Source organism: Streptomyces sp. 147326, from assembly GCF_045000215.1.
In the GTDB taxonomy this organism is placed as follows: Bacteria; Actinomycetota; Actinomycetes; order Streptomycetales; family Streptomycetaceae; genus Streptomyces.
This window is the reverse complement of the sequence record NZ_CP134201.1, coordinates 6,334,726-6,710,000: the sequence shown is the minus strand read 5'-3', so window position 1 is coordinate 6,710,000 and position 375,275 is coordinate 6,334,726. Positions and strand designations below refer to the sequence as shown.

At 72.3% G+C, this 375,275-nt stretch carries 359 protein-coding genes, 2 tRNA genes, 3 pseudogenes and 2 riboswitches (2 of these 366 only partly in view); of the genes and pseudogenes, 152 read left to right on the top strand and 212 right to left on the bottom strand.

Annotated elements, in window-relative coordinates:
- Positions 1-260, bottom strand: partial view of a DNA-3-methyladenine glycosylase gene (locus RIU97_RS30825; RefSeq protein ID WP_404960848.1) — the 5' end (the start) only. The gene continues 382 nt to the left of window position 1, outside the view; 260 of the gene's 642 nt are visible here — the first part of the coding sequence; its start codon is at positions 258-260; its stop codon lies beyond the left edge, outside the window.
- A gap of 114 nt (positions 261-374) precedes the next feature.
- On the opposite strand from RIU97_RS30825, the gene RIU97_RS30820 reads away from it, so the two are divergent.
- The 3 genes from RIU97_RS30820 to RIU97_RS30810 all read left to right on the top strand — a co-directional run bounded on the left by RIU97_RS30820 (position 375) and on the right by RIU97_RS30810 (position 2,406).
- Entirely contained in the window at positions 375-1,157 is a 783-nt protein-coding gene (locus RIU97_RS30820) for a sporulation protein (RefSeq protein ID WP_404960847.1), read from the top strand.
- A gap of 62 nt (positions 1,158-1,219) precedes the next feature.
- On the top strand, positions 1,220-1,753 hold the full coding sequence (locus RIU97_RS30815; RefSeq protein WP_404960846.1) for a YbhB/YbcL family Raf kinase inhibitor-like protein: 534 nt from the start codon (positions 1,220-1,222) through the stop codon (positions 1,751-1,753).
- Positions 1,754-1,902: 149 nt separating this feature from the next.
- Complete coding sequence (locus RIU97_RS30810; RefSeq protein ID WP_030717062.1) at positions 1,903-2,406, top strand: HNH endonuclease; 504 nt, start codon at positions 1,903-1,905, stop codon at positions 2,404-2,406.
- Between the two features lie 59 nt (positions 2,407-2,465).
- Here RIU97_RS30810 and RIU97_RS30805 read toward each other — a convergent pair whose 3' ends face one another.
- The 4 genes from RIU97_RS30805 to RIU97_RS30790 form a co-directional block, all read right to left on the bottom strand.
- Positions 2,466-3,236 carry a sulfite exporter TauE/SafE family protein gene (locus tag RIU97_RS30805; protein ID WP_404960845.1) on the bottom strand — a complete coding sequence of 257 codons (771 nt, stop codon included), beginning with the start codon at positions 3,234-3,236 and terminating at the stop codon, positions 2,466-2,468.
- A gap of 89 nt (positions 3,237-3,325) precedes the next feature.
- Positions 3,326-4,312, bottom strand: a complete 987-nt coding sequence (locus RIU97_RS30800; protein WP_361757366.1) for an SPFH domain-containing protein — start codon at positions 4,310-4,312, stop codon at positions 3,326-3,328.
- An 84-nt stretch (positions 4,313-4,396) separates the two neighbouring features.
- Positions 4,397-4,825, bottom strand: coding sequence for an NfeD family protein (locus tag RIU97_RS30795; protein ID WP_404960844.1), 429 nt, complete (start codon positions 4,823-4,825; stop codon positions 4,397-4,399).
- 51 nt (positions 4,826-4,876) lie between these two features.
- Positions 4,877-5,680, bottom strand: coding sequence for an ABC transporter ATP-binding protein (locus RIU97_RS30790; RefSeq protein WP_404960843.1), 804 nt, complete (start codon positions 5,678-5,680; stop codon positions 4,877-4,879).
- Between the two features lie 133 nt (positions 5,681-5,813).
- On the opposite strand from RIU97_RS30790, the gene RIU97_RS30785 reads away from it, so the two are divergent.
- Positions 5,814-6,587, top strand: coding sequence for a hypothetical protein (locus RIU97_RS30785; RefSeq protein ID WP_404960842.1), 774 nt, complete (start codon positions 5,814-5,816; stop codon positions 6,585-6,587).
- 245 nt (positions 6,588-6,832) lie between these two features.
- On the opposite strand, the gene RIU97_RS30780 is transcribed toward RIU97_RS30785, so the two are convergent.
- The 3 genes from RIU97_RS30780 to RIU97_RS30770 all read right to left on the bottom strand — a co-directional run bounded on the left by RIU97_RS30780 (position 6,833) and on the right by RIU97_RS30770 (position 9,043).
- The gene (locus RIU97_RS30780; RefSeq protein ID WP_404963007.1) at positions 6,833-7,078 is read right to left on the bottom strand and encodes a chaplin; all 246 of its coding nucleotides are present in this window, start codon (positions 7,076-7,078) and stop codon (positions 6,833-6,835) included.
- Positions 7,079-7,227: 149 nt separating this feature from the next.
- Positions 7,228-7,890: a response regulator gene (locus tag RIU97_RS30775; RefSeq protein ID WP_404960841.1), complete on the bottom strand. Its 663-nt coding sequence runs from the start codon at positions 7,888-7,890 to the stop codon at positions 7,228-7,230.
- Positions 7,883-9,043, bottom strand: a complete 1,161-nt coding sequence (locus RIU97_RS30770) for a GAF domain-containing sensor histidine kinase (RefSeq protein WP_404960840.1) — start codon at positions 9,041-9,043, stop codon at positions 7,883-7,885. Before RIU97_RS30770 ends, RIU97_RS30775 begins: the two co-directional genes overlap by 8 nt.
- Before the next feature lie 172 nt (positions 9,044-9,215).
- Here RIU97_RS30770 and RIU97_RS30765 point away from each other — a divergent pair, with 172 nt between their 5' ends.
- The 3 genes from RIU97_RS30765 to RIU97_RS30755 all read left to right on the top strand — a co-directional run bounded on the left by RIU97_RS30765 (position 9,216) and on the right by RIU97_RS30755 (position 12,048).
- Entirely contained in the window at positions 9,216-9,989 is a 774-nt protein-coding gene (locus RIU97_RS30765) for an SDR family NAD(P)-dependent oxidoreductase (protein ID WP_404960839.1), read from the top strand.
- Entirely contained in the window at positions 9,986-11,107 is a 1,122-nt protein-coding gene (locus RIU97_RS30760; protein WP_404960838.1) for an S-adenosylmethionine:tRNA ribosyltransferase-isomerase, read from the top strand. The genes RIU97_RS30765 and RIU97_RS30760 overlap by 4 nt, the downstream gene beginning before the upstream one ends.
- Before the next feature lie 284 nt (positions 11,108-11,391).
- Positions 11,392-12,048, top strand: coding sequence for a transglycosylase SLT domain-containing protein (locus RIU97_RS30755; RefSeq protein ID WP_404960837.1), 657 nt, complete (start codon positions 11,392-11,394; stop codon positions 12,046-12,048).
- Positions 12,049-12,199: 151 nt separating this feature from the next.
- Here the strand turns inward: RIU97_RS30755 and RIU97_RS30750 are convergent, their stop codons facing one another.
- The gene (locus RIU97_RS30750; protein WP_404960836.1) at positions 12,200-14,719 is read right to left on the bottom strand and encodes an FHA domain-containing protein; all 2,520 of its coding nucleotides are present in this window, start codon (positions 14,717-14,719) and stop codon (positions 12,200-12,202) included.
- A 232-nt stretch (positions 14,720-14,951) separates the two neighbouring features.
- Here RIU97_RS30750 and RIU97_RS30745 point away from each other — a divergent pair, with 232 nt between their 5' ends.
- Positions 14,952-16,505 (top strand): streptophobe family protein, encoded by a 1,554-nt coding sequence (locus RIU97_RS30745; RefSeq protein WP_404960835.1) that lies wholly within the window; start codon positions 14,952-14,954, stop codon positions 16,503-16,505.
- A gap of 352 nt (positions 16,506-16,857) precedes the next feature.
- Positions 16,858-18,057, top strand: a complete 1,200-nt coding sequence (gene serB, locus RIU97_RS30740; protein ID WP_404960834.1) for a phosphoserine phosphatase SerB — start codon at positions 16,858-16,860, stop codon at positions 18,055-18,057.
- Positions 18,058-18,146: 89 nt separating this feature from the next.
- Here the strand turns inward: serB and RIU97_RS30735 are convergent, their stop codons facing one another.
- The 4 genes from RIU97_RS30735 to RIU97_RS30720 all read right to left on the bottom strand — a co-directional run bounded on the left by RIU97_RS30735 (position 18,147) and on the right by RIU97_RS30720 (position 20,637).
- Positions 18,147-18,668 carry a SixA phosphatase family protein gene (locus RIU97_RS30735; protein WP_404960833.1) on the bottom strand — a complete coding sequence of 174 codons (522 nt, stop codon included), beginning with the start codon at positions 18,666-18,668 and terminating at the stop codon, positions 18,147-18,149.
- Positions 18,669-18,751: 83 nt separating this feature from the next.
- Positions 18,752-18,979 (bottom strand): hypothetical protein, encoded by a 228-nt coding sequence (locus RIU97_RS30730; RefSeq protein WP_401257896.1) that lies wholly within the window; start codon positions 18,977-18,979, stop codon positions 18,752-18,754.
- Between the two features lie 186 nt (positions 18,980-19,165).
- Positions 19,166-19,285: an SGM_5486 family transporter-associated protein gene (locus tag RIU97_RS30725; RefSeq protein ID WP_267882100.1), complete on the bottom strand. Its 120-nt coding sequence runs from the start codon at positions 19,283-19,285 to the stop codon at positions 19,166-19,168.
- A 5-nt stretch (positions 19,286-19,290) separates the two neighbouring features.
- Positions 19,291-20,637: a CynX/NimT family MFS transporter gene (locus RIU97_RS30720; protein ID WP_404960832.1), complete on the bottom strand. Its 1,347-nt coding sequence runs from the start codon at positions 20,635-20,637 to the stop codon at positions 19,291-19,293.
- 57 nt (positions 20,638-20,694) lie between these two features.
- Between RIU97_RS30720 and RIU97_RS30715 the strand changes: the two genes are divergently transcribed.
- A complete protein-coding gene (locus RIU97_RS30715; RefSeq protein WP_404960831.1) occupies positions 20,695-21,375 on the top strand; it encodes a FadR/GntR family transcriptional regulator in 681 nt (226 codons plus the stop codon).
- Positions 21,376-21,439: 64 nt separating this feature from the next.
- Here RIU97_RS30715 and RIU97_RS30710 read toward each other — a convergent pair whose 3' ends face one another.
- The 3 genes from RIU97_RS30710 to fabG form a co-directional block, all read right to left on the bottom strand.
- A complete protein-coding gene (locus RIU97_RS30710; RefSeq protein ID WP_404960830.1) occupies positions 21,440-21,871 on the bottom strand; it encodes a hypothetical protein in 432 nt (143 codons plus the stop codon).
- A gap of 207 nt (positions 21,872-22,078) precedes the next feature.
- Positions 22,079-22,849, bottom strand: coding sequence for an enoyl-ACP reductase FabI (gene fabI, locus RIU97_RS30705; protein WP_404960829.1), 771 nt, complete (start codon positions 22,847-22,849; stop codon positions 22,079-22,081).
- A gap of 5 nt (positions 22,850-22,854) precedes the next feature.
- A complete protein-coding gene (fabG, locus tag RIU97_RS30700; RefSeq protein WP_030717003.1) occupies positions 22,855-23,574 on the bottom strand; it encodes a 3-oxoacyl-[acyl-carrier-protein] reductase in 720 nt (239 codons plus the stop codon).
- A 184-nt stretch (positions 23,575-23,758) separates the two neighbouring features.
- Between fabG and RIU97_RS30695 the strand changes: the two genes are divergently transcribed.
- The 3 genes from RIU97_RS30695 (at position 23,759) to tyrS (ending at position 28,016) form a co-directional block, all read left to right on the top strand.
- Entirely contained in the window at positions 23,759-25,282 is a 1,524-nt protein-coding gene (locus tag RIU97_RS30695) for a TldD/PmbA family protein (RefSeq protein WP_361757311.1), read from the top strand.
- Positions 25,279-26,682, top strand: coding sequence for a metallopeptidase TldD-related protein (locus RIU97_RS30690; RefSeq protein ID WP_361757308.1), 1,404 nt, complete (start codon positions 25,279-25,281; stop codon positions 26,680-26,682). Before RIU97_RS30695 ends, RIU97_RS30690 begins: the two co-directional genes overlap by 4 nt.
- A gap of 65 nt (positions 26,683-26,747) precedes the next feature.
- Positions 26,748-28,016 (top strand): tyrosine--tRNA ligase, encoded by a 1,269-nt coding sequence (gene tyrS, locus RIU97_RS30685; protein ID WP_404960828.1) that lies wholly within the window; start codon positions 26,748-26,750, stop codon positions 28,014-28,016.
- Between the two features lie 89 nt (positions 28,017-28,105).
- Here tyrS and RIU97_RS30680 read toward each other — a convergent pair whose 3' ends face one another.
- Positions 28,106-28,384 (bottom strand): GlsB/YeaQ/YmgE family stress response membrane protein, encoded by a 279-nt coding sequence (locus tag RIU97_RS30680; protein WP_404960827.1) that lies wholly within the window; start codon positions 28,382-28,384, stop codon positions 28,106-28,108.
- Positions 28,385-28,631: 247 nt separating this feature from the next.
- Between RIU97_RS30680 and RIU97_RS30675 the strand changes: the two genes are divergently transcribed.
- Positions 28,632-28,910: a DUF3099 domain-containing protein gene (locus tag RIU97_RS30675; RefSeq protein WP_361757390.1), complete on the top strand. Its 279-nt coding sequence runs from the start codon at positions 28,632-28,634 to the stop codon at positions 28,908-28,910.
- A gap of 136 nt (positions 28,911-29,046) precedes the next feature.
- Positions 29,047-29,310 carry a hypothetical protein gene (locus RIU97_RS30670; RefSeq protein WP_404960826.1) on the top strand — a complete coding sequence of 88 codons (264 nt, stop codon included), beginning with the start codon at positions 29,047-29,049 and terminating at the stop codon, positions 29,308-29,310.
- A gap of 57 nt (positions 29,311-29,367) precedes the next feature.
- Here RIU97_RS30670 and moaA read toward each other — a convergent pair whose 3' ends face one another.
- The 3 genes from moaA to RIU97_RS30655 all read right to left on the bottom strand — a co-directional run bounded on the left by moaA (position 29,368) and on the right by RIU97_RS30655 (position 32,522).
- Entirely contained in the window at positions 29,368-30,357 is a 990-nt protein-coding gene (gene moaA, locus RIU97_RS30665; RefSeq protein ID WP_383569403.1) for a GTP 3',8-cyclase MoaA, read from the bottom strand.
- A gap of 177 nt (positions 30,358-30,534) precedes the next feature.
- Positions 30,535-32,160, bottom strand: a complete 1,626-nt coding sequence (locus RIU97_RS30660; RefSeq protein WP_404960825.1) for a cation acetate symporter — start codon at positions 32,158-32,160, stop codon at positions 30,535-30,537.
- The gene (locus RIU97_RS30655) at positions 32,157-32,522 is read right to left on the bottom strand and encodes a DUF485 domain-containing protein (RefSeq protein ID WP_404960824.1); all 366 of its coding nucleotides are present in this window, start codon (positions 32,520-32,522) and stop codon (positions 32,157-32,159) included. The genes RIU97_RS30660 and RIU97_RS30655 overlap by 4 nt, the downstream gene beginning before the upstream one ends.
- A gap of 257 nt (positions 32,523-32,779) precedes the next feature.
- Here RIU97_RS30655 and RIU97_RS30650 point away from each other — a divergent pair, with 257 nt between their 5' ends.
- Positions 32,780-34,324 carry a S8 family serine peptidase gene (locus RIU97_RS30650; RefSeq protein WP_404960823.1) on the top strand — a complete coding sequence of 515 codons (1,545 nt, stop codon included), beginning with the start codon at positions 32,780-32,782 and terminating at the stop codon, positions 34,322-34,324.
- Between the two features lie 125 nt (positions 34,325-34,449).
- Here RIU97_RS30650 and RIU97_RS30645 read toward each other — a convergent pair whose 3' ends face one another.
- From RIU97_RS30645 to RIU97_RS30635, 3 genes are read right to left on the bottom strand one after another with little or no spacing between them, the layout of a single operon-like run.
- The gene (locus tag RIU97_RS30645) at positions 34,450-35,493 is read right to left on the bottom strand and encodes a zinc-dependent alcohol dehydrogenase family protein (RefSeq protein ID WP_404960822.1); all 1,044 of its coding nucleotides are present in this window, start codon (positions 35,491-35,493) and stop codon (positions 34,450-34,452) included.
- A gap of 55 nt (positions 35,494-35,548) precedes the next feature.
- Positions 35,549-36,238 (bottom strand): lysoplasmalogenase, encoded by a 690-nt coding sequence (locus tag RIU97_RS30640; RefSeq protein WP_404960821.1) that lies wholly within the window; start codon positions 36,236-36,238, stop codon positions 35,549-35,551.
- A complete protein-coding gene (locus tag RIU97_RS30635) occupies positions 36,235-37,275 on the bottom strand; it encodes a sterol desaturase family protein (RefSeq protein WP_404960820.1) in 1,041 nt (346 codons plus the stop codon). The genes RIU97_RS30640 and RIU97_RS30635 overlap by 4 nt, the downstream gene beginning before the upstream one ends.
- Positions 37,276-37,389: 114 nt before the next feature.
- Between RIU97_RS30635 and RIU97_RS30630 the strand changes: the two genes are divergently transcribed.
- On the top strand, positions 37,390-40,512 hold the full coding sequence (locus RIU97_RS30630) for an NACHT domain-containing protein (RefSeq protein WP_404960819.1): 3,123 nt from the start codon (positions 37,390-37,392) through the stop codon (positions 40,510-40,512).
- A gap of 18 nt (positions 40,513-40,530) precedes the next feature.
- On the opposite strand, the gene RIU97_RS30625 is transcribed toward RIU97_RS30630, so the two are convergent.
- Genes RIU97_RS30625 through RIU97_RS30610 form a run of 4 tightly spaced genes read right to left on the bottom strand, consistent with a single transcriptional unit; the run spans position 40,531 to position 44,754 of the window.
- Complete coding sequence (locus tag RIU97_RS30625) at positions 40,531-41,757, bottom strand: amidohydrolase family protein (protein WP_404960818.1); 1,227 nt, start codon at positions 41,755-41,757, stop codon at positions 40,531-40,533.
- A complete protein-coding gene (locus RIU97_RS30620; RefSeq protein ID WP_404963006.1) occupies positions 41,757-43,046 on the bottom strand; it encodes an amidohydrolase family protein in 1,290 nt (429 codons plus the stop codon). Before RIU97_RS30620 ends, RIU97_RS30625 begins: the two co-directional genes overlap by 1 nt.
- A gap of 24 nt (positions 43,047-43,070) precedes the next feature.
- Entirely contained in the window at positions 43,071-43,955 is an 885-nt protein-coding gene (locus RIU97_RS30615) for an SDR family NAD(P)-dependent oxidoreductase (protein ID WP_404960817.1), read from the bottom strand.
- Between the two features lies 1 nt (position 43,956).
- Positions 43,957-44,754 carry an acetoacetate decarboxylase family protein gene (locus RIU97_RS30610; RefSeq protein WP_404960816.1) on the bottom strand — a complete coding sequence of 266 codons (798 nt, stop codon included), beginning with the start codon at positions 44,752-44,754 and terminating at the stop codon, positions 43,957-43,959.
- 125 nt (positions 44,755-44,879) lie between these two features.
- Here RIU97_RS30610 and RIU97_RS30605 point away from each other — a divergent pair, with 125 nt between their 5' ends.
- The 5 genes from RIU97_RS30605 (at position 44,880) to RIU97_RS30585 (ending at position 48,762) form a co-directional block, all read left to right on the top strand.
- A complete protein-coding gene (locus RIU97_RS30605) occupies positions 44,880-45,503 on the top strand; it encodes a TetR/AcrR family transcriptional regulator (protein ID WP_404960815.1) in 624 nt (207 codons plus the stop codon).
- Positions 45,504-45,750: 247 nt separating this feature from the next.
- Entirely contained in the window at positions 45,751-46,728 is a 978-nt protein-coding gene (locus tag RIU97_RS30600) for a DEDDh family exonuclease (protein ID WP_404960814.1), read from the top strand.
- Positions 46,729-46,836: 108 nt separating this feature from the next.
- Positions 46,837-47,070, top strand: a complete 234-nt coding sequence (locus tag RIU97_RS30595; protein ID WP_327734824.1) for a hypothetical protein — start codon at positions 46,837-46,839, stop codon at positions 47,068-47,070.
- A 138-nt stretch (positions 47,071-47,208) separates the two neighbouring features.
- On the top strand, positions 47,209-47,997 hold the full coding sequence (locus RIU97_RS30590) for an SURF1 family protein (protein WP_404960813.1): 789 nt from the start codon (positions 47,209-47,211) through the stop codon (positions 47,995-47,997).
- A gap of 9 nt (positions 47,998-48,006) precedes the next feature.
- Positions 48,007-48,762 carry an SDR family oxidoreductase gene (locus RIU97_RS30585; protein ID WP_404960812.1) on the top strand — a complete coding sequence of 252 codons (756 nt, stop codon included), beginning with the start codon at positions 48,007-48,009 and terminating at the stop codon, positions 48,760-48,762.
- Between the two features lie 105 nt (positions 48,763-48,867).
- Here the strand turns inward: RIU97_RS30585 and amaP are convergent, their stop codons facing one another.
- The 8 genes from amaP to RIU97_RS30545 all read right to left on the bottom strand — a co-directional run bounded on the left by amaP (position 48,868) and on the right by RIU97_RS30545 (position 54,398).
- Positions 48,868-49,425, bottom strand: coding sequence for an alkaline shock response membrane anchor protein AmaP (amaP, locus tag RIU97_RS30580; protein WP_404960811.1), 558 nt, complete (start codon positions 49,423-49,425; stop codon positions 48,868-48,870).
- Positions 49,426-49,430: 5 nt separating this feature from the next.
- Positions 49,431-49,985, bottom strand: coding sequence for a DUF6286 domain-containing protein (locus RIU97_RS30575; RefSeq protein WP_404960810.1), 555 nt, complete (start codon positions 49,983-49,985; stop codon positions 49,431-49,433).
- A complete protein-coding gene (locus RIU97_RS30570; protein WP_404960809.1) occupies positions 49,982-50,350 on the bottom strand; it encodes a hypothetical protein in 369 nt (122 codons plus the stop codon). The genes RIU97_RS30575 and RIU97_RS30570 overlap by 4 nt, the downstream gene beginning before the upstream one ends.
- A gap of 7 nt (positions 50,351-50,357) precedes the next feature.
- The gene (locus RIU97_RS30565; RefSeq protein WP_404960808.1) at positions 50,358-50,543 is read right to left on the bottom strand and encodes a hypothetical protein; all 186 of its coding nucleotides are present in this window, start codon (positions 50,541-50,543) and stop codon (positions 50,358-50,360) included.
- Between the two features lie 16 nt (positions 50,544-50,559).
- Complete coding sequence (locus RIU97_RS30560) at positions 50,560-50,997, bottom strand: Asp23/Gls24 family envelope stress response protein (protein ID WP_319731985.1); 438 nt, start codon at positions 50,995-50,997, stop codon at positions 50,560-50,562.
- A gap of 239 nt (positions 50,998-51,236) precedes the next feature.
- A complete protein-coding gene (locus RIU97_RS30555; protein WP_327413267.1) occupies positions 51,237-52,016 on the bottom strand; it encodes an enoyl-CoA hydratase/isomerase family protein in 780 nt (259 codons plus the stop codon).
- Between the two features lie 166 nt (positions 52,017-52,182).
- The gene (locus tag RIU97_RS30550) at positions 52,183-52,404 is read right to left on the bottom strand and encodes a helix-turn-helix domain-containing protein (RefSeq protein ID WP_030010789.1); all 222 of its coding nucleotides are present in this window, start codon (positions 52,402-52,404) and stop codon (positions 52,183-52,185) included.
- Positions 52,405-52,799: 395 nt separating this feature from the next.
- Positions 52,800-54,398, bottom strand: a complete 1,599-nt coding sequence (locus tag RIU97_RS30545; RefSeq protein WP_404960807.1) for an ABC-F family ATP-binding cassette domain-containing protein — start codon at positions 54,396-54,398, stop codon at positions 52,800-52,802.
- 290 nt (positions 54,399-54,688) lie between these two features.
- On the opposite strand from RIU97_RS30545, the gene RIU97_RS30540 reads away from it, so the two are divergent.
- Entirely contained in the window at positions 54,689-55,579 is an 891-nt protein-coding gene (locus RIU97_RS30540) for a neutral zinc metallopeptidase (RefSeq protein WP_404960806.1), read from the top strand.
- Positions 55,580-55,642: 63 nt separating this feature from the next.
- Entirely contained in the window at positions 55,643-56,038 is a 396-nt protein-coding gene (locus RIU97_RS30535) for a VOC family protein (RefSeq protein ID WP_404960805.1), read from the top strand.
- 184 nt (positions 56,039-56,222) lie between these two features.
- Here RIU97_RS30535 and RIU97_RS30530 read toward each other — a convergent pair whose 3' ends face one another.
- Positions 56,223-57,647 (bottom strand): hypothetical protein, encoded by a 1,425-nt coding sequence (locus RIU97_RS30530; RefSeq protein WP_404960804.1) that lies wholly within the window; start codon positions 57,645-57,647, stop codon positions 56,223-56,225.
- Between the two features lie 132 nt (positions 57,648-57,779).
- Positions 57,780-58,910 (bottom strand): alpha/beta hydrolase family protein, encoded by a 1,131-nt coding sequence (locus tag RIU97_RS30525; RefSeq protein ID WP_404960803.1) that lies wholly within the window; start codon positions 58,908-58,910, stop codon positions 57,780-57,782.
- Positions 58,911-59,255: 345 nt separating this feature from the next.
- Between RIU97_RS30525 and RIU97_RS30520 the strand changes: the two genes are divergently transcribed.
- From RIU97_RS30520 to RIU97_RS30490, 7 genes are all read left to right on the top strand, one after another.
- A complete protein-coding gene (locus RIU97_RS30520) occupies positions 59,256-60,524 on the top strand; it encodes an anion permease (RefSeq protein WP_404960802.1) in 1,269 nt (422 codons plus the stop codon).
- 47 nt (positions 60,525-60,571) lie between these two features.
- The gene (locus tag RIU97_RS30515) at positions 60,572-60,793 is read left to right on the top strand and encodes a hypothetical protein (protein ID WP_404960801.1); all 222 of its coding nucleotides are present in this window, start codon (positions 60,572-60,574) and stop codon (positions 60,791-60,793) included.
- A 158-nt stretch (positions 60,794-60,951) separates the two neighbouring features.
- Positions 60,952-61,038: riboswitch (cobalamin riboswitch) on the top strand.
- Positions 61,039-61,096: 58 nt separating this feature from the next.
- Positions 61,097-62,056 carry a cobalamin biosynthesis protein gene (locus RIU97_RS30510; protein WP_404960800.1) on the top strand — a complete coding sequence of 320 codons (960 nt, stop codon included), beginning with the start codon at positions 61,097-61,099 and terminating at the stop codon, positions 62,054-62,056.
- The gene (locus RIU97_RS30505; RefSeq protein WP_404960799.1) at positions 62,053-63,573 is read left to right on the top strand and encodes a cobyric acid synthase; all 1,521 of its coding nucleotides are present in this window, start codon (positions 62,053-62,055) and stop codon (positions 63,571-63,573) included. The genes RIU97_RS30510 and RIU97_RS30505 overlap by 4 nt, the downstream gene beginning before the upstream one ends.
- A gap of 193 nt (positions 63,574-63,766) precedes the next feature.
- Complete coding sequence (locus RIU97_RS30500; protein ID WP_404960798.1) at positions 63,767-65,914, top strand: putative cobaltochelatase; 2,148 nt, start codon at positions 63,767-63,769, stop codon at positions 65,912-65,914.
- Positions 65,914-66,513: a cob(I)yrinic acid a,c-diamide adenosyltransferase gene (cobO, locus tag RIU97_RS30495; RefSeq protein ID WP_319731803.1), complete on the top strand. Its 600-nt coding sequence runs from the start codon at positions 65,914-65,916 to the stop codon at positions 66,511-66,513. The genes RIU97_RS30500 and cobO overlap by 1 nt, the downstream gene beginning before the upstream one ends.
- Positions 66,514-66,530: 17 nt before the next feature.
- The gene (locus RIU97_RS30490; RefSeq protein WP_404960797.1) at positions 66,531-67,964 is read left to right on the top strand and encodes a cobyrinate a,c-diamide synthase; all 1,434 of its coding nucleotides are present in this window, start codon (positions 66,531-66,533) and stop codon (positions 67,962-67,964) included.
- 2 nt (positions 67,965-67,966) lie between these two features.
- Here the strand turns inward: RIU97_RS30490 and RIU97_RS30485 are convergent, their stop codons facing one another.
- Complete coding sequence (locus RIU97_RS30485) at positions 67,967-68,692, bottom strand: ZIP family metal transporter (protein WP_404960796.1); 726 nt, start codon at positions 68,690-68,692, stop codon at positions 67,967-67,969.
- Between the two features lie 150 nt (positions 68,693-68,842).
- On the opposite strand from RIU97_RS30485, the gene cobC reads away from it, so the two are divergent.
- Positions 68,843-70,264 carry an Rv2231c family pyridoxal phosphate-dependent protein CobC gene (gene cobC, locus RIU97_RS30480; RefSeq protein ID WP_404960795.1) on the top strand — a complete coding sequence of 474 codons (1,422 nt, stop codon included), beginning with the start codon at positions 68,843-68,845 and terminating at the stop codon, positions 70,262-70,264.
- Between the two features lie 185 nt (positions 70,265-70,449).
- Entirely contained in the window at positions 70,450-71,679 is a 1,230-nt protein-coding gene (locus RIU97_RS30475) for a CapA family protein (RefSeq protein WP_404960794.1), read from the top strand.
- A 116-nt stretch (positions 71,680-71,795) separates the two neighbouring features.
- Here the strand turns inward: RIU97_RS30475 and RIU97_RS30470 are convergent, their stop codons facing one another.
- The 11 genes from RIU97_RS30470 to RIU97_RS30420 all read right to left on the bottom strand — a co-directional run bounded on the left by RIU97_RS30470 (position 71,796) and on the right by RIU97_RS30420 (position 82,611).
- On the bottom strand, positions 71,796-72,734 hold the full coding sequence (locus tag RIU97_RS30470; RefSeq protein WP_404960793.1) for an SCO1860 family LAETG-anchored protein: 939 nt from the start codon (positions 72,732-72,734) through the stop codon (positions 71,796-71,798).
- Positions 72,735-73,015: 281 nt separating this feature from the next.
- Positions 73,016-74,101, bottom strand: a complete 1,086-nt coding sequence (locus RIU97_RS30465; RefSeq protein WP_404960792.1) for an amidohydrolase family protein — start codon at positions 74,099-74,101, stop codon at positions 73,016-73,018.
- A gap of 42 nt (positions 74,102-74,143) precedes the next feature.
- Positions 74,144-75,202: an aminotransferase class V-fold PLP-dependent enzyme gene (locus RIU97_RS30460; RefSeq protein ID WP_404960791.1), complete on the bottom strand. Its 1,059-nt coding sequence runs from the start codon at positions 75,200-75,202 to the stop codon at positions 74,144-74,146.
- Between the two features lie 70 nt (positions 75,203-75,272).
- The gene (locus tag RIU97_RS30455; RefSeq protein WP_404960790.1) at positions 75,273-75,980 is read right to left on the bottom strand and encodes a DsbA family oxidoreductase; all 708 of its coding nucleotides are present in this window, start codon (positions 75,978-75,980) and stop codon (positions 75,273-75,275) included.
- Positions 75,981-76,153: 173 nt separating this feature from the next.
- Entirely contained in the window at positions 76,154-76,360 is a 207-nt protein-coding gene (locus tag RIU97_RS30450) for an antitoxin (protein ID WP_404960789.1), read from the bottom strand.
- A gap of 32 nt (positions 76,361-76,392) precedes the next feature.
- On the bottom strand, positions 76,393-76,944 hold the full coding sequence (locus tag RIU97_RS30445) for a GNAT family N-acetyltransferase (protein ID WP_404960788.1): 552 nt from the start codon (positions 76,942-76,944) through the stop codon (positions 76,393-76,395).
- Between the two features lie 63 nt (positions 76,945-77,007).
- Entirely contained in the window at positions 77,008-78,456 is a 1,449-nt protein-coding gene (locus tag RIU97_RS30440) for a peptidoglycan D,D-transpeptidase FtsI family protein (RefSeq protein WP_404960787.1), read from the bottom strand.
- A gap of 62 nt (positions 78,457-78,518) precedes the next feature.
- Positions 78,519-79,172 (bottom strand): response regulator, encoded by a 654-nt coding sequence (locus RIU97_RS30435; RefSeq protein ID WP_404963005.1) that lies wholly within the window; start codon positions 79,170-79,172, stop codon positions 78,519-78,521.
- Between the two features lie 173 nt (positions 79,173-79,345).
- Positions 79,346-80,632, bottom strand: coding sequence for a sensor histidine kinase (locus tag RIU97_RS30430; protein ID WP_404960786.1), 1,287 nt, complete (start codon positions 80,630-80,632; stop codon positions 79,346-79,348).
- Positions 80,632-81,639: a hypothetical protein gene (locus RIU97_RS30425; protein ID WP_404960785.1), complete on the bottom strand. Its 1,008-nt coding sequence runs from the start codon at positions 81,637-81,639 to the stop codon at positions 80,632-80,634. Before RIU97_RS30425 ends, RIU97_RS30430 begins: the two co-directional genes overlap by 1 nt.
- 189 nt (positions 81,640-81,828) lie before the next feature.
- A complete protein-coding gene (locus tag RIU97_RS30420) occupies positions 81,829-82,611 on the bottom strand; it encodes an IclR family transcriptional regulator (RefSeq protein WP_404960784.1) in 783 nt (260 codons plus the stop codon).
- 127 nt (positions 82,612-82,738) lie between these two features.
- Here RIU97_RS30420 and RIU97_RS30415 point away from each other — a divergent pair, with 127 nt between their 5' ends.
- The 4 genes from RIU97_RS30415 to RIU97_RS30400 all read left to right on the top strand — a co-directional run bounded on the left by RIU97_RS30415 (position 82,739) and on the right by RIU97_RS30400 (position 86,423).
- Entirely contained in the window at positions 82,739-84,262 is a 1,524-nt protein-coding gene (locus RIU97_RS30415) for an aldehyde dehydrogenase (NADP(+)) (protein ID WP_404960783.1), read from the top strand.
- Positions 84,263-84,588: 326 nt separating this feature from the next.
- Entirely contained in the window at positions 84,589-84,810 is a 222-nt protein-coding gene (locus tag RIU97_RS30410; RefSeq protein ID WP_404960782.1) for a hypothetical protein, read from the top strand.
- A 62-nt stretch (positions 84,811-84,872) separates the two neighbouring features.
- Positions 84,873-86,144 (top strand): TerD family protein, encoded by a 1,272-nt coding sequence (locus RIU97_RS30405; RefSeq protein WP_404963004.1) that lies wholly within the window; start codon positions 84,873-84,875, stop codon positions 86,142-86,144.
- Positions 86,145-86,246: 102 nt separating this feature from the next.
- Positions 86,247-86,423 (top strand): hypothetical protein, encoded by a 177-nt coding sequence (locus RIU97_RS30400; RefSeq protein WP_319734186.1) that lies wholly within the window; start codon positions 86,247-86,249, stop codon positions 86,421-86,423.
- Between the two features lie 108 nt (positions 86,424-86,531).
- Here the strand turns inward: RIU97_RS30400 and RIU97_RS30395 are convergent, their stop codons facing one another.
- Together RIU97_RS30395 and RIU97_RS30390 are read right to left on the bottom strand one after the other, a co-directional pair.
- Positions 86,532-87,971, bottom strand: coding sequence for an alkaline phosphatase PhoX (locus RIU97_RS30395; RefSeq protein ID WP_404960781.1), 1,440 nt, complete (start codon positions 87,969-87,971; stop codon positions 86,532-86,534).
- A 293-nt stretch (positions 87,972-88,264) separates the two neighbouring features.
- Positions 88,265-89,809 carry a hypothetical protein gene (locus tag RIU97_RS30390; protein ID WP_404960780.1) on the bottom strand — a complete coding sequence of 515 codons (1,545 nt, stop codon included), beginning with the start codon at positions 89,807-89,809 and terminating at the stop codon, positions 88,265-88,267.
- Between the two features lie 390 nt (positions 89,810-90,199).
- On the opposite strand from RIU97_RS30390, the gene RIU97_RS30385 reads away from it, so the two are divergent.
- From RIU97_RS30385 to RIU97_RS30375, 3 genes are all read left to right on the top strand, one after another.
- Complete coding sequence (locus tag RIU97_RS30385) at positions 90,200-92,041, top strand: endonuclease/exonuclease/phosphatase family protein (RefSeq protein ID WP_404960779.1); 1,842 nt, start codon at positions 90,200-90,202, stop codon at positions 92,039-92,041.
- Positions 92,042-92,110: 69 nt separating this feature from the next.
- Positions 92,111-92,584: a GNAT family N-acetyltransferase gene (locus RIU97_RS30380; RefSeq protein WP_404960778.1), complete on the top strand. Its 474-nt coding sequence runs from the start codon at positions 92,111-92,113 to the stop codon at positions 92,582-92,584.
- Between the two features lie 142 nt (positions 92,585-92,726).
- Positions 92,727-92,981 carry a hypothetical protein gene (locus RIU97_RS30375; protein ID WP_404960777.1) on the top strand — a complete coding sequence of 85 codons (255 nt, stop codon included), beginning with the start codon at positions 92,727-92,729 and terminating at the stop codon, positions 92,979-92,981.
- A 24-nt stretch (positions 92,982-93,005) separates the two neighbouring features.
- On the opposite strand, the gene RIU97_RS30370 is transcribed toward RIU97_RS30375, so the two are convergent.
- From RIU97_RS30370 to RIU97_RS30360, 3 genes are all read right to left on the bottom strand, one after another.
- Entirely contained in the window at positions 93,006-93,419 is a 414-nt protein-coding gene (locus RIU97_RS30370) for a hypothetical protein (protein ID WP_404960776.1), read from the bottom strand.
- Between the two features lie 151 nt (positions 93,420-93,570).
- Positions 93,571-94,551: a 2,3,4,5-tetrahydropyridine-2,6-dicarboxylate N-succinyltransferase gene (gene dapD, locus RIU97_RS30365; protein WP_030706992.1), complete on the bottom strand. Its 981-nt coding sequence runs from the start codon at positions 94,549-94,551 to the stop codon at positions 93,571-93,573.
- 9 nt (positions 94,552-94,560) lie between these two features.
- Positions 94,561-95,781, bottom strand: a complete 1,221-nt coding sequence (locus RIU97_RS30360) for an MFS transporter (protein ID WP_404960775.1) — start codon at positions 95,779-95,781, stop codon at positions 94,561-94,563.
- Positions 95,782-95,882: 101 nt separating this feature from the next.
- Between RIU97_RS30360 and RIU97_RS30355 the strand changes: the two genes are divergently transcribed.
- Positions 95,883-96,758 (top strand): winged helix-turn-helix transcriptional regulator, encoded by an 876-nt coding sequence (locus RIU97_RS30355; RefSeq protein WP_404960774.1) that lies wholly within the window; start codon positions 95,883-95,885, stop codon positions 96,756-96,758.
- 201 nt (positions 96,759-96,959) lie between these two features.
- Here the strand turns inward: RIU97_RS30355 and RIU97_RS30350 are convergent, their stop codons facing one another.
- Positions 96,960-97,511 (bottom strand): TetR/AcrR family transcriptional regulator, encoded by a 552-nt coding sequence (locus RIU97_RS30350; RefSeq protein WP_404960773.1) that lies wholly within the window; start codon positions 97,509-97,511, stop codon positions 96,960-96,962.
- Positions 97,511-97,831 (bottom strand): DMT family transporter, encoded by a 321-nt coding sequence (locus RIU97_RS30345; protein WP_404960772.1) that lies wholly within the window; start codon positions 97,829-97,831, stop codon positions 97,511-97,513. Before RIU97_RS30345 ends, RIU97_RS30350 begins: the two co-directional genes overlap by 1 nt.
- 126 nt (positions 97,832-97,957) lie before the next feature.
- On the opposite strand from RIU97_RS30345, the gene RIU97_RS30340 reads away from it, so the two are divergent.
- Positions 97,958-98,800 carry a hypothetical protein gene (locus RIU97_RS30340; protein WP_404960771.1) on the top strand — a complete coding sequence of 281 codons (843 nt, stop codon included), beginning with the start codon at positions 97,958-97,960 and terminating at the stop codon, positions 98,798-98,800.
- On the opposite strand, the gene RIU97_RS30335 is transcribed toward RIU97_RS30340, so the two are convergent.
- The 9 genes from RIU97_RS30335 to RIU97_RS30295 form a co-directional block, all read right to left on the bottom strand.
- On the bottom strand, positions 98,784-100,115 hold the full coding sequence (locus RIU97_RS30335; protein ID WP_404963003.1) for a hypothetical protein: 1,332 nt from the start codon (positions 100,113-100,115) through the stop codon (positions 98,784-98,786). The two genes, RIU97_RS30340 and RIU97_RS30335, sit on opposite strands and share 17 nt — an antisense overlap.
- 253 nt (positions 100,116-100,368) lie before the next feature.
- Entirely contained in the window at positions 100,369-100,713 is a 345-nt protein-coding gene (locus RIU97_RS30330; protein ID WP_030388904.1) for a metal-sulfur cluster assembly factor, read from the bottom strand.
- Positions 100,710-101,171 (bottom strand): Fe-S cluster assembly sulfur transfer protein SufU, encoded by a 462-nt coding sequence (gene sufU / locus RIU97_RS30325; protein ID WP_319723175.1) that lies wholly within the window; start codon positions 101,169-101,171, stop codon positions 100,710-100,712. The genes RIU97_RS30330 and sufU overlap by 4 nt, the downstream gene beginning before the upstream one ends.
- Before the next feature lie 22 nt (positions 101,172-101,193).
- The gene (locus RIU97_RS30320; RefSeq protein WP_189973804.1) at positions 101,194-102,450 is read right to left on the bottom strand and encodes a cysteine desulfurase; all 1,257 of its coding nucleotides are present in this window, start codon (positions 102,448-102,450) and stop codon (positions 101,194-101,196) included.
- A complete protein-coding gene (gene sufC, locus RIU97_RS30315) occupies positions 102,447-103,211 on the bottom strand; it encodes a Fe-S cluster assembly ATPase SufC (protein ID WP_404960770.1) in 765 nt (254 codons plus the stop codon). The genes RIU97_RS30320 and sufC overlap by 4 nt, the downstream gene beginning before the upstream one ends.
- A 7-nt stretch (positions 103,212-103,218) precedes the next feature.
- Complete coding sequence (locus tag RIU97_RS30310) at positions 103,219-103,536, bottom strand: bifunctional 3-phenylpropionate/cinnamic acid dioxygenase ferredoxin subunit (RefSeq protein ID WP_030027083.1); 318 nt, start codon at positions 103,534-103,536, stop codon at positions 103,219-103,221.
- The gene (gene sufD / locus RIU97_RS30305) at positions 103,536-104,714 is read right to left on the bottom strand and encodes a Fe-S cluster assembly protein SufD (RefSeq protein WP_404960768.1); all 1,179 of its coding nucleotides are present in this window, start codon (positions 104,712-104,714) and stop codon (positions 103,536-103,538) included. The genes RIU97_RS30310 and sufD overlap by 1 nt, the downstream gene beginning before the upstream one ends.
- Before the next feature lie 60 nt (positions 104,715-104,774).
- Positions 104,775-106,190, bottom strand: coding sequence for a Fe-S cluster assembly protein SufB (gene sufB / locus RIU97_RS30300; RefSeq protein ID WP_214930288.1), 1,416 nt, complete (start codon positions 106,188-106,190; stop codon positions 104,775-104,777).
- On the bottom strand, positions 106,187-106,948 hold the full coding sequence (locus RIU97_RS30295; RefSeq protein WP_404960767.1) for a helix-turn-helix transcriptional regulator: 762 nt from the start codon (positions 106,946-106,948) through the stop codon (positions 106,187-106,189). The genes sufB and RIU97_RS30295 overlap by 4 nt, the downstream gene beginning before the upstream one ends.
- Before the next feature lie 387 nt (positions 106,949-107,335).
- Between RIU97_RS30295 and RIU97_RS30290 the strand changes: the two genes are divergently transcribed.
- The 4 genes from RIU97_RS30290 (at position 107,336) to RIU97_RS30275 (ending at position 111,237) form a co-directional block, all read left to right on the top strand.
- Positions 107,336-108,262 (top strand): ABC transporter ATP-binding protein, encoded by a 927-nt coding sequence (locus RIU97_RS30290; protein ID WP_404960766.1) that lies wholly within the window; start codon positions 107,336-107,338, stop codon positions 108,260-108,262.
- On the top strand, positions 108,259-109,041 hold the full coding sequence (locus RIU97_RS30285) for an ABC transporter permease (RefSeq protein ID WP_404960765.1): 783 nt from the start codon (positions 108,259-108,261) through the stop codon (positions 109,039-109,041). The genes RIU97_RS30290 and RIU97_RS30285 overlap by 4 nt, the downstream gene beginning before the upstream one ends.
- A 68-nt stretch (positions 109,042-109,109) precedes the next feature.
- Positions 109,110-110,243 (top strand): hypothetical protein, encoded by a 1,134-nt coding sequence (locus RIU97_RS30280; protein ID WP_404960764.1) that lies wholly within the window; start codon positions 109,110-109,112, stop codon positions 110,241-110,243.
- 4 nt (positions 110,244-110,247) lie between these two features.
- On the top strand, positions 110,248-111,237 hold the full coding sequence (locus tag RIU97_RS30275; protein WP_404960763.1) for a COX15/CtaA family protein: 990 nt from the start codon (positions 110,248-110,250) through the stop codon (positions 111,235-111,237).
- Between the two features lie 73 nt (positions 111,238-111,310).
- Here RIU97_RS30275 and RIU97_RS30270 read toward each other — a convergent pair whose 3' ends face one another.
- The 3 genes from RIU97_RS30270 to RIU97_RS30260 form a co-directional block, all read right to left on the bottom strand.
- Positions 111,311-112,405, bottom strand: coding sequence for an amidohydrolase family protein (locus RIU97_RS30270; protein WP_404960762.1), 1,095 nt, complete (start codon positions 112,403-112,405; stop codon positions 111,311-111,313).
- A gap of 94 nt (positions 112,406-112,499) precedes the next feature.
- Positions 112,500-112,868, bottom strand: a complete 369-nt coding sequence (locus RIU97_RS30265) for a hypothetical protein (protein WP_404960761.1) — start codon at positions 112,866-112,868, stop codon at positions 112,500-112,502.
- A gap of 15 nt (positions 112,869-112,883) precedes the next feature.
- A complete protein-coding gene (locus tag RIU97_RS30260; RefSeq protein WP_404963002.1) occupies positions 112,884-113,831 on the bottom strand; it encodes a heme o synthase in 948 nt (315 codons plus the stop codon).
- Between the two features lie 327 nt (positions 113,832-114,158).
- Between RIU97_RS30260 and tkt the strand changes: the two genes are divergently transcribed.
- The 5 genes from tkt (at position 114,159) to pgl (ending at position 120,986) form a co-directional block, all read left to right on the top strand.
- Positions 114,159-116,261: a transketolase gene (gene tkt, locus RIU97_RS30255; protein ID WP_404960760.1), complete on the top strand. Its 2,103-nt coding sequence runs from the start codon at positions 114,159-114,161 to the stop codon at positions 116,259-116,261.
- A 34-nt stretch (positions 116,262-116,295) separates the two neighbouring features.
- Positions 116,296-117,414, top strand: coding sequence for a transaldolase (tal, locus tag RIU97_RS30250; protein ID WP_404960759.1), 1,119 nt, complete (start codon positions 116,296-116,298; stop codon positions 117,412-117,414).
- Positions 117,415-117,419: 5 nt separating this feature from the next.
- Positions 117,420-118,946: a glucose-6-phosphate dehydrogenase gene (zwf, locus tag RIU97_RS30245; protein ID WP_404960758.1), complete on the top strand. Its 1,527-nt coding sequence runs from the start codon at positions 117,420-117,422 to the stop codon at positions 118,944-118,946.
- On the top strand, positions 118,943-119,971 hold the full coding sequence (opcA, locus tag RIU97_RS30240; RefSeq protein ID WP_404960757.1) for a glucose-6-phosphate dehydrogenase assembly protein OpcA: 1,029 nt from the start codon (positions 118,943-118,945) through the stop codon (positions 119,969-119,971). The genes zwf and opcA overlap by 4 nt, the downstream gene beginning before the upstream one ends.
- Before the next feature lie 235 nt (positions 119,972-120,206).
- The gene (gene pgl, locus RIU97_RS30235; protein ID WP_404963001.1) at positions 120,207-120,986 is read left to right on the top strand and encodes a 6-phosphogluconolactonase; all 780 of its coding nucleotides are present in this window, start codon (positions 120,207-120,209) and stop codon (positions 120,984-120,986) included.
- Positions 120,987-121,045: 59 nt separating this feature from the next.
- On the opposite strand, the gene pgi is transcribed toward pgl, so the two are convergent.
- The 13 genes from pgi to RIU97_RS30170 form a co-directional block, all read right to left on the bottom strand.
- Complete coding sequence (gene pgi, locus RIU97_RS30230) at positions 121,046-122,752, bottom strand: glucose-6-phosphate isomerase (RefSeq protein ID WP_404963000.1); 1,707 nt, start codon at positions 122,750-122,752, stop codon at positions 121,046-121,048.
- Between the two features lie 151 nt (positions 122,753-122,903).
- Positions 122,904-123,239 (bottom strand): RNA polymerase-binding protein RbpA, encoded by a 336-nt coding sequence (locus RIU97_RS30225; protein ID WP_010352468.1) that lies wholly within the window; start codon positions 123,237-123,239, stop codon positions 122,904-122,906.
- 182 nt (positions 123,240-123,421) lie between these two features.
- Entirely contained in the window at positions 123,422-123,652 is a 231-nt protein-coding gene (gene secG / locus RIU97_RS30220) for a preprotein translocase subunit SecG (RefSeq protein ID WP_189973883.1), read from the bottom strand.
- Positions 123,653-123,782: 130 nt separating this feature from the next.
- On the bottom strand, positions 123,783-124,559 hold the full coding sequence (gene tpiA, locus RIU97_RS30215) for a triose-phosphate isomerase (protein WP_404962999.1): 777 nt from the start codon (positions 124,557-124,559) through the stop codon (positions 123,783-123,785).
- An 18-nt stretch (positions 124,560-124,577) separates the two neighbouring features.
- Positions 124,578-125,792: a phosphoglycerate kinase gene (locus RIU97_RS30210; protein ID WP_404960756.1), complete on the bottom strand. Its 1,215-nt coding sequence runs from the start codon at positions 125,790-125,792 to the stop codon at positions 124,578-124,580.
- Positions 125,793-125,923: 131 nt separating this feature from the next.
- Positions 125,924-126,931, bottom strand: a complete 1,008-nt coding sequence (gene gap / locus RIU97_RS30205) for a type I glyceraldehyde-3-phosphate dehydrogenase (RefSeq protein ID WP_404960755.1) — start codon at positions 126,929-126,931, stop codon at positions 125,924-125,926.
- 209 nt (positions 126,932-127,140) lie between these two features.
- The gene (locus RIU97_RS30200) at positions 127,141-130,101 is read right to left on the bottom strand and encodes a M14 family zinc carboxypeptidase (protein WP_404960754.1); all 2,961 of its coding nucleotides are present in this window, start codon (positions 130,099-130,101) and stop codon (positions 127,141-127,143) included.
- Between the two features lie 145 nt (positions 130,102-130,246).
- Positions 130,247-131,242: a DNA-binding protein WhiA gene (gene whiA, locus RIU97_RS30195; RefSeq protein WP_030009075.1), complete on the bottom strand. Its 996-nt coding sequence runs from the start codon at positions 131,240-131,242 to the stop codon at positions 130,247-130,249.
- Positions 131,233-132,288, bottom strand: coding sequence for a uridine diphosphate-N-acetylglucosamine-binding protein YvcK (yvcK, locus tag RIU97_RS30190; RefSeq protein ID WP_362853770.1), 1,056 nt, complete (start codon positions 132,286-132,288; stop codon positions 131,233-131,235). Before yvcK ends, whiA begins: the two co-directional genes overlap by 10 nt.
- Entirely contained in the window at positions 132,285-133,232 is a 948-nt protein-coding gene (gene rapZ, locus RIU97_RS30185; protein ID WP_030388929.1) for an RNase adapter RapZ, read from the bottom strand. The genes yvcK and rapZ overlap by 4 nt, the downstream gene beginning before the upstream one ends.
- Positions 133,233-133,265: 33 nt before the next feature.
- Entirely contained in the window at positions 133,266-135,266 is a 2,001-nt protein-coding gene (uvrC, locus tag RIU97_RS30180; RefSeq protein ID WP_404960753.1) for an excinuclease ABC subunit UvrC, read from the bottom strand.
- A gap of 287 nt (positions 135,267-135,553) precedes the next feature.
- The gene (locus tag RIU97_RS30175) at positions 135,554-136,366 is read right to left on the bottom strand and encodes a hypothetical protein (protein ID WP_404962998.1); all 813 of its coding nucleotides are present in this window, start codon (positions 136,364-136,366) and stop codon (positions 135,554-135,556) included.
- Between the two features lie 5 nt (positions 136,367-136,371).
- The gene (locus RIU97_RS30170; RefSeq protein WP_404960752.1) at positions 136,372-136,968 is read right to left on the bottom strand and encodes a papain-like cysteine protease family protein; all 597 of its coding nucleotides are present in this window, start codon (positions 136,966-136,968) and stop codon (positions 136,372-136,374) included.
- 229 nt (positions 136,969-137,197) lie between these two features.
- Between RIU97_RS30170 and RIU97_RS30165 the strand changes: the two genes are divergently transcribed.
- Positions 137,198-138,130, top strand: coding sequence for a hypothetical protein (locus RIU97_RS30165; RefSeq protein WP_404960751.1), 933 nt, complete (start codon positions 137,198-137,200; stop codon positions 138,128-138,130).
- Between the two features lie 10 nt (positions 138,131-138,140).
- Here RIU97_RS30165 and RIU97_RS30160 read toward each other — a convergent pair whose 3' ends face one another.
- Entirely contained in the window at positions 138,141-138,572 is a 432-nt protein-coding gene (locus RIU97_RS30160) for a Rieske (2Fe-2S) protein (RefSeq protein ID WP_404962997.1), read from the bottom strand.
- A gap of 128 nt (positions 138,573-138,700) precedes the next feature.
- Here RIU97_RS30160 and RIU97_RS30155 point away from each other — a divergent pair, with 128 nt between their 5' ends.
- The gene (locus RIU97_RS30155) at positions 138,701-139,582 is read left to right on the top strand and encodes a carbohydrate kinase (protein ID WP_404962996.1); all 882 of its coding nucleotides are present in this window, start codon (positions 138,701-138,703) and stop codon (positions 139,580-139,582) included.
- Here RIU97_RS30155 and RIU97_RS30150 read toward each other — a convergent pair.
- Positions 139,572-140,183, bottom strand: coding sequence for a TetR/AcrR family transcriptional regulator (locus tag RIU97_RS30150; protein WP_404960750.1), 612 nt, complete (start codon positions 140,181-140,183; stop codon positions 139,572-139,574). The genes RIU97_RS30155 and RIU97_RS30150 overlap by 11 nt on opposite strands.
- Before the next feature lie 72 nt (positions 140,184-140,255).
- Between RIU97_RS30150 and RIU97_RS30145 the strand changes: the two genes are divergently transcribed.
- On the top strand, positions 140,256-140,906 hold the full coding sequence (locus tag RIU97_RS30145; protein WP_404960749.1) for an NAD(P)-dependent oxidoreductase: 651 nt from the start codon (positions 140,256-140,258) through the stop codon (positions 140,904-140,906).
- Between the two features lie 311 nt (positions 140,907-141,217).
- Here RIU97_RS30145 and uvrA read toward each other — a convergent pair whose 3' ends face one another.
- On the bottom strand, positions 141,218-144,187 hold the full coding sequence (uvrA, locus tag RIU97_RS30140) for an excinuclease ABC subunit UvrA (protein WP_404960748.1): 2,970 nt from the start codon (positions 144,185-144,187) through the stop codon (positions 141,218-141,220).
- A gap of 185 nt (positions 144,188-144,372) precedes the next feature.
- Here uvrA and RIU97_RS30135 point away from each other — a divergent pair, with 185 nt between their 5' ends.
- From RIU97_RS30135 to RIU97_RS30125, 3 genes are all read left to right on the top strand, one after another.
- Positions 144,373-145,068, top strand: a complete 696-nt coding sequence (locus tag RIU97_RS30135; protein ID WP_404960747.1) for a maleylpyruvate isomerase family mycothiol-dependent enzyme — start codon at positions 144,373-144,375, stop codon at positions 145,066-145,068.
- Between the two features lie 9 nt (positions 145,069-145,077).
- Positions 145,078-145,734 (top strand): MBL fold metallo-hydrolase, encoded by a 657-nt coding sequence (locus RIU97_RS30130; RefSeq protein ID WP_404960746.1) that lies wholly within the window; start codon positions 145,078-145,080, stop codon positions 145,732-145,734.
- Between the two features lie 210 nt (positions 145,735-145,944).
- A complete protein-coding gene (locus RIU97_RS30125) occupies positions 145,945-147,261 on the top strand; it encodes an MFS transporter (protein ID WP_404962995.1) in 1,317 nt (438 codons plus the stop codon).
- A 14-nt stretch (positions 147,262-147,275) separates the two neighbouring features.
- Here the strand turns inward: RIU97_RS30125 and RIU97_RS30120 are convergent, their stop codons facing one another.
- The 4 genes from RIU97_RS30120 to uvrB form a co-directional block, all read right to left on the bottom strand.
- Entirely contained in the window at positions 147,276-148,259 is a 984-nt protein-coding gene (locus RIU97_RS30120) for a TerC family protein (RefSeq protein WP_404960745.1), read from the bottom strand.
- Between the two features lie 238 nt (positions 148,260-148,497).
- Positions 148,498-150,525, bottom strand: coding sequence for a TerD family protein (locus RIU97_RS30115; RefSeq protein ID WP_404960744.1), 2,028 nt, complete (start codon positions 150,523-150,525; stop codon positions 148,498-148,500).
- 56 nt (positions 150,526-150,581) lie between these two features.
- Positions 150,582-151,160, bottom strand: coding sequence for a TerD family protein (locus RIU97_RS30110; protein ID WP_030762430.1), 579 nt, complete (start codon positions 151,158-151,160; stop codon positions 150,582-150,584).
- An 88-nt stretch (positions 151,161-151,248) separates the two neighbouring features.
- Positions 151,249-153,402 (bottom strand): excinuclease ABC subunit UvrB, encoded by a 2,154-nt coding sequence (gene uvrB, locus RIU97_RS30105; RefSeq protein ID WP_404960743.1) that lies wholly within the window; start codon positions 153,400-153,402, stop codon positions 151,249-151,251.
- 233 nt (positions 153,403-153,635) lie between these two features.
- On the opposite strand from uvrB, the gene RIU97_RS30100 reads away from it, so the two are divergent.
- The 3 genes from RIU97_RS30100 to RIU97_RS30090 all read left to right on the top strand — a co-directional run bounded on the left by RIU97_RS30100 (position 153,636) and on the right by RIU97_RS30090 (position 156,648).
- Positions 153,636-154,544, top strand: a complete 909-nt coding sequence (locus RIU97_RS30100; RefSeq protein ID WP_404960742.1) for a glycerophosphodiester phosphodiesterase — start codon at positions 153,636-153,638, stop codon at positions 154,542-154,544.
- A gap of 88 nt (positions 154,545-154,632) precedes the next feature.
- On the top strand, positions 154,633-155,196 hold the full coding sequence (locus RIU97_RS30095) for a methylated-DNA--[protein]-cysteine S-methyltransferase (protein WP_404960741.1): 564 nt from the start codon (positions 154,633-154,635) through the stop codon (positions 155,194-155,196).
- 156 nt (positions 155,197-155,352) lie between these two features.
- Positions 155,353-156,648 (top strand): MFS transporter, encoded by a 1,296-nt coding sequence (locus RIU97_RS30090; RefSeq protein WP_404960740.1) that lies wholly within the window; start codon positions 155,353-155,355, stop codon positions 156,646-156,648.
- A 6-nt stretch (positions 156,649-156,654) separates the two neighbouring features.
- Here the strand turns inward: RIU97_RS30090 and RIU97_RS30085 are convergent, their stop codons facing one another.
- A complete protein-coding gene (locus tag RIU97_RS30085; RefSeq protein WP_404960739.1) occupies positions 156,655-157,023 on the bottom strand; it encodes a cupin domain-containing protein in 369 nt (122 codons plus the stop codon).
- A 66-nt stretch (positions 157,024-157,089) separates the two neighbouring features.
- Positions 157,090-157,875 (bottom strand): class I SAM-dependent methyltransferase, encoded by a 786-nt coding sequence (locus RIU97_RS30080; protein ID WP_404960738.1) that lies wholly within the window; start codon positions 157,873-157,875, stop codon positions 157,090-157,092.
- 82 nt (positions 157,876-157,957) lie between these two features.
- Here RIU97_RS30080 and RIU97_RS30075 point away from each other — a divergent pair, with 82 nt between their 5' ends.
- Together RIU97_RS30075 and RIU97_RS30070 are read left to right on the top strand one after the other, a co-directional pair.
- On the top strand, positions 157,958-158,902 hold the full coding sequence (locus RIU97_RS30075) for a pseudouridine-5'-phosphate glycosidase (protein ID WP_404960737.1): 945 nt from the start codon (positions 157,958-157,960) through the stop codon (positions 158,900-158,902).
- Entirely contained in the window at positions 158,899-159,843 is a 945-nt protein-coding gene (locus RIU97_RS30070) for a carbohydrate kinase family protein (protein WP_404960736.1), read from the top strand. The genes RIU97_RS30075 and RIU97_RS30070 overlap by 4 nt, the downstream gene beginning before the upstream one ends.
- 189 nt (positions 159,844-160,032) lie before the next feature.
- Here the strand turns inward: RIU97_RS30070 and RIU97_RS30065 are convergent, their stop codons facing one another.
- Positions 160,033-160,680: a uridine kinase gene (locus RIU97_RS30065; RefSeq protein WP_404960735.1), complete on the bottom strand. Its 648-nt coding sequence runs from the start codon at positions 160,678-160,680 to the stop codon at positions 160,033-160,035.
- 93 nt (positions 160,681-160,773) lie between these two features.
- On the opposite strand from RIU97_RS30065, the gene RIU97_RS30060 reads away from it, so the two are divergent.
- Complete coding sequence (locus RIU97_RS30060; RefSeq protein ID WP_404960734.1) at positions 160,774-162,228, top strand: WGR domain-containing protein; 1,455 nt, start codon at positions 160,774-160,776, stop codon at positions 162,226-162,228.
- Here RIU97_RS30060 and RIU97_RS30055 read toward each other — a convergent pair.
- The gene (locus tag RIU97_RS30055) at positions 162,181-162,585 is read right to left on the bottom strand and encodes a cupin domain-containing protein (protein ID WP_404960733.1); all 405 of its coding nucleotides are present in this window, start codon (positions 162,583-162,585) and stop codon (positions 162,181-162,183) included. The two genes, RIU97_RS30060 and RIU97_RS30055, sit on opposite strands and share 48 nt — an antisense overlap.
- 108 nt (positions 162,586-162,693) lie before the next feature.
- On the opposite strand from RIU97_RS30055, the gene RIU97_RS30050 reads away from it, so the two are divergent.
- Positions 162,694-163,380 carry a DUF2293 domain-containing protein gene (locus RIU97_RS30050; RefSeq protein ID WP_404960732.1) on the top strand — a complete coding sequence of 229 codons (687 nt, stop codon included), beginning with the start codon at positions 162,694-162,696 and terminating at the stop codon, positions 163,378-163,380.
- Here the strand turns inward: RIU97_RS30050 and RIU97_RS30045 are convergent.
- A complete protein-coding gene (locus RIU97_RS30045; RefSeq protein WP_404960731.1) occupies positions 163,373-164,044 on the bottom strand; it encodes a chaplin in 672 nt (223 codons plus the stop codon). The two genes, RIU97_RS30050 and RIU97_RS30045, sit on opposite strands and share 8 nt — an antisense overlap.
- A 196-nt stretch (positions 164,045-164,240) precedes the next feature.
- On the opposite strand from RIU97_RS30045, the gene RIU97_RS30040 reads away from it, so the two are divergent.
- Entirely contained in the window at positions 164,241-164,789 is a 549-nt protein-coding gene (locus tag RIU97_RS30040; RefSeq protein WP_404960730.1) for a hypothetical protein, read from the top strand.
- On the opposite strand, the gene RIU97_RS30035 is transcribed toward RIU97_RS30040, so the two are convergent.
- The 3 genes from RIU97_RS30035 to RIU97_RS30025 all read right to left on the bottom strand — a co-directional run bounded on the left by RIU97_RS30035 (position 164,770) and on the right by RIU97_RS30025 (position 170,296).
- Complete coding sequence (locus RIU97_RS30035) at positions 164,770-165,975, bottom strand: SWIM zinc finger family protein (protein WP_404960729.1); 1,206 nt, start codon at positions 165,973-165,975, stop codon at positions 164,770-164,772. The genes RIU97_RS30040 and RIU97_RS30035 overlap by 20 nt on opposite strands.
- Positions 165,972-168,806 (bottom strand): DEAD/DEAH box helicase, encoded by a 2,835-nt coding sequence (locus RIU97_RS30030; protein WP_404962994.1) that lies wholly within the window; start codon positions 168,804-168,806, stop codon positions 165,972-165,974. The genes RIU97_RS30035 and RIU97_RS30030 overlap by 4 nt, the downstream gene beginning before the upstream one ends.
- 146 nt (positions 168,807-168,952) lie before the next feature.
- Positions 168,953-170,296 carry a helix-turn-helix domain-containing protein gene (locus RIU97_RS30025; protein WP_404960728.1) on the bottom strand — a complete coding sequence of 448 codons (1,344 nt, stop codon included), beginning with the start codon at positions 170,294-170,296 and terminating at the stop codon, positions 168,953-168,955.
- A 172-nt stretch (positions 170,297-170,468) separates the two neighbouring features.
- Here RIU97_RS30025 and RIU97_RS30020 point away from each other — a divergent pair, with 172 nt between their 5' ends.
- On the top strand, positions 170,469-171,098 hold the full coding sequence (locus RIU97_RS30020; RefSeq protein WP_404960727.1) for a hypothetical protein: 630 nt from the start codon (positions 170,469-170,471) through the stop codon (positions 171,096-171,098).
- Between the two features lie 62 nt (positions 171,099-171,160).
- On the top strand, positions 171,161-171,421 hold the full coding sequence (locus tag RIU97_RS30015) for a DUF6343 family protein (RefSeq protein WP_404960726.1): 261 nt from the start codon (positions 171,161-171,163) through the stop codon (positions 171,419-171,421).
- A gap of 54 nt (positions 171,422-171,475) precedes the next feature.
- Here the strand turns inward: RIU97_RS30015 and RIU97_RS30010 are convergent, their stop codons facing one another.
- The 4 genes from RIU97_RS30010 to rpsA form a co-directional block, all read right to left on the bottom strand.
- Positions 171,476-171,862, bottom strand: coding sequence for a tetratricopeptide repeat protein (locus tag RIU97_RS30010; protein ID WP_404960725.1), 387 nt, complete (start codon positions 171,860-171,862; stop codon positions 171,476-171,478).
- Positions 171,863-171,927: 65 nt separating this feature from the next.
- A complete protein-coding gene (coaE, locus tag RIU97_RS30005) occupies positions 171,928-172,536 on the bottom strand; it encodes a dephospho-CoA kinase (protein ID WP_404960724.1) in 609 nt (202 codons plus the stop codon).
- Between the two features lie 48 nt (positions 172,537-172,584).
- Entirely contained in the window at positions 172,585-173,523 is a 939-nt protein-coding gene (locus tag RIU97_RS30000) for a PAC2 family protein (protein ID WP_404960723.1), read from the bottom strand.
- A gap of 248 nt (positions 173,524-173,771) precedes the next feature.
- Positions 173,772-175,280 (bottom strand): 30S ribosomal protein S1, encoded by a 1,509-nt coding sequence (rpsA, locus tag RIU97_RS29995; protein ID WP_404960722.1) that lies wholly within the window; start codon positions 175,278-175,280, stop codon positions 173,772-173,774.
- A 348-nt stretch (positions 175,281-175,628) separates the two neighbouring features.
- On the opposite strand from rpsA, the gene RIU97_RS29990 reads away from it, so the two are divergent.
- Both RIU97_RS29990 and RIU97_RS29985 read left to right on the top strand, forming a co-directional pair.
- Positions 175,629-176,477, top strand: a complete 849-nt coding sequence (locus tag RIU97_RS29990) for a class I SAM-dependent methyltransferase (protein WP_404960721.1) — start codon at positions 175,629-175,631, stop codon at positions 176,475-176,477.
- Positions 176,478-176,481: 4 nt separating this feature from the next.
- Positions 176,482-179,181: an ATP-dependent RNA helicase gene (locus RIU97_RS29985; protein WP_404960720.1), complete on the top strand. Its 2,700-nt coding sequence runs from the start codon at positions 176,482-176,484 to the stop codon at positions 179,179-179,181.
- Here the strand turns inward: RIU97_RS29985 and RIU97_RS29980 are convergent.
- Positions 179,171-180,151: a DUF3068 domain-containing protein gene (locus RIU97_RS29980; protein WP_404960719.1), complete on the bottom strand. Its 981-nt coding sequence runs from the start codon at positions 180,149-180,151 to the stop codon at positions 179,171-179,173. The two genes, RIU97_RS29985 and RIU97_RS29980, sit on opposite strands and share 11 nt — an antisense overlap.
- A 14-nt stretch (positions 180,152-180,165) precedes the next feature.
- The gene (locus RIU97_RS29975) at positions 180,166-180,306 is read right to left on the bottom strand and encodes an SPW_0924 family protein (protein WP_404960718.1); all 141 of its coding nucleotides are present in this window, start codon (positions 180,304-180,306) and stop codon (positions 180,166-180,168) included.
- A gap of 163 nt (positions 180,307-180,469) precedes the next feature.
- Between RIU97_RS29975 and RIU97_RS29970 the strand changes: the two genes are divergently transcribed.
- Positions 180,470-180,628 (top strand): hypothetical protein, encoded by a 159-nt coding sequence (locus tag RIU97_RS29970; RefSeq protein ID WP_404960717.1) that lies wholly within the window; start codon positions 180,470-180,472, stop codon positions 180,626-180,628.
- Here RIU97_RS29970 and RIU97_RS29965 read toward each other — a convergent pair.
- The gene (locus RIU97_RS29965) at positions 180,625-181,860 is read right to left on the bottom strand and encodes a lytic transglycosylase domain-containing protein (RefSeq protein ID WP_404960716.1); all 1,236 of its coding nucleotides are present in this window, start codon (positions 181,858-181,860) and stop codon (positions 180,625-180,627) included. The genes RIU97_RS29970 and RIU97_RS29965 overlap by 4 nt on opposite strands.
- 208 nt (positions 181,861-182,068) lie before the next feature.
- Between RIU97_RS29965 and RIU97_RS29960 the strand changes: the two genes are divergently transcribed.
- Positions 182,069-182,920, top strand: coding sequence for a DUF4184 family protein (locus RIU97_RS29960; RefSeq protein WP_404960715.1), 852 nt, complete (start codon positions 182,069-182,071; stop codon positions 182,918-182,920).
- A gap of 29 nt (positions 182,921-182,949) precedes the next feature.
- Here the strand turns inward: RIU97_RS29960 and polA are convergent, their stop codons facing one another.
- Positions 182,950-185,670, bottom strand: a complete 2,721-nt coding sequence (polA, locus tag RIU97_RS29955; protein ID WP_404960714.1) for a DNA polymerase I — start codon at positions 185,668-185,670, stop codon at positions 182,950-182,952.
- 130 nt (positions 185,671-185,800) lie between these two features.
- On the opposite strand from polA, the gene RIU97_RS29950 reads away from it, so the two are divergent.
- Both RIU97_RS29950 and RIU97_RS29945 read left to right on the top strand, forming a co-directional pair.
- Positions 185,801-188,071: an FdhF/YdeP family oxidoreductase gene (locus RIU97_RS29950; protein WP_404960713.1), complete on the top strand. Its 2,271-nt coding sequence runs from the start codon at positions 185,801-185,803 to the stop codon at positions 188,069-188,071.
- Between the two features lie 54 nt (positions 188,072-188,125).
- Positions 188,126-188,620 carry a PaaI family thioesterase gene (locus RIU97_RS29945; protein WP_383569074.1) on the top strand — a complete coding sequence of 165 codons (495 nt, stop codon included), beginning with the start codon at positions 188,126-188,128 and terminating at the stop codon, positions 188,618-188,620.
- 73 nt (positions 188,621-188,693) lie between these two features.
- Here the strand turns inward: RIU97_RS29945 and RIU97_RS29940 are convergent, their stop codons facing one another.
- Positions 188,694-189,164 (bottom strand): HEAT repeat domain-containing protein, encoded by a 471-nt coding sequence (locus RIU97_RS29940; RefSeq protein ID WP_404960712.1) that lies wholly within the window; start codon positions 189,162-189,164, stop codon positions 188,694-188,696.
- Positions 189,165-189,354: 190 nt separating this feature from the next.
- Here RIU97_RS29940 and RIU97_RS29935 point away from each other — a divergent pair, with 190 nt between their 5' ends.
- The 6 genes from RIU97_RS29935 to RIU97_RS29910 all read left to right on the top strand — a co-directional run bounded on the left by RIU97_RS29935 (position 189,355) and on the right by RIU97_RS29910 (position 196,044).
- Positions 189,355-189,753, top strand: a complete 399-nt coding sequence (locus RIU97_RS29935) for a hypothetical protein (protein ID WP_404960711.1) — start codon at positions 189,355-189,357, stop codon at positions 189,751-189,753.
- 542 nt (positions 189,754-190,295) lie between these two features.
- Entirely contained in the window at positions 190,296-191,528 is a 1,233-nt protein-coding gene (locus RIU97_RS29930) for a branched-chain amino acid ABC transporter substrate-binding protein (protein WP_404960710.1), read from the top strand.
- 109 nt (positions 191,529-191,637) lie between these two features.
- Entirely contained in the window at positions 191,638-192,570 is a 933-nt protein-coding gene (locus tag RIU97_RS29925) for a branched-chain amino acid ABC transporter permease (RefSeq protein WP_266597815.1), read from the top strand.
- A 5-nt stretch (positions 192,571-192,575) separates the two neighbouring features.
- Positions 192,576-194,297: a branched-chain amino acid ABC transporter permease gene (locus RIU97_RS29920; RefSeq protein ID WP_404962993.1), complete on the top strand. Its 1,722-nt coding sequence runs from the start codon at positions 192,576-192,578 to the stop codon at positions 194,295-194,297.
- 5 nt (positions 194,298-194,302) lie between these two features.
- On the top strand, positions 194,303-195,331 hold the full coding sequence (locus RIU97_RS29915) for an ABC transporter ATP-binding protein (protein WP_404962992.1): 1,029 nt from the start codon (positions 194,303-194,305) through the stop codon (positions 195,329-195,331).
- Positions 195,328-196,044, top strand: coding sequence for an ABC transporter ATP-binding protein (locus RIU97_RS29910; protein ID WP_401601008.1), 717 nt, complete (start codon positions 195,328-195,330; stop codon positions 196,042-196,044). The genes RIU97_RS29915 and RIU97_RS29910 overlap by 4 nt, the downstream gene beginning before the upstream one ends.
- Before the next feature lie 71 nt (positions 196,045-196,115).
- Here the strand turns inward: RIU97_RS29910 and RIU97_RS29905 are convergent, their stop codons facing one another.
- Complete coding sequence (locus RIU97_RS29905) at positions 196,116-196,769, bottom strand: response regulator (protein WP_319724859.1); 654 nt, start codon at positions 196,767-196,769, stop codon at positions 196,116-196,118.
- Between the two features lie 97 nt (positions 196,770-196,866).
- Between RIU97_RS29905 and RIU97_RS29900 the strand changes: the two genes are divergently transcribed.
- The 4 genes from RIU97_RS29900 (at position 196,867) to RIU97_RS29885 (ending at position 199,183) form a co-directional block, all read left to right on the top strand.
- Positions 196,867-196,941: transfer RNA gene (locus RIU97_RS29900), tRNA-Leu, on the top strand.
- A 109-nt stretch (positions 196,942-197,050) separates the two neighbouring features.
- The gene (locus tag RIU97_RS29895) at positions 197,051-197,806 is read left to right on the top strand and encodes a transcriptional regulator (RefSeq protein ID WP_404960709.1); all 756 of its coding nucleotides are present in this window, start codon (positions 197,051-197,053) and stop codon (positions 197,804-197,806) included.
- A 98-nt stretch (positions 197,807-197,904) separates the two neighbouring features.
- Entirely contained in the window at positions 197,905-198,588 is a 684-nt protein-coding gene (locus tag RIU97_RS29890; protein WP_404960708.1) for a maleylpyruvate isomerase N-terminal domain-containing protein, read from the top strand.
- Positions 198,589-198,655: 67 nt separating this feature from the next.
- On the top strand, positions 198,656-199,183 hold the full coding sequence (locus RIU97_RS29885) for a GNAT family N-acetyltransferase (RefSeq protein WP_404960707.1): 528 nt from the start codon (positions 198,656-198,658) through the stop codon (positions 199,181-199,183).
- 15 nt (positions 199,184-199,198) lie between these two features.
- Here the strand turns inward: RIU97_RS29885 and RIU97_RS29880 are convergent, their stop codons facing one another.
- Positions 199,199-199,654, bottom strand: coding sequence for a MarR family transcriptional regulator (locus RIU97_RS29880; protein WP_404960706.1), 456 nt, complete (start codon positions 199,652-199,654; stop codon positions 199,199-199,201).
- 65 nt (positions 199,655-199,719) lie between these two features.
- On the opposite strand from RIU97_RS29880, the gene RIU97_RS29875 reads away from it, so the two are divergent.
- Positions 199,720-199,971 carry an EF-hand domain-containing protein gene (locus RIU97_RS29875; RefSeq protein ID WP_404962991.1) on the top strand — a complete coding sequence of 84 codons (252 nt, stop codon included), beginning with the start codon at positions 199,720-199,722 and terminating at the stop codon, positions 199,969-199,971.
- A 99-nt stretch (positions 199,972-200,070) separates the two neighbouring features.
- Here RIU97_RS29875 and pyk read toward each other — a convergent pair whose 3' ends face one another.
- Together pyk and RIU97_RS29865 are read right to left on the bottom strand one after the other, a co-directional pair.
- Entirely contained in the window at positions 200,071-201,498 is a 1,428-nt protein-coding gene (gene pyk, locus RIU97_RS29870) for a pyruvate kinase (protein ID WP_404960705.1), read from the bottom strand.
- A 147-nt stretch (positions 201,499-201,645) separates the two neighbouring features.
- On the bottom strand, positions 201,646-202,347 hold the full coding sequence (locus tag RIU97_RS29865; protein ID WP_404960704.1) for an SIMPL domain-containing protein: 702 nt from the start codon (positions 202,345-202,347) through the stop codon (positions 201,646-201,648).
- A 128-nt stretch (positions 202,348-202,475) separates the two neighbouring features.
- On the opposite strand from RIU97_RS29865, the gene RIU97_RS29860 reads away from it, so the two are divergent.
- Positions 202,476-204,281, top strand: coding sequence for a bifunctional metallophosphatase/5'-nucleotidase (locus RIU97_RS29860; RefSeq protein WP_404960703.1), 1,806 nt, complete (start codon positions 202,476-202,478; stop codon positions 204,279-204,281).
- Between the two features lie 87 nt (positions 204,282-204,368).
- On the opposite strand, the gene RIU97_RS29855 is transcribed toward RIU97_RS29860, so the two are convergent.
- The 5 genes from RIU97_RS29855 to RIU97_RS29835 form a co-directional block, all read right to left on the bottom strand.
- Positions 204,369-204,959 (bottom strand): DUF1963 domain-containing protein, encoded by a 591-nt coding sequence (locus RIU97_RS29855; protein ID WP_404960702.1) that lies wholly within the window; start codon positions 204,957-204,959, stop codon positions 204,369-204,371.
- 48 nt (positions 204,960-205,007) lie between these two features.
- Entirely contained in the window at positions 205,008-206,411 is a 1,404-nt protein-coding gene (locus RIU97_RS29850) for a lysine N(6)-hydroxylase/L-ornithine N(5)-oxygenase family protein (RefSeq protein WP_404960701.1), read from the bottom strand.
- The gene (locus RIU97_RS29845) at positions 206,408-207,808 is read right to left on the bottom strand and encodes a pyridoxal phosphate-dependent decarboxylase family protein (RefSeq protein ID WP_404960700.1); all 1,401 of its coding nucleotides are present in this window, start codon (positions 207,806-207,808) and stop codon (positions 206,408-206,410) included. Before RIU97_RS29845 ends, RIU97_RS29850 begins: the two co-directional genes overlap by 4 nt.
- Before the next feature lie 254 nt (positions 207,809-208,062).
- Positions 208,063-210,585, bottom strand: a complete 2,523-nt coding sequence (pepN, locus tag RIU97_RS29840; RefSeq protein ID WP_404960699.1) for an aminopeptidase N — start codon at positions 210,583-210,585, stop codon at positions 208,063-208,065.
- 143 nt (positions 210,586-210,728) lie between these two features.
- The gene (locus tag RIU97_RS29835) at positions 210,729-211,094 is read right to left on the bottom strand and encodes a chorismate mutase (RefSeq protein WP_234323432.1); all 366 of its coding nucleotides are present in this window, start codon (positions 211,092-211,094) and stop codon (positions 210,729-210,731) included.
- A 228-nt stretch (positions 211,095-211,322) separates the two neighbouring features.
- Here RIU97_RS29835 and RIU97_RS29830 point away from each other — a divergent pair, with 228 nt between their 5' ends.
- Positions 211,323-211,745 (top strand): hypothetical protein, encoded by a 423-nt coding sequence (locus RIU97_RS29830; protein WP_404960698.1) that lies wholly within the window; start codon positions 211,323-211,325, stop codon positions 211,743-211,745.
- On the top strand, positions 211,742-212,140 hold the full coding sequence (locus tag RIU97_RS29825) for a winged helix-turn-helix domain-containing protein (protein ID WP_404960697.1): 399 nt from the start codon (positions 211,742-211,744) through the stop codon (positions 212,138-212,140). The genes RIU97_RS29830 and RIU97_RS29825 overlap by 4 nt, the downstream gene beginning before the upstream one ends.
- A gap of 1,043 nt (positions 212,141-213,183) precedes the next feature.
- Here RIU97_RS29825 and RIU97_RS29820 read toward each other — a convergent pair.
- Both RIU97_RS29820 and RIU97_RS29815 read right to left on the bottom strand, forming a co-directional pair.
- Positions 213,184-213,831, bottom strand: a complete 648-nt coding sequence (locus RIU97_RS29820) for a response regulator (protein ID WP_404962990.1) — start codon at positions 213,829-213,831, stop codon at positions 213,184-213,186.
- A gap of 211 nt (positions 213,832-214,042) precedes the next feature.
- Positions 214,043-214,795 (bottom strand): S1 family peptidase, encoded by a 753-nt coding sequence (locus RIU97_RS29815; RefSeq protein ID WP_383577826.1) that lies wholly within the window; start codon positions 214,793-214,795, stop codon positions 214,043-214,045.
- Between the two features lie 173 nt (positions 214,796-214,968).
- Between RIU97_RS29815 and RIU97_RS29810 the strand changes: the two genes are divergently transcribed.
- Positions 214,969-215,862 (top strand): hypothetical protein, encoded by an 894-nt coding sequence (locus RIU97_RS29810; RefSeq protein WP_404960696.1) that lies wholly within the window; start codon positions 214,969-214,971, stop codon positions 215,860-215,862.
- 134 nt (positions 215,863-215,996) lie between these two features.
- On the top strand, positions 215,997-216,668 hold the full coding sequence (locus RIU97_RS29805; protein WP_404960695.1) for an HAD family acid phosphatase: 672 nt from the start codon (positions 215,997-215,999) through the stop codon (positions 216,666-216,668).
- On the opposite strand, the gene RIU97_RS29800 is transcribed toward RIU97_RS29805, so the two are convergent.
- Complete coding sequence (locus tag RIU97_RS29800) at positions 216,647-216,862, bottom strand: hypothetical protein (RefSeq protein WP_404960694.1); 216 nt, start codon at positions 216,860-216,862, stop codon at positions 216,647-216,649. The genes RIU97_RS29805 and RIU97_RS29800 overlap by 22 nt on opposite strands.
- A 36-nt stretch (positions 216,863-216,898) precedes the next feature.
- Here RIU97_RS29800 and RIU97_RS29795 point away from each other — a divergent pair, with 36 nt between their 5' ends.
- Positions 216,899-217,753 carry an IclR family transcriptional regulator gene (locus RIU97_RS29795; protein WP_404960693.1) on the top strand — a complete coding sequence of 285 codons (855 nt, stop codon included), beginning with the start codon at positions 216,899-216,901 and terminating at the stop codon, positions 217,751-217,753.
- 82 nt (positions 217,754-217,835) lie between these two features.
- Here the strand turns inward: RIU97_RS29795 and RIU97_RS29790 are convergent, their stop codons facing one another.
- From RIU97_RS29790 to RIU97_RS29780, 3 genes are all read right to left on the bottom strand, one after another.
- Positions 217,836-219,098, bottom strand: coding sequence for a Gfo/Idh/MocA family protein (locus RIU97_RS29790; RefSeq protein ID WP_404960692.1), 1,263 nt, complete (start codon positions 219,096-219,098; stop codon positions 217,836-217,838).
- Between the two features lie 92 nt (positions 219,099-219,190).
- A complete protein-coding gene (locus RIU97_RS29785) occupies positions 219,191-219,601 on the bottom strand; it encodes a flavin reductase family protein (protein WP_404960691.1) in 411 nt (136 codons plus the stop codon).
- Positions 219,601-220,137, bottom strand: coding sequence for a hypothetical protein (locus RIU97_RS29780; RefSeq protein ID WP_404960690.1), 537 nt, complete (start codon positions 220,135-220,137; stop codon positions 219,601-219,603). Before RIU97_RS29780 ends, RIU97_RS29785 begins: the two co-directional genes overlap by 1 nt.
- 601 nt (positions 220,138-220,738) lie before the next feature.
- Here RIU97_RS29780 and RIU97_RS29775 point away from each other — a divergent pair.
- A pseudogene (locus RIU97_RS29775) lies at positions 220,739-220,852 on the top strand (SDR family oxidoreductase); the annotation flags it as partial.
- A gap of 119 nt (positions 220,853-220,971) precedes the next feature.
- Here the strand turns inward: RIU97_RS29775 and RIU97_RS29770 are convergent.
- From RIU97_RS29770 to RIU97_RS29760, 3 genes are all read right to left on the bottom strand, one after another.
- The gene (locus tag RIU97_RS29770; RefSeq protein WP_404960689.1) at positions 220,972-221,415 is read right to left on the bottom strand and encodes a VOC family protein; all 444 of its coding nucleotides are present in this window, start codon (positions 221,413-221,415) and stop codon (positions 220,972-220,974) included.
- Positions 221,416-221,497: 82 nt separating this feature from the next.
- Complete coding sequence (locus tag RIU97_RS29765) at positions 221,498-222,409, bottom strand: SDR family oxidoreductase (RefSeq protein ID WP_404960688.1); 912 nt, start codon at positions 222,407-222,409, stop codon at positions 221,498-221,500.
- 1 nt (position 222,410) lies between these two features.
- On the bottom strand, positions 222,411-223,175 hold the full coding sequence (locus tag RIU97_RS29760) for an SDR family oxidoreductase (protein WP_404960687.1): 765 nt from the start codon (positions 223,173-223,175) through the stop codon (positions 222,411-222,413).
- A 56-nt stretch (positions 223,176-223,231) separates the two neighbouring features.
- On the opposite strand from RIU97_RS29760, the gene RIU97_RS29755 reads away from it, so the two are divergent.
- The 5 genes from RIU97_RS29755 to RIU97_RS29735 are packed head-to-tail and all read left to right on the top strand — an operon-like array spanning position 223,232 to position 227,619.
- Entirely contained in the window at positions 223,232-223,981 is a 750-nt protein-coding gene (locus tag RIU97_RS29755) for an enoyl-CoA hydratase family protein (RefSeq protein ID WP_404960686.1), read from the top strand.
- A complete protein-coding gene (locus RIU97_RS29750; protein ID WP_404960685.1) occupies positions 223,978-224,832 on the top strand; it encodes a CoA transferase subunit A in 855 nt (284 codons plus the stop codon). The genes RIU97_RS29755 and RIU97_RS29750 overlap by 4 nt, the downstream gene beginning before the upstream one ends.
- Positions 224,829-225,575, top strand: coding sequence for a CoA-transferase subunit beta (locus RIU97_RS29745; protein ID WP_404960684.1), 747 nt, complete (start codon positions 224,829-224,831; stop codon positions 225,573-225,575). Before RIU97_RS29750 ends, RIU97_RS29745 begins: the two co-directional genes overlap by 4 nt.
- Positions 225,576-225,579: 4 nt before the next feature.
- Positions 225,580-226,653 carry an NAD(P)H-dependent flavin oxidoreductase gene (locus tag RIU97_RS29740; protein ID WP_404960683.1) on the top strand — a complete coding sequence of 358 codons (1,074 nt, stop codon included), beginning with the start codon at positions 225,580-225,582 and terminating at the stop codon, positions 226,651-226,653.
- A 30-nt stretch (positions 226,654-226,683) separates the two neighbouring features.
- On the top strand, positions 226,684-227,619 hold the full coding sequence (locus tag RIU97_RS29735) for a tyrosine-protein phosphatase (protein ID WP_404960682.1): 936 nt from the start codon (positions 226,684-226,686) through the stop codon (positions 227,617-227,619).
- A 61-nt stretch (positions 227,620-227,680) separates the two neighbouring features.
- Here RIU97_RS29735 and RIU97_RS29730 read toward each other — a convergent pair whose 3' ends face one another.
- The 6 genes from RIU97_RS29730 to RIU97_RS29705 all read right to left on the bottom strand — a co-directional run bounded on the left by RIU97_RS29730 (position 227,681) and on the right by RIU97_RS29705 (position 233,056).
- Positions 227,681-229,366 (bottom strand): DEAD/DEAH box helicase, encoded by a 1,686-nt coding sequence (locus tag RIU97_RS29730; RefSeq protein WP_404960680.1) that lies wholly within the window; start codon positions 229,364-229,366, stop codon positions 227,681-227,683.
- A gap of 100 nt (positions 229,367-229,466) precedes the next feature.
- Positions 229,467-229,673: a cold-shock protein gene (locus RIU97_RS29725; protein ID WP_030707191.1), complete on the bottom strand. Its 207-nt coding sequence runs from the start codon at positions 229,671-229,673 to the stop codon at positions 229,467-229,469.
- A gap of 244 nt (positions 229,674-229,917) precedes the next feature.
- Positions 229,918-231,075, bottom strand: coding sequence for an acetyl-CoA C-acetyltransferase (locus tag RIU97_RS29720; RefSeq protein WP_404960679.1), 1,158 nt, complete (start codon positions 231,073-231,075; stop codon positions 229,918-229,920).
- Between the two features lie 23 nt (positions 231,076-231,098).
- Positions 231,099-231,737: a TetR/AcrR family transcriptional regulator gene (locus RIU97_RS29715; protein WP_383575554.1), complete on the bottom strand. Its 639-nt coding sequence runs from the start codon at positions 231,735-231,737 to the stop codon at positions 231,099-231,101.
- A 15-nt stretch (positions 231,738-231,752) separates the two neighbouring features.
- A complete protein-coding gene (locus RIU97_RS29710; RefSeq protein ID WP_404960677.1) occupies positions 231,753-232,535 on the bottom strand; it encodes an SDR family oxidoreductase in 783 nt (260 codons plus the stop codon).
- Positions 232,532-233,056, bottom strand: coding sequence for an acyl-CoA dehydrogenase family protein (locus RIU97_RS29705; RefSeq protein ID WP_404960675.1), 525 nt, complete (start codon positions 233,054-233,056; stop codon positions 232,532-232,534). Before RIU97_RS29705 ends, RIU97_RS29710 begins: the two co-directional genes overlap by 4 nt.
- Positions 233,057-233,102: 46 nt before the next feature.
- On the opposite strand from RIU97_RS29705, the gene RIU97_RS29700 reads away from it, so the two are divergent.
- The 3 genes from RIU97_RS29700 to RIU97_RS29690 are packed head-to-tail and all read left to right on the top strand — an operon-like array spanning position 233,103 to position 236,139.
- Positions 233,103-233,975: an enoyl-CoA hydratase gene (locus tag RIU97_RS29700; protein WP_404960674.1), complete on the top strand. Its 873-nt coding sequence runs from the start codon at positions 233,103-233,105 to the stop codon at positions 233,973-233,975.
- Entirely contained in the window at positions 233,975-235,156 is a 1,182-nt protein-coding gene (locus RIU97_RS29695; RefSeq protein WP_404960673.1) for an acyl-CoA dehydrogenase family protein, read from the top strand. Before RIU97_RS29700 ends, RIU97_RS29695 begins: the two co-directional genes overlap by 1 nt.
- Positions 235,156-236,139 (top strand): acyl-CoA dehydrogenase family protein, encoded by a 984-nt coding sequence (locus RIU97_RS29690; RefSeq protein WP_404960672.1) that lies wholly within the window; start codon positions 235,156-235,158, stop codon positions 236,137-236,139. Before RIU97_RS29695 ends, RIU97_RS29690 begins: the two co-directional genes overlap by 1 nt.
- A gap of 499 nt (positions 236,140-236,638) precedes the next feature.
- On the opposite strand, the gene RIU97_RS29685 is transcribed toward RIU97_RS29690, so the two are convergent.
- Positions 236,639-237,370 carry a class I SAM-dependent methyltransferase gene (locus RIU97_RS29685; RefSeq protein WP_404960670.1) on the bottom strand — a complete coding sequence of 244 codons (732 nt, stop codon included), beginning with the start codon at positions 237,368-237,370 and terminating at the stop codon, positions 236,639-236,641.
- Positions 237,371-237,424: 54 nt separating this feature from the next.
- Between RIU97_RS29685 and RIU97_RS29680 the strand changes: the two genes are divergently transcribed.
- Positions 237,425-237,886, top strand: a complete 462-nt coding sequence (locus RIU97_RS29680) for a hypothetical protein (protein WP_404960669.1) — start codon at positions 237,425-237,427, stop codon at positions 237,884-237,886.
- A 7-nt stretch (positions 237,887-237,893) separates the two neighbouring features.
- Here RIU97_RS29680 and RIU97_RS29675 read toward each other — a convergent pair whose 3' ends face one another.
- Entirely contained in the window at positions 237,894-238,445 is a 552-nt protein-coding gene (locus RIU97_RS29675; RefSeq protein ID WP_404960668.1) for a hypothetical protein, read from the bottom strand.
- A 66-nt stretch (positions 238,446-238,511) separates the two neighbouring features.
- On the opposite strand from RIU97_RS29675, the gene RIU97_RS29670 reads away from it, so the two are divergent.
- Positions 238,512-238,593, top strand: a tRNA-Ala gene (locus RIU97_RS29670).
- 142 nt (positions 238,594-238,735) lie between these two features.
- Here RIU97_RS29670 and RIU97_RS29665 read toward each other — a convergent pair.
- From RIU97_RS29665 to RIU97_RS29655, 3 genes and pseudogenes are all read right to left on the bottom strand, one after another.
- Positions 238,736-239,437 (bottom strand): annotated as a pseudogene (locus RIU97_RS29665) (alpha/beta hydrolase); the annotation flags it as partial.
- 116 nt (positions 239,438-239,553) lie between these two features.
- On the bottom strand, positions 239,554-240,285 hold the full coding sequence (locus RIU97_RS29660; protein ID WP_404960667.1) for a glucose 1-dehydrogenase: 732 nt from the start codon (positions 240,283-240,285) through the stop codon (positions 239,554-239,556).
- A gap of 3 nt (positions 240,286-240,288) precedes the next feature.
- Entirely contained in the window at positions 240,289-241,410 is a 1,122-nt protein-coding gene (locus RIU97_RS29655) for an LLM class flavin-dependent oxidoreductase (RefSeq protein ID WP_404960665.1), read from the bottom strand.
- A gap of 58 nt (positions 241,411-241,468) precedes the next feature.
- On the opposite strand from RIU97_RS29655, the gene RIU97_RS29650 reads away from it, so the two are divergent.
- On the top strand, positions 241,469-242,110 hold the full coding sequence (locus tag RIU97_RS29650; RefSeq protein ID WP_404960663.1) for a PadR family transcriptional regulator: 642 nt from the start codon (positions 241,469-241,471) through the stop codon (positions 242,108-242,110).
- Here RIU97_RS29650 and RIU97_RS29645 read toward each other — a convergent pair.
- On the bottom strand, positions 242,023-242,598 hold the full coding sequence (locus RIU97_RS29645; RefSeq protein ID WP_404962989.1) for a flavin reductase family protein: 576 nt from the start codon (positions 242,596-242,598) through the stop codon (positions 242,023-242,025). The genes RIU97_RS29650 and RIU97_RS29645 overlap by 88 nt on opposite strands.
- A 69-nt stretch (positions 242,599-242,667) precedes the next feature.
- Between RIU97_RS29645 and RIU97_RS29640 the strand changes: the two are divergent.
- The 4 genes and pseudogenes from RIU97_RS29640 to RIU97_RS29625 all read left to right on the top strand — a co-directional run.
- Positions 242,668-243,099: pseudogene (locus RIU97_RS29640) on the top strand (AMP-binding protein); the annotation flags it as partial.
- 94 nt (positions 243,100-243,193) lie between these two features.
- A complete protein-coding gene (locus tag RIU97_RS29635; RefSeq protein WP_404962988.1) occupies positions 243,194-243,352 on the top strand; it encodes an AMP-binding protein in 159 nt (52 codons plus the stop codon).
- A 28-nt stretch (positions 243,353-243,380) separates the two neighbouring features.
- Positions 243,381-244,109 (top strand): vWA domain-containing protein, encoded by a 729-nt coding sequence (locus RIU97_RS29630; RefSeq protein WP_404960661.1) that lies wholly within the window; start codon positions 243,381-243,383, stop codon positions 244,107-244,109.
- Positions 244,110-244,145: 36 nt separating this feature from the next.
- The gene (locus tag RIU97_RS29625) at positions 244,146-244,700 is read left to right on the top strand and encodes a pyridoxamine 5'-phosphate oxidase family protein (protein WP_404960660.1); all 555 of its coding nucleotides are present in this window, start codon (positions 244,146-244,148) and stop codon (positions 244,698-244,700) included.
- Between the two features lie 26 nt (positions 244,701-244,726).
- Here the strand turns inward: RIU97_RS29625 and RIU97_RS29620 are convergent, their stop codons facing one another.
- From RIU97_RS29620 to RIU97_RS29605, 4 genes are all read right to left on the bottom strand, one after another.
- Positions 244,727-246,016, bottom strand: a complete 1,290-nt coding sequence (locus RIU97_RS29620; RefSeq protein ID WP_404960659.1) for a DUF1906 domain-containing protein — start codon at positions 246,014-246,016, stop codon at positions 244,727-244,729.
- A gap of 297 nt (positions 246,017-246,313) precedes the next feature.
- Complete coding sequence (locus RIU97_RS29615; RefSeq protein WP_404960658.1) at positions 246,314-247,306, bottom strand: ABC transporter permease; 993 nt, start codon at positions 247,304-247,306, stop codon at positions 246,314-246,316.
- Between the two features lie 38 nt (positions 247,307-247,344).
- Entirely contained in the window at positions 247,345-248,241 is an 897-nt protein-coding gene (locus RIU97_RS29610) for an ABC transporter ATP-binding protein (RefSeq protein WP_404960657.1), read from the bottom strand.
- A complete protein-coding gene (locus RIU97_RS29605; protein WP_404960656.1) occupies positions 248,238-248,468 on the bottom strand; it encodes a hypothetical protein in 231 nt (76 codons plus the stop codon). The genes RIU97_RS29610 and RIU97_RS29605 overlap by 4 nt, the downstream gene beginning before the upstream one ends.
- 85 nt (positions 248,469-248,553) lie before the next feature.
- On the opposite strand from RIU97_RS29605, the gene RIU97_RS29600 reads away from it, so the two are divergent.
- The 3 genes from RIU97_RS29600 to RIU97_RS29590 are packed head-to-tail and all read left to right on the top strand — an operon-like array spanning position 248,554 to position 250,057.
- Positions 248,554-248,883 carry a PadR family transcriptional regulator gene (locus tag RIU97_RS29600; RefSeq protein ID WP_404960655.1) on the top strand — a complete coding sequence of 110 codons (330 nt, stop codon included), beginning with the start codon at positions 248,554-248,556 and terminating at the stop codon, positions 248,881-248,883.
- A 2-nt stretch (positions 248,884-248,885) separates the two neighbouring features.
- Entirely contained in the window at positions 248,886-249,272 is a 387-nt protein-coding gene (locus RIU97_RS29595; protein ID WP_404960654.1) for a DUF1048 domain-containing protein, read from the top strand.
- Positions 249,269-250,057 (top strand): alpha/beta fold hydrolase, encoded by a 789-nt coding sequence (locus tag RIU97_RS29590; RefSeq protein WP_404960653.1) that lies wholly within the window; start codon positions 249,269-249,271, stop codon positions 250,055-250,057. Before RIU97_RS29595 ends, RIU97_RS29590 begins: the two co-directional genes overlap by 4 nt.
- A gap of 61 nt (positions 250,058-250,118) precedes the next feature.
- Here RIU97_RS29590 and RIU97_RS29585 read toward each other — a convergent pair whose 3' ends face one another.
- From RIU97_RS29585 to RIU97_RS29565, 5 genes are all read right to left on the bottom strand, one after another.
- Positions 250,119-250,319 carry a DUF397 domain-containing protein gene (locus tag RIU97_RS29585; RefSeq protein WP_404960652.1) on the bottom strand — a complete coding sequence of 67 codons (201 nt, stop codon included), beginning with the start codon at positions 250,317-250,319 and terminating at the stop codon, positions 250,119-250,121.
- Complete coding sequence (locus RIU97_RS29580) at positions 250,304-251,140, bottom strand: Scr1 family TA system antitoxin-like transcriptional regulator (RefSeq protein WP_404960651.1); 837 nt, start codon at positions 251,138-251,140, stop codon at positions 250,304-250,306. Before RIU97_RS29580 ends, RIU97_RS29585 begins: the two co-directional genes overlap by 16 nt.
- Before the next feature lie 217 nt (positions 251,141-251,357).
- On the bottom strand, positions 251,358-252,818 hold the full coding sequence (locus RIU97_RS29575) for a glutamate synthase subunit beta (RefSeq protein WP_404960650.1): 1,461 nt from the start codon (positions 252,816-252,818) through the stop codon (positions 251,358-251,360).
- Entirely contained in the window at positions 252,811-257,349 is a 4,539-nt protein-coding gene (gltB, locus tag RIU97_RS29570) for a glutamate synthase large subunit (RefSeq protein ID WP_404962987.1), read from the bottom strand. The genes RIU97_RS29575 and gltB overlap by 8 nt, the downstream gene beginning before the upstream one ends.
- 384 nt (positions 257,350-257,733) lie before the next feature.
- Positions 257,734-258,465, bottom strand: coding sequence for a VIT1/CCC1 transporter family protein (locus tag RIU97_RS29565; RefSeq protein ID WP_404960649.1), 732 nt, complete (start codon positions 258,463-258,465; stop codon positions 257,734-257,736).
- A 260-nt stretch (positions 258,466-258,725) separates the two neighbouring features.
- On the opposite strand from RIU97_RS29565, the gene RIU97_RS29560 reads away from it, so the two are divergent.
- The 7 genes from RIU97_RS29560 to RIU97_RS29530 all read left to right on the top strand — a co-directional run bounded on the left by RIU97_RS29560 (position 258,726) and on the right by RIU97_RS29530 (position 267,297).
- Positions 258,726-259,712: an ADP-ribosylglycohydrolase family protein gene (locus RIU97_RS29560; RefSeq protein WP_383575509.1), complete on the top strand. Its 987-nt coding sequence runs from the start codon at positions 258,726-258,728 to the stop codon at positions 259,710-259,712.
- Between the two features lie 771 nt (positions 259,713-260,483).
- Positions 260,484-261,611, top strand: coding sequence for an ADP-ribosylglycohydrolase family protein (locus tag RIU97_RS29555; protein WP_404962986.1), 1,128 nt, complete (start codon positions 260,484-260,486; stop codon positions 261,609-261,611).
- Positions 261,608-262,753 (top strand): ADP-ribosylglycohydrolase family protein, encoded by a 1,146-nt coding sequence (locus RIU97_RS29550; RefSeq protein WP_404960648.1) that lies wholly within the window; start codon positions 261,608-261,610, stop codon positions 262,751-262,753. The genes RIU97_RS29555 and RIU97_RS29550 overlap by 4 nt, the downstream gene beginning before the upstream one ends.
- Positions 262,754-262,827: 74 nt before the next feature.
- Complete coding sequence (locus RIU97_RS29545) at positions 262,828-264,387, top strand: ADP-ribosylglycohydrolase family protein (RefSeq protein WP_404962985.1); 1,560 nt, start codon at positions 262,828-262,830, stop codon at positions 264,385-264,387.
- Positions 264,384-265,295, top strand: a complete 912-nt coding sequence (gene rbsK / locus RIU97_RS29540; protein WP_404960646.1) for a ribokinase — start codon at positions 264,384-264,386, stop codon at positions 265,293-265,295. The genes RIU97_RS29545 and rbsK overlap by 4 nt, the downstream gene beginning before the upstream one ends.
- Positions 265,292-266,485 carry a CaiB/BaiF CoA transferase family protein gene (locus RIU97_RS29535; protein WP_404960644.1) on the top strand — a complete coding sequence of 398 codons (1,194 nt, stop codon included), beginning with the start codon at positions 265,292-265,294 and terminating at the stop codon, positions 266,483-266,485. Before rbsK ends, RIU97_RS29535 begins: the two co-directional genes overlap by 4 nt.
- Complete coding sequence (locus tag RIU97_RS29530; protein WP_404960643.1) at positions 266,482-267,297, top strand: HpcH/HpaI aldolase/citrate lyase family protein; 816 nt, start codon at positions 266,482-266,484, stop codon at positions 267,295-267,297. The genes RIU97_RS29535 and RIU97_RS29530 overlap by 4 nt, the downstream gene beginning before the upstream one ends.
- Here RIU97_RS29530 and RIU97_RS29525 read toward each other — a convergent pair.
- The 12 genes from RIU97_RS29525 to hisI form a co-directional block, all read right to left on the bottom strand.
- Positions 267,287-268,660: a glycosyl hydrolase family 28-related protein gene (locus RIU97_RS29525; RefSeq protein ID WP_404960641.1), complete on the bottom strand. Its 1,374-nt coding sequence runs from the start codon at positions 268,658-268,660 to the stop codon at positions 267,287-267,289. The genes RIU97_RS29530 and RIU97_RS29525 overlap by 11 nt on opposite strands.
- A gap of 110 nt (positions 268,661-268,770) precedes the next feature.
- Positions 268,771-269,745 (bottom strand): prolipoprotein diacylglyceryl transferase, encoded by a 975-nt coding sequence (gene lgt, locus RIU97_RS29520; RefSeq protein ID WP_404960639.1) that lies wholly within the window; start codon positions 269,743-269,745, stop codon positions 268,771-268,773.
- Positions 269,746-269,832: 87 nt separating this feature from the next.
- The gene (locus tag RIU97_RS29515; RefSeq protein ID WP_404960637.1) at positions 269,833-270,813 is read right to left on the bottom strand and encodes a DsbA family protein; all 981 of its coding nucleotides are present in this window, start codon (positions 270,811-270,813) and stop codon (positions 269,833-269,835) included.
- A 121-nt stretch (positions 270,814-270,934) separates the two neighbouring features.
- Positions 270,935-271,750, bottom strand: a complete 816-nt coding sequence (trpA, locus tag RIU97_RS29510) for a tryptophan synthase subunit alpha (RefSeq protein ID WP_383575494.1) — start codon at positions 271,748-271,750, stop codon at positions 270,935-270,937.
- A complete protein-coding gene (trpB, locus tag RIU97_RS29505; protein WP_404960635.1) occupies positions 271,747-272,997 on the bottom strand; it encodes a tryptophan synthase subunit beta in 1,251 nt (416 codons plus the stop codon). The genes trpA and trpB overlap by 4 nt, the downstream gene beginning before the upstream one ends.
- A gap of 205 nt (positions 272,998-273,202) precedes the next feature.
- Complete coding sequence (gene trpM / locus RIU97_RS29500) at positions 273,203-273,427, bottom strand: tryptophan biosynthesis modulator TrpM (RefSeq protein WP_404960633.1); 225 nt, start codon at positions 273,425-273,427, stop codon at positions 273,203-273,205.
- Positions 273,428-273,436: 9 nt separating this feature from the next.
- Positions 273,437-274,246 (bottom strand): indole-3-glycerol phosphate synthase TrpC, encoded by an 810-nt coding sequence (gene trpC, locus RIU97_RS29495; RefSeq protein WP_214932893.1) that lies wholly within the window; start codon positions 274,244-274,246, stop codon positions 273,437-273,439.
- Between the two features lie 182 nt (positions 274,247-274,428).
- Positions 274,429-274,926 carry a DUF2752 domain-containing protein gene (locus RIU97_RS29490; protein WP_404960631.1) on the bottom strand — a complete coding sequence of 166 codons (498 nt, stop codon included), beginning with the start codon at positions 274,924-274,926 and terminating at the stop codon, positions 274,429-274,431.
- Positions 274,927-274,999: 73 nt separating this feature from the next.
- Positions 275,000-275,251: an HGxxPAAW family protein gene (locus RIU97_RS29485; protein ID WP_362853976.1), complete on the bottom strand. Its 252-nt coding sequence runs from the start codon at positions 275,249-275,251 to the stop codon at positions 275,000-275,002.
- Between the two features lie 111 nt (positions 275,252-275,362).
- Positions 275,363-276,037, bottom strand: a complete 675-nt coding sequence (locus tag RIU97_RS29480; protein ID WP_404960629.1) for a TIGR02234 family membrane protein — start codon at positions 276,035-276,037, stop codon at positions 275,363-275,365.
- 14 nt (positions 276,038-276,051) lie between these two features.
- Positions 276,052-277,542 carry an anthranilate synthase component I gene (locus RIU97_RS29475; RefSeq protein WP_404960627.1) on the bottom strand — a complete coding sequence of 497 codons (1,491 nt, stop codon included), beginning with the start codon at positions 277,540-277,542 and terminating at the stop codon, positions 276,052-276,054.
- Between the two features lie 15 nt (positions 277,543-277,557).
- Positions 277,558-277,926 carry a phosphoribosyl-AMP cyclohydrolase gene (gene hisI, locus RIU97_RS29470; RefSeq protein ID WP_319721786.1) on the bottom strand — a complete coding sequence of 123 codons (369 nt, stop codon included), beginning with the start codon at positions 277,924-277,926 and terminating at the stop codon, positions 277,558-277,560.
- A gap of 91 nt (positions 277,927-278,017) precedes the next feature.
- Here hisI and RIU97_RS29465 point away from each other — a divergent pair, with 91 nt between their 5' ends.
- The 3 genes from RIU97_RS29465 to RIU97_RS29455 all read left to right on the top strand — a co-directional run bounded on the left by RIU97_RS29465 (position 278,018) and on the right by RIU97_RS29455 (position 279,752).
- A complete protein-coding gene (locus RIU97_RS29465) occupies positions 278,018-278,650 on the top strand; it encodes a TIGR03085 family metal-binding protein (protein WP_404960626.1) in 633 nt (210 codons plus the stop codon).
- A gap of 230 nt (positions 278,651-278,880) precedes the next feature.
- The gene (locus RIU97_RS29460) at positions 278,881-279,405 is read left to right on the top strand and encodes a DUF6232 family protein (protein ID WP_404960624.1); all 525 of its coding nucleotides are present in this window, start codon (positions 278,881-278,883) and stop codon (positions 279,403-279,405) included.
- The gene (locus tag RIU97_RS29455; RefSeq protein ID WP_404960623.1) at positions 279,402-279,752 is read left to right on the top strand and encodes a hypothetical protein; all 351 of its coding nucleotides are present in this window, start codon (positions 279,402-279,404) and stop codon (positions 279,750-279,752) included. Before RIU97_RS29460 ends, RIU97_RS29455 begins: the two co-directional genes overlap by 4 nt.
- A gap of 37 nt (positions 279,753-279,789) precedes the next feature.
- Here RIU97_RS29455 and hisF read toward each other — a convergent pair whose 3' ends face one another.
- The 8 genes from hisF to hisD are packed head-to-tail and all read right to left on the bottom strand — an operon-like array spanning position 279,790 to position 285,494.
- Entirely contained in the window at positions 279,790-280,545 is a 756-nt protein-coding gene (hisF, locus tag RIU97_RS29450) for an imidazole glycerol phosphate synthase subunit HisF (RefSeq protein ID WP_404960621.1), read from the bottom strand.
- A complete protein-coding gene (locus RIU97_RS29445; protein ID WP_404960620.1) occupies positions 280,542-280,928 on the bottom strand; it encodes a RidA family protein in 387 nt (128 codons plus the stop codon). Before RIU97_RS29445 ends, hisF begins: the two co-directional genes overlap by 4 nt.
- Positions 280,925-281,662 (bottom strand): bifunctional 1-(5-phosphoribosyl)-5-((5-phosphoribosylamino)methylideneamino)imidazole-4-carboxamide isomerase/phosphoribosylanthranilate isomerase PriA, encoded by a 738-nt coding sequence (gene priA, locus RIU97_RS29440; RefSeq protein WP_319721782.1) that lies wholly within the window; start codon positions 281,660-281,662, stop codon positions 280,925-280,927. Before priA ends, RIU97_RS29445 begins: the two co-directional genes overlap by 4 nt.
- On the bottom strand, positions 281,662-282,312 hold the full coding sequence (hisH, locus tag RIU97_RS29435) for an imidazole glycerol phosphate synthase subunit HisH (RefSeq protein ID WP_404960618.1): 651 nt from the start codon (positions 282,310-282,312) through the stop codon (positions 281,662-281,664). Before hisH ends, priA begins: the two co-directional genes overlap by 1 nt.
- On the bottom strand, positions 282,309-282,476 hold the full coding sequence (locus tag RIU97_RS29430) for a hypothetical protein (RefSeq protein WP_030707277.1): 168 nt from the start codon (positions 282,474-282,476) through the stop codon (positions 282,309-282,311). The genes hisH and RIU97_RS29430 overlap by 4 nt, the downstream gene beginning before the upstream one ends.
- A gap of 2 nt (positions 282,477-282,478) precedes the next feature.
- Complete coding sequence (gene hisB / locus RIU97_RS29425) at positions 282,479-283,072, bottom strand: imidazoleglycerol-phosphate dehydratase HisB (RefSeq protein ID WP_385130510.1); 594 nt, start codon at positions 283,070-283,072, stop codon at positions 282,479-282,481.
- Positions 283,069-284,175, bottom strand: coding sequence for a histidinol-phosphate transaminase (locus RIU97_RS29420; protein WP_404960616.1), 1,107 nt, complete (start codon positions 284,173-284,175; stop codon positions 283,069-283,071). The genes hisB and RIU97_RS29420 overlap by 4 nt, the downstream gene beginning before the upstream one ends.
- Positions 284,172-285,494 (bottom strand): histidinol dehydrogenase, encoded by a 1,323-nt coding sequence (gene hisD, locus RIU97_RS29415; protein ID WP_404960614.1) that lies wholly within the window; start codon positions 285,492-285,494, stop codon positions 284,172-284,174. The genes RIU97_RS29420 and hisD overlap by 4 nt, the downstream gene beginning before the upstream one ends.
- 125 nt (positions 285,495-285,619) lie before the next feature.
- On the opposite strand from hisD, the gene RIU97_RS29410 reads away from it, so the two are divergent.
- From RIU97_RS29410 to ybaK, 3 genes are read left to right on the top strand one after another with little or no spacing between them, the layout of a single operon-like run.
- On the top strand, positions 285,620-287,218 hold the full coding sequence (locus RIU97_RS29410) for an oxidoreductase (RefSeq protein WP_404960612.1): 1,599 nt from the start codon (positions 285,620-285,622) through the stop codon (positions 287,216-287,218).
- Positions 287,219-287,252: 34 nt separating this feature from the next.
- On the top strand, positions 287,253-287,990 hold the full coding sequence (locus RIU97_RS29405) for an LON peptidase substrate-binding domain-containing protein (RefSeq protein WP_404960610.1): 738 nt from the start codon (positions 287,253-287,255) through the stop codon (positions 287,988-287,990).
- 11 nt (positions 287,991-288,001) lie between these two features.
- Positions 288,002-288,496 carry a Cys-tRNA(Pro) deacylase gene (ybaK, locus tag RIU97_RS29400; protein ID WP_404960609.1) on the top strand — a complete coding sequence of 165 codons (495 nt, stop codon included), beginning with the start codon at positions 288,002-288,004 and terminating at the stop codon, positions 288,494-288,496.
- Here the strand turns inward: ybaK and RIU97_RS29395 are convergent.
- From RIU97_RS29395 to RIU97_RS29375, 5 genes are all read right to left on the bottom strand, one after another.
- A complete protein-coding gene (locus tag RIU97_RS29395) occupies positions 288,493-289,344 on the bottom strand; it encodes a hypothetical protein (RefSeq protein WP_404960608.1) in 852 nt (283 codons plus the stop codon). The genes ybaK and RIU97_RS29395 overlap by 4 nt on opposite strands.
- 206 nt (positions 289,345-289,550) lie before the next feature.
- Positions 289,551-290,192 (bottom strand): hypothetical protein, encoded by a 642-nt coding sequence (locus tag RIU97_RS29390; RefSeq protein ID WP_404960606.1) that lies wholly within the window; start codon positions 290,190-290,192, stop codon positions 289,551-289,553.
- 47 nt (positions 290,193-290,239) lie between these two features.
- A complete protein-coding gene (locus RIU97_RS29385) occupies positions 290,240-291,055 on the bottom strand; it encodes an ABC transporter permease (RefSeq protein WP_404960605.1) in 816 nt (271 codons plus the stop codon).
- On the bottom strand, positions 291,052-292,023 hold the full coding sequence (locus tag RIU97_RS29380; RefSeq protein ID WP_404962984.1) for an ABC transporter ATP-binding protein: 972 nt from the start codon (positions 292,021-292,023) through the stop codon (positions 291,052-291,054). The genes RIU97_RS29385 and RIU97_RS29380 overlap by 4 nt, the downstream gene beginning before the upstream one ends.
- Before the next feature lie 94 nt (positions 292,024-292,117).
- Entirely contained in the window at positions 292,118-293,425 is a 1,308-nt protein-coding gene (locus tag RIU97_RS29375; RefSeq protein WP_404960603.1) for an NYN domain-containing protein, read from the bottom strand.
- A gap of 222 nt (positions 293,426-293,647) precedes the next feature.
- Between RIU97_RS29375 and RIU97_RS29370 the strand changes: the two genes are divergently transcribed.
- A complete protein-coding gene (locus RIU97_RS29370; RefSeq protein ID WP_404960601.1) occupies positions 293,648-293,815 on the top strand; it encodes a hypothetical protein in 168 nt (55 codons plus the stop codon).
- 86 nt (positions 293,816-293,901) lie between these two features.
- Here RIU97_RS29370 and dnaE read toward each other — a convergent pair whose 3' ends face one another.
- Positions 293,902-297,444 carry a DNA polymerase III subunit alpha gene (dnaE, locus tag RIU97_RS29365; protein WP_404960600.1) on the bottom strand — a complete coding sequence of 1,181 codons (3,543 nt, stop codon included), beginning with the start codon at positions 297,442-297,444 and terminating at the stop codon, positions 293,902-293,904.
- A gap of 166 nt (positions 297,445-297,610) precedes the next feature.
- Between dnaE and RIU97_RS29360 the strand changes: the two genes are divergently transcribed.
- The 5 genes from RIU97_RS29360 (at position 297,611) to RIU97_RS29340 (ending at position 303,534) form a co-directional block, all read left to right on the top strand.
- Entirely contained in the window at positions 297,611-298,936 is a 1,326-nt protein-coding gene (locus RIU97_RS29360) for a DUF2252 domain-containing protein (protein ID WP_404960598.1), read from the top strand.
- 62 nt (positions 298,937-298,998) lie between these two features.
- Positions 298,999-299,688, top strand: a complete 690-nt coding sequence (locus RIU97_RS29355; RefSeq protein ID WP_404960596.1) for a hypothetical protein — start codon at positions 298,999-299,001, stop codon at positions 299,686-299,688.
- 60 nt (positions 299,689-299,748) lie between these two features.
- Positions 299,749-300,543, top strand: a complete 795-nt coding sequence (locus RIU97_RS29350; RefSeq protein ID WP_404960594.1) for a DsbA family protein — start codon at positions 299,749-299,751, stop codon at positions 300,541-300,543.
- A gap of 129 nt (positions 300,544-300,672) precedes the next feature.
- Positions 300,673-302,337, top strand: coding sequence for an alkaline phosphatase D family protein (locus RIU97_RS29345; RefSeq protein WP_404960592.1), 1,665 nt, complete (start codon positions 300,673-300,675; stop codon positions 302,335-302,337).
- 243 nt (positions 302,338-302,580) lie between these two features.
- A complete protein-coding gene (locus RIU97_RS29340) occupies positions 302,581-303,534 on the top strand; it encodes a zinc metalloprotease (RefSeq protein ID WP_404962983.1) in 954 nt (317 codons plus the stop codon).
- A gap of 80 nt (positions 303,535-303,614) precedes the next feature.
- Here the strand turns inward: RIU97_RS29340 and RIU97_RS29335 are convergent, their stop codons facing one another.
- Complete coding sequence (locus tag RIU97_RS29335; RefSeq protein WP_404960590.1) at positions 303,615-304,184, bottom strand: dienelactone hydrolase family protein; 570 nt, start codon at positions 304,182-304,184, stop codon at positions 303,615-303,617.
- Positions 304,185-304,254: 70 nt separating this feature from the next.
- Between RIU97_RS29335 and RIU97_RS29330 the strand changes: the two genes are divergently transcribed.
- Complete coding sequence (locus tag RIU97_RS29330) at positions 304,255-305,298, top strand: mechanosensitive ion channel family protein (protein WP_404962982.1); 1,044 nt, start codon at positions 304,255-304,257, stop codon at positions 305,296-305,298.
- A gap of 250 nt (positions 305,299-305,548) precedes the next feature.
- On the opposite strand, the gene RIU97_RS29325 is transcribed toward RIU97_RS29330, so the two are convergent.
- Positions 305,549-306,940, bottom strand: coding sequence for a sensor histidine kinase (locus tag RIU97_RS29325; RefSeq protein WP_404960589.1), 1,392 nt, complete (start codon positions 306,938-306,940; stop codon positions 305,549-305,551).
- A complete protein-coding gene (locus RIU97_RS29320) occupies positions 306,937-307,632 on the bottom strand; it encodes a response regulator transcription factor (RefSeq protein ID WP_404960587.1) in 696 nt (231 codons plus the stop codon). Before RIU97_RS29320 ends, RIU97_RS29325 begins: the two co-directional genes overlap by 4 nt.
- Before the next feature lie 73 nt (positions 307,633-307,705).
- On the opposite strand from RIU97_RS29320, the gene RIU97_RS29315 reads away from it, so the two are divergent.
- Positions 307,706-308,896, top strand: a complete 1,191-nt coding sequence (locus RIU97_RS29315; protein WP_404960586.1) for a UDP-N-acetylglucosamine--N-acetylmuramyl-(pentapeptide) pyrophosphoryl-undecaprenol N-acetylglucosamine transferase — start codon at positions 307,706-307,708, stop codon at positions 308,894-308,896.
- Positions 308,893-309,891: an SDR family NAD(P)-dependent oxidoreductase gene (locus tag RIU97_RS29310; RefSeq protein ID WP_404960584.1), complete on the top strand. Its 999-nt coding sequence runs from the start codon at positions 308,893-308,895 to the stop codon at positions 309,889-309,891. The genes RIU97_RS29315 and RIU97_RS29310 overlap by 4 nt, the downstream gene beginning before the upstream one ends.
- A gap of 27 nt (positions 309,892-309,918) precedes the next feature.
- Here the strand turns inward: RIU97_RS29310 and RIU97_RS29305 are convergent, their stop codons facing one another.
- Positions 309,919-310,497 (bottom strand): TetR family transcriptional regulator, encoded by a 579-nt coding sequence (locus RIU97_RS29305; protein ID WP_404960582.1) that lies wholly within the window; start codon positions 310,495-310,497, stop codon positions 309,919-309,921.
- A 62-nt stretch (positions 310,498-310,559) separates the two neighbouring features.
- Here RIU97_RS29305 and RIU97_RS29300 point away from each other — a divergent pair, with 62 nt between their 5' ends.
- Positions 310,560-311,063: an SRPBCC family protein gene (locus tag RIU97_RS29300; RefSeq protein WP_404960580.1), complete on the top strand. Its 504-nt coding sequence runs from the start codon at positions 310,560-310,562 to the stop codon at positions 311,061-311,063.
- Here RIU97_RS29300 and RIU97_RS29295 read toward each other — a convergent pair.
- The 5 genes from RIU97_RS29295 to RIU97_RS29275 form a co-directional block, all read right to left on the bottom strand.
- Positions 311,060-312,652, bottom strand: a complete 1,593-nt coding sequence (locus RIU97_RS29295) for a Na+/H+ antiporter (RefSeq protein WP_404960579.1) — start codon at positions 312,650-312,652, stop codon at positions 311,060-311,062. The genes RIU97_RS29300 and RIU97_RS29295 overlap by 4 nt on opposite strands.
- 243 nt (positions 312,653-312,895) lie before the next feature.
- Complete coding sequence (locus tag RIU97_RS29290; protein ID WP_404962981.1) at positions 312,896-313,318, bottom strand: GNAT family N-acetyltransferase; 423 nt, start codon at positions 313,316-313,318, stop codon at positions 312,896-312,898.
- A 44-nt stretch (positions 313,319-313,362) separates the two neighbouring features.
- Entirely contained in the window at positions 313,363-314,304 is a 942-nt protein-coding gene (locus RIU97_RS29285; RefSeq protein ID WP_404960578.1) for an RluA family pseudouridine synthase, read from the bottom strand.
- Between the two features lie 64 nt (positions 314,305-314,368).
- Positions 314,369-314,929, bottom strand: coding sequence for a signal peptidase II (gene lspA / locus RIU97_RS29280; RefSeq protein WP_030707323.1), 561 nt, complete (start codon positions 314,927-314,929; stop codon positions 314,369-314,371).
- Positions 314,930-315,040: 111 nt separating this feature from the next.
- The gene (locus tag RIU97_RS29275; RefSeq protein ID WP_404960576.1) at positions 315,041-315,850 is read right to left on the bottom strand and encodes a TraR/DksA family transcriptional regulator; all 810 of its coding nucleotides are present in this window, start codon (positions 315,848-315,850) and stop codon (positions 315,041-315,043) included.
- Between the two features lie 617 nt (positions 315,851-316,467).
- Between RIU97_RS29275 and ileS the strand changes: the two genes are divergently transcribed.
- A complete protein-coding gene (gene ileS / locus RIU97_RS29270; RefSeq protein WP_404960574.1) occupies positions 316,468-319,614 on the top strand; it encodes an isoleucine--tRNA ligase in 3,147 nt (1,048 codons plus the stop codon).
- A gap of 447 nt (positions 319,615-320,061) precedes the next feature.
- Here the strand turns inward: ileS and RIU97_RS29265 are convergent, their stop codons facing one another.
- From RIU97_RS29265 to rsmH, 16 genes are all read right to left on the bottom strand, one after another.
- A complete protein-coding gene (locus RIU97_RS29265; protein WP_404960572.1) occupies positions 320,062-321,267 on the bottom strand; it encodes a DivIVA domain-containing protein in 1,206 nt (401 codons plus the stop codon).
- 82 nt (positions 321,268-321,349) lie between these two features.
- Entirely contained in the window at positions 321,350-321,646 is a 297-nt protein-coding gene (locus RIU97_RS29260) for a YggT family protein (RefSeq protein WP_007263603.1), read from the bottom strand.
- Between the two features lie 60 nt (positions 321,647-321,706).
- Positions 321,707-322,324 (bottom strand): cell division protein SepF, encoded by a 618-nt coding sequence (locus tag RIU97_RS29255; protein WP_030707332.1) that lies wholly within the window; start codon positions 322,322-322,324, stop codon positions 321,707-321,709.
- Between the two features lie 149 nt (positions 322,325-322,473).
- Positions 322,474-323,193 (bottom strand): YggS family pyridoxal phosphate-dependent enzyme, encoded by a 720-nt coding sequence (locus RIU97_RS29250; RefSeq protein ID WP_404960570.1) that lies wholly within the window; start codon positions 323,191-323,193, stop codon positions 322,474-322,476.
- Positions 323,180-323,968 carry a peptidoglycan editing factor PgeF gene (pgeF, locus tag RIU97_RS29245; protein ID WP_404960568.1) on the bottom strand — a complete coding sequence of 263 codons (789 nt, stop codon included), beginning with the start codon at positions 323,966-323,968 and terminating at the stop codon, positions 323,180-323,182. Before pgeF ends, RIU97_RS29250 begins: the two co-directional genes overlap by 14 nt.
- A complete protein-coding gene (ftsZ, locus tag RIU97_RS29240) occupies positions 323,965-325,170 on the bottom strand; it encodes a cell division protein FtsZ (RefSeq protein WP_404960567.1) in 1,206 nt (401 codons plus the stop codon). Before ftsZ ends, pgeF begins: the two co-directional genes overlap by 4 nt.
- A gap of 279 nt (positions 325,171-325,449) precedes the next feature.
- Complete coding sequence (locus RIU97_RS29235; protein ID WP_404960565.1) at positions 325,450-326,304, bottom strand: cell division protein FtsQ/DivIB; 855 nt, start codon at positions 326,302-326,304, stop codon at positions 325,450-325,452.
- Between the two features lie 29 nt (positions 326,305-326,333).
- Positions 326,334-327,428 carry an undecaprenyldiphospho-muramoylpentapeptide beta-N-acetylglucosaminyltransferase gene (gene murG / locus RIU97_RS29230; protein ID WP_404960564.1) on the bottom strand — a complete coding sequence of 365 codons (1,095 nt, stop codon included), beginning with the start codon at positions 327,426-327,428 and terminating at the stop codon, positions 326,334-326,336.
- A 6-nt stretch (positions 327,429-327,434) separates the two neighbouring features.
- Positions 327,435-328,796: a putative lipid II flippase FtsW gene (gene ftsW / locus RIU97_RS29225; protein WP_404960562.1), complete on the bottom strand. Its 1,362-nt coding sequence runs from the start codon at positions 328,794-328,796 to the stop codon at positions 327,435-327,437.
- Between the two features lie 69 nt (positions 328,797-328,865).
- Complete coding sequence (gene murD, locus RIU97_RS29220) at positions 328,866-330,305, bottom strand: UDP-N-acetylmuramoyl-L-alanine--D-glutamate ligase (RefSeq protein WP_404960561.1); 1,440 nt, start codon at positions 330,303-330,305, stop codon at positions 328,866-328,868.
- On the bottom strand, positions 330,287-331,357 hold the full coding sequence (gene mraY, locus RIU97_RS29215; protein ID WP_327413506.1) for a phospho-N-acetylmuramoyl-pentapeptide-transferase: 1,071 nt from the start codon (positions 331,355-331,357) through the stop codon (positions 330,287-330,289). Before mraY ends, murD begins: the two co-directional genes overlap by 19 nt.
- On the bottom strand, positions 331,354-332,784 hold the full coding sequence (murF, locus tag RIU97_RS29210; RefSeq protein ID WP_404960559.1) for a UDP-N-acetylmuramoyl-tripeptide--D-alanyl-D-alanine ligase: 1,431 nt from the start codon (positions 332,782-332,784) through the stop codon (positions 331,354-331,356). The genes mraY and murF overlap by 4 nt, the downstream gene beginning before the upstream one ends.
- Positions 332,781-334,508: a UDP-N-acetylmuramoyl-L-alanyl-D-glutamate--2,6-diaminopimelate ligase gene (locus RIU97_RS29205; protein ID WP_404960558.1), complete on the bottom strand. Its 1,728-nt coding sequence runs from the start codon at positions 334,506-334,508 to the stop codon at positions 332,781-332,783. Before RIU97_RS29205 ends, murF begins: the two co-directional genes overlap by 4 nt.
- A 44-nt stretch (positions 334,509-334,552) precedes the next feature.
- The gene (locus RIU97_RS29200; protein ID WP_404960557.1) at positions 334,553-336,562 is read right to left on the bottom strand and encodes a peptidoglycan D,D-transpeptidase FtsI family protein; all 2,010 of its coding nucleotides are present in this window, start codon (positions 336,560-336,562) and stop codon (positions 334,553-334,555) included.
- A 204-nt stretch (positions 336,563-336,766) separates the two neighbouring features.
- Positions 336,767-337,267: a hypothetical protein gene (locus RIU97_RS29195; RefSeq protein WP_404960556.1), complete on the bottom strand. Its 501-nt coding sequence runs from the start codon at positions 337,265-337,267 to the stop codon at positions 336,767-336,769.
- On the bottom strand, positions 337,264-338,193 hold the full coding sequence (gene rsmH / locus RIU97_RS29190) for a 16S rRNA (cytosine(1402)-N(4))-methyltransferase RsmH (protein ID WP_404962980.1): 930 nt from the start codon (positions 338,191-338,193) through the stop codon (positions 337,264-337,266). Before rsmH ends, RIU97_RS29195 begins: the two co-directional genes overlap by 4 nt.
- Positions 338,194-338,534: 341 nt before the next feature.
- Here rsmH and RIU97_RS29185 point away from each other — a divergent pair, with 341 nt between their 5' ends.
- The 4 genes from RIU97_RS29185 (at position 338,535) to RIU97_RS29170 (ending at position 344,035) form a co-directional block, all read left to right on the top strand.
- Positions 338,535-339,086, top strand: coding sequence for a beta-class carbonic anhydrase (locus RIU97_RS29185; protein ID WP_404960555.1), 552 nt, complete (start codon positions 338,535-338,537; stop codon positions 339,084-339,086).
- Positions 339,087-339,222: 136 nt separating this feature from the next.
- The gene (locus RIU97_RS29180; RefSeq protein ID WP_404960554.1) at positions 339,223-340,233 is read left to right on the top strand and encodes an AAA family ATPase; all 1,011 of its coding nucleotides are present in this window, start codon (positions 339,223-339,225) and stop codon (positions 340,231-340,233) included.
- Positions 340,233-341,618 (top strand): DUF58 domain-containing protein, encoded by a 1,386-nt coding sequence (locus RIU97_RS29175; RefSeq protein ID WP_404960553.1) that lies wholly within the window; start codon positions 340,233-340,235, stop codon positions 341,616-341,618. Before RIU97_RS29180 ends, RIU97_RS29175 begins: the two co-directional genes overlap by 1 nt.
- Positions 341,615-344,035, top strand: a complete 2,421-nt coding sequence (locus tag RIU97_RS29170) for a transglutaminaseTgpA domain-containing protein (RefSeq protein WP_404960552.1) — start codon at positions 341,615-341,617, stop codon at positions 344,033-344,035. Before RIU97_RS29175 ends, RIU97_RS29170 begins: the two co-directional genes overlap by 4 nt.
- A gap of 423 nt (positions 344,036-344,458) precedes the next feature.
- Here the strand turns inward: RIU97_RS29170 and RIU97_RS29165 are convergent, their stop codons facing one another.
- Genes RIU97_RS29165 through RIU97_RS29155 form a run of 3 tightly spaced genes read right to left on the bottom strand, consistent with a single transcriptional unit; the run spans position 344,459 to position 348,196 of the window.
- Positions 344,459-345,091, bottom strand: coding sequence for a TetR/AcrR family transcriptional regulator (locus RIU97_RS29165; RefSeq protein ID WP_361758205.1), 633 nt, complete (start codon positions 345,089-345,091; stop codon positions 344,459-344,461).
- Between the two features lie 29 nt (positions 345,092-345,120).
- The gene (locus RIU97_RS29160; protein ID WP_404960551.1) at positions 345,121-347,214 is read right to left on the bottom strand and encodes a YhgE/Pip family protein; all 2,094 of its coding nucleotides are present in this window, start codon (positions 347,212-347,214) and stop codon (positions 345,121-345,123) included.
- Complete coding sequence (locus tag RIU97_RS29155; RefSeq protein ID WP_404960550.1) at positions 347,186-348,196, bottom strand: ATP-binding cassette domain-containing protein; 1,011 nt, start codon at positions 348,194-348,196, stop codon at positions 347,186-347,188. The genes RIU97_RS29160 and RIU97_RS29155 overlap by 29 nt, the downstream gene beginning before the upstream one ends.
- A 172-nt stretch (positions 348,197-348,368) precedes the next feature.
- Here RIU97_RS29155 and RIU97_RS29150 point away from each other — a divergent pair, with 172 nt between their 5' ends.
- From RIU97_RS29150 to RIU97_RS29130, 5 genes are all read left to right on the top strand, one after another.
- Positions 348,369-348,860 (top strand): SAV_6107 family HEPN domain-containing protein, encoded by a 492-nt coding sequence (locus tag RIU97_RS29150; RefSeq protein ID WP_404960549.1) that lies wholly within the window; start codon positions 348,369-348,371, stop codon positions 348,858-348,860.
- Positions 348,861-348,953: 93 nt separating this feature from the next.
- Entirely contained in the window at positions 348,954-349,712 is a 759-nt protein-coding gene (locus RIU97_RS29145) for a class I SAM-dependent methyltransferase (RefSeq protein ID WP_404960548.1), read from the top strand.
- Between the two features lie 295 nt (positions 349,713-350,007).
- The gene (locus RIU97_RS29140) at positions 350,008-350,409 is read left to right on the top strand and encodes a DUF3040 domain-containing protein (RefSeq protein ID WP_404960547.1); all 402 of its coding nucleotides are present in this window, start codon (positions 350,008-350,010) and stop codon (positions 350,407-350,409) included.
- Positions 350,410-350,536: 127 nt separating this feature from the next.
- Positions 350,537-351,163: a DUF4126 domain-containing protein gene (locus RIU97_RS29135; protein WP_404960546.1), complete on the top strand. Its 627-nt coding sequence runs from the start codon at positions 350,537-350,539 to the stop codon at positions 351,161-351,163.
- 37 nt (positions 351,164-351,200) lie between these two features.
- Entirely contained in the window at positions 351,201-352,619 is a 1,419-nt protein-coding gene (locus RIU97_RS29130) for a phytoene desaturase family protein (RefSeq protein ID WP_404960544.1), read from the top strand.
- Positions 352,620-352,671: 52 nt separating this feature from the next.
- Here RIU97_RS29130 and RIU97_RS29125 read toward each other — a convergent pair whose 3' ends face one another.
- The 5 genes from RIU97_RS29125 to RIU97_RS29105 all read right to left on the bottom strand — a co-directional run bounded on the left by RIU97_RS29125 (position 352,672) and on the right by RIU97_RS29105 (position 357,078).
- Positions 352,672-353,535 (bottom strand): hypothetical protein, encoded by an 864-nt coding sequence (locus RIU97_RS29125; protein WP_404960543.1) that lies wholly within the window; start codon positions 353,533-353,535, stop codon positions 352,672-352,674.
- A 50-nt stretch (positions 353,536-353,585) separates the two neighbouring features.
- Positions 353,586-354,500, bottom strand: a complete 915-nt coding sequence (gene metF / locus RIU97_RS29120; protein WP_404960542.1) for a methylenetetrahydrofolate reductase [NAD(P)H] — start codon at positions 354,498-354,500, stop codon at positions 353,586-353,588.
- 148 nt (positions 354,501-354,648) lie between these two features.
- Positions 354,649-355,284 carry a thiamine phosphate synthase gene (gene thiE / locus RIU97_RS29115; RefSeq protein WP_404960541.1) on the bottom strand — a complete coding sequence of 212 codons (636 nt, stop codon included), beginning with the start codon at positions 355,282-355,284 and terminating at the stop codon, positions 354,649-354,651.
- Between the two features lie 76 nt (positions 355,285-355,360).
- Entirely contained in the window at positions 355,361-355,726 is a 366-nt protein-coding gene (locus tag RIU97_RS29110; protein ID WP_383575225.1) for an Rv2175c family DNA-binding protein, read from the bottom strand.
- Positions 355,727-355,845: 119 nt separating this feature from the next.
- Positions 355,846-357,078, bottom strand: coding sequence for an NAD(P)/FAD-dependent oxidoreductase (locus RIU97_RS29105; RefSeq protein ID WP_404960540.1), 1,233 nt, complete (start codon positions 357,076-357,078; stop codon positions 355,846-355,848).
- 81 nt (positions 357,079-357,159) lie between these two features.
- Positions 357,160-357,271, top strand: a riboswitch (TPP riboswitch).
- On the opposite strand from RIU97_RS29105, the gene thiO reads away from it, so the two are divergent.
- The 6 genes from thiO (at position 357,269) to RIU97_RS29075 (ending at position 363,040) form a co-directional block, all read left to right on the top strand.
- Positions 357,269-358,438: a glycine oxidase ThiO gene (thiO, locus tag RIU97_RS29100; protein WP_404960538.1), complete on the top strand. Its 1,170-nt coding sequence runs from the start codon at positions 357,269-357,271 to the stop codon at positions 358,436-358,438. Its footprint overlaps the riboswitch before it by 3 nt.
- On the top strand, positions 358,435-358,653 hold the full coding sequence (thiS, locus tag RIU97_RS29095) for a sulfur carrier protein ThiS (protein ID WP_404960536.1): 219 nt from the start codon (positions 358,435-358,437) through the stop codon (positions 358,651-358,653). The genes thiO and thiS overlap by 4 nt, the downstream gene beginning before the upstream one ends.
- A gap of 5 nt (positions 358,654-358,658) precedes the next feature.
- Positions 358,659-359,453, top strand: a complete 795-nt coding sequence (locus RIU97_RS29090) for a thiazole synthase (protein ID WP_404960535.1) — start codon at positions 358,659-358,661, stop codon at positions 359,451-359,453.
- Positions 359,454-359,630: 177 nt separating this feature from the next.
- Complete coding sequence (pknB, locus tag RIU97_RS29085; protein WP_404960534.1) at positions 359,631-361,541, top strand: Stk1 family PASTA domain-containing Ser/Thr kinase; 1,911 nt, start codon at positions 359,631-359,633, stop codon at positions 361,539-361,541.
- 9 nt (positions 361,542-361,550) lie between these two features.
- Entirely contained in the window at positions 361,551-362,408 is an 858-nt protein-coding gene (locus RIU97_RS29080) for a deoxyribonuclease IV (RefSeq protein ID WP_404962979.1), read from the top strand.
- Positions 362,409-362,500: 92 nt separating this feature from the next.
- The gene (locus RIU97_RS29075) at positions 362,501-363,040 is read left to right on the top strand and encodes a DUF4396 domain-containing protein (protein ID WP_404960532.1); all 540 of its coding nucleotides are present in this window, start codon (positions 362,501-362,503) and stop codon (positions 363,038-363,040) included.
- Between the two features lie 19 nt (positions 363,041-363,059).
- Here the strand turns inward: RIU97_RS29075 and RIU97_RS29070 are convergent, their stop codons facing one another.
- Entirely contained in the window at positions 363,060-363,692 is a 633-nt protein-coding gene (locus RIU97_RS29070) for a sulfite oxidase-like oxidoreductase (protein ID WP_327413534.1), read from the bottom strand.
- A 202-nt stretch (positions 363,693-363,894) separates the two neighbouring features.
- Here RIU97_RS29070 and bfr point away from each other — a divergent pair, with 202 nt between their 5' ends.
- The gene (gene bfr / locus RIU97_RS29065; RefSeq protein ID WP_404960530.1) at positions 363,895-364,371 is read left to right on the top strand and encodes a bacterioferritin; all 477 of its coding nucleotides are present in this window, start codon (positions 363,895-363,897) and stop codon (positions 364,369-364,371) included.
- A gap of 60 nt (positions 364,372-364,431) precedes the next feature.
- Here bfr and RIU97_RS29060 read toward each other — a convergent pair whose 3' ends face one another.
- Both RIU97_RS29060 and RIU97_RS29055 read right to left on the bottom strand, forming a co-directional pair.
- Entirely contained in the window at positions 364,432-364,689 is a 258-nt protein-coding gene (locus RIU97_RS29060) for a (2Fe-2S)-binding protein (protein WP_319721003.1), read from the bottom strand.
- 166 nt (positions 364,690-364,855) lie between these two features.
- Entirely contained in the window at positions 364,856-366,211 is a 1,356-nt protein-coding gene (locus tag RIU97_RS29055) for a class II 3-deoxy-7-phosphoheptulonate synthase (protein ID WP_404960528.1), read from the bottom strand.
- Positions 366,212-366,538: 327 nt separating this feature from the next.
- Here RIU97_RS29055 and RIU97_RS29050 point away from each other — a divergent pair, with 327 nt between their 5' ends.
- Positions 366,539-368,479, top strand: a complete 1,941-nt coding sequence (locus RIU97_RS29050) for an anthranilate synthase family protein (RefSeq protein WP_404960526.1) — start codon at positions 366,539-366,541, stop codon at positions 368,477-368,479.
- 214 nt (positions 368,480-368,693) lie between these two features.
- On the opposite strand, the gene RIU97_RS29045 is transcribed toward RIU97_RS29050, so the two are convergent.
- The 4 genes from RIU97_RS29045 to RIU97_RS29030 form a co-directional block, all read right to left on the bottom strand.
- Positions 368,694-369,722, bottom strand: coding sequence for a 6-phosphofructokinase (locus tag RIU97_RS29045; RefSeq protein WP_404962978.1), 1,029 nt, complete (start codon positions 369,720-369,722; stop codon positions 368,694-368,696).
- Between the two features lie 165 nt (positions 369,723-369,887).
- On the bottom strand, positions 369,888-370,565 hold the full coding sequence (locus RIU97_RS29040; RefSeq protein ID WP_319721009.1) for a response regulator transcription factor: 678 nt from the start codon (positions 370,563-370,565) through the stop codon (positions 369,888-369,890).
- A complete protein-coding gene (gene macS / locus RIU97_RS29035) occupies positions 370,562-371,773 on the bottom strand; it encodes a MacS family sensor histidine kinase (protein ID WP_404960525.1) in 1,212 nt (403 codons plus the stop codon). The genes RIU97_RS29040 and macS overlap by 4 nt, the downstream gene beginning before the upstream one ends.
- Positions 371,774-371,806: 33 nt before the next feature.
- A complete protein-coding gene (locus tag RIU97_RS29030; protein WP_404962977.1) occupies positions 371,807-372,544 on the bottom strand; it encodes a lysophospholipid acyltransferase family protein in 738 nt (245 codons plus the stop codon).
- 170 nt (positions 372,545-372,714) lie between these two features.
- On the opposite strand from RIU97_RS29030, the gene RIU97_RS29025 reads away from it, so the two are divergent.
- Positions 372,715-373,494, top strand: coding sequence for an alpha/beta hydrolase (locus RIU97_RS29025; RefSeq protein WP_404960524.1), 780 nt, complete (start codon positions 372,715-372,717; stop codon positions 373,492-373,494).
- Positions 373,487-374,071 carry a hypothetical protein gene (locus tag RIU97_RS29020; protein WP_404960523.1) on the top strand — a complete coding sequence of 195 codons (585 nt, stop codon included), beginning with the start codon at positions 373,487-373,489 and terminating at the stop codon, positions 374,069-374,071. Before RIU97_RS29025 ends, RIU97_RS29020 begins: the two co-directional genes overlap by 8 nt.
- Before the next feature lie 256 nt (positions 374,072-374,327).
- Here RIU97_RS29020 and RIU97_RS29015 read toward each other — a convergent pair whose 3' ends face one another.
- Positions 374,328-375,089 carry an endonuclease/exonuclease/phosphatase family protein gene (locus RIU97_RS29015; RefSeq protein ID WP_404960522.1) on the bottom strand — a complete coding sequence of 254 codons (762 nt, stop codon included), beginning with the start codon at positions 375,087-375,089 and terminating at the stop codon, positions 374,328-374,330.
- Positions 375,090-375,165: 76 nt separating this feature from the next.
- Positions 375,166-375,275, bottom strand: partial view of an ROK family glucokinase gene (locus RIU97_RS29010; protein ID WP_404960521.1) — the end only. The gene runs 832 nt beyond the window's last position; the window shows 110 of its 942 coding nt (coding positions 833-942); the start codon falls outside the window, past its right edge — the gene reads right to left on this strand; it ends in the stop codon at positions 375,166-375,168.

The following is a 375,275-nucleotide window of genomic DNA, read 5'->3' as shown; positions in this document are numbered from 1 at the left end:
CACATGCCGTAGATGAAGTAGACGTACGCGTGTCCGGGCGGGCCGAACATCGATGCGTTGCGGGCCGTGCGGCCGCGGTAGGCGTGTGAGCCGGGATCGGACTCCCCCTCGTACGCCTCCACCTCCGTGATGCGCAGTTCGATGGGGCCGTCCGGGGTACGGCGCACCAGGGTGCGGCCGAGGAGGTCCGGGGCCACGGTGAGGACCGGCCGGTCGAAGAAGGACCGGGGCAGGGGCGTACGGTCGGGGCGCGCGCTCATCCGGTCGAGCGTAGTGGAACGCGCACACCTGCAACCGGGGCCTAAGGTTCCGCGTTGGTAAGGGGTAGGCGCGGCGTAGTGCCAGTCCTTAGATCCGTATCAGGGAGTTTGAGCATGGGGTTCAGGAAGCTGTTCGCGAGCCTGGGTGCCGGTGGTGCCTCGGTGGACACGATCATCACCGAGCCGAACGTCGTGCCGGGCGGAATCGTCCAGGGCGAGGTCCGGATCCAGGGCGGATCCGTGGAGCAGCAGATCGAGGGGCTGTCCGTCGGGCTGCAGGCGCGGGTCGAGGTCGAGGGTGGTGACCAGGAGTACAAGCAGGACGTGGTCTTCACGAAGCAGCGTCTCGGCGGTGCCTTCAAGGTGGAGGCCGGCGCGCTGCACGTGGTGCCGTTCGGGCTGGAGATCCCCTGGGAGACGCCGATCACCCACTTCGGGGGTCAGCACCTGCACGGGATGAACATCGGGGTGAGCACCGAGCTGGAGATCGCGCGGGCGGTCGACGCGGGTGACCTCGACCCGATCAACGTGCACCCGGTGCCGGCGCAGCAGGCGATCCTCGACGCCTTCCGTCAGCTCGGCTTCTCCTTCCGCAGCGCGGACATGGAGCGCGGGCACATCCGCGGGACGCGGCAGTCTCTGCCGTTCTACCAGGAGATCGAGTTCCTGCCGCCGTCGCAGTACCGCGGGCTGAACCAGGTCGAGCTGACCTTCATCTCGGACGGCCGGGAGATGGACGTCGTCCTGGAGATGGACAAGAAGCCGGGTCTGTTCAGCGAGGGCAGCGACACCTACCGCTGCTTCCAGGTGGGTCTGCAGTCGTACCAGAGCACGGACTGGGCGGCTTATCTGAACCAGTGGATCGCCAGCGTCGGTTCGCAGCGCAACTGGTTCTAGGCTCGGGACCGCGTCCGTACGCGGACGCGGATCCGATGTCTCCCCCTCCCGGAGGTTCAGCAGTGTCAGAGCAGAGCAGGGCGCCCCTTCCGCACGACTTCCACCCCGAGGTGCCGTCCTTCACGGTGACCAGCGAGGACGTCTCCCACGGAGCCGATCTGCACGCGGCCCAGGTCCTTACGGGGAAGAACATCTCGCCGCAGCTGCGGTGGGAGGGCTTCCCCGAGGGAACGAAGAGCTTCGCCGTGACCTGCTTCGACCCGGACGCGCCCACGGGCAGCGGGTTCTGGCACTGGGTGCTCTTCGACCTGCCGGTGTCGGTGACGGAGCTGCCGGCCGGGGCGGGCAGCGGGTCCTTCCCGGGGCTGCCGGAGGGGGCCGTGCACGCGCGGAACGACTACGGCACGAGGGACTTCGGCGGGGCGGCTCCGCCGCGCGGTGAGCGGCACCGCTACGTGTTCACCGTGTACGCGGTGGACCGGGAGCAGCTCGGCCCGGACGAGGACTCGTCCCCGGCGTCGGTCGGTTTCCATCTGCGGTTCCACGCCCTCGGGCGGGCTCAGCTGATCGCCGAGTACGAGTCGCCCGCCCGCTGATCGTTCTCCGAGCGTTTGCCCGGTCCTGGTCTAAAGAAGGCCAGGACCGGGCATTTTTATTGCGTTGTCCCGCGTGGCGCGCGCGGCCAGAGTGGTTGCGGGCCCTGCCGCCGGTGTGGTCGCGGGCCTGCACACGGGAGGTGGGCGAGATGCGGGACACGCTGGTGCTGAATGCGAGCTTCGAGCCGCTGTCGACGGTGACCCTGAACCGGGCTGTCGTCCTGGTACTGCAGGACAAGGCCGTGGTCGAACAGTCGCATCCCGAACTGCGCGTGCGCGCCGCCACCATGGATCTTCCAATGCCCCGGGTGATCAGGCTCTGCAGGTACGTACGGGTGCCCTTCCGAAGACATGCTCCCTGGTCGCGGAGGGGGGTGCTGGTCCGGGACCAGCACCGTTGCGCGTACTGCGGGAAACGCGCGACGACCGTGGACCACGTGCTGCCCCGGGCCCAGGGGGGCGGGGACACGTGGCTGAACACGGTGGCCTCCTGCGCCGAGGACAACCACCGCAAGGCGGCCCGGACTCCGGAGGAGGCGGGGATGCCGCTCCTCCGGAAGCCCTTCGTGCCGTCTCCGGCGGACGCGATGCTGCTGGCCCTGGGCGTGGGCGCGCGGGAGGCGCTGCCGGAGTGGCTGGAGCGCTCCGCCTAGTCGGCTACCCGCTCGCCGGGTAGTCGCGCACGCTGAACGGCGTAGGTTTCCTACGCCGCTCAGCGGACCATCAGCTGCACGATGGCGATGACGCCGACCGCAACGATGACCGCGCGCAGGACGGTCGGCGAGAGCCTGCGGCCGACCTTGGCGCCGATCTGACCGCCGATGGTGGAGCCGACGGCGATGAGGAGGACGGCCGTCCAGTCGAAGTCGGCGACGAAGAGGAAGACGACGGCCGCGACGCCGTTCACCAGGGCGGCGATGACGTTCTTGACGGCGTTGATCCGTTGCAGGTCCTCGCGGAGCAGCAGGCCCATCAGGCCGAGGTAGAGCACGCCCTGGGCGGCTCCGAAGTAGCCTCCGTACGCGCTGGAGACCAGCATGCCGCCGAGCAGGACCGGGCCGCCGTCGGGGTGGCTCGTGTCGCCTCCGGCGGCTTCCTGCCGGCGGCGCAGGGCCGCGGCGAGCCTCGGCTGGAGGACGACGAGTACGAGCGCGAGTCCGATGAGGACGGGCACGATCGTGTCGAAGGAGTCGGACGGCAGGGTGAGGAGCAGGACCGCGCCCGCGAGTCCGCCGACGACGGATACGGAGCCCAGCCGCAGGATGCGGGCCCGCTGGCCCCGGAGCTCCTTGCGGTAGCCGATGGCTCCGCTGATCGAACCGGGTACCAGGCCCAGGGTGTTGGACACGTTGGCGGTCACCGGCGGGAGGCCGGTGGCCAGCAGCACCGGGAAGGTGATCAGGGTGCCGGAGCCGACGATGGTGTTGATCGTGCCCGCGCCGATGCCGGCGGCGAGGACCGCGAGTGATTCCCAGATGGACATGGACTGTGCCATCCCCTTTGCATGAGTGAGTCGCCTCCCCGCCATGAAGGTCGAGGGGCCTCACCGATCATGCAGGAGGGAATGGCGGTTCAGTCGATCGGGGGCTGTTCGCGGCGCTCCGCGGCGTCCTTGTCCCGTGCGGAGGGGATGCCGCCGCCGTCCTTGCCCGCGTTCTGCGGGTTGAAGCCGGAACCGCCGCCCATGGGGCCGAAGTTGCCCATGGCGCCGGAGAGGCCCTTGAGGGCGTCGCCGATCTCGCTCGGCACGATCCAGAGCTTGTTGGCATCGCCCTCGGCGATCTTCGGGAGCATCTGGAGGTACTGGTAGGCGAGGAGCTTCTGGTCGGCGTCGCCGGCGTGGATGGACTCGAACACCGTGCGGATGGCCTGGGCCTCGCCCTCGGCGCGCAGCGCGGCGGCCTTGGCGTCACCTTCGGCGCGGAGGATGGAGGACTGCTTCTCGCCTTCGGCGCGCAGGATCTCGGACTGCCGGACGCCCTCGGCCTGGAGGATCGCGGCGCGCTTGTCGCGGTCGGCGCGCATCTGCTTCTCCATCGAGTCCTGGATGGAGGTCGGCGGCTCGATGGCCTTGAGCTCGACCCGGTTGACGCGGATGCCCCACTTGCCGGTGGCCTCGTCGAGGACCCCGCGCAGGGCGGCGTTGATCTCCTCGCGGGAGGTCAGGGTCCGCTCCAGGTCCATGCCGCCGATGATGTTGCGCAGGGTGGTGACGGTGAGCTGCTCGATGGCCTGGATGTAGCTGGCCACCTCGTACGTCGCGGCCCTGGCGTCGGTCACCTGGTAGTAGATGACCGTGTCGATGTTGACGACCAGGTTGTCCTGGGTGATGACCGGCTGCGGGGGGAAGGGGACGACCTGTTCGCGGAGGTCGATGCGGTTGCGGATCGAGTCGATGAACGGGACGACGATGTTCAGGCCCGCGTTGAGCGTGCGGGTGTAGCGGCCGAACCGCTCGACGATGGCGGCGCTGGCCTGCGGGATCACCTGGATCGTCTTGACCAGTGCGATGAAGACCAGAACCACCAGAATGATCAGGACGATGATGATCGGTTGCATGCGGTTCCCCGTGCCCTTCCGGCTGTCTGTGCTGCCCCGTTGAGCGGAGTCTCGCAGACCCGCGGGCTGCGAGCAGGCTGCTTGTCACATCACGACGGCGGTCGCCCCGTCGATCTCCACGACGTCCACGGACTGGCCCGGTTCGAAACTGGTGTCCGTGTCGAGGGCGCGCGCCGACCAGATCTCGCCGGCGAGCTTGATGCGTCCCCCGCTGCCGTCGACCCGTTCGAGGACGACGGCCGTTCTGCCCCTCAACGCGTCGATGCCGCTGCGGTGTTGGGGGCGCTGATCGCGGTGCCGGTTGGCGATGGGCCGGACGACGGCGATGAGCGCGACCGACACGATCACGAAGACCAGGACCTGTGCCACCACTCCCCCGCCGAGGGCCGCGGTGACGGAGGCCGCCACGGCGCCGACGGCGAACATGCCGAACTCCGGCATCGCGGTCAGGACGAGGGGGATGCCCAGTCCGACCGCGCCGATGAGCCACCACACCCATGCGTCGATGTCCACATGGTCATGGTAGGTCCGGCGGGCGCGGTCCGGACAGGGTGCGGGGGGCCGTTACTGGCCCAGGGGGAGGCCCTGGGCGGTCCAGCGGTCGTTCCCGTTGCGCTCGACGACCAGGGGGAGGCCGAAGCAGAGCGAGAGGTTGCGGGACGTGAGTTCGAGGTCGATCGGGCCCGCGGTGACGACCTTGCCCTGACGGATCATCAGGACGTGGGTGAAGCCGGGGGCGATCTCCTCGACGTGGTGCGTGACCATGACCATGGAGGGGGCGAGCGGGTCGCGGGCGAGCCGGCCGAGGCGGCGTACGAGGTCCTCGCGGCCGCCGAGGTCCAGGCCGGCGGCGGGCTCGTCGAGGAGCAGCAGCTCGGGGTCGGTCATCAGGGCGCGGGCGATCAGCGTGCGCTTGCGCTCGCCCTCGGAGAGGGTGCCGAACTTCCGGTCGAGGTACTCGGTCATGCCGAGGCGGTCGAGGAAGGCGCGGGCGCGCTGCTCGTCGATCTCCTCGTACTCCTCCTGCCAGGTCGCCGTCATGCCGTAGGCGGCGGTGAGGACGGTCTCCAGGACGGTCTGCCGCTTGGGCAGCTTGTCGGCCATCGCGATGCCGGCGACGCCGATGCGGGGGCGCAGCTCGAACACGTCGGTGCCGGGCTTGCCGAGGGTGCCGCCGAGGATGGTGGCGGTGCCCTTGGTGGGGAAGAGGTAGCTGGAGGCGAGGTTCAGCAGTGTGGTCTTGCCGGCGCCGTTGGGGCCGAGGATCACCCAGCGCTCGCCCTCCTTCACCGACCAGGAGACCTGGTCCACCAGAGCCCGGCCCTCGCGGACCACGGATACGTCCACCAGCTCCAGAACATCGCTCATGAGCGTGTTGTCACCCCTTGCAGTCACGGTTCTCTGTGCGCCGGTAGACGCAGCCCCAGGGGAAAACCTACGCCACTCGGAGAGGGGTCCGGGGCCGGGGCCCGGTGCGGGGTCCGATCCGTAAAGTAGGGGGATGCTTTTCGAACCACGTTCAGGGCGCCTGGCCGCCTGGGGGAACGCACTGCTGGCCGGTCTGGTCTCGCCCGACGAGGCCGTGTTGTCGATCGTGGGCGAGGACGCCGTGCACCGGGTGGAGGGGCTGCCGGGCGAGTCGGGTCCGGTGGGTCTCACCCTGGCGCTCGGCCGGATGCGGGCGCTGGGGGTGACGGGGCTGCGGGTGGCGCTGCCTGCGCCGGGGCATCCGCTGGGGCTGAGCGGGCCGCCGGAGTTCAATGCGCGGGCGCTGGAGGCCGAGGAGGCCGTGGTGTGCGCGGGGGCTGCGCTGGGGCTCGTACCCGAGGTCGACGAGGTGGGGCCCGAGGGTGATGTGCACGTGTCGGTGACCTGGCACTGCCTGCCGGTACGGGAGGCACCGCCGGCCGACGTGCCGTCGCTGAGCGAGGCGGAGCGGGAGCTGGCGGAGGCCCTGCGCGAGGCCACCGTGGCGCTGACCCGGCTGGACGTGGCCGGGTCCGGGCCGGTGGCGGAGGCGGCGCTGTCGGCGTACCGGGCGCGGGCGGAGGCGGGGCGGGACGCGCTGGCGCCGGGGTATCCGGCGCGGGCGGTACGGGTGCTGGCGCTGGCGCAGCGGGTGGACCTGATGGTGTCGCTGGCGTACGAGAACGGGCACGGGGGTGCGGTGGCCGCCTCGGAGATGGCGGCTCGGGCGGAGGTGTTGCGGCCGGTGGAGCGCGTGGCTCGGCGGGCGCTGGTCGCGGCGTACAACTCGGCGGTGGAGGCGGGCTAGGTCGGGGCCGGCTGCGCCGGGGGTCCTGGGGCTCCGCCCCATCCCCCGCGCCTCAAACGCCGGCGAGGCTGAAAGACCCGGGGCTGCGCCCCGAACCACGCTCCTCAAACGCCGGAGGGGCCGGATTTGCCGGGCCGAGCGGGTGCCCTGCCGAGCAGTGCGAGGGGCGCGTCAGGAGCAGACGTGCCGCGGCCCCGCTTCCCGGGGAGAGGGGGGAAGCGGGGCCGTGGTGTGCGAGGGGCGCGTCAGGCGTTGACTCCGGTGTTGCCGAAGGCGCCGTTGAGCAGGCCGATCACGTTGACCGTGTTGCCGACCACGTTCACGGGGACGTGGACCGGGACCTGGAGCAGGTTCCCGGAGGCCACGCCGGGCGAGTTCAGGGCCGCGCCCTCCGCCGACGCACCGCCGTGCGCCGAGGAGACACCCGCGCCGGCGGCGACGAGGCCGCCCGCGATCATGGTGACGGCTGCGGCCTTCTTGAAGTTCTTCACGTTCTCGTCCTCCAGTACGTCTGCCGCGACCAGCCGTCGCGGCACGCCATGGAGAACGGCGGCCCCCTCGGTGGGGATACGCCATGTGGGCGACATACACCCGACCGTATGAATCTCAGTCCGGAAGGAGTCGGTCCGATTTACGTCGCTTATTCGGCGAATCCGTGCCTGACCGCCCACAATGCGGCCTGAGTCCGGTCGGAAAGGTCCAACTTCATCAGGATGTTCGAGACGTGGGTCTTGACCGTCTTCTCGGACAGCACCAGCGCGCGGGCGATCTCGCGGTTGGAGCGGCCGTCCGCGATCAGGCCGAGCACCTCGCGCTCGCGCTCGGTCAGCGCGCCGGGCCGGCCCGCCGAGGGGCTCTGGTCGTCCTGGGAGAGCAGGGCCACCGCCACCTCCGGCTGGAGCAGCACGTGGCCCGCGTGGACGGAGCGGATGGCTCCGGCCAGGGCGTCGGGGTCGATGTCCTTGTAGACGTATCCCGCGGCGCCGGCCCGCAGGGCGGGGACCACGGTCCGCTGCTCGGTGAAGCTGGTGACGATCAGCACCCGCGCCGGGTTCGCCAGCTCGCGCAGCCTGCGCAGCGCCTCGATCCCGTCGGTGCCCGGCATCTTGATGTCCATGAGGATCACGTCGGGCCGCAGTTCCTCGGCGCGGGCGATGCCCTCCTCGCCGTCGGAGGCCTCGCCGACGACCTCGATGTCCTCCTGGACCTCCAGGAAGGTGCGCAGGCCGCGCCGGACCACCTGGTGGTCGTCGACCAGCAGTACGCGAACGCGGCTGCCGCCGCGGCCGGGGCTCTCAGCCACCGGGTACCTCCATCTCGATCGTCGTGCCCTGACCGGGCTCCGAGTGCACGGTGAGCCGGCCGCCGACGCCGTCCGCGCGGTCCCGCATGGAGACCAGGCCCAGGTGACGGCCCGCCCGGCGGACGAACCGGGGGTCGAAGCCCTTGCCGGAGTCGACGACCTTGAGGACCGCGCCGCCGACGGGCGTCCGGGTGAGGGAGACCTCGACGCGGTCGCCGGCCGAGTGGCGCAGGGCGTTGTGGAGGGCCTCCTGGGCAACGCGGAGGACCGCTTCCTCCTGGGTCGCGGGGAGGGCCCGTACGCCGTCGCACGTGAAGGTGACGTGCGCGGTGTGGGCGCGGTCGAGTACGTGGACGTGCGTGCGCAGGGTGGCGACCAGTCCGTCCTCGTCCAGTGCGGCGGGGCGGAGCTCGGTCACGGCGGCGCGCAGTTCGTCGGCGGCCTCCGCCGCCAGGGCGGCCACCTGCTGGAGCTCGTCCTTGGCGCGGGCCGGGTCGCGGTCGACGAGGGCGGCGGCGGCCTGGGCGGTGAGGCGGAGCGAGAAGAGCTTCTGGCTGACGGCGTCGTGCAGCTCGTGGGCGAGCCGTGAGCGCTCCTCGGCGATGGTGAACTCGCGGCTGCGCTCGTAGAGGCGGGCGTTGGTGAGGGCGATGGCCGCGTGCTGGGCGAGGAGGGAGAGGAGTTCCTGATCCTCGTCGGTGAAGCCGCGCGGGCCGCCCGGGGCGCTCCGCTTGTTCGCGAGGAAGATCGCGGCGAGGGTCTCCTCGCCGTCCCGGACGGGCATGCCGAGGAAGTCGGACATGTCGGGGTGGGCGGCGGGCCAGCCCTCGAAGCGCGGGTCCTCGCGGACGTCGGCCAGCCGCTGGGGGCCGTCCTCGTGGAGCATCGCGGCGAGGATGCCGTGCTGGCGGGGCAGCGGGCCGATGCGACGCCACTGCTCCGCGCTGATGCCGTCCACGACGAACTGGGCGAAGCCGCCGTGGTCGTCCGGGACGCCCAGGGCCGCGTACTCGGCGTCCAGGAGCTCGCGGGCCGACGCGACGATCGTGCGCAGGACGTCACGGACCTCCAGGCGGCGGCTCATGGCGAGCAGGGCGGTGCTCACCGCGGCCAGGCCGCTGCGGGGTCCGCCCGGTAGGGGGCTTGCGGTCATGGCCTCACCGTACCCGCGGCCGTGACCTGCGGGATCGGGCCGCGGCATCCCCCGATGGACGTAGGTCCAAGGGACCTGTACGGGTGGGGCCCGCGGCCGACGCGGCGCCGGGCGGGCCCTTCCTAGGTTGGGGGCATCTGCTGATCGGGATGGAAGAGGGCGAGGAGCTGTCATGTCGGTGGCGATCGTGACGGGGGCGTCCAGGGGGCTCGGCCGGGCACTGGCCGGGGAGCTGGCGGCGCGGGGCTGGGACCTGGTGCTGAGTGCGCGGGGGGCGGCGGCGCTGGAGGAGGCGGCGGCCGCGCTGGAGCGGCCGGGGGGCGTACGGGTGGTGCCGGTGGCCGGGGACGTGTCCTCGGGGGCGCACCGGGCGGCGCTGGTGGCGGCGGCGCGGGGGCTGGGCGGGCTGGACCTGCTGGTGAACAACGCGGGGGCGCTGGGGGCGGAGCCGCTGGTTCCGCTGGCGGTGCATTCGCTGGACGGGCTGCGCGAGGCGTTCGAGGTCAATGTGGTGGGGGCGCTGGGGCTGGTCCAGGAGGGGCTGCCGCTGCTGCGGGCGGCGGAGGCCGGGGCGGTGCTGAACATCAGCTCGGACGCGGCGGTGGTGGCGTACGCGACGTGGGGTGCGTACGGGGCGACCAAGGCGGCGGGGGATCTGCTGTCGGGCGTGCTGGCGGTGGAGGAGCCGGAGCTGCGGGTGTGGTGGGCGGATCCGGGCTCGATGCGGACGCGGATGATGGCGGCGGCCGAGCCCGAGGAGGACCTGGCGGGGCTGCCGACGCCGGAGGAGGTGGCTCCGGCGCTGCTGCGGCTGGTGGCGGAGGGCCTGCCGAGCGGGCGCTACACGGCCGACGGCCTGTCGGCGGGACCCACGGCGGGGGCGGGCCCGGAGGCGGGCGCGGTCGCGGGGGCGGGGGTCGTGGGTGGTGTGGGGGGTGGGCGGTGAGTGCGGGGCGGCTCCGGGAGGAGGGGCTGTACATACCGGACATTCCGCCGGAGCTGCTGGCCCGCGTTCCGGCCGAGCAGCGGGGGCCGGGACTCGGGCGGGACGCTGTGCGGCTGCTGGTGTCCGGGGGCGGCGGGGAAGTCTCGCTGCGCGCCTTCCGGGAGCTGCCGGAGCTGCTGCGGGCCGGGGACGTACTGGTGGTGAACACGTCGACGACGCTGGCGGCCGCCGTGGACGCCCGGCTCGGCGGCGAGGCGCTGGTGGTGCACTTCTCGACCCGGGGCGACGACGGCCGCTGGGCCGTGGAGCTGCGCGCCCCGGCGGGCGGGGGGACGACGCGCCCCCGCGCCGGGGGTCCCTCGGAGGCCGTGGTGGAGCTGCCGGGCGGGCGGGCCCTCGTACTGGAGGAGCCGCTGGCGGCGGGGGCGGACCGGCTGTGGTGGGCGCGGCCCGTACGGGAGGGGGACGACGTACCGGCGCTGCTGCGGGCGTACGGGCGGCCGATCCGGTACGGGTACACGGAGCGGGACCAGCCGCTGTCGGCCTACCAGACGGTGTTCGCGGTGCCGGCCGCCGACGGGTCGGGCTCGGCGGAGATGCCGAGTGCGGGGCGGCCCTTCACGGCGGAGCTGGTGGCGCGGCTGGTGAGCCGGGGGGTGCAGTTCGCGCCGCTGACCCTGCACACGGGGGTGGCCTCACAGGAGGCGCACGAGCCGCCGTACCCGGAGCGGTACGAGGTGCCGGCGAGCACGGCGCGTCTGGTGAACGCCGCGAGGGCCGGCGGGGGGCGGGTGATCGCGGTGGGGACCACGGCGGTGCGGGCCCTGGAGTCGGCCGCGGACGCGCGCGGGGTGGTGCGCCCGGCCGGCGGGTGGACCGATCTGGTGGTGACGCCGGAGCGCGGGGTGCGGGCGGTGGACGGGCTGCTGACCGGACTGCACGAGCCCGAGGCGTCCCACCTGCTGATGCTGGAGGCGGTCGCGGGGCGGGCCGCCGTACGGCTCGGGTATACCGAGGCACGGGCCCGTCTCTGCCTTTGGCACGAGTTCGGAGACGTCCATCTGCTACTCAAGGATGACAATCGTGACGGATTGAATTGCGCCAGCAACGCACGGTGAGACCGCAACGGGCCCGATGTGAGCCCGCGCATAGGACGCACATCACTTACGAAGCTCCCTAGTGGACAGGTAAAGGTCCTGTCAGCACGGGCGCACCTAGCGCCGAGGCCGGAATTCCGGCCTCGGCGCCCGGCCCTGATCCACTAAGCGGGATCGTACGTCACACCTTTGCCACAGCTTTTTGCCACCGCTAAGAATTGCCCTCGTCGCACAGCGCCGCGGCGGATCCCGAATCCTCGTGGCGCTTTCCTGCGGCTCCCGCGATTCGAAGAGGTTGCCCCGCCATGTCTGCTTCCAGCACTCCCGGTCACAGTCGTCTGACGAAGGCACACAAGCTGTCCATTGCCGGCGTCGCCACGTTCAGTGCCGCCGCGCTCGCCTTCTCCCTCGTCCCGGCCGACACCGCCGAGGCCGGGACGGTCAACGCCGCTCCCGTCGCCTGGACCAAGGTCGTCGACGCCGCGCAGACCCAGGCCGTGCAGCAGCACCTCTCCGCGCAGCAGGTCGTCGCCGACAAGAAGGCCAAGGACGCGGAGAAGGCCAAGGCCGAGGCCGCCGCGAAGAAGGCCCGCGCGCAGAAGGAGGCCGCGAGCCGCTCCGCCGCCCGCACCCCCGTCTTCGCGAACAACCTGGACGGCTGGATCAAGGAAGCCCTCTTCATCATGAAGAAGGAGGGCATTCCGGGCACCTACGCCGGAATCCACAAGAACATCATGCGCGAGTCCAGCGGTAACCCGATGGCGATCAACAACTGGGACATCAACGCCCAGAACGGTATCCCCAGCAAGGGTCTGCTCCAGGTCATCCTTCCGACCTTCAAGGCGTACCACGTCAAGGGCACCAAGTTCGACCAGTACGACCCGGTCGCCAACATCGTCGCCGCCTGCAACTACGCGGCCGACCGCTACGGCTCGATGGACAACGTCAACAGCGCCTACTAGGCCACTGGCGTATCCCCAGCCCCCATGCGCCTCAGGGGCGGCACCCGGACTTCCGGGTGCCGCCCCTGAGGCGTTTCGTGCGTGAGGTCCTGCGTACGGGCCCTGCGTACAAACCCTGCCTACGGGCTCTGCGTACGGGCCCTGCCGCTGGCTACTTGCCCGCGCGCATGACCTCGGGCTCGTGGCGGCGCAGCAGGCGCTGCACCAGGAAGCCGCAGGCGATGCCGAGGAGCAGCAGAACGGTGATGTTCAGGCTCCACTGGCCGACCGTGGCGTCCCAGAGCGGGTCGGTGTTGGTCGGGTTGTCGCGGTCCCACGGCGGCATGAGCTTGCCGAGGTTCAGGGTGGTGCCTGCGGCGGCGACGGCCCAGCGGGACGGCATCAGCCAGGCGAACTGCTCCAGGCCCGGGGAGTCGTAGACCTGGAAGAGGATGCCGGTGAAGACGACCTGGACGATCGCGAACATGACCAGCAGCGGCATGGTCTTCTCGGCGGTCTTCACCAGCGAGGAGATCACCAGGCCGAACATCATCGAGGTGAAGCCGAGCGCGATGACCGACAGGCAGAGCTCGACGGCCGGCGGCATCAGCAGACCCTCGGTGGGCAGATCGCGCGGGAAGAAGCCGATCCCGCAGATGATCACGCCCTGGATGGCCGTGATCACACCGAGGACGATCACCTTCGACATGAGGTACGCCGACCGGGACAGGCCGGTCGCGCGCTCACGCTCGTAGATGACGCGTTCCTTGATCAGCTCACGGACCGAGTTGGCGGCGCCCGAGAAGCACATGCCGACCGCGAGGATCAGCATGATCGTGCCGGCGTCGCCGTTGAACTGGGACGGCGGCTTCGGCGGGGCGAGGCCGAAGGACGCGGGGATGACCGTGGAGACCACGCCGAGGACCGCGGGCAGGATCAGCATCAGGCCGATGAAGCCCTTGTCGGAGGCGATCACCGAGACGTAGCGGCGGATCAGCGTCCACAGCTGCGAGCCCCAGCCCTGCGGCTTGGGCGGCATCATCTGCTGCGGCGACGGCATCGCGACGGACTGCGGGGCGACCGCGTCGATGTCGGCGGCGTACAGCTGGTAGTGCTGCGAGCCCTTCCAGCGGCCGGCCCAGTCGTAGTCGCGGTAGTTCTCGAAGGCCGAGAAGACGTCCGCCCACGTGGTGTAGCCGAAGAAGTTCAGCGCCTCGTCCGGCGGGCCGAAGTACGCGACCGAACCGCCCGGGGCCATGACCAGCAGCTTGTCGCAGATGGCCAGCTCGGCGACCGAGTGGGTGACGACGAGGACCGTGCGGCCGTCGTCGGCGAGGCCGCGCAGCAGCTGCATGACGTCGCGGTCCATGCCCGGGTCGAGGCCGGAGGTCGGCTCGTCCAGGAAGATCAGCGAGGGCTTGGTGAGCAGCTCCAGGGCCACGGACACGCGCTTGCGCTGACCACCGGAGAGCGCGGTGATCTTCTTGTCCTTGTGGATGTCGAGCTTGAGCTCGCGCAGCACCTCGTCGACGCGGGCGGCGCGCTCGGACTCGGCGGTGTCGCCGGGGAAGCGGAGCTTGGCCGCGTACTTGAGCGCGGTGCTGACCTTCAGCTCCTTGTGCAGGATGTCGTCCTGCGGGACCAGGCCGATGCGCTGGCGGAGCTCCGCGAACTGCTTGTACAGGTTGCGGTTGTCGTAGAGGACGTCACCCTGGTCGGCGGGCCGGTAACCGGTCAGCGCCTTGAGCAGGGTGGACTTGCCGGAGCCGGAGGGGCCGATGACGCCGATCAGAGACTTCTCCGGGACGCCGAAGGTGACGTCCTTGAGGATCTGCTTGCCGCCGTCGACGGTGACCGTGAGGTGGCGGGCCGAGAAGGAGACCTCGCCGGTGTCGACGAACTCCTCGAGGCGGTCGCCGACGATCCGGAACGTCGAGTGGCCGACGCCGACGATGTCGTTCGGGCCGAGCAGCGCGGTGCCGGACTTGGCCAGCGGCTGGCCGTTGACGTAGGTGCCGTTGTGGCTGCCGAGGTCGTGGATCTCGAAGCGGCCGCCGGGCATCGAGCGGAACTCGGCGTGGTGGCGGGAGACCTGGAGGTCGGAGACCACCAGCTCGTTCTCCAGCGCACGGCCGATCCGCATGACGTGGCCCAGCGAGAGCTGGTGGAACGTCGTCGGGCTGCGGTCGCCGTAGGCCGGCGCCCCGCCCTGCGCCGGACGGGGCGCGCCGCCGCCCTGCTGGTGCGGGAGGTGCGCCTGCGGCTGCTGTTGGTACGGGGCCTGCTGCTGCTGTTCCCAGGCCTGCTGCTGGGGCTGCTGCTGCGGGGCCTGGTACGCCGGGGCCTGTGGCTGGGCGTACGCCTGGGCCTGCTGGGCCACGGCCGGCTGCGGCGCGGCGGCGGCCGCGCTCAGATTCAGCCGCGGGCCGTCGGTCGCGTTGCCCAGGTGGACCGGCGTGCCGGGCACGAGCTGGGTCTGCTGGACCCGCGCCCCGTGCACGTAGGTGCCGTTTGTGCTGCCGTGGTCCTCGATGCCCCAACTCTGGCCGTTCCAGGCGATCGTGGCATGCCGCCACGACACCCGCGCGTCGTCGATCACCACGTCTCCCTGAGGATCACGCCCCAGCGAGTACGACCTGGACGGATCGAGCGTCCAGGTCCTTCCATTCGATTCCAGTACGAGTTCCGGCACTCCAGCCCCACTTAAGTCCCCCGAGAATCCCCCATGACGTCAGGGAGTCTAGGGATGGCGAACATCCGGGGGAACTATTTCAGGCCCACAGCCGTATGTGGAATCCGGGCCTTGCCGGGGCGTCTACGACTGGCTGTTGACGGGGTCGAAAGTCACCCGGAGAGTGAGATACGGGACTTCTCGCCCGGAGGTCCCCTCGCGTACCGCTCGGTAGGCATCGGGGGTTCACCGCATGCGCCGCATTCGTTGGGGAGACGTGCTCGTGTCCGCGGTCGCCGCCGTGGGCTGGAGCCTGATCGTGATGGCGGGGGTGGCCGGGCTGGGGCTGCACCTGCTGGGCGCCGACGCCGCGGGAGGGTCGCTCGGGGCGATGACGGCCGCCGTGGTGGTCCTCGCGGTCGGCGGCACCGTGACGCCCTCGGGTGACGTATCGGCCTTCGGAGTCGTCGGGGCGGGTGCCGAAACCTCCCTGGACGTCATGCCCTTGGGGGTGGCGCTGGCCGGGGCGCTGGTCCTGGGGTGCGTGTTCGTGCGCTCGCTGCGGGCCGGGGCGGGCCCCGGTGAGACGGCCGCCCGGGTCCTCGTGCTCACGGCGCTGTTCGTCGCGACGGCGGGCGGGCTGGCGTGGGCCGGGCACGACGTGGTCACCCTCGACGGGACGGTGCTGCCGAAGACCCCGGCGAAGGTGGAGATCCCGGGGATCGGCGACATCGGCGAGCTGCTCCCGGACCGCATCGGGGACCTGATCGAGACGCGGACCCGGATCGGGTTCTCGGTGGAGACCGGGCCGACGCTGCTGGGCGCGGGGCTGTGGGCGCTCGCCGTGCTGGCGGTGGCTCTGCTGGTCTCCCGGCGCGGGCCGGCCGCGTTCGCCCGGATCCGCCCGGCCGCCTCGGCGGTGGTGGCGATGCTGCTGGTGGCGGTGGCGGCCGGGCTGGCCGCGGCGGTGTGGGCGGCGCTGGGCGACGCCCATCCGCGGCGGGTCATCGGGGCCGCGCTGCTGGGGGCGCCGAACGGAAGCTGGCTGGGTGTGCTGCTGGGGCTGTTCGTCCCGGTGCGCGGCCGGGCCGAGGGGGAGCCGGCCCGGCTGCTGCCCAGTCCGCTGGACGACCTGCTGGCCGTGTCCGCGCGGGAGCCGGTGACGGTGACGCGCCTCGCGGAGTACGACGGCCGGGTCTGGCTGCTGGTCGCGGGGGTGTCCCTGCTGCTGCTCTACGCGGGCGTGCTGGCAGCGGTACGGACGCCCGTAGGGACGCCCGCAGGGACCGTCGTACGCACACCCGTACGCGCTCCGGGGCGCGGGGTGCTCGGGTGCGCGGCGCGGCTGTCTGCGGTGATGGCGGTGGCTCTGGCGGGGCTGGTGTGGCTGACGGGGCTGTCGGCGGACGCGTCGTTGGCGGTGCTGGGGGTGGACGCGGTGGACGCCGGGGTCGAGCTGCGGGGGTCCCTTCCACTGGCCCTCCTGCTGGGCGCGGTGTGGGGGGCGGTGGCCGGGGCGGCGGGCGCGGTCCTGGCGCCCCGGCGGCGCGCGGCCTTTCCGGGCCCCGTCCAGGGGTGGCCGGACCCGCAGGCGCCGACGGCCGCGTACCCCGGGGGCGTCTACGGCCCGCGAGGCCCGCAGCCCGGGCCGGGCGGGGAGGCGGACGGCTCCTGGGACGTGACCGTGACCGGCATCCCGCCCTGGTCACCCAGGTCACCCAGGCCGCCGAAGCCGCCCCGCCGGGAGCCCTTCACCCCGCCTCCGCCGCCGGGAGCGCCACCGCCCCGGCCGAAGCCTCCGCGATGAGGTGGGCGGGGCCGTCCCCTGCGCGCCCTTCCACCTCCCCCGGGCTCCGCCCGGACCCGCGCCTCAAACGCCGGCGAGGCTGAAAGACCTGGGGCTCCGCCCCAGACCCCGCTCCTCAAACGCCGGAGGGGCTGGATTTTCCAGCCCCTCCGCACCATCCAGCCCCGCCGGCGTTTGAGGCGACGGGTTCGGGGCGGAGCTCCGGCCGTTTCAGCCCCGCCGGCGATTGAGGCGCGGGGGGCGGAGCCCCCGTAGCGGTGCCGCGGCGGGCCGTTCGCTCGGTCGGCGCGACCGTTCAAGACGTGGGACGGGGGTCCTGGGCCCGGGGTGGGGAAGATACGGTGAGGGCACCATGAGCGCATCGCAGACCTCCGACGTCCCCACCCTCCTCGTCAAGATCTTCGGCAAGGACCGTCCCGGGATCACCGCCGGGCTGTTCGACACCCTCGCCGCCTACTCCGTCGATGTCGTCGACATCGAGCAGGTCGTCACCCGTGGCCGCATCGTTCTGTGCGCCCTCGTCACCGAGCCCGCCGGCGGCGCCGAGGGCGACCTGCGGGCCACCGTCCACAGCTGGGCCGAGTCCCTCAAGATGCAGGCCGAGATCCTCTCCGGCACCGGTGACAACCGGCCGCGCGGCAGCGGCCGCTCCCATGTCACCGTGCTCGGGCACCCGCTCACCGCCGAGTCCACGGCCGCCATCGCCTCCCGGATCACCGAGACCGGCGGCAACATCGACCGTATCTTCCGCCTCGCCAAGTACCCGGTGACGGCGGTGGAGTTCGCCGTCTCCGGTGTCGAGACCGAGCCGCTGCGCACCGCGCTGGCCACCGCCTCCGCGCACATCGGCGTGGACGTGGCCGTGGTCTCGGCCGGACTTCACCGCCGGGCCCAGCGCCTGGTCGTCATGGACGTGGACTCGACCCTGATCCAGGACGAGGTCATCGAGCTGTTCGCCGCGCACGCCGGGTGCGAGGCCGAGGTCGCCGAGGTCACCGAGCGGGCCATGCGCGGCGAACTGGACTTCGAGCAGTCGCTGCACGCCCGGGTGGCGCTGCTGGCGGGCCTGGACGCCTCCGTCGTGGACAAGGTCCGCACCGAGGTGCAGCTGACCCCGGGGGCCCGGACCCTGATCCGCACGCTCAAGCGGCTCGGCTACCAGGTGGGCGTGGTCTCGGGCGGGTTCACCCAGGTCACGGACGATCTGCGGGAGCGGCTGGGGCTGGACTTCGCCTCCGCCAACACGCTGGAGATCGTCGACGGGAAGCTGACGGGCCGGGTCACGGGCGAGATCGTGGACCGGGCGGGCAAGGCCCGGCTGCTGCGGCGCTTCGCCGCCGAGGCCGACGTACCGCTGTCGCAGACGGTGGCGATCGGTGACGGGGCCAACGACCTGGACATGCTGAACGCGGCCGGGCTGGGCGTGGCCTTCAACGCCAAGCCGGTGGTCCGCGAGGCCGCGCACACGGCGGTGAACGTGCCCTTCCTGGACGCGGTGCTGTACCTGCTCGGGATCACCCGTGAGGAGATCGAGGCCGCCGATCTGGCCTGACCTTCGGGACACGAACGGGATGCGAACGGGCCCCGGCGGCCGGTGCGGCTGCCGGGGCCCGTTCGCGCGTACGCGGCCGGTCGGGCCGGTCAGTGTCCCTTGGGGGTCCAGTAGTCGAGCAGGGTGCCCACCCCGTGCTCCACGGACTTCCACGATCCGGCGAAGGAGACGACGGCGAGGGCCGCGGTCGGGAATCCCGTACGGGTCATCCTCGCGAGGGTGTCTCCCTCCGCGCGCCCGGAGAGGGCGTCGGCGAGGGCGTGCATGCCGGGGTTGTGGCCGATGACGAGGAGGTCGGAGACCTCGTCGGGCGTCTCGTTCAGCAGGGCGATGAGCTCGCCCAGCGAGGCGTCGTAGAGCCTCTCCTCGTAGTGGGTCTTGGGCCGGTGCGGCATCTCCTGGACGGCGAGCTTCCAGGTCTCTCGGGTGCGGGCCGCGGTGGAGCAGAGGGCCAGGTCGAAGACGATGCCGGTCTCGGCGAGCTTCAGACCGACGGCCGGCGCGTCCTTGCGGCCTCGTTCCGCCAGCGGGCGGTCGTGGTCGGACACCTCGGGCCAGTCGGCCTTGGCGTGCCGGAGGAGGGCGATCCTGCGGGGTGTGTCGGCGCTCATGACTCCCAGCTTCGCATGAAAGGAGCCACGGGGCGCAGGGTGTTGGGGGGGCTCACCCCCGGAGGTGAGGGGCGCTCGGGAGGTCAGCCGACGGCGCGCAGGAGCTGCTCCGCGACCTGGACCAGGGACGAGGCCTCGCCGGTGGCCGCGTGGGCCTCGCCGGAGCCGGCGAGGAGCATCAGCAGGAGGCCGAAGGCGAGGGCGGGAAGGGCCAGCGCCCACCAGTGCAGCCGGGCGCTCGCGCCGGCGGTGGCGCGGGCCCGGGGAGCGGTGACGGACGGGAGGGACCGGGTGTGCGTGGGGGCCGACATGGCCGCCTCCGTGGGTGTGCGGACGGGACTGGCTCGCTGTTCACGAATCTATGGATCCGGTGCGGCCGTTCCCATCCGGGGCACACCCCACTTCACCCTGAGCCTGACCCCCTAGGGGTGGTGGGGTTGTCCCCACCCTCAGGGGGAGGCGTCCTCGGGGGGAGGCGTCCTCGGGGGGAGGCGTCCTCAGGGCGAGGCGATCGTGGCGATCACCGAGATGATCACGGTGATGCCGAGGATCGCGCCGAGCACGAGGCCGAGCTTCTTGCGGCCGTCCTGCGGGTTCGGTTCAAGTACGGGCGACATGCCGGTCAGTCTCGCATGCCGCATTCGTCCTCGATCGTGCGGTCCCGGCCCGCCAGGATTCCCAGCGCGATCTGCGGGACGAGCAGGCCCGCCATCAGGGCGAGCGGCAGGTCCCAGCCGCCGCTGTGCTGGTAGAGGGCGCCGATGAGGAGGGGGCCCGGGATGGAGATGAGGTAGCCGGTGCTCTGGGCGAAGGCGGAGAGCTTGACCACGCCGGCGGGGGACTTCGCGCGCAGCCCGATGAGGGTGATGACGAGGGGGAACGCGCAGTTGGAGATGCCGAGCAGGAGCGCCCAGGCCCAGGCTCCGGCGGCGGGGGCGAAGTAGAGCCCGAGGTAGCCGGTGAGGCCGAAGACGCCGAGTACGGCGGCGATGGCGCCCTGGTTCTTCATCCGGGCGGCGAGGCCCGGGATGACGAAGGCGAGCGGGACGCCCATGACCATGGTGACGGCGAGCAGCACACCGGCGGTGGAGGCGGAGACCCCGGCGTCGCGGAAGATCTGCGGGAGCCAGCCCATGGTGATGTACGCGCCCGTGGCTTGGAGGCCGAAGTAGCAGGCGAGGGCCCAGGCGGTGCGGCTGCGGACGACCCGCGGGCCCGCGTCGGCCCGTACGGCGGTACCCGCGCCGGAGGCGGCGGCCGCGGTCGCGGCCCGCTCGGCGCGCCGGGAGGCGCGGGCGACGGGCACCCAGGGCAGTACGGCGACCAGGGCGAGCACGGCCCAGATCAGCAGGCCGGCGCGCCAGCTGCCGCCGAGGGCGCCGGTCAGCGGGACGGTCGCGGCGGCGGCGAGCGAGGTGCCCGCGGCCAGGGCCATGGAGTACAGGCCGGTCATGGTGCCGACCCGGTCCGGGAAGTAGCGCTTGACGATCACCGGGAGCAGGACGTTGGTGAGGGCTATGCCGGCCAGGGACAGGGCACTGGCGGCCAGGAAGCCCGCGGCTCCGCTCGTGAAGGGGCGGATCAGCAGGCCGGCGGCGACGGCGGCCATGCCGGCGCAGACGACGGCGGCCGGACCGAAGCGGCGGGAGAGCCGGGGCGCGGTGACGCCGAAGACGGCGAAGCAGAGGGCCGGGACGGAGGTGATCAGTCCGGCGACGGTGCCGCTCATGCCGAGACCCGTGCGGGTCTCCTCGAAGAGGGCGCCGAGGCTGGTGATGGCGGGCCGCAGGTTGAGGGCGGCCAGCACGATTCCGACGATGAGCACCGGGCCGAGCCAGGTCGGCTGCGCCGTCGCGTGCGGGGTGGCGGCGGCCGCGGTGCGGCCCGCGGCCTCCTCGCGGGCGGCCTGCCGCGGGGGCTGGTGGCTCCCGGCGGGCCGGTCGAGCGTCTGGATTTCTTCGTCGGACATCCAGCCATCATAGAATCATGGGATGATTGGTTGTCCAGTCGCTCTTGAGAGGAACCCATGCCGCTGACGTCGCCACGGCGCTCCGCACTCGTCGATCAGGTGATCGCCCAGCTGCGGAACCAGATCACCTCCGGCGAGTGGCCGGTCGGCGCCCGCATCCCGACCGAGCCGGAGCTCGTCGAGCTGCTCGGCGTCGCCCGCAACACGGTGCGCGAGGCCGTGCGGGCGCTGGCGCACAACGGCCTCCTGGACATCCGGCAGGGCTCGGGCACGTACGTGATCGCCACCAGCGAGCTGGCCGGCGTCATGCACCGCCGGTTCGCCGGTGCCGAGCCGCGGCACATCGCCGAGCTGCGTTCGACGCTGGAGTCCTCGGCGGCCCGGCTGGCGGCGGAGCGGCGCACCGAGCGGGACCTCGTACAGCTGGACGCGCTGCTGGCGCGCCGCGAGGAGGCCTGGGCGGGCGGGGACGCGGAGGTCTTCGTGGCCGCTGATGTGAGCCTGCACATGGCGGTGGTGACGGCCTCGCACAACGAGGTGCTGGTCGGGCTGTACGCGGACCTCGGCGACCTGGTGGCCGACTGGCTGCGGGCGGACGTGGGCACCGAGCTGCATCCGTCGGCCCATCTGGACCACGCGCGGCTGATCGAGGCCATCCGGCGCGGGGACGGGGACGCGGCGGCCTCGGAGGCGGCGGGCTATCCCTTCGCCTGCCTCGGCAAGAACACGGACGGCTAGAGCACGGACGGCGAGAGCGCCGACGACGAGAGCACGGTCGGAAAGGACAAGTCCGGGGATCCGCTCACGCCCGCTGGTGGCTGACCCAGGCCGAGCGGACCTCCTTCCAGCAGCGGCCGGTGAGCTCCACCCGGCCGGCCGGTCCGACGGCCACGGCGGCGCCGTCGCCGTCCACGTCCCACCAGCGGTCGCATTCGACGTGCAGCCGCAGCAGGTCGGTCTCCGGGTAGGCGTTGTGGCAGTTCGCCGTCACCTGCGAGCCGTCGATCGTGGTGTCGCAGTCGGCTCCGAAGAGTTCCCGCGAGGCGGGGCGCGAGGGCTGGACGGGGGGTTCGGCGGGGATCTCGTCGAGCTCCACGACGGCCGGGGCCACCGCTTCGGGGCCGGGCGCCGATTCGTCTCCCACGGGCTGCGCGGCCGCTCCGGGGACCAGGAGTCCGGTCAGGATCACCGAGGTGACCAGCATCGATACGGTTCGGCTCGACCTCGCGCGCACTCCTACCCTCCTCCCCGCAGGAGCCGGGAAGATCCCGACCTGGCCAGTCTGCAGGCATCTGTCCTGGTTTTCGACTCGGGAAGATCCGGTCGGCCGGTGAACATACGAGCGATCGGCGGCCGCGGGCCACGTGAAACGGCGGCGGCCGCGCCTCCCCGGAGGGAAGCGCGGCCGCCGCCGTACGGACGCCGGAGCCCTGACCGGAGGTCAGGCACCCATCGCGTGCAGGCCGCCGTCCACGTGGACGATCTCACCGGTGGTCTTCGGGAACCAGTCGGACAGCAGGGCCACGACGCCCTTGCCCGTCGGCTCCGGGTCGCTCATGTCCCAGTCCAGCATGGAGCGGGAGTTCCAGACCTCGGCCAGCTCGCCGAAGCCCGGGATGGACTTCGCGGCCATCGAGCCGATCGGACCGGCCGAGACCAGGTTGCAGCGGATGTTCTCCTTGCCCAGGTCGCGGGCGAGGTAACGGCTGGTGGCCTCCAGGGCGGCCTTGGCCGGGCCCATCCAGTCGTACTGCGGCCACGCGAACTGCGCGTCGAAGGTAAGGCCGACGATGGCCGCGCCCTCCGCCGGGAACAGCGGCTTGCAGGCCATGGCCAGCGACTTCAGCGAGAACGCCGAGACGTGCATGGCGGTGGCGACCGACTCGAACGGGGTGTTCAGGAAGTTGCCGCCGAGGGCGTCCTGCGGCGCGAAGCCGATCGAGTGGACGACGCCGTCGAGGCCGCCGAGCTCGTCGCGGACGAGGCCCTCGAGGCGGGCCAGGTGCTCGTCGTTGGTGACGTCGAGCTCGATCACCTTGACCGGCTTGGGCAGCTTCTTCGCGATGCGCTCGGTCAGCGACGGGCGCGGCCAGGCGGTGAGGATGACCTCGGCGCCCTGCTCCTGGGCCAGCCGGGCCGTGTGGAAGGCGATGGAGGACTCCATCAGCACACCCGTGATGAGGACGCGCTTGCCCTCGAGAATTCCGCTCATGGTGATCAGTGACCCATGCCCAATCCGCCGTCAACGGGAATGACGGCTCCGGTGATGTACGCGGCGTCGTCGGACGCCAGGAAGCGGACGGCTGCCGCGATCTCCTCGGGCTGCGCGTACCGGCCGAGCGGCACCTGGCCCACGATGCCCGCGCGCTGCTCGTCGGTGAGCACCTTCGTCATGTCGGTGTCCACGAAACCGGGGGCGACGACGTTGAAGGTGATGTTGCGGGAACCCAGCTCACGGGCGAGCGAGCGGGCGAAGCCGACCAGCGCGGCCTTCGAAGCGGCGTAGTTGGCCTGGCCGGCCGAGCCGAGCAGTCCGACGACCGAGGAGATCAGGACGACGCGGCCCTTCTTGGCACGGAGCATGCCACGGTTCGCGCGCTTGACCACCCGGAACGTGCCGGTGAGGTTGGTGTCGACGACGGACGCGAAGTCCTCCTCGGACATCCGCATCAGCAGTGTGTCCTTGGTGATGCCGGCATTGGCCACCAGCACCTCGACCGCGCCGTGCGCGTCCTCGATCTGCTTGTAGGCCTGCTCCACCTGCTCGGAGTCGGTGATGTCGCACCGCACCGCCAGGACACCGAGCGAGGTGAGCGCCTCCGGCGGCTCACCCGACCGGAACGTGATCGCGACCTTGTCGCCGGCCTCCGCGAAGGCTCGGGCGATGGCGAGGCCGATGCCCCGGTTTCCTCCGGTGACGAGAACCGAGCGGCTCAACGGATCACCCTTTCGCTAGCGGTCTGAATACCAAAAACCTATAGGTCGCATCGCTCGTACGGAGAATCGACCCCCGACAGGGCCTCGCGGCGGGCTCTGTCGAGTCCCTACAGAAAGATGTAGGCACGAGGGCCCCGATCGCGACATGATCGGGGCGACCGGCCCCGACCCCGGGAGGACTTCCGTGCCCCATTCCATCGACGCGGCCTTCACCGCGCTTCCCTTGCGGGCGCTCGCCGACGCGGCGCTCGCCCGGGCCCGCGCGCTGGGCGCCGAGCATGCCGACTTCCGGCTGGAGCGGATCCGCAGTGCCTCCTGGCGCCTGCGCGACGCCAAGCCCGCCGGCGGGTCCGACACCACCGACCTCGGATTCGCGGTCCGGGTGGTGCACGGGGGCAGCTGGGGATTCGCCTCCGGTGTGGACCTGACCATGGACGCCGCCGCCAAGGTGGCCTCGCAGGCCGTGGCCATGGCGAAGCTGTCCGCCCAGGTGATCAAGGCCGCCGGTTCGGACGAGCGCGTGGAGCTCGCCGACGAGCCGGTGCACGCGGACCGCACCTGGATCTCCGCCTACGACGTGAACCCGTTCGAGGTCCCGGACGCGGAGAAGGCGGCGCTGCTCGCCGACTGGAGCGCGCGCCTGCTGGCGGCCGACGGCGTGGCGCACGTGGACGCCTCGCTGCTCGCCGTGCACGAGAACAAGTTCTACGCCGACACCGCGGGCACCTCGACCACGCAGCAGCGGGTGCGGATCCACCCGCAGCTCACCGCCGTCGCCGTGAACGGCACGACCGGCGAGTTCGACTCCATGCGCACGATCGCCCCGCCCGCCGGCCGCGGCTGGGAGTACCTGACCGGCACCGGCTGGGACTGGAACTCCGAGCTGGAGCAGATCCCCGGCCTGCTCGCCGAGAAGATGCGGGCGCCGAGCGTCGAGGCCGGGCGCTACGACCTGGTGGTGGACCCCTCCAACCTGTGGCTCACCATCCACGAGTCCATCGGCCACGCCACCGAGCTGGACCGGGCACTGGGTTACGAGGCGGCGTACGCGGGGACCTCCTTCGCCACCTTCGACCAGCTGAACAAGCTGACGTACGGCTCCTCGATCATGAACGTGACCGGTGACCGCACGGCCGAGCACGGTCTGGCGACCATCGGGTACGACGACGAGGGCGTCCAGGCGCAGTCCTGGGACCTGGTCAAGGACGGCACCCTGGTCGGCTACCAGCTGGACCGGCGGATCGCGAAGCTGACGGGCCTGGGCCGCTCCAACGGCTGCGCCTACGCCGACTCCCCCGGGCACGTGCCCGTCCAGCGGATGGCGAACGTCTCGCTGCAGCCGGATCCGGGCGGGCTCTCGACCGAGGACCTGATCGGCGGGGTGGAGCGCGGCATCTACGTGGTCGGCGACCGGTCCTGGTCGATCGACATGCAGCGCTACAACTTCCAGTTCACCGGGCAGCGGTTCTTCCGGATCGAGAACGGCCGGCTGGCCGGACAGCTGCGCGACGTCGCGTACCAGGCCACCACGACCGATTTCTGGGGCTCGATGGAGAAGGTCGGCGGCCCCCAGACCTACGTCCTGGGCGGCGCCTTCAACTGCGGCAAGGCCCAGCCGGGCCAGGTCGCGGCGGTCTCGCACGGCTGCCCGTCCGCGCTGTTCCGCGACGTGAACATCTTGAACACCACGCAGGAGGCCGGCCGATGAGCACGCTTTCGAACGGACGCACCAAGCCCCACGAGATCGTCGAGCGGGCGCTGGAGCTGTCCACCGCCGACGGCTGCGTCGTCATCGCCGACGAGGAGTCGAGCGCCAACCTGCGCTGGGCGGGCAACGCGCTCACCACCAACGGCGTCACCCGGGGCCGGACCCTGACGGTCATCGCCACGGTCGACGGCAAGGAGGGCACGGCCTCGGGGGTCGTCTCGCGCTCCGCCGTGACCGCGGCCGACCTGGAGCCGCTGGTGCGCGCCGCCGAGGCGGCCGCGCGCGGGGCGGGCCCGGCGGAGGACGCCCAGCCGCTGGTCACCGGGACCCCGGCCTCGCCGGACTTCACCGACGCCCCCGCCGAGACCACCTCGGCGGTGTTCGCCGACTTCGCGCCGGCCCTCGGCGAGGCCTTCGCCCGGGCCCGGGCCGGCGGCCGGGAGCTGTACGGATTCGCCAACCACGAGCTGGTCTCCACATACGTCGGCACGTCCACCGGGCTGCGGCTGCGCCACGACCAGCCCAACGGCACGCTGGAGCTCAACGCGAAGTCCCCGGACCGGCAGCGCTCGGCCTGGGCCGGCCGGTCCACCCGGGACTTCAAGGACGTGGACCCGACCGTGCTGGACGCCGAGCTCGCCGTGCGCCTGGGCTGGGCGGAGCGGAAGATCGACCTGCCCGCCGGGCGGTACGAGACCCTCCTGCCGCCGACGGCCGTGGCGGACCTGCTGATCTACCAGATGTGGTCGGCGGCGGCCCGGGACGCGGTGGAGGGCCGTACGGTCTTCTCCAAGCCCGGCGGCGGCACCCGGCTCGGCGAGAAGCTGTCCGAGCTGCCGCTGACGCTGCGCAGCGACCCGAACGCGCCCGGCCTGGAGACCGCGCCGTTCGTGATCGCGCACAGCTCCGGCGACGACGCCTCGGTCTTCGACAACGGCCTGCCGGTCCCGGCGACGGAGTGGATCCGCGACGGGGAGCTGGCCCGGCTGACCACGACGCGGCACACCGCCGGCCTGACCGGCATGCAGCTCTCCCCCGGCTTCGGGAACCTGATCCTCGACGGGGGCGGCGAGAAGTCCCTGGAGGAGATGGTGGCGGGGACCGAGCGGGGTCTGCTGCTGACCTGCCTCTGGTACATCCGCGAGGTGGACCCGGCCACGCTGCTGCTCACGGGGCTGACCCGGGACGGCGTCTACCTGGTGGAGAACGGGCAGGTCGTCGGCGAGGTCAACAACTTCCGCTTCAACGAGTCCCCCGTGGACCTGCTGTCGCGGGCCTCGGAGGCCGGCCGGACCGAGAAGACGCTGCCGCGCGAGTGGAGCGACTGGTTCACCCGGGCCGCGATGCCCGCGCTGCGCATCCCGGATTTCAACATGAGTTCGGTCAGCAAGGGCGTCTGACCGGCCTAGACTGACCGTTGCAACGAAGTGTTGCAATTTCCATCATCCGAAGGAGTCGAGCGACCGTGACGGACATCGTCGACGAACTGAAGTGGCGTGGGCTGTTCGCCCAGTCCACCGATGAAGAAGCGCTGCGCAAGGCCTTCGCGGACGGTCCCGTCACGTTCTATTGCGGCTTCGACCCGACGGCCGCCTCGCTGCACGTGGGGCACCTGGTTCAGGTGCTCACCGTGCGCCGGCTCCAGCTGGCCGGGAACCGGCCGCTGGCGCTGGTCGGCGGGGCCACCGGGCAGATCGGCGACCCGCGGCCGACGGCCGAGCGCACCCTGAACGACCCGGAGACCATCGCGAACTGGGTGACCCGACTGCGCACCCAGATCGAGCCGTTCCTGTCCTTCGAGGGCGAGAACGCGGCGCTCATGGTGAACAACCTGGACTGGACGGCGGGCATGTCCGCCATCGAGTTCCTGCGGGACATCGGCAAGCACTTCCGGGTCAACAAGATGCTGACGAAGGACTCGGTCGCCAAGCGGCTCGACTCCGACCAGGGCATCAGCTACACCGAGTTCAGCTACCAGCTGCTCCAGGGGATGGACTTCCTGGAGCTGTACCGGCGCTACGGCTGCGTGCTCCAGCAGGGCGGCTCCGACCAGTGGGGCAACCTGACGGCCGGGCTCGACCTGATCCACCGGGTCGAGCCGGGCGCGGTCGTGCACGCGCTGGCGACCCCGCTGATGGTCAAGGCGGACGGCACCAAGTTCGGCAAGTCCGAGAGCGGGGCCGTCTGGCTCGACCCGGAGATGACCACGCCGTACGCGTTCTACCAGTTCTGGCTGAACGTGGACGACCGGGACATCTCCACCTACATGCGGATCCTGTCCTTCAAGTCCCGTGCGGAGCTGGAGGAGCTGGAGGCGCAGACCGCCGAGCGGCCGCAGGCGCGTGCCGCCCAGCGGGCGCTGGCGGAGGAGCTGACCACGCTCGTGCACGGCGCCGGCCAGTGCGCCGCCGTGATCGCCGCGTCGAAGGCGCTGTTCGGTCAGGGCGAGCTGGCGGACCTGGACGAGGCCACGCTGGCCGCGGCCCTGTCCGAGCTGCCGCACGCCCGGGTCGCGGAGCTGGGCCTGGTCGTGGACCTGCTCGCGGAGACCGGCCTGGTCGCGAGCAAGTCGGCCGCCCGCCGGACCGTGAAGGAGGGCGGGGCCTACGTGAACAACGCGAAGGTCGCCGCCGAGGACGCGGTCCCCGCCAAGGAGGACCTGCTGCACGGGCGCTGGCTGGTGCTGCGCCGGGGCAAGAAGAACCTGGCGGCCGTCGAGGTCACCGGGGCCTGAGGCCTCGTAGGACGGCGTACGGAACACGGCGGAGGGGCCGGTATGGACCTGACGGTCCGGCCGGCCCCTCCGTCATGATCCGGAGTGCCTCACGTCATCTGCCGCTTGCGGCCCCGGATCGCTACGTAGAGCATCTCGCCCAGCCCGACCACGAGGACCGCTCCGGCGAGCTGCAGCAGGTGCCGGGTCCAGTCGATGCCCTTGGTCTCCCCGACGCCGATCCAGACGGCCACGGCGTTGCCGAGGACCGCGCCGGCGATGCCGAAGAGGGTGGTCAGCCAGAGGGGCTGGTGCTGCTTGCCCGGCAGGATGGCCCGGGCTATCAGCCCCAGCACGAAACCGACGATGATCGCCCACAACCAAGACATGTCGAGCCTCCTCCTGGCGCGTTGTGCGCACGTGGGCCCAGTCTCGGCCCGACCGGCGTACGGCGCATTTCGGGCGGCCCCCAATGGGGTGCCCCCTCTCTTCGCGGATGCGGGGGCGGCGTACGGTGGAGAGGTCCGGGCCGGGGAGCGCCCGGCAGGCGATCAGTCGATCAGGCGGTGGAGCGTGGAACGGACGAAGCGGCAGAAGCGGAACGGGGCCGAGGTGTTCCGGATCACCGGTGCACGGATGGGCCTCGACGAGGACGTGCGGGGCCGCCAGCGCCGGTACGTGATCTCGATGGGGATCAGGACCCTGTCGGTCATCGCGACCGTGCTGTTGTGGAACGTGCAGCGCCCGGTGGCCATCGTGACGCTCGTGGCGGGAGCCCTGTTGCCGTACGTGGCCGTGGTCATCGCGAACGCGGGGCGCGAGTCGACGCCCTCGCTGCCCTCCCACTTCATCCCCGCTCCGGTGCGGCCGGCGCTGGACGCGGGAAACCTCAAGAAAAGCTCAGATCAATCATGAAGTTCCGGTGCACTGCACCGGGTCCTGCGTGACATACTGCTCACGCGCTCCGCATCCCCCGTCGGAGCGACGGACCGACGCCGGGCAGCTCCCCCCGTGGCTGCTCGGCGTCGCCTTTCCGTTCTAGGGTTGGGTCGTGACTTCCTCCGACGCTTCCGGTGTCCCCTCCGGCCCCGACGACACCCCCACCTGCTCCGCCAAGGGCTGCCGCGACGCGGCCGTCTGGGTCCTGGCGTGGAACAACCCGACGCTGCACACGCCGGAGCGGCGCAAGACCTGGCTGGCGTGCGAGGAGCACCGCGATCACCTCTCCCAGTTCCTGGGGGTCCGCGGTTTCCTCAAGGACGTCGTGAAGCTCGACGAGTGGGTGCAGCCGGAGGGCTCGGAGCGCCTGCGCTGACTACGGCCGGGCCGCTGAGCCCGGTCGCCACCGCCCCCGGTCAGCCCCCGCCCCCGGTCAGCCGCCGATCGCGGACATCGGGCGGTCGGGCTGCAGGAAGGACGGGTCGTCGAGGCCGGACCCGGCCTTCTTGCCCCACATCGCCACCTTCCACAGCCGGGCGATCTCCTCGTCCGGGGCGCCCGAGCGCAGGGCGGCGCGCAGGTCCGACTCCTCGGTGGCGAACAGGCACGTACGGACCTGGCCGTCGGCCGTGAGCCGGGTACGGTCGCAGGCGCCGCAGAACGGGCGGGTCACCGACGCGATGACCCCGACGGTGGCCGGGCCGCCGTCGACCACCCAGCGCTCGGCCGGGGCGGAGCCGCGCTCGTCGGCGCCTTCCTCGGTGAGCGTGAAGCGGGTGCGCAGGGACTGCAGGATGTCCCCGGCGGTGATCATGCCGTCGCGCTTCCAGCCGTGCTGGGCGTCGAGCGGCATCTGCTCGATGAAGCGGAGCTCGTACTCGTTCTCCACGGCCCAGGCCAGCAGGTCGGGGGCCTCGTCGTCGTTGAGCCCGGGCATGAGCACGGCATTGACCTTGACGGGGGTGAGGCCGGCCTCGCGGGCCGCGGCCATGCCCTCGATGACGTCCTTGTGCCGGTCGCGGCGGGTGAGGGTCTTGAAGACCTCGGGCCGCAGGGTGTCCAGGGAAACGTTCACCCGGTCCAGGCCGGCGGCCTTGAGGGCCTGCGCGGTGCGCTTGAGACCGATGCCGTTCGTGGTGAGCGACATCTTGGGGCGGGGTTCCAGGGCCGCGCACTGCTCGACGATCCCGACCAGGCCGGGGCGGAGCAGGGGCTCGCCGCCGGTGAAGCGGACCTCGGTGATGCCGAGCCGGGTGACGGCGATGCGGATCAGCCGGACGATCTCGTCGTCGCTGAGCAGGTCGGACTTGCCGAGCCACTGCAGCCCCTCTTCGGGCATGCAGTAGGTACAGCGCAGATTGCACCGGTCGGTGAGTGAGACGCGCAGGTCAGTGGCCACGCGGCCGTAGGTGTCGAGAAGCACTGTGGGCCCCCTCCCTGTCCGGATCTAGAGGTACGCGCGATATTTGGATCTACTTCACGCGTTCTATTTCGAGCCTACGCGACGCCTGTGTCGTGAAGAGGTGCCCAAATGAACGAGACGTAACATGGCCGCGTCGTAGGGACCTACGACGCGGCCACGCTGGGTGTTCGGACGATGTCAGTGTGCCCCTGTTCCGGTGAGGGAGCGCACCTCCAGCTCGGCGAACTTCTGGGGGTCGGCCTTCTCCTTGGAGAGGACGGTTCCCAGCCAGCCCAGGAGGAAGCCGAGGGGGATCGAGATGATGCCCGGGTTCTCCAGCGGGAACCAGAAGAAGTCCGCGTCCTTGAACATCGAGGTGGGCTTGCCGGACACGACCGGGGAGAAGAGCACCAGGCCGACGGCCGAGATCAGGCCGCCGTAGATGGACCAGAGCGCGCCCTGGGTGGTGAAGCGCTTCCAGAAGAGGCTGTAGAGGATCGTCGGCAGGTTGGCGGAGGCGGCGACCGCGAAGGCGAGCGCGACCAGCCCGGCGACGTTGAGGTCGCGGGCCAGGGCCCCCAGGCCGATGGCGACGGCCCCGATGACGACCGTGGACCAGCGGGCGGCGCGCATTTCCTCCTTCTCGGTGGCCTTGCCCTTGCGGATCACGTTCACGTACAGGTCGTGCGCGAAGGACGAGGAGGAGGCGAGGGTGAGGCCCGCGACCACGGCGAGGATGGTGGCGAAGGCGACCGCGGAGATCACGGCGAGCAGAATCGCGCCGCCGGTGGAGTCGGGTCCTCCGCCGACCGCCTGGGCGAGCAGCGGCGCCGCCGTGTTGCCCGCCTTGTTGGACTTGATGATCTCGTCCCGGTCGAGCAGGGCCGCGGCCCCGAAACCGAGGGCGATGGTCATCAGGTAGAAGGCGCCGATGATGCCGATGGCCCAGTTCACGGACTTCCGCGCGGCCTTGGCGGTGGGCACCGTGTAGAAGCGGATCAGGATGTGCGGCAGGCCTGCGGTGCCCAGGACCAGGGCGATGCCGAGCGAGATGAAGTCCAGCTTCGAGGTCGAGTCCTTGCCGTACTTCATCCCCGGCTCGAGGAACTTCGCCCCCTGCCCGCTGTTCTCCGCGGCCTTGCCCAGCAGGTCGGAGATGTTGAAGTCGAACTTCACCAGCACCAGGAAGGTGATCAGGAGGGTGCCCGCGATGAGCAGGACCGCCTTGACCATCTGGACCCAGGTGGTGCCCTTCATGCCGCCGATGGTCACGTAGACGATCATCAGGACGCCGACCAGCGCGACGATGGCGACCTTGCCGCCGTCGCTGGTGATGCCCAGGAGCAGCGAGACGAGCACGCCGGCGCCGGCCATCTGGGCGAGCAGGTAGAAGATCGAGACCACGATGGTGGAGGTGCCGGCGGCGGTCCGGACGGGCCGCTGGCGCATCCGGTACGCGAGCACGTCGCCCATCGTGTAGCGGCCGGAGTTGCGCAGCGGCTCGGCGACGAGGAGCAGGGCGACCAGCCACGCCACGAGGAAGCCGATGGAGTAGAGGAAGCCGTCGTAGCCGAAGAGGGCGATGGCTCCGGCGATGCCGAGGAAGGACGCGGCGGACATGTAGTCGCCGGAGATGGCGAGGCCGTTCTGGAAGCCGGTGAACTGGCGGCCGCCCGCGTAGAAGTCGGCGGCGTCCTTGGTCTGGCGGCCGGCCCAGACGGTGATGATCAGGGTGGCGACGACGAACAGCCCGAACAGGGTGATGATCAGCGGGCGGTGCTCGGTGGCGCCCGCGGCCGTCGTCAGGTGGAGCGCGCTGCTCATTCCCCGGCCTCCATCCGCGCCTTGATGGCCTCGGCCTTGGGGTCGAGCCTGGTCGCGGCGTGCCGCGCGTACAGCCAGGCGATGAGGAAGGTCGTCGCGAACTGGGCGAGGCCGAGCACGAGGGCGACGTTGATGTTGCCGAAGAGCTTGGTCCCCATGAAGCCGCCCGCGTAGTTGGACAGCAGGACGTAGAGCAGGTACCAGGCGATGAAGGCCACGGTGAGCGGGAAGGCGAAGGAGCGGTAGGAGCTCCGCAGTTCGGCGAATTCGGCGCTCTGCTGGACGCTCGCGAAATCTTCGGCCGTGGGGCCCGCCAGTGGCGTTCCCGCGCTGCCCGGCGGCGGCGCTGCTTCGGTGGTCACGGGGGGATCTCCTTGTGACGCGGGTGCGGTGGGGACGACGGACAAAACAACCTCCGTGTGGGGGGCCGGTGGTGCCGAGCCCCCCTGTCAACGGCACGTGCGGCGTGTCGGGACGGTTCAACACCCATGGATTCTTCGGAAACCGATTTCTCGAACTGATGGCGTAGCAGGGAACGACAGCGCTAGGTTCACTTGTCATGGACCCGTCCGACGCGACCGCGTGCGGACGGTTTTTTCAAAGATGATCTGGAGAACCCATGGCTCATCTGGGACCCGTCCGCCGGCGCGCCCTCGCCGTGCCGGCCGGCCTGGCGCTCACCGCCTCGCTCGCCTTCCTGCCCTCGGTCCCGGCCTCCGCCGCGCCGCTGGGCAACACGGCGGACGCGGTGACGGCCGCGAAGCCCTCGACCTCCGGGCCCAAGCTGTCGTACGTGGCGAACCTGAACGCGTACGCCACGGTGAAGGCGGCGAAGAAGGCCGTCGAGCGGGCCGGCGGAACGGTGGTGACGGCCTATGAGCAGATCGGGGTCGTCGTCGCACATTCCCAGAACCCGGACTTCGCCAGGCAGCTGCGCGCCCAGCGCGGTCTGTTCGTGTCGGTCGGCGCCACCCGGACGGCCCCGATGCAGGCGGTGCAGACCACCGAGGAAGGCGCGACGCAGCGGTTGAGCGCGGCGGACGCCGACAAGGCCGCGGCGCAGGCCCAGGAGGGTCAGGAGCCGCTGGAGCCCAACCAGTGGGACCTGCGGACGATCAAGGCCGACGAGGCTCACAAGATCAACGATGGCAGCCGGAACGTCACCGTGGGCATCATCGACACGGGTGTCGACGACACCCACCCCGATCTCGCCCCGAACTTCTCCAAGGGCCAGTCGGCCAACTGCGTCGGCGGCGTCGCGGACACCACCGAGGGCGCCTGGCGCCCGTACGCCGACGGAAGCGACCACGGCACCCACGTGGCCGGCACCATCGGCGCCGCGCGCAACGGCCTCGGCATCAGCGGTGTCGCGCCCGGCGTGAAGATCGCCGCGATCAAGGTGAGCGAGCCCGGGACCGGCCTCTTCTACACCGAGGCGGTCGTCTGCGGCTTCATGTTCGCCGCCGAGAAGGGGATAGAGGTCACCAACAACAGCTACTACGTCGACCCGTACCTCTTCAACTGCAAGACGGACGACGACCAGAAGGCGCTGGTGGAGGCCATAGGCCGGGCCACCAAGTACGCCGAGCGCAAGGGCACCCTCCACGTGGCCTCGGCCGGCAACTCCGACCAGGACCTGGCGGCCGACTCCCTCGTCGACGAGAGCAGCCCGAACGACACCACCCCGGTGCCGCGGACCATCGACCCGAGCGTCTGCCTGGACCTGCCCACGCAGCTGCCGGGCGTGGTCACCGTCTCGGCGACCGGCGACAAGGGCCTGCGCTCGTACTACTCCAGCTACGGCCTCGGGGTCGTGGACGTCGCCGCCCCCGGCGGTGACAAGTGGCAGGTCCCGGCCACCCCGGACGCGAACGGGCGCGTGCTGTCGACCGTCCCGGGCGGCGGCTACGGCTACAAGCAGGGCACCTCGATGGCCGCCCCGCACGTCGCGGGCGTCGCGGCGCTGCTCAAGAGCGCCCACCCGTACGCCACGCCGTCGCAGCTGCAGGCGATGCTCAAGGCGCAGTCCACGAAGGCGGCCTGCCCGGCGCAGATCTACGACGCCACGGGCGCGCTGATCAATGCCACCACCTGCAAGGCCAAGTGGGGCCAGACCGGCTACTACGGCTACGGCGTGGTCGACGCGCTCAAGGCCGTCAAGTAGGGCGGTCGGCCGGCAGCGGCAGAGCGCGGGAACGAGGACGGGCCAGGCGGGGATCATCCCGCCCGGCCCGTCCGTTCATCCGGCCCGTCCGTTCATCCGGCCCGTCCGTTCATCCGGTCATCCGGTCAGGGCTTGATCAGCACCTTGAGCGCGGTGCGGTCGTCCATCGCGCGGTAGCCGTCCGGTACCTCGTCCAGGGACACGGCACGGTCGAAGACGGGCGCCGGGTCGATCGCGCCGCTGAGCACGTCCTCCAGCAGCTCCGGGATGTAGGCGCGGACGGGGGCGACGCCGCCGCGCAGGGTGATGTTGCGGTCGAACATGACGCCGAGGTCGAGGCCCGTGCCGCTGCCGTGCGGGACGCCGACGTAGCCGACGGCCCCGCCGTCGCGGGTGATGTTCACGGCGGTGCGCATGGACTGCTCGGTGCCGACCGCCTCGATGACGGCGTGGGCGCCCCGGCCGCCGGTGAGCTCGCGTACGGCCGCCTCGGCGGCCTCGCCGCGCTCGGCGACGACGTCGGTGGCCCCGAAGAGCCGGGCTACGTCCGTACGGACGGTGTGGCGGCCCAGTGCGATGATCCGCCCGGCGCCCAGGCGCTTGGCGGCGAGGACGCCGCACAGGCCGACCGCGCCGTCACCGACGACGGCGACCGTGGAGCCCGGGCGCACCCCCGCGCCCAGGGCGGCGTGGTGCCCGGTGCCCATGACGTCGGAGAGCGCGAGCAGCCCGGTGAGCAGGTGGTCGTCGGACACGGCCTCGGCGGGCAGCTTGACCAGGGTGCCGTCGGCGTGCGGGACGCGGACGGCCTCGCCCTGGCCGCCGTCGTGGCCGACCGAGCCCCAGAAACCGCCGTGGTCGCAGGAGGTGAACAGACCCTCCTTGCAGTACTCGCAGGTGCCGTCCGACCACATGAAGGGCGCGACGACCAGGTCGCCGGCGCGCAGGCCGGAGACGGCGGGGCCGGTCTCCTCGACGATGCCCAGGAACTCGTGGCCGATGCGCTGGCCGGGCTGGCGCTCGGCCTCGCCGCGGTAGGCCCACAGGTCGCTGCCGCAGATGCAGGCACGCAGGACGCGGACGACGGCGTCCTCGGGGCGCTGGATCGCAGCGTCGGGCACCTCCTCCACGCGGATGTCGTGCGGGGCGTGGATGACGGTGGCGCGCATGGTGGTGCAGTCCTCCGGCTCGGGATTGTTCAGTCTTGTACGACTGAGGACCGTCCTACGGTACGCCTGCTTCCCGGGTGGTTGTCGAACCGGTGGCCAGGAGGTACTGGGCGGCCAGATAGGTGGCCATGATCCAGAAGTCCGGGCGGGGCAGTTGGGGCCATTCGGCGACGCCCGAGGCGATGAGGGTGTCGGAGAGCAGGAACAGCGTCCCGCCGATCCCGGCCCGCAGGCCGAGGGCGCTGGAGCGGAACGCCATGGCGGTGAGCAGCAGGCTGTAGCCGGCGACCGGGATCCGCAGATCGGCCGGCAGGTCGGACCAGAGCAGGGCGACGGTCCCGAGGAGGGCGAGCGTGTACGCGCCCCCGAGCAGCGGGTTCGCGGGCCGCTTGCCGAAGAGGACGAGGTAGCAGACGTGCCCGACGGCGAAGGAGCCCATGCCGACGAGGAAGGCGGCCTCGGCGTCGAAGAGCAGGGCCAGGTCACCGCCCCAGCCGAACAGCAGGGCGGCGACCAGCAGCCGGGGCGCGCCGCGCGTGATCACGCAGGTGACGAGCAGCGGCATCAGCAGCGGCTTGGCGATGAGGTGCCCGAGGTGCCAGTCGGCCAGCAGCGACCCGAGGTCGACGGCGGTGGCCGCGGCGAAGGCCGCGAGGGCGCAGCGGCCGAGGCGGTCCCGGCCGGCGGGCGCGCGGCCGGCGGCCCAGGAGGGGGCGGGGCGTTCCGGGGACGGTGCGGTGCTCACGCGGTGGTCTCCCGTACGGGGGTCCGGGCGTCGGCGGCGGCGTCCACGGCGGGCACTCCGGCGGGGGCGTGGGCTTCGGCCGGGGCTTCGGCCGGGGCGGGGGCTTCGGCCGGGGCGGGGGCGGGGGCTTCGGCCGGGGCGGGGGCCGGGGCTTCGGCCGGGGCGGGGGCCGGGGCTTCGGCCGGGGCTTCGGCCACGGCGACAGGGGCGGCGGGCTGCCATCCGGGTCCGCGGAAGACCCGTCCGGCGCGCTCGCGCCAGTTCGCGGCGGCCCGCACGTCCCGCGCGATGGCCGCGTACTCGTGGGTGGCCACGCGCAGCGGGTTGTGGGTATCGATGTTCTTGGTGAGCCCGTAGACGGGCCGCTCCGTCTCCCCCACCCAGGAGCCGAACATCCGGTCCCAGACGATCAGGATCCCGCCGAAGTTCCGGTCCAGGTATCCGCCCTGCGAGGCGTGGTGGACGCGGTGGTGGGAGGGGGTGTTGAAGACGTACTCGTAGGCGCGGGGCAGCTTCCCGATGCGCTCGGTGTGGACCCAGAACTGGTAGAGGAGGTTGAGTCCGTAGCAGAACGGGATCGCCGCCGGGTGCACGCCCAGGGCCACCATCGGCAGGTAGAACCACCAGGTGGTGGCGCTGGTCCAGGGCTGGCGCAGGGCGGTGGTGAGGTTGAACCGCCGACTGCTGTGGTGGACCACGTGGCAGGCCCACAGGATGCGGATGACGTGGTGGAGCCGGTGCTGCCAGTAGTAGAGGAAGTCCTGGGCGAGCAGCATCAGCAGGGCGGTCCACCACAGGAACGGCACCCGCAGCGGGGTGAGTTCGTAGACCGCGGTGAAGACGGCGACGACGGGGATCTTCCACAGCAGGTCGAACCCGATGCTGCCGAGCCCCATGGTGATGCTCGTGGCCGCGTCCTTGGTGTCGTACCCGGCCGCGTCGTCGTCGGGATGGATCCGGTAGCTCACCACCTCCAGGACGGTGAGCAGCACGAAGGCCGGTATGGACCACAGCACGACATCGGGCAGGTTCGGCATGAGCGCACCATAGAGGCGCCCTCGGGGGCTCCGCTAGGGGTTGTTACCGATCGGTATCCGACCGGGTTACCGCAGGTTCGCGAGATGATGTCCAGCCGAGGGGGAGGCTGCGGAATGACGGGTATCGAGACGGTTCTCTTACGGGTCGCGGGCACGGCGGCGAGCACCCTGCTGAAGTCCCTCCTGGCCCGCGCCCCCGGGGCGGGCCTGACGACCGACCCGGCCCGCCCGGCGCCGGCCTGGCGCAAACCGGCGGCGGAGCTGGGGCCCGCGGAGGTCCGGCGCCTGACCGACATCCTGGCGGCCCGCATGGGCCCGGCCTGCGCGGCGCTCCCGGAGCCCGAACGACTGGCGGCACTGGACGCGGTCGGCGACGCCTTCGCGGCCCTGGGCCCGCTGGAGGCGGACGCCCTGTTCGCCGCGGACCTCGACCCGGAGGTCCTCGCCGCGACCCTGCCGCCTCCCCCGCCGGGCCTGAGCCAGGGCGCGCAGGCGCTCTGCCGGCGGCTGTCCCGGCTGTGCTGCGAGCACGCGGTGGAGTACGCGACGACCCTGCCGGGCTTCGGGGCCCGGGCGGACGTGGAGCTGGTCCGGCGGACCGGGAAGCTGACGCGCTCCGTGGAACGGCTGGAACGGCTCGACCGGGGCGCGGAGGGGGCCGCGTACGCCTTCGAGGAGCGGTACGCCCGGTACATGGCCGAGGAGCACGGACGCCTCCAGCTCTTCGGCGTCACGCTCGGCCAGTCGCGCCAGGACTGGCCCCTGGACCTGGCCTACATCAGCCTCGCCGTGAGCGCGGAGACGTCGGCGCTGGACTCCTACGGCTTCTCCCACTCCACGCAGGGCAAGCAGGTGCGGATCGAGCAGACCCTGTCGGTGTCGGAGCGGATCCTGCTGCGCGGAGCCGCCGGTTCCGGCAAGAGCACCGTGGTGCAGTGGCTGGCGCTCAACGCGGCCCGGCGCACCTTCGGCCCCGGGCTCGAATCGTGGAACCTGCTGGTCCCCTTCGTCCTGCGGCTGCGTTCCTTCACCTCGGCCAAGTCCTTGCCGATGCCCGGCGAGTTCCTGTCGGCGGCGGGAGTGCCGCTCCCGGCGCCCGAGGGCTGGGTGGAGGGGCTCCTCGGGAGCGGCCGCGCGCTGATCCTCGTGGACGGCGTGGACGAGGTGCCGCTGCGGCTGCGCAAGCGGACGGAGGCCTGGCTCCGGTCGCTGATCACCGCCTATCCGCAGGCGCGGTACGTGGTCACGACGCGCCCGTCGGCGGTCCCGGAGGACTGGCTCTCGCGGCAGGACTTCACCCACTACTCCCTCCTCCCCATGGAACGGGAGGACATCCGCGCGTTCATCGCGCAATGGCACGCCTCGGCCCGGGCGGAGTGCTCCACCGAGGAGGAGAGGGCGCAGCTGCACTCGTACGCCGGGTCCCTGATGAGCGCGGTGGGGACCCGCCGCGACCTGAGCCGGCTGGCGACCAATCCCCTCATGTGCGCGTTGCTCTGCGCCCTCAACCGCGACCGCCGCATGCATCTGCCCCGCGCCCGCAAGGAGTTGTACGACGCGGCGCTCGAAATGCTCCTGGTCCGCCGTGACACGGAACGCGAGATCAGCGCGGTCGAGGGGGTCTACCTCACCCGTGACGAGCAGATCCTGCTGCTCCAGCGGTTCGCGTACTGGCTGATCCGCAACGGGCAGGCGGAGACCTCGATCGGGGAGGTGGTGGGGCTGGTCGACGGGTGGCTGGAGCTGATGCCGCAGGTGCGCGCCCAGGGCACCGCCGAGCAGGTCGTCACGCACCTGCTGATCCGGTCCGGACTGCTGCGCGAGCCCACCAAGGGTTCGGTGACCTTCGTGCACCGCACCTTCCAGGACTACCTCGGGGCGAAGGCCGCGGTGGAGGCGAGGGACTTCGGCGTACTGGTCCGCCACACGCACGACGACACGTGGGACGACGTCGTACGCATGGCCGTCGGGCACGCGCGTTCGGACGAACGGGCGGAGATCCTGCGGCGCGTGCTCGACCGCGCCGCCCAGGAACCCGACCTGGACAACCGGCTCGTGCTGCTCGCGGCGACCTGCCTCGAACACTCCCCCGAGCTGGCCCCCGACGTGCGGCACGAGATCGAGACGCGCGCGGCGCAGCTCGTCCCTCCGCGCACGTTCAACGAGGCGGAGGAGCTGGCGCGGGCCGGCGGGCTGACGCTGGAGCTGCTCCCCGGTCCGGACGAGGTGACGGAGCCCGAGGCGGCCGCCGTGATCCGGACGGCGGCGCTGATCGGAGGCGCGCACGCGCTGCAGGTCATCGGCCGGTTCCGGGACGACGTCCGGCTCGGGGTGATGGCCGAACTCAACGGTTCCTGGGGAAGGTTCAAGGCCCAGGACTACGCGGACACGGTGCTCTCCGGCTCCTCCCTGACCCAGGGGTTCCTGAACGTGCGCACGGCGCGGCAGCTCGCCGCCCTGCCGAGACTGCGGCACATCCTGCGGCTGCGCCTGACCGGGGACCACCAGCTCACCGACGAGGTCGTCCTACGGGAGAACCTGCTCGGGCTGCAGCTGTCCGACAACGGCGCCCTCGCCGACCTCGCACCGCTCCGGGCGCCGGCCCGGCTCGAATACCTCAGCCTCGAATCGTGCCGGTCGCTCTTCGACCTGTCGCCGCTCTGCGGGACGGCGGTGCAGCGGCTCTTCCTCACCCGGATGCCCGGGCGCCTGGCCCTGGAGCCGCTGCGGGACCTGCACCGGCTCACGCTGCTGGGTCTCGACTCGGCCTGGGGGCACCGGTCCGTGGGCACGCTGCCGGCCCCCGAGGGGCTCACCGGTCTGTGGCTGGTGAGCGGGGGCTGTCTCCTCGACCTCGACGGTCTCGACCGGTGGCCCCGGCTGTCCTCGCTGACGGTCTCGGGCAACCGGCAGGCCGGCCGGCTCGCGAAGCTGCCCTACGACCTTCCCCTCTCCTTCCTGCAGGTGACGAGCGCTTCGGAGCTGGACCTCACGGCCTTCACCCGGTACCGGGGACTGCGCGAGCTGTTCCTGGCCGGCTGCTCGCTCGCTTCGGGGCTGGAGGCGCTGGCGGAGCTGCCCGAGCTCGCCACGCTGACGTTGAGCGCGTGCGACGGGCCGCTGGACCTCGCTCCCCTCGCCGGGCTGGAGAAGCTGCAGGTCGTGGTCCACCGGGACACCCCGGTGCGGGGGACGCACGCACTGGCGCCGACGCAGCTCACCTATGCCGGAGCGTGAGCCGCGTCGGCCGCAGCGCTACCAGACCCGGACCGAGCCCCCCTTGGCGAAGGCCGGGCTGGTGGCTTCCGGTGGGACCTTCGTCAGGGGTTCGGCGATCTCCGAGACCAGCGGGCCGTGTTCAGCGGCGAGCGCGTCCAGGAGGGTCAGGTCGAAGCCGTAGACGCGGGCCGCGTTGCCGCCGGCCATCGCCGCCACCTCCGCGCGCGGGAGGCCCGCGTAGGCGATGCGGAGGCCTTCGCGGGAGAAGGGGGTGGTGCCCTCGTCGTGCGGGTAGTCGCTGCCCCACATGATCTTGTCGAGGCCGATCCGGTCCCGGAGCGGGACCTCGTGGGGGCGCATGAAGCTGGCCCCCACGAAGCAGTTCTCCCGCCAGACCTCGCTCGGGCCGCTGCCCATCGACTCCGCGAGGCCCGCCCCGAACTTGGCCTCGGCCGTGGCCGAGGCCGCGACCAGGCGGCCGTGGTAGTAGTCCAGCATCTCCAGCACGCCGGGGATCCAGCCGGATCCCTGCTCCGTCAGGACCAGCTTGAGGCCCGGATGGCGGCGGAAGGCCCCGCCGAAGATGAGGTGCCACAGGGCGCGGTGCGAGAACCAGGTGGTCTCCACCATGAAGACCGCGCGGGCGGCCGGTTCGTCGCCCAGCGGCGGGGACGCCGAGCCGCCGTGGTGGTTGACCGGGACGTCCAGCTCGTCGCACACCGCCCAGATCGGGTCGTACGCGGCCGAGTAGAGCTCCGGGACCGTGGATCCGGGCGGGACGCCGGGCAGCAGGATGCCGCCCGTGAGGCCCGCCTCCTTCGTGCGGCGGATCTCCTTCACCGCCGCGTCCACGTCGTTGAGGAGGATCTGCACCACGCCCGCGCGCCGGCCCGGCGCGTCCGCGCAGAAGTCCGCGAGCCAGCGGTTGTGGGCCTGGAGCCCGGCCCAGCGCATCTCGTACTCGGCGGCCGTGGGCGGCTGCGCCATCAGGGAGGCCTTGGGGAAGAACGGCGGGATGGTGTTCGGGAAGACGACCTCGGCGACGATGCCGTCCGCCTCCAGCTCGGACAGCCGGCGCCGGGAGTTCCAGTTGCGGTCCGCCGTGTCCGCGAGGAGGTCCTCGTACGGGTTCACGTAGGTGGCGGCCCAGACGTCGAAGTCGTCGTGGTACCGCTTCTCCAGGTACGGCTTGTAGTCCAGCAGGTCGGCGCCCGCGTGGCAGTCCGCCGAGATGACCGTGTAGCGGTCCGGGTTCCCCGTCATCACGAGACCCCCAGTACCGGGAAGTCGCCGCCCGTGAGCCAGTGGCGGCCGGTCTCGCGGGAGCGGGCCCAGGAGGCCGCCACCGCCGCCTGGTCCGGGGACTGGCCCAGCTCGGCCGGGGTGGGGCCGATCCGGCGGGCGACGGGAGCGAGTTTCTCCGTGTCGAAGCCGAAGACCTCGGCCGCCGCGAGGCCGAGCATCCGGCGGGTCTCGTCGACGGGGATGTCGTGGAAGGTCCTGCGCAGCCAGTTCCGGGTGTCGGGCCAGGTGCCTTCCGGGTGCGGGAAGTCCGAGCCCCACAGGATGTTGTCCACGCCGATCTCGTAGCGCTGGGCCAGTTCGCGCCGCTTGGTGTTCGTCGCGCAGACGAAGACCTGCCGGTCCAGGTACTCGCTCGGCGGCCGTTTCAGCTCCTCGAACGGGGAGAGCTTCTTGCCGCCGTGCGCGCCGAGGTAGAGACGGTCCATGAACCACAGCTGGTTCGGCAGCCACCAGCATCCCGATTCCGCCACGCCGAACCTGAGGCCGGGGTGACGCTCGAAGACCCCCGACCAGAGCAGGAACCACAGCGGGCGGGCCGGCCACCAGGTGACCTCGGAGACGAAGATGCCCAGGTGGTCGCCGTACTCGTGGCGCGGCGAGGACCCGGAGTGGGTGACGATCGGCATCCGCGTCTCGGCCGCCGCCGCCCACACGGGGTCGTAGCGGCGGTCGTGGTAGGGCGCCTTGTCCACCCACATGGCGGGGATCATCAGCGCGCCCAGTCCGGACTCCTTGGCCCGGTGGATCTCGGCGACGACCTTCGACGGTTCGCCCGTGATGGGGAGCAGGGCGACCCCGCAGTGGCGCTCGGGATTCTCCGAGACGAACTCCGCCAGCCAGCGGTTGTGCGCCTGGGCGCCCGCCATGCCGAGCTCGGGGTCCTGGTCGCCGGAGAGGCCGAGGCCCACTCCGAAGGGGGCCGCGGTCTGGCTGTCGACGGCGTCCGCGTCGGGGAAGACGACCTCGGCGGCCACGCCGTCGCCGTCGAGTTCCTTCAGCCGCTGCCCCGTGTCCCAGCCGCCCCTCAGGCCTTCCTCGTGGTCGTGGAACCACTTCTCGGCGAAGGCCTCGTTGCGGACGCCCAGCCGGGTGGCCTCCACGCGGCGGGCGTCGCGCTCGCCGAGGAACTCGTCGAACTGGGGGTGGAAGCGGGAATCGAGGTAGGGCCGGTACCGCTCCGTGGGCAGGCCCGCGTGGCAGTCGGAGGAGATGATCAGGTACGGGTCTTCGTACGGTGTGTCACTCACGATGTCACTCACGACGAACGCCCCTCAGTCGAGGATGAAGCTTTCCAGGTAGGCGGGGTTGGCCCGGTCGAGCATCGACTGCGACCGGGCGCGGATCTGCCGGTCGCTGTGCTCGCCGGCCGGGAGCATCCAGAAGCGGTCGGCGCGGAGGCCGTCGAGGACGTGCTCGGCGACCTCCTCGACGGGGGTGAAGTTCACCTCGTGACCGGCCTGCTTCATCGCCGCCTCGTACTGGTCGAGGCTGCGGTACGGGGACTTGCGCGGCCGCTCCTTCGCGTACCGCTGGGGCCGGTTGCGGTGCGACTCCCACAGCCCGGTGCGCAGCATGTGCGGGCCGGGGAAGAGGACGGAGGCCCCGACGGCGGCGCCCTCCGCCTTGAGGTGGGCGTAGAGCGACTCGGTCATGGTGACCACGGCCGCCTTGGTGACGGCGTAGACCGAGGCGGTGGGCAGGGGGGCGATGCCGCCGTCGCCGGAGGAGGTGTTGACGACGTGGCCGGGCGCGCCGCCCGCGATCATGCGGGGGACGAAGGCCTGGATGCCGTGGAAGACGCCCCACACGTTGACGGAGAAGGCCCATTTCCAGTCGTTGGGCTCGTGTTCCCACATCCGGCCCTCGGCGCCGGAGCCGACGCCCGCGTTGTTGCACAGCACGTGCACGGCGCCGAAGGTCTCGTACGCCGCCTCGGCCAGCGCGGTCACGGAGTCGCGGTCGCTGACGTCGACGATGCGCGCGAGCACCTGGGCCCCGTCCGCGGTGAGCTCGTCGGCGGCCTTGCGCAGGGCGCCCTCCTCCACGTCGGCGAGGACCACCTTCAGTCCCTCGGCGGCGAAGCGGCGGGCCATCGCGAGGCCGATGCCACTGGCGGCTCCGGTGACGACGGCCACCTGTCCGGGTTCGATGCGCATGTCAGACACTGCCTTCCGGAGGGCCGTCGAGGATCTGCATCGGGTCGTCGTAGCGCTGGTGGATGTACGGGAGCAGGGCCTGGGCGCTGACCCGCTCGACGACCCGGCCCTTCTGGTCGGTGGTCTTCTCGCCGATGGTGATCTCCACGATCCGGCGGACCGGCAGGTCGGCTATGGGGTCGAACATCGACTCGCGCAGGACGATGTCCCCGGTGATGTGCTCCAGCTTGCGGACCTTCTCGTTGCGCGTGCAGTGCACGAGGACCGGGTCGGCGTCGAAGCCCGAACCGTCCACGGCGGGCAGGAACTTGAAGTAGAAGTCGGTCTTCTGGGTGGGCTCGGGCAGCGGCAGGGCCCGGTCCACCGCTCCGCGCACCTCGACGAAGGCGATGCCGTGCCGGGCGAGGGCGGCCCGGACGACGAGGCCGTCGCGCTCGACGGTGACCTCGCCCAGCTTCTTCGGCTCGCCGAAGACCTCGCGGCCGCCGATCAGGGCGCGCTCGTGGGTCATCGGCATGACCAGCGGATACCAGCCCTCGACCCCGCCGTGCTGGGCGGCGACGGCCACCGAGCCTGCGCCCAGCGGATAGCCGGGCAGGTCGACCTTGCTGATGTTGGCCCGTACGAGGGGCCGGTCGGCCGGCTTGAGGGGTGGCGGCAGGACCGCCGCCACGACGTCGGGGTCGCTCTCCCAGACGGCCACCACACCGGTGGACCAGATGTCGGGGAGCTTGGAACTCTTCTCGCGCGACGCCGCGATCTCGGCCTCTGTCCGCGCTCCGTACCGTACGCGTGCCATGTCTCGCACCATCCCTCGGCTCGGGGGGAGTCGGTCCTGTAACACAGTTACACCGCCGCCGATGAAGGGTAAAGACCCGTGCACGCACCAGAACTGACGCTCCGACAGATCGGCGGCCCGCAGACATGGCCAGATCAGCGCTGACCCGTGACGAGGTGCTGGACGCCGCCGCGTCCCTGGTCAAGCAGCACGGTCCGGCCGCCCTCACCATGCGCAAGCTCGCCGCCGAACTGGGCACCGCGGTGACGTCCATCTACTGGCACGTCGGCAACCGCGAATCGCTGCTCGACGCCCTCGTGCGGCGGACCGTGGAGGACATGGGCGCGATCAGGCCCGTCGGCCGCACCCCCGCCGACCGCATCCTGTCGGTGGCCCGGACCCTGCGCCGCGAGCTGCGCGAGCGCCCGCACCTGATCGCGATGGTCCACGAGCGCGGGCTCACCGAGCGGATGTTCCTGCCCGCGCAGCAGGCGCTCGTCCACGAGGTGCACGCCGCGGGACTGCGCGGCGCCCGGGCGGCCGACGCGGTGCGCGCGATCCAGTTCCAGATCGTCGGCTTCCTGCTCGTCGAGCGCAACCGCGAGCGCTCCCCCGCGCAGTCCCCGGCCGAGAGCGAGCTCTGGGACCCGGCCGCGGCCCCCCACGACCCGGCCCTCGCCCGCGCCCTGGCCCGCCCGGCGGACCCGGAGCGGCTGTTCCTGCTGTCCGTACGGGCCCTCGTGCGCGCCCTGCTCGCGCCGGGCGGATAGGCACTTGGCCCGGCGCCCGCCTCCGTGACGGGACCCGCGGACGGACGTCCACCGGGGAAACGGGTGTTCCCCGCGCTGGTGCAGCGAGCACGGCCCCGCACGGGGCTTCGGGGACGGCCTTCCGGCTGTTCCCCGGGCCCGCCGAACCGGCAGGCGCCTTCGCCCTCGTGAGCGCCGGCGAACCGGTCTCGGAACCGGGCAGAGGAGGCATCGCGGCCACGGCTGTCAGTCGGGGCCGATATCCTCTGTGACCATGCTCGACGACCGTACGACCGCAGAGACGACGTGGCCGACCGCGTACCCACAGGGGTACGCGGTCGTCGACGTGGAGACGACCGGGCTCGCCCGCGACGACCGGATAGTCTCCGCCGCCGTCTACCGGCTCGACGCGCAGGGCAATGTCGAGGACCACTGGTACACCCTGGTCAACCCGCAGCGGGATCCGGGACCGGTGTGGATCCACGGTCTGACGAGCGAGGTGCTCGCCGGAGCACCGCTCTTCAAGGACATCGCCGAGGAGTTCGCGGGCCGGCTCGAGGACCGGGTGCTGGTCGCGCACAACGCCATCTTCGACTGGCAGATGATCGCCCGGGAGTACGCGCGGGCCGCAGAGACCGCGCCGGTCCGTCAGCGGCTGTGCACCATCGCCCTGTCGAAGGAACTGAACCTCCCGCTGCCCAACCACAAGCTGGAGTCGCTCGCCGCGCACTTCGGCGTGGTCCAGCAGCGCGCCCACCACGCGCTCGACGACGCCCGGGTGCTGGCGGAGGCGTTCCGGCCCTCGCTGCACGCGGCCGCGCAGGGCGGCGTACGGCTGCCCCTGCTGGAATGCCGGCCGCTGACGGAGTGGTCGGACTCGGCCGTCGCCCCGCGCGTGGGGTACCAGTCCTCGTACCGGGGCGGCGGCTGGCGGCCCTCGCGCAAGCGGCCGCCGTGCCCGCACCCGAATCCGGGGCGCTACGAGGACGGCGAGCCGCTGAAGCAGGGCATGCGGATCGCCTTCTCCGGTGACACCTCGGTGGAGCGGGAGCTGCTGGAGGACCGCGCGGTCGAGGCGGGGCTGCACATCGCGACGAGCGTGTCGCGGCTCACCAGCCTCCTGGTGACGAACGACCCCGACTCGGCGACGTCGAAGACGGTCAAGGCGAAGTCATTCGGCACGCCGGTCGTCGACGAGGCCGCCTTCACCCAGCTGCTGCGGGACGTGGCCCCGGCGGAGTCCTGAGCCCGAGGGCCGGGACCGGGAAGTGCCGTTGCGCCGGCCGGGTGCAGGCGCGGCGACTCACCCTGCTGGATCTTGTTCCGGCCCCTCCCCGTGCGCAGCATTCGGCGCATGGCACGTTGTGAGGTCTGCGGAAACGACTACGGCATGTCCTTCGAGGTTCATGCACAAGGCGCGATTCACGTCTTCGACTGCTTCTCCTGCGCCATCCACCGCATGGCGCCCGTCTGCGAGCACTGCCGGGTCTCGATCATCGGGCAGGGCGTCGAAGTCGCGGGGCAGTGGTTCTGCGGGGCGCACTGCGCCCGCGCCGAGGGGAAGGTGGGCATCGTCGACCGCGTCTGAGTCCCCCGTCCCACTCCTCGTCCTACTCCTCGTCCTACTCCTCGTCCCTCCCTTCGTCCCTCCCCCGATCCCGTACCCGTGACCCCGGACGGCCACCCGGCCGCCGGGGTCTTCCGCGCTGGGGGTACCGTCGTGGGCGTGTACCGCTTTGTGCTGACCCGGCAGTGGGTGTGCCTCACCCTGATCGCCCTCGCCCTCATCCCCGTGATGATCAAGCTGGGGTTCTGGCAGTACCACCGCCATGAGCACCGGGTCGCGCAGAACCAGCTGATCGAGGCGAACCTGCGGGCGAAGCCGGTCCCCGTGACCGAGGTCACCTCCCCCGGCCACCGGGTCCCCCGCGCGGACTTCTGGCGGGCGGTCACCGCAGCCGGCACGTACGACACCGGGCACGAGGTCGTCGTACGGATGCGCACCGACAACGACGACAAGGTCGGCTTCCACGTCCTGACCCCGCTGGTCCTCTCCGACGGCCGGGTGGTCCTGGTCAACCGGGGCTGGGTGCAGGGCGGCGACGACCCCCGCGCCTACCCGCCGGTGCCGGCCGCGCCCGCGGGCGAGGTCACCGTCACCGGCCGGCTGAAGGCCGACGAGACGAGCGGCGGCAGCGGCATCAAGGACCGCAAGGGCCTGCCGGACCGCCAGGTCATGCTGATCAACAGCGCGCAGCAGGCGGAGTACCTGGGCCGGCCGGTGCTCGGCGGGTACCTGGAGCTCACCGCTCCGTCCCCCGAGGCCGGCCCCGAGACCGTCGCCGATCCCGACCACGACTCGATCGGCCCCCACATGGCGTACGCCGTCCAGTGGTGGCTGTTCACCGCCGCGGTGCCGGTGGGCTGGGTGGTCCTCGTACGGCGGGAGAAGCGCGACCGCGAGGAAGCGGCGGCCAAAGCCGAAGCCACCGAACAGGAGCCCGCGACGGCGTAGCGTGTCGGCATGGATCTTGGACTGAAGGACCGTGTCTACATCGTCACCGGGGCCACGCGCGGCCTCGGCTTCGCCTCCGCCCGGGAACTGACCGCCGACGGCGCGAAGGTCCTCGTGACGGGCCGGGACGAGAAGCGGGCGGCCGACGCCGCCGCCGCGCTCGGCCCGAACGCCGTGGGCGTGGCGGCCGACAACTCCGACCCGGCGGTGGCCGGGCGGCTCGTCGCCGGCGCGCGCGAGCGCTTCGGCCGCCTCGACGGCATCCTCATCAGCGTCGGCGGCCCGGCCCCCGGTTTCGCGGCCGACAACACCGACGAACAGTGGTCGGCGGCCTTCGAGTCGGTCTTCCTGGGCGCGGTCCGCCTCGCGCGGGCGGCGGCGGCCGAGCTGGGCGAGGGCGGGGTCATCGGCTTCGTCCTGTCGGGCTCGGTCCACGAACCGATCCCCGGACTGACCATCTCCAACGGCCTGCGCCCCGGCCTGGCGGGCTTCGCGAAGTCCCTCTCGGTGGAGCTCGGCCCGCGCGGGATCCGGGTCGTCGGCCTGCTCCCGGCGCGCATCGACACCGACCGCGTGCGGGAGCTCGACGCGCTGGGCGGTGACGCGGACGCGGCCCGCGCCGGGAACGAGTCCCGCATCCCGCTGCGGCGCTACGGCGCCCCGGAGGAGTTCGGCCGCACGGCGGCCTTCCTGCTGTCCCCGGCGGCCTCGTACCTGACGGGCATCATGCTCCCGGTCGACGGCGGCTCCCGCCACGGCTTCTGACCCGCCATGAGGCATTTCAGCTCCGTCGGCGACTGAGGCGCGTGGTGCGGAGCGCCGCAGGAGTCCGGTCCGGAGCCCCGCCGCCGGAGCCCCGCCCCGTCCGGGCTACGTGACCCGCTGCGCCCGGTGCGACGTCACCGACAGGCGGGCCTCCGTCGGGAGATCGGCGAGGCCCGCCGAGGTACGGGCGTGGGTGAGGACCGTGCCCGCCACAGCGGCGAGCGTGTCGGCGGGGACCGCGTGGGGTTCCAGTTCCAGCGCGACCCGCAGCGCGGGCGACCCGCGCCGCCCGCGCAGCACCACCCGGCAGCCGGCGACCCCGTCCAGCGCGCCCGCCTCCGCGGCCACCGCCTCCTCCAGGGCGCGCCCGCGCAGCAGGGCGAAGGCTCCGTCCCCGGTGTCCACGACCACCGCGGGCAGCCGGGGCCGCCGCAGCTGGGACAGCAGCCACCACAACGCGAGCAGCACGACCACCACGAGCCCGGCGAGCACCGCCCACCACCACCAGCCGTCGGCGTGCCAGTACCGGTGCCTGGCCTCGGCCGTCAGCAGCGGCGCGTGCCGTCCGTGCAGCGGCCGCGTGCCCGTCAGCAGCACGGCCCCGGCCGCCAGCAGGACCGCCCCGGCCACCGCCAGCAGGATCCGGTTCACCGTCCCGAGCATCCCGCTCACCTCCTGACCCGTACGCGCGGCTGCGGCGGGTGCGCGAGGCCCAGTTCCGCGACTCCGACGGCGAGTACGGCGTCCAGGTCGGCCCGTACGTCGTCCAGCTCGCGGAAGTGCGAGGTGGCCCGCACCCCGATGCGGGACCGGCCCACCTTGACCCGGACCGAGCGCACCCCGGACACCTCCATGGCCCGGTCCCGCAGGACCTGCGCGGCGTCCTTGCGGCCGAGGCCGGCCCGTACCGCGGCGTCCTGGCCGGGCGTCCGCATGGTCAGGATCCGGCGGAGCCCGGGGGTGAGCGCCAGCAGCAGGAGGACCGCCCCGGCCACGGCCAGGGCCCCGCCGGTCACCTGCACCGACAGGTCGGCCGGGGTCCGCGTCTGGAGCCAGTGGGCGAGGTCGCGGCGCCAGCTCATGGCGGGCCGGCCGGACCGTACGGCGGCCAGGTCGTACAGGAACAGCACCGCCACTCCCAGCCCGGCCAGGGCGGTGAGCGCGGCGGGCACCCTCCGGGCGGAGCGGAACCGGTGGGCGCGGCCGGAGCCGGGGGCCGTCACCGCAGCCGCCGGTCCCGCCCGGCGGCGGTCCGGGTGTGGGTGGAGTGCAGGTGCTCGACGTCGATGTCCACCTCGGGCACGGACATCTGCGCGTACTCCTCGACGCGGAGGGCGACCCGGGCGCGTACGGCGGCGCACTGGGCGGCCAGGTCGGAGGGGTAGTCGAGCTCCAGGCTCACCCGTACCCGTGCGATGTCGTGGTGCACGGTGACGGTGGCGTGCGGGGGCGCGCCCGAGGGGGCTGCAAGGGCCTCCCTCGCGGCCTGGGCCGCGATCTTGGCGACGACCCGGTCGGCGATGAGGGTGGACCCGCGGTCGGCGGCGGCCACCCGTGGCGGGGTGGCCCGGGGCTGGGTCGTGCTCATCGGCCCCTCACCCGCGCCGGTCGTCACGGCGGCGGAACAGGTCTCCGGCGTCCAGGTCCCCGTCGAGGAAGCGTCCTGCGACGAATCCGAGGGCGCCGAGGGCCGCCACCAGGAGGAAGGCGCCGAAACCGCCGAAGTATCCGGCGAACGCCAGGGCCATTCCGGCGAACAGGCCGGCGATCTCCATGCTCATTGCGGGCTCCTCTCGGCTACTGGAGACGGGACTCCGGCTCCTCGTCGGGCTCGTCCGGCAGCTTGACGTCGCTGACGGCGATGTTGACCTCGACGACCTCCAGGCCGGTCATGCGCTCGACCGCCGAGATGACGTTCTCACGGACCGCCCGTGCCACGTCGCGGATCGACACGCCGTAGTCGACGACGATCTCCAGGTCGAGGGCGGTCTGGACCTCGCCGACCTCCGCCTTGACGCCGCGGCTGACGGAGGCCTTCTGGCCGCCGGGCACGCGGTCGCGGACGGCGCCGAAGGTACGGGAGAGGGCGGTGCCGCTGCCCATGGCGTGTACGCCGACCACCTCGCGGGCGGCCAGCCCAGCGATCTTCTCGACCACGCCGTCGGAGATGCTCGTGCGTCCCCGGTCGCCGGGTTCCTTGGCGGAGCCACCGCGGCCTGATGCGGATTCGGTCATGGCGTGCCCTTTCGCGCGTGCGGAGTCGGACTCACTCCGCACCACGTTAAGCGCGCAGCCGCGCGCGCGCCCCAGGACTGCGACGCTCGGCCGGAACCTGTTCACGGGCTCCGACCGTACCTGGGGCTCCGCCCCGGACCCTCCCCCAGACTCCGTCCGGGGGGACCCCACGCCTCAAGCGCCGGCGGGGCTGGATCTGGCCGGCGTTCGAGGCACTGGGGCACTTCCCAGCTACTGCGCTAGTCCGAAAGCCCCGCCAGGTCCCGCAGGCGGCGGGCCTGGGCGGCGCGCTCGGCGGCGCGCTGGTCGTCGTACGGGCGGGAGTGCGCGGCGCGCAGGAGCGCCTTGGTCTCGATCACGGCGTCGCGGGGCGGAGCCAGCAGCGCGGTGGTGAGGTCCTGGACGGCGGCGTCGAGCTCGTCGGCCGGGACGACCAGGTTGGCGAGGCCGACCCGCTCCGCTTCCTCGGCATGCACGAAGCGGCCCGTCGCGCAGATCTCCAGCGCGCGGGCGTAGCCGACCAGGGAGGTCAGGGGCTGGGTTCCGGCCAGGTCGGGGACCAGGCCCAGGCTGGTCTCGCGCATGGCGAACTGCACGTCGTCCGCGACCACGCGCAGATCGCACGCGAGCGCGAGCTGGAAGCCGGCGCCGATCGCGTGCCCCTGCACGGCGGCGACGGAGATGATGTCGTTACGCCTCCACCAGGTGAAAGCCTCCTGGTACTCGGCGATCGTGGAGTCGAGCAGTTCGTCCGATCCACGTGCCAGATCGAGGAAGGACGGCTCGCCCTCGAAGCCTTCGGGGGTGAATGCCTGCCGGTCGAGCCCGGCGGAGAAGGACTGGCCCTCACCGCGCAGCACGACGACCCGGACGGTGCCCGGCAACGACCTCCCGGCCTCGGCCAAAGCCCGCCAGAGCGCGGGGGATTGGGCATTTCGCTTGGCCGGATTGGTCAGTGTCACCGTGGCGACCGTGTCGTCGACGGTGAGTCGTACGCCGTCCTTGTCGAGCAGAGCCATCTGTGTATGCCTCCGGTGTGCAGTCGGCCGCAAGCCCGGCCTAAGTGACTGCACAGTAACCACCCAGCCGACCGGAGGGCCGACCGGGGGTCACCGAAGGAACCGTCGGAACATGTGAGCTTTGAGCCGTTGGAGCCTTGGAGCGTTGGAACCGATGGGACCAGGGTCAGGCCGTAGCCGCCTTCTTGCCCCGCGTCGCGCCACCGCGACCGCGCAGCGAAACCCCGGACTCACTGAGCATCCGGTGGACGAATCCGTAGGACCGGCCGGTCTCTTCGGCCAGCGCCCGGATACTCGCACCGGAGTCGTACTTCTTCTTCAGGTCTGCCGCGAGCTTGTCGCGCGCGGCGCCGGTTACCCGGCTGCCCTTCTTCAGAGTCTCGGCCACCCGTGCCTCCTCATGGGAAGTGCGCTCTGGACTTCTCATGATCACCCCTCCCACGCTTCCTGGCCACCCATTCAGCAAGGTCGGTACGGCGGCATTTCTCAAGCCGTGGACACCCGAGCAGAACGGAATCTTCTCTTCCGCCGCATGACTTCCGTCACACTTCGCCGCTCCCACCGGGAATCGCCAGGTCAGAGGCGGGGCGGCGGAAAACGAACGGCCCCGGTCGCGCACCTTCGCTGGTGCGGCCGGGGCCGTCGTACGACGCGCAACGGTACGAGACCGTCTCACTCAGATGATGGATCACCCCTGAGCCGAATGATCCATAAGGAACTGGATCAGGGCCGGAGCGGCCCCGGACCGGGGCCGACCAGGGGCCGGGCGGGGCCCTGTCCGGGTCAGGCGAGCGCCACCAGGTCCCGGTAGTCCGGGCCCCACAGGTCCTCGACGCCGTCCGGGAGCAGGATGATCCGCTCCGGCTCCAGCGCCTCGACGGCGCCCTCGTCGTGCGTGACGAGGATGACCGCGCCCTTGTACGTGCGCAGGGCGCCCAGGATCTCCTCGCGGCTGGCCGGGTCGAGGTTGTTCGTGGGCTCGTCGAGCAGCAGCACGTTCGCCGAGGAGACGACCAGCGTGGCCAGGGCCAGGCGGGTCTTCTCACCGCCGGAGAGCACCCCGGCGGGCTTGTCCACGTCGTCCCCGGAGAACAGGAAGGAACCGAGCGTCTTGCGTACGGCGACCAGGTCCAGGTCGGGCGCGGAGGAGCGCATGTTCTCCAGGACCGTGCGGTCCGGGTCCAGGGTCTCGTGCTCCTGGGCGTAGTAGCCGAGCTTGAGGCCGTGGCCGGGGACGACCGTGCCCGTGTCCGGCTTCTCGGTGCCCGACAGCAGGCGCAGCAGGGTGGTCTTGCCGGCGCCGTTGAGGCCGAGGATGACGACGCGGGAGCCCTTGTCGATGGCCAGGTCGACGTCGGTGAAGATTTCCAGCGAGCCGTAGGACTTGGAGAGGCCCTCGGCGGTCAGCGGGGTCTTCCCGCAGGGAGCCGGGTCCGGGAAGCGCAGCTTGGCGACCTTGTCGGAGACGCGCACGGCGTCCAGGCCGGCGAGCAGCCGGTCGGCGCGCTTGGCCATGTTCTGCGCGGCGACGGTCTTGGTGGCCTTGGCGCGCATCTTGTCGGCCTGCGAGTTCAGGGCCGCGGCCTTCTTCTCGGCGTTCTGGCGCTCGCGCTTGCGGCGCTTCTCGTCGGCCTCGCGCTGCTGCTGGTAGAGCTTCCAGCCCATGTTGTAGACGTCGATCTGGGCGCGGTTGGCGTCCAGGTAGAAGACCTTGTTGACGACGGTCTCGACCAGGTCGACATCGTGGGAGATCACGATGAAGCCGCCGCGGTAGTTCTTCAGGTAGTCCCGCAGCCAGACGATGGAGTCGGCGTCGAGGTGGTTGGTGGGCTCGTCGAGGAGCAGGGTGTCGGCGTCCGAGAAGAGGATCCGGGCGAGCTCGACGCGGCGGCGCTGGCCACCGGAGAGGGTGTGCAGCGGCTGGCCGAGCACCCGGTCGGGCAGGCTGAGCGCCGCGGAGATCGTGGCGGCCTCGGACTCGGCGGCGTACCCGCCCTTGGTGAGGAACTCGGTCTCCTGGCGCTCGTACTGCTTGAGCGCCTTCTCACGGGTGGCGCCGGCGCCGGTGGCGATGCGCTCCTCGTTGGCGCGCATCTTCTTGATCAGTACGTCGAGTCCGCGCGCGGACAGGATCCGGTCGCGGGCCAGGACGTCGAGGTCGCCGGTGCGCGGGTCCTGCGGGAGGTAGCCGACCTCGCCCGAGCGGGCGATGGAGCCGGCGGCGGGCTGTCCCTCGCCCGCGAGGCACTTGGTGAGGGTGGTCTTGCCCGCTCCGTTGCGGCCGACCAGGCCGATGCGGTCGCCCTTGGCGACGCGGAAGGAGGCGGACTCGATGAGGATGCGGGCGCCGGCGCGCAGCTCGACGCCGGTGGCGGTGATCACGGAAATACTCCAGGGCGGGTCGGGACGGCGGAAGGGGGGCAGGACGCGATGCTTCGACGCCGCTAATCCGCGAGGAGATTTGCCATGGGAGACATTCTACCGGGGGTGTGCAACTGGTTTCCGGGCGCGGGCCGGGCCGCCCGGCGGGCGGGAGCCGCCGCTCCGTGTCCCCCGTCCGGCCCAGGGATCCCGCGGAGGGCCGGGGCGCGTACCGGGAGGAATGGGTCGATACTCGCCGCAGGGGCGGCCGCGCGGCCCACCTGGTCCCACGAAGAGAGGGCGGTGCGGGGATGCAGTTCGACGACAACGCCAACCTGGACACCTCCGAGGTCAAGGATGTGCGTGGCAGCCGCATCCCCGGCGGGAGGGCCACGGTCGGCGGCGGCCTCGTCGGCATCATCGCGCTCGTCCTGGGCCTGCTCTTCGGTGTGGGTCCGGAGGAGCTGGGACTGTCCTCGGGGGACCAGGAGCCGGGTCCGGCCGCGTCCTCCGTCAACGAGGTGCAGCAGGAGTGCCGGACGGGGCAGGACGCGAACGCGCGGGAGGACTGCCGGCTGGTCGCGGTGGTCAACAGCACCCAGGACTTCTGGAGGCAGGAGTTCGCCCGGCGCGGCGGCCAGTACAGCCCGGCGTCGACGGTGTTCTTCACCGGCCGGGCGAACACGGCCTGCGGGACCGCGACCTCGGCGGTGGGCCCCTTCTACTGCCCCGCCGACCGTCAGGTCTATCTGGACCTGGGCTTCTTCAACGAGCTGCGGACGAAGTTCGGCGCGAGCGGCGGCCCCTTCGCCCAGGCCTACGTCGTCGCCCACGAGTACGGGCACCACATCCAGAACCTGCTCGGGACGCTCCAGCGCTCCCAGGACGGCCGGCAGGGGGCGAACAGCAACGCGGTCAAGGTCGAGCTGCAGGCCGACTGCTACGCGGGGGTGTGGGCGCACAACGCGACGCGCACCCCGGACGAGTCCACCGGGCGGCCGCTGATCACCAACCTGACCGACCAGGACATCAGGGACGGGCTGGACGCGGCGGCCGCGGTCGGCGACGACCGGATCCAGGAGAAGTTCCAGGGCCGGGTGACCCCGGAGTCCTGGACGCACGGCTCGGCCGAGCAGCGCCAGCAGTGGTTCTATCAGGGCTACCGCACGGGCGACATGGCCCAGTGCAACACCTTCCGCTGACTGTCGCCGCCGCCTGCCATGCTGGTGTGACGCGGGTCACCGTCACGAGAGGGAGTGATCGTCATGGCAGGCGTTCCGTCCATCTGTCCCACGCTGGTCTACCGCGACGCGAAGGCGGCCATCAGGCTGCTGACCGAGGCCTTCGGGTTCAGCCAGGTCGCGGTGTACGAGGGTGAGGACGGCTCGGTGGTGCACGCGGAGCTGGCCTACGGCAACGGTGTGGTGATGCTGGGCAGCGAGGGCACCGGCGGGGTCTTCGACAAGGCCATGGAGGGCGCGGGTCCCTCGGGCATCTATGTCGTGGTCGACGACGTGGACGCCCACCACCGGCGGGCCGCCGAGCACGGGGTGGAGATCGTGATGGAACCCAAGGACCAGGACTACGGCTCGCGCGACTACATGGCCCGGGACGCCGAGGGCAACATCTGGAGCTTCGGCACGTACGCGCCGCAGGTCTGAGACCCGCGGCGCCGTGCCCTGGCCGGGGGCACGGCTGGACGGCTGTCTGCGCGGGTCCGTGCCCCGCCGCGCCCTGGCCGGAGCCCGGCGGCACGGATGTCCGCACGGGTCAGCGGTACGCGGCCGGGCGCAGGGGACAGTCCGGACACAGCAGCCTCTTCGCCGCGTGGCGCCCGGCCAGGGCTCAGGCGCCGCCGGTGTGGACCTGGAAGGCGGCCCGGCGGACGGCCTTGGCCAGGGCCGGGTCGGGGTGCGCGGCGGCCAGGGCGACCAGGACCTGCACGGTGCGCGGATGGCCGACCGCGCGGACCTCGTCCAGCAGCCGGGGGACGGTGGTCCGGACGGCCGAGTCGAGGTGGCGGGCCAGCAGCTCGGCCTCGCCGTGGTCCGCGATGGCGGCCGCTGTGTCCACCCAGAGCCAGGTCGACTCCTCGGCGGTGAGCACGTCCTGCGCCTCGTCGGGGTCGATCCCGTCGTGCTCGGCGAGCCAGAGCAGGGCGTAGGGGCGCAGGGCGGGTTCGCGTACGGCGGCGCGCACCTCGGGCTCGGCGGGGGCGCCGACGACGCGCAGCGCCTCGAAGGCGAGGCCGCGCAGCAGGGCGTCCTCGCCGCGGGCGGCCTGCAGGAGCTCGGCCACGGCGTGGCCGACGGGCCGGGCCGCGAGCCAGGCCTGGTACTCGGCGCGGGCCGGGCCGGGGGTGAGCCGGGCGCAGCCGTGCAGCATGGCGGCGGCGGACTGCTCGATGTTCCCGGCGGGGCTCTGCGCGGCGACGCAGATCTGCTCCAGCTTGACCCAGACGGCCCAGCTGCCGAGCGGGGTGAGCGTGGCCCGGGCGGGGCCGAGGGTGACGGCGTCCACGGCGGCGAGTCCGCCGAGCGCCCAGCGCAGCAGCCGGGCGAGGGGGACGGGGCGGGCCTCCGCGGAGACGGCCGCGGCGGTCAGCGCCGCCGCGGGCTCGGCGTCGTAGGGGATCTCGCACCGCTCGTCGCGCAGTTCGGTGACGCGCTGCCCGAGCAGGTCGAGCAGGTCGGGAACGGTCACCGGGCCGGCGGACAGCTGGAGCAGGGAGAGGAGCTGGGGCATCGCCTCGACGACCTCGGCGACGGCCGAGGGCGCGATGTCGGCGGGGGCGGGGTGGACGAGCGACCAGGCGTCGAAGAGGGCGACCCAGCCGCGCAGTACGGCGGTGTCGTCGCGGTCCCAGGCCCGCAGCCGCCAGCCGGGCCGGGCGTGGCCGCCGTGCACCTCGACCAGGCCGGCCAGCCGGGCGCGGTCCCAGCCGACCCGGATCTGCCCGTGCGTCAGGCCCAGTTCCCCGGCGGCGCGTTCGACGTCGGAGGCCGGCAGGGCGCCGGTGGGGGCGGGCCGGCCGCCGTCTCCGGCGCCGAGGTTGCGCTCGGCCCAGCGGGTCAGGCGTACGGCGTCGGCGAGCGAGGCCCGGGCCCGGTTCGCGAGGTCGGCCGTGGCGGGGGTGCCCGCCGGGGGCCTCGGGGCGGGCCGGGTGCGTCGGTCGGTCACCGCCTTGCGTGCCGCGGCGACGGAACGCGGGGAGACGAGTCGGAGTCTGGAGTCGCGAGCCAACTGCTCATCAGGCTTTCGGGACGTCACGGAAGCAGTCTCGCCCGTCACTGGCCGAAAGCCCAAACGGAATCAGCCATTACCAGCGCCTGCCTGCGGTGCAGACCAGGACAACACGCCCGCAGGCGCCGCTCCGTCACACGGCCTTCACATGACAGGCCCTCACATGAGGGGGGTGAGGAAGCGGCGCAGGGCCTCCTCGTAGCCGGCCGGGTCGGCGTTCCACATGGCCCCGTGGCCGGCCCCGCTCACGGTGTGCAGGGTGACGAGGTCGGGGCGGGCCGCGGCGAGCCGGCGGGAGGGGCCCCAGGGGGCGAGGGTGTCGTCCGGGCCGTGGAAGATCAGTACGGGGACGCGCAGGGCTCCGGGGTCCGCCCCCGGCGGCCGTCGGTCGGCGCGCAGCCCCGCGCGGCTTTCGGCGGCCAGGACGGCCAGCGGCAGCACCAGGGCCGGGGTGCGGCGCGCCGCGGCGAGTCCGCGCAGGGTCGTGTGCCAGTCGAGCACGGGCGAGTCCAGCACCAGCCCGGCGATCCGGTCGGCCAGCGCCGAGCGTTCGGCGGCGTGCAGGGCCATGGCGGCGCCGGTGGACCAGCCGTGCAGGATCACGCGGCGGGCGCCGTAGCGCACGGCGTAGCGGATGGCGGCGTCCAGGTCCCGCCACTCCGATTCGCCGAGGTGGCCGAGGCCGTCGGGCGGGGCCGGGGCGCCGAGGTCGCCGCGGTAGCCCAGGTCCAGGACGGGCAGCTGGTGCCGGTTCAGGAAGGGCATGACCACCATCGGGTGCTCGCGGGTGCCGCCGAGCCCGTGCACGGTGATCACCCAGGTGTCCCGGGCGGCGGGCACGAACCAGGCGGGCAGCGCCCCGAGCTCCCCGGGGATGTCCACGTCGGCGTGTTCGAGCCCGAGGGCGGTGCGCGGGTCGCCGAGGTACACCTGCGGCGTGAGGGTGACCCGGGTGCCGGGGCCGAGGGTTCCGTGATCGACGGCGACGAGCTGCCGTACGACGGTGTCGGGGTAGTGGTCGGCGTCGGAGACCACGGGCCCGACGACCGCGTGCACACCGGGTGCGACCAGGCCGTAGACGCCGGGGCGCAGGGAGGCGAGGGAGCGGGTCAGCGTGACCCGGCCGGCGGCGGTGGAGTGGACGCTGAGCCGTGGCCCGCCGGGGAGCGGACGTCCCGGTTCGGGACGGAGGGCCGCGTCTGCGGCGTACCGGCCGACCGCGACGGCGGCCACACCGGCGCCGAGGAGGGTGGTGGTGACGGCCGCTGCCGTTGCTGTCGCGGTACGCACCGTTCCAGTGTCCCGGCGGGGGCTGCGGAGGGCCACCGGAGTGCCCGCCGGAGCACTACCGGAGGAGATCGCTCCGCCGCCCGCCGCGCCGTCGCCGAGAGCGGAGTGATCTAGGTCTCATTCGGGCACCCGGACGGGGGGTCGCCCACACATCCGGTTCGGTGCGGAGGGGCAGATTCACCCGGCTTTGACGTGCATTTATCCAGATATCTACGGCAGAATCAGGACGAATGTCCCGATCACACCCCGAGCCAGTACACCGCTCCGCCCGAGTCAGTTCATCTTCCGTTCATCCAGATTGCCTACGGTCGCCGAGCCACTGACGTCAAACAGAAGCCTGGGTAAATGGAGCACATAACGCTTCTCCTCGGGATCGTGATCATTACCGCTCTCGTGTTCGACTTCACGAACGGTTTCCACGACACGGCCAACGCGATGGCCACCACCATCTCGACCGGCGCCCTCAAGCCCAAGACGGCGGTGGCCATGTCCGCCGTGCTCAACCTCGTCGGCGCGTTCATGTCCGTGGAGGTCGCCAAGACGATCTCCAAGGGACTGGTCAACGAAGAGGGCATCCAGCCGGAAGTGATCTTCGCCGCCCTGGTCGGCGCGATCCTCTGGAACCTCGTCACCTGGCTGGTCGGACTGCCCTCCAGTTCCTCGCACGCCCTGATGGGCGGCCTGATCGGTGCCGCGGTCGCCTCCGCCGGCATCGGCGCGGTCAACGGCAGCGTCGTCGTCACCAAGGTGCTCATCCCGGCGATCGCCGCTCCGCTGGTGGCCGGCGTCGCCGCGTACCTGGCCGCCAAGCTCACCTACAAGCTGGGCAACAAGGTCGGCGAGAAGACCTCCGCCAAGGGTTACCGCGCCGGTCAGATCGCCTCGGCCGGTCTCGTCTCCCTCGCGCACGGCACCAACGACGCGCAGAAGACGATGGGCATCATCACCCTGGCCCTGATCGCCGGCGGCGCGATCGCGCCCGACGCGAACCCGCCGGTCTGGGTCATCGTCTCCGCCGGTCTGGCCATCGCGATGGGCACCTACCTCGGCGGCTGGCGCATCATCCGCACCATGGGCAGCGGTCTGACCGACCTGCAGCCGCAGCAGGGCTTCGCCGCCCAGACCTCGGCCGCGTCCGTCATCCTCGCCTCCTCGAACCTGGGCTTCTCGCTCTCCACCACCCACTCGTGCTCCGGTGCGGTCATGGGTGCGGGCCTGGGCCGCAAGGGCGGTGTGGTCCGCTGGTCCACCGCGACCCGCATGTTCGTCGCCTGGGGCCTGACCCTGCCGGCGGCCGCGCTGGTCTCGGCCGGTGCCGAGCTGGTCATGCGCATCGGTGACGTCGGCATCGCCGCGGTCACGCTCTTCCTGATCGGCTCCTGCCTGGCCATCTGGCTCGTCTCGCGCCGCCAGGTCGTCGACCACAACAACGTCAACGAGGTGGAGCCGGCCCGCGCCGAGGAGCCGGGTGTGGTGACCACGGCGATCGCCGCGGTCACCGTTCCGCCGACCGTCGCCGCCGCCGGCACCACCGCCGCGGTCACGGACGAAGACCTCAGGGCCACCATCCCGGCCGCGACGCAGACCCCGGCGGCTCCGGCCGCCGCGGTCTGACCGAGACAGAGACACGCAGAGACCCGGACCATTCAGAAAGCGGCAGTATGAAGATCGACTGGGAAGCACTCGGCTCCGTCTTCGGGGTCAGCCTCCTCGCCACCGTCGCCCTCGTGGCCCTCTTCACCCTGGGCCTGGTGGGCCTGTCCAAGCACGAGACCGCCACCGAGCAGGGCGGCACCGCCACCCTCGCCCGCAGCGGCGCGTACGCCTGCTTCGCGCTCGTCACGGCGGCCGTCGGCTACGCGATCTACCTGATCGTCGCCTGATCCGCCGCCCCGCGGCCGACCATGCGTGAAGGCTCCCTCCGGGTTTGTCCCGGAGGGGGCTTTTCGCATCCCGCGCCCCTGCCGCGCCGCAGGTCAACGGCGAGTTGACGGGCCTTCTCGGCCCGTGGTGGACTGCCCGAGCCAATACGGCGGCATGGAGAGGAAGTCCGGTGCGAATCCGGCGCGGTCCCGCCACTGTCACCGGGGAGCGCACGCCGCGCGTGCGCCCCGGGAGCCAGGAACTCTCGCCGCCGGACACGTCGAACCAGGGCGCGGACCCTGAGTGAGGACATACCTGTCACCATGCGTGCCGATCGCGTCTTCGCGTACGGCGCCACGGCGGGCCTGATCGGCGACCGGATCCTCGGTGATCCCCGCCGAGGGCACCCCGTGGCCGCCTTCGGACGGGCCGCCGCCGCCGTCGAACGCGCCCTGTGGCGCGACGACCGCGCCCGCGGCCTCGTGCACACCCTGGTGTGCGCCGGAGGCGCGGCCGCCGTGGGCGCGCTGGGCGCCCGCGCCGTGCGCTCCCGGCCCGCGGCCGCCCGTATCGCCCTCACCGCCGCCGCCACCTGGGCCGTCGTGGGCGGCACCTCGCTGGGCCGGGAGGCCCGCGCCATCGGCTGGGCCCTCGCCGCCGGGGACACCGAGGTGGCCCGGGAACGGCTGCCGCACCTGTGCGGGCGCGACCCGCAGGCCCTGGACGGGCAGCAGATGGCCCGCGCCGTCGTGGAGTCGGTCGCGGAGAACACCTCCGACGCGGTGGTCGGGGCCCTGGTGTGGGGCGCCGTGGCCGGCGTCCCGGGCCTGCTGGCCTTCCGCGCCGTGAACACCCTGGACGCGATGGTCGGCCACAAGTCCCCCCGCCACCTGCGCTACGGCTGGGCCTCCGCCCGCCTCGACGACCTGGCGGGCTGGCCGGGCGCCCGGCTGACGGCGGCCGCCGCCGTACTGGCCGGCCCCGACCGGCGGGGAGCCGTACGGGCCTGGCGCGCCGACGCGGCCGCGCACCCGAGCCCGAACGCCGGGCCCGTCGAGGCCTCCTTCGCGGGGGCGCTCGGCGTACGGCTGGGCGGCACCCTCGCGTACGGCGGCCGGGTCGAGCACCGGGCGGTGCTGAACGGCGAGGCCGGACGGCCGGTGGAGGTCGAGGACATCGAACGGGCGGTACGGCTGTCACGACAGGTGACCTGGCTGGCGCTCGGGGCCTGTGTGGCGGCCCGGACGCTGGTCTCCGGCAGGACGAGGAAGGGACGTCGATGAGCGGCGCGAAGCTCGGCGGCGGACTCCTGGTCGCCGGAACCACGTCGGACGCCGGCAAGAGCGTGGTCACGGCGGGCATCTGCCGCTGGCTGGCCCGCCAGGGCGTGAAGGTGGCGCCCTTCAAGGCGCAGAACATGTCGCTGAACTCCTTCGTCACGCGGGAGGGCGCCGAGATCGGACGCGCCCAGGCGATGCAGGCCCAGGCGGCCCGCGTGGAGCCGACCGCGCTGATGAACCCGGTGCTGCTCAAGCCCGGCAGCGACCGCAGCAGCCAGGTGGTGCTGCTGGGCAAGCCGGTGGGCGAGATGAGCGCCCGCGGCTACCACGGCGGCAGGCAGGAGCAGCTGCTCGGCATCGTCACGGACTGCCTGGAGCAGCTGCGGGGCACGTATGACGCCGTGATCTGCGAGGGGGCGGGAAGTCCGGCCGAGATCAACCTGCGCCGGACCGACATCGTGAACATGGGGATCGCGCGGGCCGCACGGTTCCCGGTGGTCGTGGTCGGGGACATCGACCGGGGCGGGGTCTTCGCGTCCTTCTTCGGGACGACGGCGCTGCTCTCCCCCGAGGACCAGTCGCTGATCGCCGGATACGTGGTCAACAAGTTCCGCGGCGACGTGTCGCTGCTGGAGCCGGGCATGGAGATGCTGCGCGGCCTGACCGGACGGGCCACGTACGGGGTGCTGCCCTTCCAGCACGGGCTGGGCATCGACGAGGAGGACGGCCTGCGGGTCTCCCTGCGGGGCGCGGTACGGGAGTCCGTGGTGGCGCCGCCCGTCGGTGAGGACGTGCTGCGGGTGGCCGTGTGCGCGGTGCCGCTGATGTCGAACTTCACGGACGTCGACGCGCTCGCGGCGGAGCCCGGGGTCGTGGTGCGGTTCGTGGACCGGGCCGAGGAACTGGCCGACGCGGACCTGGTCGTCGTACCCGGCACCCGGGGCACGGTGAAGGCCCTCGCCTGGCTGCGCGAACGCGGGCTCGCGGACGCGCTGCTGCGGCGGGCCGCCGAGGGGCGGCCGGTGCTCGGCATCTGCGGCGGGTTCCAGGTGCTGGGCGAGCGGATCTCGGACGAGGTCGAATCGCGGGCGGGCGACGTCGACGGCCTCGGACTCCTCCCCGTACGGGTCCGCTTCGAACGGGAGAAGACCCTGGCCCGGCCGGTGGGCTCGGCGCTCGGGGAACCGGTCGAGGGGTACGAGATCCACCACGGCGTGGCGGAGGTCCTCGGCGGCGAGCCCTTCCTGGACGGCTGCCGGGTCGGGTCGGTGTGGGGCACCCACTGGCACGGCTCGCTGGAATCGGACGGCTTCCGCCGCGCGTTCCTGCGCGAGGTGGCTTCCGCGGCCGGGCGCCGCTTCGTCCCCGCCCCGGACACCTCGTTCGCCTCCCTCCGGGAGGAGCAGCTGGACCTGCTGGGCGACCTGATCGAGGAGCACGCCGACACCGCCGCGCTGCTGAAGCTGATCGAGTCCGGTGCGCCCACGGGCCTGCCTTTCCTCCCCCCGGGCGCCCCGTGACGACCGCGGCCCTGCGGGGGCTGTCCCCTACCCGCCCTTCCACCGTTCCCGAGGGCTACGCCCCGGACCCCCGTGCTTATGCGGCGCCGTTGCCGGGGGCCCGGGGTGGTGCCCCGGCAGCGGCGCCGCACCCACAGACCTCGGCCATGCCCCCGGCGCGGGCCCGCACCACCTTCCAAGGAGTGAGCAACGCATGAGCACGCCCTACCCGTTCACCGCAGTGGTCGGCCAAGCCGACTTGCGGCTGGCGCTCCTGCTCAACGCCGTGAGCCCGGCGGTCGGTGGTGTGCTCGTGCGCGGCGAGAAGGGGACCGCCAAGTCCACCGCCGTCCGCGCCCTGTCCGCGCTGCTGCCGAAGGTGGACATCGTGTCCGGCTGCCGGTTCAGCTGCGCGCCCACCGCGCCCGACCCGGCCTGCCCGGACGGCCCGCACGAGCCCGGCCCCGGCGCCCTGCGCCCCGCCCGCATGGTGGAGCTGCCCGTCGGCGCCTCCGAGGACCGCCTGGTCGGCGCCCTCGACATCGAACGGGCCCTCGCCGAGGGCGTGAAGGCCTTCGAGCCCGGCCTGCTCGCCGACGCCCACCGCGGGATCCTCTACGTCGACGAGGTCAACCTCCTCCACGACCACCTGATCGACCTGCTGCTGGACGCCGCCGCCATGGGCGCCTCGTACGTGGAGCGCGAGGGCGTCTCCGTCCGGCACGCGGCCCGCTTCCTGCTCGTCGGCACGATGAACCCCGAGGAGGGCGAGCTCCGCCCGCAGCTGCTGGACCGCTTCGGGCTGACCGTCGAGGTCGCCGCCTCCCGCGAGCCCGCCCAGCGGGTGGAGGTGGTGCGCCGCCGGCTCGCGTACGAGGACGATCCCGCGCGCTTCGCCGCCCGCTGGGCCGGGGACGAGAACGAGGTCCGCGCCCGGGTGGTGGCCGCGCGGGCGCTGCTCCCGCAGGTCGTGCTCGGGGACACGGCGCTGCTGCAGATCGCGGCGACCTGCGCCGGCTTCGAGGTCGACGGCATGCGCGCCGACATCGTGATGGCGCGCACCGCGACCGCGCTCGCCGCCTGGGCCGGCCGGACCGCCGTGCTGAAGGAGGACGTCCGGCAGGCCGCGCTGCTGGCGCTCCCCCACCGGCGGCGCCGCAATCCCTTCGACGCGCCGGGCCTGGACGAGGACAAGCTGGACGAGATCCTCGACCGGTTCCCCGACGAGGAGCCGGAGCCCGAGCCCGACCCGGAGCCCGACCGGAACCCGGACCCGGAGGCCGACCCGGATTCCGAAGACCCTGACGACAACGGCGGCGGCCCCGACGGCGGTGGCGGGGTGCCCCCGCAGAGCGGCGGCCCCCAGGGCTCGGACGCCCCGGCGGATTCCACCGACACCACCGGACCCACCGAGGCGCCCGCCGAGGCCCCCTCGGACGCCCCCGAGTCCCCGCAGCCCTCCGCCCAGGATGCCGGCGGGCCCGAACAGGCCGCCGTACGGGCCGCCGAACCGTTCCGGACGAAGATGCTGAGCGTGCCGGGGCTCGGCGAGGGCGCCGCCGGGCGCCGTTCGCGCGCCCGTACCGCGCACGGCCGGACCACCGGCGCCCAGCGCCCCCGCGGCCACCTGACGAAACTGCACCTGATGGCCACCGTGCACGCGGCCGCCCCGCACCAGCGGGCCCGCGGCCGGGACGGGCGCGGCCTGGTCATCCGCAAGGACGACCTGCGTCAGGCCACCCGGGAGGGCCGCGAGGGCAACCTCGTCCTCTTCCTCGTCGACGCCTCCGGCTCCATGGCCGCCCGCCGGCGCATGAGCGCGGTCAAGGGCGCCGTGCTGTCGCTGCTCCTGGACGCCTACCAGCGCCGGGACAAGGTCGGCCTGATCACCTTCCGGGGGTCCACCGCCGAGCTGGCGCTGCCCCCGACCTCCTCGGTGGACGCCGCCGCGGCCCGGCTGGAGCAGCTGCCGACCGGCGGCCGCACCCCGCTGGCCGCCGGGCTGCTGAAGGCCCACGAGGTACTGCGGATCGAGCGGCTGCGGGACCCCTCGCGCCGGCCGCTGCTCGTGGTCGTCACCGACGGCCGCGCCACCTCGGCCGGGACCGCCGCGGGCCGGACCGACAGCACGCCGCGGGAACTCGCGGGGCGCAGCGCGCGGCTGCTGCAGGCCGGAGGCGTCGCCTCGGTGGTCGTGGACTGCGAATCCGGGCCGGTCCGGCTGGGGCTGGCCGGCGTACTGGCCGCGGACCTCGGCGGACCCGCCGTCACGCTCGACGGGCTGCGGGCCGACTCGCTGGCCGGGCTCGTGAAGAACGTACGTACCGCAGTGACATCCGACAGCAACAGGAGGGCCGCGTAATGCCTCAGGGACAGCCGTCCGTCGTTCCGGACGACGGACTCACGACGCGCCAGCGCCGCAACCGCCCGCTCGTCTTCGTGCACACGGGCCCCGGCAAGGGCAAGTCCACGGCAGCCTTCGGGCTGGCCCTGCGCGCCTGGAACCAGGGCTGGTCGATCGGGGTGTTCCAGTTCGTCAAGTCGGCGAAGTGGAAGGTCGGCGAGGAGAACGCGCTCAAGGTGCTCGGCGCCTCCGGCGAGGGCGGCGCGGTCGCCTGGCACAAGATGGGCGAGGGCTGGTCCTGGGTCCAGCGGGACGCGCAGCTCGACAACGAGCAGGCGGCCAAGGAGGGCTGGGAGCAGGTCAAGCGCGATCTGGCCGCCGAGACGCACAAGCTGTACGTGCTGGACGAGTTCGCGTACCCGATGCACTGGGGCTGGATCGACGTCGACGAGGTCATCGAGGTGCTGCGCAACCGTCCCGGTACGCAGCACGTGGTGATCACGGGCCGCAACGCGCCGGAGAAACTGGTGGAGTTCGCTGACCTCGTCACCGAGATGACCAAGGTCAAGCACCCGATGGACACCGGCCAGAAGGGCCAGAAGGGCATCGAGTGGTGACCTCGTACCGGTTCGACGTGCCCCGTCTCGTAATCGCCGCGCCCTCGTCGGGCAGCGGCAAGACCACCGTCGCCACGGGCCTGATGGCGGCCTTTTCGGAGCGCGGCCTCGCCGTGTCCCCGCACAAGGCCGGGCCCGACTACATCGACCCCGGCTACCACGCGCTGGCCACCGGCCGGCCGGGGCGCAACCTCGACGCCTTCATGTGCGGGCTGGAGCTGGTCGCTCCGCTGTTCGCGCACGCGGCGGCCGGGTGCGACCTCGCCGTGGTCGAGGGCGTGATGGGGCTCTACGACGGGGCGGCGGGCCGGGGTGAACTCGCGTCGACGGCGCAGGTCGCGAAGCTGCTGCGGGCGCCGGTGGTGCTGGTGGTCGACGCCTCCTCGCAGTCGCGGTCGGTGGCGGCGCTCGTCCACGGCTTCGCGTCCTTCGACCCGCAGGTGCGGCTGGGGGGCGTGATCCTGAACAAGGTCGGCTCCGACCGGCACGAGGTGATGCTGCGGGAGGCCCTGGAGGAGGCGGGGATGCCGGTGCTCGGCGTCCTGCGACGGGCTCCGCAGGTGGCCACGCCCTCGCGCCACCTGGGCCTGGTCCCGGTGGCGGAGCGCCGCACGGATGCCGTTGCCGCCGTGGCGGCGCTGGCCGAGCAGGTCAGGGCGGGCTGCGACCTGGACGCCCTGATGGCCTTGGCCCGCACGGCCCCGGCGTTGGCCAGCGAGGCATGGGATGCGCAACGTGCCCTGGCGGGCACAAGCCCGGCCTCGCCGGCGTTCGAGGCGCGGGGTCCGGGGCGGGGCCCCGGCAACGGCGCCGCACCCGCAGACCTCGGCGGAGCCCCCGGCAGGCGGCCGGTGGTCGCCGTCGCGGGCGGACCGGCGTTCACGTTCTCCTACGCCGAACACTCGGAGCTGCTGCGAGCCGCGGGCGCCGAGGTCGTCACCTTCGACCCGCTCAGGGACGAGGCGCTCCCCGAGGGAACCACCGGCCTGGTGATCGGCGGCGGCTTCCCCGAGGTGTACGCGCCGGAGCTGTCCGCCAACGAACCGCTCCGCGGGGCCGTGGCCAGGTTCGCCGAGGCCGGCGGCCCGGTGGCAGCCGAGTGCGCCGGGCTGCTGTACCTCGCGCGGTCGCTGGACGGCAAGCCCATGTGCGGCGTGCTCGACGCCGACGCCCGGATGTCGGAGCGGCTCACCCTCGGCTACCGCGAGGCGGTCGCGGTGTCGGACAGCGCGCTCGCCGCCAACGGCACCCGGCTGCGCGGGCACGAGTTCCACCGGACGGTGATCGAGCCGGGCGCCGGGGCCGCGCCGGCGTGGGGGTTCACGAACCCCGAACGCCGCGTCGAGGGCTTCGTACAGCAGGGTGTGCACGCCAGCTACCTGCACACGCACTGGGCGGCGGAGCCGTCCGTCGCGCGCCGCTTCGTCGAAGCGGCGGCGGCCCGGCCGTGAGATCAGTCCGCGATGCCCACCACGAGCCAGATCCCGGCCACCCCGCCCACCGTGCACAGCAGCGTGGACAGGGCGGGGTGCTTGTGGTGGGCCTCGGGCAGGATCTCGGCGGCCGCGAGGTAGAGCAGGACGCCGCCGAAGAATCCGAGGTACGCGCCGAGGGGTTCCTCCGGAAGGGTGAACAGCAGAGTGGACGCCGCGCCCACGACGGGGGCGACGGCGTCCGCGAAGAGCATCATCAGGGCCTTGCGGCGGTCGTTCCCGTAGAGGCTGGTGAGCGTGTACGTGTTGAACCCGTCGGCGAAGTCGTGGGTGATGACGGCCAGCGCCACGGCCACCCCCATCCCCCCGCCGACCTGGAAGGCCGCGCCCAGGGCCACTCCGTCGGCGAGGCTGTGGCCGACCATCGCCGCGGCCGCGGTGAGCCCGACCTGCGGGACGCGGGCGCCGTCCTCGGCGCCGTGCGCGGCCTGGCGGACCGCCAGGAGCCGCTCCACGACGTGGGCGACGAGGAATCCGGCCACGAAGAGCAGCAGGGCGAGGGGGACGCCGAACACCTCGTCGCCCGCCGCGTGGATGGACTCCGGGAGCAGGTCGAGGCCGACGACGCCGAGCATCAGCCCGCCGGCCAGGCCCAGCACGAGGTGGCGACGGTCGGTGACGCGCTGCGCCGTCCATCCGCCCGCCAGGGTCATCAGGAACGCGCCCAGCGCCACGATCACGGCCATGTGCCCCTGAATACAGACTCCTCGCGTCGCGCGCACGTCCGCACGCGAGTGGCGGGCATCGGAGTGTTGACGACGGACCGGTACCGGTGACGTGACGGCGATGGTGCGGTGACGGTGACGGTGACGGTGACTACGGAGGGAGGACTCCCGGTGGGCGATTACACGACGCATCTGGTGGTCGGGGTCGGCGGACGCGCGGGGGTCTCCGTCGCGGAGGTCTGCGCCCTGATCGAGGAGACGCTGCGGGGGGCCGGGCTGACCGCGGCGGCGGTCACGGCTCTGGCCACGGTGGATTCGAAGGTGGGCGAGGCGGGGATCGCGGGCGCGGCGGAACGTTTCGGCGTACCCCTCGTCGGCTATCCCGCCGAACAGCTGGCCGCGGTCTCCGTGCCGCACCCCTCCGAGACGGCGCGCACCGCCGCCGGGACCCCCTCGGTGGCGGAGGCCGCGGCCCTCGCGGCGGGCGGGGAACTCCTCGTGCCCAAGCGACGGTCGGTGGCGGCCACCTGCGCGGTGGCCACGGCGCAGGCGCACGACCTGCGCCACCACGGTGACGCCGAGGTGGTCGACGCGGGCTCCGCGCTGGTGGACCTCGCGGTCAACGTACGGGCGGACACTCCGCCGGCCTGGCTCAAGCAGCGGATCGCCGCCTCCCTCGGGGATCTCGCCGCCTACCCCGACGGGCGTGCGGCCCGCGCGGCGGTGGCGGCCCGGCACGGGCTGCCCGTCGAGCGGGTGCTGCTGACCGCGGGGGCCGCGGAGGCCTTCGTCCTGATCGCGCGGGCGCTGGGCGCCGTACGGCCGGTGGTGGTGCATCCGCAGTTCACCGAGCCGGAGGCGGCCCTGCGGGACGCGGGCCACCGGGTGGAGCGGGTGGTGCTGCGGGCGGAGGACGGGTTCCGGCTGGACCCGGCGGCGGTGCCCGAGGACGCGGACCTGGTGGTGGTCGGCAACCCGACCAACCCGACGTCCGTCCTGCACCCGGCGGCGACGCTGGCCGCGCTGGCCCGGCCGGGCCGGATCCTGGTGGTGGACGAGGCGTTCATGGACGCCGTCCCGGGCGAGCGGGAGGCCCTGGCCGGGCGGATGGACCTGCCGGGGCTGGTGGTGCTGCGGAGCCTGACGAAGACCTGGGGGCTGGCGGGGCTGCGGATCGGCTACGTGCTGGCCGAGCCGGAGGTGATCGCGAAGCTGGCGGCCGCCCAGCCGCTGTGGCCGGTGTCGACGCCGGCCCTGGTGGCGGCAGAGGCCTGTCTGGCTCCGGCGGCGCTGGCCGAGGCGGAGGAGGCGGCGCGGCGGATCGCGGTGGACCGGGCCCATCTGCTGGCCGGACTCGCGGAGTTCGACGAGGTGACCGCCGTGGGGGTGGCGGAGGGGCCGTTCGTGCTGATCCAGGTGGCCGGCGCCGCGGAGGTCCGCACCCGGCTGCGCGCCCTCGGTTTCGCCGTCCGCCGCGGGGACACCTTCCCGGGGCTGGACCGCTCCTGGCTGCGGCTGGCGGTCCGCGACCGGGCGACGACCGGCCGGCTGCTCCAGGCCCTGGACCACGCCCTCGCCCTGACCGCCCGCTGACCTCCGCTTGGTGCGCCCCCTCCGGCGGCTTCCCCGGCGCCTTCCTTCGACTCGGAACCCCTCCTGACCTGCGCACCTTCCCTCAAACCCGTGGCGGTGTCACCCGATCGGCCCCCTACTATGGCCACGGGGGCGGGGGCCGGGTCAGGATCCCCGCATCGGTGCACGACATCGGGGGATCGGAAATGAAGGCATCCGTCAAGATTTCCGCGGCGCTGGCCGGGCTGGCGGTCGTGGGCGGCTGTGTCTACGCCGTGCCGCAGCTGTTCGACCGCGGCGCGGCGCCCGGAACGGAACAGCGGCTCCAGGGCAGGCCGGGCCAGGGCACGTCCGCCCCGCCGGAGGGCGCCGGCTCCGCGGGACGACCCTTCACCCTGGTGGCGACCGGCGACATCATCCCGTACCCCTCGATCGTCCAGCGGTCCGCGGACGATGCCGGCCAGGCCGGGGAGTACGACTTCCGGAAGATACTCGCCGGGGTCAAACCCCTGGTCTCCGCCGCCGACCTGGCGATATGCCACCACGAGATACCGTACGGGCGCCCCGGCGGCCCCTACACGGGCTATCCCACCTTCAAGGCCCCGCACCAGCTGGCGGACGCCCTCAAGGACGCCGGGTACGACGGCTGTTCCACCGCCTCGAACCACACCCTCGACGACGGCTACGAGGGCCTCGCCCGCACCCTGGACCACCTCGACCGGGTCGGCATCCCGCACGTCGGCTCGGCCCGCAGCGCGGAGGAGGCCAAGGCCCCGGCCCGGCTCACGGCCGGCGGCGCGCAGGTCGCCCAGCTCTCGTACACATACGGCACGAACGGCATCCCGCTCCCCCGGGACAAGCCGTGGGCCGTCAACCTGATCGACAAGGACCGGATCATCGCCGACGCCCGCGCCGCCCGGGCCGGCGGCGCGAACGTGGTGGTGCTCAGCGTCCACTGGGGCACCGAGTGGCAGACGGCGCCCGACGGGCAGCAGAAGGAACTGGCGCAGGCGCTGACCGCCTCCCGCTCGGCCGACGGCCTCCCCGACATCGATCTGATCATCGGCACGCACAACCACGTGCCGCAGCCCTACGAGAAGATCAACGGCACGTGGGTGGTCTTCGGGATGGGCGACCAGGTCGCCAGCTTCGTGCCGGCCGACAAACTGCGCGGCAACCAGTCCTCGGTCCCCCGCTTCACCTTCGCCCCGGCGGCGGCCCACCCCGGCCGCTGGGAGGTGGTGAAGGCCGAATACCTCACGCAGTACTCGGACATGGGGCCGCCGTTCCGTGTCGTCTGCGCCTCCTGCGCGGCCTCCGACGCCTCCCTGCCCGCCGCGAAGCGGAGCGAGTACGCCCGGATCGACCAGCAGGTCACCGAGGCCGTGCTGTCGCGCGGCGCGGGCGGGCAGGGACTGGAGCACGCCACCCGCTGAGCGGCACGCCCCTCCCCCGCCCGGCTGATCGGCACGCCTTCCGCTGAGCACTCCCCTCCGTGTGCTCCTCGGGGCGGCGGCTCGCGGGGGTCCGGGCCCGGTTCCGGCCGTCGGTCCTACGAGGTCCTGCCCCGGCTGGTGACCAGGAGCGCGACCCCGCCGATGCCGAGCAGGAACAGCGCCCCGCCCGCGACGTAGGGGGTCAGTGAACCGCCGCCGGTCTCGGCCAGGTTGGCATCGGCGGTGACACCGGAGGCGATGCCCGAGCCGGTCCCCGTCCCGGTCTGCTGCTTGACGTCCGGGTTCGCCGCCGGCGGGGCCGACGAGGGCGCCGGGCCCGCCGGGGTCTCGCAGTGCGCCTCGGCGAGCACGATCTCGCCGTCCACCTGCGCCACGTTCAGGTTCAGCGGGTTCACCGACACCTTCAGGCGGAGCGCGGCCGCGGCGGCCGTGGTGGAGGTGGTCTGCGTACCGGACAGCTCCAGGTTGACCACGCCCACGCCCGGGACCTCCAGCTCGGTGGGGCCGCCCGCCGACAGGGTGACCTTCTTGCCGAGCGCCGTCACCTTCCCGAGGACGTTCGCGCTGGCCACCGGCTTCTTGCCCGCCTCGCACACGGCCTTGGACGTGACCTTCTCCACCTCGACGAGGGAGAGCAGGGGCAGCCCGGGCACGTGCACCGAGGCCTTGGCGAGGTTGGCCTCCGCCTCGGCCCGGTTCTTGTCCGCGGTCGCCTTGGACGTGGCCACGTCGGCGCGCAGGACGCTGACCGGCTTGTTCCCCTCGACCCCGTCCAGGGTGACGGTCAGCGCGGTCTTCTCGGCCGTCGCCGGTGCGCTGACCTCGTTGAGGGTCGCCTTCAGCGGTACGTGCCCGGTCTTGTTGAGCAGGCCCACGTCCAGTCCGGCGCGCAGGACCACGGCGCCGGCCTTGCCCTCGCCGCCCGCCCCGGCTCCGCCCCCTCCCGTGGCGAGGGCGGGCGGGGCGGTGAGCAGGGCCATCGCTCCCGTGGCGAGCAGGACGGCCGCGGGCATGCGGAAGGTGTTGCTGTTCACGGTGTGGAACCCCCGGGGAGATGGGTGCCGTCGCGCCGCCAATGGGGGACATTGCGCGCGCCGACGGCCTCGACCCCGGAATCTTTACGCACTGTGAGTGAACGGGCGGCAACCTGACGTGAGTTCACTCCAAAGGGTGGTTTCCATGCATGTATTCGATTTGTGGCGCCTCAGGAGGAACGCGAGTTCACTCCTTTCACGGCCGGACGGCCGACCGGCCGTCTTCAACGACCGACGGGCCCCGGATGTCACGCGGCGTCAACTGGGCGCCGGGGCGTGGATCAGGCCCTGACCTCGCCGTTCACGACGACCCGCAGCGGCTGCGCCAGCGCGCGCACGTCGGCTCGCGGGTCGGCGCCGTAGACCACGAGGTCCGCCGGCGCCCCCTCCGTGAGGCCGGGCCTGCCGAGCCACTCGCGCGCCGCCCAGGCCGTCGCCGAGAGGGCGTCCAGCGGCGGGATCCCGGCCTTCACCAGTTCCTCCACCTCGGCCGCGACCAGGCCGTGCGGCAGGGAACCCCCGGCGTCGGTGCCGACGTAGACGGGGATGCCCGCGTCGTACGCGGCCCGTACGGTGTCGTAGCGCCGCTCGTGGAGCCGCCGCATGTGCGCCGACCAGCGCGGGAACTTCGCCTCGCCGCCCGCCGCCATCTTCGGGAACGTCGCGATGTTCACGAGGGTCGGGACGATCGCGACCCGGCGCTCCGCGAACAGCGGGATGGTGTCCTCGGTGAGGCCGGTGGCGTGCTCGATGCAGTCGATGCCCGCCTCGACCAGGTCGCGCAGCGAGTCCTCGGCGAAGCAGTGCGCGGTGACGCGGGCGCCCAGCCGGTGCGCCTCGGCGATGGCCGCCTCGACCTCGGCGCGCGGCCAGCAGGCCGTCAGGTCCCCGGCGTCGCGGTCGATCCAGTCGCCGACGAGCTTCACCCAGCCGTCGCCGCGCAGCGCCTCGCGGCCCACGTACTCGACCAGGTCGGCCGGCTCGATCTCGTGCGCGTAGTTGCGGATGTAGCGGCGGGTGCGCGCGATGTGCCGGCCGGCCCGGATGATCTTCGGCAGGTCCTCGCGGTCGTCGATCCAGCGGGTGTCGGAGGGCGATCCGGCGTCGCGGATGAGGAGGGTGCCGGCGTCCCGGTCGGTGAGGGCCTGGCGCTCGGCGGTCGCGGCGTCGACCGGGCCGTGGGCGTCCAGTCCCACGTGGCAGTGCGCGTCGACCAGGCCCGGCAGTGCCCAGCCCGTCACCGTGGTGACCTCGCGGGCCCCGGGCGGGCGTTCGCAGGAGACCCGCCCGCCGACCACCCAGAGCTCGTCGCGGACCTCGTCGGGCCCGACCAGCACCCGCCCCTTCACGTGCAGCACATCACTCATGGCGGCACTGTACGTGCGCCCCGTACGTGCGCGCCGCCCGCCTCAGGACGCGGAGAGGACGTCCAGCAGCCGGTCCACGTCCGCCTCCGTGCTGTAAAGGTGGAACGAGGCCCGCAGGGCGCCGGCGCGGGCCGAGGTGGCGATGCCGGCCGCCTGCAGGGCGGGCTGCCGGTCCGCGAGGCCCGGGACCGAGACGATGGCGGCCCCGCCGGGCACGGGCTCGTGGCCGAGGCGGGCGAGCCCGGCCCGGTAGCGGGCGGCGAGGGCGGTGTCATGGGCGTGGATGGCGTCGATGCCGATCCGCTCGATCAGGGCCAGCGAGGCCTCGGCCGCGTGGTAGGCGAGGAAGGCCGGGGACTCGTCGAACCGCCGCGCCCCGTGGGCCAGTTGCGAGATCGGCCCGTAGGTGGCGTCCCAGATGGACTCGGCCGCCACCCAGCCGGCGTGCAGCGGGGTCAGGGTGGGCTGGGCCTCCTGCGACACGGTCAGGAACGAGGCCCCGCGCACGGCGAGCAGCCATTTGAAGCCGACGGCGACCGTGTAGTCGTAGGGCGAGGCGTCGAAGGGCAGCCAGCCCACCGCCTGGGACGCGTCCACGAGCATCCGGGCCCCGTGCGCCGCCGTCGCCGCGCGCACCGCGGGCAGGTCGGCCATGCGCCCGTCCGCGGACTGTACGGCGCTCAGCGAGACCAGGGCCGTGTCCGGGCCGACGGCCTCGGCGAGGGACTCCAGCGGCGCGAAGCGGACCTTGAGGTCGCCCCGCACCACGAAGGGGTTGATCACGGAGGCGAAGTCGCCCTCCGGGCACAGGACTTCGGCGCCGGGCGGGAGCGAGGCCGCGACGAGGCCGACGTGGGTGGAGACGGCCGAGCCGACGGCCACCCGCTCGGCGTCCACCCCGACGAGGCGGGCGAAGGCGGCCCGGGAGCGGTTCACACGGTCGAAGTCGCCGAAGCCGGCGGGGACGCCGGCCCCCGCCGCCTCGGCCAGCTCCCGTACGGCCGCGACGGCGGAACGCGGGAGCACCCCGCAGTTGGCGGTGTTGAGGTAGGCGGTGGAGTGGGCGAACTCGGCACGGGTTGCTTCGGCGAGAAGATCCATGCCTTCAACTCTGCGCCAGGAACGACCCGCAGTCCATTGCCCCGTTACCTGCACCCACCCCACGTCATCCCTATGCCTGGGGGACGGCGCAGGCCCCGTCGGGCTCGCACGCCTCGGCCCCGGCGGCCGGCTCCTCGATCTCCCGCCCGGCCCATGCCTGCTCCAGGGCCCGGGTGAACACCTCGGCCGGCTGCCCGCCCGAGATCCCGTAGCGGCGGTCGAGGACGAAGAACGGCACGGCGTTCGCACCCAGCTCGGCGGCCTCACGCTCGTCGGTCCGCACCTCGGCGGCGTAGGCGGAGTCGTCGGCGAGCACGGCGCGCGCCTCGGCCTCGTCCAGCCCGGCCTCGACGGCGAGCGCGACCAGCACCTCGGGGTCGAAGACGGAGCGCTCCTCGCCGAAGTTGGCCCGGTAGGCGAGGTCGAGCAGCTCCTCCTGCCGGCCGCGGGCACCGGCCAGGTGCAGCAGCCGGTGGATGTCGAAGGTGTTGCCGTGGTCGCGGCCGTCGGTCCGGTACTCCAGCCCCTCGGCGCGGGCGCTGGCCGCGACGTGCTCCTCCATGCCGCGCGCCTCGTCGAGGGTGCGGCCGTACTTCTTGGCGAGCATCTCCACGACGGGAGCGGTGACCCCCTTGGCACTGCCCGGGTCGAGCTCGAAGGACCGGAACACGACCTCCACCTCGTCACGGTGCGCGAACTCGGCCAGCCCCTTCGTGAAACGGGCCTTGCCGATGTAGCACCAGGGGCAGGCGATGTCGCTCCAGATCTCGACGCGCATGATCCTTCTTCTCTCCGGGGTCGGGGGACAAATCGGTTTCCCCTTCAACCACCCGCCGCCCCGTCTCATTCCCCGGACACGGCGGGGAGCGGACGTACGGGCAGCCCGCGGGGACCGCGCCGCCGTGTGATCGGGCGCGGTCCCCGCGGGCACGCGGGCCCGGAGGCGTGTCGTCAGCGCTGGGGCGGGCGGGGGTCCCCGGGGGCGGGGGGCTCGTTCCTGCCGATCTGCTCGTTGAGCTTCTGCTGCGCCGTGTCGACCTGGCTCTGGTACTTGCGCCCGGTCTTCGCGTCGAAGGCATCTCCGGCCTTCTCGACTCCTTGGCGGGCCTGGTCAGGGTGTCCCTTGATCAGGTCTTTGAGCTTGTCGAGCATGGACATGGGGCGTCCTCTCTACGGAATGCCGGTCGCCTTCAAGCTTCTCCGCGAAGGCCGGTGTCCGCACCCGGAGCGTCCGCGGGGCCCCCGGTCGAGCCGGCGGCGGGCGGGGGGCCGATCTGGAGCCAGAGGGTGCGGTGGGTGCCCGCGTGCGGGGTGGAGGGGTCCGGGCGCCAGCCGTGGGTGGCGTAGAAGGCCTGGGCGCGGAGGTTGTGCGCGTAGACCTCGAGGCGGACCCGGCTGACTCCGGCGCGGCGCCAGACGTCGAGGCAGGCGGCGTGCAGGGCGGCGCCGGTGCCGCGGCGCCAGTGGACCGGGTCGACGTGGAGCTGGGTGAGGGTGGTCTCGCCGTCCTCCGTGCGGAAGGCGGCGACCCCGGTGAGCCGGCCGTCCTGCTCGGCGCAGAGCACCGCGCCCTCGGCGGGGTCCCGGGCGACGGCACGGGACCAGCCCTCGCGCGTCCGGTGGAGCTCTGCGTCACCCGCGCAGGCCTGTTCGGGGATGTGTCCCCGGTAGTACGTGGCCCGGGCCCGCGCGTGCAGGGCGGCGATGGCGTCGAGGTCTGCGGGCTCCGCGGCTCTGATCACGGGAAGGGAAACGCGCCGGGGACCCGGGCGGTTCCCGGCGCGTCGGCCGTGCCGCCCGCGGGGCTACTTCTTGAGCCACGCCTCCATCATCTTCTGGGCGATGGGGGCGGCCAGTTTGCCGCCGCCGATCTCGGAGCGGTCGGTGTCCGAGTTCTCGATCACCACGGCGACCGCGATCTGCTTGCCGCCCAGCTTGCCGTACGAGGTGAACCAGGCCAGCGGCGCGAGGCTGTTGTTGACACCGCGCTGGGCGGTACCGGTCTTGCCGCCCACCTCGGCGCCCGCGACCTGGGCCGACTTGCCGCCGCCCTCGGTGGCGACCGTGCGCATGGCGTCCCGGATCATCGAGGCGGTCTTCTCGCCCATGACCTGCTGGGACTTGGGGTCCTTGAAGCTCTCCAGCACGTCGCCGTTGCCGTCGGTGACCTCGGAGACCATGTGCGGGGCGACGAGCTTGCCGCCGTTCTCGATCGCGGCCGTCACCATCGCCATCTGGAGCGGGGTGGCCTGCACGTCGAACTGGCCGATACCCGTCTGCGCGACCTGGTCGGTCGACATCTTCTTCGACGGGTACTTGCTCGGCGGATTGGTGCGGACCGGGGTGTCGATCTGCACGTTGAACCCGAGCTTCTCGGCCGTCGCGCGCATCTTGTCCTGGCCGAGCTTGGACGCGAGCTCGGCGAAGACGTTGTTGCAGGACAGCCGCAGGGCGGTGCGCACCGAGACGTTGTTGCAGGCCGCGGAGCCCGCCTCGCTGGGCAGCAGGGTGCGGGTGCCGGGGATCGTGTACGGGTCGGCGATGCCGGTCGGCTGGTCGAGGTTGGTGACGAGGCCGTTCTCTATGGCCGCGGCGAGGGTGACCAGCTTGAAGGTGGACCCGGGCGCCTGGGGCTTGCGCAGCGCCACGTTCTCCAGGGCCTTGCCCTTGTCCGCGGAGAGTTCGGCCCAGGCCTTGTCGTCGTTGGCGCCGGCGATGCTGCCCGGGTCGAAGGAGGGGTTGTTCACCACGGCGAGGATCTCGCCGGTCGCGGGGTCGATGGCCACGGCGGCGCCCTGCTTGCCCTGGAGCGCGTCGTGGGCGGCCTTCTGCACGTCCTTGTCGATCGTGGTCAGGACGTTGCCGGGGGCGGCCCGCTTGTTGGTGAGCATGTCCATCACGGTCTTCAGCCGGCTGTCCGAACCGTTGAGGACGTTCTTGTAGATGCCCTCCAGCATGGTCGTGCCGTAGGCCTGGGAGCTGTACCCGGTGATCGGCGCGTAGAGGGGGCCGTCGACATACGTCCGCTTGTAGGCGAAGTCCTTGCCGCCCGTCTTCACCGAGCCGGTGATCGCCTCCCCGCCCACGATGATGTTGCCCAGCGGGTTCTCGTACTGCCCGATGAGGTTTCGGCGGTTGTGCTTGTCGTCTGCGAGGGCCTGGCCTTGATATGCCTGCACCCAGGTGACGCGGACCAGCAGGGCCAGCACCAGAAGCAGACAGAAGACCGACGCACGCCTGATCGTCTTGTTCATCCCCCAGAAGGACGTCCCAGTGACCCCAGCCGTTCCGCTCTGCCCCGATTGTGGCCGGGTTCTCAGCTTTTCTTCATGATGAAGCCCCCCTCGTACGCCGCGATGACCGCCTGGGTGCGGTCGCGGGAGCCGGTCTTGGTGAGGACCGCCGCGACGTGCGTCTTGACCGTCTGCGGTCCGACGCCGAGGCGCTCGCTCATCTCGTGGTTGGACAGCCCGGTGGCCATCAGGCGCAGTACGTCGGCCTCGCGGTCGGTGAGCCGGGCCACCCAGGGCGCGGCGGCGGGCGGGGCGCCGCCGGCCGTGTGGGCGGCGGCGAGGGAGCGCACCGCGGCGGGGAAGAGCAGCGAGTCGCCGCGGGCGACGAGCCTGACCGCCCCGATCAGCTCGTCGGGGTCGGCGCGCTTGAGGAGGAAGCCCACGGCTCCCGCGCGCAGCGCGTCGTAGACGTAGGCGTCGTTCTCGAAGGTGGTGACGACCACGATCCGGGGCGGCGCGGCCATGGTGGCGAGGATCTGCTCGGTGGCCCGGAGCCCGTCTATCTCGGGCATCCGGACGTCCATCAGCACCACGTCCGGGGCCAGCGAGCGGACCAGCGGGACCGCTTCGGCGCCGGTGGCGGCCTCGCCGACGACCTGGAGGTCGGGCTCGGCCTCCAGGATGACCCGCAGCGCGGTGCGGACCATCCGCTCGTCGTCGCAGAGCACGATGCGCAGCGGCGGACGGCCCGCCGGGGTCGGCGGGGTGGGCGCGGTGGGCGCGGTCGGCGCGGTCGGCGCGGTGGGCGGGGTGGGCGCGGTCGGCGCGGTCGGCGCGGTGGGCGGGGTGGGCGCGGTGGGCGGGGTGGGCGGGGTCGCCTGCGTCGCCTCGGTGGGCGGGGTCGGCGCGCTCATCGGTCGCCTCCGGCGAGAGGGAGGACGGCCCGCAGCCGCCACTGGTCCTCGTACGGGCCGGCCTCGACGCTGCCGCCGAGCAGGGCCGCCCGTTCCGCGGAGCCGCGCAGTCCCCGGCCCCCGGTGGTGCGGGACTCCCCTGCGCCGGGGGTGGCGGGCGTATTGGTCATGGTGATCTCCAGTTCACGGTGTCCGCTCTCGTGGCCGGCCCGCACCCGGATCCGCAGATCCACCGGGCCGGTGCCGTGGCGGAGGGCGTTGCTGAGCCCCTCCTGGACGATCCGGTACGCCTCGCGGGAGGCGATCGCCGGAAGCCCTGCCCAGCCCCCGCCGGGGCCGGGGTCCTGGTGCGCGGTGACGGTGATGCCGGCCGCCCGGGTACGGGCCAGCAGCCCGTCGAGGTCGGCGGCGAGGGTCGGTGCCGGCGCGGCGTCCGGCCGGGCCGGATCCCCGTCCCGCAGCAGGCCCAGTACGGCGTCCAGCTCGCCCACCGTCCGCCGGGTGGTGTCCTCGATCGCGGCCAGCGCCTCCCGTACGAACTCGGGGTCGCGCTCCAGCATCCGCCGGGCGGCGACCGCCTGGAGGGTGACGGCGCTCAGCGCGTGCCCGACCGCGTCGTGCAGCTCCCGGGCCAGCCGGTTGCGCACGGCCAGGTCGGCGGCCCGCTCCTCGGCCGCGGCCAGCCGGTCCGCCGCCGTCGGCCCGAGCAGTACGGGCGCCATCCGGGCCAGCAGCGCCCCGGCCCCGGCGGCGCACAGGACGAGCCCTCCCAGCAGACCGATCCCGAGCAGGGGAGCCACGTACGGATCGGCCTCGGTCGTGAACCAGCCCAGTCCGAGCTCGGCCATCCGCAGTCCGCTCACGAGCGGCAGCGTGATCAGCACCACCGCCAGGGGCGGTACCGCGAGGGTCATCCCGCTGATCACCGCGCCCACCCCCAGGTGCAGGGTCCACCAGGCGGAGGTCCGCCCCCGCGCGGCCCAGGACCGCGCGGGCCCTTCCGCCAGCCGCTCACCCGGCACCCCGCACATGGCCCGGACGGCGGCCACGGACATCGGCCGGACCAGCCCGAAGACCGCGGTCACCGCGATCAGCGGCAGGGCCGCCGCATAGGCGGCGAGGGTCAGCGGGAAGGAGTTGAGGGCATTGACCCCGCCGGCCGCCGTACCCACCCCCACCTGGGTGAGGAGGAAGTACGGCATCAGCAGGGCCCCACCGAGGATCAGGTGGATCCACCGCAGCCGAGCCCGCGCGCCCAGCAGCCGGCCCAAAGCGCCGCGCATCATCCTTCGCGGCGGGATATGAGGAACCGAGTGAGGACGGCGGCGGCGAGCGATCCCGTGATCATCTGGCCAGCGTAGGCCAACAGGGCTGCGGCAGAAGGTCCTTCACCACCGTCCAGCTGCGGTCCCAGCGAAGCGGTCAGCATCCAGGCCCCCCAGGTCAGGGTCGCGCCCGCTCCGACCCAGGCGAGGGCGAACTGCCACCGCGCCCGGAGCCCCCCGCCACGGGCCAGCAGCAGCGCCCCCGCCCCGGCGGCGAGCGCCCACATCCCGTGGACGGCGGACACCACACCCGTCTCCGCGGAGTGCGCGGCCGCCTGCTCGGCACCCAGCCCGGCCGTACCGCCGAAGGCCCAGTACGCGCACACCGCCGCGACCGCCAGGCCGGCCGCGGCCGCGGCTGCCGCCACCACCCCCGTGGACGACGGCAGCCTCCCCCGGACTCCGTCCGACTGGACCCCGACCGCCACGCCCTGCCACAGCCGGCCCCAGCGCTCTCGCGCATAGGGCACGAACAGCCCGGCCAGAGCGAGTCCTTGGACCATGAAGCCCCCGTAGACCACGTTGAACACCCAGGGGTCAACGAACGGCTGGCGCGCGGCCGCCGCAGCCGGTTCCTCCCCGAAGCCGAGCGCCCGTATGAGCAGTTGACCCGGGAACGCCGTGACGATCGGGGCCAGCAGTCCCGTGGCCACGAAGACCGGCACGGCCAGCAGCCAGGCCGGCACCCGCACGCCCCAGGGCCTCGTGAGCACCAGGACGAGCAGGATGACGCTCGCGTCCATGGCCAGCGTGAGGGAATTGGCCGCGGTGAAGAACGGCCCGGGCTCCAGCAGCACGCTGCCGTCCGGTATCCCGATCCGGCTCCCGGACAGCCAGGCGGCCTTCAGCGCCAGGTACGGCACGGTGGCCGCGATGGCCACCGCCCCCAGGATCCGCCGCCCGGCCCCCGGGGCGGGGGCCGGCGGCCTCGTCGCGTACGCCGTCCGAACGGCTCGTGTGCTCATGACCCAACGGTCCCGCGCCGACCGCCCCGCCACCTCCCCCTCACAGGGGAACCGCCTCCCCCGCACGGGGGAGGCACCACACCGCCGCCCCACTCGCGCCGCCCCCGCCTGCGGCGCCCCGCCTACCCCGCCCCCGCCTACGCCGCCCCGCCTGCGGCGCCCCGCCCACGCCGCCCCGCCTGCGGCGCCTCACATGCGCCGCGTCACCACCGACAGCCGGTCCCTCGCCTCGAACAGCGCCGCCTTGATGACCTGTTCGTGCCCCGCCGTCAGCCGGGCCACCGGCACCGAGCAGCTCACCGCGTCACGGGCCGGCGTCCGGTACGGCACCGCCACCCCGAAGCAGCGCAACCCGAGGGTGTTCTCCTCCCGGTCCACCGCGTACCCCTGCTCCCGTACCAGCGCCAACTCCTCGACGAGCTGCTCCCGGTCGGTGACGGTGTGCTCGGTGACCGCCTCCAGACGCCGCGGCAGCAGCCTCCGTACCTCTTCGTCCGTGTGCGTGGCCAGCAGCGCCTTGCCGAGCGCCGTCGAGTGCACGGGCAGCCGCCGCCCGACCCGGGTGAAGGGCCGCAGGTAGTGCTGGGACTGCCGGGTGGCGAGGTACACCACGCTCGTTCCGTCCATCCGCGCCAGGTGGATGGTCTCCGTCGTGTCGTCGGAGAGCCGGTCCAGGGTGGGCCGGGCGGCGGCGACCACCTCGTCCCCGTCGATGTACGAACTGCCGACCAGCAGGGCCCGTACGCCGATTCCGTACCGCGTGCCCGTCGCGTCCGTCTCCACCCACCCCAGGTTCACCAGCGTGCGCAGCAACATGTAGAGGCTGGACTTGGGCAGGTCGAGGTCGTGCTGGATGTCCGCCAGGCTGTGCAGCCCCGGCCGCGCCGCGAAGTGCTCCAGCAGCAGGACGGTCCGGACCGCCGATTTGACCGGCGCCGCCGCAACCGGGATCCCCGACTCGGTCGTCGTCATACGCCTGCTTCCCCTCTGGTCGCCTCTTGTCACGCGGAGGACGCGGAAATAGAGTCCGCAGCAGATGTGATCATTCATCCACCGGAACCGCGTTCAGAATACTGAACGATCCAGGAGGCAGTGGGCCATGACAACGACACCAGTCTGGAGTGTGGACCCCCGCACCGGGAAGCAGCGCGAGCAGGTTGCGGTGGAGGCCACGTCCCGGGAGGTGGCCGAAGCCGTACGGGCGGCCCACGCGGCCCGTGCCCCGCTCGCCGACGCCGCCGTCCGCGCCGCCTTCCTGCGCACCGCCGCCGCGCTGCTCGACGAGGCCGCCGCCCACGTCATCGAGGCCGCCGACGCCGAGACGGCGCTCGGCCCGGGCCGGCTCACCGGCGAACTGGCGCGCACCACCGGCCAGCTGCGCGCCTTCGCCGACGCCGTCGACGAGGGCGCCTACCTCGACATCCGGATCGACCGCGCCGACCCCTCCCTCAGCCCGCCCCGCCCCGAACTGCGCCGCTACAAGGTCCCGCTCGGCGTGGTCGCGGTCTACGCCGCCTCCAACTTCCCGCTCGCCTTCTCCGTCCCCGGCGGGGACACCGCGAGCGCGCTGGCCGCCGGCTGCCCGGTGGTCGTCAAGGCGCACCCCGACCACCCGGCCACCTCCGAACTGTGCGCCTCGCTGCTGCGCCGGGCGGCGGCCGCCGTCGGGCTCCCGGCCGAAGTGGTGAGCGTGGTCCACGGGTTCGACGCCGGCCTGGAGCTGATCCGCCACCCGCTGGTGGCCGCCGCCGGATTCACCGGTTCCATCCGGGGCGGGCGGGCGCTGTTCGACGCGGCCGCCGCCCGGCCCGTGCCGATCCCCTTCCACGGCGAGCTGGGCTCCCTCAACCCCGTCGTGGTCACCCCGGCCGCGGCCGCCGAGCGCGCTGAGGAGATCGGCGCCGGGCTCGCGGGCTCGGTCACCCTCGGCGTCGGCCAGTTCTGCGTGAAGCCCGGGCTGGTGCTGGTCCCCGAGGGGGCGGCGGGCGACCGTCTCACCGCCGCGCTCACCAAGGCGCTCGGGGAGACCGAGCCCGGGGTGCTGCTCGACCACCGGATGCGGGAGAACTTCGTCTCCGGGGTCCGCGAGCGGGCCGGGCTGCCCGGCGTCGACGCGCCCGTCACCCCGGGCTCCGGCGGGGAGCACACCGTCGGCGCGGGCTACCTGACCGTGAGCGCCGGGGACCTGCTCGGGGGCGGCGCCCACGACCTCCTCCTGGAGGAGTGCTTCGGCCCGGTCACCGTCGTCGTGCGGTACGCCGATCAGGGCGAGGCGGGCGCGGTGCTCGGCCGGCTTCCCGGGAACCTGAGCGCCACGCTCCAGCTGTCGGCCGCCGAGACGGAGGGCGCGCCGGGTCCGGCCGCCGAGCTGATCGGGCAGGTCACGGAGCTGGCGGGCCGGATCGTGGTCAACGGCTGGCCGACCGGCGTGGCGGTGGCCCCGGCCCAGCACCACGGCGGGCCCTACCCGGCGGCGACCTCGCACTCCACCTCGGTGGGCGGGACCGCGATCGAGCGCTGGCTGCGGCCGGTGGCCTACCAGTCCGTGCCGGACTCGCTCCTTCCGGCGGAGCTGCGCGAGGCCAACCCGCTGGGGCTGCCGCGCCGGGTCACGGGCGTCTGAACGAAGGCGGTACCCCGGCCGGGGGGCCTGTCCCAGCCGGGGGGCCTGTCCCAGCCGGGGGGCCTGTCCCAGCCGGGGGGCCTGTCCCAGCCGGGGGGCCTGTCCCAGCCGGGGGGCCTGTCCCAGCCGGGGGGCCTGTCCCAGCCGGGGGGGCTGTCCCGGCCGGGGGGCCTGTCCCAGCCGGGGGGGCTTATCCCAGCCGGGGCCAACCCCGGCCGGGCCACGCCTCAGCGGGAGCCACACCCCGGCCAGGACCCTGCCCAGGCCGGGACCGCCGCCCTTAATCCCGTTGCCCGCCCCGCACGCGGCGGGGCAGGCTGCGCCCCATGCCGGAGCCGCACGGATTCTCGTACGAAAGACTGGGCGCCCAGTGCCTCGTCATCACCCACCAGGGCCGCACCGCCGCCACCCTGCGCGGGGCCCGGGCGGAGAAGTTCCTCGCCGAGGTGGAGTCCGGCGACGCGCAGCTGGTCATGGCCCGCTGGACCGGCTCGTACAAGTTCGGGAACGAGCGCGCGGCGCGGAACCACCCCCGCAACCGGCGCTGAAATCTCTCGCGAGGGTAAGGGAACGGCAAAGCCCCTCCGGTCGTTCTCCGGGCATGACCGCTATGACCCCTGGTTCCAACCTGCCGCTCAACACCGTCCGCGTGACGGTGGACGTGGCTGCGCCGGTGCGGCTCGACGTATCGGCCCTGCTCCTGACGGCCGACGGCAAGGTGCGCTCCGACGCCGACTTCATCTTCTTCAACCAGCCCTCCGGCCCCGGCGTCAGCTACCGGTCCGGCGGCGGTGCGGCGCCGGACTCGATCACGGTGGACACCGGCGCGGTGCCGCCGGGCATCGAGCGGATCGTGGTCACGGCCAGCCCCGACGCCGCCGGGCAGAGCTTCCAGGGCATCGAGCCCACGGCCACCGTGCGCAACGCCGACGGCGGCGCGGTGATCGCCTCCTTCACCCCGCCGCAGCTGGGCTCCGAGACGGCGCTCGTCGTCGTCGAGATCTACCTGCGCGGCGGCGTGTGGAAGGTGCGCGCGGTCGGCCAGGGGTACGCGAACGGCCTCGCCGGCATCGCCACCGACTTCGGGGTCTCCGTGGAGGACGAGCCGGCACCCGCGGCCGCCGCCGTCACCCCGCCCGTCGCCCCGGCACCCCCCGCGCCCCCCGCGGCGCCGGCCCCTCCGGTCTCCTACCCGCCCTCCCCCTGGCTCGGCGGCGCCACGACCCCGACGGCCCCCGTCACCCCGGCCGCGCCGGTCCCGGCGGCGGCGCCCGCCGCACCCCCGGCCGCCCCGCCCGGCACCGGGAAGATCAACCTCGACAAGGGCCGGGTCAGCCTCCAGAAGAACCAGACCGTCTCCCTGGTCAAGGGCGGCCGCCCGCTGCTCTCCCAGGTGAAGATGGGCCTGGGCTGGGAGCCCGCCTTCGGCGGCCGGGACATCGACCTCGACGCCTCCGTCATCGCGTACGGCCCCCAGCGCAACCACATCGACAGCTGCTACTTCGGCAAGCTGTCCATCCTGGGCGGCTCCGTCAAGCACTCGGGGGACAACCTCACGGGTGAGGGCGCGGGCGACGACGAGGTGATCGTCGTGGACCTCGGCCGGCTCCCCGCCGAGGCCACCGGCCTGGTTTTCACGGTCAACTCCTTCTCCGGCCAGAAGTTCACCGAGGTGGCGAAGGCGTACTGCCGCCTGATCGACGCGGCGAGCGGCGAGGAGCTGGTGCGCTTCGACCTGACCACCGCCGAGCCCCAGACCGGCGTGATGATGGCCAAGCTGATCAAGCAGTTCAGCGGCGAGTGGGAGATGACGGCCATGGGCGAGTTTGTGAAGTCGCGCACAGTGCGCGGCATGGTCAAGCCCGCCGCGCAGGCACTCTGAGCAGGTGGGCGGGCACCGGCAGCCACGGCCGCGCATCCCGGGTGATGGATGCCACGCGTAATCCGTACGTTGCTGTCAGTGCCCGCCCGTAGCCTTGAAACCATGCACCAGACACTCACGCCCGCGGGACCCGCCCGCCCGTCCGCCGCCGAGGCGAACGAGGCGATACGGCTCCTCGTCGAGACCCGGGTGGACGGCGAGTGGCCCTCGGAGGCGTATGAGTTCCTGCTCACCGAGTGGGCCGATGGCTCGCGCGCGGAGGTTTCCGCAGGCCAGTGAGCGCGGGTGCCCAGGCACCCACGCCCACGCCCTGACCCGTGCCCGGACCGCCCGGACCCGTGCCCGCGCCCTCACCCACGCTCGTGGGCGCGCCGGGCTCCGCCCGCGTCAGTGGCCGCGCCGCCACGGCCCGGTGATGGCCAGCATGATGCCCGGGCTCTGGATGTTGGCGAACAGCGTGCGCCCGTCCGGGGAGAAGCAGACACCGGTGAATTCGGAGTACTCCGGCTCCTCGGCCGATCCGATGTTCAGCTCGTTGCGCGCCAGCGGGTAGGTGCGGCCCGAGTCCGTCGCGCCGAACAGGTGCTGCAGCCCCGAGCCGTCCTCCGCGATGACCAGCCCTCCGTACGGCGACACGGTGATGTTGTCCGGGCCGTCGTAGCCCCCGTCCACCGACGGATCCGCGTTGACACCGATCAGGACGGTCAGCCGGACCGTGCGCCGCTTCGGGTCGTAGAACCACACCTGGCCGTCGTGCGCCGCGCCCGGGCTCTCCTCACGGGCGTAGGAGGAGACGAAGTACGCGCCTCCGTCGGCCCACCACATGCCCTCCAGCTTGCGCCCGCGCGTCACCACTCCGTCGGCGAACTGCTTGCGCACCGGCACGGTCCGGGCGTCGCGGTCCTGGACGTCCACCCAGTCGACGCCGTAGACGGTGCCGATCTTCGTGGCGCGCGAGAAGTCGTCGACGAACCGGCCCGAGCTGTCGATGCACTTGGCGGCCTGGAGCACGCCGGCGTCGGCGGCGAGCGTACGGAGCCTGCCGCGCCCGTGGTGGAAGCCGCGGGGCGGGGTCCAGCGGTAGAACAGCCCGTTGGGGCCGGAGGCGTCCTCGGTCAGGTACGCGTGGCCCTGGCGCGGGTCGATGACCACGGCCTCGTGGTCGTAGCGGCCGAAGGCCTTGACCGGGCGCGGGTCGCGGTTGGCACGCCGGTCGTGCGGGTCGACCTCGAAGACGTAGCCGTGGTCCTTGGTCATGCCGTTCTTGCCGGCGAGGTCGGAGTTCTCCTCGCAGGTCAGCCAGGTGTTCCAGGGGGTGGAGCCGCCCGCGCAGTTGGTGGACGTACCGGCGATGCCCACCCATTCGGCGACCTCGCCGCCGCGCCGGACCTCGACGACCGTGCAGCCGCCGGCCGCGGCCGGGTCGTAGACCAGGCCCTCGGTGAGCGGGACGGGGTGGGTCCAGCCCGAACGGGGGCCCTTGAGCTCGTGGTTGTTGACGAGGAGGGTGACTCCTCGGTGGCCCTCGAAGGCGGCGGTCCCGTCGTGGTTGGACGGGGTGCTCTCGCCGGACTCCAGCGTGGTGACCCCGCTGTGCGTGATCACGCGGTACTTGAACCCGGCGGGGAGGGCGAGGATGCCGGCCGGGTCGGGGACGAGCGGGCCGTAGCCGGGCTCGCAGGGCCGCCCGTGCTCGTCGCGGTGGGTGCTGTCGTCGGCCGCCAGCGCTCCCGGGGCGGTGGCGAGGGCACCGACCGTCCCGGTGAGCGCGACTCCCGCGCCGGCGATGACGGTGCGGGCGGTGAAGTCTCTACGGCTGAGCGGCATCGGGTCTCCTGGGGTGGGGAGGTGGTGCGCCTGTCGTGCGGTCGTCGGCGCACACGCTGTCGCCCGCACGTGAACGGCGGCTGAACTACCCACGAAGAGGATCAGTCCCCTTGCCGGTGGCCGGAATGGCCAACTCCGGCCCCAGGAACGGCGCATTGTCGCCACCCCGGCCGGTACGCCGGGGATGCCCGGGCCGCCCGACCCCACCGGGCCCACCGGCCACACCCGCTACACCGGCCACCACCACCGCACCCGCCACCGCCCCCACCGGCTCCCCCCACCGCCCGCTCGGCTCAGGGGCGGCGGGAACGCGCCTTGAACGCGGCCTTGCGGGCCTCCTTCGCCGCCCTCTTGTCCGGGTGCAGCCGGCCCATCGCCTCCAGGACGTACGCCGTCGCCGGGTGCTCCACCCGCCACACCTGCTCGAAGAACCCCGCGTGATGGGCGGTCAGCGTCTCCATCAGGAGCGGCAGCTCCTCCGTCTCCCCGTCGGCGGCCAGCTGCGCCGCGATCGTGTCGACCGTCAGCCAGAACACCATCTCCGGGTCCGGCGCCGGTACGTCGGCCGCCCCGCGCTCCGCCAGCCACACCCGGGCGAGCCCGCCGAGCTCCGCGTCGTCCAGCACCGCGCGGACCGCCGGCTCGGCCTCCGGCCCGGCCGGCGCCAGGGCCTGCTGACACCGGAGCCGGCGCAGCGGGCCGCCCTCGTCGTCCCCGCGGGCGGCGGCCAGCAGTTCGGCGACCGCGGCGGGCAGTTCGCGGCCGGCCAGCCACTGTTCGATCTCGGCCTGGGCGGCGTTCTCGGGGTAGAAGGAGACCGCGTCGAGCAGTGCGTCGGCGCCCTTGTCGGCCAGCTCGCCGACGGCGGGCGCCTCGACCCCGGCCTCCAGCATGCGGGCCCGGATCCCGTACACGCCGAGCGGGGTGAGGCGGACCATGCCGTAGCGGGAGACGTCCTCGTCGTCCACGGCGGCCGGGCCGCCCGCCCGCGACGCGCCGGCGGCGAGCTCCTCCTCGTCGGCCTCCGCCATCAGCTCTTCGTCGACGGGCCGGAACTCGACCAGCCCGATCGGCTCCAGCTGCCTGAACTGGTCGTCGAGGCGCATCATCGCGTCCGAGACCTGCTCCAGCACGGCGTCGGTGGGCTCGCCCATGCCGTCGGGGACGACCATCGACGCGGCGAGCACCGGCAGCGGAACCGGCCGGTCCGCCGCCCCGCCCTCGGTGACGGTGAGCAGGTAGAGGTTGGCGAGGACCCCGTCGAGGAAGTCCGCCTCGCGGCCCGGGTTCCAGTCCAGCCGGTCGAAGTCGATCTCGCCGCCCGCGTCCAGCGCGTCGACGAGGCCGTCGAGGTCGGGCACGGCCGCGTCGGCGAGCACCGTGTCCAGGGCCGCCAGCCACAGGTCGAGAACGTCGCCGGGCGCACCGCTCGTCACCAGGGCCAGGTCCTCGCCGGGCGCGGCCGTGCCGAACCGCTCTTCGCTGCCCTGACCGGCGCCGGGACCGACGTCCTGACCGGCGACCTGACCGACGTCCTGACCGGCCTCGTCCTCCGGCTCCGTCACGTCGACCAGGCCGGTGTCCACGGCCACCCGCCAGGCCTGGCCCGCGTACCCGGCGGAGTCCGCGTCGGCGGCGTCGAGGCCGAGCACCTCGACGGCCCCGGGCAGCTGGTCCGCGACGAGTTCACCGCCGACGTCGACGCGCGTGCCGGGACCGGCCCAGCGGGCGAGGCGTACGGCGCGCGCGAACAGCGGGGCGCCGAGGGCGTCGCGCGCCAGTTCCGCGTCGGAGTGCAGCCGTACCGGCGGCAGCGTGGGGTGCGACTCTGCGGACATGGTGCTGTTCTCCTCGCGGACGCGGTGGGGCCGGGCGCGCAGCCGGGCCGACGGGCCGTGACGACCGATTGGTCCGTCATGTGCGCGCGGACATCGGCGACATGGCCGACATGGCAGGCAGGCCAGCGCAGGGCAGATGTGGCGCAGATGACAGCGGTGGCCGTCGTTCGGCGCTCCAGCGTAGACGCATTTCGGGACCATCCGGCGGGCCATCACCTTTGGTTCATCCCACAGTCAGCTGCCGTATTCCCTGGAGGGCTTGACAACTTTGCTGGCCACACAGGAAATTGACGCGCGTAGATGTATCGGGAGCGGCACGCCTCCCGCAGATCTCGCTGCGACCCGCTGCCGCGCCCCTCCTTTCCCTCTCCCACACCGGAGTTCCTGCCCATGCGCTCCTCGCATCCCCGTTCCGCCGCCGTCGCGGCCCTCGTCGCCACCGCACTGGCCACCGGCCTGCTCGCGGGTTCCGCCGACGCGGCCGAAGGCGCCGTGTCCGCCGATCCGATACGCATCCACGACATCCAGGGCACCACCCGGATATCCCCGCTGAACGGCAAGCAGGTCACCGACGTCGAGGGCATCGTGACGGGCGTGCGTACGTACGGCTCGCGCGGCTTCTGGATCCAGGACCCGGACGCCGACGACAACGACGCCACCAGTGAGGGCGTGTTCGTCTTCACCAGCTCCGTTCCGACCGTCGCCGTGGGCGACGCGGTGAAGGTCTCCGGCACCGTCGGCGAGTACGTCCCCGGCGGCCTCGCCTCCGGCAACCAGTCGGTGACCCAGATCTCCAAGCCGACGGTGACCGTGGTCTCCTCCGGCAACGCGCTGCCCGAGGCCACCGCGATCAACGAGTACTCGGTGCCCGCCGAGTACGCCCCGGCGGGCGACCCGGCCGCCGCCGGCAGCATCAACGGCCTGACCCTGGAGCCCGCGCGCTACGCCCTGGACTACTACGAGTCGCTGGAGGGCATGAACGTCAAGATCGGCACCTCCCGCGTGGTCGGCGCCACCGACCCGTACTCGGAGCTGTGGGTCACGGTGAAGGGCTGGGAGAACACCGCCAAGCGCGGTGGCACGATCTACGGCTCCTACGAGTCCCAGAACACCGGCCGCCTGCAGATCCAGCAGCTCGCGCCCATCGCGCAGCAGCCCTTCCCGGTGGCCAACGTCGGCGACAAGCTGACCGGCACCACCGAGGGCCCGCTGGACTTCAACCAGTTCGGCGGCTACACGCTGGTGGCCCGCACCCTCGGCACGGTCAAGGCGGGCACCCTCGCCCCCGAGAAGACCAAGCCGCAGACCGAGCAGGAGCTCGCGGTGGCCACGTACAACGTGGAGAACCTCGACCCGACCGACCCGCAGGAGAAGTTCGACGCGCTGGCGAAGGCGGTCGTCGAGAACCTCGCCTCGCCCGACATCCTCGCCCTGGAGGAGATCCAGGACGACAACGGCGCCAAGAACGACGGCACCGTCTCCGCCGAGCAGACGCTGACGAAGTTCACCGCGGCGATCGCGGCGGCGGGCGGCCCGGCCTACCAGTGGCGGACCGTCAACCCCGAGGACAAGAAGGACGGCGGCGAGCCCGGCGGCAACATCCGCCAGGTCTTCCTCTTCAACCCGGCGCGCGTCTCCTTCACCGAGCGCGCCCCGGGCGACGCGGTGACGGCGACCGGCGTGGTCAAGGAGAACGGCAAGGCCGCCCTGACCCACTCCCCCGGCCGCGTCGACCCCGCGAACCCGGCGTGGGCGGACAGCCGCAAGCCGCTGGCGGGCGAGTTCGTCTTCCGCGGCAAGACGGTCTTCGTGATCGCCAACCACTTCGGCTCCAAGGGCGGCGACGAGGGCCTGGCCTCGCACCACCAGCCGCCGGTCCGTTCCTCGGAGGCCAAGCGGCTGCTGCAGGCGCAGGCCGTGAACGGCTTCGTCAAGGAGATCCTGGCGGCGGACAAGAACGCGAACGTCCTGGTCCTCGGTGACATCAACGACTTCGAGTTCTCGGCGACGACGGACGCGCTCGCGGACGGCGGGGCGCTGTACCCGGCGATCAAGTCGCTGCCGAAGGCGGAGCGCTACTCGTACGTCTACCAGGGCAACGCGCAGGTGCTGGACCAGATCCTGACCAGCCCGGCGATCAAGAAGTTCACGTACGACAGCGTGCACATCAACGCGGAGTTCGCGGCGCAGAACAGCGACCACGACCCGCAGGTGCTGCGCTTCCGCCCGTAACCCCCCGCTCCCACGAGCCGCAGGGGGTCCGGCCGCCGTCCGGGCCGGCCCCCCTGCCACAATCCGGCCATGACCTTCCGCAACGCCACCCGACGGGACCTGCCCGCCGTACTCGCCCTGCTCGCGGACGAGGACCAGGTCCTCGACCCGGCCTCGATCGTGGTCGGCGAGGCGCACGAGCGGGCCTTCGCCGCCATCGAGGCGGACCCCCGCAACGAGATGCTGGTCCTCACCGACGGGGCGGACGAGACGGATGAGACGGACGAGGTCGTGCTCGGCTGCCTCCAGCTGACGTACGTACCGGGTCTGGGCCAGAACGGGCAGGAGCGGGCCGTGGTGGAGGCCGTACGGGTCCGCGCGGACCGGCGGGGCGCGGGACTCGGCGCGGAGCTGATGCGCCTCGCCGTCGAGCGGGCCCGCGAGCGCGGCTGCGGCCTGGTCCAGCTGACGAGCAGCAAGCGGCGGACCGCAGCCCACCGCTTCTACGAGCGGCTGGGCTTCGCACGCAGCCACGAGGGCTTCAAGCTGCAGCTGAAGCCGTAACGTCCCTTTCCGGGCAAGGTGGGGACTTTCGGCCCTGGCGTGACGCTCGACACATCCCTACCGAATCCACCGGTTGTGGTGTTGAGTATCTCCACGCCCGATCTTGCCCCGGCTTGCACCGCCCCCTCCCTGGAGGATCCGCGTGTTCCCCTCCATCTCCCTCGCCCAGGAAATCGGCCTCGCCGTTCTGCTCGTGGCTGCGATCGTCTGGGTCGTCGGCCTCGGCCACATGCTGCGGGACAGCCGCTTCCACCACCCGGAGCCCGGCGCCCACGAGAGCCTGCCGATGATCCCGGCCCAGCGCAGCTCCGCCGCGCACCCGATGGAGTCGGTGGAACTGACCGAGGCGGAGAAGCAGGCCTTCGCCGGCCTGATCCGGACGATCCCCCTGCACTGACCGCCGCCACCCCCGCCCGTCGGCCTACTCGTGGGCGCGGGACCGGGGCTGTTGCCGTCGCACGGCGCCGATCAGGGCGCAGACGCCGGCGGTCAGGGCGAGGCTCCCCACCATGACCATCCCCACGCCGACCGCGAAGAGCCCGCTGGCGTCGTCCGACCAGTCGTAGGCGGCGGCGATCGTCAGGCCGGCCGTGACGCCTGCGACGGTGCCCGCCGCGTGTCCCCGGAAGGCCGCCCAGCACACCGGCACCAGCAGGGTCACCACGAGCCCGATCACCTGCCAGGCCTCGTAGGGCCCGGTCTGCGTACCGTCGGGCTGCACATCGCGCTGCTGGTCCCAGCCCAGCCAGGCGGCCCAGGCCGCCGACGCCACGAGGGCGAGCAGCAGGGCTGTCAGGAGGCGGGCGGCGGGGCCGGAGAGGAGTCGTCGTCGCATGCCCCCCAGCCTTCCCTCCGGCCCCACCGCAGACCAGAGCGCACGTACTCAGTCCCGACCGAGCAGCCGCCGCTACGCCGCCGAGCGCCCTCCTGGCCCGCTGAGGGGCCGGAAGGGCGCTCGGTGCTGACCGCCGGAAACCGGCGAAGCGTCAGTTGTGGCTGTGCAGGACCTCGTTCAGGCCGCCCCAGGCCGCCTTGTACGGGCGGGCCTCGACGGCGCCGGTGACCGAGTTGCGGCGGAAGAGGATGTTGCTGGCGCCGGAGAGCTCCAGGGCCTTGACGATCTGGCCGTCCGGCAGGGTGACGCGGGTGCCCGCGGTCACGTACAGGCCGGCCTCGACGACGCACTCGTCGCCCAGCGCGATGCCGACGCCGGCCTCGGCGCCGATCAGGGTGCGCTCGCCGATCGAGATGATCTGCTTGCCGCCGCCCGAGAGGGTGCCCATGGTGGAGGCGCCGCCGCCGATGTCGGAGCCGTCGCCGACCACGACGCCCGCGGAGATGCGGCCCTCGACCATGGAGGTGCCGAGGGTGCCGGCGTTGAAGTTGACGAAGCCCTCGTGCATGACGGTGGTGCCCTCGGCGAGGTGCGCGCCGAGGCGGACGCGGTCCGCGTCGGCGATGCGCACGCCCTTGGGGGCGACGTAGTCGGTCATCCGCGGGAACTTGTCGATCGAGGTGACCTGGAGGTGCAGGCCCTCGGCGCGCGCGTTGAGGCGGACGGTCTCGACCTGGTCGATCGCGACCGGGCCCAGCGAGGTCCAGGCGACGTTGGCGAGCAGGCCGAAGACGCCGTCGAGGTTCTGGCCGTGCGGCTTGACCAGGCGGTGGCTGAGCAGGTGCAGGCGCAGGTACGCGTCGTGCGCGTCCAGCGGCTTGTCCTCCAGGGAGGCGATCACCGTGCGGACGGCTACGACCTCGACTCCGCGGACCGCGTCCGTACGGATCGCCTTGGCCGCGGCGGCGCCGAGGAGCTCCACGGCCTGCTCGGCGGTGAGGCGCTCGGTGCCGGCCGGGCCGGGCTCGGCGACCAGCTCGGGGGCGGGGAACCAGGTGTCGAGGACGGTGCCGTCGGCGGTGAGGGTGGCAAGTCCGGCGGCGACGGCGCCGGTGGTACGCGTAGCAGTCATATCCGAAACCTAACCGGCGACGGCCTTCGGTTGCGAACCGGTCTCATGTGCCGGTCGCGCCGGTCGCGGCGCATGCCGTTGCTGCCTGGCGTGGGCCCACAGGACCGCCGCTCCGGCCCCCGCCGCCAGCACCACGCACAGCGGCCACAGCAGCCCGGGCGCTGCGGAGTACAGCGCTCCGCCGAGTGGCGGGCCGAACACGACGCCGCTGGCCGACACCCCGGCGTACAGGCTCTGGTACAGCCCGATGGCGTGCGCCGGAGCCTGGTCGGCGACGTAGGCCGTGGCGGGGGTCTTGTAGAGGATCTCGCCGAGGCTCAGCAGCACCATCATCGCGACGGCGGCCGCGATCCCGGTCCCGAGCAGCAGCGCCCCGTACCCGGCGCCGACGAGCAGGAGTCCGGCGCCGATGACGCGCAGCGGCGGGCGGGCGCGCAGGGCGACGGCGGCCGGCAGTTCGAGGAGGAGGATGACGGCGCCGTTGAGGGCGATGATCAGGCCGTAGGCACCGGTGTCGAGGCCCTGGTCGGCGAGGTAGACCGGGAAGGTCGAGTACTGCTGGCGGTAGATGACGTCGATCACCAGGATCGCGCCCAGCAGGACGAGGACGGCGGGCCTGGCCCGGAGCTCCCCCCATGCGCCGCGGCCCAGACCCCCGTCCGGGGCCGCGGCGGGGGTGCGTTCCGCGCTGCGTGCCGGGACGACCCGGGCGGTCCACAGGGCGAAGCAGAGGGTGCCGACGCCGTCGGCGACGAAGAGCCAGTCGTAGGACAGGCCCGTCGCGATCAGCGCGCCGAGCGGCGGGCCGAGGGTGAAGCCGCCGTTGGAGACGCAGCGGACGACGGCGAAGGCCTGGCGGCGCGCCCCCTCCGGGACGATCACCGCGACGAGCGCCGCGTTGGCGGAGCGGATCGCCCCGAGGGCGTACTGGGCCAGCGGAAGGACGGCGAAGAGCGCGCCGGTGGGCAGCGCCGGCAGCAGGACGAGGCCGCCGCCGGCGAGGAACGAGGCGACGAGCAGGACGCGGCGGTGGCCGTAGCGGTCTCCGTATCCGCCGCCGGTGAAGTTGCCCGCGATCAGGCCGATGCCGCCGACCCCGGTGACCAGGCCGGCCTCGGTGACGGAGAGGCCGCGCGGGCCGGTCAGGTACACGAAGACGAAGACGAAGGTGAAGCTGGACACGGCGTTGACGAACACGCCCGGCGAGAGCAGCCAGACCGCTCTCGGCACCCCTTTGAACCCTTGCAGCACGTCCCGCCCCCGAGTTAGTTCCCTTTGGGAACCGACTATGTCAGCATGACAACCTCGGGTCAACGGACAAAGGAGCTCCCATGGCCCAGCGCACACCCCTCGGCGACGCGGACTGCGCCATCGCCCAGGCCCTCGACGTGGTGGGCGACTGGTGGACGCTGCTGATCGTGCGCGACACCGCGCGCGGCCTGCACCGCTTCGACGAGCTCCAGCGCGAGCTGGGGATGTCCCGCAAGGTGCTGACGGAGCGGCTGAAGATGCTCGTCGAGGCCGGGGTGCTGACGCGCGAGCCGTACCAGGAGCGCCCGGTGAGGCACGAGTACCGGCTGACCCCGCGCGGGCGGGGGCTGCTGCCGGTCCTGGTGGCCCTCCAGGACTGGGGAGACACGTGGGTCCTGGGAGAGGGAGAGATGACGGCGACGACCGACGAGGCCTCGCGGGAGGCGGAACGGGTGCACGCGCTGCGCGGCACGCGGGTGCCGCAGCTGCTGCTGCCGGACCGTTTCGGCGGGCTGAGCGACCCGGTGGCGGACACCCCGTTCACGGTCCTGTACTGCTTCCCGGGCGCGTACGCGCGCGCCGAGTCCTACCCGCCCGGCTGGGCCGGCATTCCGGGCGCCAAGGGCTGCACCTTCGAGTCGTGCACGTACCGCGACCAGCTCGCGGAGTTCACCGCGGCCGGCGCCACCGTGCACGGGGTGTCGGCCCAGCGCCCGGACGAGCAGCGGGAGTTCGCGGAGCAGGAGGGGCTGCGGTTCCCGCTCCTCTCGGACGCGGACCTGGCACTGACGGCGGCGCTGCGGCTGCCGACGTTCCGGGCGGCGGGCGTGACCCGGATCAAGCGGCTGACCCTGGTCGTGGACCGCGACCGCACGATCCGCGAGGTGTTCTACCCGATCAGGGACATCGAGGCGAGCGTGGCCGCGGCACTGGCGACGGTCCGCTCCGCGGCTTAGCGGGCCACAGGTCAGCCGGGCCGCCGGGCCTCGGTTGGGGCCGGGCCGCCGCTGCGCGGAGCCCCTCCCGGCCCCGCCGCTTCTCCCCCGGCTACCGCTGGGAGGTGACCCCGGAAACCGGGCTCTGCCCGGACCCGGTCCTCAAACGCCGGGCGGCCCGGAAAATCCAGCCCCGCCGGCGTTCGAGGCGCGGCGACGTGCCTAGGGCAGCCGTAGCACCCGCCCCAGGACCTCGCGGGCGTACGCCTCGTCGTACACGGCGTCCGTCAGCAGGACCTGCAGGCCGATGCCGTCCATGACCGCCACCAGCGCCCGCGCCGTCACCGGATCCGTTCGCGCGGCCAGCCCGGCGGACACCGCCTCGCACCATTCCGCCGCCACCGGCCGCAGCGCCGGGCGGCGCAGGGCCGCGAGGTAGAGCTCGTACTCCAGCTCGACCCGGCCCCGGTCCGCCGCCAGGAACTCCCCCAGCAGACGGGCCAGGGCCCGGGCGAGGTCCGCGTCGGGATCGGCCAGCGCCGGCGAGTCCGCCACCGCCCGTGCGAGGCCCTGGTTGGCCTGGCGCAGCGCCGCGACCAGCAGATCGTCGAGGGTCTTGAAGTGGTACGTCGTCGACCCGAGGGGTACGTCGGCCTCCGCGGCCGCGCTGCGGTGGCTCAGCCCCGCGATGCCCTTGGCGCCCACCACCCGGATCGCCGCGTCGATGATCCGCTGCCGCCGGTCCGGGTCGTAGCGCCGTACGCCGGAGGGCATCAGTGCGCCCCGCCGAGGTTCAGCAGGACCACCCCGCCGATCACCAGGGCGATCCCGGCGATCTTGGCGGCGGTGGCCGCCTCCCCCATGAACACCATGCCTATGCCGGCGATGGCGGCCGTGCCGACGCCCGCCCAGATGGCGTAGGCCGTGCCGACCGACATCGACTTCAGGGTCTGTGCGAGCAGGGTGAAGGCGATGGCGTACCCCAGCAGGGTACCCAGCGAGGGCCAGAGCTTCGTGAAACCGTCGCTGTACTTCATGGCGGTGGTTCCGGCGACCTCGGCGGCGATGGCCGCGGCAAGCAGTACGTAGGGCATGTGTACAAGGGTACACATCGATGCGTACACCCGTACACATAAGCGACCCGCCGCACGACCCGGGACTCCTGCGGCCCGCGGCGCTACCCTGTCCGCCTCCTGGGGAGACGAAGGGGCGGCCCGCGCATGGCGCAGCATTGGATCCATCAGGGCGGCGGCTGGCTGCCCCCGCACTCTCCCCGGCCGGGGGTGATACCCCTGCGCCCGCTCGCACCGCGGGAGATCCTCGGCGGCGCCCTCGCCACCCTGCGCCGGTACGGCGGCCGGCTGGTCGGCGCCCTGCTCCTCGGTCAGCTCGGCGGGCTGCTGGTGGTCGCCGCCGTCGCCGGGGCGGCCACCCTCGCCTCCCTGACCCGTACCGCCGGCAGCCGGGCCTTCGTCTACGCCCTCTTCCCGGCCGTCGCCCTGTTCCTGCTGTTCAGCTGGGCCCTGGCCGGCGCCCTGGCCGCGGCCCTGCTCCGGCCGGCCGTGCTCGGGCGGCGCGTGGCGGCGCGCGAGCTGCTGCGCGCGGCCCTGCCCCGGACCCCGGCGGTGCTCGGCGCCCGGCTGCTGTCGCTGCTCGCCGCCGCCGGACCGGGCGCCGCCGCCTTCGCCGCCGGGCTGCCGCCGCTCGCGCTGCTCCCCCTGGCCCCGGTCGCCCTGTGGCTCGCCGTGCTCTTCGCCCTGGCGCCCACGGCCGCCGGGTACGAGGGGCTCGCTCCCGTGGCGGCGCTGCGCCGGTCGGCCGGCCTGGTGCGCGGCGGCTGGTGGCGGACCCTGTGCGTCACGGCTCCGGCGGGTGTGCTCGCGCTGGGGGCCGCGTACGCCCTCCTGCACTGGTTCGGCGCCCTGGGAGTCCTGCTCGCGCCGGCCCTGCTGCTGACCTTCCCCCAGCTGACCGTCGGCCTGCTCTACGCCGACCGGCGGCTCCGCCGTGAGCACCTCGCGGGGTCGCTCACGGCGGAGCCCCTGGTCACGGGTTCAGCGTGAACCAGGCCGCCCGCGCCTTCTTCCACTCGGCGTGCGTCAGGTCCTTGGCCTCGGTGCCGTCCCCGTAGAGGTCCGCGGACCCGCTGTCCGTGATCAGCTGCACCCGGGCCCCCGCAGCCGTCAGGTCCGGGACGTCCACGACGGCCTCCCAGCCGCCCGGGTCGGTGGTCGGCAGGTCGGCCCGCTTGACCGGGGCGTGTCCGGCGACGCCGTCCCACTGGTAGAGCGCGTACGGGTCGGAGTTGTCGTCCGCCGCCCAGGAGCCGGCCAGGATCAGGTACTGCCCGGCCGCGTTCTTGCGGATGTCCCGGACGGAGAGCCCGCCGAGGTCCAGCTCGATGCCCGTGCCGAAGACCGCCTCGGCCCCGCCCGCCAGGACCTGGTCGAAGTTGGTGACCGGCACGATCAGGGCCTTGCCGCCCGGCACGGCCGGCGCCAGCGGGGCGCGGAAGCCCAGGTAAGCGGTGGTCGTGGAGCCGGGCGCGAACTCCAGCCCCTCCACGTTGAAGCCGTCGATCTGCTTCGGCACCTCACCTGCCGCGGTGCCCGCCGCGAAGCCGTAGCGGTTGCCGTTCGCCTTGTCCCAGGCGACGAGGTCCTCGCGGAGCTTCTTGTACGAGCGCCCGTACGCCAGCTGCGTGCCCGTGCCGGACCCGCTCACGGTGGTGGTGAACACCGTGTTCCGGGCCGCCTTGTACTCGCCGTCCTTGTTGTTGCCGAGCGAGCCCGTCCAGTAGACGGTGTCGCCGATCCGGGTCGCCCCCTCGATGTCCACCTCCTTGCTGACGCCGAGCTGCGAGCTGAAGTCCCAGGTCTTCACCGGCGCGCCCGAGCGGGACCGGTCGTAGAGGCGCAGCACGTTGGACTCGTCGTCCGCCACCACCGCGTACCCGCCGCCCACGTCCACGGCGGCCGAGGCGTCCGCGGAGCCGGTGAGGTAGCGCGCGTCGGCCGGGCTCTGCACGGCGGCGGAGGCCGCGTAGTACAGCGTCTTGGTGGCGGTCCTCCCGCCCAGCCCCGTCACCTTGACGGTGAGGTCGGTGTAGCCGCGGCCGCGCGCGGCGACGGCCAGCTGCCGCACCGCCCCGGCGCCGGTGACGGTGACGTCCCCGGTCCCGGCGACCGAGGCCTTGCTCGACGCCGAGGCGCTGACCGTCAGGGCGGAGGCGTCGGCCCCGCTCTGGCCGACGGTGACGTTCACGACCGGGTCCCCGCTCGCCCCGACGGCCCCGGACAGGTAAGACGCGGACAGGGCGATCGTCGGCGTCCCGTACGTCACGGCCTGTGCGGGCGCGGTCAGCCCGACGATCAGCAGGGCGGCGGCGCCGGCTGTCCCGGCGGCGAAACGAACGGTCACGGAGGGTCCTCTCGTATGCGGCGCCACGTCGTGACGGCCGTCGAGAAGGTTCGGTGACGGTGGACAACTCCGGGTGCACGCCGTCCGTCCAGCCGGAGAACAGCCTTCCGGATCCGGGCACCCAGCCGGAAACCCTGCTCCGGGCAGGTCCGGAAAACGGCGAGGGCCCCCGGCACGACCGTGCCGGGGGCCCTCGTCCGCGGGCGGTGAATCAGACGTTGAAGCCGAGCGCGCGGAGCTGCTCACGACCGTCGTCCGTGATCTTGTCCGGGCCCCACGGCGGCATCCAGACCCAGTTGATCCGAAGTTCGTTGACGATGCCGTCCGTCGCCGACTTCGCCTGGTCCTCGATGACGTCCGTCAGCGGGCAGGCCGCCGAGGTCAGGGTCATGTCGAGGGTGGCGATGTTCGCGTCGTCGATGTGGATGCCGTAGATCAGGCCCAGATTGACGACGTCGATGCCCAGCTCGGGGTCGACCACGTCGTAGAGGGCCTCGCGGACCTCTTCCTCGGTGGCCGGCTTGATCGACGCCTCGGGCGTCGCGTTCTCGGTCATGCCGTCTTCCTCTCCGCGTCGCCCAGAGCCTGGGCGGTCGCGTCCTTCCACGCCATCCAACTCAGCAGAGCACACTTCACGCGAGCCGGGTACTTGGAGACGCCGACGAACGCGACCGCGTCCTCCAGCACGTCCTCCATGGCCTCGTCCGGCTCGATCTTGCCCTTGGACTGCATCATCTCCAGGAAGACAGCCTGGATCTTCTGCGCCTCGGCCAGTTCCTTGCCGACCAGCAGCTCATTGAGTACGGACGCGCTGGCCTGGCTGATGGAGCAGCCCTGGCCCTCGTACGAGACGTCGGTCAGCGTCTCTCCGTCGTACTTCACGCGCAGCGTGATCTCGTCGCCGCACGTCGGGTTGACGTGGTGCACCTCGGCGTCGCCGTCGCGCAGGCCACGCCCGTGCGGGTGCTTGTAGTGGTCCAGGATCAGTTCCTGGTACATCGAATCCAGCTTCACTGCGTCCTCGTCGCCTCGTCCGTCAGCCGAAGAAGTTCCGTACGTGCTCCAGCCCGTCGATCAGCGCGTCGACCTCGGCCGGAGAGGAGTACAGGTAGAAAGACGCTCGCGTCGTCGCAGGAATTCCGTAGCGCAGGCAGACGGGGCGCGCGCAGTGGTGTCCCACGCGGACCGCGATGCCCTGCTCGTCCAGCACCTGACCGACGTCGTGCGGGTGGATGTCGCCGAGGACGAAGGAGATCGCGGCGCCGCGGTCCTCGGCCGTGGTGGGGCCGATGATCCGCAGGTCGGGCACCTCGGCGAGGCGCTTGATCGCGTACTCGGTGATCGCGTGCTCGTGCGCGGCGATCTTGTCCATGCCGATCGCGGACAGGTAGTCCACGGCCGCGCCGAGGCCGACGGCCTGAGCGATCGGGGGCGTACCGGCCTCGAACTTGTGGGGCGCCGGGGCGTACGTCGAGGCGTGCATCGACACGGTCTCGATCATCTCGCCGCCGCCGAGGAACGGAGGCAGGTCCTCCAGGAGCTCCTGGCGGCCCCAGAGCACGCCGATGCCGGTCGGGCCGCACATCTTGTGGCCGGTGAAGGCCACGAAGTCGGCGCCGAGCGCCTGTACGTCCAGCGGCATGTGCGGAGCGGCCTGGGAGGCGTCGATCAGCACCAGGGCGCCGACGTCCTGGGCGCGCCGGACGATCGCCTCGACCGGGTTGACCGTGCCCATGATGTTGGAGACCAGCGTGAAGGAGACGATCTTCGTCTTCTCCGTGATGACCTCTTCGATGTTGGACAGGTCGAGCCGGCCGTCGTCGGTGAGGCCGAACCACTTCAGCTTCGCGCCGGTGCGCTGCGAGAGCAGCTGCCACGGCACGATGTTGGAGTGGTGCTCCATCTCCGTGATGGCGATCTCGGTCTCGCGGTCGACCCGGTAGGGCTCGTCCGCCCAGCCGAGCATGTTCGCGACCAGGTTGAGCGACTCCGAGGCGTTCTTGGTGAAGATCACCTCGTCGCGGCTCGGGGCGTTGATGAAGGCGGCGACCTTGTCGCGAGCGCCCTCGTACAGCGCCGTGGCCTCCTCGGCGAGCACGTGCACGCCACGGTGGACGTTGGCGTTGTGCTGCTCGTAGTACTCGTTCAGCGCATCGAGTACCTGGCGCGGCTTCTGCGAGGTCGCCGCGTTGTCCAGGTAAACGATCTTCTTCCCGTCGTGGACCACACGATCCAGCAGGGGGAAGTCCTTGCGGATCGCCTCGATGTCGAGGAGGCCAGGCAGCTGTGTCACGCGGTCGCGCCACCCTTCACGTACTTGTCGTAACCCTCGGCCTCCAGCTGGTCGGCGAGCTCGGCGCCACCGGACTCGGCGATACGGCCGTTCGCGAACACGTGCACGAAGTCGGGCTTGATGTAGCGCAGGATGCGCGTGTAGTGGGTGATCAGCAGGGTGCCGACCTCGCCGGACTCGCGGACGCGGTTGACGCCCTCCGAGACGATGCGCAGCGCGTCGACGTCGAGGCCGGAGTCGGTCTCGTCGAGGATCGCGATCTTCGGCTTCAGAAGCTCCAGCTGCAGGATCTCGTGGCGCTTCTTCTCACCGCCGGAGAAGCCCTCGTTGACGTTGCGGTCGGCGAAGGCCGGGTCCATGTGGAGCTGCTCCATCGCGGACTTGACCTCCTTCACCCAGGTGCGCAGCTTCGGGGCCTCGCCGCGGATGGCGGTGGCCGAGGTGCGCAGGAAGTTGGAGACCGAGACGCCGGGGACCTCGACCGGATACTGCATGGCGAGGAAGACGCCGGCGCGCGCACGCTCGTCGACGGACATCTCCAGGACATCCTCGCCGTCGAGGGTCACGGTGCCACCGGTGATGGTGTACTTCGGGTGACCGGCGAGCGAGTACGCCAGGGTGGACTTGCCGGAGCCGTTCGGACCCATGATGGCGTGCGTCTCACCCTGCTTGACGGTGAGGTCGACGCCCTTGAGGATCTCGCGGGCGCCGTTCTCGGCCTCGACGGAGACGTGCAGGTCGTGGATTTCAAGCGTTGCCATGGATACCTCAGGACTCCTGGGTGAGGGAGACGAGCACGTCGTCCCCTTCGATCTTTACGGGGTATACGGGTACGGGGCGCGTCGCGGGCAGACCGGAGGGCTTGCCGGTGCGCAGGTCGAAGGCCGACCCGTGCAGCCAGCACTCGATCATGCAGTCCTCGACCTCGCCCTCCGAGAGCGAGACGTTCGCGTGCGAGCAGATGTCGTTGATCGCGAACACCTCCCCATCGGTGGAGACGATGGACACCGGCGTGCCGTCGAGTTCCACCCGCTTCGGGGTGTTCTCCTCCAGCTCGCTCAGCGCGCAGGCCTTGACGTAATTCATCAGACGGAACCCTGGAGCTCGGTCTCGATCTTGGTGAGCAGGCGCTCCTCGATGTCCGGGACACCGATCTGCTGGACGAGCTCGGCGAAGAAGCCGCGGACGACCAGGCGGCGTGCGTCGTCGGCCGGGATGCCACGGGCCTGCAGGTAGAAGAGCTGCTCGTCGTCGAAGCGGCCGGTCGCCGAGGCGTGGCCGGCGCCGACGATCTCGCCGGTCTCGATCTCCAGGTTCGGCACCGAGTCGACCCGCGCACCGTCCGTGAGGACCAGGTTGCGGTTCATCTCGTAGGTGTCGGTGCCCTCGGCGGTCTTCTCGATGAGCACGTCGCCGATCCAGACCGCGTGGGCGTCCTGGCCCTGGAGGGCACCCTTGTAGACCACGTTCGACTTGCAGTGCGGCGCGTCGTGCTGCACCAGGAGGCGGTGCTCCTGGTGCTGGCCGGCGTCCGTGAAGTACAGGCCGAAGAGCTCGGCCTCGCCGCCGGGGCCGGCGTAGCTGACGCGCGGGTGGATGCGGACGACGTCGCCGCCGAAGGTGACCACGATCGACTTGAAGGTCGCGTCACGGCCGACCAGCGCGTTGTGCTGCGAGCAGTGGACGGCGGTGTCGTCCCAGTCCTGCACGGAGACGACCGTGAGCTTGGCGCCGTCGCCGACCAGGAAGTCGACGTTGGCGGCGCGCACGGCGTCACCGGTGTGGTCGATGATGATGACGGCCTCGGCGAAGGCCTGCACGTCGAAGACGGTGTGCCCGAAGGTGGTGCCGCCCTCGCCGTGCAGCGTGAGGCGCACCGGGTCGGTCAGGACGGCCTCCTTGGGCACGGTGACGACCGTGGCCTTGGCGAAGGACGAGAACGCCTGGGCGGCGATCCGGTCCACCGGGGTGCCGGCCTTGCCGATGCGCGCGTCGCCGCGCTCCACCGACTCGACCGTGACGCCCTCGGGCGCGTCGATCTGGGCCTTGATGGCGCCGTCGGCGACCGCGGTGCCGTCGTGGAGACCACGCAGGCGGGCCAGCGGAGTGAAGCGCCACTCCTCCTCGCGGCCGTTGGGCACGGGGAAGTCCGCCACGTCGAAGGACGGGGGGGCACTCATCCGGGTGGCGACGGTGGACTCGGCGGCCACCGCGATCGCGCCGGCGGTGGTCGAACCCGCCGGAATGTTCTGAGCCTCAGCCATGGCTGTCTTCGTGCTCTCTTCCTACGTCAAAGAATGTCTGCGGGACTCGGGCGGCCGGGACTAGCCGACCGAACCCTCCATCTGCAGCTCGATCAGCCGGTTCAGCTCGAGGGCGTACTCCATGGGCAACTCACGCGCGATGGGCTCGACGAAGCCGCGCACGATCATGGCCATCGCCTCGAACTCCGTCAGACCGCGGCTCATCAGGTAGAAGAGCTGGTCGTCGGAGACCTTGGAGACGGTGGCCTCGTGGCCCATGGAGACGTCGTCCTCGCGGACGTCCACGTACGGGTACGTGTCCGAGCGGGAGATGGTGTCGACGAGGAGCGCGTCGCACAGCACGTTGGACTTCGAGCCGTGGGCACCCTCGCCGATCTCGACCAGGCCTCGGTACGAGGTGCGGCCGCCGCCCCGGGCCACCGACTTGGAGACGATGTTCGAGGAGGTGTTCGGCGCCATGTGGACCATCTTGGAGCCGGCGTCCTGGTGCTGGCCCTCGCCCGCGAAGGCGATGGACAGCGTCTCGCCCTTGGCGTGCTCGCCCATCAGGTAGACGGCCGGGTACTTCATGGTGACCTTGGAACCGATGTTGCCGTCGATCCACTCCATGGTCGCGCCCTCGTACGCCACGGCGCGCTTGGTGACCAGGTTGTAGACGTTGTTCGACCAGTTCTGGATCGTCGTGTAGCGGCAGCGGCCGCCCTTCTTGACGATGATCTCGACGACGGCGCTGTGCAGCGAGTCCGAGGAGTAGATCGGGGCGGTGCAGCCCTCGACGTAGTGGACGTAGGCGTCCTCGTCGACGATGATCAGCGTCCGCTCGAACTGGCCCATGTTCTCCGTGTTGATACGGAAGTAGGCCTGGAGCGGGATGTCGACCTTGACGCCCTTGGGGACGTAGATGAACGATCCGCCGGACCACACGGCGGTGTTCAGCGACGCGAACTTGTTGTCGCCGACCGGGATGACCGTGCCGAAGTACTCCTGGAAGAGCTCCGGGTGCTCCTTGAGCGCGGTGTCCGTGTCGAGGAAGATGACGCCCTGCTCCTCCAGGTCCTCACGGATCTGGTGGTAGACGACCTCGGACTCGTACTGGGCCGCGACACCGGCGACGAGGCGCTGCTTCTCCGCCTCCGGGATGCCGAGCTTGTCGTACGTGTTCTTGATGTCCTCCGGCAGGTCCTCCCACGAAGCGGCCTGCTTCTCGGTGGAACGCACGAAGTACTTGATGTTGTCGAAGTCGATGCCGGAGAGGTCGGAACCCCAGTTCGGCATGGGCTTCTTGTCGAACAGCTTGAGGCCCTTGAGGCGGAGCTTCAGCATCCACTCCGGCTCGGACTTCTTCGCCGAGATGTCGCGGACGACATCCTCGGACAGACCCCGCTTGGCAGCGGCACCGGCCGCGTCGGAGTCGGCCCAGCCGTATTCGTAGGTGCCCAGGCCATCGAGCTCAGGGTGAGCAGTCTCCGTGGTCATGCGGGGTTCCTCCCGGCCGTACGTGCAGATGCTGATGTGTCGGTCTGTGTGGTGCTCGCGCTGCGCGGAATGAACGTGGTGCACACTCCGTCGCCGTGGGCGATGGTGGCGAGGCGCTGCACATGCGTCCCGAGCAGGCGTGAGAAGACCTCGGTCTCCGCCTCGCAGAGCTGCGGGAACTGCTCGGCCACGTGGGCGACCGGGCAGTGGTGCTGGCAGAGCTGTTCACCGCTGTGCGGACCGGGAGCGCTCTTCGCCGTAGCAGCGTACCCGTCTGCGGTCAACGCCTTGGCCAGGGCCTCCGTGCGGTCCCCGGGAGCAGCCGCCTCCATCGCTTCCCGGTAGGCGCGCGCCTGCGTCTCCATCCGCGACCTGGCGAAGGCGGCGACGGCCGCCTCGCCCTGCTCGCCGCCGCCGACCGACTGCGCGATCCAGCGCAGGGCGTCCGCGGCGAGCGTGTCGTAGGACTGGTCGAAGGCGTCGCGGCCGCAGTCGGTGAGCGCGAAGACCTTGGCGGGCCGACCCCGGGTGCGCGCACCGTACACACGCTGCTCACGGGGTTCGACCACGTCGTCGGCGACGAGCGTGTCGAGGTGGCGGCGGACGGCGGCCTGGGTGAGGCCGAGACGCTGGGCGAGGTCGGCGACGGTGGACGGACCGTGGTCCAGGATCGAGCGCGCCACTCGGTTGCGGGTTGACCGCTCCCCGGTGGCGAGCTCCCCCTGGGGGGTCTCGATCTGCCGTTCGCCGTATTTCACAACGCCATTGTTGCGTAATTAGTCGAGCCCCGACAAGCCGTGACGGATGCCACTCCTGGTGGCCTCCATCACTAAGGGTTACCTTATTTGTCGACGCAGAGTTATTTGGAATGGGAAATTCCGCCCTCCCCCGGCCGGCTGCGGTACGCCAATGCACAGCTCCCACCAGCACGCCTGCGCCCATGATGTTTCCCGGAGCAGTGAAGATCGAGCTCCGGAAAGGATCACGGAAAGCGGCCGGTCCCTCCGGGATGGCCGGACCGAAAAGAACCCGTATTCACTACGCCGTGGTCATGAACGGGCGGCCCGGACACCCTCCACCGGGGGTCCGCAGCCCCTCGACCCGGGGCCCGTGGACCCTCCCCGGGCTCCGTAGACTCACCCTTCATGAGCAACGACCCCGCCGTGGAGATCCGCGGACTGGTGAAGCGGTACGGCACCAAGACAGCGGTGGACGGCCTGGACCTCACCGTCCGTACGGCCTCCGTCACCGCGGTCCTCGGTCCCAACGGCGCGGGCAAGACGACCACGGTGGAGACCTGCGAGGGCTACCACCGCCCCGACGCCGGCACCGTCCGCGTCCTCGGCCTCGACCCGGTCGCCCAGGCCGGGGCGCTGCGCCCGCGGATCGGCGTGATGCTCCAGTCCGGGGGCGTCTACTCCGGAGCCCGCGCGGTCGAGATGCTGCGCCACATGGCCAAGCTGTACGCCGACCCGCTCGACGTCGACACCCTGGTGGAACGCCTCGGACTCGGCGGCTGCGGCCGCACCGCCTACCGCCGGCTCTCCGGCGGCCAGCAGCAGCGCCTGGCCCTGGCCATGGCCGTCGTGGGCCGCCCCGAGCTGGTCTTCCTGGACGAGCCCACCGCCGGCCTGGACCCGCAGGCCCGCCGCGCGACCTGGGACCTCGTACGGGAGCTGCGCACCGACGGGGTCACCGTCGTCCTCACCACCCACCACATGGACGAGGCCGAGCAGCTCTCGGACGAGGTCGCCATCGTGGACGCGGGCCGGGTCATCGCCCACGGCAGCCCCGAGCAGCTCTGCCGGGGCGGCGCCGAGAACACCCTGCGCTTCACCGGCCGCCCCTCCCTCGACCTCGCCTCGCTGCTGAAGGCGCTGCCCGACGGCACCCAGGCAGCCGAGCTGATCCCGGGCACCTACCGGGTCACCGGCGACGTCCACCCGCAGCTGCTGGCCACCGTCGCCTCCTGGTGCGCGCAGCACGGCGTGATGCCGGACAGCCTCACGGTGGAGCGGCACACCCTCGAAGACGTCTTCCTCGAACTGACCGGTAAGGAGCTGCGCGCATGAGCGCCGGTACGTTCACCCCCAATCCGGGGGCTGCGCCCGTGTCCCGCATGATCCTCGCGCAGACGGCTCTGGAGACCCGGATGCTGCTGCGCAACGGGGAGCAGCTGCTGCTGACCGTGATCATCCCGGCCCTGCTGCTGACCCTCTTCTCCGCCGTCGACATCATCACCGTGCCCGTCGGGGAGGGGGGCTCCGGGAAGTCCGTGGACTTCCTCGCCCCCGGCATCCTGGCGCTCGCCGTGATGTCCACCGCCTTCACGGGCCAGGCCATCGCCACCGGCTTCGACCGCCGCTACGGGATCCTCAAGCGGCTCGGGGCCTCCCCGCTGCCGCGCTGGGCCCTGATGGCCGCCAAGACCCTGTCGGTGCTGGTCACCGAGGTCCTGCAGATCGCCCTGCTGACCGTGATCGCCCTCGCCCTGGGCTGGTCCCCGCACGGGAACCCGCTGTCGGTCGCCGCGCTGATCCTGCTGGGCACCGCCGCCTTCTCCGGGCTGGGGCTGCTGATGGCGGGCATGCTCAAGGCCGAGATGACCCTGGCCGCCGCCAACCTGGTCTTCCTGCTGCTGCTCGTCGGCGGCGGGGTGATCGTGCCCATGGAGAAGTTCCCGGAGGCGGTGCAGTCCGTCCTGGGGCTGCTGCCCATCTCGGCCCTCTCCGATGGTCTGCGCGAGGTGCTCCAGCACGGGGCCGCGCTGCCGTGGGGCGACGCCGCCGTGCTCGCCGGCTGGGCCGTACTCGGTCTGGGCGCCGCCGCGCGGCTCTTCCGCTGGGAATGAAACCCCTCCCCTCCCGCTGAGATTGCCGCGAGGATGGGCGCCTCCACACATGAAGCCGGGGGGCGGACATGGTGCAGCGGGAGGCCGTACTTCGGCTGGACGAGCAGTGGGCGCAGGTGCGGTCGGGGGCGGCGCACGCGGGACCGGAGGAGCGCGAGCGGCTCCTCGACGAGCTCATCGGCGCCCTGCGCGCCCTCACGGACGACCCGCAGTGCACCGCGCTGCTCGGGCTCCGGCTCGCCGACCGGGCGGCCCTGCGGTTCGCCACGGGGGACCGCGCGGGCGCGCTGGCCACGATCGAGGAGGGGCTGCGCAGCTCCGAGCGCGCGGCCCGGCACTCCGCCGAGTTCGCCCGCTGGTACGCCCGCGGGCTGATCAACCACGGGGTGTGGCTGGCCTGGCCGCTGAGCGACGGGGCCCGGCTGCCGAAACACCCGCTGGGCCCGGCCGCCGGCGAGGGTCCGAGCGCCATGGAGCGGGCGGCCGGTGAGCGCGCCCGTGATCTGACCCGGACCGCGGTGGAGGTGTGGGCGGGCCTGGACCAGCACGATCCGGTCAACCGGCGGGGCCTCGCCCAGGCCAAGGTGTTCCTCGGCGACCGCCTCGCCGAGCTGGGCTTCGCCGAGGACGCGGTGGCCTGGGCCGTGGACGCGGAGTCCGACTTCCGGCAGCTGCTGCTCGCGGATCCCGGCGCCGAGCAGTCGGAGGAGGCCGAGGAGGCCCTCGACCACATCGGCCGCCAGCTGGAACTGCGGCTGCGCTTCCTTGCCTTCGAGTCCCTGGTCGGCCTGCGCGCGCGGGGGCTGCTGCCCGAACGGCTGCTGCCGCAGGCCGTGGTGGCCGCCCGCATCCAGGGGGTGGAGGAGTCCGAGGTCGCGGCCCGGCTGCGCCTCGACCCCGAACAGGTGCGGACGATGCTGGAGGTCACGCCCTGGCTCGCGGTGTGGCGCGTCGAGGTGCGCGGTCCTGACGGACTGTGGAACGTACTCCCCCATCCATGGCACAGCACCACAGAAGTGAGGAACCGGACGGCCGAGGACGTAGCGGGCGAATTAATACGGGGCTTCACGGGATCGGCGGACTACCCGGGCGACGGCGTCCCTTGGCGCATCCGGGTGTGGTGGCACGAGGAGGGCGACCCGGCCGGGGCGAGGTTCCGGCTGGTCGCGGGCCCCGACGCACCCACGGCCACCCCCTCGTGAAACTTTGCACAAGGCGCCGCCTACGATAGGTGCCGTGTTGAACCCCTTCGCTTACATCGCCGACCGCTGGACTCCGTCACCCCGGATCGTCCGGCGCGCGGCACTCGCCGCCCTCGTCATGAGCGTGGCCATCGTCGTCACGGGCGGCGCGGTGCGGCTGACCGGATCCGGTCTCGGCTGCGACACCTGGCCCAAGTGCACCGACGACAGCCTGATCGCGACGCAGGCCCAGGGCTTCCACGGCGCCATCGAGTTCGGCAACCGGATGCTGACGTACGTCCTCAGCGCGGCCGTCGGCTGGATCATCCTCGCGGCGCGCTCGGCCAAGCCCTGGCGCCACTCGCTGACGAAGCTCGGCTGGGTCCAGTTCGTCGTCGTGATGGCCAACGCCGTGCTCGGCGGCATCACCGTCATGACGGGCCTCAACCCGTACAGCGTGGCGGGCCACTTCCTGCTCGCCACCGCGCTCATCGCGGTGACGACCGTCACCTGGCAGCGCACCGGCGAGGGCGACACCGCCCCCCGCCCGCGCGTACCGGGCCCGGTGCGCAAGCTGTCGTGGGCGCTGATCGTCACCACCCTCGTGCTGATCGCGGCGGGCACGGTCGTCACCGGTTCCGGACCGCACGCCGGCGACAGCAGCGAGATCCGGCGGATGCCGTTCGACTGGACGGCCACCGCCCACGTGCACGCCGTCGCCGCCTGGCTGGTGTGCGCGCTGGCCGTCGCGATGTGGCTGGTGCTGCGCGTGGTCGACGCCCCCGTCGACACCCGGGCGCGCGCCCGCGACCTGCTGATCGTGCTGCTCGCCCAGGGCGGCATCGGCTACGTGCAGTTCTTCACCGATCTGCCCGAGCTCCTCGTCGCCGCGCACATGCTGGGCTCCTGCCTGGTGTGGATCGCCGTGCTCCGGGTCGCGCTGAGCCTGCGCGAGCGGCCGTCCGAGCAGGCGGGGATCCCGGCCCAGGGCGACCCGCAGCTCTCCACCGTCTGAGCCGGGCGGGCCGAGGGGTCCCCGGGTGATCGGCGCGCGGGCTGACGGGCGCACGGGCTGAGGGGCGCGTGGGCTAAGGGCCGTCCAGCCGGTAGACGCGGCGGGCGTTGCCCGCCGCGACCAGGGCGGCCACCCGCTCCGCGTCCCGCCAGGACCAGGACCCCTCCGCGACCCAGCCGCCCAGCACCCGGCCCAGCGCCTCCCGGAACACCAGGGCGCCCACCGCGTGCAGTTCCGGCAGCCGCCCGCCGCCGCTGGAGAACAGCAGTTTCCCGAACGGCGCGAGCTCCAGCAGCTCGGCCAAAACCGCCGCGGCCCCCGCCCCGGTCCGCCCGAGGGCCGGTCCGGTGTCGGCGTAGACGTGCGGGAAGGCCGCCGCGAGCCGCGCCGCGAGCCGGTGGTGGTGCGGACACCCGCCGAGCAGCACCAGCCGCGTGCCCGGGCCCGCGGTGGCCCGTACGAACTCCGTCAGCGGCGCCGGATCATCCGCGCCCGTGTGCAGCTGGAGCGGCAGCCCGGACGACACCGCGCTCCACAACAGGTGCCGCAGGAGTACGGGGTCCCGCACGGCCCCGCCCCTGGACCGCCCGGCCAGCCACCGTCCGGCCGCCCCGCGCACCTCGCCCGGACCGGGCGGATCGGGCGCGAGGGCCGGGGCGCCCGCGCCGTCGAAGGCGGCCGTGCAGGTGAAGGCCGTGGCCCCGGCGGCGGCGTGGTGGACGGCCTCGGCGAGATTGGCGAGGAAGGCGGACACCGTGCCGGAGGTGTCGGCGACCTGCTCGGCCAGTAACTCCAGCCGGACCGATTCAAAGGCCTCGGCGTCCCCGGCGAGCGCCAGCTCCTTGGGCCCGGTGAGGTCCCCGGGCACCCCGGTGTCGACCACGTAGGCGGCGACCCCGGACCCCCTGAGCAGCCGCCGCGCGGTCTCGGCCACGCCCAGCTCGCGCCGCCGGGCCAGATAGCGGGCGGGGGTGGCGTGCGGCTCCAGCCCCAGCAGCGGCGGGCACCAGCGGCGCACCGCGAAACCGGTCTGGGTGTCGAAGAAGGTGGTGCCCGCGGCGGGCGGGCCGGCCGAGCGGACCAGCTGGGCCTCGAAGGTCCCCAGGCCCAGCTCCGCACGGAGTACTCCGTGGCAGTACTGGTCCACCAGGGGCGGCGTTTCGATCATCCGGGCATCCCGTTGCGGACGTGAGGAAGGGGCTTCCACACGTCCTAACGGGTGAGCGGGGTGTGAGGTGTTGCTCGCGCTGTTGACCGAGAACCTAGTTCTCGTGTCCGCCGAGCTGGAGGCCGGCCATGCGCGTCCACTCGTAGGGGCCGGTGCGCACGCGCGCCGCGAACTCCCCGTCGAACTCCTCGTGGAGGGTCAGCCCGGCCTTCTCGGCGGCCAGCTGCGCCACCGCGAAGGTCGGCGCCACCAGGTCGCCCCAGCCGCCGTCCGAACCCACGAGCACGATCCGGGTGCCGGCCTGGCCGATGTGGGCGAGCTGGCCCTCGGCGCCGCCGTGCTGCTTGGCGAACGCGCCGATCTGCTTGGCGAGCTTCGCCGCCGTACGGTCCTGCTTCTTGTCCGCGGCGCCTGCGGTGTCCGCTGCGCTTGCGGTGTCTGCGGTGTCTCCCATGGAGGGCATGCTACCGGTGAGTAATCAGCGGAGGAAGGGATCCACGGCCACCGCCACGAACAGCAGCGACACGTAGGTGATCGACCAGTGGAACAGGCGCATCTCCTTGAGCTTCACGCCCGTCACGCCCGCCTTGGCGCGTGCGTGCAGCGCGTGCGCCTCCCACAGCCACCAGCCGCCCGCCGCGAGCGCGACCGCCGTGTAGAACCAGCCGGTGTACCCCAGCGGGGTCAGCAGCAGCGAGACCGCCACCATCACCCAGCTGTAGAGGACGATCTGGCGCGCCACGGCCTTGTTGCCCGCCACGACGGGGAGCATCGGCACGCCGGCGCGCGCGTAGTCGTCCTTCACCTTCATCGACAGCGGCCAGTAGTGCGGCGGCGTCCAGAAGAAGATGACGAGGAAGAGGATGACCGCGGCCCAGGAGAGCTCGTTCGTGACCGCGGACCAGCCGATGAGCACCGGCATGCAGCCCGCGATGCCGCCCCAGACGATGTTCTGGGCGGTGCGCCGCTTCAGCAGCATCGTGTAGACCACGACGTAGAAGAGGAGCGCGCCGAGCGACAGGGCCGCCGACAGCCAGTTGACGAGCACGCCGAAGAACAGGGTGGAGACCACCGCGAGGGTGAGGCCGAAGGCCAGGCACTCCCGCGGGCTGACCATCCCGGTCACCAGCGGACGCTGCGAGGTCCGGTCCATCAGCGCGTCGATGTCGCGGTCGATGTACATGTTCAGCGCGTTGGCGCCGCCCGCGGACAAGTAGCCGCCGAAGCAGGTCACGAGGACCAGCCACAGTGACGGCACGCCCTGCTCGGCGAGGAACATCACCGGCACTGTGGTGATCAGCAGAAGTTCGATGATCCGCGGCTTGGTCAATGCCACGAAAGCCATGACGCGGGTCCCGAACGGCCGGTGACCGGGGCTCGTCCCGAGCACCGCCGCTGGACGGGATTCGACGGCCGTCACGCACACCCCTGAGAGAGAATCCAGCAAGCTCCGACTCAGGCCATTCACGACATGAAGGCCCGGTTAAGGCTTGCGCGTACCACGCCACTGTAGACGTTGCACTTACGTCGCCCGGCGCCGGGGTCGCCTCGTGTTGGGCCGATCGGACCGTGCATACCTACGGGGGACGCCCCGGCCCGCGCCCCCGTGCGCGGGTGAACACGGGTCGGCGGCGCGGTGACGGACTGCCTGCACTCGAATAGCTGCACGCCGTTGCGGGGGTAGGCTCGGAATCGCGCCGGTGCACCGTTCGTCACCGGGATTCATACATGTGGAGAGGAGCCCTGACCCACGGTGAGCACCAAGCCGACCACCACAGAGCTCGAGTGGACCGAACTGGACCAGCGGGCCGTCGACACCGCCCGCATCCTGGCCGCTGACGCGGTCCAGAAGGTCGGAAACGGCCACCCCGGTACGGCGATGAGCCTGGCCCCCGCCGCGTACACCCTCTTCCAGAAGGTGATGCGGCACGACCCGGCGGACCCCGAGTGGGTGGGCCGCGACCGCTTCGTGCTCTCCGCGGGGCACTCGTCCCTGACGCTCTACACCCAGCTGTACCTCGGCGGGTTCGGGCTCGAGCTGGACGACCTGAAGGCGTTCCGCACCTGGGGCTCGAAGACCCCCGGTCACCCGGAGTACGGCCACACGGCCGGCGTGGAGACCACCACCGGCCCCCTCGGCCAGGGTGTCGCCAACGCGGTGGGCATGGCCATGGCCGCCCGCTACGAGCGCGGCCTGTTCGACCCGGAGGCCGCCCCGGGCACCTCCCCGTTCGACCACATGGTCTACGCGATCGCGGGCGACGGCTGCCTCCAGGAGGGCATCTCCCACGAGGCGTCCGCGCTGGCCGGCCACCAGAAGCTCGGCAACCTCGTGCTGCTGTGGGACGACAACCACATCTCCATCGAGGGTGACACGGAGACGGCCGTCTCCGAGGACACCATCAAGCGCTACGAGGCGTACGGCTGGCACGTCCAGCGCGTCGCGCAGCAGGAGAACGGCGACCTCGACCCGAAGGCGCTGTTCGCCGCCCTCCAGGCCGCCAAGGCCGAGACCGGGCGCCCGTCCTTCATCGCGGCCCGCTCGATCATCGCCTGGCCGGCCCCCGACGCCCAGAACACCGAGGCCGCCCACGGCTCGGCGCTCGGCGACGACGAGGTCGCGGCCACCAAGCGCGTCCTCGGCTTCGACCCGGAGCAGACCTTCGAGGTCTCCGACGAGGTCATCGCGCACACCCGCAAGGCCCTCGACCGCGGCCGCGAGGCCAAGGCCGCCTGGGAGAAGGACTTCTCCGCCTGGCGCACCGCCAACCCGGAGCGCGCCGCCTCGTTCGACCGCATCAACGCCAACGAGCTGCCCGCGGGCTGGGAGGACGAGCTCCCCGTCTTCGAGGCCGGCAAGGGCGTCGCCACCCGCGCCGCCTCCGGCAAGGTGCTCCAGGCCCTCGGCGCGGTCATCCCGGAGCTGTGGGGCGGCTCGGCCGACCTGGCCGGCTCCAACAACACCACCATCGACAAGAACTCCTCGTTCCTGCCGAAGGACAACCCGCTGCCGGAGGCCGACCCGTACGGCCGCACCCTCCACTTCGGCATCCGCGAGCACGCCATGGCCGCGGCCATGAACGGCATCGCCCTGCACGGCCACACCCGTGTCTACGGCGGCACCTTCCTCGTGTTCTCCGACTACATGCGCAACGCCGTGCGCCTGTCGTCCCTGATGCACCTGCCGGTGACCTACGTGTGGACGCACGACTCCATCGGCCTCGGCGAGGACGGCCCGACCCACCAGCCGGTCGAGCACCTGGCCTCGCTGCGCGCCATCCCGGGCCTGAACGTCGTCCGCCCGGCCGACGCCAACGAGACCGCGATCGCCTGGCGCGAGATCCTCAAGCGCCACACCAAGGTGTTCGGCAAGGGCGCCCCGCACGGTCTGGCGCTCACCCGCCAGGGCGTGCCGACCTACGAGCGCAACGAGGACGCCGCCAAGGGCGGGTACGTGCTCTTCGAGGCCACCGGCCCCCAGGGCGAGACCAGCCCCGCCCAGGTCGTGCTCATCGGCACCGGCTCCGAGGTCCACCTCGCCGTCGAGGCCCGCGAGCAGCTCCAGGCCGAGGGCATCCCGACCCGGGTGGTCTCCATGCCGTCCGTCGAGTGGTTCGAGGAGCAGCCGCAGGAGTACAAGGACAGCGTCCTGCCCTCCTCGGTGAAGGCCCGCGTCGCGGTCGAGGCCGGCATCGGCCTGACCTGGCACCGGTACGTCGGCGACGCCGGCCGCATCGTGTCGCTGGAGCACTTCGGCGCCTCCGCCGACGCGAAGGTGCTGTTCCGCGAGTTCGGCTTCACCGCCGAGGCCGTGACCGCCGCCGCCAAGGACTCCCTCGCCGCCGCCGCGCGCTGACGCCGGTCCAGAACCCAGTAGGAGATGTAATCCCATGACAGACGCACTCAAGCGCCTCTCCGACGAAGGCGTGGCGATCTGGCTGGACGACCTGTCCCGCAAGCGCATCACGTCCGGCAACCTGGCCGAGCTCATCGACCAGTCCCACGTGGTCGGTGTCACCACCAACCCGGCGATCTTCCAGAAGGCGATCAGCGGCGGCGAGGGCTACGAGCAGCAGCTCACCGACCTCGCGACCCGCAAGGTCACCGTGGAAGAGGCCCTGCGCATGATCACCACGGCGGACGTCCGCGACGCCGCCGACATCCTGCGCCCAGTCTACGACCGCACCGACGGCCAGGACGGCCGCGTGTCGATCGAGGTCGACCCGCGCCTGGCGCACAACACGCCGGCGACCATCGCCGAGGCCAAGCAGCTGGCCTGGCTCGTGGACCGCCCGAACACGCTCATCAAGATCCCGGCGACCAAGGCCGGCCTGCCGGCGATCACCGAGGTCATCGGCAAGGGCATCAGCGTCAACGTCACGCTGATCTTCTCGCTGGAGCGCTACCGCGAGGTCATGGACGCGTACCTGGCGGGCCTGGAGAAGGCCAAGGCCGCGGGTCTGGACCTGTCCCTGATCCACTCGGTCGCCTCCTTCTTCGTGTCCCGCGTGGACAGCGAGATCGACAAGCGCCTGGACGCGGTGGGCACGGACGAGGCGAAGTCCCTCAAGGGCAAGGCGGCGCTCGCCAACGCCCGGCTGGCCTACGAGGCGTACGAGGAGGTGTTCTCCTCGGACCGCTGGTCCGCCCTGGAGCGCGTCGGAGCCAACAAGCAGCGTCCGCTGTGGGCCTCGACGGGCGTCAAGGACCCGGCGTACAAGGACACCCTGTACGTGGACGACCTGGTCGCCCCGAACACGGTGAACACCATGCCGGAGGCCACGCTGGACGCCACCGCCGACCACGGCCGGATCACGGGCGACACCGTGCGCGGCACCTACGAGCAGGCCCGTGCCGAGCTCGACGCGGTCGCGAAGCTGGGCATTTCGTACGACGATGTGGTGCAGCTGCTCGAGGACGAGGGCGTCGAGAAGTTCGAGGCGTCCTGGAACGACCTGCTGAAGTCGACCGAGGCGGAGCTTGAGCGCCTCGCCCCCACGGAGGCCTGAACACCTTGTCTGTGAACGGAGCGAACCCGCTTCGTGACGCACAGGACCGGCGGCTCCCGCGCATCGCGGGGCCGTCCGGCCTGGTCATTTTCGGCGTTACGGGTGACCTGTCGCGCAAGAAGCTGATGCCTGCCGTCTACGACCTGGCCAATCGCGGCCTGCTCCCGCCCGGCTTCTCGCTGATCGGGTTCGCCCGCCGCGAGTGGGAGCACGAGGACTTCGCCCAGGAGGTGTACGAGGCCGTCAAGGAGCACTCGCGCACCCCGTTCCGGGAGGAGGTCTGGCAGCAGCTCGTGCAGGGCTGCCGATTCGTGCAGGGCGACTTCGACGACGACGCGGCCTTCGAGACCCTGAAGGCGACGATCGACGAGCTGGACAAGGCGCAGGGCACGGGCGGCAACTTCGCCTTCTACCTGTCGGTCCCGCCCAAGTGGTTCCCGAAGGTGGTCCAGCAGCTCAAGGACCACGGGCTGGCCCAGAAGGAAGGCTCCTGGCGGCGCGCCGTCATCGAGAAGCCCTTCGGCCACGACCTGAAGAGCGCCGAGGAGCTCAACAAGGTCGTTCACGAGGTCTTCCCCCGTGACGAGGTCTTCCGGATCGACCACTACCTCGGCAAGGAGACCGTCCAGAACATCCTGGCGCTCCGCTTCGCCAACACCATGTTCGAGCCGATCTGGAACCGGTCGTACGTCGACCACGTGCAGATCACCATGGCCGAGGACATCGGCATCGGCGGCCGGGCCGGGTACTACGACGGCATCGGCGCTGCCCGTGACGTCATCCAGAACCACCTGCTGCAGCTGCTCGCGCTGACCGCGATGGAGGAGCCCGGCTCCTTCCACCCCAAGGCGCTGGTGGCGGAGAAGCTGAAGGTGCTCAGCGCGGTCGAGATCCCCGAGGACCTGGGCAAGCACACCGTGCGCGGCCAGTACGCGGCGGCGTGGCAGGGCGGCGAGAAGGTCGTCGGGTACCTCGAAGAGGACGGCATCGACCCCAAGTCGAAGACCGACACCTACGCGGCCATCCGGCTGGAGATCAACAACCGCCGCTGGGCGGGCGTCCCGTTCTACCTGCGGACCGGCAAGCGCCTGGGCCGCCGGGTGACCGAGATCGCCGTGGTCTTCAAGCGCGCCCCGTACCTGCCGTTCGAGTCGGGCGCGACCGAGGAGCTGGGGCAGAACGCCCTGGTCATCCGGGTCCAGCCGGACGAGGGCGTGACGGTCCGCTTCGGTTCCAAGGTTCCGGGCACCTCCATGGAGGTCCGGGACGTCACGATGGACTTCGCCTACGGCGAGTCCTTCACGGAGTCGAGCCCCGAGGCGTACGAGCGGCTCATCCTCGACGTGCTCCTCGGCGACGCGAACCTCTTCCCGCGTCACCAGGAGGTCGAGCTCTCCTGGAACATCCTCGACCCGATCGAGGAGTACTGGGACAAGCACGGCAAGCCCGCGCAGTACCCGTCGGGCACCTGGGGGCCGGTCGAGGCGGAGGAGATGCTCGCACGAGACGGACGGAGCTGGCGCCGGCCATGAAGATCGACCTCACGGAGACCAACTCCAGCAAGATCAACGCCGCGATGGTGCAGGCACGCCGGGACATCGGCACGCCGGCCATCGGCATGGTCCTCACGCTGGTGATCGTGACCGACGAGGAGAACGCGTACGACGCGCTCAAGTCGGCGAACGACGCGTCCCACGAACACCCCTCGCGGATCGTCGTCGTCATCAAGCGGGCCAGCCGCTCCCCCCGCAGCCGCCGCGACGCCCGGCTCGACGCGGAAATCCGCGTCGGGGCGGACTCCGGCAGCGGTGAGACGCTCGTGCTCCGCCTTCACGGCGAACTGGTCGACCACGCCCAGTCGGTGGTTCTCCCCCTGCTCCTGCCGGACGCCCCCGTGGTCGTCTGGTGGCCGGACGGTGCGCCCGCGGATCTGGCGGGCGATCCGCTGGGGACGCTGGGCCAGCGCCGGATCTCGGACACGTACTCCTGCGAGGACCCGACCCGGGAACTCAGCGCCCGGGGGGCGGCGTACGCCCCGGGGGACACGGACCTCTCGTGGACCCGCATCACCCCGTGGCGTTCCATGCTGGCGGCCGCGCTGGACCAGCAGCAGCTGACGGTCACCTCGGCGATCGTCGAGGGCGAGGACGAGAACCCGAGCTGCGAGCTGCTGGCCATGTGGCTGGCGGACCGGCTCAAGGTCCCGGTCACGCGCACGCTGTCCTCGGGCCCCGGCCTGACGGCGGTACGCCTGTCGACCAAGGACGGCGACATCGTCCTGGACCGCGCGGACGGGGCACTGGCCACGCTGTGCATGCCGGGGCAGCCCGACCGTGCGGTGGCGCTCAAGCGCCGCGAAACGGCCGAGCTCCTGGCGGAGGAGCTGCGCCGGCTGGACCCGGACAACACGTACGAGTCCGCGCTGAAGTTCGGCGTGGCCAGGCTCCAGCCGTCGTCCCCGGCGAAGCCCGGGGCTCCCGCCCCGGCGGAGGCCAAGCCCGAGGCCGAGGCCCCGAAGCCCACGGCCAAGCCGTCGAAGAAGGCCGCGAACAAGTAACGGGGCCCTGCGGGGCTTTCTCCTCCCCGCCCCTTCCCGAAACTGGGGGCTCCGCCCCCAGACCCCCGGTCCTCAAACGCCGGCGAGGCTGGATCATCCAGCCCGTCCGGCGTTTGAGGGCCGGGTCCGGGCGGAGCCCGGTTTCGGGAAAGGGCGGGGTGGGGGACAGGCTCCGCGCAGCGGCACCCGCACCACCGCACCCCGGAACTACACAAAAGGCGGCAACACCATGGGTATGACGACTCCCCAGGTCGTCGTCCACCGGGACAAGGAACTGATGGCCCAGGCCACCGCGGCCCGGCTCATCACGAAGATCGTGGACGCGCAGGCGGCCCGCGGCACCGCGTCCGTGGTCCTCACCGGCGGACGCAACGGCAACGGCCTCCTCGCGGCACTGGCCACCGCCCCCGCCCGCGACGCCGTCGACTGGGCGCGGCTGGACCTCTGGTGGGGCGACGAGCGGTACGTCCCCGCCGACGACCCCGAGCGCAACCACACCCAGGCCCGCGAGGCCCTCCTGGACTCGGTCCCGGTGGACCCCGCCCGCGTGCACGTGATGCCGGCCTCGGACGGCCCGTACGGGGCCGACGTCGACGCGGCCGCGGCCGCCTACGCGGCCGAACTGGCGAAGGCGGCCGGCCCCGAGGACCACGGTCCGGTCCCCCGCTTCGACGTGCTGATGCTGGGCGTCGGCCCGGACACGCACGTGGCCTCGCTCTTCCCGGAGCACCCGGCGGCCCGCGAGAGCGAGCGGACGGTGGTCGGCGTCCACGGCGCCCCGAAGCCCCCGCCCACCCGCATCTCGCTGACGCTCCCGGCGATCCGGGCGGCCCGTGAGGTCTGGCTGCTGGCGGCGGGCGAGGACAAGGCCGGCGCGGTGTCCATCGCGCTCGGCGGCGCGGGCGAGGTCCAGGCCCCGGCCGCGGCCGCCTACGGCCGCTCCCGCACCCTGTGGCTGCTGGACCGCGCGGCGGCGGCCAAGCTCCCGACCGGGATGTACCCCCCGGCCTCCTGACCGGTACGACGCGAAGGGCCCGCTCTCCCGAGGAGAGCGGGCCCTTGCGTCGTCGGCCGTCAGCTCCGGCCGCGCAGCTTCCGGTACGTGGCCACCAGCGCCTTCGTCGAGGCGTCCAGGCCCTGCACGTCCGCGCCCTCGGTCAGGGCGGGCTCGACGCGCTTGGCGAGCACCTTGCCGAGCTCGACGCCCCACTGGTCGAAGGAGTCGATGTTCCACACCGCGCCCTGGACGAACACCTTGTGCTCGTACAGCGCGATCAGCTGGCCCAGCACCCCGGGGGTGAGCTCGGTCGCCAGGATGGTGGTCGTCGGGTGGTTGCCGTGGAAGGTCTTGTGCGGGACCAGCGACTCCGGCGCCCCCTCGGCGCGCACCTCGTCCGCCGTCTTGCCGAAGGCCAGCGCCTGGGTCTGCGCGAAGAAGTTGGCCATCAGCAGGTCGTGCTGGGCCGCCGGGGCCGCCTCCAGCTCGGCCACCGGCTTCGCGAAGCCGATGAAGTCCGCGGGGATCACCTTCGTCCCCTGGTGGATCAGCTGGTAGTAGGCGTGCTGCCCGTTGGTGCCGGGCGTGCCCCAGACCACCGGACCGGTCTGCCACTCGACCGGATTTCCGTCGCGGTCCACGGACTTGCCGTTGGACTCCATGTCCAGCTGCTGCAAGTACGCGGTGAAGCGCGAGAGGTAGTGGCTGTACGGGAGCACCGCGTGCGACTGCGCGTCGAAGAAGGCGCCGTACCAGATCCCCAACAGGCCCATGAGGAGCGGGACGTTCTCCTCCGCCGGGGCCGTGCGGAAGTGCTGGTCCATCAGGCGGAAGCCGGCCAGCAGGTCGCGGAAGGCGCCCGGGCCGATGGCGATCATCAGGGAGAGGCCGATGGCCGAGTCGAAGGAGTAGCGGCCGCCGACCCAGTCCCAGAACTCGAACATGTTGGCCGGATCGATGCCGAAGTCGGTGACCTTCTCGGCGTTGGTCGACAGCGCGACGAAGTGCCGTGCCACGGCCGCCTGGTCGCCGCCGAGCCCCGCGAGCAGCCAGCCGCGCGCCGAGGTGGCGTTGGTGATGGTCTCGATGGTGGTGAAGGTCTTGGAGGCGATGATGAACAGCGTCTCGGCCGGGTCCAGGTCCCGCACGGCCTCGTGGAGGTCCGCGCCGTCGACGTTGGACACGAAGCGCACGGTCAGAGCGCGGTCGGCGAAGGCGCGCAGGGCCTCGTAGGCCATGGCCGGACCGAGGTCGGAGCCGCCGATGCCGATGTTGACGACGTTCTTGATGCGCTTGCCGGTGAAGCCGGTCCACGCCCCCGACCTGACCTGGTCGCAGAAGGCCGCCATCTTGTCCAGGACGGCCTGCACGCCGGGGACCACGTCCTCGCCGTCCACCTCGATGACGACGTCCCCCGGCGCGCGCAGGGCGGTGTGCAGCACCGCCCGGTCCTCGGTCGTGTTGATCTTCTCGCCGCGGAACATCGCCTCGCGCAGCTCGGCCACGCCCGTGGCCGCGGCCAGCTCGCGGAGCAGCGCGAGCGTCTCGTCGGTCACGAGGTGCTTGGAGTAGTCGATGTGCAGGTCCCCGACCCGCAGGGTGTAACCGGCGCCGCGGCCGGGATTCTCCTCGAACAGCTCCCGCAGGTGCGTCTGCCCGAATTCCTCCCGGTGCTTGCCGAGTGCCAGCCACTCGGGCGTCCGGTTGAGCTTCGTACGTCCCTCCCGTCGCCCACCACCGCCCTCGCCTGACGCGCTTCGCGCGGCGGCCTGATTTGCGTTCATCTCGGACATCAACCCACTTCTTCCGTCCTGTCGTGCCCCGCCGTTCTCCAACTTAAGGGATCAGAAGCGGCGCAACGCACACAAAGAGGCCCGGCTCCGCAGGAGATGATTCCTGCGGGGCCGGGCCTCACGTCACACACTTGGGGCGTTGTCAGATCTCGCCGCGGAGTTTGGCGAGCGCCTCGGCGAGGATCGCCTCGCCGTCGGCGTCCGAGCGCCGTTCCCGTACGTACGCCAGGTGCGTCTTGTACGGTTCGGTGCGCGGCGGCGCGGGGGGGTTGTCCCGGTCCTGGCCGGCCGGGAACCCGCAGCGCGGGCAGTCCCAGGTGTCCGGCACCTGTGCGTCGCTGGCGAAGCTCGGCTGCGTCTCGTGCCCGTTCGAACACCAGAAGGAGATGCGCAGGCGGGGCGCGGACTCGCCGCGCTCTGCCTCACCCATCGGCCCCGCTCCGACCCGGCTACCACGGATCGCGTTGCCACTTGCCACGGTCGTAACTCCCTGCGTGATGGTGCCGCGGAGTGTGAGTGGAATTTCCGCCGCGGAGCGCCCAAGTCTACGTAAGGCCCAACGCACGTCCAGTGAGCGGAGTTACTGATTCCGCGCTGTGGACGCCGGACCTCATGATAGGCCGGGCACCACCGACAGGACTGCCGGAATGGCCAGAACGGTCAGCTGCTCGCCTTCATCAGCAGACCGAGCGCGACGATGCACGCGAACCACAGCAGACCCACGACGACGGTGATGCGGTCCAGGTTGCGCTCCGCGACGGAGGAACCGCCGACCGACGACTGCATTCCGCCGCCGAACATGTCGGAGAGGCCGCCGCCCTTGCCCTTGTGCATCAGCACGAGCAGCATCAGCAGGGCGCTGAAGACGATCAGGGCGATCGAGAACCCCATAATCACGGCTGATTCCTACTTTCTGGCTTTTTCAGGCTTTCCGGCTTTGCGGGATGTGCGCGGGGGCCAGTGGCTGATGGTTCAGCCCCTGGCCCCCGCAAGGGTACGACGGATCGGCCCTACCGCATACTCACTGGTCGCGGAAGCGGACGATCTTGACGAACTCGTCCGCGTCCAGCGCCGCGCCGCCGATCAGGGCGCCGTCGACGTCGGGCTGGGCCATGATCGCCGCGATGTTCCCGGACTTCACGGAGCCGCCGTACTGGATGCGGACCTTGTCGGCCAGCTCCTGCGAGTACAGCTCCGCGAGGCGGGTGCGGATCGCCCCGCAGACCTCCTGGGCGTCGTCGGGGGTGGCGACCTCGCCGGTGCCGATGGCCCAGACGGGCTCGTAGGCGATCACGATGGACTCGACCTGCTCGGCCGGGACGTCCTTGAGGCCGCCGTCGAGCTGGCTCAGCGTGTACGGGACCTGCTGGCCGGCCTTGCGGATGTCCAGGCCCTCGCCGACGCACAGGATCGGGGTGATCCCGTGCCGGTAGGCGGCCTTGACCTTGGCGTTGCAGATCTCGTCCGTCTCAGCGTGGTACTGGCGGCGCTCGCTGTGGCCGACGGCCACGTACGTGCACTTCAGCTTCGCCAGCATGGAGCCGGAGATCTCACCGGTGTAGGCGCCGGAGTCCTGCGCGGAGAGGTCCTGGGCGCCGTACTTGATCTTCAGCTTGTCGCCGTCGACCAGGGTCTGGACCGAGCGCAGGTCGACGAAGGGCGGCAGGACCGCGACCTCGACGGCGTCGTAGTCCTTGTCGGCGAGCGCGAAGGCGAGCTTCTGGACGTGGGCGATGGCCTCGAGGTGGTTGAGGTTCATCTTCCAGTTGCCCGCCATCAGCGGGGTACGGCCGTTCACAGCGTCAGACATAAGGGGTCAGCCCTCCAGGGCGGCGAGGCCGGGGAGCGTCTTGCCCTCGAGGTATTCGAGGGAGGCGCCGCCACCGGTCGAGATGTGGCCGAAAGCATTCTCGTCGAAGCCGAGGATGCGGACCGCGGCGGCGCTGTCTCCGCCGCCGACGACGGTGAAGGCACTGCTGTCGAGCAGTGCCTGGGCGATGGCCTTGGTGCCGCCGGCGTAGTCGGGGTGCTCGAACACGCCGACCGGGCCGTTCCAGAAGACGGTCTTGGCATCGGCGATCTTCGACGCGTACAGCTCGCGCGTCCTGGGCCCGATGTCCAGACCCTCCTTGTCCGCGGGGATCTTGTCCGCGTCCACGGTCTCGAAGTCGGCCGGGGTCTTGCCCTTGAGGTCCGGGAACTCCGCGGAGACCAGCACGTCGACCGGGAGGACCAGCTCGACGCCGGTGTCCTCGGCGCGCTGCATGTACTCCTTGACCTTGTCCACCTGGTCCTTCTGGAGCAGGGAGATGCCGACCTCGTAGCCCTTGGCGTGGAGGAAGGTGTAGGCCATGCCGCCGCCGATGAGGATGCGGTCGGCCTTGCCGAGCAGCTCGTCGATGACGGCGAGCTTGTCGGAGACCTTGGCGCCGCCGAGGACGACGACGTACGGGCGCTCGACCTCGGCGGTGAGCTTCTTCAGGACGCCGACCTCGGTGGCGATGAGGTAGCCGGCCGCGTGCGGGAGGCGCGCGGGCAGGTCGAAGACCGAGGCGTGCTTGCGGTGGACGGCGCCGAAGCCGTCGCCGACGTAGACGTCGGCGAGCTCGGCGAGCTGGTCCGCGAAGGCGCCGCGCTCGGCGTCGTCCTTCGAGGTCTCACCGGCGTTGAAGCGCAGGTTCTCGATGACGGCCACCTGACCGTCGCCGAGGGCCGCGACGGTCTCCTTGGCGGAGGCGCCGACGGTGTCGCCGGCGAAGGCGACGTCCGCACCGAGCAGTTCGCCGAGGCGCGTGGCGGCGGGGGCGAGCGAGAAGGCCGGCTCCACGCCGGTTCCCTTGGGGCGGCCCAGGTGCGAGGCCACGATGACGCGGGCGCCGGCGGCGGCGAGCTTCGCGATCGTGGGCTGGACGGCGCGGATGCGGCCGTCGTCGGTGATGGTGCCTTCGGCCAGCGGGACGTTCAGGTCCGCGCGGACGAAGACCCGCTTGCCCTTGACGCCCTCGGCGAGGAGTTCATCGATCGTCTTCATGTGTACCTACTCCTTTGTGCCCTTCCCTCGAAGGGCGAGGAAGGGAGAACGAGGCAAGCAACAGGGCCCGTGCGGCGCTCCGTCGCGCTGCTCGGACCCTGTGCTCACATCGTGGTGCCTTGCCTACGTGCTTAGAGCTGACCGCCGACGAAGACGGTGAGGTCGACGAGACGGTTGGAGTAGCCCCACTCGTTGTCGTACCAGCCGACGACCTTAACCTGCGTGCCTTCCTGGACCATGGTCAGGGAGGAGTCGAAGGTGCAGGACGCGGGCCAGTTCACGATGTCGGAAGAGACGATCGCGTCCTCGGTGTAGTCGAGGATGCCCTTGAGCTGCCCCTCGGAGGCCTTCTGGAAGGCGGCGTTGATCTCTTCCACGGTGGTCTCGCGGGAGAGCTCCAGGACCAGGTCGGTGACCGAACCGGTCGGAACCGGGACGCGCATGGCGATGCCGTCCAGCTTGCCCTTGAGCTGCGGCAGGACCAGAGCGGTGGCCTTGGCGGCACCGGTGGAGGTCGGGATGATGTTCTCGGCGGCGGCGCGGGCGCGGCGCAGGTCCGAGTGCGGGAAGTCCAGGATGCGCTGGTCGTTCGTGTACGCGTGGACCGTCGTCATCATGCCCTTGACGATGCCGAAGTTCTCGTCGAGGACCTTGGCCATCGGCGCCACACAGTTGGTGGTGCAGGAGGCGTTGGAGATGACGTGGTGGTTGGCCGCGTCGTACTTGTCCTGGTTGACGCCCATCACGATGGTGATGTCCTCGTCCTTGGCCGGAGCCGAGATGAGGACCTTCTTCGCGCCGGCCGCGATGTGCTTGGCGGCGTCGGCCTTCTTGGTGAAGATGCCGGTCGACTCGATGACGATGTCGGCGCCCAGCTCACCCCAGGGGAGGTTCGCGGGGTCGCGCTCGGCGAAGGTCTTGAAGGTCTGGCCACCGACGGTGATGCTGTCGTCGGTGTGGCTGACCTCGTGCTTCAGCCGGCCCAGGATGGTGTCGTACTTGAGCAGGTGCACCAGGGTCGCGTTGTCAGTCAGGTCGTTGACACCGACGATCTCGATGTCCGCTCCCTGCTCCAGGAGCGCCCGGAAATAGTTGCGGCCAATGCGGCCAAAACCGTTGATGCCTACGCGGATCGTCACGAACCGATCTCCTCGTTGGTGCGCCGGTTAGTGCGCCGGCGAGCTGAAATGGGATGTCCCCGACCGCTTACGACCCTACCTCTCCGTGAGCTTTTGGGTGACATCGGTCGGGGCCTGACACGCCCCCCGGTCCCGTACCTGACGCTCCGGAACGGGACCGCGGGACTTTGGTCCTAGTCACTCAGGGTGAATGACGAAGGGGCCGCTGATCAGCGGTTCAGCGTGCGCAGTGCCTTACCGACGAGTAGCGCGCGGTCCGCCGCGGCGGGCACGTGCTCCAGGCCGAAGCCGAGCAGGACGGTGTCACGGGTAGTAACCGCCGCGAAGGACTTGAACAGTTCGCCGGACCGGGACCAATCGCCGGGAACTTCAGGGCTTCCGGCGGGTGCGCCCTGGGCCGTCCAGACGCCGAGCGAGGACTCGAAGCCCTCGACGGCCTGGTCCGCTCCGCCGGCGGACAGGCGCGCCTCGTCCGCGAAGACGCCGCGTCCGCCCGAGCCCGGGTCGGTGATGTAGGAGAGCGAGACCTCGACGGTCTTGCCCGCGTACGCGCTCAGGTCGAAGGAGACCTGCTTCCAGCCGCCGGAGGAACCGGTGAAGCTGTTCCACGCGCCGCTGGTGCCCTGCGGGGTGCAGCCGCCGGAGTCCAGGGTGAGGTAGCGGCGGAGGAACGGGTGGCCGTTCATGAAGAACCCGGCCGCGCACTCCTCCGGCACCGCGGTGCTGCTCAGGCCGCCCGTGTCCGGCAGCGTCGTCCAGTCTTCGCCGCCGGCCGTACGGGCCTCCAGCGCGGCGTGGTCGTAGCCCTCCTCGACGTTCCAGTTGAGGGCGAGCTTCAGCTGCGGCTGGTCGGCCGCGGTGACGCCGGTGAGGTCGATCGTGCGGACGAGGCGCTTCCAGTCGTCGTCCGCGTGCAGGGCCGAGGCCATCCCGGTGCCCGCGTAGGGGGCGTACGGGTTCACGACCCCGGTGAACTGGCCCGCCTGGGCGCTCTTGAACTGCGGGAACTGCGCGGGGGCCAGGGTCTCGGAGGTGACCGTGTAGGAGCCCGGGGCGTTCAGCGGGTTGCCCGCGGCGTCGCCGAGGCCGCCCTTAGCCCCGCCCAGGGAGCCGGCGCCGGTGAAGCCGTTGGCGCCAGGAGTGCTGGTACGGCTGTACGCGCCGAGCCAGTACTGGCTGAAGTCGTTGGTCACGGCGCGGCCGACCTGGGCGTTGCCGCCCGCCAGCTCACCGGCCTCGATCAGCTTGCCGCCCTCGTTCAGGAAGTCGCGCACCGCCAGCTGGGTGTCGCCGCCCGGGGTATTGGCCCCGGTGTAGTGAACGGCCGTACGGAAGTGCGAGAGCACGCCCAGGTGGTGCGGGGCACCCTGTGTCGCCACGTCCCAGACCGCCGCGGACTTCTTGTTGGCGCGCAGGGCGTCGACGTAGCTCTGGGCGTGCTGGGCCTTGGCCCCCTCCTCGGCGATCACCAGGACGTCCGCGCGGGGCCGCTCGGCCACCGTGTACGTGAAGTGCTCGCTGGACACGCTCTTGCCGGAGCGGTCGCGGCCGGTGAACCAGACCTCCACCTTGTCGCCGGGCTTCGCGCCGTCCACCCTGGCGCGGTACTCGTCGAACCAGTTGTTGTCCTCGCCGCCGTAGACCTCGCCGCCCTTCCAGGCCTTGAGCTCCTCGTCGTGCGTGCGGCCGCCGTTGATCCGGAAGTTGAGCTCCTTGTCCTTCAGCGCCTTGCGGGCCGTGACGGAGACCGTCTGGTCCTCGCCGCGGGCCGCGTAGGAGGTGGTGAAGGGGTCGAGGGTGAAGTCCGCGGCGCTCAGGCCCACGGAGGACGCCGGGCGGTCCGGCTGCGCGGCGCTCTCGCCCACCGAGAGGGCGAAGGTGACGTTCTTGGCGAACTCCGCCTGGATGAGCTTCTCGTCGTCCGGGAAGTTGAAGCCGGAGGCGCAGTCCTCGGGCTTCCACTGGTCGTTCGGGTCGGCCGCCGAGGCGGTCTGGCAGGTGGTCATCTCCGGCGTGAACATCATGATGCCGTTGACGTTGGAGGCGTGGCCGTCGGCCTCGCCGTTCGTGGTGTAGAGCTCGGAGGAGACCTGCGGGTAGTAGCCCGGGACCGCGGGGTTCTCCGGCGTGCCGGCGAGCGCCTTGTACGCGACGTCGTCGGGGGTGGGGGTGGCCACCTGCCAGCCCACGCCGTAGAGCAGCAGCTCGGCGGCGGAGTGGTAGTTGATGGCGTAGTCGAAGCCGATGCGCTTCTCGAAGGCGTCGAGGGCGGTGGTCTCCGGCTCGGAGGAGGCCTTCGGGCCGCGGTAGGTCTCGCTCGCCTGGTTCGGCGAGGAACCCTCGTTGTCGTAGCCCCACTTGTAGGCGAAGTTGCGGTTGAGGTCGATCCCGTCGCCCGCGCTGATCTTGCCGTCGCCGTTGTTGTCGCGCAGGTTCTTGCGCCACAGCCGCTCGCCGTCCGGCGCGTGGGTGAAGTCGTACCCGTCCGGGTTGGCGGAGAGCAGGAACCACAGCTCGGTCGAGTCCACCAGCTTGGTGATGCGCTGGTCCTTGCCGTAGTTGTCGATCGTGTGGTGCATCAGCCGCCGGGTCATCTCGGGGGTGATCCACTCACGGGCGTGCTGGTTGGACATGTAGAGCACGGAGGGCTTGTCGCCGTCCTTGGTCTTCTTGGCGTTCTTGCTGACCTTGAGGGCGAGGATGTCCTTGCCCTGGACGGTCTTGCCGATGGAGACGACCTTGGTGAGCGCCGGGTTCTCCTGCGCCGTGCGCAGGATCTCCTCCTGGAGGCCGCCCTTGCCGCTGTACGGGCGGAACACGCCGTCGCCCGCCGCCTTGGCGCGGGCCAGCCCCTGGGCCCCGATCTTCCGCTCGGCGAGCTTGACGCCCTGGCCGGCGAGCTCCCTGGCCTGGCCGCCGGTGAGGAAGAGCTCGACCCGGGCGGTCCCGGTCTCCGGGGCGCGCTCGGTGAGCTCGTGGGCGTCCTGGCCGGCGGCGAGGACGAGCGGGACCTGTTCCCGGGTGATGTCGGCGTCGTAGACCCGTACCTCGTCGGCGCCGGGTGCGGTGCCGGAGCCGGGCTGGGCCTGGGCCGCCGCGGGTAGTGCGGCGAGTGTGCTTGCGAAGACGAGTGCGCTTGCGGCGAGGATCGATCTCGCGCGGTGCCTCATGTGCCCCCCTGGGCGTCGTCTGCCACGAAAGCTTCGGACGCCAGACTCAAGACCGGCCCATGCTCATGTCAATGGGGCCTACGGCAAAGGGGCCCGCACGAGTGATCGCGCGGACCCCTTTGCCGTAGTACAAGGGGACCCTCGGCTAACCGGCCATGTTGTCGGCCATCTCCTCGCTGAGGTCGAGGTTCGACTCGGTGCCCGGGATGCCGAGGTCCTGGGCCCGCTTGTCGGCCATCGCCAGCAGGCGGCGGATCCGGCCCGCGACCGCGTCCTTGGTCAGCGGCGGGTCGGCGAGCGCGCCCAGCTCCTCCAGGGAGGCCTGCTTGTGCTCCATGCGCAGCCGGCCGGCCGCGGCGAGGTGCTCGGGGACCTCCTCGCCGAGGATCTCCAGCGCGCGCTGCACGCGGGCTCCGGCGGCCACCGCGGCCCGCGCCGAGCGGCGCAGGTTGGCGTCGTCGAAGTTGGCGAGGCGGTTGGCGGTGGCGCGGACCTCGCGCCGCATCCGCCGCTCCTCCCAGGCCAGCACCGACTCGTGGGCGCCGAGGCGGGTCAGCAGGGCGCCGATCGCGTCGCCGTCGCGGACCACGACCCGGTCGACGCCGCGCACCTCGCGCGCCTTGGCGGCGATGGAGAGCCTGCGGGCGGCGCCCACCAGGGCCAGGGCGGCCTCCGGGCCGGGGCAGGTGACCTCCAGGGAGGAGGACCGGCCCGGCTCGGTGAGCGAGCCGTGGGCCAGGAAGGCGCCGCGCCACGCCGCCTCGGCGTCACAGGTGGCCCCGGAGACCACCTGCGGGGGAAGGCCCCGGATGGGGCGGCCGCGGCCGTCCACGAGGCCCGTCTGGCGCGCCAGCTGGTCACCGCCGGCCACCACGCGGACCACGTAGCGGCTGCCGCGGCGCAGTCCGCCGGGGGCCATCACCACCAGGTCCGAGGAATGGCCGAAGATCTCCAGGATGTCCTTGCGCAGGCGTCTCGCCGCGATCCCGGTGTCGAGCTCCGCCTCGATGACGATGCGGCCGCTCACCAGGTGCAGGCCGCCCGCGAACCGAAGGATCGCCGAGACCTCCGCCTTCCTGCAGCAGGTGCGGGTGACGGGGAGGCGGGAGATCTCATCCTTCACCGCGGGCGTCATCGCCATGGGCCGATCCTTCCATGCATCCGAAAAATACGGTCGTACGCGGCGGCCAGCAGCTCCGGATCGTGCTTCGGAGAACCGTCCTGCCTGGCCACGGGGGCCAGCTCGACCGCGGCACCGAACCGTTTCGCGGCATCGGCGAGGGACTCGCGGTCGGGCACGGCGGCCTCGTCGGCCAGCACCACGTCCAGGGCGAGTTTAGGGGCGTGTCGGGCCAAAACCTCCAAATGACGCTGCGGAGAGAAGCCCTCTGTTTCGCCGGGCTGCGGCGCGAGGTTCAGCGAGAGGACCCTGCGGGCCTTCGTCTCGACCAGCGCGTCGAGCAGTTCCGGCACCAGCAGGTGCGGAATGACCGAGGAGAACCAGGACCCCGGCCCGAGAACCACCCAGTCGGCGTCCAGGACCGCCGCGACGGCCTCCGGCACGGCCGGCGGGTCGCTCGGCACCACCTGTACGGAGAGCACCTCGCCCGGGGTCAGGGCCACCGTGGCCTGCCCGCGGACGGTGTCCACGTCCTCGGGGCGGGCCGGGTCGTGCCCCCTGACCAGGGCCTGGAGCTCCAGCGGCACCGCCGACATCGGCAGCACCCGGCCCTGGGCGCCGAGCAGCCTGCCCACCAGGTCGAGGGCCTGGACGGGGTCCCCGAGCTGTTCCCACAGGGCGACGATCAGCAGGTTGCCGACGGCGTGCCCGTGCAGGTCGCCCTCGGACTGGAAGCGGTGCTGGATGACCCGGGCCCAGGTCTGGCCCCAGTCGTCGTCCCCGCACAGCGCGGCCAGCGCCTTGCGCAGGTCGCCGGGCGGCAGCACGCCGAGCTCCTCCCGGAGCCGGCCGCTGGAGCCGCCGTCGTCGGCGACGGTGACCACGGCGGTGAGGTCACCGGTGATCCGGCGCAGGGCGGCGAGGGAGGCCGACAGGCCCTGGCCGCCGCCGAGCGCGACCACCTTGGGCGCGGCGCCGCGCCGGCGGCCGGAGCGGCCCGCGCCGTCCTCGCCCCGTCCCGGGGTGAGGCGGCGCAGACGGCTCAGCCGCGGGGTCCGTGCGGTCACTCGCGCCCCATGTCCCGGTGGACGACGACGGTCTCGACTCCCTCGGAGGCGAGGCGGGCGGCGAGCTTCTCGGACATGGCCACGCTGCGGTGCTTGCCGCCCGTGCAGCCGACCGCGATGGTCACGTACCGCTTGCCCTCGCGGCGGTAGCCGGTGGCGATGAGCTGGAGCAGCTCGGTGTAGCGGTCGAGGAACTCCTTGGCGCCGGGCTGGCTGAAGACGTACCCCGACACCTCCTCGTTGAGCCCGGTGAAGGGGCGCAGCTCCGGGACCCAGTGCGGGTTCGGGATGAAGCGGCAGTCGACGACCAGGTCGGCGTCGACGGGGAGGCCGTACTTGTAGCCGAAGGACATGACGGTGGCCCGCAGCTCGGGCTCCTCGTCCCCGGCGAACTGGGCGTCCATCTTGGCGCGCAGCTCGTGCACGTTGAGGCTGGAGGTGTCGATCACCAGGTCGGCGTCGCCGCGCAGCTCGCGCAGCAGGTCCCGCTCGGCGGCGATGCCGTCGGTGATGCGGCCGTCGCCCTGGAGCGGGTGCGGGCGGCGGACCGACTCGAAGCGCCGGACCAGGGCGTCGTCGGAGGACTCCAGGAAGACGATGCGCCGTGTGACGCCCTTGCTGTCCAGGTCGGCGAGGGACTCGCGCAGGGCGTCGAAGAACTGGCGGCCGCGGACGTCGACGACGACGGCGATGCGCGCCACGTTGCCCTGCGAGCGGGCACCGAGCTCCACCATGGTGGGGATCAGCGCCGGCGGGAGGTTGTCGACGACGAACCAGCCGAGGTCCTCCAGACACTTGGCCGCCGTACTGCGGCCGGCCCCGGACATGCCGGAGATGATCACCAGCTCGGGGATGGCCGCCTCGGCGGTCTCGCCGGGCTCCGCTGTCGTGCCCGTACTCACCTGTGCTCCGTCTCGGTCGTGCGTGGTCTCGTGCTCGGTCATTGCTCGGTCCCCCGTTCGGACGATGGCTCCCGGCTACTGCTGGGAGGTGCCCCCACCCGCGGGGGCGGGGTTCTCATCCTCAATGATCTCTCCTGTGGCCGTGTTGACGGCAGGGCCGGCGGGGACCGCCCCGGCGAGGGCCGCGGCCACCGTCTCGGCCGTCTTCCGTCCTATGCCCGGGACCTCGCAGATCTGGTCGATTGTCGCCTGTCTCAGCTTCTTCACCGAACCGAAGTGCTTGACCAGGGCCTGCTTGCGGCTCTCGCCGAGGCCGGGCACCTCGTCCAGCGGGCTCGACTTCAGGCGCTTGCCGCGCTTGTTGCGCTGGTACTGGATGGCGAAACGGTGGGCTTCGTCACGCACCCGCTGGAGCAGGTAGAGGCCCTCGCTGGTGCGGGGCAGCACGACCGGGTCGTCCTCGCCGGGCAGCCAGACCTCCTCCAGCCGCTTGGCCAGGCCGCACACGGCGACGTCGTCCACCCCGAGCTCCTCCAGGGCCCGCTTGGCGGCGGCGACCTGCGGCTGCCCGCCGTCGACCACCACGAGCTGGGGCGGGTAGGCGAAGCGCTTGGGCCGCCCGTCGTCCTCGGGCACCGCGCCCTCGCCCTCCTCGGCCTCCCACTCGCCCGTCTTCAGCTTCTCCTGGAGGTAGCGGCGGAAGCGCCGCGAGACCACCTCGTGCATGGAGCGGACGTCGTCCTGCCCCAGATGCGATTTGATCTGGAAGCGCCGGTACTCGCTCTTGCGGGCCAGCCCGTCCTCGAACACCACCATCGACGCGACGACGTCGTCACCCTGCAGGTGGGAGATGTCGAAGCATTCGATGCGCAGAGGGGCGCTGTCGAGCTCCAGGGCCTCGGCGATCTCCTCCAGGGCCCGGGAGCGGGTGGTGAGGTCGCTGGCGCGCTTCGTCTTGTGTAGGGCGAGGGACTGCAGCGCGTTGCGGTGGACGGTCTCCATGAGGGCCTTCTTGTCGCCGCGCTGCGGTATCCGCAGGCTGACCTGGGACCCCCGGCGCTCGGCGAGCCACTGGCTCAGCGCGGGCGTGTCCTCGGGCAGCACCGGGACCAGCACCTCCTTGGGGACGGCCTCGCCCTTCTCCTCCCCGTACAGCTGCTGGAGGGCGTGCTCGACGAGCCCGGCGGTGTCGACGGCCTCCACCTTGTCGGTGACCCAGCCGCGCTGGCCGCGGACACGGCCGCCGCGCACGTGGAAGATCTGCACGGCCGCTTCGAGCTCGTCCTCGGCGACCGCGATCAGGTCGGCGTCGGTGGCGTCGGCCAGCACGACGGCGTTCTTCTCCATGGCCCGGCGCAGCGCCCCCATGTCGTCGCGCAGCCGGGCGGCCTTCTCGTACTCCATCTCCTCGGCGGCCTCGTGCATCTCCTTCTCCAGGCGGGAGAGGTACGTCCCCGTCCGCCCGGCCATGAAGTCGCAGAAGTCCTCGGCCAGTTCGCGGTGCTCCTCGGGCGTGACCCGGCCGACGCAGGGCGCGGAGCACTTGCCGATGTAGCCGAGCAGGCAGGGGCGGCCGATCTGGGCGGAGCGCTTGAACACTCCGGCGGAGCAGGTCCGTACCGGGAACACCCGGAGCATCAGGTCGACGGTCTCGCGGATCGCCCAGGCGTGCCCGTACGGACCGAAGTAGCGCACGCCCTTCTTCTTGGGCCCCCGCATGACCTGGACCCGGGGGTACTCCTCGTTCATCGTCACGGCGAGGGAGGGGTAGCTCTTGTCGTCGCGGTACTTGACGTTGAACCGCGGGTCGAACTCCTTGATCCACGAGTACTCCAGCTGGAGCGCCTCGACCTCGGTGGACACCACGGTCCACTCGACGGAGGCGGCCGTGGTCACCATGGTGGCCGTACGGGGGTGCAGGCCGGCCACGTCCTGGAAGTAGTTGGCCAGGCGCTGGCGCAGGCTCTTGGCCTTCCCGACGTAGATCACCCGGCGGTGCTCGTCGCGGAATCTGTAGACCCCCGGGGAGTCGGGGATCTGTCCCGGCTGGGGGCGGTAGCTGGAAGGGTCGGCCATGCCAACCACCCTACTGGCGCGGTCCGACAACCGACCGTAGGCCTCCGGCCCGGTGCGCGGCTCCCGGTGGTCCGCCGCACGGCGCCTCCCGGGCTCCGCCCGGCTCTTCAGCCCCGTCGGCGTTCGAGGCACGGGGCCTGGGGCGGAGCCCCGCGCCCCAAGCCCCGCCGGCGCTTGAGGCGCGGGGCTTGGGGCGGAGCCCGGGGAGACGGCGAAAGGGCGGGGCGGGGAGAACCGCCCGCAGGGCCCGGCCTCTGGCAGCAGCCGGACCCTGCAGGTGCGGGGGGCTACTCCGCGGCTACGGCCCGGCGGCGCCGCAGCGCGACCAGGACACCGGCCCCGCCCAGCGCGAGCGCCCCGGCGGCAGCCACCCCGGCCGGAGCCCCAGCGCCCTCGGCCGGGGCTTCGGCGTAACCGCCCGCCGTGCCCCGCGAGGCATACGCGGAGCCGGGGAGCTTGTCCCCGTACGCCCCGGCCACCCGGGCCCGGTAGGCGGCCAGGCTGGCACCCCCGGCGCCCACGGCCCGTACCGCGTCCTCGTCCAGCGGCAGCACCCGACCGCCCCCGGCCACGTACCACGCGTCGATCTGCGGCTCCCGGAACACCGTCCCGCCGGGCAGTTTCTCCGCGCCCAGCTGCGCGTAGCGGAATTCGTCGTCGCCGGTGGCGATGTTCACCACCTGCCAGCCCGCCTCCGTCCGCGCCGTCCACAGCGCGGCCTGCTGCCCGTCGGAGGAGACCGCCTTGCTGGCGAGGAACTCGAGGCGGGCGACGGACGCCCCCGCCCGGCCCGCGACGAAGTCCGGGGAGAGGTGGTTGACCGGTATCGCCTCGCCCTCGACGCGCGGCTGCGCGGCGGTCGGGGAGACCTTGCCCTCCCGGGCGAAGAAGCGGGACAGCGTGGCGAGGGTGTCGGGGGCGGTCGCCGCCTGCGCGACGGCGGCCTTGTGCTCGGCGGTGGCGGCCTGCGGCTGCGGCACGGGGGCCGGGACGGGGACCGGGACGGGGACCGGGACCGGGGAGGCCGCGAGGGCCTGCGGGGCGAGCCCGAGGAGGGCGGTGGCGGCGAGGACCGCGGCGGCGGTGGCGCGCAGGGTCATGGCGGTCACGCCCCGATCCGGTAGAGCGAGTGGGTCCAGGAGAAGGTGCTGTTGTTCACGTACCAGGCGTGCGAGGCCCAGTTGTAGCGGTCGCTGGAGGGCCAGGGGTCGCCCCAGTAGACCCAGCTGCCGGCCGTGTCGTAGCCGTAGACGACGTGCATGTGGCCGCCGCCGTTCGCCCACTGGATCCGGGTCTCGATCGGCCGGTCCGCGTTGATCTCGGTCTGGACGGTGGAGTACTGGAGCCAGCCGTTGACGTACGAGCCCGGGTTGATGCCGGCCCAGCGCAGTCCGGTCTGGACGTTGCCGAGCGTGGCCTGGTTGTTGGGGCACTCGGAGCCCTGCTGGCGGTTGAAGGCGGCGTTGCAGAACTGGTTCTGGGTGTGGTTCCGGCCGAACCAGGTGGCGATGGTGTTGCCGCCCGCGGCCCAGCACCAGTTGGTCTTCTGCTGCGCCTGCATGGTGATGTTCAGGCGCTTGTAGGCCAGTGCGGAATCGGTGCCGGTCTCGGCTGCCGTGGCGGTGGCGGTGCCGACGGGCAGGGTGAACAGCACGGCGGTGAGGAGGGCGGCCAGGGAAAGCCGCCCGTTTCGGTTGCGCATCGCGTTCCTCCCGATGGGGGGAGTGGGGGGTGGAGGAGCGCGTCCGGACGCTGTGGAGGAGCATCAAACAGTTGTCGCGATCAGGTCAACACGCTTCAATACGCGGTGACGTTGCAGTGTGAACGGTGGGGCTGCGGTGTGAACGGTTGCTGTCGTTTCACCTGGTCCCCCGGAGCCTCCGGCGCGATCCTCCGCGCCGACGCGTGTGAACGTTCACAGAGGAGTCGCGATGGCGCCGACCGGGGACACGGCCGAACTCGGCCGGTTGCTGCGCGGCGGCCCCTTCCACCTCGCCCTGCGCGCCGCCCTCGCCGCACGCGGGCTGCCCCTGCACCGGATACAGCACCGGCTGGCGGCACGGGGCATCAAGGTCGGTGTCACCAGCCTCAGTTACTGGCAGCAGGGCGCCCGCCGGCCGCGGCACCCGGAGTCGCTGCGGGCCGTCACCGCCCTGGAGCAGATCCTGGAGCTGCCCGACGGCGCCCTCGTCCGCCTGCTCGCCGCACCGCAGGCCGCCCCGGGGCCGGCCCGCCCGGCCGGCCGCTCGTACCGGGCCCTGTTCAGCATGGGCGGCACGGTGGAGCGGCTGCTGGACGCGATGGAGCTGCCGCCGGACGGCGGACTGCACACGCTCGGCCACCACGAGCGGGTCCGCATCGGCCCGGCGGGCGAGCTGCGGGTCCGCGAGTCGCAGCAGATCGTCCGGGCGCACCGCGACGGGGTCGACCGCTACCTCGCCGTCCACCACGGCGACCCGGGCTGCGACGTGTCCCGGATCGGCGTGACGGCGTACGAGAACTGCCGTACGGGCCGGGTGCGCTGCCATCCGGAGGCCGGGGTGGTGGTCGCGGAGCTGCTGTTCGACGCACGGCTGCGACGCGGGGACACCTACGTCTTCGGCTACGGCATCGAGGACGGCACGGGCGCCCGCAGCGGCGAGTACGTGCGCGGGTTCAGCTACGCGGGCGGTCAGTACATGCTCCAGGTCCGCTTCGACGAGGCGGCCCTGCCGGTGCGCTGCCGGCGCTTCGCCCGTACCGGACCGCAGGCCCCGCGCACGGGCCTCGTGGACCTGACGCCCAGCGGCCGGCACCGGGCGGTGCACCTGGTGGAACAGACGGTGCGGCGCGGGATCCTCGGGATCACCTGGGACTGGGAGTGACCGGCGCGGGTCAGCCCGCGATGAGCTTGCCGTTCTCGGCCCGGACCGGGACGGCGGGCAGCGGGGCGGAGGCCGGTCCGCGCAGCACCTTGCCGGTGGTCACGTCGAAGCGGCTGCCGTGGCAGGGGCAGTTGCCCTGACCCTCGACGATCTTGTCCAGGACGCAGCCGGCGTGCGTGCACTGGGCGCTGAACGCCGTGTACCGGCCCTCCGCCGGGCAGCTGACGACCAGCTTCTGCTCCCGGTACAGCTTGGCCCCGCCCACCGGGACCTCGGCCGCGGCGCCGAGCTCCACCGGCGCGGTGGGCGTGGCGGGGGTGTTGCCCCCGCTGTTGGTCTCGGTGGAGCAGGCCGCGAGCGTCACTCCGGCCCCGGCGGCCCCGGCGAGCGCGGCGGCGCCCTTGAGGACGGTACGGCGGGCGGCTGACTGCGGCGCGGGCATGCGGTTCTCCTGGGGTGCGGGCACGGTGGGGACGGTACGGGCGGGGGCTCGGGCCGGGCACGGGCGGAGCCCGGCCGGGGCGCCGGCCCACCCGACGATACCGCCGCCGCATGGGGTACCTTCCCCGCGTGATCGTCGTCGGCGGAGAAGCCCTCATCGACCTGGTGCCCGCGGTGCGGCCGCCGGGTGCGCTGCTGCCCCGGCCGGGCGGGGGACCGTACAACACCGCGCTCGCCCTCGGGCGGCTCGGCGCCGAGGTGGCCTTCTGCTCGCGGGTCTCGGCGGACGGCTTCGGGGAGAGCCTGCTGGCCGGGCTGCGGTCCGCCGGGGTGGACGTGTCGCTGGTCCAGCGCGGACCGGAGCCCACCACCCTCGCCGTGCCCTCGCTGGCCCCGGACGGCTCGGCCTCGTACGGCTTCTACGTCGAGGGCACGGCGGACCGGCTGTTCACCCTGCCGCCCGCCCTCCCCGAGGGAGTGCGGGCCCTCGCGCTCGGCACCTGCTCGCTGGTCCTGGAGCCGGGCGCGAGCGCGTACGAAGCCCTACTGCGCCGGGAGTCGGGGCGCGGGCTGCTGACCCTCCTGGACCCCAACATCCGGCCGGCGCTGATCGCGGACCCGGCGGCGTACCGCGCGCGCTTCCGGGAGCGGCTGCTGCCGAGCACGACCGTCCTCAAGCTGTCCGAGGAGGACGCGGCCTGGCTGGGCGGCGGGGTCCGCGACTGGCTGGCTGCGGGCCCGTCGGCGGTGGTCCTGACCCGGGGCGCGGCGGGCCTGACCGTCTGGACGCGGGAGGGCGAGGAGCACTCGGCGGCGGGCCGCCGGGTCGCGGTGGCCGACACCATCGGGGCGGGCGACACCGTCAACGCCGCCCTGCTGCACCGGCTCGCCGGGGCGCCGGGGCGCCCGGTGGACTGGCCGGACGTCCTCGCCTACGCCGCCCACGCGGCGGCCCTGACCTGCACACGGGCGGGTGCGGAGCCTCCGTACGCGGCGGAGCTCAGCGGATAGCGGCCCACACGGTCCCGGCCACGGCCGGGGCGAACTCCTCGACCGGCTGGACCACTTGGGCGCCGGAGAAGTGCAGGAAGAAGGCCCGCTGGAAGCAGGCGCCGAGCAGCAGGGCGGCGGCGGCCGCCGGATCGGCGCCGGCTCGCAGCCGGCCGGCGGCAAGCTCCCGCCGCAGCCGGCCGGCCAGGGCGTCGAGGACCACGTGCGGCCCGGAGCCGATCTTCTGCACGCCCTCGCGGTGGCGGATGAGCAGAGCCGGTTCCGCGAAGAGCGAGGCGGCCATGGGCATGGCGTCGGCGTAGAAGAGCGAGGCGTGCCGGGCGATGTCGGTGAGCGCCTCCTCGACCCCCTGCTCCCCCGGATCGGGATCGGCCTGCAGGGCGGCCATGAGCGGGCCCGCGTTGGGGGTGCGCTCCATCAGCACGCGGACGAACAGCTCCTCCTTGTTCGCGAAGTACTTGTAGAGCGCGGCCTCCGAGCATCCGGCCTCGCGGGCGATGGCCTTGGTGGTGGCGTTGGCCAGGCCGCTGGTGCGCATCAGCTTCTCGGCGGCGTCGAGCAGCCGCTCGGGGGTGGGACGGCTTGACTTCGGGGTGAGCATTCACTCACTCTAAGGGCAGGAAGGGGTGAGTGAATACTCACCCACCCGCCTACGCACACGTCGGGAGCCAGGATGAAACTCACGGTGTTCGGAGCCACGGGCGGCGTCGGCCACGAGGTCGTCAGGCAGGCGCTGGCCGCTGGACACGAGGTCACGGCGGTCGTTCGCGACCCGGCCCGGCTGAGGGTGCCGCCCCATGCCCGCCTCCGGGTGGCCGTCGTCGGCGACCTGACGGACGAGGACGCGCTGGTCCCCGTACTGGCGGGCCGGTCGGCGGTGATCTCGGCCCTCGGCGCGGCGAGCAACAAGCAGGCCAAGGCGGCCCCGGTGACGGGGCCGGCGGTACGGGCCATCCTCGCGGCGATGGACCGGGCGGGCGTGACCCGCCTCTCGGCCGTCAGCGCGGCCCCGGTCGGGTCGCCGGCGCAGGGCGAGAGCGTGCTCACCCGGGCGGTGGTCTACCCGCTGCTGCGCAGACTGCTGCGGGACCTCTACGCGGACCTCGCGGTCATGGAGGCGGAGCTGCGCGCGAGCGGAGCCGAGTGGACGGTCATCCGCCCGCCGATGCTCCGCGACAAGCCGCACACCGGCACGTACCGCCGCGCGGTCGACGCCAACGTCCGCGGCGGCCGCGCCATCCCCCGCGCGGACGTGGCCGACGCCCTCCTCACCACCCTCACCGACCCGGCCTACACGGCCCGCGCGGTGGGCGTCGCCTCATAGCAGGGCTCCGCCCGCGCCCCGATCGATCCCGCCCACAGCCCGGGGCTCCGCCCCGCACCCCTACGGCGCCCCGCACCCCTACGGCGCTCCGCGCCCGCGCCTCACACGCCGGCGGGGCTGGATGCTCCAACCTCGCCGCACCCTTCAGCCTCGCCGGCGTGTGAGGCGCGGGGTCCGGGGCGGAGCCCCGATCCTTCAGCCTCGCCGGCGATCGAGGCGCGGGAGCCAGGGGCAGCGCCCCCGTAGCGGCGCCGCAGACGAAGAGGGGCCCGGCCGCGGCCGAGCCCCTCCCGCCGAGCACAGCGCAGCGGCTACGCCTTGCGGGCCCGCGCCGTCGTCTTCTTCGCCGGCGCCGCCTTCTTCGCGGCGGCGGCAGCCGTCTTCCTGGCGGGAGCCTTCTTCGCCGCGGCCCGCGCCGGAGGCGTCCCGTCGGAGACCCGGTCCGCCCCCAGGATGTCCCGCAGGAACTTGCCCGTGTGGCTGGCCCCCACAGACGCCACCTGCTCCGGCGTGCCCTCGGCCACCACCAGGCCGCCGCCGTAGCCGCCCTCCGGGCCCATGTCGATGACCCAGTCCGCAGTCTTGATGACGTCGAGGTTGTGCTCGATGACGATCACCGAGTTCCCCTTGTCCACCAGCCCCGACAGCACCTTGATCAGCTTCGAGATGTCCTCGAAGTGGAGACCCGTCGTCGGCTCGTCCAGCACGTACACCGTCCGGCCCGTCGACCGCTTCTGCAGCTCGGAGGCCAGCTTCACGCGCTGCGCCTCACCGCCGGACAGCGTCGGCGCCGACTGGCCGAGGCGGACGTAGCCCAGCCCGACCTCGTTGAGCGTCTTCAGGTGACGCGCGATCGTCGGCACGGCCTCGAAGAAGCCCAGCGCCTCCTCGATCGGCATGTTCAGGACCTCGGCGATGGACTTGCCCTTGTAGTGGACCTCCAGCGTCTCCCGGTTGTACCGGTCGCCGTGGCAGACCTCGCACGGGACGTAGACGTCCGGCAGGAAGTTCATCTCGATCTTGATCGTGCCGTCGCCGGAGCAGTTCTCGCACCGGCCGCCCTTGACGTTGAAGGAGAAGCGGCCCGGCAGGTAGCCGCGCACCTTCGCCTCCATCGTCTCCGCGAAGAGCTTGCGCACGTGATCGAAGACGCCGGTGTACGTCGCCGGGTTGGACCGCGGCGTCCGGCCGATGGGCGACTGGTCGACGTGGACCACCTTGTCGACGAGGTCGTCCCCCTCCACCCGGGTGTGCCGCCCCGGCACCGAGCGGGCGCCGTTCAGCTCGCGCGCCAGGTGCGTGTAGAGGATGTCGTTGACCAGCGTCGACTTGCCCGATCCGGACACGCCGGTCACGGCCGTGAGCACGCCCAGCGGGAAGGACACGTCGATGTCCTGCAGGTTGTTCTCCTTGGCGCCGTGGACGGTGAGCCTGCGCTCGCCGTTCACGGGCCGGCGCACGTCCGGGATCGCGATGGAGCGCTTGCCCGACAGGTACTGCCCGGTCATCGACTCGGTGTTCTTCAGCAGCTCCTTCAGCGAACCGCTGTGCACCACCTTGCCGCCGTGCTCGCCCGCGCCCGGGCCGATGTCCACGACCCAGTCGGCCACCTTGATGGTGTCCTCGTCGTGCTCGACCACGATGAGCGTGTTGCCCATGTCCCGCAGCCGCACCAGCGTCTCGATCAGCCGGTGGTTGTCCCGCTGGTGCAGGCCGATGGAGGGCTCGTCCAGCACGTACAGCACGCCGACCAGGCCGGAGCCGATCTGCGTCGCGAGCCGGATGCGCTGGGCCTCGCCACCCGACAGGGTGCCGGCGGCCCGGTTGAGCGAGAGGTAGTCGAGACCGACGTCGACGAGGAAGCGGAGCCGCTCGTTGACCTCCTTCAGGACCCGCTCGGCGATCTTCTTGTCGCGGGCGTCGAGCCGCATCCGTCCCAGGAAGTCCGCACACTCGCTGATCGACATGGCGGCGACCTCGGCGATGGACTTCTCCATCACCGTCACCGCGAGCACGATCGGCTTGAGGCGGGTGCCCTCACAGGTCGGGCAGGGCACCTCGCGCATGTAGCCCTCGAAGCGCTCGCGGCTGGCGTCGCTCTCCGACTCCGCGTGCCGCCGCTTGACGAACGGCACGGCGCCCTCGAAGGCCGTCGTGTACGCCCGCTCCCGCCCGTACCGGTTGCGGTAGCGGACCTCGATCTGCGTCTTGTGCCCGTAGAGCAGGGCCTTCTTCGCACGCGCCGGCAGGCCGGCCCACGCGATGTCGGTCCGGAAGCCGAGCTCCCCGGCGAGCGCGCCAATCAGCCGCTGGAAGTAGTCCTTGGTGTGGCCGAGCGACCACGGCGAGACCGCGCCCTCGTCCAGGGACTTGTCCTCGTCCGGAATGATCAGCTCGGGGTCGACCTCCATGCGCGTGCCGATGCCGGTGCACTCGGGGCAGGCGCCGAAGGGCGAGTTGAAGGAGAAGGAGCGCGGCTCCAGCTCCTCGAAGGAGAGGTCGTCGTAGGGGCAGTAGAGGTGCTCGGAATACATCCGCTCACGCTCGGGGTCGTCCTCGGCGAGGTCGACGAAGTCCAGGATCACCATGCCGCCGGAAAGACCGAGGGCCGTCTCCACGGAGTCGGTGAGCCGGCGCTTGGCGCTGTCCTTGACGGTGAGGCGGTCGATGACCACCTCGATGGTGTGCTTCTCCTGCTTCTTCAGCGTGGGCGGCTCGGAGAGCTGGATGGTCTCCCCGTCCACCCGCGCCCGGCTGTAGCCCTTGGTCTGCAGGTCGGCGAAGAGATCGACGAACTCGCCCTTGCGCTCGCGCACCAGCGGCGAGAGCACCTGGAAGCGGCTGCCCTCGGGGAGCGCGAGCACCTTGTCGACGATCGCCTGCGGCGACTGGCGCGAGATGGGGCGGCGGCACTCGGGGCAGTGCGGCTTGCCGATGCGGGCGAAGAGGAGGCGGAGGTAGTCGTAGACCTCGGTGATGGTTCCCACGGTCGAGCGCGGGTTGCGCGAAGTCGACTTCTGGTCGATCGAGACGGCCGGGGAGAGGCCCTCGATGAAGTCGACGTCGGGCTTGTCCATCTGCCCGAGGAACTGGCGTGCGTACGACGAGAGCGACTCGACGTAGCGGCGCTGACCCTCGGCGAAGATCGTGTCGAAGGCCAGGGAGGACTTGCCCGAACCGGAGAGTCCGGTGAAGACGATGAGCGAGTCGCGGGGCAGGTCGAGCGAGACGTTCTTGAGGTTGTGCTCGCGAGCGCCACGAACGATGAGACGGTCGGTCACGCCGGTCCGCACCTTTCTTGAGAGAGCGGGGGCACGGGGCCCCCGTCCCAGGGTATGGGGGCGCCTCTGCGGTGGAGATGGAGTCTGGACTTCGAGCGTATAGCACGCACATTCGATTTACGGCACTCCGAAGACCTCTTCACTCGATCGTGTGGCCGAAGCCCGGCGACCACTAGGCTCGTCTCATGACTGATCATGTGCACGACCTGCGATCTGTACGTGAAGCCACGGACCGGCTGCTGACCGCAGTCGCGAAAATGGACAACGCGGCCCTCGCCGAGGAGTCACATCTCCCCGGCTGGACCCGCGGCCACGTTCTGGCCCACCTCGCGCGCAACGCGGACGCCCTCGTGAACGTCTTCGAGGGGCGCCCCATGTACGAGAGCGCCTCCGCGCGCGACGCGGACATCGCACGCGATGCCGGCCGGCCCCTGGAAGAACACCTGGCGGACCTCCGTGATTCCGGGGCCCGCTTCCTCGCCACCACGGAGACCGACCAGGACTGGTCCCGCACCGTCGAGCTGCGCAACGGCATCACCGACCTCGCCGCCAACGTGCCGTTCCGCCGCTGGGTCGAGGTCGACCTGCACCACGTCGACCTGAACATCGGCTACGAGCTCCACCACCTCCCGGAGGAGTTCACCGACCGCGAGATCGCCTTCCTCGCCGACCGCTGGTCGGGGCGTCCGGAGGTGCCCCCGGTGACCCTGAACGCCTCCTACGGCGGCCAGGTCTGGCACACCGGCGGCACCGAGGGCACCCCCGTGGTCCTCGAGGGCCCCAAGGACGAACTGCTCGGCTGGCTGGCCGGGCGCGGCCTCATGGGCGCCCACCTCGCCGTCGTGGCCGGCGACGGCCTCCCCGAGCTTCCCCCGCTCTAGGATCAAGGCATGACGTACACCGGAGAGGTCAAAGTCGGCGGTCCGGCCGACGTGCACGAGCTCGCGGACCTGATGATTTCCAAGGTCGCGGTGGGCTCCATGAACAACAACGCGTACCTGCTGCGCTGCCGGGCCACCGACGAGCAGCTGCTCGTCGACGCGGCCGCCGAGGCGGTCACGCTGCTGAACCTGATCGGGGACGACGGCATCGCGTCCGTGGTCACCACTCACCGGCACGGCGACCACTGGGGCGCGCTCGCCGAGGTCGTCGCGGCGACCGGCGCGCGGACCTACGCGGGCGCCCAGGACGCCGAGGGCATCCCGGTCCCGACCGACGTGGCCGTGGCCGACGGGGACACGATCCAGGTCGGGCGGGTCCAGCTGACCGCCCGCCACCTGGTCGGACACACCCCCGGCTCGATCGCCCTGATCTACGACGACCCGCACGGCCACGCGCACGTGTTCACCGGCGACTGCCTCTTCCCCGGCGGCGTCGGCAACACCGGCGGCGACCCGAAGGCCTTCGCGAGCCTGATCGACGACGTCCAGCACAAGCTCTTCGAGCAGCTGTCGGACGAGACCTGGGTCTACCCCGGCCACGGCAACGACACCACGCTCGGCGCGGAGCGTCCGCACCTGGCGGAATGGCGCGAGCGCGGCTGGTAGGCAGCGCAACGCGTCAACTTCGGTACGCGACGCACTCCTTCCGGTCGTTCACGGCCGAACGCACGTCCCGAGGGGTGGGGAGCGGGTAGTTGGTGCAGCATGCACCAGGACCCGTCCCCGCCCCTCGCGTCCTCCCCCGTTCCCTCTCCCGCCTCCCCCACCCCGGCCGCCGCCCGGCCCGCCGAAGCCGGCGACGCAGCCCGCCCCGGCATGCTGCGGCTCGCCTCGGCCTCGCTCGCCGGGACCGCGATCGAGTTCTACGACTTCTTCGTGTACGGAACGGCCGCCGCCCTCGTGCTCGGCCCGCTGTTCTTCCCCTCCTTCTCCCCGCTCGCCGGGACCCTCGCCGCCTTCGGCACCTTCGGCATCGGCTTCCTCGCCCGCCCGCTCGGATCGGTGGTCTTCGGCCACATCGGCGACCGCTACGGCCGGCGCCCGGTGCTCCTGGCCTCCCTGCTCCTGACCGGCGTCGCCACGGTCGCCGTCGGCTGCGTGCCCACGTACGGATCGATCGGCGTGGCCGCGCCCGTACTGCTGCTCCTGCTGCGCTTCCTGCAGGGCCTCGGGCTCGGCGGTGAGTGGGGCGGCGCGGTGCTGCTGACCGCCGAGCACGCGCCCGAGCAGCGGCGCGGGCTGTGGTCGAGCTTCCCGCAGATCGGCCCGCCGGTGGGTTTCCTGCTGGCCAACGGCCTGATGCTGGGACTGTCCGCGTCGCTGAGCGAAGTGCAGTTCATCTCGTGGGGATGGCGGGTGCCGTTCTGGGCCGCCGGGCTGCTGGCCCTGGCCGGGCTGTGGCTGCGCCGCTCGGTGGAGGAGACCCCGCAGTTCAAGGCGCTGACCGAGACCGGGCGGCGGGCCGAGGCGCCGCTGGCCGAGGTGCTCCGGGGCCACTGGCGGCTGCTCCTGCTGACCGGCGGGGCGCTCGCCGCGGCCTACGCCGTCTTCTACGCGGTCACCACCTGGGCCCTCGCGTACGCCACCGAGCGCCTCGGTATGGGGCGGACGGTGGTGCTGGCCTGCGTCATGGGCGCCGTCGCGCTGATGGGCCTGGTGACCCCGCTGGTGGCGGTGCTCGGTGACCGGTACGGCCGGCGGCCGCTGTGCCTGGCCGGGTGCACGGCCTGCGCCCTGCTGATGTTCCCGCTGGTGGCGCTGCTCGGTACGGCCGACCCGCTGCTGATGACGCTGGGCTTCGCGGGGGCGCTGCTGGGCATGGTGACGATGTTCGCGGTGGTGGGCGCGTACCTGCCGGAGCTGTACGCCCCGCGCATCCGCTGCACGGGCGCGGCCGTCGGCTACAATCTGGGGGGCGTGCTGGGCGGGGCGCTGACCCCGATCGTGGCGACGGCGCTGGCGGACGGCCCGGGTCCGCCGTGGGGCGTCGCGGTGTACCTGACCGGGATCGCCCTGCTCAGCCTGGGCTGCTTCGCGCTGCTGCCGGAGACCAGTCCGCTGGTCGTACGGGCGGGATCGGGCGCCGGCAGCGGCACGGAAGCGGGGGCGGCCGAAGCGGCCGCCCCCGCATAGCTCCGTAGCCGCGGTTACGCGTCGATGCTCTCCTGGCGGACGGCGGCCTCGGCTGCCGCCTGCTTCTTCGAGGCCATTAGGCTGGTGATCGTGGTGATGACCAGGACACCGCAGATGACGCCGAGCGAGACCGGGATCGAGATCACCGGGACGTGCACCCCGTTCTCGTGCAGGGCGTGCAGCACCAGCTTGATCCCGATGAAGCCCAGGATGACCGACAGGCCGTAGCTGAGGTGGACCAGCTTCTTCAGCAGGCCGCCGATGAGGAAGTACAGCTGGCGCAGGCCCATCAGGGCGAAGGCGTTGGCCGTGAAGACGATGTACGGGTCCTGGGTGAGGCCGAAGATCGCGGGGATGGAGTCCAGGGCGAACAGCACGTCGGTGGTGCCGATGGCGAGCATGACGACCATCAGCGGGGTCAGCACGCGCTTGCCGTTGTTGACGATGAAGAGCTTGGTGCCGTGGTACTGGTCGGCGACGCCGAACTTCTTCTCGACGGACTTGAGGAGACGGTTCTCCTCGAACTCCTCGTCGTCCTCGTCCTTGCGGGCCTCCTGGATCAGCTTCCACGCGGTGTAGATCAGGAACGCGCCGAAGATGTAGAAGACCCAGGAGAAGCTGGCGATGATCGCGGCGCCGGCGGCGATGAAGATCGCACGCAGGACCAGGGCGATCAGTACGCCGATGAGCAGCACGCGCTGCTGGAGGTGGGAGGGCACCGCGAACTTCGCCATGATCAGGACGAAGACGAAGAGGTTGTCGACGCTCAGGGACTTCTCGGTGATGAAGCCCGCGAAGAACTCCTGGGACGCCTGGGGGTTGCCGAAGAACCACAGGCCGAGGCCGAAGAGTGCGGCGAGGACGATCCAGACGACCGTCCAGGTGCCGGCTTCCTTGATCGATACGTCGTGCGGCTTGCGGCCGATGAAGAAATCGGCACCGATGAGGAGGGACAGACCGAGAATGGTCGCGGCCCACAGGGCCCAGGAAACTTCCATGGTGAACACGCCTCCGGCGGATGGCTCAGGACTACGTCAGCGTCATCGCTGCCGGAGGTCTCTTCCACCCGGGCGGCCTGGAGGCCGTGGGCCGACGCCCCGGGACCGGCCGCGCTCACATCACCGCAGTGGTCCGTATTGACGGGTACGCCGTAGCAGGAAAGCAGGAATACTCCCCTCCGCACACACGAGCATACCCATCAAGGGCCGAAAAGGTAAAGGGAATGCCAAAGGATGGTCACGGGCGGGTAGTGCGCCGGGCCTCCGCCACCCGGTCCAGCGCCTGTTCGAGGACGCGGCTGCCCTGCGGCGGCAGGTCCGGTTCGAAGGTCCAGGCGTGGTGGACCCAGGGGTCGGCGAGATGGCTGTCCGGAACCGGCGACAGCCGCATCAGCGAGCGCCACAGCGGGTCGAGCAGCGGCCCGTAGGCCGAGGCCTCGTCGCGGTCGGCGACCATCAGCAGGTGCACGCCGACCGCCGGGCCCTCGTCGGCGAGGTAGCGCAGCTGGGTCACGGCGCGGTCGTCGAAGCCGTGCGGGAAGTCGTGCACGAGCAGCAGCTGCTCGGCCGTGTCCACGTCCGGCGGCAGGTCCTCGGGGGCGCCGGCCCGCAGCGCCATCTGTACGAGGTCCACCCGCCGGGTCAGCCGCGCCAGCGTCTGGGTGACCCCGTGGGCCCCGGCGGCGGGCGGGCCGGCCAGCACCCCGGCGCGGACGAGGGGCGCCAGGGAGGCGGCTCCGGCCCCGGCCGCGTCGATGACGTGGACGGAGAACCGGTCCGCGGGGTGGACCGCGAGCAGCCGCACCGCGTGCGCGACGGCCATGTCCATGGCGGCCCGGCGCAGCCGGTCGGTGTCCATGGCCATCGCGGCCTCGGAGCCGGTACGGCCGTTGTCGATCCAGATCCCGCGCTCCAGCGGGACCCTCATCAGCATGGGGATCCGCAGGTCGGGGCGCTCGGGCAGGTACAGGTCGCCCAGGCGCAGGGCGAGCGGGTTCTCCTCGGGCGGCGCGGTCGCCCGGCTGTCGTGCCAGACCGGGTTGTCCCAGCGGGCGTACGCGGCCGGCAGTGCGGGCTCGACCACCTCCGACTCGGCGATCAGCTGGGCGAGGTCCCGGTCGAGGACGGCCTGGGCCTGGGCGACGAGCTCCTCGCGGCGGGCGCGGGCGGTGTCGCGGGCGGCGTTGCCGGAGCCTCCCAGGCGGTGGCGCGGGTCGGAGAGGGCCTCGTCGAGTTCGCGGTCCATGCGGGAGTCGGCGAACTCGACGGCGCTGCGGTAGGCGGCCACCGTGCGGGCCAGGTCCTCGAACATGCCCCAGACCTGGTTGTAGAGCCGCTCCTCCATGGACCAGCCGCTGGCGTCCCCGGCGACGGGCCGCGGGGGCTGTCCGGGCTCCTGTGGCGCGGCGGCCCGCGGCGCCGGCTCCGGCGGCTCCGTGCTGGTGCGGCGTCGCCGCGGGTGGGCGTAGTTGATCGTGGGCGGCGACCCCCCGGTGTCGCCGCCGGGCGCGGGCCCGGGCGTACCGGCGTACGGGACCCCGGAGACGGGGGCCGGGCCGGGCGGCTCGGGGGCGGCCGCAGGGCCCTGGACCTGGTTCTGCGCCGGGTTCTGGGACTGGTTCTGGACCTGGTTCTGGCCCTGGGCGGCCGGGGTCTGCGGGGCGCGCAGGTCGCCCCCCAGGGTCCGCAGGGCCGCGAGCGTGCCCTCGCCCTGCGCGGCCGGGGCTGCCGTGCGCAGCGCGGCGGCGGCCAGCGCGGCGGCGTCCGCCGCGGGGAGTCCGCCGTCGGTCAGCAGGGCGCCGAGGCCGTCGGCATAGCCCTGGCCCACGGCGCGGACCTTCCAGGCGCTCTGGCGCCGGTACAGCTCCAGGGCGACCACGGCGGTCTCGGCTTCCAGCCCGGTCAGGGTGTAGCCGGCGAGCTCGGCGCCCGCCGGGTCGGCCACGGCCACGTAGGAGGCCGGGACGGATCCGAAGCGTGCCGGGCCGCCGGGCGGCAGCACGAGCAGCACGCCGACCCGGTGGACGTCCGCCGCGACCGCGTCGAGGTCGACGGCGAAGGTGTGCCGGTCGGCGAGCTCCCCGGGCGCCTGCACGCCGGGAAGGGACCTGGCCCCCGGGTGGGCCAGCACCGCTTCGCCGGCGAACCGGCCCTGTTCGTCGGCGAGCGAGGCCAGGGCGAGCACGGGTGTGCCCGCCGAGACCCTGATCTCCACCCGGCTGTGGGACACGGGGTGGTTCTGCCCCCGGACCAGTTCGGCCGTCATCGTGCAGCCCCTCCCCCGTGCCTTCTTCTCTCGTGCTTTCTTCTGCGCCGGTACTTCTACAGGTGCGGCAGGATCGCCGGCATGAGGTCCTGGAAGGTGCGGCCGTTGGCCGGGTTTCCGAGGGCCGTCATCTGCCAGCCGGCGCCCGCGCGGGACACCTTCGCCATGATCTGCGCGGTGTACTGACCGCCGCCGTCGAGGGTGTAGCGGGCCAGCTCCTGGCCGTTGGTCTCGTCGACGATGCGGCAGAACGCGTTCTGCACCTCCTGGAACGTCTGGCCGGTGAAGGAGTTCACCGTGAAGACGATCTGGTCGATGTGGACCGGCACGCGCTGGAGGTCGACGAGGATCGCCTCGTCGTCCCCGCCCTGGCCGACGCCGCCGACGAGGTTGTCGCCGGTGTGGCGCACCGAGCCGTCGTCGCTCTGGAGGTGACGGAAGAACACGACGTCCACCGGCTGCTTGTCGGCGAAGAGCACCGCCGACGCGTCGAGGTCGATCTCCCGCGTCCGCGAACCGAACAGTCCGCGGCGCTTCGCCGCCTGCCAGCCGAGGCCCATCCGGACCGCGGTCAGCGTGCCCCCGTCCGCCTTCTGCAGACTGATGGCCTGACCCTTGGTCATATTGACCGTCACGAGCTGTCCCCTCTCCATGGCCCGCCCCATTAACGGGCGCGCAGGGTGTACCTGCGGCTGTGATTCAACCCTACTGACCCCGTCCGGGTCAGGCGAGGCCCGCTTCCTTCATCTGCCGCAACTCCTTCTTCAGCTCGCCCACCTCGTCCCGGATGCGGGCCGCGACCTCGAACTGCAGCTCCGCGGCCGCCCCGCGCATGCGCTCGGTCATCTGCTCGATGAGCGCGGCCAGCTCCTCGGCGGGCCGGTCGGTGAGCACCTCGGCGCCCTTGGCGGCCTTGGCCCCCTTCGCGCCCTTGCCGCCCGCCTTCTGGGCGGCCCGGCCGCCGAGCGCCGGCACCGGAGCCTTGGCTCCCTTGCCGTCCTTCGCCTGCCGGTATCCGGTGCCGAGGAGCTCTTCGGTGTCGAGTTCCTCGCGGGCGATCGTGGCGACGATGTCGTTGATCTTCTTGCGCAGCGGCTGCGGGTCGATGCCGTTCGCCGTGTTGTAGGCGATCTGCTTCTCCCGGCGCCGGTTGGTCTCGTCGATGGCCTTCTCCATCGCCGGGGTCATCTTGTCCGCGTACATGTGGACCTGGCCCGATACGTTGCGCGCCGCGCGTCCGATGGTCTGGATCAGGGAGGTCCCGGAACGCAGGAAGCCCTCCTTGTCGGCGTCGAGGATCGCCACCAGGGACACCTCGGGCAGGTCGAGGCCCTCGCGCAGCAGGTTGATGCCGACCAGGACGTCGTACTCGCCGGCCCGCAGCTCGCGCAGCAGCTCGATGCGGCGCAGGGTGTCCACGTCGCTGTGCAGGTAGCGGACCTGGATGCCGAGCTCCAGGAAGTAGTCCGTGAGGTCCTCGGCCATCTTCTTGGTGAGGGTGGTGACCAGGATCCGCTCGTCCTTCTCCACCCGCTGCCGGATCTCGTGGACCAGGTCGTCGATCTGCCCCTCGGTGGGCTTGACCACGACCTCGGGGTCGATGAGGCCGGTGGGGCGGATGATCTGCTCGACGAAGCCGTCGCCGCGCGAGAGCTCGTACTTTCCGGGGGTCGCCGACAGGTAGACGGTCTGGCCGATGCGCTTCTGGAACTCCTCCCACTTCAGCGGCCGGTTGTCGAGGGCGGACGGCAGCCGGAAGCCGTGGTCGACCAGGGTCCGCTTGCGGGAGGCGTCGCCCTCGTACATGGCGCCGATCTGCGGCACGGTCACGTGCGACTCGTCGATGACCAGGAGGAAGTCCTCCGGGAAGTAGTCGATGAGGGTGTTCGGGGCGGAGCCGCGCTCGCGGTCGTCCATGTGCAGCGAGTAGTTCTCGATGCCGGAGCAGGACCCGATCTGCCGCATCATCTCCAGGTCGTACGTGGTGCGCATGCGCAGCCGCTGCGCCTCCAGCATCTTGCCCTGCTTCTCCAGCTCGGCGAGGCGCTCGGCGAGCTCGGCCTCGATGCCGGTGATCGCCTTCTCCATGCGCTCGGGGCCGGCGACGTAGTGGCTGGCGGGGAAGACGTACAGCTCGCGGTCCTCGCTGATGACCTCGCCGGTCAGCGGGTGGAGGGTGGAGAGGGCCTCGATCTCGTCGCCGAACATCTCGATGCGGACGGCCAGTTCCTCGTAGACCGGGAAGATCTCGATGGTGTCGCCGCGCACCCGGAAGGTGCCGCGGGTGAAGGCCACGTCGTTGCGCGTGTACTGGATGTCGACGAAGCGGCGCAGCAGCTGGTCCCGGTCGGTCTCCTCGCCGACCTTGAGGGAGACCATCCGGTCGACGTACTCCTGCGGGGTGCCGAGGCCGTAGATGCAGGACACGGAGGCGACGACGATCACGTCGCGCCGGGTCAGCAGCGAGTTGGTGGCGGAGTGGCGCAGCCGCTCCACCTCCTCGTTGATCGAGGAGTCCTTCTCGATGTACGTGTCCGACTGCGGTACGTACGCCTCGGGCTGGTAGTAGTCGTAGTACGAGACGAAGTACTCGACGGCGTTGTTCGGCAGGAGCTCGCGGAACTCGTTCGCCAGCTGGGCGGCGAGCGTCTTGTTCGGCGCCATGACCAGGGTGGGGCGCTGAAGCTTCTCGATCATCCAGGCGGTGGTCGCCGACTTGCCGGTGCCGGTCGCACCCAGCAGGACGACATCCTTCTCACCTGCACGGATGCGCTTCTCCAGGTCGGCGATGGCCGCCGGCTGGTCGCCGCTGGGCTGGTAGGGGCTGACGACCTCGAAAGGCGCCACCGTGCGTTCGATCTTCGATACGGGCCGCATGACTCAACCGTACGACCCCCCACTGACACTCACGCATCCGCGCCGGTCCGCGGCGTGCTCCGGCGGATCCGGACGCCCGGGGGCCCGTCATTCGTTCTGGTCCGTTTGTCGTAGTTCGGTGGCGGCTCGGTGATCTTCAACCCCATGATCGCCGTGAAGTGCATCGCCACAACGTCTGCCGCTCCGCACCCGTCTGACGCAGGAACAGGGCTCACGACCCGAGGAGAACGCACATGTACGTCCGAGTCCGACCCGCCGCCGCGGCCGCCGCCGCGTTCCTGGGCTTCACCCTCACGTTGCTGGGCGGGACGGCCTCGTACGCCGCCACCGGCCCCGGATCCGCCACCGGCCGGGCAGTGCTGGGGCAGCCTGTCGTGTACGCCCACCGGGGGGCTTCGGCGTACGCCCCTGAGAACACCCTGGCCGCGATCGACCTGGCGATGCGGCTGGGCTTCGACTGGGTCGAGAACGACGTGCAGCGCACCAGGGACGGCGAGCTGGTGGTGATCCACGACGACACCCTGACCCGGACCACGAACGTCGAGCAGGTGTTCCCGGGCCGCTCCCCCTGGAAGGTCAAGGACTTCACGGCGGCCGAGATCGCCCGGCTGGACGCGGGCGGCTGGTTCGGCGAGGAGTACGCGGGCGCCCGGGTGCCGACCTTGCGGCAGTACCTCAACCGGGTGCAGCGCAACCAGCAGAAGCTGCTGCTGGAGATCAAGAAGCCGGAGCTCTACCCGGGGATCGAGGAGCAGACCCTGAAGGTGCTGGAGGAGGCCGGCTGGCTCGACGAGCGGCACGTGACGCAGCGCCTGGTGGTGCAGAGCTTCAGCGCCGACAGCGTGCGCATCGTGCACCGCCTGCGCCCGGACCTGCTGACGGCCTTCCTGGGCACCCCCACCGTGGCGGACCTGCCGCTGTACGCGGAGTTCACCGACCGGATCAACCCGTGGCACACGACGATCTCGGCCGACTGGGTCGCGGCGGTGCACGGCCTGCTCGGGGCCCACGGCAAGGCCATGGAGGTGGACACCTGGATCGTGGACGACGAGGCGACCGCCCGGAAGGTCCAGGACATGGGTGTGGACGGGATCATCACCAACGCCCCGGACGTGGTGCAGGAGGTGGTCGGCGGGTTCTGAGCCCCGCAGGGCCGTGGCCGGCGCGGGTGATGCGGGCGGTGTGGCCGAAGCGGCCGGCGTTGTCGGAGGGGAGCCGTACGGTGGACGCGTGGACACCACCGAGCGGCCCCGCGGGCCGCACCTCGAATGGACCGTCGTCGCCAGCGACATCGGTCCCCTGCTCCTGGCCGCGACCCCGGAGGGACTGGTCCGGGTCGAGTTCCATGCCACCCCGGACCGGGTCGAGAAGATGATCGGCCCGCTCGTCTCCCGGCTGGGCGCCGACGCCCGGCGGCCGGCGCCGGGCGAGGAGGTACTGCTGGCCGAGCCCATACGCCAGCTCGAGGCGTACTTCGCCGGCACGCTGCGGCGCTTCGAGCTGCCGCTGGACTGGCGCCTCAGCTCCGGTTTCAACCGGCAGGTGCTCCAGGAGCTGGACCGTTCCGTGCCGTACGGATCGGTCGTGGGCTACGGGGAACTGGCCGCCCGCGCCGGACAGCCCGGCGCCGCCCAGGCCGTGGGCAACGCCATGGGCTCGAATCCGCTGCCGCTGGTGGTGGCCTGCCACCGGGTCGTGGAGAACGACGGGGGCATCGGGGGGTTCGGCGGCGGGGTGGAGACCAAGCGGCAGCTGCTCGCGCTGGAGGGCGTGCTCCCGCAGCCGCTGTTCTGAGCGGGGCCCGTCCCCGCGCCCCGGCCGGTACGCGGGGACGGTTCCGCCGGGCGGTAAGGGGTGGCACACTGCGGCGGTGACTACTGCTGCCGCCGCACCCGGCTTCACCGCGCCCTCCGGGCCCCGCGTCGCGCACCCGCGGAAGCGGGGCGCGGCATGACGGCCTCCCCCGGCACGGACCGGCCCGCTCCGCCGCTCGGCCTGCCGGACGTGGCCCGACTGCAGCGGCGCACCTCCTGGGTCCTCATCGCCGGCCAGATCCTCGGCGGCCTCGGCGTGCCCATCAGCATCGCCCTGGCCCCCGTGCTCGCCACCGAGATCAGCGGCACCGAGGCCCTGTCCGGCCTCGCCTCCACCGCCGCGGTGATCGGCACCGCCCTGGTCTCGCTGCCGCTCGCCGCCCTGATGACCGCGCGCGGCCGACGCCCCGGCCTGGTCCTCGCCTACGCGATCGGCGCCGTCGGAGCGGGACTCGTCGTCCTCGCCGCGACGATCCGGAACTTCCCGCTGCTGCTGCTCGGCATGGCCGCCTTCGGCGCCGCCTCCTCCGCCAACCTGCAGGCCCGGTTCGCCGCCGCGGACCTCGCCGCCCCGGACCGCCGGGCCCGGGCGATCTCCGTCGTCGTGTGGGCCTCCACCCTCGGCGCGGTCCTCGGACCCAACCTGTCCGCGCCGGCCAGCCGCAGCTTCGCCGGGACCGCGATACCCGAGACGGCGGGCCCCTTCGTATGGGCCGCCGTCGTCTTCCTGCTCACCGGCACGCTGATCGGCGTACTCCTGCGCCCCGACCCGCTGCTGACGGCCCGGGCGCTCGCCGCACCGGCGGAGCAGACCCGCGAGGGCCGCTCGCTGCGCGCCGGATTCGCCGCCGTCAAGGCCTCTCCGCGGGCCCGGCTCGCACTCGTCACCGTCGCCGTGTCGCACACCGTCATGGTCTCGATCATGGTGATGACCCCGATGGACCTGGGCCACCACGGCGCCGGACTGGAGCTCATCGGGCTGGTCATCAGCATCCACATCGCGGGCATGTTCGCCTTCTCCCCGCTGATGGGGTGGCTCGCGGACCGGCTCGGACGGCTGTCCGTGATCGGCCTGGCCGCCGGGCTGCTGTCGGTCGCCGCGCTGCTCGCCGGGACGGCCGGGGCCGGCCACGGCCGGAGCGCGCTCGGGCTGTTCCTGCTCGGGCTCGGCTGGTCCGCCGGGATGGTGTCCGGTTCGGCGCTGCTGACCGACTCGGTCCCGCAGCCCGCGCGGGCCGCCGTACAGGGCCTGAGCGACCTCACGATGAACGCGGCCGCGGGGGTGGGCGGCGCGGCCGCCGGCCTGGTCATGTCCCAGGCGGGCTACGGCTGGCTGAACGCGGTCGGCGCCGCGCTGCTGCTGCCGATGGCGGCGCTCGCCCTGTTCACCGCGCGCCGCCATCCCGTCGCCGCGAAGGGTGTCAGTGACTGAAGGGCGTCAGTAGCTGATGTGGTAGGCCTTGCGGAGCGTCTCGTGCACCGTCCAGGTGGTCTTGTCGCCCTCCCGCAGGACGCAGGCGGAGCCGGGGCCCACCTCGAGCGTCCCGCCGCCCTCGACCTCCACGGTGGCGCGGCCGCTGACCACCACGAACAGCTCGTTTGCCTCGGTGTCGGTGACCACGCCCGGGGTGATCTGCCAGATCCCGCGCACCTGGCTGCCGTCCGGCGACTCCCAGAGCACCTTGCCCGTCACGACGGGCTCCCCGGAGACGATCTGGGCGGGGTCGAGGTCCTCGGGCTCCAGCTCCACGTCCGCGACGGTCACGGAGAAGGAGGCGGGGGCGGCGGAGTGATCACTGGTGCTCATGGCGCGCCAGCCTAGTCCGGCCCGCCCGTACGGCGCGGTGACCACAGCGTCCAGGAACGGCCCGGCCTACGAGTCACCCTGTCCAGTCGGACCGGGGCGCCGGGCGGTGAGGACCGGCTGGAGGAACCCGGTGTCCGCCGGCGCGTGCCAGACCGTCTCGCGCAGGCCTGCCTCCCGGGCGAACCCGGCGGTCCGCTCCTGCGGCAGCGCCCAGTACGTCGCGCTCGACGTCCGTGTGGTCCAGGTGTCGCCGGTCGGCAGCAGCTGGAAGAGCTCCAGGTCGTAGCGTTCCCCGTCGGCGTGCCAGTGCCACAGCTGGAAGGTGATGGTCCGCCCGTCGGGGCCGGTGCGGACGCGCGGGGCCTCGCTCTGCGGGCGGGCCAGGAGCAGTTCGCCGTACGGGCGGGTGGAGAGCAGCAGCAGTCCGCCGGGGCGCAGGACCCGCCGGGTTTCGGCCAGCGCGGCGTGCACGTCGTGAGCGGTGAGCAGGTGCGGCAGCGCGTTGTCGGCGCAGACCACGGCGTCGAAGGAGGCGTCCGCGAAGGGCAGGGCCCGCATGTCGGCGGCCGCGACGGGCAGGTCGAGTCCCCGGCCGGCGGCCTCCCTTGCGGCGCGGGCCACGGAGGCGGGGCTCAGATCCGTCCCGGTGACCCGGTGGCCCTGGGCCGCGAGGCCCAGTGCCTGGGTGCCGATGCCGCAGGCGTTGTCGAGGACGGTGTGCGGTCCGGTGCCCAGTGCGGTCGTGAGGAGGGCGTCGAGGGCCCGGCCCTGCCGGGCGACGGAGGCGTCCCAGTCCGCGTAGATGAGGTCGTAGCGGTCGGCCAGCTCGTCGTAGAACCCGCGCGTGTCCATGGGGGAACGCTACTCGGACAGGTTGGGACGGCTGTGGCGGGAGTGCGTTTGGGGGCGCTGATCCCGTGCCATGGATGGGGACATGTCACAGCACACAGCAACTGCACCCTTGTCGGGCGGACCGGTCCTGTCGGAAGAGGTGCGCGAGGCGCTCGCCCGGGGCAAGCCGGTGGTGGCCCTGGAGTCGACGATCCTCGCGCACGGCCTGCCCCGCCCCCGCAACCTGGCGGTGGGACTCGAACTGGAGGCACTGGTCCGTGCGGAAGGCGCGGTTCCGGCGACGGTGGCGGTCGTGGACGGGGTGGCGTACGCGGGCCTGGACAAGGCGCAGCTGGAGCGGATCGCGGGCGGCGACGGCGTCCGCAAGCTCGGTCACCGGGACCTGGCCCCCGCGCTGGCGACGCGGGCGACCGGGGCGACGACGGTGTCCGCGACGGCCTTCCTGGCCGCGCGGGCGGGCCTGCGGGTCTTCGCCACGGGCGGGCTGGGCGGCGTACACCGGGAGTGGACGCAGACGCAGGACGAGTCGGCGGACCTCGCGCTGCTGGCGCGGACGCGGATCACGGTGGTGTGCGCGGGGGTGAAGTCGATCCTGGACGTGCCGGGCACCCTGCAGCGGCTGGAGACGCTGGGCGTCGGGGTGCTCGGGTACGGGACCGACCGCTTCCCCGGGTTCTACCTGGCCGATTCCGGCGAGCCGGTGGACTGGACGGTGCACCGGCCCGAGGAGGTCGCTGCGGTGATGGCCGCTCAGGACGCGCTGGGCGGACCGGAGTCGGCGCTGCTGGTGGCCAATCCGGTGGCCGAGGCGGAGCAGCTGGACCCGGAACTGCACGACCGGGTGCTCGCGGAGGCGCTCGCCGAATGCCGTGAGCGGGGGATCACGGGGCAGGCGGTGACCCCGTTCCTGCTGGGGTTCCTGGTACGGGCCACCGGCGGCGCCTCACTGGAGGCCAACCTGGCGGCGGTGCGCGGCAATGTGCGGCTCGGAGCCCGGATCGCGGGGGCCTGGGCGGCACGGGCATGACCGGGGCGGGCATGACCGGGGCGGGCATGACCGGGGCGGGCATGACCGGGGCGGGAGCGCTGGTCGTCGTCGGGGACGTGGTGACGGACGTGGTGGCGATACATCCGGAGCCACTCGCTCCGGCCACGGACACCGCCGCCCGCATCCGGACCCTGCCGGGTGGCGCCGGAGCCAACGCCGCCTGCTGGGCGGCCCGTACGGGGGCCGCGGAGGTACGGCTCCTGGCGCGGGTGGGCAGCGAGTCGGCGCGGTGGCACGAACGCGCGCTGGTGGACGCCGGGGTGCGGCCGCGGCTGGTGATCGACCCGGAGGAGCCGACCGGAACGGTCGTCGCGCTGGTCGGCAAGGACGCGGAACGCACCTTCCTGACCGACAGCGGGGCCTCGCTGCGGCTGTGCCCCGCCGACTGGGCTCCCTCGCTGCTGGACGGGGCCGCCCACCTCCACCTGTCCGGTTACCTGTTCTTCGCCGACAGCAGCCGGGAGCTGGCCATGGTCGCGCTGCGGGCGGCCCGGACCCGGGGGGTGCCGGTGAGCGTGGACCCCGCCTCGGCCGGCTTCCTGCAGACCCTGGGGCCGCAGCGCTTCCTCGACGCGGTGGCCGGAGCGTGCGTACTGCTGCCCAACGAGGACGAGGCCCGGCTGCTGGCCGGACTGCCGGAGCCGGCCGGGGTGGCCCGGGCGGCGGTGGAACTCAGCAGACGGATACCCCTGGTGGTGGTCACCCTGGGCTCGGCCGGTGCGCTGGTCGCCGAACGGGGCCGGATCATCGCCGAGGTCGCCGCCGAGCCGGCCGAGGCGGTGGACTCCACGGGCGCCGGAGACGCCTTCACCGGCGGCTTCCTGGCAGCCCGCCTCCAGGGCGCGGACCCCACGGAAGCCACCCGGGCCGGCTGCCGCACGGCAGCCCTGTCGGTAACCCGCCCGGGCGGCCGCCCTTGACCACAGGCCGGGCCTGTTCCAAACCCCGCGATCCGATTCCAGCCCCGCCCGCTCATTCCAGCCCCGCCGGCGTTTGAGGCGCGGGGTCCGGGGCGGAGCCCCGATCCTTCAGCCCCGCCGGCGTTGGAGGCGCGGGGGCACGGGGGCAGCGCCCCCGCAAAGGGCACCGCACCCGCCCCCGCGCCCACGTCACCGCCCCCGAACCCCCGTCCAGGCGGGATGCCTGGAATCATCGGCCCGCACCACCACATCCGCGCCGGCCCCCGGATCCACCTCCGCCTCGTACCGCGCGAACGCCGCCACCGTCCACCGCGCCGACTCCTCCGTCCGCCGGCCCAGCGCCCCCGGCGACAGCCGGATGTGGACGCTCAGGTCGAAGGGGAACCACTGCCCCAGCAACAGCGGGCCGTGCACCAGCAGCACCCCGCCGGCCGGGAGTTCCGCGTACGGGCTGCGCGTCGCCCGGTCGGTCACCGGGTTCCACAGGTCCGGCAGCACCCGCCCGGTCCCGCCGGGATCCGTCGGGCCGAACACCTCCCGCCAGAGCGCGGCCGTGTCGTACCAGCCGTCGAGGTACGAGTCCACGTCCTGCCGGCCGTACTCGAAGCGGAGGGAGGCGGGCCGCAGGAATCCGTCGGTCGCCACCACCATCACCGCACGTCCGCGCCTGCGCAGCGCTTGCGCGAGCTCCTCCGCCAGCACGCCGGTCCCGGCGGCCGGCGCTCCGTCGATGCCCACCCGCTGCCAACTGCCCTGCCCAGGCCTGTTGTCAGGGTCGTCGAGGTGACCGGCGAGCCGCTCGGCCATCCGCTGCCATGTGATCGCTTCCCACTTCACCGGCCCATTGTCAGTGGTCGGCCTTAGCGTTTTTCACGAGGGATCACCGGCGGAAACGGAGCCGGCGGCCCGGCCTTCGGGGAGGGGTTTGTCATGGCTCGGGAGACGACGTATCTGGAGCTGTCGCAGGACGGCGGCGGGGCGCACAAGTTCTACGAGGTGACCGTGGACGGCTCGGCCGTCTCCGTGCGGTACGGACGCATCGGCGCGGACGGCCAGTTGCAGAGCTCCTCGTTCCCGACCGCCGAGAAGGCCCGGGCGGCCGCCGCGAAGAAGATCGGCGAAAAGGTCCGCAAGGGGTACGCCCCGGCCGTGCGGGGGCAGCGCGCGGCCCGGTCGGTGACCCGCCGCCAGGTGACGTCGGCTCCGTCGACGGCGCGTGCGGTGGCCCCGGTCCTGTGGCGGTTCCGCACCGGCTCCTCCGCTTTCGGCATCCACGTGGACGAGGACCGCTGCTGGGTCGGCAACCAGGCCGGTGACGTCTACACGCTGAGCCACGGCGGTGAGGTACTGGCCCGGTATTCGCTGCCGGACGGGGTGAAGTGCCTGGTGGCGGACGAGTTCTGGATATACGCGGGCTGCGACGACGGCACGGTGTACGACCTGTCGTCGAAGGTTCCCTTCGGGGCGTACGACATCGCGGAGGACGTGGACATCTTCTGGCTCGACATCCGCGAGGGCGTCCTGAACGTCTCCGACCGCAACGGCGGGCTGACGGTCATCGACCACGAGGACGAGTTCCAGTGGTCGAGGCGCTCGGCCGGCTCCAACGCCTGGATGGTCCGGGCGGATGCGGACGCCGTCTACCACGGGCACAGCAAGGGGGTGACGGCGTACGCGCCGGACGGCGGCCGGGAGCTGTGGCACACCGCGACCAACGGCTCGGTGCTGTTCGGCTGGCAGGAGGACCACGCGGTGTACGCGGGTACCGGGCGCAACACCGTGCAGCGGCTGTCGAAGGCGACGGGCGCGGTGGAGGCCACCTACCGGTGCGACGCGGCGGTGTACTCGTGCGCGACCTCGCCGGACGGAAGGCACGTCTTCGCGGGTGACCTCTCGTCCTCGGTGTACTGCTTCGACGCCGACGGGCAGCGGCTGTGGAAGCTGGGCACGGGCAGCGGGGCGGCGCTGTCCATGCAGTACCTGGACGAGCGGCTGTACCTGGTCACCACGGACGGTTCGCTGGTCTGCGTGGATGCGAGCGAGCAGGCGATCACGGCGGCCCAGCGGGGCTCGGTGCCGGCGCCGGTGGACGTGAAGTCGGCTGCGGCGCTGCCGGTGTTCACCCCGGCCGCGTCGGCCTCGGCGGTGGCGACGGTCTCGATGGCCGCGGTGGCCGCGGCGCCGGCCGGCCACGTGGTGGTGGAGTGCGTCCAGCAGGGCGGCCGGATGCGGGTGCAGGTGGTGTCGGACGGCTTCGAGCCCTCGTGGAACGTGCAGTTCCCGCGCGGGATACGGGAGCCGGGCGCCCGGTACGTGGTCGAGGCGCTGCACGCCGCCTCAGGGGGCTTCTACCGGGTCCGCGGAGAGATACGACGGCTTGTGTGAGCGGCAGGCCGCCGGCGTGGCTCCGGCCGGGGCCGGGGTGGGTATCGCGAAGGGGGTCCCCTCGGGGAGCGCGGGGGTCACGTAGAGCACGACCGGCTCGGTGCCGAGGTTGTGGCCCAGGTGGATGTGCCCGATGCCCGCGGGTTCCACGAAGGTGGTCCCGGCCCGGTGCACCTCGACGGTGCGGTCGTGCAGGATCCGGGTCAGGGTCCCCGCCAGCACCACCGCGTCCAGCCGGACCCGGTGGAAGTGCCAGCCGGTGCAGCCGCCGGGCGGGATGACGATCCTCCGGCCCGACGGGGCCCCGGCACCACGTGCCCTGCCCGGCGGTGCCGTCGTCGCCTGTCGTCCACCCATGTGTCCTCCTCCGTGGACCGACTCCCGGCCCACGGCCCCACCGTAGAAGGGGTTCCGATATCCAGGAAGAGTTGATGAAACATCAACCGCCTCTCCTCACCAGGTGATATGAGGCTCCTACGGCGGTATCACCCCTGTATGAGCCTGGTGGTGTTCGAGTCTCTGAAGCAGATCCACTGCGCCGAGTGCCGGCAGGGCCCGCTCCGGCACCTCGTGCGCGAGGCGGGCGTGCCGCGCTGCCTGGACTGCGCGGATCTCGGGCACCTCGTCTACCTCCCGCGGGGCGACGCCGCGCTCACCCGCCGTTCCCGCGAGGCCAGTCCGCTCTCCGCCGTGGTCGTCCGCTTCAACAAGCGGCGCCGCCGGTACGAGCGCCAGGGGCTCCTCGTCGAGGATGCCGCTCTGGCCCGCGCGGAGCGCGCCTGCCTCGCGGACGCCGAGGCACGGGCGCGCCGCCGGGAGCGCGACCGGCTGCGCCGCGCGGCCGAGGACACCCGGTTCACGGCGGCCTTCGCCGCCGAGATAGTGCGGCTGTTCCCCGGATGTCCGGCCGACCGGGCGGTGGCGATCGCCACGCACGCCTCGGTGCGCGGCAGCGGCCGGGTGGGCCGCACCGCGGCCGGCCGGGCCCTCGACGAGTTGGCGGTCTCGGTCGCGGTACGGGCGGCGGTGCGGCACACCGACACCGAGTACGACGCCCTGCTGATGGCGGGCGTCCCCCGGTTCGCGGCCCGGGCCCGGCTGGCCACGCGGATCGACGCCATCCTCGACGGATGGCGTTCCGTGCCTAGTTAAGTCGGAAGCGGCGGTAGAGGAGGACACCGCCGAGCAGGAGCGCTCCGCTCCCGGGCAGCAGGTATCCGAGGCCGCCGGCTCCGGTGTGGGCGAGGGCCTCGATGTGCCGCGGCGGTGCGGGCGGGGTGACCGGCCGTTCGGCGACGGGCGGTACGGCGACGGGCGGTACGGCGACGGGCGGTACGGCGACGGGCGGTACGGCGACGGGCGGTACGGTGACGGGCGGCTGGGCGGGCTTGCCACCGGTGGGCTCCTCGCCGTTGACGGAGGTGTTGCCGTGCGAGGAGTTGCCGACGCCGACCACGCTCACGGAGTTGCCGCTGAGGTTCAGCGGAAGCTCTACGGGAAGCTGCAGGCCGTTGCCGGACAGCACCCCCGGCGAATCCTTTTCGCGCCCTTCTGCCACGGCACCTCCGCCGTTTCCGGCTCCCGGTTTCGACGTGTGCGAGGACCCCGGCCCGGAGTGCCCGCCACCGCCTCCCGGTGTCTGATTGGTGCAGCGGTTCCCGGCGGCCGAGTTGAGCACGCCGACCACGCTCACGGTGTTCCCGCAGAGGTTGACCGGGACGTGCACCGGCAGTTGCACCAAATTCCCGGACAGCAGCCCCGGCGAGCGCTCGGCCCGCCCGCCCGCGTCCGCATCGGCGTAGGCGAATCCGCTCACGCCCGCGACCGCCAGCCCACCTCCCGCAACCACCGCCGCGATGACGCCATTTCGACGACTGTGACGCATCAGTTTCCCTGCCTTCCGGAGGATTCAGCGGGCGCTTCACCCGCACCGGAGATAACGCCGTAAACCCATTCGGGTTATAGAGCCGAAAGACATTTCACTCCATCGTGTACTGGGTAGTGCCTACTTCATGACCGATCGCCCGCTGCTCCTCCTCGACGTGGACGGACCGCTCAATCCGTTCCGTTCGCCCCTCGCCGGTCTGCGCGGCTACCGGAGCCACCGGATGCGGCCGGACGTCTGGCTCTCCTACCGCGACCCGGCGTCGCGCAGCGCCCGGCGCGGCGCGCGGGTCCGCCTCCACCCGTCCCACGGGGCCCGGCTGCTGGCCCTCCCCTTCGAGCTCGCCTGGGCCACCGCCTGGACGCACCAGGCCAACACGCTGATCGCCCCGCACATCGGACTGCCCGGGGACCTGTCCGTCGTCGAATGGCCGGAACTCTTCGTCGAGGACCCCGACGGCCTCTCCTGGAAGACCCGCCACCTCCTCGACTGGGCCGCGGGCCGGCCCTTCGCCTGGGTCGACGACATGATCAACCCCCGCGACCGCGCCTGGGTCGCCGCCCACTACCCGGCCCCGGCCCTCCTCCTGCGCATCCACCCCCGCCACGGCCTGCGCGACCGCGACTTCACCACCTTGACCCGCTGGGCCGCCGGGCTCAGCCCAGCAGAGCGGTGACCGGGTCCGTGGAGGGGCGGCCCGTGGGCCACCAGTCCTCGTCGTCCGGGCGGGACTCGTAGGCGTACCAGAGGGCGTCACGGCCGAGGCGGAGCTGGCGGGTGCGGCCGGTGAGGCGGTTGCGGTCGGGGCGGAAGGAACCCTGGGCGGCGGCCAGCAGCACCGGGCGGGCCCGGTCGAAGGGGCCCGCCGGCGGATCCCAGGGCTCTTCGAGCGCGGCCAGTGCCGGGCGGCCGCCCTGGCGCCACGCGGCGGCGGCCCGGGCGAGGTCGGTGGTGGTGCGGCCGGTGGCGCGGGCCAGGTCGCGGTAGAGGGCGCGGGCCGAGCCGGTGAGCCCGGCCGTGGGGTGCGCGGACGCCAGCCGGACGGCGTCGTGCCAGAGGCTGAGCCCGGCGATCGGGTCCTCGCCGGTGGTGAGGAGGGCGAGGGCGCGGGCGGCCGCGTCGCAGGCGAGCTGGTCGAGGGCCAGCGGGTCCGGGGCCGCCGGATCGGCCGGGTAGGCGGGCGGGAGGCCCGCGGCGGCGGGCGCCGGAAGCGGCGCGGGCAGCAGCGGCAGGCTGGTGCGGGCGAGCGCGGCCCGGGCCGGGACTCCGGGGAAGTCCGGTGCCGTGTCGGGCTGTTCGCGCGCGGCGTGGGCGGCGTTGCGGCGGGTGAGCTCATCGTGGAGCTCCCGCTCCCCCCGGCCGCGCAGGAGCAGCAGGACGAAGGGGTCCTCGTCGAGGAGGCGGGCCGCCCGGTAGCAGAGGGCCGCCGCGTGCTTGCACGGCGGACGTCCGAAGTCCGGGCAGGAGCAGTGCGGGACGAGCTCGCCCGCACCCGGCAGGACGCTCTGCGCGAGCGACTGCGGAACCTCCCGCTCCAGGAGCGCGGCGAGCGCCGCGGGGTCGGCCGCGACCGTCTCCAGGAGCTCGTTCCACTCCGGGTCCGCGAAGGCGGGCAGGGTCAGCTCGGTGCGGTACGGGCGGGGCCGGCTGCCCCGGACGTACGCCACGATCCGGCCGGGGGTGACGGTCACCGCGTCGACGTGCCCCTCCGCGGCGTACGCACGGCCGCGGGCCAGGCGGCCCGTGTCGTGGGAGACCCCTTCCAGCGCCGTCACCCAGGCCCGGCCCCACCAGCTCACCGCCTCGGCCCCCGCGGGCACGGTCTCGAAGGTGCGGCGGCGGTCGTCCCGCGCGGTGATCATGCGGGCCTCCGCAGGGAGACGAGGTCGGCCAGCTCGCGGTCGGTCAGCTCGGTCAGCGCCGATTCGCCCGAGCCGAGGACGGCGTCGGCCAGCGCCCGCTTCGCCTCCAGCATCTCGGCGATGCGGTCCTCTACGGTGCCTTCGGCGATGATCCGGTGCACCTGTACGGGCTGGGTCTGGCCGATGCGGTAGGCGCGGTCGGTGGCCTGCTCCTCGACGGCCGGGTTCCACCAGCGGTCGAAGTGGATGACATGGCCGGCCCGGGTGAGGTTCAGCCCCGTGCCCGCGGCCTTCAGGGACAGCAGGAAGACGGGGACCTCGCCCGCCTGGAAACGGTCGACGAGCTCCTCCCGGCGCGGCACCGGGGTCCCCCCGTGCAGCAGTTGGTGGGAGATTCCCCGGGCCGACAGGTGCCGTTCGATCAGGCGGGCCATCGTCACGTACTGGGTGAAGACCAGCACGGAGCCGCCCTCGGCCAGGATCGTGTCCAGCAGCTCGTCCAGCAGGGCGAGCTTGCCCGAGCGGTGCCCGATCCTGGGCTGCTCCTCCTTGAGGTACTGCGCCGGGTGGTTGCAGATCTGTTTGAGGGAGGCCAGCAGCTTCATGATCATGCCGCGTCGTTCCATGCCCTCGCTCGACTCGATCACGGCCATCGCCTCGTCCACGGCGGCCTGGTAGAGCGAGGCCTGCTCCCGGGTGAGGGAGACGGGGTGGTCGGTCTCCGTCTTCGGCGGCAGCTCGGGCGCGATGCCGGGGTCGGACTTCTTGCGGCGCAGCAGGAACGGCCGTACGAGCGCGGACAGCCGGGCGACCGCCGCCTCGTTGCCGCCGTCCTCCTCCGTCTGGTGCTCCACCGGGCGTGCGTGGCGGGCCCGGAAGGCGGTGAGCGGCCCCAGCAGGCCCGGCGTGGTCCAGTCGAGCAGCGCCCACAGCTCGGAGAGGTTGTTCTCGACGGGGGTGCCGGTCAGCGCCACCCGGGCCGGCGCCGGCACCGTGCGCAGCGCCTTCGCGGTCGCCGAATGCGGGTTCTTGACGTGCTGCGCCTCATCGGCGACGACCATGCCCCAGCGCTGCTGCGCCAGCAGGGCGGCGCTGGCGCGCATCGTGCCGTACGTGGTGAGCACGAACCCGCCCTCGCAGGACGTCAGGTCCTCGGTGCTGCGGCCGCCTCCGTGGAAGCGGCGCACGGGTGTGCCGGGGGCGAACTTCTCGATCTCCCGCTGCCAGTTGCCCAGGAGGGACGCGGGACACACCACGAGCGTCGGCTCGGGCCGGTCCCGGTGCAGGTGCAGCGCGATCAGGGTGACGGTCTTGCCCAGACCCATGTCGTCGGCGAGGCAGCCGCCGAGGCCGAGGGAGGTCATCAGGTCCAGCCAGGCCAGGCCGCGGGCCTGGTAGTCGCGCAGGGTGGCCTTGAGGGCGGCGGGCTGCGGGAGCGGGGCCAGCTCCCCCGTCAGCCGCTCCCGCAGGGCGGCCAGTGCCCCCACCGGCACCGCCTCGACCGGCTCGCCGTCGACCTCGGCCGTCCCCGACAGCGCGGCGGCCAGCGCGTCCACCGGGTCCAGCACGCCCAGTTCCCGCTTGCGCGCCTTGCGCACCAGCTCCGGGTCCACCCTCACCCACTGGTCCCGCAGCCGTACGACGGGCCGGTGGGCCTGTGCCAGCGCGTCCATCTCCCCCGGGGTGAGCCGGTCGCCGCCCAGCGCCAGTTCCCAGGAGAAGGCGAAGAGGTGTTCGGCGTCGAAGAAGGCGGTGCCGTCGGTCGCGGAACCGGGCGCGGTGGACCGTACGACGGCGGTCGCGGACAGCGTACGGGCCAGCTCGCGCGGCCAGTGGACCAGGACCCCGGCGGCCGCCAGCCGGCTCGCGGCCACCCCCAGCAGGTCCTCGAGCTCCGGGTCGGACAGGGCGAGGGAATCGGGAACGGGCTGGTCCAGCAGCCGCAGCAGGGGCGGCCAGACCCGCGCGGCCCGGCGCAGCGCGAGCACGGCGTCGATCCGGGCGCGGGGGCCGAACCCGGCGGCCGCGGTGCCCGCCCACAACTGCCCGGCATCGGTGACCAGGGTCGGATCGGCGAGGCTGTGCACCTGGACGACGGCGGCCCCGGCGCGCCGGACGTCCTCGCCCTCGGCTTCGTCGAAGAGGCGGAAGGAGGACAGGTCGAGCCGCAGCGAGACGCCGACCCCGGCGTCGGCTCCGGCCGCGACCTGCGCGGCCCAGTCCTGTATCCCCGGCACCCGCTGCGCCTCCCGCGCGGCGAACGGCCGGCCGGCGGCCACGGCCGCGGCCGGCGTCCGGGGCAGGCTGTCGGCGACGGCGTCGAGGAACGCGCGGACCAGCACCTCCGGTTCGGGCAGCTGGAGCGGACGGCGGCCGGGCAGGGGGGTCGCGTACCCCTCGTGCGGCAGGGCCGCGGCGACCGCGCGCAGGTGGTCGATGTCGGCGGCGTCGAGCGGCCCGGCGCGCCAGGCGTCCACCCCCTCGGGGGTGAGCCCGGGGAGCAGCCGGCCGCGGGCGGCCAGGGTGAGCGCCTGTATGGCGGCGGTCCCCCAGGCGCGGCTGGCGGGGTGCGCGGCGGGGCTGCGGGGCGCCCGCGCGAGCAGGGGCAGGGCGGCGGCGACGGAGAAGGTCACGGCGGGCACGGTCCGGCTGCGGACGCCGTCGCCGTGCGGGCGTACGACGGTGAGCGGCGTCGGCGTGCCCCCCTCGGGCAGGGCGTCCCCCTCGGGCGCCCAGAAGGCGACCCGCCCCTGGCGGGGGACGGCGGCGGGCAGGAAGACGGCGGCGTGGCGCAGCAGCGCGGAAGCCGGCGCGGATGCCTGCGCCGGCAGTTGCGGCTGCGCCGGTGGCTGCGGCTGCGGCTGCGTTGTCACGGTGCCCCCTCCCCCGTCTCACCCGTCGATCTGCCTGCGGATCTGCTGATCCGCTCTGCCGACGAGTCTAGGCGCGGCCACCGACAACGCCCCTGACCTGCGGATCACCGCCCCCAGCGACCCTGCTCCGCCGCGTACCCGTACACCGGCCGGCCGGGGGCCGCGCTCGTGCGCAGCGGCCGCCCGTCGTCGTCGATGCGGAGGGTTCCCGAGCCGGACGGCGCGGACCACCGGAGGTCGAGGGACCAGTCGCAGTCGCAGCCCGTGGCGACCGCCTCCACCCGCAGGACGACCGGTTCGGCCGCCGAGACGCGCATCGGGAAGGCGGGGGCCGGCAGCGTGCCCCCGGCGTCGTTCCCGGCGACCGGGCGGGCCAGCGGGCGCGGCGCGTCCAGATTGACGGCGAAGACGGCCGGGGTGAGTGCCCCGCCGCAGCCCTGCGACATCTGGTAGACGTTCCAGGCCGGCGGGGTACGGCGGCCTGACACGCGGACCTGCAGGTCCTCCAGGACCACGGCGCCCGCGCCCGTCCCGTGCAGGGTGACCTCCACGATCTGCTTCCCGGCGTGCACGGCGCGCTGCGCCGACGCCCAGGCGGGCGCGTCCGCCTCCACGGGCGGTGGCGGCACCGATCCCGGACCCCGCTCGGCCAGGTAGGCGTGATCACAGCCCGCGGTCCACACGTGCGACCGGACCGCCGCCCTCAGGGGCGCTGCCGGAGCCCCGGGCGGAGCCGGGACCGGCGGTGAGGCCGAGGGCGGGTGGACGGACGCCGGACCCGAACCGCCGGCCGGAGGCGAGGTTTCCGGTGCGTTCGTGGTCCCCGGTGCCGGCGCCGGCGCGGACGCCGTTCCGGAAGCGCCTGCGGATGCCGCGGGCGCCGTCGTGCCCGCGTCGGGCCCACTCCCCGTGCCCGTCGTCCCCGTCCAGGCTCCGGCCCGCGGCGCCCGGGGCTCGGGGCCGGCCGCCGCGAGCAGGGCCACGGCCACCGCGCCCGCCGCCACCCCCGCGGCGGTGACCACGGCCGCCCGCCTCCGGTACCAGGGCCTGCCGCCCGCAGGCTCCGCGACGACGGCCGGCTCCCCCACGACGACGACGGCGGGCTCCGACCCCGGCCCCGACTCGGCCTCCGACTCAGGCTCCGACTCGGGCTCCGACTCCGGCTCCGACTTCGCCCCCGGCCCCGGCTCCGGTGGCGCCCCCGCGCGCCGCCGCGCGTCCGCCAGCAGCCACGCCCGGTGCAGGTCCACCGCCTCCCCCGGCGATGCCCCGCAGGCCCGTGCGAAGCGGTCCACCACCGCGAACTCCGCCGGCAGCGCATCCCCGTTGCAGTAGCGGTGCAAGGTCGACGTACTCGTGTGCAGGCGGCGCGCCAGGGCCCCGTAACTCAGCCCCCCGCGCTCCTTCAGCTCCCGCATCAGCCGCGCGAAATTCTCGGCCTCGCTCACCGCGTTCCCCCGTCCAGCGTCCCGTGACTGCGTTCCATGCCTGAGGTGTTCCCCCAGGTGACAGTGCGTACGGCCGTTCCAGCGTCCCGAATTCGCCCCAAACCGTGGCCGGCCGGGCGGCCCGGGGAACAGGATCGTCAGGCATACCGAACCACTCACGGGGAGACCGTTCATGTTCCGACGCACCGACACCGTCGCCACCCTCGCCACCGCGCTCGTCGCGGCGGCGACCGCCTTCGTCCTCACCACCTCGGCCTCCGCCGCGGCCGCCACCGCGACGCCCGTCCCGCCCGGCTTCCTGGCCGGCGCAGACCTGCCGCCGCACCCCGGCTCGGCCTGGTACCCGGGCAAGGTCACCAAGGGGCTGCCCGAGTTCGCGCCGTTCTGCCTGGACGGCGTGCTTCCCGCGGCGGGCAGCTGGCACCGCGCCTTCGGCACCGAGTTCGACACCGGCGCCGTGCAGGTCTCCGTACGGTCCTCCTCGGCCTCCGCCGCCGCCGAGCTCGTCGGCACGCTGGAGCGCCAGGTCGCGGCCTGCGCCGCCGACTGGCTGCGGACGACCCCGGGCGGTACCGCCTCCTGGGAGGACTACGGAACGCTCCCCGTCGAGGAGGGCGCGCACGTCTACGGGGTCCACACCTCGGTCCCCGACTCGGAGCCGGGCGTGCACCTCTACGGGATCGGGCGCGACGGCTCCACCGTGACCGTCGTGAAGTGGGGGGAGATGGGCAACCTGTCCCAGGCCCCGGTCGCCGCGTTCAAGAAGACGACCACGACGGCCGTGAACAAGCTCAACCCGTAGCCGGGCCACGTCCCGGCCGCCGGCCGGCCGGAGTGGGACCATGGACATGAGAGGCGATGACCATGCGTTCCGGAAATGAGCCGGTGACCGCGCGCAGTCCGCTGCGACTGCGGTTCTGGCTGGGTGTCTGGGGGCTGATCTGGGCCGCCGCCGGGACGGCCGCCTTCGCGCTGGCGGGCCGTCCCGGATGGGCGGCCGCCTGCGGGGCCCTGGCGGTCATCGTGGCCGTGGACCTGGCCATGATCGTGCGCCACATCCGGCAGGGGCCGCACTACCAGCCGGGCCGGGACATCCCGCCGTACGAGCCGCCCCGCGGCCGGTGAACCGGCGGCCGACGGGTCGTCGGCGGGTGGGCGGTCGGCCGGTGGGCGGTCGGCTCAGGCCTGGTCCTCGAAACGGGCCGCCGCCAGGTACTCCGGCTGCGGGTCGAGGGCGGCGGCCAGGCGGAAGTGCTTGCGCGCCTGCTCGGGCCGGCCCGCGCGCTCATGGGTACGGGCCAGCGCGAAGTGGGCGAAGGCGTTGTCCGGCTCCCGCTCCAGCACCAGCTCGAACTCCAGCTCCGCCGGACGCAGTTGGGCAGCGGCGAAGAAGGCCCGGGCCCGCAGCAGCCGCGCCGCCGTGTTCTCCGGGTGGGCCGCTATGACCGAGTCGAGCAGCTTGACCGCGCCGCGCGGGTCGCGTGCGGCCAGCAGATGCTCGGCGGCCCGGTAGTCGATGACGTGGGTCTCCGGGCTGGACGGCGTGGGGCGCGTGGTCTCGGACACGTCGAAATCCTTCCCTCTACGAGCGCGTTCAACGCCCCCACCACGGCCGGTATTCCATGCACACGTCAGGCGGTGGCGTCGGCGGCCCGCGCCGTGAGCTCCTCCCACACCTTGCGCACCTGCGGCTCCAGCGCCTCCAGGGGCCCGTCGTTGTCGATCACGAGGGTCGCCACCGCGAGCCGCTGCTCCCGCGCGGCCTGCGCGGCCATCCGGGCCCGCGCCTCCTCCTCGGCCATCCCGCGCAGCGCCGTCAGCCGCGCCAGCTGCGTCGCCGGCGCCGCGTCCACCACGACCACCAGGTCGTAGAGCGGCGCCAGGCCGTTCTCCGCGAGCAGCGGCACGTCGTGCACCACGATCGCGTCGGCGCCCGCGGCGGCCTCCAGCTCGGCCGACCGGGCCCCGACCAGCGGGTGCACGATCGCGTTCAGCGTCTGGAGCTTCGCCGGGTCCGAGAACACGATGGACCCGAGCTTCGGTCGGTCCAGCACCCCGTCGGCGGTCAGCACCGACTCCCCGAAGGCCGCCACGACGGCCGCGAGCCCCGGCGTACCGGGCTCCACGACCTCGCGCGCGATCCGATCGGCGTCGACGACGATCGCCCCGTACCCCGCCAGCAGTCGCGAAACCTCGCTCTTGCCGGCACCGATTCCGCCCGTCAGGCCCACTTTCAGCATGCCCGCAGCCTAGACCCCGCCACCGGCGCCCCTACAGCCCCGTCGGCGTCAGTTCTCGCCCTCGCGCTCCGCCAGGAACCGCTCGAACTCGCGCCCGATCTCGTCCGCCGACGGAATCTCCGCGGGCTCGGCGATCATGTTGCCCCGGGTCTCGGCTCCGGCGGCCGCGTCGTACTGGTGCTCCAGCCCCTGCACCAGGCTGACCAGCTCCTCGTCGCCCTCCCGGATCTGCCGGTCGATCTCCGTCTGCGTGCGGTGCGCCTCGGTCCGCAGCGCGTGCGCCACGGCCGGCAGGACCAGCCCGGTCGCCGCCGTGATCGCCTCCAGCACCGTCAGCGCGGCGTCCGGGTACGGGGAGCGCGCGACGTAGTGCGGTACGTGCGCGGCGACGCCCAGCACGTCGTGCCCGGCCTGAGCCAGGCGGAACTCCACGAGGGACTCCGCGCTGCCCGGGACCTGCGCCTCGTCGAAGGGGCTGCGGTGGCCGGGCATGAGGTCGGTCCGGTTGCCGTGCGGGGTGATGCCCACGGGACGGGTGTGCGGAACGCCCATCGGGATGCCGTGGAAGTTGACCGAGAGCCGGACCCCGAGGCGTTCGACGATCTGCCGGACGGCGACGGAGAAGCGCTCCCACTCCACGTCCGGCTCCGGGCCGGACAGCAGCAGGAAGGGGGCTCCGGTGGCGTCCTGGACCAGCCGGACCTCCAGCCGGGGCTCCTCGAACTCCGTCCAGTGGTCGCGCTGGAAGGTCAGCAGCGGGCGGCGTGCCCGGTAGTCCACCAGCCGGTCCGCGTCGAACCGGGCGACCACCTGGTGGGGCAGGGTGTCCAGCAGCCGCTCGACGATCTGCTCGCCGGCCTCACCCGCGTCGATGTACCCCTCGAAGTGGTACAGCATGACCAGCCCGGCCGAGTCCTGGGCGACCGCCAGGTCGGCCACCGCCAGGCCCTTGGCATCCCATTCGTACAAACCCTGTGGATCAAGCACCGCCACCACTCCTCCTCGCCGCGTTCTCTGCCAAGAACGTCCAAGACCGCGCCACCATTCCCCAGTTGGCCGCATTCACGGGACCGCAACGGATCAACGGCGGTCCAACGGCGGTCCAAGGGGGTCCAACCGCGCTGCGGCAGCGCCCCCGCGGCGAAACGCGGTGAGGCCCGCCCCCCGAAGGGGACGGGCCTCACCGTTCAACTCAACTCAGCTCTGCTCACACCGGAGTGTGATGCGCGCTGCGATCAGCTCTGGCCGCCGGCAAGCTTCTCGCGGAGCGCGGCCAGGGCCTCGTCCGACGCCAGGGCGCCGGAGGTCTCGTCCGACTCCGAGGAGTACGAACCACCCGAGATGCCCGCACCGGCGTTGCCACCGGCGGCCGGGGCGGCAGCGCCCTCGGCAGCAGCGGCCTCGTCGGCCTCGCGGCTCTTGATGACCTGGGCCTGGTGCTGCTCGAAGCGCTGCTGCGCCTCGGCGTACTGGGTCTCCCAGGCCTCGCGCTGCTTCTCGTAGCCCTCGAGCCAGTCGTTGGTCTCGGGGTCGAAGCCCTCGGGGTAGATGTAGTTGCCCTGGTCGTCGTAGGACGCGGCCATGCCGTACAGGGTCGGGTCGAACTCGACCGACGCCGGGTCGGTACCGAAGGACTCGTTGGCCTGCTTCAGCGACAGCGAGATCCGGCGACGCTCGAGGTCGATGTCGATGACCTTGACGAAGATCTCGTCGTTGACCTGGACGACCTGCTCCGGGATCTCCACGTGGCGCTCGGCCAGCTCGGAGATGTGGACCAGACCCTCGATGCCCTCGTCCACGCGGACGAACGCACCGAACGGAACCAGCTTGGTGACCTTACCCGGGACGACCTGACCGATCTGGTGGGTCCGGGCGAACTGCTGCCACGGGTCCTCCTGCGTCGCCTTCAGCGACAGGGAGACGCGCTCGCGGTCCATGTCAACGTCGAGAACCTCGACGGTGACCTCCTGGCCGACCTCGACAACCTCGGACGGGTGGTCGATGTGCTTCCAGGACAGCTCGGAGACGTGCACGAGACCGTCGACGCCACCCAGGTCCACGAAGGCACCGAAGTTGACGATCGAGGAGACGACGCCGGAGCGGACCTGACCCTTCTGCAGGGTGGTGAGGAACGTCTGGCGAACCTCGGACTGGGTCTGCTCGAGCCAGGCGCGGCGCGACAGAACCACGTTGTTGCGGTTCTTGTCGAGCTCGATGATCTTCGCCTCGAGCTCCTTGCCCACGTAGGGCTGGAGGTCGCGGACGCGACGCATCTCGACGAGAGAGGCCGGCAGGAAGCCGCGGAGGCCGATGTCGAGGATGAGACCACCCTTGACGACCTCGATGACGGTACCGGTGACGATGCCGTCTTCTTCCTTGATCTTCTCGATGGTGCCCCAGGCACGCTCGTACTGAGCGCGCTTCTTCGAGAGGATCAGGCGGCCTTCCTTGTCCTCCTTCTGGAGGACCAGGGCCTCGATCTCGTCGCCGACCTTGACGACCTCGTTCGGGTCGACGTCGTGCTTGATCGAGAGCTCGCGGCTCGGGATGACGCCTTCGGTCTTGTAACCGATGTCGAGGAGAACCTCGTCCCGGTCAACCTTGACGATGACGCCGTCGACGATGTCGCCATCGTTGAAGTACTTGATCGTCTCGTCGATCGCCGCGAGGAACGCGTCCGCGTCGCCGATGTCGTTGACCGCAACCTGCGGAGTGGTGGCGGTGGTCTCGGTGCTGCTCGTCATGTGGGAAAGGGCTCCGGTTACGGACAGAAGTCGTAGGTACTGCTACGCCGGGAGCCCTTATCGGCATCTGCCGAAGCCGGACAGCCATGGAGACCCCCGTTCCGAAACGCGGCGGGGCCTCGAAAACCGAGGGGACATCAACAGATACAAGCGCAGCCTGCTAGGTCTGAGGAGCACAGGCTCGCAGCGCAACTTGTAGCATACGGGGGCGGCCGGACAGGGTCAATGCGCGAAGGCGCACACCCCGGGCGGATCACCGCACAACCGGCACAATTCTTGGGCCGGAGCGCCTTCCTGACGCTTCCTGCCACTTTCTGAAGACATTCGCAGACTACGACGACGGGCCCCATGAACCAAGAGGACTACGCCTCCGAAGACGCGCACGAAGCCGATCCGGGCTCCGTGGAAGACGCCGAGGCCACACGGCGTGACGCGGGGGAAGCGGAGAGCAGCCGGGCGAGCCGTGGCTGGTGGGACCGCAACGCCGACGAGTACCAGAGCGAGCACGGCGCCTTCCTCGGCGACGACCGCTTCGTATGGGGACCGGAAGGACTGGACGAGGCGGAGGCGGCCCTCCTCGGACCCGCCGGCTCCCTCAAGGGCAAGGACGTCCTGGAGATCGGCGCCGGCGCCGCCCAGTGCTCGCGCTGGCTGGCCGCGCAGGGCGCCCGCTCCGTGGCCCTCGACCTCTCCCACCGCCAGCTCCAGCACGCCCTGCGCATCGGCGACGACGTGCCCCTGGTCGAGGCCGACGCCGGAAGGCTCCCCTTCCGCGACGGCTCCTTCGACCTCGCCTGCTCCGCCTACGGCGCCGTCCCCTTCGTCGCCGACCCGGTCAACGTCATGCGCGAGGTGCACCGCGTCCTGCGCCCCGGCGGCCGCTGGGTCTTCTCCGTCACCCACCCCATCCGCTGGGCCTTCCCCGACGAGCCCGGCCCCGAGGGGCTGTCCGTCGCCGCCTCCTACTTCGACCGGACCCCGTACGTGGAGCAGGACGAGCAGGGGCGCGCGGTGTACGTCGAGCACCACCGCACCCTCGGCGACCGGGTCCGCGACGTGGTGGCGGGCGGCTTCCGCCTGGTCGACCTGGTCGAGCCGGAGTGGCCCGAGTGGAACGGCCAGGAGTGGGGCGGCTGGTCCCCGCTGCGCGGCAGCCTGATCCCGGGCACCGCGATCTTCGTGTGCGAGAGGGCCTGATCCCTTGATCCGCCAGGCCGCCCTCGACGCCCTCCCCGTAAGAGAGGCCGTGCCCGCGCTGGTCTCCGCGCTGGACGGCCACGGCGCCGCGGTGCTCTGCGCCCCGCCCGGCACCGGCAAGACCACGCTGGTGCCGCTGGTGCTGGCGGGGCTGGTGGACGGCGGACCCCGGCGCCGGGTCGTGGTCGCCGAGCCGCGGCGGATCGCCGCCCGGGCCGCGGCCCGGCGCATGGCCTGGCTGCTGGGCGAGGCCGTCGGCGGCTCGGTCGGCTTCACGGTGCGCGGGGAGCGGGTGGCGGGTCCCGGCACGGTGGTGGAGGTGGTCACCACCGGGGTGCTGCTCCAGCGGCTCCAGCGCGACCAGGAGCTGGCCGGTGTGGACGTGGTGGTCCTGGACGAGTGCCACGAGAGGCACCTGGACGCCGACACGGTCGCCGCCTTCCTCCTCGACGTACGGGAAACCCTGCGCCCCGAGCTCCGGCTCGTGGCGGCCTCGGCGACGACCGACGCGGCCGGCTGGGCGCGCGTACTCGGCCGTGGCGGTCCCGGCGACGCGCCGGTGGTGGAGGCCGCGGGGGTCTCGTATCCGGTGGAGACCGTGTGGGCCCCGCCGGCCCGGCCGGTGCGGCCCCCGCACGGGATGCGGGTGGATCCGGCGCAGCTGACGCACGTGGCCTCGGTGGTGCGGCGGGCCCTGGCGGAGCGCGCGGGCGACGTCCTGTGCTTCCTGCCCGGCGTCGGCGAGATCGCCCGCGTCGCCGGGCAGCTGGGCGGCGTGGACGCGGAGGTGCTGCAGATCCACGGCCGGGCCCCGGCGGCCGTGCAGGACGCGGCGCTGACGGCCTCGGACCACCGCCGGGTGATCCTTTCCACCGCGGTGGCGGAGTCGAGCCTGACCGTTCCCGGGGTACGGGTGGTGGTGGACTCGGGGCTGGCCCGCGAGCCCCGGGTGGACCATGCCCGGGGGCTGGGCGCGCTGGCGACCGTACGGGCCTCCCGCGCGGCCGGGCGGCAGCGGGCGGGGCGGGCCGGACGCGAGGCGCCGGGAGCGGTGTACCGCTGCTGGGCCGAGGCGGAGGACGGCCGGCTGCCGGCGTTCCCGTCGCCGGAGATACGCATTGCCGACCTGGCGCAGTTCGCCCTGCAGGCGGCGTGCTGGGGCGACCCGGACGCGGCCGGTCTGGCCCTGCTGGACCCGCCGCCGGCCGGGGCGATGGCGGCGGCGCGGGAGGTGCTGGTGGCGGTCGGCGCGGTGGACGGGGCCGGCCGGCCCACTGCCCGGGGGCTGCGGATGGCCCGGCTCGGGCTGCACCCGCGGCTGGCCCGCGCCCTGCTGGACGGCTCGGCCGCGCTCGGTGCCCGGCGGGCGGCGGAGCTGGTGGCCCTGCTCAGCGAGGAGCCGCCGCGCGAGTACGGGGACGACCTGGCCGCGGCCTGGCGGCAGGCCCGGCGGGGCGGCGATGCCTACGCGGCCCGCTGGCGCACGGAGGTCACCCGCCTGGACCGTGCCGTCCGGGACCCTGCGGGGCTCTCCCCCACCCCGCCCCATCCCGAAACTGTGGGCTCCGCCCCCAGCCCCCCGTCCCGGGGCTCCGCCCCGGACCCGGCGGGGGCTCCGCCCCCGGACCCCCGCGCCTCAAACGCCGCCGGGGCTGATTCTTCAGCCCCGGCGGCGTTTGAGGCGCGGGGTCTGGGGCGGAGTCCCGGCAGCGGCGCCGTGCCCGACGATGGCGCCGCCGGGCTCGTCGCCGCCCTCGCGTTTCCGGAGCGGGTCGCGAAGGCCAAGGGCGAAGGGGCCTTCCTGATGGCCTCCGGGACCGGGGCCGAGCTCGGCGACGGCTCGGGCCTGCGCCGCGCGCCCTGGCTGGCCGTGGCCGTCGCCGACAGGCCCCCGCACTCCGCCTCCGCCCGCATCCGGCTGGCCGCGGTCATCGACGAGGACACCGCCCTGGCCGCCGCCGCCCACCTGCGGACCGAGGGCGAAGAGGTGCGCTGGGAGGAAGGGGACCTGATCGCCCGCGCGGTGCAGCGGCTCGGGGCGATCGAGCTGGCCGTGCGCCCGCTGCGCAGCCCCGCCCCGGCGCTCGTACGGGCCGCCCTGCTCGACGGGCTCCGCTCCGAGGGCCTCGGCCTGCTGCGCTGGTCCCCGGACGCGCAGACACTTCGGGCCCGGCTGGGCTTCCTGCACCGCACGCTCGGCGGCGCGTGGCCCGACGTAGAAGAGGACGGAGCCCTGCTGGACCGCGCCGACGACTGGCTGGAACCCGAGCTGTCGCGGGCCCGGCGCCGTGCGGACCTGGGGCGGATCGACGCCGGGCAGGCGCTGAACCGGCTGCTGCCGTGGGCCACCGGTGAGGCCGCCCGGCTGGACGAGCTGGCTCCGGAACGGCTGGAGGTCCCCAGCGGATCCCGGATCCGGCTGGACTACTCCGCCGAGCACGGGCAACCGGTGCTCGCGGTGAAGCTCCAGGAGCTGTTCGGGCTGGCCGAGACCCCGAAGGTGGCCGGTGTGCCGGTGCTGGTGCACCTGCTGTCGCCCGCCGGACGGCCCGCCGCCGTCACCGCCGACCTCGCCTCCTTCTGGCAGGGCGGCTACCGCGCCGTCCGTGCCGAGCTGCGCGGCCGCTACCCCAAGCACCCCTGGCCGGAGGACCCGGCCACCGCCGAGCCCACCCGCCACACGAACGCCCGGCTCAGGCGCTGACCTCTTCCCCTTCTTCCCGCACCCGGCGGGCGCGGGCCTCCAGCCACAGCGCGAGCCCCAGCAGCGCGAGCCCGCCGGCCGCCAGGCCGATCGGCGCGTAGGTGTGCAGTGCGAGGACCTTCGTACGGTTCGACTTGACCAGGTCGACGGTGTAGTCGGAGTAGTCCTCGCGCATCGTCACGTGCCCGGCGAAGGCGGTGAGCTTGCCGTCGGGTCCGCCCGCCGCGATGCCGCCCCGCATCTCCTGCTGGATGTCCTGCTCGGCGTTGACCGGCGCCCCGGTCACCGGGTCGACCCAGAACCTCACCTCGGCGGTGTACCAGAGGGTGGTTCCGGTGGCGGCCTCGATCGTCGACGGGTCGATGCCCTCGATCGGCATCTTCTTCGGCATGGCGACCTTGGTCCAGGGGATCGTCTGCTCGAAGTAGTAGACGTCCATGCCCTTGAAGGTGCGCGGTCCGACGTAGTGGATCGGCGAGGAGGTGCGGGTCTGCGCGTCGAAGTACAGGTAGTCACGCGGCTCGGTGAAGAACGGCCACTTGAACTCGATGCCCTCGCGCTTGACGGCGTCCCCGTCGACCATCTCCCCGGTGGCGTGCACCGGGTCCTGGGTGTGGGCGTCGAAGATGTAGCGCTCGGGGATCTGGGAGACCATCTTGCCGTCGGGTCCGATGATGTAGGACAGCGTGTCCCAGACGACGACGTCCTTGCCCGCGCTCGACTCGATCTCCTTCGACGCCTCCACGTTCCCCTTGAGGGTCTGGACGATCGTGACCTTGTCGACCTTCTTGGGCTGCATGCCCCCGGTGTAGTCGAGCAGGGTCGCGTCCTTAGCCTCCAGGACCATCTCCTGGTACTGGCTCGGCGGGATCTTGGCGAGGCGGGGGTACGCGTACCAGCGCAGCAGCGGCGCGAGGGCTGCGCAGAACACGGCTAGGGCCAGCAGGACAAGGCTCGCTCTGCGTCGCAAGGCCGGGCCCTCCTCTACTTTCCGGGCGCGGGGGGCGCGGTGGTGAGCAGGGGCCTGGGTGAGGTCTTGCCCTCGGGCGCCCCGAACGCCGTGACGGCGAGGACGAGGAGTACCGCGAGGACGAGCCCGCTGGCGGCGGCGATGAGTGCGCGCATGCCGGGCCTCCGGAATCTGATAGGGCGTCAGGGCGCAGGCACCGTAGCAATGCGGAGGCGAGATGAGAACCGTCTGGGCCTGCGCTTTCAGGGCAGGACGCGGCTCCTCCTCTGAGTACCCGTACTCATGTCCGGGCGCCCGTCCCCGGGCGGGCTGGCGGGCATGACCGCTCCGACCGTCCACACCGGGCGGCGCGGGACCCTCGGTGCGGACATCGCCTCGGCCGTCCTGCTGATCGTGATCGAGCTGCTCGGCCTCGCCGCGGTCTTCTTCGCGTGGGTGCTCGCCAACCTGGACTTCGCTCCCGAGTCGACCGGCTAGAGGGTTCCGGTCAGGCTCGGCGAGGGGACGGGGCTCGCCTTGCCGGACGCCGTGGGCGTGGGCGTGGGACGAACGCTGGCGGAGGGGCTCGGCTTCGGCGTGGGGGTCGTGCTCGGCGTGGGCGTCGGCTTCGGGTCCGGCGTGGGTGTGGGAGTCGGTGTCGGCGTCGGGACGGGAGTCGGCGTCGGGACGGGAGTCGGCGTGGGCGTCGGCTTCGGGTCCGGCGTCGGGTCCGGCGTCGGCGTCGGAGTCGGCGTGGGCTTCGGGTCCGGCGACGGGGTGGGCGTCGGGCTCGGCGTGGGTGTGGGTGTGGGCGTGGGCTTCGGGGTGGGTGTGGGCTTCGGTGTCGGTGCCGTGGGGGTGCCCGCCCCCGTGCCGGCGCTGTCCGGGACCTCGTGCGTGCCCTTGAGGTAGTACGTGAACCAGGACCGGACCGTCCGCAGGTACTCCGTGGAGTGGTTGTAGGAGAGCACCGCCCGGTCCAGGTCCGCATCCGTCCGCAGGTCCCGGGTGCCCGCGCACAGGTACCGCCCGGCCGCGAGGGCCGCGTCGTGCACGTTGTTCGGGTTGCGCCGGCCGTCGCCGTCCGCGTCCTGGCCCCATGCCGCCCACGTGGAGGGGATGAACTGCATCGGCCCGACCGCCCGGTCGTACCGGGCGTCCCCGTCGTAGGCCCCGCCGTCCGTGTCCGAGATGTTCGCGAAGCCGTTGCCGTCGAGGACCGGCCCCAGGATCGGCCGCAGCGTCGTCCCGGCCGCGTCGACCTGGCCGCCGCGCGCCTGACCGGACTCCACCTTGCCGATCGCCGCGAGGAGTTGCCAGCGCAGTCCGCATCCGGGGTCGCTCTGCCCCACCGTCTTCTCCGCCCGCAGGTAGGCAGCGAGCACGCTCGCCGGTATCCCCTGGGCCCCTTCGGCCGGTCCGGTTCCGGCGCCCGCCGGCACCGCCGCCGGCTCCGGAGCCTGCGGCTGCGCGGTCTGGGCCTCGTCCGGCAGCAGCACGGCCGGCGGCTCCGGGCTCGCCAGCGGCGGGAGTTCGGTGAAGTACGCGGTGTCGCCGCCGCCACTCGCCTCCGCCGGGAGGGCCTGCTCGCCCTCACCGATCGCGGCCGTCAGGTCCTCCCCGGCGCCCGCCGGCCCCTGCGAAGCGGTCAGCGCCGCGGCCACCAGCGCGGAGACCAGGGCGGCTGCCGCCCCCTTGCGCAGCCTGCGTCCGATTATTCGAGCCGACATGAGCCGGACCCCTCCCCCTCGACGTCCGCGTGACCATACGTCAACTCCCTGCAATGAGCACGGACAGCGGGCCGGAATTCACCACATCGCCACGCCCGTGCGCAGGTCACGCATACTGTCTGGACCCTTCGGGCGCATTGGCCCGAAGTAAGGAACACCCCCGAGAAGGTCTACGGGAACATCCACGAGTTCGTCCAGGAGAAGTGCCATGCCGTTCACTCTCAGCCATGCGGCCGCGGTACTGCCGGCCATCCGCCGGACCGGGCGTGCGCGCGGCCCCCTCGTCGCCTCGGCCCTGGTCCTCGGGTCGTTCGCGCCGGACACCTTCTACTTCACGGACGCGATCGTCGGGGGCGTGATGGCCTACGGGAGCTTCACGCACTCGCTGCCGGGGGTGTTCACCCTGGACGCCGTGCTCACCGCCGCCCTCGTGGGGTGCTGGCTGCTGCTGCGCGAGCCGCTGATCGCGCTGCTGCCGCGCGGCTGGCGGGGCCGTGTCCACGCGTTCGTACGCGGCGAGCACTGGAGCGCACGCCGACTGCCCGCGCTCGCCGCCTGGTTCTACGCCTCGGCCGTCGTCGGTTCCCTCACGCACGTGGTGTGGGACAGCTTCACGCACGGCGACCGCTGGGGAACGAACGCGCTGCCGGAGCTGGAGGAGCCCCTCGCCTTCGGCCTGCCCCTCTACTCGTACCTGCAGTACGGCACTTCGGCGGTCGCGGCCTGCGCGCTGCTCTGGTTCACGGTGACCGCCCTGCGGCGGCTGCCCGCCTCCCCCGCCCCCGCCTCCGTGCCGGTGCTCGGCCGGGCGGAGATCTGGGGCGCGCTCGCCCTGGTGGTGGGGTGCGTGGCGGTCGGGGTCACGATGCGCGTGATCCGCTTCTTCACCTTCTTCGACCGGATCCGTACGCCGCTCGACATCATCCCGACCGTCTGTTTCGGCGCGGGCGGCGGCCTCGCCGTGGCCCTGCTGCTGTACGGGGTGCTCGTACGGCTGCGGCACCGCGGCGACCGCGCCCGTACGGACGAGGAAACGCGGACGCCCGTCCCCACCGCCTGAGCGGGGACGGGCGCTAGGCCGTACGGGCCTCAGTGCGCGGCGGACTCCCAGTCCGGGCCTACGCCCACGGACACGTCCAGCGCGGCCCGGAGCTCGACGGCGGCGCCCATCTCGCGCCGCACCAGCTCCTCGACCTGCTTCCGCTCGCCCGGGGCGATCTCCAGCACGATTTCGTCGTGGACCTGGAGCAGCATCCGCGACTGCAGGCCGGCCCCGGTGATCGCCTGGTCCACGCGCAGCATCGCGACCTTGACGATGTCGGCGGCCGTGCCCTGGATCGGGGCGTTGAGCGCCATCCGCTCGGCGGCCTCGCGGCGCTGGCGGTTGTCGCTGTTGAGGTCGGGCAGGTACCGGCGGCGGCCGAAGACCGTCGCCGTGTATCCGGTGGCGCGGGCCTCGTCCACGACGCGCTGCAGGTAGTCGCGGACCCCGCCGAAGCGCTCGAAGAAGGTCTCCATCAGGCCGCGCGCCTCGGCGGGCTCGATGTTCAGCTGCTGGGCGAGACCGAAGGCGGAGAGCCCGTACGCGAGGCCGTACGACATGGCCTTGATCTTGCGGCGCATCTCGGCGTCGACCTGGGACCGCTCCACGCCGAACACCTGGGAGGCGACGGTGGTGTGCAGGTCCTCGCCGGTCGCGAAGGCCTCGATCAGGCCCTCGTCCTCGGAGAGGTGGGCCATGACGCGCAGCTCGATCTGGCTGTAGTCGGCCGTCATGAGGGACTCGAAGCCCTCGCCGACGACGAAGCCGCGGCGGATGGCCCGGCCCTCGTCGGTGCGCACCGGCACGTTCTGCAGGTTGGGGTCGGTGGAGGACAGCCGGCCGGTCGCGGCGACGGTCTGGCTGAAGCTGGTGTGCACCCGGCCGTCGGCGGCGATGGTCTTGACCAGGCCCTCGACGGTGACGCGCAGCTTGGCCTGCTCCCTGTGGCGGAGCATGATCACGGGCAGTTCGTGGTCGGTCTGCGTGGCCAGCCAGGCCAGCGCGTCCGCGTCCGTGGTGTACCCGGTCTTGGTCTTCTTCGTCTTCGGCAGGTCCAGCTCGCCGAAGAAGACCTCCTGGAGCTGCTTGGGCGAGCCGAGGTTGAACTCGTGGCCGACGGCCGCGTGCGCCTCCTTCACCGCCTGCTGCACGGCGCCGGCGAACTGCTGCTCCATCGCCTCCAGGTGGTCCCGGTCGGCGGCGATGCCGGACCGTTCCATCCGGGCGAGGAGCTCGGAGGTCGGCAGCTCCATGTCGTGCAGCAGCTCGGCGGCGCCCGCCTCGGAGAGCTTGTCGGTGAAGGCGTCGCCGAGGTCGAGGACCGCGCGGGCCTGCGCCATCAGCGCCTCGGCCTCGGCCGTGTCGTCGGCGCCGAAGGCCAGCTGGCCGTCGGCGGCGGCGGGCGCCAGCTCGCGGTGCAGGTACTCCATGGACAGGACGTCCAGGCCGAAGGACCGGCGGCCCGGCTTGACCAGGTACGCGGCGAGCGCGGTGTCCATGGACACTCCGGCCAGCGACCAGCCGTGCTCGGGGAAGACCCTCCACAGCGCCTTCGCGTTGTGCACGACCTTGGGGCGGGCCCCGTCCGAGGCCCAGGCACGGAAGGCCAGCTCGTCGGCCTCGTCCAGCGACAGCGGCTCGAACCAGGCGGCCGCCCCGCCGGCCGCGGCCAGCGCGACCTCGGTGATCCGGCCGGCGCCCAGCGCCCAGCTGTCGACGGTCGCGATGCCCAGCGGTCCGCCCGCATGGGCCTCCAGCCACGGCGCCAGCTCGCCCGTGCCCAGTACGGAGGCGTCCAGCTCCACGCCGGCCGCCGGAGCCGGGGGCTCCTCCTCGGCCGCGCCCGGGTCCACGGCGAGCAGCCGCTCGCGCAGCGAGGCGTTGCGGATCTCCAGTACGTCCAGCACGCCGAGCATGGCGGTCCGGTCGTACGCGACGCGCGCCAGGTCGGCGGGGGTCTTGGGCAGCTCCACGTCCTTGACCATCTCGGTCAGGACCCGGTTGAGCTTGACGGCCTCCAGGTGGTCCCGGAGGGCCTGCCCGGCCTTGCCCTTGACCTCCTCGGCGCGCTCCACGAGCGCGGCGAACGACCCGAACTCGGTGATCCACTTGGTGGCGGTCTTCGGGCCGACGCCGGGGATGCCCGGCAGGTTGTCGGACGGGTCGCCGCGCAGGGCCGCGAAGTCCGGGTACTGCTGCGGGGTGAGCCCGTACTTCTCCTCGACCTTCTCCGGCGTGAACCGGGTGAGCTCGGAGACTCCCTTGGTCGGGTAGAGCACGGTGGTGTGCTCGGACACCAGCTGGAAGGAGTCCCGGTCGCCGGTGACGATCAGCACGTCGAAGCCGAGGGCCTCCGCCTGCGTCGCCAGGGTCGCGATCACGTCGTCGGCCTCGAAGCCGTCGACCGCGAAGCGCGGCACGTGCATCGTGTCGAGCAGCTCGCCGATCAGCTCGACCTGCCCCTTGAACTCGTCGGGGGTCTTGGAGCGGTTCGCCTTGTACTCGGGGAACTCCGTCGAGCGCCACGTCTTGCGCGAGACGTCGAACGCCACCGCGAAGTGCGTGGGCGCCTCGTCGCGCAGCGTGTTCGCCAGCATGGACGCGAAGCCGTAGATGGCGTTGGTCGGCTGGCCCGTCGCGGTCGTGAAGTTCTCCGCGGGCAGCGCGAAGAACGCCCTGTACGCCAGGGAGTGCCCGTCCATGAGCATCAGGCGGGGGCGGTCCGCTGCGGTCGTCTGGTCGGTCTTCTTCGATGCTGTCTCTGCCACGCCCCCGATCCTAGGCGCCCCCACCGACAAAACCGGACGGGCCGAGTGGAGGGGCAAATCCGCCGTCGGCGATGTCGGCGGAGCGTGACAGGATCGGTGTATACGACAGGACTGTTCAAAGGGGAGCGTCATGGCCACCAAGCCGCCCGCAGGTGATCCGGTACAGGATGCTCCGCAGGTCGCGCCCCCCAAACACGCGGCCGCGGGGCTGCCCGCCATCGGGCACACCCTGAGGATCGCCCAGCAGCAGATGGGCGTGGCCCGCACCGCCCGCACCCTGCTCAAGGTCAACCAGAAGGACGGCTTCGACTGCCCGGGCTGCGCCTGGCCCGAGGGCGACAAGCGGCACACGGCCGAGTTCTGTGAGAACGGCGCCAAGGCCGTCGCGGAGGAGGCCACCCTGCGCCGGGTCACCCCGGAGTTCTTCGCCGCGCATCCGCTGGCCGACCTGGCCACCCGCTCCGGCTACTGGCTGGGGCAGCAGGGCCGGATCACGCAGCCCGTGTATCTGCCGGAGGGCGGCGACCGGTACGAGGCGATCAGCTGGGAGCGGGCCTTCGCGGTCATCGCCGAGGAGCTGACCGCCCTCGCCTCCCCCGACGAGGCCCTCTTCTACACCTCGGGCCGCACCAGCAACGAGGCCGCGTTCCTCTTCCAGCTCTTCGCCCGCGAGTTCGGCACGAACAACCTGCCCGACTGCTCGAACATGTGCCACGAGTCCTCGGGCTCCGCGCTGAACGAGACCATCGGCATCGGCAAGGGCAGCGTCTCCCTGGAGGACCTCCACCGGGCCGACCTGATCATCGTCGCCGGGCAGAACCCGGGCACCAACCACCCGCGCATGCTCTCCGCCCTGGAACAGGCCAAGTCCTCCGGCGCGAAGATCATCTCGGTGAATCCGCTGCCCGAGGCCGGCATGGAGCGGTTCAAGAACCCGCAGACCCCCCTCGGCATGCTCAGGGGCACCGCCCTCAACGACCTCTTCCTGCAGATCCGCATCGGCGGCGACCAGGCCCTCTTCCGCCTGCTGAACAAGCTGGTCATCGAGGCGGGCGGCGCCACCGACGAGGACTTCATCCGCGAGCACACCCACGGCTACGAGGAGTTCGCCGCCGCCGCCAAGGAGGCCGACTGGGCGGAGACCCTGACCGCGACCGGCCTGAGCCGGCCGGAGATCGAGCGGGCGCTGGCCATGGTCCTGGCCTCGGAGCGCACCATCGTCTGCTGGGCCATGGGCCTCACCCAGCACAAGCACGCCGTCGCCACCATCCGCGAGGTCGTCAACCTGCTCCTGCTGCGCGGCAACATCGGCCGGCCCGGCGCCGGCGTCTGCCCGGTCCGCGGCCACTCCAACGTGCAGGGCGACCGCACCATGGGGATCTTCGAACGGCCCGCGCCCGCCTTCCTCGACGCCCTCGACCAGGAATTCGGCATCACCTCGCCGCGCGGGCACGGCTTCGACGTGGTCCGCTCCATCCAGGCGATGCGCGACGGCAGGGCCAAGGTCCTCTTCGCCATGGGCGGCAACTTCGTCGGCGCCACCCCGGACACCGAGGTCACCGAGGCCGCGATCCGCCGCACCGCCCTGACCGTGCACGTGTCCACCAAGCTGAACCGCTCTCACGCGGTCACCGGCCGGCGCGCCCTGATCCTGCCCACCCTCGGCCGCACCGACAAGGACGTGCAGGCCGCCGGGAAGCAGTTCGTCACGGTCGAGGACTCCATGGGCATGGTCCACGCCTCCCGCGGCAACCTCGCCCCCGCCTCCCCGCACCTGCTCTCCGAGCCCGCGATCGTGGCCCGTATGGCCCGCGCGGTCCTCGGCGCCGCCTCGGCCACCCCGTGGGAGGAGTTCGAGCGGGACTACGCCTCGATCCGCGACCGGATCTCCCGCGTCGTCCCCGGCTTCGAGGACTTCAACGCCAGGGTGGCCCGGCCCGGCGGCTTCCAGCTGCCGCACGCCCCGCGCGACGAGCGCCGCTTCCCCACCACCACCGGCAAGGCCAATTTCACCGCCGCGCCCGTGGAGTACCCCACGGTTCCGCAGGGACGGCTCCTCCTGCAGACCCTGCGCAGCCACGACCAGTACAACACCACGATCTACGGCCTCGACGACCGCTACCGGGGCATCACCGGCGGCCGCCGCGTCGTCATGGTCAACCCCGAGGACGCGGCCGAGCTGGGTCTGGCCGACGGCTCGTACACCGACCTGGTGAGCGAGTGGAAGGACGGCGTGGAGCGGCGCGCGCCCGGCTTCCGCGTCGTGCACTACCCGACGGCCCGCGGCTGCGCCGCCGCGTACTACCCCGAGACCAACGTGCTGGTCCCGCTGGACTCCACCGCGGACACCAGCAATACCCCGGCGAGCAAGTCCGTCGTCGTGCGCTTCGAACCGGCCTGATAGAACGACCTCAGGACAAGAAGGTTAACGAGCGTTGACGAACGGAGCCTGACCATGGGCGAGCAGCACGCAGTGAAGTTCCCGCAGGAGGTACTCGACGAGTACGCGGCCCTGGGCATCGACCTCCCCGCACTGTTCTCGGCGGGAGACCTCGGCGAGCGGATGGACATCCGCATCCTGGAGGCCTCGGCCGACCGCGTCGTCGGCACCATGCCCGTCAAGGGCAACACCCAGCCGTACGGACTGCTGCACGGCGGGGCCTCCGCCGTACTGGCCGAAACCCTCGGCTCGATCGGCGCGATGATGCACGGCGGCATCACCAAGATCGCCGTCGGCGTGGACCTGAACTGCACCCACCACCGGGGCGCCCGCACCGGCATCGTGACCGGCGTCGCCACCCCCGTGCACCGCGGCCGCTCGACCACCACCTTCGAGATCGTCATCACCGACGAGCAGGACAAGCGGATCTGCACCGCCCGCCTGACCTGCCTGCTGCGCGAGGTCGACCAGTCGGCCGGGGCCGCCGCCGAGGCCCCCGCGGGGGCCTGACCCGGCAGGCCCCCGCGGGGGCCTGACCCGGCCCGCGCGGGCGCGTTGACGAGCGGCCGCCGCGCCCCGGGAGTCAGGCCGTCCCCTCACCGGGGGACTCCCGGAGCCGGCGCAGTTCGCCCACCGCGTCCGCCGCCTCCCTGCGCACGTACGGGTGGGGATGGTGGAGGAACCGTTCGACGACCGGCAGCGCCGCCCGGTCGCAGGTGGAGCCGAGCGCGGCCAGGACGTACCCCAGGAGCAGGGGTTCGAAGCCGTCCACGCCGGCGGCGAGCGGTTCCACCACCCGGTAGGGGAGCTCGTAGGGCGTGGTGGCCGTGCAGATCGCGTGCAGCGCGGACTCCCGCAGCACATAGCTCTCGTCGGAGAGCGCGACCGCGACGAGGCGCTCGACCGCCCGCTCGGCGTCGTCCTGTGTCGGGAGGCCCGTCTCCAGGACGTCGCTGACGACTTCGAGGCAGCCGTCCCGGCGGCCCGCATCGGGGGCGTCCAGCTCCCGCCAAGCCGATTCGATCCATGCCGTCGGGCTCCGGTATCCGCTCACGGCCGGAGCTTAGGAGATACGGTCGCCGCCCGGTCGGCAGCCCCGGATCCCGCTCCGGGCCGGCGGAAGCGGGATCCGGCGCACGTTCCCGGACCGGGCCGCGGCCGCCAACCGCCCGGAATCCGCCACTCCGCACACTTCGCGGTGACATCTGTTGTGTCACCGATGGTGACGCGCCTACCTTCCCCTCATGGGGACCATGCCACGCACGGCCCGGTACGCCGCCCACACCCTCCTCGCGGCACTCGCCCTCTCCGGATGCTCCTCCTCCGCGCCACCCCCGGCGGCGGCCCCGGAGACCCCTTCCGCCAGCCCTTCCTCGCCCGCGCAGGTCTGCACGAGCCTCGTGTCGTACTGGGCGAAGGAGACCCTCCTGGGCACCAAATGGTCCGGCCTCGACTGGGAGCAGAAGGGCCTGTCGAACGACCAGTACGCGATCCACGAGGACGCGGTCGCCGCCGGCCGCGCGGAGGAGCGAACTGACGGACAGACCAAGGCACTTGAGCTGATCGACCGCTTCGTGGCCCGGCGCTGCGCCGAGGAGGACGGCGCGACCGGCAGCTCGGAGAACTGGCGACCCCCGACGTGACCCGGGTCACCGCATTCCCGAGCACGCTGTCCGCCTTCCGGGCAGATCCTCGCGTACGGCCGAACCGCAGGTCGGAGGCCATGTCGCCGAACCGGACAAGATCCATCCGACGGGGGCGCCTCACGCATTTCATTACTCTGAGTAATGCACATGCCGTACGCAATCCGTCTTTTCCTCCGAGAATCGCCACCCGGAGGATTCTTTCAGACACGCACCGCCACATTCGGCCGAATTTGATCTAAGACAGGTGCATGGAGGCCTCAAGCCCCTTAGGGGAACAGGTATTTCTCAGGATGCGGACACTATTCACCGTCACTAAATGTCCGTTCTGTCCACACTCTCGCCACACATTCTTGGCCTTGGCATAACAAGAGCGTCACATCCTCCTTTCCCGCCTCCCGGTGCTCGTCACCTCGGGCCTAGAGTCACGGCCAGTCACCGCGCCGCAAGGCGCGAATCAGCACGGCCGTGGACCTCCCAGTGCGGCCCGGCGACCCAACGGCACCTCGAACGAGAGCGCCGCGCCAGGGAAAGGAAGAATCGTGCGACACCGTTCTTTGCTCGTCCTCACCACCGTGATCACCACGGGAGCACTGACCCTCACCGCTTGCGGATCGCGCGACGGAGACTCCAAGGACAACGGCGGCGGCAAGAAGACCGTCGTGGTCATCGGCGTGGACGCCCCGCTCACCGGCTCGCTCTCCGCGCTCGGCCAGGGCATCAAGAACTCCGTCGACCTCGCGGCCAAGACGGCCAACAAGAACAACGAGGTCCCCGGGATCGAGTTCAAGGTCGAGGCCCTCGACGACCAGGCGGTCCCCGCCTCCGGTCAGGCCAACGCCACCAAGCTCGTCGGCAACAAGGACGTCCTCGGCGTCGTCGGCCCGCTGAACTCCGGCGTCGCCCAGCAGATGCAGGGCGTCTTCAACTCCGCCAACCTGGCGCAGGTCTCGCCCGCCAACACCAACCCCGCGCTCAGCCAGGGCGACAACTGGGGCAAGGGCGAGTTCAAGCGCGGCTTCAAGACCTACTTCCGCACCGCCGCCACCGACGTGGTCCAGGGCAAGTTCGCCGCCCAGTACCTCTTCAAGGACGCCGGCAAGAAGAAGGTCTTCATCGTCGACGACAAGCAGACCTACGGCGCCGGCCTCGCCGCGATCTTCGCCGAGGAGTTCAAGAAGCTCGGCGGCGAGGTCGTCGGCACCGACCACGTCACCGTGAAGGAGACCGACTTCTCCTCCACCGCCGACAAGGTCAAGACCTCCGGCGCCGACTCCGTCTACTTCGGCGGCCAGTACCCCGAGGGCGGCCTGCTCGCCGACCAGATCAAGAAGACCGGCGCCAACGTCCCCCTCATGGGCGGCGACGGCATCCAGGACCCGGCCTTCATCAGCGCCTCCGGTGAGGCCAACGAGGGCGACCTCGCCACCTCCATCGGTTACCCGGTCGAGAAGCTGGACACCGCCAAGAAGTTCATCGAGGACTACAAGGCCGAGGGTTACAAGGACCCGTACGCCGCCTACGGTGGCTACTCCTACGACGCCGGCTGGGCCGTCATCCAGGCCGTCAAGGCCGCCGTCGCCGCCAACAGCGGCAAGCTGCCCGCCGACGCCCGCGCCAAGGTCGTCGAGGCGCTCGGCAAGGTCTCCTTCGAGGGCGTGACCGGCAAGGTCGCCTTCGACGAGTACGGCGACACCACCAACAAGCAGCTCACGGTCTACAAGGTCGAGGGCGGCAAGTGGGTCGACGTCAAGAGCGACACCTTCAACCAGTAAGCCCGTAGTCCCCAGCACCACCCGTAACACCTGAACCATCCGCCGCGCGAGGGCGCAAACAGCGCCCTCGCGCGGAGTCTTATCCGACACGCTCATCGGAGGCCCTGCGGTGCACGAACTGCCGCAACAGCTGGCCAACGGCCTGGCCCTCGGTGCTCTCTATGGCCTCATCGCCATCGGGTACACCATGGTCTACGGCATCGTCCAGCTCATCAACTTCGCCCACGGCGAGATCTTCATGATCGGCGGCTTCGGCGCGCTCAGCGCCTACGCCATCCTCCCGACCGGCACCTCCCTGCTGATCGCGATACCCGTCATGATCGTCGGAGGTGCCGCCACCTCCGTCGCCGTGGCCTGCGCAGCCGAACGCTTCGCCTACCGCCCACTGCGCAGCGCCCCCCGGCTCGCACCCCTCATCACCGCAATCGGCCTCTCGATCGCGCTCCAGCAGCTCGTCTGGCAGTTCTACCCGGACGCCAAGAAGGCGGTCAGCTTCCCTGAGTTCAAGGGCGCCGCCTTCAAGATCACCGACAGCCTGGCCATCCAGCGCGCGGACCTCTTCGTCCTCATCCTCGCCCCGCTCTGCATGCTCGCCCTCGGCGTCTTCGTCCAGAAGAGCCGCAGCGGCCGCGCCATGCAGGCCACCGCGCAGGACCCCGACACCGCGAAGCTGATGGGCATCAACACCGACCGCATCATCGTCATGGCCTTCGCCATCGGTGCCGCGTTCGCCGCCGTCGCCGCCGTCGCCTACGGCCTCGACAAGGGCCAGATCAACTTCGAGATGGGCTTCATCCTCGGCCTCAAGGCCTTCACCGCAGCCGTCCTCGGCGGCATCGGCAACATCTACGGAGCCATGGTCGGCGGCGTCGTCCTCGGACTCGCCGAAGCCCTCTCGATCGCCTACATCGAAGAGATCCCCGGCATGTCGCAGCTCGGCGGTGGCGCCTGGTCCAACGTCTGGGCCTTCGTACTCCTCATCGTCGTCCTCCTCGTGCGGCCACAAGGCCTGCTCGGTGAGCGCGTCGCGGATCGGGCGTGAGAACCATGACCACCAACACCACCCCGCAGACCGACACGGTGAAGCAGGGCCCCGCGCCCACCACGCTCCTGTACGCGGTCATCGGCGGCAGCCTCCTCACCATCGTCAGCGCCTTCCTCGCGTGGACGTGGACCGCCGAGTTCCCCGGCGACCTGACCTACTACGGCAGCCCTGCCGGCCTCCAGTTCGTCACCCTCGCCGGAGCCGCCCTCACCCTCGCCTACGCGCTCTCCGCGCTCGGCGTCAAGGGCCTCGGCTGGCTCGCCCCCGCCGGCACCCGCAAGGCCATCTGGTTCCTGGCCCTCGGCAACCTCGCCGCCACCTGGTTCACGGTCCTGTCCATCACCGTCGTCCTCGGCGGAGTGATCAACCTCGAACCCGGCGCGTACGTGGCCCTCGTCGGCTCGGCCATCCCGGTCCTCGCCGCGCACAAGCTCCAGGACGACACCCGCAAGGCGGCCCCCGCCAAGCAGCTGCCCTCCTGGGCCGAAATCCTCATCATCACCGGCGTCTTCGCCATCGGCCTCTTCGTCATCACCTTCGGCATCGACACCGATGACAAGGAACCGCAGCTCTTCGTCGCCTACCTGATCACCGTCGGCTTCGTGGCCCTCGCGCTGAACAAGGCAGGCCTCTTCGCCCGCCTCGGCGGCATCACCGGCAAGCACCGCCAGGTCACCCTCATCGGTACCGCGGCCGCGGCGATCGCCTTCCCGTTCATCCAGCAGAGCGGCGACACCTACACGCTGATCGCGGTCAACATCCTGATCTTCGCGACCGTCGCCCTCGGCCTCAACGTCGTCGTCGGCCTCGCCGGCCTCCTCGACCTCGGCTACGTCGCCTTCCTCGGCGTCGGCGCCTACGCCGCGGCCCTGGTCTCCGGAAGCACCGCCTCCGCCTTCGGCATCCACCTCCCCTTCTGGGCAGCGGTCATCGTCGGCGCCCTCGCCTCGCTCATCTTCGGCGTGGTCATCGGCGCACCGACCCTGCGCCTGCGCGGCGACTACCTCGCCATCGTCACCCTCGGCTTCGGAGAAATCTTCCGCATCGCCATGGGCAACCTCGACGGCACCTCCGGCCCGGACATCACCAACGGCCCGAACGGCATCCCCAACATCCCCCACCTCGAGCTCTTCGGGTGGAACTTCGGGGAGTCCCACGTAGTCGGCGGCATCACCCTCGGTGCCTACGCCAACTACTACTTCCTGATGCTGCTCGTCATGGCCCTGGTCATCCTGGTCTTCGCCCGTGCCGGCAGCAGCCGCATCGGCCGCGCCTGGGTCGCCATCCGCGAGGACGAGACCGCCGCCGAAGCCATGGGCATCAACGGCTTCAAGGTCAAGCTCATCGCCTTCGCCCTCGGCGCCACCCTCGCCGGCCTCGCCGGCACCGTCCAGGCGCACGTCAACAGCACGGTCGTCCCCGAGAACTACGTCTTCGCCGGGCCCGTCCCGCCGAACTCCGCGTTCCTCCTCGCCGCCGTCATCCTCGGCGGCATGGGCACCATCCGCGGCCCCATCCTCGGCGCCGCACTGCTCTTCCTGATCCCGGCGAAGCTGGCCTTCCTCCAGGACTACCAGCTCCTCGCCTTCGGCATCGCCCTCATCCTGCTCATGCGCTTCCGCCCCGAAGGCCTCATCGCCAACAAGCGCGCGCAGCTCGAGTACCACGACGACACCGCTGACCAGGCCCCCACGGACCTGGCCACCGCCAAGGCGGGGGCGTGAACATCATGACGACCACCACGGACACCACCACCAAGACCACGGTTCTCGAAGCCAAGGGCGTCACCATGCGCTTCGGCGGCCTCACGGCCGTCAAGGGCGTCGACCTCCAGGTCAACTCGGGCGAGATCGTCGGACTCATCGGCCCCAACGGCGCCGGCAAGACCACCTTCTTCAACTGCCTCACCGGGCTGTACGTCCCCACCGAGGGCTCCGTCAGCTACAAGGGCACGGTCCTGCCTCCCAAGCCCCACAAGGTCACCGAGGCCGGCATCGCCCGCACCTTCCAGAACATCCGGCTCTTCCACAACATGACCGTGCTGGAGAACGTCCTCGTCGGACGCCACACCCGCACGAAGGAAGGCCTCTGGTCCGCCCTGCTGCGCGGCCCCGGCTTCAAGAAGGCCGAAGCCGCCAGCGAAGCGCGCGCCATGGAACTCCTGGAGTTCATCGGGCTGGAGAACAAGGCGCAGCACCTGGCCAAGAACCTCCCCTACGGCGAGCAGCGCAAGCTGGAGATCGCCCGCGCCCTCGCCAGCGACCCCGGCCTCATCCTCCTGGACGAGCCCACCGCCGGCATGAACCCGCAGGAAACCCGCGCTGCCGAAGAACTCATCTTCGCCATCCGCGACATGGGCATCGCCGTCCTCGTCATCGAGCACGACATGCGCTTCATCTTCAACCTCTGCGACCGCGTCGCCTGCCTCGTCCAGGGCGAGAAGCTCATCGAGGGCACCGCGGCCGAGGTCCAGGGCGACGAGCGCGTCATCGCCGCCTACCTGGGCGAGCCCTTCGAGGGCGACCCGGGCGCCGCCGAGGACGCCGAGGTCGTGGCGGCGGAAGCCGCAGCGGCGGCCACGCCCGCCGACGCGGAGGCCGAGGCTGAGGCCGACGCGGACGCGGACGCGGACGCGGAGCCTGAGGCGGACGCGGAGCCTGAGGCGGACGCGGAGCCTGAGGCGGACGCCGATGCTCCGGCGGACGCCGACGCGGACAGCACCACCAGCACCACCAGCACGGAAGGAGAGGCCAAGTGACCGCACTGCTCAAGGTCGAGGACCTCAAGGTCGCCTACGGCAAGATCGAAGCCGTCAAGGGAATCTCCTTCGAGGTCAACGAAGGCGAAATCGTCTGCCTCGTCGGCACCAACGGCGCCGGCAAGACGACCACCCTGCGCACCCTCTCCGGGCTCATCAAGCCCAAGAGCGGCACCATCACCTTCGACGGCCAGCCCCTGGCCGCCGTCCCCGCCCACAAGATCGTCTCCCTGGGCCTCGCCCACTCCCCCGAGGGACGGCACATCTTCCCCCGGCTGACGATCGCCGAAAACCTCCAGCTCGGCGCCTTCCTGCGCACCGACAAGGAGGGCATCGAGAAGGACGTCCAGCGCGCCTACGAGATGTTCCCCATCCTGGGCGAACGCCGCAAGCAGGCCGCCGGCACCCTCTCGGGCGGTGAGCAGCAGATGCTCGCCATGGGCCGCGCGCTCATGTCCCAGCCCAAGCTGCTCATGCTGGACGAGCCCTCCATGGGCCTCTCCCCGCTGATGATGCAGAAGATCATGGCGACCATCAAGGAGCTCAAGGCCTCGGGCATGACGATCCTGCTCGTCGAGCAGAACGCCCAGGCGGCGCTCTCGCTCGCCGACCAGGCGCACGTCATGGAGATCGGCAAGGTCGTTCTCTCCGGCACCGGCCGGGACCTCCTCCACAACGAGGACGTCCGCAAGGCCTACCTCGGCGAGGACTGAGCCGTCCTGTACGCGTGAGGCCCGCCTCCCCTCGGGGGGAGGCGGGCCTCACGCACGTTCCGGGACGGGAACTACTTCCCGCTCTCCTTCTTCTTCGCCTCGGCGTCCTCGATGACCACCTCGGCGACCTGCTGCATGGACATGCGGCGGTCCATGGAGGACTTCTGGATCCAGCGGAACGCGGCCGGCTCCGTGAGCCCGTACTGCGTCTGCAGGATGCTCTTCGCCCGGTCCACGAGCTTGCGGGTCTCCAGCCGCAGGGAGAGGTCCGCGACCTCCTTCTCCAGCGCGCGCAGCTCCGCGAAGCGGGAGACGGCCATCTCGATGGCCGGCACCACGTCGCTCTTGCTGAACGGCTTCACGAGGTACGCCATGGCCCCGGCGTCCCGGGCCCGCTCGACGAGGTCGCGCTGCGAGAACGCGGTGAGCATGAGCACGGGGGCGATGGACTCCTCCGCGATCTTCTCGGCGGCGGAGATCCCGTCCAGGACGGGCATCTTCACGTCGAGGATGACGAGGTCGGGCCGGTGCTCGCGCGCGAGCTCCACGGCCGTCTGCCCGTCCCCGGCCTCGCCGACGACGGAGTAGCCCTCCTCCTCCAGCATCTCTTTCAGGTCCAGGCGGATGAGCGCCTCGTCCTCGGCGATGACGACGCGGGTCGTCAGCGGCGGAACGTGCGACTGGTCGGCGTCGGGCGTGGGCGTCGACTCGTGCTCGGCGGTCACGGGGGCTCCTCTTTGCGGGGCATAACAGCTCCCCCGAGCCTACCCAGCTCCTGTAAGGTGGTGTCACGCAGGGTTCCCGGAATCCTTCGTTTCTTAGGCCCCAGTACTCCAACTGGTCAGAGAGGCCGCTCTCAAACAGCGGACAGTGTGGGTTCGAATCCCACCTGGGGCACCTTTCCTTGAATTCCAAGGTCACGCCTCATTGAATGGGCCTCCCCCTTTCGGGGGAATGTGCCGCAATGCGCACGCACCGGCAGGGAATTTTCCTCACTGTCGCTCGCATGTACGATCTGGCAACTCGACGGCATGCACTAGCCCTTCTCGGTGACGGCCGCAGCATGAACTCGGTCAGCAAGGAAACGGGGATATCCCGGTCCGCCATCCGCGCCTGGCAGCGTCACATCGAACCGCGCCCCCGCATGAATCAGACGCTGTGCTCGGGACCATCCGACCTGGCTGCATACTCTTATCTGCTTGGCCTCTACCTCGGCGACGGCTGCATCAGCCCCCACCCGCGAGGTGGGCATTACCTCCGCATCGCATGCGCAGACGCGTGGCCCGGCCTCATCGAACAGTGCCGCGCAGCGATCCAGGCGGTCCGGCCGTCCGACAAGGTTTACCTCCTGCAGCGCCAAGGATGCGTCAATGTGACCAGCTACGGCCGCCACTGGACGTGCCTGTTCCCGCAGCACGGGCCTGGCAAGAAGCACGAGCGGCCCATCGTCCTCGAAGGCTGGCAGCAGGAGATCGTCGATGCTCACCCGTGGGAGTTCATCCGGGGGCTGATCCACTCCGACGGGTGCCGGATCACCAACTGGACCACCCGCATGGTCGGTGGCGAGCGGAAGCGGTACGAGTACCCGCGGTACTTCTTCACCAACAAGTCGGACGACATCCGGAAGCTGTGCACGGACACGCTCACCAAGGTCGGCGTCCGGTGGACGGTCCTGGCCCGGGGCAGCGACCCGTTCAACGTGTCCGTCGCCCGCCGGGAGTCCGTGGCTTTGATGGACGCCCACATCGGCCCCAAGTACTAGGGCCTGTCCGGGCGATTGGGCACGGGGACATGTCGATGGTTCTGCCGGGCAGGCGAGGGTGGCGCGCAGTCGGCGCAGCGGCGGAAGGGACGGGCGGCATGGGTGGGCAGCCGGGGGAGAGCGGCGTCGTGGAAGCGGTGAGCGCCGCCTACGGCGCGTTCGGCGATGTCGTGCGGGGGCTGGGCGACGCGCAGTCGTGGGCGCCGAGCGGGTGTACGGGTTGGGCGGTGCGGGATCTGATCTTCCACTGTGCGGGTGACGCGCAGCGCGGGCTGGTGGCGTTGCACACTCCGGCGGAGGGGCCGGCCGACCGTGACGCGGTCACGTACTGGCGGGACTGGCGGCCGGGTGGGATGGGGGCAGCTCACGGGCGGCGTTGGTCCCGGGTGTGCGCAGGCATGTTCCTCGACTTCGGGCAGCTGCGGGAGCTGTATCTGGAGACGACGGCGGCCCTGGTCGTCGCTGCGGGGCGGGCGGATACCGGGCGGATGGTCGGCACGCAGGGGCACGTGCTCAGCGCCGGGGACCTGCTGGCGACCTTGGCTGTGGAGGCCACCGTCCACCACCTGGACCTGATCGTCGGGCTGCCGGGCGCCCAGGGCCCTTCGAAGGCGGGGCTGGTGTGTGTCCGGGCGACGTTGGACGGCCTGTTGGGCCGGGCGGTGCCGGTGGGCTGGGGCGACGAGCACTATGCGCGGGCGGCCACCGGGCGGGTGCCGCTGACGGATCCGGAGCGGCATCGGCTGGGTTCGGACGCCGGGCGGTTCCCGCTGTTCGGCTAGGGATGTGTCCGAACGATCGTGTGCGGGGGTGATCGCGTCGGCTTCCGGGGCGGCCTAGGGTGACGGTATGAGTGACAGCACGCGCATACGGATCAGGCCGGGTGGCCCGGACGACGCCGTGGACATTCTCGGCATGCTCGACTCCGCGGTGGCCTGGATGAACGCGCGCGGCAATACCGAGCAGTGGGGCACGACGCCGTATTCGCAGCGGCCCGGCGGGGTGGCGCGGGTCGAGCGGTACACGACCGAGAACGTGCCCTACGTCGCGGAGTTGGACGGGGTGCCGGCCGGGGCCCTGGTGTTGGACTCCGGGCCGAGCCCGCAGATGCCGATCGCGCCGGCCGGGGAGCCGGAGCGGTACGTCCGGCTGCTGGTCTCCGACCGGCGGTACGCGGGGCTGGGGGTCGGGGCGGCGCTGCTCGCCCATGCCGCCGAGGAGACCCGGCGGGCGGGCGTGGAGTTGTTGCGGGTGGACTGCTGGGCGGGCGGTGGGGGCGCGCTGGTCGCGTTCTACGAGCGCAACGGCTTCGCCCCCACCGAGCGTTTCCTGTCCGGGGACTGGCCGGGTCAGGTGCTGGCCCGGCGCGTCGGCTGACGTACCCGACCCGGTCTAGGGGAGGTCGCCGTTGCCGCCGAGGTTGGCGACCAGGAGGCGGAGGGTGTTGATGGTGGCCGCGTACGTGGCGTCGTCGATGCCCTCCCGCATGCGGGCGTGGACCTTGGCGTTGCGGTCGTGGGCGCGGAGGCGGCCCGCCTCGCCGGCTTCGGTGAGGGTGAGGCGGTCGTCCGCCTCGGTGATCCAACCGCGGGCGGTGAGGTCGGCGTAGAGGGCTTCGAAGTCGGTGTTCTGGTCGTCGAAGGGGGCCAGTTTCGCGGTGAGGGTGGCGCGGGTCCATTCCCCGGGGGTGGCGGCCATGTGGTTGAGGGCCCACCAGTGGGGCTGGGTGAGGTTCTCCTCGGCGAGGGCGGCGCGGAGGCCGCCGATGATCAGTTCGGCCGCTGCGCGGGTCCAGTAGCCGATGGGCTGGGCGGCGAGCTGCTCCTGGGGGTATTCCTTGATCGTCATGTGATGACCGTATGAGCTCAGGTTAGGTTGAGGTCAAGGTCGACAACGAAGAGGGGGAGCCCATGATGAGTGAGAAGGCCCGGAAGCTGTTCGAGGCGCTCGATCTGAACGAGGACGGTGAGCTGACCCGGGTGGAGGTGATCTCGGCCCTGCGGTCGAAGGGTCCGACGCTGGCCGCGCGCGGGGATCTGCCGTTCTGGGGCCTCGGGGACGCGGATGCGTCGTCGGCGCTGTTCGACGCGGCCGATGCGAACGGGGACGCGGTGCTGACCTTCGAGGAGTTCGCGGCTGTGGTCGATCGGCGCTTCGGCTGGTAGGGCCGGGTGCGGGTGACCGCGTCGGGCCGGTGGGCACTGCCCGACGCGGTGCGTCTCGTACGTGAGGTGCGGTAGCCGCGGTTGCCGCGGCGGGCGGGTTCAGCGGACCGCGTCGCCGATGTGGTGGATGCGGACGAGGTTGGTGGATCCGCTGACGCCGGGGGGCGAGCCGGCGGTGATGACGACGGTGTCGCCGGGTACGCAGCGGCCGATCCGCAGGAGTTCTTCCTCGACCTGGGCGACCATGGCGTCGGTGGAGTCGACGTGGGGGCCGAGGAAGGTCTCCACGCCCCAGGTGAGGTTGAGCTGGGAGCGGGTGGCGGGGTCGGGGGTGAAGGCGAGGAGCGGGATGGGCGAGCGGTAGCGGGAGAGCCGTCGGACGGTGTCCCCGCTCTGGGTGAAGGCGACGAGGAACTTGGCGTCGAGGAAGTCGCCCATTTCCGCGGCCGCGCGGGCGACGGCTCCGCCCTGGGTGCGGGGCTTGTTGCGGTCGGTCAGGGGCGGCAGGCCCTTGGCGAGGATGTCCTCTTCGGCGGCTTCGACGATGCGGGACATGGTCCGCACGGTTTCGACGGGGTACTTGCCGACGCTGGTCTCGCCGGACAGCATGACGGCGTCCGTGCCGTCGATGACGGCGTTGGCGACGTCGGAGGCCTCGGCGCGGGTGGGCCGGGAGTTCTCGATCATCGAGTCGAGCATCTGGGTCGCGACGATGACGGGCTTGGCGTTGCGCTTGGCGAGTTTGACGGCTCGCTTCTGCACGATCGGGACCTGTTCCAGGGGCATTTCGACGCCGAGGTCGCCGCGGGCGACCATGATTCCGTCGAACGCGGCGACGATGTCGTCGATGTTCTCGACGGCCTGCGGCTTTTCGATCTTGGCGATGACCGGGAGGCGGCGGTCTTCCTCGTCCATGATCCGGTGGACGTCTTCGATGTCGCGGCCGCTGCGGACGAAGGAGAGGGCGATGACGTCGGCGCCGATGCGCAGGGCCCAGCGGAGGTCTTCGATGTCCTTCTCGGAGAGGGCGGGGACGGACACGGCCACGCCGGGGAGGTTGAGGCCCTTGTGGTCGGAGACCATGCCGCCTTCGACGACGCGGGTGTGGACGCGGGGGCCGTCGACCGAGGTGACTTCGAGGGTGACGCGGCCGTCGTCGACGAGGATGCGCTCGCCGGTGGTGACGTCGGTGGCGAGTCCCTTGTAGGTGGTGCCGCAGGTGTGGCGGTCGCCTTCGTGGTCTTCGACGGTGATGGTGAACTCGTCACCGCGTTCAAGGAGTACGGGGCCTTCGCGAAAGCGGCCGAGGCGGATCTTCGGGCCTTGAAGGTCGGCGAGGATGCCGACGCTGCGGCCGGTCTCGTCGGAGGCCTTGCGTACGCGCTGGTAACGCTCCTCGTGTTCGGCGTAGGTGCCGTGGCTGAGGTTGAAGCGGGCGATGTCCATTCCGGCCTCGACCAGGGCTTTGATCTGGTCGTATGAGTCGGTGGCGGGGCCCAGGGTACATACGATTTTCGCTCGGCGCATAAGGCGAGCGTATTCCCCTACCAGAGAGTAGGTAATCGCTTCCGGGTGTCCACTCAACAACCTTTGAGCAAAAGGTTGTTGACAACTGTTGAATGTGCATGGGGGTGCTCTGATGAGCACCCCCGGCGCGCCGATTTCGTCGGTTCCTCAGAGCTGCGGAGGGGTCATCGTGAACCGGGCGTTCACCTGGGCGTAGACGGTCTGGCGCTGCGGTTCGAGGTCGAGCGGCGGGGGGCCGGCGTCCTCGGCGGCGCTGAAGGCCATGGTGCGCATTCCGCCGCCGGGGGCGGCGGGGAAGGGGTTGGCGTTCTCGGCGCCGAGGTCGGCGAGTTCGACCAGGGCGGCGAGGCGGGCACCGAGGGCTTCGGCGTATTCGCGGGCGCGCTGGACGGCTTCGAGCACGGCTTGGCGGCGGGCCTGGCCGTGGGCGGGCGAGGTGGGGCGCAGGGCCCACCAGGGGCCGTCGACCTCGGTGAGTTCGAGGTCGGCGAGGCGGGTGGTGAGTTCGCCGAGGGTGGTGAAGTCGCTCAGTTCGGCGGTGATGTGCACGCGGCCGTGGTAGGCGCGGATGCGTTCGGCGCGGCCGTGGCGGGTGAGTTCGGGGGTGATGGAGAAGGAGCCGGTTTCGAGTTTTTCGACGGGGTCACCGTAGCTCTTGATGAGGTCGAGGACGGTGTTGTTGCGCCGGGTGAGGTCTTCGAGGGCGGTGCGCCGGTCGGTGCCGCGGGCGCTGACGGTGATGCCGATGCGGGCGATCTCGGGGTCGACTTCGATGCGGGCTTCGCCGCGGACTGCGACGCGGGGTACTTCGGGGGTGCCGTAGGGCTGGTGCGATGCGTCCTGGGTCATGCGTTCACTCTCGCACTGTCGCTCGTACGGGTGGGGTCATCGGATCGAAACCTGACGGGGGTGTTGCTGCTTGTTACCCGTGGGTCAGAATCTACGCGCGTTGTTCAGGCCTCAAAAGGGGAGATGGCATGGCGTTCGACCGCAGGACTTTTCTGGGAACCACGGCCGCGACAGGTGCGGCCGTTGCGCTGGCGGGGGCCACGAGCACCCCGGCAGCCGCACAGCAGCAGGACGTGAAGGGCCCGCCGGCGCCGCGGACGTACGCGTTCACGGTGATGGGCACGACCGACTTGCACGGGAACGTCTTCAACTGGGACTACTTCACGGACAAGGAGTTCGACGACAAGGCGCACAACGACGTCGGCCTGGCGAAGATCTCCACGCTGGTGAACCAGGTGCGGGCGGAGAAGGGGCGGCGCAACACGCTGCTGATCGATGCCGGCGACACGATCCAGGGCACGCAGCTGTCCTACTACTACGCCAAGGTGGACCCGATCACGGCCCGGCGCGGGCCGGTGCACCCGATGGCGCAGGCGATGAACGCGATCGGGTACGACGCGGCGGCGCTGGGGAACCACGAGTTCAACTACGGGATACCGGTGCTGCGCAAGTTCGAGGAGCAGTGCGACTTCCCGCTGCTGGGGGCGAACGCCCTGGACGCGAAGACGCTGCGGCCGGCGTTCCCGCCGTACAGCATGCACCGGCTGCGGACGCCCTGCGGGCGGGACGTGAAGGTGGCGGTGCTGGGGCTGACGAACCCGGGGATCGCGATCTGGGACAAGGCCAACGTGCAGGGCAGGATGACGTTCCCGGGGCTGGAGGAGCAGGCGGCGAAGTACGTGCCGAAGCTCCGTTCGATGGGAGCCGACGTGGTGATCGTGTCGGCGCACTCGGGGTCGAGCGGGACGTCCTCGTACGGGGACCAGCTGCCCCACATCGAGAACGCGGCCGGACTGGTGGCGGAGCAGGTGCCGGGGATCGACGCGATCCTGGTGGGGCACGCGCACACGGAGATTCCCGAGTACCGGGTGAAGAACAAGGCGACCGGCAAGGACGTGGTGCTGTCGGAGCCGCTGAAGTGGGGGCAGCGGCTGACGCTGTTCGACTTCGAGCTGGTGTGGGAGAAGGGCCGCTGGTCGGTGGCGAAGGTCGCGGCGAAGGTGCTGAACTCCAATGCGGTCGCCGAGGACCCGAAGATCACGCGGCTGCTGTCGGACGAGCACCGCAAGGTCGTGGCGTACGTGAACCAGGTGATCGGTACGTCCACGCAGGCGATGTCCTCGGCGGAAGGGCCGGTCAAGGACGTGGCGATCATCGATCTGGTCAACCACGTGCAGGCGGAGACGGTGAAGGCGGCGCTGGCGGGTACGGAGTGGGCGGCGCTTCCGGTGCTGTCGCAGGCTTCGTGCTTCTCTCGGACGGCGGCGATCCCGGCGGGGCAGGTGACGATCCGGGACGCGGCGGGTCTGTACCCGTTCGAGAACACGATGGAGGCACGGCTGCTGACGGGTGCGCAGCTGAAGGACTACCTGGAGTACTCGGCGCGGTACTTCGTGCGGACGGCGCCGGGTGATGCGGTGGATCCGGCGAAGCTGACGAACGCCGAGAGCATTCCGGACTACAACTACGACGCCGTGTACGGGCTGGCGTACGACATCGACATCGCGCAGCCGGCGGGTTCGCGGATCACCGGGCTGACCTTCCAGGGGAAGGCGGTGGATCCGGCGGCGCAGTTCGTGTTCGCGGTGAACAACTACCGGGCCTCGGGCGGCGGGAACTTCCCGCACGTGCCGCAGGCCAAGCAGCTGTGGTCGAACTCGGACGAGATCCGTAACACGATCATCCAGTGGGTGAAGGCGAAGGGGACGATCGACCCGGCGCAGTTCGCGTCGGTGGACTGGCGGCTGACGCGGGCCGGCGTGCCGGTGTTCTAGTCCGTTCGCGGGCGGTGCGGCCGGGACCTGCTGGGGCGGGGTCCCGGCCGCTGTGCGTGGGGGCGGGCCGCGGCCGTCGGGTGGGGATCAGCACTGCCAGAGGAGTGCCGCGCGGCCGCAGGGGGTGCAGGTGTGGGCGTAGGCGCGGCCGGAGCCGAAGTTCATGGCGGTGACGGGGTCGGGGCCTTCCGTCAGCTCGGCGGCGAAGTCCATCGGCCGCGCGCAGGCGGGGCAGTCGGGTGTCTCGTCGTACTGGAGCCAGTCGGGGGTGCCGCCGAGCCGGCCCAGGATCGTCGCGGTGGCGGGTGCCGTGGGGGCGGGTACGGCGGCGCGGACGGCTCCGAGTCCGAGGAGGTCCTGATCCGCGTCGTCGGGGGCCCGTACGGGTTCCAGGCGGTCGGCGGGGAGCAGCAGGGCGAGGTTTCCGCCTGCGGTGGGGCTCCATTGCCGGCACTGGCCGGGGCGGTTCGCGCACATGAAGAGGGCCAGTACGCCCGGGGTGGGGGCGGTGTGGCCGGGGAGGTCGCCGAGGTGGATCTGGGCGAGGAACTGCAGGGGTGCGGCGCATGAGGCGCAGGTCGGCCATGCGGTGCCGGCGGGGGCCAGGGGTGTGCCGCCGGTGCGGGTGACCGGGGCGTCCGGGGCGACCGGCCCGCCGTCGAGGAGGAGCGTCGTCATGCCGGGAATGTATGCGCAGCGGTGCGGCGGGCTGGGTGGCGGGGCCGGTCAGGGGTGGTCGACCAGCGGGAGCAGGTCGCCGGCGGGCCGGGGGCGGGTGTGTTCGCGCTGTTCGAGTCCGAAGGTGGTGAAGGCGGTCCGCTCGGGCTGGGGGTAGGGCTCCTTGCCGGTGAGGGTGTTGAGGATGGCGGCGCTGCGCCAGGCGGCGAGGCCGAGGTCGGGGGCTCCGACGCCGTGGGTGTGGCGTTCGCCGTTCTGGACGAAGATGCTGCCGCTGACGGTGGGGTCGAGGACCATCCGGTAGCGGTCGTCGATGCGGGGGCGGCCGGCGGAGTCCTTGCGCAGGTAGGGGTCGAGGCCTGCGAGGAGGCTGCTGAGGGGGCGTTCCCGGTAGCCGGTGGCGAGGACGACGGCGTCGGTGGTGAGGCGGGAGCGGGTGCCCTGCTCGACGTGTTCGAGGTGGAGTTCGACCTTGGTGGTGGCGACGCGGCCGGCGGTGCGGACCCTGACGCCGGGGGTGAGGACGGCGTCGGGCCAGCCGCCGTGGAGGGTGCGGCGGTAGAGCTCGGCGTGGATGGCGGCGATGGTGTCGGCGTCGATGCCCTTGTGGAGTTGCCATTGGGCGGGGACGAGCTGGTTGCGTACGGGTTCGGGGAGGGAGTGGAAGTAGCGGGTGTAGTCGGGGGTGAAGTGTTCGAGGCCGAGCTTCGAGTACTCCATGGGGGCGAAGGAGGGGGTCCGGGCGAGCCAGGTGAGGCGTTCGCGGCCGGCGGGGCGGGCGCGGAGCAGATCGAGGAAGACTTCGGCGCCGGACTGGCCCGATCCGATGACGGTGACGTGGTCGGCGGCGAGGATGCGCTGCCGGTTGTCGAGGTAGTCGGCGGAGTGGACGACGGGGACGGTGGGGGCTTCGGCGAGGGGGCGCAGGGGTTCGGGGATGTAGGGGGCGGTGCCGATGCCCAGGGCGAGGTGGCGGGTGTAGGTGCGGCCGAGGGCTTCGCCGTCGGCGTCGAGCTGGGTGAAGTCGACTTCGAAGAGGTCGCGTTCGGGGTTCCAGCGGACGGCGTCGACCTGGTGGCCGAAGTGGAGTCCGGGGACGCGGCCGGCGACCCAGCGGCAGTAGGCGTCGTATTCGGCGCGGTGGATGTGGAACTGTTCGGCGAAGTAGAAGGGGAAGAGCCGTTCCTTGTGCCTGAGGTAGCTGAGGAAGCTCCAGGGGCTGGTGGGGTCGGCGAGGGTGACGAGGTCGGCGAGGAAGGGGACTTGGAGGGTGGCACCTTCGATGAGGAGTCCCGGGTGCCAGCGGAAGTCGCGGCGCTGGTCGTAGAAGGCGGTGGCGAGTTCGCCCGCGCCTTGTTGCGGCAGGCCGTGGGCGAGGGCCGCGAGGGACAGGTTGAAGGGGCCGATGCCGATTCCGACGAGGTCGTGGGGGGCATCGAGCTGGGCGGTCATCGGTGGGTGCTGCCTTCCAGGAGGGCGATGAGGGTGTCCAGGTCCCCCGCGGTGGTGTGCGGGTTCAGCAGGGTGGCTTTGAGCCACAGGCGACCGTCGGCGTGGGTGCGGCCGAGGACGGCGCGGCCTTCGTGCAGGAGGGTGCGGCGCAGGGTGGCGAGCCGGTCGTCGTCGGCGTGGGTGGGCCGGAAGAGGACGGTGCTGATGGTGGGGGCCGCGTGGAGTTCGAAGCTGGGATGGGCGTCGAGGAGTGCGGCGAGGTGCCGGGCGAGTTCGCAGGTGCGGTCGATGAGGCGGACGAGGCCGTCGCGGCCCAGTGAGCGCAGGGTGGTGGCGATCTTGAGGGCGTCGGGGCGCCGGGTGGTGCGCAGGGAGCGGCCGAGGAGGTCGGGGAGGCCTGCTTCGGTGTCGTCGGTGGCGTTGAGGTAGTCGGCCTGGTGGGCGAGGGGGGCGAGCAGGGCGGTGTCGGGGACGGCGAGGAGTCCTGCGGCGACGGGCTGCCAGCCGAGTTTGTGCAGGTCGATGGTGAGGGAGTGGGCGCGGCCGAGTCCGGCGAGTTTGTCGCGGTGGCGGGGGCTGAGGGCGAGGAGGCCGCCGTACGCGGCGTCGATGTGGAGGTCGGCTCCGTACCGGTCGCAGAGGTCGGCGATGCGGAGGAGGGGGTCGACGAGTCCGGCGTCGGTGGTGCCGGCGGTGGCGGTGACGAGGGTGGGGCCGGGGGCGGCGGCGAGGGCTTCGGCGAGGCGGGCGGGGTCGAGGACGCCGGCGGGGGTGGGGAGTTCGGTGGCCGGGGGGAGGCCGAGGAGCCAGGCGGCGCGCGGGACGGAGTGGTGGGCGTTGGCTCCGTGGAGGACGGTCAGGGCGGGACCGTGGCGTTCGCGGGCGAGGAGCAGGGCGAGCTGGTTGGCTTCGGTTCCGCCGGTGGTGACGAGGGCGTCGGCGTGGGGGGTGTCGTAGAACTCGGCGGCGAGGGCGCGGGTGAGGAGGGCTTCGACGGCGGAGGCGGCGGGCGCCTGGTCCCAGGAGTCGAGGGAGGGGTTGAGGGCGCTGGCGGCGAGGTCGGCGGCGGCCGCGACGGCGAGCGGGGGGCAGTGCAGGTGGGCCGCGCAGAGGGGGTCGGCGGGGTCGGCGGCGCCTGCGGCGAGGGTGTGGACGAGGGTGCGGAGCGCCTCGTGGTCGCCGGTTCCGTGTGCGGGGAGTACGTCGCCGAGTGCGGCCCGGACGCGGGCGGCCTGGGCGCCCGGGCCGCCGGCGGGCAGTGGCCCGCCGCGGTCCCGGGCTCCGGCGGCCAGGGCGTCGAGGACGGTGTCGATGAGGGGCCGCAGGGCGGTGGGGCCGTTGGCTCCGCCGGCGAGCGGGGGCGGTGTGCCTGTGCCTGTGCCGGGCGGCGCGGTCATCGGGGGTCCTCCGGGGCTGGGAGGGGTGCGGGGCGGGGCACCCTGCCAGTACAACGATCAGACCCGAATGGGGTAACCGCCGGGGTTTGTCCGGAGTTTCCGGTCGGTGCGGCGGCATCTGCCCGGACCGTCGCCTCCATCGCCGGCGCGGCTCACGGACCCGGGGCTCCGCCCCGGACCCCGCGCCTCGAACGCCGGCGAGGCCGAAAGAGCGGGGCTGAGCCCCGGGGCCCGGCAGGGCCGGGCGGGGCTGGTCAGGCGGTGCGGACGCGGAGGGCGCGGGCGAGGTCGTCCAGCTGGTCCACGAGTTTGCGGCGCAGGAGCGGGAGGATGTCCGGGTCGGCGAGGCAGGCGTGGCCGGCCTGGAGGTTGGCCTCGTCGATGGCGTAGGCGGGGAAGGCGTAGCGGCCGGCGGCTTCGCCGATGGCGGGGCCGCGGCGGGCGCCGAGGGCGACGGCCTCGGGGTAGTAGCGGGCGACGTACTCCTCGACGAGGTCGGCCTGTTCGGGCTGCCAGAAGCCCTGGGCGGTGGCGGTGAAGAGGTAGTTGGACAGGCTGTCGTCGTGGAAGAGCCGGTCCCAGGCGGCGGCCTTGGCCTCCGCCGTGGGGAGTGCGGCGCGGCAGCGGGCGGCGCCTTCCCGGCCGGTGGCGCTGGGGTCGGCGGCGAGGGCGGCGTCGATGTCGCTCTCCTCGACGGCGCCGAGGACGGCGAGGCGGGCGAGGATGCGCCAGCGCAGCGCGGGGTCGAGCGCGGGGCCGCCGGGGACGGTGTCGTCGGCGAGCCAGGCGGCGATGGTGTCGGGCTGGGTGGCGCTGTCGATGAGGACGCGTACGGCGCTGAGCCGCATGCCGGGCTCGGAGCCGTCCTCGGTGCGCCGCAGCAGGTCGCGGGCGGTGGTGGTGAGGGTGGCCAGGGCGGCGGTCCGGTCCTCGGGGGCGACGTAGCGCACCGCGACCTGGGTGCGGGCGAAGGAGAGGACGCCCTGGACGATGGCCAGGTCGTGTTCCTCGGGCAGGTGCGCTTCGGCGGTCAGCAGGTAGTCCTGCGGGTCCAGTTCGCCGTCGCGGACCATGTCGCGCAGGGCGTTCCAGACGACGGCGCGGGTGAGGGCGTCGGGGATGCCGGACAGGCCGCGCAGGACCGTTTCGAGGGAGGTCTCGTCGAGGCGGACCTTGGCATAGGTGAGGTCTCCGTCGTTGAGGAGGAGCAGCGCGGGGCGGGGGCCGGTCACCGAGACGACCTCGTCGGAGGGGACGTCGAGGGTGAGCTGTTCGCGGGGTTCCAGGGTGCGTCCGTCGGCGGGGTGACGGTCGTAGACGCCGACGGCGATGTGGTGCGGGCGGCTGCCGTGGCGGTCGACGGTGAGGGTCCAGCCGGCGGCTTCGTCGACGCCGTGGGCGGCTTCCTCGATGCGCGGGGTGAGGGTGTCGATGCCGGTGGTGCGCAGCCAGACGTCGGCCCAGGCGCGGACGTCGCGTTCGGTGTGGGCGGCGAGGGAGTCCACGAAGTCGGCGAGGGAGGCGTTGGCGAACTTGTGGCGGGCGAAGTGGGTGTTGATGCCGGCCAGGAAGTCCTTCTCGCCGAGCCAGGCGACGAGCTGGCGCAGGGCGGAGGCGCCCTTGGCGTAGGAGATGCCGTCGAAGTTGAGGAGGGCGGAAGCGGTGTCGGGGACGTCCTCGGGGGCGGGGGCGACGGGGTGGGTGGAGGGCCGCTGGTCGGCGTCGTAGCCCCAGGGTTTGCGGGTGACGCCGAAGTCGGTCCAGGTGTCGGTGAAGCGGGTGGCTTCGGTGAGGGTCTGGTAGCCCATGTACTCGGCGAAGGACTCGTTGAGCCAGATGTCGTCGAACCAGGCGAGGGTGACCAGGTCGCCGAACCACATGTGGGCCATCTCGTGGGCGATGACCATGGCCCGGGACTGGCGTTCGGTGTCGGTGACGGCGGACCGGAAGATGAACTCGTCGCGGAAGGTGACGAGTCCGGGGTTCTCCATGGCGCCGGCGTTGAACTCGGGTACGAAGGCCTGGTCGTAGGAGTCGAAGGGGTACGGCTCGGTGAACTTCTCCTGGTACCGGTCGAAGCAGTCCTTGGTGAGGGAGAGGATTTCCTCGGCGTCGGCGTCCATGTGGGGTGCCAGGGACTGGCGGCAGTGGATGCCGAAGGGCAGTCCGGCGTGTTCGGTCGTCACGCTGTGCCAGGGGCCGGCGGCGACGGCGGCGAGGTAGGTGGAGATGACGGGCGTCGGGGCGGAGGTCCAGATGCCGGCGCCGTCGCGGTCGCCGGTGCGGGTGGTGGTGCCGTTGGCGAGGACGGTCCAGTGGGCGGGGGCGGTGACGGTGAACTCGAAGACGGCCTTGAGGTCGGGCTGGTCGAAGGCCGGGAAGACGCGCTGGACGTCGTCCATGAACATCTGGCTGTAGAGGTACGTTTCCCCGTCCGCGGGGTCGGTGAAGCGGTGCAGGCCCTCGCCGGTGCGGGAGTAGCGCATGCGGGTGTCGAGCCGCAGCTCGTGGGGGCCCTGGGTGAGGCCGGTGAGCGGGAGGCGGTTGTCGTCGAGGGCGGCCGGGTCGAGGGGGTGGCCGTCGAGGGTGACGGAGCGCAGCTCCACCGGCTTCAGCTCGACGAACGTGTCTCCGGTGGTGCGGGCGGTGAACCGGATGACGGCGGTCGAGTCGAAGGTCTCGTCGTCGTCGCCGGTGAGGTCGAGGGTGACGGCGTAGTGGTGGACGTCGAGGAGCCGGGCTCGGAGCTGCGCTTCGTTGCGCGTGAGTGCGGACATGGGGCCATGCTGCCGCAGGGGGCGACGGAGCTCGATCTTCCGCTTCCCTCTTCCGGCCTCTTCCGGCCTCTTCCGGCCTCTGCCGCCCTCTTCCGGCCTCTTCCGCTGCGCGGCCGCTGCTCCGGTCCACGGCTCCCGAGCGGCTACTCCTCGCCGGCGGCGATCGTCTCGTGGTGGCGGATGACCTCGGCGATGATGAAGTTGAGGAGCTTCTCGGCGAAGGCGGGGTCGAGTTTGGCGTTCTCGGCGAGCTGGCGCAGCCGGGCGATCTGGCTGGCCTCGCGGCCCGGGTCGGCGGGCGGCAGCTGGTGCCGGGCCTTGAGGTGGCCGACCTGCTGGGTGCACTTGAAGCGTTCGGCGAGCATGTGGACCACGGCCGCGTCGATGTTGTCGATGCTGTCCCGCAGGCGGGCGAGTTCGGCGGTGACGCTCTCGTCGATGCCGCCGGCGGCGCCCTTGCCGGTGCCCGCGCCCGGGCCCGCGCCGTTGTCGAGGTCGCTGATGTTCATGGTTCCCGAGAATACGTGGCGGCGGGCGGCGAGTCTCCGGGCAGTCGGCCTGTGAGACGGGGGCGGGCTGCGGCGGGGGGCCGGGGGGCGCTTCGGGGTGCCGGGGGGCTTCGGGATGCCCCGGCCATCGGCATGCCCGGGTGCCAAGTACTTGCCAATCTGGAAAGTGGTCGCCATATTGGAAATTGACCGATGAGATGTTCATCCGTGTTCGGACGAGGGGGAGTCATGCACGAGGCGACGGAGGCGGCGGCCGGGGCGTTGGGGCGGGCGGCCGGAATGGAGAAGGCGGCTCGGGCGCGGAGCGGCTGGTACGCGCGCTACCTGTGGGCGTTCGCCGCCGGGCAGCTGGTGCTCGTACCGGTGGCCGTGCTGGGGCGCGGTCCGGTCGCGGTGACGGTGATGGGGGTGATCAACGTGCTGCTCGTGAGCGGGCTCAGCGTGTACGCGGCGCGGCAGCGCGTCGTGCGCCGGGGCTTCGGCGTGAAGCACGGGGTGCTGATCGGGTCCTGGGCGACGGTCTTCGCCCTGATGGTCCTGCTCGGCACCACGGTGTTCGGCCGCAGCGTGCCGTTCGCGGCGGGGGCCGCGCTGGCGTGTGCGCTGCCGCTCGCGCTCGGCGCGTGGACCGAGATGCGGGGTGCGGCATGACGGGCGGGGAGACCACGGGCGCGGCGGGGGCCGCGGGTCCGGCCGGGGCGGCGGGTCCGGCCGGGGCGGCGGGTCCGGCCGGGGCGGCGGAGGCGAAGCGGGCCGGTCATCCGCGGCACGACCTCGCGCCGCTGCTGAACGCGCCCGTACGGCTGTCGGTGGTGGCGGCGCTGGTTCCGCTGGACAAGGCCGAGTTCGGTTTCGTACGGGACCTGGTCGAGGTCACGGACTCGGCGCTGTCCAAGCAGGTCGCGGCGCTGGAGGAGGCGGGCTGGGTGGCGGTCCGCAAGGGGCGCGTGGGGCGACGGCCGCGCACCTGGCTCTCGCTGACGCCTGAGGGCCGGACCGTGTACGAGCGCCACCTGGCCGCGCTGCGGGCGATCGCGCTGGGCTAGGCGGTGCCGTGCCGTGCCCTGCCCGGGCGGAGCGGCCGGGGCCGTGGCAGCGGGCTTCGCCGGAGCGGCCGGGGCCGAGGCCGGAGCGGCAGGCTTTGCCGGCGCGGCCGGGGCCGAGGCCGAGGCGGCAGGCTTCGCCGGAGCGGCCGGGGCCGAGGCCGAGGCGGCAGGCTTCGCCGGAGCGGCCGGGGCCGAGGCCGAGGCGGCAGGCTTTGCCGGTGCGGCCTGGGCCGGGCGCGCGCCGGGGCGTCTCCTCGGACGCCGAACGTGGCGGGGGGTCGGAGGGCCGAGGGAATTGCGTTCGGCGCCCTGCGGGGAGCGCCCCGGCACACACCCGGCCCCGGCGGGAGCGGTGCGCGGGCGGTCTCGGGCGGCGCCGCCTCCGTGACCGCAGTGATCCGGCCGGCGAGGCCACGGCACACACCCGGCCGGCGATGGCCTCGCCGCCGCCCCAGACGACGAGGGGGTGGTTGCCGAACATCAGGAAGAGGGTGACGGTCCAGGTGACGGCGGCGGCGAACCAGGCGCGGGTCAGGAGGGGGACGGCGGGCCACGGGGCGGCGCTGAGGCAGACGAGGATGCCGGACACCCATACGGCGGCGTGCGGGAGGCTGGGCTGGCGGGCCAGGACGACGCCCTCGAGGGTGACGAGGGCGAGGAGGACGAGGGAGAGGCAGAGGGGGAGCCGGCTGGCGGTGTGCGGGTGGTGGCGGGCCCAGCTGGACAGGGGGCTCACCGGCTGAGCCCGGTACGGGTGCACGTGCGGGCCCGGCTGCGCAGGTGCGGCCCGGCTGCGCCGAAGCCCCCTGGGGCTCCGCCCCGGACCCCGCGCGTCGAACGCCGGCGAGGCTGAATCATGCGCGGCCCCGCGCGCGGGGCAGCCGGAGGCCCTCGCCGGGGCGCGCGCAGGGCGGTTGGGGGCTCCGCCCCCGGACCCCCGCGCGTCGAACGCCGGCGAGGCTGAAGGGTGCGGGGTCGCGCCGGAGCCCTGGGCGGGGGCGAGGCTCCGGCCTGGGGGGCGGCGGGCTGCTGGGGGTGCGGCGTCACGCCGTGTTGGCGGCCGGGCCGCTTTCCCAGGCCCAGGCGGCGATTTCGACGCGGTTGCGGGCGTCGAGTTTCGCCTGGATGTTGGCCAGGTGGGTCTTGACGGTGGACAGGGAGACGAAGAGTTCCGCGGCGATCTCGGCGTTGGTCAGACCGCGCGCGAGGCAGCGGACGACCTCGCGTTCCCGTTCCGTCAGGGGTTCGGCGGGGCGGCGGGCCTGCGAGGCCGGGGTCCGCGGGGCCATTTCGCGCAGCAGCCGCACCGTGATGGCGGGTGAGACGAGGGAGTCGCCGACGGCCGCCGCGCGGACCGCTTCAACCAGCATGGCCGGGCTGGCGTCCTTCAGGAGGAAGCCGGATGCTCCGCCGTGGAGCGCCGCGTGGACGTACTCGTCGAGGTCGAAGGTGGTGACGATGACGATGTGCGGTGTGTCGCTGCCGGACAGGCGCCGGGTCACTTCGAGGCCGTCCATCTTCGGCATGCGGATGTCGAGGAGGAGGACGTCGGGGCGGTGCTCGGCCACGGCGGCGAGGGCCGCCTCGCCGTCGACGACGTCGGCGACGACCTCGATGTCCGGCTGGCTCTCGAGGATCATCCGGAACCCGGTTCTGACCATGTCCTGGTCGTCCGCGATGACCACCCTGATCGCCGTGCGCCACCTGCCCCGCTCTCGCCCGCCGCTGCCGCCTCCGGTCGCTTCCCATGGGACCGGTGCGCGCGTCGGCCCGCAACCGCACAGCGGACCGCCGGGTGGCTCGTGCGGTGCTCCGGCCGGCCTCACGTACGGGCCGAGCGGGGTGCCTCGTCCTTCCGGCCGGTTCGCGGCGTTCGCGCCCGGCCGGAAGGACGAGGGGGTGCTACATGCTCGCCGCGGCGCTCTTGATCGCGGCGGCGAAGGTGGAGACCTCGGTGTAGACGCCCGGGTAGTCGGGGCGGGCGCAGCCTTCGCCCCAGCTGACTATGCCGACCTGGATCCAGGCGTTGTTGTTGTCGCGGCGGAACATCGGGCCGCCGGAGTCGCCCTGGCAGGTGTCGACGCCGCCCTGGTCGAAGCCGGCGCAGATCTCCTCGCCCGGGATGAGGGAGCTGCCGTACGAGGCCTGACAGCTGGCGTCGGAGACGAAGGGGACGTTGGCCTTCATGAGGTAGCGCTGCTGGCCGCCGCCCTCGCGGGTGGCGCCCCAGCCGGCGACGGTGAAGGTGCCGTTGTCGTACTGCTTGGTCTCGGCGATCTTGAGGGTGGGCAGGTTGATGGGCTTGGCGAGCTTGATCAGGGCCCAGTCCTTGCCGCTGCCGTTGTAGCCGGGGGCGCGCAGGACCTTGGTGGACTTGACCTTGATGGCGCTGGAGCTGTTGAGGTCGACGACTCCGGCGGTGGCGGTGATGGAGGTGTTGTTGCCGGAGCCGTTCACGCAGTGGGCGGCGGTGAGGACGATCTGCTGGGTGTAGAGGGCGCCGCCGCAGCCCATGGAGAGGCGCACCATGAAGGGGAACTCGCCCTGGGCGGCGCGCGTGCCGCCGACGACGGGGGCCGTGCCGGCGGAGGCGGAGCCGGGCTGGAGGCTGACGGCCGCGAGGGCGACCGCTCCGACGGCGAGGCTGCGCTTCATGAACTGCACAAGGGTGGTCACAGTCAACACACTGCCTTTCGTGGGGGGTTGGGCCGTGCGTGTCATTGGGTGAATGACGGGTCCATGACACATCAGAGATGCGGGCGCCATCAAGAACGCATTTTCGGCCAAACATTCGTTCGGGCGACAGGGATTGCGGCGAAGGGGGCGCGGTGACGCAGAAGGGCGGGCCGGGAGGTCCGATCGAGCACGGATTTCCACATCTGGCGACGGTGCGGGCCTCGATCACCGCGCTCTTCCGGCGGCTGTCGGCCGACGGGATCCGCGCTTACGACACGAGCTTCGCGCCCTCCGACGCCGCCTTCGGGGCCGCCGACGACCTGCACCTGGGCGCGCAGCGGGTGGCCTCGGCGATGGTGCGCGCGCTCCGGCTGCCCGATGCGCGCATGGTGGTCGCCTTCCGGCCGATGGAGCAGGCGGCCACCGTGGAACTGGCCGCGGGCCCCGAGTACTTCGTCGAGGTCAGCGACCGCTTCCGCACCCATCGCCGGGACCTGGCGGCGGCCCTGTCCCACGAGGTCACCCATGTCCTGCTGCACCGGCTGGACCTTTGCTTCCCCGGCACCGAGAACGAGATCCTCACCGACACCGCCGCCGTCTACCTCGGGGCGGGCTGGCTGCTGCTCGACGCCTACCGCGAGGACGCGCTCACCCACCAGAAGTTCGGCTACCTCACCCCGGAGGAGTTCGGCTACGTCCTCGCCAAGCGGGCCGCCCTGCTCGGCGAGGACCCCTCCGCCTGGTTCACCAGCCCGCAGGCGTACGAGGCGTACGTGCGCGGGCGCGCGCTGGCCGAGCGGGACCACCGCCGGCCCCCACTGGCGGCCGCGGGCCCGCTGGCACGGCGGCGGTACGCGAAGGCGCGGCGCACCGGGCCCACCCCGGCGGGCGGATCGGCGTACCGCTTCGAGCACGAGGGCTCCGGACCCGGACTGCGGGTGAGCTTCCCCTGCCCGGTGTGCGGGCAGCGGCTGCGGCTGCCGGTGCGCGGGCGGCTCCGGGCCCGGTGCGGTCTGTGCCGCACCGTCCTCGACTGCGACACCTAGCGACAGGGGACATCCGGACGATCTTCATTCACCGGTCGGCCACGAAAAGTTTCTTACCGGCCAGTAGACATGGAGGCGGATCTCGCCAACTCTAGTCGCGTACACGTCAATTCGTGACCGAGGAGCGCCCCCACATGCGCAGCACCCGCCGCACCCGTATGTCCCGTACCGCCGCCATCGGCGTGGCCGCAGCGGCCAGCGTCATGACGCTGGTCCCGGCCACCGCCGCCCAGGCTGCCCCCGCCGCCGCGCCCGCCGCCGTCTCCGCGTCCGCCTCCGCGCCCGGCGGCAACGCGGCGATCCTCGGCATCGACTACGCCACCTGGCAGCGGGACGTGGCCGCCGTCATCGACGCGGCCCGCCCCGGCATCGAGCAGCGCATCGCCGCCTCGCCCGCCGGTGAGAAGCCGGCGCTCGTCCTCGACATCGACAACACCTCGCTGGAGACGGACTTCCACTGGTTCTGGACCTTCCCGACCCCGGCGATCGTCAAGGTCCGCGCCCTGACCCAGTACGCGAACGCCCGCGGGGTCGCCGTCTTCTTCGTCACCGCCCGCCCGGGGATCATCCAGTCCCTCACCGAGCGCAACCTCAAGGCGGTCGGCTACCCGGTCTCGGGGCTCTACGTCCGTGACCTGCCCGACCTGTTCGACGAGGTGAGCGCCTACAAGACGGAGAAGCGCGCGGAGATCGAGGCCCGCGGCTACACGATCATCGCCAACATCGGCAACAGCCCGACCGACCTCGTCGGCGGTCACGCCGAACGCACCGTCAAGCTGCCGGACTACAACGGCAAGCTGTCCTGACCCGAAGGGTGGAAGGGGCCCTTGTCGAGGGGCGCCAGGTTGGGCTTGGCCAGCGTCGGGTCGCCGTAGTAGCGGTCGTAGACACTGCTCCCCCGGCCGAAGTCCTCGTCGGTGCCCCGCCCGGCGAAGCCGTTGAAGCGGCGGATCGCGGCGGGCAGGCCGGGCGCCGCGATCCGGCGGGCCAGTTCCTCCACGGTGTCGGCCGTCTTCAGGAACCCGCTCTCCAGGCCATGGACACCGGGCTCGCGCCGCTGTCGCTGCTGGAGAAGGCCGCGCGCGTGCTGGGCTCCTTCGAGGGTCCGCAGCCGCGCCTCTCGCTCACCGAGGTCGTCCGCCGCTCCGGGATCCCGCGCTCCTCCGCCCACCGGATCCTCGACCAGCTGGTGCAGCTGCGCTGGCTGGACCGGGAGGGCCGGGACTACCGGATGGGCATGCGCATGCTGGAGCTCGGCGCGCTCGCCTCCCACCACAACCGGCTCCGCAGGGCCGCCCTGCCCCTGCTGCACGCACTGCACGAACAGACCGGGCAGCTGGTGCACCTCTCGGTGCTGGACGGGGCCGAGGTGGTCTGCCTGGAGCGGATCGGCGGCTCGGAGGCCACCACCGTGCCCTCCCGGGTCGGCGGGCGGATGCCCGCCCACTGCACGGCCGCCGGCAGGGCGATCCTCGCCTTCGGCGACCCGGGCGCGGTGGAGCACGTCCTGGCCCAGGGGCTGCGGCCGCGCACGGCCCGGACCCTGGTCAGGCCGCTCGCGCTGCGCGCGGAGCTGGCGGCGACCCGCGAGCGCGGGGTGGCCTACGACCGGGAGGAGAGCTTCCGCGGCATCTCCTGCGTGGCGGCGCCGCTGCGGGGCGCGGGCCGCGCGGTGGCGGCGGTCTCGGTGTCCTGCAGCCGGGGCGAGCGCGAACTGGCCCGGCTGGGACCCGCGGTGGCGGCCTGCGCGCGGGCGGTGTGGCGCGAGCTGTACGGGCCGGGACGGACCGGGCGGGCCCCTGCCGCACGGCCTCGTGAGCCGGAGCCGGCCGTCTCGGAACAGGCGATGGACAACATGTTGGGCTGGCTGCGGTTCAGCGAGTGGATGTAGCGGGTAGTCATATCCCACCGCAGGAAACGAAGACCCGGTCCCGACCCCTCGCCAGGGGGCCGGGCCCGCTTCGTTGTGCCTCCTAGAGCGGCGGCCCGACCGGCTCCACCGTGCCGGAGCAGCGGGCCCGTTCGGCGGCCAGGACGGTCAGGTGGCTGGTGAGCGACTCCTGGGGGCCGGACCTGACCAGGCCCGGGTCGCCGGTGGCGATGGCGGCGACGAAGGCGTCCATGAGGCCGGCGTCGCCGCCGCCGTGCCCGCCCGCGGCGTCCATCGGCCCGCCCGCGCCGATGGCGACCTGCTCCTCGGCCCGGGTCAGGAAGTCGTAGACCGTGATGCTGCGGCCGTCGCCCCGCAGTTCGCCGCGGGTTCCGAAGATCCGGGTGTGGCGGTCCGCCTGCTCGGTGAAGGCGGTCATGGTGAAGGTGGCCGTCGCCCCGGAGTCGAACTCCATGGCCACCACCTGGTGGTCGACGACGTCGTTGTCGCACGCGTACACGCACCGCCCGTACGGCCCCTCCCGCAGCGCGGCCTCCAGGGCCCGCGGGGTGAACTCCTCGATCAGTACGCTCAGCGGCCAGCGGTGGCGGCCGTCGGCCAGCCGGTCGCCGTACTCGCGTACGGCGGAGTACGGGCAGTCCGGCTCGACCGCGCAGTCCAGGCAGCGGTCCGCCGCACCCTGCGGCCTGTTCTCGGGCCGGAAGTGGGAGAGCCGGCCGAAGCTGGAGACCCGTACGGGCGGGCGCCCCAGCACGTACTGGAGCCAGTCCAGGTCGTGGCAGGACTTGGCCATCAGCATGGTCGTCGCCTCGTCCACGCGCCGCCAGTTGCCGCGGACGAACGAGTGGGCCTGATGCCAGAAGCCGACCGGTTCCAGGTGCTGGACGCTCACGATGTCGCCGATGCGGCCGGAGTCGAGGACGCCCTTGAGGGTCCGCGTGTAGGGCGTGTAGCGCAGGACGTGCCCGACGGAGAGGATGACGCCCGCCCGCTCGACGGCGTCGACGATGCGCCGGCACTCGTCCTCCGTGAGGGCCATCGGCTTCTCCAGCATGATGTGGTAGCCGAGCGCGGCGAACGCGAGGACCGGCTCCAGGTGGTCGCGGTCCAGGGTGCAGACGAGCACCGCGTCCGCGATCCGCCCGAGGGCGGCCAGCTCCCGCCAGTCGCCGAGCACGTGGCGGGCGTCGATGCCGTGGGCGGCGGCGAGCCGCTCCCGCCGGGGCGCGCGCGGTTCGGCGACCGCGACCACCCGGGCCCGCTCCGGATGGGCCAGGGCCCATCCGGCGTGGCCGCTCCCCCGGTCCCCCGCCCCGACGACGGCGAGCGTGATGGTCTCGGACATGGGCCCAGCCCCGCTTCCCGAACCGATTGCCGCGCGCAGCAAGCGCTTTCCCGGAGAAGCTAGCGGCCTCGCGTCCTGCCCGACACCCCCCTTCACCCGTACGTGATCCGCACCTTGGGGCCGAGCGGGAGGGCTTGGCAGGCCAGGACGTAGCCCTCGGCCAGGTCCGTCTCGTCGAGGACCTCGTTGCGGGCCATCTCGACCTCGCCCTCGACGACCCGGCAGCAGCAGGCGCTGCAGGCGCCCTCCCGGCAGGAGTACGGGGCCGGCAGGCCCGCGGCGAGCAGCGCGTCGAGCAGCGGGGTCCCGGCGGGCCAGGGCACGGTGTGCCGGGTCCCGTCGAGTTCCACCTCGGCGGTGGTGCGGGCGTGCGCCCCGGCCGCGGGCGGGGCCGGTGGCGGGGCGGCCGTGAAGACGTCCGTGCCCAGCGAGAAGTACCGCTCGCGGTGGATCGCGTGCGGCGCGGCCCCGCCGGCGCGCAGCGCGGTCTCGGCGGCGTCCATCAGCGGCCGGGCCCGCACAGGTAGGCCTCGCGGCCGGCGTACGGGGCCACCAGCGGCCCGAGTTGCGCGGCGGTCGGCAGCCCCTGGAGGCTCTCCAGCCAGTGGACGACGGCCAGCCGCCCCGGATGCGCCTCGGCCAGCCCCCACAGCTCGTCCCGGAAGATCACCGAGGCCGGGTCCCGGTTGGCGTACACCAGGGCGACCCGGCCCCGTCCCGCGGCCAGCGCCGACTTCGCGAGGGAGAGCAGCGGGGTGATCCCGCTGCCACCCGCGACCAGCAGGAGGCCCTCGCCGATGACGTAGCCGGCGGAGGAGGCGTTGTCGGCGATGGTGTCCGCGAGGGAGATCCGCCAGTCGGCGATGCGGCTGTCGATCAACTCCAGGGCGGGGACGACGCGTTCGGTGGCGGCGAGCACGTCGGCCTCGGTGCAGCCCTCGCCCGGCAGGTCGGCGCCGAGGACGAAGCCGACCTCCACCTCGATGCGCGGCGCGCAGTACGCGGCGACCGGGACGGGGGTGTCCTGGCGCAGTTCCATCGCGTCGAGAGGTGTCCGTAGTCGGGCTCGTCGACGCCCATCATGGCCTGCATGACGGCGGACGAGAGTCCGACCTTGTGCCCGGTGACGGCGGCGCCGCCGTCGCACTGACGGCGGATGTTGAGGAGCTGGATCTCGTACGCGTCCTGCGCGCCGATGCCCTCGTAGAGCTCGGTCAGCGGCCGGACCGGGGACCTCCGCAGCTGCGCCGCGTAGAGGATCTCGGCGGCCTCGCGCCGGTGCCGGTCGTTCAGCACGGGGTCCTCCCGGCTGCGGTGGGGTGTGGTGCGGCAGACGGTAGGCGGAGGGCGGGCGCGCGCGGGAGGCCGTGTTCCCGCTGAGCGGGAAAGACCGCCGACGCTCCGGGCGGGAGCCGCGGTGCTCCGTCACCAAGCCGGAGATGCGCGGCAAGGCGATCGGCGCCGCCATGAACGGGCTGATGCTCGGCACCCTGCTCGGCCTGCCCGTCTCACCTTCGCCGGCGGCCAGTTCGGCTGGGGGGCCGCCTTCTGGGCGATCTCGGCACTGACCGTGCTCGCGGCCCTCGCCACGGGCGTCGGCGTCCCCTCCGTGACCGGCGCCGACGGGCAGGAACGCCTTCGGCCGCTACGGCCGGGCCGCGGAGAGCGCGAGCGCGGTCCTCTACCTGGCGAGCGACGAGGCCTCCTTCGTCACGGGCACCACGCTGACCGTCGACGGCGGCGCCAACGCCTGACCGGCAGGACACCCCCTGACCGCCGGGCCCCGGAGGCGCATCGAGCCCCCTGCTCCCCTCCGGGGCCCGGCTCCCCGCCCGGCCCCGGCCGGGCGACGCCAGAGCCTGAGCCCGGCCCGTCACCCGCCCGCGCTGGGCGGGGCCGCGACGTTCAGCTGCCAGGAGACGCCGAAGCGGTCGTTCACCCAGCCGAACCGGTGGCTGAATCCGTACGAGCCCAGGGGCATCAGCTCCTGGCCCTGCTCGGCGAGGGCGCCGTAGAGGCGGTCGATCTCGGCCTCGTCCTCGCACTGGACGTACAGCGACACCGCGGGCGTGAAGCCGAACGCGTGCTGGGCCGGGCTGTCGATGCACATGAACTGCTGTCCGGCCAGGGAGAAGGTCGCGTGGCGCACGGTTCCCGCGGCCCCGGCCCCGGGTCCGGTCTCGTCGGGGCCGTAGCGGCTGACGGCGAGCACCTCCGCGTCGTCGAACAGCGAGACGTAGAAGCCCATGGCTTCCTCGGCCCGCCCCTCGAACATCAGAAACGTGGTGATCTTCTGCGGGGTCGGCGTGACGGCCATCGTCGGTTCGTGTCCCTTCGGCTCTTGTCCCGGACCAGGAACCCTAGCCTCCGCCCCCGCCGCCGGGACCGGACCGGGGCCGCTACCGCGCGCCGTACACCGGCAGCGGAGCCTGCGCCGCGGCGAGGAGTTTCAGCGTGGTCTCGCCCGCCTCCGCGGGGGTCCAGCGGGAGTCCCGGTCGGCCGTGGGGCCCGGCCGCCAGCCCTCCATGACCGTGATCCGGCCGCCCTCCGCTTCGAAGACCCGGCCCGTGACCCCGGCCGAGGCGTCCGAGCCCAGCCACACCACCAGCGGCGACACGTTCTCCGGGGCCATCGCGTCGAAGGCGCCCTCCGCCGGGGCGGCCATGGTCTGCGCGAAGGTCTGCTCCGTCATCCGGGTCCGGGCCGCCGGGGCGATCGCGTTGACCTGGACCCCGTACCGGCCCATCTCCGCCGCCGCGACCATCGTGAGGCCGAGGATCCCGGCCTTGGCCGCGCTGTAGTTGCCCTGGCCGACCGAGCCCAGCAGCCCGGCCCCCGAAGAGGTGTTGACCACCCGGGCCGCCGCCTGCCGGCCGGCCTTCGCCTCCGCCCGCCACCATGCGGCCGCCGCCCGCAGCGGCAGGAAGTGCCCCTTCAGGTGGACCCGCATGACCGCGTCCCAGTCGTCCTCGTCCAGGTTGACCAGCATCCGGTCCCGCAGGAACCCCGCGTTGTTGACCAGGGTGTCGAGGCGCCCGAACGCGCCGAGCGCCGTCTCCACGAGGGAGGCCGCACCTTCGGAGGTCGCGATGTCCCCGCCGTGCGCCACCGCCTCCCCGCCCAGCGCCCCGATCTCGGCGACGACCTGCGCCGCCGGACCGTCCGGCCCCGGCAGCCCGTCCAGCCCCACCCCCAGGTCGTTGACGACGACCCGCGCCCCCTCGGCCGCGAAGGCCAGCGCATGGGCCCGGCCCAGCCCCCGCCCCGCACCCGTCACGACCACGACCCGGCCCTCGCACAGTCCCGCCATCTCAGCTCTCCTTGTTCACAGTTGCCGCATCCAGAAACGCCGGGCGCTCCCCGCCCCCGTGCACCAGCAGGCTCGCCCCGCTCACGTACGCCGCCCGGCCGGAGGCCAGGAACACGGCCGCCTCCCCCACGTCCGAGGGCTGCGCCAGCCGCCCGAGCGGGACGGTCGCGGCCACGGCCGCGACCCCGGCCTCGTCCCCGTAGTGCAGGTGCGTCAGCTCGGTCCGCACCATGCCCAGGACCAGCGAGTTCACCCGTACCTCGGGCGCCCATTCCACCGCCATGGACCGGGCCAGGTTCTCCAGGCCGGCCTTCGCGGCCCCGTACGCCGCCGTCCCCGGCGAGGGCCGGGTGCCGCTGACGCTGCCGATCATCACCACCGAGCCGCGGGCCTCCCGCAGCCACGGGTACGCCGTCAGGGAAGCCGTCATCGGCGCCACCAGGTTCAGCTCGACGACCCGCGCGTGACGTTCCGCCTCCCCCTCCCCCAGCAGCCGGTACGGGGTGCCGCCCGCGTTGTTGACCAGGCAGTCGAGGCGCCCGTACCGCCCCGCGACCGCGCCGAAGAAGTCCTGCACGGCGGCGGGATCGCGCAGGTCTACGGCGGTGAAGGAGGCCTTGCGGCCGCCCGCCGTGACCGGTTCCTCCGGGGGCCGCCGGGCGCAGACGACGACCTCCGCGCCGGCCGCGAGGAACGACCGGGCGATCCCGGCGCCGACGCCCCGTGTTCCCCCGGTGACGACGACAACCCTCCCGTCGAGCTCCATGGGCTGCTACCTTCCTCACCTAACAAATGTTTGGTGGAAAGGTAGCTGATCCGCTCATGGGTGTCTCCACCTCCAGCCCGGACAAGGGCATCGCACTCGTCACAGTCGACTTCCCGCCCGTCAACGCGCTGCCCGTGCAGGGCTGGTACGACCTCGCCGACACCCTCCGCGCCGCCGGCCGCGACCCCGAGGTCCGCTGCGTCGTCCTCGCCGCCGAGGGCCGCGGCTTCAACGCCGGCGTCGACATCAAGGAGATGCAGCGCGACACCGGCCACGCCGCCCTGATCGGCGCCAACCGGGGCTGCTACGAGGCCTTCGCCGCCGTCTACGAGTGCGAGGTGCCGGTCGTCGCGGCCGTGAACGGCTTCTGTCTGGGCGGCGGCATCGGCCTCGTCGGCAACGCCGACGCGATCGTCGCCTCCGAGGACGCCACCTTCGGCCTGCCGGAGCTCGACCGGGGCGCCCTCGGCGCCGCCACCCACCTGGCCCGGCTGGTCCCCCAGCACCTGATGCGCGCGCTGTACTACACCTCGCGCACCGCCACCGCCGCCGAACTCCACGCGCACGGCTCGGTCTGGAAGGTGGTCCCGCGCACCGGACTGCGCTCCGCCGCCCTGGAACTGGCCGCCGAGATCGCGCGCAAGGACGGCTACCTGATCCGGCTGGCCAAGGCGGCCATCAACGGGATCGACCCCGTGGACGTGCGCCGCAGCTACCGCTTCGAGCAGGGCTTCACCTTCGAGGCCAACCTCAGCGGGGTGGCCGACCGGGTCCGCGACACCTTCGGGAAGGGACAGCGCTCATGACCGACAAGTCCATGACCCCCGACGGGGTGGTCGGGCGGCTGCGCAGCGGCATGACCATCGGCATCGGCGGCTGGGGATCCCGGCGCAAGCCCATGGCCCTGGTGCGGGCGCTGCTCCGCTCCGAGATCACCGATCTCACCGTGATCTCGTACGGCGGCCCCGACGTCGGCCTGCTGGCCGCAGCCGGCCGCATCCGCCGCCTCGTCGCCCCCTTCACCACCCTCGACTCCATCCCGCTGGAGCCCCACTTCCGGGCGGCCCGCGAGCGCGCCGCCTTCACCCTCACCGAGCTCGACGAGGCCATGTTCATGTGGGGCCTGCACGCCGCCGCCAACCGGCTCCCCTTCCTGCCCGTCCGCGCGGGCCTCGGCTCCGACGTGATGCGGGTCAACCCGGAGCTGCGTACGGTCACCTCCCCCTACGCCGACGGCGAGGAGCTCGTCGCCGTCCCCGCCCTGCGCATGGACGCCGCCCTGGTCCACCTGAACCGGGCCGACCGCCTCGGCAACGCCCAGTACCTGGGCCCGGACCCGTATTTCGACGACCTCTTCTGCGAGGCCGCCGACGCCGCCTACGTCTCCTGCGAGCAGCTCGTCGCGACCGCCGAGCTCGCCAAGGCCGGCCCCCCGCAGTCCCTGCTCGTCAGCCGCCACTCGGTGACCGGGGTGGTGGAGACCCCGAACGGCGCGCACTTCACCTCCTGCGTCCCCGACTACGGCCGCGACGAGCCCTTCCAGAAGCTCTACGCGACCACCCCCTGGCCCGAGTTCGCCGAGCGCTTCCTCTCCGGGGCGGGCGAGCACGACTACCAGTCCGCCGTACGGACCTGGCACGAGGAGCAGCAGCCGTGACCACCACGCCGAGCACCGCGACCGTCACCCGCGCCGAATACTGCGTGATCGCCTGCGCCGAGGCCTGGCGCGACAACGGCGAGGTCCTCGCCAGCCCGATGGGCCTGATCCCCTCCTTCGGGGCCCGGCTCGCGAAGCGGACCTTCTCCCCGGACCTGCTCCTGACCGACGGCGAGGCCCTGCTCGTCGGCCTCGACGGCACGCCCGAGGGCTGGCTCCCGTACCGGCGCCACCTGACCATGGTCACCGGCGGCAGGCGGCACGTGATGATGGGCGCCAGCCAGATCGACCGCTACGGCAACCAGAACATCTCCTGCATCGGCGACTGGGATCGGCCGGCCCGCCAGCTCCTCGGGGTGCGCGGTGCTCCCGTCAACACCCTCAACAATCCGGTGAGCTATTGGATCCCCAAGCACTCCACCCGGGTCTTCGTCGAGCGCGTGGACATGGTCAGCGGGGTCGGCTACGACCGGGCCGAGGCGGCCGGGGTGACCCGCTTCCACCGCCTCCCCCGGGTGGTCAGCGATCTCGGCGTCTTCGACTTCGGCGGCCCCGGCCACGCGATGCGGCTGGTCTCCGTGCACCCCGGGGTCACCGTCGGGGAGGTCCGGGCGGCCACCGGGTTTGCGCTGGCCGCCGCCGAGGAGGTCCCGTACACGCGGGAGCCGACGGCGGACGAGCTGCGGCTGATCCGCGAGGTGATCGACCCCAAGGGGCTGCGCGAGCGCGAAGTGCGGAGCTGATCCGATGGAGACGGCATTCACCAAGCTGGTCGGCGTCGAGCACCCGATCGTGCAGACCGGCATGGGCTGGGTCGCCGGCCCCCGCCTGGTGTCGGGCGCGGCGAACGCGGGGGCGCTGGGGATCCTGGCCTCGGCGACGATGACCGTGGACCAGCTGCGGTCCGCGGTCCGCGAGGTCAGGTCCCGCGTCCCGGACGGGACTCCTTTCGGGGTCAATCTGCGCGCGGACGCCGGGGACGCGGCCGAGCGCGCCCAGCTGATCATCGACGAGGGGGTACGGGTCGCCTCCTTCGCGCTCGCGCCCTCCAAGGAGCTGATCGGGCGGCTCAAGGAGGCGGGCGTGGTCGTCATCCCGTCGATCGGGGCCCGGCGGCACGCCGAGAAGGTCGCGGCCTGGGGCGCCGACGCGGTGATCGTGCAGGGCGGTGAGGGAGGCGGGCACACCGGGGACGTGGCAACGACGGTGCTGCTCCCCCAGGTGGTGGACGCCGTGGACATCCCGGTGGTCGCGGCGGGCGGGTTCAGCGACGGCCGCGGCCTGGTCGCGGCCCTTTCGTACGGGGCGGCGGGCATCGCCATGGGCACCCGTTTCCTGCTGACCTCGGACTCCACCGTCCCGGACGCCGTGAAGGCCGAGTACCTGAAGGCCACCGTCAAGGACGTCACGGTCACCACCGCCGTGGACGGGCTGCCGCACCGGATGCTGCGCACCGCGCTGGTCGACTCCCTGGAGCGGGCGGGCCGCACCAGGGCCCTGGCCCGGGCGGTCCGGCACGCGGCCGGCTTCCGGAAGCTGTCCGGGCTGAGCTGGCCGCAGATGGTCCGCGACGGCCTCGCGATGAAGCACGGCAAGGACCTGTCCTGGAGCCAGGTCCTGCTCGCCGCGAACACCCCGATGCTCCTCAAGGCGTCCATGGTCGAGGGCCGTACGGACCTCGGCGTCATGGCATCGGGCCAGGTCGCGGGGGTGATCGACGATCTCCCGTCCTGCGCGGAGCTCGTCTCCCGCGTCATGGCCGAGGCACAACAGGCACTCGAAGCACTGCACTCGCTCCGCACCCTGCCACCACCAGGGTGATCCCCCTTCTCCGTCACAGGAGTCGCCTCCATGAGCCGTGCCCGAATCCGCCTGGCGACCGCGGCGGCCGCCGCCGCTCTCGCCATCGGGACCCTGCCCGCCTCCGCATACGCGGCGGCGGCGCCCGGAGCCGGGGTCAGCGCCCGGCACCACCAGGCCCACCCGCAAGCAGAAACGATTCGCCAGATCCCCCTCCAAGGCGCCGTCAACGTCCGTGACATCGGCGGCTACCGCACCTGGACCGGCGGCAAGGTCCGCCAGGGGCTCGTCTACCGCTCCGACGCACTGAGCAAGCTGACCGACGCCGACGTCACCACCGTCTCCGGTCTCGGCCTCACGAAGGTTGTCGATTTCCGCATCCCCATGGAGCTCCAGTACGACGGCGCCGACCGGCTGCCGCCGGGGCTCGCCCCCACCTCGCGCCCGGTCAGCGACCTCGGCCTCTACGGAACCCTCGTCGGCGCGATCGCCAGCGGCGACCCCGTCACCCAGGAGCAGATGCTCGGCGGCGGCCGCGCCGAGGCCTACATGCGCGACATCTACCGGACCTTCGTGACCAGCCCCGAGAACCGGGCGCAGTTCGCGGCGACCCTGCGGGAGATCGCGGACGGCTCCCAAGGGCCGATCCTCTACCACTGCACCTCCGGCAAGGACCGGACCGGCTGGACGAGCTACGTCCTGCTGCGCGCGCTGGCCGTCCCCGAGGACACCGCCGAGCGCGACTACCTGGCGTCGAACACCTTCCGCGCCGCCTACGACGCCCGGCTGCGGGCGGGCCTCAAGCAGTCGGGGCGCATGCAGAACCCCGACCTGCTGATCCCGCTCCAGGAGGTCCGCCAGGACTACCTGGACGCGGCGACGGCGCAGATGGAGGCCGACTACGGCAGCTTCTACGGCTACCTGACGCAGGGCCTCGGCCTGGACCTGTGGACGCTGGCGAAGCTCCAGAACAAGATGGTCCGCTAGCGGACAGCACTACGCCGGGCAGTGAGAGAAGCACTGCCCGGCGTAGTGGTCACCGGGTACGTCAGACCGCGCGGCGGCGGCCCTGCCCGCCCGATCCGACGCGGCTGCGCGCCGAAGCGGCGGCCGCACCGCCGGTGGCGGCGCCGCCACCGGTACGCCGGCCGCGCTCGCCGGAGCCCGCGGCCCCTGCGCCGCCCTGGCCGCCGCGGCGGGCCTGGCCCGATGCGGAGGCCGCCGGGGCCTGCCCGGAAGCCCCGCCACCGGAACGGCGGCCGCGGCCGCCGGCCGCCGGAGCGCCGCCCGTGGCGGAGCCGGTGCGCGGCCCGCCCGACCGGCGGCGCGAGCCGGAGCCCGAGCCCGAGCCGGACCCGTTGCGCGGCTTCGGCGCGGTCGGCTGCGGCACGTCCAGCACCACCGGGATGCCCGAGGGCTCCTTGGCGCCGGTCAGCCGGGACAGCTCCGCGTCGGAGGACTTGATCTGCGCGGTGCGCGGGGAGATCCCGGCGTCCGACATCAGCCGGATCATCTCCCGCTTCTGGTCGGGCAGCACCAGGGTGACCACGCTGCCGGACTCGCCGGCGCGGGCGGTACGGCCGCCGCGGTGCAGGTAGTCCTTGTGGTCGGTGGGCGGGTCCACGTTGACGACGAGGTCGAGGTCGTCGATGTGGATGCCGCGCGCCGCGACGTTCGTCGCCACCAGTGCGGTGACCTCGCCCGTCTTGAACCAGTCCAGGGTGCGGTTGCGCTGCGGCTGGGAGCGGCCGCCGTGCAGGCCGGAGGCGCGGACGCCGTCCGCGAGGAGCTTCTTGACCATGCGGTCGACCCCGCGCTTGGTGTCCACGAACATGATCACCCGGCCGTCGCGAGCGGCTATGCGCGTCGCCACGGCCTTCTTGTCGGTCTCGTCCATGACGTACAGGACGTGGTGCTCCATCGTGCTGACCGCGCCGGCGGACGGGTCGACGGAGAAGGCGACCGGGTCGTGCAGGAACATCTTGACGAGCTTGTCGATGTTCTTGTCGAGGGTCGCCGAGAAGAGCATGGTCTGGCCGTCGGCCCGTACCTGCTTGAGCAGCGCGGTGACCTGCGGCATGAAGCCCATGTCGGTCATCTGGTCGGCCTCGTCGAGGACGGTGATGCCCACCTGCGAGAGGTCGGCGTCGCCGCGGTCGATGAGGTCCTTGAGACGGCCGGGGGTGGCGACGAGCACCTCGGCGCCGCGGCGCAGGGCGCCGGACTGCCGGTTGATCGACATGCCGCCGACGACGGTCGCGATGCGCAGGTTGACGGCCGTGGCGTACGGGGCCAGGGCGTCGGTGACCTGCTGCGCGAGCTCGCGGGTCGGTACGAGGACCAGGGCGAGCGGCTGCTTCGGCTGCGCGCGGTGCCCGGCGGTACGGGCCAGCAGCGCCAGGCCGAAGGCCAGCGTCTTGCCGGAGCCGGTGCGGCCGCGGCCGAGCAGGTCACGGCCGGCGAGCGAGTTCGGCAGCGTCGCGGCCTGGATCGGGAACGGCTCGGTGACGCCCTGGGCGGCGAGGGTCTTCAGCAGCGCCTCGGGCATGTCCATGTCCTCGAACGCGGCGACCGGCGGGAGCGCCGGGGTCAGCGGTTCGGGCATGGTGAATTCTTGGGGCCGGGCAACGGGGGCGGACTTCTGCCGTCCCGCGCCAGCCTTCGGACGTCCCTGGGCCGCGCCTCGGCCCCGGGTGGGGCGGCGGCTGGGTCGTGCGGAGCTGGAGCTGGTCATGCGGAAATGCCCTCCTGAAACCGGCAGGTAAAACTGGGTCGAAACAGCAGACAAGCCGGGGCCCGCACCTCACGGTGCGGGCCCCGGCGAGCTGGAATACTTAGTTGGCGGGGAGGATGTTCTCCGCCTGGGGGCCCTTCTGGCCCTGCGTCACGTCGAAGGACACACGCTGGCCCTCCTGGAGCTCACGGAAGCCCTGGGTGGCGATGTTCGAGTAGTGGGCGAAGACGTCCGGGCCGCCACCGTCCTGCTCGATGAAGCCGAAGCCCTTTTCCGAGTTGAACCACTTCACGGTGCCAAGTGCCATTTTAAATCTCCTGAATAGGCGGCAAAGGGCCCCATCCGGAGATTCCGGCAAGACAATAAAAGCGCCTGAGGATCATTCCCGTCAGGCGCACATAAAGTTCATGGGTACCACAACTGCAACGAGCTCTAAGCTAGCACACCTCCGTGCGGGGATGTGACCGCAGGCGTGTGACCTGCGTCGTCCGTGTGAAAACACCCGGGGGGACCCCGGCCCCGCCGGGGGTGTCGGGGCCCGCCGGGCCCGGCTACAGCCGCTCGATGATCGTCACGTTGGCCTGGCCGCCGCCCTCGCACATGGTCTGGAGGCCGTAGCGGCCGCCGGTGCGTTCCAGCTCGTGCAGGAGCGTGGTCATCAGCTTCACGCCCGTCGCGCCGAGCGGGTGGCCCAGGGCGATCGCGCCGCCGTTGACGTTGACGCGCTCCGGGTCGGCACCGGTCTCCTTGAGCCAGGCCAGCACCACCGGGGCGAAGGCCTCGTTGATCTCCACCAGGTCGATCTCGGCCAGCGACATGCCGGTCTTCTTCAGTGCGTACGCCGTCGCCGGGATCGGGGCGGACAGCATGCGGATCGGGTCCTCGCCCCGGACCGAGAGGTGGTGGATGCGGGCCCGCGGCCGCAGGCCGTGTTCCCGTACGGCCCGCTCGGAGGCGATCAGCATCGCCGCCGCGCCGTCCGAGACCTGGGAGGAGACCGCGGCGGTGATGGTGCCGCCCTCGACGACGGGCCCCAGGGCCGCCATCTTCTCCAGCGTGGTGTCCCGGCGGGGGCCCTCGTCCACCGTCACGTCCCCGTACGCCACCGTCTCGCGGGTGAAGCGCCCCTCGTCGATCGCGCGCAGCGCCCGCTGGTGGGAGCGGAGGGCGAACTCCTCCATGTCCCGCCGCGTGATGCCCCACTTCTCCGCGATCAGCTGGGCGCCGTGGAACTGGTTGACCGGGGCGTCCCCGTACCGGGCCCGCCAGCCCGCCGATCCCGCGTACGGGCCCTCCGTGAGGCCCAGCGGCTCCGCCGCCTGCCGCGAGGCGAAGGCGATCGGGATCATCGACATGTTCTGGGTGCCGCCCGCGACGACCAGGTCCTGGGTCCCGGAGAGCACCCCCTGCGCCGCGAAGTGCACGGCCTGCTGGGAGGACCCGCACTGGCGGTCGACGGTGACCCCGGGCACCTCCTCCGGGAGGCCCGCCGCCAGCCAGGCCGTCCGCGCGATGTCGCCCGCCTGCGGCCCCACCGTGTCGAGGCAGCCGAACACCACGTCCTCCACGGCGGCCGGGGCCACCCCGGACCGCTCGACCAGCGCCTTCAGGACGTGCGCGCCCAGGTCGGCCGGGTGGACGGCGGACAGTCCGCCCTTGCGCCGCCCCACGGGGGTGCGTACCGCATCGACTATGTAGGCCTCGGGCATCGGGACTCCTCAGATCGGATCTGTCACGTGGGGCGCAGGGCGATCCCGTCCAGCACCATCGACAGGTACTGGCGGGCGATCTCCTCGGGGCTGTGCTGTCCGCCCGGCCGGTACCAGGACGCCGCCACCCACACCGTGTCGCGCACGAAGCGGTAGGTGAGGCGGATGTCGAGGTCGGCGCGGAAGACCTTGGCGGCGACCCCCCGCTCCAGCGTCCCCAGCCAGGCCTTCTCGAACTTCTGCTGCGAGTCGGACAGGTAGTGGAAGCGGGGCTGGGCGGAGAGGGTCCGCGACTCCTTCTGGTAGATCGCGACGGCGGCGCGGTGCCGGTCGATCTCCCGGAAGGACTCGGTGACGAGGGCCTCGATGGTCTCCCTGGGGCCGAGGCCCGCGGCGAGGACGGTGTCGTACCCCTGCCACAGTTCGGTGAGGAAGGCCGAGAGGATCTCGTCGAGCATCGATTCCTTGGAATCGAAGTGGTAGTAGAGGCTGCCGGCGAGCATGCCGGCGGCGTCGGCGATCTTGCGGACGGTGGTGGCGTTGTACCCCTGCGCGGCGAAGACCTCGGCGGCGGTGTCGAGGAGTTCGCGGCGCCGCTCGGGCGAGGCCGTCACCTGCGGCTTCTTCTTGGGCGTCGGCTGGTTCGGCTGGTTCGTTGGCACGCGTCCATTCTCGGCCTAGGGGTGCTGGCTGCTGACCGACACGGTCTCGCCGGTCATGTACGAGGAATAGCCGCTGGCCAGGAAGACGATGACGTTGGCGACCTCCCAGGGTTCGGCGTACCGGCCGAAGGCCTCGCGGGCGGTGAGTTCGGCCAGCAGCTCCTCGCTGGTGACCTTCACCAGGTGCGGGTGCATGGCCAGGCTCGGGGCGACCGCGTTGATCCGTACGCCGAACTCCGCGGCCTCCAGGGCCGCGCAGCGGGTCAGCGCCATCACCCCGGCCTTGGCGGCGGCGTAGTGGGCCTGGCCGGTCTGCGCGCGCCAGCCGACGACGGAGGCGTTGTTGACGACGACCCCGCCCCCGCCGGACGCCTTGAACGAGCGCAGCGCGGCGCGGGTGCAGCGGAAGGTGCCGTTCAGGGTGACGTCGAGGACCTTGCCCCACTGGTCGTCGGTCATGTCGACGAGGGCGGCGGTGCCTCCGAGTCCGGCGTTGTTGACGACGACGTCGAGGCGGCCGTGGGTTTGCTCGGCGAGCGCGAAGAGGGCCGCGACCTGGTCCTCGTCGGTGACGTCGCAGGGCAGGGCGGCGACGCGGTCGGCCCCGAACTCGGCGGCGAGCGTGTCCTCGGTCTCCTTCAGGCGGCGGGCGTGGGCGTCGCCGATGACGATGCGGGCGCCCTCCTCCAGGAAGCGGCGGGCGGTGGCCCCGCCGATGCCGGCCCCGGCGGCCGCGGTGATGACGGCCGTGCGGTCCTTCAGCAGTCCGTGCCCGGGGACGTAGTCGGGGGTGCTCACGCCCGTACCTCCTTGGGAAGGCCGAGGATCGGCTCGGCGATGAGGGTGCGCTGGATCTCGTCCGAGCCCGCGTAGACCGTGTCGGCGCGGGAGAAGAGGAAGAGCCGCTGCCAGTCGTCGAGGTCGTACGGGTCCCCGTGCGCGCCCGCCGCGAGGAGCGAGGGGGCGGCGCACACGTCCATGGCGAGCTCGCCGAGGTCGCGGTGCCAGCGGGCCCAGTGCAGCTTGGCGGTGGAGGGCGCGGTGCCGGGGCGCAGGGCGGTGGCGCGCATGGCCTCCAGGCCGATCCAGGCCTGGACGAGGCGGTCGCGGATCAGCGGGTCGGCGACCGCTCCGTTGCGGCGGGCCAGTTCGGCGAGGGCTCCGTGGGCGGCCATGTGGCGTTTCCACGCGAGGCGTTCGGCGAAGGCCTCGTGCTCCCGGCCCGGTCCGCCGCGGCCCTTGAGGGCGGCGAACTCGCCGGTGAGGTGGGCCCTTAGCCAACTCCGAACCTCGGTGCGGAACTCCTCGACGCTGCTCATGGCCGTACGTTAACCTACCAAACACTTGTTAGGGAAGGATCCCCGCATGCCCGAAGCCCCGGTGGTGCTCTACGAGCGGCGCGGCCCGGTCGCGTACGTGACCATGAACCGCCCCCGCTACCGCAACGCGCAGAACAGCGCCATGACCTACGCCCTGGACGACGCCTTCTACCGCGCCGCCGACGACCCCGAGGTCAAGGTCGTCGGCCTCGCGGGGGCCGGGGAGCACTTCTCCGCGGGCCACGACATCGGCACCCCGGAGCGCGACGCCCACCTCCCCTTCGAGCGCCGGGCCGGCCTGTGGTGGGACCACTCCGGCCGGGCGGGCGCCGAATCCCGCTTCGCGCGCGAGTCGGAGGTGTACCTGGGCATGTGCCGGCGCTGGCGGGAGCTGCCGAAGCCGGTGATCGCCTCGGTGCACGGGGCCTGCGTGGCGGGCGGGCTGATGCTGGCCTGGGTCTGCGACCTGATCGTGGCGAGCGAGGACGCCTTCTTCGCGGACCCGGTCGTACGGATGGGCATCCCCGGCGTCGAGTACTTCGCCCACCCGTGGGCGATGCCGCCGCGCATCGCGAAGGAGTTCCTCTACACCGGAGACGGGATGCCCGCCCGGCGCGCGTACGAGGTCGGCATGGTCAACCGGGTCGTGGAGCGGGCCGAGCTGGCGGAGGCCACCGACGTGCTGGCCCTGCGGATCGCCGGGATGCCCGGCTTCGGGCTGGCCCTGACCAAGCGGGCCGTCAACCAGGCCGAGGACCTCCAGGGGCTGCACACCGGCATGGACTCGGTGTTCGGCCTGCACCACCTGGCGCACGCCCACAACGCGGAGACGGCCGCGGACCCGCTCGGCGGCATGGACGTGTCCGCCATGAAGGGCGCCGCGATGAAGGGCGCCGCGATGAAGGAGGCGAACCGCTGATGGAGCTCGCACACACGCCGGACGTCGAGGAGTTCCGGGCCGAGGCGCGCGCCTGGCTGGCCGGGCACGTGCCGGCGGAGCCGCTGCGCTCCCTGGAGACGGAGGAGGGGTTCGCGGCGCACCGGGAGTGGGAGGCGCTGCTGCACGCGGACCGCTGGTCGGTGGTGTCCTGGCCCGAGGAGTACGGGGGCCGGGGGGTGGACCTCGTGAAGTGGCTGGTCTTCGAGGAGGAGTACTGGGCGGCGGGCGCGCCCGGCCGGGTCTCGCAGAACGGCATCAACCTCCTCGCGCCGACCCTCTTCGACCACGCGACGGCGGAGCAGCGGGCGCGGGTGCTGCCGTCGATGGCGAGCGGCGAGGTGATCTGGGCGCAGGCCTGGTCGGAGCCGGAGTCGGGCTCGGACCTGGCCTCCCTGAAGTCGCGGGCGGTGCGGACGGAGGGCGGCTGGCTGCTGTCCGGCCAGAAGACCTGGTCCTCGCGGGCGGCCTTCGCGGACCGCGCCTTCGGCATCTTCCGCACCGACCCGGACGCCCCGAAACCGCACCAGGGGCTGACGTACCTGATGTTCGACCTGCGGGCACCGGGGGTGACCGTACGGCCCATCGGCCGCCTCGACGGCAAGCCGGCCTTCGCGGAGCTCTTCCTGGACCGGGTCTTCGTACCGGACGGGGACGTGATCGGGGAGCCGGGGCAGGGCTGGCGGATCGCGATGTCGACGACCGGCAACGAGCGGGGGCTGACCCTGCGCTCCCCCGGCCGCTTCCTGGCGGCGGCGGACCGGCTGGCCGGGCTGTGGCGCACGCAGGGGGATCCCTCCGACACCGCGCTGCGGGACCGGGTGGCCGACGCGGTGGTCGGGGCGCGCGCCTACGAGCTGTTCACCTGGGCCGCCGCCTCCCGGTTCGCGGCGGGCGGTGGGGGCGCCCCCGCTCGAGCGGAGCCGAGAGCGGGGGAGATCGGCGCCGAGTCCAGCCTGAACAAGGTGTTCTGGTCGGAGTACGACATCGCCCTGCACGAGACGGCGCTGGACCTGCTGGGCGCGGACGCGGAGCTCGCGGAGGGCGAGTGGGCCGAGCCGTGGGTCTTCTCCCTGGCCGGGCCGATCTACGCGGGGACGAACGAGATCCAGCGCGACATCATCGCCGAGCGGCTGCTCGGCCTGCCGAAGGGCCGCCGCTGATGCGCTTCCTGCTGACCGACGAGCAGTCGGACTTCGCCCGTACGCTGCGCTCCCTGCTGGGCTCGGCGCAGGTCCCGGCGACGGTACGGGCCTGGGCGGACGGCGAGCACGGGCCGGGGCGGGCGCTGTGGTCACGGCTCGCGGAGACCGGCCTGTTCGCGCTGGCCGCCCCGGAGCCGTACGAGGGCCTCGGGATGCTCCCGCTGGAGCTGTCGCTCGGCTTCGTGGAGCTGGGGCGGGCGGGGGTGCCGGGGCCGGCGGTGGAGAGCGCGGCCGCGTCGGTCCTCCTCTCGGAACTGGGGGACGAGGGGCTGGCGAAACGCTTCGTCCCGGGTCTCGTCGCGGGCGGGTCCTCAGCCACGCTGACCCTGCCGGGCGGCGGCCCGTACGCCCTGGACGCGGACGCGGCGACGCACTGCTTCACGGTGTCGCCGGCGGGCGAGCTGCGGCTGGCGGCCGGGCGCGGCGAGCTGCTGGCGTCGACGGATCCGGCGCGGCGGCTGTACCGGCCGGCCCCGGACGGCGAACTCCTGGCCGCGGGCCCGGCCGTGGTGGCCGCGGCCGGGACGGCCCTGCGCTGGGCGCGCCTGCTGACGGCGGCCCAGTGCCTGGGCGCGGGCGAGGCGCTGCTGGCCAGGACGGTGGAGTACACGAAGCAGCGCACGCAGTTCGCCGCGCCGATCGGGTCCTTCCAGGCGGTGAAGCACCGCTTGGCGGACACCCTGCTCGCCCTGGAGTTCGCCCGCCCGCTGGTGTGGGCGGCGGCGCTGTCGCCGGCCGCGCCGGACGTGGCGGCGGCGAAGCTGTCGGCGGGCGAGGCGTGCTACCGGGCGGCGATGACCGCGCTCCAGCTGCACGGCGCGGTCGGCTACACGGAGGAGCTGGACCTGTCCCTGTGGCTGCGCAAGGCCCGCCCGCTGCGCGACGCGTGGGGAACGCCGTCGGCCTGCCGGGCGGAGGTCCTGCGGTCGCGCGCGGGGTAGGGGGCCGTACCGGTCGGCTGCGCCGCTCGTGCAGGGCCGGTCGGCTGCGCCGCTCGGGGCGGTCTGAGGGGTGGGGCCGGGCGCGCGCCGGGGCGTCTCCTCGGGCGCCGAACGTGGCGGGGGGTCGGAGGGCCGAGGGGATTGCGTTCGGCGCCCTGCGGGGAGCGCCCCGGCACACACCCGGCCCCGGCGGAACCAGCGGCCGGGCGTCATTCGGGCCTGCAGCGTCCCGGCCGGCCAAGCCAAGGGCGCCCCGGCACACACCCGACCCCGGCGGAACCAGCGGCCGGGCGTCATTCGGGCCTGCAGCGTCCCGGCCGGCCAAGCCAAGGGCGCCCCGACACACACCCGACCCCGGCGGAACCAGCGGCCGGGCGTCATTCGGGCCTGCAGCGTCCCGGCCGGCCAAGCCAAGGGCGCCCCGACACACACCCGGCCCCGGCGGAACCGGCGGGCCGGGTGTCGTTCGGGGCTGCAGCGTTCCGGCCGGCCGGGCCCGTCACACCCGCCCGAGGCTGAGGGTCACGACGTACTGCTCCTCGACGGTGCCGTCCGGGAAGAGCGGGGCCAGCAGCTCCCGTTCCGTTGCGAAGTACTCCCGGGTGCCGGACTCGCCGAGGACCAGGAAGGCGGAGTGGCTGGCGAGGTTGGCGAGGTGGGCGTCGAGCGTGATGCGGCGGGACCAGCGCAGGGTGCGCGTGGTGAAGTCGCCCAGCCCCTTCGGCAGGGTGCGGAAGCCGTTCACCCCCTCGGCGGCCCGGAAGAAGGCGCGCAGCCGCTCCTCCTGCTCGGCGATCCACGGGACGCCGGAGTCCGTGTCGTTCCACCAGACGGCGAGCGCGCCGCCGGGGCGCAGTACCCGGCGGGCCTCGGGGACGGAGCGGACCGGGTCGGTCCAGTGCCAGGCCTGGGCGTAGGTGAGGAGGTCGAACGCGCCGCTCGCCAGCGGCAGCCGGTCCCCGTCCCCGCGCACGAGCGGGATCGAGGGGTTCGTCCGCCGGAACTCGGCGGCCATCCCGTCCCCGGGCTCCACGGCGACGACCTCGGCGCCGCGCTCGTGCAGCAGCGCGGTGGCGATCCCGGTCCCCGCCCCTACGTCGGCCACGCGGGCCCCGGCGAGCGGCCGCCCGGCGAGCCCCTCGAGGGCGTCGAACAGGGCCGGTGGGTAGCCCGGCCGGTTGGCGGCGTACAGAGCGGCTGCGGAATCGAAGGAACGGGCACGTGTCGTCATGCGTCCATTGTTTTCGATCAAGCAATCGGGCAACAAGGACGAGGTATCAGGAACATGCGAAGCACGAAGACCGCGATGTCCGCGATGACGCTGTGCGCGGCGGCGATGCTCCTCACGGGCTGCGGCAGCGACGCCCCGAAGCCGGCCGCGGACAGCGGCAGGACCGCCGCGGCCTCCCCGGCCCCCGCGTCGTCCGCGCCGCCGGCCAAGTCCGGCGGCGGGACCCACGAGGTGACGCTGGAGGTCGGGGGCACCGGCAAGACGGCGGTCATGTACAGCGGCATCGGCAGCGGCTTCGAGCAGCAGACCCTGCCGTGGTCGAAGTCGGGCACCGCCGAACTCACCGCTGCCGAGCGGAAGGTGGGCTACCTGGTGAACGTCGTTCCGGGCACGATCACGGGCGCCGACGGCAAGCTCCAGCAGGCCCCGTGCAGCATCAAGATCGACGGCAAGCAGGTCGCTGAGAGCGACGGCGTCAAGAACACGAAGGGCTGCTCCTACATCATCAAGGAGTAGCCGCCGTTCAGGTGCGGGGGCGGCGCAGGCAGAGCGCGCCGAGGGTGACGGTCTGGAGCAGGAGCAGCGCCGCGGTGCCGGCGGCCTGCCAGAGGGGGCGGTCCGGGCGGCCGCCCAGGGACCAGGACCCGCCGTCCGGGTCCGTCGTCACGGTCAGGCGGGCTCCGGCCTGCAGGTCCAGGGCCACCGGTCCGGGCAGGTCGCGGCCCGCCTCCGTACGCAGGCGCAGGGACGGCGTGTGGCCGGAGCCGTCCTCCACCATCGTGCGCGAGGCGACGACCGCCGTCTCCTCCCGGCCGCGCTCGTGGAGGGTGTGCCGGTCCCAGGTGATCCCGGCGAGCACCACGATCCCCACCGCGAAGAGCGCGACCGCGGTGCGGGCCACGAACTCCGCGCCGGTGCCGTGCGGGACGGCCGCGCCGATGACGAAGACGGCCAGCAGGACCGGGACCCAGGCGCCCTCGGGTCCCCGCAGCAGCAGGACCGCACCGAACTCCGCTGCCAGCAGCAGGCAGTTGCGTACGAGCGCCCCCGGCAGCCGCCGGACCAGTTCAGCCATGGACACATCATGCACGGGAAAACTCCGGTGCACCGCGCCCCGCCCGCCCCCTAGGATCCGGGGCAAGGGCGGGGTCGTAGCACAGAGGTAGTGCGCCTACACAGCATGGAGGAGGACGCCGGTTCGAATCCGGCCGCCCCGCCCCCCAGGTCCCCTCTTTGCCGAGGGGTGGCCGCCAGCCAGGCCGCCGACCCCGCGAGGGCGTCCCGCGCGGCCGGCAGCGGCAGGCCGAGGAAGCCGTGGAAGACGCCCGGGTGGAGCTGGACCGCGCATTCGACGCCGGCCGCCGCGAGGCGGCGGCCGTAGGCGAGGCCCTCGTCGCGCAGCACGTCGCAGTCCGCGAGGACGATCAGCGCGGGCGGCAGGCCCGAGAGGTCGGGGGCGCACAGGGGCGAGACGTGCGGGTGCCGCGGGTCTCCGCCGTACTGCTCCCAGTACCAGGCCATGTGGGCGGCGGTGTGGAAGTAACCCTCCGCGTACGTCTCCACCGAGGCGCAGTCCATCGAGGCGTCCAGCGGCGGATAGAACAGCAGCTGACCCGCGAGGAGTTCGGGCGCGCGCAGGGCGGTCACCGCCGCGAGGTTGCCGCCGCTGGAGTCCCCCGCCACCACCACCCGGCCCGGGTCGCAGCCGAGCGCGGTCGCCTCCGCGCGGGCCCACAGCAGGACGGTGAGCGCATCGTCGGGCGCGGCCGGCCAGGGGTGTTCCGGGGCGAGTCGGTAGTCCACGGAGACGACCACCGCGCCCGAGGCCGCCGCGAGCGTGCGGCAGGTCGCGTCGTGGGTGTCCAGGCCGCACATCACCCAGCCCCCGCCGTGGAGGAAGACGGCCAGGGGGCGGTCCCGGGAGCCCGGCGCGGGATCGTAGATCCGGACCGGGACCCCGCCCGCGGAGGTGTCGGACACCGAGGCCACGGCCGGGCCCGGCCGGGCGGACACCGCCGCCGCCCGCAGGGCCGCCGTGTCGCCCGGCCCCGGGAAGCCCGCGGTCATCGCGTCGCACAGCAGCCTGGCCGCCGGCGACAGGGGATCGCCCGCGCCGTCCCGGCTCACGCCGCCGTCGTCCGCGCGGGAGTCGTGCACGCGGGAGTCGTTCATGCCGTGGTCGCTCATGCCGTCGTCATCCCTCCGTCCACGGTGAACTCGGCGCCCGTCACGTACGAGGACGCGTCCGAGCAGAGGAAGAGGACGAGCTCCCCGACCTCCTCCGGCCGGCCCATCCGCCCCAGCGGTACGTGCGACCAGTCCCGGCCCGCGACCGCCTCGGCCACCATCGGGGTGTCGATGGCACCGGGGTGCACCGAATTGACCCGGATCCGGTCCCCGGCCAGGTCGAGCGCCGCCGACCGGGTCAGTCCGCGCAGCCCGAACTTGGTGGACCCGTAGGCCGCGTGGCCCGGTATCCCGACCAGTCCGGCGGTGGAGGAGATGTTGACCACCGAGCCGCCGCCACCCGCCCGCAGCACCGGGGCCACGGCCTGGATGCCGAGGAACGGCCCCAGCAGGTTGACCCGCAGCAGGGCCTCGAAGTCGTCGAGCGCCTGCCGTTCCACATGGGCGGTGCGCCACAGGGCCGCGTTGTTGACCAGCGCCGATACGGTGCCGAAGGCGCGGACCGACTCCTTCACCACCGCCGCCCAGCTCGCCGCGTCGGCCACGTCGTGGCGGACGTACAGCCCCTGGTCGCCGAGTTCCGCGGCCACCGCCCGGCCCTCGTCCTCCCGTACGTCCGTGACGACCACCCGCGCCCCCGCCTGCGCGAACAGGCGGGCCCCGGCCGCGCCCTGACCGCGTCCGGCGCCGGTGACGAGGACCACCTTCCCGTCGAGGGAGACTCCCACGGCTCAGCCCTCCAGCGCGCGGAAGTACGGGATGACCTTCTCGCCCCACTGGCGGATGGTCTCCATGCACGCCTCCTGGGGCACCGTGCCCATCTGGATCAGGCACATCACCTCGTCGACGCCGATCCCGCGCAGCTGCTCGACGTAGGCGATGGCGGTCTCGGCGCTGCCGTAGGCGTGCTCCGCGTTGTAGGTGCCCGTGTCGACCGGGCGGGCCGGGATGTTCGCCTCGTGCAGCCGGGCGACGAGCTCCTCGCGGCCCTTGGCCAGCGCCCCCGCGTGATCGTCCTCCTCGGCGTACCCGGTGGGCTCGGGGGCGTTGCCGTACCAGTGCGCGATGGATTCGGCGAAGAAGCGCTGGCCGCGCGTGCCGAGCCGCAGGGCCCGCTCGGCGTCGTCGAGAACGATGGTCGGGCAGAGGGCGGACAGGTGGTCGTTGACCTCGGACGACACCAGGCGCTCGCCGGTGCGCGTCGCGATGGCCTCGTCGTAGACCTTGCGCATGGCGCGTACGTCGTCGGCGCCGGCGAAGCCCATCACCAGGGCGCCGATGCCGAGTTCGGCGGCCAGCTTGAGCGTGTCGTGCTTGGAGCAGGCCATGAACAGCGGCGGGTGCGGGTCCTGGACCGGGCGGGGCAGGACCGCGCCCGGTCCGATGTCGAGGGAGCCGTGCCATTCGAACTGCGGCTCCCGCCAGGCGGCGGAGAAGATCCGCAGCGCCTCCTCCATCTGCGGGTAGGTGTCCTCGGGCCTGACCCCGTACATGGACATCTCCTGGCGGGTGGCACCGCGTCCGGCTCCGATGTCGACGCGGCCGCCGGAGAGCACGTCGAGCATGGCGGCGCGCTCGGCGACGCGCACCGGGTGCTGGTAGCCGAAGGGCATGGTGACGACGCCGTGGCCGATGCGGATGCGCCGGGTGCGGGCGGCCACCCAGCTCAGGAAGATCTCGGAGGCGCTCATGTGCGCGTACTGGGTCAGGGAGTGGTGCTCGACCGCCCAGATCCGGTCGAAGCCCATCTCCTCGGCGAAGACGGCCTGTTCGACGCAGTCGTGGATGACCTGGCGTTCGCGTTCCGGGGTCGGGTCGACGAGCTGCGCCTCGAAGATCATCGAGAACTTCACGGGGCCTCCGTAGCTTCGCGGGCGGGTTATTTCTAATAGGCATACTTCTAGCAGCCATATGTCGCAGGGGGAAGGCCGCCGCGGGACCGGTCGTAGACTGCGCTGCGTGGCAGACGAGACGAACAGGCGCGCGCTCCCCGCGACCAGCTGGGCGGTGCTCGGGCTGCTCTCCTTCGGGGAGGAGCTCTCCGGTTACGACCTGAAGAAGTGGTCGGACTGGTCGCTGCGGTTCTTCTACTGGAGCCCGTCGTTCAGCCAGATCTACAGCGAGCTCAAGCGCCTGGAGAAGGCCGGCTACGCCTCCTCGCGGATGGTCGCCCAGGACACCGGGACCCGCGACAAGCGGGTGTACCGGATCACCGACGAGGGCATGACGGCCGTACGGGAATGGGCCCGCGAGGCCCCGGTCGACCCGCCCGTCCTCAAGCACGGGCCGATGCTGCGGCTGTGGCTGGGCCACCTGCTGGAGCCGGAGCAGATGCGCGAAGTCCTCCTGCAGCACCAGGAGTTCGCGGAGCAGATGCGCCGTCGCGCGGTGGCCGACGTGGAGGGCGCCAAGGACGAGGCGGCGTGGGCGTACCCGACCCTCACCCTCAAGTGGGCCGAGCGGTACTACGCCTCCGAGCGCGACCTCGCGGCGAAGATGCTCGAGGACATCAACGAGCTCGACGGACTCGGGGAGCTCGGCAAGCTGCCGTAGGAACGGCGGAAGTGCAGCAGCGGCGGACCGCCGCGGTGCGCGGTCAGGCCGGTGACCCGGCCGAGCACGATGGCGTGGTCACCGCCGTCCAGCACGCCCTCCAGATCGCACTCGACGCTCGCGAGCACCCCGCCGAGCACGGGCGCACCGTTGCCGCCCGCACGCCAGGGCACGCCGGCGAACTTGTCCCCGCCCGTGACCGCGAACCGGCGGCACAGCTCCTCCTGGTCGGCGGCCAGGATGTTGACGGCGAAGGCCCCCGCGGCCTCGATCCGCGGCCAGGTGGCCGACGTGCGGGCGGGGCAGAAGCAGACCAGCGGCGGTCCAGCGACACCGACGAGAAGGACTGCACGGTCATCCCGGCGGGACGGCCGTCGCCTCCGCGCGCCGTGATGACGGCGATGCCGGTGCAGAAGCTGGACAGGACGGACTTCAGGTCCATGGACGTCATGGAAGCCTCCCGATCTCTGATTATTTCTACTAGGCATATGCCTAACTGAAACACGTGTGATGGGATACCGCCCACGCTCGCTCGTCAAGCAGGGAGGGTCCGTCCGATGCCACCGCCGCCCCCGCAACCCGCGCCGCCCCTGCCCGCCACGCTCGCCCGGCTCCCGGAGTACGCGGCCGCCGCGTACGGGGAGCACGAGGCGCTCGCCGACGGGGAGGTCCGCTGGTCCTTCACCCGGCTCGCCGCCGAGATCGCCGCCTCCGCCCGCGCGGCCATCGCGCACGGCATCCGGCCCGGGGACCGGGTGGCGGTCTGGGCCCCCAACAGCCGCCGGTGGATCGCCGCCGCCCTGGGCGCGGTCGGCGCGGGAGCGGTCCTCGTCCCGGTCAACACCCGCTACAAGCCCGCCGAGACGGCCGACGTCATCCGGCGCAGCGGCGCCCGCGTCCTCTTCACCGAGCGCGGCTTCCTCGGCACCGACTACGTGGAGGCCCTGCGCTCCTCGGGCGAGGACCTCGGGGCGCTCTGCTCCACCGTCGTCCTGCGCGGCGGTACGGGACCCGAGTCCTGGGAGGCGTACCTGGCCGCCGGCGGGTCCGTCACCGAGGCCGAGCGCCTCGCCCGCGCCCGACCTGATCCGCCCGGAGGACCTGAGCGACATCCTCTACACCTCCGGCACCACCGGCCGCTCCAAAGGGGTGATGACCACCCACGGCCAGACCGTCCGGCTCTACAGCTCCTGGTCGGAGCTGGTCACCCTGCGCCCCGGGGAGCGGCGGACCTCGGTTTAGGCGGGGCGCTCTGACGTACCCTCGCCGCATGACGGGCAGTGCGATGGACCTCCGCAAGGTCGAGGAGACGGCTCCGGCCCTCGTGAGCCTCTACAAGAGCGCCGGGGTCTCCCTGCGCAAGTACGGCCTGGAGGGCGGGCGCGCCGCGGTCTACCTGGTGCTGGACTACTCCGGGTCGATGCGCCCGTACTACGAGGACGGCAGTGTGCAGGCCCTCGCCGACCGGGTGCTGGGCCTGTCCGCGCACCTGGACGACGACGGCCGCGTACCGGTGGTCTTCTTCTCCACGGAGGTGGACGCGGTGGAGGAGATCTCCCTGGCCGGGCACGAGGGGAGGGTCACCGAGATCGCTTCCCGGCTCGGCCACATGGGCAAGACGGCCTACCACGCGGCGATGGACGCGGTGATCGATCACTACCTCGACTCGGGGTCGACGCAGCCCGCCCTCGTCGTCTTCCAGACCGACGGCGGGCCGATCAACAAACTCGCGGCGGAGAAGTACCTGTGCAAGGCGGCCCGGCTGCCGCTCTTCTGGCAGTTCGTCGGCTTCGGCAACACGCGCAGCACGCAGTTCGACTTCCTGCGCCGGCTGGACGAACTGCCCGTGCCGTCCCGTCGCGTGGTGGACAACGCCGGCTACTTCCACGCGGGCCTGGATCCGCGCACCGTCCCGGACGCGGAACTGTACGACCGGCTGGTCGGGGAGTTCCCGGCCTGGCTGGCGGCGGCGCGCGGCGCGGGCATCGTGCGCGCCTGACCCGGGACCGCCCCTGCCGCGCGCTTTCATGGACGTATGACGCACACCAGCTGGGCAGTCTTCGAGAAGGCGGAGCCGGAGTTCGCGGCGGCCGTCCAGGCGCGCTTCGCGCAGTACCCGCACCATGTCCTGGCCACCCTCCGCAAGGACGGCTCTCCCCGGGTGTCCGGGCTGAACGTCGACATCCGCGGCGGTGAGCTGTGGCTCGGCATGATGGCGGGCTCGATGAAGGCCAGGGACCTCCAGCACGACCCGCGCTTCGCCCTGCACACCAATCCGGGCCAGGGCGAGGAGATGCCCGACGGGGACGTACGGATCTCCGGGCGGGCGGTGGAGCTGGTGGACCCGCCCGAGCTGCACCGGTACGCGGAGGAGACGGAGACCCCGCACCCCTTCCACCTCTTCTACGCCGATCTGACGGAGGTCGTCCACATCGCTGTGGAGGGCGATGACCTGGTGCTGCGGTCGTGGACCCCGGCGCGCGGCACGCACACCGTCCGCCGGGGCAACGACGACGAGCCGCCGCGCGAGGACCCGGAGCCGGGCGGGCCGGAGGCCGGCGAGCCGGAGCCGGGCGGCGCGGCCGGCTGAGCGGTTCGGCTAGCTGAGCGGTTCGGCTAGCTGAGCGGGGGCAGGCCGCCGATCGGGCCGAGGGCGGCCGGGTCCACGTCCACCCAGTTGCGGTCGATGTTGATGGTGACCCCGCCGTACGTGGCGTTGTGGTCGCCGCGGAACTGGTGGGCCCGGCGCGGGCCGGCCCACTGGGCCGTGCCCGCCGGCAGGCCCATGTCGGCGTCGCCGACGGAGGCCGAGAGGTTCCAGCGGGCGGCCCACAGCACGTCCGGCATGGCCTGGGGGGCCTGGTGGTGGTGGGCGCTGAGCGCCTTGACCCCGGAACTCACCGATACGTAGGCGGCGGAGCGGAAGCCCAGCTCGTGCAGCCGCTGCGTCCAGGCGGTCAGGTAGGCGACGACGGGGGCGTCCCAGGTGGCGCGGTCCGTGTAGTTCTCCAGGTCGTTGTAGAGCACCGTGCCCTCGGGCATTCCGAGGGACCGGGCCGCGTCCACCGCGCCCTCGGCGGCCTCCCTGCCCTGCCCGTTGGCCTCGGAGGGGTCGGTGGACAGGCCGGTGCTGGGGCTGTTCCAGGGCTGCGGTCCCACCCAGATCGGCATCAGGTGCCAGCCCGCAGCGGCCTGCCGTTCGACCCAGCGGGCGGTGAGCCGCGGCTGGGCGCAGGCCCGGGCGGGGCCGCCGATGTAGACACCGATCGCGCGGAAGGGGGAATCGGCCCGCCAGGTGTCCATGGCCTTCTGGGTCGGGGCGGTGCAGGCGTCGAAGCCCTCCCCCTTGAAGGCTTCCTGGACGCCGTGGTGGTCCGCGCCGCCGGGGGCCACGGCGGGCGCCGCGGGGCGCGGGGCGGGGGTGGCGGCGCTCACGGTGCGGGCCCGGGTGAGGACCCTGCGCACGGCGTCGGGCGCGGCTCCGTAGGAGACGGTGGCCATGACCCCGGGCCGGAGCAGGGCGTAGCGCAGTTCGTTGCTGGCGGAGGGGTGGGGGGCTTCGGGCAGCTCGGTGGCGGTCTCCACGGTGACGGTGGGGACGTCGGCGCGGTCGGGAGCCCCCTCGAGGGGTTCGAGGTGCAGGGTGTCGGCGCGGCTGACGACGGCCCGGCCGGTGCATTCGCTCTGGGTGCCGGCGTGGCCGAGGTACAGGGTGGGCAGGTCGAGCCGGAGGCAGGCGCCGGGGTCGCGGTCGAGGTCGACGACCCGCCAGTCGGCGGGGACAGTGAGACGCAGCCCGTGGTAGTCGACGGTCTGCCGGTCGGCGGCGGCGAGGGACGGCTGGACGGAGAGCAGCAGGGCGGCGGCGCCGAGCAGCCCGCTCAGCAGGGTTCGGGTGGGGGCCATGGTGCAGATGGTTACCAGACCGCGCGCCCCTCAACTGTGCGGCGGAGCAGCCCGGATGGTCCGTCCGGCCCAGGTCGCCCCGTCCGGATCTTGCCGACCCGCGCTGCCCTGCGCTGCGCTGCACCGCCCCGCAGGCACTCCGCATCACCCGCACGAGCGAACCGGGCCCGGCCCCGTCGTTCGGCAGGTGACGGCCGGTGCCCGCCGGGCGTCGTCCCGTACTCGGCGCCAGTAGAGTCGAAGGGGCGGCCGAAGCCAGTTGCGTTGGCTTCGGCCGCTCTTTTCTCCTCGTCCCGGTCAGGCCGTCCTACGGCGCAGCCACCAGGAGCAGAACCCCGCCAGCAGCCCGGAGAGCGCGAGGAAGATGCCGGTCTCGACCCACTGGAAGGTCCAGTAGCGGTCGGCGGGCTGGTAGTCGACCTCTATGTGGAGGTCCGACGTGGCGAAGCACTCGAAGGGGTCCGTCGTGCGGTCCGCGCAGCCCCGGGCACCGCGGACCTCCCGGTCAAACGCGTCGAGCACCGCACCGGGGTCGGACACCACCCAGACGCCGGGCTTGAGGACTCCGACCCGCAGGTAGGAGTCGTCACCGGCACCCTTCAGCTGGATGTGGTTCCCGTTCCAGCCGTCCTTCGGCGCACCGGACTCCCCGCCCCCGCCGACCGGCGCCATGACGAGGGAGCTGAGCGTGACATCGGCATGCTCCGGCGTCACGAAGTGCGGGCGGATCACGAAGGGCACGAGGATCTGGACCGCGACGAAAGCGACGAGCGTCGCGGCCATCGCGGGCACGGTGCGCCGGATCAGCAGCCCGGCGCAGGCTCCGAGGGTGAAGGCGAACGCCGCGTAGCCGAGGGGAACGACCGCGCGGCCGCTGAACATGAGGGGCGTGAACCGGTCCAGGTTGACCCGGTCGATGGGACTCGCCCACCAGGTCACCAGGAGGCTGAGCACCCCGGTGACGGCGACGGCGATCAGCCCTACGGCCCCGAGCTTGACCAGGATCCAGCGGCCGCGGGTGATGCTCTGGTTCCAGACGAGCCGGTGGGTGCCGGTCTCCAGTTCACGGGCGATCAACGGGGCGCCCCAGAAGACCCCGATGATGCCGGGCACGGCGAGCAGCAGGCTCGTGACGTAGTAGGTCAGGTTCTGGTACTCGACTACCAGTGCGTTCCTGGCCGTTCCGCAGTCGTCCCCGCAGTGCGCGACGGTGCTGTCGTAGAGGTCGCGCATCTGGAGGCCGGTGACCACGAGGAACATCGCGAGCACGGCCAGGGCGGCGAGGGCCACGAGCGTCTGGACACGCTATTGGCGCCAGGTCAGCCAGATCATCGCTGGTCCTCCGGAGTGGGTCGGGGGCCGCGCCCGGCGGTGGAGGCCTGACTCATGTAGGTGAGGACCAGGTCCTCCAGATTGAGGGGCTCGAGGATCCAGGAAGGATCCTGGACCGCCGTGTCGGAGCGCACGATGAACGTGCTCTGCCGCTCGGTGTGGGTCTCCTGGATGACGTGCATGCCCGCGGGCAGGGTGGCGGCGTCCCGGCGCGCGGTGGTGAGCCGGAAGTGGGTGGCGAGCAGGTCGTCGACGTCCCCTGCGACCTGGACCCGGGAGGCGACCAGCGAGATCAGGTGGTCACAGACCCGTTCCAGGTCGGAGACCAGGTGCGAGGAGAGCACGACGGTGACCCCCTCCTCGGCCACGAACTCCATCAGGCTCTGCAGGAACTCCCGCCGGGCCAGCGGGTCCAGAGCGGCGACCGGCTCGTCGAGCATCAGCAGCTCGGGCCGTTTGGCCACGGCGAGGGTCAGGGCCACCTGGGCGCGCTGGCCGCCGGAGAGCTTGCCGGCCTTCTGGGCGGGGTCCAGGCCGAGCTGCCGGATCCTGTCCTCCGCCAGCTGCGCGTCCCACCCCGGGTTCAGCCGGGCACCCAGCTTCAGGTGGTCGGCGATGGACAGCCCGGCGTACGTGGGCGTGTCCTGGGCGACGAAACCGACCTTGGCCAGCTGCCCGAGCCCAGAGGCGGGCCGGCCGCCGAGCACTTCGATACTGCCGGAGCTCGGGCCGATCAGCCCGCAGGCCAGCTGCAACAGGGTCGACTTGCCGGCCCCGTTGGGCCCGACCAGACCGACGACCCGCCCGGCCGGCACGCTCAGGGTGCAGTCGCTCAGCGCCTCTTTGCGGCCGTACCGCTTGCCCAGCGCGCGGGCTTCCAAAATGGCGGTCATTTCTCCTCTTCGGTGTGCATGTCCGTGCCGGTTCGGGCGCGGAAGGTGCTCAGGAACAGGGCCTCGATGCTCTCCTCGCCCAGCCCGGCGGCCCGCGCCTTGTCGAGCCAGCGCTGCAGCTCCTGGCGCAGCGGCTCGTGCTCGGACAGCGAGTCGTCGCTGAGCGTGCCGGAGATGAACGTGCCCACCCCGGCCTTCGAGTGGACGGAGTTGCGCGACCGCTTCACTATTCGGCCTTGCTAGGTACCGGTAGTCAGCGTTACGGTATACCGGTACTCAGCAACACCGAATAGCTCGGAGAGGAGGTGTGCCATGGCCAAGCTGCTGACGGAGATGCTCAAGGGCACGCTGGAGGGCATCGTCCTCGCGACCCTGTCCGGCCGGCCCGCGTACGGCTACGAGATCACGGCATGGCTGCGGGAGCAGGGGTTCTCCGACATCGCCGAAGGGACCGTCTACGCCCTGCTCATCAGGGTCGAGAAGCGCGGTCTCGTCGACGTGGAGAAGATCCCCTCCGAGAAGGGGCCGCCGCGCAAGGTGTACTCCCTCAACGCCGAGGGGCGGGTTTACCTCGAAGAGTTCTGGAGGACGTGGAGCTTCCTCACGGAACGACTGGAACAGCTCCGCGAAGGAGGCGAGTGACCATGTCCGATGCCGAGAAGAGCGGCTTCATCGCGAAGGTGATCGGCCCCAAGAAGCGCTGGCGGGCGTACAAGGCGCGCGTCAAGGAGTTCCCCGAGGCGCACCGTGTGGCGACCGAGGCGATCGAGCGCTACCTGATGCACTTCGTGCCCACCGACGGCGACAGCAACGCATCGATGTTCGAGGACCTCGCCGACCTCTTCGAGCAGGCCGCGGCGGACGGGACGCCGATCCGCGAGGTCGTCGGTGAGGACCCGGTGGAGTTCCTCGACGCGTTCGCCCAGAACTACTCGGAGGGCGGCTACGTCCCCGCCCGCGCGAAGAAGCAACTGACCGAAGCCCTCACCCGCGCCGAGGAGGCCGGGGACACGACCGGGGGGACGATATGACGACGCCGTGGACCGGCATGGTGCCGGTCGACGACACGGCCCTCGCCGTCACCGATTCCGACGGGCCCGGCACCCCCGTGGTCTACCTCAACGGTCACTTCGCCACGCAAGGGAACTGGCGGCGGGTCATCGCCGACCTGGGACCCGAGTGGCGGCACATCACCTACGACGAGCGGGCCCGCGGCAGGAAGTCGAGGCGCTCGGCGGACTACTCCTTCGAGGCGGCCGTCCGGGACGTCGACGCCGTCCTCGCGGCCAGGGACGTGGACCGGGCGCTGGTAGTGGGCTGGTCCTACGGGGCGTTCGTCGGGGCCCACTGGGCGAGCCGCAATCCGGACCGCGCCCTCGGTGCGGTCCTGGTCGACGGCGCACAGCCCTACGACTGGCTCACCGAGGAGATGGAGCACAGGATCCGCCGCTCCTTCAAGCGGATGGGCTGGCTGATGCTCTTGCTGCGCCCGACGGGCCTGACCCCGCGGATGACCGCCGAACAGATGGCGAACAGCAACATCGAGGTCGGCCGACTGGCTCGCGAGCGCGAACTGGGCCCCGTACTGGACGACATCACCGTCCCGGTGCGCTACGTACTGGCTTCGGGAACGTCCTTCGGGAGCAAGGGCGACGAGCAGGAACGCATCCGCGCGGGCCTCGACCCGGTGTTCCGGCGCAAGCCGAACATCCAGCTCAGCGCGAAGGTCCCCAGCAACCACGGCGGGATCCTGAAGAAGGACGCCCCGGCCGTCGCCACAGCCGTACGCGAGGCGGCCGCCCTCGCCCACGGGTGACGCCCGGCGCCCGTCGTCCCCGGCCGGGGACCTGACGGGCGCCGGCAGTTGCGGAACGAGATCAGGCTCGGCGCTTCACGGCCTCGATGAACGGCGCCCACGCGGAATCCCGGAACGCGAGGACCGGGCCGGCGCCCGCCAGCTTGCTGTCGCGGACGGGGACGACACCGGGGAGGCCGTCGGACACCTCTAGGCAGTCGCCGCCGTCCCCATTGCTGTACGAGGACTTCCGCCAGGACAAGCCGTTCACGTCTGCGCACATGTCGCATACTCCTCCGCCACCGACTCGATCAAGGTCAGGGACACCTCCGGCGACAGCGCAGCGGCCCTGGCAAGATCGTATGACCTCCAGTAGCGCCGAACCAGAGCCGGATAATCGAGCAGCTGCCCCGCATAGGGGCCCTCCGTGTACGCCACGTCGGGCGCATCGGCGAACTGCATGATGCGCACCATCGAGCCCAGTGCTCCATGGGCCCCGGCTGCGAACGGCACAACCTGGACGGTGATCCGGTGGGCGCGAACGTACGAAGCGATGTGCCGCAACTGAGCCGCCATCACAGCAGGTCCGCCGACCACTGTCCGCAGCACCGACTCGTGCAGGACTACCCACATCTCGGGGGTCTCCGGATCGACGAGGAGCCGTGCGCGTTCGATGCGTGCCGCGACCAGGGCCTCAACACGCTCGGCCAGCGCGGTCGGGCCGGCGGCCCGGATCACGGCCCGGGCGTAGTCCTCCGTCTGGAGCAGCCCGGGAACCAGCGTGCAGGCGTACTCATAGGTGGCCGTCGCCAGGCCTTCCAACTCGGCCGCGGCGGCGAAGTACTCGCTGTGCTTGGACTTGAACGCCCTGGCCAGCCGGAAGAAGTAGTCCCCGGTGCCCAGCTCCCTGTCGATGAGTTTTGCGATCTCAGGGCGCAGTCGACGCCGCCCGTTCTCCATCATCCCGACGTACGCCCCGGTGGCGAAGATCCGCTCGCCCAGCCCCTCCTGGGTCAACCCCGCCGCCTCCCGCTTCCCCCGCAATTCCTCACGGGCGAACTCGTCCGGCGTCTCCGCGCCACTCTCGTCGTTCGGCTTGGCCATGAGCCAACTCCCCCCTTCCGCAGTGCCCTCGCTCCGCGGAAGAGCGTAGTCCTCGCCGCGACGCCGCAACAACGGAACGCATCGATATGACTACACAACGCCACAGCGCCCGCCATCCCTGGTCGGGGACATGGCGGGCGCTGTGTCAGAGTTCCGCACTCCGTTGTACGGACCGTATGAGGGGTCCCGCCCACGAAGGGCGGGGGTACTTCGGGTGTTACACGGTCAGCGAGCGGTCCGTCGGCTTGACCGGGTACGGGAGGGCGCTGGTGCCGGTCAGGAAGCGGTCCACGCCGCGGGCGGCCGAGCGGCCTTCCGCGATGGCCCAGACGATGAGCGACTGGCCGCGGCCCGCGTCGCCGGCGACGAAGACACCGTCGACGTTGGTCGCGTAGGAGGCGTCGCGGTCGATGTTGCCGCGGGCGTCCAGCTCCAGGCCGAACTGGTCGACCAGACCGTTGGCCTGGTCCGTGCCCGTGAAGCCCATCGCCAGGGTGACCAGCTGCGCGGGGAGGACGCGCTCGGTGCCGGGCTTCTGGACGAGCTTGCCGCCCTCGAAGGCGACCTCGATCAGGTGCAGGGACTGGACGTTGCCGTCCTCGTCGCCCTCGAAGTGGGTGGTGGAGACGGAGTAGACCCGCTCGCCGCCCTCCTCGTGCGCCGAGGTGACCTTGTAGAGCATGGGGAAGGTCGGCCAGGGCTGGTTGGCGTTGCGGTCCTCGCCCGGCTTCGGCATGATCTCCAGCTGCGTGACCGAGGCCGCGCCCTGGCGGTGGGCGGTGCCCACGCAGTCCGCGCCGGTGTCGCCGCCGCCGATGACGACCACGTGCTTGCCCTCGGCCGTGATGGGGGGCGCCATGAAGTCGCCCTCCTGCACCTTGTTCGCGAGCGGCAGGTACTCCATCGCGAAGTGGATGCCGTTCAGCTCGCGGCCCGGGACCGGGAGGTCGCGGGAGACCGTGGCGCCCGCCGCGATGACCACCGCGTCGAACCGCTTGCGCAGGTCGGTGGCGGTGATGTCGCGGCCGACCTCGATGCCGGTACGGAACTTGGTGCCCTCCGCGCGCATCTGCTCGATGCGGCGGTTGATGTGCACCTTCTCCATCTTGAACTCGGGGATGCCGTAGCGCAGCAGGCCGCCGACGCGGTCGGCGCGCTCGTACACCACCACGGTGTGGCCGGCCCGGGTCAGCTGCTGGGCCGCGGCGAGACCCGCCGGGCCGGAGCCGATGACGGCGGCCGTCTTGCCGGAGAGGCGCTCCGGCGGCTGCGGGGTGACGTTGCCGTTGTCCCAGGCCTTGTCGATGATCGAGACTTCGACGTTCTTGATCGTGACGGCCGGCTGGTTGATGCCGAGGACGCACGCCGACTCGCACGGGGCCGGGCAGAGGCGCCCGGTGAACTCCGGGAAGTTGTTCGTGGCGTGCAGCCGCTCGCTCGCCGCCGACCAGTCGTCGCGGTACGCGAAGTCGTTCCACTCGGGGATCAGGTTCCCGAGCGGGCACCCGTTGTGGCAGAACGGGATGCCGCAGTCCATGCAGCGGCCGGCCTGCTTGCTGATGATCGGGAGCAGCGAGCCCGGAACGTAGACCTCGTTCCAGTCCTTCAGCCGGTCGGCGACAGGACGGGTGCAGGCGGTCTCGCGCTGGGTGGTGAGGAAGCCCTTCGGGTCAGCCATGGGTCGCCGCCTCCATCATCTTCTCCGTGGTCTCGGATTCCGAGAGTCCGGCGAGCTCAGCGGCGTCCTTGGCGGCGAGCACTGCCTTGTACGTGGTGGGGATGATCTTGCTGAAGCGGTCCACCGCGACGGACCAGTCAGCCAGGAGCTTCGCGGCCACGGTCGAGCCGGTCTCCTCCTCGTGGCGGCGCACCACATCGTGCAGCCACTGCTTGTCGGTGTCGGACGGGGCCTCTACGGCGTCCGCGTTGCCGACGTTGACGTTGTTCGGGTCGAGGTCGATGACGTACGCGACGCCGCCCGACATGCCGGCCGCGAAGTTGCGGCCCGTCTCGCCGAGGACGACCGCGGTGCCGCCGGTCATGTACTCGCAGCCGTGGTCGCCCACGCCTTCCGAGACGACCAGGGCGCCGGAGTTGCGGACGCAGAAGCGCTCGCCGGTGCGGCCGCGCAGGAACATCTCACCGCCGGTGGCTCCGTAGCCGATGGTGTTGCCGGCGATGGTGGAGTACTCGGCGAGGTGGTCGGCGCCGCGGTCCGGGCGGACCACGATCCGGCCGCCGGAGAGGCCCTTGCCGACGTAGTCGTTGGCGTCGCCCTCCAGGCGGAGGGTGATGCCCTTCGGCACGAAGGCGCCGAAGGACTGGCCGGCCGAACCGGTGAAGGTCAGGTCGATCGTGTTGTCGGGCAGGCCCGCGCCGCCGAACTTCTTGGTGACGTGGTGGCCGAGCATGGTGCCGACGGTCCGGTTGATGTTGCGGATCGCGACCTGGGCGCGGACCGGCTGGGCCGTCTCCGCGGAGTCCGCGTTCAGCGCGTCGGCGGCGAGCTCGACGAGCTCGTTGTCGAGCGCCTTCTCCAGACCGTGGTCCTGCTCGATCAGGGCGTGGCGCACCGCGCCCTCGGGCAGCTCCGGCACGTAGAAGAGCGGCTCCAGGTCGAGACCCTGTGCCTTCCAGTGCGTGACGGCCTTCGTCGTGTCGAGGAGCTCGGCGTGGCCGACGGCCTCCTCGATCGTGCGGAAGCCCAGCTCGGCGAGGAGCTCGCGCACCTCCTCCGCGATGAACTCGAAGAAGTTGACGACGAACTCGGGCTTGCCCGAGAAGCGCTCGCGCAGGACCGGGTTCTGCGTGGCGATGCCGACCGGGCAGGTGTCCAGGTGGCAGACGCGCATCATGACGCAGCCGGAGACGACGAGCGGCGCGGTCGCGAAACCGAACTCCTCGGCGCCGAGCAGCGCGGCGATGACCACGTCGCGGCCGGTCTTGAGCTGGCCGTCCGTCTGGACGACGATCCGGTCGCGCAGCCCGTTGAGCAGCAGGGTCTGCTGGGTCTCGGCGAGGCCGAGCTCCCAGGGGCCGCCCGCGTGCTTGAGCGAGGTGAGCGGGGAGGCGCCCGTACCGCCGTCGTGGCCGGAGATGAGGACGACGTCCGCGTGGGCCTTGGAGACACCCGCGGCGACCGTGCCCACGCCGACCTCGGAGACCAGCTTCACGTGGATGCGGGCGACCGGGTTGGCGTTCTTGAGGTCGTGGATCAGCTGAGCCAGGTCCTCGATGGAGTAGATGTCGTGGTGCGGCGGCGGGGAGATCAGGCCGACGCCCGGGGTGGAGTGCCGGGTCCTGGCGACCCACGGGTAGACCTTGTGGCCGGGCAGCTGGCCGCCCTCGCCGGGCTTGGCACCCTGCGCCATCTTGATCTGGATGTCGTCCGCGTTGACCAGGTACTCGGAGGTGACGCCGAAGCGGCCGGAGGCGACCTGCTTGATCGACGAGCGCCGCGCCGGGTCGTAGAGACGGTCCGGGTCCTCGCCGCCCTCACCGGTGTTGGACTTGGCGCCCAGCTGGTTCATGGCGATGGCGAGGGTCTCGTGCGCCTCCTTGGAGATGGAGCCGTACGACATGGCGCCGGTGGAGAAGCGCTTGACGATGTCGGAGATCGGCTCGACCTCGTCGATGGAGATCGACGGGCGGTCACTCTTGAAGCCGAAGAGGCCGCGGAGCGTCATGAGGCGCTCGGACTGCTCGTTCACGCGGTCCGTGTACTGCCGGAAGATGTCGTACCGGCGGTTGCGGGTGGCGTGCTGGAGGCGGAAGACCGTCTCCGGGTCGAACAGGTGCGGCTCGCCCTCGCGGCGCCACTGGTACTCGCCGCCGATCTCCAGCGCGCGGTGCGTGGCCGCGATGCCGGAGACGGGGTAGGCCTTGGCGTGGCGTGCGGCCACCTCCTTGGCGATGACGTCCAGGCCGGCGCCGCCGATCTTCGTGGCGGTGCCCGCGAAGTAGGTGCCGACGAAGTCCTCGTTCAGGCCGACGGCCTCGAAGACCTGGGCGCCGCGGTAGGAGGCGACGGTCGAGATGCCCATCTTCGACATGACCTTCAGAACGCCCTTGCCGAGCGCGTAGATCAGGTTCTTGATGGCCTGCTCCGGCTCCAGGCCGGTCAGGAAGGTGCCGGCGCGCAGGAGGTCCTCGACGGACTCCATGGCCAGGTACGGGTTGACCGCGGCGGCGCCGTAGCCGATCAGCAGCGCGACGTGGTGGACCTCGCGGACGTCACCGGCCTCGACGAGCAGGCCCACCTGGGTGCGCTGCTTCGTGGCGATGAGGTGGTGGTGCACGGCGGAGGTGAGCAGCAGCGACGGGATCGGCGCGTGCTCGGCGTCCGAGTGGCGGTCGGACAGTACGATCAGGTGCGCGCCGTTCGCGATGGCCGCGTCGACCTCGCCCCGGATCTCCTCGATCCGCGCGGCGAGCGCCTCGCCGCCGCCGGAGACCCGGTAGAGGCCGGAGAGCGTGGCGGCCTTCATGCCCGGCATGTCGCCGTCGGCGTTGATGTGGATGAGCTTGGCCAGCTCGTCGTTGTCGATCACCGGGAAGGGCAGGGTGACGCTGCGGCAGGACGCGGCGGTCGACTCCAGCAGGTTGCCCTGCGGGCCGAGCGAGGACAGCAGCGAGGTGACGAGCTCCTCGCGGATGGCGTCCAGCGGCGGGTTGGTGACCTGCGCGAAGAGCTGGGTGAAGTAGTCGAAGAGCAGCCGGGGGCGCTCGGACAGGGCGGCGATCGGAGAGTCCGTACCCATGGAGCCGAGGGGCTCGCCGGCGGTACGGGCCATCGGCGCGAGGATGACGCGCAGCTCTTCCTCGGTGTAGCCGAAGGTCTGCTGGCGGCGGGTGACCGAGGCGTGGGTGTGCACGATGTGCTCGCGCTCGGGCAGGTCCGACAGCTCGATCTCGCCGGTCTCCAGCCACTCCGCGTACGGGGCGGCGGCGGCCAGCTCGTTCTTGATCTCGTCGTCCTCGATGATCCGCTTCTGGGCGGTGTCGACGAGGAACATCTTGCCGGGCTGCAGGCGGCCCTTGCGGACGACCTTGGCCGGGTCGATGTCGAGCACGCCGACCTCGGAGCCGAGGACGACGAGGCCGTCGTCGGTGACCCAGTAGCGGCCGGGGCGCAGACCGTTGCGGTCGAGGACCGCGCCGACCTGGGTGCCGTCGGTGAAGGTGACGCAGGCCGGGCCGTCCCAGGGCTCCATCTGGGTGGAGTGGTACTTGTAGAACGCGCGGCGGGCCGGGTCCATGGAGGTGTGGTTCTCCCACGCCTCCGGGATCATCATCAGCACGCTGTGCGGGAGCGACCGGCCGCCGAGGTGGAGCAGCTCCAGGACCTCGTCGAAGGAGGCCGAGTCGGAGGCGTCCGGGGTGCAGATCGGGAAGATCCGGTCCAGCACGCCGTCGCCGAAGGCCTCGGAGGCCAGCTGGGACTCGCGGGCCTTCATCCAGTTGCGGTTGCCCTTGACCGTGTTGATCTCGCCGTTGTGCGCGACGAAGCGGTACGGGTGGGCGAGCGGCCACGACGGGAAGGTGTTCGTGGAGAACCGCGAGTGGACCAGGGCGAGCGTCGAGGCGAAGCGACGGTCGGAGAGGTCGGGGAAGAAGGGCTCCAGCTGGCCGGTGGTCAGCATGCCCTTGTAGACGATGGTGCGGGCGGAGAGCGACGGGAAGTAGACGCCGGCCTCGCGCTCGGCGCGCTTGCGCAGCACGAAGGCCTTGCGGTCCAGCTCGATGCCGGTCGTCCCGTTGCTGACGAACAGCTGGGAGAAGGCCGGCATGGTGGCGCGGGCGCCGTTGCCGAGCAGGTCCGGGGTGACCGGGACCTCGCGCCATCCGAGAACCGTCAGGTTCTCCTGGGCGGCGATGGCCTCGATCTGCTCCACGGCGACGGCCTGTGCGGTGCCGTCGGCGGGGAGGAAGGCGATGCCGACGGCGTACGCGCCGGCCTCGGGGAGCTCGAAGCCGGCCACCTCGCGCAGGAACGCGTCCGGGACCTGGCTGAGGATTCCGGCGCCGTCGCCCGAGTCCGGCTCGGAGCCGGTCGCGCCGCGGTGCTCGAGGTTCCGCAATACGGTCAGGGCCTGCTCAACGAGAGTGTGGGTGGCCTCGCCGGTGAGGTTCGCCACGAATCCGACGCCACAGGCGTCCTTCTCGTTGCGCGGGTCGTACATGCCCTGCTGGGCGGGGCGACCGTCCATGGGCGACCAGGCAGTGGTGCTGGGGCCGGTCGCGGAGTGCGTGGATGCGGAACGCATCGGCTCTCCCGTCGTCGTCGTGGCATATGTGCATAGCCGAGGGACGACGTTGGCCCTCTGCGAAATTTCGTGCAGATTACATGATGACGACAATCCCGAGAAGCGGATACGCCATTCCAGCATGCGGACACTGCACGAGGCAGGAAGAGGGGACTTTCGCGGCGTTCTACGGACGCAGACCGGCGCAGTACGAGGCGGAGGTCCCGGGTGCAGGGCGGGCATCGTTGCCCGGAGCCCTGGTGTGATGCCCGGCGGACACGGGATCGAAACCGCCGGGTAACGGACTACTTATGTGGTGCGCTGCATAGTGTCTCATTCCGAGGCCGGTCAGCCTATGGCTCCGCCGATCCAGGTTCCCAGGATGTACGTCACACCGGCGGCCGCGCCACCCAGGACGAGCTGGCGCAGACCGCTGTACCACCAGGACCGGGCGGTGACCCGGGAGACCACCGCGCCGCAGGCGAAGAGCCCGGCCAGTGCGAGCAGCACCGCGGGCCACAGGGCCGTGGCGCCGAGCAGGTACGGCAGTACGGGGAGCAGCGCGCCCAGCGCGAAGGAGCCGAAGGACGAGACCGCGGCGACGAGCGGCGAGGGCAGGTCGTCGGGGTCGATCCCGAGCTCCTCGCGGGCGTGGATCTCCAGCGCCTGCTCGGGGTCGCGGGACAGCTGCGTGGCGACCTTGCGGGCGAGCGCGGGCTCGACCCCGCGGGAGACGTAGAGCTCGGCCAGCTCCTCCATCTCGTCGACCGGGTGCTTGCGCAACTGCTGCCGCTCTACGTCCAGTTCCGCGAGGACCAGCTCGCGCTGCGAGGCGACGGAGGTGTACTCGCCGGCCGCCATCGAGAAGGCGCCGGCCGCGAGGCCCGCCAGTCCGGTGATGACGATGGTCTGCGGGGCGACGGCGCCGCCGGCCACGCCGGTCATGAGGGCGAGGTTGGAGACGAGTCCGTCCATGGCACCGAAGACGGCCGGGCGCAGCCATCCGCCGTTGACGTCGCGGTGGGTGTGGTTGTCCCGGTGCGCGGTGTGCAGCGGTGCTTCGATGTCGATGATGGACATGACGAGATATCTCCCCATTTGTGCGAACGGGTGCCGCGAGACACCCCGCTCCCCCTGAACACCTCGAAACTACGCACGATTTCTGTCTCCCGCCAGCAAGGAAGGCCGTACTTACCTGCGGTTTTGTGGGTCGGCGACCGGGTGACGACGGGCTGCGCGGGGTGTTTCGCGACGAGCGACAAACCACATGCCATGGCACAAATCCCCCAAGGGCTCATGATGAGCCCCATCCAATGTGGGAGAGGCGCGCCATGGAGCCGGTGAAGCTGATTGCATGCAATCCGCAGGTCCTCCTCGAACGGGCCAGGGGCGCTCTTCTCGGGCTCGCGGTGGGCGACGCGCTGGGCGCCCCCGCGGAGAACATGAAGCCGTCGGAGATCCGGGCGAAATGGGGCCGCATCGAGGGTTTCGTGTCGGAGGACCCGGCGGGCACGGACGACACCGAGTACGCGATCTTCTCCGGGCTGCTGCTGGCCCGCCACGGCTCGGCGCTCACGGTCTCCCACGTGGAGCGCGCCTGGCACCACTGGATCGCGGACCTCGACGAAGGCCCGTTCCGGGGCGCCGGGTTCTCGGAGCGCGGCACCCTCGAAAACCTCCGCCGCGGCCTGGCCGCCCCCATCTCGGCCCAGCACCGGCACGCGTGGTCGGACGGTCTCGCCATGCGGGCGGCGCCGTTCGGCGTCTTCGCGGCCGGCCGGCCCGCCGAAGCGGCCCGGCTGGTCGCCATCGACGGCACGGTCAGCCACGACGGCGAGGGCATCTACGGCGGCCAGGCGGTGGCGGCGGGCGTCGCGGCGGCGATGGCCGGCGGCAGCCCGGCGTCCGTGGTCTCCGCGGCCCTGTCCGTCATCCCGTCCGACTCGTGGACGGCCCGCTCCCTGCGCCGGGCGGTCACCGCCGCCCCGCGCGGGGAACGGGCGGTGCGCTCGGCGGTGGTCATCGGCGGTTATCCGTGGACGGACCTGGCACCCGAGGCCGTCGGCCTCGCCTTCGGCGCCTTCGCCGCGTGCCGGGGCGACTTCCCCTCCTCGGTCCTGACCGCGGTCAACATGGGCCGCGACGCGGACACCACGGCGGCGGTGGCGGGCGCCCTGTCCGGCGCGATGTCGGGCGCCGCCGCCATCCCCGCCGCCTGGTCCTCGGCCATCGGCCCGGTCCGCGGCAGCTGCCTCCCCTCGATGCGGGGCTACCACGTCCTCGACATCGCGGACCTCCTCACCCCCGAATACGAGGCCCCCCGATGACGCCCCCGGACCCCACCCCGCCGCCCCACTTCCCACCGGCACCGGCCCCCGGACACTGGCCCGACACAACGCACCCCGCCCCACCGCCGAACCCGACGGAACGCGATCCCGGCCTCCAGCCACGCGCAGCGCTGACCGGGGCCACCGGGAACCGGGAAACCGGGAGCCCGCCCCCAGAGCGGAGCCCGGCCGCGCCAGCGGAACCGCAGCCCGGCCTCCAGCCACGCGCAGCGCTGACCGAGGCCACCGGGAACCGGGAAACCGGGAGGAGAGGGCCCCCGCCCCCCGCAGCCCCAGCCACGCGCAGCGCTCCGCCGACCCACCGGGAACCGGGAAACCGGGAGCCCGCCCCCAGAGCGGAGCCCGGCCGCACCAGCGGAACCGCAGCCCGGCCTCCAGCCACGCGCAGCGCTGACCGGGGCCACCGGGAGCCGGGGGGCCGGGGGCCTGCCCCCGGTTTCGGGAAGGGGCGGGGTGGGGGAGATCTCCGCCCCAGCCGGCGGCCCGCACCCGGGTACCCGTACATCCGCGGCCGCAAGCGGAGCCGGAGCTGTAGCAGGGGCCGGGGCCAGAGCCCTCGCCGGCGGCGTGGCCCTGGCCGGGGCCGGGGGCGGGCCCCTGGTCGGGGCGGCGCTCGGGTGGGTCGGGGAGGTGGCCTTCGGGGTGCTCGGCGCCGGGCCGGGGCTCCGCATCGCCGGGGTCCGGGTCGTCGAGCGGCCCGCCGCGCCGGCGGCCTCCGCACCCGCCGAGCTCCCCGCAGGGGCCCGGCGGATCGAGGGCCTCCTCCTCGGCCTCGCCGCAGGCGACGCGGCCGGTTGGCCCGCCGCCCGGCACCGCGCCAGCCGGATGCCCGAGTGGACCCGCCGTCTCACCCGCGAGCTCGACACCTTCGCCGAGCAGAACGCCACCACCACCCTCCCCGTCCCCATCGCCCTCAACCAGCCCCCCGAGCCCCTGCGCCTCGGCCCGTCCGACGACGCCGAGTGGGCCGCCTTCGTCGCCGAGTCCGTGCTCACCGCCGCCGGCGTCCTGCTCAGCGACCTCTCCCGGTCCCGCCGCATGCGCGCCGCCATCGACCTCGCGTGGAACGCCCTGGCCTCCGAGGTCGCCGCGGCGGCGGAACGCGCGCCCGAGGTCGAGTCCGCCGTCCTCCCCCTCCGCGCCCGGATCTCCGTCCGCGCCGGCCTCGGCAACCTCGCCACCGGCCTGCGCCCGCCCGCCACCGGCCACGACAACCCGCACTACTTCGACGACGCCGCCTGCATCCGCGCCTGCGTGCTCGCCGTCGTCCACCCGGGCGACGCCGGGGCCGCCGCCGACCTCGCCGAGTTCGACGCCCGCTACACCCAGGACGGCGACGGCGTCCACGGCGCCCGCGCCATGGCCGCGGCCATCGCCACCGCCCTCGCCACCGCGGACGTCGACGCCGCCGTGGAGGCCGCCCTCGCCCAGCTCCCCGAGGCCACCGAGATCGGCCGCAATGCCCGCCACGCCGTGGACCTCGCCCGTACCCGCACCGACGGCGGCGGCGCCTTCGCCATCGTCCCCATCCTCGAACACGAGATCGTGGACCACGTCTACAGCTACGGGATCGCCGCCGCCGAGACCGTCCCCGTGGCCCTCGCCCTCGCGACCGCCGCCCGCGGCAGGGTGACCGAGGCCGTCCCGGCGGCCGCCTGCCTGTCCCGCGTCGCGGACTCCGCCCCCGCCCTCGCCGGCGCGCTCACCGGCGTGCTCGGCGGCGGCGATTCGATCCCCGCCGCCTGGCGCGAGGCCTGCCGCACCCTGTCCGGCTGCGCCCTCCCCCGCCTCGCCGGCACCGACCTCGTGGAACTCGCCGCGCTCCTCGCGCGTACGGAACTCACCTCACCCAAACCTCAAGGGATGATTCGGACATGACGCTCACGTTGGAGGACCGGGCCTGCGGCGCTCTCGTCGGAGCCGCCGTCGGCGACGCGCTCGGCGGCCCGGTGGAGGGCTGGACCCCGGACCAGATCGTGGAACGGCACGGCGGCCGCGTGCACGGCATCGTCGGCCCGTGGCACGAGAACTGGCGCACGGCCCGCCCCATCGCCCCGTACCACAAGGGCGACGGACACGTCACGGACGACACCCTGATGACGCACGCGCTGGTCCGCGTCTACGAGGCCGTACGGGACCACCTCGACTCCCACGCGATCGCCGAGCACCTGGTCCCCGACCTGATGAACAACCCCCGCTGGATCCCCGAACTGGAGGCCGAGGCCCTGCCGTTGCAGCGGATCTTCCTCGCCGAGAAGTGGATCGTGACCCGGCTGCACTACGCGCACGTCGACCCCCGTGAGGCCGGCAGCGGAAACATCGTCAACTGCGGGGCCGCGATGTACATGGCGCCGGTGGGCCTCGCCAACGCGGGCAACCCGGCGGGCGCGTACGCCGAGGCGCTCGACATCGCCGGCGCGCACCAGTCCTCGTACGGGCGGGAGGCGGCGGGCGTGTTCGCGGCGGCGGTGGCCGCCGCGTGCGTGCCCGGGGCGACGGCCGCCTCGGTGGTGGACACGGCCCTGTCCCTGGCCAAGGACGGCACGCGTGCCGCGATCGCCGCCGTGCGCGAAGTGGCCGCCGCCCACCGGGACTTCGAGTCGGCGCTGGCCCCGCTGCGGGCGGCGGTGGCCCCGTACGACTCGGTCGGCCCGGACTACCGCAACCCGTCGCTCGACGCCCGCCGCCCCTCCCGCCTCCACGCCATCGAGGAACTCCCGGTCGCGCTGGGGATGCTGCTGGTCGCGGACGGCGCGTACGAGGCCTCGGTGCTCGGCGCGGTCAACTACGGGCGGGACTGCGACTCCATCGCCACCATGGCGGGGGCGATCGCCGGGGCCCTGGGCGGCGAGTCCGTGGTCCCGGCCGTCTGGGCCAAGCAGGTCGCCGAGGCCAGCCGCCTCGACCTGCACGCCCCGGCGCTGGCGATGGCGGCCGTGGCCCGCGAGGTCTTCGCCCTCGACCGGGACCGCCGCCGGACCCACGAGTCGGCCTTCGCCGCGATCGCGGCCCCGCGGTGACGGCGCCCGCGGCCTGCGCCCCGGACCCCGTCCGGCTCACGTGGGCCCAGCCCGAGGACCTCGTCGGGCACGAGCTGCGCCAGGCGGCCGAGGACGGCCGGAACCCGGAGCCCGCCCGGCGCGCCTGGCTGGCGGCGGGCGGCAGCCCGGCCCCGGACCGCGCCGGCGCCTCCCCGATCCCGGCGCCGCCGGAGCTCCGCGCCCTCGCGGTCGGCCTGCTGGACGAACTCGCCGCGCAGACCTCCGCCCTGGCCTCCGCCGAGCCGCAGCCCTGGAAGGCGATCGTCGCAGCCTGCCCGAACTGGCCCCCACCCGCCGACCCCCGTCCATCCGCGCCCGCCGCCGAACACACCCCGCACTCCCCCGGCAGCCCGGACGGGCAGGACGGGGCCCCGGCGGGACACCGTCCGGCCTCCCACCCCGCCGCCCCGGCCGCAGAGCAGGACCCCGCCCGGACCGGACACGACGCGCGGACCCGGCCGGAAGCCACCGCGCACGACCGGGACCCCGCCGGACGCGCCCCGGGCCCCGGCCCCGCCGCCCCGGCCACGGAGCAGGACCCCGCCCGGGCCGGGCAGGATCTGCGCACCCGGCTGGAAGCCGCCTGGCTGGGCCGGGCCGTCGGCTGCCTGCTCGGCAAGCCCGTCGAGAAGCTCCCCCTGGAGGGGATCCGGGCGCTGGCCCGCGCCACCGGCAACTGGCCGCTGAACGACTGGTTCAGCGAACGCGGCGTACCGCCGGAGGTGCTGGCCGCGTACCCCTGGAACCGCCGCTCCGCCCCCACCTCGCTCGCCGAGAACATCGACGGCATGCCCGAGGACGACGACCTCAACTACCCGCTGATCGGCCTGCTGCTGCTCCAGCGGCACGGCAGGGGCTTCACCACCGCCGACGTGGCCCGCCTCTGGCTCGACGAACTGCCCGCCGGGCGGACCTTCACCGCCGAGCGCATCGCGTACCGCAACCTCCTGCTCGGGCTGGAGCCGCCCGCCACCGCGACCCACCACAACCCGTTCCGCGAATGGATCGGCGCCCTCATCCGCGCTGACGTCCACGGCTGGACCAACCCGGGCGACCCGGCCGCCGCCGCGGCCCAGGCGTACCGGGACGCCGTCCTGACCCACACCGGCAACGGCGTCTACGCCGCCCTCTTCGTCGCGGCCGCCACCGCCGAGGCCGCCACCGGCCGGGCGGACGTCCACACCGCTCTCCGGGCCGGGCTGGCCGTCGTACCGCCCCGCTCCCGCCTCGCCGAGGCCGTCCGCCTCGGGATCCGGGCGGCCTCGGACGAGGCGGACTTCGACCTCGTCGTCGACCGGCTGCACGCACGCTACGGGCACTACCACTGGGTCCACGCCGTCCCCAACACCGCCCTGATCGCGGCCGCCCTCACCCACGCCGACGGGGACTTCACCCGCTCCGTCTGCCGCGCCGTGTCCGGCGGCTGGGACACCGACTCCAACGGGGCCGCCGCCGGCGCCCTCGCCGCGCTGGTCGCGGGCTCCCCCGGCGCCCTCCCGCACCGCTGGACCGCTCCCCTCAAGAACCGTCTCGCCACCACCGTTCCCGGCTTCGACGGCATCGGCTTCGACGCCCTCGCCCACCTCACCGCACAGGAGGCAGCACGCTCATGACGGCAATCGCCGTGCTCGGCAGTACGAACATGGACCTCGTCGCCTACGTACCCAAGGCCCCCCGCCTGGGAGAGACCGTCACCGGGCGGGCCTTCCGCACGGTTCCCGGCGGCAAGGGCGCCAACCAGGCCGTCGCCGCGGCGCGCTCCGGCGGGGAGGTGGTGATGATCGGCGCGGTCGGGACCGACGAGTTCGGCGTACGGCTGCGCTCCGCGCTCGCCGCCGACGGGATCGACACCGCGGCCCTGCGCACCGTCGAGGGAGCCAGCGGCACCGCCCACATCACCGTGGACGACGAGGGCGGCAACAGCATCATCGTCATCCCCGGCGCCAACGCCCGTGTCACCGGCCTGGAGGCGGGGGACGACGCCCGGATCGCGGCCGCCGACTCCCTCCTCCTCCAGCTCGAACTCCCCCTCACCGCCGTCCTCGCCGGCGCCCTCGCCGCCCGCGCGCACGGCGTCCGTACGGTCCTCACCCCGGCCCCGGCGCAGCCGCTGCCCCCCGAACTCCTCGCCGCCACCGACCTCCTGGTGCCGAACGAGCACGAGGCGGCCGCCCTCACCGGCCTCACCGACCCCGGCCAGGCCGCCGAGGCCCTGCTGAACGACGTGCCCGAGGTGGTGATCACCCTCGGCGCGGCCGGAGTCCTGTACGCCGCCCGCGGCCGTGCGCCCCTCGCCGTGGCCGCGCCGCGGGTCCGGGCCGTGGACACCACGGCCGCCGGGGACACCTTCGTCGGCGCCCTCGCCGTGGCCCTGGGCGAGGGCCGGCCGATGCCCGACGCCCTGCGCTGGGCCTCGGCGGCAGCCGCACTGTCCGTCCAGCGCCCCGGCGCCCAGGACTCGATGCCGACCCGCACCGAAACCGACGCCTTCGCCGCGGCGCGGCCCGGAGCCGCCTCGTGACGACCACCGGGCCCCTGGAGGGGCTGCGCGTGCTCGACCTGGCCACCCTGTTCGCCGGGCCGCTCGCCGCCACTTTGCTCGGCGACTTCGGCGCCGAGGTCGTCAAGGTCGAGCACCCCGGCATCCCCGACCCCTCCCGCGGCCACGGCCCCGCCAAGGACGGGATCGGCCTGTGGTGGAAGCTGCTCGGCCGGAACAAGCGGACGATGACCCTCGATCTGTCCACCCCGGGCGGCCGGGACACCCTGCTGCGGCTCGCCGCCACCGCCGACGTGGTCATCGAGAACTTCCGCCCCGGCACGCTGGAGAAGTGGGGCCTGGGCTGGCCCGAGCTGTCCACCGCCAACCCGCGCCTCGTCCTGGCCCGCGTGACGGCCTTCGGCCAGCAGGGCCCGTACGCCCACCGCCCGGGCTTCGGCACCCTGGCCGAAGCGATGAGCGGTTTCGCCGCGATCACCGGGGAACCGGAAGGGCCGCCGACCCTGCCGCCCTTCGGGCTCGCCGACTCGATCGCCGCGCTGACCACCGCGTACGCCGTGATGACGGCCCTGGCCGGGCGCGACCGCACCGGGCACGGGCAGGTCGTGGACCTGGCCATCATCGAGCCGATCCTCACGGTGCTCGGCCCGCACCCGCTCTGGTACGACCAGCTCGGTTACGTCCAGCCCCGCACCGGCAACCGCTCCGCGAACAACGCCCCCCGCAACACCTACCGCAGCGCCGACGGCCGCTGGCTGGCCGTGTCCGCCTCCGCGCAGTCCATCGCCGAGCGGGTCGTACGGCTGGTCGGCCGGCCTGAGCTGATCGCGGAGCCGTGGTTCGCGACCGGGGCCGGGCGGGCCCGGCACGGGGACGTCCTGGACGAGGCGGTCGGCGGCTGGATCGCCCGGCACAAGGCCGAGGAGGTCGTCGCCGCCTTCGAGGACGCGGAGGCGGCCGTGGCCCTCGTGTACGACATCCGGGACGTGATGGCCGACCCCCAGTTCGCGGCGCTCGACACGGTCACCGAGATCGAGGACCCGGAGCTGGGCCCGCTGCGGATGCAGAACATCCTCTTCCGGCTGTCCGAGACCCCCGGCGGGATCCGCTGGGCCGGCCGCCCGCACGGCGCGGACACCGACGAGGTCCTGACCGAGCTCGGGCTGACCCGGGCCGAGATCACCGCGCTGCGGACCGAGGGGGCCCTGTGATCCTTACCTGGCTGTACGCACCCGGCGACCGCCCCGCGGTGGTCGCCAAGGCCCTCGGCTGCGGCGCGGACGCCGTGATCGTCGACCTGGAGGACGCGGTACCGGTCTCCCGCAAGGAGTACGCCCGCGCCGCCACCGCCGAACTGCTCGGCGAGCGGCCCCCGGTCCCCGTGCACGTCCGCGTCAACGCCCTGGACTCCCCCTGGGGCGGCGCCGACCTCAACGCGCTCTGCGGACTGCGCGGGCTCGCCGGGCTGCGGCTGCCCAAGATCAGTGCCCCGGAGCAGATCTGCGCCATCGCCGACCGGACCGGCGGGGTCGGCCTCCACGCCCTGCTGGAGTCGGCGCTGGGCGTGGAGCGCGCGTACGAGATCGCCCGCGCGCACCCCGCCCTGCGCGGGCTCTCCCTCGGCGAGGCGGACCTGCGGGCCGATCTGGCCGTCTGCGCGGAGACGGGGCTGGACTGGTGCCGGTCGCGGGTGGTGGTCGCGGCCCGTGCGGCGGGGCTGGCGCCCCCGGCCCAGTCGGTGTTCCCGGACATCCGGGACCTGGAGGCGCTGGCCGTCTCGTGCGTCCGCGGCCGGTCCCTCGGCTTCCTCGGCCGGGCGGCGATCCATCCGCGCCAGCTGCCGGTGATCGAGCGGGCCTATCTCCCGGTGCCCGAGGAGGTGACGGCCGCCGAGGAGATCCTCAGCGCCGCCCGGGCCACCCCGGGCGCGCTGGCCCTGCCCGACGGCCGGTTCGTGGACCCGGCCGTCGTGGCGGCGGCCCACCGCACCCTGGCTCTGTCGCGGCGGGAGGTTACGCGTTGAGCGCCGACCAGAGCCACTGGCCGCCGACCCGGACGTAGAGCCTCTTGTTGGCGGAGTCCACGGCCATGGTTCCGTCGAGCGGCGGGCGGATGAAGGAGGCGTCGGTGACCGGGCCGGGCACCAGGCGCAGCGGCGGGTTCGGCGCGTTCTTGACCGGGATCGTGCCGGTGGCCTGGGCGCCGGGGGTGCCGTAGCTGTTCTCCACCCGGAAGTCACCGGTGGAGGACTGCTCGTAGTAGATGTGGGTGCCGGTGGGCGCGGTGCCGTACAGCCCGACGACGTTGCGCAGCACGGCGGTGGAACCGGGTCCCGAATACAGGGCCACGCCCGCGTTGACGGTGGCCCGGTCGCGGTTGGCGATGACCACGTTCTCCAGCGCGCTGGAGCTCGCCGCCCAGCTGATGATGTTCCGCGCGGTGGCCGGGGTACCGGCCGCGAAGTCGCCCGCGTAGCAGTAGATGTGGTTCGCGTAGACGTGCTTGCAGCCCGCGTCGGTCTTCAGGTGCGGGCCGCCCTGCATCCGGGAGGTCTCGAACTTGCAGTCCGTGAGGTAGATGCCGTTGGGGTTGTTGGTGGTGACCGCGCCCTGCCCGATCCACAGCGCGCCGGTGCCGAAGGCCTCCAGGCGGCAGCCGATGAAGTGGATCTGGTTGATGTTGTCCTTGCTGTGGCCCCAGGCGCCCTCGGTGGCGGAGGAGGCGTTGCGCAGCCAGATGTTGGGCTGGGTGGTGCTGCCGGTGGTGCCGGTGCAGTCCTCGATGACCAGGTTGGTGAAGCGCGAGTCCCAGAACTCCACGGCGTCGATGCACATGTCGTTGTTCGACGACATGAAGACGTCACGGAAGGCGGAGTTGTTGTTGTAGTACAGCTCCACCAGCAGGCCGGTCTTGCGGTTGCCGTTGAAGCCGAGGTTCTCCACGGCGCAGTGGCGGCGGTGCGTGGCGCCGGTGGAGTAGGCCGCTCCCGTACCGGACATCCGCAGCAGGATGCCGTCGCCGCCCTTGACCAGGGTGGCGGCCTTGGCCCCGGCGCCGACGAGGCGGATGCCGTCGGCCTTGACGGCCAGGGCCGGAGCGCCGGCGGCGGGCTTGACCAGGTATTTCCCGACGGGGAAGTACACGGTGCCGCCACCGGCGGCGGCTGCCGCGTCGAGTGCCCGCTGGACGGCAGCGGTGTCGTCGGTGGCTCCGTCGCCGACCGCGCCGTGGCCCTTCACGTCGAACCAGTCCGGCGTGCCCGAGCCCGTGGCCGCGCCCGCTGCGGTGGCCGGCGCGCCGCCGGATATCACCGCGGCTCCGGCCAGTCCTGCCACGGCTCCGGTCAGCAGGGCCCGGCGTGCGGTCTTCGGCATCTGTTCGGTCATGGTCTCCCCGTCGTGACGATGGTCATCGCAGATGATCATGTCAGTCGGCACCGACGGACGAAGAGGGGTGCCGCGCGGTACGCGGCACCCCTCTTGCGTGACTCCTCCGGTCAGTGCGTCTCGGCCCCCGGGGCCTCGGCCGGCTCGGCCTTGCGCAGATCGGCCTTGGCGTCCTTCGGCTCCGCGTCCTTCGCCTTGGCGTCCTTGGCCCCGGTGCTCTTGCCGTCGGCGTCCTTGGCCCCGGCGTCGCCGTCCTTGCCGCCGGAGGCATCCGTATCCGGTTCGACGACCGTCTCCCGGCCCGGCCGCAGCTTCGCCGACAGCACCAGGTAGACCACGGCCAGGACGAAGACCACGATCGAGGTCCAGACGTTCAGCCGCAGGCCCAGGATGAGGTGCGCCTCGTCGACCCGCAGGTACTCGGTCCAGACGCGGCCCAGGCAGTAGGCGGCCACGTACAGGGCGAAGGCCCGCCCGTGGCCGAGCTTGAAGCGGCGGTCGGCCCAGATCACCAGGAAGGCGACGCCGATGCACCACAGCGACTCGTACAGGAAGGTCGGGTGGTAGGTGCCCGCGTCGCGGTTCGGGCCCGCGGTGATCTCCACCGCCCACGGCAGGTCGGTGGCCCGGCCGTACAGCTCCTGGTTGAACCAGTTGCCCCAGCGGCCGCAGGCCTGGGCCAGCGCGATGCCGGGGGCCAGGGCGTCCGCCCAGGCCGGCAGCGGGATCCCGCGCAGCCGGCAGCCGATCCAGGCACCCACCGCGCCGAGCGCGATCGCGCCCCAGATGCCGAGGCCGCCCTCCCAGATCTTGAAGGCGTCGACCCAGTTGCGGCCCTCGCCGAAGTACAGCTGGTAGTCGGTGATCACGTGGTAGAGGCGACCGCCGACCAGGCCGAAGGGCACCGCCCACACGGCGATGTCCGCGACCGTGCCCGGCTTGCCGCCGCGCGCGATCCAGCGACGGTTGCCGAGCCAGACGGCGACGAAGACGCCGATGATGATGCAGAACGCGTAGCCGCGGAGCGGGATCGGTCCGAGATGGATCACGCCCGTCGACGGACTGGGGATGTAAGCAATGTCCATGGCAGACATGACGCTACCCTGCCGGGCGGTGCGGACGGCAACCACCCGGCAAGACGAAACCAAATCCAGACATGGACCGGCCGGTGGTCAGTCCCCCGAAGCACCGTTCGAAGAGCCGGTCGAAGAACGGTTCGCGGAGCCGTTCGACGCCGTCTTCGAGGCGGACGGCGAGGCCTTCGCTCCGGCCTTCGTCCCGGATCCCGCCGACGGCGAGGCCTTCCCCGCCGCCTTGTCGGCTTCCTTATCGGCCCCCTTGTCGGCCACGGTTCCGCCGGAGCCCTTGGCCGCCCCCTCCACCTGCTCCTTCAGCTTCTGCGGGGTCACCGGATTGGCCTCGTCGGCGAAGATGTTCTTGCCGTCCAGCAGCACGGTCGGCGTGCCCCGGAACTTCCCGGCGGTGAAGGCCTCGTGCGACTTGCCCACCCAGCTGTTGTGGGTGCCGTCCTCGACGCACTTGCGGAACGCGGGGGTGTCCAGCCCGTTCACCTTGCCCGCCAGCTCCAGCAGCTTCTCGTTCTTGCCGTAGGCGTCGTCGACCTCCTGCGGCTGGTTCTGGAAGAGGACGTCGTGGTACTCGGTGAACTTGCCGGCGTCCTGCGCGCAGGCCGCCGCGTTCGCACCCTTCAGCGAACCGCTGCCGCCCATGTTCCCGTCGATGAGCGTGACCAGGTGGTAGTCGACCTTGAGCAGGCCCTTGGCCTCCAGCTCGTGGATCGTGTCCCGGTAGTTGTCCTCGAAGGACTTGCAGGCGGGGCAGCGGAAGTCCTCCCACACGGTGAGGGTGGACTTCGCCTCGGCCTTGCCCGTCTGGATGGCGAGGGCGTCCTTGCCGGTGGCCCCGGAGGGGGCGACCACCGGGCCCGTCTTGGAGCCTCCGCTCTTGCCGGTGTTGGCCGCGATCACGCCGACGACGGTCGCCAGGCCGAGGACGCCGACCACCGCCGACGCCACGATGAGGGTCCGCCGGCGCTTGTCCCGGGTCTTCTGCCGCTGGCGCTCCTCCTGGAGTCGCTCCCGGGCCGATCGTTTCGTCGCATCGCGGTTAGCACCGTCGTTCTTCTCGCTCACGTTCGGCCAAACGAAGCAGGGAGGCACTCGCGTGCCTCCCTGCTCCCACTTCCACCCGATCGGACTACAGAACCCGGTCAGAGTTCCGCGCTTTCGATCGAACGGGGCCCGTCGGGGCCCGTCAGCTCCTGCGGACGCCTTCCGCGAGCTCGCCCGCGAGCGCCCGTACGGCGTCCAGCCCGGCGGGCAGGTCCGGCGCGTCCAGCAGCAGCTTCACGAAGGCCGAGCCGACGATCACGCCGTCGGCGAAGCCGGCGACCTCCTTGGCCTGGACGGCGTTGGAGACGCCGAGGCCCACGCAGACCGGCAGGTCGGTCGTGGCGCGGGTGCGCCGGACCAGGTCCTGGGCCTGGTTGCCGACCGATTCGCGGGTGCCGGTGACCCCCATGAGGGAGGCGGCGTAGACGAAGCCGGAACCGGCCGCCGTGATGGTGGCCAGCCGCGCGTCCTTGCTGCTGGGGGCGACGACGAAGACGGTCGCCAGACCGTGCTTCTCGGCGTGCTCGCGCCACAGCGCGGACTCCTGCACCGGAAGGTCGGGCAGGATGCAGCCGGCGCCTCCCGCCGCCGCCAGCTCGGCCGTGAACCGCTCGACGCCGTAGCGGTCGATGGGGTTCCAGTACGTCATCACCAGGACCGGGGCCCCGGTGGCCTCGTGCGCCTCGCGGACGGTACGGATCACGTCGGCGATCTTGACTCCGCCCCGCAGGGCGATGTCGTCGGCGGTCTGGATGATCGCGCCGTCCAGCACCGGGTCGCTGTGCGGGAGGCCGATCTCGACCACGTCCGCGCCGCCCTCGATGACGGCCTTGACCGCCTCGATGGCGCCGTCGACGGTCGGGAAGCCCGCCGGGAGGTAGGCCACGAGGGCCGCGCGGTCCTCGGACTTCGCCTTGGCGAGGGTGTCGCTCAGCAGCTGGATGTTGCCGTTGCTCACTTCGACTCCCCCTCGGCCTTCTCGCCGTCGTACAGCCCGAAGTAGCGGGCCGCCGTGTCCATGTCCTTGTCGCCGCGGCCGGACAGGTTGACGACCAGCAGACCGTCCTTGCCCAGCTCCTTGCCGAGGTCCAGGGCGCCCGCGAGGGCGTGCGCCGACTCGATCGCCGGGATGATCCCCTCGGTGCGCGACAGCAGGCGCAGGGCCTGCATCGCGGCGTCGTCGGTGACCGCGCGGTACTCGCCGCGGCCGGAGTCCTTGAGGTAGGAGTGCTCCGGGCCGATGCCCGGGTAGTCCAGACCGGCCGAGATGGAGTACGGCTCGGTGATCTGGCCCTCCTCGTCCTGGAGGACGTACGAGCGGGAGCCGTGCAGGATCCCGGGCTCGCCGGCGGTCAGCGTGGCCGCGTGCTCGCCGCTCTCGACGCCGTGCCCGGCGGGCTCGAAGCCGACCAGGCGGACGTCGGCGTCCGGGATGAAGGCGTGGAAGAGGCCGATGGCGTTCGAGCCGCCGCCGACGCAGGCCGCGACGGCGTCGGGCAGCCGGCCGGCGCGCTCCAGGATCTGGCGGCGGGCCTCGACCCCGATGACCCGGTGGAAGTCGCGGACCATGGCCGGGAAGGGGTGGGGGCCGGCGACCGTACCGAAGAGGTAGTGGGTCCGGTCCACGTTGGCGACCCAGTCGCGGAACGCCTCGTTGATCGCGTCCTTGAGCGTCCGGGAGCCGGACTTCACGGCGATGACCTCGGCGCCCAGCATCCGCATGCGGGCGACGTTCAGCGCCTGGCGCTGGGTGTCGATCTCGCCCATGTAGATGACGCACTCGAGGCCGAAGAGCGCGCAGGCGGTGGCGGTGGCCACGCCGTGCTGGCCGGCGCCGGTCTCGGCGATGACCCGGGTCTTGCCCATGCGCTTGGTGAGCAGCGCCTGGCCCAGCACGTTGTTGATCTTGTGCGAGCCGGTGTGGTTCAGGTCCTCGCGCTTGAGGAAGATCCGCGCGCCGCCGGCGTGCTCGGCGAAGCGGGGCACCTCGGTGAGGGCGCTGGGGCGGCCGGTGTAGTTGACCATGAGGTCGTTGAGCTCGGCCGCGAAGGCCGGGTCGTCCTTGGCCTTCTCGTATTCGACGGCGACCTCGTCCACGGCGGCGACGAGCGCCTCCGGGATGAACTTGCCGCCGAAGTCGCCGAAGTAACCCTCGGCGTTGGGAACGTGACCCTCCGGGTCCGGAATGAAGAACTCGCTGGACATGTCCAGTGCTCCTACGGGTGCGAGATGCGGCGGGGTGGATTCACCGTATGGCGCCGCCCGCAAGTACCGCGCACACCCCGCTGGGGGATGTCGCGCATACGGTGCGGAGCGGCCCGCGCCCGGAGCCGGCCGGCTCGGGCTGCAGGCCGTACGGGAGCGGCTCGCGGCGCGGTACGTCTCGCGTACCGGGCCGCGGCGGCCCTCGTTACAGCGCGCCTCCGCGGCGCCATCGCATGCCGTTGACCTGACCGGGCTCGGAGCCGATCACGTACCGGACCCGCCGCCCGTGCACGCGCCGGGCCGGGGCACGACAGCCGCGGGGGCGGCAGCCGCGCGCCAGGGGCGCGTGCGCCGTCGGCACGCCGACCGGGCCGCGGCGGAATGCCGGCGGCGCGGACTGCGTGCGGACGGTGGGGAGGTCGTGGGCCATGGGGACGGGTCAGCTCCGCCCGTGGCGCAGGGCGGGGTGGGCGCCGGCGGCGACGAGGTCGGCCACGGCGGCCTTCGGGTCGCGGCCGGTCACCAGGGACTCCCCGACGAGGACGGCGTCGGCGCCCTCGTTGGCGTAGGCGATCAGGTCGTGCGGCCCGCGGATGCCGGATTCGGCGACCTTGACGATGTGGGCCGGGATCTCTCCGACGACGCGCTCGAAGGTGGAGCGGTCGACCTTGAGGTCCTTGAGGTTGCGGGCGTTGACACCGATGATCTTGGCACCGGCGGCGACCGCGCGCTCCACTTCCTCCTCGTCGTGGACCTCGACGAGCGGGGTGAGACCGATGGACTCGGCCCGCTCGATGAGGGAGACGAGGGCCTCCTGTTCCAGGGCCGCGACGATCAGCAGCGCGAGGTCGGCGCCGTAGGCGCGGGCCTCCCAGAGCTGGTACGCCGTGACGATGAAGTCCTTGCGCAGGATCGGGATGTCCACGCGGGCGCGGACGGCCTCCAGGTCGGCCAGCGAGCCGCCGAAACGACGCTGCTCGGTGAGGACGGAGATGACCGCCGCACCGCCCGCCTCGTAGTCGGCGGCGAGCCCGGCCGGATCCGCGATCGCGGCCAGCGCACCCTTGGAGGGGCTGGAGCGCTTGACCTCGCAGATCACCTTGACGCTGTCGCCGCGCAGGGCAGCGACGCCGTCCTTGGCCTGGGGCGCCTTGGCGGCACGCTCCTTGAGCTCGTCGAGGCTCACGCGGGCCTGCCGTTCGGCAAGGTCTTCGCGGACCCCTTCGATGATCTCGTCGAGCACACTCACGCGAGCGGCCCCCTTCCGGGTCGATGACGGTCGGCCGCCTTGCAGACACGTACAACTGCAAGGTCAGCAATTCAAATGGTATCCGCAGGAGGCCTGGCCCTCCGCACGTGGTTGACGGCGTCCCAGTACCTGGACATCCGGAACCGGGGCTCCAAATGGGCTGCTCAAGGGGCTCGGGGGGCTCAGGGGGCCAGCATCGAGCCGAAAGAAAGATTTCGGACGACGACGAAGACCAGCGCCAGCGCGCCGAGCCCCCACCAGTACGGCCGCCGCAGGACGATCCTGGGGACCGGCCTGCCGCGGAAGGCGCGGACCAGCCACAGGGCCATGAACCCCGCGAAGACGAAGTAGCCCGTGACGGCGAGGGCATTCGCCCCGAAAGCTGTGACCAGATCGCCGTGGGCGAACGCGTGCGCACTGCGCAGACCGCCGCAGCCCGGGCAGAGGATCCCGGTGAGCCGCAGCAGCGGGCAGACCGGATAGTGGCCCGGCTCGTTGGGGTCCACGGTGCCCACGTACGCGAAGGCGGCCACGGCCCCGGCCAGGTAGGACGCCGGGACGGCGAGCCTGCGCGCCCGGGACCGCCGGGGTGCAGGGGGCGCCTGGTGCGCCGGGGGCACGGCCGGCGGCGGGACATCGGGGGTGCGGGAGGCGTCCACCCAGTGATTCTCTCCGGTCATGACAAAAGGCGCAGCCCGGCCGGGCCACGCCTTTCGGCTGCGCTGCATCTCGTCGCGTACCCGGTCGGTCGCGTCAGACCTTGGCAGGGACCTTGTTGGCGGCGATGACCTCGGCAAGGTCCTTGTGAGCCGCCTTCGGCGCACCCATGCCCGCGGCCTTCATCGCCATGCCCACGACCCCGCCGAGCACGACGACGACGAGACCGGCCCAGAAGCCGAGCGGGTTCGCGATCACCATGAAGGCGCCGGAGATGCAGAAACCGATGAAGGCGATGATGACACCGGTCCAGGCGGCCGGGGTGTGTCCGTGGCTAGTGCCCGCCATGAGTTGCTCCTCGTTGCTCTGTCGCGCTGCTGTGTCGAACGTGCGGTCTGTGTCGAACGCTCGGTGACCATTGTCCCGCACCGGGCGGCCTCGCCGTCCAGGGGGGTCGGGTCAGCGGGCCGGGCCGGCGGTCGGGTCCGTGGTCGGGTCCTCGCCCCGGTCCAGAGCCTTCCACAGATCTTCCGGCCGGTCCGGATCCACCGCCGCGACGGCGCGCTGACGGGGGCTGCCGTCACGCTCGTAGCGGCCTCCCATCGAGGGCCAGCTCCGGCCGAAGCGCAGCGCCAGCAGCCCGGCGGCCAGGATCAGGACCGCGCCGGCGGCCGTGACGTACGGCCACGTCGTCTGGGTCAGCCCGGCCACGTGCGCGGCGCTGTCCGCGGTCGTACGGGCGGCCTGCGCGTCCAGGGCCCGACGGCCGTCCGAGCCGAGGAGCGCGGACAGCACGGCGCCCAGGCCGCTGAGCGCCAGCAGGCCCGACACCAGCAGGCGGCTCTTGCCGCGTACGGCGAAGACGGCGACCAGCGCGGCCAGGCCCACGATGGCCAGGGCGGCCGGGAGACCGGTGACGGCCCGGCCGTCCGCGGCCAGCTGGAGCGAGTCACCGCCGATGGCGGCGGTGCCCCGGGCCCAGGTGCGGCCGGAGGCGAGCAGGACGACGGTGGCGCCGAGCGCACCCAGCAGCAGTGCGACGGCCACGCTGCGGCGGGCGCTGCGGCTGTCGGGAGCCTCGGGCTCGGACGCGGCATCGTTTCGGGGCGGGGGTACGGCACTCACGTACCCCACTATCCCCTACGCCCTCAGGAGCCGTGGAGGCGGTTCGCCGCTGCCACCGCGCGCAGCACCGCGGCCGCCTTGTTGCGGCACTCCTTGTCCTCCAGCTCGGGCACCGAGTCGGCGACGACACCGGCGCCGGCCTGCACGTACGCCGTGCCGTCGCGCAGCAGCGCGGTGCGGATGGCGATGGCCGTGTCGGAGTCCCCGGCGAAGTCCAGGTAGCCCACGCAGCCGCCGTAGAGGCCGCGGCGGGAGGGTTCCAGCTCCTCGATGATCTGCATGGCGCGCGGCTTGGGCGCGCCGGAGAGGGTGCCGGCCGGGAAGCAGGCGGTGAGCACGTCGAAGGCGGTCCGGCCCTCGGCGACCCGCCCGGTGACGGTGGACACGATGTGCATGACGTGCGAGTACCGCTCGACGCTCATGAAGTCGACGACCTCGACGGAGCCCGGCTCGCAGACCCTGCCGAGGTCGTTGCGGCCCAGGTCGACGAGCATCAGGTGCTCGGCGCGCTCCTTGGGGTCGGCCAGCAGCTCCTCGGCGAGCTCGTGGTCCTCCTGCGGCGTGGCTCCGCGGTGGCGGGTGCCGGCGATGGGGTGGACCATGGCCCGCCCGTCTTCGACCTTGACCAGCGCCTCGGGGCTGGAGCCCACGACGTCGAAGCCGTTCTCGAAGCGGAAGAGGTACATGTACGGGGACGGGTTGGTGGCCCGGAGCACCCGGTAGACGTCCAGCGCGGAGGCCCGGCAGGGGGTCTCGAACCGCTGCGAGGGCACGACCTGGAAGGCCTCGCCGGCCCGGATCCGCTCCTTGATGTCCTCGACGGCCGCCTGGTACTTCTCGCCGCCCCAGAGGGCGGAGAACTCCGGCAGCTCGGAGGCGGGCAGCGGGGCCGGCGTGTACGGGGCGGGCCGCGCGAGGTCGGCCTCCATGGCGTCGAGACGGGCCACGGCGTCCGCGTGGGCCTCGTCCACGCCCGTGTCGAGGTCGTTGTGGTTGATCGCGTTGGCGATGAGCTGGACGGTGCCGTCCCAGTGGTCCAGGACCGCCAGGTCGGAGGTGAGCAGCATCGTCAGCTCGGGCAGTTCGAGGTCGTCGGCCGTGTGCTCGCCGATCCGCTCCAGGCGGCGCACGATGTCGTAGCCGAGGTAGCCGACCATGCCGCCGGTGAAGGGCGGCATCCCGCCCGCGAGGTCGCGGGGCGTGTGCAGGGCCTCGACGGTGGCGCGCAGCGCGTCCAGGGGGTCGCCGTCGGTGGGTACGCCGACGGGCGGGGTGCCGATCCAGTGCGCGCGGCCGTCCCGGGCGGTCAGGGTCGCGTCGCTGCGGACGCCGATGAAGGAGTACCGGGACCAGGAGCGGCCGTTCTCGGCCGACTCCAGCAGGAAGGTGCCGGGGCGTTCGGCGGCCAGCTTGCGGTAGAGCCCCACGGGGGTGTCCCCGTCGGCCAGCAGCTTGCGGCTCACGGGGATGACGCGGCGGTCGGCCGCGAGCTTGCGGAACGTCTCAAGATCCATTGCGTGGGACCCTACCTAGTCGGCTGCGCGGAGGAGGACATCGTCGTCGAAGCAGGTCCGGGCCCCGGTGTGACAGGCGGCTCCGACCTGGTCGACCTTGACGAGCACGGTGTCGGCATCGCAGTCCAGAGCGACGGACTTCACGTGCTGGAAGTGGCCGGAGGTGTCCCCCTTCACCCAGTACTCCTGGCGGCTGCGGGACCAGTAGGTGCAGCGGCCGGTGGTCAGGGTGCGGTGCAGGGCCTCGTCGTCCATCCAGCCGAGCATGAGCACCTCACCGGTGTCGTACTGCTGGGCGATGGCCGGTACCAGTCCGTCGGCGGAGCGCTTGAGCCGTGCGGCGATGGCGGGATCGAGGGAGCCGGGGCGGGGGGACGTACTCATACGGACATTGTGCCGGGCCGGGATGGCGGTGATGATCCGCGTCCGCCTGATGGGCGGGCACGCGGCGGCTTCCGGCCGTAGGCTGGCCTGCATGTCTACCCATGCGAAGCGTGAACGACTGTTGCTGGCGGACCTGTTGGAGGCGGCCGGCCCGGAGGCCCCCACGCTGTGCGACGGCTGGACCTGCCGCGAACTGGCCGCGCACGTCGTCGTCCGCGAGCGGCGGCCGGACGCGGCGGGCGGGATCCTGCTGAACGTGCTGAAGGCCCGCCTGGACAAGGCCATGGCGGAGTACGCGGCCAAGCCCTACGAGGAACTGATCCAGCTGATCCGGACCGGGCCGCCGAGGATGTCGGTGTACGCGCTGAAGCAGATCGACGAGGCGGCGAACGCGGTGGAGTTCTTCGTCCACGCGGAGGACGTCCGCCGGGCGCAGCCGGACTGGTCCCCGCGGGAACTGGACCCGGTGTTCTCGGACTCCCTGTGGTCCCGCCTGGAGAAGATGGCCCGCCTGACGGGCCGCCGCTCCCCGGTGGGCCTGGTCCTGCGCCGCCCGAACGGCCAGACGGCGGTGGCGCACAAGGGGGCGCCGGTGGTGACGGTGACGGGCGAGCCGGGCGAACTGACCCTGTTCTGCTTCGGCCGTCAGGACTCGGCCGACGTCTCCCTGGACGGGGAGAAGGAAGCGGTCGCCAAGCTGACGAGGGCACGACTGGGCATCTAGAAGGCCTGCACCGGGGGGGTGCACTTGGCGTGAACATCCCCTTGCCCTTGTGACATCGGGCGAGCTTAATGAAGCCTCGCGCGGTCACATGGCCGACAACGCACGGGGGAAATATGGAATCCGGCCCGGTCCCACCGCCACCGTTACCGCCCCGGCCGCCGGCGGCGCCACCGCCTGCGCAGGCGCAGGTGCAGGCGCCCAGAGCACCCGAGCTCGGTGTGGAGCTGCGAGTGGGCAAACGGCTGCTGTGGGTGGACGGCGCGGCCTATCCGCTGCACAACGTCGTCCGGGTGCGCACCTTCCAGATCAAGCCCGCCCGCGGGGAAGCCTTCCTCCAGTTCCTGAAGTGGCTCGGTGTCACGGCAGCGCTGATCATCGTGCTCCAGGTCGCCTCTGCGGACCCGGGGTCGTCCAGCAGCACGGACTACCGCTCGAGCAACGCCGCGGACAGCCTGTGGACCCTCGGCGCCATCATGGCGGTCATCCTCCTCGTCCGGCTGGTCACCCAGCTGGCCGCGCCGTCCCGGCACGTTCTGTCAGTGGAGACGTCGGGCCCCTCCACCGCCCTGGTGACGCTGCCCGACAAGGAGCAGCTGCGGCAGCTGGTCCGGCAGATCGTCCACGCCATCGAGCACCCGGAGACCGAGTTCGCCGTACGCGTCGAACGTCTGAGCATCAATCCGAGCAACTACCACCTCGGCGACACCGTGAACATGTACGGCGGCATCGGGAACATGGGGGTCGTGAAGAAATGACCGGTGGCAACCACTACGGCGACATCGTCAACATGAACCAGGGAAGCGGCAACACCGGAATCGTGAAGAACCAGTTCCCGGCCGTCGCCCCGCAGCTGCCCGCCGACCAGCGCGCAGCGATCGAGACGCTGGTACGGCTGCTCGAAGAGCTGCGCGACCGGATCCCGGCGGCCAGCGCCGAGACCGTCGACGGCTCGCTGCGTACGATCGCCTCCTCCGGCAGCACCCCGCAGGAGCGCCACGGTGCCCTGATGACCGTGGCCGGCGTCGCGGCGGTGATCGGCCCGCTCGCCCAGCCGGTCGTCGACGCGGTCCAGGCGGTCCTTCGGCTGCTGGGCGCCGGCTGAGCGACGGGGCCCGGCCGCAGGCCGGGCCCGTACCGCGTCAGCGGACCGGGTGGCCGGCCTCGCGGAGGGCGGACTTGACCTCGGAGATCCGCAGGTCACCGAAGTGGAACACCGAGGCCGCGAGGACCGCGTCGGCGCCCGCCTCGATGGCCGGCGGGAAGTGCTCCAGCTTGCCGGCCCCGCCCGACGCGATCACCGGCACGGTCACGTGCTTGCGGACGGCCGCGATCATCTCCGTGTCGTAGCCGTCCTTCGTGCCGTCCGCGTCCATCGAGTTCAGCAGGATCTCCCCCGCGCCCAGCTCGGCCGCCCGGTGGGCCCACTCGACGGCGTCGATGCCGGTGCCCCGGCGGCCGCCGTGCGTGGTGACCTCGAAGGTGCCGGACCCGGTCCGGCGGGCGTCGACCGACAGGACGAGGACCTGGCGGCCGAAGCGCTCCGCGATCTCCTGGATCAGCTCGGGGCGGGCGATGGCGGCGGTGTTGACGCCGACCTTGTCCGCTCCGGCCCGCAGCAGCTTGTCGACGTCGTCCGCCGTGCGGACGCCGCCGCCCACCGTGAGCGGGATGAAGACCTGCTCGGCGGTCCGCCGCACCACGTCGTACGTGGTCTCGCGGTTGCCGGAGGAGGCGGTGATGTCGAGGAAGGTCAGCTCGTCGGCGCCTTCGGCGTCGTACAGCTTGGCCATCTCCACCGGGTCACCGGCGTCGCGCAGGTTCTGGAAGTTGACGCCCTTGACGACCCGGCCGTTGTCCACGTCCAGGCAGGGGATCACGCGTACGGCGAGGCTCATCCGGACACCGCCTTGTACGCCTCGACCTCCACCTCGACGACCATCGACGGGTCGACGAAGCCGGAGACGATGAGCATGGTCGCGGCCGGGCGGACCGCGTCGAAGAGTTCCTTGTGCGCGCGGCCCACGTCGTCCACGTCGCGGGCGTGCGTCAGGTACATGCGGGTGCGGACGACGTCCTCGGGGCCGAGCCCGGCCTGGGCGAGGGCCTTGAAGGCGACGCCGAAGGCCGCGACGGCCTGGTCGTACGGGCCGCCCGCGTCGGCCGCGGTGCATCCGGAGACGAGCACGAGCCCGTTCGGCAGCTGCACGGCGCGGGAGTACGCGATGACGTCCTCGTAGGGGCCACCGGAGGAGATGCGGCGTACTTCTGCGGAGCTCATGCGGAGACCACCTTCAGGGCTTCTTCCAGGGTGAAGGCCTTGGCGTACAGGGCCTTGCCGACGATCGCGCCTTCGACGCCCAGCGGCACCAGCTCGGCCAGGGCCCGCAGGTCGTCCAGGGAGGAGATGCCGCCGGAGGCGACGACGGGCCGGTCGGTGGCGGCGCAGACGTTCTTCAGCAGCTCCAGGTTGGGGCCGGTGAGCGTGCCGTCCTTGCCGATGTCGGTGACGACGTACCGGGCGCAGCCCTCGGAGTCCAGGCGCGCGAGGGTCTCGTACAGGTCGCCGCCCTCGCTGGTCCAGCCGCGGCCCTTGAGGGTGGTGCCGCGCACGTCGAGACCGACCGCGATCTTGTCGCCGTGCTCGGCGATGGCCTTGGCGGCCCACTCGGGGGTCTCCAGGGCGGCGGTGCCGAGGTTGACGCGGGTGCAGCCGGTGGCGAGGGCCGCGGCGAGCGAGGCGTCGTCGCGGATGCCGCCGGAGAGCTCGACCTTGATGTCCATGGCGCCGGTGATCTCGGCGACCAGGGCGCGGTTGTCACCGGTGCCGAAGGCGGCGTCGAGGTCGACCAGGTGCAGCCATTCGGCGCCGGAGCGCTGCCAGGCGAGGGCCGCCTCCAGCGGGGAGCCGTAGGAGGTCTCGCTGCCGGACACCCCGTGCACGAGGCGGACGGCCTGACCGTCGCGGACGTCGACCGCGGGGAGGAGTTCCAGCTTCGCTGAGGACACGGTCATCACAGGGTCTCGATCCAGTTGGTGAGGAGCTGGGCGCCGGCGTCGCCGGACTTCTCGGGGTGGAACTGGGTGGCCCACAGGGCCCCGTTCTCCACCGCCGCGACGAAACGCTCGCCGTGGGTGGCCCAGGTGACCTTGGGGGCGCGGATGAGCGGGTTGGTGGTCTCCAGGCTCCACTCGCGCGCCGCGTAGGAGTGCACGAAGTAGAAGCGGGCGTCGGCGTCCAGGCCGGCGAAGGCCTGGCTGCCGGCCGGGGCCTCGACGGTGTTCCAGCCCATGTGCGGGACGATCGGGGCCTTGAGCGGGCCGACCGTGCCGGGCCACTCGTCCAGGCCCTCGGTCTCCACGCCGTGCTCGATGCCGCGCTCGAAGAGGATCTGCATGCCGACGCAGATGCCCATGACCGGGCGGCCGCCGGAGAGCCGGCGGCCGATGATCCAGTCGCCGCGGGCCCCGCGCAGGCCCTTCATGCAGGCGGAGAAGGCGCCGACGCCGGGGACGAGGAGTCCGTCGGCGTCCATGGCCTTGTCGTAGTCACGGGTGATCTCGACGTCGGCGCCGACGCGGGCGAGGGCGCGCTCGGCGGAGCGGACGTTGCCGAAGCCGTAGTCGAAGACGACGACCTTCTTGGTGGGGCGTGCTGTGCTCATTCCCAGATTCCTTGGATCCGCAGGACTCCGGCGGCGAGGCACATCGCGGAGCCGATGGCGAGCAGGACGATGACCGACATCGGCATCTTCTGCTTGTGGAAGGAGTAGACGCCGCCGGCCAGGAACAGGCCGAGGACGATCAGGATGGTGTTGAGGCCGTTCACGGCTAGAGGGCGCCCTTCGTGGAGGGCAGGATGCCGGCCGCGCGCGGGTCGAACTCGGCGGCGTAGCGCAGGGCCCGGGCGAGGGCCTTGAACTGGCACTCCACGATGTGGTGGGCGTTGCGCCCGTACGGGACGTGGACGTGCAGGGCGATCTGGGCCTGCGCGACGAAGGACTCCAGGATGTGCCGGGTCATCGTGGTGTCGTACTCGCCGATCATCGGCGCCATTTTCTCGGGCTCGGTGTGCACGAGGTACGGGCGGCCGGACAGGTCGACGGTCACCTGGGCGAGGGACTCGTCGAGCGGCACGGTGCAGTTGCCGAAGCGGTAGATGCCGACCTTGTCGCCGAGGGCCTGCTTGAAGGCGGCGCCCAGCGCGAGGGCGGTGTCCTCGATGGTGTGGTGGCTGTCGATGTGCAGGTCGCCGTCCGTCTTGACCGTGAGGTCGAAGAGGCCGTGGCGGCCGAGCTGGTCGAGCATGTGGTCGTAGAAGCCCACGCCCGTCGAGACGTCGACCTTGCCGGTGCCGTCGAGGTTTATCTCGACGAGGACCGAGGTCTCCTTGGTGGTCCGTTCGACCCGTCCGATGCGGCTCATGCGTGCTGCTCCTTCTTCAGTGCGCGAACCGCTTCCAGGAACGCGTCGTTCTCTGCCGGGGTGCCGGCGGTGACGCGCAGCCACCCCGGGACTCCGTTGTCACGGACCAGGACACCCTGGTCGAGGATCTTCTGCCATGCGGTGTGGGAGTCGTCGAACTTCCCGAACTGGATGAAGTTCGCGTCGGACTCGGTGACCTCGTAGCCGACGGCCCGCAGTTCGACGACCAGCCGGTCCCGCTCGGCCTTGAGCTGCTCGACGTAGCCGAGCAGGGTGTCGGTGTGCTCCAGGGCGGCCAGCGCGGTGGCCTGGGTGACGGCCGACAGGTGGTACGGCAGGCGCACCAGCTGGACGGCGTCGACGACGGCGGGGTGCGCGGCGAGGTAGCCCAGGCGCAGGCCGGCCGCGCCGAAGGCCTTGGACATGGTCCGGGAGACCACCATGTTCGGGCGGCCCTCGATGAGGGGCAGCAGCGAGTCGCGGTGGCTGAACTCCACGTACGCCTCGTCCACGATCACGAGGGAGGGCTTGGCGGCCTGGGCGGCCTCGTAGAGGGCGAGGACCGTCTCGGCCTCGACCGCGGTACCCGTGGGGTTGTTGGGCGAGGTGATGAAGACGACGTCGGGGGCGTTCTCGGCGATCGCCCGTTCCGCCGCCGCCACGTCGATGGTGAAGTCCTCCCGGCGCGGGCCGGAGATCCAGCGGGTGCCGGTGCCGCGGGAGATCAGCGCGTGCATCGAATACGAGGGCTCGAAGCCGAGGGCGGTGCGGCCGGGCCCGCCGAAGGTCTGCAGCAGCTGCTGGATGACCTCGTTGGAGCCGTTGGCGGCCCATACGTTCTCCCGCGCGACCGGGTGCTTGGCCGTACGGGTGAGGTAGGCGGCCAGCTGGGTGCGCAGCTCCACCGCGTCCCGGTCGGGGTAGCGGTTGAGGGTGCGGGCGGCCTCGGCCACCCGCTCGGCGATCCGCGCGACGAGCTCCGCGGGGAGCTCGTAGGGGTTCTCGTTGGTGTTCAGCTGGACGGGCACGTCGAGCTGGGGGGCGCCGTACGGGGTCTTGCCGCGCAGCTCGTCCCGAATGGGGAGGTCGTCGATGCCGGTCACGCCTGGGGAACCTTCCATCCGAAGCGGGCCTTGAGGGCGGCGCCGTGCGCCGGCAGGTCCTCGGCCTCCGCGAGGGTCACCACGTGGTGGGTGACCTCGGCGAGGGCGTCCCGCGTGTAGTCGACGATGTGGATCCCGCGCAGGAAGGACTGCACGGACAGGCCCGAGGAGTGGCAGGCGCAGCCGCCGGTGGGCAGCACGTGGTTCGACCCGGCGCAGTAGTCGCCGAGCGAGACCGGGGCCCACGGGCCGACGAAGATCGCGCCGGCGTTGCGGACACGGGCGGCCCAGGCCGCGGCGTCCGCGGTCTGGATCTCCAGGTGCTCGGCGCCGTACGCGTCGACGACCTTGAGGCCGTCCTCCAGGCTGTCGACCAGCACGATCGCGGACTGCTTGCCGGCGAGCGCGGGCTTGATCCGGTCCTCGACGTGCTTGGTCGCGGCGACCTGCGGCTCCAGCTCCCGCTCGACCGCGTCCGCGAGCTCCGCGGAGTCGGTGACGAGGACGGCGGCGGCCAGCGGGTCGTGCTCGGCCTGGCTGATCAGGTCGGCGGCGACGTGCACCGGGTCGGCCGTGGAGTCCGCGAGGACCGCGATCTCGGTCGGGCCGGCCTCGGTGTCGATGCCGATCTTCCCGGTGAAGTAGCGCTTGGCGGCGGCCACCCAGATGTTGCCGGGGCCGGTCACCATGTTGGAGGGCAGGCACTCTTCGGTCCCGTACGCGAACATCGCGACCGCCTGTGCCCCGCCGGCCGCGTACACCTCGTCGACGCCCAGCAGCGCGCACGCGGCGAGGATCGTCGGGTGCGGCAGGCCGCCGAACTCCTTCTGCGGCGGGGACGCGAGCGCGATCGACTCGACGCCCGCCTCCTGGGCCGGTACGACGTTCATCACGACGGAGGAGGGGTACACCGAGCGGCCGCCCGGGGCGTACAGGCCCACGCGCTCCACCGGAACCCACTTCTCGGTCACGGTTCCGCCGGGGACCACCTGGGTGGTGTGCTCGGTGCGGCGCTGGTTGCGGTGCACGATCCGGGCGCGCCGGATCGACTCCTCCAGGGCGGCGCGGACGGCCGGGTCCAGCTGCTCCAGGGCGGCCTTGATGGCCTCCGCGGGTACCCGGACCTGCGAAAGCTCGACCCCGTCGAACTTCTGCGCGTACTCGATCAGCGCCGCCGTGCCACGATGATGGACGTCCTCGCAGATGGGCCGCACCTTCTCCAGGGCAGCTTCTACGTCGAACTCGGCACGGGGCAGCAGATCGCGCAGGGCGCCACCCTCGGGGAGGGCGTCACCGCGCAGGTCGATACGAGAGATCACCTCCCAATTCTCTCAGACCGCCTCGCGCCACCGTTCGCCCGTATCACTGGCTGATACACGCCCCGGATGTCACAGGCGCCCGTTAGCGTTCCCCTACACGTACATGTCAGCGGAGGGGGGCCGCCGTGACCGAGGGACGCGCGGGCGAGGAGCCGGCGGATCTCACCGCTTCCGAGCGCCGCATGTGGGAGGCGTTCCGCACCGGCAGCATCTGCGACCTCAGCGCCCGCGCCGCCGAGCAGGACGATCCGCACGCCGACCGCGTCTGGGGTCCCGGCCGCAGCGTCCGTGCCCAGGTGGTCTCCCTGCTGCTGCTCCACGGGCCGCCGCCGGTGCCGGGCCGGGTGGCCTCCCTCAAGCTCCGCGGGGTGCGGATCACCGGGCGGCTGGATCTGTCCGGTGGCACGGTGGCCCCGTACGTGGAGCTCCAGTCCTGCCGCTTCGACAGCGAGATCCAGCTGTCCGAGGCCCGCTTCGGCACCTTGCGGCTGATCAACTGCGCGATTCCGCGGCTGGAGGCGGCCCGCCTGCACACGGAGGGCGATCTGCACCTGCCGCGCTGCCGGGTGGCGCGCGGGATCCGGCTGACCGACGCGCAGATCGGCACCGACCTGCTGGTCAGCCAGGCCGTGGTGCAGCGGGACAGCAAGGGCCGGGCCGTCGCCGCCGACGGGATGTCGGTCGCGCAGGACTTCCAGGGCGAGCTGCTGGAGACGTACGGGGAGGTGAGCCTGCGCGGCGCCAAGGTCGGCGTGTCGATGAACCTGCGCGGGGCCCGCCTGTGCAACCCCTCCGGGCGGTTCGCGCTGAACGCCCCGCAGCTGACCGTCGAGCGGACCCTGTACCTGACCTCGATCGCGCTGGGCTACCTCCAGGGCGGGGAGGGCTCCTCCACTCCCCCGTACGGGCTGGGGCCGACGCCGGCGCGCGGCCAGCGGGCGCAGCGCTTCGAGTGCCGGGGCGGGCTGCGGCTGGACGACGGCCGCTTCGGGGACGCGATCGACTTCTACGGCGCGCGGTTCGAGCTCACGGACGAGCAGGAGATATCCCTGCGGCGGATCCAGACCCCCGAGTTCCGCTTCGTCGGCGAGCGGCCGGAGCGCGGGCGTGTCGTGGTGTCCGGGGCCAAGGTGGTCAAGCTCGTCGACACCTCCACGAGCTGGCCGGGCCCGGGCGGGGTGTCCATAGAGGGATTCGTCTACGAGAACCTGGCGCCGCGCGGCCACTTCCCGCTCGCCCGGCGCCTCGCCTGGGTGGCGGCGGCCACCCCCGAGTACTCGCCGGACCCGTACGAGCGGCTGGCCGCCGTCCTGCGCGCCAGCGGCGAGGACGCGGACGCCCGCGAGGTGCTGCTGGCCAAGCAGCGCCGGCGCCGGGCCACGCTGCCGCCGGGGCCGAAGGCGTGGGGGTACCTGCAGGACTGGACGGTGGTCTACGGGTACCGGCCGGGCCGGGCCGCGCTGTGGATGGCGGTGCTGTGGGCGGCGGGCGCGCTGCTGTTCTCCCAGCTCGATCCGCCGGCCATCAAGGAGGACGAGCATCCGCAGTGGAGCGCCGCCCTGTACGCGCTGGATCTGCTGCTCCCGGTGATCGACCTCGGCCAGCAGGGCCAGTGGAAGCTGGAGGGCGGCTGGCAGTGGGGGGCGGCGGGCCTCGTCATCATGGGCTGGATCCTGGCCACGACGGTGGCCGCGGGAGCGTCCCGGCTGCTGAGGCGGGGGTGACGGGGTCTGTGCCCGGGCCATTACCCTGTGCCTCGTGACCACCGTTCGCCTGCCCCTCTTCCCGCTGAACTCGGTGCTGTTCCCGGGACTCGTCCTCCCGCTGAACATCTTCGAGGAGCGTTATCGCGCCATGATGCGCGAGCTGCTGAAGACGGGCGAGGAGGAACCGCGCCGGTTCGCCGTCGTCGCGATCCGCGACGGCCGGGAGGTGGCACCCACCGCGCCCGGCCTGCCGGACCAGACCGCACTGCCCGAGCGCGGCCCCGCCGCGGGCTTCGGCTCCGACCCGATCCAGGCCTTCCACCGGGTGGGCTGCATCGCGGACGCGGCGACGATCCGGGAGCGGGAGGACGGCAGCTTCGAGGTCCTGGCGACCGGCACGACGCGGGTCCGCCTGCTCTCGGTCGACTCCTCGGGCCCCTTCCTGACGGCCGAGCTGGAAGAGCTCCCGGAGGACTCCGGCGATGGCGCGGGGGTCCTGGCCGAGGGGGTGCTGCGGGCGTTCCGCAATTACCAGAAGCGGCTGGCGGGGGCCCGCGAACGGTCCCTGACGGGCGCGGAACTCCCCGACGAGCCGTCGGTGGTCTCCTACCTGGTGGCCGCGGCGGCGGTGCTGGACATCCCCGCGAAGCAGCGGCTGCTCCAGGCCCCGGACACGGCGACCCGGCTGGCGGAGGAACTGAAGCTGCTGCGTACGGAGACGGCGGTGATCCGTCACCTCCCGTCCCTGCCGGCGGTGGACCTGACCCGTTCCCCGACCAGCCAGAACTGACGGACGAGGCGATGGCGAAGAAGACGAAGCAGGCGGCCGGCACCCCGGCGATCGTGGCCCTCACGGCGGCGGGCGTCCCGTTCACCACGCACGCGTACGAGCACGACCCGGCGCACCCCTCGTACGGCGAGGAGGCGGCGGAGGCGCTCGGCGTCTCGCCCGCGCAGGTGTTCAAGACCCTCGTCGCCGACGTGGACGGGGTCCTGACGGTGGCGGTGGTCCCGGTCTCGGGGTCGCTGGACCTGAAGGCGCTGGCGACGGCGGCCGGCGGCAAGCGGGCGGCGATGGCCGATCCCGCGCTGGCGGAGCGCACCACGGGCTACGTGCGCGGCGGCATCTCGCCGCTGGGGCAGCGCAAGCGGCTGCGCACGGTGATCGACGCGTCGGCTTCGGGGCACGCCACCATCTGCGTCTCGGCGGGCCGCCGGGGCCTGGAGGTCGAGCTCGCCCCGTCGGACCTGGCCTCCCTCACGTCGGCCGTCCTGGCCCCGATCGCCCGTCCCTAAGACGCCGGGGGCCGTTCGAAGGCCTGGAGCACACCGCCGAGGGAAAAGCACAGGGCTCCGGTCAGCGTCCCCCAGTTGGCGATGCCGGTGTTGACCAGGCTTCCGGTGGCGGGCCGGGTGAAGGCGGCCAGTGCCGAGACCATGAACAGCACCGACCCGAGCTGGTTCACGGCGACGATCCACCAGCCGAGGCTGCGCGAGCGGAGACAGGGCCAGGGCCGGTGGCAGATCTCGGCGAACGCCAGGTGCCCCGAGACCAGGAACAGCACGCACCCGATCACGTCGGGCGTCCAGATCAGGCGGTTGACCTGCTGGACGGTGAGCCCCTGCAGGAACGAGTCCAGCAGGTTGACGCCGAACACGAGTGTCCCGACGAACAGCACGAACGTGCTCAGCCAGTCCAGGCGCATCGGCTCGTACCCCCACCACCTCCAGGCGGACGCGACCAGTCCACCGCCCCCCGGGGCGTGGCGGGGCGCGTTCAGCACCTGCAGGAGCGAGGTGTAGCCCCCGGTGTTGAAGAACAGGCCCCCCGCGAAGTAGATCGCGGCGCTCTCCAGCGCGTCGCCCGCGCCGAACTGGGACACGGCGGCGCCGAGCGCGAAGAGCGCTCCCCCGATGACGAACGCCCCCGAGGCGAGGGCGTTGAGCTTGCGGAGGCGGCGGAGGGCCCCGGCGTCGGCGGTGGTGGTCCTGTCGGCGGTCTCTCCCGGACCGCGGACCGAGAGGGCCCCGCGCCTGCGCGCGAGCCGCGACTCCCACACCACCGTTTCCCCTTCGGGCCGGTACCAGGTGAGCCGGGTGGTGAACGGTCCTGCGCCTTCGGCGCGCTGCTCAGGCTGTCCCACGGCCCGAGCGTAGCCCTACGCACGCCGCCCGGGGCGGCGCCCCGCCCTGCCGGCACAGCCGCGCCCTCTCAGCCCCGCCGGACCCTCGCAGCCCCGGCGCTCCCTCCAGCCCCGCCGGCGTTTGAGGCGCGGAGTCCGGGGCGGAGCCCCGATCTTCCAGCCCCGTCGGCGTTTGAGGCGCGGGGTGCGGGGTGCGGGGCTGAGCCTCAGCGGCGCGGGGGCTCGGGGTCGGCTTGCGGGGGCTGGTAGTAGCCGGACCAGCCGTAGACCGGGGCGGGGTCAGGGTCGCGGGGGGCCCACAGGGCCGTGAGGCCCAGGTGGAGCAGGACGGCGGCCATCGGCCACGCCAGCAGCGCCCCGTGCGCCAGCAACTGCAGCGGCGCGTCGAACGGCACCCCCTGCCCCGCCTCGGCCGCGGCGGCCGCCAGGTCCGAGGACGGCCCCAGCCACAGCCCGAACCGCCACCCCACCAGCGCGGCGAAGCAGGATCCGACCGCGAGCCCGATCACCAGCGGCACGCCCCCGGCGCGGCGCCACAGGAACACGCCGACGGCGCTGAGCACGCCCAGCCCCACGGACAGCAGGAAGAAGGTTCCGTCGGACGCGATCCGCGCCTCGCTCTCGCTGTTGCGCAGGAACACGGCCTCCCCGTTGGCGACGTACTGCACGCGCGGCGCGAGCCACACCCACAGCAGGCCGAGGAGCAGGCCGGCCGTCCCGACCGCGAGGGCGACGACGGCCCCGTCCCGGATGTCGACCGGGGTGATGGCCGAGGCGGTTCCGCCGGGCTTCTCGGGCGGGAGCGACGGCGGGTCGAAAGGAGACGGCGGGGTCACGGCTTCGGTCACCCCCACATCGTGCCAGGTGTGCCCGGCGGCGGCGTCGCCGGACCGCTTCAGCGGACCGCGGCCCGCCGGTACGCCCAGGTGGCGGCGGCCAGCGAGAGCACGCCGACGGCCCCGCACACGCCGAGGTCGAAGGCGACGGCGGCCCAGTCCGGTTCGGGGGCGAAGGTCCGCGCGAACGCCTCCACCCCGTACGTCGACGGCAGCAGGTCCCGCGCCCACACGATCACGCCCGGCATCCGCTCGGGCGGCAGCACCCCCAGCAGCAGCGCCGCCGACATCCCGAGCTGCCCGGCGAGCGTGGCCAGCTCCTGCCTCGGCGCCAGCAGCCCCAGCGCCGCGCCGAGCCCGGCCAGCGCGGCCCCGGCCAGCGGCACCACTGCGGCCAGGATCCACAGCCCGCCCATCGGCAGGCCGAAGAGCACGCACCCGAAGACGGCGGTGACCAGCGTCCCGGGCAGCGTGAAGGAGGCGTACGCGGCGGCCGCACCCAGCACCACCGATGCGGGCGGCACCGGCAGGGTGGCGTAGTGGTCGAGCCCGCCGCTCGCCCGCAGCTGCCCGAAGTACTGCGCGAGCAGGTTCAGCGCGACGAAGGCGACGACCAGTACGGAGGAACCCGCGACGACGGCCCGGGCCTCCGAGCCCCCGTCCACCACGCCCCGCATCAGGATCATGATCCCGACGGACTGGAAGGTGGCCACGAAGAGCAGCGGGATCCGCGCCACCCGCGCCCGGGACAGCTGGGCCCGGTACACGGCGGCCAGCGCGGGCAGGAACCGTGCCCGCGGGGCCAGCGGCGCGGGGGCCGGCTCCTCGACCGGAGCCGGAGTCGGCAGGACGGCGCTTGCCGGACGGTCGCTCACGACTTCACCAGGCCTTTCGTCTTTCCGCCGAGCGCGAGGTACACGTCCTCGAGGCTCGGCGTGGCCAGCGTGAAATCGTCCAGGGCGGCGAAGGCCGGCCCACCGGTCACCGAGGCGACGGCCGCCCGGGCCTCGTCCGGGCCGAGCCGCAGGACCCAGCGCCGTCCGGACTCGACGGCGAGCTCGCGCAGCGCGGCGACCTCGGGGACCTCCAGCGGGGCGGCCTCCCGCCACACGAGCTCCAGCCGGACCTCGCCCGAGACCCTGGCCTTCAGTCCGGCCGGGGTGTCGCAGGCGATGACCCGGCCCTGGTCGATGACGGCGACCCGGTCGAGGACGGTCTCGGCCTCCATGACGTTGTGGGTGACGAGGAGGACCGTCGCGCCGTGCTGCGCGCGCCGGCGGTCCACGGCGGACCAGACGGCCCGCCGGGCCACCGGGTCCATGCCGGTGGTGGGCTCGTCGAGGACCAGTACGGGCCGCTCCCCCACCAGTGCGGAGGCGAAGCAGGCGAGGCGCCGCTGTCCGCCGGAAAGTTTCTTCAGGGGCCGCCCGGCGATCTCGGTCAGCCCGAGCTCCTCCAGTACGGCGTCGCGCGCGGCCCGGGCCGCGCGTGCGCCGAGCCCGCGCAGCCGCCCGGTGGTCTCGGCGGCCAGCGCGACCGTGAGCTCGTCGAGTGCGGTGGACTCCTGCCCGAGGTAGGCGAGCAGGCGCGAGGCCCGCTCGGGGTGGCGTACGAGGTCGTGGCCGAGGAGGGTCACGGTGCCCGCGTCGGGCCGCATCAGGCCGGTGAGCTGGCGGACCAGCGTGGACTTGCCGGCGCCGTTGGGGCCGAGCAGTCCGAAGATCTCGCCGCGCCGCACGTCCAGGGAGACGCCGTCGCTGGCGCGGGTCTCGGGGAGTGCGGGAGCCCCGCGCCGGCCGCGTACGGCGGGATACGTCTTGACCAGGTCACGCACCGCGCAGATCACGTCCGAAGCCGCTCCCGCGGCCGGTGCCGTGCTGTTTTCCGCGTGTGCTGTGCCCGTACTCACGAGGGAGCAGCCTACGGGGTTCCCGCCCCTACTCGGCCGCCGGGGTCAGCGGCGCACCGAGATCGCCGGGACCGGATCCGGGCGCGGCGGCCGGTACGGCGGCCACGTGCTCGGCGGCCGCGCGGACGTCGATCTCCCTCCAGAACCCGGCGCGGATGGCGTACCGGTCGTGCTCGTCGATCTGGTCGTCCTTGTGCGCGAGCAGCCCGAAGCGGGCGGCGTACCGCAGCAGCTCGCCGTCGATGCGGTGCGGGATGCGCGGGTACATGGTGGCCAGCTTCTGCAGGTGCACGGTCTCGGGGAGCCGTTCCATCCAGCGCCGGGCGAACACCTGTCCCACCTCGAACGGGTCCCCGCCGACGGTGGTGATGTCCTCCTCGCGGTCCGCCCAGCGCTGTTCTGCGCTGGTGAGCTGGGCGAGGGTGGGCAGCGAGGCGGTCTCGGCGGGTTCGCCGAGCGGTCCGGCCCGGTCGATCCAGCCCTTGTCGGAGGACCAGCGCAGGGCGCTGGCGGGGGCCGGTGCGCTGCCGGAGCCGGTCTGCGGGCCGCCCTGGGGGCCGGGGGCCCGCAGGGATCCGGCGAGGTCCTTGGGCGTGGGCACGGTCTTGCCCCCGGGGGCGGCCGGCGCCGGTACGGGTGCCCCCTCGCGGTCGTCGTCGCCGGTGGCGGCGGTGCCGTTGCGGGCGGCCTCGGCGAGCGCCGCCTCGGGCAGCGGGGCCGAGAGGATGGCGGCGATGTCGGGGCGCGGTGCGGGCGGCGGCGAGCACAGGCCGGTGAGGTCCTTGGCGCGGACGGCCCGGGTGATCCAGGCCCGGTCCAGGACGCGCCGTTCGTCGGCCTCGGCCACGAGGTCCTCGGACTGGTTGTAGTCCCCGTCGGCGGCCTGGACGGCCCACAGGTGGACGGCGACGCCGTGTTCCTTGGCGGACATCAGGCCGGGCAGCAGGTCGCCGTCGCCGGTGACCAGGACCACGTCGGAGCAGGCGCGGTTGCGGGCGAGCTCGGTGAGCTCGGCGTGCATGGCGGCGTCGACGCCCTTCTGGGCCCAGCGGCCGTCGCTGCGGGTCAGGGCGCCCAGGCGGACGGTGACGCGGGGCATGACGCGCAGCCGCCGGTGTTCGGGCTGCGGCACCCGGTCGGGTGCGCCGTCGAACCAGTAGATGCGCAGCAGGGGCTGTTCGGTGTCGGCCTCGGCCCGCTCGCGCAGGCCCTGGATGAGGGCGGCATGGTCCACGGTGATCCGGGAGCGGGAGGGCTCCCCGGCGAGAAGGCTGGCGGCGGCGCCCAACAGGTAGCCGGCGTCCACCAGGACGACGCAGCGGTCCACGCGTTCCACCCTCTTCCCTGGGGGTCCTCTGTGTTTTTCGACGGGTGCCCCGAGTCTGCCCGACCTCAAGGGCGTTGAAGGCCGGAACTCGATCATCGGCGTGGCGGATCTCACGGGGCGGCCGGGAAGGGCCGTTCGGCTACGCGCAGTAATGATCCAAAATGCGCGGTTTCGGGTGCTGTGTGAGTGTGAAGGCGGTCCTGGCCCCTAGACCCTCACGGAGGTTCCACCATGGCCAAGAACAAGAATCAGAAGCAGCCGTCGAAGCAGCAGCAGGCCCGCTCTTCACAGGACCCGTCGAAGGGCTCGATGGACCGCCCGTCCGAGTCGGTGAACCCGTCGCCGAGTCCGATGGATCTGGCCCACAAGAGCAAGCAGAAGAAGTTCGGCCACAACTGACGACGTGCGACGTGATGTGACGGAAGGGCCCGCCCGGGAACGCCGGGCGGGCCCTTCCGTACGTACGCGCCGGTGGGCGAGCGTCGCTATCCGGCCAGGCAGGACGGCCCGAGCAGCACCTTGAGGTCGCCGAAGAGGGCCGGGTCGGGCTGTACCCGGTGCTTGTCGAGGCGCAGCACGGTGGTGGTCCGCGGCCCCTGGAGCTTGATCCGCACCTCGGTGTTGCCCTTGTGGTGGCGCAGGATCTCCCCCAGACGGGTCACCATCGGCGGCGTGACCTTGACGGTGGGGATGGTGAGGACCACCGGGGCGTTCGTGCCGGCCGAGGTGAGGTCGGGGACCATCATCTCCATGGCGACCAGGCGGGGGACGTCCTCGCGCTTGTCGAGGCGGCCCTTGACGAAGACGACCGTGTCCTCGACCAGCTGGGTGGAGACGAGCTGGTAGGTCGCGGGGAAGAACATGCATTCGATGGAGCCGGCCAGGTCCTCGACGGTGGCGATGGCCCAGGCGTTGCCCTGCTTGGTCATCTTGCGCTGGAGGCCGGAGATGATGCCGCCGATGGTGACGACCGCGCCGTCGGAGTGCTCGCCGCCGGTCAGCTGGGAGATTCCGGCGTCCGTCTTGTCGGAGAGCACGTGCTCCAGGCCGAAGAGCGGGTGGTCGGAGACGTAGAGGCCGAGCATCTCGCGCTCCTGCGCGAGCAGGTAGGACTTCTCCCACTCGACGTCGGAGAACTCCACGTCGAGGCCGAAGCCGGGCTCGTCGCTCGCGCCCTCGTCGCCCATGCCGCCGAAGAGGTCGAACTGTCCCTCGGCCTCCTTGCGCTTGACGGCGACCACGTTGTCGATCATCGGCTCGTGGTGGGCGACCAGGCCCTTGCGGGTGTGGCCCATCTCGTCGAAGGCGCCGGCCTTGATCAGCGACTCGACGGTCCGCTTGTTGCAGACCACGGCCTCGACCTTGTCCAGGAAGTCGGGGAAGGTGGAGTACTTCCCCTTGGCCTTCCTGGTCTTGATGATCGACTCGACGACGTTGCTGCCGACGTTGCGCACGGCGGTGAGGCCGAAGAGGATCACGTCGTCGCCCTGGGCGGCGAAGTTCGGCTCCGACTCGTTCACGTTCGGCGGGAGCACCTTGATGCCCATGCGCCGGCACTCGTTCAGGTAGATCGCGGACTTGTCCTTGTCGTCCTTGACCGAGGTGAGCAGGCCGGCCATGTACTCGGCCGGGAAGTTCGCCTTGAGGTAGGCGGTCCAGTAGGAGACCAGGCCGTACGCGGCCGAGTGGGCCTTGTTGAAGGCGTAGCCGGCGAAGGGGACCAGGACGTCCCACAGGGCCTGGATGGCCTTGTCGCTGTAGCCGTTCTTCTTCGCGCCCTCCTGGAAGATGACGAAGTTCTTCGCCAGCTCCTCGGGCTTCTTCTTGCCCATCACGCGGCGCAGGATGTCGGCCTCGCCGAGCGAGTACCCGGCGATGATCTGGGCGGCCTTCTGCACCTGCTCCTGGTACACGATCAGGCCGTAGGTGACCGCGAGCACCTCTTCGAGGGGCTCCTCCAGCTCCGGGTGGATCGGGGTGATCTCCTGCTGCTTGTTCTTGCGCAGGGCGTAGTTCGTGTGCGAGTTCATGCCCATCGGGCCCGGCCGGTACAGGGCCGAGACGGCGGAGATGTCCTCGAAGTTGTCGGGCTTCATCAGGCGCAGCAGGGAGCGCATGGGGCCGCCGTCGAACTGGAAGACGCCGAGGGTGTCACCGCGGCCGAGCAGTTCGAAGGTCTTGGGGTCGTCGAGCGGGAGGGCCAGGAGATCGATGTCGATCCCCTTGTTGGCCTTCACCATCTTGACGGCGTCGTCCATGATCGTGAGGTTGCGCAGGCCCAGGAAGTCCATCTTCAGCAGGCCGAGCGACTCGCAGCTCGGGTAGTCCCACTGGGTGATGGTGACGCCGTCGGAGTGCCGCACCCAGACGGGTACGTGGTCGGTGATCGTCTCGCTGGACATGATCACGCCGGCGGCGTGCACGCCCATCTGGCGGACCAGGCCCTCCACGCCGCGGGCGGTGTCGATGACCTTCTTGACGTCCGGCTCGTTCTCGTACATCCCGCGGATCTCGCCGGCCTCGCCGTAGCGCGGGTGCTGCGGGTCGAGGATGCCGGAGAGCGGGATGCCCTTGCCGAGGACGTCGGCGGGCATGGCCTTGGTGAGCCGGTCGCCCATGGCGTAGGGGTAGCCGAGGACGCGGGCGGAGTCCTTGATCGCGTTCTTGGCCTTGATGGTGCCGTACGTGCCGATCATGGCGACCTTGTCGGCGCCGTACTTCTCGGTCACGTACCGGATCACCTCGACGCGCCGGCGCTCGTCGAAGTCGATGTCGACATCGGGCATGGAGACGCGCTCGGGGTTCAGGAAGCGCTCGAAGATCAGACCGTGGGTGAGCGGGTCGAGGTCGGTGATGCCCATGGCGTAGGCGACGATCGAGCCGGCCGCGGAGCCTCGGCCCGGGCCCACCGCGATGCCCTGGTTCTTGGCCCACATGATGAAGTCGGCGACGACGAGGAAGTAGCCCGGGAAGCCCATCGAGATGATCGTGTCCATCTCGTACTCGGCCTGCTTCATCCGGTCCTCCGGGATGCCTCCCGGGTAGCGGCGGTGCATGCCGCGCATGGTCTCCTCGCGGAACCAGGTGACCTCGGTGTAGCCGTCCGGGATGTCGAACTTCGGCATCAGGTTCCGGAACTTGAACATGCCCTCGGTGTCGATCTGGTCCGCGACCAGCTTCGTGTTGGCGCAGCCCTCCTGCCAGGCGTCCGAGGCGTCGATGGCGTACATCTCGTCGGTCGACTTCAGGTAGTAGCCGGTGCCGTCGAAGCGGAAGCGGTCCGGGTCCGAGAGGTTCTTGCCGGTCTGGATGCAGAGCAGCGCGTCGTGGGCGCCGGCCTCGCTGGCGTAGGTGTAGTGCGAGTCGTTCGTCACCAGCGGCGGGATGCCGAGCTTCTTGCCGATCTCCAGCAGTCCGTCGCGGACCCGGCGCTCGATCTCGATGCCGTGGTCCATCAGCTCCAGGAAGTACCGGTCCTTGCCGAAGATGTCCTGGTACTCGGAGGCGGACTTCAGGGCCTCGTCGAACTGGCCGAGGCGCAGCCGCGTCTGCAGCTCGCCGGAGGGGCAGCCGGTGGAGGCGATGAGCCCCTCGGACCACTTGGAGATGGTCTCCTTGTCCATGCGCGGCCACTTCGTGAGCCAGCCCTCGGCGTACGCGTCGGAGGACAGCCGGAAGAGGTTGTGCAGGCCGGTGGCGTTCGCCGCCCAGATCGTCTTGTGGGTGTAACCACCGGAACCGGACACGTCGTCGCGCTTCTGGTGGGGCTGGCCCCACTGGATGCGGCGCTTGTTGCGCCGGGACTCGGGGGCGACGTACGCCTCGATGCCGATGATCGGCGTGATGCCGGCCTTCTGGGCCGTGTGGAAGAAGTCGTAGGCCCCGTGCAGGTTGCCGTGGTCGGACATGGCGATGTGCGTCATGCCCATCTCGTTGCACGCGTTGAACATGTCCTTCAGCCGCGCGGCACCGTCCAGAAGCGAATACTGGGTGTGGACGTGCAGGTGCGTGAACGGCGGCTTGGTCACGGTGTGAGTCCTCCGGAGGGGAGAGAGGGGGCAGCTCTGAATCCTACGTCGACCGGGTGACACTTCCCGGGCACCGACGAGTACGGTCGTGCGTTGCAGAACCAAGGACACCTGTCCGGAATGCGATCGGCAACGATCCGCCCCGCACCACCAGGAGGCATCCGCCATGGCGGTTCCCGAGACGACCGACGAGCAGCGCGCCGAGGAGATCCTCGACGTGTTCGACACCGCATTCGGTGAGCTGCTCGCCGCCGACCCCGCTGCCTTCCAGGTCAAATTCCGCAAGATGGCGGCCTCCGCCTTCGCCTTCTACCGGGGCACGGCCTGCCTCTTCTACTCCGACCTGGAGCGGGACCGGCACGGCGGCCCGTACCTGGACGAGCGGACGGGCCGGGTGTGGATCCACGGCGATCTGCACGCCGAGAACTTCGGCACGTACATGGACTCCAACGGCCGGCTGATCTTCAACGTCAACGACTTCGACGAGGCCTACGTCGGCCCCTTCACCTGGGACCTGAAGCGCTTCGCCGCCTCCGTCGCCCTGATCGGCTACACCAAGGCGCTCAGCGACGGCCAGATAAGCGAGCTGGTGCGGATCTACGCCGGCGCCTACCGGGAGCGGATCCACCGTCTCGCGGCGGGGGCCAAGCACGAGGAGGTGCCCTCCTTCACCCTGGACACCGCCGAGGGCCCGCTGCTGGATGCGCTGCGCTCGGCCCGCTCCCGCACCCGCTTCTCCCTGCTGGACTCCATGACGGAGATAAGGGACTACGAGCGCCGCTTCGCGGCCGGCGGGGGCTCCATCGAGCTGGACGCCGCCACCCGCTACAAGGTGCTGGCCGCCTTCGACGGGTACCTGGAGACCCTCCCCGACGAGTCCCTCGTGCGGCCCGACTCCTACCGGGTCAAGGACGTGGTGGGACGCCGGGGCGTCGGGATCGGCTCGGCCGGCCTGCCCTCCTACAACATCCTGCTGGAGGGACACAGCGACGCCCTGGAGAACGACGTCGTGATCTACCTCAAGCAGGCGCAGACCCCCGCGGTGTCCCGGCACATCACGGACCGGGCGGTGCGGGAGTACTTCCGGCACGAGGGGCACCGCACGGTGATCTCGCAGCGCGCCCTGCAGGCCCACGCCGACCCGTGGCTGGGCTGGACCGAGCTGGACGGGGCCGGGCAGCTGGTGGCCGAGGTCTCCCCGTACGCGGTGGACCTGGACTGGTCGGACCTGGACGACCCGGAGGAGATCGCGGCCGTGGTCGCCGATCTCGGCCGGGCCACGGCGACCATGCACGCGGCGGCCGACGAGGCGGAGAGCGGGCACTCCCTGGTCCCGTTCTCCACCGAGCGGGCCATCGACGCGGCGATCGCGGCCGACGAGGAGGGCTTCGCGGAGCTGCTCGTGGACTTCGCCCACGCGTACGGCGCCCGGGCCCGCGCCGACCACCAGATCTTCGTGGATCTCTTCCGCAATGGGCGTCTGACCTCGTAGTTCGTGCCCGTGGCCGGGGCCGGGACGCGGCTTTCACAGGTACGCATGGCAGACTCGCGGCGATGGACATTTCAGGAGTGGGGCTTCGAGGGCTGCGTGCCGCGCTGTTCAGCGCGCTCGTCGTGCTGCTCTCTTCCGGCTCGCACGTCCTGATGTCCCGTGTTCCGCTGCCGCCCGCGCTGGTGGCCGGGGCCTTCGCCGCCGTGTTCGTGATCGCCTACGCGCTCGCGGGCCGGGAACGGGGCTTCGGCCCCATCGCCGGGCTGCTCGTTCCGCTGGAGCTGGCCGCCGACACCGTCTTCACCGCCGGCCAGCACCTCTGCTACGGCCCGGCCGGCGGCCCCGTGTCGGGTCCGCTGCGCGCGATGGGCCTGGACGAGCTGTGCGGGGGCACGCCCGTGGGCGGGCCGCTGACCGAGGTGACCGGGCCCGTCGCCGATCCGGCCGCGCTGCTGGCCGCGCCCGGGCCGTGGACGCCCTGGCTGCTGCTCGGCGCCCACGTCTCGGTCGGGCTGCTCGCCGCCGGGTGGCTGCGCCACGGCGAGCGGGCCCTGGGGCAGCTGCTGCGCGCGGTGGCCGCCTTCGCGTTCCGGCCGCTGCTGCTGGCGGTGGCCTCGGTGGTGGCCGTCTCCGGTCCGGCGCGGCTGCTGCTGCGACCGGTCCTCGCGGGCACGTGGGCCCGTACGCGATTCCCCGCACACTCCGTGGGTCGACGGGGACCTCCCGTGCTCGGTGCGCTCGCACGCGCCTGACGCACGTACGGCTCTCCCCTGAGCAGTCCCCTTGACACGTCACACCCCACGGAGATCACGATGAGTTCACGCAACAGCCAGGCGAACAAGGCAGCGGCCCGCGAGCGGCTGCGCGCCGAGCGCGAGGCGCAGGCCAAGAGGGACAAGATCCGCCGCCAGGTGATCGTGGCGGGCGCGCTCGTCGCCGGGCTCGCCCTGGTCGGCGTCGTCGGCTACGCCATCGTGCAGTCCAACCAGCCCGGCTACTGGGACAAGGCCGCCAAGGCCGAGCTGGTCAAGCCGAAGAACACCGAGGGCGAGGACGGCACCACGGTCGTCATCGGCAAGCCCGACGCCAAGAAGACGCTGGAGCTGTACGAGGACTCGCGCTGCCCGGCCTGCGCCGGCTTCGAGCAGGCGGCCGGCGAGCAGATCAAGAAGGACGTGGACGCGGGCAAGTACAAGCTCCAGTACTTCGGAGCCACCTTCATCGACAACGCCGTCAAGGGCGAGGGCTCGAAGAACGCGCTGAGCGCGCTGGGCGCGGCGCTGAACGTCAGCCCGCAGGCCTTCCTCGACTACAAGGCCGCGCTGTACTCCAAGGAGCAGCATCCCGAGGAGACCGTCGACAGCTTCGCCAAGGACGAGTACCTGCTGAAGGTCGCGGACACGGTCCCGGCGCTCAAGGGCAACGCCGAGTTCAAGAAGGCCGTCGAGGACGGCACCTACGACCGGTGGGCGATGGACATGTCGAAGGCCTTCAACAAGTCCGGCGTGACGGGTACGCCCACGCTGAAGATGGACGGCAAGAAGATCGACACCCCGCAGACGGCGGAGCAGTTCACGGCGGCGATCGACAAGGCCCTGCAGGGCTGATCCCCGGACATTCCGGGACACGCTTCCGGAAGGTCCGCACCATCGGGCGGGCGAACTCCCAGAGTTCGCCCGCCCGTTGCGTTCCGACATCTGTTCCATCAGGTGTACCCGTCGGTAATGTGACCGGTCGTGACCAGTCATCTCATCCCTTCTCAGACCGCGGCGACTCCCCGTCGCCGCACGGTCGTTCTCGCCGCCGCGGCCACGGCCGCGCTGGCCCCGCTGACCTCGCTCGGCGCCTCGGCGGCCCACGCGGCGACGCGGGCCGCGCCCGCCTTCCTGCACGGCGTCGCCTCGGGCGACCCGCTGCCCGACGGGGTCCTGCTGTGGACCCGCGTCACCCCGACCCCCGAGGCCGTACCCGGCTCCGGCCTCGGCCCGGCCACCCAGGTGAGCTGGGAAGTGGCCTCGGACCAGGCCTTCTCCCGCATCGTCGGCTCCGGCACCGTCACGGCGAGCGCCGCCACCGACCACACGGTCAAGGTGGACGTGCGCGGGCTGCAGCCGCAGACGCCCTACTGGTACCGGTTCACCGCCGGCGCCACCGTCTCCCCCGTCGGCCGCACGCTGACCACCCCGGGCCACGACGTGACGACCCCGGGGGTCCGTTTCGGTGTGGTCTCCTGCGCCAACTGGGAGGCCGGCTACTTCTCCGCGTACCGCCACCTGGCCGCCCGCACCGATCTGCACGCGATCCTGCACCTGGGCGACTACATCTACGAGTACCCGACGGGGGGCTACCCGGAGGCGAAGTACGTCGTGCGCCAGCACGAGCCGAAGCACGAGATCGTCTCGCTGGCCGACTACCGCACGCGGCACGGCACGTACAAGACGGACGGCGACCTGCAGGCGCTGCACCAGGCGCACCCGGTCATCGCCATCTGGGACGACCACGAGTTCGCGAACGACATGTGGGCGGGCGGCGCCGAGAACCACACGCCGGGCGCCGAGGGCGAGTGGGCGGCTCGCGCGGCCGCCGCCAAGCAGGCGTACTTCGAGTGGATGCCCGTACGCACCTCCGTCGCGGGCACCGTCTACCGGCGGCTGCGCTTCGGCACCCTCGCCGATCTGCACCTGCTGGACCTGCGCTCCTTCCGCTCGCAGCAGGCCAAGGTGGGCAGCGGCGCGGTGGACGACCCGGAGCGCACGATCACCGGGCGCGCCCAGCTGGACTGGCTCAAGTCGGGCCTCGCGGGCTCGAACGCGACCTGGAAGCTGGTCGGCACCTCGGTGATGATCTCGCCGGTGGCCTTCGGCTCGCTGCCCGCGCACCTGCTGAAGCCGCTGGCCAAGCTCCTCGGCCTGCCCGAGGGCGGGATAGCGGTCAACGTGGACCAGTGGGACGGGTACACCGACGACCGCAAGGAGCTGCTGGGCCACCTCAAGGACCGGAACGTCAAGAACACCGTGTTCCTGACCGGCGACATCCACATGGCCTGGGCGAACGAGGTCCCGGTGAACATGGCCACGTACCCGGGCTCGGGGACCGCCGCGACCGAGTTCGTCGTCACCTCGGTGACCTCCGACAACATCGACGACATCCTGCACGTGCCCGCGGACACCGCCTCGCTGGTCGCCGAGACGGCCGTCAAGGCCGCCAACTGGCACGTGAAGTGGCTCGACATGGACGCGCACGGCTACGGGGTGCTGGACGTGACGGCGGAGCGCTCGCAGATGGACTACTACGTCGTGTCCGACAAGCGGCGGCAGGACGCCACGGCCGCGTGGACCCGCTCGTACCGGACCCTGAACGGGACGCAGAAGGTGGAGCGCTCGCACCAGCCCGTCCGCTGACTTACCTGATTGACCGTCAATTCTCCTGCCACATGGGGCGTCTGGTACATACCAGGCGCCCCATGTGCGTTTCCGGCAACAAATCTTTTACGCAAGACACTTGACCTGAATATGTCATGCACACATAAGCTTCCCGCCAGCTGAAGAAGATCCTTCAGGCCATCACCCCCCACCACCCCCCACCCGCGAGGAGCACACGTGCGCGCAATTGCCCGCATATCCCCCCTTCTTCGCCGCCGCCTGATGGGCACGGCGGTTCTGGCCGGAACCCTGGCCTTCACTCCGCTCGCGGCCCCCACCACGCTCGCGGCAGCCAAGACCCCCGCCGAGCTCTGCGCCGAGCAGCCGGCCGCCGCCGGCGCCGCCAACGCCCGCGTGACCCGCGCCCACGACGAGCACGCGGACGAGCCCAACGAGGTCACCGACGCCCAGGCGAAGGCCATGGACGCCGACCTCAAGGCGAAGCTGGACAAGGCCCTCAAGAACCAGCCGCAGCGGAGCCTCAGCGCCGCCGAGGCCGTCGTCAACATCCCCGTGTACTTCCACGTCGTGCACTCCGGTGCGACCGGAAAGCTGACGGCCACGGATGTCGGCAAGCAGCTGGCGGTCCTCAACGCGGCCTACGGCGGCCAGGGCACCGGAAACGTCAACACGAACTTCCAGTTCACCCTCGCGGCCACCGACTACACGGACAACGCCTCCTGGTACAACCTGGCCTCCGGCTCCCAGGCCGAGAAGGACATGAAGAACACCCTGCGCAAGGGCGGCCCGGGCGCGCTCAACTTCTACACCGCCAAGCTCTCCGGCGGCCTGCTGGGCTGGGCGACCTTCCCGACCTCCTACGCCTCCAGCCCCAAGATGGACGGCGTGGTCGTGCTCGACAGCTCGCTGCCCGGCGGCTCCGCGGCCAACTACAACGAGGGTGACACCGCGACCCACGAGGTCGGCCACTGGCTGGGGCTCTACCACACCTTCCAGGGCGGCTGCAGCGGAAACGGCGACTACGTCTCCGACACCCCGGCCGAGAAGAGCGCCGCGTACGAGTGCCCGACCGGGCGCGACAGCTGCGCGAGCAAGCCGGGCGCCGACCCGATCCGCAACTTCATGGACTACACGTACGACTCCTGCATGTACCAGTTCACCGCCGGCCAGGTGGCCCGCATGAGCAGCAGCTGGACCGCGTACCGCGCCGGCTGACCCCGGCGACGAGCACCGAAGACCAAGGGCACGGCCGGCATCCGCCGGCCGTGCCCTTGCCTTTGCCCTGTCCCTACCGCCTACAGGCTGTCGAGGAAGCCGATCGCGGCCTTCCACAACTGCTCGGCGGCCTCCGCGTCGTAGTCGTCCAGGTCCGGGTCGGTGAACAGGTGCCCGGCACCCGGGTAGCTGTGGACCTCCACGTCCGCCCCGGCCCGCTGCATCCGCAGGTACCAGGCGGTCAGCCAGTCGTGCGGCTCGAAGGGATCCGGGTCCGCGATGTGCAGCTGCACCGGCAGCTCGTCCACCGAGGCGCCCTCCTCCAGGTCAGCCGTCCCGTGCAGGAGCAGCAGCCCGCGCGCCTTCTCGTCGGCCATCGCCAGGTGCTGGGCGACGGAGCCGCCGAAGGAGAAGCCCGCGTAGACCAGGCCCTGGTCGGAGTGGGGGGCGGCGGCCAGCACCGCGCGCTTCAGCAGCTCGTCACGGCCGATCTCGTCCCGGTGGGCCATGCCGTCCTCGACGGTCTCGAAGGTGCGTCCCCCGAAGAGATCCGGCACCTGGACCTGGTGCCCGGCCGCGCGCAGCCGGTCGGCCGCCGCGTGCACCGCGGGCCGCAGCCCGTACGTCGAATGGAAGAGCATGATGTTCATGCCTCCATCGTGCCAGCCGCCGAACGGAAGGTGCCCGCGGACCGCTTCCCGCTACGTTCGTCCCATGGAGATGGAGAACTTCCTTCGCCCCGTCCTCGTCATCGGCGGCGCGCTGGTCGCCACCCTGCTAGCGGGCTGGCTGCTGGACCTGCTGCTGCGCCGGGCCGACGCCCGGCACACCGAGACCCCGTTGTGGGGCCTGCTGCGCCGCTGCCGGCTGCCCTTCCAGGTGGTGCTCTGCGCCTCGCTGCTCAGAGGCTCCTACCGCTGGGCGGGGGTCCTCCCCGACCACCCCGTCGGCGTCGGCCGCTTCCTCACCCTGGTGCTGATCGCCTCCGTGGCCTGGCTGGCGGTGCGCATCGCGACCGCCGCCGTCGACTCGACGTACGCGCGCTACGCCGCGGCGGCCGAGGACGACGCCCGGGTCCGCCGGGTCCGCACCCAGATCACGCTGATCCAGCGGGTGGTCACGGCGGTGGTGGTCGTGGTCGCCGCGGCGGCGATGCTGCTGACCTTCCCGCCGATGCGTACGTTCGGCGCCTCGATGCTGGCCTCGGCCGGCGTCCTCGGCATCGTGGCGGGCATCGCCGCCCAGGCCGCGCTGAGCAACCTCTTCGCCGGCCTGCAGATCGCCTTCGGCGACACCGTCCGGATCGGCGACACGGTGGTGGTCGACAAGGAATGGGGCCGGGTCGAGGAGATCACCCTGACCTTCCTGACCGTCCGCACCTGGGACGAGCGCCGCATCACGATGCCGGTCTCGTACTTCACGAGCAAGCCCTACGAGAACTGGTCGCGCGGCGGCGCGCAGATGACGGGCACGGTCTTCTGGCACCTGGACCACAGCGCACCGCTCGCCCCGATGCGGGAGCAGCTCCAGGAGATCCTGAAGGAACTCCCGGAGTGGGACGGCCGCGGCGGCGGCCTGGCCGTGACGGACACCACACCGCACACCGTCCAGGTCCGCGCGGTGGTCACGGCGAAGGACGCGGACGACCTGTGGACCCTCCGCTGCGCGGTCCGCGAACGCCTGATCGACTGGCTCGTCACCCACCACCCCTACGCCCTCCCCCGCGTCACCACCTCCGAAGCCGCCCCCAGGCCGGAGGCCTGACGCCCGCTCGGGCGGGCGCGGCTGCCGCTGCGCGGAGCTGTCCCCGCCCGCCCTTCCTCCGTTCCCCGGGCTCCTTCAGCCTCGCCGGCGTTTGAGGCGTGGGGGTCCCCCCGGACGGAGTCTGGGGGAGGGTCCGGGGCGGAGCCCCGATCTTTCAGCCTCGCCGGCGTTTGAGGCGCGGGGGTCCCCCCGGACGGAGTCTGGGGGGAGGTCCGGGGCGGAGCCCCGGGAAGCGGCGCTCGGCCGTGGCTCAGAACGTCAGCCGGAACAGGGCGCCGCCGCCCACGGCGGGTTCGGCCACGAGCTCGGCCCCGTGCGCCCGCGCGATCTGCCGCGCCATGGCAAGGCCCAGCCCCGACCCCGGCAGGGCCCGCGCGGCCCCCGCCCGGTAGAACCGGTCGAAGACGTACGGCAGGTCCTGCTCGGCGATCCCCGGCCCGTGATCCCGAACGGTCACCTCCGGCCCCGTGCCGGCGACGGCCAGCTCCACCTCCACCGGCAGCCCGGCCGGGCTGAACTTCGCCGCGTTGTCCAGCAGGTTCGACAGCAGCCGGCTGAGCCGCGCCGGCACCCCCGGCACGACCACCGCCCCCTCCGCCACCCGCACCCGGAACTCCACCGCCGGCCAGTGCGCCCGCGCCGCGTCCACCCCGTGCCGCACCAGCGCGTCCAGCCGTACCTGCTCCACCAGCGGCGTCGGTTCCTCGTCCCGCGCCAGCTCGATCAGGTCGTTGACCAGCCCCGTCACCTCCCGCAGCTGCCGCCCCAGCGCGGCCGACGCCCGCTCCCGCTGCGCGGCGGTCAGCCGGTCGGCCTTCGCCAGCAGCTCCGCGTTGGTCCGCAGCGCCGTCAGCGGGGTCCGCAGCTCGTGCGAGGCGTCCGCGACCAGCCGCCGCTGGGCGGTGACGGACTGCTCCAGCTCGCCGAGCATGGTGTTGAAGCTCCCGGCCAGCCGGGTGATCTCGTCCTCCCGCCCGGAGGGCCCCGGCGGCGGGAGTTCGATCCGGTGCCGCGGGTCCCGGGTCGCCGCGATCCGCTCGGCCGTCGCCGTGAGCCGGGTCACCGGGGCGAGGCCGGTCCGGGAGACCCAGTAGCCCAGTACGGCGGCGAGCAGCACTCCGGCCGCCGCCGTCAGGACGAGCCACCCGGCGGCCTCCGCGATGCCGGACTGCACCGTGTCGGCGCGCAGGGCCACCTGGAGGGCCCGCCCCTTGGCGTAGTCGGTGGTGAGCATCCGCGCGGGATGTCCGGCCACCGTGATGTTCGTGTAGTACGGGGCCCGCCCGCCGTCGGCGACCTCCCGCGCGGCCGGGTCCACGGGCAGCAGTCCCGGCGTACGGGGGTCCTTGGCCGGGTCGGCCGCCACCACCTCGGCGCAGGCGGGGGCGGCCAGGAAGCGGCACTCCCCGGCCAGCGTGCCCGGCGCCTCGCCCGGGTTGCGCTGTGCGGCGAGCCGGGCGGACTGGGTCAGGCTGAGGTCGAGCTGCTGGTAGAGCGCGGACCGTACGACGAGGAAGGCGGCGGCGCACACGACCACGGCCACGAAGGCCACGGCGGCGGTGACGGCCAGCGCCAGCCGGGTCCGCAGCGGCCGTCGCCGTCTCCAGGCGGCGCCGAGCCCCCGGCGCCCCGAACCGCTCATGCCGCGTCCAGCCGGTAGCCGACCCCGTGCACGGTGTGGACCAGCCGGGGCTCGCCCCCGGCCTCCAGCTTCCGCCGCAGGTAGCCGACGTAGACGGCCAGGGAGTTGGAGCCCGGCCCGAAGTCCCGCCCCCACACCAGCTCCAGGATCACCTCGCGCGGCAGCACCTGGCCGGGGTGGCGCAGGAGCAGCTCCAGCAGCGCGGCTTCCGTCCGGCTGAACTCCAGCGGCCGCCCGCCCCGCCGCCCGGTCCGCGTCCCGGGGTCCAGGACGAGGTCGTCGAAGCCCAGCGGGCCCGCTCCGGCCGGGTCGGGCGCGGCCCGCCGAAGCAGCGCCCGGACTCGGGCGACCAGCTCGTCCAGGGCGAAGGGCTTGACGAGGTAGTCGTCGGCCCCGGCCTCCAGCCCGTCGACGCGTTCGCTGACGGAGTCCAGCGCGGTCAGCACGAGGACGGGCGTGCGGTCGCCCATCGCGCGCAGCTGCCGGCACACCCCGAGCCCGTCGAGCACCGGCATCATCACGTCGAGCACGACGGCGTCCGGCTCCCAGGCCGCCACCTCGGACAGCGCGGCCAGCCCGTCCGCCGCTCCGCGCACCTCGTACCCCTCGACGGCCAGGCCGTCCTCCACGGCGGCGCGCACCTCGGGCTCGTCGTCGACCACCAGGATCCGATGCCTGTTCAGGGAGCTCATGGGGCAAAGCCTGCCAAAGGCTTCGCCGCGAACCTCTTAGAACGTTCTTAGGGCGCACCGGGAGGGTGCGGCCATGACCACTCGACACACACCTGGCACATCCGCGGCCCTGTCCGTCGTGATCGGTGCGGGCGGCACCGGCGGCCACATCTACCCGGGGCTCGCCCTCGCCGAGGCCCTGCGCGCGGCCGTTCCCGACGCCGTGGTCTCGTTCATCGGGACCGAGCGGGGCCTGGAGACCGAGCTGATCCCGGGCGCCGGCTACCGCCTGCACACCGTCGACATGATCCCCTTCGATCCGGCACTGGGCGCGAAGCGGTACCTGCTGCCCGCGGCCCTGCTGCGCTCGGCTCACCAGGCCCGTGCCGTCATCCGGGCGCAGGGCGCGCACGCCGTGGTCGGCATGGGCGGCTATCCGAGCGCGCCGGCCGTGCTCGGCGCCCGGCTGGCGGGGCTGCCCGCCGTGATCCACGAGTCGAACGCGGTACCGGGACGCGCCAACCAGTTCGCGGCCCGGCTCACCCCGCACGTCGCGGTGGCCTTCGACCGCAGCCGCGCCCATCTGGCGGGCGGCGACCGGGCGCTGACGACGGGAATGCCGATCTCCGCGGCCCTGGCCGGGCTCGCGGAACTGACCGGACCGGAGCGCGTCGCGCTGCGCGCCGAGGCCCGGCGGGCCCTGCGGGTCCCCGCGGGGCGGCGGCTGGTGGTCTTCAACGGCGGCAGCCTCGGCGCCGTCCGCCTGACGGGGGCCGCGGTCGCGCTGGCCCGGCTCTGGCAGGGGCGGGACGACGTACAGCTGCTGGTCAAGACCGGGCCGGCGGCGCTGGACGGCGCCCTCGCCGATCTCGCGGCCTCCGGCGGGCGGCGGATCGCGCGGGCCGTGCCGTACCTGGACCGGATGGACCTGGTGTACGCGGCCGCCGACCTGGTGGTGTGCCGGGCCGGGTCGGCGACGGTGGCGGAGCTGGCGGCGACGGGCGTCCCGGCGGTGCTCGTCCCCTACCCGCACGCCCCCGGCGACCACCAGACCCACAACGCCCGGGTGCTGTCCGACGCGGGCGCCGGGCTGCTGCTGCCCGACGCGGAGACCACCGCCGAACGCCTCGGCGATCTCATCGGCCCGCTGCTGGCCGATCCGGTCCGGCTGGCGTCGATGGCCGGCGCCGCCGACCCCGGCCCGCACGCGCGGGCCGCCGACCTGCTGGCCGCGGAGGTCCTCCGCGTCGCCGGCGTCCGCCTTCCCACCCTGGAGCACGCATGACCCTGAACTGGAACGACCGCACCGTCCTCGTCACCGGCGCCGAGGGGTTCATCGGCTCGACGCTGGTGGACCTGCTCGTGGCCCGCGGCGCCCGGGTGCGCGCCTTCGTGCACTACAAGCCGTACGCGGAGAAGGGCCACCTGGCGCGCTACCTCGCCGACCCGGACGGCCCGGTGGAGATGTGGGCGGGCGACGTCCGCGACGCGGGCCGCGTCAGCGACGCGGTGGCCGGCTGCGACACCGTCTTCCACCTGGCGGCGCTGATCGGGATCCCGTACAGCTACGCCTCGCCGGGCGCGTACGTGCAGACGAACGTCACCGGCACCGAGAACATGGCGGAGGCCTGCCGCCGCCACGGCGTGCGCCGCCTGGTCCACACCTCCACGAGCGAGGTCTACGGCACGGCCCTGACCGCTCCGATCTCCGAGGGCCACCCGCTGCAGCCGCAGTCCCCGTACTCCGCGTCGAAGATCGGCGCGGACATGATGGCGCTCTCCTTCCACCACGCCTTCGAACTGCCGGTGACGGTGGTGCGCCCCTTCAACACGTACGGCCCGCGCCAGTCGGCCCGCGCCGTGATCCCGACGATCCTGGCCCAGCTCCACGCGGGCTCGCGGGAGATCCGCCTCGGCTCCCTCTCCCCCACCCGCGACTTCACGTACGTGACGGACACGGCCGCGGGCTTCCTCGCGGTGGCGGAGTGCGACCGGGCGCTGGGTGAGGTGGTCAACCTCGGCGCGGGCGAGGAGATCTCCGTCGGAGCCCTGGCCCGGGCGCTGATCACCGCCTCGGGCCGGGACGCGGAGGTGGTGGTGGACCCCTCCCGCCTGCGTCCCCCGGGCAGCGAGGTCCACCGGCTCCTCTCGGACAACTCCCGCGCCCGCGACTGGGCGGGCTGGAAGCCCGAGGTCTCCCTGGCCGAAGGGCTGCGCCGGACCTCGGACTGGATCGCGGCGAACCTCCAGCTCTTCGCCCCGGACCGCTATCAGGTCTAGGGGCACCAGGTCTAGGGGCCACCAGGTCTACAGCAGGGCCGCCGCGCACTCCTCGGCGAGGTCCTCGGCGTGCGGCGGCAGCGGGCCGCCGGCGCGCACGTGGCGGCGGACGACCGAGAGCGGCAGGTCGATCAGGGCGAGGGTGACGCGGTCCCGGCCCTGGGGGTCCGTCGCGCCGAGGGAGTCGGCGAGGGTGCCGAGGGCGGCGTACACGCGCTGGTTGCCGGAGTCGGCCCGCCGGGTGTGCTCCTCGGACCAGTCGGCTCGGCCGAACTCCGCGGGGCCGTACAGCAGGAGCGCGGCCTCCTGCGGATGGGCGCGGCTCCAGGCCACGACGTGCCGGGCGGCCGCGCGGGCGGCCCGGCGGAGGTCGGGATCGCTGTGCAGCATGGCGAAGTAGCCCTCCTGGAACCGCTCGACGGTCCGCAGCCACACCTCGGCGAGCAGGGCCGTCCGCCCTGCGAACCGGTGGTACATGGAGCCGCTCGGCGCGCCGACCGCCTGGGCCGCGGCGGACATGGTCACGCCGCCCGGTCCGGCGGTGGCCGCCAGCCGGACGGCGGCGTCGAGGATCTGGTCGGTGTCGAAGCGGGGTGGTCTCGCCATGAATCAGAGAGTACCCTCCAGATTATTAGAGACTGATCTCTAATAATCTGAGGGGAGGACGCATGGGCGTCTACAACGTGCACGAACGCCTGCTCGGGGCCAAGCAGAGCGAGGTCGGCGCGCTCATCGACACGCTGTCCAGCGGGGAGGACGACCGGCTCTGGCCCGGCCGCCTGTGGGAGGAGATGGAGCTCGACCGCCCCCTGGGCGTCGGCGCGGCCGGCGGACACGGGCCGGTGCGCTACACGGTGGCCGCGTACGTGCCGGGGACCTGGGTCCGCTTCGCCTTCACCGGGCCCCGCGGGTTCCACGGCTTCCACGAGTTCACCGCGCTGGCCGTCGACGCGGAACGGACCGTGCTGCGGCACACCCTCGCGATGTCCGTCAGCGGCGTTTCCCGCATCACCTGGCCCCTCGCCTACCGGCCGGCGCACGACGCCTTCCTGGAGGACAGCCTGGACCGCGCCGAGCTGGCCTGCACCGGCACGATCGCCCGCCGGGCCCGCTGGTCCCCGTACGTCCGCTTCCTCCGCTCGCTGGAGCGGCTGGCGTCCCGGCCGGCCTAGGGAGCGCGCAGGCTGCGTACGTCCAGGTGCCGCAGAACCCGGTCGACGACCTCCGGGTCGGAGCCGGGTTCGCTGCGGGCGGCCAGCACCTCGTGGCGGGCGGCCGACATCATCTCCCGCTGGATCCGCTGGATGTCGCGGAGCCGCTGCACCCGCTTCGCGTACGCCTCGCGCCGCTCCTCGTCCACCATGTCCGGGCTGATCCTGGCCCCCACGTCGTACGCGCGCCGGGTCAGCTGCTCGACCAGGTCCTCCGGCAGCTCCTCGACCTCGTCGATCTCCTTCAGCCGCCGCTTCGCGGCCTTCGCGGCGCGGATCGCCAGCTGCCGCTCGGCGTCCCGCCGCACGTCCGTGTCGGCCTCCACGCCCAGCCGCCGCACCAGCCACGGCAGGGTCAGCCCCTGGCACACCAGGGTCGCCATGATCACCGCGAACGCGATGAAGATGATCTCGTCCCGCGCCGGGAACGGCTCGCCGGAGTCCGTCTTCAGCGGGATGGCCAGGGCCAGGGCCACCGAGGCCACCCCGCGCATCCCGGCCCACCACATCACCACGCTCTCCCGCCAGCTCAGCGGGATCTCCTCGTCGTAGTCGCGGCGCTGGTGCAGCTTCTTCGCGAGCCAGCCGGCCGGCAGCAGCCACACCAGCCGTACGCCGACCACCACCGCGACGACGACCGCCGCCCATCCGGCCATCTCCCACTCGCGGTCCTGCGCCGTCCCGAAGACGTTGTGGAGCTCCAGCCCGATCAGCCCGAAGGCCACCCCGGTGACCAGCGTGTCCACGACCTCCCAGAAGGTGTGCCCGGCGAGGCGCCCCAGCACGTCGTCGGCGTCGGACGCGTACTCGGCGAGGAACAGGGCCGTCGTCAGCACGGCCAGCACCCCCGACCCGTGGAGTTCCTCCGCGACCACGTACGACACGAAGGGCACCAGCAGCGTCAGCCCGATCTGGAGGGTGGCGTCGTCGAGCCGGCCCATCAGCCGGTGGGTGATCCAGCCGAGGGCCAGGCCGACGACCACGGCGACGACTGCGGACAGCACGAACTCCCCCAACGCGTCGGGCCAGGAGAAGCTGCCGCTCACGGCCGCGCCGATCGCCACGTGGTAGAGCACGATCGCCGTCACGTCGTTGAAGAGCCCCTCGCCCTCCAGGATCGACACCATGCGGCGGGGCAGCCCGAGCGATCCGGCGACGGCCGTGGCGGCGACCGGGTCGGGCGGGGCCACGAGCGCTCCGAGCGCGACGGCGGCGGCGATCGGCAGCGCGGGCACCACGGTGTACGCGACGGCGGCCACGGCGGCGGTCGTGACGAACACCAGGGCCACGGCCAGCAGGAGGATGGGCCGCACGTTGGCGGCGAACTGCCGCCACGAGGTCCGCTGCACGGAGGCGTACAGCAACGGCGGCAGCACCAGCGGCAGGATGAAATCGGGCGGCACCTCGACCTCCGGCACGGCCGGCACCAGCGCGAGGACCACCCCGCCGAGGGTCATGAGGACGGGCGCGGGCAGTCCCAGCCGGTCCCCGAGCGGCACCATGACCACGGCGCCGAGCAGCAGCACGAAGAGCAGAGCAAGCTGATCCACTCCCCCACCCTGCCAGTCCGCTGCGCTTGGCCCGGGCGGTGAGTACGGCGCCCCGCGTGTCGGGCTCGGCCCGAACCCCTACGGCGCTCCGCCCCGAACCCCTACGGCGCTCCGCGCCCGCGCCTCAAACGCCGGCGGGGCTGAAATTGCGCTCCGCGCAATCCAGCCCGCCGGTCAAATCCAGCCTCGCCGGCGTTTGAGGCGCGGGGTCTGGGGCGGAGCCCCAGCAGCCGGGCCGCAGGGCTACGGCAAGGGACGCCGCATCGCTCGGTGCGGGATGTCCGCGTCCTGGAACTCCGGGCCGTAGGCCACGTACCCGAGGCGCTCGTAGAAGCCGAGCGCATGCGTCTGCGCGCCCAGGTCGACACCCGTCAGCCCGAGCCGGACCGCTTCGGCCTCGATCGCGCGGACCAGCGCCACGCCGACGCCCAGCCCGCGCGCGACCTTGCTCACGGCCAGCCGGCCCAGTGAGCCGACCGCCGGGTCGCCCGTCTTGGCAAGCGCGGCGGCGCCGTGGAGCAGCCGGCCGGTGCCCAGCGGCGCCCCGTCCGGCCCCACGGCCAGTACGTGCAGCGCGCCCGCGTCGTACGCGTCGTACTCGATCGACTCCGGTACGGACTGCTCGACCACGAACACCTCGGTCCGCACGGCGAAGCACGCCGCCATGTCGGCCTCGGAGTCCGCGACCCGTACCTCGAAGCCGACGGCGGTCACTCGCTCTCCGCCCGGATCACGTCCAGCGCGTGCTGCAGGTCCGCCGGGTAGCCGCTCTCGAACTCCACCCACTGCCCGTCGGAGGGGTGCTCGAAGCCGAGCCGGACCGCGTGCAGCCACTGCCGGGTCAGGCCCAGCCGCTTCGCGACCGTCGGGTCCGCGCCGTACGTCAGGTCGCCGACACACGGGTGCCGGTGCGCGGACATGTGCACGCGGATCTGGTGCGTACGCCCGGTCTCCAGCTTGATGTCCAGCAGCGAGGCGGCGCGGAAGGCCTCGATCAGGTCGTAGTGGGTGACGGAGTCCTTGCCCTCCTGCGTCACGGCCCACTTGTAGTCCGCGCTCGGGTGGCGGCCGATCGGCGCGTCGATGGTGCCGCTCATCGGGTCCGGGTGGCCCTGCACCAGCGCGTGGTAGCGCTTGTCCACGACCCGCTCGCGGAACTGGTTCTTCAGCGAGGTGTACGCGCGCTCCGACTTGGCGACGGCCATCAGGCCGGACGTGCCGACGTCGAGGCGGTGCACGATGCCCTGGCGCTCGGAGGCGCCGGAGGTGGAGATGCGGTAGCCGGCCGCGGCGAGGCCGCCGATGACGGTGGTGCCGGTCCAGCCGGGGCTCGGGTGGGCGGCGACGCCCACCGGCTTCATGATGACCACGATGTCGTCGTCGTCGTGGACGATCTCCATGCCGGGGACCGGCTCGGCGACAAACTCGACCGGCCGCGGCGGTTCGGGCATCTCGACTTCGAGCCAGGCGCCACCGTGCACACGCTCGGACTTCCCGACGACACTGCCGTCGACCGACACCTTCCCCGCGGCCGCGAGGTCGGCCGCCTTCGTCCGGGAGAAACCGAACATACGGGCGATGGCGGCGTCGACACGCTCGCCTTCGAGGCCATCGGGAACGGGCAGGGTGCGGATCTCGGGAATCGTACTCACCTGTCGAGTATGCAGGACTCGGCAGCCGGGCAGTTCCGCGAACGGTCCCGCGACAGTTCCGCGATCAGTCCTTGTGGACGGTGCCGTCCGGGTCGAGGCCCTTGAACGACAGCAGGACGATCAGGATGCCGCCGCACACGATCGCCGAGTCGGCCAGGTTGAAGACCGCGAAATGGGCCGGCGCGATGAAGTCGACGACCGCGCCCCGGAACACACCCGGCGAACGGAAGATCCGGTCGGTCAGGTTGCCCAGCGCACCGCCCAGCAGCAGGCCCAGCGCGATCGCCCACGGCAGGCTGTAGAGCTTGCGCGCGAGCCGCACGATCACCACGATCACGGAGGCCGCGATGCAGGTGAAGATGATGGTGAAGGCCTCGCCGAAGCCGAAGGCGGCGCCCGGGTTGCGGACCGCCTCGAACTTCAGCAGGTCACCGATGATCTCGATCGGCGGCTGGTGCTCCAGCTTCGCCACGACGAGCATCTTGGTGCCGAGGTCCAGCAGGTAGGCGAGCACCGCCACGACGAGCAGCGCCGCGATCCGCCGGCGCCCCTTGGGCACGGCGGACTCCGGCTGGGCGTCGTCCCCGACCTCCGGCGTACCGATGATGCGCTCCGCCTCTGCCACGTGAGTCCCTCGAACTAGCTCGAACCAGGCTCCTCCTGGACCCTGACGAGACACGAGGGTACGTCAGGGCCCCCGCCCACCGCCTGCCCCACCTCCACCCAATTCCGCCGCCTAGTGCCGCCGCTCCTGCTTCTGCTTGCAGTCCACGCACAGGGTGGCCCGCGGGAAGGCCTGCATCCTGGCCTTGCCGATGGGCTGCCCGCAGTTCTCGCAGAGGCCGTACGTGCCCGCCTCCAGCCGTTCCAGGGCCCGCTCGGTCTGCTCCAGCATCGAGCTGGCGTTCGCCGCGAGCGCCAGCTCGGACTCCCGGGTGATGTTCTTGGTTCCGGTGTCGGCCTGGTCGTCGCCCGCGCCGTCGCCCGAGTCCCGCATCAGGCCGCTGATCGCCACCTCGGAGGCGTCGAGTTCCGCGCGCAGCCGCAGCACCTCGCTCATCAGCTCGTCGCGGGCCTCGTCGACCTCTCCTTGCGTCCAGGGGTCCTCGCCGGGCCGTACGGCGAGCTCGCCGGGGGTGAGGGCCGCGGTGGCCCGTGTCTTGGGCAGCCCGCTGGTGGCCGCCGCAGCCGTCTTCCTCGCCGTGCCGGTGCTCTTCTTGGCAACCACTTTGCGGACTCCCGTCTCCTTCGCGGCATGCGCCGCCCCCTCGGCCCCGGCCTGCTTGGCCGTGGCCGTCCGCTTCTCGACGGCGGTCGTCTTCTTCACGGCGGTCGCCTTGACGGCGGTCGCCTTGACGGCCGTCGCCGTCCTGGCCGGAGCCTTCTTCGCCGGCCCCTTCGTGGCCGGCGCCTTGGTGGCGGCAGCGGTCGTCCCGGCAGCGGTCGCCTTCTTGGCGGGAGCCGCGTCCTTGGGGGCCTCCGCCTTCCCGGCGGCCTTCCCGACAGCCTTCTTGGCAGTACTCCCGGCGGTCTTCTTCGCCACCATGGCCGCGGCCCCTTCACATACTGTGATCAATGCTCGCGATTCGTGCCGGAACGATAAATCGCCTCCAGCCCCGCGGCAACGGGGCACGCATCCTTCGAGATCAACCTGCATCCGTTGTGCCCATCCGGAGCCCCGGTAATCCGCCACTCCCGCCCCACCCGCGTCCGTACCGGCGCCCAGGCCCATTCGGGTCACGCGCGGGCCCGCCCCGCGCCTCCCGCCGCGCGCCGGCCGCGCCCCCGCCACGCCGTGGCGCCGCCCCCCGCACGGGCCCCCGTAAACCGGTCTGCCGAGGACCCGCCCGGCCCGTACACTGGGCCCAGCGAAAGGCATGGACGGGGACGAGTAGCGCCGTACGCAGCCAGGAGCGACCCGGGGACGGTGAGAGCCCGGGGGCGAGCGCGATGTGAAGGATCACCCCTGAGCCGCCGGAAGAAAGCCCGTACGGATCCCCGTAGGGCGAGTAGAACCGGCTTCGCACCCCAATGAGGGGGCCACCGGATCCGTCCGGCGGCCAAGGAGGGTGGTACCGCGGGAGCAGGCGTCCTGGATTCTCAGGAACGGCTCTCGTCCCTCCGGACGGAAGTGACACCCCGCCGGAGGAAGAGTTCAGCCTCATGACCACACCGCCGCAGTACCGCCCGGTACCCGCCCAGGTCGACCTGCCTGCCCTCGAGCACGCGGTCCTCGACTTCTGGCGCGAGAGCAAGACCTTCGCCAAGACCCTGGAGCAGTCCGAGGGCCGCCCCGAGTGGGTCTTCTACGAGGGCCCGCCCACCGCGAACGGCATGCCCGGTGCGCACCACATCGAGGCCCGCGTCTTCAAGGACGTCTTCCCCCGCTTCCGCACCATGCGCGGCTACCACGTGGCTCGCAAGGCGGGCTGGGACTGCCACGGCCTGCCCGTCGAGCTCGCCGTCGAGAAGGAACTCGGCTTCAACGGCAAGCAGGACATCGAGGCGTACGGCATCGCCGAGTTCAACGCCAAGTGCCGCGAGTCCGTGACCCGCCACACCGACGCGTTCACCGAGCTCACGACCCGCATGGGCTACTGGGTCGACCTGGACGACGCCTACCGGACCATGGACCCCGAGTACGTCGAGTCCGTGTGGTGGTCGCTGAAGGAGATCTTCAACAAGGGTCTGCTCACCCAGGACCACCGCGTCGCCCCCTGGTGCCCGCGCTGCGGCACCGGCCTTTCCGACCACGAGCTGGCCCAGGGCTACGAGACGGTCGTCGACCCGTCGGTCTTCGTCCGCTTCCCGCTGACCTCCGGCCCCCTCGCGGGCGGGGCCGCCCTCCTCGTCTGGACGACCACCCCCTGGACCCTGGTGTCCAACACCGCGGTCGCCGCGCACCCGGACGTCACGTACGTGGTGGCCACCAACGGTGAAGAGAAGCTGGTCGTCGCCCAGCCGCTGCTGGAGAAGGCCCTCGGCGAGGGCTGGGAGGCCACCGGCGAGTCCTTCACGGGCAAGGAGATGGAGCGCTGGACGTACGAGCGCCCGTTCTCCCTCGTCGAGTTCCCGGCCGAGGCCCACTACGTCGTGAACGCCGAGTACGTCACGACCGAGGACGGCACCGGTCTGGTCCACCAGTCCCCCGCCTTCGGCGCCGACGACCTCGCGGTCTGCCGCGCGTACGGCCTGCCCGTCGTGAACCCGGTCCGCCCCGACGGCACCTTCGAGGAGGAGGTCCCGCTCGTCGGCGGCGTCTTCTTCAAGAAGGCCGACGAGAAGCTGACCGCCGACCTCGACGCGCGCGGCCTGCTCTTCAAGCACATCGCCTACGAGCACAGCTACCCGCACTGCTGGCGCTGCCACACGGCCCTGCTCTACTACGCGCAGCCGTCCTGGTACATCCGCACCACCGCGGTCAAGGACGCGATGCTGCGGGAGAACGAGAAGACGAACTGGTTCCCGGACTCGGTCAAGCAGGGCCGCTTCGGCGACTGGCTGAACAACAACATCGACTGGGCGCTCTCCCGCAACCGCTACTGGGGCACCCCGCTGCCGATCTGGCGCTGTGAGGAGAACCACCTCACCTGCGTCGGCTCGCGCGCGGAGCTGACCGAGCTGTCGGGCCAGGACCAGTCCGCCCTGGACCCGCACCGCCCCTACATCGACGACGTGACCTTCACCTGCACCGCCGAGGGCTGCTCCCTCGAAGCGGTCCGCGTGCCGGAGGTCATCGACGCCTGGTACGACTCGGGCTCGATGCCGTTCGCGCAGTGGGGCTACCCGTACAAGAACAAGGAGATCTTCGAGAAGCGCTACCCGGCGCAGTTCATCTCGGAGGCCATCGACCAGACCCGCGGCTGGTTCTACACGCTGATGGCGGTCGGCACCCTCGTCTTCGACAAGTCCTCCTACGAGAACGTGGTCTGCCTCGGCCACATCCTCGCCGAGGACGGCCGCAAGATGTCCAAGCACCTGGGGAACATCCTCCAGCCGATCCCGCTCATGGACCAGCACGGCGCGGACGCGGTCCGCTGGTTCATGGCGGCCGGCGGCTCCCCGTGGGCCGCGCGGCGCGTCGGCCACGGCACGATCCAGGAGGTGGTCCGCAAGACCCTCCTCACGTACTGGAACACGGTCGCCTTCCAGGCCCTGTACGCCCGTACGTCGAACTGGGCGCCCTCGGCGGCCGACCCGGCCCCGGCGGACCGCACGGTCCTCGACCGCTGGCTGCTCTCCGAGCTCCACACCCTCGTCGCCGAGGTCACGGACGCGATGGAGGCGTACGACACCCAGCGCGCGGGCAAGCTCCTGTCCTCCTTCGTGGACGACCTCTCCAACTGGTACGTGCGCCGCTCGCGCCGCCGCTTCTGGCAGGGCGACAAGGCCGCGCTGCGCACCCTCCACGAGGTCGTCGAGACGGTCACCCGCCTGATGGCCCCGCTCACCCCGTTCATCACCGAGCGGGTCTGGCAGGACATGATCGTCCCGGTCACCCCGGACGCCCCGGAGTCGGTGCACCTGTCGGCGTGGCCGGAGGCGGACTCCGCTCAGGTGGACCGGACCCTGTCCCAGAAGATGCTGCTGGTCCGCCGCCTGGTCGAGCTGGGCCGCGCCACGCGTGCCGAGTCGGGCGTGAAGACGCGCCAGCCGCTGTCGCGGGCGCTGGTCGGCGCGGTCGGCTTCGACGCGCTGTCGCCGGAGCTCCAGTCCCAGATCACGGAGGAGCTGAACGTCTCCTCCCTGGCCTCCCTCTCGGAGGTCGGCGGCTCGCTGGTGGACACCACGGCGAAGGCGAACTTCCGGGCCCTGGGCAAGCGCTTCGGCAAGGGCGTGCAGGACGTCGCCAAGGCGGTGGCCGCGGCCGACGCTGCGGCGCTGTCCCTGGCCCTGCGCTCGGGCTCCGCGGTCGTCTCGGTCAACGGCGAGGAGGTGGCCCTCTCCCCCGAGGAGGTCATCATCACGGAGACCCCGCGCGAGGGCTGGTCGGTGGCGTCCGACTCGGGCGCGACGGTGGCCCTGGACCTGGAGATCACCCCGGAGCTGCGGCTGGCGGGTCTGGCGCGTGACGCGATCCGGCTGATCCAGGAGGCCCGGAAGAACTCGGGCCTGGACGTGGCGGACCGCATCGCCCTGCGGTGGTCCTCCGCGGACCCGGAGGTGGTGACGGCCCTGACGGACCACGCCGGCCTCATCGCGGACGAGGTCCTCGCCACGGACTTCGCGTCCGGCGAGGCCGACGCGGCCTACGGTGACCCCTTCACGGACGAGCCCCTGTCCCTGACCTTCCGCCTCCGCAAGGCGTAGCGGCCGAAGAGGCCCGTACCCCCCCTCGCTGGGCGGTACGGGCCTCTTTGCTGTCCCCTGCCCGCCCTTCCACCGGCGCGGCTCCCTACACGGCGCTCCGCGCCCGCGCCTCAAACGCCGGCGGGGCTGAAGGTTCCAGCCTCGCCGCACCATCCAGCCTCGCCGGCGTTTGAGGCGCGGGGCCTGGGGCGGAGCCCCGATCCTGCGGCCTCGCCGCACCATCCAGCCTCGCCGGCGTTGGAGGCGCGGGGCCTGGGGCGGAGCCCCGATCCTGCGGCCTCGCCGCACCATCCAGCCTCGCCGGCGTTTGAGGCGCGGGGGTCCGGGGGCTGGCCCCCGGGAGCGGCGCCGCGCCCGGGCACGCAAAAACGGGCCGGGCCCGAGGTTCCGTAGAACCTCGGGCCCGGCCCGTAGAGCGGCTGCCGACCGCAGAAACGGCGGCGGCGCCTAGTTGTCGTCCTCGTCGATCAGGAAGCCCCGCATCGGCGACGGCGCCTGCATCGGCTGCGGCGCAGCCGGCCGGACCGGAGCCATCGGCTGGGTCATCGCCGGGGACATCTGCTGCTGGCCGCCGTACGACGGGCCGCCCATCGGGGAGGGACCGCCCATGGGCGACGGGCCGCCCATCGAGGGACCACCCATGGAGTGCCCCATCGCACCGGCCGGAGCCATCGAGGGCGACGGCGACGGCGGCAGCGCGGGACCGGCCGGGTTCCGCGGCGGGGCCAGCGAGTCGTCGGCCTGGGTCTCCAGCTGGCGCAGCTGCGACTCCAGGTAGGACTTCAGACGCGTACGGTACTCACGCTCGAAGCCCCGCAGGTCCTCGACCTTGCGCTCCAGCGTGGCGCGGGCGGACTCCAGGGAGCCCATCGCGACGCGGTGCTTCTCCTGCGCGTCCCGCTCCAGCGCGTCGGCCTTGGCGCGGGCGTCCCGCTCCAGGCCCTCGGCGCGCGACCGGGCCTCGCCGACGATCTTGTTGGCTTCGGAGCGGGCCTCCGCGATCGCCTGGTCGGCGGTCTGCTGCGCCAGCGACAGGACGCGGGCGGCGCTGTCGCCACCGGGGCCCTGCTGCGGGAGCTGCGGCTGCTGCTGCTGCATCTGCTGCATGGGCTGGCCCATGGGCTGCATCTGCTGCCCCATCGGCTGCATCTGCTGCATCTGCTGCCCCATCGGCTGCATCTGCTGGCCGAGCGCGTTCTGGCCGCCCATCGACTGCTGCTGCTGGCCCATGCCCTGCTGTCCCATGCCCTGCGGTCCGCCCATGGGGTGCTGCTGCATGGGGCCGCCCATCGGGCCGGGGCCCTGCTGGCCCTGGCCGCCGGGGCCCGGCGGGAGCTGCGGCTGGCCGCCGGGGAGCTGCGGCGGGCCCATCTGCTGCTGCGGCGGGCCGGATATGGCCGCGGGCACGGGGGCGCCGGGGCCGCGCTGGTCCTGGGGTTCGGGCTTGCGCATGCCCTGCTGCTGCTGGTTCTGCGCGGCGGCACGCGTGGCGGCTGCCAGCTTGGCGCGCAGGTCCTCGTTCTCGCGCAGCAGGCGCGTCAGTTCGGACTCGACCTCGTCGAGGAAGGCATCGACCTCGTCCTCGTCATAGCCTTCTCGGAGGCGGACGGTCGTGAACTGCTTGTTCCGCACGTCCTCGGGAGTCAGCGGCATGTCTTCTTCACCTCTACGTAGTCGTCGGCAGTCGGCAAGACCGTATCGGGACTGTCCCCGCGCGCGCGGAGAAGCTCATCGTTCACACGCTTCTCGCAGCGGTGCTCACGAAACTGATGAGGATGTAAACGATGATCATCAGAACGAAGAAGGACAGGTCGAGTGCCACGCCCCCGAGACGCAACGGCGGAATGAACCGCCGAAGAAGCTTGAGCGGTGGATCGGTGACAGTGTAGGTGGCCTCCAGAACGACCACCATCGCCTTGCCGGGCGCCCATGAACGTGCGAACTGGAACACGTAGTCCATGACCAGTCGGAAGATCAGCACGATGAGGAAGCACATCAGCGCGATGTAGACCACCTGTAGTGCGACGCCCATCCCGCGCTTCCCTCTCCCCGTTTCCCGCTCTGTTCCCGGTCCCGTATCTGACGGATCGGTCTAGCTTTGGTTGAAGAACCCGCCCTCCGCGATGCGAGCCTTGTCCTCCGCCGTGACATCGACGTTAGCAGGCGACAGCAGGAACACCTTCTGTGTCACGCGTTCAATGCTGCCGTGCAGACCGAAGACGAGTCCGGCGGCGAAGTCCACGAGACGCTTCGCATCCGTGTCGTCCATCTCCGTGAGATTCATGATCACCGGAGTGCCCTCACGGAAGTGTTCCCCGATGGTACGGGCCTCGTTGTAGGTCCGGGGGTGCAGCGTCGTGATGCGGTACGGCTCCCGCTCGGAGACGACCTTGGGCATGATCACGGGGGCGTTCTTCTCCAGGTTGGTGCGATCAGGTGTGATGGATGCCACGGGGGCAATTCGCGCAGGACGTCCGTTTTCCACCGGAATTGGGATGGGCTCCCGCTGCGCCGGAGGCTGTACGGCTCGTACCGGTTCGTCCGAAATGGGCGATTGGTGCACGGGCTGCTGTCGGCGATCCCGCTCCCGAGCCCGTTCCATCTCCGGCTCGGGCTCGAACTCGTCGTCGGGGTCGTACCCCGGGTTGTCGTACCGGTCGTCCTCCACGAGGCCGAGGTAGACCGCCATCTTGCGCATCGCGCCGGCCATTCTCCGAGTCCTCCGCTCTGTGGTGGATCGCCCTGTCGCAGGTGCCGCCGTGTCACGAATGTCACCAACTGCCCGCGATCCACGTGGTCTGCCCGCTCATCGGCGGGAATGACCATATTTTCTGCTGTGGTCCGACTTTCTTCGCGACGTTACCCGAGCCGGGGTCTCGCGCCGAGTACCGCAGTGCCGACGCGTACATGTGTCGCACCGGCCGCAACGGCCTGTTCCAGGTCTGCGCTCATCCCGGCCGACACCATCGTGGCAGCAGGATGGTCCGCGCGCATGCGGGATGACAATTCCATCAACCGCTCGAAAGCGGCCTGTTCGCGTCCCGCGAAGGGGCCGGACAGCGGAGCGACGGTCATCAGCCCGTCGATCCGCAGTCCCGGTGCGGCGGCGACGAGGTCCGCCAACTCCGCGAGCTGCTCCGGCGCCGCGCCGCCGCGGGCCCCGCGCTGCCCCGATTCCGCGTCGATGGCGATCTGCACGAGGCAGCCGAGTTCCCGGCCGGCGTTCGAGGCGGCGGCCGAGAGGGCGGTCACGAGCCTGGGGCGGTCGACGGACTGCACCACATGCGCGTATCCCGCCACGGAACGGACTTTGTTCGTCTGCAACTGACCGACGAAGTGCCAGTTGAGCGGCAGATCCGCGCAGGCCGCGGCCTTGGGGGCGGCGTCCTGGTCACGATTCTCCGCAACATGACGGATGCCCAGGTCCGCCAGCAGTCGTACGTCGCTCGCGGGATAGGTCTTGGTGACCACGATGAGCGTCACCTCGTCCCGCGCCCGGCCCGCCGCCGCGCAGGCGGACGAGATACGTTCCTCCACCCGCGCCAGGCTCTCGGCGAGCTCCGCCTTACGATCCGTCATTCTTCTTTTCCCCCGGGGGCCCGGGGGTCGTCCCCCCGGAAGACTCTGTCAACCAGACATATCCGGCCAGTCGCCCGGTCACCCGGTCGCGGCGGTACGAGAAGTGGTCCCGCGACTCCAGTGTGCAGACCGGTGAGCGACGGCTGTTCACCACCCCCGCCTCCGCGAGCTGCGCGTGCACTCCGGCGACCACGTCCACGGCCGGTGTCCCCCAGCTGGTCTCGGCCCGGGCGGCGGGCACCACTCCGGCCACCGCCTCCCGCATCTCGGCGGGCACCTCGTAGCAGTGTCCGCAGACCGCGGGTCCGGTACGGGCGATGATCCGCCCGGGCTCGGCGCCGAGGGAGACCATCGCCTCCACGGCGGCGGGCACCACCCCGGCGACCAGTCCGGGCCGTCCCGCGTGGGCGGCCCCCGCGACCCCGGCGACGGGGTCGGCCAGCAGGACGGGCGTGCAGTCGGCGGTGAGCACCGCGAGGGCGAGCCCCCGACGGGCGGTCACCACGGCGTCCACCGCGGGGACCTCCGCGTCCGGGCCCCACGGCCCGTCCACCACGGCGACGTCGCGGCCGTGCACCTGGTTCATCCAGACCACCCGGTCCGGGGCGAGCCCCAGGGACCGCGCGGCCAGTGCCCGGTTCGCGAGAACGGCGGCCGGGTCGTCTCCGACCGCGCCGCCGAGGTTGAGCTCTTCGTACGGAACGGCGCTCACCCCGCCCCACCGGTCGGTGAAGGCGAAGTGGGCGCCGCCCACGTGGTGCTGCTCCGGTGTCACTTCAAGAAGTCCGGGACGTCCAGTTCCTCGGCCGGGCTGTCCTGGTAAGGGCGGGCCGTCGGGACCTGCGGCGCGGGGGCCTGGGTCTCGACCGGAACCGGCTCGACCGGGGCCGGGGGGTCCTCGCGCGGAGTGACCGTGCCGAGTCCGCCGAAGGCCGGGCGGGCCGGCTCGGCGGCGCGGACCGGAGCCGGGGCGGGCTCCTCGCGCTTGGTGGACGCCGCGCCGATGACGTTGTCCCGGCGGGCCGGGGGCTGTCCGCCGTCGAACCCGGCCGCGATGACGGTGACCCGTACCTCGTCGCCGAGCGCGTCGTCGATGACGGCGCCGAAGATGATGTTCGCCTCGGGGTGCGCGGCCTCGCTCACCAGCTGCGCGGCCTCGTTGATCTCGAAGAGACCGAGGTCCGAGCCGCCGGAGATGGAGAGCAGCACGCCTCGGGCGCCGTCGATGGACGCCTCCAGCAGCGGCGAGGAGATCGCCATCTCGGCGGCGGCCACCGCGCGGTCGTCGCCGCGGGCCGAGCCGATGCCCATCAGGGCCGAGCCGGCCTCGGACATCACGGACTTGACGTCGGCGAAGTCGAGGTTGATCAGACCCGGGGTGGTGATGAGGTCGGTGATGCCCTGGACGCCCGAGAGCAGGACCTGGTCGGCCGACTTGAAGGCGTCGAGCACGCTGACCTGGCGGTCCGAGATGGACAGCAGTCGGTCGTTGGGGATGACGATGAGGGTGTCGACCTCTTCGCGGAGCTCGGCGATGCCGTCCTCCGCCTGGTTCGCGCGGCGCCGGCCCTCGAAGGTGAACGGCCGGGTGACCACACCGATCGTCAGGGCGCCCAGCGAGCGCGCGATGTTGGCGACGACGGGTGCGCCGCCGGTGCCGGTGCCGCCGCCTTCACCGGCGGTGACGAAGACCATGTCGGCCCCCTTGAGGACCTCCTCGATCTCCTCGCGGTGGTCCTCTGCCGCCTTGCGGCCGACGGCCGGGTTGGCGCCGGCGCCGAGGCCCCGGGTGAGTTCACGGCCGACGTCGAGCTTGACGTCGGCGTCGCTCATCAACAGCGCCTGGGCGTCCGTGTTGATGGCGATGAACTCGACGCCCTTGAGACCGACCTCGATCATTCGGTTGATGGCATTGACACCACCGCCGCCGACACCGATGACCTTGATGACTGCGAGGTAGTTCTGCGGTGCTGCCACGTCGAAGGCCTCTCGCCTCGAGTTACGTGTCGCCGCCTCGCGGGCCTGCGTTGCGACGACTGATGCCGAAATAGGGACGGTCCGAACGCGCCGACCCGAACCCTCACCCTGAAGTTTAGGGTTAAGGGTGTGTCTGTTCCTTGGACTCTTCCGAACAGGACACTAAGTCGACAAGTAGCGCGTGTTCAACGAACACGCCGAACCTCCCGTTTTTCTTTTCACCCTATGTGATCACCCGTATCGCTGGCCAACCAGGGTGTGTCGTTGTTCGACCGGCAGTCAACTCCCGGACACCGCAGGGGCGGTGGGGACGCTCACGTCGAAGTGAGCGGCCTTGGGCGCGGCTTTCAGCAAAGCGGTCAGCGCACGCCCCTTCGCCTCGCTCTGTTCACCGCTCCCCCACGTCACGGAGCGGCCCCTGGTGAGCTCCAGGACCACCGAATCGTAGGAACCCACCTTGACCTGCACGGTTTCCTTGGCGACCGGTTCCGGGAGGGCGCCGGCGACGAGAACGGCCTCGTGCAGGAGCCGTTCCTCGTCGAAGCGGCGGGCGCTCGGCGATCGTGCGGCGTTCAATTCCAGGACCGGAACGCCCGCGGGCGCTTTCGGAACCGTGTCGAATCGCACACCCGAAGCGTCCACTTCGACGAAGTCGGCGCCCTTTCTGATGAGCAGGACAGGTTTGCGTTCCGTCACTTTCAGCCCGATCCCGTGCGGCCAGGCCCGCACCACATCGACCGAATCGATGCGGGGCAGCCGACCGCGGACGCGGCTCTCGATCTCGTCGGTGTCCACGCTCACCAGGGGCGCGCCGACGGGCACGGCCGCGGCCGAGAGGACCTGCTCGGGGGTGAGCACCTCCGTGCCGCCCGCCGTGACCTTCTCGACGCGGAGCCAGGAGGACCCGTAGAGCGCCCAGGTCCCGCTCGCGACGAGGAGCACCGCGGCGGCCAGGGAGGCCAGCACGGGGCCCCGGCGCAGGCGTGCGCCGGGGCCCTGCGGGCCGGATCTCTTCACGGACTTGCCGGACTTGGGGGCCTTGGGTGGTTCGGGAGGGCCGGCGCCCTTGCGGGCGGGCCGGCCGGACCCGTCGGAACCCGGGGTTCCGCGCTGTGCGGTCGTCGCTCCGGCCACTCCTGTGCCTCCTGCGTCTGGGCTCCGCGTCAGCGGTTCCTGTGGGCTGCGATCGCCTCGTACACCATGCCGACCAGCAGCTCGTCGGCGTCCCGCCGACCGAATTCACCGGCGGCGCGGGACATCTCGTACAGGCGGTGCGGGTCGGACAGCACCGGGAGGACCTGGCCGAGCACCCACTCGGGCGTCAGTTCCGCGTCGTCCACGAGGAGGCCGCCGCCGGCCTTGACCACCGGCTGGGCGTTGAGCCGCTGTTCGCCGTTGCCGATCGGCAGCGGGACGTAGGCGGCCGGGAGCCCGACGGCGGAGAGTTCGGCGACGGTCATCGCACCCGCGCGGCACAGCATCATGTCGGCGGCGGCGTACGCGAGATCCATCCGGTCCACGTACGGTACCGGCACATACGGCGGCATCCCGGGCATGTTGTCGACACGCGGCAGTTCGTTCTTCGGGCCGACCGCGTGCAGGATCTGGACGCCGGAGCGCTGCAGGGTCGGAGCGACCTGCTGGATGACCTCGTTGAGGCGGCGTGCGCCCTGTGAACCGCCGGAGACCAGCAGCGTCGGCAGGTTGGGGTCCAGGCCGAAGGCGGCGCGCGCCTCCGGGCGCATGGCGGCCCGGTCGAGGGTGGAGATGGAGCGGCGCAGCGGGATGCCCACGTAGCGGGCGCCGCGCAGCTTGCTGTCGGGGGTGGAGACCGCGACGGCGTGCGCGTACCGGGAGCCGATCTTATTGGCCAGTCCGGGCCGGGCGTTGGCCTCGTGGACGATGATCGGCACCCCGAGCCGCTTGGCCGCGAGGTAGCCGGGCAGGGCCACGTAGCCGCCGAAGCCGACGACGCAGTCGGCCTTGGTGCGGATGAGGATCTCCTCCGCGGCCTTGATGGTCCCGCGCAGCCGTCCGGGGACGGTGATCAGTTCCGGGGTCGGCTTGCGGGGCAGCGGCACGGCGGGGATCAGCCCGAGTTCGTAGCCGCGCTCCGGCACCAGGCGGGTTTCCAGTCCGCGTTCGGTGCCGAGGGCGGTGATGCCCACTGAAGGGTCCTGCCTGCGCAGGGCGTCCGCGAGGGCGAGCGCCGGCTCGATGTGGCCGGCGGTCCCCCCACCGGCGAGTACGACATGCACCGAAATTCACCGCTCTCCGGACGGACGCTTCTTGACGCGCCGTCTCATCGACTTCCATCTCACCCCGGTCCGCCACCAGCCGGTCTTCGGCTGCCGCATCGCGAGGGCCGCGCGCGCCGCCGGCTCCTCACGCGCGAAGGCGATGAGCAGTCCGACCGCGAACATCGTCGGCAGCAGGGCTGACCCTCCGTAGGAGAACAGCGGGAGCGGGACTCCGGCGATCGGCAGCAGGCCGAGCACCGCACCGATGTTGATCACGGCCTGGGCCGTGATCCAGGTGGTCACGCCTCCCGCGGCAAACCGTACGAAGGATTCCTCCGTGCGTCCGGCCACGCGGATACCCGCATAGCCTAGAGCCGCGAACAGGGCGAGCACCGACAGCGTCCCCGCGAGACCCAGTTCCTCCCCGGTGATGGCGAAGATGAAGTCGGTGTGGGCTTCGGGTAGTTGCCCCCATTTTTCCACACTTGCACCCAGCCCGGAACCGAACCATCCGCCCGAGGCGAGGGCATAGATCCCATGGACGGCCTGCCAGCAAAGGTCGTTCTTGCCCGGGTCTGTCGCACCGAGGCATTCCAGCCGGTCCATCCGGTGCGGACTGGTCTTGATCAGCAGTGCGACGATCGCACCCGCGAAGGCCAGCACTCCGACGAACAGCCGCGTCGGGGCGCCCGCCAGCCAGAGGAGACCGAACAGGATGGCACCGAGGATCATCGCGGTGCCCATGTCCCCGCCCAGCATGATCAGACCGAGCAGCAGGAAGGCCACCGGGACCAGCGGCACCAGCAGGTGCTTCCACTGGCTCAGCAGCCCCTTGTCGCCCTTGCGCGCCAGCAGGTCGGCGCCCCACAGGATCAGTGCCAGCTTGCCGAACTCACTGGGCTGCAGCATGAACGGACCGCCAAGGGAGATCCAATTCTGGTTGCCGTTGATCGAGACCCCTATCCCGGGGACCTGGACCAGCACCATGAGGAAGAGCGTGCCGGCGAGCACCGGATAGGACAGCGCCCGGTGCAGCTTGACCGGCATCCGGGAGGCGACCAGGAGCAGTCCGGTGCCGATGAGGGCCGCCAGGAACTGCTTCTTGAAGAAGTACGCGTCGCCGAGGCCGAGCTGGAGGGCCTTGATCATGGAGGCCGAGTACACCATCACCAGACCGAGCACGGTGATGAGCAGCGAACTGCCGAAAATCAGGTAATAGGCGGTGAGCGGGCGGTCCCAGGCCCTGCGCAACTGCCGCTGCGTACGCCGCAGCCCGGCCAGCGGCCCGCGCCCCGCGGGCCGCCTCACACGCACCAGGGGCCGTTTGCGGCCCTGCGCCTTCACGGCGGACGGCCGCCGCCCCGGCAGCATCTGCTTGGCCGGCATCTGTGATCTTCCCCTCCACTCGTACGAGGCGAGCGGCCGGCCGGAGGGAACCTGCCCCGGAGCCCCGGCCTAGACCGTGTCCGCAGCGCTCTCGGCGGCCAGTTCGCGCACTGCGTCGGCGAACGCGTCCCCACGCTTGTTGTAGTTCGCGAACATGTCCATCGAGGCACAGGCAGGTGCCAGCAGGACCGTGTCGCCGGGCTCGGCGAGCGCGGCCGCCTCCCGGACCGCTGCGAGCATCGCCCCAGTGTCGGTCCGGTCGAGGTCGACGACCGGGACCTCGGGGGCGTGTCGCGCCAGCGCCTCGGCGATCAGCGCCCGGTCGGCGCCGATCAGCACCACCCCGCGCAGCCGCTTGGCCGACTTCTGCACGAGCTCGTCGAAGGTCGCGCCCTTGGCGAGACCGCCGGCGATCCACACGACCGGCTCGAAGGCGGCCAGCGAGGCCTCGGCCGCGTGCGTGTTGGTGGCCTTGGAGTCGTCGACGTACGTGACCCCGGCGACCTCGTCCACGTGCGCGACCCGGTGGGCGTCGGGGCGGAAGTTGCGCAGCCCGTCGCGGACCGCGCGCGGCTCCACGCCGAAGGCGCGGGCCAGGGCCGCGGCGGCGAGCGCGTTGGCGATGTTGTGCGGGGCCGGCGGATTGACGTCCTTGACCTCGGCGAGCTCCTGGGCGTTCTTCTGCCGGTTCTCGACGAAGGCGCGGTCGACGAGGATGCCGTCGACGACGCCGAGCATGGAGGGGCCGGGGGCGCCGAGGGTGAAGCCGATCGCCCGGCAGCCCTCTTCGACGTCGGCCTCGACCACGAGGTCCTCGGTGGCCTTGTCGGCGACGTTGTAGACGCAGGCCACCGTGTTGCCCTCGTAGATCCGGCCCTTGTCGGCGGCGTACGCCTCCATCGAGCCGTGCCAGTCGAGGTGGTCCGGGGCCAGGTTGAGGACGGCGCCCGAGTGGACGCGCAGCGAGGGCGCCCAGTGCAGCTGGTAGCTGGAGAGTTCGACGGCGAGTACGTCGTACTCCTGCTCGCCGAGCACGACGTCGATGATGGGCGTGCCGATGTTGCCGACGGCGGCGGTCCGCAGGCCGGCGGCCTTCAGGATCGACGCGAGCATCTGGGTGGTGGTGGTCTTGCCGTTCGTACCGGTGATGGCGAGCCAGGGCGCGGCGTTCTCACCGCGCAGCTGCCAGGCGATCTCCACGTCCCCGACCACGTCCACACCCGCGGCGGCCGCGGCCGCGAACAGCGGGCTGTCGGGCTTCCAGCCAGGAGAGGTGACGACCAGCTCGGTGCCCTCGGGGAGGGTCTCGGCGTCGGCGAGGCGTACGGAGATCCCCAGCTCGCCCAGTTCGGCGGCGCGGGCACGGTGGCCCTCGCCGTCACCGCCGTCGACGACGGTCACCACGGCGCCGAGGCCGGCCAGGGCGCGGGCGGCACTGATGCCGCTCACCCCGAGACCGGCCACGGTGATGTTCTTGCCCTGCCAGGAGGTCACTTGTCGGCTGCCCATCCCGCGTAGAAGAGACCGAGACCCACGATCACGCACATGCCCTGGATGATCCAGAAGCGGACCACCACAAGGACTTCGGACCACCCCTTGAGTTCGAAGTGGTGCTGCAGCGGGGCCATCCGGAAGACGCGCTTCCCGGTCATCTTGAACGAGCCGACCTGGATGACGACCGACATGGTGATGAGGACGAAGAGGCCGCCGAGCAGGGCGATCAGGAACTCCGTGCGGGAGCAGATCGCGAGACCGGCGAGCGCGCCGCCGAGGGCCAGCGAGCCGGTGTCACCCATGAAGATCTTGGCGGGCGAGGTGTTCCACCACAGGAAGCCGAAGCAGGCGCCCATCAGGGCGGAGGCGACCACGGCGAGGTCGAGCGGGTCGCGCACCTCGAAGCAGGCGTTCGGGCTGGGCAGGGTCTGCGCGTTCACGCAGGACTCCTGGAACTGCCAGACGCCGATGAAGGTGTAGGCGCCGAAGACCATCACGGCGGCGCCGGTGGCGAGGCCGTCCAGACCGTCGGTCAGGTTCACGCCGTTGGACATCGCCAGGATCATGAAGAGCGCCCAGACGACGAACAGCACCGGGCCGATCGACCAGCCGAAGTCCGTCACGAAGGACAGCTTGGTGGAGGCCGGGGTCAGCCCGCGCGAGTCCTTGAACTGGAGTGCGAGCACCGCGAAGGCGATGCCGACGATCAGCTGGCCGGACATCTTGGCCTTGGCCCGCAGACCGAGCGAACGCCGCTTGACGATCTTGATGTAGTCGTCCAGGTAGCCGACCACGCCCATGCCCGCCATCAGGAAGAGCACGAGCAGGCCCGAGAAGCTCACCGCCTCACCGGTGATGACCTTCGTCAGGGCGTACGCGACGAGCGTGGCCAGGATGAAGGAGATGCCGCCCATGGTGGGCGTGCCCTTCTTCCCGGCGTGGCCGCGCGGGCCGTCGTCGCGGATGAACTGGCCGTAGCCCTTCCGGGCCAGCAGCTTGATCAGCAGCGGGGTCCCGACAACGGTGAGGAACATGCCGATGACACCGGCGAACAGGATCTGCCTCATCGGCCGGGGACCTCGCCCTCGACAGTGCCCTCGAGCAGGGCCTGGGCCACCCGCTCCAGACCGGCCGACCTGGAAGCCTTCACCAGCACGACGTCACCCGGGCGCAGTTCACTGCGCAACAGGTCGACCGCCGCCTGCGCGTCGGACACGAGCACCGACTCCTCACCCCACGAACCCTCGTTATATGCGCCCAGTTGCAGCCAGGAGGCTTCCCTGCCCCCGACTGCGACGAGCTTGCTCACGTTGAGCCGGACGACAAGTCGCCCGACCGCGTCGTGCTCGGCGAGCGCGTCGTCCCCGAGCTCGGCCATCGGGCCGAGCACCGCCCACGTGCGTCCCCCGTTCGCCCTGCCGGCACCGCCCATCGCGGCGAGCGCGCGCAGTGCGGCCCGCATGGACTCGGGATTCGCGTTGTAGGCGTCGTTGACGATCGTCACACCGTCCGCGCGCTCGGTGACCTCCATCCGCCACCGGGACAGCGTGCCCGCCCCGGAGAGCGCCGTGGCGATCTCCGGGGCGGACATGCCCAGTACATGGGCAACGGCGGCCGCGGCGAGCGCGTTCGACACGTGGTGCTCACCGTACAGCCGCAAGGTCACGTCGCTGCACCCGGTCGGTGTTCGCAATGTGAAGGAAGCCTGTCCCCTGTCCGTCATGCGGACTCCGGTGGCCCGGATTTCGGCGTCCTCGGCCTCGCCGAACAGCACCGTACGGGCCTTCGTGCGCCCGGCCATGGCACGAACCAGCAGGTCGTCGGCGTTGAGGACGGCGACACCGCCCTCCGCCTCGGCGGGCAGCGCCTCGACCAGCTCCCCCTTGGCCTGTGCGATCTGCTCGCGGCCGCCGAACTCGCCGATGTGCGCGGTGCCGACGTTGAGGACCAGGCCGATCCGCGGCGGGGTCAGCCCGGTGAGGTAGCGGATGTGGCCGATGCCGCGGGCGCCCATCTCCAGGACCAGGTGCTGCGTCTCCTCGGTGACGCGCAGCGTCGTGATCGGCAGGCCGATCTCGTTGTTGAGGTTCCCGGGGGTCCACACGGTCGGCGCGTGGTGCTGCAGCACCTGCGCGATGAGGTCCTTGGTGGAGGTCTTGCCGGCGGAGCCGGTGAGGGCGACGACGTCGGTGCCCAGGCGGGCGACGACGGCCCGGGCGAGCGCCCCGAGGGCGGCCACCACGTCGGGGACGACGATCGCCGGTACGCCCACGGGCCGGGTCGCGAGGACGCCCACGGCGCCGTCTTCCAGCGCGCGTTCGGCGTAGTCGTGGCCGTCGACCCGCTCGCCGACGAAGGCGGCGAACAGGCTGCCCGGCCGGACCTCGCGGGAGTCGTAGACCACGGGACCGGTGACCTGTACGGACGGATCCGGTATGTCGTGGGGCCGCCCGCCGGTGATGTCGGCGATCTCGGCGAGGGAAAGGGCGATCACTGGTTCACCTCGGCCTGTCGGACCTTAATCGTTTGATCGGCCACGGCCGCCTGATCGAGCACGGCCTGGTGCTCGATCGCGGCGCGGAGCACGGTGCGGTCGTCGAAGGGCCGTACGACACCGGCGGTGTCCTGGCCCTGCTCGTGGCCCTTGCCCGCCACCAGCACGGTGTCGCCGGGCCGGGCGCGCGCGACGGCGGCGGCGATGGCCGCGGCCCGGTCGGCGTCGACCAGGACGGTGCCCCGCTCGGCGGGCGGTACGGACACGGCGCCTTCGAACATCGCGGCGAGGATCGCGAGCGGGTCCTCGGAGCGCGGGTTGTCGGAGGTCAGGACGGCCACGTCGGCGTACCGGGCGGCCGCGGCGCCCATCGGGGCGCGCTTGGTGGTGTCGCGGTCGCCGCCGCAGCCGAGGACGATGTGCAGCTTGCCCTCGGTGACCTCGCGCAGCGCGCGCAGAACCGATTCCACGGCGTCCGTCTTGTGCGCGTAGTCGACGACGGCGAGGTACGGCTGTCCGGCGTCCACGCGCTCCAGCCGGCCGGGGACCCCGGGGACCGCGGCGACGCCGTCGGCGGCGGTCTGCGGGTCGAGTCCGGCGGCGGCGAGCGTGACGATCGCGGCGACGGTGTTGGCGACGTTGAACGGGCCGGGCAGCGGCGCGGCGGCCCGTACGCGCTGTCCTTCGGGGCCCAGCAGGGTCAGGGTGGAGCTCGCCGGGCCGAACACCACGTCCTCGGCGCGCCAGTCGGCGGCCGGGTCGCCGGCGGCGGAGAAGGTGACGACCGGGATCGTCGCCTCCTTGGCCAGGCGGCGGCCGTACTCGTCGTCGAAGTTGACCACGCCCAGGCGGGCCCGGCGGGCGGTGAAGAGCCCGGCCTTGGCCTGGAAGTAGTCCTCCATGCCGGAGTGGAACTCCATGTGCTCCGGGCTCAGGTTGTTGAAGACGGCGACGTCGAAGACGCAGCCGTCGACCCGGCCGAGCACCAGGGCGTGGCTGGAGACCTCCATGGCCACGGCCTCGACCCCGCGTTCGCGCATGACCGCGAAGAGGGCCTGGAGGTCGGTGGCCTCGGGGGTGGTCCGCTCGGACTTGATGCGCTCGTCGCCGATGCGCATCTCGACGGTGCCGACCAGTCCGGTGCTGCGGCCCGCCGCGCGCAGACCGCCTTCGACGAGGTACGCCGTGGTGGTCTTGCCGGAGGTCCCGGTGATGCCGATCTGGAGCAGGTCGTCGCCGGGGCGGCCGTAGATCGCGGCGGCGAGCTCGCCCATCCGGCCGCGCGGGTCGTCGACCGCGAGGACCGGCAGGCCGGTCGCCGCGGCGCGCTCCGACCCCGCGGGGTCGGTCAGCACGGCGGCGGCACCGAGGCCGGCGGCCTGGGCGGCGAAGTCGGCGCCGTGCGTCCTGGCTCCCGGCAGGGCCGCGTACAGATCTCCGGGACGGACCGCACGGGAGTCGTGCGTGATCCCGGTGATCTGCGCCGCGGCGGGCGCCGGGATGCCCAGCAGGGTGGCCAGCTCGCCCAGAGGGGTCGGGCGGGCGGACAGGGGCCTGGGCGCTCCCGGCGGCGTTGCCGGGGCGTCTTTCTGGGTGGTTCTGGGCTGATCAGCGTGGGGCACGGCGGTGAGCGTACCGGGCGCGGCGGGCCGGTCGCGAAGTGAGGGCCCGGCCTCGGCGTCGGCAACCGGCTGGTTCCCGGGTTTCGGGGTGATCGTTGTCACTGATGGTGCCTCACGCTTTTCTGGCGGGCCGACCGGGCTGTGGGTCACGGACCGGGCTGCGGACTGGGCTGCGGGGCGGGCTGCGGGCCGGGTTCGTAGGTGACCGGCAGCCCGGCGGGGGCGGTTCCGGTGGGGGCGACCTGGAGGGTCTTGAGGGCGAACTCCATGACCTTCTTGTAGATGGGGCCGCAGATCTGACCGCCGAAGTAGCTGCCCTTCGTGGGGTTCTGGATGGCGCAGTAGACGGTGATCCGCGGGTTGTCCGCGGGTGCGAAGCCGGCGAACGAGGCGGTGTAGCCCTTGTAGCGGCCGGTGGCCGGATCCACCCGGTTGGAGGTGCCGGTCTTGCCGCCGACCCGGTAGCCGGGGATCTTCGCCTTGGTGCCGGTGCCCTCCTGGTCGTCGACGACGGATTCGAGCATCGCGGCGAGGGTCTTGGCGGTCTCCGAGCTGATCACCCGGTGCTGCTCGGGGGCCGGGGCCGGGGTGAAGCGGCCGTCGGGGCCCTTGGTGCCGCGCACCAGGGTCGGCTCGATCCGGACGCCGTCGTTCGCGATGGTCGAGTACACGGAGGTCGCCTGCATGGCGTTGAGGGACAGGCCCTGGCCGAAGGGAATCGTGTACTGCTGGGAGGTGGACCAGTCCTTGGGCTCGGCCAGGATGCCGCGGGACTCGCCGGGGTAGCCCAGCCCGGTGGGCCGGCCGATGCCGAACTTGGTCAGGTAGGAGTGCAGGACCTTGTTGGACTCGGGCTGGGTGGGGCCGAGCTGGCCGGTGGCCAGGATCGTGCCGATGTTGGAGGACTTGGCGAGGACCCCGTTGAGGGTCAGGTACCAGGTCGGGTGGTCGATGTCGTCCTTGAACAGCCGGTCGCCGCGGTGCAGCCGGTTGGGGACCTCGACGCGGGTCTCCGGGGTGGCCTTCTTCTCCTCCAGCACGGCGGCCATCGACATCACCTTGGCGGTGGAGCCGGGCTCGTACACGTCCTGGAGCGCGGCGTTGCCCATGGCGGCGGAGCTGGCCCTGCTCAGGTCGTTGGGGTCGAAGCCGGGGGCGTTGGCCATGGCCAGCACCTCGCCGGTGCGGGTGTCCTGGACGATGACGTAGCCGCGGTCGGCCTCGGACTTCTGGACCTGCTCGGCGATGGCGCTCTGGGCCGCCCACTGGATGTCCCGGTCGATGGTCAGCGCGATGTCCTCGCCGGGGACGGCGGGCTTCTCGCTGGAGCCGGCCGTCGGGACCTTGCGGCCGCCGGACTGGGCGTAGGTGATCTCGCCGTCCTTGCCGGACAGCTTCTTGTCGAGGGAGGACTCCAGGCCGCCGCCGCCCTTGCCGTCGGCGTTGACGTAACCCAGTATCCCGGCGGCGAGGTCGCCGTTCGGGTACACGCGCTTGCTGCTGTCCTCCTTGAACACGCCGGCGAGGACGTTGGCGCCGGGGCCGTTGTTCTTCTTGTCGGCCGCCGCCTTGTCCCGGAAGACCCGCTGGAGGTCCTTGATCTGGTTCCAGACCTGGGGGGTCTGGCGCTGGGCCAGGATCACGTACCGGGAGTTCTTGGTGCTCAGCTTGGCGGTGAGCTCCTTGGTGTCCTTGCCGAGGATGGGCGCGAGGAGGGCGGCGGCCTGCGCGGGCGCGTCCGGGGCCTTGCTCTCCTGCGGGGTGAACATCTTCGGGTCGGCGGTGATGTCGTACGCGTCGACGCTGGTGGCGAGGGCCACGCCGCGGCGGTCGGTGATCTCGCCGCGCTCGGCGGCCAGCTTGACGCTGGTGTAGCGGTTCTTGGAGGCCTCGGCGGAGAAGGTCGAGGCGTCGACGGCCTGCACCTGGAGCAGGCGGACGACGAAGGCGAGCATGACGAGGGTCAGGCCGACGCTGACGAGGCGGAGCCGGGGGCGGGGGCTGCCGAGCCGGATGATGTGGGGCCGTGTGGCCGCCGCGGGGCGGCGGGTCGCCGGGCGCGAGGCCGGGCGGGCCGTTGCCCGCGCCCGGTCGCCCGGGCGGGGCGGCCTGGCCGGCCCCGGCACCCGCCGCCGAGGCGGCTCCTGCGGGCTCACGCGGCCACCGCCCGCGGCGTGCCGGTGCCGCCGCCGCGCCGCTGCGCGAGCGCCCCGGGGCTCCGCCCGGGCCTCCTGGGGCTCCGCCCCAGACCCCGCGCCTCAAACGCCGGCGGGGCTGAAAGACCCGGGGCTGGGCCCGGGAAAGGCCCCGCGGGGCTGGGCCCCGCCACCGCGATACCGCCTGCCATCGGGGTCACGACGTCACCTTCCAGGGGTCTGGCTGGGCTGCTGCGAGGGCTGGGCCGGGGGCGGGCCCGCCGGGGCCTGGGAGGCGGGCGGAGCCGCCGGCGGCGTCGGGGACGGGGAGGCCTCGGCCGGGACGGCGGTGCCGGCGACCTTGCCGTCCGGGCCGATGAAGACGGGGCTGCCGCCCGGGACCAGTCCGAGCTCCTGCGCCCGGCGCTGCAGCGCGTCGGGCGCCGAGTGGGCGTCCACGTCCCGCTGCAGCGCCTGCTCCTCGTCGGTGAGCGCGGTGGTCTCCTTCTTCAGCTTGCTCAGCTGGAAGGAGCCCTCGTTCAGCGCCGAGTTCAGCAGCAGCAGGCTGATCAGGCCGCCGCCGAGCAGCGCCACGACCAGCAGGACGAACGGCATCCGCGCGGCCTGCCCGCCGGGGCGGGGGCGGGCCGGGCGGCCGCCGAGCGCCCGGCCGAGCCGGGCCGCCTGCCCGCGGGTCAGCGTGGCGACCTTCCCGGCCTTGGTCACAGTCGCGCCTCCCGGATGCGTTCGACCCCGCGGAACCTCGCCGGGGCGGCCCGCCGGTTCTCGGCGATCTCCTCCTCGGTGGGCAGTTCCGCTCCGCGCGTCAGCAGCTTCAGCTTCGGCTGGTACTTCTCCGGTACGACCGGCAGCCCGGGCGGGGCCGTGGACGCCGCGCCGGCCGCGAAGACCTGTTTGACCAGGCGGTCCTCCAGCGAGTGGTACGAGAGCACCGCGATCCGGCCGCCGACCGCGATCCGGTCCACCGCCGCCGGGATGGCCTTCTCCAGGCCGGAGAGCTCGCCGTTGACCTCGATCCGCAGGGCCTGGAAGGTCCGCTTCGCCGGGTTGCCGCCGGTTCGCTTGGCCGCCTGCGGCAGGGAGTCGCGGATCAGTTCCACGAGCCGGGCGCTGTTGGTGAAGGGTTCCTTGTCCCGCTCCCGGACGACCGCGGACACGATGCGCTTGGCCTGCTTCTCCTCGCCGTACTGGCGCAGGATCCGGACGAGCTCGCCCGGCGCGTAGGTGTTCAGCACCTCGGCGGCGCTGATGCCGGTCGTCTGGTCCATGCGCATGTCCAGCGGCGCGTCCTGCGCGTACGCGAACCCGCGGTCGGCCTCGTCCAGCTGCATGGAGGAGACGCCGAGGTCGAAGAGGATGCCCTGGACGGCCGGGATGCCGAGCCCGTCGAGGACCTCGGCGAGGTCGGCGTAGATCGCGTGGACGAGGGTGGCCCGGTCGCCGAAGGGTGCGAGGCGTTCGCCGGAGAGCCGCAGGGCCTCCTTGTCGCGGTCGAGGCCGATCAGACGGGCCTCGGGGAACCGGGTCAGCAGGGCCTCGCTGTGGCCGCCGAGGCCGAGGGTGCAGTCGACGACGACGGCCCCGGGCCTCTCCAGCGCCGGGGCCAACAGGTCCAGGCACCGCTGGAGCATCACCGGGACATGTCGGGACTCGCTAGTCAAAGCGCCCTCTCAGATAACGGCGCGGCAGGCATACGCCGCGCCGCGCACGCGGAGTGTTACCAGGGGGCCGGGCGGCCGGTCAGGGCCGGGCTCCGGCCGGTTCGCGTCACTTTAGTGCAACGGTCGCCGCGGTCAACGAACCGCCCCGCGCGCCGTGCACGGCTCTCGGACCGAACCGACAAAAGCCGCGAATCACCCGAACGGCCGCCTCATACCCACCCCTGTGGGTTAGCTCACAACAAGGCTCGTTGGCGTTCTTTGTCCGCCCTCACGCGAGGCCTTTGCCGGCCGTGACCCTTAACGTCGTAGCCATGACGACTTCCGCATCCCTGCCTGCAGAGTCCGCGTCCGAGGCGCCCGTGCGCGGATCCGTCACCGACCGGCTGGTCGAGGCGAATCAGCGTTACGCCTCGGAGTTCACCGACCCCGGGATGGACGCCCGCCCCGTGCTCCACGTGGCCGTCGTGGCCTGCATGGACGCCCGCCTCGACCTGCACAAGGCGCTCGGCCTGGAGCTCGGCGACTGTCACACGATCCGCAACGCGGGCGGCGTGGTCACGGACGACACCATCCGTTCCCTCACCATCAGCCAGCGGGCCCTCGGCACCCGCACGGTGATACTCATCCACCACACCGGCTGTGGTCTCGAAAGTCTGACCGAGGACTTCCGGCACGAGCTGGAGGACGAGGTCGGCCAGCGTCCGGCCTGGGCCGTCGAGGCCTTCCGGGACGTGGACCAGGACGTCCGCCAGTCCATGCAGCGGGTTCGCACCAACCCGTTCCTGCCCCACAAGGACGATGTGCGAGGCTTCGTCTTCGATGTGCACACCGGGCTCCTGCGGGAGATCGATCCCAGCTCTTGAGTGACACAAGGCCGTAACGCCGTCAAGAATGCGGGGTGGCACCACCCGGGATCCCCCGGGCCGGTGTCCGTGTTTCGGGGTGGGCCGGTCATGCGCCAAGGGCGTCGGCCCTGGGAATGGGCCGAGGAGAACCAAGGTGACGACGTATGACGACCGAGCGAGCCTCGCGGATCTGACCAGCACGGCGGAGCGGGTGCGCCAGTCGGTCGAGAGCGTGATCGAGGGCAAGCCCGAGGTCGTACGCCTCGCGCTGACCGTGCTGCTCGCCGAGGGGCACCTGCTGATCGAGGACGTCCCGGGCGTCGGCAAGACGATGCTGGCCAAGACGCTCGCGAAGTCCATCGACTGCTCGGTACAGCGCATCCAGTTCACGCCGGACCTGCTGCCCTCCGACATCACCGGTGTCAGCATCTACGACCAGCAGCGCCGCGAGTTCGAGTTCAAGCCGGGCGCGATCTTCGCGCAGATCGTCATCGGCGACGAGATCAACCGCGCCTCGCCGAAGACCCAGTCCGCGCTGCTGGAGTCGATGGAGGAGCGCCAGGTCACCATCGACGGCACGACCTACACGCTGCCGAGCCCCTTCATGGTCGTGGCCACCCAGAACCCGGTGGAGATGGAGGGCACGTACCCGCTGCCCGAGGCCCAGCGCGACCGCTTCATGGCCCGCGTCTCCGTCGGCTACCCCAGCCCCGAGGCCGAGCTCCAGATGCTCGACGTGCACGGCGGGGTCTCCCCGCTCGACGACCTGACGGCCGTCGCGCACGCCCACGAGATCATCAAGCTCATCGAGGCCGTCCGCGAGGTGTACGTGGCCGAGCCCGTCCGGCGCTACGTCGTCGACCTGGTCGCCGCCACCCGCAGCCACCCGGACCTGCGGCTCGGCGCCTCGCCCCGCGCCACCCTGCACCTGCTGCGCGCCGTGAAGGCCTCCGCGGCGCTCGCCGGCCGGGACTACGTCCTGCCCGACGACGTCCAGGCCCTGGCCGCCCCGGTCCTCGCGCACCGGCTGCTGCCCACCGCGCAGGCCCAGCTGAACCGGCGCACCGCCGAGCAGGTCGTCCACGACATCCTGCAGCGCACCCCCGTCCCGGCCGCGCACGCCCGCGGCGAGATGCCGCCCGGCGCGGGCATCCGGGGCTTCTGATGAGCGCCGGTGCCCCGCGCGGCGCCGGCGGCCCGGGCGGCCCGGGGGAGGGCGGCGGGTTCCGCGCCTCGCTGTCCGGGCTGACCACCCGCGGCCGCTCGTTCGTGGCCGCCGGGATAGCCGCCGCCGCCTGCGCGTACGTCCTGGGCCAGGGCGAACTGCTCCGGGTCGGCCTGCTGCTCGCCGCCCTGCCGCTGATCTGCGTCTACGCCCTGCACCGCACCCGCTACCGGGTCTCCGGCAGCCGCCGGCTGAGCCCGGGACGGGTGCCCGCGGGCGCCGAGGCCCGGGTGCAGCTGCGCATGGACAACGTCTCCCGGCTGCCCACCGGCCTGCTGATGCTCCAGGACCGGGTGCCCTACGTACTGGGCCCGCGCCCCCGCTTCGTCCTGGACCGGGTCGAGCCCGGCGGGCGCCGCGAGGTGTCCTACCGGGTCCGCTCCGACCTGCGCGGCCGCTATCCGCTGGGCCCGCTCCAGCTGCGCCTGACCGACCCCTTCGGACTGGTCGAGCTGACCCGCTCCTTCAGCACCTACGACACCCTCACCGTCATCCCCCGCACCGAGCCCCTGCCGCCGGTCCGGCTGACCGGCGAGTCCAACGGCTACGGCGACGGCAGCCGCCGCTCGCTGGCCCTGGCCGGTGACGACGACGTGATCCCGCGCGGCTACCGGCGCGGCGACGACCTGCGCCGGGTCCACTGGCGCTCCACGGCCCGCTACGGCGAGCTGATGGTCCGCCGCGAGGAACAGCCACAGCGCAGCCGGGCCACCGTCCTGCTGGACACCCGGCGCCTCGCCTTCGACGGCGCGGGCCCCGACTCCGCCTTCGAGTGGGCCGTCTCGGCGGCCGCCTCCAGCCTCGTGCACGTGCTGGAGCAGGGCTTCTCGGTGCGGCTGCTCACGGACACCGGCGACTCGGTGCCCGGCGACGGCGGGGGCGGGTTCTCCTCCGGCGGCCAGGAGTCCGCGGAGGCCGCCGGGCTGATGATGGACACCCTCGCGGTGGTCGGGCACTCCGACGGCGCCGGTCTCTCACGGGCCTACGACGCGGTGCGCGGCGGCGGCGCGGGAAGCTTCGGCGGAGGCGGCGGGGACGGGCTCCTCATCGCCTTCCTCGGCGACCTGGACGACGTACAGACGGAACTGGCGGCCAAGATGCGCCAGCGCACCTCGGGTGCGGTGGCCTTCGTACTGGACTCCGCGGCCTGGGGCGGGCAGCCCGCGCCCGGGCACGCCGTGACCCCGCTGGAGGAGCGGCTGCGCAGGCTGCGCGACGCGGGCTGGACGGCACTGGCCGCCCCGCCCGGGGTGGCCTTCGGCGAGCTGTGGCGACAGGCCGGCACCGCTCGCGTCGGTACGGGGACTTCCGGAGGTCGGGCATGAGCGGGCGGGCGAAACTGACGCTGTTCGCGGCACTGGCGACGCTGCTCACCTCGTGGTCGCTGGCCCCGCTGGTCGAGTCGCAGGCGTGGCTGCTGCACGGGGCGCTGCTGCTGGCCGTCCAGAGCGCGGTGGGGGCCGGGGCCCGGCGGGTGCCGCTGGCGCGGTCGCTGACCGTGGCCGCGCAGCTGCTGGTGTCCCTGCTGCTGCTCGTCTTCCTCTTCGCCGGCAAGGGTGAGTCCCAGGGGAGCGGGCCGCTGGCGTACCTGGTGGACGATTTCGGCTCGCTGTTCGGGCAGGGCGTCCGGGACGTGGGCGAGTACGCGATCCCGGCCCCGCTGACGGACGGCATCCGGCTGCTGCTGGTGTCCGGGATGCTGCTGATCGGGCTGCTCGTGGACACGCTGGCGGTGGCCATGCGGACGGCCGCCGCGGCCGGACTGCCGCTGCTCGCGCTGTACTCGGTGGCCGCGGGCCTGTCGGGCGGCGGGGAGGCCTCCTGGTTCTCCTTCCTGCTGGCGGGCTGCGGGTACCTGCTGATGCTGCTGGCGGAAGGCCGCGACCGGCTCGCCCAGTGGGGCCGGGTCTTCGGCGCGGCCCCGCGCGGACGGGGCGCCGCCGACTCCGGTCTCAGCAGCGGCGCGGGCGGCCAGGCGACGGCCCCGGCGCGGTTCGGACGGCGGATCGGCGCGATGGCCCTGGGCGTGGCCCTGGCGGTGCCGGCGGCGCTGCCCGCGCTCGGCGGCGGACTGCTGGGCGGCGGTCAGGACGGCGGCGACAGCGGCAGCGGTGCGGGCGGGACGATCTCGGCGGTCAACCCGCTGGTCTCCCTGCAGAGCAACCTGAACACGCAGGACAACCGCGTGATCCTCAAGTACCGGACGGAGAACCCGCAGCAGAGCGAGCAGTACCTGCGGATCGTCGCGCTGGACGAGTTCAACGGCGTGAAGTGGGAGGCCTCCGGGCGGGCCCTGAGCGACGTGCCGAAGCAGCTGCCGCCCCCGCCGGGCCTCGGCGACCAGGTCCGCGCGAGCGCGACGGAGGTGGCGACCACCATTTCCGCGGCGGACAGCTACGTCCAGCGCTACCTCCCCATGCCGTATCCGGCGACGTCGGTGGACATCGAGGGGAAGTGGCGCTTCGAGCCGGTCGGCCGGACCCTGGTCGGGGACCAGCTGGGCCGGGACAAGTTCCAGAACGTCCAGGGCGCCCAGTATCTGGTGCGCAGTCTGCTGCTGAAGCCGACGGCGCAGCAGCTGCAGAAGGCCCCGGAGCCGGATCCGGAGATCCGCGCCGAGTACACGAAGGTGCCGGACAGCCTGCCTCCGGTGGTCGCCGACAGGGCCCGCCAGGTGACGCAGGGGACGAAGGACGACTATTCGCGGGCGGTGAAGCTGCAGGACTACTTCGCCGTGAACGGTGGCTTCCGCTACAACACGAGGACGGCCTCGGGCACGGGCCCGCAGGCGGTCGCCCGGTTCCTCGAGGACAAGGAAGGCTTCTGCATCCACTTCGCCTTCTCGATGGCGGCGATGTCCCGCACGCTGGGCATCCCGGCCCGGGTGGCGGTGGGCTTCACGCCCGGTGAGAAGCAGTCGGACGGCAGCGTGAACGTGTCGATGCGGGACGCGCACGCCTGGCCCGAGCTGTACTTCGAGGGCGTGGGCTGGACCCGGTTCGAGCCGACGCCGCGGTCCGGGATCAACGTGCCGGACTACTCACGGCCGCAGGCGCCGGCGGCCCAGCAGCCGTCCGCGCCGGCGCCGCTGCCCTCGCAGAGCGCCGTGCAGCCGTCGGCGGCGCCGTCGGCGTCCGCCGAGTGCCCGCCCGAGCTGAAGAAGCTCGGCGAGTGCGCGGCGCCCGCGGCCGCGCAGGGCCCGACCCGCGGCGACGGGCCGTCGGCGACGACGGTCCTCGGCTGGGTGGCGGCCGTGCTGGCGGTACTGGCCGTGCCGCTGCTGCCGCTGCTGTGGCGGAACCGGCTGCGGGCCCGCCGCCTGGGGACCGGGGAGGTCCTGACGGCGTGGCGGGAACTGGGCGATGCCGCCTGGGACGTGGGCGTGGTGCCCGACGAGGCGCTGTCCCCGCGCCGGGCGGCGGGCCGGGTCGTGGACCTGGGCCGCCTGGATGCGGAGGCCGCGGCAGCGGTCCACCGGGTCGCGGGCGCGGTGGAACGGGCCCTGTACGCGCCGCCGGGCGCGGAGGTCTCGTATCCGGGGCTGGCGGACGACGTCCTGCTGACCCGCACGGGCCTGCTGGCCGCGGTGAGCCGTCCGGCCCGTCTGCGCGCCCTGCTCCTCCCCCGCTCGGCGACCCGCCTGGCCTGGGCAGCGTCGACCCGCTGGTCCGCGCTGACCTCGTCGGTCTCGAGCCGCCTCACAGCCGCCCGCCTCCGCCTCCCCCTCCGGGGCCGCGGCTGACATCCGGGCCTGCGCCCGTCTCCTGGGGCTCCGCCCCGGGGTCCGGGGCGGGGCCCCGGTCTTCGAGGGCAGCCGGGCGGCGCCCAAGAGGAGGCTGCTGAACCCGCGGACGCGAGAACGCGGCGAGGCTCGATCCCCCCGAGCCCCGCCGCGTTCGTACTGCCTCGCCGGTTTCGTGTCCCCCGTCCGGCCACGGTAGGAGGTACCCGGTCCGCTCCGCAGCCCCGTGCCGGCGGTGCGGACCGGGTCTCCTGTCCGTTGCTCCCAGTCTGGCGTCCGCGCAGGTGGGAGCCATCCGCGCACGTACTCATTTCCGCGCCTAGGTACGGATACTCAGCCGTCGCGGCAGGCCCCACCAGTTGTACGGCCTGCCGCGCTCCCGCGGCACCGCCGACTGGGGGGTGGGCGCCGCGCCGGACGGGCTCAGCGGTTGCCGCTGACCCGGCCCCGCAGCAGCAGCGACAGCGCCGAGTGGACGTCGTCGAGGGACCGCTCGCTCTGGAAGGACTGCCAGTCCAGTGCGGCCACCAGCACCATCCCCACCATCGCGGCCGCGGTGAGCGGCACGTCGATCTCGGCGCTCAGCTCACCGCGCTCGACGCCCTCCCGCAGCACCTTCTCCACGACGGCCACCGCCTCCTGCCGGACCACCATCAGCGTGGACTGCCACGCGCGGTTGGTCCGCCACAGTTCGGCGACGTACAGCTGGGTGAAGGCCGGGTAGCGGTCGATGAAGACGAGGCCGGCGCGGATCATCGCGTCGAGCGCCTCGACCCGGCTGCCGCCGCGCGCCTCCGTCTCCTCCGCCGCCGTCCGCAGCGAGACCGTCAGCAGCCCGACCCCGTGCCGCAGCAGCTCCTCGAAGAGGTCGTTCTTGCTCGCGAAGTTGTAGTAGACGGTGCCCTTCGCGACGCCCGCCCGCTCGGCGATCTCATCGACCGTGGTCGCGGAGAACCCCTGCTCCGCGATGAGGGTCACGGCCGCTTCGTAGAGCTTCTGCCGGGTGGCCTGCCGACGGCTCCCGCCGGTACCCGTACCGGTGCTGCTGCTGTCCATGGCGCTGATTGTCACAGGTCAACACGTCCCTACAGGCTCAGTTCCGGGTGCAGTCGGTCCATGGTCCACACCTGCTTGCCGCGGGCGGCGAGCGAGGTCAGGGCGAGGGCTCCGACCGTGAAGGCCGTCAGGACCGCGAAGCCCTGCCACACCGGGCCGAGGTCGCCGCCGGTGATGAGGCGGCGCAGGCTCTCGACCACGTAGGACATCGGCAGGTAGGGGTGGACGGCGTTGAAGAAGTCCGGGCTGGTCTGCACGGGGTAGGTGCCGCCCGCCGAGGTCAGCTGGACCATCAGGACCGCGAGGACGAGGATCCGCCCGGCCGCGCCGAACTTGGCGTTGAGCCACTGGATGATCGCCGCGAAGCAGGCGGTGACCAGCAGCAGGAAGGCGATGGTGAGGGCCGGGTAGGCCATCTTCAGGCCGAGGTCCGGGGCCCAGTGGAGCACGGACATCAGCAGGGCGACCTGGGCGGCGCCGATCCCCACGACGGGCAGCCAGCCGGCGAGGGCGATCCGCCAGGGCGAGGCGCCCGCGGACAGGGCCCGCCGGTTCATGGGCGCGATCAGCATGTAGGCGACCATCGCGCCGACCCAGAGGGAGAGCGGGATGAAGTAGGGCGCGAAGCCGGTGCCGTAGTTGGGCGCCTTGTGCAGGGACTGGTTGGCGAGCCTGATCGGGTCGGCCATGACCTCGGTGCGGGCGTCGCGCTGCTGCTGGTCGTAGTCGGGGATCTTCCCCGCGCCGTCGTGCAGGCCGCCGGCGAGCTCGCCGGTGCCGTCGACGAGCTTGTACATGCCGCCGTCGAGGCGGTGGGCGCCGTCGCCGAGCTTGCCGACGCCGTCGCTGAGCTTGCCGGATCCGGTGGTGGCGGAGCCGAGGCCGGTGTGCAGCTGGGCCATGCCGGTGGCGACCTTGTGGGCGCCGGTGTTGAGGGCGTTGACCTTGGCCACGGCCGTGTCGAGGTCGCTCGCGAGGTGGGGGGCCTTGTCGGCGAGCTCGCGGGCCTTGTTCTCCAGGTCGGTCAGCTGGGTGCGGAGCTTGGTCACGTCCCCGTTCGCGTTCTTGGCCAGGGTGCTGACGTCACCGGTGAGTTCGGCGGCCTCGGCCGTGTCGTCCCTGACCTTCTTCAGGTCGGGGCAGGAGGCGAGGTGCGGTTCGCCGCCGGGGGTGACGCAGTGCTTGGTGTAATAGGCGTCGGCGCCGGTGGAGGCCCGCTTGGCGACGGCCGCGGCGGCCGGGGCCTTCTCGGCGAACTTGTCGAGGTGGTTCTTGACCACCTTCGCGCTGTCGGCGACCAGCTCGGCGGTGTCCGCCAGGTTCTTGGGGTCCTTGACGAAGGGGCGGGCCTTGTCGGCCGCGCCGTTGACCTTGTCGGCGACGGCCTGGGTGCCGTTCGCGACGTCCCGCGTGCCGGTCTCCAGCTTGGCGGCGGCCGAGTTGAGCTTCTGCAGGCCGCTGTTGAGCTCGCCGCTCTTCTCCTCGGCGGTGTCCAGGCCGTCGGCGAGCTCCTTGGCGCCCTCCTGGGCCTTGCCCGCCCCGTCCTTGAGCTTGTCGGCGCCGTCGGCGGCCTCGGCGGTCTTGTCGTGCAGGTCGGAGAAACTGACGAAGATCTTGTCGAGGAAACCGCGGGAGGCGTTGGTGGACGCCGCCGAGCGGACCTCGGAGAAGACGGAGCGCGAGATCGAGCCGACGACGTAGTTGTTGGAGTCGTTGGTGCGGACGTGCAGGGCGCCGGTGGCGGGGTCCTCGCCCGCGCTGGAGGCGATCTTCGCGCTGAAGTCCTCGGGCATGGTCAGGGTCAGGTAGTACGTCCCGTTCTCCAGGCCCTTGGCCGCCTCCTTGGGGCTGACCTCGCGCCAGTCGAAGGTCTTGCTGTCGCGGAGCTTCTTGGTGAGCTCACCGCCCGCGTCCAGGTGCTTGCCGTCGACGGTCGCGCCCCGGTCGGAGTTGACGAGGGCGACGGGCACCTTGTCGAGGTTGTGGTACGGGTCCCAGAAGGACCAGAGGTACAGGGCTCCGTAGAGCAGCGGGAGCAGGAGCAGCGCGACGAGAGCGGCCCGGGGCAGCTTCCCCCGCCCGAACCGCTTCATCTCAAGCGCGGCCAGCTTCGGAGAGCGCATCGTCCTCCCCCTTCGTGTCGTCGTTCTCGGTGTCGGTGTCGGTGTCGCGGTCGCCGTCGCCGTCGCCGTCGCCGTCAGTGTCGCTGTCGTTCTCAGCGGCGGCCTCGGTGTCCGGGCCGGCGTCCACATCGGCGTCGGCAGCCGCATCCGCGTCGGGGGCGCTCTTCGCGGAGCTTCCCCAGGTGATCTTCCGGTCGGCGGCCTGCGGTGCGGTGCCGGGCGCCTCAGGCGCGTCCGGTGCGTCCGGTGCGTCCGGTGCGTCCGGTGCGTCCGGTGCGTCCGGCTCCTTCGGGCTGGTCCGCAGGGCCACCGCGTCGGCCGGCGCCTCGCTGCACACCGCAAGGACGGTGGTCCCGCGGGCGGCGATCGAGCGGAGCAGGGCCCAGGCCTCGGTGCGCTCGGTGTCCGAGAGCTTGAGGTCGAGGTCGTCGAGGGCCAGCAGCCGCGGGGAGCCCAGCAGGGCGATGGCGACGGACAGCCGTACGGCCTCCAGGCGTTCCAGGTCCCGTACGGAGGTGCGCGCGCCCTTGGGCAGCGTGTCGAGGTCCAGTCCGGCGGCGGCCAGGACCTCGTCGATCCGGGCCGCGGCGCGGGCGCGGCGCTCGGCGCGGGGGCGCAGCAGGGCGCGGACCGGGCCGTCGTAGCGGCGGTGGAGCAGGGCGCCTTCGCGCAGCTGTTCGGCGACGGTGAGGGCCTGGTCGAGGTCGTTGACCCCGGGGACGTGTCCGAGGGCGGCGATCCGGCGGACGGCGGCCATCCGCTTCGGCAGCCGGTGCCCGTCGATCTCGGCGTGACCCTGGGTGGCCTTCATCCGTCCGGTGAGGGCCAGGAGCAGGCAGGTCCGGCCGCTGCCGGAGGGGCCTTCGACCGCGATGAGCGAGCCGGGCGCCGCGTCGATGCCGACTCCTCGGAACACCCAGCCGCGCGGGCCCTTGAGTCCGAAGTCCTCGGCCTTGACGGCCGCGCCGTGCGGGCTGTCCACGCCGTCCCCCTTCTTTTTGAACTGACCGGTCAGTTCAAAAACTACCATCCTCTTCCGCACCAGGTGCGCAGGAGAGGGTAGTTGTGTGGATTACGACCGTAAAAGTGCAGGTCAGGGCGATTGTCAGTGGGGCAGGTCACGATGGAGGCAACGCATCGACAGGAGGTTCGTCATGGCCACACCGTCCCCGTCCCCTGTCCACCCCGTCCTGCGCAAGTCGGCGGCCGACCCGGCCGCGCTCGACCTGCTCGCCAAGGCCCGCAGCGGCCTGGCCGAGGCGGCCCTGCTGGCCCGGCCCAACGAGCGGTACGCCACCGCCCACCTCGCCGCCCTGCGCACCGCCGCGGCCGTGCTCGCCGCGCGCGGCCGGCCCGAGCCGGTGAACCCGCGGCGGCGGCCCCGGATCCGCAGCGCGTGGGAGCTGCTGCCCGAGCTGGCGCCGGAGCTCGCCGAGTGGAGCGCGCTCTTCGCCTCGGGCGCGGCCCGCCGGGCCAGGGCCGAGGCGGGCATAGCGGACGCGGCGAGCGGCCGGGAGGCGGACGATCTGATGCGGGCCGCCTCGATGTTCCTGCGCCTGGTGGAGCGGATGCTCGCCGTCCGTGCGCCCGCTCCGAACGCGCAGCAGGCCCTGCCGCAGCCGCGCCCGGAGCGTCCGGACGCGTGATGAGCTGCCCGGCTGCGGAAGGCCATAAGGTAGACCGGGGTGGGGCACGGACCGCTCTCACCCCTTCCCTACCGCGCCGAGGAGCCATCAGCCGTGTCGGACACTTCCCGCCCCCGTGCCTCCCTTCGCACCGCCGTGGTGTGGGAGGTCCTCAAGGAGGCGCTCGACCGCCGGGTGAAGGCGACCGGGCGGGACGTGCTGGACGTGCTCGACACCGGTGGCGGCACCGGCAAGTTCGCCGTGCCGGTGGCCCGTCTGGGCCACCGGGTCACCGTGGTCGACCCCAGCCCGAACGCGCTGTTCGGGCTGGAGCGCCGGGTGTCCGAGGCCGGCGTCGCCGACCTGGTCCGTGGCGTCCAGGGCGATGCCCAGGGCCTGTTGGACGTGGTCGAGCGGGACGCGTACGACGTGGTGCTCTGCCACGGCGTGCTGGAGTACGTGGACGACCCTGCCGAGGGCGTGGCCAACGCGGTCGCGGCGCTGCGCCCCGGCGGCACGCTCAGCCTGCTGGCCGCCGGCCTCGGCGGGGCCGTGCTCGCCCGCGCCCTGGCCGGGCACTTCACGGAGGCCCGTACCGCCCTGACCGACCCGGCCGGCCGCTGGGGCTCCGGCGACCCGGTGCCGCGGCGCTTCACCGCGGAACAGCTCTCCGAGCTCGTCGGCGGGTCCGGCCTGGCCGTGGGCGCGGTCCACGGCGTGCGGATCTTCGCCGACCTCGTTCCGGGGGTCCTGGTGGACACCGAGCCGGGCGCGGTGGAGGCGCTGCTGCGTCTGGAGGAGGCCGCGGCGGAGCTGCCCGCCTTCCACGCGGTCGCGACGCAACTGCACGTGCTCGGCGAGAAGCAGGCCTGAACTGCGATCTTCGGCGGACGGAGTCGGGCGCACACCCTACGAACCGGCGGTCGGCCACGTATGATCGAGTGCAGTGACCGGCATGGTGGACGGACCATTGGGGAATAAGGGCCTCAGTGACCGCTCCCGCGGCGGTACGGTTTTCGAGCAGCGCTTTTACCGGCTGTGTCTTTACTGGGCTGTGTCTTTTTGTAACGTGGCGTAGAGGGCGGGTGTCACGGGGGCGATTCCCCGCCTATCCTGAAGGGGACCCCTGGTCGCTACCCCCCGCGACCGACGGATGAGGAGGACTCCCGTGCCGCTCTCGGAGCACGAGCAGCGAATGCTCGAGCAGATGGAGCGAGCGCTGTACGCCGAAGATCCCAAGTTCGCGACAGCGCTTGAGGGAAGCGGACTGCGTACGTACACCCGGCGACGGGTCTACACGGCAGTCGCAGGCATCGTGGCGGGTATCGCGCTCCTCATGACCGGTGTGATCATTCCGAACGTGCTCTGGATCAGCGTGGTGGGATTCCTCGTCATGCTGGGATGTACGGTCCTGGTGGTCACCGGTTGGCGCAAGGCACCCAAGCCTGGCGAGCAGCCCGTCTCCGGCAGTGCAGGCGGTTCGGCCCATGGCCGGAACCGGCAGCGTCGGTCGATGATGACCCGCATCGAGGAACGGTGGCAGCGCCGCCGTGACGAGCAGGGGCAGTAGCCCCCGAACAGTGTGAGTGAGGGGACGGCCGCCGCCGGGCGACCGTCCCCTCACTGTTCTGTCCCGGTTCTGTCTCCGTGTCCGCGTTCTGTCCGTCGCATCGGCGCCCGTGCGACATGATGATCCAATGAGTGTGCTCCCCCTGGTCTTCACCAGCGGCTGGGCCAGCGGGATCAACGCCTACGCCGTGGTCCTCCTGCTCGGCATCTTCGGCCGGACCGGCCTGAGCGACGAGGTCCCCGCGTCCTTGCAGCGCACGGACGTGCTGATCGTCGCCGCGGCGCTGTTCCTCTGCGAGGCGGTCGCCGACAAGATTCCATACGTCGACTCGATATGGGACACCGTCCACACCGTGATCCGCCCGCTCGCCGGAGCGGTGATCGGTGCGCTGCTGGCCGGCCAGAGCGGCTCGCTGTCCGACATCGCAGCCGGCGCCATCGGCGGCTCCACGGCGCTGGCCAGCCATTTCGTCAAAGCCGGCACCCGGATGGCGATCAACACCTCGCCCGAGCCGTTCACCAACGTGGGCATGAGCATCGCCGAGGACCTCGGCGTGGCCGGTCTCGTCACCTTCGCGATGTTCAACCCGCAGGCCGCCGCCGTCATCGCGGCCGTCCTGCTGGCCGCCGGACTGGCGATACTCGTCTTCCTCTGGAGCCGGATCCGCCGCTTCCTGCGCCGCCGTGCCCAGCGCCGCGAGGAGAAGCGGCTGGCCGCCGAGGCCCGGGAGGCCACCGGGGCCCCACCCCTCTGACCGCGACCGGCCCGAGGGGGTCGATAGGCTCGGCCGCATGGCACGAATTGCGGTGATCGGCGCCGGCATGGGCGCGATGGCGACGGCGGCCCGGCTGGCCGTGGCAGGGCATCAGGTGGCGGTGTACGAGCGCGGGGCGACCTACGGCGGCGCCGTCGGCCGGTACGAGCGCGAGGGCTTCGCCTTCGACACCGGGCCCGGACTGCTGCACCTGCCCGCCGTCTACCGCGACCTGTTCGTGAAGACCGGCAAGCGGTCGCTGGAGGACTGCGTCGACCTGGTCCAGGTGGACCCCGCCGTCCGGCACGTCCTCCCCCACCACGGCATCGACGTCACCCTGCCGGGCGCCTCGCACGGCGGGGTCGCCGCCGCCCTCGGCGCCGGCTTCGGCCAGGGCGCGGGCGAACGCTGGAACGCCCTGCTGGGCCGCGCCCGGGACGCCTGGGACGCCACCCGCCGCCCGCTGCTGGAGGAGCCGCTGCACGACGGGGCCCGGCAGGCGCTGGGCGGCGACCCGTACCCGGCCCTGCGCCGCAGCGGCCTGTTCCGCCGCCGGCCGCCGACCCTCGCCGAGGTGGCCGACCGGGAGCTGGGCGGCGCTCTCGCCGAGCTGCTGACCGGCCTCGTGCGCACCTACGGGATCGACCCCGCCACCGCGCCCGGTTCGGCCACCGTGCTCCCGTACATGGAGCAGACCTTCGGCAGCTGGTACGTGCGCGGCGGGATGCGAGCCCTGGCCACCGCCGTGTACGAGCGCTGCCTGGAGCGGAAGGTCGTCTTCACGTTCGGGGCGGAGGTGCGCGAGGTCCTGGTCCGTGACGGCCGCGCGGCCGGGCTGCTGCTGGCCGACGGCAGTGAGGTGGCCGCCGACCACGTGGTCTGCGCGATCGACCCCCGGCAGCTGCCCGCCGGCTCGCTGCGGTGGCCGGCGGACGCGGTGCCCGCCCGCGGTGCGGACGTGCCCGGCCGGATCACGCTGCTGCTCGCGCTGCGCGGCGCGCGCCCCGGTACGGCCGTCCACCGCACCCTGGTGCACGCCCCGGGGGCGCAGGTCACCGTGTTGCGCCCGGACGACCCCGCCACCCGGCCCGACGCGGAGCACGAGGCGGTCACCGTGAGCGCCGTGTACGGGCCCGGGACCCGGGAGCCCGCGGAGCTGCTGAACCTCGCGGAGAAGGCCGTCCAGGGGCTGCGGGAGCGGCTGTTGTGGCAGGAGGTGCGCACCCCGGCCGATGTCGAGGCGGCGACCGGTGCGCAGGGGGGCGCGGTGCCGCCGCCCGCCCTCGCCGGGGCCGGCGGCCGGCTGCTCCACCCGGCCAACACCACGGCCGTGCCCGGGCTCTACCTGGCGGGCGGCTGGGCCCACCCCGGCGGCGGGCTGCCGCACGCCGGGATGACCGGGGCCCTGGTGGCCGGGCTGATCGTGGAGGGCGCGGAGTTCCGCGGCTCGCAGTGACCGCTGGCCGCAGGGGTGGGCGGACCGGTCCGCGGACCGGTCCGCGCGGCGGTCAGTAGCGGTACTGCTCGTACTCGCCGGGCTGGGAGTACGGGTACTGCTGCGGCGGCTCGGCCTGCTCCTCCGCCGGGTAGGGCTGGCCGCCCCCGTCGGTGGAGCGCTGCTGGGGGACCCAGACCCCGCCGGGCGGGGTGTCCGTGGAGTACTGCTGCTGCCCGTAGTCGGCGTACGCGGTGTAGTCGTACGGCTGGGCCGGGGCGACCCCGCCGCCGGTGCCGATGTACGGGTCCGAGTAGGCGGCGTAGACCTGCTGCTGGCCACCCGTCGGGTAGCCGCCGGAGTAGTCGTACCCGCCGCCCTGGTTCTGCGGGTCGTAGTAGGCCGCGTACTGGTGGGCGTCCTGCTCCGCGGTGGTGAACGGTGAGGCGAAGGCCGCCGTCTGGGCGGCCTCGGGGGCCGGTGCGAAGCTCTGTATCCCGTAGGACCCGGTCTCCTCGGGCACCGGCTGCGGGCTGTAGACCTCTTCGGCCGCGGCCTGGAACGGGCGCTCGTTCGCCGCTCCGTCCGCGTCCTCGTAGTTGAGCGCGGTGACCTGGAGCGCCGGCTCCTGCTGCGCCGGGCCGCCGGACCGGCGCCGTCTGGACTGCCGTACGGGCTCCCCGCCGCGGCGCAGCGCCCAGCCGGCGACGAAGCCCTTGCGGAAGGAGAGCGTCACCAGGGTCTGGCCCACGGCGAACGCCGCGGCGCCGGCCCCTATGACCGGAACCGACGGCAGCACCACCCCGGCGACCACGCCGAGGAATCCCGCGAAGGCGAGCAGGCGCCAGCGGAGCCGGGCCTTGTACTGCATCAGGACCTCGGCAAGCAGCCACAGCGCGACGAAACCGAACGCGATGTAGAGGACCGTCATTCCCATGCATGGCCCCTCTCGGTACGGCCGCCGGCGCGGGAACGGGGGGCGGCCGCTCAGGCCCGCTGGTGCAGGCCCAGGTTCTCGTAGATTTCGAGAGTCGCCGTGGAATTGTTCAGCGTGATGAAGTGCAGCCCCGGGACACCCTCGGACAGCAGCCGCGCGCAGAACTCCGTGGCGAACTCGATGCCAATGGAGCGTACAGCGGCCGGATCGTCCTTGACGGCGAGCATGCGCTCTTTCACGTCCGCGGGGAAGAGAGCGTTGCTGAGTTGGGGCAGCCGGTCGAGCTGCTTGATCGCCACAACAGGCATGACCTCGGGGATGATCGGGGTCTCGCAGCCCGCCTTCTCGACGCTGTCGCGCAGCCTCAGATAATTCTCCGGATCGAAGAACATCTGGGTGATCGCATAGTCGGCGCCCGCGCGGCACTTGTCCACGAAGTGCCGGATGTCCGTGTCCCAGTCCGTCGAACGCGGGTGCATCTCGGGGAAGGCGGCGACGCCGACGCAGAAGTCTCCGGACTCCTTGACGAGGCGGACCAGGTCGGCGGCGTAGTGCACGCCCTCGGGGTGCGCCACCCACTCGCCCATCGGGTCGCCCGGCGGGTCTCCGCGCACGACGAGCATGTTCCGGATCCCCGCGTCGGCGAACTGCCCGATGACGTTGCGCAGCTCGGCGACCGAGTGGTCCACGGCGGTGAGGTGCGCGACGGGGGTCAGGGTGGTGTCGGCGGCGATCTCCTGGGTGGCCTTGACGGTGCCGCCGCGGGTGGAGCCGCCGGCTCCGTAGGTCACGGACACGAAGCTGGGGGATACCGCCTCGACCCGGCGCAGGGCGTTCCAGAGGTTGCGTTCGCCCTTCTCCGTCTTCGGGGCCCAGAACTCGAAGGAGTACGAGCGCCCGGACGCGAGGAGGTCGCGGACCGTGTGTGCACGGTCCGACCAGGTGGAAGCGGTACCAGAGGCCATGGGGGCAGGTTAGACGCGGCCGCCCGGTCACCGAAGCGCTGTCCGCCTTTTGGACACGTTTTTGGACACTTGGGGGTCCGGCCCTGGTCAAGCGGGGCCTGACACGTTAAAGAGCGGCGCGTCGGCCCTCTGTCCGGGCGGACAGGACTCAGCCGAGCCGGGCGCGCACGCGCTTGGCGAGCTCCGCGGCGGCCGCGCCGGGGTCGGTGGCCTCGGTGAGGGCGCGGACGACCACGACACGGGTGGCGCCGGCGTCCAGCACTTCGTCCAGGTTCGTGCTGTCGACGCCGCCGATGGCGAACCAGGGCCGGTCCTGCTCCAGCGAGGCCGCGTACCGGACGAGCCCCAGGCCGGGGGCGTGGCGGCCGGGCTTGGTGGGGGTGGGCCAGCAGGGGCCGGTGCAGAAGTAGTCCACGCCGGGCTCGGCCACGGCCGCGTCGACCTCGTCCTCCGCGTGGCAGGAGCGGCCGATCAGGACGCGCTCGCCGAGGATGGCACGGGCCGCGGGGACGGGGATGTCGCCCTGGCCGAGGTGGAGGACGTCGGAGCCGATGGCGTGGGCGACGTCGGCGCGGTCGTTCACGGCGAGGAGCTTGCCGTGGCGGCGTGCGACCTCGGCGAACACCTGGAGGTGTTCGAGCTCCTCCCCCGCCTCCATGCCCTTGTCCCGGAGCTGGACGATGTCCACGCCTCCGGCCAGGACGGCGTCGAGGAACTCGGGGAGGTCACCCTGCCGCTTGCGGGCGTCCGTGCAGAGATAGAGCCGGGCGTCGGACAGCTGCATGGGTGAACCCCCCGTGATGGAGGCGGTGTACGGGCGCGGGGCCCGTACACCGCGGTGGAGCGAACTGCGGATCAGGTCAGAGGGCGAGCGCCTGAGCGCGGCGCTTCACCTCCGTGCCGCGATTCTCGCTCAGCGCCTGCACGGGAGTGCCGGGCAGGGTCGGATCCTCGGTGAAGAGCCACTCCAGGATCTCCTCGTCGGTGAAGCGGTCGTCGCGCAGCACGGTCAGCAGACCGACCAGGCCCTTGACGACCTTGTCGCCGTCGATGAAGGGGGCCGGCACCTGCAGGGAGCGGTTCTCGCCCCGGCGTACGGCGATGAGCTGCCCTTCCTTGACCATCTGGCGGACCCGGGTCACCTCGATGTTCAGCATCTCCGCGATGTCGGGGAGGTACAGCCACGAGGGGACAAGGGCATCGATCTTTGCGTCAATCTCGGTCACGGACACAAGCCTGCCATCTCGGCTCCGCCGCCGGTACCTGGGCAGCCCCGTCCGGGTCGCGGCCCGTGCCGGGCCTCCGCCCCGAACCCCACGCCTCGAACGCCGGCGGGGCCGAATCTTCAGGCCGGGGCCGACTTCAGCGGGGTGGCGGGGTCCGCAACCCTGGAGGGGTCCACGGGCACTCCCGCCTCGATGAGCTTGCGGCCCTGTGCCACGTCGCGGGGGCGGCCCACCGCCAGGACCGCGACCAGGGCGCCGCCCCGCAGCCAGCACACCGACCAGGCCGGCCCGGCCGGGTCGCCCCGCCAGAGCAGGGTGTCGGCCCCGCCGTGGTGGCCGGCGTACTGCACGAACCGGCCGAACTGCTCCGACCAGAAGTACGGCACCGGGTCGTACACCTGGGCCGGCTGCCCGGAGCCGGCCCCGGCCAGGATGTTCGCCGCCACCGTCCGCGGCCCCTGGAGCGCGTTGTCCCAGTGGTGCACGAGCAGCCGCTTCCCGTACCGCCCGGAAGGGAAGGAGGCGCAGTCGCCGACCGCGTACACCCCGGGCAGGGAGGTACGCAGGTACGCGTCGGCGGTGACCGAGCCGTCCGGCCCCAGCTCCACACCGGTCCCGGCCAGCCATCCCGTGGCGGGGCGCGCGCCGATGCCCACGACGACCGCGCCGGCCGGCAGCGCGCGCCCGTCCGCGAGCAGGACCCGGCCCTCCTCGATCCCGGCGACCTTCGCGCCGGTGATCAGCCCGGCGCCGGCCTCCTCGTACCAGCGCGCCATCGGCTCGGCGACCTCGGCGGGGAGCGCCCCCGCCAGCACCCGCTCCGCCGCCTCGACCACGGTCACCGCGCAGCCCGCCTCGCGGGCCGCGGTGGCGAACTCGGCGCCGATCCAGCCCGCCCCGACGACCACCGTGGACGGCGCGGCCGCCAGGACCGGGCGCAGCCGCGCCGCGTCGTCCAGCGTGCGCAGCAGGTGGACGCCAGGGACGCCCTCGGTGCCGGGAAGGGTCAGCGGCTCGGCACCGGTCGCCAGTACGAGGACCTCGTACGGGACCGGGCCGGCCTCGGTGTCCAGCTCGCGGTCGGCGGCCCGGAGCCCGGTGACCTCCGTCCCGAGCCGCAGCTCGATGCCGAGCCCCTCGAAGTCCACGTCGAAGGCGGAGTCCTCGGCCTTGCCGAGCAGGACCGCCTTGGACAGCGGGGGCCGGTCGTAGGGCTGGTGGGGTTCGGCTCCCAGCAGGGTCAGGGGGCCGGCGAATCCCTGCTCGCGCAGGGCGACCGCGGTCTGCACGCCGGCCATTCCGGCGCCGACGATCACGACGCCGCGCTGATTGTGTTCCGTCTGCTCGCTCACCCGGCCACCCTAATCATCTGACGCTCCGTCAGGAACAGGTGCCGCCTTACCGGCCGTCCGAGGCCGGGATAGTCTGGCCACCGTACCTATCGCGGGAGTCCGGCGCACCGGGCTGAGAGGGAGGCTGGCCGGCCTCCGACCGTACGAACCTGATCCGGGTCATGCCGGCGAAGGGAGGGGCTGGACGCCCATGCACTCGTCTCGGAAGGGATCCGACGTCCTCGTCATCGGGGGCGGGATCATCGGCCTGGTCACCGCCTGGCGGGCCGCGGCGCGCGGGCTGCGCACCGTACTCGCCGACCCGGCACCCGGTGGCGGCGCCGCCCAGGTGGCGGCCGGCATGCTCGCCCCCGTCACCGAACTGCACTTCGGCGAGGAAGCCCTGCTGGGCCTCGGCCTCGCCTCCGCCGCGCGCTATCCGGAGTTCGCCGCCGAGCTCGCCGACGCGAGCGGCGGCATGGACATCGGCTTCCGCGCCTGCGGCACCCTCGCCGTCGCGCTCGACTCCGACGACCGGCTCCACCTGCGGGAACTGCACGCGCTGCAGCGCCGCTGCGGCCTGGAGTCCGAGTGGCTCACCGGCCGCGAGTGCCGCCGCCTGGAGCCCATGCTCGCCCCGGGCGTACGCGGCGGCCTGCGCGTGGACGGCGACCACCAGGTCGACCCGCGCCGGCTCGCGGCCGCCCTGCTGGCCGCCTGCGAGCGGGCCGGCGTGATCATCCACCGGGCCGCCGTGGAACGGCTGCTGGTCACCGCCGACCGGGCGGCCGGGGCCGTACTCGACGACGGTACGGAGCTGCGCGCCGCCCAGGTGGTCCTGGCGGCGGGCTCGCTCAGCGGCAGGCTGGCGGGCGTACCGCCGCAGGTGCTGCCTCCCGTACGGCCGGTCAAGGGCCAGGTCCTGCGCCTGTCCGTGCCCCCGGCCTACGCGCCGTTCCTGTCCCGGACCGTCCGGGCGGTCGTCCGCGGCAGCCACGTCTACCTGGTGCCGCGCGAGAACGGCGAACTCGTCGTCGGCGCCACCAGCGAGGAGCTCGGCTGGGACACCACGGTCACCGCGGGCGGGGTCTACGAACTCCTGCGCGACGCCCACGAGCTGGTCCCCGGCATCACCGAACTCCCCCTCACCGAGACCCGTGCGGGGCTGCGCCCCGGCTCGCCCGACAACGCCCCGCTGCTCGGCCCGACCGACCTGCCGGGCCTGCACCTGGCCACCGGGCACTACCGCAACGGGGTGCTGCTGACCCCGCTCACCGGCGAGGTGCTCGCCGAGCTGCTGGCCACCGGCGAAGTGCCGGAGATCGCGCGCCCGTTCACCCCCCGCCGGTTCTCCGCCGCACGTCAGGAGTCGTACGCATGACCCTTCCCGTCTCCGTGTCCGTCTCCGTCAACGGCGAGCCGCGCGAGGTCGCGGCCGGCACCACGCTCGACACCGTGGTCGCGACCCTGACCACGGCCCCCTCCGGCGTCGCCGCCGCGCTCAACGAGACCGTGGTCCCGCGCGGGCAGTGGCCGGTCACGCCGGTGGGCGACGGCGACCGGGTCGAAATCCTCACCGCGGTCCAGGGGGGCTGAGCGCCATGGCGGACGACCTCTTCACCCTGGGCGGCCGGACCTTCTCCTCCCGCCTGATCATGGGCACGGGCGGGGCCCCGAGCCTGGACGTGCTGGAACGCTCCCTGGTCGCGTCCGGCACCGAACTCACGACGGTCGCGATGCGGCGCCTCGACCCCACCGTCCAGGGCTCCGTCCTCTCCGTCCTGACGAAGCTCGGCATCGCGGTCCTCCCCAACACGGCGGGCTGCTTCACGGCGGGCGAGGCCGTGCTCACGGCCCGGCTGGCCCGGGAGGCGCTGGGCACGGACTGGATCAAGCTGGAGGTGGTCGCGGACGAGCGGACCCTCCTGCCGGACGGCGTCGAGCTGCTGGACGCCGCCGAGATCCTGGTGGACGAGGGCTTCACGGTCCTCCCCTACACGAACGACGACCCGGTGCTCGCGCGGAAGCTGGAGGACGTGGGCTGCGCGGCGATCATGCCGCTGGGGTCGCCCATCGGCTCGGGGATGGGCATCCGCAACCCGCACAACTTCGAGCTGATCACGGAGCGGGCGTCGGTGCCGGTCATCCTGGACGCGGGCGCGGGCACGGCGTCGGACGCCGCCCTCGCCATGGAACTGGGCTGCGCGGCGGTGATGCTGGCCTCGGCGGTGACTCGGGCGCAGGAGCCGGTCCTGATGGCGTCCGCCATGCGGGACGCCGTCTCGGCGGGGCGGCTCGCCTTTCGCGCGGGGCGCATCCCGCAACGCCGCTTCGCCGAAGCCTCCTCTCCTGCGGAGGGCCGCGCCGCCCTGGACCTGGAACGCCCGGCGTTCTGACCCGCGGGTCCACTCCCGGGACTCCGCCCCGGACCCCCTACGGCGCTCCGCGCCCGCGCCTCAAACGCCGGCGAGGCTGAAAGACCGGGGCGCCGCACCCGGCCCTGACGTCACAGCTGCGCTGCAAGCCGGACCCACCCCGGCGGGGGAGCCGCGGCGCCCCAATAGAATCGCGGGGTGGATACGACCCTGGATGACCCCCTCGTCGGGCGCGTGCTCGACGGCCGCTACCGCGTCGACGCCCGCATCGCGGCCGGCGGCATGGCCACGGTCTACCGGGCCGTCGACACCCGCCTCGACCGTGTGCTCGCCCTGAAGGTGATGCATCCGGCCCTCGCCGCCGACACCGCCTTCGTGGACCGGTTCATCCGCGAGGCGAAGTCCGTGGCCCGGCTCGCGCACCCCAACGTGGTCGCCGTCTTCGACCAGGGCACGGACGGGCCGTACGTCTACCTCGCCATGGAGTACGTCTCCGGCTGCACCCTGCGCGACGTGCTCCGCGAGCGCGGCGCGCTCCAGCCGCGGGCCGCCCTCGACATCCTCGAACCCGTGCTCGCCGCCTTGGGCGCCGCCCACCGGGCCGGCTTCGTCCACCGCGACATGAAGCCCGAGAACGTCCTGATCGGCGACGACGGCCGGGTCAAGGTCGCGGACTTCGGGCTGGTCCGGTCCGTGGACTCGGTCACCAACACCACCGGCTCCGTCCTCGGCACCGTCTCCTACCTGGCCCCCGAGCAGATCGAGAGCGGCGTCGCCGACACCCGCGTGGACGTCTACGCCTGCGGTGTCGTCCTCTACGAGATGCTCACCGGCTCCAAGCCCCACCTCGGCGGCACCGCCGCGCAGGTCCTCTACCAGCACCTCCACGAGGACGTCCCGCCTCCCTCCGCCACGGTCCCGGGGCTCCCCGTCGGGCTCGACGAGCTGGTCGCGCAGGCCACCGCCCGCAACGCCGACCTGCGCCCCTACGACGCCGCCGCGCTGCTCGGCCTCGCCCGCGAGGTCCGCGCCCTGCTCAGCGACGCCGAGCTGGACGCCGTACCGCCGCTGGCGCGCGCCGAGGAGCGGTCCTCCGCCGAGGACCGCACCGGCGTGATCCCGCGCCCGGTGGCCGCGCAGCCCGTGAACCAGACCTCCCGGCTGGAGACGCTGCCGCCGCCGGCCGCTCCGCCCGCGCACCGGCCGGCCCCCGCCGGGCTGCCCCGCCGCGGCGTGTTCCTCGTCATCGCCGGGGTGCTGCTCGCCCTCGGGGTGGGCACCGGTGTCTGGTACATCAGCTCCGGCCAGTTCACGAAGGTCCCGAACCTGCTCGGCAAGACCGAGGCGCAGGCCCGCTCCCAGCTGTCGGCGGCCGGGCTCGGCGTGAAGGGGATCGACCGGAAGTTCAGCGACGCCTTCGACCGCGGGACGGTGATGAACACCGATCCCCCGGGCGGCCGGCGGATCCGCGGCAACGGCGCGGTGACCCTCACCATCTCCCGCGGCCCCGAGGTCGTGGCCGTGCCCAACCTCAAGGGCAGGCCGCTGGAGGAGGCCAAGGCCGAGCTGACCAAGTCCGGGCTGGCCCCGGGCATCGTCACGCAGGCCTTCAGCCAGGACATCGCGCAGGGCTCGGTGATCGCCACCGACCCGGTGGGCGGCGAGAAGCGGGCGCCGGACACGGCGGTCTCGCTCGTCGTCAGCAAGGGCCGCCCGGTGCCCGTGCCGACCGTGACCGGGCTCCCCGTCGAGCAGGCGAAGGCCAGCCTGGAGGCGCTGGGACTGAAGGTGGTGACCGCCCCCGAGCAGGTCAACTCCCCCTCGGCGGCCGGTACGGTCGCCAACCAGTCGATCGGCGCCGGTACCCAGGCCGCGGCGGGTGACACGGTCACGCTGACCGTGTCCAAGGGCCCGCGTCTGCTTCCGGTGCCGAACGTGACCGGCCAGGAGGTGGACGCGGCCCGCAAGGCGCTGGAGGCCGCCGGCTTCAAGGTGAAGGTGGACCGGCCGCTGATCTCCTTCAGCAACACCGTGGACTCCCAGTCGGTGCTGGGTGGTCTGAACGCTCCCGAGGGCACCACGATCACCGTCCGGACCAAGGGGCTGTAGGCGGCAGTGATACGCAATCCAGTGGGCGGGCACGTCCCCGTCGCGGGCGGCCTCGCCAAGGTCGGGCTGGCCTACGCCCGCGAGATGGGCGCCGAGGCCGTCCAGGTCTTCGTCGCCAATCCGCGCGGCTGGGCCACCCCGGTGGGCAACCCGGCGCAGGACGAGCGGTTCCGGACGCAGTGCGCGGACGAGTCCATCCCGGCCTACGTGCACGCGCCGTACCTGATCAACTTCGGCTCGCACACCGAGGCCACCGTGGAGAAGTCGGTGGAGTCGCTGCGCCACTCGCTGCGCCGCGGCCGGGAGATCGGCGCGCTCGGTGTGGTCGTGCACACCGGGTCGGCGACCGGGGGCCGGCCGCGCGAGGCGGCGTACGCGCAGGTCAGGGAGCACATGCTGCCGCTGCTGGACGAGCTGACGCACGAGGACGACCCCTTCCTGCTGCTGGAGTCCACGGCGGGGCAGGGTTCCTCACTGTGCTCGCGCACCTGGGACTTCGGCCCGTACTTCGAGGCGCTCGACCACCACCCGAAGCTGGGGATCTGCCTGGACACCTGCCACGTCTTCGCGGCCGGTCACGACCTGGCGGAGCCGGGCGGGACCAAGCTGACGCTCGACCTGCTCGTGGACACCGTGGGCGAGGGCCGGCTGAAGCTGGTCCACGCGAACGACTCCAAGGAGGGCGTGGGCGCCCACAAGGACCGGCACGCCAACATCGGCCAGGGCCACATCGGCCGGGACGCCTTCGCCGAGCTGTTCACGCACCCCGCGATGGAGGGCGTACCGCTGATCACCGAGACCCCCGGCGGCAAGGAAGGGCATGCGGCGGACGTGGCGCTGCTGAAGGAGCTGCGCGGCCCGCAGTGATCCGGTGATCCCTTGAGGAATACCCCTGGGGGGTATACGGTTCTGTCAACATCGACAGAACCGCTACCCGGCATTTCCCTCAGGGGGTCGTCATGGAGCAGGCACACGCAGACCACGAACATCACGACCACCACCAGCACCACGGCGGACACGAGCACGGGCACGGCGGGCACGACAGCGGCAGCCCCGCCGGCCGGGCGAGCTGGGCCATGGCCGCCCGGGCCACCCTCCACTGCCTCACCGGATGCGCCATCGGCGAGGTGCTGGGCATGGTCATCGGCACGGCACTCGGGTGGGGGAACGTGTCCACCATGGTCCTGGCGATCGTGCTGGCGTTCCTCTTCGGCTACGCCCTCACTCTGCGCGGGATCCTCTCCGCCGGCGTCGGCCTCCGTACGGCCATCCGGGTGGCCCTGGCCGCCGACACCCTTTCGATCGCCGTCATGGAGCTGATCGACAACGGGGTGATCGCGCTGTGGCCCGGCGCGATGGACGCGCACCTCTCGGAGCCGCTGTTCTGGGCGGTGCTCGCGATCTCGCTCGCCGTCGCCTTCGTGGTCACGGTCCCGGTCAACAAGTGGATGATCGGCCGCGGCAAGGGTCACGCGGTCGTCCACCAGTACCACCACTAGGGCCGGACGCCCCCGGGGCCTACAGCTCGGGGCCGTCCCCCGGCTCCTCCTGGTACGAGTAGCGCTGCTCGCGCCAGGGGTCGCCGATGTTGTGGTAGCCGCGCTCCTCCCAGAAGCCGCGGCGGTCGGCCGTCATGTACTCGACGCCGCGGACCCACTTGGGGCCCTTCCAGGCGTAGAGGTGCGGGACCACCAGCCGCACGGGGAAACCGTGCTCGGCGGTGAGCAGTTCACCGCCCTGGTGGGTGGCGAAGACGGTCCGCTCGGATGCGAAGTCGGCCAGCCGCAAGTTGGAGCTGAAGCCGTACTCGGCCCACACCATCACGTGCGTGACCTGCGGCGCGGGCGGCGCCAGGGCCAGGATCTCGCGGGCGAGCACACCGCCCCATTCGGCGCCCTGCATGCTGAACTTGGTGACGCAGTGCAGGTCCGCCACGACGGAGTCGAACGGCAGGGCCGTGAACTCCTCGTGGTTCCAGCAGTGCTTGTCCCCGTCGGCCGTCGCGCCGAAGACCCGGAACTCCCAGCGGTCCGGCTTGAACTTGGGTACGGGCCCGTAATGGGTGACCGGCCAGCCCCTCTGCAGCCGCTGCCCCGGTGGAAGCTCCAGCGGCTCTGCTCCCGGAGATTCCCGGCTTTCCGGCTGACCCATGACTCCATGGTGACAGACTGGGCGGGGTGGTCATGACCAGGTCTGGACCGATTCGGGCAAGTCACGGCAACTCCCACTAAGGAGGCACTTACTGGACGGCCTCCGGCGGCAGTGCAAGGATGCGCGCAGATCCCCCAGTGAGCACTGGGAGGTACCCCCAGCCCCGTCACGTAACTGACATTGCCTGGAAGGAGCCTCTGCGATGCAGGGCGACCCCGAGGTCCTTGAGTTTCTGAACGAGCAGCTGACCGGCGAGCTGACGGCCATCAATCAGTACTGGCTGCACTACCGCATCCAGGACAACAAGGGCTGGACCAAGCTCGCCAAATACACGCGTGAAGAATCCATCGACGAGATGAAGCACGCGGACAAGATCACCGAGCGCATCCTGATGCTCGACGGTCTGCCTAACTACCAGCGGCTCTTCCACGTGCGCGTCGGGCAGACGCTCCCGGAGATGTTCCAGGCGGACCGCCAGGTCGAGGTCGAGGCCATCGACCGACTCAAGCGCGGCATCGAGGTCATGCGCGGCAAGGGCGACATCACCTCGGCCCGCCTCTTCGAGGAGATCCTGGAGGACGAGGAGCACCACATCGACTACCTCGACACCCAGCTGGAACTCATCGAGTCCCTGGGCGAGGCGCTCTACATCGCGCAGCTGATCGAGCAGCCGAGCTAGCGGTCCGTCCGTCCCCGTCGCCCGCGGTTCCGAAGGGGCCGACCGGTCCCGCCGGGCCGATCAGGCCGCTTCCGCCAGTGCGGGCGAACGTGCCGGCTCCGTCTCGGCGGCGAGCACGGCCGCCGCGTCGCCCTTCTCCAGCAGCTCCCGGCGCGGGCAGGCGCCACGGCCGAGGATGCCCTGGATGGTGCGCACGCAGGAGCCGCAGTCGGTGCCGGCCTTGGTGGCCGAGGCGATCTGGCGCGGGGTGCAGGCCCCGGCGGCCGCGTGGTCCTTGACCTGCTTGTCGGTGATCCCGAAGCAAGAGCAGACGTACACGCGGTTCACCTCCCTGGGCGGAATGGTTCGACGAGCCATCCCCTATTCGGTGAGGCTTACCTAACCGTACCCAAAGTTAGGGTCACCTAAAAGCCCTGGGTACGACTGTGGGGCGCGGATCACATCGATCCGCGCCCCACAGTCGTACGAAGCTACTGGTTGATCCTTACTGGTCGCGGTACATCTCGGCGACCAGGAACGCCAGGTCCAGGGACTGGCTGCGGTTGAGCCGCGGGTCGCAGGCCGTCTCGTAGCGCTGGTGCAGGTCGTCGACGAAGATCTCGTCGCCGCCGCCCACGCACTCGGTGACGTCGTCACCGGTGAGCTCGACGTGGATGCCGCCCGGGTGGGTGCCGAGGGCCTTGTGGACCTCGAAGAAGCCCTTGACCTCGTCGAGCACGTCGTCGAAACGGCGCGTCTTGTGGCCGGAGGCAGCCTCGAAGGTGTTGCCGTGCATCGGGTCGGTGACCCAGCCGACGACCGCACCGGAGGCGGTGACCTTCTCGACCAGCTCGGGGAGCTTGTCGCGGACCTTGTCGGCGCCCATGCGGACGACGAAGGTCAGCCGGCCCGGCTCGCGCTCGGGGTCCAGGCGGTCGATGTACGTCAGCGCCTCGTCCACCGTGGTGGTGGGGCCGAGCTTGATGCCGATCGGGTTGGCGATCTGCGAGCAGAACTCGATGTGCGCGTGGTCCAGCTGGCGGGTGCGCTCACCGATCCAGACCATGTGGCCGGAGGTGTCGTACAGCTTGCCGGTACGCGAGTCGGTGCGGGTCAGCGCGCCCTCGTAGTCGAGCAGCAGCGCCTCGTGGGAGGCGTAGAACTCGACGGCCTTGAACTCGGCCGGGTCGGTGCCGCACGCCTTCATGAAGTTCAGCGCGTTGTCGATCTCCCGCGCCAGCTGCTCGTACCGCTGACCGGACGGGGAGGACTTCACGAAGTCCTGGTTCCAGGCGTGCACCTGGCGCAGGTCGGCGTAACCACCGGTGGTGAAGGCGCGCACCAGGTTGAGCGTGGAGGCGGAGGCGTTGTACATGCGCTTCAGCCGCTCGGGGTCCGGGATCCGGGCCTCTTCGGTGAAGGCGAAGCCGTTGACGGAGTCGCCGCGGTAGGTCGGCAGGGTCACGCCGTCGCGGGTCTCGGTGTCCTTGGAGCGCGGCTTGGAGTACTGGCCCGCGATGCGGCCGACCTTGACGACCGGCACGGAGGCCGCGTACGTCAGTACGGCACTCATCTGGAGCAGCGTCTTCAGCTTGGCTCGGATGTGTTCGGCGGACACGCCGTCGAAGGCCTCGGCACAGTCGCCGCCCTGGAGGAGGAACGCCTCGCCCTTGGCGACGGCTCCCAGACGGGCACGCAGCTGGTCGCATTCACCCGCGAAAACGAGCGGAGGATACGACTCGAGGTCCGCGACGACAGCGCGCAGAGCCTCGGCATCGGGGTACGAAGGCTGCTGCGCCGCGGGAAGGTCTCGCCAGGTCGCCTTGACGGCGGGGGCTTGGGTTTCAGCGTTCACGGTCACCTCGTACACATTACGGCGTCATACGTCTCATCCCGCCCTCCGCCCACAACGTGAGACGGCCCGGCTCGAAGGCAGGGGGACCCCAGCGGAACGGAATCCATGGTTCAGCCCACGCCGGGAAACGGATCCAGCGCCGGAGGGTCCCTCTGGGCTAGGGTGCCTCCCATGTACGCGCACGCGAACCTGAACTGGTGGTGGCCCGCTCCCGGCGGCCCACTTCTCGCGCGTACCTGACGACACGCACCGACGCGAAGGCCGCCCCGAGGGGCGGCCTTCCGTGTTCTCCGACGCGGGCGCCGCTCCTCCCACCGGAAGGACGCCCCGCCCATGGACCCCAGGCACCCGAACCGACCGAGCCGGCCGAGCCGGCCGGACCGGCTCAGCCGCCTGCTCGACGACTCCTGCCCGCCGTTCGCCCTGCTCCGCCGGCGGACCCCCGGCCGCGACCACGACACCGTCGAGGTGCTGATCGGCGCGGTCCACGAGGCCGAACACCTCGCCGACCTGCCCGTCCGCGGGCTGCCCACCCTCGCCCTCGTCCCCTTCCGGCAGATCCGGGAGCGCGGATTCGACGTACGCGACGACGGCACGCCGCTGAGCGTGCTGGTCGCCGAGGAGGCGTACGAGGTCCCGCTCGCCGAGGCGCTGGCCGCGCTGCCCGCGCACGAGGTGCGGGTCGAGGGCGGCGGCTTCGACGTCCCCGACGCGGAGTACGCGGCCACGGTCGAGCGGGTCATCGAGGACGAGATCGGCCGCGGAGAGGGCGCGAACTTCGTCATCCGGCGGACGTACGAGGGCCGGATCGAGGGCTTCGGCCGGGCCGACGCGCTCGCCCTGTTCCGGCGGCTGCTGCTGGGCGAGCGCGGCGCGTACTGGACGTACGTCGTCCACACCGGGGAGCGGACGCTGGTCGGGGCGAGCCCCGAGGTGCACGTGCGGATGTCCGGGGGCACGGTCGTGATGAACCCGATCAGCGGGACGTACCGTCACCCGGCCGGGGGACCCACCGTGGACTCCCTCCTCACCTTCCTCGGGGACCGCAAGGAGACCGAGGAGCTGTCGATGGTCGTCGACGAGGAACTCAAGATGATGTGCACCGTCGGCGACCGCGGCGGGGTCGTCGTCGGACCGCGGCTGAAGGAGATGTCCCACCTCGCGCACACCGAGTACGAGCTGCGGGGGCGCTCCTCGCTGGACGTGCGGGAGGTGCTGCGGGAGACGATGTTCGCGGCGACGGTCACCGGCTCGCCGGTGCAGAACGCCTGCCGGGTGATCGAGCGGTACGAGAGCGGGGGCCGCGGCTACTACGCGGGGGCCCTGGCCCTGCTCGGACAGGACGCGGCCGGGGCGCAGACCCTCGACTCCCCCATCCTGATCCGCACCGCCGACATCGCCCCGGACGGCGCGCTGCGGGTGCCCGTCGGCGCCACGCTCGTACGGCACTCCGATCCGGCGGGGGAGGTCGCGGAGACGCACGCGAAGGCGGCGGGGGTGCTGGCGGCGCTCGGGGTGCGGCCGGCCGCGCCCCGGCCGTCCTTCGAGGGGGCGCGGATGGCGGACGACCCGCGGGTACGGGCGGCCCTCGCGGCCCGGCGGTCGGACCTGGCCCCCTTCTGGCTGCGCATGCAGGAGCAGCCCTCCTCCCTGACGGGCCACGCGCTGGTGGTGGACGGCGAGGACACCTTCACGGCGATGCTGGCGCACGTCTTGAGAACGGGGGGTCCGCGGGGGGCCGGGCTGGAGGTGACCGTACGCCGCTACGACGATCCGGGACTGCGGGCGGCGGCCCTGTCCTGGGAGGGCCCCGTCGTCCTGGGTCCCGGCCCCGGCAACCCGGCGGACGCCTCGGACCCCAAGATGCGGATGCTGCGCGCACTGGCCGCGGAACTGCTGGCCGGGCACCGGCACGGGCTGGTCGGGGTCTGCCTGGGGCACGAGCTGCTGGCGGCCGAGCTGGGGCTGCCGCTGATCCGCAAGGCGGAGCCGGCGCAGGGGGCGCAGGTGCGGATCGACCTGTTCGGGGCGGAAGAGGTGGTGGGCTTCTACAACACGTACACGGCGCACTGTGACGAAGCGGGCGAGAGCCGGCTGGCGGATTCGGGCGTCGAGGTGTCCCGCGATCCGGCGACCGGGGAGGTCCACGCGGTCCGCTCCGTCGGCGGCGGCTTCGCGGGGGTCCAGTTCCACCCGGAGTCGGTGCTCAGCCTGCGCGGCGCGGACCTGCTGCGCGAGCTCTTGACCGGCGTGACGACCTCCGCCCCGGCGTAGCCGCCGGGGCACCGCTGCGCAGGGCTCCTGGGGCTCCGCCCCAGACCCCGCGCCTCAAACGCCGACGAGGCTGGATCTTTCAGCCCGTCCGGCGTTCGAGGACCGGGTCCGGGCAGAGCCCGGGGACAAGGGTGTTCTCGGAGCGGCGGCCCGCCAGGTAGTCCGTGACGTTGGCGACGGTGGTGTCGATCAGCCCGCCGCGTCGACGATGGGCTCAGCCGAAGAAGACCCCCACCTCCTTGTAGAGCGCGGGGTCCACCGTCTTCAGCTTCGCCGTCGCCTCCGCGATCGGGACCCGGACGATGTCCGTCCCCTTGAGCGCGACCATCTTGCCGAAGTCCCCGTCGTGCACCGCGTCGATCGCGTGCAGCCCGAACCGGGTCGCCAGCCACCGGTCGAAGGCGCTGGGCGTGCCGCCGCGCTGGATGTGTCCGAGCACGGTCGTCCGGGCCTCCTTGCCGGTCCGCGCCTCGATCTCCTTGGCCAGCCACTCGCCCACGCCCGACAGCCGGACGTGCCCGAAGGAGTCCTTGGTGGCGTCCTTCAGCACCAGGTCCCCGTCCTTGGGCATCGCGCCCTCGGCGACCACGACGATCGGGGCGTAGCTCGCCTTGAAGCGGGAGGTCACCCAGGCGCACACCTCGTCCATGTCGAAGCGCTGCTCCGGGATGAGGATGACGTTGGCGCCGCCCGCGAGCCCCGAGTGCAGGGCGATCCAGCCGGCATGCCGGCCCATGACCTCGACGACCAGGACCCGCATGTGCGACTCGGCCGTGGTGTGCAGCCGGTCGATGGCCTCGGTCGCGATGCCGACGGCGGTGTCGAAGCCGAAGGTGTAGTCCGTGGCGGACAGGTCGTTGTCGATGGTCTTGGGCACGCCGACGCAGGGGATGCCGTACTCCTCGTACAGCCGGGCGGCCACCCCGAGGGTGTCCTCGCCGCCGATCGCGACGAGCGCGTCCACCTCGTACTTGGCCAGGTTGTCCTTGATGTCGCGCACCCCGTTCTCCGTCTTGAACGGGTTGGTGCGCGAGGAGCCGAGGATGGTGCCGCCGCGGGGCAGGATGCCGCGGACGGCGGGGATGTCGAGCGGGACGGTCCTCCCCTCGACCGCGCCCCGCCAGCCGTCCTTGAACCCGACGAACTCGCAGCCGTACTCCTGGGTGCCCTTGCGGACGACGGCCCTGATCACCGCGTTGAGCCCGGGGCAGTCGCCGCCACCGGTCAGCACTCCGACCTTCATTGCATCTCCCTTCGCCATGACGGTCACGCTAGTGGTGACGCAGGTCACAGCAAGGGTGTCGGAGACGTCAATTCCGGTGGAATCGCGGGGCGTTGCGTACGCCCGTTCACTCGTACGAGGACGTAAGTACGATCGACGGCCGGTGCGCGCCGCCCCGGACGGGGGCTACGCGTCGTCGAGGCCCCGCTCTATGGCGTACCGGACGAGCTCCACCCGGTTGTGCAGCTGCAGCTTGCCCAGGGTGTTCTGGACGTGGTTCTGCACGGTGCGGTGGGAGATGACCAGCCGCTCCGCGATCTGCTTGTACGAGAGCCCCTTGGCCACGAGGCGCAGCACCTCGGTCTCGCGGTCGGTCAGTTGGGGCGCCTTCGGCTCGTCGGAGGCGGTCGGCACCGGGTCGGTGGCGAGGCGCCGGTACTCGCCGAGCACCAGGCCGGCCAGGCCGGGGGTGAAGACCGGGTCTCCGGCCGCGGTGCGGCGGACCGCGTCGATGAGTTCCTGGGCGCCGGCGGACTTCAGCAGGTAGCCGGTCGCGCCGGACTTCACCGCCTCCAGGACGTCCGCGTGCTCGCCGCTGGCGGACAGGACCAGGACGCGCAGCGCCGGGTGGGCGCCGACCAGTTCCTTGCAGACCTGCACGCCCGGCATGCCGGGCAGGTTGAGGTCGAGGACCAGGACGTCGGGGGTGACGGCCCGGGCCCGGCGCACCGCCTCGGGGCCGTCGCCGGCGGTGGCCACCACGTCGAAGCCCGCGGCGGCCAGGTCGCGGGCGACCGCGTCCCGCCACATCGGGTGGTCGTCGACGACCATCACCCTGATCTCGTGCGGTTCGTTCGTGCTCATTGGGTCCTCCCCCTGGGTACCTTCAGTTCCACTTCGGTGCCCTGCCCGGGGACGGACACCAGATCGGCGCTGCCGCCGAGGTCACGCAGTCGGCCGCGGATGGACAGGGCCACTCCCATCCGGCCCTCGCCCTCGGCCTGGTCGAGCCGGCCCGCGGGAATGCCCGGGCCGTCGTCGCGGACGGTCACGATCACCTCGTCGCCCCAGTCCTCGACCAGGATCCAGGCCCTGGCCCCCTCGCCCGCGTGCTTGCGCACGTTGTCGAGGGCGGCGCCGACCGCCGCGGCCAGTTCCTTCGCGGCGGGTACCGGCAGCGGCACCGGGGTGCCCGGCTCGGCGAAGCTGACCCGGGATCCGGCGTGCGGGGCGAGGAGCGTGCGCAGGTCCAGCTCGCCGTCGTCGGCGCCCGGCTCCTCCACCTCGTACGTGTCCACCAGCGCGCCGCGCGACTGGTCGGAGGAGACCCTGGAGGGGCGAACGAGCCCGGTGGAGACCAGCGTGCGCAGCGCCACCTCCTGCTCCCCCGCCATCCGGCCGAGCTCCTCGGCCTCCCCGCCCAGTTCGGTGCCGCGCCGCTGGACCATGGCGAGGACCTGGAGGACCCCGTCGTGGATGTCCCGGGCGAGGCGCTCGCGCTCGCGGGTGGCGGCCTCGATCTCCAGGGCGCGGGCAAGGGTGTTCTCGCTGGCCCGGGCGACCTCGACGACGTAGCCGATGGCCACGGAGGAGACCCAGACGAGCAGCACGTTGTGCAGGGCGTCCTGGGTGGGCTGGCCGCTGTGGATGAGGATGGTGGCCGCGGCCACGAACGTGGAGGCGAAGCAGGCCCAGCGCCAGCCGCCCTTGATGGCGAAGCCCAGGACCGCGCCCCCGGTCCAGATCGTGGGGAGGGTGGGACCGCCCCCGGTGATCCGCTCGTGGGTGTCGGCGAGCGGGGTCAGCCCGATCCCGACGATGGCCACGGTGAGGTCGGCGACGAGGAAGCCCCTGGTGCAGCTGGCGGCGTTGGCCACCTTCGAGGTGGTGGCCAGCGTCCAGGCGGCGAGGAAGGCGAGGTAGCCGGCCGCGACCCAGGGGTGCGGGTACCTCTTGTAGGCGGAGGCGAACAGCAGCACCGCGTAGACCATGGTCAGCAGCCGGTACACCGTCAGGGCACGCCAGAGCGGCTGCTCGACCGACATGCGTACGACGCGTTCGCGTTTCGCCATCTCCCCCACCCCCTGCGGGCGGTACCGCCCGACCTACTCCGACGTACCGTCGGCCTTCTCGGCCTTCTCCTTGGCGGTCTTCTCGGCCTTCTCGGCCTTCTCCGCATCGGCGATCTGGCGCTTGGCAGCCGTCGCGTAGATGTCGACGTACTCCTGGCCGGAGAGCTTCATGATCTCGTACATGACCTCGTCGGTCACCGAGCGGAGGATGAAGCGGTCGTTGTCCATGCCGTGGTAGCGGCTGAAGTCCAGCGGCTTGCCGATCCGGATGCCCGGGCGCATGAGCTTGGGGACGACCTTGCCGGGCGGCTGGATCTTCTCCGTGTCGATCATCGCCACGGGAATCACGGGGGCGCCCGTGGCCAGCGCCACACGGGCCAGACCGCCGGGCTTGCCCCGGTACAGGCGTCCGTCGGGTGAACGCGTGCCCTCGGGGTAAATACCGAACAGCTCCCCGCGTTCGATGACGTCGATGCCGCTCTTGATGGCGGCCTCGCCGGCCCCGCGGGCGCCGGAGCGGTCCACCGGGAGCTGTCCGACGCCCTTGAAGAAGGCCGCCGTCAGCTTGCCCTTGACCCCCGGGGAGGTGAAGTACTCCGCCTTCGCGATGAAGGTGACCTTCCGGTCCAGCACCGCCGGCAGGAAGAAGGAGTCGGAGAAGGACAGGTGGTTGCTCGCGAGGATCGCCGGCCCCTCCGCGGGAATGTTCTCGAGGCCCTCCACCCACGGCCTGAAAGCGAGCTTCAGTGAACCGCCGATGGAGAACTTCATTGCGCCGTAGATCAACTCGAAAGCCTTCCTGTGTCTGTCGAACAGACCTTATCCCGTGCCTCCCCCGGCAGGGGCCCGACGACCCTGGCCGGTGCCACCCCGGTCGCGTACGGTGAAGTCACACAGAGCAACGCACCCACCCGACGTACCTCATGATCAAGGAGACCCCGGTGCCCGTCCTCCCTGGAGCCGAGCCGTTCCGCCACGAGGGCGGAGAGGTCGGCGTCCTCCTCTGCCACGGCTTCACCGGTTCCCCGCAGTCGCTGCGCCCCTGGGCCGAGTACCTCGCCGGGCAGGGGCTCACGGTGTCGCTGCCGCTGCTGCCCGGACACGGGACGCGCTGGCAGGACATGCAGCTCACGGGCTGGCAGGACTGGTACGCCGAGGTCGACCGCGCCCTGAGGGAACTGCTGGACCGGTGCGAGCAGGTGTTCGTCTTCGGGCTGTCGATGGGCGGCGCGCTGACCCTGCGGCTGGCCGCCAAGCACGGGGACTCCATCAGGGGCATCGTCCTCGTCAACCCGGCCAACAAGGTGCACGACCCGCTGGCCGTCGCCCTCCCGGTGGCCAAGCACTTCATCCGGTCGACGCCGGGCATCGCCAGCGACATCGCGAAGCCGGGCTCGGAGGAGGTCGGCTACGACCGGGTCCCGACCCGGGCCGCGCACTCGCTGCGCACGTTCCTGCAGCTGGTGGACGCCGACCTGCCGCAGGTCACGCAGCCGCTGCTGCTGCTCCACAGCCCGCAGGACCACGTCGTACCGCCCGTCGACTCCGAGCGGATCCTGGCCCGCGTCTCCTCGACGGACGTCACCGAGACCCTGCTGGAACAGAGCTACCACGTCGCGACGTTGGACCATGACGCGGAGCGGATCTTCGCGGACAGCTATGCGTTCGTCGGCCGACTGGCGGAGAGCGTGGGCAGGGAGGGGGCGCAGGCCGGTGGCTGAGCACGAGGAGCAGTCGGGCGGAGTCCCGCCGCTGGACGAGGAAGCGGCGTGGGCGGCGATCGTCGCCGGGTACGGACAGGAGCCGCCGGACCCGCCGGGGGCCCGGCCGTTCAAGCCGATCGAGAACCTCCTCCTGCCGGAGGAGGACGTCAAGCCGCTGCCGTCGGAGCCGGAGACGAAGCCCGAGACCAAGCCCGAGACCAAGCCCGAGCCCGAGCCGCCGGCCGCGGCGCTGGGCAGCTCGGTGGTCTTCGCCCCGGGCGTGGGCATGACGGGCCCCCGCGACCACTCGCTGGCGGAACCGCAGGAGGACGACCTGACTCCGGCGGAGGAGGGCCACTTCGTCCAGCCGGAACCGGAGCTGCCGCCGGCGGACACGACGGCGAAGTTCGCGTGGCTGGCGGTGGTCGGCGGGCCGGTGCTGCTGCTGCTCGCGGTGCTGCTGCAGTGGGAGATGACCTGGTGGCTGACGACGCTCGGCATCGGCGGCTTCCTGGGCGGGTTCGCGACGCTGGTCGCACGCATGCAGCACGACGACGAAGAAGACGACGACCCGGGCCGCGGAGCCGTGGTGTAACCGGGGCTCCGCCCCAGACCCCGCGCCTCAAACGCCGGCGAGGCTGAAAGACCGGGGCTCCGCCCCGAGCCCCGCTCCTCAAACGCCGGAGGGGCTGACATTGCGCTCCGCGCAATCCAGCCCCGCAGGCAGGTACAGGCTGACGCCGGCCACATCCAGCCCCGCCGGCGTTTGAGGCGCGGTGGCTCGGGGGCAGCGCCCCCTGGGGGTCCCCCCGGACGGAGTCTGGGGGAGGCGCCGCGCCCGGACCGCGTAGCTACGGCGCGGCCGGCAGGCGGAGGGCCGCCAGGACCGGGAGATGGTCCGTGGCCGACCGGAGGTCTGTGGACGAGACACCCGGCAGCCCCGCGGGGACACCGCAGGCCAGCACTTCCACGCCCCCGCTCGCGAACACCGCGTCGATGCGCCGGTCCGGCGCCGCCGCCGGGAAGGTCCGTTCCCCTCCCCAGGGCGCCACCGTCCAGCAGTCCTGCAGCGTGCCCGCGAGACGGGAGAAGGCCGAACCGCCCGGCCCCTCGTTCACGTCACCCGCGGCGATCACGTGTGAGACGTCCATCGCCGCGGCGCGGTCCAACAGCATCTCGGCTTGGGCCAGCCGTTCCGCCCGGTCCAGGGACAGGTGCGCGCAGACCAGCCCCGCGCGGGCAGCGCCGATGCGGACGACCGCCGTGGCGAAGCCCCTCCGGTGCAGGCCGGGCGTGCGCGGCAGCAGCACGTCCTGGGTCCGCTCCACGAAGACCCGCAGTGAGCACAGCAGCAGCGGCCCGGCCGCCGTCGCTCCCCCGCCGAGCACCACCAGGTCGCACTTCGCGGCCAGTCGCGCCGCGTGCTTGCGCCACCGGAAGAACCGCGGCGCCTCCTGCACGAAGACGAGGTCGGGCTCGCAGGCCCGGATGACCCGGGCCAGTGCCTCCTCGTCGTCGCGCAGCGAGCGGATGTTGTAGCTGAGTGCCCGGATCACGGCAGAACCGTCGGGCTCCGTACGGGACTTCGGCAGCGAGGGCAGCAACTGGTCCATGCACCGCAAGATACGCAGCCGCCCGCCGCTCCCCCAAGGGGCGCGGCGGGCGGTCCGGGTGGAAGGGGTCGGCCGGTCAGCCCTGGCGGGCCAGGTCCGCCGCTCCGACGAGGCCGGCCTTGCCGCCGAGCTGCGCGGCGAGCACCTGCGCGTGCGGTCGCCAGGCACCGCCGACCAGCCAGCGCT

What these genes read in the sequence shown, in the direction of transcription:
- RIU97_RS29370 (WP_404960601.1), top strand. Translation starts at nt 293,648, where the DNA reads ATGGCCAAGAACAAGAATCAGAAGCAGCCGTCGAAGCAGCAGCAGGCC.
- RIU97_RS29015 (WP_404960522.1), bottom strand. Translation starts at nt 375,089, where the DNA reads ATGGACCAGTTGCTGCCCTCGCTGCCGAAGTCCCGTACGGAGCCCGAC.
- RIU97_RS29965 (WP_404960716.1), bottom strand. Translation starts at nt 181,860, where the DNA reads ATGTCGGCTCGAATAATCGGACGCAGGCTGCGCAAGGGGGCGGCAGCC.
- RIU97_RS29550 (WP_404960648.1), top strand. Translation starts at nt 261,608, where the DNA reads ATGACGCTCACGTTGGAGGACCGGGCCTGCGGCGCTCTCGTCGGAGCC.
- RIU97_RS30535 (WP_404960805.1), top strand. Translation starts at nt 55,643, where the DNA reads ATGGCAGGCGTTCCGTCCATCTGTCCCACGCTGGTCTACCGCGACGCG.
- lgt (WP_404960639.1), bottom strand. Translation starts at nt 269,745, where the DNA reads ATGGACATTGCTTACATCCCCAGTCCGTCGACGGGCGTGATCCATCTC.
- RIU97_RS30505 (WP_404960799.1), top strand. Translation starts at nt 62,053, where the DNA reads ATGAGCGGCGCGAAGCTCGGCGGCGGACTCCTGGTCGCCGGAACCACG.
- RIU97_RS30200 (WP_404960754.1), bottom strand. Translation starts at nt 130,101, where the DNA reads ATGAGGCACCGCGCGAGATCGATCCTCGCCGCAAGCGCACTCGTCTTC.
- RIU97_RS30135 (WP_404960747.1), top strand. Translation starts at nt 144,373, where the DNA reads ATGACTGATCATGTGCACGACCTGCGATCTGTACGTGAAGCCACGGAC.
- RIU97_RS30175 (WP_404962998.1), bottom strand. Translation starts at nt 136,366, where the DNA reads ATGACCCTGCGCGCCACCGCCGCCGCGGTCCTCGCCGCCACCGCCCTC.
- RIU97_RS29620 (WP_404960659.1), bottom strand. Translation starts at nt 246,016, where the DNA reads ATGGCCCCCACCCGAACCCTGCTGAGCGGGCTGCTCGGCGCCGCCGCC.
- RIU97_RS29975 (WP_404960718.1), bottom strand. Translation starts at nt 180,306, where the DNA reads ATGCGCGCACTCATCGCCGCCGCCAGCGGGCTCGTCCTCGCGGTACTC.
- RIU97_RS29735 (WP_404960682.1), top strand. Translation starts at nt 226,684, where the DNA reads ATGAGCCGTGCCCGAATCCGCCTGGCGACCGCGGCGGCCGCCGCCGCT.
- RIU97_RS30800 (WP_361757366.1), bottom strand. Translation starts at nt 4,312, where the DNA reads ATGCAACCGATCATCATCGTCCTGATCATTCTGGTGGTTCTGGTCTTC.
- RIU97_RS30210 (WP_404960756.1), bottom strand. Translation starts at nt 125,792, where the DNA reads ATGAAGACGATCGATGAACTCCTCGCCGAGGGCGTCAAGGGCAAGCGG.
- RIU97_RS29300 (WP_404960580.1), top strand. Translation starts at nt 310,560, where the DNA reads ATGGGCGTCTACAACGTGCACGAACGCCTGCTCGGGGCCAAGCAGAGC.
- RIU97_RS30725 (WP_267882100.1), bottom strand. Translation starts at nt 19,285, where the DNA reads ATGTCGCCCGTACTTGAACCGAACCCGCAGGACGGCCGCAAGAAGCTC.
- RIU97_RS30355 (WP_404960774.1), top strand. Translation starts at nt 95,883, where the DNA reads ATGGCCCAGCGCACACCCCTCGGCGACGCGGACTGCGCCATCGCCCAG.
- RIU97_RS29875 (WP_404962991.1), top strand. Translation starts at nt 199,720, where the DNA reads ATGAGTGAGAAGGCCCGGAAGCTGTTCGAGGCGCTCGATCTGAACGAG.
- RIU97_RS30385 (WP_404960779.1), top strand. Translation starts at nt 90,200, where the DNA reads ATGCGCTCCTCGCATCCCCGTTCCGCCGCCGTCGCGGCCCTCGTCGCC.
- RIU97_RS30035 (WP_404960729.1), bottom strand. Translation starts at nt 165,975, where the DNA reads ATGATCACCGCGCGGGACGACCGCCGCCGCACCTTCGAGACCGTGCCC.
- macS (WP_404960525.1), bottom strand. Translation starts at nt 371,773, where the DNA reads ATGGCGAAACGCGAACGCGTCGTACGCATGTCGGTCGAGCAGCCGCTC.
- sufC (WP_404960770.1), bottom strand. Translation starts at nt 103,211, where the DNA reads ATGGCAACGCTTGAAATCCACGACCTGCACGTCTCCGTCGAGGCCGAG.
- RIU97_RS30675 (WP_361757390.1), top strand. Translation starts at nt 28,632, where the DNA reads ATGGGCCTCGACGAGGACGTGCGGGGCCGCCAGCGCCGGTACGTGATC.
- RIU97_RS30390 (WP_404960780.1), bottom strand. Translation starts at nt 89,809, where the DNA reads ATGTCCGCAGAGTCGCACCCCACGCTGCCGCCGGTACGGCTGCACTCC.
- RIU97_RS30150 (WP_404960750.1), bottom strand. Translation starts at nt 140,183, where the DNA reads ATGCTCACCCCGAAGTCAAGCCGTCCCACCCCCGAGCGGCTGCTCGAC.
- RIU97_RS29830 (WP_404960698.1), top strand. Translation starts at nt 211,323, where the DNA reads ATGCACGAGGCGACGGAGGCGGCGGCCGGGGCGTTGGGGCGGGCGGCC.
- RIU97_RS29565 (WP_404960649.1), bottom strand. Translation starts at nt 258,465, where the DNA reads ATGTCCATCATCGACATCGAAGCACCGCTGCACACCGCGCACCGGGAC.
- RIU97_RS30485 (WP_404960796.1), bottom strand. Translation starts at nt 68,692, where the DNA reads ATGGCCGTGATCGTGGCGCTGGGCGCGTTCCTGATGACCCTGGCGGGC.
- RIU97_RS29315 (WP_404960586.1), top strand. Translation starts at nt 307,706, where the DNA reads ATGACCACTCGACACACACCTGGCACATCCGCGGCCCTGTCCGTCGTG.
- cobO (WP_319731803.1), top strand. Translation starts at nt 65,914, where the DNA reads ATGCCTCAGGGACAGCCGTCCGTCGTTCCGGACGACGGACTCACGACG.
- RIU97_RS29170 (WP_404960552.1), top strand. Translation starts at nt 341,615, where the DNA reads ATGAGCGGGCGGGCGAAACTGACGCTGTTCGCGGCACTGGCGACGCTG.
- RIU97_RS29770 (WP_404960689.1), bottom strand. Translation starts at nt 221,415, where the DNA reads ATGGCCGTCACGCCGACCCCGCAGAAGATCACCACGTTTCTGATGTTC.
- RIU97_RS29265 (WP_404960572.1), bottom strand. Translation starts at nt 321,267, where the DNA reads ATGCCGCTGACTCCCGAGGACGTGCGGAACAAGCAGTTCACGACCGTC.
- RIU97_RS29765 (WP_404960688.1), bottom strand. Translation starts at nt 222,409, where the DNA reads ATGGCGGGACTGTGCGAGGGCCGGGTCGTGGTCGTGACGGGTGCGGGG.
- RIU97_RS30690 (WP_361757308.1), top strand. Translation starts at nt 25,279, where the DNA reads ATGAGCACGCTTTCGAACGGACGCACCAAGCCCCACGAGATCGTCGAG.
- RIU97_RS29970 (WP_404960717.1), top strand. Translation starts at nt 180,470, where the DNA reads ATGACCGCTCCGACCGTCCACACCGGGCGGCGCGGGACCCTCGGTGCG.
- hisH (WP_404960618.1), bottom strand. Translation starts at nt 282,312, where the DNA reads ATGAGCACAGCACGCCCCACCAAGAAGGTCGTCGTCTTCGACTACGGC.
- sufB (WP_214930288.1), bottom strand. Translation starts at nt 106,190, where the DNA reads ATGACCACGGAGACTGCTCACCCTGAGCTCGATGGCCTGGGCACCTAC.
- RIU97_RS30465 (WP_404960792.1), bottom strand. Translation starts at nt 74,101, where the DNA reads ATGAGTGATGTGCTGCACGTGAAGGGGCGGGTGCTGGTCGGGCCCGAC.
- RIU97_RS30630 (WP_404960819.1), top strand. Translation starts at nt 37,390, where the DNA reads ATGACGGGTATCGAGACGGTTCTCTTACGGGTCGCGGGCACGGCGGCG.
- RIU97_RS30400 (WP_319734186.1), top strand. Translation starts at nt 86,247, where the DNA reads ATGCACCAGACACTCACGCCCGCGGGACCCGCCCGCCCGTCCGCCGCC.
- RIU97_RS29490 (WP_404960631.1), bottom strand. Translation starts at nt 274,926, where the DNA reads ATGACCGGAGAGAATCACTGGGTGGACGCCTCCCGCACCCCCGATGTC.
- hisF (WP_404960621.1), bottom strand. Translation starts at nt 280,545, where the DNA reads ATGAGCCTCGCCGTACGCGTGATCCCCTGCCTGGACGTGGACAACGGC.
- RIU97_RS30345 (WP_404960772.1), bottom strand. Translation starts at nt 97,831, where the DNA reads ATGCCCTACGTACTGCTTGCCGCGGCCATCGCCGCCGAGGTCGCCGGA.
- RIU97_RS29050 (WP_404960526.1), top strand. Translation starts at nt 366,539, where the DNA reads ATGGACCCCAGGCACCCGAACCGACCGAGCCGGCCGAGCCGGCCGGAC.
- RIU97_RS30370 (WP_404960776.1), bottom strand. Translation starts at nt 93,419, where the DNA reads ATGCGACGACGACTCCTCTCCGGCCCCGCCGCCCGCCTCCTGACAGCC.
- fabI (WP_404960829.1), bottom strand. Translation starts at nt 22,849, where the DNA reads ATGAGCGGAATTCTCGAGGGCAAGCGCGTCCTCATCACGGGTGTGCTG.
- RIU97_RS30120 (WP_404960745.1), bottom strand. Translation starts at nt 148,259, where the DNA reads ATGGAAGTTTCCTGGGCCCTGTGGGCCGCGACCATTCTCGGTCTGTCC.
- RIU97_RS30560 (WP_319731985.1), bottom strand. Translation starts at nt 50,997, where the DNA reads ATGACCGAATCCGCATCAGGCCGCGGTGGCTCCGCCAAGGAACCCGGC.
- RIU97_RS30130 (WP_404960746.1), top strand. Translation starts at nt 145,078, where the DNA reads ATGACGTACACCGGAGAGGTCAAAGTCGGCGGTCCGGCCGACGTGCAC.
- RIU97_RS29250 (WP_404960570.1), bottom strand. Translation starts at nt 323,193, where the DNA reads ATGACGGATCGTAAGGCGGAGCTCGCCGAGAGCCTGGCGCGGGTGGAG.
- priA (WP_319721782.1), bottom strand. Translation starts at nt 281,662, where the DNA reads ATGACCGTGTCCTCAGCGAAGCTGGAACTCCTCCCCGCGGTCGACGTC.
- rpsA (WP_404960722.1), bottom strand. Translation starts at nt 175,280, where the DNA reads ATGACGAGCAGCACCGAGACCACCGCCACCACTCCGCAGGTTGCGGTC.
- RIU97_RS29135 (WP_404960546.1), top strand. Translation starts at nt 350,537, where the DNA reads ATGAGTGTGCTCCCCCTGGTCTTCACCAGCGGCTGGGCCAGCGGGATC.
- RIU97_RS29325 (WP_404960589.1), bottom strand. Translation starts at nt 306,940, where the DNA reads ATGAGCGGTTCGGGGCGCCGGGGGCTCGGCGCCGCCTGGAGACGGCGA.
- RIU97_RS29525 (WP_404960641.1), bottom strand. Translation starts at nt 268,660, where the DNA reads ATGACCGAACAGATGCCGAAGACCGCACGCCGGGCCCTGCTGACCGGA.
- RIU97_RS30070 (WP_404960736.1), top strand. Translation starts at nt 158,899, where the DNA reads ATGACCGGGGCGGGCATGACCGGGGCGGGCATGACCGGGGCGGGCATG.
- RIU97_RS30715 (WP_404960831.1), top strand. Translation starts at nt 20,695, where the DNA reads ATGCCGCTGACGTCGCCACGGCGCTCCGCACTCGTCGATCAGGTGATC.
- RIU97_RS30645 (WP_404960822.1), bottom strand. Translation starts at nt 35,493, where the DNA reads ATGCGCGCCACCGTCATCCACGCCCCGCACGACATCCGCGTGGAGGAG.
- RIU97_RS29915 (WP_404962992.1), top strand. Translation starts at nt 194,303, where the DNA reads ATGACGACCACCACGGACACCACCACCAAGACCACGGTTCTCGAAGCC.
- RIU97_RS29680 (WP_404960669.1), top strand. Translation starts at nt 237,425, where the DNA reads ATGCGAAGCACGAAGACCGCGATGTCCGCGATGACGCTGTGCGCGGCG.
- RIU97_RS30660 (WP_404960825.1), bottom strand. Translation starts at nt 32,160, where the DNA reads ATGAGCAGCGCGCTCCACCTGACGACGGCCGCGGGCGCCACCGAGCAC.
- RIU97_RS29950 (WP_404960713.1), top strand. Translation starts at nt 185,801, where the DNA reads ATGGCCACCAAGCCGCCCGCAGGTGATCCGGTACAGGATGCTCCGCAG.
- RIU97_RS30720 (WP_404960832.1), bottom strand. Translation starts at nt 20,637, where the DNA reads ATGTCCGACGAAGAAATCCAGACGCTCGACCGGCCCGCCGGGAGCCAC.
- RIU97_RS30060 (WP_404960734.1), top strand. Translation starts at nt 160,774, where the DNA reads ATGGCTCGGGAGACGACGTATCTGGAGCTGTCGCAGGACGGCGGCGGG.
- RIU97_RS29360 (WP_404960598.1), top strand. Translation starts at nt 297,611, where the DNA reads ATGGCGGTTCCCGAGACGACCGACGAGCAGCGCGCCGAGGAGATCCTC.
- RIU97_RS30785 (WP_404960842.1), top strand. Translation starts at nt 5,814, where the DNA reads ATGCTTTTCGAACCACGTTCAGGGCGCCTGGCCGCCTGGGGGAACGCA.
- RIU97_RS29935 (WP_404960711.1), top strand. Translation starts at nt 189,355, where the DNA reads ATGGGGACCATGCCACGCACGGCCCGGTACGCCGCCCACACCCTCCTC.
- RIU97_RS30565 (WP_404960808.1), bottom strand. Translation starts at nt 50,543, where the DNA reads ATGAGCATGGAGATCGCCGGCCTGTTCGCCGGAATGGCCCTGGCGTTC.
- RIU97_RS30650 (WP_404960823.1), top strand. Translation starts at nt 32,780, where the DNA reads ATGGCTCATCTGGGACCCGTCCGCCGGCGCGCCCTCGCCGTGCCGGCC.
- RIU97_RS30115 (WP_404960744.1), bottom strand. Translation starts at nt 150,525, where the DNA reads ATGACGGCCGAACTGGTCCGGGGGCAGAACCACCCCGTGTCCCACAGC.
- RIU97_RS30085 (WP_404960739.1), bottom strand. Translation starts at nt 157,023, where the DNA reads ATGAGCACCAGTGATCACTCCGCCGCCCCCGCCTCCTTCTCCGTGACC.
- RIU97_RS29780 (WP_404960690.1), bottom strand. Translation starts at nt 220,137, where the DNA reads ATGGAACTGCGCCAGGACACCCCCGTCCCGGTCGCCGCGTACTGCGCG.
- RIU97_RS29825 (WP_404960697.1), top strand. Translation starts at nt 211,742, where the DNA reads ATGACGGGCGGGGAGACCACGGGCGCGGCGGGGGCCGCGGGTCCGGCC.
- RIU97_RS29595 (WP_404960654.1), top strand. Translation starts at nt 248,886, where the DNA reads ATGTCCGATGCCGAGAAGAGCGGCTTCATCGCGAAGGTGATCGGCCCC.
- RIU97_RS30540 (WP_404960806.1), top strand. Translation starts at nt 54,689, where the DNA reads ATGCAGTTCGACGACAACGCCAACCTGGACACCTCCGAGGTCAAGGAT.
- RIU97_RS29725 (WP_030707191.1), bottom strand. Translation starts at nt 229,673, where the DNA reads ATGGCACTTGGCACCGTGAAGTGGTTCAACTCGGAAAAGGGCTTCGGC.
- RIU97_RS30080 (WP_404960738.1), bottom strand. Translation starts at nt 157,875, where the DNA reads ATGGACACGCGCGGGTTCTACGACGAGCTGGCCGACCGCTACGACCTC.
- RIU97_RS30510 (WP_404960800.1), top strand. Translation starts at nt 61,097, where the DNA reads ATGCGTGCCGATCGCGTCTTCGCGTACGGCGCCACGGCGGGCCTGATC.
- uvrB (WP_404960743.1), bottom strand. Translation starts at nt 153,402, where the DNA reads ATGCGGCCCGTATCGAAGATCGAACGCACGGTGGCGCCTTTCGAGGTC.
- RIU97_RS29850 (WP_404960701.1), bottom strand. Translation starts at nt 206,411, where the DNA reads ATGACCGCCCAGCTCGATGCCCCCCACGACCTCGTCGGAATCGGCATC.
- RIU97_RS29885 (WP_404960707.1), top strand. Translation starts at nt 198,656, where the DNA reads ATGAGTGACAGCACGCGCATACGGATCAGGCCGGGTGGCCCGGACGAC.
- RIU97_RS30615 (WP_404960817.1), bottom strand. Translation starts at nt 43,955, where the DNA reads ATGCGCATCGAACCCGGACAGGTGGCCGTCGTCACCGGAGCCGCCAGT.
- whiA (WP_030009075.1), bottom strand. Translation starts at nt 131,242, where the DNA reads ATGGCGATGACGCCCGCGGTGAAGGATGAGATCTCCCGCCTCCCCGTC.
- RIU97_RS29455 (WP_404960623.1), top strand. Translation starts at nt 279,402, where the DNA reads ATGACCGGTGGCAACCACTACGGCGACATCGTCAACATGAACCAGGGA.
- RIU97_RS29150 (WP_404960549.1), top strand. Translation starts at nt 348,369, where the DNA reads ATGGCCACACCGTCCCCGTCCCCTGTCCACCCCGTCCTGCGCAAGTCG.
- RIU97_RS29475 (WP_404960627.1), bottom strand. Translation starts at nt 277,542, where the DNA reads ATGGATCTTGAGACGTTCCGCAAGCTCGCGGCCGACCGCCGCGTCATC.
- RIU97_RS30515 (WP_404960801.1), top strand. Translation starts at nt 60,572, where the DNA reads ATGAAGATCGACTGGGAAGCACTCGGCTCCGTCTTCGGGGTCAGCCTC.
- dapD (WP_030706992.1), bottom strand. Translation starts at nt 94,551, where the DNA reads ATGACTGCTACGCGTACCACCGGCGCCGTCGCCGCCGGACTTGCCACC.
- RIU97_RS30280 (WP_404960764.1), top strand. Translation starts at nt 109,110, where the DNA reads ATGGTGCAGCGGGAGGCCGTACTTCGGCTGGACGAGCAGTGGGCGCAG.
- secG (WP_189973883.1), bottom strand. Translation starts at nt 123,652, where the DNA reads ATGGGGTTCTCGATCGCCCTGATCGTCTTCAGCGCCCTGCTGATGCTG.
- RIU97_RS30755 (WP_404960837.1), top strand. Translation starts at nt 11,392, where the DNA reads ATGTCTGCTTCCAGCACTCCCGGTCACAGTCGTCTGACGAAGGCACAC.
- RIU97_RS29805 (WP_404960695.1), top strand. Translation starts at nt 215,997, where the DNA reads ATGCGCAGCACCCGCCGCACCCGTATGTCCCGTACCGCCGCCATCGGC.
- RIU97_RS30625 (WP_404960818.1), bottom strand. Translation starts at nt 41,757, where the DNA reads ATGACGGGGAACCCGGACCGCTACACGGTCATCTCGGCGGACTGCCAC.
- RIU97_RS29040 (WP_319721009.1), bottom strand. Translation starts at nt 370,565, where the DNA reads ATGAGCACGAACGAACCGCACGAGATCAGGGTGATGGTCGTCGACGAC.
- RIU97_RS29310 (WP_404960584.1), top strand. Translation starts at nt 308,893, where the DNA reads ATGACCCTGAACTGGAACGACCGCACCGTCCTCGTCACCGGCGCCGAG.
- RIU97_RS29650 (WP_404960663.1), top strand. Translation starts at nt 241,469, where the DNA reads ATGTCGCAGGGGGAAGGCCGCCGCGGGACCGGTCGTAGACTGCGCTGC.
- RIU97_RS29355 (WP_404960596.1), top strand. Translation starts at nt 298,999, where the DNA reads ATGGACATTTCAGGAGTGGGGCTTCGAGGGCTGCGTGCCGCGCTGTTC.
- RIU97_RS29990 (WP_404960721.1), top strand. Translation starts at nt 175,629, where the DNA reads ATGAACCAAGAGGACTACGCCTCCGAAGACGCGCACGAAGCCGATCCG.
- RIU97_RS29855 (WP_404960702.1), bottom strand. Translation starts at nt 204,959, where the DNA reads ATGACGACGCTCCTCCTCGACGGCGGGCCGGTCGCCCCGGACGCCCCG.
- RIU97_RS29585 (WP_404960652.1), bottom strand. Translation starts at nt 250,319, where the DNA reads ATGTGCGCAGACGTGAACGGCTTGTCCTGGCGGAAGTCCTCGTACAGC.
- RIU97_RS29760 (WP_404960687.1), bottom strand. Translation starts at nt 223,175, where the DNA reads ATGGAGCTCGACGGGAGGGTTGTCGTCGTCACCGGGGGAACACGGGGC.
- RIU97_RS29755 (WP_404960686.1), top strand. Translation starts at nt 223,232, where the DNA reads ATGGGTGTCTCCACCTCCAGCCCGGACAAGGGCATCGCACTCGTCACA.
- RIU97_RS30170 (WP_404960752.1), bottom strand. Translation starts at nt 136,968, where the DNA reads ATGCGCAACCGAAACGGGCGGCTTTCCCTGGCCGCCCTCCTCACCGCC.
- RIU97_RS29845 (WP_404960700.1), bottom strand. Translation starts at nt 207,808, where the DNA reads ATGACCGCGCCGCCCGGCACAGGCACAGGCACACCGCCCCCGCTCGCC.
- RIU97_RS29075 (WP_404960532.1), top strand. Translation starts at nt 362,501, where the DNA reads ATGGAGCAGGCACACGCAGACCACGAACATCACGACCACCACCAGCAC.
- RIU97_RS29815 (WP_383577826.1), bottom strand. Translation starts at nt 214,795, where the DNA reads ATGAAGCGCAGCCTCGCCGTCGGAGCGGTCGCCCTCGCGGCCGTCAGC.
- RIU97_RS29090 (WP_404960535.1), top strand. Translation starts at nt 358,659, where the DNA reads ATGGCGGACGACCTCTTCACCCTGGGCGGCCGGACCTTCTCCTCCCGC.
- RIU97_RS30050 (WP_404960732.1), top strand. Translation starts at nt 162,694, where the DNA reads ATGAGGCTCCTACGGCGGTATCACCCCTGTATGAGCCTGGTGGTGTTC.
- hisI (WP_319721786.1), bottom strand. Translation starts at nt 277,926, where the DNA reads ATGAGTACGTCCCCCCGCCCCGGCTCCCTCGATCCCGCCATCGCCGCA.
- RIU97_RS30810 (WP_030717062.1), top strand. Translation starts at nt 1,903, where the DNA reads ATGCGGGACACGCTGGTGCTGAATGCGAGCTTCGAGCCGCTGTCGACG.
- RIU97_RS29740 (WP_404960683.1), top strand. Translation starts at nt 225,580, where the DNA reads ATGGAGACGGCATTCACCAAGCTGGTCGGCGTCGAGCACCCGATCGTG.
- RIU97_RS29320 (WP_404960587.1), bottom strand. Translation starts at nt 307,632, where the DNA reads ATGAGCTCCCTGAACAGGCATCGGATCCTGGTGGTCGACGACGAGCCC.
- RIU97_RS29695 (WP_404960673.1), top strand. Translation starts at nt 233,975, where the DNA reads ATGGAGCTCGCACACACGCCGGACGTCGAGGAGTTCCGGGCCGAGGCG.
- RIU97_RS30635 (WP_404960820.1), bottom strand. Translation starts at nt 37,275, where the DNA reads ATGCCGAACCTGCCCGATGTCGTGCTGTGGTCCATACCGGCCTTCGTG.
- RIU97_RS29860 (WP_404960703.1), top strand. Translation starts at nt 202,476, where the DNA reads ATGGCGTTCGACCGCAGGACTTTTCTGGGAACCACGGCCGCGACAGGT.
- RIU97_RS30330 (WP_030388904.1), bottom strand. Translation starts at nt 100,713, where the DNA reads ATGACCGAGAACGCGACGCCCGAGGCGTCGATCAAGCCGGCCACCGAG.
- RIU97_RS29305 (WP_404960582.1), bottom strand. Translation starts at nt 310,497, where the DNA reads ATGGCGAGACCACCCCGCTTCGACACCGACCAGATCCTCGACGCCGCC.
- trpM (WP_404960633.1), bottom strand. Translation starts at nt 273,427, where the DNA reads ATGGCCCACGACCTCCCCACCGTCCGCACGCAGTCCGCGCCGCCGGCA.
- RIU97_RS29160 (WP_404960551.1), bottom strand. Translation starts at nt 347,214, where the DNA reads ATGCGCTCTCCGAAGCTGGCCGCGCTTGAGATGAAGCGGTTCGGGCGG.
- RIU97_RS29645 (WP_404962989.1), bottom strand. Translation starts at nt 242,598, where the DNA reads ATGCCTAGTAGAAATAATCAGAGATCGGGAGGCTTCCATGACGTCCAT.
- RIU97_RS29690 (WP_404960672.1), top strand. Translation starts at nt 235,156, where the DNA reads ATGCGCTTCCTGCTGACCGACGAGCAGTCGGACTTCGCCCGTACGCTG.
- RIU97_RS29465 (WP_404960626.1), top strand. Translation starts at nt 278,018, where the DNA reads ATGTCTACCCATGCGAAGCGTGAACGACTGTTGCTGGCGGACCTGTTG.
- RIU97_RS30730 (WP_401257896.1), bottom strand. Translation starts at nt 18,979, where the DNA reads ATGTCGGCCCCCACGCACACCCGGTCCCTCCCGTCCGTCACCGCTCCC.
- RIU97_RS30015 (WP_404960726.1), top strand. Translation starts at nt 171,161, where the DNA reads ATGCGTTCCGGAAATGAGCCGGTGACCGCGCGCAGTCCGCTGCGACTG.
- RIU97_RS29350 (WP_404960594.1), top strand. Translation starts at nt 299,749, where the DNA reads ATGAGTTCACGCAACAGCCAGGCGAACAAGGCAGCGGCCCGCGAGCGG.
- thiE (WP_404960541.1), bottom strand. Translation starts at nt 355,284, where the DNA reads ATGCAGCTGTCCGACGCCCGGCTCTATCTCTGCACGGACGCCCGCAAG.
- thiS (WP_404960536.1), top strand. Translation starts at nt 358,435, where the DNA reads ATGACCCTTCCCGTCTCCGTGTCCGTCTCCGTCAACGGCGAGCCGCGC.
- RIU97_RS30125 (WP_404962995.1), top strand. Translation starts at nt 145,945, where the DNA reads ATGCTGCGGCTCGCCTCGGCCTCGCTCGCCGGGACCGCGATCGAGTTC.
- RIU97_RS30340 (WP_404960771.1), top strand. Translation starts at nt 97,958, where the DNA reads ATGGCGCAGCATTGGATCCATCAGGGCGGCGGCTGGCTGCCCCCGCAC.
- RIU97_RS29335 (WP_404960590.1), bottom strand. Translation starts at nt 304,184, where the DNA reads ATGAACATCATGCTCTTCCATTCGACGTACGGGCTGCGGCCCGCGGTG.
- RIU97_RS30610 (WP_404960816.1), bottom strand. Translation starts at nt 44,754, where the DNA reads ATGGCACGCGTACGGTACGGAGCGCGGACAGAGGCCGAGATCGCGGCG.
- RIU97_RS29675 (WP_404960668.1), bottom strand. Translation starts at nt 238,445, where the DNA reads ATGGCTGAACTGGTCCGGCGGCTGCCGGGGGCGCTCGTACGCAACTGC.
- RIU97_RS29290 (WP_404962981.1), bottom strand. Translation starts at nt 313,318, where the DNA reads ATGGCGGCGTGCTTCGCCGTGCGGACCGAGGTGTTCGTGGTCGAGCAG.
- RIU97_RS29945 (WP_383569074.1), top strand. Translation starts at nt 188,126, where the DNA reads ATGGGCGAGCAGCACGCAGTGAAGTTCCCGCAGGAGGTACTCGACGAG.
- opcA (WP_404960757.1), top strand. Translation starts at nt 118,943, where the DNA reads ATGAAGATCGACCTCACGGAGACCAACTCCAGCAAGATCAACGCCGCG.
- RIU97_RS29685 (WP_404960670.1), bottom strand. Translation starts at nt 237,370, where the DNA reads ATGACGACACGTGCCCGTTCCTTCGATTCCGCAGCCGCTCTGTACGCC.
- RIU97_RS30680 (WP_404960827.1), bottom strand. Translation starts at nt 28,384, where the DNA reads ATGTCTTGGTTGTGGGCGATCATCGTCGGTTTCGTGCTGGGGCTGATA.
- mraY (WP_327413506.1), bottom strand. Translation starts at nt 331,357, where the DNA reads ATGAGGCAGATCCTGTTCGCCGGTGTCATCGGCATGTTCCTCACCGTT.
- RIU97_RS30405 (WP_404963004.1), top strand. Translation starts at nt 84,873, where the DNA reads ATGACCCCTGGTTCCAACCTGCCGCTCAACACCGTCCGCGTGACGGTG.
- RIU97_RS29340 (WP_404962983.1), top strand. Translation starts at nt 302,581, where the DNA reads ATGGGCACGGCGGTTCTGGCCGGAACCCTGGCCTTCACTCCGCTCGCG.
- RIU97_RS30440 (WP_404960787.1), bottom strand. Translation starts at nt 78,456, where the DNA reads ATGAACAAGACGATCAGGCGTGCGTCGGTCTTCTGTCTGCTTCTGGTG.
- RIU97_RS30310 (WP_030027083.1), bottom strand. Translation starts at nt 103,536, where the DNA reads ATGAATTACGTCAAGGCCTGCGCGCTGAGCGAGCTGGAGGAGAACACC.
- RIU97_RS30395 (WP_404960781.1), bottom strand. Translation starts at nt 87,971, where the DNA reads ATGCCGCTCAGCCGTAGAGACTTCACCGCCCGCACCGTCATCGCCGGC.
- RIU97_RS30770 (WP_404960840.1), bottom strand. Translation starts at nt 9,043, where the DNA reads ATGACCGCAAGCCCCCTACCGGGCGGACCCCGCAGCGGCCTGGCCGCG.
- RIU97_RS30055 (WP_404960733.1), bottom strand. Translation starts at nt 162,585, where the DNA reads ATGGGTGGACGACAGGCGACGACGGCACCGCCGGGCAGGGCACGTGGT.
- RIU97_RS30790 (WP_404960843.1), bottom strand. Translation starts at nt 5,680, where the DNA reads ATGAGCGATGTTCTGGAGCTGGTGGACGTATCCGTGGTCCGCGAGGGC.
- RIU97_RS30735 (WP_404960833.1), bottom strand. Translation starts at nt 18,668, where the DNA reads ATGAGCGCCGACACACCCCGCAGGATCGCCCTCCTCCGGCACGCCAAG.
- RIU97_RS29795 (WP_404960693.1), top strand. Translation starts at nt 216,899, where the DNA reads ATGGACACCGGGCTCGCGCCGCTGTCGCTGCTGGAGAAGGCCGCGCGC.
- pyk (WP_404960705.1), bottom strand. Translation starts at nt 201,498, where the DNA reads ATGCGCCGAGCGAAAATCGTATGTACCCTGGGCCCCGCCACCGACTCA.
- RIU97_RS29255 (WP_030707332.1), bottom strand. Translation starts at nt 322,324, where the DNA reads ATGGCCGGCGCGATGCGCAAGATGGCGGTCTACCTCGGCCTCGTGGAG.
- RIU97_RS30380 (WP_404960778.1), top strand. Translation starts at nt 92,111, where the DNA reads ATGACCTTCCGCAACGCCACCCGACGGGACCTGCCCGCCGTACTCGCC.
- RIU97_RS30455 (WP_404960790.1), bottom strand. Translation starts at nt 75,980, where the DNA reads ATGCGCGTCGAGATCTGGAGCGACATCGCCTGCCCCTGGTGCTACATC.
- coaE (WP_404960724.1), bottom strand. Translation starts at nt 172,536, where the DNA reads ATGCTGAAAGTGGGCCTGACGGGCGGAATCGGTGCCGGCAAGAGCGAG.
- pgi (WP_404963000.1), bottom strand. Translation starts at nt 122,752, where the DNA reads ATGAACGCAAATCAGGCCGCCGCGCGAAGCGCGTCAGGCGAGGGCGGT.
- RIU97_RS30100 (WP_404960742.1), top strand. Translation starts at nt 153,636, where the DNA reads ATGTACGTCCGAGTCCGACCCGCCGCCGCGGCCGCCGCCGCGTTCCTG.
- rapZ (WP_030388929.1), bottom strand. Translation starts at nt 133,232, where the DNA reads ATGACCGAGCACGAGACCACGCACGACCGAGACGGAGCACAGGTGAGT.
- RIU97_RS29175 (WP_404960553.1), top strand. Translation starts at nt 340,233, where the DNA reads ATGAGCGCCGGTGCCCCGCGCGGCGCCGGCGGCCCGGGCGGCCCGGGG.
- RIU97_RS29835 (WP_234323432.1), bottom strand. Translation starts at nt 211,094, where the DNA reads ATGAACATCAGCGACCTCGACAACGGCGCGGGCCCGGGCGCGGGCACC.
- RIU97_RS30165 (WP_404960751.1), top strand. Translation starts at nt 137,198, where the DNA reads ATGGCGCCGACCGGGGACACGGCCGAACTCGGCCGGTTGCTGCGCGGC.
- uvrC (WP_404960753.1), bottom strand. Translation starts at nt 135,266, where the DNA reads ATGGCCGACCCTTCCAGCTACCGCCCCCAGCCGGGACAGATCCCCGAC.
- RIU97_RS30410 (WP_404960782.1), top strand. Translation starts at nt 84,589, where the DNA reads ATGCCGGAGCCGCACGGATTCTCGTACGAAAGACTGGGCGCCCAGTGC.
- RIU97_RS29185 (WP_404960555.1), top strand. Translation starts at nt 338,535, where the DNA reads ATGACGACTTCCGCATCCCTGCCTGCAGAGTCCGCGTCCGAGGCGCCC.
- RIU97_RS29630 (WP_404960661.1), top strand. Translation starts at nt 243,381, where the DNA reads ATGACGGGCAGTGCGATGGACCTCCGCAAGGTCGAGGAGACGGCTCCG.
- RIU97_RS29960 (WP_404960715.1), top strand. Translation starts at nt 182,069, where the DNA reads ATGCCGTTCACTCTCAGCCATGCGGCCGCGGTACTGCCGGCCATCCGC.
- RIU97_RS29070 (WP_327413534.1), bottom strand. Translation starts at nt 363,692, where the DNA reads ATGGGTCAGCCGGAAAGCCGGGAATCTCCGGGAGCAGAGCCGCTGGAG.
- amaP (WP_404960811.1), bottom strand. Translation starts at nt 49,425, where the DNA reads ATGCTCGGGACGGTGAACCGGATCCTGCTGGCGGTGGCCGGGGCGGTC.
- RIU97_RS30350 (WP_404960773.1), bottom strand. Translation starts at nt 97,511, where the DNA reads ATGCCCTCCGGCGTACGGCGCTACGACCCGGACCGGCGGCAGCGGATC.
- RIU97_RS30265 (WP_404960761.1), bottom strand. Translation starts at nt 112,868, where the DNA reads ATGCCCTCCATGGGAGACACCGCAGACACCGCAAGCGCAGCGGACACC.
- RIU97_RS30145 (WP_404960749.1), top strand. Translation starts at nt 140,256, where the DNA reads ATGAAACTCACGGTGTTCGGAGCCACGGGCGGCGTCGGCCACGAGGTC.
- tal (WP_404960759.1), top strand. Translation starts at nt 116,296, where the DNA reads ATGACAGACGCACTCAAGCGCCTCTCCGACGAAGGCGTGGCGATCTGG.
- RIU97_RS29865 (WP_404960704.1), bottom strand. Translation starts at nt 202,347, where the DNA reads ATGACCCAGGACGCATCGCACCAGCCCTACGGCACCCCCGAAGTACCC.
- RIU97_RS29575 (WP_404960650.1), bottom strand. Translation starts at nt 252,818, where the DNA reads ATGGCTGACCCGAAGGGCTTCCTCACCACCCAGCGCGAGACCGCCTGC.
- RIU97_RS29125 (WP_404960543.1), bottom strand. Translation starts at nt 353,535, where the DNA reads ATGGGAATGACGGTCCTCTACATCGCGTTCGGTTTCGTCGCGCTGTGG.
- RIU97_RS29720 (WP_404960679.1), bottom strand. Translation starts at nt 231,075, where the DNA reads ATGCCCGAGGCCTACATAGTCGATGCGGTACGCACCCCCGTGGGGCGG.
- RIU97_RS29445 (WP_404960620.1), bottom strand. Translation starts at nt 280,928, where the DNA reads ATGAGCTCCGCAGAAGTACGCCGCATCTCCTCCGGTGGCCCCTACGAG.
- RIU97_RS29045 (WP_404962978.1), bottom strand. Translation starts at nt 369,722, where the DNA reads ATGAAGGTCGGAGTGCTGACCGGTGGCGGCGACTGCCCCGGGCTCAAC.
- pepN (WP_404960699.1), bottom strand. Translation starts at nt 210,585, where the DNA reads ATGTCCGCACTCACGCGCAACGAAGCGCAGCTCCGAGCCCGGCTCCTC.
- bfr (WP_404960530.1), top strand. Translation starts at nt 363,895, where the DNA reads ATGCAGGGCGACCCCGAGGTCCTTGAGTTTCTGAACGAGCAGCTGACC.
- RIU97_RS29165 (WP_361758205.1), bottom strand. Translation starts at nt 345,091, where the DNA reads ATGGACAGCAGCAGCACCGGTACGGGTACCGGCGGGAGCCGTCGGCAG.
- RIU97_RS30290 (WP_404960766.1), top strand. Translation starts at nt 107,336, where the DNA reads ATGAGCAACGACCCCGCCGTGGAGATCCGCGGACTGGTGAAGCGGTAC.
- sufD (WP_404960768.1), bottom strand. Translation starts at nt 104,714, where the DNA reads ATGGCTGAGGCTCAGAACATTCCGGCGGGTTCGACCACCGCCGGCGCG.
- RIU97_RS30420 (WP_404960784.1), bottom strand. Translation starts at nt 82,611, where the DNA reads ATGACGACGACCGAGTCGGGGATCCCGGTTGCGGCGGCGCCGGTCAAA.
- RIU97_RS30430 (WP_404960786.1), bottom strand. Translation starts at nt 80,632, where the DNA reads ATGCGCGGCGCTTTGGGCCGGCTGCTGGGCGCGCGGGCTCGGCTGCGG.
- RIU97_RS30075 (WP_404960737.1), top strand. Translation starts at nt 157,958, where the DNA reads ATGTCACAGCACACAGCAACTGCACCCTTGTCGGGCGGACCGGTCCTG.
- RIU97_RS30555 (WP_327413267.1), bottom strand. Translation starts at nt 52,016, where the DNA reads ATGGCTCTGCTCGACAAGGACGGCGTACGACTCACCGTCGACGACACG.
- RIU97_RS30090 (WP_404960740.1), top strand. Translation starts at nt 155,353, where the DNA reads ATGACGGCCTCCCCCGGCACGGACCGGCCCGCTCCGCCGCTCGGCCTG.
- RIU97_RS30160 (WP_404962997.1), bottom strand. Translation starts at nt 138,572, where the DNA reads ATGCCCGCGCCGCAGTCAGCCGCCCGCCGTACCGTCCTCAAGGGCGCC.
- RIU97_RS29750 (WP_404960685.1), top strand. Translation starts at nt 223,978, where the DNA reads ATGACCGACAAGTCCATGACCCCCGACGGGGTGGTCGGGCGGCTGCGC.
- RIU97_RS30285 (WP_404960765.1), top strand. Translation starts at nt 108,259, where the DNA reads ATGAGCGCCGGTACGTTCACCCCCAATCCGGGGGCTGCGCCCGTGTCC.
- RIU97_RS29330 (WP_404962982.1), top strand. Translation starts at nt 304,255, where the DNA reads ATGGAGAACTTCCTTCGCCCCGTCCTCGTCATCGGCGGCGCGCTGGTC.
- RIU97_RS30820 (WP_404960847.1), top strand. Translation starts at nt 375, where the DNA reads ATGGGGTTCAGGAAGCTGTTCGCGAGCCTGGGTGCCGGTGGTGCCTCG.
- RIU97_RS30520 (WP_404960802.1), top strand. Translation starts at nt 59,256, where the DNA reads ATGGAGCACATAACGCTTCTCCTCGGGATCGTGATCATTACCGCTCTC.
- RIU97_RS30450 (WP_404960789.1), bottom strand. Translation starts at nt 76,360, where the DNA reads ATGTCCATGCTCGACAAGCTCAAAGACCTGATCAAGGGACACCCTGAC.
- ybaK (WP_404960609.1), top strand. Translation starts at nt 288,002, where the DNA reads ATGGCGAAGAAGACGAAGCAGGCGGCCGGCACCCCGGCGATCGTGGCC.
- RIU97_RS29260 (WP_007263603.1), bottom strand. Translation starts at nt 321,646, where the DNA reads ATGGGCGTCGCACTACAGGTGGTCTACATCGCGCTGATGTGCTTCCTC.
- RIU97_RS30415 (WP_404960783.1), top strand. Translation starts at nt 82,739, where the DNA reads ATGACAACGACACCAGTCTGGAGTGTGGACCCCCGCACCGGGAAGCAG.
- RIU97_RS30805 (WP_404960845.1), bottom strand. Translation starts at nt 3,236, where the DNA reads ATGTCCATCTGGGAATCACTCGCGGTCCTCGCCGCCGGCATCGGCGCG.
- metF (WP_404960542.1), bottom strand. Translation starts at nt 354,500, where the DNA reads ATGGCCTCTGGTACCGCTTCCACCTGGTCGGACCGTGCACACACGGTC.
- trpB (WP_404960635.1), bottom strand. Translation starts at nt 272,997, where the DNA reads ATGTCCAGCGAGTTCTTCATTCCGGACCCGGAGGGTCACGTTCCCAAC.
- RIU97_RS30745 (WP_404960835.1), top strand. Translation starts at nt 14,952, where the DNA reads ATGCGCCGCATTCGTTGGGGAGACGTGCTCGTGTCCGCGGTCGCCGCC.
- serB (WP_404960834.1), top strand. Translation starts at nt 16,858, where the DNA reads ATGAGCGCATCGCAGACCTCCGACGTCCCCACCCTCCTCGTCAAGATC.
- RIU97_RS29890 (WP_404960708.1), top strand. Translation starts at nt 197,905, where the DNA reads ATGGGTGGGCAGCCGGGGGAGAGCGGCGTCGTGGAAGCGGTGAGCGCC.
- ileS (WP_404960574.1), top strand. Translation starts at nt 316,468, where the DNA reads ATGACCACACCGCCGCAGTACCGCCCGGTACCCGCCCAGGTCGACCTG.
- RIU97_RS30570 (WP_404960809.1), bottom strand. Translation starts at nt 50,350, where the DNA reads ATGAGCACGACCCAGCCCCGGGCCACCCCGCCACGGGTGGCCGCCGCC.
- murD (WP_404960561.1), bottom strand. Translation starts at nt 330,305, where the DNA reads ATGGGCAGCCGACAAGTGACCTCCTGGCAGGGCAAGAACATCACCGTG.
- RIU97_RS29790 (WP_404960692.1), bottom strand. Translation starts at nt 219,098, where the DNA reads ATGTCCGAGACCATCACGCTCGCCGTCGTCGGGGCGGGGGACCGGGGG.
- hisB (WP_385130510.1), bottom strand. Translation starts at nt 283,072, where the DNA reads ATGAGCCGCATCGGACGGGTCGAACGGACCACCAAGGAGACCTCGGTC.
- rbsK (WP_404960646.1), top strand. Translation starts at nt 264,384, where the DNA reads ATGACGGCAATCGCCGTGCTCGGCAGTACGAACATGGACCTCGTCGCC.
- RIU97_RS30765 (WP_404960839.1), top strand. Translation starts at nt 9,216, where the DNA reads ATGTCGGTGGCGATCGTGACGGGGGCGTCCAGGGGGCTCGGCCGGGCA.
- RIU97_RS29705 (WP_404960675.1), bottom strand. Translation starts at nt 233,056, where the DNA reads ATGAGCAGCGTCGAGGAGTTCCGCACCGAGGTTCGGAGTTGGCTAAGG.
- RIU97_RS29700 (WP_404960674.1), top strand. Translation starts at nt 233,103, where the DNA reads ATGCCCGAAGCCCCGGTGGTGCTCTACGAGCGGCGCGGCCCGGTCGCG.
- RIU97_RS29590 (WP_404960653.1), top strand. Translation starts at nt 249,269, where the DNA reads ATGACGACGCCGTGGACCGGCATGGTGCCGGTCGACGACACGGCCCTC.
- RIU97_RS30040 (WP_404960730.1), top strand. Translation starts at nt 164,241, where the DNA reads ATGACCGATCGCCCGCTGCTCCTCCTCGACGTGGACGGACCGCTCAAT.
- RIU97_RS30270 (WP_404960762.1), bottom strand. Translation starts at nt 112,405, where the DNA reads ATGATCGAAACGCCGCCCCTGGTGGACCAGTACTGCCACGGAGTACTC.
- RIU97_RS30595 (WP_327734824.1), top strand. Translation starts at nt 46,837, where the DNA reads ATGGCACGTTGTGAGGTCTGCGGAAACGACTACGGCATGTCCTTCGAG.
- gltB (WP_404962987.1), bottom strand. Translation starts at nt 257,349, where the DNA reads ATGGACGGTCGCCCCGCCCAGCAGGGCATGTACGACCCGCGCAACGAG.
- RIU97_RS29610 (WP_404960657.1), bottom strand. Translation starts at nt 248,241, where the DNA reads ATGACCGCCATTTTGGAAGCCCGCGCGCTGGGCAAGCGGTACGGCCGC.
- RIU97_RS29485 (WP_362853976.1), bottom strand. Translation starts at nt 275,251, where the DNA reads ATGGCGGGCACTAGCCACGGACACACCCCGGCCGCCTGGACCGGTGTC.
- RIU97_RS29785 (WP_404960691.1), bottom strand. Translation starts at nt 219,601, where the DNA reads ATGGACGCCGCCGAGACCGCGCTGCGCGCCGGCGGGGCCGCGCCGCAC.
- RIU97_RS30460 (WP_404960791.1), bottom strand. Translation starts at nt 75,202, where the DNA reads ATGGATCTTCTCGCCGAAGCAACCCGTGCCGAGTTCGCCCACTCCACC.
- RIU97_RS29920 (WP_404962993.1), top strand. Translation starts at nt 192,576, where the DNA reads ATGACCACCAACACCACCCCGCAGACCGACACGGTGAAGCAGGGCCCC.
- RIU97_RS29895 (WP_404960709.1), top strand. Translation starts at nt 197,051, where the DNA reads ATGTACGATCTGGCAACTCGACGGCATGCACTAGCCCTTCTCGGTGAC.
- RIU97_RS30425 (WP_404960785.1), bottom strand. Translation starts at nt 81,639, where the DNA reads ATGAGCACACGAGCCGTTCGGACGGCGTACGCGACGAGGCCGCCGGCC.
- RIU97_RS30500 (WP_404960798.1), top strand. Translation starts at nt 63,767, where the DNA reads ATGAGCACGCCCTACCCGTTCACCGCAGTGGTCGGCCAAGCCGACTTG.
- rsmH (WP_404962980.1), bottom strand. Translation starts at nt 338,193, where the DNA reads ATGCTCCAGCGGTGCCTGGACCTGTTGGCCCCGGCGCTGGAGAGGCCC.
- RIU97_RS29730 (WP_404960680.1), bottom strand. Translation starts at nt 229,366, where the DNA reads ATGACCAGCTCCAGCTCCGCACGACCCAGCCGCCGCCCCACCCGGGGC.
- RIU97_RS29130 (WP_404960544.1), top strand. Translation starts at nt 351,201, where the DNA reads ATGGCACGAATTGCGGTGATCGGCGCCGGCATGGGCGCGATGGCGACG.
- RIU97_RS29880 (WP_404960706.1), bottom strand. Translation starts at nt 199,654, where the DNA reads ATGACGATCAAGGAATACCCCCAGGAGCAGCTCGCCGCCCAGCCCATC.
- RIU97_RS30605 (WP_404960815.1), top strand. Translation starts at nt 44,880, where the DNA reads ATGGCCAGATCAGCGCTGACCCGTGACGAGGTGCTGGACGCCGCCGCG.
- RIU97_RS30475 (WP_404960794.1), top strand. Translation starts at nt 70,450, where the DNA reads ATGAAGGCATCCGTCAAGATTTCCGCGGCGCTGGCCGGGCTGGCGGTC.
- RIU97_RS30585 (WP_404960812.1), top strand. Translation starts at nt 48,007, where the DNA reads ATGGATCTTGGACTGAAGGACCGTGTCTACATCGTCACCGGGGCCACG.
- RIU97_RS29275 (WP_404960576.1), bottom strand. Translation starts at nt 315,850, where the DNA reads ATGGTGGCGAAGAAGACCGCCGGGAGTACTGCCAAGAAGGCTGTCGGG.
- RIU97_RS30020 (WP_404960727.1), top strand. Translation starts at nt 170,469, where the DNA reads ATGTTCCGACGCACCGACACCGTCGCCACCCTCGCCACCGCGCTCGTC.
- thiO (WP_404960538.1), top strand. Translation starts at nt 357,269, where the DNA reads ATGCACTCGTCTCGGAAGGGATCCGACGTCCTCGTCATCGGGGGCGGG.
- RIU97_RS29580 (WP_404960651.1), bottom strand. Translation starts at nt 251,140, where the DNA reads ATGGCCAAGCCGAACGACGAGAGTGGCGCGGAGACGCCGGACGAGTTC.
- ftsW (WP_404960562.1), bottom strand. Translation starts at nt 328,796, where the DNA reads ATGCCGGCCAAGCAGATGCTGCCGGGGCGGCGGCCGTCCGCCGTGAAG.
- RIU97_RS29625 (WP_404960660.1), top strand. Translation starts at nt 244,146, where the DNA reads ATGACGCACACCAGCTGGGCAGTCTTCGAGAAGGCGGAGCCGGAGTTC.
- RIU97_RS29030 (WP_404962977.1), bottom strand. Translation starts at nt 372,544, where the DNA reads ATGAAGTTCTCCATCGGCGGTTCACTGAAGCTCGCTTTCAGGCCGTGG.
- pgl (WP_404963001.1), top strand. Translation starts at nt 120,207, where the DNA reads ATGACGACTCCCCAGGTCGTCGTCCACCGGGACAAGGAACTGATGGCC.
- RIU97_RS29600 (WP_404960655.1), top strand. Translation starts at nt 248,554, where the DNA reads ATGGCCAAGCTGCTGACGGAGATGCTCAAGGGCACGCTGGAGGGCATC.